The organism is Crossiella cryophila (assembly GCF_014204915.1).
Lineage (GTDB): Bacteria > Actinomycetota > Actinomycetes > Mycobacteriales > Pseudonocardiaceae > Crossiella > Crossiella cryophila.
The window spans coordinates 6,210,737-6,672,109 of the sequence record NZ_JACHMH010000001.1 but is presented as its reverse complement, the minus strand read 5'-3'; the positions used below and the strand labels follow the sequence as shown (position 1 = coordinate 6,672,109).

Genomic DNA, 461,373 nt, shown 5'->3' with positions numbered 1-461,373 from the left:
CCCAGGCCATGGCCGCACTCGCCCCCGCGCCGTCGCTGGCCGCCGACCTGTACTCGCTGGGCGCGACACTGTTCTTCCTCGTGGTGGGCGCCGATCCGGTGCTGGCACCGGATCGGCCACCCTGCCGGGCGCACCAGGACCGCATCGCCGAGCTGCTGGCCGCGGTCGCCGTGACCACTCCGGGGGTCGCGGAGCTGGTCCCGTTGCTGACCGGCCTGCTGGCCGACGATCCGGCGCATCGCTGGAGCCTCGGCCAGGCACGCGACTTCCTCGCGGGGATCCGGCGGCCGGCGCCGGTGCCCACACCCAGGAAGTCGCCGCCGCGCGCTCCGGTGGCGGGTGATCGGCTGGTCCGGGACGGCCTCGCCCACATCGTGGCCACCATGGACCCCGGCAACGCGCGGCGGTTGTGGCCCTCGGGGGACTTCGGCGCCGCCACCGACCCCTGCAACGTCCAGCACGGGGCGGCGGGTGTGCTCCAGGTGCTGCTCACCGCGAGCACCGAGCCGGACGAGCAGCTGAACGAGGCCGTCCGGCGGGTCAGCGACTGGATGTGGCTGGCACTGCCCGCATCGGAGAGTGTGTTGCCCGGCCTGCACTTCGGCCGGGCTGGCACGGCGTGGGCGTTGTACGAGGCCGCCCGTGCCCTCGGCGAGGACGACAATGCGGGCCGGGCACTGGAACTCGCCTGCCGGTTGCCCACCCAGTGGCCCAATCCGGATGTGTGCCACGGGGTCGCGGGCGCTGGTATGGCCCTGCTGCACCTCTGGCTGGCCACCGGGGACAACGAACTGCGGACCAGGATGCGGGCCTGTGCCGATCACCTGTGCGCCGAGGCGCTGCGCACACCGGAGGGCGCGTTCTGGCCGATCGCCGCCGACTTCGGCTCACAACTGGCCGGCGGCACCTTCTACGGGTTCGCCCACGGCGTCGCGGGCATCGGCACGTTCCTGCTCGCCGCGGCGCGGGAGCTGAACGAGCCGGACTACCTCGAACTGGCCGAACAAGCCGGGCACGCGCTCACCTCGGCGGTGATCGCCGAGGACGAGGAGGTGTGCTGGCCGTCCCGGCGAGGTGACCGGCACCCGGCGCCGCTTCCGCTGTCCTGGTGCGGGGGAGTGGCCGGGATCGGGACCTTCCTGGCCCGGCTGTGGCAGGCAACCGGGAAGCCCGCCTACGCCGAGCTGGCCGAGCAGGCCGCCCGGACCGTGCTGGCGGGATCCTGGGCACAGTCCCCGGTGGCCTGTCACGGCCTGGCAGGCACCGGTGAGTTCCTGCTGGATCTCGCCGGGATCCTGGGCGACCCGGTGTACCGGCAGGGTGCGAGGACGATCCTGGACCGGATCGTGGCCAGGCACGCGCTGTGCGCGGGGCGCATGGTGGTGGCCGACGAGTCGATGGCCGCGGTGACGGTCGACTACGGCACCGGACTCGCCGGAGTGCTCGCCTTCGCGGCGAGACTGGAGCAGGGCGGGCCAAGGCTGTGGCTGCCCTCGCGGCCGGTTTCCCGGCTCTCCGTCGTGGCCGGAGCCGGGGCATGAGGGAGCAGCCCCGGACCAGGATCAACTTCCGCTTCGACGCGTACGGCAGGCAGGCGGCCTGCCTGGCTGGGCTGCACTCGGGCGAATTGGTCCTGGAGACCTGGGACCTGGGTGGAAAGCGGTTGCGGAGCCGCCTGCTGCCGGGCGGCGGACCCGAGACCCCGCGTTCGCAGCCGGTGCCCACCGGTGACGGACGGGTGGTCCTGCTCCGCGCCGCCGCCGGCGAACAGGAACTCCTCCTCGTCCGGCCCGCCGGCGCGACGGCGGCCCGGCACTGCCTCGCCCGGCTCGGACCGGGCCCGGTCCGGCTCGCCGCCAGTCCCGATCGCGGCGCCCTGGCCCTGGTGACGACCGTCGCCGACCGGCACACCACCCTGTGGCGGCTCAACGGGTCCGGGCGCCTGGACCCACTCCTGACCCACCCCCGGCCGCTGACCGGCGCGCGGTGGCTGGACACCACGGGCCGGATCCTCGCGGCGACCGAGTGGCGGGACACCGGTCCGGTGACGGTGATCGTGGATCTGGGTGCGGGCACGGTGTCCCCGGTGGCTTGCCCAGGGCACTGGGTCGCGGTGGGCCCGCGGTCGGGACTGGTGCTGGTGGCCGTGCGCTCGGGGCACGGCGCCCGTCTCGGTGTGTCCACAATGGATGGCAAGCGGCCGCTGTGGTTCCCCCGGGCGCTCGACGGTGTGGCGGGCAGTGTGACGCCACTGGCGGTGGATCCCGCCGGGAGCCGGTTCGCCCTGCGTGTCCAGCAGGGCGCCCGTACCCGGCTGGCGGTGCTGGACGCCAGGACCGGCGCGCTCCGCTGGCACCGGATCCCCGATGGGGACATTCCAGGGGCAGGGACGTGGAACTCCGCCGGACTGGTCTTCGCCTTCTCCACTCCCGACCAGCCGGTCACCCTGACCAGGCTGTCCGCCTTCGCCGCCGGGAAGCGGGGCCGTGCCGTGGCCCATCGGGAGACCGTGCCCGGTGCGGCGGGGCCGATGGAGGCCGTGGTCCACGGCGGCAGGGACTGGCGCGAGAGGCCACGTCTGGTCATCGCCGTGCACGGCGGCCCGGCCTCGCTGTGGCGCTTCGGGTACTCGCCGATGTTCCACCGGCTCGCCGCGGACGGCGTCGCGGTGGTGGCGCCGAACCAGCGGGGCAGCACCGGCTACGGCGAGGACCACCACCGGCGACTGCACCGCGGCTGGGGCGTGGACGACCTGCGGGACATCCTCTGCCTGGCCCGAAGTGTGCGGTCCCACCGGCTCCGGCTCGGCCTGCCCCCGCCAGCCATCCTGGGCACGAGCTTCGGCGCGTTCCTGGCGGTGCTGGCCGCCTGCGACGAACCGGAGCTGTTCTCGCGCTGCGCCGCGGTGTCCCCGCTGCTCTCGGGGCCCCGGCTGCACCGGGACGGCAGTGCGGCGGTCCGCGCCATGGTCGAGCGGCACGGCGGTCTGACCACGGCATCCGGCGCACCACCCCGCGACCTGATCGACTGCGTCCAGCGGTTGCGGGCGCCGCTGCTGGTGCTGCACGGGCAACAGGACGACGCCGTGCCCGTGCAGCACTCCCGGACCCTGCGCGCGCACCTCATCGCGGCCGGGCGGCGGCCCGGCGCCGAGTTCGACTACCGGGAAGTCCCCGACGGCGGCCACAGCCTGCTCGACGGCATCGGATCCGCGGCGCCGACCGCCGTGGTCGCGGACTTCCTCAGTGCTGCCGCCAGCGGAAACCGACCTCGCCGGAGCTGATCCGGCGAACAACGAGAAAGAGGTGGTTGTGGTGGATGTGAACGTCGACGATCTGCAGATGCTGCTGGGCGAGGACGCGGTCGGAGCCAACCAGTGCTCGTTCACCTGTGCGTGCAGCAGCTGCTGTGTCACCAACGTCAACATCGGCTGTGGGAACAGCAGCGGCTGCGGAATCACCAGCGGCGGCAATCCCTGTGGGATGACCAATACCTGTGGGATGTCCATGGGATGTGGGCGCACCATGCTCTGACCGCCGGACCGGCCCAACCCGCACACCGACCGGGCGGAGCTGATCGATGACACGTTCCACCAGCAGCAGGCTCATCGTGGGAGCGGCACTGCGCAGCCCCGGCTGGTTCGCGCTGTTCGTGCTCGCCTCCGTGACGGTCAACGTCATCGCGGTGGTCGTGCCCTCAGCACTGGCCGAGGTGATCAACGCGGTCTTCCTCGGCAGCGGGGAAGGGGCGACGGTACTCCGGTTCGGTGTGCTGGTGGCCGTCGCCGTCCTCGCGCAGGTGCTCATCGTCCTCAGCGCCACGGGCTGCTGTGTCGCCGGGACCCTGTGGATCCGGCGCCGTCTCGTCGACCACGTGCTCGCCCTGCCGGTGCGTGCCGCCAGCCGTTTCCCGACCGGTGAGCTGACCACCCGCCTCAACGCCGACGCGGCCAGCGCCGGGCAGCTGCTGGTGTGCCTGACCGGCAGTGTCCTCGCGGCGACCACCGCACTGGCCGCGCTGGTGGTGCTGTTCGGCATGTCGCCGTGGTTCGGCGCGGTGTTCGCCCTCGGGGTCACCCCGATGATCCTGCTGGCCAAGCGGTTCCTCAGCTGCTCCACCGGACTCCACCTCCGTTACCAGCAGGGCCTTGCCGCGCTGGCCACCCTCCTGCACGACGCGCTGCGGGGCGTGCGCACCATCAGGGCCGCCGGCACCGCCGACCGCGAGGTGCACCGGGTGTTGGGCCCGCTGCCCGAACTGGCCGCGGCGGGCGATGCCCTCTGGCAGGTGCAGCGGAACATGGTCTGGCGCGCGATGCTGCTGGTCCCGTTGACCGAGCTGGTGGTGCTGGCCATGGCCGGGTTCGAGGTGACCAACGGCAGGCTCACGGCCGCGGAGCTGCTCGCGGTCAGCGGCTACCTGATGCTCGCCCTCGGCCTGTTCGGCCAGATCGACGGACTGCTCGGGCTGGCCGCCGACCGGGCGGGCGTCCAGCGGGTGGCCGAGGTGCTCGGCACGGCGCCCCAGCGCGTCACTGCCGTGCCACGTCCGCTGCCCGATGGCACGGGGGCGCTGTCCTTCCGGGCGGTCACGGTGGTGGACGGCGGGCACCTGTTGCTCGACCGGGTCAGCCTGGAGGTGCCGGGTGGAGCCTCGCTGGCACTGGTGGGCCGCTCCGGCGCCGGAAAGTCCACCCTCGCGGCGCTGGTCGGCAGACTGGTCGAGCCAGACCAGGGCACGGTGCTGCTCGACGGGGTGCCGCTCGGGGAACTCGACCCGGCGGAGCTACGGGCGCAGGTCGGCTACGCCTTCGAACGCCCGGTGCTGTTCGGGGCCACGGTCGCCGAAGCCATCGCGCCCGGAACAGGGAGCCGGCGGTCCCTGCTGGTGGCGGCGGCGACCGCCGCGGACGCCGACACCTTCATCCAGCGCCTGCCCGGCGGCTACGACACCGCGCTCGCCGACATCCAGCTCTCCGCCGGCGAGATGCAACGCCTTGGCCTGGCCCGTGCGATCGCGGGGCACCCCAGGGTGCTGGTGCTCGATGACGCGACCTCCAGCCTGGACACCGTCACCGAGGCGCACATCGCCCGCGCCCTGGCCACCGGATTCGCCGGCCGGACCCGGTTGCTGGTGGCCCACCGCGCTGCCACCGCGGCACGCGCCGACCTGGTCGCCTGGCTGGATGACGGCCGGATCCGAGCCGTTGGTCCGCACGTCGAGCTGTGGCCGGATCCCCGCTACCGCGCGGTGTTCGGTCCCGAGTCCCTGGAGCAGTGGTGACCAACCCCGGACGGCGGCTGCTGGTGGCCGAACTGAGCCAGCGGCGAGCGCCACTGCTGCGGATCGCGGCGTGGTCGGTACCCGAGGCGCTGCCGGCCCTGCTGTCCGGCCTGTTGGTCTCCCAGGCCCTCGACCAGGGCTTCCTGCGCGGCCAGTACCTCACCGGCCTGGTGTGGCTGGAGGTTCTGCTGCTCGTGGTCCTGGCCGGGCTGCTGGCCACCCGGGCGATCTTCCCGCAGCTGGCCGCTGTCGTGGAGCCCCTTCGCGACTCGCTCGTGCGCAGGCTGGTCTCCTCGACGGTCCACCGTTCGGTGGCCGAGATCGACCGCGGCGACAACGCGGGCCTGGCCAGGCTGGTCGAGCTGGCGGAGGGGATCCGCCAGTTGACCGCGGGCCTGCTGCGTACCCTGCGCCCGCTGCTGCTGCGGCTGATCGCCGCCTGCGCCGGACTGATCGCGCTCGCGCCCGCGGCGACCCCGCTGCTGCTCGCACCGCTGGTGCCCGCCGGGATCGGGGTGTGGCTCCTGCTGCCCCGGCTGGCCCGGTGCCGCCGGGAGCTGGTCGTGCAGGAGGAGGAGATCGGCCGGTCATCCGCACTCGTCTTCGCCGGTGTCCGTGATGTCGTGGCCAGTGGCGGGGTGGACCGGGCCCGCGCGGAGATCGACCACTGGTTCACCGCCCATGCCCGCTCGGCCCGGCGGATGACCCGGCTGCACGGGCTGCTCACCCTCGTGATCAGCCTGGGCGCGCAGGCTCCGGTGTTCCTCCTGCTATTGCTCGCGCCCTGGCTGACCGGTGGCGGGCACACCACGGTCGGTGAGCTGGTCGGCGCCGTCACCTACGCCGGCATGACACTTGCGCCGGCGGTCGGCGAGCTGGCTGGGACGATCAGCGGGCCCTGGCTCCAGCTCGAGGTGGTCCTGCGCCGCCTGGCCGAGGTGACCGAGCCGGTCGAGCAGGCCGCGGTCCCTGCCCAGCGCCGGCCCGCGCCGCGCGGGGCGGACCTCGCCCTCCGTCAGGTCACCTTCCGCTACGGATCGCACTCCGTTCCGGTGCTGGACAACCTCGACCTCGACGTGCCCCACGGCGACCACCTGGTCGTGGCCGGTGCGAGTGGCATCGGCAAGTCGACCCTGGCGACGCTGCTCACCGGCGTCCGCTCCCCGCAAGGGGGACTGGTGACCCTTGCGGGCACACCGGTCGGGGAGCTGGACCCGGCGACGGTTCGGTCGCGAATCGCGTTCATCCCCCAGGAGGCGTACGTCTTCGCCGGGACCCTGTGGGAGAACCTCGGCTACCTGCATCCGGCGGTGACCGAGCAGGAGCTGGACACCGCGGTCGACGCCGTTGGGCTCCGGGAGCTGGTGGACCGGCTGGGCGGATACGACGCGGGGCTCGGTCCCTGCGGCGTACAGCTGTCGGCGGGGGAGGGCCAGCAGGTGGCGCTGGCGCGGGTGTACCTGTCCAGCGCGGACATCGTGGTGCTGGACGAGGCGACCTGCCACCTGGATCCCGAAGCCGAGGCACGGGCGGAGGCGGCCTTCGTGGCCAGGGGCGGCACGTTGGTGGTCATCGCGCACCGGATCTCCTCCGCCGTTCGAGCCCGCCGGGTGCTGTTGCTCGACGGCAGCCGGGTGCACCTCGGAACGCATGAGCGGTTGCTGGAGACCACTCCGGCCTATGCCGCGCTGGTCGGGCACTGGCGAGCCAGCTCAGCCGGGGCGGCGCACGACGAGCGAGCGATGATCCCCGACCCTCGGTGACCGCGCGACCGGCCCCCGGCCCGAGTGCCGGCGGTGCGGGCAGGTTGACTCGACACGATCACCGCGCGGGCGGGCCCGCCGGCGTTGTGGACAACCAGTGGTGGTGGAGGGAGTGGCGTGGAACTGGATCTCGGCGCGGTCCGGGCCTTCGTCGCGATCGCGGACGAGCAGCACTTCGGCGCCGCCGCCGACCTGCTCGGCCTGACCCAGCAGGCGGTCTCCAAGCGGATCGCCAAGCTGGAGACCGGACTGGGCGCCACCCTGTTGTCCCGCGGCCGCACCGGCGCCGGGCTCACCGAGGCGGGCACGGCCTTCCTGCCGCAGGCCCGCGCCCTGCTCGCACTGGCCGACCAGGCGGTCGACGCGGTGCGCCGCCGGGTCCGGCCGCTGCGGGTGGACGTGCTCGGCGCCCGGCTCGCGCCGACCGAGCTGGTCCGGGAGTTCCACGAGACCAACCCGGAGGTCGAGATCGACATCGTGGCGGCCAAGGGCCTGCGCACCGGGGTGTCCGCGCTGCTGGAGAGCACCGTGGACCTGGCCTTCGCCCGGGTGGCCGGACCGCTCGACCCGGCCATCGAGCACCTCCCGGCCCTGCTGGAACCGCACCACTTCCTGGCCGGGCGCAAGCACCGCCTGGCCGGTCGGCGGAAGGTCCGGCCCACCGAACTGGCCGACTCGATCGTCTGGCTGCCCGGCCACGAACCCGGCACCGAGTGGGCCGACTTCTACCAGGCATACCGCGCCGACTTCGGCCTCACCATCGACGCCTCGGGCCCCAGCTTCGGCCTGGAACACATGCTGGACCGGCTGGCCACCGACCCGGACCGCTTCATGTTCGGCTCCGAACGCATGCGGGTGCCCTGGCACCCCGGCATCGCGCGGGTGCCGATCGTGGACCCGATCCCGCTCTACCCGTGGTCCGCGCTCTGGCGCCGCGACAACCGCCACCCGGTGCTGCCCAGGCTGATCGAGCACCTCAGCGCGGGTTTCCGGCCCTTCGACCCGGACCGCCACTGGCTGCCCGCCGCCGACCTCCAGGTGCTGCACGGCACTTGATGAAGATGTGCTCATCTGAGGCTCATCGGGTCTCCAGGTCCGGTGGCTTGACTAGGTGCCATGAACACAAACCACCGAGCCCGATACCTGGCCGCGACCACCGGCGTCCTCGGCCTGCTGCTCGGCGGCTGCACTGCCGCGGCCGCCCCCAGCACGCCGGGCCAGCCCGCACCGCTGACCGGCATCCCCGGCGTCAACAACCCGGCCCCGGTGCCCGCCCCGGCCATCCAGCAGCCGAAGCTGCTCGCCCCGGTGTCCTTCCCGCGCACCGAGATCGACGCCGACGACCAGCGCGGTGACGGCAAGCGGGTGCTGATCGAGGAGTCCGAACTGCCGGTCGCCGGTCACCTGGTGGTCTTCGACCAGAGCGGCAAGCTGCTCGGCTCCACCCCGATCCAGCCGGGCGCGCACCGCGACGTCCCGGTCACCCTCGACCCGGCGCTGGGCCAGGGCACGCACTCGCTGCGCGCGCTGCTGACCGTGGACGACGGCGACGGCAAGTTCAACGCGGACAAGGACGCCCCGGTCCGCGAGGACGACGATGACGACCCGGAAATCGAGGACGAAGGGTTCCGTTACACGGTGGGCTGATCATGGCCGCCGGTTGTTAGGGTCGCATTGGTTCACAGTGCGAAGGAGCCCGATGACCGCGCCACAGCAGCAGGCCGCCGACACCGGTGAGCTGTCCGCCGTGCTGGCCCGCATCCTCACCGAGGTCGGCCCGAGCGCGGGCCTGGCAGGCCGGGTGGCGGACTACATCCCGGCGTTGTCCGCGGTGGACCCGGCCACGTTCGGGTTCGCCGCGACCGACCTCACCGGCCACACCATCGGCGTGGGCAAGTGGCGGACCCCGTTCTCCATCCAGAGCGTGTCCAAGGTGTTCTCGCTGGCACTGGTGCTGGCCATCGAGGGTGATCAGCTGTGGCGGCGGGTCGGGCGGGAGCCCTCGGGCAACCCGTTCAACTCGCTGGTACAGCTGGAACACGAGAGCGGGATCCCGCGCAACCCGCTGATCAACGCGGGCGCGCTGGTGGTCACCGACCGGCTGCTCACCCTCACCGGTGACGCCCGCGGCGCGGTGCGGGACTTCCTGCGTGCCGAGAGCGGTGACGACCGGGTCGACTTCGACGCCGCGGTGGCCCGCTCCGAGGCCGAGCACGGCGACCGCAACGCCGCCCTTGCCCACCTGATGGCCAGCTACGGCAACCTGGAGAACCCGGTCGCCGACGTCCTTGAGCACTACTTCTGGCAGTGCTCGATCGCGATGACCTGCGGTGACCTCGCGCTGGCCGGGTCATTCCTGGCCCGGCACGGCGTGCGTGCCGACGGCTCCCGGCTGCTCTCCCGCAGCGAGGCCAAGCGGGTCAACTCGGTGATGCTCACCTGCGGCGCCTACGACGCCGCCGGTGAGTTCGCCTACCGGGTCGGGCTGCCGGGCAAGAGCGGCGTCGGCGGCGGCATCCTGGCCGTGGTGCCGGGCCGGTACTCGCTGTGCACCTGGAGCCCCGCGCTGGACGAGCGCGGCAACTCGGTGGCGGGCGTGGCCGCGCTGGACCACTTCACCACGCTCACCGGGTTGTCGGTGTTCTGAGCTAGCGCTGGTGCCGCAGGCCCTGGAGCAGCAGTTCGATCATGCGGCGCGGGTCGTAGAGCGGGCTGTCGTCCCGCCCGACGCACAGGTTGCCGATGCCCCGCATCAGCTCGTAGCCCTCGATGCCGGGCTTGATCTCACCGGATGCCTCGGCGGCGTCGAGCAGGTTCTCGCAGGCGGGCACCAGCCAGTCCAGGAAGAAGGAGTGCAGCGCCTCGTGGCCGCTGTTGGGCTGCATGATGTCGGCGAGTCCGTGCTTGGTGACCAGGAAGTCCACGAACCGGTCCACCCACAGCCGGAGCGCCTCGAACGGGGAACTGGCCGAGTGCTGCAGGTCTCCGCTGGCGTCGACGAGGGCCTCGATCTGGTGGCGGTAGACCGCGATCACCAGCTCCGCCCTGGTCGGGTAGTTGCGGTAGATCGTGCCCATGCCGACGCCCGCCCTGGCCGCGATCTCCCGGATCGGCGCGTCCACCCCCGAGGTGATGAACACCGCGGCGGCGGCTGCCAGCAGCGTTTTCTGGTTGCGCAGGGCATCGGCCCGCTTGCTCCGCGCCGGGACCTGCTCCGGCTGGCTGGGCTTGGACACCACGCACTCCTCCTGGACCTGCCTGTTTGACAAAGCGGAACACTGCTCCGTATCGTCGATTCCGGAACACCGCTCCGCTTGAGCTTAACCGAACGGACCGCTCCTGTCCGTCCTGCCTTCCTGCCAAGGGACCAATCTGCCATGAGTGCTGTGCCTCACCCCGTCCTGTCGATCAGCCCCGTCGTGCTGCCGACCCCCGACCGCGCCGTGGACCTCCAGCTCCGGATTTCCGTGCCCGCACAGGGAACCGGGCTGCCGATCCTGCTGCTCTCGCACGGCCAGGGCTACTCCAACCACCTCTCCTCGCTCAACGGTTACGCCCCGCTCGCCCAGTACTGGGCCGCGCACGGTTTCGCCGTCATCCAGCCCACCCACCTCAGCTCCCGCAGCCTCAACCTCGACCCCGCCACCCCCGGCGCGCCCCTGCACTGGCGGTCCAGGGCCGAGGACATGACCCGGATCCTGGACCGCCTGGACGAGATCGAGGCCGCGGTCCCACACCTGCGCGGCCGCCTGGACCACACCAGGGTCGCGGTGGCAGGCCACTCCATGGGCGGCCACACCGCCACCCTGCTGCTGGGCGCGCGGATCACCGACCCGGACACCGGCATCGAACTGGACCTGGCCGATCACCGGATCAAGGCGGGCGTGGTGCTCGCCGCACCCGGCCGCGGCGGTGACGCCCTCGCCGAGTCCGCGACCGAACTGCTCTCCTTCGTCACCGGCACCGACTTCGCCACCATGACCACCCCGGCCCTGGTGGTCGCGGGCGACAAGGACACCTCCACCCACCTCACCGTCGCGGGCGCGGACTGGCACGCCGACCCGTACCACCTGGCCCCGGCCCCGAAGACCTTGCTCACCCTCTTCGGTGCGGAACACGGCTTAGGCGGCGTCTCCGGCTACGACGTGGCCGAGACCACGGACGAGAACCCGGAGCGGGTCGCCGCGGTGCAGCGCCTCACCTGGGCCTACCTCCGCAGCGAGCTGTACCCCGGGGACGCTGCCTGGCAGTCCGCGTGTGCTGAGTTGCTGACCGGTTCCGCTGCGGTGGGACAGGTCGAAGCCAAGTAGCCCAGCAGGCGCGCGGCCACGAGTGAGCGGTGACAGGCCGCCGGGTCGCGCTCCACGCAGAACAACGCGGTCACCGAGCCGGTCGGCAGTTCCGCCGCGAGCCCGCCGAGGTCGAACGGGTCGAGGATCTGCCGGGTGTAGCCGTCGATGTAGGCGGGTGCCAGCGTGACGCGGTTGCGTTTGCCGACGCCCTGGCGGTCGTCCTCGCGGTACTGGAGTTGGCGTAGTTCGGTGGTGGGCGCCAGGTCTTTCAGGTGGCGGTAGCCGATGTTCGCCGTGGCAAGGGCCTGCTGGAGCCGGGCCGAGTTCGCCCAGGCGTAGTCGGGGCCGCGGACCCCGCGGCGCTGGCGGAGGTCGAGTAGCAGGCCCACGCCCTTGCCGGTGAGTTGCCGCAGGAAGGTCTCGGCCGTGTCGCCGTAGACGCCGATCGTCATGATTCGTCTCATCGTGGTCCCCGTGCGGTGCGGTGAGCCCGGCCGGGCCGAGCCCACCGTGATCCCGCTACGGCAGCAGCACCGGCTGGTCCACGGCCCACAGCCAGGTGCCGTCCGGCTGGCGGCGGGCGATCTCCACGGTGATCTCGCCGGTGGTCAGCGTGCACGCGGTGAGCGCCAGGTCGCCGCTCACCAGCGCCGGGTGCTGCCTGCCCGGGGCGAGCACGGGCGCGGCGGCGACGAACTGCTCGTACACCTTGCGGATCTCGGCGTGGCCGGTGGCGAGGTTGCCGGGTGGGAAGGCCAGCACGGCGTCCGGTTCGTACAACGCCACCAGGCCGTCCACATCGCCCGCGTTGCCGCGCTCGATGAAGAACCTGCCCAGGTCGTTCGGCTCGGTGGCCACTGTCTTGCTTGTCATGGAAAGGAGCCTGTCAACGAATCACGACATCCTGTGTCACGTATTTCCGTAGACTTCTGGCATGCGGGCCGACCGGTTGGTGTCACTGGTGCTGTTGCTGCGCCGGCACGGTCGGCTGTCCGCGACCGCGCTGGCCAGGGAGCTGGAGGTGTCCACCCGCACGGTGCTGCGGGACATCGAGGCGTTGTCCGCGGCGGGTGTGCCGGTGTACGCCGAGCGCGGGCGGCTCGGCGGGTTCGCGTTGCTGCCGGGGTTCCAGACCGAACTCACCGGGCTCAACCACGACGAGGCGCTGGCACTGCTGGTGGCCGGATCGCGGCGCGGTGGGCAGGCGTTCGGGCTGGGCTCGGCGCTGGCCTCGGCCATGCGCAAGGTGGTGGACGCGCTGCCGGAGGGTTCCCTGGCCACCGCGGCCGGGGCGGCCGAGCGGCTGCTGGTCGAGCCGGAGACCGACCTGCTCGCGCGCCGGGTGGAGGCCGAGGAGGTGCCTGCGGCCGTGGTGGCCGAGGTCCGGCGCGCGGTGTTCGCCGGGCACCGGCTGCGCATCCACTACGCGGCCGCCGGCCAGGCCGCGCGGTGGCGCACGGTGGACCCGATCGGCCTGGTCACCGTGCGCGGGCAGGGTTATCTGCTGGCCACCCGGTCCGGCGCGGACCGCACCTACCGGCTGTCCCGGATCCAGTCCGCCGAGGAACTCGACGAGCCCGCCCAGCGACCGGAGCGGGTTGACCTGGACCAGGCCTGGCAGGAACGCAGCACCCGGTTCCGCACCGGCGGCGACCAGGTCACCGTGCTGCTGCGGCTGAATCCGGCGCGGCGGGCGGAACTGGTGGGCACCGCGCTGACCGTCCGCGCCGACGAGGCGGTCGACGCGGACGGCTGGCTGCGGGTGTCCGCGACCTTCCAGGACGCGCGGCACGCCGAATGGGCGCTGTGGCAGCTCGCCACGAACGCGGAAGCCCTGACCCCGCAATGGTTGCGCACCGCGCTGCGGGACCGGGCCACTGCGGTCCTCAGCTGCTACGGACCGCCTCGACCAGGCTGACCCCGTCGCGGCGCACCGCGGTGGTGACCGTGAGGCCGGCGCGGTCGCAGAGCTGTTCGAACTCGGCGCGGGTGCGTTCCCGGCCGCCGTAGAGCACCATCATCCGGATGTCGGTCAGGCCGGGATCCCTTGGCTGGATGGGGTTTCCGCGTTCCGGCAGGACCTCGTCCACGATCAGGATCCGGCCGTGATCAGGCAGCGCGGCCCGGCAGTTGGCCAGGATCCGGACGGCCTGCTCGTCGTCCCAGTCGTGCAGGATCCACTTGAGCACGAACAGGTCCGCCCCACGCGGGACCTCGGTGAAGAAGTCACCGGCCTGGGTGCCGCAGCGGTCGCTCAACCCGGCCTGGCGGACCACCTCGGCGGCCTCGGGAATGGCGGCCTGGGTGTCGAAGACCAGGCCCCGCAACGCCGGGAAGCGGTGCAGCAGACAGATGAGCAGCGAGCCGTTGCCGCCGCCGACGTCGGTGATCGAGGTGTACCGGGTGAAGTCGTACAGCTCGGGCAGCGTGTTGGCGATGTGCCGGGTGGGCTGGCCCATGGCGGAGTTGTAGAGGGCGGCCAGTTCCGGGTCGGCGGCGAAGTGCTCGAACACCTCGCGGCCGAAGACCTCCGGGAAGGCGGCGCGGCCGGTGCGCAGGCTGAAGTCCAGGCGGGCCAGGGGTTCCAGGCCGGTGGGGTGGGAGGCGAGCAGGGCGTAGGCGCGCAGTGAACCGTCCACATCGGACCGGAGCAGGGTGCCGGCCTCGGTGGCGGTGAAGCCGGTGTGGCCGTCCACGCACAGGCCGAGGTCGGCGAGTGCCCGGAGCAGCCGGAGTGCTTGTGGCGCAGGGATTCCACAGGCGGCGGCGATGTCCTCGGCGGTGCGCGGGGTGTGGTTCAGGTGGTCGGGCAGGCCCAGGCGGGCGGCGGCGCCGACCACCATGGTCCTGGTCGCGCCGGAGAGCAGGTGGGTCACGGTCTGGAAGGCGGTCATCGAGGGGCTCCTTGCTGGTCGCGGGCGGCGATGCGCCAGCCGCGGGCGTGGCTGAACTGCTGGTGGATGCGGGCGAACGCGCCGCCGGTGCCGAGGAGTTCCGCCGGGGCGCCGGTTTCGACCACCCGGCCGGCGTCCAGGGAGATCACCTGGTCGGCGGCGGCCAGGGTGCTGGGCCGGTGCGCGATGACCACCACGGTGCGGTTCGGGTCGCGGGCGAGTTCGGTGATGGCCGCGCTGATCGCCGCCTCGTTGGCGGCGTCCAGGGCGGAGGCGGCCTCGTCGATGAGCACGATCGGGGCCTGCTTGAGGAAGGCGCGGGCAATGGCCACCCGTTGCCGTTCACCGCCGGAGAGCTGCGCCCCGCCCTCGCCGACCCGGGTCCGCCAGCCCTGCGGCAGCCGGTCGACCACCTCGTCCAGCCGGGCGGCGCGGGCCGCGGCGGTGAGTTCGGCGCGGGTGGCCGCCGGGCGGGCCAGGCGGAGGTTGTCCTCGATGGTGGTGTCGAACAGGTAGACGTCCTGGAAGACGATCGCCAGGTGGGTGAGCAGGTCGGCGTGGTCGTAGTCGCGGACGTCCAGGCCGCCCAGGCGCACCGAACCCTCGGTGGTGTCCAGGAAACGGGCGATCAGCCGGATCACGGTGGTCTTGCCGGATCCGGACGGGCCGACCAGCGCGGTGGTCGAGCCGGGTGGGCAGTGGATGGTGACGCCGTCGAGGGCGGGTCGGTCCGGGCCGTAGGTGTGGGTGACGCCGACCAGGTCGATGCCGGAGTGCGGGAGCGTGCGGGCCGGGTTGGCTGGGACGGGCAACTGGGGTGTGCGCAGGAGTTGGCGCACCCGGTCCAGGCCGTAGTCCAGGGCGCCCAGGCCGTGCACGTGACCGGCGAGCGCGCCAAGGGGTTCCAGGAAGCGGACCGCGAGCACCAGCAGCGCGACGGTGTCGGCGACCGCGAGCGCGCCGGAGGTGAGCAGGTGCACGCCGATGGCCAGCACCGCCACGAAGCCGAGGGTGACCACGCCGGTGACGGACAGGGTGGGCAGCAGGGATTCGTTGAGGGCGAGGGCATAGCGGCGGTGGTGCTCGGTGAGCGCGGCGTCCAGTTGCCGGGTGCCGGTCCGGGCCTGACCGGCCGCCCGCAGCACGGGCTGGGCCTGGCCGTACTCGATGGCGCGGGCGGCGATCTCGTTGGCCGCCACCTCCATGTCCGCGCACGCGGCGGCGGTCTTGCGGCGGCAGTGCCGCAGCAGCAGGAAGGTGACCGGCAGGGTGGCCAGCAGCACCAGGCCGAGCCGCCAGTCCACGACCAGGGTGACCGCGGTGACGGTGACCGGGACCAGCGTGCAGGTGATCACCGGACCCCCGACCACCACACACAGCCGGGAGACCGAGGTGGCCACGCTGGTCACCGTGCGGGTGAAGGTCCCCTTGCGCTCGGCGGTGAACCAGCCCAACGGCAACGTGGTCAGCTGCCCCATCAACCGCATCCGCAGCGCCACCCCGAGTTCCCCGCTGGCCGCGAAACCGACCGGGGTGGCCACGACGCTGAGCAGCCAGTGCAACAACACCCCGGCGAGGCCGAACAGCAGCCACGGGGTGGCGGCGGCGAAGTCCGGTTCCGGGCGCAGCACCGCGCGCAGGATCGGGAACAACAGCCCGAGCAGCAGGCCCTGGAGCACCGCGAGTGCCGCTTGCAAGGCGGCGAAACGGTGCAGTGGCGCGGGTTCCGGCCACAACCGGTGCAACTCGCGGATCATGCCTGGTCTCCGTTCCGCTGGGCCAGCCACAGGCGCGCGTAGAGCCCGTCCTTGGCGAGGAGTTCGTGATGGTCGCCGCGTTCGACCAGGCGGCCCTCGTCCAGGACCAGGATCTGATCGGCGGTGGCGATGGTGTGCAGGCGGTGCGCGATGACCAGCACGGTGCGCCCGGCGACGAGTGCGGACAGCGCGTCCTGCACGGCCGCCTCGCTGTCCGGGTCCAGGGCCGCGGTGGCTTCGTCCAGCACCACGATCGGGGCCTCGGACAGGATCGCGCGGGCAATGGTCAGCCGCTGCCGTTCACCACCGGATAGACCGCCCTCGCCCGCGTCCAGCACCGTGTCGTAGCCCCGCGGCAACGCGGCCAGCACGTGATGGATCTGCGCGGCCTCGGCCGCCGCGCGCACCTGGGCGTCGGTGGCGCCGGGCCGGGCGATGCGGATGTTCTCGGTGACCGTGTCCCGCAACAGCACCACGTCCTGGAACACCAGTCCCAGCAAGGACAACAGCTCGGCCGGGGCGATCTCGCGGACGTCGACCCCGCCGATCCGGATCGCGCCGCCGGTGACCTCGTGGAAGCGCGGCAGCAGTGCGGCGAGGGTGGATTTCCCGGCGCCGGAGGGTCCGACCAGCGCGGTGACCGTGCCCGGTGCGCAGGTCGCGGTGAGGTCGCTGACCGCGTTGGTGACGCCGTCGTAGGAGAAGCTGACCCGGTCGAACTCGATCCGATGTCCTCGCGGGCGTTGGGGTTTCGCCGGTTCGGGCAGTCCGGGGCGGGTGAGCAGCCCGTCGATGTGCCCGGCGGCCAGGCGGGCGGTGCGCAGGCCGATGCCGCCGTGGATCATCGGCAGCAACGCGTTCGGCAGTACCAGCCCGACCACCAGGAACGGCAGCAGATCCGCCGCGGGCAACGACTTCGCGGCCACCAGCGGCAGTCCGACGGCCAGCACCACCGCGAGCACAGTCAGTTCGGAGCCGAGCACCCGGTTGAGCGCGGAGCTGTACCGCACCTCGTCCACCCAGACCCGGAACGCCCGCTGCTGCTCGCGCACGGCGGTGTGGAAGCGGTCCAGCACCCGGCCGCCCGCGCCGAAGGTCTTGGCCACCGCGATGCCGTCGCCGTACTCGACCGCGGCCGCGCTGACCTCGCGCTCGGCGGTGATCAGCCGGGCCACGTGCTGCGGCATGGATCGCATCGAGACCCGGTAGCAGAGCAGTGCGAGCGCCGGGACCAGCACGGTGACCAGGGCGAGCCGCCAGTCCACCAGCAGCAGGTAGGTCAGGCCGCACAGGATCGCGGTGGCCGCGCCGAGGATCTCGCCGAGGGAGTGCGCGAACAGGTTGTGCATGTCCTCCAGGTCATCCGTCATCGCCTTCTTGACCTGGCCGGACCCAGCGGCGCGGAACCAGCCCAGCGGCAGCACCCCGAGTCGTCGGACCAGGCCGCGGCGCAGGTGGTGCAGCATCCGCGCGTCCGCGTGGTGCCCAAGATGCGAGGACAACGCCAGCAACAGCAGCCGCGACACGGCCCCCGCCGCTCCCACCACCGCCCACCACAACACCCCGCCGGACCCGGTCAACGCCGACCGCGCGATCTCGGCGACGGCGAGGTAGGGCGCGAACCCCGCCGCCTCACCCAGCGCGGACAACATCGCGCCGGTGACCAGGTGCCCGCGCACCGGCCGCAACATCCGCCCCGCCGCCCGAAACCCGATCAACCGCGGCCCGACGTCAACACTCATCCACAGCCCCCAAGAAAGGTTAGCCTTACCTGAGGCAAAACCTTGCCGCTTCAAGTCGACTTGATGTCAACTGACCCAGTGACCCCACCCGCCGTCCCCATCAGCGAAGCCGCCGCCCTGTACGACCTCCCGCCGTCAACCCTGCGCTGGTGGGAGGACCGCGGCCTGCTCGGCCCACCCCCACGAGACGCAGGCCGCCGCCGCTACCGAGAGGCTGACCTGCGTCGCCTCGGCGTGGCCTACCTGTGTTGCGTGACGGGTTTGATGCCGCTGTCCAAGGCCGCGGTGGTCGCCGCGGGCCAGGCCAGACGGGAGGACTGGCAGGGCACGGTCGCCGAGCAGATCGGCGTACTGGCCGACCGCATCGACCAGCTGACCGCCGCCCGCGCCTACCTCCAGCACCTGTTGCAGTGCGAGGACGCGGACATGACGGACTGTCCTTATCTGGAGCGGGAGCTGGTCACGTGGACGCCTCGGGGGCGGTTGCCGGCGGGGGATCTGGTGTCGGCGGCTCGGGCGGCTCGGGGTGGAGGTGGTGATGAAAAGGGGGAGGTTGGTGACGAAATGCGGTGTGTGAGTTGTGCGCGGGTGGTGGGGGAGGGGGGTCGGGGGCGGCCTCGGCGGTATTGCTCGGCGGCTTGTCGGCAGCGGGCTTATCGGGCTCGGCGGGGGGTGGGGTGAGGGGGTGTGCGACAAGTGCCAACGTGGTGTACGAGATCGGCCAACACGCCAGGCGTGAGATTGCCCGACGGGCGTGCGACAGGTGCCAACGTGATGTGCGAGTTCGGCGAACACACCGGGCGTGGGATTGCTCGGCGGGGCGTACGAGAACGGCCAACGTGGCGTACGAGATCGGCCAACACGCCGGGGGTGGGTGGCGGGGAAGGGGAGTTGGCGGCCCGCTGGTGCGGCGGTCGGGTTGGGTTTGCCTGGTGGGCGTGCGAGTTCGGCCAATGCGGCGTGCGAGTTCGGCCAACGTGGCGTGCGAGTTCGGCCAACGTGGCGTGCGAGTTCGGCCAACGTGGCGTGCGAGTTCGGCCAACGTGGCGTGCGAGTTCGGCCAACATGGCGTACGAGTTCGGCCAACATGGCGTACGAGATCGGCCAACACGCCGGGGGTGGGTGCGGGGCGGGGCAGTATGGCCCTCCCTCCCGCCTTCTTCCCGCCTTCCTGCTCCCTCCCTTCCCGCCCGCTCGACGGGCGGTGCGGTGGTTAGGGGGTGGGGCGGCCCAGCATGGTCCTCCCGTCCTCCCCTCTCCCTTCCCCCTCTCCCTTCCCCTCCGCCTGACCTCCCTCGCACCCGCCCTCCCGCGTGACGGGTGGTGGGGTGGTTAGGTGGTGGGGCGGCCGCGTAGGAGTGAGGTCAGGCGGGTGAGGCGGGTGGGGCGGGGGGTTCGGGGTGGGAGGGTGGTGGCGATGGCGTCGGTGAGGAGGGTGCCGACTGTTTCGCTGGCGCAGGACTTGTTGGCGCCGATTCCGCCCGTGGGGCCGCGTTTGATCCAGCCGACCACGTAGGTGCCCGGACTGACCCGGCCGCGTTCGTGCGGGATTGTGCCGGTGGCGGGGTCGAAAGGCAGGCCCGGCAACGGGTTTCCGCGGTAGCCGACGGCTCGGATCACCTGGCCGGTGGCGATCTCGATCTCCCCGTCGGGGCCGGTGACGCGCAGGCCGCGGACCTCGGTGTCGCCGACGATCTCCAGGGGTGTCGAGTGGAAGCGGAGCACGATTCGCCTTCGACCTGGGGCGGGTGGGGTGGACCAGTCCACCGTTTGGCGGGTGATTCCTTGTAGCAGTGCGGCTTTGCCTTCGCTCGCGTCGACCGCGTGGGTGGTGCGGGGGTCCTGGTCGTCCAGGACCAGGTCGATGTCGGCTCGTTCGGTCAGGGCGAGTAGTTCGGGCATGGTGTAGGCCGCGTCGGCGGGGCCTCGGCGGGCCAGGACCACGACCTCGCGGACCTTGCTGGAGGTCAACTGGGTCAGGGCGGTGGGGGCGGTCGTGGTGTCCGCCAGGGTGTTCGGGTCGGCGGTGAGGATTCGGGCCACGTCCAGGGCTACGTTGCCGTTGCCTACCAAGACCACGCGTTCGGCGGAGAGGTCGACGGCTGTGGCTGGGATGTCGGGGTGGCCGTTGTACCAGGCGACCACGGTGGTGGCGGCCAGGCTGCCTGGCAGGTGTTCGCCGGGGATGTCCAGGGTGCGGGCGGCGGAGGCGCCGACGGCGTAGATCACCGCGTCGTGCTGGGCGGACAGCTCGGCCGGAGTGATGTCCCGGCCGATCTGGACGCCCAGGCGCAGGGTCAGGCGGGGGTGCTGGTGGAAGCGGGCGAAGGTTTCGGCGATCTTCTTGGTGGACGGGTGGTCGGGGGCCACGCCGTAGCGGATCAGGCCGCCGGTGACCGGGAGGCGGTCGATCAGGGTGACCCTGGCGTTGGTGTGCAGCAACAGGTCCGCGACGGTGTACATGCCGGCGGGGCCGGTGCCGACGACCGCGATGTCCAGCGGGGCGAAGTCCGCGGGGATGGTGCGGCTGAACTCCGGCGGGCTCCAGGCGTGGAACATCGGCGCGGGCGCGGTTTCGGCCGGAGCGCGGTCGGTGTAGTAGTCGGCGTTGATCCGGGCGTAGGGCTTGAGGTCGGCAGGCAGTTCGGCCACCGGGAAGATCGCGTCGACGGGGCAGGCGTCGGCGCAGGCGCCGCAGTCGATGCAGGCGCTGGGATCCACGTAGAGCAGGTCGGTGCGGCCGAAATCCGGCTCGTCGGGGGTCGGGTGGATGCAGTTGACGGGGCAGACCGTGATGCAGGAGGCATCAGCGCAGCAGGTCTGGGTGATCGCGAAGGCCATGGCTCAGATCAGGTTCGCTCGCTGGTAGAACCAGGTCGCGGCCTTGGTGAGCAGGCCGGCGGAGTTGAGGAACTCCATCAGGCCCGCGCAGCTGGACCGCATCATCGACTTGTGGTGCTGGTTGGCCTTGGCCTCCCGCACCGCGCGGTCGACGTCCAGGCCGGCGTTGGCGTAGACCTTCTTGCCGACCATGCTGGTCACGATGTAGTAGGAGACGATCGAGACCACCAGCGCGTTGATCTGGCGGCGCAGCCAGCCCGCGCCCTCCAGACGCTCCTTGGTCTCCTCCCTGGCGAACTTCATGTGCCGGGATTCCTCGACCACGTGGATGTTGTTGATGGTGCGGACAAACGGCGCCACCCGATCGTCGCGCATCCAGTCCCGCTGCATGACGTCGAGGACCTCCTCGGCGACCAGGATCGAGGCGTAGGCGGCCTCGCCGACCGCGACGGTCTTGAACAGGCGACCCAGTTCGATCACCACCCGGTTCGGCCGGTACGCGGGCGCGCCCAGCTTGGCCGCGCCGCGGGCGAACATGATCGAGTGGCGGCATTCGTCGGCGATCTCGGTCAGCGCCCACTGGAAGGCCGGGTCGGTCGGGTCCTTGCCGTAGAAGTCCCGCAGGATCATCTGCTGCAGGATCATCTCGAACCAGATCCCGGTGCTGGCCACCGAGGCCGACTCCTGGCGGGTCAGCTCGCGCTGCTGTTCCGGGGACATCTCCGCCCAGTACGCGGTGCCGTAGAGGGTGCACCACTCCGGGCTCATCCCGTGGTGCGCCGGGTCCAGCGGGGTCTCCCAATCCACCTCGGTCGCCGGGTCGTAGGACAACTCCGACGACGAGTCCAGCAGCCTTTGGGCCACGGCCTGGCGGTCGGGTCGGGCTTCAACGGTGGCCATTCGTGGACTCCTTGTAAGCCGAGTAGCTGTTACTCAAGGTTACTGTAACCAAAAGTAACACATATCCGAGGTCTCGCCCAGACCCCGTGAGCAGCCAGGACGGCGGGCGCTCTGCCACCCGGGTTGCATCCGGCGCTGGACGTCGACACCGGGCGGGCCCTCGGTCACGATCAGAGTCGGAAATCCCTCCACCAGAAGGAGGCCCGACATGACAAGGACCAACATCTCCCGTCGCGACCTGCTGCGGGCCGCGGCCGTGCTCGGGATGTCCGCGCCACTGCTCGGCGCCTGCGTCACCGGCGGCGGGCCGGGCGCCGGACCGGGGCAGCGCGGGGAACGCAGTGCGGGCAACCCGTTCGGGGTCAAGGCCGGGTCACCGCTGGAGGTGGTGGTCTTCAAGGGCGGCTACGGCGACGACTACGTCAAGGCGGCCGAGGAGGTCTACCGGCGGCAGCACCAGGGCAGTGCGATCGAGCACCGCGGCATCCAGCAGGTCGGCGACACCCTGCGGCCGCGGTTCGTGGCCAACACCCCGCCGGACGTGGTGGACAACACCGGCGCCGGCGCGCTGGACATCTCCGCGCTCGCGGCCGCCGGTCAGCTCACCAACCTGGCCGAACTGCTCGACGCCCCCTCCTGGGACGACCCCAACGTCACCGTGCGGAACACCCTGCTGCCCGGTGTGGTCGAGGACGGCGAGCGGGACGGCGTCTGCGTGCACCTGAACTACACCTTCACCGTGTGGGGCCTGTGGTACTCGAAGTCCCTGTTCGACAGGCAGGGCTGGACCTACCCGGCCACCTGGGAGGCCATGCTCGCGCTGTGCGCGGAGATCAAGAAGACCGGGATCGCGCCCTGGACCTACCAGGGCAAGTACCCGGACTACGTCACCGATCCACTGCTCACCATGGCCGCCAAGTCCGGCGGCATGGACCTGATCCGCGCGCTGGACAACCTGGAACCGGGGGCCTGGCGGCACGAGGCGGTGCGCGGTGCGGCCGAGGCGTTCGCCGAACTGGCCGGGCGCGGGTACTTCATGCCGGGCTCGGAGGCGTTGTCGCACACCGAGGCCCAGGCCGCCTGGTGCCAGGGCAAGGCCGCGTTCATCCCGTCCGGCTCCTGGCTGGAGAGCGAGCAGCGCGACGTCACCCCGCCGGGCTTCGAGATGACGCTGGGCGTGCTGCCCGCGCGCACCACCGCCGACAAGCTCAAACCCACCGCGCTGGAGGCGTCCAGCACCGAGTCCTACCTGGTCCCGGCCCAGGCCAAGAACATCGCGGGCGGCCTGGACTTCCTGCGGATGTTGTTCTCCCGCAACGCCTGCCGCGAGTTCGCCCGCACCGCGGGCACGCTGCCCTCGGTCGCCGGGGCCACCGACGGCCTGACCCTGTCCAGCGGCCTGGGCTCGGTCAGCGCCGCGGTGCGCGCGGCCGGCACCGAACTGATCAGCTTCCGGCATCGCGGCTGGTATCCGCAGCTGCGCAAGGCCACCGACGACGCGGTCGGCGAGCTGATCACCCGCCGACTCACCCCGGCCGCCTTCGCCGACCGCCTGCAACTGGCCGCCGACGCACTCGCCAAGGACTCCAGCGTCAAGAAGTACACCCGCAGATGAGGCGGCGGGGTCTGGGTTTTGTCGCCTGCGCCCTGCTGCCCGCGTTGCTGCTGCACGTGGTGTTCGTGCTCTCCCCGTACGCGCAGGCGTTCTACCTCTCGCTCACCGACTGGAACGGGGTGGCCGGGCAGGCGCGGTTCGTCGGGCTGGACAACTTCCGGCAGCTCGGTTCGGACCCGCTGTTCCTGGCGGCGGTGCGCAACAACCTGGTGCTGCTGCTGACCCTGCCGCTGGGCACCATCGCCCTCGGCCTGTTCCTGGCCACCGCGCTCAAGTTCGGCTCGCGCGGTGGCCGGTCCGGGGTGCGCGGGGCCCGGTTCTACTCGATCGTGTTCTTCTTCCCGCAGTTGCTCTCGGTGGCGATCGTGGCCGTGCTGTGGGGTTTCGCCTACAACCCGAACAGCGGACTGATCAACGGCGGGCTGCGCGCGCTCGGCCTGGACGGGCTGGCGCGCAGCTGGCTGGCCGAGCCGGGACTGGCCCTGTTCGCGGTGCTGGCGGTGCTGATCTGGTCCGGCGTCGGCTTCTACCTGGTGCTGTTCAGCGCGGCCATGGACGCCATCCCACGCGAGTTCTACGAGGCCGCGCTGCTCGACGGCGCGGGGCAGTGGACCACGTTCCGGCGGATCACGCTGCCGCTGCTGTGGGACAACGTGCAGGTCGCCTTCGTCTACCTGGGCATGGCCGCGCTGGACGGCTTCGCGCTGGTGCAGATCATGACCGTCGGCCCCGGCGGCCCGGACGGCGCCACCGAGGTCATCGGGCTTTCCCTGTACCGCAACGCCTTCACCTTCAGCCGGTTCGGCTACGCGGCCGCGATGGGGGTGGCGCTGTTCTTCGGCACCCTGGTCTTCGCCGTGCTGGCGTTGCGGGCGGGCCGCCGGGAGCGGGTGGAGCTGGCATGAGACGGATCCCGCTGCACCTGGCGCTGCTGGGCTGGACCCTGGTCACCGGATTTCCGTTGCTGTGGGCCGCGATCAGCGCGCTCAAGACCGACCGGGAGATCCTGACCAGCCCGTGGTCGCTGCCGGAGAGTCCACAGTGGACGAACTTCGCCCGAGCCTGGACCGAGGCCGACATCGGCCGCTACTTCCTCAACTCGGTGCTCGTGGTCGGCGGCGCGCTCGGGCTGACCATGCTGCTCGGCGCGCTGGCCGCCTACGCGCTGGCCCGCTATCCCTTCCGTGGCAACAGGTTCGTCTACTATCTCTTCGTCGCCTCGATGTTCTTCCCGACCTTCCTGGCGCTGGTGCCGCTGTTCTTCACCGTGCAGCAGCTCGGCCTGCTCGGCACCCACCTCGGGCTGATCCTGGTCTACACCGCCTTCGCCACCCCGTTCACCATCTTCTTCCTGCACGCCTTCTTCCGTGGCCTGCCCAGCGCGGTGGCCGAGGCCGCGTTCCTGGACGGCTGCTCGCACGCCGGGGTGTTCTTCCGGATCATGCTGCCGATGGCCCGCCCCGGCCTGATCTCGGTGGCCATCTTCAACTTCCTCGGCCTGTGGAACCAGTACCTGCTGCCACTGGTGCTCAACCCCGACCCGGACAACTACGTGCTCGCCCAGGGTCTGGCCGCGCTGTCCACCAGCCAGGGCTACCGCGGTGACTGGAGCGGGCTGTTCGCCGGGCTGACCATCGCGATGCTGCCGGTGCTGGCGGCCTACGTGGTGTTCCAGCGGCAGATCCAGGCGGGCGCCACCGCGGGCGCGCTCCGATAGTCGAGTTCGTGTGACCTGAGTCACGTGAAGCAACCTGGAGAGCCGCCCGGGTGTGTAAGAGGAAGATCGCGCGGCGAGCGCGTGGGCAGTCTGGGGGAACAGCGAATGGGGTCGTTGTCATCGGCGCGCGTGCTGACCGGCGCGGTCGTGTTGTCATTGGCGGCCAGTGGGCTGGTCGCGGGCACCGCCTCGGCGGCGGAGGGGCCGGACATCCGGAGCACGGTCTCGGTGGCCGGCGGGACCTACCTGCCGGGGGACCCGATCACCGTCAAGCTCACCGTGACCAACGCCGGTGACCGGGGCGCCTACTACCTGCGCAAGCATGAGCAGCACGTCTCCGGCACCCGGTTCTTCATCGACAACATGAGCGACTGGGGTGATCTCGGGCCGGGCGGGCTCGGCGCGAGCTACCTGCCGGGGGAGTCCCGGGAGTACACGCTGCGCGGGCACCTCGGCGAGTGGGGCGGCGGGGACGCCCGGTTCAGGCTGGGCCCGATTTCGCCCCGCGATGTGAACCCGGCCGACGACCAGGGCGAGGCGCTGGTGCCGGTGGTCTCGCCGGAGAACAAGGTGGTGGTCAGCGGGCAGATCTACGGCGACGCCGACCTCAACGGCGAGCCCTCGGCGGGGGAGGGCCTGGCCGGGGCCACGGTGGAGCTGCGTGACAACGAGGGCGCGCGCACCGCGGTGACCGGCGCCGACGGCGGGTACTCCTTCCCTGGGGTGTCCCCCGGCAAGCACTCGCTGAGCGTGCAGAGCGTGCCAGGCGGCTGGATCAGCCACGGGTACCGGGAACTGCGGTTGGACGGCTCGGCGCCGGAGACCAAGGTGTCGTTCCGGGCGATGCGCCCGCTCTCGGAGTCGCTGCGGGTCAGCGTCGGGCTGGACAAGGCGAGCTACCCGGTCGGCGCGGAGGCCGAGATCCGGCTGACCCTGACCAACACCGGGACCAGGGCGCTCACCGGGATCCACGTCGCCTGCGACCGGATCGACAACCGCCTGCAGCTCGAGGTCCCGCCGGAGGGCTGGGGCGAACTCGGCTACTACGCGGCCGGCACGACGGTCCAGCCGGGACAGACCCGCGAGTACCGGGTGCGCGGCACGGTGCCGGCCCACGGCGGGGTGCGCGGCCACCTGTACCAGAGCTGCGACTTCTGCCAGCTCGAAGAGCACTCCGACGGTCAGCCGAGAGGGCTGCTGACGGCGAAGGTGACCGGGCGGGACGGGACCAGCAGCGGCACCCTGTTCGACGACCGGAACAACAACGCCACCGTCGACCCTGGCGAGGGGCTGGTCAACCAGGAGGTCCGGCTGATCGACCTGGACAACGGGCACGAGTTCACCGCCCAGACCGACGGCGCGGGCGTGCTCCGGCTGGCCGGTCCGGCCGGGCGGTACCGGATGACGGTGCAGGGCTGGGGATTCGTGCGCAAGGACGTGGTGTTCGACGTGGTCGCGCCGCCGAGTGACTACTACAGCGGCTGGGCACACGTGCTCCGGCCGATCCCGGGGCGCTGATCGGGACGATCAGGTGACTGACCGGTGCGGTGCGAGGCCGTCGAAGACGATGGTGAGCATCCGGTCGGTCACCTCCTGGTCGAGCCGGGCCTTCGCGGCGGCTCGGGCGGTGCCCACCAGCAGGGCGTAGACCTCGGGCAGTGCCATATCGGCCCGGACGGCTCCGCCCTGCTGGGCGTGCCGCAGCAGGGTGCCGACCGCCTGGCGCAGCCCGTCCGAGGCCGCTGCCGCGCCGCCGCCGGTGCCGCCCGCGTCGAGCAGGGCCTCGCCGATGAGGATCTTCGTCGCCGCGTCGGCCACGACCTGGCGGAAGAAGTCGAAGAACGCCGGACCCGGGTCGGCGTCGAAGCGTGCCTCGGCCCGCTCGCGCAGGCGGTCGAAACGCCGGACGAGCACGGCCTCCAGCAACCCGGCCTTGGTGGGGAAGTGACGGAACACCGTGCCGATGCCCACCCCCGCCAGCCGGGCCACCTCCTCCGTCGAGGCGGTCTCGCCGCCCTGGCCGAAGACCTCGTCGGCGGCGTTCAGGATGCGGTCGCGGTTGGTGCGCGCGTCCACGCGCTGGGCTCGCCCGGCAGGCCGGTCCGGCGTACTCATCGCCGCATCTCCCCTTGATTGACATCCGGAGTGGGGACTCCATATATTCGCGGAGTCGGGACTCCGGATAATACGGGAGGCGCCTCATGACCACACCCAGGAGCCCGCGCGAGGTCTTCCTCGCGCTCGTCGACGGCGTGGGGAGCGGCCGCTGGGAAGAGCTGCCGGACCTCTACGCGGAACACACCCACGTGGTGCACCCGTTCGATCCGCTGCGCGCCCCCGCACTGCGTACCCGCGAGGAACTACGGGCGCACTTCACGCCGGTGGACGCCAGCCCCAGACCGCGCCGATGGGCGGCTGACATCACCGTGCACGAGACGGCCGACCCCGAGGTCATCATCGCCGAGTTCGAGTACCGGGGAACCACTACCGACACCGGCGAGGAGTTCAGCCAACCGGCGATCTTCGTGCTGCGGGTGCGTGACGGGGAGATCGTCGAGTCCCGGGACTACTTCGATCACTTCTCGACCGCCCGGATCCGCGGCCAGCTCGGCGCACTCGTGGCGGCGGTCGAAGCCAAGCAGTGAAAGCGAAAACGGGGGACCGGCGTGCTGCCGATCCCCCGTTGTGGTGCTACTTGCTTCAGTGCATGGCCGGTGCCGACGGCGCGTCACCCGGCTGCTTGGCCCGGACGAAGAACGAGCCGACCAGGGCGACCACGCCGATGCAACCCGCGACCAGGAAGGACAGGTGCAGACCGTCCACGTCGGGGCTGCCGGTGGAGCGGTCGGTGCTGCCCAGGGTGGCCACGGTGATGAACACCGCGGTGCCCAGCGCGCCCGCGACCTGCTGGAGGGTGGCCAGGATCGCGCTGCCGTGCGAGTAGAGCTGCTCCGGCAGCGAGCCGAGCGACTCGGTCATCAGCGGGGTCATCATCAGGCCGAGGCCGATCATCAGCAGGATGTGGATGCCGATCACCGCGAGCAGCGGCGAACCCGGGCCCAGCGCGGAGAACAGCCACAGCGAGACCGCCATGGACAACGCGCCGGGGATGACCAGCGGGCGGGCGCCCACCTTGTCGAACAGCTTGCCCACCGGGCGGCCGAGCAGACCGAGCACCAGACCACCCGGCAGCACCGCGAGGCCGCTGACGAAGGTCGAGGTGTGCAGCACGGTCTGCAGGTACAGCGGCAGCAGGATCGCGCCGGCGCCGATCAGGCAGACGAACAGCAGGGCGCTGAGCACCAGCCCGACCACGAACGAGCGGTGGGTGAACGGGCGCAGGTCCAGCAGCGCCTTGTCCTCCCGCTGCAGGCGCAGCTGCCGCCAGCCGAAGACCAGCAGCGAGACCGCGCCGACGGTCACCGCGAGCCACGGCGGCACCGGCGAATGCCCGCCTGCGGACTCACCACTGGCGGAGAGGCCGTAGAGCAGACCGCCGAAACCGAGCGCGGACAGCAGCACCGAGAACAGGTCCAGCGGCACCGGGCGGGTCTCGCTGTGGATGCGCAGCAGGGCCAGGCCGGCCACCAATGCGCCGACCGCCAGCGGCAGCACGATCAGGAACATCCACCGCCAGCCCAGCGAGGAGAGCACCGCGCCACCGATGGTCGGGCCGATGGCCGGGGCCACCGCGATCACGATGGTGATCGTGCCCATGGTCGCCCCGCGCCGCTCCAGCGGCACCAGGCGCATCACGGTGGTCATCAGCAGCGGCAGCATCACCGCGGTGCCGACGGCCTGCACGACCCGGCCGGCCAGCAGCACCTCGAAACCGGGTGCGACGCCGCAGAGCAGGGTGCCGAGGGAGAACGCGGTCAGCGAGACCGCGAAGACCTGGCGCGGGGTGAAGCGTTCGAGCAGGAAGCCGGTGGTCGGGATGACCACGGCCATGGTCAGCAGGAAGCCACTGGTCAGCCACTGGATGGTGGTGGTGGGCACCTTGAGGTCGACGGTGAGGTCCCGCAGCGCCACGCTCATGATCGTCTCGTTGAGGATCATCACGAACGCGGAGAGGACGAGCACCCCGATCAGCAGACCGGGGCGCGCCGGAGCTTGCTCCGGGCGCGGCGGGGCGGTGGTGGTGCTGGTCGTCATGGGGAGGGCTCCTGGCGGGTCCGAGCCTGCGGTGATCAGGGAGGAATGGGAAACGATGGGCGACGGGCCCGGACAGCCCCCCAGCGTCACCTAAATAGGGTAACCGTTGTCCCGATGCTTATCTTCCCAATTAGCTGACGGCGCAAAGGAGGCGCGGGTCACAGTGCGGATCAGCGTTTTCCGTGCACAAAAGGATCCAGTTCGGCCGTGAACGCGGCCTCGTCGACCCGTTGGCCAATGTTCTGGTCGCGCGCCACGAGCAGTCCGTGCGGGCAGTGGTTTTCACTACCGGGCAGGGTGAACTGCCCGATTTTCCGCCCGGACCGCGCCTCCAGCACGGTGAAACTGTAGGAGGCGGGCACGATGTCCACGGTCCGCGGCCGCTTGGTCTCCTGGTCGGCGAGTTCGCAGCTGCCGGTGCGGCGGGTGCCGGTGGGAGTGGGCAGGAACGCGCAGACGACCAGCGTCACCCGGTTCCGGTCGAACTGGTCCGCTCTGGTCGGGAACCACCGCCGGGGTAGCAGGGGAGCGCCCGGACTCAGCGTGCTGACCAGCCAGCTCCCGCTGTGCAGCGCGGCCACGGTGGCCAGGTGCGGGCCGGGGCCGCGGTACTCGGGGCCGCGCGGGTTGTAGGGCACGCCGTCGTAGCACCACTGCCGTTCCGGCACGGTCTCGGTGGGCTGGGGCTTGCCGGTGCTGGGCGCCGCCACGGCTGTGGTGGCGGCGGGTTCGGGCGGGGCGCAGCCGGGGAGTGGCGACAGCACGCAGACCACCGCCGCGATCCGGGCGGTCGTCATGATCTTCACCCGAGGATCGCACCACGGCCGGGGTGGAGGTGTCTCCGGTTGGCAGGGTCCGGCCAGTCGGACACAGTTTTGAGCGAGTGCTCAATTCTGCGGTACGGTGGCGGCATGAGGATCGTGCTGCCAGGGGGAGCCGGGCACATCGGCGGATTTCTGGGCCGCGAGCTGGTCGCGCTCGGCCATCAGGTGCTGGTGCTGAGCCGACGGCCCGCACCCGCACCGGAGCCGGGGATCGAGTGGCTGCACTGGGACGGTCGAACGCTCGGGCCGTGGGCCGAGCGGATCGACGGCTGCGACGCGGTGGTCAACCTGGCCGGGCGCAGTGTGAGCTGCCGCTACACCGCGGCCAACCTGCGCGAGATGATGGACTCCCGGGTGGACTCGACCCGCGTGCTCGGCCAGGCCATCGCCCGCGCCGGGCGCCCACCAGCGACCTGGTTGCAGATGAGCACCGCCACCATCTACGCGCACCGGTTCGACCAGGCCAACGACGAGATCACCGGGCAGCTCGGCGGCGGCGAGCCAGGGGTGCCGGACTACTGGGCCTACAGCGTGCGGATCGCGCGGAACTGGGAGGCGGCGCAACGGGAATCCGTCACCCCGCACACCCGTCAGGTCGCGTTGCGCACCGCGATCGTGATGAGCCCCGGCCGCGGTGGCGCCTTCCACGTGCTGCGGCGGATGACCCGGCTCGGCCTGGGTGGCGCGGTCGCGGGCGGGCGGCAGTACGTGTCCTGGATCCACGGCAGGGACCTGGTCCGCGCGGTGACCTTCCTGCTGGACCGGCCCGAGCTGACCGGCCCGGTCAACCTGGCCGCGCCCCACCCGCTGCCGCACCGGGACCTCATGCGCGCACTGCGTGCGGCACAAGGGATCCCGGTGGGCCTGCCGGCCACGAAGTGGATGGCCGAACTGGGTGCGTTCGCCCTCCGCTCCGACACCGAACTACTGCTCAAGAGCAGGCGGGTGGTGCCAGGACGCCTGCTGGCGGCGGGTTTCCGCTTCGACTTCCCGGACTGGCCGGCCGCGGTGGCTGACCTGCTCGGCCGGGAACCGCGTCACCACAACGCGGTGATGCCGTAGGTGGCCGCGGCCACCGCCGCCGAACCGGGCAGGGTGAGCACCCAGCCCTTGGCGATGTCGGCCGCCACCGACCAGCGCACCGCGGAGCGCCGGGTGGTGGCCCCGACCCCCATCACCGCCGAGGTGATCACGTGCGTGGTGGAGATCGGCGCGGCGAAGACGAACGCGGTCAGGTACAGCACCGAGGACGCGGCCAGTTCGGCCGCCAGACCGTGTGGCGGGGTCAGGTGGAAGATCCGTCTGCCCAGCGTGCGCATGATCCGCAGCCCGCCCGCGTAGGTGCCCGCGGCCAGGGCCAGCGCACAGGCCACCACCACCCAGAACGGAACGTGGAAACCGACCTGCTGACCGCCGATGACCAGGGCCAGCACGATCACGCCCATGCTCTTCTGCGCGTCCTGCAGGCCGTGGCCAAGGGCCAGGCTGGAGGCGGAGACGATCTGCGCCCGCCGCATGCCGCGGCCGACCTTGTGCGCGTTGCCGTTGCGGAAGGCCCACATGATCCCGGTCATCACCAGGTAGCCCAGGGTCAGCCCGACCAGCGGCGAGACCACCATCGGCACCACCACCTTGATCAGCACCCCGGACCAGTGCACGTTGGTCGCCGAGGCCAGCGCCGCGCCGACCAGGCCGCCGATCAGCGCGTGCGAGGAGGAGGACGGCAGCCCGAAGTACCAGGTGATCAGGTTCCACACGGTGGCCCCGACCAGTGCGGCCAGCACCACCCGCAACCCGTGGTCGCCGACCGGGGTGTCGATCACCCCGGAGGCCACGGTGACCGCGACCGCGGTGCCCAGCAGCGCGCCGATCAGGTTCATCACCGCGGCCAGGGCCAGCGCCGCGCGCAGGGTGAGCGCTCTCGTGGACACCGCGGAGGCGATGGCGTTGGCCGCGTCGTGGAAGCCGTTGGTGTAGTCGAAGGCCAGCGCGAGCACGACCACCACCACAAGCATGGTGGTGAGCATCAGGATTCCTTGACCGCGATGGTGCGCACCACGTCGGCGACGTGCTCGAAGGCGTCCGCGGCGGCCTCGAGCTGGTCGACGATCTCCTTGAGCTTCATGACCTCCAGGGCTTCCAGCCGCCCGTCGTAGAGCCGGGAGAGCAGTCGCCGGTAGGCCTTGTCGGCCTCGTTCTCCAGCGAGTTGATCTCCACCCAGTAGTCGGTCAGCCCCTGCGGGTCGGCCAGCCTGGGCAGGGCCTCCGCGGTGAGCTGGGCGGCCCGGCTGAGCAGCTCGACCTGGGCGTCCACCCCCTCGGGCAGCACGTCCACCCGGTACAGCATGGTCAGGTCGACCGCGGCGTCGATGTCGTCGACCACATCGTCGAGGCGGACCGCGAGGCGGTAGATGTCCTCGCGGTCGAAGGGCGTGACGAAGGACCGGTCCAGGTGCTCGATGATCGCGTGCGTGGCACGGTCACCGACGTGCTCCAGCTCGTGCAGGCGCTCGGCCAGCTCGGCGCGCCGCTCGTCGGGCGCGCGCACGAACTCCCGCAGCACGTCCACGCTCGCGGCGATGTTCGAACCGATTTCACTGAACAGCTCGAAGAACCGCCGACTGGTGGGCTTCCGGCTTAGTCGCATTGTTGGTCAGCCACCCCGTCGTGGTTGGTGCTTGGTCATACGCGGAACCTAATACGAGGTATCCGGGCGGTTGCGCGTGGGTTAACGCGTCGCGGGCGTGCGGGCGGCGAGCAGCCGGGCGAGGTCCTGGGCGGGGGCGTCCGCGATCTTGTCGGCCTGCGCGGCCAGGGCCCAGCGGTTGGGTTCGTCGGCCGGATTCCATTTGTCCGCGGTGTCCAGATGATGCTGGGTCAACCTGGCCAGCGCGGCCTGGCAGGCGGCTTCGCCGTCGGTGAGCAGGGCCTGGGCGCGGGCGGCCCGGCGCAGTGGTCCGCGCAGCCGGTAGCGGCCCTCGGTCACCGGTTCCAGCAGGTGCGCCTCGACCAGGGCGTCCAGCAGGTCCTCGGTGGTGGCCGGGTTCCGGTCCAGCACGGCCGCGGCGGCGGGCAGGGTGGTGGTCTCGCCGTCGGGCACGGCCAGCAGCCGCAGCGCGCGGCCCAGCTCGGCGGGAAGCGCTTGCAGGGTTGGGGTGTAGGGATCCTCGGCGGACTGGGCGGCGGGCGCGGTGAGGCGGCGGACCGCGGTGGCCAGGCTCCAGTCCGGGCGGGCGGCCAGCCGGGCGGCCACGTTGTGCAGCACCTGGGGCAGGCCGTCGGCGTGCGCGATCAGGGCCCGCACCGCCTCGGGATCGGTGGCCAGCCGGTCCGCGCCGATCGTGCTGGCCAGCAGTTCGCGCTGCTCCCGCTGGTCCAGACCGGACAGGGTGTGCCAGCGGGCGTGCGCGAGGCCGTGCAGTCGTTGCCGGGCGGTGAGCAGCACCGCGGGGCCGCCGGTGCCGGGCAGCACGGCGCGCACCTGGTGGTCCTCGATCGCGTCGTCCACCACCAGCAGGATCCGCCGCCCGCAGGTCAGCGTGCGCCACAGCGCGGAGCGCTCCACCCGTTCCGCCGGCACCTCGGTCACGCCGAGGGCGTGCAGCAGCACCGGCAGCGGACAGGGCGCGGCCCGCAGGTACACGTAGAACTGCCCGTCCGGGAAGTCCGCGGCCACCTGGTGCGCCAGGTGCACCGCGGCGGCGGTCTTGCCGATGCCGGGCCCGCCGGTGAAGGCGTGCACCGGCACCCCGGTCTCCTGCGGGCCCAGCTGGGTCGCGATCTCGGTCAGCAGGGCCTGGTGGCCGGTGAACTCGGGCAGGTCCGGCGGCAGCTGCATGGGTTTGCGGGCGCGTTCGGCCGAGGACAGCGGGCGTACCGGGGTGGGGCCGGTCAGGCCGGGGTCGGCACGCAGGATCCGGCGCTGCATCTCGCGAAGTTCGGCGCCGGGGTCCAGGCCCAGCTCGTCGGTGAAGCGGCGCACCGCGTCCTGGTACAGCTCCAGCGCCTCGGCCTGCCTGCCCGAGCGGTAGAGCCCCAGCATGATCAGCACCCGGGCGCGTTCCCGCAGCGGCTCCTCGATGATCAGCGGGGTGAGCGCGGAGACCGCCTCGACGTGCCTGCCCAGTTCCAGGTCGGCCGCCGCCAGATCCTCCACCGCGGTCAGCCGCAACTGCCGCAGCCGTTCGCGTTCCCGCTCCGCGTACTCCCCGCGCACCCCGGCCAGCGGCAGCCCCTGCCAGAGCCCGAGCGCGGCCCGCAGCGCGGTGGCCTCGACCTCCAGCTCACCGGTGCGCCGGGCCTCCCGGGCGGCGGAGAGCTGCTGCTGGAAGTCGGCCAGGTCGAGCTGACCGGGTCCGGTGGCCAGCGCGTAACCCCCGGCCACCGACCGGATCACCGAGGCAGGCCGGCCATCACCAAGCGCCCGCCGAAGCCGTGAGACATAGGACCGCACCATGCCCCCCACCGCAGGCGGCGCCTGCGCCCCCCACACCGCCTCAACCAGCACATCCTGAGTGGCCACCGCACCCCCATGCAGCAACAACACCCCCAGCAACGCACGTTGCTGCGGCGCCCCCAGATCAGCCTCGCCCCCATCCACCCAGGCCCGGACCGGACCCAGCAACTCGAACCGCAGCCGTGTGCTCACGCCCCCACCCTAGGTACCCACCCACACCGTGTTGGCCGTTCTCGTACGGTGTGTTGGCCGAACTGGACGGTGTGTTGGCCGTTGTGGTCGGTGTGTTGGCCGGGGGGTGTACCAGTTCGGCCAAGACTGGGTACGAGAACGGCCAACACGGCGGTGGGGGTGGCCGGGACCTGCGCGTCAACAAGTTGTTCGCGGGGTGTGTGCACGCGGGTGGTCTGGTGGTTGGCATGACAGCTACCGAGTACACCGCAGCCGTGACCGTGACCGGCGAGGGGCGCAACGGGGGCCGCGCCGTGGCAGCCGATGGCAACCTGGACGTCCGTTTCGCCATCCCCAAGGAACTGGGGGGCGCGGGTGGTGCGACCAACCCCGAACAGCTCCTGGCCGCGGGCTGGGCCTCTTGCTTCCTGGGTGCCACCCGCCGGGCCGCCACGGCGGCCAAGGTGCCGTTGAAGGACCTCGCGGTGGTGGCCGAGGTGACCCTGCACCACGACGGCGCGGGCTCCTTCAACCTCAGCGCCGCCCTGCACCTGGAGGTCACCGGCATCGACCAGGACACCGCCGAACAGCTCGGCCGGGAGGCTCACCAGATCTGCCCCTACTCGAAGGCGCTGGGCCCGACCATCCCGGTGACCATCGACGCCACCGTGGCCTGAGCGGTCGAACCGGACAACCGGCAGTCTTGTTCACTTCCGCTTTGTGGCAGATCTGGTGCGAACCGGGGTGGCGGTGGTGTAAGGCAGGTCGCGCTTTGTAGAGTCCCTACAAAGCGACGGCCCCGGCATGCGCGATCCGGGACATAGGTTCGCGCGGCCCGGATCCAGCAGGGTATGTACTCGGTGCAGGCGACGTTCCGGGACCCGGGCGTCGCCTTCCGCACGCGCGTACTTGGGAGGCTCTGCCGGTGTTCAGTCGTGTCGCCATCGTCAACCGTGGAGAGGCCGCGATGCGGCTCATCCACGCCGTCCGGGATCTCTCGGCGGAAACCGGGAAGCGGATCGAGACGGTCGCGCTCTACACCGACGCCGACCGCAACGCGACCTTCGTCCGGGAGGCCGATCTCACCTACCCGCTGGGCCCGGCCGCGGCCCGCCCCTACCTCGACCTGGCCGTGCTGGAGCGCGCGCTGGTCGAGTCCGGTGCGGACGCCGCCTGGGTCGGCTGGGGCTTCGTCGCCGAGGACCCGGCCTTCGCCGAACTCTGCGCGAAGGTCGGCGTCACCTTCGTCGGCCCCAGCGCCGAGGCCATGCGCCAGCTCGGCGACAAGATCGGCGCCAAGCTGATCGCCGAGGAGGTCGGCGTGCCGGTCGCGCCGTGGAGCCGCGGCGAGGTCGCCACCCTGGAAGACGCGCTGCGGGCCGGGGACGAGATCGGCTACCCGCTGATGCTCAAGGCCACCGCCGGTGGCGGCGGGCGCGGCATCCGGATGGTCGCCTCCGGCGAGGACCTGGCCGAGGCCTACGAGCGCACCAGTCAGGAAGCGTTGCGCTCCTTCGGTTCCGGCGTGGTCTTCCTGGAGCGCCTGGTCACCGGCGCCCGGCACGTCGAGGTCCAGGTCATCTCCGACGGCGAGACCGCCTGGGCACTGGGCGTGCGCGACTGCTCGGTGCAGCGCCGCAACCAGAAGATCATCGAGGAGTCCGCCTCCCCGCTGCTGTCCCCGGAGCAGACCGCCGAGCTGAAGGCATCCGCCGAGCGGCTGGCCGTGCGGGTGGGCTACCGCGGCGCCTGCACGGTGGAGTTCCTCTACCACCCCGGCGAGAAGCTGTTCGCCTTCCTGGAGGTCAACACCCGGCTCCAGGTCGAGCACCCGATCACCGAGATCACCACCGGCACCGACCTGGTCCGCCTGCAGCTGCACGTGGCAGGCGGCGGCAAGCTCGAAGGCCCCCAGCCCGCCGAACTCGGGCACGCGGTGGAGGCCCGGCTCAACGCCGAGGACCCGGACCGCGACTTCGCCCCCGCCCCCGGCCGGATCGCCCGCCTGGTGCTGCCCGCCGGACCCGGCATCCGGGTGGACACCGGCGTCAGCGAGGGCGACACCATCCCCGGTGACTTCGACTCGATGATCGCCAAGATCATCGCCTACGGCGCCGACCGCGAGCAGGCGCTCGGCCGGTTGCGCCGGGCCATGGCCGAGACCACGGTGATCATCGAGGGCGGCGCGACCAACAAGAGCTTCGTGCTCGACCTGCTCGACCAGCCCGAGGTCATCGACGCCAGCGCGGACACCGGCTGGATCGACCGGGTGCGCGCGCAGGGCCGCCTGGTCAACCACCGGCACTCCGCCATCGCACTGGCCGCCGCCGCGATCGAGGCATACCTGGACGAGGAGGAGGTCGGCCGCCAGCGGCTGCTCTCCACCGCGCACGGCGGCCGCCCGCAGGTCCAGCACGAGGCCGGTCGCCCCCTGGACCTCAAGCTGCGTGGCGTCGGCTACCGGGTCTCGGTGGCCCGCACCGGCCCCAACCGCTTCCGCGCGGGCATCTCCGGCGGCGGCGACGTGCACACCGCCGAGATCGAGGTGGAGCGCTTCGACGAGCACTTCGGCCAGATCGTGGTCAACGGCCGCCGGTTCCGGCTGGTCTCGGCCACCCACGGCCCGATCCACCTGGTCGAGGTCGACGGCGTGACGCACCGGATCAGCCGGGACGAGGGCGGCGTGGTCCGCGCCCCCGCCCCCGCGCTGGTGGTCGCCACCCCGCTGGCCGCGGGCGACGAGGTCGAGTCCGGCGCGCCGATCCTGGTGCTGGAAAGCATGAAGATGGAAATGGTGCTGCGCGCGCCGTTCCGGGCCAGGGTCCGGGAATGCCCGGTGTCGGTGGGCAGCCAGGTCGAGACCGGCACCCCGCTGCTGCGGCTGGAGCCACTGGCCGAGGAGGGCGCCGAAGAGGAGGCCGCCGAGGAGACCGGCACGGTCGAGATCGACCTGCCCACCGAGCGTTCCGGCGTCTCCGCGGCGCACCGGGCCGAGCGCGGCCTGCAGGACCTGCGCAGCCTGCTGCTGGGCTTCGACGTCGACCCGCACGACAACGGCCGGGTGCTGGCCGAGTACCTGAGCGCCCGCGCCGAACTGGGCAGCAGGCCGCTGCCCGGCGAGCTGGACCTGCTCACCGTCTTCGCCGACCTCTCCGAGCTGAGCCGCAACAAGCCGGGCAGCGAGCTGGAGGTCGAGCCGCACAGCCCGGTGCACAGCCCGCGCGAGTACTTCCACAGCTACCTGCAGAGCCTGGACGTGGAGCGGGCCGGGGTCACCGAGGACTTCCAGGCCAACCTGCGCCGGGTGCTCGGCCACTACGGCGTCACCGACCTGGACCGCACGCCCGAGCTGGAGGCCGCGGTCTTCCGCATCTTCCTGGCCCAGCAGCGGATGTCGGTGGACGTGGCGATCGTCTCCGAGCTGCTGCGCCAGTGGCTGGCCGGTGGCGCGCCGCTGGAATCCCTGCGCGAGCGCGCGGGCCTGGCGCTGGAACACCTGGTGCAGGCCACCCAGGTGCGCTTCCCCGCGGTGTCCGACCTGGCCCGCGGCGTGGTGTTCCGCTGGTACGCCCAGCCGCTGCTGCGCCGCACCCGCGCCAAGGTCTACGCCGAGATCAGGGACGAGCTGCGCCACCTGGACCGCAACCCGGACGCGGCCGACCGCGCCGAGCGGATCCAGGCCATGGTCGCCTGCTCCGAACCGCTGGTCCGGCTGATCGGCCAGCGCATCGGCCGCCCCGGCCGCGACCACGCGCCGCTGCTGGAAGTCCTGACCCGCCGCTACTACGGCAACCGCGGCCTGTCCGAGGTCACCGCCACCGACACCGCGGGCTGCCGGTTCGTCACCGCCGAGCACACCGATGAGGACGGCGAGACCCGGCTGGTCACCACCGCGGTCGACATCGCCGCACTGCCCGAGGCCGTCGCCGCGCTCGGCGGGTTCGCCACCGGCATCGGCGAGCGCGGGCTGCTCGCCGACCTCTACGTCACCTGGGAGGGCCAGCCGGACGCGGACGCGATGGCGGTGCGGCTGGGCGAACTGCTCGCCGCGCACCCGCCGCCCGCCGCGGTCCGCCGGATCACCACCACGGTGGCAGGCACCAGCGGCGCGGTCATGCACCACCACTTCACCTTCCGCCCCGAGGCCGACGGCTTCACCGAGGACCGGCTGATCCGCGGGCTGCACCCGCAGATCGCCCAGCGCCTGCAGCTGGAGCGGCTGCGCGAGTTCGACCTCACCCGGCTGCCCTCGGCCGATGAGGAGATCTACCTGTTCAAGGCGGTGGCCAAGAGCAACCCGGCCGACGAGCGGCTGATCGCGATGGGTCAGATCCGCGACCTCACCCCGCTGCGCGAGTCCGAGGGCCGCCTGGTCGCGCTGCCCGCGGTGGAGGACGGCGTCAACGCCTGCCTCGGCGCGATCCGCAACATCCAGGCGCAGCGCCCGCAGAACAAGCGCTTCGACACCAACCGGATCATGATGTACGTCTGGCCGTCCACCGAGCTGGCCACCGACGAGCTGAACCAGCTGGTGCAGCGCATCCTGCCGACCGCCACCGGCGCCGGGCTGGAGGAGGTCCAGTTCCTGGCCCGCCGCCGCAAGTCCAGCGGCGAGCTGACCGAGGTCTCGGTGCGGATCACCCTGGACCCCGGCAACGGCGCACGCCTGCACGTTGGCGAGCCGGACACCGAACCGGTGCGGCCGCTGGATGACTACCGGCAGAAGGTGCTGCGCGCGGCCCGCCGCGGCAACACCTACCCGTACGAGCTGACCGACCTGCTCGCCGGGCCCTCGGGCGCCTTCGTCGAGCACGACCTGGACGAGCAGGGCGTGCTGGTCCCGGTGGACCGGCCCAAGGGCAAGAACTCCGCGGCACTGGTGGCCGGTGTGGTGCGCACGCCCACCGAGCGGGTGCCCGAGGGCGTGACCCGGGTGCTGCTGCTGGGCGACCCGACCAAGGCCCTGGGCGCGCTCTCCGAGCCGGAGTGCTCGCGGATCATCGCCGCGCTGGACCTGGCCGAGCGGATGCAGGTCCCGCTGGAATGGTTCGCGCTCTCGGCGGGCGCCCGGATCTCGATGACCTCGGGTACCGAGAACATGGACTGGGTGGCCGCGGCGCTCAAGCGGATCGTGGAGTTCACCCAGGCCGGTGGCGAGATCAACATCGTGGTCGCCGGGATCACCGTCGGCGCGCAGCCGTACTGGAACGCCGAAGCCACCATGCTCATGCACACCAAGGGCATCCTGGTGATGACCCCGGACTCGGCCATGGTGCTCACCGGCAAGCAGTCGCTGGACTTCTCCGGTGGCGTCTCGGCCGAGGACAACTTCGGCATCGGCGGCTACGACCGGGTGATGGGGCCCAACGGCCAGGCGCAGTACTGGGCGCCGAACCTGCCGGGCGCGCGTGATGTGCTGATGGGGCACTACGACCACACCTACGTGGTGCCGGGTGAGACCGCGCCGCGCCGGGCGGTCACCAATGACCCGGCCAACCGGGACGTCACGCCCTACCCGCACGCGATCGTGGACAGCGAGTTCAAGACCGTCGGCGAGATCTTCTCGGTCCAGCACAACCCGGACCGCAAGAAGCCCTTCGACATCCGCACCGTGATGCGGGCGCTGTCCGACCAGGACCACCCGGTGCTGGAGCGCTGGGCGGGCATGGCCGACGCGGACACCTCGGCGGTGCAGGACGTGCACATCGGCGGCTGGCCGGTCTGCCTGATCGGCATCGAGTCCAAGTCGGTGCCGCGCCGCGGCTTCCCGCCCACCGACGGCCCGGACACCTACACCGCGGGCACCCTGTTCCCGCGCTCGTCCAAGAAGACCGCGCGGGCGATCAACTCCGCCTCGGGCAACCGGCCGCTGGTGGTGCTGGCGAATCTGTCCGGCTTCGACGGCTCGCCGGAGTCCATGCGCAAGCTGCAGCTGGAGTACGGCGCGGAGATCGGCCGGGCGATCGTCAACTTCGAGGGCCCGATCGTGTTCTGCGTGATCTCCCGCTACCACGGCGGCGCGTTCGTGGTCTTCTCCAAGGCGCTCAACCCGAACATGACCGTGCTGGCACTGGAGGGCTCCTTCGCCTCCGTGCTCGGCGGCGCGCCCGCGGCGGCCGTGGTGTTCTCCGGCGAGGTGAACAACCGCACCGCCACCGACCCACGGGTGGTCGAGTTGCAGGCCCTGGTCTCGGCGGCCAGTGGCGCCGAGCGGGCCGGGCTGACCACCCAGCTGGCGGAGGTGCGCTCCTCGGTCCGGGCGGAGAAGCTCGGCGAGGTGGCCGCGGAGTTCGACCGGGTGCACAGCATCCAGCGCGCGGTCGAGGTCGGCTCGGTGGACGCGATCATCAGCGCCGCCGAACTGCGGCCGCGGATCATCGAGGCCATCGAACACGGCATGAAGCGCTGAACCCCGTCCCGGCAGCCGACCGCGTGGTCGGCTGCCGGGAATCGGCGTGCCTGGCCAGGCCGGAGATGACAGGCTGGCCGCCGTGCTGAGCGTGCGGTTCAACGAGGTGGCGGCCGGGGTGCTGGACCTGCGGGCGGCGATCCCGCCTACGGACCTGGCCCCGGAGCTGCGTGACCTGGTCACCGAGGGTGTGCTGCTGCGCGGCGGGGCCCTGGTCTTCGCCCGGCACGCCGACCAGGCCGACCGGACCCCTGGCTTCGCCGAGGACCCGATCTGCTGGGAATGCTCGATGAGCAGCTTCCACCTCGACGACGTGCTGCCGGTGCACCTGGGCCAGTTGCCGGGCGAACCGGTGATCTCCGAACCGGACCAGCTCCTGATGCTGCGCCACGGACTCGGCTTCGCGCTGGAGATCGCCCGGCTCGTCAGCGCCCTGCCCGCGGCGGTGTGCTGCATTGTCAGCGCGAACAGCACGAACGGCACCTTCCGCTTTCACCAGGCCCGCCAGGGCGAGTCCTGGCTGAGCCCGGACCTGGACGCCTACCGGCTGGAGAAGTTGATCGTCGTCGAACACGGCCCGGCCAGTGCGTAGATCTGCGGATTTCGCCGACGCCAGTGAATGTGCCAAGTTCACGGGGTGCCCGAGACCGCGGTCGTGACCACCCGGCGCCTGCTCGCCCACACACTCGTGCAGGTGCTCACCGCGGGCGTGGTGGGCGCGGTCGGCGTGATCTTCGGCCTGTCCGTGGTGGTGGCCAGCGTGCTGCTGCTCGGCCCGGCCGGTGCGCTGGTGGGCCTGGTCGTGGTCCCGGCCGGGATCGCCCTGCTCTACCTGATGGCCACGCTGACCCCGGCGGCCTCCGCGCTCACCGACACCAGAACCGGCCGGATCTGCTGGTCGGCGCTGGTCGGCGGCGTCGGCGGGCTGGGCTGGTGGGTCAGCGTCACCGTCAGCGAGGGCGTCCTGAGCACCGGCCGCACCGGCCTGCTCCTGGGCGGCGTGCCCTTCGCCCTGGTGGCAGGCCTGCTGCTGCGCCGCTGGTACCTCTCGCTCGGCTTCCTCGCCCTGACCCTGGCCATCGCCTACGGCTTCCTGCACATCCTGGCCGCCGCCGGCCCGGACCTGACCGAACCCGACCGCCGCCTGGCCGCCGCCCGCCACACCCGAGCCGAACTCACCATCACCGACCTCCCCGGCTACCACCGCACCCTTGGCGACCGCGGCTGGCAACTCACCCCCGTCGACCCGGCGGCCAACCAGCCCGAGCACCGGCTCTCGATCATCGGCCGCGAGAACTGGGACCCCGGCTCCTGTGCCGCCCAGCTCCGGGCCGGGGGGCCGATGCGGGAGTGCGTGCTGGAGGCGCCCGGGTTGGAGTACCGGCGGGGGGAGAACTGGCATGAGTACCGGGTGGACGGGGTGCGGGCGGCGGTGCGTGGCGGGCTTGGGGTGACGCGGGAGGTGTTGCGGGCGGCGGCTTCGCGGGCTCGGGGGGTGACGGATGCGGAGGTGCTGGCGATGTTCCCGGCCGCGCCGCCGGAGCCGGCGACGTTCGTGGGGGCGGTGCGGAGGTTCGCCAAGTGGATCGCGGGGTAGCGCGGCGGCCGGGCGGCGCGCCCACCCAGGTCATCGCCGCCGGTGTGGTCGGCCTGATCATGCCCTTCGGCGGCTACCTGAGCCTGGTCGCCGGGGTCGCCGGTGGCCAGGCCGCGATGGTGCTCGCGGCGGCGGTGTCGGCGCTGGCCGGGATCGCGTTGCTCACCGGGGTGGCCACGATGACGCCAGGGGTGTCGAGGCTGCCACCGGGGAGGACCGGCCGGATCTGCTGGGCGGTCCTGGTCAGCTGGCCGTGGGTACTCGGCTGGGGCCTGAGCTGGGCAGTCGCCGCGGACGCCGCACCGGGGCCGGGTTTGCCCTGGCCGATCTGGAACGCGCTGCTGTGCGCGCTCACGGCCGGGGTGTTGCTGCGCCGGTGGCACCTGGCGGTCGGTTCGCTCGTGCTGGCGGTCGCCGCCTGCTACGGCCTGCTGTCCGCGCCGGCGAACGGGATCCCCGAGATGAGCGAGGCCGATCGGCGACTGGCCGACGCCCGGCGCCAGCGCGCGGACCTCGTGGTCAGCCAGCTCCCCGGCTACCACCGATCACCTGAGCACCCCGGCTGGGTGCTGCGACCTGACGGCCCGGCGGGCACCCCGCCCGGCAGGCACATCAGGTTGCGGGCCCTGCCAGAGGACCCCATACCGGACTGCGTGACCGGCGCCCAGTACCACGTCTATCCGGTGGACGGGTGCACGGTGGAGCGGACCGGACTGGCCTACTGGCACAGCGTGTCCGAACACGGCTACGTCCTGCGCCGGGGCGGCACGCTGGTGGAACTGATCGGCTCGACCGCGGTCGACCGCGCGTTGCTCCGGGACTCCGTGCTCGCCGCGGTGGCCACCGCCGACCCGGCGAGCCACACCGTCGACATCCCCGGCTACACCAGCGCGCCCGCCGGCCCCGGCCAGGGCCTGGTGTTCCAGCTCACCGACCGGAGCCAGTGGCCAGGCGCCCGCGACATCGAGGTCGACGCACCGCTGGACTGGAGCCAGGGGGAGTGCGCTGCCCAGACTGGCTCCCAATCGCCCTCGCCGTACCTGGAATGCCTGGAGGAGGGCCCCGGTCTGCACTACCGGCGACTGGCCGACCGGCAGGTGTACGTGCACGTCCGGGACGGGCTGCGGGCCCGGGTCGCCGGCAGCGCCGGGGCGGACCGGGCGGCGTTGCGGGCGGCCGTGCTGGCCGCGCGGGTGGCCACCGACGAGGAGATCCTGACCCTGCTCCCACCCGCGGCACCCCAACGGCTCACGGTGCTGGATCGGGTGCGCCGGTTCGCCAAGCGGATCGTGGGCTAGTTCGTTCGCCCCGACAGATTCCGCACTCCACTTTCGTGCGCTCCCACGAGGCACCCGCCCCCGCCCACGCCTAGCGTTGGTCATGATCCAGCCCATGGCACGGCGGAGGGAACCAGATGACCGATGACCTGCACCGGCGCAGCGTGGTCGCGGACACGCACAACGACCTGCTCTGCTCGGTGGTCGGCCGCCCGGTCGAACGCTGGTCGTCCTACTTCCGCGAGCAGTGGCTGCCGCAACTGCGCCAGGGCGGGGTGAACCTGCAGGTGTTGCCGGTGTTCATCGACGACCTGTACCGGCCCGAAGGCGCGCTGCGGCAGACCCTGCGCATGATCGAGGCCGCGCATCGCATCGCCGAGGGCAATCCGGACGCGGTGGAGTTGTGCTTCAACGGCGCCGACATCGACCACGCCCTGGGCGCGGGCCGGATCGCGCTGGTGCTCGCCCTGGAGAGTGCGCCGGGCATCGGTGAGGACGTCGAACTGCTGGAGACCCTGGATCGCCTTGGCGTGCGGATCGCCTCGCTGGCGCACTTCGGGCGGACCGCGCTGGCCGACGGCAGCGGCGAGGACCACACCGGCAGCAGGCTCACCAGGGCCGGGATCGCGGCGGTGGCCGAGATGGAGCGGCTGGGCATGCTCTTCGATGTCAGCCACCTCGGCGCCGCGGGGGTGGATCATGTGCTGGAGCTGGCCACCCGGCCGGTGATCGCCACCCACTCCAGCGCCCGCGCGCTGCGTGATCACCACCGCAACCTCACCGACGACCAGCTCAGCGGCATCGCGGCCAACGGGGGCGTGGTGTGCGTGAACTTCTTCGCGCCGTTCCTGCACGAGACCGACTACCGGATCGAGCGGCTGATCGACCATATCGAGCACATCGCCGGGGTCATGGGCGTGGACCGGGTTGGCCTGGGGCCGGACTTCGTGAAGGAGGTGCTGGCCGATGTGGTGATGCCCTGTTGTGAGGCGGCCGAGGTCGAGGGTGTGCCCACCGACCAGTTCCTGCCGGGGCTGGAGGGACCGGCCGGGCTGCCACTGGTCACCGAGGCACTGCTGGCCCGTGGCTGGGCCGAGCACGACATCGCGAAAGTGTTGGGCGGCAACGTGTTGACCCTGTTCCGCGGACAACTCGGCCGAGCAGCCCACTGACGAGGAGCTGGCGCACCATGAGCAAGCGAGTCACCATCGAGGACCTGTACGGGTTCGCGCTGCCCGAACAGCCCGCGGTCTCCCCGGACGGCACCCGCGTTGTCTACGTGCTGCGCACCACCGACCGGGCAGCCGATCACGACGTCCGTACATTGTGGACGGTCCCGGTCGCAGGCGGCGAACCCCGGCAGCTCACCAGGGGCACCGCCGACCGGTCACCGGCCTGGTCCCCGGACGGCTCCCGGATCGCCTTCCTGCGGGCCCAGGACGGACCGGCCCAGCTCTGGCTGCTGCCCGCCGACGGCGGTGAGGCCGAGCAGGTCACCACGCTGCCACTGGGTGCGGGCGCCCCGGTCTGGCGGCCGGACGGCGGTGCGCTGGCCTTCACCGCCGCGGTCGACCTGGCCGCCGACGGCACGGAGGCGGGTACCGCGCCGGTGGTGACCGATCGGTTGGGGTACAAGGCCGACGGCACCGGACTGCTGCGCACCTTCCGCGGTCACCTCCATGTGCTCGACCTGGCCACCCGCGAGGTCCGCAGGCTCACCGCGGGGGACTGGCACGCGGGCAACCCGGCCTGGTCCCCGGACGGGACCCGGCTGGCCTTCGCCGCCGCCCAGGACCCCGACGCCGACCTCACCTTCCGCACCCCGGTGCACATCGTGGCCGCCGATCAGCCTGGCGCGCGGCCGGAACCCGCCGGACTGCGCACCGGCGTGGCCGGGACGGTGGGCTGGACCGCCGACGGCGGCGCACTGCTGGTCACCGGTCGCGAGGACACCGCCGCCGGCCACCAGCACCTGCTCCGGGTCGACCTCGGCGGCGAGGTGCACGACCTGTCCGCGCCCCTGGACCGCAACGTGATGGCCGGGATGCCCGGCTACCCCGGCGGCACGCCGACGCTGATCGACGATGGTCAGACGGTCCTGTTCTGCGCCAGGGACCGCGGCTACACCCACCTCTACGCGGTCGGCGTGGACGGCGGTGAACCGCGGCTGCTGATCGGCGGCGACCAGGCGGTGTCCGGGTTGTCGGTCGGTGGCGATGTGGCGGCCATCGTGCTCGGCACCCGCTCCTCCTACGCCGAGATCGCGGTGCTCAACCTGGCCACCGGCGAACTCGCGGTCCGCACCGGGCACAGTGAGTCCGAGGCCGAGCTGTTCCCGCGTGCGGAACGCGAGTTCACCATCTCCGACGGCGTGGTGGTGCACGGCTGGCTGCTGCGCGATCCCGGCCGGACCGGGCCGCTGCCCCTGCTGCTGGACATCCACGGCGGCCCGCACAACGCCTGGAACGGCGCCGCCGACCCGGTGCACCTCTACCACCAGACCCTGGTCGCCCAGGGCTGGGCGGTGCTGCTGCTCAACCCACGCGGCAGCGACGGCTACGGGGAATCCTTCTACACCAAGGCACTCGGCGCCTGGGGAGTGGACGACGCGCGCGATTTCCTTGAGCCACTGGACGATCTGGTCGCCGAGGGCATCGCCGACCCGCGGCGGCTGGCCGTCACCGGGTACAGCTACGGCGGCTTCATGACCTGCTACCTGACCAGCCGGGATCCGCGCTTCGCCGCCGCGGTCGCCGGTGGCGTGGTCAGCGATCTCACCAGCATGGCCGGGACCTCCGATGTCGGGCACCTGCTGGCCGAACTGGAACTGGGCAGCTCGGCCGAGTTCGGGCCGATGTCGCCGCTGACCAAGGTGGGCCGGGTGCGCACGCCCACGCTGATCCTGCACGGGGACGCCGACGATCGGTGCCCGGTGGGGCAGGCCGAACAGTGGTTCACCGCGTTGCGTGCCCAGGGCGTGCCGACCCGGCTGGTGCGCTACCCCGGCGCCGATCACCTGTTCATCCTCAACGGCAAACCCGGTCACCGGGCCGACTTCAACCAGCGGGTGGCCGACTGGGTCCGCCAGTACGCGGGCGAACCCGGCAGGCCGCGGCGCGCGCCGATCGACCGGGCGCACTGGGAACGCAGATTGTCCGCGCTGTGCCAGGAATACGGCGTGCCCGGTGCGGCACTGGGCATCCTGCGGCTCGACCAGGACGCCGAGGTGGTCCAGGCCAGTCACGGTGTGCTCAACACCGCCACCGGCGTGCCGGTCACCGAGGATTCGGTGTTCCAGATCGGCTCGATCAGCAAGGTGTGGACCGCGACCCAGGTGCTGCGCCTGGTCGATGAGGGCAGACTCGACCTGGACGCGCCGCTCATGGACGTGCTGCCCGAACTCCGGCTCGCCGATCCGATCGTGGCCGGCAAGGTCACCATGCGGCACCTGCTCACCCACACCAGCGGCATCGACGGCGATGTGTTCACCGACACCGGCCGCGGCGACGAATGCCTCGCGCGCTACGCGGACCAGCTCGCCGGGTTCAAGCACAACCACCCGCTGGGCGCGACCTTCTCCTACTGCAACTCCGGCTTCATCCTGGCCGGCCGGGTGATCGAGAAACTCACCGGCCTGACCTGGGATGCCGCCCTGCAGCAGCAGATCATCGAGCCACTCGGCCTCACCCACACCGGCACCCTGCCCGAACAGGCGCTGCGCCACCGGGCCGCGATCGGGCACGTCGGCGAGGGCGGCGACCTGCACCCCGCCCCGGCCTGGGGACTGCCGCGCTCCTGCGGACCGGCCGGGCTGATCTTCGCCAGCACCGCCGATGTGCTCACCTTCGCCCGCATGCACCTCGCAGGCGGACTCGCCGCCGACGGCACCCGGGTGCTCTCCGCCGAGTCGGCGCTGGCCATGACCGACAAGCAGACCGAGGTGCCGGACCCGCACGTGCTCGGCGATTCCTGGGGCCTTGGCTGGATCCGGTTCGGCTGGGGCGGGCACCGGCTGATCGGCCACGACGGCAACACCATCGGCCAGTCCGCGTTCCTGCGGGTGCTGCCCGAGGCGGGCCTCGCGGTCACCCTGCTCACCAACGGCGGCCAGACCCGCGACCTGTTCCTGGCGCTGTACCGGGAGATCTTCGCCGAACTGGCCGGGATCACCATGCCCGCACCGCTGGAACCCGCGCCGCGGCCGCCGGTGGTCGACACCGCCCGGCACCTCGGCCGCTACGAGCGGGCCGGGCAGCTGATCGAGGTGTTCCAGGGCGAGGCGGGACTGCGGCTGCGGATGACGATCACCGGGCCGATGGCCGAGCTGGACCCGGAACCACCGCGCGAACTCGACCTGGTGCCGATCACCGATTCGCTGTTCGTCTGCCGCCTGCCGGGGGCGAACGCGTGGACCTCGGTCACCTTCTACACGCTGCCCACCGGTGAGCCGTACGTGCACCTCGGCGTGCGGGCCACCCCCAAGGTGGTGGCATCGTGAAACTCACCGGCGTGGAGCTGCGGCGGATCGAACTGCCGCTGGTCGCCCCCTTCCGCACCTCCTTCGGCACCCAGACCGTGCGCTCCACCCTGCTGCTGCGGGTGGTCACCGACGAGGCCGAGGGCTGGGGCGAATGCGCGGCGATGGCCGCTCCGGTGTACTCGCCGGAATACCTGGACGGCTGCGCGGACGTGCTCCGCCAGTTCCTCATCCCGGAACTGGCCGGCCGCGAGCGGCTGGACGCCACCGCGGTCGCCCCGGCACTGGCCAGGTTCCACGGGCACCGGATGGCCAAGGGCGCACTGGAAATGGCCGTGCTGGACGCGGAGTGCCGGGCCAGGGGAGTGCCGCTGTCCCGGGAACTGGGCGCGGTGCGGGACCGGGTGCCCTGCGGGGTGTCGGTGGGCATCATGGACTCCATCCCTGAGCTGCTGGACGCGGTCGGCGGCTACCTGGCCGAGGGCTACCGGCGGATCAAGCTCAAGATCGAACCCGGCTGGGACGTCAAGCCGGTGCGGGCCGTCCGCGAGCGCTTCGGCGACGAGTTCCTGCTCCAGGTCGACGCCAACACCGCCTACACCCTCGCCGACGCCCGGCACCTGGCCCGGCTGGACCCGTTCGACCTGCTGCTGATCGAACAACCCCTGCCCGAGGAACAGATCCTGGCGCACGCCCGGCTCGCCAAGACCATCCGCACCCCGGTCTGCCTGGACGAGTCGATCACCTCCGCCCAGTCCGCCGCGGACGCGATCACCCTGGGCGCCTGCCAGATCGTCAACATCAAACCCGCCAGGGTCGGCGGCTACCTGGAGGCCCGCCGGATCCACGATGTCTGCGTGGCACACGGGATCGCGGTGTGGTGCGGCGGCATGCTGGAGACCGGGCTGGGCCGGGCCGCGAACGTGGCACTGGCCGCGCTGCCCGGGTTCACCCTGCCCGGCGACACCTCGGCCTCCGACCGCTACTACCGCACCGACATCACCGAGCCGTTCGTGCTCCAGGACGGGCACCTGCACGTGCCCACCGGACCGGGCCTCGGCGTCACCCCGATCCCCGAAGCGCTGGCCGCGGTCACCGTCGGCACCGAGTGGATTCCTTTGTAGACAAATGGCGGACAATGCGGTGATGGGCAGCCCCAGGGCCGGACTCGGCCGCGTTCTGCACGACCTCGGCAGCACCCTGGTCGACCTGGTCTGCGGCGATCCCGGCCCGGCCCGGCGGCTGGGCGGGGTGGTGATCCACGATCCACTGGACGACCAGGAGTTGCCGCGGCAGGCGCTGGTGCTCGGCGTCGGCCTGCACACCCCGGCCGAGATCGTCGCCCGGCTGGACGCGCTGGGCGGGCACGACGCGGCCGCGCTGGTGGTACGCGGGCCGGTGGCGGTGGACGCGGACATCGCCGCGGCCGTGCGCCGGTCCGGGGTGGTGCTGCTCGGCCTGGCCCGCGGCGCCTCCTGGACCCAGCTGGCCGCCATGCTGCGCTCGCTGATCGCCGAGGGCGAGGTGGGCGAGGCCGGTCCGGAAACCCTCGGCGGCCTGCCGTCCGGGGACCTGTTCGCGCTGGCCAACGCGATCGCGGCGCTGCTGGACGCGCCGGTGACGATCGAGGACCGCGGCTCCAGGGTGCTGGCCTTCTCCGGGCGGCAGGAGCAGGCCGACCCGTCCCGGGTGGAGACCATCCTGGGCAGGCAGGTGCCGGCCCGGTTCGCCCAGATCCTGGCCGAGCGCGGCGTGTTCCAGCAGCTCTACCGCAGTGACCGCCCGGTCTTCGTGGACGCCATGCCCAGCGAGGAACCCGGCGCGCTGCCCCTGCCCCGGATGGCGGTGGCCGTGCGCGCCGGCGATGAGATCCTCGGCTCCATCTGGGCCGCGGTCCGCGAGCCCTTCGACGAGGACCGGGCGCGAACCCTGTGCGACGCGGCCAAACTGGTCGCGCTGCACCTGCTGCGGTCGCGCGCGGGCGCCGACGTGCAGCGCAGGCTGCGTGCCGACCTGGTCAGCACCGCGATGGAAGGCGGACCCGGCGCGGCCGAGGCGGTCCGCAGACTGGGCCTGACCGAGCAGTCCGCGGTGGTGCTCGCCCTCGCGCTGGCCGACTCGCACGGCGAGGACCCGGCCCAGCACGCCCAGCTGGTCACCGAACGCCAGCAGATCGCCGACGCCCTCGCCATGCACCTCAGCGCCGTGCACCCACGGGCCGCCGCCGCACTGCTCGGCGATGTGGCCTACGCGATCCTGCCGGTGCCGCAGCAGGATCCGGCCGCCGAGGAGCGGGTGCACCGCATCGCCACCGACTTCCGCGGCAGGCTCGGCGACCGGCTGCCCATCCTGGTCGGCATCGGCCCGGTCGCGGTGGACGGCATGGCGCTGTCCCGGTCCAGGGCGGGCGCCGACCTGGTGCTGCGGGTGCTGCGGGCCGGGCGCGGCCGGAACCCGGTGGCGCGGGTGGGCGAGGTGCACAGCGAGGGCCTGCTGCTCGAACTCGCCGACCTGATCGCCGAACGCGGCGACACCCTCACCGGCCCGGTCGCCCGGCTGCTCGCCTACGACCGCAAGCACAACAGCGCACTGGTGGAAACCCTCAACGCCTGGCTGGACGCCTTCGGCGATGTGGTGGCCGCCTCCGCCGCGGTGTTCGTGCACCCCAACACCTTCCGCTACCGGCTGCGCCGGCTGGCCGAGGTAGGCGAGATCGACCTCACCGACCCGGGAGCCCGCTTCGCCGCGATGCTGCAACTCCGGCTGTGGCGCGGCTAAGCACCCCCCACATCGTGTTGGCCGTTCTCGTACGGTGTGTTGGCCGAACTTGACGGTGTGTTGGCCGTTGTGGGCGGTGTGTTGGCCGAAGAGGCGTACCAGTTCGGCCAAGACTGTGTACGACAACGGCCAACACGCCGGTGAATTGCGGTCCGGACTTCTGGGCGCAAGCTTTAGGGCACGCGTCCCCGGCCCAGCCGCAACTCCGGCTGCCCGGTGTCCAGGCTGGCCACCCTGGTGCACCCGGTTCGTGCTACGAAACGAATGATCGCCACCGGATTCGTCAACCTCGACGGGCGTATTCTTTGCCTGTTGAATACGTCCGCACCTCCCGCGGCGGCCCCGCCACCAGCAGAGTCAGGGCACCGGTGGATCACTCGCACCGGACCCTGACTGCGCGAGGAGAACAGGATGCGTTCTCGACTGCGGCGCACCGTCGCGGCATTGCTGGGGGGTGCGCTGCTGGCCGGAACCCTGGCCGCGGCCCCAGCCGCCGTGGCGCAACCGCCACTGGACAACGCCGGACTGGCCAACGCCATGCTCGGCGGCTACGTCCGCATCGCCGATGTGGACCGCGACTACGCCCGTCACCTGGTGGCCAGCGCGGAACTGGTGGACTGGCGGAGCAGGAACCCGGCCGCCGACCAGACCGCCGCCACCAACCACCTCAACGCCGTGCAACGGGCCATCGAAGCGGCCGTGCCCGAGGTGATCTGGGCCCAGGACACCGAGGACATCGTCGGCGCCTGCCTGGTCGCACTCCAGGGCACGCCGGGCGCGGTGCTGGACGGGGCCAAGATCAGCGCGCTGCGCGGCACGCTCACCGTCCGTGACGTCACCGCGATCACCGGCCGCATCGAGGACCGGATCATGGGCGCGCTGCCCAAACAGTCCTTCAACGCGGGCTTCGCCGCCGCCGAGGCTGGTGCCTGGGCCGGGGTCGCGGCCACCGCCCGCGCCGACGCCGCGTTCCGGGGCGCCTGGGACGCGGGACTGGGCAACACCCTCGGGGTGAGCGCGGCAGCCAGCGGACAGCAGATCGGCGAACTGCCGAAGTTCAAGAAGGTCCTCGACATCAAGCCGATCCTGGACCGCTACGGCAACGTGCCCGACTTCAAGGTGGCCGCCAAGGACGCGGTCAAGCAGCTCGGCACGGGCCTGACCAACCAGCGCGGCGACATGGTGGTGGACCTGCGGAACCGGACCACCACGCACCAGCCCGGCAAGAAGCCGGTCGAACCGGACCAGGCGGCCAAGGACGCGGCCAAGGAGCTGGAGGAGAAGCGGCAGGAGTACATCAGCGGGGCCAAGGGCGGGCTGGACGCGGTCGCGTTCCTGGTCGGCATCAACGATCCCGAGGGCGCCAAGCAGGTCCGCCAGTTCGCCGCCGGCGCGGTGCAGCTGGCCACCGCGGTGAACAAGTGCATCACCGCGTTCACCCTGATCAACAGCGTTTTCTCCCTGGCAACGGTCGCCTTCACCGGCAACGTGATCGGCGCGATCAGCACCCTGGTCTCGCTGTTCGCCTCCGCCGGCCCGACGGTCGAGCAGGTGATCCTGGCGGAGATCGGCAAGCTGCAGAAGCAGGTCGAGCAGCTCAGCCAGAACATGAAGAGCCACTTCGCCCTGCTCGACGGCAGGCTCAACGACATCTACGCGGGCCTGACCGTCCAGCTCGGCCAGATGGAGGCCACCCTGGAGGTGGTCAGGGGCCGGGTCACCGACATCGAGCGCGAGCTGGCCAAGCTGGACAGCACCACCAGGGTGATCGGCCGCACGGTGGTGAAATCCCTCGGCGACTTGTTCACGGAGCCGACCTGGCGGGCGGCGAACACCTTCGTCGACTTCCGCCAGAACTACCCCGGCCGCACCCCGACCTTCGAGGACTACAAGGGGCCGGAGAACGAGTTCCAGCGGCTGGGCAGCGAGGTCATGGCCAAGACCGCCTTCGCCGTGCCCGAGGACAGCCGCGATCCCAACGACGTGGCGACCAACCTCGACCTGTACGGCCCGGAAGGCAGCATCGGCTACCTGGCCTACTACGCGAGCAGGCTGTCCGGCCAGCCCTTCCCGGCCGCCCCCAAGGTCGGCAACCCACTGCCGTGGAAGATCGCCGCGAACGCCTACACCCTGTCCACCGAGCAGAATCCCGCGCTGGCCAAGCAGGTCGCGCCCGAACGCGCGAACGCGGTGATCGAGGCCGGGGTCAAGATCAGGGACGCGGCGCTGCGGTTCAGCGACCCAGGCCCCAACGGCACCGTCAACCCGCTCTTCGCCGGGCTGATGTCCAACTACACCAACAAGATCACCGAGTTCTACGGCCGCAACGCCGAACTGGAGAAGGAGACCACCCGGGACCGCTACGGCCTCTTCGACGGCCCGAACCAGAAGGTCCCGGACAAGGACGGCCTGGAGGGCGACGGCCAGACCAAGCGCTGCGAGGCCAACGGTGGCGACCGGATCGACCGGCCGAACAACGCCAAGGGCACCCAGCTGCTGCCCGCGATGTTGTTGGCCCGCAACATCCACGACGCCCCACCGAGCTATGACATCTGCTGGACCGCGACCTTCGAGAACCAGCGGACCGAGATCCTTCCCCATGCCTGCACCAGTCAGCGATGTGAGATCCGGCGCGAGTACGGCAACCTGCGAGTGGAGTTCCGGCAGGACATCCAGTGGCCGGGCTCGGAGCTGCGACAGGCGCGGCGGATCAGCGCGATCGTCAAGTGGGGCGCGGAGTTCGAGGCTTGCTCGCTGATCAACGGGCAGGAGATGGGCTGCTTCTTCAAGCACACCGCGCCGGAGCTGGTGCTCAAGGAGTGGCCGCAGTTGCGCGGTGAGTTCGAGGCCAAGGGCATCGCACTGCACCCGTCCAACACCGAGGCCGACGCCAGGACCCGGATGGAGAAGTTCCTCACCGCCCGCCAGCAGGACCACTATCGCTGGACCGCCAAGCAGATCCGGGAGACCAGCAGGCCCAACGAGGTCAACCTGGCGGCCCGCCTGCTGCGCGCCTACACCGAACTGGGTTTCCCGCGCGCGCTCAAGTCCGACGATCACCTGCGCGCCCTGCTGCACGGCTCGCACGCGCTGTACGAGCAGCAGCTGCTGTCCTGGATCTACGACCACGCCGCGAACAACCTCGGCAACGGTGTCTCGCCCTGGCTGTCCGACCAGTTCGAGGATCCGGGTCCGCTGGGCTGCCAGCGACTGCCCGGCCTGAGCACCAAGGATCCGCTGGCGGTGTGCATGGCCTGGGCGGCCAAGGTGCGGCTGGACCGGCTGGCGGGCCGGTACACCGAGCATTTCGCCCAGCGGTACGAGGGTTCGGACCAGACGCTGCCGGAGGTGCAGCAGCAGTTGCGCAAGCTGTGGCTGGCGATGAAGGCGGTGTACCCGGCGTTCAACTTCGCCGGTCCGATCGACTCGCTGCCGGTGCCCGCGCCCGCCATCCAGCGCTGGTCGGCCGCTGCCGCGGTCGCCGGGGACGCCGCGACCACCACCCCGCCCGCGGTGACCGAGTTCAACGGCAGGCAGGTCGCCCTGTGGCAGCACGCGAGCACCGGCTCGGTGGTCACATCGTCCAGTGTGGACGGTCGCACCTGGACGCCGCCCAGCACCATCGGGATGATGACGCCTGGCGGGCTCGCGCCCACGGTGACGGTGTTCAACGGGAAGCTGGTCGCCACCTGGAAGGCCAGGTCGCCGCAGGGCAACAACATCTTCCAGTGGTACGCCACCAGCGTGGACGGCCTGACCTGGGTCAACGGCAGTGCGCTCGGCAGTCAGTTCCCCGGGCTGGAGGCGCCCGCGCTGGCCGTGCACAACGGACGGCTGTTCGCGGTGGTCAACCACAACGGGGAGATGCACCTGGCCTCCAGCGCCGACACCCGGACCTGGACCGCCTACCAGCAGATCATGCCCACCCAGCGGGCAGGCCAGCGGCCGAGCCTGGCCTCGGTCAACGGCAAGCTCGTGCTGAGCTGGAAGAACCAGGCCGACGCCGGCATCCGGCTGGCCTCCAGCGCCGACGGTGTGACCTGGCCCGCCAACCCCGGCGGCTTCTATGAGAGCGCCAGTGGCCCGGTGCTCAGCACGGTGAACGGCAGGCTGTACCAGCTGTGGCAGGGCAAGGGCGCCGATCAGGCCCTCTACAGCACCTCCAGTGCGGACGGTTCGACCTGGACCTTGCCGGTGCCGGTGGTCCGGTACGCGCGCACCACCAGACAGCCCGCGGTGGCCGGTCTTGGCAACCGGATGCAGGTGTTGTGGAGCGATCCCGGCAACCGGCTGCTGTCCTCGGTCAGCGCACCGCTGAGCTGACCGGATCGGGGCGGCCGGGCCAGACCCGGCCGCCCCGACCCGTCAGGAGCCCGCCTTCTTCTCCACGCGAGCCAACGCGAACAACGAGGAGAACAACCCGATCGAGCGCATGTCCATCATCTGCCAGGCCCGCGCGATACCCACCCCCAGGTTGGCGATCAGCACGTAGTCCAGGGTCTGCATCGCGTCCACGACCGAACCCCCGGCCAGGAACTCCACCCCGGCCCGGATCTCGAACCCGGCGATCACCAGCAGCGCCGCCACCAGTCCCAGCGACCGCCACTTCCCGGTGCCGGTGCGCGCCGCGTGCACGATCGCCCTGGTGATGGCCGCGGCGAAGGCCAGCACCGTGGCCGCGACCGCCAGCGCCCACCAGCCGAGCGAGGCCCCGGGCACCAGGGTCGCCAGGGACAGCAGCAGGGTGTGCACGAACAGCAGCAGGGCCGCGGCGGCGCGAGTGTGGTATTCGGTGTGGGTGGCCGCCTGCTGGGTCCGCTCCGGGAACACCGACAGGGCGACGAAGAGCAGTCCGATCAGTGCTCCGCTCGCACCGGCGGCGGCCACGGCGAAGTCCCGGAACTCCTCGGGGATGGTCATCTGCCGGACGCTACCCGCTCCCGCCCATCGCGGCTTGGCCAGGCAAGATCGGAATTGTCGGTGGTCGCCGATAGGTTTGGGTTGTTCCCGCCGAGGTGGTGTGGAGACGGGTCGGCGCAAGGAGATGGTGCGTTGTCAGACTGGGAGAGGGCGAGTGTGGCGCGGGTGTTGGCGCCCGCGCGGCCGCGCAAACTCGCCAAGGTCCCGTTCGTCGAACTGGCGGACGGGCGGTTGCAGGGGGTGGTGTCCAGCGGGTCGGACATCGGCCGGGTCTACGTGTCATCGGTGGCGGCCGGGGACTACACCTTTTCGTGTAGCACCAACAACAACCGGCCCTGCGGCGGCGCGAACGGGGTGTTCTGCAACCACATCCACGCGCTGATCACCGAGTCGGTGCTGCAGTACGGCGCCGAGCGGGTGGCGCGCTACCTGCGGGTCGAGGTCGCCGAGGCCGACCTCGACGCCAACGCCCTTGCCTGGGGCATGAGCGGCACCCGGCCCACCCAGGGCGACAGCACAGCGGCGGCACTGGTGTTCAGCCGGTTCCTGCGCCACCTGGCCTACCTGGAACTGCCGGCGAGCACCGCGCCGGTGCCGGAACTGCACTGGTTCCCCACCACCAGGGCGGTGGCGTGATGCGGGCCGATCTGCTGGGGGACAACATCTCCGGGCTGGCGGAGGCGCTGGCCGCGGTGGACGCCGCCGACCGGGCACTGACCTCAGGGCTGCTGCGCCCGCAGGCCGCCGACCTGACCGAACTCGCCGAGGCCCTGCTGGGTTCGCCGCTGGCGGCCAGGGTGGCCGAGGCGGCGGAGAAGGCGGTGGCCGGTGCGGCGGGGGAGGAGCACTTCCTCGCACTGGCCGCCGCGCGGACCGCGCTGTGCGGTTCGGTGCACGACGCGCTGCTGGAGCGGGTGTCGGCGGCGACCGGACAGGTCATCGGTACCGAAGCCGATTCACTGTCCACTGTGGACGAAGTGCCGAATGTGCTGCTGGCGGCCCGATCCTGGCTGTCCGACCTGGTGCGGGCCGGGTGGCGGGGTATCGACCAGGACCTGGTTTCCGGGGCCGCGCCGGTCATCTCGGCCCTGCTGCCGGACCCGGCAGTGCGCCGCCTGGCCGTGCTGCTGGACGGTTTCGCGGCCGAACTCGGCGCCTCCTGCCCCGGCTCGGCGCTGGAGCGCGTCCCGGCCCGCCGCTGGGGTGACCTGTGGTCGCGGGCCATGCTGCTGACCGTTTCCGTTGCCACTCCGGCAATCGAGACTGTCTCCGGCAGGCTGCTGCCGCTCGGGGTGGACCTGCACGAGCACGCCACCGCCGCCCAGGCCCAGGTGCACGCCATCCTCGAACCCGCTGATGGCGGACCGGCCCGGCTGGTGCGGGCCAGCGTGTCCACGCCCAAGCCGGACACCGTGATCGGCGCCGGGATCTGGCAGCTGCTCCGGCCGCACCTGTCCCTGCTGGCGGCACTGGGCGAGGGCCGTTCGATGGACCTCACCGACATGCCGATCACCGCCGAGGGCGACCTCATCTGGCAGGACGAGCACGCCCGCACCGGCGAACCGGCCGACGCCTTCGTCACCGCGCGGGTGGCCCTGCCCACCGCGATCAGCACACCTGCCGCGCCCCTGGACCGGCACCCGGCCCGCCTGGCCGTCCCGGTGTTCCTGGAGGGCTACACCGTCGACCGCGCCGAGGACGCGCTGACCTTCACCGTCGCCGGGTATCCGTTGACCGTGGCCGCCGACCGCGTCCCGGCCGCCGGACCGCTCACCCCGGAGGCCGTCGCCGCCTCCACCGCCTGCCTCGGGCTGCTGCGCTGGGACGCCGGGGACTTCAGCCTCCAGCCACTGGCCGTGGAGACCCTCGCCCGCAAGAAAACCGTTGCCCTGCATGCCGGAGCCTGGGCCGGTGGCACCACGGACAAGGTCGGGGCCAAGGCGGAGAAGGCCGCCACCGACGCCACCGCGGTGCTGCGCGAGCGAGCCGGAAGGCTGTTGCGGAAATGACCCAGACGCACGAGAACCGCCGCCAGGTCCTGTACTGGCGACTGCTCGCCCGGCTCTTCGACCAGGAGGAGCAGGCCAGCCTGGAATCGGCCAGTCTGGCCGTGGTCGAGGACATCGGCCTGCCCCCGGCGCTGCTGGACCCGCAGGTCGCGATCGACTCGATCGTGCAACGGCACCCGGACCTGGCCGCGGAGTTCGACGGCCTGATGGTGCAGCCGGCCACGGATGAACGGGACGGCGCGGCCGAGGTGCGGCGGGCGGCACTGGTGTCCAAGGTGCTGCTCAACGTCTTCAACACCGGCACCGGCACGGTCAGCGCGGGCCAGCTCTCCCGCTGGCAGGCCGACGCGGGCTGGCTGGAACGGGCGCTGGGCTGCAAGCCGGGGGAGTTGCGCGGCAACCGTTCCGGCGGCCGCGGCGTCAGCCCGACCGGCACCGGCGGCGCGCCCGCACCCGACCTCGGCACGCTGCTGCCGGAGATCGGCCCGGAACTCGGTGCGCTGGAAGGCGATCTGGTCAAGCGCATGCACCTGCGCGAGGTGCTGGCCGACCCGGTGCTGGCCGCGCGGCTCACCCCGAGCATGTCGCTGATCGAACAACTGTTGCGGGACAAGGACAATCTCTCCGGGGTGGCGCTGGCCAACGCCAAGGCGCTGATCCGCCGGTTCGTGGACGAGGTCGCCGAGGTGCTGCGCACCCAGGTGCAGAAGGCCACCGTGGGCGCGCTGGACCGGTCGGTGCCGCCCAAGCGGGTCTTCCGCAACCTCGACCTGGACCGCACCATCTGGAAGAACCTGACCAACTGGAGCCCGGAGGAGGAGCGGCTCTACGTCGACCGCCTCTACTACCGGCACACCGCGCGCAAGACCACGCCACAGCGGCTGATCGCGGTGGTGGACCAGTCCGGTTCCATGGTCGACTCGATGGTCAACTGCACCATCCTGGCCTCCATCTTCGCTGGGCTGCCCAGGGTCGACGTGCACCTGATCGCCTACGACACCCAGGCACTGGACCTCACCCCATGGGTGGCCGACCCGTTCGAGACGTTGCTGCGCACCAATCTCGGCGGCGGCACCGACGGCACGGTGGCGATGGCGCTGGCCCAGCCCAAGATCGCCGAACCGCGCAACACCGTGGTGGTGTGGATCTCCGACTTCTACGAGTGGAACGGCGAGCAGCTCTTCGAGAGCATGGCCGCCGTGCACCGCTCCGGGGCCAAGTTCATCCCGGTGGGCTCGGTGACCAGCTCCGGCCGCGGCAGCGTGAACCCGTGGTTCCGGGAGCGGTTCAAGGACCTGGGCACCCCGGTGATCTCCGGCCACATCAGCAAGCTCGTGCACGAACTCAAGACTTTCCTGACTTCCTGAAAGGCACCACGATGTCCGACCTGTTGCGCGCACCGGCCGAACTCAAGTACGCGGAGGAGCTGGACTGGCTGGAGTCCGTCGACGACAGCCCCAAGCCGTTCTCCTGGCGGCTGTCCCCGAAGATGGTGCGCTTGTTCGTGCTGGGCGCCGAACGCGCCGACGGCCTGGACCGCCCGGTGGCCCAGAAGTGGTTCGGCGACCGCGGCATCGTCGAGCGGGCCATCGTCACCCTGGCCTCCGACCGCGGCCTGCTGCTCATCGGCGACCCCGGCACCGGCAAGAGCTGGCTGGCCGAACTGCTCGCCGCGGCCGTCTCCCGCAACTCCACCCTGGTCGTGCAGGGCACCGCCGGGACGACCGAGGACCAGATCAAGTACTCCTGGAACGTCTCCATGGTCATCGCCAAGGGCCAGTCCAGGGCGTCCATGATCCCCTCGCCGATCATGACCGCGATGGAGACCGGCCAGCTCGGCCGGTTCGAGGAGCTGACCCGCTCCACCAGCGACGTGCAGGACGCGCTGATCTCCATCCTGTCCGAGAAGTACATCTCCGTGCCCGAACTCGACAGCGACGGCATCGTCTTCGCCAAGCCCGGGTTCTCCATCATCGCCACCGCCAACAGCCGGGACCGCGGCGTCAACGACCTGTCCTCCGCGCTCAAGCGGCGGTTCAACTTCGTGCGCATCCCGGTGGTGACCAACAAGAAGAGCGAGACACAGATCGTCCGCTTCCGCACCGAGGAACTGTTGCGGCGGCACCAGATCGAGCTGGACGTGCCGCCCACCCTGCTGGACGTGCTGCTGCGCAGCTTCGCCGACCTGCGGGCCTCGGCGGCCGCGGCGGGCAGCGACGACGAGAAGCTGGAGTCCGCGCTGTCCACCGCCGAGCAGATCGGCGTGCTGGAGGACGCCATCCTGCACAGCAACTTCTTCGGCCAGCAGGCGCTGACCGCCCGCACCCTGGCCTCCTCACTGGTCGGCTCGCTGGCCCGGCGGGAGCCGGAGGACCTGGCCATCCTCAACAAGTACCTGCACGGCGTGGTCGAACCGCGCAGCAAGGACGAGGGCGGGGACTGGCCGGAGTTCCTGGAGGGCGGTCGGGACGCGATCGCCAGCCTCGCGTGAGCGGCGCGGAGGGCGGCGCCTTCGCCGCACTGCGCGGCCAGCTCAGCGGGGCCGCGGCCGAGTTCGCCGACGGACCCGGTGCGCTGGAAGGGATCCTGCTCGGCATCGTCGACGATGTGGACCGCGCGGTGCGCGAGCCACTGGAGATCTTCCCGGTCTGCCACCACTCCCCGGCCTCGGCCGTGGCGATGGCCCGGCGGCTGCGCGAGAAACAGCCCAAGGTGGTCTACCTGGAGCTGTGCGAGGACCTGGCCCCGCTGCTGACCGAACTGCGCAACTGCCGGCTTCCGGTGGCGGTGCAGGCATTCGCCACCGAGGTCGACGGCTTCTCGGCCGAGTGGGCGCCGCTGTCGGTGGTCGCGCCGATCACCGAGGCGTCCGCGGAGTACCAGGCCATCGCCTACGCCCTGGACACCCCTGGCGTGGAACTGGTCCTGGTCGACCGCTCCGCCGACCACGTCTTCCAGTGGGAGGAAAGGGAAACCCCCGCCCCCGACCCGGATGCCGCGCAGGCCGAGGAGGAAGCCGCGCTGCACGGCGACGCGATCGGCGTGGAGATCGGCGACCTGCGACCGCGCTTCGGCGAACTGGAGGAGCACCTGCTGCGGCACGGGCGGGTGCGGCACTGGTCGGAGTGGTGGCACCAGTACGTGGAACTGCCGCTGGGCGACAGCGACTACGACACCTACCGCCAGGTGATGCTGTTGATCGGCAGCCTGTTCCGGCGGCTGGCACCAGGTGATCCGCACCGGGTGCGGGTGGATGAGGACCGCGAGCGGTACATGTGGACCCGGATGCGGGAACATCTGGCCGCCACCGGTACGGATCCCGCCGACTGCCTCTACGTCTGCGGCGCCTTCCACGCGGCCAGCCGGGTCGAGGAGTTCGGCATCGAGGGCAGCGACGAGTTCGTGATCAGCCCGCCGAGTGCGAGCACCTGGCAGTACGGGCTGATCCCGTCCAGCCACGCCGCGATCGAGGCGCAGTTCGGTCTGGCCGCGGGTTCGGTGTCGATCGCGGCCACCGAATGGGCCAAGAACGTCAAGCGCACCAAGGTGCCCCAGTTCCAGCTCGACGGCCAGGTCGGTGGCAGCAAACGGAAGAAGCCCGCCGCCCTGCCAAACCCGGTGCCCGCCATCGACACCGCGGACCAGCTCACCGGGTTCCTGCAACGCCCGGCGGTGCTCGACGAGGTGGACCAGGCCGAGTTGCTGGGCTGGTCGGTGGAGATCGTCCGCGCGGCCCGCCGCAACGGCTACCTGGCCTCCACCGCGGACGCGATCTCGGTGTACGAGACCTCGATCCTGCTGGCCGGGATGCGTGATCGGGCGAAGCCGACGCCGTATGACTTCCAGGACGCGGCGGTCACCTGCATCGAGAAGGACGTGGTGCCGGGCAGGCGCGACGTGCGGCGCATCGTGGAGATCATGATGGGCGGCGACCGGATCGGCCAGGTCGGCTACGACGCGCTGCCGCCACTGGCCCGCGACGTGCACGACCGCCTGGCCCCGCTCAACCTCAAGCTGCAACAGCGTGGTGTGCAACGAGCCCTGCTCGACATCGCCGGTCAGCCCGAGCTGGAGCGGTGTTCGGATGTGCTGTGGATGCTGCGGTACCTGATGCCGCACGGCGCGGCCCGCCCGATCATGGGTCAGCGCAGCCTCGGCGAACGCCCGATCCAGGAGTCCTGGGACCTGGCCCTTGGCACCCACCAGCGGGCGCTGATCGAACTCGGCTACGAGGGCGTCAGCCTGGAACAGGTCCTGGAACAACGCCTGCGCCGCAACGCCTACCACCAACGGGCCACCGCGGCCGACGTCCTCGAAGCCGTCGAGGACGCCACGCTGTACCTGCGCAGCCACCGCCTGGCAGGGGAACTCGGCACCCGCGCGCTGGAGGTGCTGGCCACCGAACGCACCGTGGACGGCGCCCCCGACGTCCTGCGCCGGGTCCGCCGCCTGCTCTCCTACTACCGCACCAGCCAACCGGCCCTGCCGGCCTGGATCGAGTCCTTCGTCAAGACCGGCTACGCCCACTACTGCACCCTGCTGCCGACCGCCTTCACCGATGAGGACGCGGGCGTGGACCAGGTCGCGGCCATGCTCGGCTTCCTGTTCAGCATGGAGACCCTGGCCCTGTCCCTTGGCTGCGACCGCACCCAGCTCGAACTCGCCATCGCCCAGTCCCACCCGCGGGATCCGGCCAAGGTCGCCCTGCTGTGGGCCGCCCAGGTCCAGCTCGGCACCCTGTCCCGCGCCGAGCTGCGCACCCGCTGCGACGACCTGCTGGCCAACCCCCTGGTGCTGCCCGCCTACCCCCGCTACCTCAGCGGCTTCGTACACGCCCTGGAACCGGCTCCCGGCCTGGCCGACTTCGTGGTGGAGGCCATCTCCAACGCCTTCGCCCGCCTGCCCGACCACCTGCTGCTGCCCTGGCTGCCCACCCTGATCACCACCCTGCGCGCCCGCGGCAGCCAGCTCGTCCCGGTGCTGACCAGGGAAGCGGGCCGGATCTTCCCCGGCCGACTGTCCACACTGGACGAATGGGTGCCACCATGGCTCGCCCAACCGGAACCAGTCACCGTGCGGCGCTCGACGAGCGGCCACGGCACCCCGCTGCTGGCCGCACATCCCGCCGCCTGCGATGCGGTGGCGAGCCTGCTGGGCTGCGCGGATCCCTGGGAGACAACGGAGTCCGCCCCGGCGGGCGCGGAGTTGCTCAGCCGCCACCCGGACACGGCGATGGCGCTGGAGGAGGTGCTCGCCGCGTTGTGACCCTCAGCGGGTGAACAGCCGGGCCAGCCGGCCCCGGCGGGGTGCGAGCCAGTCGGCGATCCCGGCGACCACAGCCGGATCGACGTGCCGAGGCGACTCGTAGTCCGCCGGGGTCGACGGCCCGGCCCCGGCGAAGAACAGGTGATCATCGGCCTCATGTACCCGGATCACCACATCCGCCCGGTGAGCCAGCCCCGCCCGCCAGCGGGCGAGGTCCTCGGCCACGGTCACCTGGTAGTCCCGGCCACCCTGCAGGATGAGCATCGGCTTGTCCAAGGCGGCCGCGGTCGCGACCGGGTCGTACGCACGCAGATCCAGCCAGTACGACCCCGGCCACCCGAAGAGCAGTTCCGCCCCCGGCTCCTCCGCCGTCAGCCCAGGATCCTCGACCGCCGCCGCCTGCCGCGCGAACGACTCCACCATCCCCGCCATGCCCGGATCCAACTCGGCCAGATAACCCGCCACCCGCACGATCGCCCGCGGCAACGGCACCGTGTCCCCGGCCAGGATCACCAGCCCCGCCACCGAATCCTCAGCCGCGGCAACCCGAGGCGCCGCCTTCCCACCCCCACTGTGCCCCAGCACGAACACCCGCCCCGCATCCACCCCAGCCTGCCCCTGGAGCAGCCGAACCGCCGCCACCGCATGCGGCAGGTACTCCTCGACCATGGTGAACCCCGGCTCCGCCGCGACCCGCGGGTGCACGTGGTTGACCTTGTCGAAGCGCAGTACCGCGATCCCGCGACTGGCCAGTCCCCAGGCCAGATCCTTGAACGGCTTGTTCGGCCCGGTGGTCAGATCCCGGTCGAACGGCCCCGCGGTCAGCAACACCACCCCCGGAAACGGCCCGTCCCCACGCGGCAGCGTCACCGTGCCCGGCACGGCCAGAGCCCCGGAACCCACGGTGACCTCCCGCTCGGTGAACTTCCGCGTGGCGGCATGGCGTGGCGGCGTCCACTCCGCGACAGGCGGCGCGAGCACCAGATCATGCAGAACGCCGCTGTCGTCAACCGACAACACCACCGTCACCCCACCCCGGCCCCCCGTCACCGGCACCCGAACCTCGACCAGCCCAGCCACCACCGCCCCACGGACCGGTTCCCCCACCGTGACCGCTCCAAGCCGGGCAACCTGCCCCTCCCACCCCACCCGCAACGCGGGCGAGGGCGCGGCAGCCCGCAACCGAGGCGAGAACAACCCCTCAACCTCCCCGAACCGCCCCTCCCGCAACAACCCCACCACTGCCCCCGCGACCACCACCGGATCAGTCCCCATACCCAACCCCCAGTCCACCGTTCTCATCGTTTGCGAACGGTAGCACGACATGAGACCGTTGCCAGGTGGACACCCTGGAACTACTGGCCCACCCGGTCCGCCTGCGGATCGTGCACGCCATGAACGGCGGCCGCGAACTCACCACCGCCCAGCTCTGCACCCGCCTCCCCGACACCTCCAAAGCCATGGTCTACCGCCACGTGGACCTCCTGGCAGGCGCCGGAATCCTGGAGATCGCGGGCGAACGCCGAGTCCGCGGCGCGGTGGAACGCCGCTACCGGCTTCGCCACGACCGGGCGACCGTCGACGCCGAGGCGGTGGCGGCAGCGACCACCGAGGACCATCGCCGGGTGTTCGCCACCGCGATGGCGGTGCTGGTCGCGGAGTTCAACGCCTATCTGGATCGGGGGGACTCGGATCCGGCGGCGGATCTTGTGGGGTATCGGCAGCATGCGGTGTGGCTCAGCCGGGAGGAGCTGGCGGAGTTGATCGGGGAGTTGCGGCGGGTGCTGGTGCCCCGGTTGATGAACCAGCCGGGGCCGGAGCGTGCGCGCTACCTGCTGAGTCCGATCATGTTTCCGGTTGAGGCGCCGTCTGCCGAGACTGACTGAGACAACGATGGCGTGGGCTGGTCAGTTCGGCGCCGAGATGAGGACCCGCCGCTCTGCCTCGGTGAACGGTGGTGCGGGCAGCCCGCGTCGCCGTGGCCCCAGCAGTGCCCGTACCAGCACCCCGGGTCGCAGCGCCTGCCTCGGCGTTGCCGACAGGGTGAAGATGTCCAACTGGGCTGCTGACACCTGCTCGATGTGCATTCCCTTGGCCAGCAACCAGTCCTGGAAGCGGTAGCCCAGGCGGGCGGCCAGGCCGGGCCGGGGGCCGATGGTCTGGGCGAAGCGGAGGTCCTGGCCGGTGGCCATGGTCCAGGCGTTGTCGGAGGCCTGGGCGATCCTGCGCTGGATGAGCGGGGTGCGGGTGGGGCCGTGCTGGCGCAGCGTGTCGCGGAGGGCGAGGGCGGCCAGTGCGGCCACCGACATGCCGTGGCCGTAGATCGGGTTGAAGGTGGCGTAGGCGTCACCGAGGGCGACAAAGCCTTGCGGGGCCGGGCGGAGGCGGTCGAAGTGCCTGCGTCGGTTGGCGTGCGCGCGGAAGCCGAAGGCGGGGCCGACCGGGTCGGCGGCGGCGATCAGCTCGGCCAGGACCGGGTGCGGGAGGCTGGCGGCGAAGCTGGTGAAGCCCGCGTCGTCGATGCCGGGGTGGTCGCCGCCAGCGCCGGCCACCGTGACCGTCCAGAGGCCGTTCTCGATGGGGATCAGGGAGCCGCCGCGGCGGATGTCGGGGGTCAGGATCGGGCTGGTTTGCACGTTCACGCCGGGGAAGCTCGATCCCGCCGAGGCGGGGGCCCGGTAGAGCCTGGTGGCGTAGAAGATGCCGGGGTCCACTGTGGACTCCGGGACGGCGGGCAGGCCCAGTGCGGTCAGCCACTCGGCCGCGCCGGAGCCACGGCCGGTCGCGTCGATGATCAGGTCCGCGGTGAGTTCCCGGACCTCGCCGGTTGTCCGGTCGCGGAGCCTGGCGCCGGTGATCGCCGCTGCGGTGCCGGTCAGGGCGATCACGTCGGTGTTGGTGCTGGTGCTGATGTGCCGGTGCTCGCGCAGGCGGGCGCGCAGGGTGGATTCCAGCAGGGCGCGGCTGCAGCCGATGATGAACTGGGTGCCGGGGAAGCGCGGGAACCAGCCGCCGTCGGGGGACAGGGTGAGGTAGCGGCTGGGCATGTGGATCAGTTGCGCTCCGGCGGCCAGCAGGCTCTTCGTCATTCCCGGGACCAGCTCGTCGACCGCGCGGGCGCCGCCGGAGACCAGGACGTGGGTGTGCCGGGCGTGCGGTGCGCCTTTGCGGTGGTGCTGGCCTTCGGTGAAGTGGTCGCGGTCGACGATGGTGATCGACTCGGCGTGCGCGGCCAGTGCGAACGCGGCCAGGGTGCCGGCGATGCCGCCGCCGAGGATGAGGGCGTGTTCCAGTCGGGGCATCGGGGTGGAGGTCCTTCCGTGGGCCAGGCTGGGTGAGATCCAGCCTGGCCCACCGTGGCCCGCCCGCGGGGCGAAGCCGTGCTGGTTGAGCCGTCAGGGTGACGGCCGTTGCGGCTCCGGTTCCGGCACAACCGCCGCCCGGTGCCGCCGCCCCGTGTACCAGGCGATCGCCCCGCACAACAGCGCCAGCCCAGCCACCGCCAGCAGCACATCCGTCACCGAGGACACGATCAGCGCCAAGACCACCGGCCCGGTCAGGCCGCCCAGGCGGTTGAAGAAGGAGACGGTGCCGGTGGCGCGGCCGCGGCGGTGGGGGTCGGCCAGGTCGGCGGCGATGGGGAGGAAGACGGCGGCCATGGTGTTGACCGCGAACAGGGAGGCGGCCAGTACCGCGGCGGAGAGCCAGGAGACGGCGGCGGTGAGGCCGGAGGTGGTGAGGGCGAGGAGTAGGGCGGCGGTGCACAGGGCGAGGCGGACGGCCAGGGGGATGGGGCCGGTGCGGCGGTAGATCAGGGCGAGCAGGACCGCGCAGGGGACCATGAGCACGGCTACCGCGGTGAGCAGGGCGTTGGCGGTGGTGAGGGTGAGGCCGCTGGCCCTGGCCAGGGAGGGCACCCAGGTGGTGAGGCCGAAGGTGAGCAGGCCGACGGTGGCGGCGTAGAGCCACTGCAGGCGGGCGCCGAAGGCGGTGCGGGCGTGCAGCTGGGTGCGGGTTTCCGGGGTGGGCTGGGTTGGGGTGCGGTCGGGGACCAGGAAGGTGGCCAGGACCAGGAGCAGGCCGGTGGGGGCGCCGATCAGCCAGAGCACCCGCCAGCCGTAGGTGGGTTCCAGCCACAGCGCGGAGCCGGAGGCGATCAGGTAGCCGATGGCGGTGGCGACCATGGACAGGCCGGCCACCACCGGGCCGCGGGCGCCGCCGGGGAACAGGTCGGCGAGCATGGTGATCAGCAGCGGGGCCAGGCCGCCGACGGCGGTGCCCATCAGGAAGCACATCACCACGTTGCCGGTGAAGGTGGGCATGCAGCCGCACATGCTGGTCGCGGTGAAGGCGAGCACGGCGATCAGGTAGGAGTTGCGGCGGCCGATCCGTTCGGCCAGGCGGGTGAACAGCAGGGCGCCGGTGGCGGTGCCCGCCAGGCCGCCGACCGCGAGCAGGGACGCGGTCTGCGGGGTGATGCCGTACTCCAGCCGCATGCCGGGGATCACGAAGCCCAGGGTGGAGGTCTTGCTGATGTCGATGGCCAGTGCGGCGGTAGCGACCAGCGCGACCAGGGGTCTGCCGCGGGTTGTGGTGGCGGCGGGTGCGCGGGCGGTGCCCTGCCAGAGCGCGGCGGCCAGGGTGGCCAGGATGCCCGCGCCCGCCAGGAACATCTCCGGCATCTCGGCCAGTGGCATGCCGTGCAGGATGCTGTCGCCGGGGGCGGTCATGCCTGGCATGGACATGCCGGTGGTGTCCATCAGGAACGCGCGGAAGAACCCGACGATGGAACAGATGATGGTGGTCGCCGCACCGGCCACCATGATCGCTCGGTAGGGCCGCGTTGGCGGGGACAGCGCGACGGACATCCGGACCTCGCTCTCGCTGTTCGGCCTACTTCCTTGCCGGACAACGGTATGGCCGGGACCGGGGTTCGGCATCGCCCGTCCGCGCTAGTCCGGTTGCACCGAGAAACCGGTGGCGCGTCCGGAAAAAGCCTTGTCCGGCAACAAGTCCATTGTGGACAGTCGGGCGCGGTGCGCGGGCCGGGTGGGGTTGGTGGAATGCGGCAGGTGCGTAACGAACTGCTTGCGGTCCCATTCCGCGGTTAACAACGGTGTTGTCGGCGGGGACATCACCGGCAGCTGAATGGGTGCCGCGATCCTCTGCCCGATTGGTGACTTGATGACCATTTTCGCTGAGCACGTGCGCTGGTTGTGGCGACAGACCGCCGCGGCCGCGTTGCCGGACTTCCTGGTGACCGGCGGCGTGGATTCGGGCAAGTCGACATTCTTCCGCCACCTGGCCGAGACTCAGCCGCATTCGGCGAACCAGGTCGTCTACCGCTACTGGGACCTGCTCGCCGACCCATCGGCCCGCACCGCCGAGGGCTTCTGCGCCCTGCTCTCCCAACGATTACGGCTCAGTCGCTGGGTGACGCCGGGCACTGACCTGTTCGCGCAACTGCCCGGACTGCTGGCCGAGCACCACCCCGGGCAGCGGGTCACCCTGGTGCTCGACCACTGGGATCAGGCGCAGGAGAACTACGAGACCTGCGTGCACGTGGAAAAGCTGGAGAAACTGCACACACTGGTGCGGGAGCGGGCGCGGAATTCGGTCGGGGCCGGGCTTGGTCTCATTCTCCTCACCAGGTTCCCGACCACCGATTCCTTTGTCCGGCACGCCCGGCGCAGCCGCAACCCCGGCCTGGTGCGCATTTCCGGCGAGGTGGCCCGGCTGATCGCCGAGGTGGGCTCGTTCCCGCACCTGGACCGGGCCGCGGCGGAGACGCTGCTGGCGGAACTGGACTGTCCGGCCGAGGCCCGCGCCGCGGTGCTGGACGCCTGCGGTGGCTGGATCGGGCTGCTGCTGGCCGCGGTGCGTGAGCTGCGCGCGGGGGTGGCGCCGGCGGAGCTGGTGCCCGCGTTGCGGCAGGAGGTGGAGGACCTGCTGGACAAGAGCCTGCTCCCGTCGGTGGCCGCCAAGCACCGGATCGAGGGGGTGCGGGCCAGCTGGGAACTGGTGGTCCGGGAGATCGACCGCGGGGCGAACCCGCTGGCCGCCTTCGGGTTGCCCGCCGACCTGGGCGGCAATGGCAGGCCGCTGCCCGCCGCGCTGTGGGGTTTCCGGCCGCCCAGCCCGGTGCTGCTGGTCGACCTGGCGCACGTGGAGGCCGCGCTGGTGGCCGCCGGACTGCCGGAGGACCTGGTGCCAGGACAGGTGCGCGCGGTGGTGGAGAAGATCCGGGCCGAGCAGGACATCCCGCCGGACCGGGTGAAGTACCTGCGGGAGCCGCTGGAACCGGTCCGGGCCAGGGACATCCGCACCCGGGTGGTGGTGCTGTCCGGGCGGCCGCTGCGGGTGCTCGCCGCCCCGCACCCGCGCGAGGTGCTGGTGGCCGTGCCCGGCGCCAGCCTGCCAGGGGCGCGGGAGCGATTGCCGGATGGCTGGGCGTTGCGGGACAACGTGGTGCGCGAGGCAGGGGAGTGGGTATGAGGCACGAGTGGCGGCTACTGCGGCTCAGCCAGCGCGGCACGAGCAGGCTCGGACTCCGGTTCGGCGGCCCGCACCGCAGGTCCAACCTGACCGTGGTGCGGGTGTCCACCGACCACACCCAGCGCCGCATCACCATGATCAACACAACCGCGCCGGTGCTGGACGCCCTGGAAACGGTGGGCGAGCGGGGTGCGGTGGTCGACGCGACCGGACTCGGCGCCCTGCTCGCCGCCCTCACCCGGGAGTCCGAAGAGCCATCGGGCGCCTGCACGCTCGACTTCCGCACGGCCGAGACCGGCCTGCGGCGGGTTGAACTGACCCTCGCGGACGGCGAGGACCTGGTGATCACCGGCGGCCCGCTGACCGGACTGGCCGTACCCGAGGGCACCACCCTGATCCGGCTGACGGTGGATCGGCCGGGCCGGGGGCGTGAGGTGGCCGAGTACTGGCCAGGGCCCGCCGCATCCGCCACCGCCGCCACCGCACTGCGTGACCTGCTCGACCTGCTGGCCGTGCTGGGCTCCGGCGAGAACGCGTTGCCCGGCCTCGACTGGTCCGCCACCTTCGACCACGCCACCACGCGGCCCGCCGAGATCGTGCGCTGGCGGCCGCTGGCCGTGTTCCCATTGCACGGGCGCGGCGGCGCCTACCGCAACTCCACCCACGCGGTCCTGGTGAGCGGCCAGGACGACACCCGCCTGGTGCTCGCGGAAACCCTCAGCCCCAGCCTGGACGCCCTGGAATTCCTTGACGACCGGGCGGGGCCACGACTGCCCCTTGAGGGCACCGGGGACCTGCTCGGCACGCGCCTGGCCGCCCTGCCCGGCGACGGGTTGGCAGACCCGGCAATCTGGCAGGTCTCGGCGGGCGGCCGCACCCGGGCACTGCCGGTCACCGTCGCCGACGGGCACGTGAGCGTCGGCGACTGCGACGGCACCATCGACCTGCCCCCCGGCGAACCCCGCATCCAGCTCCGGCTCGCCGGCCCGGCCGGTCCGGCCCGGGTGCTGGAGTACTGGCCGGGCCGGGTCGAACCCGTTGCCCTGTACGAGGTTCTCACCCGGGTGCTGCGCCTGCTCGTGCACCGGGGCCATCAGGAACTCGACGGCATCCGGGTCCCGCGACCCGCACCGCGCGCACTGCGCCCGGACGCGGTGTCCATGACCGAGGCACTGCCCGCGACCCTGCGACTGGCGGCCGGACTGTGGACCGAGGCTCCGCCCACCGGGGCCGGGGCGCGCGAGGAGGCCAGCCAGTTCATCCAGCAAATGCTGATGGACCCGCACGATCCGGACCGGGCCCGCTGGGTGCTGCGGCACTACGCGCCGGAGATCGACGTGGTGACCGGCCGCCGCCAGGGCCGGACCGCGCTCGCCGCCCTGGCCGCGGAAAGCCTGCTGGCGCAGGCCTGCGACGGTGCGGAGGAACCCGGTGCCGACCGGGTGTTCGCCCGAGCACTGACCGCCTACCTGCGCGCGCACGTCGGCGAGAACGCCATCAACCGGCCGCGGATCACCTCGCGGGTCTGCAACCTCATGCACGAGTGGATCACCCGCCGCCCGCAGCGGCCCTATCCGCCGCGGTACTCCCTGGACGCCCGCACGGTCGGCACCACCGCGATCGAGCGGCTCAACGGCCTGGTGCGGCACGCGCCCTGGCTGGAGTACTACGTGAAAGCCCGCCCGATCAGCGGGATCGTGCGCCTCGAACTGAGTCCGGCGGAACTGCTGGCCCTGCTCGTGCTGGTGCGGCCGCGCACCAGTCACATCGGCACCGCCAACCAGACCGCCGCGGCCGCCAGCCAGCCCAACGCCTTCGCCAGCCTCGACCTCACCGCGCTGGCCTTCCGCTACGTGCTGCCGGACGGGCTGCTCGCCGCCATCGAGGAGCAGTCCTGGCTGGCCAACGACCTGGCCAGGGCCTGCGAACGGCTGTTCTTCGCCCCGCAGGAGGCATTGCGGGCGGTGCAGGTGCTCGCCCCGCTCGGCGAGATCGCCACACTGGTGGACACCCACGCCAAGGCCGCGGTCGCCGGTCGCTACTCCGGACTGGCCGACGCCGTGGTGCTGGTGGACCGGCCGCCGGGCCGGCCAGCGCGGCCGGTGGTGGTCAACACCAACCCGGTCGGCCGGATGCTCGCCGATCTGGGCGGGGTCACGGTGGAACTGGCCGAGTTCGCCCCGGACACCGCGCACGCCGCCGGGTACACCAGCCCGCCGGTGTGGCTGGAGGTGGTCGAGGGCGGGCGCACCGCGCTGACCGTCGGCGAGCAGACCCGCGAGATCGCACTGCCCGAGCGGACCCGGCTGGGGCCGAGTTCCACGCCCGGATCGGTGTGGGTGCACGACAACCTGTTCCGCGGCCGGGCCGATCAACTGGTCCGGCTGACCGGGGCCATGCGGCCCGACCGCCGCCCACGCACCCCGATCGCGATCTTCGGCCCACGCCGGGCCGGCAAGACCACCCTGGCCATGCACGCCTGCCGCCGCGGACTGGCCACCGGGCTGCTCACCGGGTTCATCCCGATCGACATGTTCGTCGACGTCGACGGCACCCGCCCGGACGGCTACGAACAACGCCTCGCGGCCTTGCTGGCCAACAGGTTCAGCGAACAGACGGGTCTGGCACCGGGCACGGACCAGCACGACCTGATCGCGGTGCTGACCGAGGCGGACCGGGCCCTGGCCGGACGCGGGACGGTGGCGGTGGTGCTGGACGAGTTCGACACCCTGCTGTCGGCGGCCGAGGGGTCCACCCTGCACCGGCTCGCGCTCCGGCTGGGCGGGCTGCGCTGGCAGAACCTCGCGCTGATCGCCACCGTGCAACGATTCCACCGCGACGCCGCGGACCTGTCCACCTGGGAGTTCGTCGAGTGCCCAGCCGACCTGTCCTGGCCGGACTGCGTCACCTACTTCTGCCCGCAGCTCGCCGATCCCGTGCGGTGGCAAGGAGATCCGCCGCTGCTGGACGCGCCGGTGGTGCTGCCGCGCGATGTCCGGGACGTGGTGGTGGCCAGACTCGGTCTGCGGCCGTACTTCTGGGGCAGGCTGCGCTCACAGCTGGAGAACTACCTGGCCGCGGAGAACGGATACGCGGTCACCAAACGCGATCTGGTGGACCACATCATCGACACCATGGTGGAGGCCGACCCGTTCCTCTGCCTGCCCGCCCAGGACACCGAGGGCGTCTCACTCGCGGAGTGCCGCCGCCGGGACCTGTACAGCGGGCCGGAGAAGCGGGTGCTGGCGCACTTCGCCCGCAACGGGGCCAAGGGCATGCCGGAGACCGAGGCGGCCGAACTCGGTGGGCCACAGGCGTTGCTGGACCTGCTCGACCGCGCGCACCTGCGCCGGGAGGCCAATCAGTACCGGCTGGCGGTGCCGTTGTTCGGCGAGTACCTGGTGCGCCACTCGTTGTACTTCGAGGCGTTCGGCCCGAACGGGCGGGGGATCGATGAGTTCTGAGCTGCGCGGGATGGTCGTCAGCGCCGAGCAGCTGAACCAGTTGCTGGACAAACTGGCGCTAGAGGGAGGCAGGGCCACCCTGACCGGACTGGACCTCACCGGAACCGTGTTCGAGGACCCGGTCTCCTTCGAGCAGTTCAGATTCAGCGGCACGACGACGTTGGACGGCACGAGATTCAACGGCGGACTCAACCTCCGGGGCGCGCTGTTCGAGGACGCGGTCCGCTGGCGTGGCGTCACCACCTCGACACTCACCCTCGACAAGGCTACTTTTCTTGGCAGCGCGGACATCGAGGTCACCGCCGAGCTGATAACCGCACATGACACGGTCTTCGTCGGCGGACTCACGCTGTCGTTGGACGGTGGTGACCTCGTCCTTGACGGCGCACAGCTGCACAAACCCAGCTCCCTCCACGCTGGCCCAGGAGCCCGCCCCGGACTGGGCTCGGTGACGGGCTTGGATGTGTCAACCCTAACCATCCAGGGTTTCGACCTGTCCCGCTGCACACTGGGCGCCGCCCGTAATCTTGACCGCATCCGCTTGCGGGACAATGTCTTCGGTCCGCCGCCCGGACGCTGGCGAACCCGGCGGCACATCATTGCAGAGGAAGCTCGCTGGCGGACCTGGCAGCAAGGACCCTCAGCGGTGCCGTCGGATGTGGCCGGGGTCTACCGCTCGCTCCGCAAAGCCCTGGAAGACGCCAAGGACGAACCTGGCGCAGCCGACTTCTACTTTGGCGAGATGGAGATGCGCCGGGCCGAGAAGCTTCGTGCCGCGAGGGAGGCTGGGGGTGGCAGCCGGATCCGGGCGGCGGCTGACTACCTGCTGATCTCGGCCTACTGGCTGCTTTCCGGCTACGGACTCCGGGCTGGCCGGGCGGTGGCCGCACTCGCGGTAGTGGTCGCCATCGGGACAATCCTGTTGGCCCTGCACGGTTTCCCCGATCCGGCACCCGCCGACCTCGCGCAGCGGTCAGTGCGACTGGCCGGGCAGTCCGTGCTCTCGCTGTTCTCGCCCCCGGCCCAGCCGCTCACCGGCACCGGCGAATGGGTGGTGCTGGGCCTGCGCTTCACCGGCCCGCTGCTGCTCGGGCTGGCGGTGCTCGCGGTCCGCAACAAGCTCAAACGCTGACCCTCACCCGGCAGGCACGTGCGCGGCGATCTCCAGCCGGGAATCCAGCCGCCACTTGCGCATCACCGATTCCAGGTGCTTGGCCACCACCTCGCGGGTGATGCCCAGCGCGGTGCTGATCTCGGCGTTGGACAGGCCGCGGGCGGCGTGCTGGGCCACGTCGCTCTCCAGGGTGCTCATGATCAGCGTGGGGACGGGGGCCGCTGGTTCCGGGGTGATGACGCCCAGGCGCGCCAGGGTGGTGCGGGCGCGCTGGATGTCCCAGTGCGCGCCCAGGGATCGGTAGGCGGACACGGCCTGGGCCAGCGCGTCGGTGGCCTCGGCGAGTTCTCCTTGGTGGGCCAGCAGGATCGCGGTCAGCTCGTGGCAGCCAGCGGTGGGCAGCGGGTGCTCGGCGGTGTCGAACCGGGTCGCGGCGGTGGTCAGCGGGGCCGGGTCGGCGGTCAGCACCGCGGCGAGCACCTCGGCGGCGGCCACGCTACTGGCGGTCTGGCGGCCGGCCTCGGTGCGCAGGCGGCGGGCCATCGGGGCCAGCGCGGCGGTGCGGCCGGTGGCCAGGGCCAGCCGGGCCAGGTCGGGGACGATGAAACCGAGGAAACGTTCGGGGAGTCGCGCCGCGGTGTCGAACAGGGCCAGCAGCCGGTCCACCGCCTCGCCGGGGCGGCCGTCGGCCTCGGCCAGCAGCGCGCCTGCCCAGTCGACCCAGTAGGCGAAGTGGTTGACCCCGCCTGCCACCACCGGCCTGAACTTGGCGAACTGGCTGCGGGCCCGGTCCACCTGGCCCTGGCGCAGCATCACCAGGGTGGCCAGGCCCAGCGCGGAGCGGGTGACGTTGAAGTGGTCGTCCTCGTAGAAGATCGCGTCGGTGGCCGCGGAGACCTCGGTCAGCGCGTCGTCCCACTCGCCGGTGCGGAAGCGCAGCTGGGCGGCCATCGAGTGGTACCAGGAGACCGGCGCGCCGGTGGTGGTGCCGACCGCGGCCAGGCCCTCGGCCAGCGCGGAGCGGGCCTCTGGCATGAGGTCGGTCTCGATGGCGGCCGCGGCCTTCACCACGACCAGCGTGATCGTGGTGAACGGGTCCACCGGCGCGGTGGCGATGGCGTGCAGGCCGCGGTCGATGGTGGCCACCGAGGCGGCCAGGTGCCCCCTGGTCAGCTCGATGCCGCCGATGAGGTGCATCAGGTAGACCACCGCGGTGTCGTCCCCGGCCTCGACCGCCTCCGGCAGCAGCAGCCGGGCCAGCTCCCACGCCTCCTGCTCGCGGCCGACCGAGTTCAGCGCGAGCCCCCGCATGCACTCCAGCCTGCGCCGCATCTGCGCCCCCGGCCGGGCCATGGCCAGGGACAGCTCGGCCTGCCGCAACGCCTCCACCGGCCGGCCGCTGAACAGCGAGGTCCGGGTGAGCAGGTAGGACAGCTCGGCCCGCGGATCCGGTTCCAGCACCACGGTCATCGCCTCGCGCACGGCCACATCGGCCTCCTCCAGCCTGCCCGACCACATCAGCGCGAGCGCCAGGTTGACCGCCAGCCGCTGGGTGAGCACCTCCGGCGCGCCGTGCACCGAACGGGCCCTGGACAGCAGATCGATGGCCAGCTGCGGACCGCGCATGATCACCTCCTTGGCGTTGTCGGCCAGCCAGCCCACGCAGGACAGGTCCAGCAGCGGACTGACCGCCAGGTGCGCCAGCACCCGCTCGGCCGGTCTGCCCAGATCCCGCAACAGGTGCGCGATCCGGTGGTGCAGCGCACCGGCCACCGCGGGGGACAGGCCCGAGAGGGTGGCCTGCCGGACCACGTCGTGCCGGAAGCCCACCTGACCGGGGCCGCCCTCGCGCAGCACTCCGGCGGTGACCGCCTTGGCGATGGCCGCGGCCAGCACCTGCTCCGGCAGATCGCACAACGCGGCCAGTTCGGCCAGCGCGCAGGTGTAGCCCAGGGCGGCGGCCGCGTCGAGCACGCCGCGGGCGGGCTGGGGCAGCAGCCGGAGCTGCCGGTCCACCACCGCCCGCAGCGAGGCGGGCAGCGTGCCGTCGGCCGCACCCAGCGGTTCCGCGGTGCCCTCGCCCACCAGCAGGTTGTCCGCCTGGGCCAGGCCACGCACCAGTTCGGTGGCGTACAACGGATTGCCCGCCGCGCGACCCAGCAGCGCACGCAGCCGCTCACCGGGTGCGGTGCCGAGCAGCCGTTCGGCAAGGGCGGCGATCGCCTGCTCGGTCAGCGGGGTCAGCTCCAGCAGCACCGCCCGGTCCCGCCGGGCCAGCTGCGCGAGCACCTCGGCCACCCGCTCGCGGCCGGGGCTGGGCCGGGCGGTGACCAGCAGGCCCAGCGGCATCAGCGCGCTGGCCCGGCCGAGCAGGTGCGTCACCAGCGCACTGGCCTCATCCGCCCACTGGAAGTCCTCCAGCACCACCAGCACCGGCGTGCGGGTGCACCACTTCTCCACCAGGGCCGAGATCAGGCCGGTCACCACGACCTCGATCTCGTGCCGGGAACTGCTCTTCAGCGTGGCCGCCCCGCGCCCGCGCAGGGTGTCCACGATCCGGGTCACCTCAGGGTCGGCGGACACCCCGGACAGCGCCAGCGCCGTGGAGATCGCGGCGAAGGGCAGGTCCTGTTCCACCCGCTCGGCTGCCCCGGCACACAGCCGCAACCCGGTCTCGGCCGCCTCGCGCAGCAGCGTCTCGGCGAGGGTGGACTTGCCGATGCCCGCCTCGCCGACCAGGCAGGCCACCCCGCCCCGGCCCGCGCCCAGCTCACGCAGGAAGGCCCGCAGCCGGGCCAGTTCCGCGTCCCGGCCGACCGGCCCGTCGACCGCCACCACCGCTGGGACCGGTGCGGCGGGCATCTCCGGCTGGACCGGCGGCACCGGCTCCGGTCGCAGCACCGACTCGAAGGCGATCCGCAGCAGCGGACTGGGATCCACCCCGAGTTCGGTGGACAGCTGCTGCCGCACCCGGTGGTAGGTGTGGATGGCGCGGGCCTGCTGACCGCTGTGGCTGTAGGCGATGATCTGCAACCGCACCAGGGATTCGCGGAACGGGTGCCGGGCCACGTCCGGGGTGAGCACGGCCAGGGCCTCGGCCGGGCGGTGCAGGTCCAGCAGCCGCTCGCCGAGCGCCTCCACCGTGGTCAGCCGCAGTTCGTCCAGGTCCTGGGCCAGCGCGTCCAGTGCGTCGGTGCGTGGCACGTCGGAGAGCGGGGCGCCGCGCCAGAGTTCCAGTGCCGAGGACAGGGTGCGCACCGCGGCCTCGCCCTGCTCGCCGCGGGCGGTCTCCAGCAGGGCGGTGAACCGGCTGTGGTCGGTCAGGTCGGCCGGGCCGAGCAGCACGTACCCGGCGCCCTCGGTGCGCAGCCGCACCGACGGGTCCAGCAGCTTGCGCAGCGCCCAGATGTGGGTCTGCAGCGCGGTCCTGGTGTTGGCGGGCGGGGTCTCGCCCCAGGCCGCGCGGACCAGCTGGCCGAACGGCACGATCCGGTTGAGGTGCACCCCGAGCAGCGCGAGCACCGCCCGGCGCTTGGGCGCGGTGACCTCGGCCCGCGCGCCGTTGTCGTCGAGCAGTTCCAGTGCGCCCAGCAACCGCAGGTACATCGTGCTCCGAATTCAGGGGGCCGCACTACGCGAGTGAACATACGCAGTCTGGCTGCCCGCCGACAATGTGACCTGGAGCCGGTAATGCCACTGCTTCGCACGATTGAACTTCTTGATCTAGGTAGCTTTGTCGCGGGCGGCTGCGCTATCGGGAAAGGAATCGGCGCTCACGCTCCGCCGCTCTCGTTTCACTCTACTTGGGCCAGTCGGGTGAGTTCTGTTTCCGCTGGTGGATTTTCCGCGTCCTGCCCGCCGTGCCAATGGGGAAGAGCGGGACGAGAGCGCGGCGGGAGCGTGGGCGGACAGGGTGAGGAGGTCGTTGTTCGCCCGAGTCCCCAGGAGGGTGCGATGCCGTCAGGGTGTGTGCAGGAGCAGTGGGTGATCACCGGTGCCGTGCCGGGTGGTTTCGCCGACGGGCAGGTCGGCGCGGTGCAGAAGGCGTTGTTGCTGTTGCGGGCGTTCAACCCGGCCGACCCGCCGGTGGGCATCTCCGAGCTGGCCCGCCGGGTGCGGCTGGCCAAGTCGACGACGCACCGGCTGCTCAAGATCATGCTGGCCTACGGTTTCGTCCGCAAGCAGGACGACAAGTACGAACTCGCCCAGCGCTTCGCCGCGCCGCCAGCCGAACTCGCGCCGGTGAGCCAGTCCGCGCTGCGGGACTGCCTGCAACCGTTCCTGGCCGACCTCTACGCGCTCACCCTGGGCACCGTGCACCTGGGCGTGCCCGTCGGCGCCGAGGTGCTCTGCCTGGACCTGGTGCACGGTCAGCGCTCACCGCGCTGCGGGGTCCGGCCCGGCGACCGGGTCGCCGCCGCCTCGCTGGCCATCGGCCTGGTGCTGCTCGCCTTCTCCCCGTCGCCCGCACCGGACCCGCTGGCCGAACAGCTGCGCGAGATCCGGGCGGCCGGAATCTGTGTGCGGCCGATGGGCGGCCGGGCCGGGCTGCTGTCGGTGGCCGTGCCGCTGTGCCTGGCCGGTGGCGTCCCGGTGGCGGCCATCTCGGTCACCGCGCCCGCCGCCCGGATGCACAACGCCACCGTGCTCGCCGGCATTCGCGCGATCGGCCACCAGGCCCGGCTGGCACTGGGCCCCGCCCTGCTGCCCAGGCAGGTCGCCCGGCGCTGAGCACCGCCAAGTCCCCGCCCGTACCAACGAGAACTGGTGCTCACGTGCATTCGGAATCCACCGCCCGCCGGTTCAGCCGCCGGGTGGCGATCGGCCAGGTCACCCTCGGCCCGCCGCACCCGGTCGCGGTGCAGGCCGCCACCGCGGGGGCCGACCTGGAGGTCCTGCTCGACGAGATCGTGCAGGCCGCGGCCGCCGGTGCGGAGCTGATCCGGATCGAACACGCCGACCGGGTGCCGCCTGCCGTGCTGGCCGCGGTGGTGCGGGAGAGCCCGGTGCCGGTGGTGGCCGAGATCCCGGCGGCGGAGTCGGCGCTGCGGCAGGCGGCCGCGGCCGGGTGCGCGGCGGTGCGGATCGTGGTCGGGCGGGAGGCCCCGCTGCGCACGCACGCGCCCCGGCTGGCCGCGGCCGCGCTGGAGACCGGGCTGCCGGTGGAACTGGCCGTGCCGGAGGGCGGGCGCGGCGCGTTGCTGCTGGCCGAGGCCGGACTGCGCTGCTGCGCGCTGCTGGCCGGGCAGGGGCTGACCGAACTGTGCCTCGCGGTGCTCGGCCCGACCCCGGCGCTGGTGCTGGCCACCGCCAGGCTGCTCGCGGTGACCTGCGACTACCCGCTGCAGTTCGCGCTGGCGGCGACCTCGGCCGGGGCGACGGCGACCGCCCGCGCCGCCGCGCTGTGCGGGCAACTGCTGGCCGAGGGCATCGGCGACAGCATCTGGATCTCCGCGGCGGGCGCCGCGGTCATGCAGGCACATCTGGGGCGGCAGATCCTGCTCGCCCTGCAGGAGGGATCATGACGGAATCCGGAATCCCGCAAAGGTGTCGGCCGACAATTCATGCGCACGTTACCGGCCGCACTAATAATGATTACCCCATTCCGGTACCCGGATGGTGTATTGTTCGGCCGAGAAGAGCCAACTTATGCTTCGGTCCGGCGCGACCCCGCGCATTCAGGTGCACCGCAGGTAGATTGGGTCTGACGTGACCGCACCCCCGGAATCCAAAGGACGCTCCGGACCGCCGCTGGGGAAAATGCTGAGCCTGCTCGAACTGCTGGCGGACTCGAACCGGCCCATGTCGCTGGCCGATCTGGCCCGCGCCGCCGAGCTGCCCAAGTCCACCACGCACCGGCTGCTGCACGGCCTGCTGCGGGAACAGCTGGTCAAACGCACCCAGCACGGCTACTCGATGGGCTCCTACCTGTTCGACCTGCTGCGCACCACCCGCAGCATGGTCCGGCGGATCGAACGGCTGATCAAGCCCTCGCTCACCGAGCTGTACGACAAGACGCACGCCGTCGTCAGCGTCGGCGCGCTGGACGGGCTCAACGTGTTCACCCTGGACACGGTCTACAACCACTCGCACCTGCCGCTGATCCAGCGCCTGGCCGGCTTCACCCCCGGCCACTGCACCGGGATCGGCAAGGTGCTGCTGGCCTACCGGGAGCGCTCGGCCGCGCTGCTCAGCGAGAGCACGCTGACCTCCTTCACCCCCAGGACACTGACCTGCCCGGCCGCCCTGCACAGCCAGTTCCCCGCGATCCGGCGGGCGGGCCTGGCCTACGTCGACGGCGAGTTCCTGCCCGGGGTGGTCGAACTCGCCGCCCCGATCTTCGACGACTGCGGCGAGGCGGTCCTGGGCATCGGCGTCACCGCCACCGCCGACCGCCTGGACCCGGCCACCGTGGCCAGCGCGGTGCGCAGGACCGCCGCCACCGTGACAACGACCCTGCGCGAGTCCCAACACGCCGCCCAACTCCGCTTCCTCCTGACCTAACCCCCCCACGCCGTGTTGGCCGTTCTCGTACGGTGTGTTGGCCGATCTGGACGGTGTGTTGGCCGTTGTGGTCGGTGTGTTGGCCGAGGGGTGTACCAGTTCGGCCAAGACTGGGTACGAGAACGGCCAACACTGGGTACGAGAACGGCCAACACGCCGGTGGGGGGGTTAGCCGCGGAGCATCTCGGCTACCAGGAGGGTCAGTTCCAGGGCCTGGTCGCCGTTGAGGCGGGGGTCGCAGGCTGTCTCGTATCGTCTGGCCAGCCCGGACGGGGTGATCTCCGCGGCGCCGCCGAGGCATTCGGTGACGTCCTCGCCGGTCAGCTCCAGGTGCAGGCCGCCGGGGTGGGTGCCCAGCAGCCGGTGCACCTCGAAGAAGCCCTGCACCTCGTCCACGATCCGGTCGAACTGCCGGGTCTTGCGCCCGCACTCGGTCACCTCGCCGTTGGCGTGCATGGGATCGCACTGCCAGACGACCCGGTGACCGGAGGCCTCGACCTCGCGCACGATCGGCGGCAACAGGGCACGCACCCGGTCGCTGCCCATCCTGGTGATCAGCGTGACCCGGCCGGGTTCCTTGTGCGGGTCCAGCCGGTGCAGGTACTCCGAGACCTCCAGCGCGGTCGCACCCGGGCCGATCTTGAGCCCGATCGGGTTGGCCAGCTGGGCGGCGAAGGCCAGGTGCGCGCCGTCCCACTGCCGGGTGCGCTCGCCGATCCACGGGAAATGTGTCGCCCCGCTGTACAACCGAGGCCCACCAGGGTGATCGGGGTCCAGCCGGACCAGCGCGCGCTCGTAGTCCAGCACCAGCGCCTCGTGGCTGCTGAACAACTCCCGCGACCAGCTCCGGTCGGTGTACCGCAGACCCCGGTCGAGTTCGGCCAGCAGTCCGGCGAACCGCTCCCCGGCCGCCGAGCCCTCGGCGAACCCGGCGAAGAGCGCCCGCAGCCGGGCAGGCGGGAAGTTGCCGGGACCGCACAGCGCGCGCACCAGGTTCAGCGTGACGTTGGAATGCTGGTAGGCCAGCATCATCCGGTGCGGATCCGGTTGGCGCAGCAGCGGATCCGGCTCGATCGCGTTGACCAGGTCGCCCCGGTAGGACGGCAGGCCGTCGGCGTCCTGCGGCTGGGAGCGGGGTTTGGCGTACTGTCCGGCCAGCCTGCCCACGGTCACCACCGGCCAGCCGGTGCACCGGGTCAGCGCGACCTCCAGCTGCACCAGGGTGCTCACATTGGCCCGGATGTGCGCTTCGGTGGTGTCCGCGAAGGTCTCCGCGCAGTCCCCGCCCTGCAACAGGAACGCCTCGCCCCTGGCCACCGCGGCCAGCCTGGTGCGCAGCAGGTCGATCTCGGCGGGCAGGGTCAGCGGTGGCAGCAGCGCCAGGTCCTGCCGGGTACGTTGCCGGGCCGGGTGATCGGCCCAGTCCGGTTGCTGCCGGGCCGGTTTGCGCAGGGCCTCGTCCAGGGCGGTGAACAGGTCCTCGGCGGATTCCCGGGGACGGGTCAGGATCGGGTTCTCGGTAAGCACCGTCACTCCTCCAGGAAGTCGGGCTGCTCGTGGGTGATCTCCTCCCACAGCAGGGAGAAGCTGAAGTGCGCCAGCTGCGGGTCGCCGAACCCGTCACCGGCGGCCAGCGCCTGCTCGTGGCTGAACTGCTTCGGCGTGCCGGCGGCCGCGGCGAGCAACTGCACCTTGGCGCAGCTCTCGAAGGTGAAGAACCAGTGCACGGCCTCCTCGAGGGAGTTGCCGACGGTGATCAGACCGTGGTGCTGCAACAGGATCGCCCGGTTGTCCCCCAGTTTCTCGGCGATGTCCCTGCCCTGCTCGACCGTGGTCGAGGTGCCCTCGTAGTCGGTGTAGAGCACCTGCCGCTGGTAGAAGGCGGCGGCCTCCTGATCCAGCGGGTCGAGCAGCTTGCCCAGCGCGCCCAGCGCCCTGGAGTAGGCGGTGTGCCCGTGCGCGGCGGCGGTGGCCTCGGCGTGCATCTCGTGGATCTGGGAGTGGATGACGAAGGCACTCGGGTTGAGCCGGTGCCTGCCGTGCACGATCCTCCCGGCCGAGTCCACGCAGAGCAGGTCGGCCACCCGCACCCGGTTGAAGGACACGCCGAAGGGGTTGACCCAGAAGTGGTCCAGGTTCTCCGGATCGCGCACCGAGATGTGCCCGGAGATGCCCTCGCCGAAGCCGTGCTTGCCGAACAACCGCAGTGAACCGGCCAGCCGCTGCTTGCGGTGCCTGCGCTCGTCCTCGACCGAGCCGAAAGCGGTCTCGGCCGGGATGGGCAGGCCGGTGTGCGTGTCGGCCAGGTAGGCGGGGCGTTCGGTGGTCTCACTGTGCGTCATGCGGGGTCACTTCCTTCCGAGCAGGTGCGGCCTGCCGTCGGCGCGGGCCGGGAACAGCGAACGGTGGTGCGAGCCCAGTGCCCGCACGATCTCCACGGCCCGTTCGACCAGCGCGGGGATGCCGAAGGTGAACAGGAACGTGCCGAGGCCGAGGTCGCCGAGCACGAACAGCCGGGGATCCGGGCCGTCCGCGCCGAGCACCGCGCTGGTGCGCGGATCCACCCGCAGCCCGCCGTGCGGGTGCGGCCGGGCCCGGCCCGCCGAGGTCAGCGAGCTGATCAACGGCAGCGCCGCGGTGGGCACCCGGCCGGGTGCGGCGCCACAGGCGTTGATCACCCGGTCCACCCGCAGCAGCCGGGAGTCCGCGGTGCGCACCTCGAACCCGCCCCGGGTGATCGGGATGACCTCGCGCACCCCGGCCCGCAACCGCAGCTGCCCGCTCTCGGCCAGGCCGAGCAGGGCGGTCGCACTGGCCGGGGTCATCGGGCAGCACAGGCTGACGATGGTGCGGAAGGCGTTGTCCAGCAGGTGCCCCCGGTCGCCCTCGGCCAGGCTGGCCCACAGCCGCGGCCCGGCGAAGGGCACCGCGGCCTGCAACATGCGCAGCGCCGGATCCGGATCGTCGACCTCGCCGAGGTTGCGGCGCAGCCGGGCCCACGGTTCGGCGGTGCCCACCGCGGCCATTTCCCGTTGCAGCCGCCCGAGATCCGCGCCCGCCCGGCCCAGTTCGGCACTCAGCCAGTTCGCGGCGCGGGCCCAGGACACCGGGGTGCCCTCGGCCAGCTGCCGCCGCCAGATCCGGTCGGCGAGCACCGGCAGGCCGCGCACCGGATGCTGGCGCACCCCGGGCAGGATGCCACTGCGGGAGACCATGGTGATCGGCCCGGTGTGCCCGTTGGCCGCCAGACCCAGCACCGCGTCCACCGCGGTGAGCCCGTTGCCCAGCACCGCCGTGCTCGCCCCGGCCGGAACTCTGTCCAATGTGGACTGGATCGGGTAGACATCGCCGATGAACCCGGTCCGCCCGGCCAGCCGGTACGGGTCGTGCGCGCCGTCGGAACCCACGCACAGCACCACATGCCCGTGCCCGCTGATCTGCCCGGAATCGGTGCGCAGCCACACCCGGCCACCCGCCCGCTCCGCATCGACCACCCGCTCCTCCACCAGCCGCACCCGCCAGCCGCGGGCCCGCAACGACCGGATCGCACCCGCCGCCCGGTCCTCCAGGTACTCGCCGTAGCGGCGGCGGGGCGGGCAGTGCGCGCCGTCGGGCAGCGTCTCGGTGGCCGGATCGAACAACGAACGCTCGATCAGCCAGTGCGTGAAATCGTCCGGATCGGCGGCGGTGACCGAGATGTCCTCGGGCAGCGCGTTGGTGCGCACGTGCTCGGCGTCGTGCTGGTAGGCCCGGCCACGCCAGCGCAACGAGGTCGGCTCGAACACGGTCAGGTAGCCGTCCACGAGTTTGCTCTCGGCCAGCGCCCGCAGCAGGCAGACCGCGGCCGCCGCGCCGCCGACCACCGCGATATCGGGTCCCGGCAAATCCAGCAGATTCATCGGACACCCGCCACGACGAGCAGTTCACCCTGCGGATCCAGCTCGATCTCGACCGCGTTCAGGATTCCGGCCAGCTTCCGGAAGTAGCCGACGAGCAGAATGGCCTCGACGATTTCCCGGTCGCTGAAGAACACCTGCAACGCGGTCATCGTGCCGGGTAGGACGGTGGCCTCGGTGAGTAACTCGCGGGTGGCCGCGAGCAGTACCGTGTCCGCGGCGGCGGGCCGGGGCACGGTGTCCGGTGCGGCGATCTCGGCCTCGGTCAGCCCGGCCGCCCTGGCCAGCGGCAGATGCTGAATCCGCTGGTAGGGGCAGTCGGTGGCGTCCGCGACGGCCAGTGCGACCAGTTCCCGGTTGCGGGCGCCGAGGTCCAGTTCGCGTAATGCGGCCAGGCCGAAGTCGATCAGTCCGGACAGCATTTCCGGCGCGTGCCCGCACATGCGGAACACATTCAGCGGTGCCGGGAACCGGGCCAGCGCGGTAGCCCTTTCCCGGGCAGGGAAAGACAAACGAGCCATGGGATCCGCCGTTCTGGAAAACGAAGGCAACAGGTGCCTCGGTGGGCGGTGTGGTTACCGTGGAATCAGGTGCTGAAACGGGACAGTAACGATCCGGGCACGCCCGCGGCCGGACCGTTCCGATAATCGGAACACCACACGTCGGACGTGCGGTGGACCAGCGCGGCGCGCAACCCCAGCAGCACGAAGGCATGGGTCTGGGTGGGGTAGTGCACCAGCATCGGCCGCGGCCCGTACATGTCCGGCTCACCCGCCCAGGTCCCGTCGGCGGGCCGGGTGCGCAGCAGCCAGGTCACCGCGGCCTCCCGGCTGTCCGGGTCCAGCACCCGGGACCGGGACAGCGCCAGCAGGGCCAGCCCGGTGGCCGCCGCCGAACTGGCCAGCCCGGCCTCCGCGCCCCAGCCGCCGTCCCCGTTCTGGTTGGCCAGCAACGCTTTCACCGCGTGGTCGAGCACCTCTTGCCCGGCCAGCGCGGCACCCACCTCGGCGGTGGCATAGGGCAGTCCCCGGTACCAGGAACTCGACCAGCGCCCCTCCCGCTGCCAGCACTCGCCCAGCCAGCGGGTGGCCGGGGCGAGCGGGATGTGGTGCTGTCCCCGGTATTGGTGCAGCCCGCCGAGCACGTGCGCCACCACGTCCTGGGCGGGCGGGTCCTGCCGGTACTGCCAGGTCCGCCACAGCCCGTCCGCGGTCTGCTGCCCGGCCAGGTAGGCCAGGGCCCTGGGTAGCCCACGGCCGGGCAGCGACCGGCCGCCCAGGGCGAGCAGCACCGCGCCGGTGGTGTCGTTGTCCGACTCCAGGCCGCGGGTGTAGGACCAGCCGCCGTCCGGGTTCTGCGCCGCGGCCAGGAAGGCCAGCGCGCCGGGTAACGCGTGCCGGTCGAAGCGGGGCAGCCCCTGCCCGGCCCGCACCATCAGCGCGGTGTCCCACACCTCGCTGGCGCAGAACCGCCAGGTGCCGTCCTCCTGCTGCGTGCGCAGCACCCGGCGGCGGGTGCGATCCAGCAGGTCGGGCTCCGACCCGGTCAGAGCCAGCGCGAGCAGGGCCAGCGCGGTGCACACCGGGTTGCCGTAGAAGGACCCGTCCGGCCACTGGTGCGGCCGCAGCCGGGCCACCGCGGCCCTGGCCTCGCCCAGGTCACCGGCCCGCATGGCCAGGATGGCGATCCCGGCGAGCAGTTCCACCACCGTCCACGGCTTGAGTCGTTCCCGCAGTCCCCGGTCCAGTTCCGCCCGCAACGCGGTCCGCGGGCAGCCCGCGCCGGGTAGCGAGTGCCCGGCGAGCACGGTGAGCAGCCGGGTGCGGCCGGAGAGCACGATGTCGGTGCTCGCCGCGGTGTGCCGCACCTCTTGCCCGAGCGCGAGCGCCCGTAACGCGGCTTCCAGCTCGTAGGCCAGCGGGTGGTGGGTTTGCGGATCCGCGTGCCGCAGCCAGGACCGGGCCCGCGCCACCGCGGCCCGGCCGGCCTCGTCCGCGCAGGCGGCCAGGGCGATCGCGGTGACCGCGGTGTCCAGCACGCGGGGGTCGGGGGTGCCGCACCAGGAGGAGTCGGGACGGCGGTGGACGAGGCTGTGCGTGACGGCCCCGGCCAGGGCCGAGGAGAGCGTCAGGGCATGCGGGAATGACGGCATGGATTCCTCCTGGAGGCGCGGTTCGCGGAATGCGGCGGGAAATGTCATTGACTGGCCGCGCATTCGAGCGTATCCGCGGTTCAGGAGCGGATCGGGTGCTGTTCCAGGTCATGGAACAGCGATTGTGCGGTCTCCTGACCAGCCAGAACAGCTCTGGAAGGGGAATCCGCCAATGGCGTGAAGGGTGAAAGAAGAGTTCCTTTCGCCCCGATCAGCGCAGTCGGCGCACCGGCAGTGTGGTGCGTCCACGCAGCAGATACCCGGGCAGATAGGCGGGCTCGTGCGGGGTCACCGACAGCCGTCCGGCGGCCCCGGCCAGCTCGTGCAACGCCAGCTCACCCTCCAACCGGGCCAGCCCGATCCCCAGGCAGGCATGCACCCCGTGCCCGAACGCGATATGCCGCTGCAAATCGGGCCGCCCTGGCCAGAATCGGTCCGGCTCGGCGAAAACCCGCTCATCCCGGTTGGCCGAGGCGAAGGACACCAGCAAGCGGCTCCCCGCAGCCAGTTCCACCCCACCCAGCCGGACCGCCCGGGTGGTGCGCCGCACCATCTGCTGCACCGGACTGGCCAGCCGCACCGCCTCCTCGAACACCAGCCCGGCCCGCCCCCGCTCCCGCCCCACCCACTCCCACTCGGCAGGCTCCGCGGCCAGCAACGCCACCGCCTCGGCCAGCACCCGGGTCGTGGTCTCCGCCCCAGCCACCACGAGTTGCCGCACCAGCCCCAGCGCCACGGCCAGCACCTCATCGGGCGGCGCGACCAAGGCCGCCGAGCCGACGATCTCGCCGAGCAGATCCGAACCCGGCCGACGCACCCGCGCGGTCAGCTCGGCGACCATGGCGTGATCAAACCCGGCCCGCTCCCGTTCGATGCGCAACCACTGCTCCCCGGTGGGCCGATGCCCGGTGGTGGCGGTCAGCGCGGTCAACCAGCGCGCCATCGACTCCCGGTAACCGGCACCCAGCCCGAGCACCTCGCAGATCGTCCACACCGGCAACGGCGCGGCGAAGTGCGCGACAAAATCCCCCTCGGCGGGCAACTCCCGCACGAGTTCCCGGACCACTCCGAGCACCACGGGTTCCAGCCGGGCCACCGCCCGCGGCGTGAACGCCCGGTTGGCCATCCGCCGGTACCGGCCGTGCGCGGGCGGATCATTGCCGACCAAGACGGAGATCGACGGGGGTCTGCCGCGGCGCAGGGCGTCCACCTCGGCGCGGACCTCGGGTGGGGGGTCGGTTTGCCGGTTGGTGCGGGAGGAGTAGGTCGCCGGGTCGGCGAGCACCTCGCGGACCAGGGGCATGGTGGTGACGAAGGTCCAGTCGCGGCCGGGTACCGGGAAGACCGGGGCCTGGCGGCGCATCAGGGCGTACCAGGGGTAGGGGTTGTGTTGGAAGGCTTCGGCGTCGATGTCCAGATCGGCCAGCACGATCCGACCGTAGCGTCGGCTCAGCCGTACAGCTCCGCCGCCAGCTCCTCCAACCGCCGCTTGTGCGGCTTCCCATTGGGATTCAACGGAAACCGCTCCACCACATGCACACGATTGGGCTGCTCCCAGGCAGGCAGCACCTCGTTCACCAGATCCTGCCAGTGCCGGGCAGGCCGGCCCTGTTCGTCCTCGACGAAGAACACCAGGGCCGAGCCGCGGTCGGCGGCGGGCAGGGCGATGACCTTGGCGGAGCAGCCGCGGTGGGCGATCTTGCGTTCGATCACCTCGGGGTAGAGGGTGTAGCCGTTGCGGTGCACCGCTTGTTTGCGGCCCAGCACGTACAGGTTCTCGTTCGGGTCCAGGTAACCCAGGTCGCCGGTGTGGAACCAGCCCTGGGGGGTGGGGGTCAGGGTGCCGTCGGGGGCGAGGTGGCCCAGCATCATGTCGGGGGAGTCGATCAGGATCTCGCCGATCTCACCGGGGGCGGCGGGGTTGCCCTCGTCGGTGACGATGCGGATGTCGAGGCCGGGCATGACCTTGCCGCAGGCGGTCGGGTTCTCCGGGTTGGCGAAGGAGATGTTGTTCAGCTCGGTGCTGCCGTAGCTGTCCAGCAGCGGCAGGGCGAACACCTCCTCGTACCGCTCGCTCAGCGCCGGATCCAGTGGGGCCGCGCCACTGCACAGCATCCGGGCGGTGCGCAGGCTGTCCTTGGCAGTGGCGCGGGTGGCGATGATGTTGAGGATGGACCGGTAGGTCGCCGGGGTCGCGTCCAGCACGGTGGCGCCGGTGAACTCGGCCATCCGCAGCGTCCGGTCCAGCCTGCGGTACGGGGCGATGACCAGTGAGCACCGCACCAGCCAGGCGATGAGCACCATGGACAGGCCGTACTGGTGGTTGAACGGCAGCAGGGGCAGCAGCACGTCCTCGGGGGTGTGGCCGACCTGGGCGGCGTTGCGCCGCAGGTTCATCAGGAAGCGGCCGCCGTTCTTCACGATGCCCTTGGGTTCGCCGGTGGAGCCGGAGGACCACATGATCAGACTGTCCGGGCGGGCCTCCCAGGTGCTGAAGTCCAGCGCGGGGGCGGTGGGGGTGCGGTCCGCGGCGGCCACCCGGACCAGGTAGAGGTTCACCAGTCCGGCGCACTCCAGCACGGGGGCCTCGTCGTCGACCAGGACGATCTCGGCCCGGGACCGCTGGCGCACCCGCTCGGTCTCCTCGGCCTTCTCCTGCTGGTCCACCAGCACGATCGAGGCGCCCAGGTGCATCAGCGCCAGCAGCCCGCCGATGAAACCTGCGGAGTTGCCCGCCTTGAGCACCACCCTGGTGCCCGCGCGCACGCCCAGCCCGGCCAGCACCTCGGCCATGGCCAGCGCCTTGCGCTCGAACTCGGCGAAGGTCTCCACCGAGTCGGCGGAGAAGAGCTTCGCGGTCATCGGAAACCCCCGTTGTCGTCGTGGCGGCCACGGCATCGGCTTGTAGCTCAGCGTTAGCGCTGTCGGCAGCGTAGACCGGCCGATCGGGTGACTGTCCGAGATGACCGAACTGAGCTTTGGCCAGTTTCGGTCCCAGGATTAAGGAAATTCCCAGTGTTCTTGTGTCACGGGTGGGGAGATATGCAGAATCCGTGACGGTTGCGCCCTGTAACCGATTACGGGTGGTAAAAGATCGAACTATCGCCCATTTGGCCGAGAGGACTCCGCGTGGCCCGCACCTTCGTCGCCCAGCTCGACGCCTCAGGGCACCAGGTGCCGGTGCGGGCCTGCCTGTACGAGCCGGAACCGCCGATGTGGCTGTTCCCCTCGGTGGGCGAGTACCCGCTCTACGACGATTTCGCCTACGGCAAGATGCTCGACGACCAGGCCCGGATGGCCCGCTACGCCGAGGCCGTGCGGCGTTACGCCCCCGGCCGCACCGTGCTGGACATCGGCACCGGCCGGGACGCGGTGTGGGCACTGGCCGCCGCCCGCGCGGGCGCCAGCCGGGTGTGGGCGGTGGAGGTCATCCCCGAGTCGGCGGCCACCGCGCGCGAGGTGATCGCCGCTGCCGGGTTCGCCGACCGGATCACCGTGGTGCAGGGCCTGTCCACCGAGATCGACCTGCCCGAACCGGTCGACGTGTGCGTCTCGGAGATCATCGGCACCCTGGCCGGGTCCGAGGGCGCGGCCGCCGTGCTCGCCGACGCGCGGCAGCGGCTGGTCAAGCCGGGCGGGGTGTTCATCCCGCACCGCGGCGTCACCACCGTGGTCGGCTTCGACCTGGGCCGGGCCAGCGCCGAACCGCCGGGCTTCCCGCTGTTCACCTTCAAGTACCTGGAGCAGATGTTCGCCGCCGTCGGCGGGCCGTTCGACCCCAGGGTCTGCCTGGTCGGCCTGCAGGACCGCCCCGAGGTCCAGCGCCGCGCCTACCTGTCCGAGGCCGCCGAGGTCGAGCCGCTGGAGTTCAACGGCGAGCTGTGCCTGGGCGGGGTGGACGCCGCCGAGTTCGTCTGCACCCGCGCCGGACGCCTGCACGGACTCGCGCTCGGCGTGCGGCTGTGGGTGGCCGAGGGCGACGAGCCCCTGGACTCGCTGGTGCAGGCCAGCAGCTGGACCCCGGTCTACGCCCCGCTGTCCGCGACCGGCCTGCCGGTGCGCCCCGGCGACCGGTTCACCTTCGAGTTCAGCACCGCCCTCAGCGACGACGGCGTGCACCCCGACTACGCGCTCACCGGCAGCCTGTGCCGCGACGTCGGCCCGCCGGTGCCACTGCGCTGGTCCTCGGCGCACCACCGCCAGGGCTTCCGCACCGACCCCTTCTACCGATCGCTGTTCCCCGCAGCCTGACGCCACCACCCGCACACCTCCGCCGCCAGAGAGGGACCATGCCGGGTCCGACCGCCCACCCCGGAACAGCCGCAGCGCACGCGGTCGTGTTCCCGGGCCTGACGGGCACCACCTTCGCCGCACTGGGCCGGTTCCTGGTGCACGACCGTCACGCCCGCCCGCTGGTACGACTGGCCGACGCCGTGCTCGGCGGCTCGCTGCTGACCGAGTTGCGGGACAGCACCGACGACTACTCGCCTGCCGCCCAGGTGGCCGCGCTGGTCAGCGGCCTCGCGCTGGTCGAGCGAGTGGACGCGACGCTGTCCGGGCCGCCCGCGCTGATCGCCGGACCCAGCTTCGGCGTGCGCGCGCTGGCCGTGCACTCCGGCGCGATCGAGGTCGCCGAGGGCATCCGGCTGGCCGCCGCGATGGCCCGCCGTGAGCAGGAGTACTTCCGCACCGAGCACTCCGACGTGCTCACCCACACCGTGGTCCGGGTCCCCGCCGACGGCCTGGCCGAACTGGTCGCCGACTGGACCGCCCGCGGCGACCGCCTCGAACTCTCCGGCGACCTCGCCCCCGGCTTCGCCATGCTCACCCTGCGCGCCCACCTCCTCGAACCGCTCAAACAGGCCATTTCCGACCTCGGCGGCTACTCCACCGCCACCATGGGCACCCCCGCGCACTCCACCCTCTTCGCCGGACTGCGCGCCGCCATGGCCGCCGAAGTGCTCGCCGACGCGGCCATCGGCACCCCCGCGATCCCCGTGGTCCGGGACTACGACGGTGCGGTGATCACCGACGCCGAGGGTGTGCGCGGGATGCTCGCCGACACCTTCGACCGCCCGTTCCGCTGGCAGTCCGTGCTGGACACCTTGCACGCCAACGACATCGGCACGCTGCGCTTCGCCGGCGCCGACGCGCTGTTCTCCCGGCTGGACAACACCGTCCGCGCCTTCGCCGTGGTCAAGGCCGATCCGAAGCAGGCCGCCCGGCCGGCCAAGCCCGAGCCCCTGGTTGGAGCCACCGCATGAGCACCCGGCCGTCACCGGAGGACCTGCCAGCCCGGCTGCGCGCCCTGCCGCCCGCGCGGGCCCGGCTGGAACTGCTCGACCTGGTGCTGGCCGAACTGACCCGGGTACTGCCCGAGGCCGGACCGATCACGCCCGGACGCCGGTTCGCCGACCTCGGCCTGGCCTCGCTGGACGCCATCGACCTGCACCGCGGCCTGACCGCGGCCACCGGCCTGGCCCTGCCGGTGTCCCTGGCCTTCGACCGGCCCACCGCCGCCGATCTGGTGGACCTGCTGGCCGAACAGCTCCTGGGATCCGCGGTCGAGGTCGAGGCCGCACCGGTGCGGGTGGCCGACGATGACCCCATTGTGTTGGTGGGTATGGGCTGCCGCCTGCCCGGCGGCGTGTCCTCGCCCGAGGACCTGTGGCGGCTGCTGACCGAGGAGACCGACGCCATCGGTGACTTCCCGGCCGACCGTGGCTGGGATGCGGCCGCCGCCTACGACCCGGATCCCGACCGGCCCGGCCACACCTACGTGCGCTCCGGCGGTTTCCTGCCCGACGCGGGCGGATTCGACGCCGCCTTCTTCGGCGTCTCACCGCGCGAGGCCGTGGCCACCGACCCGCAGCAGCGGCTGCTGCTGGAGGTCGCCTGGGAGGCCGTGGAACGAGCGGGCATCGACCCGCGTTCGCTGGCGGGCACCGCGACCGGGGTGTTCATCGGCGTGGAGGACCACGAGTACGGGCCCCGCCTGGTCGACGCGGCCGACGGCGCCGAGGGCTACCTGATCACCGGCAACGCGGCCAGCGTCGCCTCCGGCCGGATCGCCTACACCCTCGGCCTGCACGGCCCGGCACTGACCGTGGACACCGCCTGCTCCGGCTCCCTGGTCGCCCTGCACCTGGCCGCCCGCTCGCTGGCCAGGGGCGAATGCGAACTGGCCCTGGCCGGCGGCGCCGCGGTGATGGCCACTCTTGGCGGATTCCTGGCCTTCAGCCGTCAGCGCGGACTGTCCCCGGACGGCCGCTGCAAGGCATTCGCCGAGGGCGCCGACGGCACCGCCTGGGGCGAGGGCGTCGGCATCGTGGTGCTGGAACGCCTCTCCGACGCCCGCAGGCACGGCCACCACGTGCTGGCCGTGCTCAAGGGCTCGGCGATCAACTCCGACGGCGCCACCAACGGCCTCACCGCACCCAGCGGCCGCGCCCAGCAGCGGGTGATCCGCGCCGCACTGGCCGCCGCCGGACTCGAACCGTCCGATGTGGACGCGGTGGAGGCGCACGGCACCGGCACCCCGCTGGGCGACCTGGTCGAGGCGCAGGCACTGATCGCCGCCTACGGGCAGGACCGGGACGAACCGCTGTGGCTGGGCTCGCTGAAGTCCAACACCGGCCACACCCAGGCTGCCGCCGGGGTCGCCGGGGTGATCAAGATGGTGCTGGCCCTGCGGCACGGCGTGCTGCCCCGCACCCTGCACGCGGACACGCCGTCGAGCCGGATCGACTGGGCGGCCGGATCGGTGCGGCTGCTGAACTCCGCGCGTGCCTGGGACACCGACCGTCCGCGCCGGGCCGGGGTGTCCGCGTTCGGGTTCAGCGGCACCAACGCGCATCTGATCCTGGAGCAGGCGCCGGAGCAGCCGGAGATCATTAGTTCGCCCTCGGTGCTCGCGGCGGGTTCAGGGACCGGGCTGCTGTTCCCTGGAACCGGGTTCGACCTGGTTGATTCCGGTCTGTACCAACGGTATCCGGCGTTCGCCAGGGAGCTGGACCGGGTGCGGGCCGAGCTTGAGGTGTACGCCTCGCGTCCGCTCGGGCCGGTGCTGCTGGGCGAGATCGAGGATACCGAGTGCGTCGCGCCGGTGGCGTTCGCGCTGGAGGCGGCGCTGCTGGCGTTGCTGCGGGCACAGGGGATCGCGCCGGATCTGGTTGCCGGAGCCGGGGTTGGCCGGGTGACCGCCGCGTATGCCGCGGGGTCGCTGTCGCTGAGCGATGCCGCCGCACTGGCGGTGGCGCTGGGCCGGGACCTCACGGCTGAGGACCGGCGGTGGGCCGTTGAGGTGCTGCGGTTCCGGTCGGCGGGTGTGCCCGTTGTCGGGGTGGCCGACCTGGCGATCGAGGGTGACGCGGACGCGGCGGCGTTGCGGGCCGCTGGGGCGGTCACTGTGCTGGAGGTCGGACCCGCTGCGGTGGGGCGGGTGGTGCCGTGGGTGCTGTCGGCCGGTACGCCGACCGCGTTGCGTGCCCAGGCCGCTCAGTTGGCCGAGGTGGGTGGCGATCCGGCGGTGGTGGCGCGGTCGCTGGCCGGTACTCGGGCGGCGCTGGAGCACCGGGCGATCGTGGTTGGGACGGAACGGGACGAGCTGATCGCCGGGTTGCGGGCGATTGCCGCTGACGAGCCAGCGCCACAGGTGGTGCTTGGGCGCGCAGGGGATGCCGGGGCCGTTGTGTTCGCCTTCCCCGGGCAGGGCGGGCAGTGGGTGGGCATGGCCCGCGAGCTGCTGGACAGCTCCTCGGTGTTCGCCGCCGCGATGGGTGAGTGCGCGGCCGCGCTGTCGTCCTTTGTGGACTGGGACCTGCGGGATGTGCTGGGGGATGAGGATTCCCTGGCGCGCGTTGACGTGGTGCAGCCTGCCCTGTGGGCGGTGATGGTGTCGCTGGCCGAGCTGTGGCGGTCGATGGGGGTTGAACCGGCCGCGGTGGTCGGGCATTCGCAGGGGGAGATCGCGGCGTTCTGCGTCGCGGGTGGACTGTCCCTTGTGGACGGTGCTCGGGTGGTCGCGTTGCGGAGCAAGGCGATCGCGGACACCCTGGCCGGGCTTGGTGGAATGGCCGCGGTCGCGCTGTCCGCTGAGCGGGTTGGCGAGCTGATCGATGACCGGCTGTCGGTGGCCGCGGTGAACGGGCCGTCGTCGGTAGTGGTCTCGGGTGAGGTCGCGGCGCTGGAAGAACTCGTCGCGCGGTGTGTGGCCGATGAGGTACGGGCGCGGATCCTCCCCGTGGACTACGCCTCGCATTCGGCGCAGGTGGAACGGATCGCCGAGCGGCTGCTGGTTGAGCTGGCGCCGGTGCTGCCGCGGTCGGCCGAGGTGCTGGTGTACTCCTCGGTGACGGGGGAGGCGTTCGACACCGCCGGGGCCGATGCCGCGTACTGGGTGCGCAACCTGCGCGAGACCGTGTTGTTCGAGCGGGCCGCGCGGGCCGCGGCGGCGGACGGGCACGGGACCTGGGTCGAGGTTGGTCCGCACCCGGTGCTGGCAGGGGCGCTGCGGGAGTCGCTCGGCGATGACGCGGTGATCACCGGCACGCTGCGCCGGGACGAGGGTGGGCCCAGCCGGGTGCTGCTGTCGCTGGCGGAGTTGTTCGCGGCGGGGGTTCCGGTGTCCTGGACCGCAGTCGTTGGCGCCGGGGACTGGGTGGAGCTGCCGACCTATCCCTTTGAGCACGAACACTTCTGGCTCGCCGACGCGCCGCGGGTCGCGGTCGGGGACGCGGTGTCGGACCTGCGTTACCGGGAGGTTTGGCGGCCGCTGAACCTCGGGCCCGCGCACCCCGGGCCGTGGCTGGTGCTGGGCGCGGGGTCGGACGCGAGTGCACTGGCCGCCGCGCTTGGTGCGGGCACCGTGGTGGCCGATGCCGTGCCGGAGGGTGAGTTCGCCGGGGTGCTGGCTCTGCAGGCCGACCCGGTCGCGTTGCTGCGCACGCCGTTGCCCGCGCCGCTGTGGATGGCGACCCGGGGTGCGGTGGCGGTTGACGGCGAGGACGTCGATCCCGCACAGGCGAGAGTGTGGGGTCTGGGCCGGGTCGCGGCACTGGAGCACCCCGCGGCCTGGGGTGGTCTGGTTGACCTGCCCGAGGTGCTGGACCCCCAGACCGCACAATCGCTTGCCTCGGTGCTGGATGGTGCCGAAGACCAGATCGCGGTACGGGCCAACGGGGTGTTCGGCCGTCGGCTGGTACGGGCTGCCGAGGTTCCGGCCGGGCGGTGGCGGGCCAGGGGCACGGTGCTGATCACCGGGGGCGGCGGCGGGCTGGGGCGGCAGGTGGCGCACTGGGCCCTGGAGCGGGGCGCGGAGCACGTGCTGCTGCTGAGCCGGACCGCGGCCGATCTGACCGGGTTCGCCGGACTGCCGGTGACGGCGGTGGCCTGCGATGTCGCCGACCAGGACGCCGTGGCCGCCGCCATGTCCACAGTGGACACTCCGGTCACCGCGGTGCTGCACCTGTCCGGTGTGCGGCAGGAGCCGGTCGGGATCGCCGAGGTCACCGAGGAGCAGCTGGCCGCTGAGTGGCGGCCCAAGGTCATTGGCGCGCAGGTGCTGGACACCCTCACCCGGGACCTCGACCTGGACGCGTTTGTGCTGTTCACCTCGGGCACGGGTGCCTGGGGCGCGGCGGGACAGGCCGGATGCGCCGCCGCGGATGCCAGCCTGGACGCACTCGCCGCCCGCCGCCGCGCGGGTGGCCGCGTTGCCACCGCGATGGCCTGGGGCGCCTGGGCCGGTGCGGGCATGACCGGGGAAATCCCTGGCCGGGCCGAGCAGCTGCGCCGGGCCGGGGTGCCGCCGATCGCACCGCACCGGGCCTTGGCCGCACTGGACGCCGCGCTGCTGGCCGGGGACACCGCCGTGGTGGTCGCCGACGTCGACTGGGGCCGGTTCCTGCCCGCCTTCACCGCGGCCAGGCCGAGTCCGCTGCTGAGCGAGCTGGCCGAGCCGACTCCTGTTGCCGAGAACGGGTTCGCCGCCCGCTACACCGCCCTGCCCGCCGCCGAACGACCCCGCTTCCTGCGCGAACTGGTCAGTGGACACGCCGCCGCCGCACTCGGTCACACCGCCGCCGACCGGGTCGACCCCGGTCGCGCCCTGCACGCCCAGGGCTTCGACTCGCTGACCTCGGTGGAACTGCGCAACCGCCTGGTCGCCGCCACCGGCCTGACCCTGCCCGCCACCCTGGTCTTCGACCACCCGACCACCACCGCACTGGCCGCGCACCTGGCCGAACTGCTCGGCGACGCCGGACCCGTCAGCACCGACACCCGGGTCGCGGTGGCCGGGGACGACCCGATCGCCATCGTCGGCATGGCCTGCCGCCTGCCCGGCGGGGTGGACGATCCCGACGCACTGTGGCGGCTGGTCGCCGAGGGTGGCGACGCCGTGACCGGTTTCCCGACCGATCGCGGCTGGGAGGTGGACGCGCTGGCCGCCGCCGGGGGTGTGGTGGACGGTGGATTCCTGGACGGCGCGGGTGATTTCGACGCCGGGTTCTTCGGTATCTCCCCGCGCGAGGCACTGGCCACCGACCCGCAGCAGCGACTGTTCCTGGAAGCCTCCTGGTCCGCGCTGGAGCACGCCGGGATCGACCCGGAATCCCTTGCCGGAGCGGCGGTCGGCGTGTTCGCGGGCGCGATCCCGTCCGGGTACGCCGAACTCGTCACCCGCGCCTACCCCGAGCTGGCCGGGCACCTGGTCACCGGCGGCGCGCAGAGCGTGCTGTCCGGCCGGGTCGCCTACGTGCTCGGCCTGCAGGGACCCGCGCTCACCATCGACACCGCGTGCTCCTCCTCGCTGGTGGCCCTGCACCTGGCCGTGCAGGCGGTGCGCTCGGGTGAGTGCTCGATGGCGCTGGCCGGTGGCGTCACCGTGATGGCCAGCACCGAACCCTTCGTCGGCTTCACCCAGCAGGGCGGGCTGTCCCCGGACGGGCGGTGCAAGGCATTCGCCGAGTCCGCGGACGGCACGGGGTGGTCCGAGGGCGTTGGCGTGCTTGTGGTGCAACGACTTTCCGACGCCGTGCGGGAGGGCCGCGAGGTCCTGGCGGTGGTGCGCGGCACCGCGGTGAACCAGGACGGCGCGTCCAACGGGCTCACCGCACCCAGCGGACCGGCCCAGCAGAAGGTGATCCGCGCCGCGCTGGCCGTCGCCGGACTCGCACCGTCCGAAGTGGACGTGGTCGAGGCGCACGGCACCGGCACGGTGCTCGGCGACCCGATCGAGGCGCACGCGCTGATGGCCACCTACGGCGCCAACCGGACCGAACCGCTGCTGCTCGGCTCACTCAAGTCCAACCTCGGGCACACCCAGGCGGCAGCTGGGGTCTCCGGGGTGATCAAGATGGTGCAGGCGCTACGGCACGGCATCGCGCCGCGAACCCTGCACGTCGCCAAACCATCGTCCACAGTGGACTGGTCGGCGGGTGCGGTGGAACTGCTCACCGAGTCCCGCGCCTGGCCGGAGACCGGTCGCCCGCGCCGGGCGGCGGTGTCCTCCTTCGGTGTCTCCGGCACCAACGCGCACGTGATCATCGAGGCCGCCGCCGCACTGCCCGGGCGAGCGCCGGAACCCGGCCCGGTGGCCTGGCTGCTCTCCGGCCGCACCCCGGAGGCGGTGCACGCACAGGCCGCGCGGCTGCTGGACGCCCCCGGCGACCTCCGGGACATCGGCTGGACCCTGGCCGGGCGCACCCGGTTCGAGCACCGCGCCGCGGTGGTCGGCGCGGACCGGGACGAGCTGCTGGCCGGGCTGCGTGCGGTGGCCGCGGGGGAAGCGCCGTTGCGTGGCCGGGCCGGGGCGCCCGGAGTGGCGTTGCTGTTCAGTGGTCAGGGATCGCAGCGGCTGGGCATGGGCATGGCGCTGTACGAGACCTCGCCGGTGTTCGCGGCGGCCTTCGACGCGGTGACCGCTGAGCTGGATCCCGGGCTGCGCGTGGTCATGTGGGGCGAGGACGCGGAGCTGTTGGCGCGCACGGGGTGGGCCCAGCTCGCGTTGTTCGCGGTGGAGGTCGCGGCGTTCCGGTTGCTGGAGTCCTGGGGCGTCCGGCCGGAGTTCCTGGTCGGGCACTCGGTGGGCGAGGTGGCCGCCGCGCACGTCGCCGGGGTGCTGTCGCTGTCTGATGCCGCCGCGCTGGTGTCGGCGCGGGCCCGGTTGATGCAGGCCCTGCCCACGGGTGGCGCGATGATCGCGATCGAGGCGAGTGAGGACGAGGTCGCGGGGCACCTGTCCGAGACGGTGTCACTGGCCGCAGTCAACGCGCCGGGCTCGGTGGTGCTGTCCGGGGTCGAGGCGGAGGTGCTGGCCGTGGCCGAGCACTTCGCCGATCGGCGGCGGACCAGGTTGAAGGTCTCGCACGCCTTCCACTCCGCGTTGATGGAACCCATGCTCGCCGAGTTCGAGCAGGTGCTGGCCGGACTGGACTTCCGGCCGCCGACCATCCCACTTGTGTCCACTGTGGACGGTGATCCGGCCACGCCCGGCTACTGGGTGCGGCAGGTGCGTGCGCCGGTCCGGTTCGCCGAGGCCGTGCGCCGGGTGGCGGAGCGGGGTATTGGCGCGCTGGTCGAGGTCGGCCCCGGCACGGCACTGGCCGCCGCTGCCCGGCGTGGCAGCGACCTGATCGCGGTGCCGTTGCACGGTGACGACACCCCGGTGGCCACCGCCGCCCGCCTGTTCACCCACGGCGTCGAGCTGGACTGGACCTCGTTCTTCCCGGGTGCGCGCCGGATCGGGCTGCCCACCTACCCGTTCGAGCGCACCCGGTACTGGCCCGCCGGCGCCGGTGCGGGCGATGTCACCGGCGCGGGTCTGACCGCCGCCGGGCATCCGCTGCTGGGTGCTGTGGTGAGCACCCCCGGCACGGGTGGCGTGCTGTTCACCGGCCGGTTGTCCGCGCGTACCCAGCCGTGGTTGCCGGACCTGGTTGTGCCCGGCCACACCGTGTTCCCGGCTACGGGGCTGCTCGAACTGGCCGTGCGCGCGGGTGACGCGGTGGGCTGCGACCGCCTCGCCGAACTGGTCGTGGAGGCGCCGCTGGTGCTGGCCGAGCGTGGCTGCCGGATCCAGGTCGCCCTCACCCCGGCCGGTGCGGACTGGGCGGTCGCCATCCACGCCTGCCCCGAGGGCGCCGAGGACTGGACCCGGCACGCCACCGGCCTGCTGACCACCGGCGCCACCCGCGCCGAGACCTGGCAGCACGGTGAGCTGCCCTGGACCGAGGTGGAGATCGCCGAACCTGGCGCGTTCGGCATCCACCCCGCCTTGCTGCACAACGCCTTGCTGCCCGTGCTGGCGGACGACCGGCAGCCCGCCGAGTTCCGTGAGGTGGTGCTGCACGCCACCGGCGCGGCCCGGACCCGGGTGCGGCTGACCGAGACGGGACCGGACACCTTCGCGGTCGAGATCGCCGATGGCGCGGGCGTGCCCGTGCTGTCCATCGGCGAGGTGATCACCCGGCCGATGACCGGGCTCGCCGTCGCCGACGACACCGCCGTGCTGGTCCCGGAATGGGTTGCGGCAACACCGGTCCAGGCAGAACCGGCCGATGCCGTGGTCCTGACCGTGCCGTCCACCCCGGTGCCCTCGCCCGCGGCCGTGCACGAGATCACCGCCGCCCTGCTGGACCGGCTCCAGCGCGAGCTGACCGGGACGGCGCACCTGGTCGTGGTCACCGAAGGCGCGATCAGCACCGGAGCCGGGGAGCCCGCGTCGGACCTGCCCGCGGCCGCGGTGTGGGGCCTGGTGCGGTCCGCGCAGACGGAAAACCCGGGCAGGATCACCCTGGTCGACCTCGCCCCTGGCAGCGGATCCGCCGGACTCACACAGGCCATCGCACTGGGCGAACCCCAGGTCGCGGTGCGCGGCGATCTCCTGCTGACCCCGCGGCTGGTCCGCCGTCAGCCCGAGCCCGCCGCCTTCCCCGCCGTCGACGGCACCGTGTTGATCACCGGCGGCACCGGCGGACTCGGCGCGCAGGTGGCCCGCCACCTGGTCACCACGCACGGGGTGCGGGATCTGCTGCTGCTCAGTCGTCGTGGTGGTGGCGCGGACCTGGTCGCCGAACTGGCCGGACTCGGCGCCACCGCGACCGTACTGGCCTGCGACGTCTCCGACCGGGACGCCCTCGCCGCCGTGCTGGCCGACCACCCGGTCGGCGGGGTGGTGCACACCGCGGGTGTGGTGGACGACGGTGTGGTGGACGCGCTGACCACCGATCGGTTGGCGGGTGTGCTCAGGCCGAAGGTGGACGCCACCTGGCACCTGCACGAACTGGTCGGCGATGTGCCACTGTTCGCGCTGTTCTCCTCGCTGGCCGGGGTGTTCGGCGGGGCCGGGCAGGGCAACTACGCCGCGGCCAACGCTTTCGTCGACGCCTTCGCCCAGTGGCGCCAGGCCAACGGCCAGCACGCGGTGGCGCTGGCCTGGGGTTCCTGGTCAGCCGAGGCCGGGCTCACCTCGCGGCTGTCCGAGCTGGACCTGCGGCGGATGAACGGATCCGGACTGCCGCCGCTGGCCGTCGAGCAGGGTCTGGCCCTGTTCGACCGGGTGGTCGGCGCGGGCGAGCCGGTGCTGGGCCTGACCCGGCTGGACCGGGAGGCGTTGCGGCGTCAGCGGGAACTGCCGGTGGTGCTGCGCGCGCTGGCCGGGCGGACCACCCGCCGGGCCGCCGGGGACGGGCCGGACGGTTTCGCCGAGCGCTACGCCGTTCTGCCCACTGCCGAACGGATTCCGTTCCTGCGGGCGCTGATCACCGGGCGGGTCGCGGCCGTGCTCGGCCACGGCTCACCGGCCGATGCCGATCGCGCGTTCAAGGACCTGGGCTTCGACTCGCTGACCGCGGTCGAACTGCGCAACGAACTCGCCGCGGCCACCGGCCTGGCCCTGCCGCCAACGCTGGTGTTCGACCACCCCACGGCCACCGTGCTGGCCGGACACCTGGCCGAACTGCTCGACTCCGCACCCCGGCCGGTCACCGCGACCGTCTCCGGCGCGGCGACCGATGAGCAGATCGCCATCGTGGGCCTGGGTTGCCGGTTCCCCGGCGCGGATTCCCCCGACGAGCTGTGGGACCTGGTCGCCGCCGGGCGAGACGTGATCACCGGGTTCCCGGCCGATCGCGGCTGGGATCTGGACGCCGGTGCCTCGGTGACCGCGCAGGGCGGATTCCTTGGCGGGGTGGGCGATTTCGACGCGGAGTTCTTCGGGATCTCACCGCGGGAAGCCCTGGCCACTGATCCACAGCAGCGGTTGTTGCTGGAGACCTCCTGGGAGGCACTGGAGCACGCCGGGATCGACCCGTTGTCGTTGGCGGGCAGTCCGGTCGGCGTGTTCGTGGGGGCCTTCGACTCCGGCTACGGACAGGTCGCGGGCCGCTCGGACACGGACGCCGCCGGGCACCTGATGACCGGTGGCGCGACGAGTGTGGCCTCCGGGCGCATTGCCTACTCACTCGGCCTGCAGGGGCCCGCGATCACCGTGGACACGGCCTGCTCCTCCTCGCTGGTGGCCTTGCACCTGGCCGTGCAGGCGTTGCGGGCCGGGGAGTGTTCGATGGCGCTGGCCGGTGGTGCCACGGTGATGGCCACGCCGGAGACGTTCGTCGGGTTCACCCAGCAGGGCGGGCTGGCGCCGGACGGGCGGTGCAAGGCGTTCGCGGACGGCGCGGATGGCACCGGCTGGTCCGAGGGTGTCGGTGTGCTTGTGGTGCAACGGCTTTCGGATGCGGTGCGCGAGGGGCGCCGGGTGCTCGCGGTGGTGCGGGGCAGTGCGGTGAACCAGGATGGCGCGTCCAATGGGTTGACCGCGCCTAATGGTCCGGCGCAGCAGCGGGTGATCCGGGCCGCGCTGGCCGGGGCGGGCCTGCGACCGTCCGAAGTGGACCTGGTGGAGGCGCACGGCACCGGCACGGTGCTGGGTGATCCCATTGAGGCGCAGGCACTGCTGGCCACCTACGGGCAGGACCGGGAACGGCCGCTCTACCTGGGTTCGCTGAAGTCCAACCTCGGGCACACCCAGGCCGCCGCCGGGGTGGCCGGGATCATCAAGGTGGTGCAGGCCATGCGGCACGGGGTGCTGCCGCCGACGCTGCACGTGGACTCGCCGTCGTCGAAGGTGGAGTGGTCCGGCGGGGCGGTGGCGTTGCTGACCGAATCCGCGCCGTGGCCGTCGACCGGGCGGCCGCGCCGGGCCGGAGTGTCCTCCTTCGGGATGTCCGGGACCAACGCGCACGTCATCCTGGAAGCCCCCGAACCGGTGGCCGAGCGGGTGCCGGTTGAGCCCGCTGTTGTGCCGTGGGTGCTGTCCGGGCGTACGGCCGAGGCCGTGCGGGCCCAGGCTGAGCGGCTGCTCGGGACCGAGCTGAGCGATCCGGCGGCGGTGGGCCTGACCCTGGCCGGGCGGTCGGTGTTCGAGCACCGGGCCGTGGTGACCGGTGCGGATCGGGACGAGCTGGTGGCCGGGTTGCGGGCGCTGGCGGCGGGCACGCCCGTGCCGGAGGTCGTGCTGGGCGTGGCTGAAGTTGCCGCCGCGCCGGTGTTCGTCTTCCCAGGGCAGGGCAGTCAGTGGACCGGGATGGCCCTGGAACTCTGGGACAGCTCGCCGGTGTTCGCCGCCGCCATGGGGGAGTGTGCGACCGCACTGTCGTCCTTTGTGGACTGGCAGCTGCGGGATGTGCTGGGGGATGAGGATTCCCTGGCTCGGGTTGATGTGGTGCAGCCCGCGTTGTGGGCGGTGATGGTGTCGCTCGCGGCGGTGTGGCGGTCGATGGGGGTTGCGCCCGCGGCGGTCATCGGGCATTCACAGGGGGAGATCGCGGCGTTCTGCGTCGCGGGTGGATTGTCCCTTGTGGACGGTGCTCGGGTGGTCGCGTTGCGGAGCAAGGCGATCGCGGACACCCTGGCCGGGCTTGGCGGGATGGCCGCGGTCGCGCTGCCTGCCGAGCGGGTCGCGGAGTTGATTGACGAGCGGCTGTCGGTGGCCGCGGTGAACGGGCCTTCGTCGGTGGTGGTCTCGGGTGAGGTCGCCGCGCTGCACGAGCTGGTCGCGCGGTGTGTGGCTGACGGCGTGCGGGCGACGGTGCTGCCGGTGGACTACGCCTCGCACTCGGCGCAGGTGGAGTTGTTGCGGGCCAGGTTGCTGGCCGAGCTGGCGCCGATCGCGCCGCGGTCCTCGGGTGTGCCGGTGTACTCCGCGGTCACCGGGCAGATCATGGACACCGCCGAGGCCGACGCCGCCTACTGGGTGCTCAACCTGCGCGAGACCGTGCGCTTCGCCGAGGCCGTGCGGGCGGCGGCCACCGACGGGCACCTGGTCTTCGCCGAGATCAGCCCGCACCCGGTACTCGTGCCCGCGGTGCCGGAGATCGTGCCGGACGCCGTGGTGACCGGCACGCTGCGCCGGGACGAGGCCGGGCCGGCCCGGGTGCACGCCGGTGCCGCCCAGCTGTTCGTGCGAGGTGTGCCGGTGGACTGGGCGGGGCTGTTCGCCGGGGTCACGCCGGTTGATCTGCCGACCTACCCGTTCCAGCACGAGCGGTTCTGGCCGACGGCTTCCGGTCAGGGCGATGTCGCGGGCGCGGGCCTGGCCACCGCCGGACACCCGCTGCTGGCCGCGGTGGTGGAACTGCCCGGCGGCGGCGTGCTGCTCACCGGACGCCTGGTCGCCGGAGCGCATCCGTGGCTGGCCGGGCGGGCTGCCTTCCCGGAGGCCGGGCTGGTGGAACTCGCGCTGCGGGCGGCCACTGAAGTCGGCTGCGACCGGGTGGCCGAGCTGACCGTGCACACCCCGTTGTTGTTGCCCGCCAACGGAGGTGTGCGGCTGCGGGTGTCGGTCACGCCCGGCGAGGGTGGCTGGGAGCTGGCGATGCACGCCCGCCTCGACGGCGTCGCGGACTGGACCAGCCACGCAACCGGCGTCCTGGGCACCGGCGCGGTGTGGCCGGGGCCGGTGGACGGCCCGTGGACCGAGGTCGAGGTGCCCGAGGCCGATGGCTACGACCTGCACCCGGCCCTGCTGGCCACCGCGCTGGACACCGCGCCCGACGAGCTGGCCTGCGCCTTCACCGACGTGGCATTGTTCGCCACCGGCGCGACCCTGGTGCGCGCCGCCCGGTCCGGTGACCGGCTGCTGATCACCGACCACACGGGCGCGCCGGTGTTCGCCGCCACCGTGGCAACCCGGCCGCTGACCGATGCCGACCTGGCCGCCATCACCGACGCGACCCTGCTGGTGCCGCGCTGGTCCGAGACCCCGGTACCGGTCGCCGCGGCGGTCGAGCACACCGTGCTGGCCGTGCCGCACACCCCGGAACCCACCCCCGCCGCGGTGCACGAAGTGGTGACCGCGGTCCTGGCCGAATTGCAGAGCTGTCTTGCCCGCGAGAGCGCTCACTTGGTGGTGACCACCCGGGGCGCGGTCGCGGTCGGCGCGGAACCCGTGCTCGACCTGCCCGCGGCCGCGGTGTGGGGCCTGGTGCGCTCCGCCCAGACGGAGAACCCGGACAGGATCACCCTGCTCGACCTCGACGCCGACCTCGACCCCGGACTGGTCGCCGGTCTGCTCGCCCTGGGCGAATCCCAGGCCGCGGTGCGCGATGGCGTGGTGCACGTGCCCCGCCTGGTCCGCACCACTCCAGCCGATACCCCAGCCTCGCTGCCCGGCCCGGTCCTGATCACCGGTGGACTCGGCGGCCTGGGCGGACTGTTCGCCCGGCACCTGGTGCGGGCCCGCGGCGTGCGCGAACTGGTCCTGCTCGGCCGCCGCGGCGCGGACACCCCCGGCGCGACCGAACTCCTCGACGAGCTGACCGGCCTGGGCGCCGAGGTGACCGTGGCCGCCTGCGATGTCACCGACCGGGCCGCGCTGGCCGCGGTGTTCGCCGCGCACCCCGTGCGCACCGTCGTGCACACCGCGGGCGTGCTCGACGACGGCGTGATCGGCTCGCTCACCGCCGAGCGGGTGCACCGGGTGCTGGCGCCCAAGGTCGACGCGCTCTGGCACCTGCACGAACTCGCCGCCCCCGACACCGCGCTGGTGGTGTTCTCCTCGCTGGCCGGACTGCTCGGCGGCCCCGGCCAGGGCAACTACGCGGCAGGCAACACCTTCGCCGACACCCTGGTCCAGTGGCGGCGGGACCGCGGGCTGCCCGGGGTCTCGCTGGCCTGGGGCGCGTGGACCCCCGAGATCGGGCTCACCGGCACACTCACCGACGTCGACCTGCGCCGGATGGCTCGGGCCGGGATGCCGCTGCTCACCGTGGCCCAGGGACTTGACCTGTTCGACGCCGCCCTGGCCACCACCGAACCCGTACTCGGCCTGACCCGCCTGGACACCGCCGCCCTGCGCACCACCGACGACCTCCCACCGCTGCTGCGCACCCTCGCGGGTGTGCTGCACCGCCGGACCGCCGCGGGCCGCACCGGCGTCGGCGGGTTCGCCGAGGGCTGGACCGCGCTGCCCGCCGCCGAGCAGGTGCCCGCACTGCGGGAACTGGTGCGCGGGCACATCGCCGGGGTGCTGGGCCACCGCTCGCCCGGCCACATCGAGGATGAACGCGCGTTCAGGGCATTGGGCTTCGATTCGCTGACCGCGGTGGAACTGCGCAACGCCATCGCCACCGCCACCGGCCTGACCCTGCCGGCCACCCTGGTCTTCGACTACCCGACCGTGACCGCGCTGGCCGAGCACCTGGCGATCCGGCTCGGCGGCGGCAGCACCAGGGAACAAGCCCAGCCGGTCGCGGTGGTGGCCGAGGACCCGATCGTCATCGTCGGCATGGCCTGCCGCTTCCCCGGCGGGGTGGCCGGACCCGAGGACCTGTGGCGACTGCTGGCCGAGGGCCGGGACGCCATCGGCGGCTTCCCTGCCGACCGCGGCTGGGACCTGGCCGCACTGGCCGGCGGCGACTCGGCCACCGCCAGGGGCGGCTTCCTGCGCGGGGTCGCGGACTTCGACGCGGCGTTCTTCGGCATCTCCCCGCGCGAGGCCCTGGCCATGGACCCGCAGCAGCGCGTGCTGCTGGAAACCTCCTGGGAAGCCCTGGAGGACGCGGGCATCGACCCGGGCACGCTCTCCGGCAAGCCGGTCGGGGTGTTCGTCGGCGCGTTCCCGTCCGGGTACACCGAACTTGCCACCCGCGCCGACCCCGGCCTGGCCGGGCACCTGATCACCGGCGGCTCGCAGAGCGTGATCTCCGGCCGGGTCGCGTATTCCCTTGGCCTGCACGGCCCCGCGGTCACCGTGGACACGGCCTGCTCCTCCTCGCTGGTGGCCCTGCACCTCGCCGTACAGGCGTTGCGCGGCGGCGAGTGCACGATGGCGCTGGCCGGTGGCGTGACCGTGATCGCCACCCCGGACACCTTCGTCGGCTTCTCCCAGCAGGGTGGGCTCGCGCCGGACGGGCGGTGCAAGGCGTTCGCGGACGGCGCGGACGGCACCGGCTGGTCCGAGGGGGCCGGGGTGCTTGTGGTGCAACGGCTTTCCGACGCCGTGCGGGAGGGTCGCGAGATCCTGGCGGTGGTGCGGGGCAGCGCGGTCAACCAGGACGGCGCGTCCAACGGACTCACCGCGCCGAACGGTCCGGCGCAGCAGCGGGTGATCCAAGCCGCCCTGGCCGGTGCCGGGCTGCGACCGTCCGATGTGGACGTTGTCGAGGCACACGGCACCGGCACGGTGCTCGGCGATCCCATTGAGGCGCAGGCGTTGCTGGCGACCTACGGGCAGGACCGGGACACCCCGCTGCGACTGGGTTCGATCAAGTCCAACCTCGGCCACACCCAGGCCGCGGCCGGAGTCGCCGGGATCATCAAGCTGGTGCTGGCAATGCGGCACGAGGTGCTGCCGCCGACCCTGCACGTGGACCGGCCGTCCAGCAAGGTCGACTGGACCGAGGGCGCGATCGAACTGCTGACCGAGTCCACCCCGTGGCCTGGTGATCAACCGCGGCGCGCGGGAGTGTCCTCCTTCGGCGTGTCCGGGACCAACGCGCACGTCGTGCTGGAAGCACCTACCACTCGGTCGGAACCCGCGCACACACCGGTCACCGGGGCGCTGCCGTGGGTGCTCTCCGGCCGCACACCGGAGGCCGTGCGTGCCCAGGCCGCCCGGCTGCTCGACGCCGACCCCGGATCGCCCGCGGACGTGGCCTGGACCCTGGCCACCACGCGGGCCCGGTTCGACCACCGGGCCGTGGTGGTCGGCCGGGACCGGGGCGAGTTGCTGGCCGGGCTGCGCGCCATCGCCGCCGATCAGCCCGCGGCCACCGCGGTCCGGGGATACGCCAGGGACGGCGGGCCGGTCGCGGTGCTGTTCAGCGGGCAGGGGTCGCAGCGACTGGGCATGGGCAAGGCACTGTACGAGACCTCGCCGGTGTTCGCGGCGGCCTTCGACGCGGTGGCCGCCGAACTGGATCCCGGCCTGCGCGCGGTCATGTGGGGTTCGGACGCGGAAGCCTTGGCCCGCACCGGCTGGGCCCAACCCGCGTTGTTCGCGGTGGAAGTGGCGTTGTTCCGGCTCCTGGAATCCTGGGGTGTGCGGCCGGACTACCTGGTCGGGCACTCGATCGGCGAGCTGGCCGCCGCGCACGTCGCCGGGGTGCTCACCCTGGCCGACGCGGCACTCGTGGTCTCCGCGCGGGCCCGGCTGATGCAGGCGCTGCCCGAGGGCGGCGCCATGGTCGCGGTGGAAGCCCCCGAGGCCGAGGTCACCCCGTTCCTCACCGAGGGTGTGTCCCTGGCCGCGGTCAACACGCCCGGCTCGGTGGTGCTGTCCGGCGTCGAGGACGAGGTGCTCGCCCTGGCCGAGACCTTCGCACTGCTGGGCCACCGCACCAAGCAACTCACGGTGTCGCACGCCTTCCACTCGCCGCTGATGGAACCCATGCTCGCCGAGTTCGAGCGCATACTGTCCACAGTGGACTGGAAGTCGCCCGCGATCCCGATCGTCTCCACCCTGACCGGCGAACCCGCCGACCTGGCCGGACCGGACTACTGGGTGCGTCAGGTCCGGGGCACCGTCCGCTTCGCCGACGCCGTGGCCTGGCTGACCGGCCAGGGCGTGCGCACACTGGTCGAGGCCGGACCCGGCGGAGTGCTGTCCGGGATGGTCGCCGGGGTGCCGATGCTGCACGGCGCGGACGAGCCCGTGGCGGTGACACTGGCCGCGGCCCGGCTGTTCACCCTGGGCGTTCCCGTTGCCTGGCCGGAGTTCCTGCCCGCCGGACACCGGGTCGCGTTGCCGTCGTACGCCTTCCAACGGGACCGCTACTGGGTTGCAGTGCCCGCCAACGAATCCTGGCCCGAGGGCGACCTCGGCGAGCTGGCCGCCTCGCTCGGCGTGGCCGAGGACGTGCTCACCACCGCCCTGACCGCCTGGCGCGCCCGCGGCCGTGGCGACCAGGTGGTCGACGGCTGGTGCTACCGCGAGTCCTGGCGTGCCCTGGACACCCCTGCCGCGGCCGAATCCCCTTGCCTGGTCGTGGTTCCCGCCACGCACATCGAGGACCCGTGGGTGACCACCATCGTGTCCGCACTCGGTGCGCGCGTGCTGCCCGTGGCCGAACTCGACCGCGCCGACCTGGCCAAGCGCCTAGCCGAGCTGACCCCCGCCCGGATCGTGTCCCTGCTGGCCCTGCGGCCCACCGACGGCGTCGTCCCGGCCGGGGTACTGCCCACGGTCGTGCTGCTCCAGGCCCTCGGCGACGCCGACATCCAGGCCAGGGTGTGGGCGGTGACCAGGGGCGCGGTATCCGTCGGCGGACATGACCCGGTCGCCGACCCCGGCCAGGCCGGAATCTGGGGCGTGGCAAGGGTTGCCGCACTGGAACGGCCCGGCAGCTGGGGCGGTGTGGTCGACCTGCCCGCCGCACTCGACGGGCCCGCTGCCCGCCGTCTGGCCGCCGTGATCACCGCCGATTGGGCCGAGGACCAGGTGGCCGTGCGCGCCAGCGGGGTGCTCGGGCGCAGGCTGGTGCACGCGGGTGCTGGCAGCGGCCAGCCTTGGCGCACCTCGGGGACCGCGCTGGTCACCGGCGGCACCGGCGGGCTGGGCGCGTTCGTGGCCCGCTGGCTGGTCGAACGCGGCGCGGAACACGTGGTGCTGCTGAGCCGACGGGGCCTGGCCGCCGCGGGCGCCCGGAAGATCACCGAGGAGCTGACCGCGCTGGGGGCCAGGGTCACCGTGGCCGCCTGCGATGTCGGCGACCGGGACGTACTCGCCGCCGTGCTGGCGGAGATCCCGGACCTGCGGGTGGTCGTGCACGCGGCCGGGGTCAGCCACGGCGTGGTCGAACTGGACGAGGTCACCGCCGAGGGCGCCGCGGCCGAACTGGGCGCCAAGGTCGCCGGGGCCACCCACCTCGACGAGCTGACCAGGGGCATCGCCCTGGACGCGTTCGTGCTGTTCTCCTCCGGCGCCGCCGCCTGGGGCAGCGGCGGCCAGGCCGCCTACGCCGCGGGCAACGCCTACCTGGACGCCCTGGCCGCGCACCGGGTCGCCGCCGGACTGCCCGGCACCGCGGTGGCCTGGGGCAACTGGGCCGAGGCCGGGATGGCCGTCGACAACCCGGAACAGGGCGATTACCTGCGCAGGCTCGGTGTGCTGCCGATGCCGCCCGCGCAGGCGCTCACCGCACTCGACCGGGCCCTGCGCGCCGGGGAAGCCGGGCTGACCGTCACCGACATGGACTGGACCCGGTTCGCCCCGGCCTTCACCGTGTCCCGGCCCAGCCCACTCCTGGAAGACCTGCCCGAGGTGGCCGAAGCCCTGTCGAGCGGACCCGCCGCCGAGGGCTCCGACTTCGTCCGGCGCTGGACGGCCACCCCGGCCGGGGAACGGCCCCGGTTCCTGCGTGAGTTCCTACGTGGACACGTCCTCGCGGCACTCGGGCACGGCCCCGGCACCCGGATCGAACCCGGCCAGGCCTTCCGGGAACTGGGTTTCGACTCCCTCACCGCGGTCGAGCTGCGCAACCAGCTCGCCGCCGCCACCGGGCTCGCCCTGCCCGCGACGCTGGCCTTCGACTACCCGTCGATCAACGCACTGGCCGCGCACGTGGCCGCCGAGCTGGACCCGCCAGGGAGCGCGCAACCCGCTCCCGCCCGCGCGGCGCACGAGGACGACGAGGCCGAACTGCTGGCCGCGGACGTCGACGAACTGGTCCGGATCGCACTTGGTGGAGCGGAAAGCACATGAGCACTGCTGCGGACAACAAGGTCGTCGAGGCACTGCGCGCCGCGCTGCTGGAGAACAAGCGACTCCAGCGCAGCAACCAGCAGCTCCAGGAGGCCGCCGCCGAACCGGTGGCGATCATCGGCATGGCCTGCCGGCTGCCCGGCGGGGTGCGTGACGCCGACGGCCTGTGGGACCTGGTCGCCGCGGGCCGGGACGCGATCACCGGGTTCCCGGCCGACCGCGGCTGGGACCTGGACGCCCTGTCCTCGGCCACCACCCGCGGCGGATTCCTCGACGACGCCGGCGGTTTCGACGCCGCGTTCTTCGGCATCTCACCCCGGGAAGCCGTGGCCATGGACCCGCAGCAGCGGCTGCTGCTGGAAACCGCCTGGCAGGCACTGGAACACGCCGGGATCAACCCGTCCGCACTGGCCGGGGAACCGGTCGGGGTGTTCGCGGGCGCCTCGCCCAACGGGTACGTGGAGATCGCCGACCGGCTCGGCGCGGACGTGGCCGGACACCTGATCACCGGCGGCTCGCAGAGCGTGATCTCCGGCCGGGTCGCCTACGCGCTCGGCCTGCAGGGCCCGGCGCTGACGGTGGACACGGCCTGCTCGTCCTCGCTGGTCGCACTGCACCTTGCGGCCAAATCGCTGCGTGACGGCGAGTGCTCGATGGCCCTGGTCGGCGGGGTCGCGGTGATGGCCACCGCGGACACCTTCGTCGGCTTCACCCAGCAGGGCGGGCTCGCGCCGGACGGTCGCTGCAAGGCATTCGCCGATGGCGCGGACGGCACCGGGTGGTCCGAGGGCTCCGGTGTTCTTGTGGTGCAACGGCTTTCGGATGCCGTGCGCGAAGGCCGTCGGGTGCTGGCGGTGGTGCGGGGTAGTGCGGTCAATCAGGACGGCGCGTCCAATGGGTTGACCGCGCCGAATGGTCCGGCGCAGCAGCGGGTGATCCGGTCCGCGCTGGCCGCCGCCGGATTGGCACCGTCCGATGTGGACGCTGTTGAGGGCCATGGGACCGGGACCGTGCTCGGCGATCCGATTGAGGCGCAGGCACTCCTGGCCGCCTACGGGCAGGATCGCACCGAGCCGCTGTGGCTGGGGTCGTTGAAGTCCAACCTCGGGCACGCCCAGGCAGCGGCCGGGGTGGCTGGGGTGATCAAGGTGGTGCAGGCACTGCGACACGGGGTGCTGCCCGCGACCCTGCACGTGGATTCGCCATCCGCCAAGGTCGACTGGAACCGGGGCGCCGTCCGGCTGCTCACCGAATCCCGGCCGTGGCCCGCGGTGGACCGGCCGCGCCGGGCCGGGATCTCCTCCTTCGGCGTGTCCGGGACCAACGCGCACGTCATCCTGGAATCGGTCGAACCGGTCGCCGCGCCCGAGTCCGCACCCGAGACCGTGCCGTGGGTGCTGTCCGGCCACACCGCCAACTCCGTGCGCGAGCAGGCCGCCCAGCTGCTGGACCGGGTGCCGGGGCTGAACCCGGTTGATGTGGCCTGGACCCTGGACAACGCCCGCGCCCGCTTCGACCACCGCGCTGTTGTCGTTGGGGCCACTGAGGCTGAACTGGTTACCGGACTGCGTGCGGTGGCGGCGGGGGAACCCGCGGCGAACGTGGTCACCGGGTCCGAGCCGGTCGACTCCGGCGTGGTGTTCGTCTTCCCCGGTCAGGGTGCGCAGTGGACCGGGATGGCACTGGAACTCTGGGAATGCTCGCCCGTGTTCGCCACGGCCATGACCGAGTGTGCCGGCGCGCTTTCGTCCTTTGTGGACTGGGATCTGCGGGATGTGCTGGGGGATGAGGATTCCCTGGCTCGGGTTGATGTGGTGCAGCCCGCGTTGTGGGCGGTGATGGTCTCGCTCGCGGCGGTGTGGCGGGCGCAGGGTGTCGCGCCGGATGCGGTGGTCGGGCACTCGCAGGGGGAGATCGCGGCGTTCTGCGTTGCGGGTGGGCTGTCCCTTGTGGACGGTGCTCGGGTGGTCGCGTTGCGGAGCAAGGCGATCGCGGACACGCTGGCTGGTCTTGGTGGGATGGCGGCGGTTGCGCTGTCCGCTGAGCGGGTTGGCAAGTTGATCGATGACCGGCTGTCGGTGGCCGCGGTGAACGGGCCTTCGTCGGTGGTGGTTTCGGGTGAGGTCGCGGCGCTGGAAGAGCTGGTCGCGCGGTGTGTGGCGGATGAGGTTCGGGCGCGGATCCTGCCGGTGGACTACGCCTCGCATTCGGCGCAGGTGGAGCGGATCGCCGAGCGGCTGCGGACCGAGTTGGCGCCGGTGCGGCCGCGGTCCGCTGACCTGCCGGTGTACTCCTCGGTGACCGGTGCGGAGTTCGACACCGCACAGGCCGATGCCACCTACTGGGTGCGCAACCTGCGGGAGACCGTGCGATTCGCCGAGGCCGCGCAAGCCTTGGCCGACAACGGGTTCCGGGCGTGGGTGGAGATCAGTCCGCACCCGGTGCTCACCGCCGCGGTCGAGCAGACCGTGCCCGAGGCCGTCGTGGTCGGCACGCTCCGGCGGGACGAGGGCGGGCCACGGCGGATGCTGCTGTCGCTGGCCGAGTTGTTCGCCGCGGGCCTGCCCGTTTCCTGGCAGGTCAACGGAAGGCTCGTCGACCTGCCAGGGTATGCCTTCCAGCACGAGCGGTTCTGGCCGGACGCACCGGCCACCGGCGACGTCACCGGAGCCGGACTGGCCGCCGCCGACCACCCACTGCTCGGCGCGGTGCTCGCCCTGCCCGACTCCGGCGGGGTGCTGCTCACCGGCAGGCTGTCCCCGCGCACCCAGCCCTGGCTGGCCGACCACATCGTGCGCGGCGCGATCGTGTTCCCCGGCACCGGATTCGTCGAACTCGCGGTGCGCGCCGGCGACGCCGTGGGCGCTACCACCCTGGCCGAACTCGTCCTGGAAGCACCCCTGGTGCTGCCCGAACGCGGCTGCCCGGTGCAGGTCGCGCTCACCCCGCAGGGCGCGGACTGGGCGCTGACCGTGCACGCCTGCGGTGCCGGTGGCACCTGGACCCGGCACGCCACCGGCCTGCTCACCAGTCAGACCCCGGTTGTCCCGGCGGCGCTGGAGTCCTGGCCGCCCGCTGGTGCGAATCCCGTTGACCTCACCGGTTTCTACCCGGGCGACGGCGATATCGCTTATGGGCCTGCGTTCCAGGGCCTGACCAGGGTGTGGCGGCGGGCCGGGGAGGTGCTGGCCGAGGTCGAGGTGCCCGAGGCCGGTGCCTTCGGCGTGCACCCCGCGCTGCTCGACTCGGTACTGCACGCGGCCGCCTTCCTCGGCGACGATCGGGAAGAACGGCTGCCCTTCACCTTCACCGACCTGGCCCTGCACGCCACCGGAGCCACCCGGGTCCGGGTGCGGGTGACTCCGGACAGCGCGGACGGGGTGCGGGTCGAGGTCGCCGACCACACCGGCGCGCCCGTACTGAGCCTCCGCTCCCTGCGCACCCGCCCCTTGCCCGACGGCGATCTGCTCGCGACGGCCGACGACACCGCCGTCCTGGTGCCGCACTGGACCGACCTGGCCGAGGTCCCCGCCGCCACCGCCGACGGCTGGGTGGTCATCAGCCCCGCGGACGAACTGCCAGCCGAGGCACCCGGACACCTGATGTTGGCGGTCCCGCAGCACCCCGAGCAGACCGACCTGCCCGCCACCACCCTCGCCGTGACCACCGAGATCCTGGTCGCGGTGCAACGGATCCTGGCCGAGCCACGCCTGGACGACACCCGCCTGGTCGTGCTCACCCGCTCGGCGGTGACCACCGACGAGACCGACCCCCTGGTAGACCTGCCCGCCGCCGCGGTCTGGGGCCTGGTGCGCTCCGCCCAGGCCGAACACCCAGACCGGATCACCCTGGTAGACCTCGAAACCTACGTAGACCTCGACCTGCCCGCGATCGCCGCCGCCGTGGTCACCGGCGAACCCCAGCTCGCGGTCCGCGGCACCGTGGTGCGCGTGCCCCGCCTGGCCACCACCACCGAGACCGGCACGCTGCCACCCGTTGACGGCACCGTGCTCATCACCGGCGGCACCGGCGGGCTGGGCGGGCTCACCGCCCGGCACCTGGTCAGCCAGCACGGAATCCGCAGCCTGCTGCTGGTCAGCCGCCGCGGCCACGCCCCCGAACTGGCCGCCGAACTCACCGAGCTGGGCGCCGAGGTCACCGTGGCTGCCTGCGATGTCTCCGACCGGGACGACCTGGCCGCGCTGCTGGCCGAACACCCGGTCGGCGGCGTCGTGCACACCGCGGGCGTGCTCGACGACGGTGTGCTCGGCGCGCTCACCGCCGAACGACTCGCGGGTGTGCTCAAGCCGAAGGTCGACGCCACCTGGCACCTGCACGAACTCCTCGGCGACGTGCCGCTGTTCCTGGTCTACTCCTCGCTGTCCGGCCAGCTCGGCAGCCCCGGCCAGGCCAACTACGCGGCGGGCAACGTCTTCGCCGACGCCGTGATCACCCACCGCCGCCAGCTCGGCCTCGCCGGCACCTCCCTGGCCTGGGGCGCGTGGACGCCCGAGATCGGACTGACCGGAACACTGTCCGAAGTGGACCTGCGCAGGCTGCACGGCACCGGCATGCCGCCACTGTCGGTGGCCCAGGGACTGTCCCTGTTCGACCGGGCCTTCGGCGGCGAACCCGTGCTCGGCCTGACCCGCCTGGACCTGACCGGCCTGCGCGCCCAGGACGACCTCCCGGTGGTGCTGCGCGAGATCGTGCCGGCCGGGGTGCGCCGCCGGGTCGCCGGCGCGGACCGCGCGGACGCCGCGAGCTTCGCCGGGCGCTGGGCCGCGGTGCCCGTTCCGGAGCGTGCCGGGTTCTTGCGGGAGCTGGTGCGCGGGCACGTCGCCGCTGTGCTCGGCCACGGCGCACCCGAACAGGTCGAGGTCGGCCAGGCGTTCCGGGAACTGGGCTTCGACTCGCTGACCGCGGTCGAACTGCGCAACCGGGTCGCCGCGGTGACCGGCCTGCGCCTGCCCGCGACCCTGGTCTTCGACTACCCGAACGTCACCGCGCTGGCCGGACACCTGGCCGTGCTGCTGGGCGACGCCCCGGCCCCGGTGGCCGCCGTGCCGGTGCTGACCCCGGTGGCCGAGGACCCGATCGTCATCGTCGGCATGGGCTGCCGGTTCCCCGGCGAGATCGACGGCCCGGACGCGCTGTGGCGGCTGGTCGCCGAGGGCCGGGACACCGTCACCGGATTCCCGGCCGACCGCGGCTGGGACCTGGCCGAACTGACCGAGGTCTGCACCACCGACCGGGGCGGATTCCTCGGCGGGGTGGGCGAATTCGACGCCGCCTTCTTCGGGATCTCCCCGCGCGAGGCACTGGCCACCGACCCGCAGCAGCGGCTGCTGCTGGAGACCTCCTGGGAGGCACTGGAACACGCAGGGATCGACCCGTTGTCCCTGGCCGGCAGCCAGGTCGGCGTGTTCGTGGGCGCGTTCGAGTCCGGGTACACCCAGGTCGCGGTGCGCTCGGTGCAGGACTCGGCCGGGCACCTGGTCACCGGCGGCTCGCAGAGCGTGATCTCCGGCCGGGTGGCCTATTCCCTTGGCCTGCACGGGCCCGCGGTCACCGTGGACACGGCGTGCTCCTCCTCGCTGGTCGCGCTGCACTGGGCCGCGCAGGCGTTGCGGTCCGGTGAGTGCTCGATGGCCCTGGTCGGCGGCGTGACCGTGATGGCCACCCCGGACGCGTTCATCGGGTTCTCCGTGCAGGGTGGGCTGGCCGCGGACGGGCGGTGCAAGGCATTCGCGGATGGTGCGGACGGCACCGGCTGGTCCGAGGGTGCCGGTGTGCTGGTGGTGCAACGACTTTCCGACGCGGTGCGGGACGGCCGCCGGGTGCTGGCGGTGCTGCGATCCAGCGCGGTCAACCAGGACGGCGCCTCCAACGGACTCACCGCGCCCAACGGCCCGGCCCAGCAGCGGGTGATCCGGCAGGCACTGGGCGCGGCCGGACTGCGACCGTCCGATGTGGACGTCGTCGAGGCGCACGGCACCGGGACCGTGCTGGGTGATCCCATTGAGGCACAGGCACTGCTGGCCACCTACGGGCAGGACCGGGACACCCCGCTGCTGCTCGGCTCGCTGAAGTCCAACCTGGGTCACACCCAGGCCGCCGCCGGTGTGGCCGGGGTGATCAAGACGATCATGGCGCTGCGGCACGGAGTTGTGCCCGCGACCCTGCACGTGGACGCACCGTCCTCCCGGGTCGACTGGGCGGACGGCGACATCGTGCTGGCCACCGAGTCAACGCCGTGGCCGGAGAGCGGGCGTCCGCGCCGGGCCGGGGTGTCCTCCTTCGGGGTGTCCGGGACCAACGCGCACGTGATCCTGGAAGCACCCGTCGTGGCGGAGCCGGAACCCACGCCGTCCACCGGGGTGCTGCCCTGGGTGCTGTCCGGCCGCACACCCGAGGCGGTGGCCGCCCAAGCCGCCCGCCTGGCCGCGACCGAACACCACTCGATCGCCGACACCGCCTGGACCCTGGCCCACCGCGCCCGCTTCGACCACCGCGCCGTGGTCACCGGCGCGGACCAGGCCGAACTGGTGGCGGGCCTGCGGGCACTGGCCGCCGGACTGCCCGCGGCGCAGGTCGCCCAGGGCCGGGTGGCCACCGGGGGAGTGGCCGTGCTGTTCAGCGGCCAGGGGGCACAGCGACTGGGTATGGGCCAGGGGCTCTACGCCGCCTACCCGGTGTTCGCCGAGGCATTCGACGCGGTCACCGCCGAGCTGGACCCGCGGTTGCGGGATGTGCTCTGGGGCGAGGACCCCGCCGCGCTGGCCCAGACCGGCTGGGCGCAGCCCGGGTTGTTCGCGGTGGAAGTGGCGTTGTTCCGGCTCCTGGAGTCCTGGGGTGTGCGGCCGGATTACCTGCTGGGGCACTCGATTGGCGAGGTGGCCGCGGCACACGTGGCCGGGGTGCTCTCGCTGACCGACGCGTGCGCGCTGGTGTCCGCACGGGCCCGGCTGATGCAGGCGTTGCCGGAGGGCGGCGCGATGATCGCGGTGGAGGCGACTGAACAAGAGGTCGCCGGGCTGCTGTCCGACACGGTGTCGCTGGCCGCGGTCAACGGTCCGGACTCGGTGGTGCTCGCGGGCGCGGAGACCGAAGTGCTTGCCGCGGCAGCGAAATTCGCCGATCGGCGGACCTCGCGGCTGAAGGTCTCGCATGCCTTCCACTCGCCGCTGATGGAACCGATGCTGGCCGAGTTCCGGCAGGTCCTGGACGGACTGGACTGGCAGCCCGCGCGGCTCCCGATCGTGTCCAACCTGACCGGCGAACCCGCCGAGGTGTCCACTCCGGACTACTGGGTGCGGCAGGTGCGGGAGACCGTCCGGTTCGCCGATGGTGTTGCCTGGCTGGCGGATCAGGGCGTGCGCACCCTGGTCGAGGCCGGACCGGGCGGCACCCTGGCCGCGCTCGCCCAGCGTGCCGCGGAGGTGACCGCGGTGCCGCTGCTGGCGACGGCGGACGAGTCGCGGGCGGTCGTCTCGGGTGCGGGCGCGTTGCTCAGCCGGGGTGTGCCGGTCGACCTGAACACGTTGCTGCCCAACGGGCACGCGGTGGACCTGCCGACCTATGCCTTCCAGCGCCAGCGGTTCTGGCCCGACCCGGCCGCCACCGCCGGTGACGTCACCGCGGCCGGACTCACCGCCGTCACGCACCCGCTGCTGGCCGCCGCTGTCGCCCTGCCCGAGGGCGGGCTGCTGCTCACCGGCCGGATCAGCCTGGCCACCCAGCCCTGGCTGGCCGAGCACCTGGTCAAGGGCGCGATCGTGTTCCCCGGCACCGGTTTTGTGGAGCTGGCCACCCGCGCGGGCGACGCCGTCGGGGCCACCGCGCTCACCGAACTGGTGTTCGCCGAGCCGTTGGTGCTCACCGAACGCGGCTGCCAGCTGCGGATCGCGCTCACCCCGCGCGGCACCGGCTGGGACCTGGCCGTGCACGCCCGGCCCGAGGGCGCACCGGACTGGACCCGGCACGCCACCGGCCAACTCAGCACCGATCCCGCCCCCGCCGCCACGGTCGACTGGCCGCCCACCGGCGTATCCGTGGACCTGTCCGACTGCTACTGCCCGGAGAACGACGTCGCCTACGGACCGGCCTTCCAGGGCCTGACCTCGGTGTGGCAGCGCGACGATCGGGTCTGGGCCGAGGTCGAACTGCCCGAAGGCCAGACCGGCGCGTACGGCGTGCACCCGGCCCTGCTGGACGCTGTGCTGCAGGCCGTGCGGTTCGCCGGACTCGAACCAGCCGGCGCGCTGCTGCCGTTCCGCCTCGGCGACCTCGCCCTGCACGCCACCGGCGCCACCCGGGTCCGCGCACAGCTCACCCGCACGGCACCCGACACCGTCGCGGTGGCGATCGCCGACAACACCGGCACCCCCGTGCTGACCATCGGTGCACTGACCCTGCGCCCACTGCCCGCCGGTGCACTCACCGCCGCCGACGCCGAGGTCCTCGCCGCCGACTGGGTCGAGGTGCCAGCCGGTCCCGCCCCGGAATCGGCCCTGCTGCTGGAAATCCCCGCGCACACCGGCGAAGACGTCGTGACCGCCACGCACACCCGGGTCGCCGAGACCCTGGACTGGCTGCGGTCAAACGTGGCCAGCGCCCCGCTGGTCGTGCTCACCCGGGGCGCGGTGCGCACCGGAGCCGCCGACCCGGTCACCGACCTGCCCGCCGCCGCGGTGCACGGCCTGGTCCGCTCGGCCCAGGCCGAACACCCGGGCCGGATCACCCTGGTCGACACCGACGCGGACACCGAGGCGGCCCTCGCCGTCGCGGGATCCGGCGAACCCGAGATCGCACTGCGCGGCGGAAAGGTCCTGGCCCCCCGCCTGGCCCGCCGCACCCCGACCGCCGAACCGGTCCCGGTCGAGGGCCCGGTGCTGATCACCGGCGGCACCGGCGGCCTGGGCGCGCAGCTCGCCCGGCACCTGGTCCGCGAACACGGAGTCACCGAACTGGTCCTGCTCAGCCGCCGCGGTGGCGGCGCGGACCTGGTCGCCGAACTGGCCGAACTCGGGGCCAGCACAACGGTGGTGGCCGGTGACGTGTCCGACCGGGACACCGTCGCCGCCCTGCTCGCCGCCCACCCGGTGCGCGGGCTGGTGCACGCGGCCGGTGTGGTCGAGGACGGCCTGCTGGACTCGCTCACCGCCGACCGGCTGCACGCGGTGCTCGCACCCAAGGTCGACGGCCTCTGGCACCTGCACGAGTTGCTCGGCGATGTCCCGCTGTTCGCGGTGTTCTCCTCACTGGCGGGCACCCTGGGCAACGCCGGACAGGGCAACTACGCCGCCGCCAACGCCTTCGCCGACAGCCTGATCCGCTGGCGCCGTCAGCACGGGCTGTCCGGGATCTCCCTGGCCTGGGGCGCCTGGACACCCGAGGGCGGCCTCACCGCCGGACTGTCCGAAGTGGACATCCGGCGGCTGACCGGCTCCGGACTGCCGCCACTGTCGGTGCCGCAGGGCCTGGCCCTGTTCGACCTGGCCCTGCGCGCCGAGGACCCGGTGGTCGGCCTGACCCGGCTGGACCTCGCCGCCCTGCGCGAACGCGAGGACCTGCCACCAGCCCTGGCCGCACTCGCTCCCGCACCACTGGCCCGCCCGGTCGCGGGTCGCAGCCTGGACGGCTTCGCCGCCCGCTGGGCCGATGTCCCGGTCAGTGCCCGCGCCGAGTTCCTGCACGAGCTGCTGCGCGCGCACGTGGCCGCAGTGCTCGGCCTGACCGATCCACTGGCGGTGGAGGTCGAGCAGCAGTTCCGCGCGCTGGGCTTCGACTCGCTGACCGCGGTGGAACTGCGCAACCGCCTCACCGCGGCCACCGGCCTCACCCTGCCCGCGACCCTGGTCTTCGACTACCCGACCATCACCGAACTCGCCGCCCACCTGGCCGTCCGGCTCGGCGACGCCCCGGTCGTCGCGCCGGTCCCGGTCGCGCCGGCCGCCGTGCTCGCCCCGGTGGCCGAGGACCCGATCGTGATCGTGGGCATGGCCTGCCGCTTCCCCGGCGGCGTGCGCACCCCCGACGAACTGTGGGACCTGGTCGCCAGTGGCCGCGACGGCATCTCCGCCTTCCCGGCCGACCGGGGCTGGGACCTGGACGGCCTGCTCGCCGACTCGGTCACCGCACACGGCGGTTTCCTCGACGGCGTGGCCGAGTTCGACGCCGCGTTCTTCGGCATCTCCCCGCGTGAAGCCCTGGCCGCGGACCCGCAGCAGCGGCTGTTGCTGGAAACCTCCTGGGAGGCCCTGGAACACGCGGGCATCGACCCGGCCACGCTCTCCGGGGAACCGGTCGGGGTGTTCGTCGGGGCCTTCGGCTCCGGCTATGCCGAACTCGCCGGACGGGCCAGCGCGGACATCGCCGGCCACCTGATCACCGGCGGCTCGCAGAGCGTGGCCTCCGGCCGGGTCGCCTATTCCCTCGGCCTGCAAGGCCCGGCCATGACGGTCGACACCGCCTGCTCCTCCTCGCTGGTCGCCCTGCACCTGGCCGCACAGGCGTTGCGGGGCGCGGAATGCCCGATGGCGCTGGTCGGCGGGGTGACCGTGATGGCCAGCCCGGACACCTTCGTCGGCTTCACCCAGCAGGGCGGACTCGCCCCGGACGGCCGCTGCAAGGCATACGCCGACAGTGCGGACGGCACCGGCTGGTCCGAAGGCGTCGGTGTGCTTGTCGTGCAACGACTTTCTGACGCGGTCCGCGAGGGTCGCGAGGTGCTGGCCGTTGTCCGCGGCAGCGCGGTCAACCAGGACGGCGCCTCCAACGGCCTCACCGCCCCCAACGGCCCATCCCAGCAGCGCGTCATCCGACAGGCCCTCGCCGTCGCCGGGCTCGAATCGTCCGAAGTGGACGCTGTCGAAGGCCACGGCACCGGCACCGTGCTAGGGGACCCCATTGAGGCGCAGGCGGTACTCGCGACCTACGGCCAGGACCGCGAGACCCCGCTTTACCTGGGTTCGCTGAAGTCCAACCTCGGTCACACCCAGGCGGCGGCGGGCGTGGCTGGGATCATCAAGATGGTCCAGGCCATGCGGCACGGCCTGCTGCCCGCCACCCTGCACATCGACGAACCATCGTCCAAAGTGGACTGGACCCAGGGTGCGGTCGAGCTGCTCGCCGAGTCCACGCCGTGGCCGCGGACCGATCACCCGCGCCGTGCGGGCATCTCCTCTTTCGGGGTCTCCGGCACCAACGCGCACGTCATCCTCGAAGCCCCGCAACCGGCACCGGCCGAGGAAGCCGAGATCGACCCCGCCGCCGGACTGGCCAGGGGCGCGGTGCCCTGGGTGCTCTCCGCGCGCACCCCGGAGGCCGTGCGGGCCCAGGCCGCCCGCCTGCTCGACACCGACCTGGGCCCGCTGAACGTCGGCCACACCCTGGCCGGGCGATCCCGGTTCGCCTACCGAGCGGTCGTCATCGGCGCTGACCGGGACGAACTGCGCACCGGCCTGCGGGCCCTGGTCGAGGGCGCCCCCGCCGCACTCGTGGTCGAGGGCGCGGCTGCCCGGCGCACCGGCGTCGGCGTGCTGTTCAGTGGTCAAGGCGCACAGCGGTTGCTGGCTGGCAGGCGGCTCTACCTGCGCTCGGCGGTGTTCGCCGAGGCACTCCTGGCCGTCGCCGACGAGCTGGATCCGCACCTGGACCGGCCGCTGCTGGACGTGCTGTGGGGCGCGGACGCCGAACTCCTGGAGCACACCGGCTGGGCCCAGCCCGCCCTGTTCGCGCTGGAAGTCGCGCTGTACCGGCTGCTGGAGTCCTGGGGCGTGCGTCCCGACCACCTGGTCGGGCACTCGGTTGGCGAGGTCGCCGCCGCGCACGTGGCCGGGGTGCTGTCCCTGGCCGACGCCTGCACCCTGGTGACCTCCAGGGCCCGGCTGATGCAGGCCCTGCCCACCGGTGGCGCGATGATCGCCGTCGAGGCCACCGAGGAGGAGGTCACCGGCCTGCTGTCCGAGCGGGTCAGCCTGGCCGCGGTCAACGCACCCGGCTCGGTCGTGCTCTCCGGTGAAGAGGCCGAAGTCCTTGCCGCAGTGGCGAACTTCGCCGATCGCCGGACCTCGCGGCTGAAGGTCTCGCACGCCTTCCACTCCGCGCGGATGGAGCCGATGCTCGCCGAGTTCGAGCGGGTCCTGCGCACCCTGGACTGGCGGCCGGCGCAACTCCCGATCATCTCCACCCTGACCGGCGCACCCGCTGACCTGGCCGACCCCGGCTACTGGCTGCGCCAGGTCCGCGAACCCGTCCGGTTCGCCGAGGCAGTGGCCTACCTGGCCGAACACGGCACCCGCACCCTGGTCGAGGTCGGCCCAGGCAGCGCACTCGCCGCCTCCGCCCAGCGCTGCGCCGAGGTCGAGGCGGTGGCCCTGCTGCGTGCCGACGAGGACAGTGCCCCGGTGCTGGCCGCCGCCCGGCTGTTCACCGCGGGTGTGCCGGTGGACTGGGCCGCGCTGTTCGCCAACACCGGCGCGCAGCGGGTCGACCTGCCCGCCTACCCGTTCACCCACCAGCGGTTCTGGCCGGAAACGCACACCGCGGGCGACGTGGCCGGGGCGGGCCTGCGTTCGGCCGAGCACCCGCTGCTCGGCGCGGTGGTCCGGCTGCCCGGCTCCGGCGAGGTGCTGCTCACCGGAAAGCTCTCCCCACGCACCCACCCCTGGCTGGCCGACCACCAGGTCCGCGGCCAGATCGTCTTCCCCGGCACCGGCCTGGTCGAACTGGCCGTGCGCGCGGGTGACGCGGTGGACTGCGACCGGCTCGCCGAACTCATCCTGGAAGCCCCGCTGGCCCTGCCCGAACGCGGCTGTGAGGTGCAGGTGCTGCTCACCGAGTCCGCGGCGGGCTGGACCTTCACCGTGCACTCCTGCCCGGCCGGGGCCGACCAGTGGACCCGGCACGCCACCGGCCTGCTCACCACCGGCGCACCCACCGTCGAAACCCTCGCCGACCGACCGGTCGGTGCCACCGAAGTGGACGCCCGCGGCGGCTACGGCGAACCCGCCGATGTCGCCTACGGTCCCGCCTTCCAGGGCCTGACCAGGGCCTGGGCCGACGGCGACCAGGTGTGGGCCGAGGCCGAGCTGCCCGAGCTGTCCGCCGGTGGCTACGGCCTGCACCCGGCCCTGCTCGACGCGGTGCTGCACGCGGCCGCCTTCGCCGGACTCGACCCGGCCGACACGGGCCTGCTGCCGTTCACCCTCACCGATGTGGTGCTGCACGCCGCCGGGGCCACCCGGGTCCGGGCCAGACTCACCCGCACCGGCGGCGACCAGCTCGCGGTGACCGTGGCCGACCCCGACGGCGCACCCGTGCTCACCATCGGCTCACTGGTCCTGCGCCCGCTGCCCGCGGGCGAGATCACCGCCGAGGCCGCGGACACCGTCGTGCTGGCGCCGAGCTGGATCCCGGCCCAGGCCGGGGACAAGGCCGGGCACACCGGCGACTGGGCGGTGATCGGCGGCGGCGAGTACGTCGGCATGGCCGAACTGGCCACCGCGGTCGGGTACGGGATGCCGGTGCCGCCCTGCGTGGTGCTGCTCGTGCCCGCCTGCCCCGAACCCACCCCGGCGCTGGTGCACGAGACCACCGCGTGGGTGCTGGCCCAGTTCCAACGTTGGCTGGCCGAACCCCGCCTCGGCGCGGCCCGGCTGGTCGTGCTCACCCGGGGCGCGGTCGAACCCGTGCTCGACCTGCCAGCCGCCGCCGTGTGGGGCCTGGTCGGCTCGGCCCAGGCGGAGAACCCGGACCGGATCACCCTGGTCGACCTGCCCGCCGGCACCGAACCCGATCTCGCCGAGGTGGCCCGCGCACTCACCACCGGCGAAGCCCAGATCGCCGTGCGCGGCAACACAATGCTGACCCCGCGCCTCACCAGGGAGACCGCGACCCTGGTCCCGCCGCCCGGACCGTGGCGACTGGACACCGCGGGCGGCGGCACCCTCGACGCACTCACCCTGGTGCCGGCGCCCGACCTCGCCGAACCCGTCGGCCCCGGCCAGGTGCGGCTCGCCGTGCGGGCCGCCGGGCTCAACTTCCGCGATGTGCTCAACGCCCTCGGCATGTACCCCGGCGACGCCGGCCCGCTCGGCGGCGAGGCGGCCGGGGTGGTGGTGGCGGTCGGCGACGGCGTCACCAGGTTCGCCCCCGGCGACCGGGTGGTCGGCATGGTGCCCTCGGCGTTCGCGCCGCTGGCCGACACCGACCACCGGCTGCTCGCCCCGCTGCCCGAGGGCTGGGACTACCCGGACGCGGCCGCGCTGCCGATCGTGTTCATGACCGCCTACTACGGCCTGGTCGACCTCGCCCGAGTCCGCCGCGGCGAGAAACTGTTGGTACACGCCGGAACCGGCGGGGTTGGCATGGCGGCGATCCAGCTTGCCAGGCAATTCGGGCTGGAGGTCTTCGCCACCGCCAGCGAGGGCAAGTGGGACACGCTGCGGTCCATGGGCCTGGACGAGGAACACATCGCGTCCTCGCGGTCGCTGGAGTTCGCCGAGCGTTTCCGGGACATCGACGTGGTGCTCAACTCCCTCGCCGGTGAGTACGTGGACGCCTCGCTCGGGTTGTTGGCCGAGGGGGGCCGGTTCATCGAGATGGGCAAGACCGACATCCGCGACCCGGAGTCCGTCGCCGCCGAGTACCGGGCCTTCGACCTCATCGACGCCGGCCCGGACCGGATCGGTGAGATACTGGCCGAGCTGATGGACCTGTTCGCCGCTGGGACCCTGCACCCACTGCCGGTGACCGTGACCGACCTGCGCGAGGCCCGCTCGGTGTTCCGCACCATGAGCCAGGCCAAGCACATCGGCAAACTCGTACTCACCCCACCGGCCCCGATCCGGCCCGACGGCCCGGTCCTGATCACCGGCGGCACCGGCGGCCTTGGCGGCCATACCGCCCGGCAACTGGTCACCCAGCACGGGATCCGCAGCCTGCTGCTGGTCAGCCGTCGCGGCAAGGAGGCGGAGGGCGCGCTGGAACTGGTGGCCGAGCTGACCGAACTGGGCGCGGACGTCACCCTGGCCGCCTGCGACGTCTCCGATCGGGACGCGCTGGCCGCACTGCTCGCCGACCACCCGGTGGGCGGAGTGGTGCACACCGCGGGCGTGCTCGACGACGGCGTGTTCGAATCCCTTACCCCGCAACGCCTCGACCGGGTGCTCAAGCCCAAGGTCGACGCCGCCTGGCACCTGCACGAACTGCTCGGCGACGTGCCGCTGTTCGCGGTCTTCTCCTCCCTGGCCGGGATCACCGGCGCGCCAGGACAGGCCAACTACGCCGCCGCCAACACCTTCACCGACGCCCTCATCCAGTGGCGCCGGGCCCGCGGCCTGTCCGGGGTGTCCCTGGCCTGGGGCGGCTGGACCCCCGAGGTCGGGCTCACCGGCACCCTCTCCGCGGCCGACCTGCGCCGGATGAACGCCTCCGGCCTGCCACCGCTGTCCGTGCCCCAGGGCCTCGGCCTGCTCGACCGGGCCCTCGCTGCGGCCGAACCGGTGCTCGGCCTGACCCGCCTGGACCCGGCCGCACTGCGCCGCGGCACCGGCCTTTCCCCGGTGCTGCGCGGACTCACCGGCGGCACCCCCGCACGGCGGATCGCGGGCGAGGAACAGCAGGACGCCTTCACCCGCCGCTGGGCCGGACTGACCGCAGCCGAACGCGGCCGCCACCTGCTCGACCTGGTGCGCGGCCACGCCGCCGCGGTACTCGGCCACGCCTCGGGCGCCGACCTCGATCCGGGTCAGGCGTTCAAGGAACTCGGCTTCGACTCGCTGACCGCGGTCGAACTGCGCAACCGCCTCTCCGGGGCCACCGGGCTGCGGCTGACCGCGACCCTGGTCTTCGACTACCCGACCGTGGCCGACCTGGTCGCCCACCTCGGCGGCCAACTCGGCGTCGCCGCCCCCGAACCCGGACAACCAGGGGTGCTGGCCGAACTGGACCGGCTCGGCGCGAGCCTGGCCACCGCCGAGGTCACCGGCGACGAACGGGAAGCCGTGGCGCAACGGCTGCGCGACCTGCTGGCCGACTGGACCACCCGCAGCACACCGGAGGACGACTGGGCCACGCCCGAGGACGTCTACCGGTTCATCGAGGACGAACTCGGCATCGCCGGGGCAGGGGAGTGAGCGGCGTGACCGACCAGAAGCTGTTCGACTACCTCAAGAAGGTCACCGCCGAACTGCACCAGGCCCGGCAGCGCCTGGCCGAACTGGACACCGGCGACGAGCCGATCGCCGTGGTGGGCATGGCCTGCCGCTTCCCCGGCGGCGTCGGCACACCGGAACAGCTGTGGGACCTGGTCGCCCGCGGCGCGGACGCGGTCACCGGGTTCCCGACCGACCGCGGCTGGGACCTGGACGGACTGCTGGCCGAGGGTGGCTCGGTCACCGAACACGGCGGATTCCTGGACGGGGTGGCCGATTTCGACCCCGAGTTCTTCGGCATCTCCCCGCGTGAGGCCCTGGCCATGGACCCGCAGCAGCGGCTGCTGCTGGAAACCTCCTGGGAGGCACTGGAACACGCCGGACTCGACCCGGCCGGACTCACCGGCACCGACGTCGGCGTGTTCACCGGGACATTCCCCTCCGGCTACCTCGACCTGGCCGCGGGCTCCGGCGAGGACCTGGCCGGACACCTGATCACCGGCGGCTCGCAGAGCGTCGCCTCCGGCCGGGTCTCCTACGTGCTGGGCCTGCAAGGGCCCGCCATGACGGTGGACACCGCGTGCTCGTCCTCGCTGGTCGCGTTGCATCTGGCGGTGCAGGCGCTGCGCGCGGGGGAGTGCTCGATGGCGCTGGCCGGTGGGGTCACCGTGATGGCCACGCCCGACACGTTCGTCGGGTTCTCCCGGCAGGGTGGGATGGCCGCGGACGGGCGGTGCAAGGCATTCGCCGACGGCGCGGACGGCACCGGGTGGTCCGAGGGCGTTGGTATCCTTGTGGTGCAACGACTTTCGGACGCGGTACGTGAAGGCCGCCAGGTGCTGGCGGTGGTGCGCGGGAGCGCGGTCAACCAGGACGGCGCCTCCAACGGCCTGACCGCACCCAACGGACCGGCGCAGCAGAAGGTGATCCGGCAGGCCCTGGCCGTCGCCGGGCTCGCACCGTCCGAAGTGGACGCTGTCGAGGCGCACGGCACCGGCACCGTGCTCGGCGACCCCATCGAGGCACAGGCGCTGATCGCCACCTACGGCCAGGACCGGGACACCCCACTGCTGCTGGGATCACTGAAGTCCAACCTCGGGCACAGTCAGGCCGCCGCCGGGGTGGCCGGGGTGATCAAGATGATCATGGCGTTGCGGCACGGGGTACTGCCCTCGACGCTGCACGTGGACGCCCCGTCCAGCCGGATCGACTGGACCGCCGGATCGGTGCGGCTGCTCACCGAGGCCACCCCGTGGCCGGAGACGGGCAGGCCGCGCCGGGCCGCGGTGTCCTCCTTCGGCGTGTCCGGCACCAACGCGCACGTCATCCTGGAAGCCGCCCCCGCTCGGGCCGAGGTTGAGGATCCGGCGGTCGAGGTACTGCCTTGGGTGCTCTCCGGCCGAACCGGGCAGGCCCTGCGTGACCAGGCCGCTCGGCTGCTCGCCGACCTGCCTGCTGACAGCGCCGCGGTGGGTCGGACCTTGTTGGCGCGCACCGCGTTCGCTCACCGAGCCGTGGTGATCGGCGCGGACCGGGACGAGCTGGTGGCCGGGCTGCGGGCGGTTGCTGACGATGTGCCCGCGCCCGGTGTCGTGCTGGGCGAGGCCGGGCCGGTGTCCGGGCTGGTGTTCGTCTTCCCCGGCCAGGGCGCGCAGTGGGCGGGGATGGCGGTGGAGCTGCTGGCCGAGTCCGCCGTGTTCGCCGCCGCGCTGGACGAGTGTGCCGCCGCGCTGAAGTCCTTTGTGGACTGGGATCTGCGGGAGGTGCTGGCGGACGAGGAATCCCTGGCCAGGGTGGACGTCGTGCAGCCCGCGCTGTGGGCGGTGATGGTCTCCCTCGCCGCACTGTGGCGGTCACTGGGTGTGGAGCCCGATGCGGTGCTCGGGCACTCCCAGGGTGAGATCGCCGCGGTCTGTGTCGCGGGTGGACTGTCTCTTGTGGATGGTGCGAGGGTTGTCGCGCTGCGCAGCAGGGCGATCGCGGACACCCTGGCCGGACAGGGCGGCATGGCCGCGGTGCCGCTGCCGGTGGCCGCCGCCATCGAGTTGATCCGCGACTGGCAGGGCAGGCTCGCGGTGGCCGCGGTCAACGGCCCGAACTCCGTGGTGGTCTCCGGCGATCCGGACGCCATTGCCGAGCTGGTCGCCCGCTGCGAGGCCGAGGAGGTGCGCGCGAAGGTCATCCCGGTCGACTACGCCTCGCATTCCGCGCAGGTGGAACGGATCGCCGAGCGGTTGCTCGCCGAACTGGCCCCGATCTCACCGCGTCCGGCCACCGTGCCGGTGTACTCCACGGTGACCGGCGCGGCCTTCGACACCGCGGGGGCCGATGCCGCCTACTGGGTGCGCAACCTGCGTGAGACGGTCCGCTTCGAGCGCGCCACCCGCACCGCGATCGCCGACGGGCTCAACACCTTCGTCGAGGTCAGCCCACACCCGGTGCTCACCACCGCCGTGCAGGACACCGCACCGGAGGCCATCGCCGTCGGCGCCCTGCGCCGTGGTGCGGGCGGCCGCCGCCAGATGCTCACCGCACTCGCCGAGCTGTTCGCCAGGGGCGGCACCGTCGACTGGGCCGCCGCCCTGCCCGGCAGCACCCGGGTCGACCTGCCCGCCTACGCCTTCCAGCACAGCCGGTTCTGGCCCGCGGCCCTGCCACTGACCGCCGATGTCGCGGCCGCCGGACTGGAACCGGCCGGGCACCCGCTGCTCGGCGCGGTGGTCTCGCTGGCCGACCCGGGCACCCTGGTGCTCACCGGCCGCCTCGGCGCCACCGCGCACCCGTGGCTGGCCGACCACCGCGTCCGCGGCCGGATCGTCTTCCCCGGCACCGGATTCGCCGAACTGGCCATCCGTGCCGGCGACGCCGTGGGCTGCGCCCGGGTGGCCGAGCTGGTACTGGAAACACCACTGGTACTGACCGAACGCGGTTGCCAGGTAAGGGTTTCGCTGACCGAGCAGGCCCACAGCTGGGTGCTGGCCGTGCACGCCCGCCCCGAGGGCACGACGGCCTGGACCCGGCACGCGACCGGGCTGCTCACCACGGACGTCAGCGCTGCCCCAGACACCACTTGGGCGCCGGAGGGACCCGAGGCCGATCTCGGCGGGCTGTACGCCCCGGACGGCCCGATCGCCTACGGCCCCGCCTTCCAGGGCCTGCGCCGGGCCAGGGTCGCGGGAGACCGGGTGTGGGCCGAGGTCGAACTGCCGGAGGTGCCCAGCACCGGCTACGGCATCCACCCCGCCCTGTTCGACGCCGTGCTGCACGCCGCCGGGTTCACCGGCCTCGCCGAACACGGCCCCGCGCTGCCGTTCCTGCTCGCCGACGTCGTGCTGCACGCCACCGGCGCCACCCGCCTGCGTGCCCTGCTCACCCGCACCGGCCCCGATTCGGTCTCCCTCACCTGCACCGACCACGCGGGCGCACCCGTGCTCACCGTCGGCACGCTGACCTTGCGACCGCTGCCCGAAGGCGACCTCGTCGAAGGCCCCGGCGACACCGCGGTCCTGGTGCCGCAGTGGATCGAGCTGTCCGAGGGCACCCTTCCGGACACGGCGGGCTGGGCCGTCATCGAGCCCGGCACCGAACCGCCCGCGGACGCCGAGGTCGTGGTGCTGTCCTTGCCACATCAGGAAACCCCGGATCCCGTCGCGGTGCACCAGCGCACCGAATGGGTCCTGGACCGGTTGCAGCGCCTCGCGGGCACCCGGCTGATCGTGCACACCCGGGGCGCGGTCGCCGCCACCGACCTGGCCGCCGCGGCGGTGTGGGGCCTGGTGCGGGCCGCCCAGTCCGAGAACCCCGGCCTGATCACCCTGGTGGACACCGAGTCCGACGCGAACACGGACCTGCTGGCGCGCGCGGTGTCCACCGGCGAAACCCAGGTCGCCGTGCGCGGAGACCGGCTGCTGGGACTGCGCCTGGTCCGGGCCACCAACGCAGGCAGCCCGCCAGTTGTCGACGGCCCTGTGCTGGTGACCGGTGGCACCGGCGGACTCGGCGGCCTGCTCGCCAAACACCTGGTCACCGCCTACGGCGTGCGCGAACTGGTCCTGCTCAGCCGTAGCGGCGGTGGCGCGGAACTGGTCGCCGAACTCGCCGAACTCGGTGCCACCGCAACGGTAGTGGCCGGTGACGTCGCTGACCGGGACACCGTGGCCGCTCTGTTTGCCGCGCACCCGGTTCGCGGTGTGGTGCACGCGGCCGGGGTGCTCGACGACGGCCTCACCGGCAACCTCACCGCCGAACAACTCCACACCGTGCTGGCACCCAAGGTCGACGGCCTCTGGCACCTGCACGAGCTGGCCGGTGACCTCCCGCTGTTCGCGGTGTTCTCCTCACTGGCCGGGATCCTGGGCAACGCCGGGCAGGGCAACTACGCCGCCGCCAACACCTACGCCGACGCCCTGATCCAGTGGCGCCGTGACCAGGGCCTGGCCGGGATCTCCCTGGCCTGGGGCGCCTGGACCCCGGAGGTCGGCCGCACCGGCGCACTCGCCGAGACCGACCGCCGCCGCCTGGAACGCTCACCGCTGCCACCGCTGTCGATCGCCCAGGGCCTGGCCCTGTTCGACACCGCCCTGGCCACCAACGCACCCGTGACCGGCCTGACCCGGCTGGCCCCCGGCGCGGGTGAACTGCCGGTGCTGCGCGCGCTGTTCCCGGCCACCGCCGCCCGGCCGGTCGCGGACCAGGGCGCCACCGGCGAAGGCTTCGCCCAGCGCTGGCGGGACACCCCAGCCGAGGACCGGCCGCGACTGCTGCGCGACCTGGTCGGCGGGCACGTGGCCGCCGTACTCGGCCACAACTCCCCAGCCGCCGTGAGCGCGACCCGTCCGTTCAAGGAACTCGGCTTCGACTCGCTGACCGCCGTCGAACTGCGCAACCGGATCGCCGCCGCCTCCGGCCTGCGCCTGCCCGCCACCCTGGTATTCGACCACCCCAGCGTCACCGCGGTCGCCGACCACCTCACCGGGCTGCTCGGCGGCGCGAGCACCAGCACCCGGACCACCCAATCCGCGGTGGTCGCCGAGGACCCGATCGCCATCGTCGGCATGGCCTGCCGCCTGCCCGGCGGGGTCGGCACGCCGGACGAGCTGTGGGAACTGCTCGCCGAGGGCCGGGACGCGATCAGCGGCTTCCCGGCCGACCGCGGCTGGGACCTGGACGCCTTGTCCAGCGGCGATTCGGTCACCACCGAGGGCGGATTCCTCACCGACGCGGCCGGGTTCGACGCGGCCTTCTTCGGCATCTCACCGCGGGAGGCGGTGGCCACCGACCCGCAACAGCGGCTGCTGCTGGAAACCTCCTGGGAGGCACTGGAACACGCGGGCATCGACCCGTCCTCGCTGGCCGGGGAACCGGTCGGGGTGTTCGCGGGGGCCATGCCCTCCGGTTACATCGCCGCCGCCGGGGACTCCGCCGAGGTCGCCGGGCACATGATCACCGGCGGCTCGCAGAGCGTGATCTCCGGCCGGATCGCCTACACCCTGGGGTTGCAGGGCCCCGCGGTCACCGTGGACACGGCGTGCTCCTCCTCGCTGGTGGCCCTGCACTGGGCCGCGCAGGCCCTGCGCAGTGGCGAGTGCGGCATGGCCCTGGTGGGCGGGGTGAGTGTGCTGGCCACCCCGGACGCGTTCATCGGGTTCTCCTTGCAGGGTGGCCTGTCCACCGACGGCCGGTGCAAGCCCTACGCCGAGGCGGCGGACGGCACCGGGTGGGCCGAGGGTGTCGGTGTCCTTGTCGTGCAACGACTCTCCGACGCCCGGCGTGAGGGTCGCCGCGTCCTCGCGGTGGTGCGCGGCAGCGCGGTCAACCAGGACGGCGCCTCCAACGGCCTCACCGCACCCAACGGCCCGGCCCAGCAACGCGTGATCCAGCAGGCCCTCGCCGCCGCCGGACTCACACCGTCCGAAGTGGACACCGTCGAAGGCCACGGCACCGGCACGGTCCTGGGCGATCCCATCGAGGCGCAGGCGGTACTCGCCACCTACGGCCAGGACCGCGAGACCCCGCTCTACCTGGGCTCGCTGAAGTCCAACCTGGGCCACACCCAGGCCGCCGCGGGCGTGGCCGGGATCATCAAGATGGTCCAGGCCATGCGGCACGGCACCCTGCCCCAGAGCCTGCACATCGACGCGCCATCCTCCACAGTGGACTGGTCAGCGGGTTCGGTCGAACTGCTGACCGAGGCCCGCCCGTGGCCGGAGACCGGTCGCCCACGCCGGGCCGGGGTGTCCTCCTTCGGTGTCTCCGGCACCAACGCGCACGTCATCCTAGAAGCAGCAGAACCCTTGCCGCCCAAGGAAACCCCGGCCGCCGACCTGCTGCCGTGGGTGCTCTCGGCCAGCTCGGCCGCCGCCCTGCGCGAGCAGGCCGAGCGAATCGCCGACACCGCGGGCAGCGCCGCCGACATCGCCTGGACCCTGGCCACCGCCCGCGCCCGGCTCGCGCACCGCCTGGTCGTCACCGGCACCGACCGCGCTGAACTGGCCGCCGCACTGCGTGCCTTCACCGCCGCCGACCCGGCCGCCGAGGCCGTGCACGGGCAGGCCGACACCGACCGCGGCCCCGTGCTGGTCTTCCCCGGCCAGGGCGGTCAATGGGCCGGGATGGCCCTGGACCTGCTCGACCATCCCGTGTTCGCCGAAGCCCTGGCCGAGTGCACCCGGGCCCTGGCGCCCTACCAGGACTGGACCCCGGCCGAGGTTCTCGGCGACGAGGTGGCACTGGCCAAGGTCGAGGTCGTGCAACCCCTGCTGTGGGCGATCATGGTGTCCCTGGCCGCGGTGTGGCGCTCACTCGGCGTTCGGCCTGCCGCGGTCATCGGCCACTCCCAGGGCGAGATCGCCGCGCTGTGCGTGGCCGGTGGACTGTCTCTTGAGGACGGTGCCCGGATCGTTTCCCTGCGCGCCAAGGCCATCGCCGCCGAGCTGGCCGGGAGCGGCGGCATGGCCGCGGTGCGGCTGCCCGCCGAACAGGTCGCCGGACTCCTCGGCGAGGGCCTGTCCATCGCCGCGATCAACAGCCCCACCTCGGTCGTGGTCTCCGGCGAGATCCACGCGGTGCGGGCACTGGTGGACCGGTGCGTGGCGGACGGCGTGCGCGCCACCCTGCTCCCGATCGACTACGCCGCACACGCCGCCCCGGTCGACCGGATCGCCGACCGGATGCTGGCCGACCTGGCCGGAATCCAGCCCCGCCCTGCCCCCATCCCGGTCTACTCCTCGGTCACCGGCGAGGTCCTCGACACCAGCTCCGCCGACGCCGCCTACTGGGTGCGCAACACCCGGCACACCGTCCGCTTCGCCGACGCCGTGCACACCGCGGCCGAGGCTGGCCACCAGGTCTTCCTGGAGGTCGGCCCGCACCCGGTGCTCACCGCGGCCATCCAGGAGACCCGGCCCGAGGCCGGCGCGGTCGGCACCCTGCGCCGCGACGAACCCGGCCCGCGCCGCCTGCTCGACTCGGCCGCCCGGCTCTTCGTCAGCGGCGTGCCGGTCGACTGGCGGCCCCTGCTGCCTGCCGCGAACCTGGTGGACCTGCCCGTCTACCCGTTCCAGCACCAGCGCTACTGGCCCGCCGCCCCGGCGAACACGGGTGATGTGACCGGCGCGGGCCTGGCCCCCGCCGACCACCCGCTGCTGGGCGCCCTGGTCGCGCTGCCCGACTCCGGCGCGCCGCTGTTCACCGGCAGGCTCTCCCTGGCCACCCACCCGTGGCTGGCCCAGCACACCGTGCGCGGGTCCGTGCTACTGCCCGGCGCGGCCCTGGTCGAACTCGCGGTGCGCGCCGGGGACGCGGTGGGCTGCACCCGGCTCGCCGAACTCGTCCTGGAAGCCCCGCTGGTGCTCCCGGCCCGCGGCGGCGTGCAGCTGCGCGTCTCGCTCGCCGAACGGGACGGCGGCTGGGCGGTGACCGTGCACGCCCGCGCCGAGCACGCCGACTGGACCCGGCACGCCACCGGCCTGCTCACCACCGGCGGCCCCACCCCGATCGGACCGTGGACCCCCGAGGGCACCCGGGTGGACACCGCCGGGCTGTACGGCCAGGACGGCGAAGTCCGCTACGGACCGGCCTTCCAGGGCCTGACCGAGGTGTGGGCACAGGACGGCCGGGTGTGGGCCGCCGCGGAGCTGCCCGGCCTGCCCGCCACCGGCTACGGCATCCACCCGGCCCTGCTCGACGCCGTGCTGCAGACCGCCGCCTTCGCCATCGGCGACGGCGGGACCCGGCTGCCGTTCACCTTCACCGACGTGGTCCTGCACGCCTCCGGCGCCACCAGGGTCCGGATCGCGCTGACCACCACCGGCGACCAGGTCACCCTCGCGGTCACCGACCCCACCGGCGCACCGGTGCTCACCATCGGCGGCATGACCACCCGCCCACTGCCCGACGGCGCGCTCACCGACGACACCACCGTGCTCACCCCGACCTGGCGTGCACTGGGCGAACTGGCACCCGGCGAGGTCGACGGCTGGCTGATCGCCGAGGACCCGGCCACCGCCGAGGGCAACCCCACCCACCTGGTCATGCCAGTCCCGCGAGCGGACGATGAGTCCATTGTGGACAGAACGCACCGGCTGACCGCACTGGTGCTGGACCGGCTGCAGCGCTGGCTCGCCGACCCGCGCGCGGACACCACCCACCTGGTCGTGGTCACCGCGGGCGCGACCGACACCGACCCGGCCGCCGCCGCGATCTGGGGCCTGGTGCACACCGCGCAGAACGAGCACCCGGACCGGATCACCCTGATCGACCTGGACCCGACCGCCGAACTCGACCTCGCCCAGCTCGCCGCCGCGGTGGCCACCGGCGAACCCCGGATCGCCGTACGCGAGGGCATCGCCCGCGCCCCCGAGCTGTGGCAGCCCGACACCGACACCCTCATCCCACCGCCCGCCAACCACTGGCGACTGGAAACCACCGAACGCGGCACCCTGGCCGGACTCGCCCTGGTCGCCTGCCCCGAACAGGCAGAACCGTTGCCAGCCGGGCACGTGCGGCTCGCGGTGCGCGCCGCCGGGCTCAACTTCCGCGACGTGCTCAGCGCCCTGGACATGTACCCCGGCGACCCCGGCCCGCTCGGCGGCGAGGCCGCCGGCGTGATCACCGAGGTCGGCCCGGACGTCACCGGACTGGCCGTGGGGGACAAGGTGCTGGCCATGGCACCCGCCGCCTTCGGCACCACCGTCGTGGCCGATCAGCGCCTGGTCGCCCGGATCCCGGACGGGTGGGCGTTCGCCGAGGCGGCCAGCATCCCGATCGCCTTCCTCACCGCCTACTACGGCCTGGTCGACCTCGCCCGAGTCCGCCGCGGCGAGAAACTGTTGGTACACGCCGGAACCGGCGGCGTAGGCATGGCCGCGATCCAGCTCGCCAGGCACTTCGGGCTGGAGGTCTTCGCCACCGCCAGCGAAAGCAAGTGGGACACCCTGCGCTCGCTCGGCCTGGACGACGACCACATCGCCTCCTCCCGATCCCTCGAGTTCGCCGACCGCTTCCGCGACATCGACGTGGTGCTCAACTCCCTCGCCGGTGAGTACATCGACGCCTCCCTGGGCCTGCTCACCGAGGGCGGCCGGTTCCTGGAAATGGGCAAAACCGACCTCCGCGAAGGCATCCCCGGCTACCAGGCATTCGACATGGTCGAGGCAGGCCCCGAGCGGATCGGTGCCATGCTGACCGGGCTGATGGCCCTGTTCGCCGAAGGGGCACTGCGCCCACTGCCGGTGACCAGCGCCGACGTGCGCGCGGCCCGCTCGGTCTTCCGCACCATGAGCCAGGCCAGGCACACCGGCAAACTCGTGCTCACCCTGCCCGAACCCGTCGACCCCGACGGCACCGTGGTGATCACCGGCGGCACCGGCGGACTCGGCAGCGCGGTCGCCCGGCACCTGGTCCGCACGCACGGCGCCCGCCGCCTGCTGCTGCTCAGCCGCCGCGGCACCGCACCCGAACTGGTCGAGGAACTGACCGGCCTCGGCGCCGAGGTCACCGTCACCGCCTGCGACGCCGCCGACCGCACCGCACTGGCCGCCGCACTGGCCGGGCACCGGGTGACCGGGGTGGTGCACGCCGCCGGGGTCCTCGACGACGGCGTGCTCTCCGCCCTCACCCCCGAGCGGGTGGACCGGGTGTTCGCACCCAAGGTGGACGCCACCTGGCACCTGCACGAACTTCTCGGCGACACCGCGTTCTTCGTGGTCTTCTCCTCCCTCGCCGGACTGCTGGGCAACCCTGGCCAGGGCAACTACGCCGCCGCCAACACCTTCGCCGACGCCGTGATCCGGCTGCGCCGCGCCCAGGGCCGCTCCGGCACCTCGATGGCCTGGGGCTCCTGGACCGCGCAGGTCGGCCTCACCAGCACCCTCACCGCCGCCGACCGGGGACGGATGGCCGCCGCCGGGATGCTGCCGCTGTCGGTGGAACAGGGCCTGGCGTTGTTCGACACCGCACTGCGCGCCGACCGGCCACTGCTCGGCCTGACCAGGTTCACCGCCCGCCGGGACCGGCCCGCCAGCGCCAGCCGTCCGGTCGCCGGGGCCGCCCCCGCCGACCAGGACGCCTTCACCGCCCGGCTGGCCGCCCTGCCCGCCGCGGAACGCCCCGCGTTCCTGCTGGACCTGGTGCGCGGTCAGGCCGCCGCCGTGCTCGGCCACCCCGACCCTGGCGCGGTCGAGGGCGGGCAGGCATTCCGCGATCTCGGGTTCGACTCGCTGACCGCGGTGGAACTGCGCAACCGGCTCAGCGCCGCGACCGGCCTGACCCTGCCCGCCACCTTGGTGTTCGACCACCCCACCCCGCACCGGGTGGTCGCACTGCTGCGGGACCGGATCGAGGTGGACGAGCCCTCGCCCGCCGAACCGGTGCTGGCCTACCTCACCGGCCTCAAGGCCACCGTGGACGCGGTCGGCGCCACCGAACGCGACCGCATCGCCGAGCGCCTGCGCGAACTGCTCGACCTGTGCGCCGCCCCAGCCCCGGAGGCCGAGGACCTCGACGAGGCATCCGACGACGAACTGTTCGCCTTAGTGGACCAGGGAATCGACTAGCCGGAACCCGGCACGATCAACCCGCCGCCACCCACCAGGAGAGAACCACCCATGGCCAACGAAGAGCAGCTCCGCAGCTACCTCAAGCGGGCGATCGCCGATTCCCGGGAGCTGCAACGCCGGCTGCGCGAGGTCGAGGACCGCCAGACCGAGCCGATCGCGATCGTGGGCATGGCCTGCCGGTTCCCCGGCGGGGTCAGCACCCCGGACCAGCTGTGGGACCTGGTGGCCAGTGGCGGCGACGCGGTGGGCGGGTTCCCGGCCGACCGGGGCTGGGACCTGGACGAACTGGTGGCCACCGGCACCTCGGCCACCGCCGAGGGCGGGTTCCTGGACCGGGTCGGCGAGTTCGACGCGGACTTCTTCGGCATCTCCCCGCGTGAGGCGCTGGCCACCGACCCGCAGCAGCGGCTGCTGCTGGAAACCTCCTGGGAAGCCCTGGAGCACGCCGGGATCGACCCGCTGTCCCTGGCCGAGACCCAGGCCGGGGTCTTCGTCGGCACCTTCCCCTCCGGCTACACCGAGATCGCCGGGCAAGCCGGTGCGGACGTGGCCGGGCACCTGATCACCGGCGGCTCGCAGAGCGTGGCCTCCGGCCGGATCGCCTACACCCTCGGCCTGCGCGGCCCGGCGCTGACCGTGGACACCGCCTGCTCCTCCTCCCTGGTAGCACTGCACCTGGCCGCCCAGTCACTGCGCTCGGGCGAGAGCCCCCTGGCGCTGGTCGGCGGGGTCACCGTGATGGCCACCCCCGGCACCTTCATCGGCTTCTCCGCCCAGGGTGGGATGGCCGCGGACGGCCGCTGCAAGGCATTCGCCGAGGCCGCCGACGGTGCGGGCTGGGCCGAGGGCGTCGGAGTCCTTGTGGTGCAACGGCTTTCCGACGCGATCCGGGAGGGTCGTCCGGTGCTCGCGGTGGTGCGGGCCACCGCGGTCAACCAGGACGGCGCCTCCAACGGCCTCACCGCGCCCAACGGTCCGGCCCAGCAACAGGTGATCCGGCAGGCACTGACCGCGGCCGGACTGGAACCGTCCGAAGTGGACGCCGTCGAAGGCCACGGCACCGGCACCGTGCTCGGCGATCCCATTGAGGCGCAGGCATTGCTGGCCACCTACGGCCAGGATCGCGAACGCCCGCTCTACCTCGGCTCGCTGAAGTCCAACCTCGGGCACGCGCAGGCCGCGGCGGGCGTGGCCGGGATCATCAAGATGGTGCAGGCCCTGCGGCACAAGGTGCTGCCCGCGGCCCTGCACGTGGACCAGCCATCGTCCACAGTGGACTGGTCGGCGGGCTCGGTGGAGTTGCTCACCGAATCCCGGTCCTGGCCGGAAACCGGTCGCCCACGCCGCGCCGGCGTGTCCTCCTTCGGCGTGTCCGGCACCAACGCGCACGTCATCCTGGAGTCCGTCGAACCGGTCACCGCCCCCGAACCCGCGGCCGCGACGGTGCCCTGGGTGCTCTCCGCCCGGACCCCCGAAGCCCTGCGCACCCAGGCCGCGCGGCTACTCGAACGGGCCGCCGACGCGCACCCGGTGGATGTGGCCTGGTCGCTGGCCCGTACTCGGGCCGCGCTGCCGCACCGGCTGGCGGTCACGGGGGATCAGCTCGCCGCGTTGCGGGCCTTCGCCGAGGACAGCCCGTCCCCGCACGTGCACACCGGCCAGGCCCGCACCGGCGGGGTGGCGGTGCTGTTCAGCGGCCAGGGCGCGCAGCGGCTGGGCATGGGCCGGGAACTGCACGCGACCCACCCGGTGTTCGCGGCGGCCTTCGACGCGGTGGCCGCCGAACTGACGCCCGGACTGCGCGAGGTCATGTGGGGGTCGGACGCGGAAGCCTTGTCCCGCACGGGCTGGGCGCAACCCGCGTTGTTCGCGGTGGAAGTCGCGTTGTTCCGGTTGCTGGAGTCCTGGGGTGTGCGGCCGGACTACCTGCTGGGCCACTCGATCGGCGAGGTCGCCGCCGCGCACGTGGCCGGGGTGCTGTCCCTGCCCGACGCCTGCGCGCTGGTGTCCGCGCGGGCCCGGCTGATGCAGGCGCTGCCCACCGGCGGCGCGATGATCGCGGTCGAGGCCGATGAGGCGGAGGTCGCGGAGTACCTCTCCGACACGGTGGCACTGGCCGCCGTCAACGGGCCCCGGTCCGTGGTGCTCTCCGGCGTCGAGGCCGATGTCCTTGTCGCCGCAGCGAATTTCGCGGATCGGCGGACCTCGCGGCTGAAGGTCTCACACGCCTTCCACTCGCCGCTGATGGAGCCGATGCTCGACGGGTTCCGGCAGGTGCTCACCGGCCTGACCTGGCACGCCCCGAACCTGCCGATCGTGTCCAACCTGACCGGCGAACCCGCCGACGTCGCCACCCCGGACTACTGGCTGCGACAGGTCCGCGAGGCGGTCCGGTTCGCCGACGGCCTGCGCTGGCTGGCCGAACACCGGGTCGGCACCCTGATCGAGGTCGGCCCCGGCGGCACCCTCGCCGCCCTGGCCCAGCGCGCCGAACCGGACCTGGCCGCCGTGCCCCTGCTCGCCGACGCTGAGGAACCCGCCGCGCTGGCCGCCGGACTCGGCCGCCTGTTCACCCACGGCCTCACCCTGGACTGGGACGCCGTACTGCCCGGCGCCCGCCAGATCGACCTGCCCACCTACGCCTTCCAGCGCCGCGACTACTGGCCCGCACCCGCCACCGCGGGCGGTGACGTGGCCGGGCTCGGCCTGGTCGCGGCCGGGCACCCGCTGCTGGGCGCCGAGGTGTCGCTGCCCGAGTCCGGCGGCGTGCTGCTCACGGGCAGGCTCACCACCCGCACCCAGCCCTGGCTCGCCGACCACCAGGTCCGCGGCGCGATCGTGTTCCCCGGCACCGGTTTTGTCGAACTCGCCATCCGCGCCGGCGACGCCGTCGGCTGCGACCGGCTGGCCGAACTCGTCCTCGCAGCCCCACTGATCCTGCCCGAACGCGGCGGCTGCCAGCTCCAGGTCGCACTCGCCCCACGCGCCGACGGCTGGTCCATCGCCGTGCACTCCCGCCCCGACGGCGCCCAGGACTGGACCCGGCACGCCACCGGCCACCTCACCACCGGCACGGGCGCGGTCGCCGAGGTCGCCTGGCCGCCCACCGGCGCGGAACTCGACCTCACCGGCCTGTACGCGGGCGACGGTGAGGTCGTGCACGGACCCGCGTTCCAGGGCCTGCGCCGCGCCTGGGCCGACGGGGACCGGGTGTGGGCCGAGGTCGAACTGCCCCAGATCCCCGCCGACGGCTACGGCGTGCACCCCGCCCTGCTGGACGCCGTGCTGCACACCGCCGTCTTCGCCGGTCCGCCCGGTGCGCCGCGACTGCCGTTCCACTTCGCCGACGTGGTGCTGGCCGCCACCGGGGCCAGCCGGGTGCGGGTGTGCCTGACCCGCACCGGACCCGACGCCTACCGCATCGACGTCGCCGACCGGACCGGCGAACCCGTGCTGTCGATCGGCACCCTCGCCGTCCGCCCACTGCCCGACCAGACCCTGGCCGCCGACGACACCGCGGTCCTGGTCACCGAGTGGATCCCGGTCACCGCCCCGCCCGCCGCCACCCCGGACTGGCTGCTCGTGTCCCCGGCGGCGGAAGCCGACGGACCGGGCACCGTGCTGCTGACCGTGCCACCGGCCGACCCGGCCCGGCTGCGCGAGACGACCTCCTGGGTGCTCAGCCAGCTCCAGCGCTTCACCGGCCGCCGCGTCGTCGTGCTCACCAGGGGCGCGGTCGCCGCCGAGGGCCCACTCACCGACCTGCCCGGCGCGGCCGTCTGGGGACTCACCGGCGCGGCCCAGTCCGAGGCCCCCGGCCTGATCACCCTGATCGACCTCGACCCGGCCGCCGACCTCGACCTCACCGTGCTCGCCGCCGCCGTGGCCACCGGCGAACCCCGCCTCGCCGTCCGCACCCAATTGCTCGCCCCCAGACTGGCCCGCCGAACCCCGGCCGCCAACCCGGTCACCGTCGAAGGCCCGGTGCTGATCACCGGCGGCACCGGCGGCCTCGGCGGACACCTCGCCCGGCACCTGGCCCGTGCCCACGGCGTGCGCGACCTGGTTTTGCTCAGCCGCCGCGGCAGCGCCCCCGAACTCGTCGCCGAACTCGCCGAACTCGGCGCCACCGCAACGGTTGTCGCCTGCGACGCCGCCGACCGCGACGCCCTCGCCGCCGTGCTGGCCGAACACCCCGTACGCGGTGTCGTGCACGCCGCGGGCGTGGTCGACGACGGCGTCCTCGACTCGCTCACCCCCGACCGCCTCGCCGCTGTGCTCGCCCCCAAGGCCGAGGCCGCCTGGCACCTGCACGAACTACTCGGCGACGTCCCGCTGTTCGCCGTGTTCTCCTCACTGGCAGGCGTTCTGGGCAACGCGGGCCAGGGCAACTACGCCGCCGCCAACACCTTCCTCGACGCCCTCATCCACCTGCGCCGCGACCAGGGCTTGTCCGGAATCTCCCTGGCCTGGGGCGCCTGGGCACCCGACGCGGGCCTCACTGCGGCACTGTCCGAAGTGGACCGTCGACGCCTGGACAGCTCCGGCCTGCCACCGCTGTCGGTCACCCAGGGCCTGGCCCTGTTCGACCAGGCCCTCGGCGGCAGCGAACCCGTGCTCGGCCTGACCCGCCTGGACACCGCCGCACTGCGTGCCGGGGGAGTACCGGCCTTGCTGCGCGGCCTGGTCCGCACCGGGGTGGAACGCCGGGTCGCCGAGGACCGGCACGACGCCGGATTCGCGCACCGCTGGGCCGACACCCCCGCCGCGGACCGCCCGAAGTTGTTGCTGGGCCTGGTCCGCGGCCACACCGCGGCCGCCCTCGGCCACCCCGACCAGACCGCCGTCGCGGTCGAACGCCAGTTCAAGGAACTCGGCTTCGACTCGCTGACCGCGCTCGACCTGCGCAACCGGCTCACCGCCGCCACCGCCCTCACCCTGCCCGCCACCCTGGCCTTCGACTACCCGACCGTCACCGCGCTGGCCGAACACCTCGCCGACCTGCTCGGCGCCGACCGCACCCGCGACACCGTCCTGCCGACCGTGGTCAGCACCGCCGAGGACCCGATCGTGGTGGTGGGCATGGCCTGCCGCCTGCCCGGCGGCGTCCGCACCCCGGACGAGCTGTGGGACATGGTGTTCACCGGCCGGGACGGCGTCACCGAATTCCCCGCCGACCGTGGCTGGGACCTGGACTACCTGCTCGGCCCGGACGGCGCCTCGGTCACCGCCGAGGGCGGCTTCCTGCACGACGCGGCCGAGTTCGACGCCGCCTTCTTCGGCATCTCCCCGCGGGAAGCCCTGGCCACCGACCCGCAACAGCGCCTCCTGCTGGAAACCTCCTGGGAAGCCCTGGAGAACGCCGGGATCGAGCCGAGGGCACTGGCAGGCAGCCAGACCGGGGTCTTCATGGGCGCCATGCCCTCCAACTACATCGAGGTCGCCGGACGCTCCGGCGCCGACCTCACCGGGCAGCTCGTCACCGGCGGCTCGCTGAGCGTGGTGTCCGGCCGGGTGTCCTACGTGCTCGGCCTGCACGGGCCAGCGGTCACCGTGGACACCGCCTGCTCCTCCTCACTGGTCGCCCTGCACTGGGCCGCCCAGGCGCTGCGGTCCGGCGAATGCGGACTGGCCCTGGTCGGCGGCGTCACCGTGATGGCCACCCCGGACGCGTTCATCGGCTTCTCCGTCCAGGGCGGACTCGCCCTCGACGGCCGGTGCAAGGCATTCGCCGACGCCGCCGACGGCACCGGCTGGGCCGAAGGCGCCGGAGTCCTTGTCGTGCAACGACTCTCCGACGCCCAGCGGGAAGGCCGCCGGGTGCTCGCGGTACTGCGCGGCAGCGCGGTCAACCAGGACGGCGCCTCCAACGGCCTCACCGCACCCAACGGCCCCGCCCAGCAGAAGGTCATCCGCCAGGCCCTGGCCGGCGCCGGACTGCGTGGCGCGGACATCGACGTGGTGGAGGCACACGGCACCGGCACCGTGCTCGGCGACCCGATCGAGGCCCAAGCGCTGCTCGCCACCTACGGCCAGGACCGGGAACGCCCGCTCTACCTCGGCTCGCTCAAGTCCAACGTCGGCCACACCCAGGCCGCCGCCGGCGTGGCCGGGATGATCAAGATGATCATGGCCATGCGGCACGGCGTACTGCCGCCGACCCTGCACGTGGACGCGCCCTCCACCCGGATCGACTGGTCCGGCGGCGACGTCCGGCTGCTCACCGAACCCCTGCCCTGGCCGGAAACCGGACGGCCGCGCCGCGCCGCGGTCTCCTCCTTCGGCGTCTCCGGCACCAACGCGCACGTGATCATCGAAGCCCCCGCACCCGCCGCACCGCCCGCCGAACGCGCACCGGTGACCGGGGTGCTGCCCTGGGTGCTCTCCGGCCGCTCGGCCGCCGCGGTCCGCGCCCAGGCCGCCCGCCTGCTGGCCGCACCGGAAGTGGTTGCGGCAGAACCGGTCGACGTCGGCTGGACCCTGGCCGCACGCACCCGGTTCGAGCACCGCGCCGTGCTGCTGGGCGCGGACCGGGACGAACTGCTGGCCGGGCTGCGGGCGGTAGCGGAGGGCGAGCGCGCCGTGGTCGCACCCGGCGGCGAGGGCCTGGCCGTGCTGTTCAGCGGACAGGGCGCGCAACGACTGGACATGGGCAAGGCCCTGCACCAGGAATTCCCGGTGTTCGCCGAGGCTTTCGACGCCGTGGCCACCGAACTCGACCCCGGGCTGCGTGCGGTCATGTGGGGCGAGGACGCCGAAACCCTGGCCCGCACCGGCTGGGCGCAGCTCGCGCTGTTCACGGTCGAGGTCGCCGCCTACCGGCTGCTGGAATCCTTCGGCGTGCGACCGGACTACCTGCTCGGCCACTCCGTCGGCGAGGTCGCCGCGGCACACGTGGCCGGGGTGCTGTCCCTGCCCGACGCCTGCGCGCTGGTCTCCGCCCGCGCCCGGCTGATGCAGGCGCTGCCCGCGGGCGGCGCGATGATCGCGGTCGAGGCCACCGAGGCCGAGATCACCGCCGTGCTCTCCGACCGGGTCGCGCTCGCCGCGGTCAACGGCCCGGACTCGGTGGTGCTCTCCGGCACGGAGGCCGATGTCCTTGCCGCCGCGGCCAGATTCGCCGATCGGCGGACCTCGCGGCTGAAGGTCTCGCATGCCTTCCACTCGCCACTGGTCGAGCCGATGCTGGCCGAGTTCGCGCACGTGCTGGCCGGACTCGACTGGCAGGCCCCCCGGCTGCCGATCGTGTCCAACCTGACCGGCGAACCCGCCGAGGTGGCCACCCCGGACTACTGGGTCCGCCAGGCCCGCGAGGCCGTCCGCTTCGCCGACGGCCTGGACTGGCTGGCCGCCAACGGCGTGCGCACCCTGGTCGAGGTCGGCCCCGGCAGCACCCTGTCCGCCCTCGCCCAGCGCACCACCGGCGTGGTGGCCGTCCCACTGACCGACGCCCCGCTGCCCGCACTGGCCCGCCTGCACGAACGCGGTGTCGCGCTGACCTGGGATGCCCTGCTGCCCAACGGACGCCAGGTCGAGCTGCCCGGCTACGCCTTCCAGCGCGAGCACTTCTGGCCGGACCCCGCAGCCACCACCGATGTGGCGGGCGCCGGACTCGACCCGGCCGGGCACCCGCTGCTGAGCGCCACCGTGGCCCTGCCCGATTCCGGCGGCGTGCTCTTCACCGGCCGCCTCGCCCCGAGCAGCCAGCCCTGGCTCGCCGACCACCGCGTCCGTGGCACCATCCTGTTCCCCGGCGCCGGACTGGTCGAACTCGCGCTGCGCGCCGGCGACGCCGTGGGCTGCGACCACCTGGCCGAACTCGTCCTGGAAGCCCCGCTCGCCCTGCCCGGCCGCGGCTGCCAGATCCAGGTCGCGCTGACCCCGCAGGGCAATGAGTGGGCGCTGACCGTGCACTCCCGCCCCGACGGTGCCCAGGACTGGACCCGGCACGCCACCGGCCGCCTCGGCACCACCACCGCACCCGTGGTGGACCTGCCCTGGCCGCCCACCGGCGCCGAGATCGACCTGTCCGGCTTCTACGCCGACGGCGGCGACCTGGCCTACGGCCCCGCTTTCCAGGGCCTGCGCCGCGCCTGGGTGGACGGCGACCGGGTGTGGGCCGAGGTCGAACTGCCCGGCCTGCCCGTCACCGGCTACGGCATCCACCCGGCCCTGTTCGATGCCGTCCTGCACGCGGCCGCCTGCACCGGCGCGAGCACCGCCCAGCTGCCGTTCGTCTTCGGCGGTGTCACCCTGTTCGCCACCGGTGCGAGCACGGTCCGGGTGTGCCTGACCCGCACCGGCCCCGACACCTTCGAGGCCACCGTCACCGACCCGGCGGGCGCTCCCGTGCTCACCCTCGGCTCGGTGGTCACCCGCCCACTGCCCGCTGGCGACCTCACCCCGCGCGACACCGTGGCACTGACCCAGACCTGGGTCCCGGTCCCGGCCGCCGCCATCGAGGACGCCGTGCACACCACGGACCTCAGCACGCTGACCGAGCCCGCCCGCACCATCGTGCTCACCGCACCCACCCCGGACGGCCCGGTCCCGGCGGCCGCGCACGAGATCGCCAAGTGGACCCTGGCCCAGCTCCAGCACTGGCTCGCCGAACCCCAGTTCGCCCAGTCCCACCTGGTCTTCCGGACCAGCGGCGCGGTCAGCACCGGCCCCGAGGACCCGATCACCAACCTGCCCGCCGCCACCGCCTGGGGCCTGCTCGCCACCGCCCAGTCCGAACACCCCGGCCGCATCACCCTCCTCGACACCGACTCCGATCAGCTCGCCACCGCCGACGAACCCCAACTCGCCCTGCGCGCGGGCACCGCACTCGCCCCGCGCCTGGTACGCGCCGCCGAACCCGAACGTGCCCCGGTCGACGGCCCGGTCCTGATCACCGGCGGCACCGGCGGCCTCGGCGGACTGCTCGCCAAACACCTGGTCACCGAGTACGGGATCGGCGAACTCCTGCTGGTCAGCCGCCGCGGCCAGGCCCCCGAACTGACTGCCGAACTCACCGCGCTCGGCGCCAAGGTCACCGTGGCCGCCTGCGATGTCAGCGACCGGGACGCACTGGCCGCCCTGCTGGCCGAGCACCCGGTGCGCGGGGTGGTGCACGCGGCCGGGGTGCTCGACGACGGCGTGCTCACCGCGCTGACCCCGGACCGGCTCGACCACGTCCTCGCGCCCAAGGTGGACGCGGCCTGGCACCTGCACGAACTGCTCGGCGACGTCCCGCTGTTCGTGCTGTTCTCCTCCATGGCCGGCCAGCTCGGCAACCCCGGCCAGGCCAACTACGCCGCGGCCAACGTCTTCCTGGACACCCTCGCCCGCGTCCGACGGCAACAGGGCCTCGCCGCGGTCTCGATGGCCTGGGGCGCCTGGACCGGCGAGGCCGGACTCACCGGCACCCTCAGCGAGGCCGACCAGCGCCGCCTGCGCGGACTCGGCCTGCCCCCGCTGGCTCCCGAGCAGGGCCTGGCCCTGTTCGACCAGGCGCTGAACAGCGCCGAATCCGTGCTGACCCTCACCCGCCTGGACGCCACCGCGTTGCGCGCCAACGGAATCCCGCCGCTGCTGCGCGCACTGGTGCCCGGCGGCAGCCGCCGGATCGCCGGTGCCGCCGCCGACGCGGACTTCGCCCGCCGCTGGGCGGACACCCCCGCCGCCGACCGCCCCGGCCTGCTCACCGGACTGGTCCGCGGCGAGGTCGCCGCCGTGCTCGGGCACACCGCGGCCGACCGGGTCGAGATCACCCAGGCGTTCAAGGACCAGGGCTTCGACTCACTCACCGCCGTCGAACTCCGCAACCGCCTCACCGCCGCCACCGGCCTGCCGCTGTCGGCCACCCTGGTCTTCGACTACCCCAGCGTCACCGAGGTCGCCGCCCATCTGGCCGCTCTGCTCGGCGACGGACCAGCCATCGCAGCCCCGGTGGCCGCCCGAGCCAGCGACGAACCCATCGCCATCGTCGGCATGGCCTGCCGCTTCCCCGGCGGGGTCGAGACCCCCGACGAACTGTGGGACCTGGTGGCCCAGGGCCGCGACGCGATCACCGGATTCCCCGCCGACCGCGGCTGGGACCTGGACGCCCTGGCCGGACCCTCGGTCACCGCCCACGGCGGCTTCCTGGACGGCGTGGCCGAGTTCGACGCCGCCTTCTTCGGCATCTCCCCGCGCGAAGCCCTGGCCACCGACCCGCAACAGCGACTGCTGCTGGAAACCTCCTGGGAAGCCCTGGAACACGCGGGCCTGGACCCGGCCGCGCTCACCGGCCAGCCGGTCGGCGTGTTCGCGGGCGCCTTCCAGTCCGGCTACACCGACATCGCGATCCGCTCCACCGAGGACATCGCCGGACACCTGATCACCGGCGGCTCGCAGAGCGTGGTCTCCGGCCGGATCGCCTATTCCCTCGGCCTGCAAGGCCCGGCCATGACCGTGGACACCGCCTGCTCGTCCTCCCTGGTCGCCCTGCACCTGGCCGCGCAGGCCCTGCGGGCGGGAGAATGCCCGCTCGCGCTGGTCGGCGGGGTCACCGTGATGGCCACCCCGAACACCTTCATCGGCTTCTCCGCCCAGGGCGGCCTCGCCGGTGACGGCCGCTGCAAGGCCTACGCGGACAGCGCGGACGGCACCGGCTGGTCCGAGGGCGTCGGCGTGCTGGTCGTGCAACGACTCTCCGACGCCGTCCGCGAGGGCCGCCGGGTACTGGCCATCGTCCGCGGCAGCGCGGTCAACCAGGACGGCGCCTCCAACGGCCTCACCGCCCCCAACGGCCCGTCCCAGCAACGCGTCATCCGCCAGGCACTGGCCACCGCCGGACTCACACCGTCCGAAGTGGACGCCGTCGAGGGCCACGGCACCGGCACCGTGCTCGGCGATCCCATTGAGGCACAGGCCCTCCTGGCCACCTACGGCCAGGACCGGGACACCCCGCTGCTGCTCGGCTCACTCAAGTCCAACCTCGGCCACACCCAGGCGGCGGCGGGCGTGGCCGGGATCATCAAGATGGTCCAGGCCATGCGGCACGGCCTGCTGCCCGCCACCCTGCACATCGACGAACCATCGTCCAAAGTGGACTGGACCCAGGGTGCGGTCGACCTGCTCACCCAACCCACCCCCTGGCCGGAAACCAGTCGCCCACGTCGCGCTGGCATCTCCTCCTTCGGCGTCTCCGGCACCAACGCCCACGTCATCCTCGAAGCCCCCGCCCCGGTCACCACCCCCGAACCCGCCGACTCCCCGGCCATCCCGTGGGTGCTCTCCGCCCGCACCGAGTCCGCCCTGCGCGCCCAGGCCGCCCGCCTGGCCCGGCACATCGCCGACCACGAACCACACCCCGCGGCCGTCGCCCGCACACTGACCGAACGCACCGCCTTCGACCACCGCGCGATCGTGGTCGGCACCAACCGGGACGAGCTGCTGGCCGGACTGCGAGCCCTCGCCGAGGACCTGCCCGCCCCACACGTCCTGCTCGGCACGACCACCCCGCGCACCGGCACCGTGTTCGTCTTCCCCGGCCAGGGCGGCCAGTGGACCGGGATGGCCCTGGAACTCTGGGACAGCTCCCCGGTCTTCGCCACCGCGATGGCCGACTGCGCCACCGCCCTTTCGTCCTTTGTGGACTGGAACCTGCGCGAGGTCCTCGCCGACGAGCACGCACTGGCCAGGGTCGACGTCGTCCAGCCCGCGCTGTGGGCCGTGCTGGTGTCGCTGGCCGCCCTGTGGCGCGCCCACGGTGTCGAACCGGCCGCCGTGGTCGGCCACTCCCAGGGCGAGATCGCCGCGTTCTGCACGGCCGGTGCACTGTCCCTTGTGGACGGTGCAAGGATCGTCGCCCTGCGCAGCAAGGCCATCGCGGACACCCTGGCCGGACTCGGTGGCATGGCCGCGGTGGCCCTGTCCGCCGCACAGGTCACCGAACTGATCGACGACCGGCTCTCGATCGCGGCGGTGAACGGCCCGGCCGCGGTGGTGGTCTCCGGCGAGGTCGCCGCCCTGCACGAGCTGGTCGCCCGCTGCGAGGCCGACCAGGTGCGGGCCCGGATCATCCCGGTGGACTACGCCGCGCACTCCGCCCAGGTGGAGCAGATCGCCGACCGCCTGCGCACCGAACTCGCCCCGATCACACCCCGCACCGCGGACCTCCCGGTCTACTCCTCGGTCACCGGCGCGGAGTTCGACACCGCCCAGGCCGACGCCGCCTACTGGGTGCGCAACCTGCGCGAGACCGTGCGCTTCGCCGAGACCGCCGAAGCCCTGGCCGCCAACGGTTTCCGCACCTGGGTCGAGGTCGGCCCGCACCCCGTGCTCACCGGCGCGGTCCAGGACATCGTCCCGGACGCCGTGGTCGTCGGCACCCTGCGCCGCGAGGACGGCGGCCCCCGCCAGTTCCACACCGCGCTGGCCGCCCTGGCCGTGCACGGCGTTCCCATCACCTGGGGCCTGACCGGCCCCCGGGCCGACCTGCCCGCCTACCCGTTCCAGCACCGCCGTTACTGGCCGGACTCGCTCACCGCCGACGCGGACGTCGTCGGCGCGGGCCTGACCTCCGCCGAACACCCGCTGCTCGGCGCGCGACTGGCCCTGCCCGGCAGCGGGGGAGTGCTGTTCACCGGCAGGCTGTCCACGCACACCCACCCGTGGCTGGCCGACCACACCGTCCGCGGCGTCACCGTGTTCCCCGGCACCGGCTTCGTCGAACTCCTGGTGCGGGCGGGCGATTCGGTGGGCTGCGACCGGCTCGCCGAACTCACCCTGGAAGCCCCACTCGTGGTCCCCGACCGCGGCTGCCAGGTCCAGCTCGTGCTCACCGAGACCGACGGCGGCTGGACCGCCCAGGTGCACTCCTGCCCAGACGGCGCCGAGCAGTGGACCCGGCACGCCACCGCGCTGCTCACCCCCGGCGCGGCTCCCGCCGAACCACTCACCTGGTCCCCGGAGGGCGCCCAGCCCGCCGATCCCTCGGTGCTGCACGGGGTTGACGGCGACATCGTCTACGGCCCGGCCTTCCGCGGCCTGCGCCGCGCCTGGTCCGACGGCGACCAGGTCTGGGCCGAGGTCGAACTACCCGGCCTGCCCGTCACCGGCTACGGCATCCACCCGGCCCTGCTCGACGCCGTCCTGCACGCGGCCGCCTTCACCGGCCTCACCGACGGCGGCCCCGCACTGCCGTTCCTGTTCACCGATGTCGTCCTGCACGCCGCCGGGGCCACCAGCGTCCGCGCCCTGCTCACCCGCACCGGCCCCGACACCGTCGCCGTGACCGTCACCGACCCGGCAGGCGCACCCGTGCTCACCATCGGCTCCCTACTGGCCCGCCCACTGCCCGCCGGTGACCTGCGCACGCTCGGCGACGCCGCGCTGCTGGCCACCGAGTGGACCGCGCTCCCGTTCACCCCATCCCGTTGGCAGCCAACGGAACACGCCTTGCTCACCGTCCCGCACACCACCGATCCGGATCCGGCCGCCGTGCACGAGATCGTGCTGGCCACACTGACCCGGTTGCAGCGCTGGCTCACCGAGGAGGACACCCACCTGGTCGTGCTCACCAGGGACGCCATCGCCGCCGAGGACGGCCTGCTCTCCGACCTGCCGGCCGCCGCGGTCTGGGGCCTGATCCGCTCCGCCCAGTCCGAGAACCCGGGCCGGATCACCCTGGTCGACGCCGATGCGGACCCCGACCTGTCCGTGCTCGCCGGCCTGCTCGCCACCGGCGAACCCCAGATCGCCCTGCGCGACAACAAGGCCGGCACCCCACGCCTGACCCGCCACACCCCCGACCCCGAGCCCGTCGCCATTGACGGCCCGGTCCTGATCACCGGCGGCACCGGCGGGCTCGGCGGCCTGATCGCCCGGCACCTGGTCACCGCGCACGGCGTCACCGAACTGCTGCTGCTCAGCCGCCGCGGCACGGCCGCACACGGAGCCGAGGACCTGGTCGCCGAGCTGACCGGCCTCGGCGCCGAGGTCACCGTCGCCGCCTGTGACGTCTCCGACCGCACCGCCCTGGCCGCCGTGCTCGCCGAGCACCCGGTCAACGGCGTCGTGCACACCGCGGGCGTGCTCGACGACGGCGTCATCGGCTCCCTGGACGACAAACGCGTGCAGCACGTCCTCGCGCCCAAGGTGGACGCGGCCTGGCACCTGCACGAACTGCTCGGCGACGTGCCACTGTTCGTGCTGTTCTCCTCCATGGCCGGACTGCTCGGCGGTCCCGGCCAGGGCAACTACGCCGCCGCCAACGTGTTCGTGGACGCCCTCGCGCACTGGCGGCAGCAGCAGGGCCTGGCCGCGGTCTCGATGGCCTGGGGCGCCTGGACCACCGAGATCGGCCTCACCGGCACCCTCACTGACGCCGACCTGCGCCGGATGGCCCGCTCCGGCATGCCGCCACTGGCCGTGGACGCCGGTCTGGCCCTGTTCGACCAGGCCCTGCGCGGCACCGAACCCGTGCTCGGCCTGACCCGCCTGGACACCACCGCGTTGCGCGCCAACGGCGCCCCGCCACTGCTGCGTGCCCTGGCCGGACCCGCCGCCCGCCCGCTCGCGGGCAGCGCGGCCGCCGACCCGGCCGGATTCGCCGACCGCTGGGCAGCTGTCCCTGACCCTGAACGCCCGGCGTTCCTGCTGGACCTGGTGCGCGCGCACATCGCCGCCGCCCTCGGCCACACCGCCGCCGCGGACATCAACCCGGCCCAGGCCCTGCGCGAACTCGGCTTCGACTCGCTGACCGCACTGGAACTGCGCAACCGGCTCGGCGCGGCCACCGGCCTCACCCTGCCGCCCACCCTGGTCTTCGACCACCCCACCGCCGCCGACCTGGCCGCCTTCCTGACCACCCGGCTGGCGACCGCGCCACCCAAGCCGGAGAAGCACAGCGTCGGCCAGGACGCCATGGGCAAGATCTACCTGCAGGCCATCGAGAACAAGCAGGTCGAGGCCGCGCACGAGTTCGCGCTCAGCGCCGCCGCGCTGCGCACCAAGTTCACCACCGCGGCCGACCTCACCACCCCGCCCCAGGTCGTCCGGCTCTCCGCAGGCGAGTCCGGACCGCACCTGGTCTGCCTGTGCCCGCCGGTCCCGCTGCCGCTGACCGGACCCGACGTGTACCTGCGCTTCGCCGCCGAATTCGCCGGCAGCCGCAGGGTGTCCGCGGTGATGCCGCCCGGCTTCGCCGAGGACGAGGCCCTGCCCGCCACCGCCGAGGTGCTCATCGACGTGCTCGCCACCGCCATCGCCGAACACGTCGGCGAGGAGGAGTTCGCCCTGGCCGGGGCCTCCTCCGGTGGTGTGCTGGCCTATGAGGTGGCCCGCGAGCTGGAGCGGCGCGGCACCCCGCCGACCGGGGTGGCGCTGCTGGACTCCTACCGGATGAACGACAAGGTCCTGAAGAAGTGGGACAACGACCTGGCCACCCGCTCCTTCGTCGGCCTGGACTCCGGCGGCATCGGCTTCACCGAGATCTCCGCCTTCGCCTGGGTCTGCGCCCGGCTGCTCATCGACTGGGCCCCCGGCGGCCTGACCGCCCCCGCCCTGCTGGTCCGCGCCAGCGAGCCCCTGGTGGCCGGGGAAACCCACGAGTGGCAGACCACCCTGGACGCGATGACCGAGGTGATCGACGTGCCCGGCGACCACTTCTCCATCCTGGAGACCGAGCACGTGCCCTATGCCGCCGAGGTGGTCCAGGAGTGGCTGGACCGGGCCAAGGCGGACTAGCGGTACAGCTCCGGCCGCCGGTCGGTGAGGTAGGTGGTCTCCGCCCGCGCGGCGGCCAGCTCGCCGAGGTCGACCTCGGCGAGCAGCAGCTCCTCGGCCTCCGGTCCGGCCGCCCTCGCCTGGCCGTGCGGGTCCACCAGTCGGGAGCGGCCGCAGTACTGGCCACCCGCCCAGTTCACGTAGGCCAGGTACAGCTGGCTCTCGAAGGCCCTGGCCGCCACCAGGGTCTCCGGCACGAACCGCCACGGCCCGGCCAGCGCGGTCGGCGCGGCCAGCAACTGGGTGCCCGCCAGCGCGTGCGCCCGCACCACCTCCGGGAACTCCACGTCGTAACAGATCGCCAGACCCACCAGGACCCCGTCGACCTCGACCTGCACCAGCGGCTCGTCCCCGGCGGTGAACACCGCCCGCTCGTGCTCGCCGTACAGGTGCGCCTTGCGGTAACTCGCCACGGTCCCGCGTTCCGGGGTGACCACGGCGGCCACGTTGTAGACCGCGGCACCGTCCACTTCGGGCAGTCCGTGCACGATCGTCACCCCGGTCCCGGCCGCGATCCGGCCGACCCGCGCGGTGTATCCGGCGTCCACCTCGGCCAGCAGCCGCCTGCTCAGCGGATAACCGGTGGCGTACAGCTCCGGCGTGATCAGCAGTGCCGCACCGGCCTCCGCCGCCCGCGCGGCGGCCACCGCCAGCCGGTCGAGCTGCTCGCCGGGCCGGGTGCCCGAAGCCGGGGTTTCGGCTTGCCAGCAGGCGATCCGCACATGAACCTCATTCGGGCAGGGCGACCGGCGCGAACCGGTCGAACAGGTCCCCCGGACCCGGGTTGTCCGGCCGGGCGCCGCCGCCGAGGTGGTGCAGCACCCCCCAGACGGCGTTGAGCGCGGTGGTCACCGCCCCCTCCGCGAAGCCGCCCGTCCACGACACGTCGTCACCGGCCAGGAACAGCCCGCGCCGCTCGGGTGGCGCGTCCGCCTGCATGAAGTGGGTGAACAGCCTGCGCTGGTAACGGTAGTGGCCGGGCAGGTTGGCCTTGAAGGCGCCCAGGAAGTCCGGTTCGTCCTCCCAGGACACGCACAGCGGCCCGGCGATGATGTGCGAGCGGATGTCCACCCCGGGGTAGATGTCGGCCAGCGCCCGCAGTGTCACGTCCAGGCGCTGTTCGGCGCTCAGCGGCGCGACCTTCAGCGAATCGTCGTTCCAGGTGTAGGACAGGCACATCACCGCTGGCCGGTCCGGTCCGTCGTCCAGGAGGTAGGTGCTGCGCGGCGACCGGTCGGTCAAGGTCATCGCCAGCACCGGCTCGCCGGTGGCCGGGTCCAGGTCCTGCCAGAAAGGCCGGTCCACCAACACATACAGCTTGGACGCGCACATGTAGTGCGTGCGTTCCAGCGCGGTCCAGTCCGCGGCCGAGAACAACGCCCGCGCGCCCTCGACCCTGGTCACCAGCACCCGGTGCGGCGCGGTCACCACCACCGCCGGGTACTGCTCGACGCGCCCGTCCGCGTCGGTGACCGCGAATCCGTCGCCCACCCTGGCCAGCCCGGTCACCGCGGGCCGCGGCGCGCCACCGTGCAATCCGGCCAGCGAGGTCCCAGCCGGCCAGTGCGCCGCGTCCGCGGGGGCGTGCGCCCACAACCGTTCCGGCAACCGCTGGCAGCCGCCGACAATGCTCACCTGGTCCTCGTTGGCGCCGGTCAGCACCAGCCGCAGCACATCGAGGACGGTGTTGGGGAAGTCGGTGTCCCAGCCGCCGGTGCCGAAGCCGACCTGCCCGAAGACCTCCCGGTGCCGGAAGGAGGCGAAGAACGGCGAGGTGGCCAGGAAACCGTGGAAGGAGGTGTCGTCCAGCTCGGCCACCAGACGGTTCCACACCGCCTTGAGCGTGCCCACCTCCCGCCGCCGCAACGCGTCGTCCAGGGTGGCGAGTTCGGCCGATTCCCGCAGCGTCTTGTCCCAGGCGTCGGCCACCTCCTGGTACAGCGAGGGCAGATCAGCCAGTTCCCTGGCCAGATGCTGCTGTCCGCCGAGGTCGACCAGGGTGGCCGGTGTGCACTCCGCGAGTGGGTTCGGGAACGGCCGGGTTGCCAGCCCGACCAGGTCGATGTAGTGCGCCAATGCCCGCGCCGTCGGCGGAAACCGCATCGCGCCCATCTCGGCGTGCTGGTCCGGATGACCGGGAAAGGCCACCGACCGCATCCGGCCACCGATCGCCCCCGGCTCGTACACCACCGGCCGCAAACCCAGGCGCAGCAACTCATACGCCGCGGTGATCCCCGCGATCCCGCCGCCCACCACCGCGACCGGCGCCCCACACCGGTCGGCAGGCAGCACACCCAGCCCGGCCGGGTGAGCCAGCCAATGGTCATAGGAGAACGGGAAGTCGGGGCCGAGCATGGTCAGCTCGGGGGACAAGCCCAAGGGAGAGTTGGTCATCTGCCGCCGGTTCGGGTCGCTCGGGTGCGGGCGGGCGCGACTCGCGGCGCGACGCTAACCCGCCCGTCCACACCCCGACAAGGGCTCGATACGCCGCCAAGTCGAGGGGTTTTCCCAGAGCTGATTGGACTTTCCCGCACGCCCCGACGCCAGTAGCTGACCAGAACTGGCCAGAAACTGCCGGCCCGCACCGTCCACAAGCGACCGTCGACCCCGCAGCGGCACCCGGCCACTACGGTCGGTCACCCCGGGGTCAGTGGCCCGCGCGCAGCCGGGGTGTGCTCAGCTCGCCAAGCCCGTGCTCCAGTTCGGCCGCCTGCGCCAGCGCCCACCCGAGCAACCCGGCCACATCGATCCCGTACGGCGAATCCCGCTGGTACGCCTCGATGTTCCCGGCCCCGCGCTGGAGCAGGCTGAACGCGCCGGTCCGATTCCCGCGGGCGGCATGGGTGGCCCCCACCGCGAGCTGCGCCAGCCCCTTCCACAGCATCCTGTGCTCCTCGTCCGAGGACTTCCAGGCGTCCTCCAGGATCTCGTGCGCGTGGAAGGGCATGCCCGCGTCCAGGAGCCGCTGCGCCTCGGTCAGGGTGACCTCGGGTGTGCGGACGACGCCCTCTGGCAGGCGTTCGATGCCGGGGGCGCCGTGCGGCAGTGGTCTGCCGAGCCCGTCCCGTGGGCGGGCGTTGCGGGCCCGGCCCTCGTCGTCGCGGTCCCGGTCGAGCTGCTGCGCACTGCCATCCGAACTCACCCGCCCATCATCCCACCGCCGCCTCGCTCAGGCGCCGAACGTGCGCCGGTAGGCAGAAGGAGTGGTCCGCAGCGCCCGGCGGAAGTGCTGGCGAAGCAGCTGACCGGTGGCGAACCCGGTGCGCTCGGCGATGCGGTCCACAGTGAGGTCGGTGGTCTCCAGGAGTTCCCTGGCCGCGGTCAGCCGCTGCTGGTTCAGCCAGCGCAGCGGGGTGAGGCCGACCTGCCTGCTGAAGTGCCTGCCGAAGGTCCGGGTGCTCATCGCCGCGCGTTCGGCGAACTGCCGCAACGTCAACGGCTCGTGCAACCGGTGCAGTGCCCAGTCCAGCACCGAGCCCAGGCTGTCGGCCTGACCCGCGGGCGCGGCGGGTGGCGGGATGTACTGGGTCTGGTCGCCCTCCCGGTGCGGGGCGATCACCATCCGCCGCCCGACCTCGGCGGCGATCGCGGTGCCGAAGTCCTTGCGCACGATGTGCAGGCACAGGTCGATCCCGGCCGCGGTGCCGCCGCTGGTGAGGATGTCGCCGTCGTCGGTGTACAGCGCGCTCTCCGCCACCCGGATGCCCGGATGGTCCCGGCGCAGCCGCTCGGCGTACATCCAGTGCGTGGTCACCGTGCGCCCCTCCAGCAACCCGGCCGCGGCCAGCACGAACACCCCCGAGCACACCGTGGCCAGCCGCGCGCCACGCCGATGGGCCCGCCGCAGCGCGGCCAGCAGCGACTCCGGCGGCCGCGAGGAGATGCCGGCCGGCACCACCACCAGGTCGGCCGTCTCCAGCGCGGCCAGGCCGGCCGGCGCCTCCAGGCGTAGCCCGTCCGGGGTGCGCCGCGGCCCGGGATCGGCCTGGCACAGCGTCAGGTGGTACCAGCGCGGGGTCAGGTCCACCCGGTCGCAGCCGAACACCTCGCAGGGCACCGCCAGCTCGAACAACCCCACCCCGCCCAGCAACGGCACCACCACTCGCAGGCGTTGCCCCCCGGTCACCACCATGGCGCGAATGTATCGGGAGCTGACTGCCAGCGGCCTTACCCCGAGGTACCGCGACGTTCAACCTGGAGGGGGATGGGCCAGGGGGGAAAGTGTGCCGCACATGGTGGATTTCGCTTTGCTGGGCGTGATCGAGATGTACTCGGGCAACCGCGGGATTCACCTGGGTCACGCCAAGCAACGCGTGGTCCTGGCGGCCCTGCTGGCCGAGTCCGGCCGCCCGGTTCCGTTGCCCGTACTGGAAGATCGCCTGTGGGGCCGGCGCAGGCCACCCAGCAGCCGGGCCACCCTGTACTCCTACCTCTCCAGGCTGCGCGCGATCCTGGACCGGACCGGCGGGGCCGCGATCGAACGCACCACCGACGGCTACCTGCTCGCCACCCCTGAACACGCACTGGATCTGCACCGCTTCCAGGACCTGCTCCGCCGCGCCCGGGTCGAACCGGACCCGGACCTGGCGACCGCCCTGTTCGAGCAGGCGCTCGCGCTGTGGCGGGGCGAGTTCTGCGCCGGGGTGGACCTGCCGTGGTTCAACAACCTGCGCGACACCCTGCACGCCCAACGCCTGATCGCCGAACTGGACCACGCCGACCTCGCGCTGGGCCAGGGCCGCCACTCCGAACTGCTGCCCGCCCTCACCAGCAGGGCCACCGCCCACCCGCTGGACGAACGCGCCGCCGCCCAGCTGATGACCGCGCTCTGGCAGTCCGGCCGCGCGGCCGAGGCGCTGGCACACTTCGAGGTGGTGCGCACCAGGCTGGTGACCGAACTGGGCGTGGATCCCGGTATGCCGCTTCGGCAACTGCACTGCCGGATCCTGCGCGGGCTGGCCCCGGGTCCGGGTGAGCGGGTCGGCTGGGGCTGGCGCGGACGACCTGTCCACACCGGCCCCAGGCCCTCCGCTGGTGCTCAGTCCCGGTTGAAGTAGGCGTTCTGCTGCCCCTGGCAGTCCCACTGCTCGGCAACCGCCCCGTTGGCCATGCCGCGCCCGGCGATCTGCAGGCACTTCCCGCTGTAGCGGTTGACCAGGTAGAAGTACCGGGGGTCGTTCTCCTTCTGCCGCAACTCCCAGTACGCCTCGGCCTGGTCCGCGCAGGTGTACAGCTCGGCCCTGGCCCCGTTGGCCTTGCTGGGCCCGGCGATCTTCAGGCACTGGGCAGGGTGGTCCCGGTGCTGGATCCACACGCCCTTCGCGGGGTTCAGGTTGAAGATCCAGTACGCGGCGGGTTGCGCCAGGCACTCCCATTGCTGGACCCGGGCTCCGTTGTGCCCGGCGTTGTTGGCGGTCTCCAGGCACTTCCCGCTGTGCAGGAACTTCATGTGCGCGGTGAACGGCGGCGGCGCCGCCGCGGCGGAGGCCGTTGTTCCGGCGCTGAGGATGACCATGGTGACTATCGCGACGAAGATCGCGATTTTGCGGTGTGTTCGCATGGGAGCACGGTGCCGGAGCCGGCATGGACAGTTCTTGGAGGATTCTTGGATCCATTCGCGAAATGGGATTGACCCGGGTTCGGCGGTGGGCAATGATGAACGCACACCACGAGCGAGGAGGGGTTATGACGAACATGATGAACATGCGGCGTCACACCCGACGATCCTCGCGCAGCACCGGCTCCCCGCCATGACGTGCACCACGTCGTGACCAGGGAGCCGCCCATCGGGAAACCGACAAGGGCGGCTTTCTTTGTTTGGTGTGCCTGAAATGTATTTCGACTTACCTCTGTAGCTCAGTTGGATAGAGCGCCGCATTACGGATGCGGAGGTCCCGGGTTCGAATCCTGGCAGGGGTGCGACCAATTCCGCCCAGGGCATCACCCCGCCCGGTCCGGGCGGGGGCAACGCGACGCGCGCGGCTCGGCAGCCAGCCGGGAGTCATGATCCCGGCGCACGTGGGTCGGCACCACGGCGCGCGACCATCACGGCCAGTCCCTGGTCACCTCGCCGATGGCCTGGTCCAGGATCTCCAGGCCCAGTACCAGTTCCTGCTCGGTGGCGGTCAGCGCCGGCGCGATCCGGAACACCCCGCCCATCCCCGGCAGCTGCACGATGTTCATGTGCAGCCCCAGTTCCAGGCAGCGCTGGGTCACCGCCGCGCCCAGGGCGTCCGAGCCCTGCTTGGTCTCCCGGTCCACCACCAGTTCCAGCCCCACCAGCAGGCCCCGGCCGCGCACGTCGCCGACCACCTCGTGCCGCCCGGCCAGCTCGTGCAACCCGCTCCGCAGCACCTCGCCCAGCCGCACCGCGCGCTGGTCGAGGCCATCGCGCTCCAGCACGTCGAGCACGGTGTTGCCGACCGCGGCGACCAGCGGGTCGGAGACGTGGGTGGTGAAGAACAGGTAGCCGCGCTCGTGCGCCTCCTGCTCGCTCTCCGCGCTGGTGATCACCGCGGCCAGCGGCAGTCCGGCGCCCAGGGTCTTGGACAGGGTGAGGATGTCCGGGACGATGCCGTCGCGTTCGAAGGCGTACCAGGTGCCGGTGCGGCACAGGCCGGTCTGCGCCTCGTCCAGGATCAGCAACATGCCGCGCTCGCGGCACTTCTCGCGCAGCGCGGCGAAGTAGCCGGGCGGGGGTTCGAGCACGCCGCCGGAGGACAGGATCGGTTCGACCAGGCAGGCGGCCAGGTTGCCGGTGGACTGGGCGTCGATCAGGTCGAAGCCGAAGTCCAGCTGCCGCCGCCAGTCCAGGCTGCCGTCGGCGGCGAGGAAGTCCGGGCGGTAGGTGTTTGGGGCGGGGATGGCGAAGTTGCCGGGCGCGGCCGGACCGTAGCCACGGCGGCCCGCGCTGTAGGTGGCGCCGGCCGCGGCCTGGGTCATGCCGTGCCAGGACCGGGCGAAGGAGACGATCTCGTGCTTGCCGGTGACCAGCTTCGCCATGCGCAGCGCGGCCTCGTTGGACTCCGCGCCGGTGGTCAGCAGCTGCACCTTCTCCAGCGGCGCGGGCAGCGTCCCGGCCAGGCGGCGGGCCAGCTCGACCACCGGGCGGCTGAGCATGCCGCTGAACAGGTGGTCCAGGGTGCCGATCTGGCGGCGCACCGTCTCGACGATGGCCGGGTGCGAGTGGCCGAGGATCGCGCTCATCTGCCCGGAGGTGAAGTCCAGGATCCGGCGGCCATCCTCCGTGCGCAGGAAGCTGCCTTCCGCGCTGGCGATGATCTCGGGGGTGAACGTGCCGCCGTAACGCACCAGGTGGCGGTCGACGTCGGCCCAGAACTCGGTGACCGGGGTACCGGTGGTCGGAGCAGCCATGACCTCGACGCTACGACCGGCCGAGCAACGGGTCCAGCTCACAATTCCGACTGTCCTGTTCGGCGGAACCGAACAACAATGGCGGCATGCTGAACCCGTGGCGGCTGCGGCTGCTGAGCCAGCTGGACACCCTGGGCACCGTGCGCGCGGTCGCCCAGGCGGCCAGGCAGAGCGCCTCCAGCGTGTCCCAGCAACTCGCCGTCCTGGAGGCGGAAACCCGCACCCAGCTGCTGGAACGCACCGGCCGCCGGGTCCGGCTGACCCCGGCCGGGCAGCTGCTGGCCCGGCACGCGCGGTCGATCCTGGACCACATGGACACCGTCGAGGCCGAACTGCGCGTCCTCGGCGAGGAACCCACCGGCCTGGTCCGGCTGGGCGCCTTCCAGAGCGCCATCCACAGCCTGGCCGTGCCCGCGGCCACCCAGCTCGCCCGCACCCACCCGCACCTGGAGATCGAACTCCTGGAGCTGGAACCGCACGAGAGCATCCCGGCCCTACGGGTCGGCGAGGTCGACCTGATCATCACCACCCCGGACTTCGTGGAGATCCCACTGGGCCCGGACGTCGACGTGGTGCCCCTGGCCGTTGACCCGGTGGTGCTGGTGGTCCCACCCGAGCAGGCCGGACACGGCCCGGTGGACCTGGCCACCTGCGCGGGCGAGCCGTGGGCCTTCGACATGCCCGGCTCCTACATGGCCAACGTGACCACCCGGCTGTGCCGCCAGGCCGGGTTCGAGCCGCGGGTGGTGTGCCGGTTCAGCAACTACCTGATGACCCTGCAGCACGTGGAGGCCGGCCTGTCGGTGGCACTGCTGCCCGCACTGGCGGTCGACCAGCGCTACCGGGTCGCCACCCGCGAACTGAGCCCGGCCGTCACCCGCACCATCACCGCGGTGCTGCGCCAGGGCGCCCGGCCGCGCCCCGCGGTGAACCTGCTGCTGGAAACCATCCGCCGCCTCCCGGTGCCCGCCGGCCTGTCCGGCCCCTAGCGCCATTCCTCGACGGTGACCGCATCGCCGACGGCGATTGAGCCGGGGCGGAGCACAGCCGCCTTCAACCCGAAGCTCACCCCTTCGGGTTCCCGGCGGTAGGTGGCCAGGGTGCGCAACGGCTCGGGTCCGACCCGCGTCCCGACCGACTGGTCGACCAGGGTGACCGCGCAGCGGATGGCCAGCTCGCCAAAGCCGATCCGGGCGCCGCCGATGGTCATCCGGCCCACCCGGTCCTCGGTGTGCGGCTCGGGCCAGCCACTGATGACGATGTTGGGCCGGAACCGGTCCATCGGCACCGGATCGGCCCCCCGCTCCAGGATCCGCTCGTTCAGACAGTCCAAAGAGGACAATGAGAGCACCAGCAACGCGGTCGGATCGACCCCGGTCCGACTCGCCCTGGCAGGCTCACGCACCAGACGCACCGGCTGACCGACCACCCCGGACACCCATTCGGCGGCCTCCGCACCCTGGTCGATCCCGGCCCCCGGCCACTTCTCCACCTCGACCGGCCGAGCCGCCCCGTCCGTGGCCACATCCAGCACCAGCTCATCGGCGCCGGGCGCGCTCAACGCCAGCTTCGCGCCCTCGTGCCGCAACTGACCGCGGATCACCGCCAGTCGTGGCGTCGCACCCTGCCAGCAGGTGTCCCCGTCCGGCCCGACCACCGCGAACAGCCGGTCGTGGGCCAGCCCGGTCGGCGTCACCTCGGCCCGCTCCAGCACAACCCCGGCACACCCCTTGATCGGGTACACCGCCAGCGAGTGCACGATTGCCATGCGCCCCAAGGTACTAGGGCCTCCTCCGCGGAGGAGGCCCTTGGAAGTCCTGACAGATTGGGTTGTTCTTGAGTCGATGCCAGCAGTGGCCTTCCAGATCAGGTCCTCATGGAGACAGGGTTTCCAGCGGGCGGCGGGCGGTTTCCACGCCGTAGAGGGCGACGGTGAGCGCGCCGAGGACGCTGGCCACGGCCAGCACGGCGAACACCGGGGTGATGCCGCCGCCGGTGCCGACCGCCAGGCCGGTGATGATCGGGCCGGTGATGACGCCGAGGCGGGCGAACACGCCGCCGATGCTCGCGCCCGCCGCGCGCGATCGGGTGGGGTACAGCTCGGGGCCGTAGAGGTTGAGTGCCAGGTTGACCGCGAAGACGAAGAACGCGGCGGTGGAGACGAACAGCAGCACGCCCAGGCCGGTCGTCGGTGCGACCAGCGCGGCTGCCGTGAGCACCACGGCCCCGCCGGACAATCCCGTGATCAGACCGGCTCGTCTGCCCACCCGGTCGACGGTGACGGCGATCAGGATGCTGCCGGCGAACCCGGCGACGGTGGTGATCATGCTGTAGGTGAGCGAGGTGCCCACGTCCAGGTGGAAGACGCTGGTGTAGATCGTGGGCAGCCAGGAGGTGAGGCCGTAGTTCACCAGGAACGAGACGAACCACAGCACCGAGACCACGACCGTGCGGCGCAGATACCTGCCCCGGAACAGATCCAGCACGCTCGTGGAATCACCGGCGCTGACAGGCGGCGCCAGCGCCGGTGCCGGCGCGGGATCGGGCAGCGGGCCGAACTGCCTGCGCGCCGACGCCTCGAACCGGTCCACGACCGCCTCGGCCTCCTGGTGGCGGCCTCGGGCGGCCAGCCACCGGGGCGATTCGGGCACCGTCCGCAATCCGATCGCCAGCAGCACCGGCAGCGCGCCCACCGCGAACAGGACCCGCCAGCCGAAGACGGGCACCACCCAGGCGGAGACCAGCGAGGCGGCCGCGAGTCCCGCCACGAAAGCCAGTTCGTAGACGAGCACGAACCTGCCGCGCGTGCGCGGGCCGATGATCTCGCTGATGTAGGTGGCGGCCACCAGCACCTCGCCGCCGATGCCGATGCCCTGCAGGAATCTGGCTGCCTGCAACCATTCGATGCCCGGCGCGAGCGCGGCGAACAGGCTGCTCAGGGAGTACAGCAGCAGGCACCACAGCACCACCGGCACCCGGCCGAAGCGGTCGGCCAGCCTGCCGGTGAGCAGCGCGCCGAGCAGCATGCCGACCGAGCCGACGGTGATGGTGAACGTGGTCGCGACCGCGCCCAGGTGGTACTCGGCCCGCAGGGCGGGCAAGGCGTAGGCGATGAGCAGCTGGTCGAAGCCGTCGAAGAAGGTGACCGCGCCGATCACCAGCCGCGCCCGGACGGTCAGCCTGGACACCGGCAGCCGGTCGATGCGCGCCGCGATCAGCGCGCCGTGGTTGACCGTACTGGTCATCGGCGACAGTCTCCCGCCAGGTCGAGGATGCCGAGTTGCTCGGCTGTCTTGTTGTGCAGGCCCGCGACGCGTTCGGCGACCTCGCGACGGCGCACCGGATCGGCCAGCCAGGCGTAGTTCCGCAGCACGTGCTCATCCACCTCGGGACCGGTCGCGGTCTGGACCAGGGTCTGTTCGTGCGAGGAGGCCAGCACGATCTCGTTCGCCGGGCGGCGCAACCGGTCGTAGAGATCCAGGGTCGCCGCGCCGTCCAGGGTGCGCCGCACCACGGCGGCCAGCACGTCCGCGTCCAGCATCGCCATGTTCATGCCCTGTCCCAGGGTCGGCGGGACCACGTGGGCCGCGTCGCCGACCAGGCAGAGGTTGCCCTGGACGTAGCGCTCGGCGTGCGCGAGGTGGGCGCGGTAGGTGTGCGGCTCGCCCGCCAACGCCGAGGGCGCACCGGCCAGCATCGGGGCTCGGGCCACCATCCGCCGCCACAGCCGCCCCGGTTCCAGGGCCCGCCATGCCATCTCCTCGGCCACCGGGAGCTGCACGGCGACCCGCACCTGCGTGCCGCCGTCCAGCGGGATGATCATGGTGATCCCGTCCGCGCCGACATAACGCGCGGTGCGGTGATCCAGCTGCGGCGCGTCTGGGCGCGGGCAGGTGGTCATCAGGTGCACGTGGTCGTAGCGGTACCGCTGCTCGAACCGGATGCCTGCGGCCCGGCGCAACGGCGAGGCGGGGCCGTCGGCGGCCACCACGATCCGGCCGAGCGCCCGGAACGGCTCGCCCCCGATCGTGCCGGTGACCCCGCGCAGCGCGCCGTCTCGGTCGTCGAACAGTGGCGCGGACACCCGCGCGCCCCGCCGCACCGACACCAGATCGCCGTGCCCGGCGAAGGCGGCGTGCAGGGCACGGTGGATGTTGGTGTGCCGCAACACCGTCTGATGTGGATGATCGATCTCCAGGTCCGCGAAGCCCCACTCGCCAAGGAATCCGTGCACCCGGTGGTGGATACCCGAGGCCACCACCTGATAACCGTGGATGTGCGGCAACACGCCCCACTTGTCGAGCAGCCCCAGCGACAGGGGCTGGATGACGTCACCCCGGTTGAGTTCGGGGAAGTCCGCCGAACGTTCCAGCACGATCGAGGACACGCCAACGGTGGCCAGCGCGTGCGCGGTGCCGGCACCGGCGACACCACCGCCCACGATCACCACGTCGGCGTCCCAGTACAACGACGGCATGCTGCGAAGGTAGGCAGATCCCACCTCTGATTCAACGACGGCCCCGGCACCTCTGCCTGTTCGCGCAACCTGGTTTGCGCGAACAGTGCGGGCTCTGCCGGCAGCCTCAGCGAGGCATCGCCGCGGCTGCGCTGCTCTCACCTGAGGGCATCGACATGCTGGGCCTGCACTTCTGCGCTGGACCCCACGAACGGTGCCCCAACCGGCAATCCGGTCACGGCGAGCGTGAGTCTGGAACGCAGTAACGCCAGAATCCGGACAAAATGTGGCACCTCGGACGAACAGTCCCCCTTGGCGGTCGTAACAGAGTGATCTTGGATGTGATGTGATCTTGTCGGCGCGTGCAGGACGCGGGCGGCCACGTCCTCGCCCCCGACACCCGCTAGGCCGACCGCACTGCTAAGGCGCCGGGCTGTCGATCACCGAGTCGAACCGCAACCCGCTGGACCCCTGACCGCGCCCGGTGCCCCGCCGCACGCCCAGCCACACCACCACCCGCCCGTCCCGCCAGCGGGTGCGCTGGAAGGACAACGCGAGCCGGGTGCCGGTCTGGGTGACCTCCTCCTCGTTCACGAAGTACGGCTCACCCCGGTCCAGACCCTCGCGCAACAGGTCGGTGCGTGGCCGTACCACCGCGCGCGGCTGGGTCGGGTCGGCCTGGCGGATCGCGCTGGGCAGGGCGGCCCGTTGCAGGTGGATGGAGCGCCGGGTGCTGTCCTGGTGCACCGGTACGAACGGGATCCAGTGCTCCGGCACGGTGTTCATCACCTCATAGGACACCGGGGCCAGTGGCGGACCCGGCGGCTGGGTTGGCTGGTGGCGTTGCCGCCAGGCCACCGATTCGGCGGCGATCTCGCTGCCGCGGCGGGGTTCGCCGGTGGCCATCCGCACGGTCTGTTCCACGCCCCACACCAGGTTCGCGTTCTCATCGCGCAGCAGCACCACCTCCTCCAGCGCCGGGCCCTCGGCGATCTTGGGCACGCTGGCGGGCAGCAGCAGGCTGGTGTCGGCGGCCACCGGTTCGGCGCCGAGGGTGTCCAGGCTGAACATGGACCACCGCCGCCAGTCCTGGTCCGGGCCCGCGTTGGCCGGCTCGACCACCGTGGTGATGCCGAAGGTGTCGGTGACGCTCACATTTTCCAGGGTGGCCAGGGATCCGGCCGGCAGGTCGCAGGGCAGCTGGTACCAGTCGTTGCCGTAGACCAGGGCGAATTCCAGGAAGATCAGCCGGGCCAGGTCGGTGCTGTCCGGGGTGACCGCGGCGAAGTTGGTGCGGCCGTCCTCCACCGCCCACCAGCGCGGCAGCGGCATCCCGGCGTAGCGCACCGGGGCCGGGAACACCGTGCGGCGGAAGGGTTTCGGCGGTCGGCTGCCACCGAGCGGGAGCTTGGCGTCCACGGAGAAGGCGTGCCAGTCCAGGGTGCCGCCGGGGTACTCGCGGGCGGTGAGGGTCTTCTGCCGACCGCCCGCGAGGGTGGTGCCGACGGAGAAGTTGTGTTCCAGATGCGTGCCGTCCCAGCAGTCCTCGCCGGTGGGTCGCAGTTCGGGCTGGACGTTGGCCGGTTGCTGGATCAGCGCGTCGAACCAGTCCCGCAGTTCCAGGCCCAGCCGGGTGATGGGCTGCTTGTGCAGGTTGAGCAGTTCCTCGATGCCGTCGTAGGCGGTGCCGCCGCGGTACTTGATGTGCTCGTAGAGCTGGTAGCCGTCCAGGTAACGCCCGGCCATGGCCTGCATGCTGGCCCACACCTCGGGATGGGCCAGTCGCGGACTGTCCTTGTCCTGCAACGGATCCGGCAGCGCGATCGGGTACAGCTTGACGTACTGGGCCCGGAAGGAGGCGAGCAGTTCGCCCAGGCCCAGCGGCAGGGTGGCGAGCAGTTTGAACCAGCGCCGCCCGATGGCCAGGCGCAGGTCGAAGGAGACCCGTTCGGTGCCCGAGGTGAAGCGCAGCGCCCGCCGTTCGGCCAGTGCCTCCACCGGCAGCGGTTGTTCCGCAGGCAGTTCCACCGGGTTGCCGTCGAAGGGCTTGAACCGGCTGACACTGGAGGCCTGCACGGTGTAGGAGGCGGTGACCGGGGAGCCGCCGTCGGATGCCTGGAACTCGCCGAGCTGCCACTGCCGGGTGAGCAGCCACAGCGGATCGCGGATCTCCGCGCGCAGTGCCCGGTCGAAGTCGGTGGTGCGCGGACGGCCTTCCAGCCGGTTCCACACGCCGACGGTGGGTTCGCTGCGGTTGCCGAGGTCGCGCGGGAAGTCGAACGGCACGGGTTCAGTCATGGTCGGCCTTCCAGCGCAGGTTGGCGAGCGCGAGATCGGTGCTGATGGTGATCTGCTGCCGGGTCGCGGACATCACGGTGGCCGGCAGCAGCTGCGCGTACGCGGTGTCGTCGAGCTGGGCGGGTTCCACCGCGCGGCTACGGGCCATGGCGAAGGTGTCCCGGATGGCGTTGACCAGGTGCGCCCGCTGCCAGTTCTGCGGCGGGTCGGTGACCACCGGCGGGGCGACGAGCAGCATGGCCTGCGGTGGTTCGGAGTCCGGGCCGTCGTAGTGCAGGGCGATGCCGGTGGTCTCGGTCTCGGCCGGGATCACCTCGGTCCACTCGTCCAGCAGCAGCCCGGCCCTGGTCTGGCCGAGCAGCGCGCCGGTGGCGTAGTGCGCGGTGTAGAGCACCTTGTCCTCGGTGATCGCCACCGGCTTGCCCGCACTGTCCTTTTTGAACTCCAGGCCGAGCCAGGAGTCGTTCTCCCGGTAGGGCAGTTGGATCGGGGTGAGCGCGGGTTCCCGCCAGGAGGGGATGCCGAGCAGGCCGGGGCCGCTGAAGAGCACATCGCCGAGGGCGACCGCCTTCTCCCAGCGGCGCGGCTGTTCCCGCACCCTGGCCACGCCGTGCAGCCAGTCGTCCAGCGGGAACTTGCGGGCTGCCAGGTGTTCCAGGAGTTCGCCGCTGTCGAAGTGGGCGTCCCGCCACTGGTCGACCAGGTCCTCGGACGGGGTGAACTCGGGCACCACCAGGACGTCCTCGCCGAGCATGGCCTTGAGCGCGTCGATGGCGGCGGTGACCCGGTCCGGTCCGGGGATCGCGGCGTCGTAGGCCAGCAGGGCCTTGTCCGCCAGGGTGTTCCGCGCCTCGATGTCCTTCTTCAGCTGGGCGGCCCTGGCCAGCAGGTCGCGGCCGAACTCGACCACCCGCAGCTGGAACGGGGTCAGGTCCAGGCCAACCGGGTCGATAGCGGCCAGTGGTGGCAGGGCGGCGATCTCGGCGAACAGGCCGCTCAACGTGACCTTGGTGGTGTTCGCGGTGCGCGCGATGGCGTCCATTGTGGACTTGAAGGTGTTCCGGCGGGTGCCCACGGTGGTGCGCAGGGTGCGCGGCCGGTCCGGGCGCGGGCTGGTGACGGTGGTGCTGAGCAGGCGTTCGGCCTGTTCCAGCAACCGGTATCGCTCCTCGTCGGTGGCCGTGGCGGGCAGTCCGTCGTACTTGGCGATCAGCACGTCGGCTTCCTTGAGCACCGGGTCCAGGCGTTTGGCGGTGCCGTCCAGGGCGGCCAGGAGTTCGGCGAACAGCGTGCCCCGCCACAGGGTCAGCTCGCCCCAGCCACTGCGCACCAGGCCGAAGCGGCCCGCGGTGCCGATGAGGTCGGCGTAGCGGATGAGGAAGGTGTCGATGTTCTTGAGCAGGTCGGCGGTTCTCGGCCCGGCGGGTGGGTAGAGCGCACCGAGGTCGGTGCCGTAGGTGGTGGTGCTGGTGAGCAGGGTGCCAAGGGCCTTGCGGACCGCGGCCGGACGTTCCCTCGGCACGTTGATCGCCGCGTCGGCGGTGCGGTCCACGGTGGCCACGCCCGCACCGGGCACCAGGTCGGTCGGCCGGACCGGGCGGGCCGTGGTGAGCAGTGTGCGCAGCGCGTTGATCAGCGGGGACAGCTCGAAGAAGGTGACCCGCCCGGCGACCCTGGTGGTGAACTCGATCTTCGGCCGGACGTCCGGGCGCGGGGTGTCGGCCTTGAACACCGCACCCAGGATCCGGTCCTCCAGATCGGACCGGGTGGCGGTCTCGCCGACCGGGCGGACCGTCCACAGTAGATCGATGGGTTGCAGGCCGAGGTCGCTCATGGACACCGCGCGGCCGTCGTTCCGCTTGCGGATCGGGTCGAACCAGGTGACCTGGGCGACCAGTTTGTCCGGCAGTGGCAGGAGTTGCGGCAGCCAGTCGTTGACCGCGGGTTCGGCCTGGGCGCGCGGGGTGGCGGACAGGCCGGGGGAGAGGTTGGGCCGCAGGTGCAGGGCGAAGCGGTGGGTGAGCGTGGTGCCGCTGCGCGGGGTCTCCACGATCGCGGGCTCGGGCGGGAACCCGGCCTTGGCGTAGGAGTCCAGGGTGGCCGCGGCGCGTTCGTGGTTGCCGAGCAGGGCCTGGTGGGTGCCCTCGGCCACCGCCAGGTCGGCCAGCGCGTCGTGCAGGTTGCGCAGGTTCTCCACCTCGGCGTGGATCGCGATCAGGTCGTCGTTGGGCGGGTTCGGCGGCAGTCCCTTCTTGCCGAAGGGATAGACCCGGTGCGCCGGGTCGGTGGCCCTGGTGACCGTGCGGTGCAGTTCCAGGCCGTCGATGACCACCCGCGCCTCGTGCTCGGCGAACTCCGGCGGCGCGCCAGCAGCGGGCTGGTCGAGTTTGCCGAAGCGCAGTGGGAAGGCCGCCCGCAGCGGGGCCAGGTACTTGTCCAGTTCGCGTTCGGGGTGGCCTTCGTGCAGGCCGCGCTCGAACCGGTAGCCCAGCAGCGCGGAAAGGGACTGGCCCTGGCGCAGGCCGTCCAGGAGTTCCAGGGCGACCCGGACCCGGTCGGAGCTGAGGTTGACCGCGAACTCGCCGCGTTCGGTGGTGCGGTTGGCCAGGTAGCCCGAGCGCAGCACCGCCGCGGTGCGGGCCTGCGCGGGGGAGGGGGTGTGGATGTAGCCGCCGTTGTCGGTGGGCGACAGGTCGGGTTTGACGTTCTCCAGCCAGCCGTAGGCGCCCAGGTGGATGCCCTGCGCGGCCCCTGGCTGGGCACGCAGTTCGGTGAGGCGTTCGGTGGCCAGGCCCAGCCGCCAGGCATCCAGCCGGTAGGTGGCCAGGTCGAGGTGTTCGGCCAGCACCCGTTCCAACCGGGCGGTCGGGGTGGCCGCGAGGACCTCCACCGCGTCGAGTTGTTCCTTGAGCGCGGCGGTGTCCGGGTTGGTGGCCAGCACGGTGCCGATGTGCTTGGCCACGGTGACCTCGGTGCTGCCGGTGATCAGCGGATCGCTGGAGTACAGGCGGCGGTACCGGCTCTCGCTGTCCAGCACGCCGGTTCCGGTGCTGAAGTGCTTGACGTGCACGAACAGCGGGTCCCGGTCGGCCAGGTCGGTGGGGTCGGCCACCCCGGCGCGGATGGCCAGGCGGCGGGCGGCGTCGGCGAAGCCGAGCAGCACCGCGTGCCGGGCCAGGTAGTACAGCAGTGCGGCCGGCGCGGTCCCGGCGAAGCCGGTCTCGTTGCGGATCGCGGTCAGGTCGGCCTTGGCGTTGGCGGCCAGCCAGCCAAGGTAGTTGCGGCCCTTGAGGTCGTAGGGCCGGATGGGGTCCTCTTCGGACAGTGGCCGGTCGTCGACGAGCGGGGCCAGCAGCGGGTGCTGGCTGTCCACGAACAACCGGCGCAGCAGGTCGGGATCCGGGTTGGTGGCGCCGAGTTTGGTGAGCAGGGCCTGGATGGGCGGGGCCAGCTGCAGGCGGCGCAACGCGTCCAGGATGCCCGCCCCGGCCGCACCCAGGTTGGCCCGGTTGAACAGGTCCTCCACGCTTTGCGCGTACCGCTGGTGGTACTCCGCCGAACCCGGGTGCAGGGCCAGGATGTCCAGGAGCTTCTGGTGCGGGTCGCCGCCGGGCTTGTGCAGGTACTGGACTTTCTCCGCGGCCACCCGGTCCCAGTCGGCGGCCGCGGTGTCCAGGACCTTCTTGAGCGCGTGCCGGTGCGTGTTGGCCGCGGGCCAGCTCAGTGCGCGGAAGTCGGTGGTCGGCACGATGCCGTAGGGCTGGCGGCCGATCTTCAGCACCGGCAGCGGGCCGCGGCCGGAGACGTTGCGGACGAAGAACTCCCTGGTCCTGGCCACGGCTTCGTCGTCGAGCAGCGGGTGCAGGGTGTGCCGCAGGAAACTGCCCCAGGTGGCAGGCCAGAGCGCGATGTTGGCCGCCTTGGCCTCGGCCTGGTCGGTGCCGTCCGCGCCGGGCAGTCCGGGCAACTGGGTCAGATCGAGGCCCAGCAGTCCGGCGAGCTGCGGTCCGTCCTTTGTGGACTTCCAGTCGGCGGCGGCGAAGCTGGCGCTCGCCGCGCGCCGGGCCGCCTCGGCCTGATCGCCGGGACCGGCCGGGAGTTGCTCGGAGTTGTTGGTCGGGGTGCCCTGGGCCAGCAGGCTGAGCCCGGAGGTACTGCGCAGTTGCCGTTGCAGCTGCTGGGTCAGCGCCGCGGCTGTGGCTGCGGCGTCCGGGTTCTCCCGCAGCCCGTACACCAGCAGGGTCGGGATTCCGGCGTCGATCCGGGTGGTGCGGCCGATCCGCACGCCAAGGCCGCGCCGGTGCGCCTCCTCGAAGTTGGTCAGCCACTTCAGCGCCTCCGGCACGTGCAGTGCGCCGGTGTCCTCGTTGATCTTCGGCTTGTCCTGGGCGGTGGGGTCGGGGCTGACCGCGAACGGGCCGAGCACCGGGTTGGTGGTCAGCTCGAAGATCTGGCTGTCACCGTCCAGGGCGAGCACGGTGAACCGGTCCGGCAGCAGCCGCGCGGTGGCCGGGGTGGTCCAGGACTTGGCCGCGATCTTCTCCGGCGGGTGCGGGGCCAGCACCAGGAAGGCCACCACCACCGTGTTGTTCGGGCTCAGCTCGGCACCGTCCACTCCGGACGGTCGCCGGGACCGGATGGTGGCCGCCCTTGGCGAACCGACCGCGGTGATCAGTGCGCGATCGGCCGCGCGGAGCTTTTCCCGGTCGCCGTGCGCCTGCCAGATCGCGGTCCAGTAGGTGATGGTGGGCTGACGGTCCGCCGCGGGCACCGGTGTGCTGGTGACAACCGGCAGCACCACCGCACCGGCGGGCGCGGTGCTGGGCCGCTCGGTCTCGTTGGCGGGCTTGCGTTCGGTGAGCAGCCAGGTGGCCCGGCCCGGCGGGATCCGCCCGGCCAGTTCGCGCCAGGCGGCCTGCTGGGCCACCGTGCTGCTGCCCGCCCGCCACAGCGCGGTCCAGTAGGCGTCCAGGGCGTCGAGTTCGGCCGGGCTGACCTTGGGCTCGAACTTGTCCACCGCCCACTCGTCCGGGTAGATCCGGATGAGCAGTTCCGTCGCGGTGAACCGGGTTTCCAGCCGGACCGGGCCGAGCAGGACCGGGTGCCGGTTACTGAGTGGCGTCGTCATCGGGCAGCATCTCCTGTGCATGTACGGCCATCAGCACCGGGGCCTGGAAGAGGATGTAGGCGAACTCGGCGGAGCTGAGCCCGGCGCTCCAGGGCGGCAGCTGCACGTCTTCGAGGCGTTGCGGCACCTTCTCGTCGTCGTCGCGCACATCGCTGAGCTGCGCCGACAACGGCACCGTCGGGGTGGCCGACAGGTTGAGGAAACCCTTGGGCGGCACCGAGTTGTCCACGTCCGGCCAGGACAGGTCGTTCCACACCTCGACGTCGGGCTGCTTGTTCTCGTCCAGTCCGAACCGCGGGTCGCCCGGCCGTTCCTTGATCACGAAGAACCAGCCGGAGCCGTCCTCGTTCGGATCGGTGGTGCGGCCCTCGGCCTCGGCTTCGGAGAGCGGGAAGCCCAGCAGGTACAGGTCCGGCTCCACCTTGGCCTCGTAGATCGGCAGCCGGATCTCGGTGACCGGGTCAGGCCGGTTGGGATCGGCCAGTCCCACCAGTCTGCGTTCCTGGTCCTTGAGGATCTCGCCGGTGACCGGATCGGTTTGCCAGCGGGCCTTGTGCGCGTAGATGGCCGCGGTCGGGTACTTCTTGAGCAGCTCGCCGCGGATCACCAGCACCAGGTTTTCTTCCTGCGGCCTGCCGAGTCCGGCGTCCCTGGCGTCGTTCTCGCCCAGCTTGGCGGTGGCCGACCACTGGTGGATGGGCTTGATGTCGTAGGTGGCCTCCCTGGACTGGCCGGGCTGCCCGATCGGCTTCCAGAACTGGCGGAACGGGGTGCCGCGCTGGTCGGTCGGGTACTCCCGCCACAGCAGTTCGCGGGCGAGTTCGTGGTTGAGGCCGACCATGAACGCCTCGATGTATGCCTGGTCGGTGAGCAGCAGGGTGATCGTGTTCGGCGGCACCAGCCCGAGGCTGGGCACGAACGCCTCCACGTCCAGGTCCCGCAACGCCTGGTACATCGGCAGGTCGAGCCGCGGGTAGGCCAGCGCCTCGGTCAGCCGCGGGGTCTCGCCGGTGAGCCTGCCGGGCACCTTGACCGAGTCCTGCAACCGCCTGAGCACGGTGCTGTCCGAGCGGATGTTGTCCAAAGTGGACTGTGCGGTGCCGGTGACGCCCAGCGGTGGCCGTTCCGGCACCCTGGCCCCGGCGAAGGAGCCCTGCCAGCCCTGGTAGAGCGAGCTGAGCGCCTTCTTGAAGTTCAGTGCCTCATCGCTGTCCCGGTCCCCGGCCGGGGTGGTCTCCAGGTCGTTGAGGTCCCGCAGCTTGAACAGGTTGTTCTTGGGCAGGCCCGGCACCGGGTCCGGCGGCGGGTCGTTCGGATCGGCGTCCAGCAGGACCGGGGCGCCCTCGACGTCCTTGGGGGTGATCAGCGAGACGGGCTTGCGTTTGGGCACGGCCGCGGTCACCCCGGCCGGATCGTCCATGCGCGGCAACAGTTCCTCTGCACTGGGACCCGCCGCGTCGAGCGCGCCGGGTACGGGCGGCGGGAAGAGCTTGCGCATCAGCCGGGAGGCTGGCCGGGTGGCGCGGCGCATGGCCGGGGACACCGGCGCGCCCGCGATCCGGGAGCGGGCCACCCGGAAGCCGACCGCGACCCGTTCGGCCGGGGCCGCGTCGGTGCCCTCGCCCTCGGCGGTGACCCTGGTGTGCACCGGCGCGGTCCAGGTCAGCTTGCGACCCGGCCGCGGCGTGGCGTCCAGGAGCTGCTCCTCCCGGGTTTCCGGTTCGAAGTGCTTCTGCTGCAAGGAGTGTCCGACCTCGCGGTGCAGCTGGGCGGCCCGGATCCGGGCATTGCCTTCGAGGACCTCGCCGACCTGTTCCCAGGCCGCGGCCATGAACTCCTCCTGGCGGTCCTGCACGATCCGGGTGCCGAAGTTGGCGGCCACCCGGTAGCGCGGGTCCAGGTTGAGCGTGTGCAACCAGTTCGGGTTGGCCGGATCCGGTACCAGCGGCTCACCGTTCCGGCCGGTGAGCAGCCGGGAGGTGAGCGCGGGCCAGCGCCCGTACAGCGGCGGGGTGATCACCGGGTCGGCGGGTTCGGGCAGTGCGGTCAGGCCCGCGTTGGCCCGCACGGGTTCGGTGGTCAGGTAGTCGTCGGCCAGGTTGATCAGCTCGGCCAGCTTCTCCTGGAACGGGTGCGGGAACGCCTCGGCCCAGCGGTCGAAGATGTCCAGCGGACGGTCGGTTTGCAGTGCCCCACCGAGTTTGAGCAGGCCGCGGGTGGGCGCCAGGATCGGCGGCAGGTCGTAGCCGGGGGAGCGGCTGACGTCGATGTCCCGGCGGGCGATCCGCGGATCGGCGAACCGGGGTTCCAGGATGCGCACCAGGTACTCGAAGTCGCCCGCGGTGCCGGTCTGGAAGAACCAGCGGTGGTAGTAGGGCAGCGGCCCACCGATCCCGGTCCCGCTCCAGCTCGGCACCGGTGCCTCGGCCGTGGGGGTCAGGCCCAGCCCGGCCAGGCGGCCGTTCTCGAAGGCGGGCACCAGGAACGCGTGGTAGCCGGTGTTGGGCAGCAGGTGACGCGGGCAGACCAGCCGGGAGCAGGCCAGGTCCGGGTTCTCCCGCAGCACCCGTTCCAGCGCGGCCAGTGGCCCGCCCTTGGCCGGGGCGAGCACCGCCCCGGACAGGTCGCCGTTGACGTGCACGTGCGCCCAGGCCCCCAGTTCATCCTGCGGCGGCAGGGTTTTCGCCGGGTCCAGCACGGTGATCGCGGGCAGTGGCGCGCCGGGAACGGTGATGTCGGTGAACTCATCGCCCTCGCCGGGACTGCTCGCGCCGGCCAGCACCACCAGCGCCAGCCACGGCCGCACCTTGCCGATGGCGTCGCTGTGCTTGGCCGGGCTGTACCGCCAGGGGAAGTCCTCCTCGTAGAACTCGATGTGCGCCAGGTAGTTCGGCTCGAAGTTGGTGATCCAGGGCAGTGGCTCGACCCGGGAGATGGCCCGCCCGTCCACCCCGATCACATCGCCGGGCCCGTACAGTGCGATGTTGCGGGAGACCGGCTTGAAGGGTTTGCTGGGATCGCTGGGGTTGAGCGGTTCGCCCTTGATCTCCAGCTCGACCGGGATGCTGATCCGCGAGTTCAGCACCACCGCGTCCTCGTCGATGTGGGTGGCCAGCCCGGCGCGCAGCCAGGGCAGGAAGGTGTAGCCGCTCATCACGGACCGTCCACTGTGCACACCTCGGTGACCGCGGTGAGTTCGGCGGTGCCCGGCGTGGCCGCGGTCAGTCCGGCCCGCACCACGCCGCCGGTGACCACGACCCGTTTGCCGTCGGCGAGGGCCACCGCGCCCAGGTCCCAGCGGGCCTGCTCCGGGATGCCCCCGTCCCCCCAGGCGCCGGTGGCCAGGTTGAACAGCAACGCCTTGGCGTACCCGGTGTCCCCGCGCGCCCCGCCGGTGCCGCCGATGATGAGCACCCGGTTGCCGCTGACGGCGATCGCCCGGTGCGCGGCCCGGCCGCCGGGCATGGGCTGGGCCACCGGGGTCCAGGTGCCGCCGGTCGGGTCGAACAGTTCGGCGGTGGCCCGGCTGAACGGGTCGAAACCGCCGTCGGGCCGCATGCCGGGTGCGGTGCCGCCGGTGACCAGTACCTTGCCGCCGACCAGGGTGGCCTGGTGCTGGGCCCTGGGCTCGCCGAGCACACCGGTGGTCGCGGTCCAGGTGTCGGCGTCCGGGTTGTAGACCTCGCAGTAGGCCAGCGCGGCCTCCTGGTCCTGCCGGATCGGCACCGCGCCGCCGACCACCAGCACGTGCCCGTTGGGCAGGCGCAGCGCCGCGTGGCCGGTGCGCGCGTCCAGCATGGGTTTCTTGGTGGTCCAGGTCTTCTCCACCGGATCGAACAGCTCGACCCGGTTGAGCGCCTGTTCGGAGTTGCCGGTGCGGGTGGTGCTGCCCCCGGTGACCAGGACCTTGCCGTTGCTCAGCAGCACCGCGCTGTGCCCCCAGCGCGGCCCGGCCATCTGGTTGACCACCGGTTCCCACTTGCTGCTGGCAGGGTTGTACAGCTCGGCGGTGGGCAGTCCGGCCGCCGGGAACTGACCGCCGCCCGCGATACCGCCGATGACCAGGACCTGGCCGCCGGTGAGCGCGGTGGTGCTGTGCGCGCGCCGGGCGGTGGTCAGTTTGGCCAGCGCGGTCCACGTTTCGGTGCCGCTGTCGTAGCTGGCGGTGTCCGCGCGGGCCCCGGCGGCGGTGCCGTCCGAGCCGCCCGCGATCACCACCCGGTCCGGTTTGCCGGTCTCGGTGACCAGCACCGCGCCGTCGGTGCGGCCGCTCCAGCTGCTCGCCACGGGCGCGTCCGGCACGCTCTTCCAGGGGTTGGGACTGGTCATGGCATGTTCCCCTTCACGCGCCCGGTCACGGGATGTAGGTCTCGGTGGCGGCGGTGATCGCGCCGCCGTGGGTGCGGCCGCCGATGATCAGGACCCGGCCGTCGCCCAGTTCCACCACGGCGGCGTCCCAGCGTCCGGTGCGCAGCGCGCCCGCGGCCACCCAGGTGTCGCTGTTCGGGTCGTAGGCGGTGACGTTGCGGAAGCCGGTGCCGTGGGCGGCCAGGCTGGTGCCGCCGATGACCAGCAGCCGCCCGGTGCGCAGGGCCACCGCCCGGTGTCCGGTGCGACCGCCGGGCAGCGCGGCCGTGGTGCTCCAGGCGGTGCCGGACAGGGCTTCCACGCTGGTGAGCCCGTCCGGCCGGTAGGGCGGGTCCAGGTGAGTGGGCACGTGCAGGCGGGGTGCGATCGGGTCGCCGCCGGTGACCAGCACCTGCTTGCCCAGTGCGGTGGCCTGGTGGCCGGTGCGGGGCAGGGCCAGGGCCGGGGCGGCGGTCCAGGTGCCGGAGGCCAGGTCGTAGCTCTCGCAGCTGGTACGGGCGCCGGCCGGGCCGCCGGTGTCGAAGGCGCCGCCGAGTACCAGCACGGTCTTGTCCCGCAACAGGGTCTGGTGGCCGGTGCGGGCGTCCAGCATGGGTTTCGCCTGGGCCCACTTGCCGTCCGCGCCGAGCAGTTCCACTGTGGACAGTGCGCGAGTGTTACGGCCGCCGGTGATCAGGGCTGTGCCGTCGGGCAGCGCGGTCGCGGTGTGCCCGGCGCGGGCGTCCTTGAGGTCGGGCAGGGTCGTCCAGGAGCCGGAGATCGGGTCGTACAGCTCGGCGGATGCGAGTGCCTTGCCGGTGCTGTCCAGGCCGCCCGCGACCAGCACCCGGCCGGTGGCCAGGAGGGTGGTGGTGTGCTGGACGCGGGCGGTGCTCAGGGGTTTGGCGGGTTGCCAGGCGTCCGCGATCGGGTCGAACACCGCGGCCTCGGCCACCGGTGCGCCGTCGGAGCCGGTGCCGCCGACCAGCAGCACCTTGCCGTTGCCCAGCCGGACCGCGCCCGCCCCGGCCACGGCGAGGGGTGCGGCGGGGGAGTCCGACCAGGTGCCGGATTCGGCCAGCGGACCGGCGAGTTCGGCCAGCGGGATGACGTGCAGCGTGTCCGCCAGCCGGGGGTCGGCCTTGATCCACTCGGCCAGGGCGTCCCTGGCGGTGGTGAGGCTGCGGAACTCCGGTTCCCGCAGTGGCGCGCCCAGCGGCGGGAACGCCTGGGTGTTGTCCCGCTTCTTGGTGATCACGTAGCGCTGGTCCTGGATCCGCACGGTCTCCCCGGCGGCGAAGGGCTGCAACTCGCCCGCCCGCTGGGCCGAGAGCGGCGAACGGGCGGTGCTACTGCCCGCGATCAGGTGCTCGAACACCGCCGGGCTGACGCTCACCAGGCGTTTGCGCACCGGTGTGGCCACCGCCTCGGCCGCCGACATCCGGGCCACACCTGGGATGCCGCGCTTCTTGTCGGTGATGATCTCCTCGTAGCGCGCGCTGCGCCGCACCACCAGCGAGCTGAGCAGGTTGGCCTCGCCCGCGGCCAGTTCCAGGCCCGCGTTCTGCGTTTCGTAGGCGGGCCGGGACAGCTTCTCGGCGTCGTCGAGTTGCTGGAACTGGGCCATGGCGAACTTGTCGCCGGTGCTGGCCACCCGGCGCAGCCCGCTGTCCTTCTTGGGCTCGAAGGTGAACCGGTTGCCGTCGCTGGGCGCCTGCTGGCCGACCTTGTCGATGCGCACGTCCAGCGGCAGTGCCCGCTGCCGGATGAACAGGCTGCCCAGCGGGTGCAGCACCAGGTTGTCCAGGGGGTTGGCCGGGTCCAGCGTGCGCAGGGTGACCAGCGCGCGGGTGCCGCCGGAGGGCAACCGGGTCTCCCAGCCCTCGGTCTTGACCAGTTCGGCGCCGAGCAGTTCGAGCACGGACACCGGCGGCAGTGTGGTGTCCCGCTTCTCGCCCCAGCTGATGTCGAAGTCGGCGGAGATCTCGAAGAACAGCAACGAGATCGAGCCCCGCCCGGATGCCCGCCACGGTGCGGGCCCCTCCAGCTGGAAGCGCAGATCGATGCCGAACAGCCCGACCCCGAACGCCTTGAGGCTGACCCCGGCGGAGATGGAGATGACGAAGGAGAACGGGGAGAACCGGAACAACGCGTCGAAGGCCAGGTGCCCGTGCAGGCCGAAGTCGCTGAAGCCAAGGCGCAGTTCGGCTTTGGCGCCGAACTGGGCGGAGTTGCTGGTGATGGCGAAGTAGCCGGAGACCCGGATCAGCGCGGTGGGCTGGTTCAGGATGTCCACCGACAGCCGCGGCGGCACCGGGAACGGCAGCGGCGGCGGGGTGAAGGAGGGGTGGAAACCGCCGACGGTCAGCACGAACTCGGGGTTGTCGCCCCAGGCCACCAGCAGGCCCATGCCGCCGTCGATGGTCATGGTCAGGATGCGCGAGTCGAACAGCTGGGCGTAGAACCACAGTCGTGACTTGTCCGGCTCGAACGCGCCGACGAAGGCCACCTGCACCTGGATCAGCGGCAACGCCTTGTGCGGCAGGATGCACTTGAGCACACCCAGGATGGCGATGGTGCCCGGCGGGATCTCCACGATCACCCCGAGCGAGACACTGACCAGTGTTGGCGTACCCCAACCGATCTTGGCCATCGGCCCGATCAGGAAGGTGCCCTTCTCCGGCGGGAAGAACCGGCGCAGGTCGGAGATGATCCGCGGCGCGTTGGCCACCACGTCCTGGGGGAACATCACCGATTCGATCGACCCGGTGCGCACGCCCTCGGTCAGCGCCTGCAGGTCCATGCCCCGGTTGAGCCCGATCAGCCCACCCACCGCGAGCAGCGTGAACCCGTAACCGAGCTGGATGCCGCCGCCGCCGAACTCGGTGGCGATCACGATCAACAGCGAGAACCCGCTGTCCCCGTCCGGGAACCGGGTGCTGATCAACCCGATCGCGTTCAGTTCCAGGAACCCGGCGAACTCCAGCGACAGCGCGCCCGCGTACTCCCCGCGATCAGGATCGGCGTAGAGGAACCCGCCGCCGGCGATCAGTCCGGCATCCACCGACAGCCCGATCCCGTTGGGCGCCTTGAACCGGAAGCCCACGTCCGCCGGCCCGAGGTTGCCGCCACCGCCGGGGAACCGCACGTCCGCGATCACCCCAAGCCGTTGCACGGTCGCCTTGATCGGCCCCAGCTCGGCCTTGAACGACCCGGACAACTCCACCGGCGCCGCGTCGTCCTTGATGCCCACCCCGATGAACAGCGTGGTGATCTCGATCGGCCCCAGCCCGACATTGATCGGCAACGCCAGGTCCAGTGATCCACTGCCCTCCAGCCGCAACCCGGTCGAGGGCGACCACAGCGCCCGCAACTCGAACTCGGACTCGATCTTCGCCCCGCGGGTGATGGTCTTGATGAACCCGTCCGCCTTGGACAGGTCGATGACCACCCGCCCGCCGTCGAGGCGCAGCTGGACGGTGGGTTCGGCGCCGGAACCGGCCTGCACCCGCAGGCCGAGCGCGAAGCGGGCGATCTCCAGCCGGGAGGCGCCGGTCTGGCCGAGCAGCACGATGGGTTCGTCGGTGGGGCGCTTGGCCTCCAGGGACACCTCGGCGTCCAGCGCGCCACCGGCGCCGGGTTCGATGGAGATGGCCAGCGGCGGGGTGATCCGGCCCTGGATCCGGCCGGTCAGCCGGGAGCGGCTGGTGAACTTCAGTGTCCACAGTGGACCGAGTTCCACCGTGTGGGTGAAGTCGGCGGTGGTCTGGGCCTGGGTCTCCAGGCGCAGCGAGGGTGGCGTGGTGCCCCGGTCCACGGCCAGTGTGCTGCCCTCGGCCTGGAAACCGCGGGTGCCGTCGGGGAACCTCAGGTGCTGGAAGCCGCGGTGCTGGGCGGCCAGGTAGTCGGCCAGCCGGACGAACAGCTCGGAGCCGGTGAAGTCCGGCTCGCCAAGGCCGAATGCCTCCCGCAGCATGGTCGCCGGATCGGTGACCAGCTTGAGCAGCCGGTCGAAGTGCAGCACCCGGTAGCGCACCGGCACCACGGTCGGATCGGCCGGGTCGGAAGGCACCACCACCCGGTCCACGATGCCCAGCACGGCCAGCAGGTCGGCCAGGGTCTGGTTGGTGCGCTCCAGGTGGGTGACCGCGGCGTAGTCGATCAGCCGCTTGGGCAGCGCCCTGACCTCCCGGACCAGCCGCTGCTTCTGCGCCGGAGTGAGCCCGGCAGCCCCGGACACCACCGATTCCAGCGCCGGACCGAGCGCGTCCACCGCGCTCAGCGTGGACTTGATCGCCCCGAGCAGCGTCACACCCTCGGCGAGGATCGCGGGGGCGTCCCCGGAGTTGATCGCCCCGGCCAGCCGCTGCACGATCGGCGCCAGCCCACCGGCCTGCACCACCACCGTGCCGATGGCCCCGGCCGCGTTGCCCAGTCCGCCCGGCGCCCACACCCCCAGCTCGCTCAGCAGGAACTGCTCCCGGGTCTCCGGCGCGAGCCGATCGGCCAACGGGCGCAACGCCTCGCCGAGTTCACGGGCGAGCAGTTCCAGGGTTCCGGCGGTCATCACGCCTCATTCCGGGGCAGCTGGTCGTAGTCGTCGGCTGGCACCCCGGGCACGGCGAGCACGAACTCCCGGTACTGCGCGATGTCGGCCCGCAGTTCCGGACCGGCGAACGGGATCAGCTCGTCGAGCAACCGGGCCAGCCCCGCCGCCACCGGCTTGCCGCCCAGCCGCGCCGGAATCGGGATCCGGTGGCACTGTTCGCTGTGCAGTGCCAGCCGCACCAGCTGCGGTCCGTGCAGCCGCAGCCAGGCCACCAGCAGCCGCCGGTGGAGGTGGATCAGGCGCTGGATCTCCGGCGCGTGGGTGCCGATCAACTTGCCAAGCAACCGCCCGGCCTCGGTGTGCTCCACCCTGGCCCGCAACGCCGCCAGCAACTCGGTCACCGGTTCCTGGGCGGTGACGTAGGCCGCGGTGGGCAGCACCAGCGGCTCGTCCGCCAGCGCCGTGCCCGCGCTCTCCTTGGCCTTGTTCACCGCCTTCTCCGCGTTGACCTTGCCCGCGCCCCAGCCGCTGTCCGCCGGCGGCGGGTCGGACACGCCGTCCGGCTTGTCGCAGGTCTCCCTGAGGAAGCGGGCGATCTGCTCGTGCGAGAGGTTCTTGTTGGCCTCCAGCATGAGCGCGACCACGCCGGTCACGTAGGGGGCGGCCTGACTGGTGCCGCTGAGTTCGACGTAGCGCCCTTTGCCGTTGCCGCGGGCGAGCGCCTTGGCGGAGAGGATGCCGATTCCCGGCGCGCTCACATCGGGTTTGGGGACGGTCCGGGGGTCGGTGGTGGGGCCGCGCCCGGAGAAGGTGCCCCTGGTGCCGGTGGGACCGTGGTAGGCGCCGACGGTGATCACGTTGTGCGCGGTGCCCGGGTTCTCCACCGTGGTGGTGGGATCCTGCTTGCCGAACTCGAACAGGAAGTGCCGGTCCTGCCCGGTGTACATGCCCCAGATGTGGTACGGGGTGCTGGCGTTCTGCAGTTGCCGCAACACCAGCAGCCAGTTCCCGGCCTGCACGGTGCCGTTGGCGCGGGGCCGGACCTTGAGCCAGATGTGCTGTTTGCCGCTGGTGGGGTTGCTGATCGTGGAGGAGGCCTGCACGGCGTGCCCGGCCAGGGTGACCGCCACCGGCGGCGGATCCGGGAACTTCCCGTTGGCCGGGTCGGGACCGGTGCCGGGCACGATCGGCGTGGCCAGGGTGGGCCCGAACCCGGGGAACCGGCCGGCGGCGCCGCCGGGCAGCGGAACGGCCAGGTCCAGCGAGATCCGGCCGGGACCGGCGTACCAGACGTGCAGCTCCAGCAGTTTGTCGTGGTCGTCGGGCACGATGATGGTGTGCTTGTTCTCGGTGTTGGCAGGCACCGTGCCCACGGTGTGCATGCCGCCCCTGGGCTGCTGCTTGCTCTTGAGGTAGACGTCGTCCTCGGGGTCGACCTTGTCCGCCTCGTTGCCCGCGGACACCACGATCACCCGGCCTTTGGTGCCCACGACCAGCTTGTCCAGCTCCCGTTCCAGCCTGCTGGTGCCGTCGTGCGGACCGTCACTGCCGCCGATGCTCAGGTTGGCCACGGCGGGTTTGGCCAGGGTGCCGGGTGCTCGCCACGGCTGGTCCAGGATGAACCGGATGGCCTCGACGATCTCGTCGTCGTCGCCGAGACTGGTGCGCACGGCAACCAGATCGGCCTGTTTGGCGATGCCCACCACGGTGTCGGCGCTGGAGGAGTCGTCCAGTTCCACCGAACTGCCCGCGGCGATGCCCATCACGTGCGTGCCGTGCCCCGAGGCGGCGTCCCTGGAGTAGAACGGGTCCACCCGGTCGGTCAGCGCCTTGTCGATCTCCTGCTGGGTGTACTCGCGGCCGAACTTGATGGTGGGCGTCCAGTTCGTGCCGCCGGGTTGCACACCGACCGAGTCGAGGTTGTACGGGTCGAAGCCGGTCGCGGCGTAGCGACCGACGAAGTCGATGACCAGATCCTGGTCGGGGAACGGGCCACCGCTCACCTGCACATCGGCGGCCGGGATCCGGCCGGGCTGGGTGAGCTGGGCCTGCAACGTCTCCTTGGTCAGCGGAATCGCCAGCACGTCGGTCTGGAACTTCTGCGGCGCGCCGGGCACCGTCCAGCTGAACCGCACCGTGGACCCCGGCCCGACCGGGCCGTCGTGGCCGATGGTCTGCCGGGTCGTGATCACCTGGTCGAGCAGTCGCACGATGCGGGTGGGCCCGGTGGGGCCGTTGCGGAACGCGGGGTGGTGCACGTCGATCCCGCTGTCCACCACACCGACCACCACACCCTTGCCGGTCTGGTCGGGCGCCGCTGCCTGCCGAGGCGGATTTCCCATCCGCGCCACCTCCCCCAGCTCGTGACCGAGACTCGGGGCGCGCACCGGCGAGGTCAACCGATCGGCGGAGTGACTGCCTCAAAGGGTGCCCGGCCGGACAGTGGCTAGCTCCCCGGCGGCAGGTCCAGTTCGACGGTGCCGCCGGTGGTCGCGGTGACGGTGCCCGCGGTCTGCTCGGCCAGCCACTGCCGGAACGCGTCCACCCCGGACTCCGGCACGTGCACGGTGAGCCGCACACTGCTGCCGTACCCCACCTCCGCGATCCGGTGCCCCGCCGCCCGCAACGTGTGTTCCAGCCGCCCGGCCTCGGCGTGCGCCGCGGTGATCTCCAAGGTGCGGAACAGACCTCGCCGGAGCGTGCCCACCGCGTCCACCGCCTCCGACACCGCCCGCCCGTAGGCCCGGACCAGTCCGCCCGCGCCGAGTTTGGTGCCGCCGAAGTACCGCGTCACCACCGCCACCACATCGGTCAGCTCCCGCCGGGCGAGGACTTCCAGCATCGGCACCCCGGCCGTGCCGGCGGGCTCCCCGTCGTCACTGGAGCGCTGTGCCCCGGAACCGAGGCGGAAGGCCGAGCAGTTGTGGCTGGCGTCCCAGTACTCCTTGCGCACCCCGGCCACGAACTCCGCCGCGGCCTCCTCCGTCTCCACCCTGGCCAGGCTGCACAGGAACCGGGATCGCTGGATCTCGATCTCGTGCACGCCGTCGCGGGCGATCACGGTGGTGGACGGGGTGTCGGTCATGCCAGCACGGTACGCGGTCGAGAGCAGGGATGATCGTCTCGACCGGAGCCCGGGGTCCTCCACGCCCGGCCTCGGCGCACTTCGCCGGGGAACCCCACCGCGACCCCGCCCGCGGCTGGCCTGGCCGGCCCTGTTTGGGCCGGACTACCCCTTCTTCGGCAAAGCGGGCGGCTCGACCCTGTTGCTGCCCAACGGTGTGCGGCCGGGGACGGTGCGCGTGGCGCCCAACGGTGTGGCGGCGCGGATCGAGGTGCCCCCGGACGGGCAGTGCGATCGGATCCGGGTCGGCGGGCGGCGGTGTGCTTCCCGGTGTTCCCGTGTGCGCACCCGGTGCTGCTCGCCCGTGGTGACACGCCCAACGAGGTGGCGCTGTCGTGGGCCGGGGACCAGCAGGCGAACTTCCGGTTCCGGCGGTCGGTGCTGGTCGCGACCGATCTCTCCCCGCTGGACTCCACCGGCGACGGGCCGCACGACCAGGCCGTGGCCTTCTGGCGTGACGGACGGTGGTGGAAGCTGCATCGCTTCTGCGGCGGAGAACACCCTCTACCAGGATTCGTCCGCGGTGCCGGGCACGGTGTCCAGGCAGTACGACAGCACCAGGGTGCTCCTGGGCGGTGACGGCGTCCACGGGCCGGGGAGCTGGCAGGCGTTCAGCCGGCGGTGGCCGGAACCCTGGATGCTCCGGACCGGCGGCATCGAGCCCGCGGCCGGGATCGCGGTGCCGCCGGGGGAGCAGGTGCTGCGGCTGATCTCGCTCGGCGGCACACCTGCCTTCCTGGTGCGGGACGGCGACCTGATCCGGGTCCGGGACGCCGACGGCGTGCGCACGGTGACCGAGACCAGCGAACCGGTCGAGGTGCACGGTGAACTGCCCTGGATAGCGGTGCAACGCGCACCGCACCTGGTCGAGGTGATCGACCTGGGCACCCGCGAGGTCATCGACCGGATGCGCGCGGCCACCCCGGCCTGACCCGCCGGGCCGGGGTGCGGCCAGCGAGCATCCGGCGTGCCGGGCCGGGGGTAGTCGGCAGACCTGAGCGGGCTCTGGCTGGTGCCCTGGCTGGCAGACCCCCGCTGGGTCGGCCAGGAGCCCTGGCAGCGGACCTCGCCGGGCCGGGGCGACTTCCTGATCAGCGGGCCTCCGGCACCCCCGGCTGGTCATGCGTGGCGCAGTGGATCCCGCCGCCCCCGCCCGCGATGTTGTTGATCGCCACCGGCACGATCTCCCTCCCGGGGAAGTGCTCGCGCAGCACCTGCTGGGCCCGGTCGTCGGCCTGGCGGTCGCCGAAGCGGGGGACGAACAGCGCCTTGTTGGCCACGTAGAAGTTGACGTAGGAGATCACGCTGGTGTCGCGGTAACCGGCCACCTGGTCCGGGTCGGGCTGGACGAGTTCCACCACCTCCAGCTTCTTGCCGTTGGCGTCGGTGGCGTCCTTGAGCACGGTCTTGGCCTGGGCCGCCGAGCGGGACCAGGAGTCCGGTGGGGTGTCGGGGGCGGCCTGGTCCAGCAGCACCACGCCGGAGGCGGCGAAGCGGACCAGGGAGTCCACGTGCGCGTCGGTGATGTCCTCGCCGCGTACCCCGGCGAACCAGATCACCTTGCGCACGCCGAGGGCCTTCTTCAGTTCGGCCTCGATCTGGTCGCGGCTCAGCCCTGGGTTGCGGTTGTCGTTGACCATCGAACTCTCGGTCACCATCAGGGTGCCCTGGCCGTCGGTCTCGAACGAGCCGCCCTCGCCGACCAGCGGGGTGGACACCCCGGGAACGCCGTACTTGGCCAGCACCGCGGCGGCGACCTTGCCGTCCCGGTCGTGTTGCTGCTTCTTGCCCCAGCCGTTGAAGTGGAAGTCCACCCCGGAGACCTTGCCGCCCTCCTCGACGAAGACCGGCACGGTGTCCCTGGCCCACAGGTCGTCCACCGGGATCGGCACCACCTCGACGTCCTTGCCGCAGGCCCGTTGCGCGGCCTCGGCCTGCTCCGGCCTGGCCAGCAGCACCACCGGCTCGAACCCGGCGATGGCCTGGGCCAGGCGGGCGATGTCCGCGCGCACCCCGCCCAGGTCCTCACCCCAGATGCCGGTGGAGGCGGGCCAGGACATGAAGGTGCGGGCGTGGGGCTCCCACTCGGCGCCGAACCGGCGGGACGGGGGTTCGGCCGCCTTCTCCGGTGTGCCGCTGGGGGTGCTCGAGGGGGCGGGGGAGTCCGGGTTCGAGCAGGCCGAGACGAGGGCGAAGGCGCCCAGGCCGGTCAGGCCGTGCAGCAGGGTCCGGCGGGACATCGGGTTCGGTCGCAAGTGCTCTCTCCACTGTGGGCTGGTCGGCGGTCAGCCATTTACTGAAATTTCAGTCAGTCTACCGGACTCGGGCGACAGTCGCGTTCAGGTGGGGTTGGGCACGCAGCCCGCCCCGGTGGTCAGGCCGAGTTCGCGGCGCACCGCGTCCAGGTAGGCGCAGCCGTCGCGCTTGTTCGGTTCGACGTAACCGCCCTCGTGCCACTCGTTCCAGGCGTAGAGCGAGACGAAGTTGTCCACGGTGGACGGCCGGGTGGACTCGGCGATGTCGGTGCGCACGTTGTCCAGCAACCGCTCGAACCCGGGCAGGTCGGCGTCGGGGTACCAGCGGAAGCGCTCGCGCAGCTTGGCCGGATCCGGGCCGGGATCGGGGATGGAGATGGCGATCCGCGGCCGCTCGTCGAAGTCCGAGGTCGCGCAGCGCACCAGCGTGCCGGGGTAGTTGCGGAAGAAGCCGCGCTGGTTGTCGGCGTAGCGCTGGTAGGAGCGGGACTCGTCGAACTGGCCAAGGCAGTCGCTGCCGTCGAAACCCGCCCCGGCAGGCGGCACCCCGTTCAGCGTGATCAGCACCTCCTCGCCCAGCTTCTCCCTGGCCCGCGCCCGGATCGCGTCGGTGAACCGGCGGGTGTCGGCCACGTGCGGTGCGGTGGCGGTGCCGTTGCCGACGCCGCGGGCGTCGCACACACCGATGATCGGCCTGCCGTCGTTGGCGCGCAGGTAGTTGGACTTGGTGAGATAGCTGTCCACGATGGTGTTCGCGGCCTTGGTGATCTGCTCCAGGGGCAGCTTCAGCGAGACCGGGCCGTCGGACCAGGGGTGCAGGCAGGTGAGGATGTTGAAGTCGATATCGGTGCGGTTGTTCGCGGCCAGGTAGGCGCGCAGGCCCTCGATGTAGTTCTCCGCGCCGCCGTCGGCCGGGTTCCAGTACCAGTAGAAGCTGAAGTACCGCAGTCCCGCGCCCGCGGCCTGGGCGACGTGCTTGCGCAGGGTGTCCGGGTTGGCGTCGTCGTAGTAGCCGATGGCCGGTTCGCGGTCGGTGAAGTCCTCCTGCGGCCAGTGCCAGGCGTTGCGCGGCACCCCCGACCCGGCGAAGTCCCGCAGCCCGCCCCACCAGTCGTTGTCCCGCTGGTAGACCCGCTTGACCCCGGCGATCAGGGACTGGTTGCCCTTGGCGTCGAAGGTGCCGAAGTAGATCGCCCCGGTCCGGTGGAACGCCGGCCGGACATAGCCCAGCGGCCCGTCGGTCCGGTACCCGAGCGCGAGGAAGTCGGCCTGCCTGCGCGCGGGCACGGCCCGCCACTCGGCGCCGTTGGACATCCGGTACAGCACCTCGGTCCCGGCCTGCCGGTCTGCCGCCGCGTACCCCAGCACGCCGCCCTCGGTGAACTTCCCGGAGTCGAGCAGGCTCTGCCGCTCACCGGCCGAGGCGGTCAGCAGGTACGCCGACCGGTCCGCCACCCGCAGCCGGTACACGGGCTGGCTGCCCGGGAACGCCTGGCGTCGCAGGAAACCGAGCCGGGTGGACTGCCGCGCCATCCCGTACTGACCCTCGGCGGCGTTGCCCTCGGCCTGCGACAACGTCCAGAACCAGCCCACCTGGCCCGCGGTGCGGTACTCCAGCAACGGCACCGGATCGGTGACCTTGCCCTCGGCGTTGGCCGCCACGCCCAGCGCCTGCGGGGCGGTGAGCAGGGAGGTCAGCAAACACAGCACGAGCAGGGCGCAGCGTGTGATCACGGATGCAGCTTCCCGGCCGCCTCCGCACCCCGCAACCCGGCCGTTCGTAGCAGGCCGACGGCGAGCACGAGGATCGCGATGGTCAGGACGGTCCAGGTGGGGAACAGGTTCCCATCGTGGATGAGGCTGGGCAGGCTCGGCGTCGCGGTGCCGGTGCTCCCGGCCGGGTAGCCCGGCTTCGGGTCGGCGACGAACACCCCGGCCACCACCAGCCCGATCCCGAACAGCCCGGTGCACAGCGGTGCGGCCACCGCGCCGCGGCCGGGGTTCAGCACCGTGCGCAGGCCGAAAGCGAAGCACACGGTGAGCAGGCCCGCGGTGACGAAGTTGGCGATCATCAGCCAGCCCCGGTCGCCGTTGGCGAGTTCGCTGCCGAAGTGGTGCAGCGGGTGGTACCCCGGACGGGTCAGGCTGTCGAAGAGCAGGACGAGGACGTACAGCGCGGGACCCAGTCCGGCGAGCAGTAAGAGCCGGGTTCGCGGGGTGAGTGGATTCGGCATGCGGAGCCCCCAGGTTGATGGCTGTCTACGGTGTAGACGCACGCTACACTGTAGACAGCGATGGGCGGCGAGCGGTGGGTTTCGCGTGACATCCTGGAATTCGCCCATCGCCTGACCGAGATCCTGGACCGACGCCACCCATGACGAACCACGACCGCGCACACCGGCCGGACGCGCCGACCAAACCCACGCTGAGCCGCGAGCACATCGCCGCCGTGGCCCTGGCGCTGGTCGACGAGATCGGCCAGGGCAAGTTCTCCATGCGCAAACTCGGCGCCGAGCTGGGTTTCGACCCGATGGCCGCCTACCGCTATTTCACCGACCAGGAAGCCCTCTTCGACGGCGTCGCCGAGACCCTGTTCACCGAACTCGACGTCGAATCGCTGCCCTGGCAGGGAAACTGGCGGGAGCTGACCGAGCAGTACGCGCACCGCCTGCGGGACACCCTGCTCGCCCACCCGCACGCGGTCACCATCTTCGCCACCCGCCCGCTGCGCTCGGCCGCGGCCATCAACACCGGCAACCGGATGCTCGAACTGCTGACGGGTGCCGGCTTCACCCCGGGCACCGCCTTGCAGATCCTGCGCTGTGTCCGGGAATTCACCGTCGGCCACGCGCTCACCCTTGCCGTGCACCAACTCGGCGGTGCCGGGCGCAGTCGCAAACCCTCGCCCGACTCACCGGAGTACAACCTGCTGGCCAAGGCCGCGGACGCGGCTGGTGACCACTTCGGACTCGGGCTCACCGCGATGCTGGACGGGTTCGCCCGGCTCGACTGAGGCAGGGCCCGGCGGACCGGGCCCTGCCGTGCTCAGCCCAATGCCGTGCTCAGCCCAGTGCCAGCCGGGGCCAGTGCGCGAGTTCGGCCAGCAGCCCGCGGTCGTGGGTGGCCACCACCACCGCTGCGCTGGTCTCGGCCATCGCCGCGGTGAGTTCGTCGACGAGTGCGGGGGAGAGGTGGTTGGTCGGCTCGTCGAAGATCACCAGATCCGGGCGGGCGGCCAGCCGCAGCGCCAGGTCCAGTCGCCGTTGCTGGCCAAGGGAAAGCCGGGCCACCGGGGTGCGCGCGGCCTCCCGGTCCAGCAGTCCGGAGGAGGTCGGCGAACCGGGTAGCGCCTGCCGCTCGAACAGTTGCCAGGCGGTCAGTTCACCCGGCCAGTCCGGCACCTCCTGCGCGATCAGCTCGATCCGCGCGCCCGGCAGCCGCCGCACCTGGCCGTCGCTCGGGGCGAGCACCCCGGCGAGCACACCGAGCAGGGTGGACTTGCCGGTGCCGTTGCCGCCGGTGACCAGCAGCCGGTCGCCACCATCCAGGGTGTGCGTGACCGGCTGGTCGAGCCGGCCTGCCACCCGCACCCCGTCCACCCGGACCAGCCCCGCGCCGGTGCGGGTGCCGGATTCGGGCCAGCGCAGGGCAAGTGGCGGTTCGGGCACGGTGACCCGGTGCTCGGCCAGTGCCTCCTGCGCGCGGTTGAGCGCCTGCACGACGCCCGGCGCGCGGGACTGCCGCTGGTGCTTGCCGGTGCCCTTGTCCGGCCGCCACCCGGTGCTCAGCCGGGATCGGGCCTGATCAAGTGCGGTGGCCAGGCCACGCTGTTCGGCCTGCTGCTCCTCGTACTCCTGCACCCACCGCGCCCGGTCCCGTCGCCTGCCCTCCACCCAGGCCTGATAACCGCCGGCGTACCGGCGTGGCCTGCCGTCCTGGGTGGGGTCCAGGTCGAGGAACTCCCGCGCCACCTCGCGCAGCAGGGTGCGGTCGTGGCTGACCAGGGCCAGCCCGCCCCGGTGCGTCCGCAGCCGCTCGGCCAGGAAGGCCAGGCCACCGGCGTCGAGGTGGTTGCTGGGCTCGTCCAGCAACAGCAGGTCGTGCCCGGCGCTGAGCAGGCAGGCCAGCCGGACCCGGTAGCGCTGCCCGACGGAGAGGGTGCGCAGTTCGCGTTCCCGATCGGGACAGGCGTCGAGCCCGGCCAGGGCGATGTCCAGGCGGCGCTCGGCATCCCAGGCATCAAGGCGGGTGGCCGTTTCCAGGGCGCGGGCGTACTGCGCCTCGGCCTCGGCGAGACCCCTGGTGAGGCCGTCGGTGGCCGCGTCCAGTTCGCGCAACGCGGTGCGGGCGGCGTGCAGGGCCTCGTCGGTCAGCGAGCCGACCGTCTCACCCGGACCGGCCGGCAACGCCTGCCGGGACAGGCCGAAACTGCCCGCGCGGTGCACCGAACCCCGGTCCGGGACACGCAGTCCGGCGAGCACGTGCAGCAGGGTGGTCTTGCCGCGCCCGTTCTCGCCGACGATGGCCAGGCGGGATCGGGCGGAGACGGTGACGGAGACGTCGGTGAGCAGCGCGCGACCGCCCAGGGTGACCGAGATATCGGTGGCGCGCAGATGTGGCGAGATGGACAAGTGAATGCTCCGCAGCTCTCGGGGGAGCCGGGCAGCACGAAGTGGCGCCGCCCGGCGATGGCCGGAACGGCGGGCAGGGAGTGAGTGCTCGGTGCGCCGCCGTCAGGCGGCGATGCGGGGCGGCATCGCCGTGCTGATCGCGGCGTAGCCGGTACTGGTGCACATGGCTGCGAGGTTAGCCCGAGCTGTGCGGGCGGCCAACCGGGTTTCCGAGGGTGAGGCCGCCGGCGAACGGTGTGCCGCGCCAGGGTTCGAGGGTCGGCGTCACGTAGTCCACGATCGCGGGCAGTCGCGGTGCGAGTGCGAGGAAAGCGATGGCCCGCAACATGCCCACGGCGTTGACGAACTTCAAGACGTCCTCATCCAGCGGGCGCAGGCCCTCGCGCTGGGCGCCGCGGTTGTAGGCGGTTTCCAGATCGGGTCCGAGTGCGGCCAGGTCCCATTCGACCGGGCCAAGGGTGACCAGCTCGAAGTCGGCGTAGCGGTCGCCGTCCACCCCGGCGAAGATGTTGGCGGGCGGGGAATCGCCGTGGATGGGCTGCAGGTCGATCCCGGGGAACGCCTGCTCGAAGGCCGCCCGCGAGCGCACCAGCGGCTCCAGGACCCGCCACTCGCGGCGGGCCCGGTCCAGGTCGGCCGGAGCGAGCAGATCGGGCCGATCGCCCAGCAGCGCAAGGCCTTCGGCGATGAACTCCGGCTCGGCCGAGGACAGGAACGACAGCGGACCCGGGTAGTCGCGCAGCGCGGCGTGCAGGGTGGCGGTGCTCTCGGCGTTGGCCGCGTAGTCGGGTTCCCGGCCCCGGTCCTCGGCGACGAACTGCCAGAAGGTCATGGAGAATCCGTTGCGCCGCACGGGGTTCCGCGGTACCAGCGGGCTGGGCGAGAGCACCGGGACACCCTTGTCGGCCAGCCACCGGGTCACGTCCAGCTCCGCCCGCTGGCGGTGTGCCAGCGCGTCCAGGCCCGCCGATTCCGGCAGCACCACCGGAATCCGGGCCACCACCGGCGCGGGGGCGAGGTGGACCACGACGGAGAACACCTCGTGCAGCACCCTGGCCTCGGTGACGGTGAGACCAAGATCCCGCCCGGCCCCGACCGCCGCGTCCACCGCGGCTGCGGTGCGGTGGGCGATGTCCTGTCGGGTCAAGAAATTGGTCATGATCTGATCGTCCCTGTCGGGGCAACCCAATACTCTGCCGCGGTGACGCTCAGGGAGATCGACGACAGCTGGGTCGGGGACGACCTCGCCGACCTGCTCGCCTACTTCGCCGCCGACCCGCCCGAATTCGGCCCGCACCGGGTGGTCGCGGCCCGCTGCGCGGACTGCGCCGGTCAGGTCTTCGTGCTGGAGACCGACGAGTCCGGTACCTGCGTGCGCCGCACCTGCGCGGGCTGTGACCGCACCGTGCCCATGCTCGACTCGGCCGAGAATTGGCCGACCCTCGATGAAGAAGCCGAGGCGCGTTACTTCGTCGAGTGCACCTGCGGCGAGGACAACTTCGAGACCGCGGTCGGGTTCACCTTCCGTGATGACACCCCGACTGCGGACGTGCACTGGATCTACGTCGCCATCCGCTGTGTGGCCGACGGCAGGCTGGGTTACTGCGCGAGCTGGCGGATCAGCTACGGCCCCTCACATCACCTGGTCGACTCGGTCTGACCGGGTTCGAGCAGCTGCCACCAGGGCACCACCGGCGTCGGCGCGGCCACGTCCACCCGCTCGCCCGGCCGCGGGATGGCCACCGCGACCTCGCGCGCCTTGGCCTCCGCCCACAGCCGGTCCACCGGCTCGGACCAGTCCTGCACGCCCAGGGTGAAGGTCGCCCAGTGCACCGGGACGAGCAGGCCGCCGCGCAGGTCCTGGTGCGCGGTCACGCCTTCCTCCGGGGTCATGTGGATGTCCGGCCAGGTGTCCACATAGGCGCCGATCTGCACCAGGGTGGCGTCGAAGGGGCCGTGCTGGGCGCCGATCTCGGCGAAGCCGGGGAAGTAGCCGGTGTCGCCGGTGTAGAAGACGCGGTGCTCGGGGCCGATCAGCGCGTAGGAGGCCCACAGCGTGTCGTCCCGCTTGAGCGCCCGCCCGGAGAAGTGCTGGGCCGGGGTGGCGATGATCCGCACCCCGCCCGCGGTGACCGACTCCGACCAGTCCAGCTCGATGATCCGGTCCGCGGGCACCCGCCAGCGGCGCAGATGCGCGCCCACACCCAGCGGCACCACGAACGGCGCGGTCTGGGTGCGCACCAGTGCCCGTACGGTGGCCAGGTCCAGGTGGTCGTAGTGGTCGTGCGAGATGATCACGGCGTCCACCTGCGGCAACGCCTCCACCTCCACCGGCGGCCGGTGCAGTCGGCGCGGTCCGCCGAAGGGCAGCGGCGAGACCCGCTCACCCCACACCGGGTCGAGCAGGATCAGCCCGCCGTCCAGCTCGACCAGCGCGCTGGAGTGCCCGTACCAAGTCAGGTGCACGCCCTGCCCGGTCGGCGACTGCGGCTCGACCAGCGGCACCGGACCGGCCGGTTTGCGCTGCTGCTTGCCCAGGACCAGCTCGCGCAGGATCTTGGCCCGGCCCTTGGGTGCGGCCAGGGTGCGGGCGCGGTTGTGGAAGGCGCCGTCGCGGTACTGCGGGGACCTGGTGACGCGGTCCCCGGCCGCCCGGCCGCCGAACTGGGCAGGCAGTTCGCGCAGCACCCACACCAGGGCCGCGGCCAGCGCGCCGAGCAGGTATCGGATCATGCCTCCGATCTTCCCGCATCGAAGCTGTGGTGGCTCTCAGCAGCGCGTCCGCCGTGGACTGTCGGTGGGCGGCACTATGTTGAACGGCGTGAACGCTGGGGAACGCATCCGGGAACTCGCTGATCAGATCGTCGCGCTGCGCGACGCCTACTACCGCGGCTCACCGCTGGTGGCCGACGCCGAGTACGACGCGATCGAGGACGAACTGCGTGCCTTGATCGAGGCCAACCCGGAGCTGACGCCCGACCCGAACCCCCTGGACCAGGTCGGCGCGCCCACCGTGCTGCACGCCCCGGTCCGGCACTCCCGCCCGATGCTCTCCCTGGAGAAGGCCACCAAACCCGAGCAGGTGGCGGCCTTCTTCGACCGCTTCCCCGGCCAGCCGGTGGCGGTCATGCCCAAGCTGGACGGACTCTCCCTCGCGCTGGTCTACGAGGAAGGCCGACTGGCGCGGGCGGTCACCCGCGGCGACGGCAGCACCGGCGACGACGTGACCCCGCTGGTGCGTGCCCTGGTCGACGGCTTGCCCGAGCGGGTGGCCGCGCCCGGCCGGGTCGAGGTGCGCGGCGAGGCGGTCATGCTGCGTTCCACCTTCGCCGCCTACAACATCGCGCACCCGGACAAGCCGCTGATCAACCCGCGCAACGCGGCCGCGGGCACGTTGCGCGCCAAGGATCCGGCCACCGTCGCCGAGCGGCGGCTGCGCTTCTTCGCCTTCGACCTGGACACCTCCGATGAGGACAGTGCCGCCGCCGACCTGGGCGAGGGCCTGCGCCAGCTGGGGCTCTCCGCTGCGGACATGCGGCTGTGCACCGACGCCGAGCAGGCCCAGGCGGTGATCACCGAGATCGAACAGGGCCGCAACGACCTGGACTACGACCTCGACGGCGCGGTGCTGCGGCTGGCCGACCGGGACGCCTACGGCGCCGCGGGCACCCGGTCCAACTCCCCGCGTGGCGCGCTGGCCTTCAAGTTCGCCGCCGAGGAGAAGACCACCGTGCTCGCCGACGTGGTCTGGGACGTCGGCAAGACCGGCAAGATCGCCCCGGTGGCGCACCTGGAACCGGTGTTCGTCGGCGGCACCACGGTCACCAAGGCGACGCTGGCCAACCAGGAGGTCATCCGGGCCCGCGGCATCCGGATCGGCGACACCGTGCTGGTGCGCCGCGCCGGGGACGTGATCCCGTTCGTGGCCGGGGTGCTGGACGAGTCCAAGCGCACCGGCGCGGAACGCGAGATCGTGCCGCCCACCACCTGCCCGTCCTGCGCCGAACCGCTCACCGAACAGGGCAACAGCCGGGAACTGTTCTGCACCAACGTCTCCTGCCCCGCCCAGACCGTCCGACGCCTGATCCACTGGGCCTCCCGCGCCGCTGCCGACATCGAGGCGGTCGGTCCCAAGTGGATCGAACGCCTGGCCGAGGCCGGGCTGCTGGAGAACCCCTCGGACTTCTACACCCTCACCGAGGCGCACCTGCTGGAGTTCGACCGGATCGCCGAGGTCTCCGCGGCCCGCATGATCGAGTCCATCGCCACCAGCCGCCGGGTCGGCCTGCGCCGCGCCCTGATCGGCCTGGCCATCCCGATGGCCTCGGAGGGCACCGCGACCCGTCTGTGCCGTGCCGGTTTCGGCTCGCTGGAGGAGGTCGCCGACGCGGGCGAGGAACGCCTGGTCGCGGTGGAGGACATCGGCCCGAAGGTGGCCGCCTCGCTGACCGAACACCTCACCCGGCTACGCCCGGAGATCGACCGCCTGCGCGAGTGGGGCGTCTCCCTGGACGTGCGCGAGGAGGACCTGCCACCCGTGGTCGCCTCGGACGCGCCGCTGGCGGGTTTGACCGTGGTGGTCACCGGCGCGATCAACGACCCGCGCTCCGGGGAGAAGGTGCCCCGCCCGGCCTTCCAGCGCCTGTGCGAGAAGGCAGGCGCCACCATCGCCTCCTCCGTCTCGGCCAGCACCGACCTGCTGATCACCGGCGCGGACGTCGGCGCGAGCAAACTCGCCAAGGCAGAGAAGCTCGAAGTCGAGGTCATCGACGCGGGCGAGATCTGGCGCCAGCTAATCGCCGCAGGCGTGGCCTAATCATCCGGCGTGTTGGCCGTTCTCGTACCCAGTCTTGGCCGTTGTCGTACCGAGTGTTGGCCGAACTGGTACACCCATTCGGCCAAGACACCGTCCGCAACGGCCAAGACGCCGTCCACAACGGCCAACACACCGTCCAGTTCGGCCAACACACCGTCCAGTTCGGCCAACACACCGTACGAGAACGGCCAACACGGTGGTGGGGGTGGTTGGTCAGGGGCGGTGGGCTTTGATGAGCCAGGCGCGGGAGTCGAAGTGGACGCCTTCGGGGGTGGTGTGGGCGTCGAGGGTGGCGCGTAGGCGTTCGCGGGCTCGCTCGGCTGCTACCGGGTCGAGGGTGGCGAGGACGTCCTGGAACTTGAGCTGGTGGAGCACGGCGTCGTAGGCGGTGGCGCTGTCCGGGCCGTAGTAGACCGGTTCGTGTACGTCGGCGAAGTCGATCTCGGTGAATCCGGCGGCGGTCAGGATGCCCTCGGTGACGGCCGGGTCGGCGAGGGTGAACGCGTTGCGACCGGTGGGGGTGGCCGGTGGTTCGCCGGTGATGGTCTGGCGGATCGCGGTGGCCCACTCGTTGCGGTCCTGCCCCTGCCAGACCAGCAGCACCAGGCGCGCCCCCGGCCGCAGCGCACGCCCGATGTTGCTGAACGCGGCCACCGGGTCGGCGAAGAACATGGTGCCGAACCGGCTGAGGCACAGGTCGAAACCCGCGGGCGGGAAGGCGTGCACCTGGGCGTCCGCCTCCTCGAAGGTGACGTTGGCCAGTCCCTCGGCGGCGCTGAGCTGACGGGCCCGTGCCAGCATCGGCGCGGAGATGTCCACGCCCAGCACGCGCCCGCTGCCCGAGGCGCGGGCGGCCTCGCGGGTGGCCTGGCCGGTGCCGCAGCCGACGTCGAGCACGTGGTCACCGGCGCCCACGCGGGCCGCGGCACGCAGGATGTCGTTGTGCCGCCGCAGTTCCGCGTCGTAGTCGAACAGGGTGGACATCGGCGTCACCGGTTCCTCTCGATCGCGATGTCGGCGGGCCCGTCGCGGAGCACGCCCCGCACCCGGTCCAGCGACACCGTTTCCGGCTCGAACTCCGCCAGCCACCAGGTGGCGCCTGCCGCGGCGTAGCGCGCCGGATCGGCGCCGGGCGGCAGCGGGACGGCGATGTCGTACCCGGTCAGCTGGTGCTGGCGAAGATCAGTGATGGTAGTGACGATCTCGGCGAGCTGGTCCGGGTTTTCCAGATTCACCGGGAAAAACCCGTCCAGCCGGGCCGCGCGGCGCAACGGTTTGACGTTGCCGGGCCGCCCGGCCGCCCACACCGGCACCCCGGGCCGCTGCACCGGCCTTGGCAGGAACCGGATGCCGTCGACGGTGTAGTGCTCGCTGCGGTGGCGCACCGGTTCACCGGACCAGGCGGCGGCCAGGATCTCCAGCGACTCGTCCAGCAGCTGCCCGCGCCGCCGGTCGTCGAGTTCCTCCCCGGTCGCACTCAGCTCGCCCGCGAAACGATCACTGCCCAGCCCGACGCCGAGGGTGAGCCGGCCGCCGCCGAGCCGGTCCAGGGTCGCGGTCTCCTTGGCCACCTTGGCCGGTCGGCGGCGTGCGAGGGGGGTGACCATGGGGCCGAAGCGGAGGGATTCGGTGGCGGTGGCGATCGCGGCCAGGGTGATCCACGGGTCGGCCACCTGCCGGACCGGCGCCCGCCAGCGCAGGTGGTCCCAGACGAACACACCGTGCCAGCCTGCCTCTTCCGCCTCGGCGGCCAGCCTGGCGAGGACGACCGGGTCGGCGAGTTCGTCGAAGAGCGGCAGCCAGAGCGCCGAGCGCAACCGGGTCATGGCCGACCGCCCTCAGTGTGCTGGCACAGCGCCGGGACGAACACATCCCAGAGCGGCTTCGGCAGATCGTGCCCGGCGCCGGCCAGGATCAGCAGCTCCGCCCCGGGAACCGCCGCGTGCACCGCCTCGCCGTGCGGCAGCGGGCAGACCGGGTCCAGATCGCCGTGCACCACCAGCGTCGGCGCCTTGATCGCGGCCCAGTCGCGGGCGGAGCCGTCGAAGCTCATCGCGTAGTGGTTGCCGAGCATGGCCGCGAGGTCCTGGGTGCGGACGACATCCCGCTCGACCAGTCCGCGCACCGCGGACTCGTCGAAGTAGGGCGAGCCACCCGAGCACGCTTTCGCCGACGCCACAACGAAATCCACCACCGCGCCGGGATCGGCGGGGTCCGGGTTGGCGGGGATTGCGCTGAGCGCGTCCGAGGAGGGCGGCAGCCCGTCCGCGCCGGTGGAGGTGGAGACGAAGGTCAGCGACTCGACCCGGTCCGGGTGGTCCACCCCGAGGAGCAGCCCGATCCCGCCGGACATGGACCGGCAGACGACGTGCGCGCGCTCGATGCCCAGTGCGTCCAGGATGCCGAGCGCGTCGGTGGCGAAGTCGGGGTAGGCGTAACCCGGCTGCCCGGCCGGATAGCTGGTGGAGCGGCCGGTGTCCCGGTTGTCGTAGCGGATCACGAACCGGCCGGCCCGCGCGATCCGTTGGCACAGCTCGGTTTCCCACCACAGCATCGAGGCGGTCGCGCCGTCGACGAGCAGGATCGCCGGGTGCGCGGGGTCGCCGAAGGTCTGCACGCACAGCTCGACATCGTTGATCCCGAGGAGCTGTTCGCCGGGGGAGAGGTCGTTGGTCATGAACACAAGCTAGATCCGAAAAGACATCGACAAAAGCGATGAATACTAATCAAGTCAATCGGCTGAGCCGATGTTCCGGGTAGGCTCGGCCCATGTCCGATGTCGAACTGCGGCATCTCGCCGCGCTGACCGCCGTGGTGGACGAGGGCTCGTTCGGGCGGGCGGCCGCGCGGCTCGGCTACACCCAGTCCACGGTGAGCCAGCAGATCGCGGCCCTGGAGAAGGCGGTCGGCGGCGCGGTGTTCGACCGGCCGGGCGGGCCGAGGCCGGTGCGGGTGACCCCGCTGGGCCAGGTGGTGCTGGCCCACGGCCGGGCGCTGCTGGCGCGGGCCCAGGCACTGGCCGCCGCGGTCGAGCGGTTCCAGGCCGGGGACGGCCGGGTGGACATCGGCACCTTCCAGAGCGTGTCCAACGTGATCCTGCCGCGGATCATCCGCGGCCTGCGGGCCGAGCAACCCGGCTGCGACATCAGGCTGTTCGAGGAGGAGACCGACCAGCCGCAGGTGCGGGACCTGGACCTGATGTTCTTCGACGGCCGGGTGGACGGCGAGGTCGAGCATCGCAAACTGCTCGACGACCCCTACCTGCTGGTGGCCGCCCGCGGCGCCTTCCCCGACGGCCCGGTGCGCCCGGACCGGCTCGACGGCGCGCCGATGGTGGCGCACCCGCCGATCTGCGATCAGGCCCGGCTGGAACAGGAACTGACCCGGCGCGGCGTGCGCCCGAACTTCGTCTGCCGCACCGCGGGCAACGAGACCGTGCTGTCGATGGTGCGCGCGGGCATGGGTTCGGCGGTGCTGCCGCGCCTCACCGTGCACAGCGCCGACCTCGGCACCGATGCCGCGCTGAGCGTGCACGAGCTGAGACCGGCCCTGCCGCCACGCGAGATCTTCCTGCTGTGGCAGGCCAATCGCACCCAGTCGCCACTCACCAGGCGGACGATCGAGATCGCGGTGCAGGTAGCGGGTGAGCTGGACGCTGAGCTGGCCTACCCTGGCCGCCCCGGCCAGCTGTAGTCGTAGCTCAGGGAGAAGGTGCGGTCGATCCAGTCCCGCATCTCCTGGCCCGGCGCCGGGCGGGTGGCGGTGGCGGCGATGTCCGGCCGGGCCTGGGCCAGGGCCGCGGAACAGTCGGTGGCGCTGAGCAGTGCCCCGGCCTGGAAGGTGAGTTCCCGGACGTCCAGGAACATCCAGGCCGGCCGGAAGCCCATGTTGAGGTAGGGGCGGTCGGGGATGTCGCCACGGCCGATCAGCAGGCGGCCGGTGAAGGCGATCGGCAGCGCCAGCCCCCGGTAGTGCCAGCTCTCGTCCTCCGTCAGCCGCGGTCGCACCGCGCCGAGCGGGGGAGGTTCGGCTGCCGAGCCGAGCTGGAGATCCCGCAGGGTCAGCCGCTGTGCCAGGACGGCGTAGTGGCCGATGTGGCCGTGGTAGCAGGAGGTGCTGATCGAGCGCGGCTCCAGGCCGTGCGCGGCCGGGTCGAACAGGCCGGTGCCGTCGACCGCGGTCACCACGAAGCCCTTGCCCTCGAAGAGCACCTCATCGGGTTCCTGCGCTGTCATGGCGAGCAGACTAGACAGCCGTCCCGGCGACCTGTCGTTCACCTGTCGAGGTAGCCGCACCTCTTCCCATAGTTCTATCCATACATGTACCTTCCGAACCATGACGGAAAGCCGGATCGACGAGGATCTGCTGGACGCGGCGGGAGTGCTGGCCCACGCCGGACTCGTGTCGGCCTTCGGCCACGTGTCCGCGCTGCGGGAGGACGGGCAACTGCTCATCACCCCACCCCGGCCGCTGGGCTCGCTCAGCCCGGCCGACCGCGCGATGGTCATCGCGCCGGAGGCCACCGAACTCCCCGAGGGCACGCCCCGTGAGGCGTGGATCCACCTCGCGATCTACCGGGCCCGCCCGGACGTGCGGGCGATCTGCCGGGCCCAGCCCGAGACCGCCACCGCACTGGCCAGTGCCGACCTGCCCATCCGCCCGCTGCACGGCCAGGGCGCGTTTCTCGGCACCGAGGTGCCGGTTTTCCCCGACGTCGCGCTGGTCAGGGACCGGGAGCGAGCAGAGTCACTGGCCACGGCGCTCGGCGCCTCGCCCGCGCTGCTGCTGCGCGGCAACGGGGCGGTCACCGTGGGCGCGGACCTTGGATCGGCAGTGGCCCGGATGTGGCTGCTGGAGTCCTCGGCCCGGATCAACGCCCGCGCCGCGGCCGGTCGGCCGCGCCCGCTGACCCAGGACGAACAGGACGCCTGGCGCGTCACCGAGTCCGAACTGCTCGGCAGGCTCTGGACCCACCTCCGCACCGACTACCCGAAGGGACGACCGTGATCACGCTGCACGACATCGCCTACGTCCGGTCCGGCACCGCGGACGCGGCCACCGCGGTCGGCTTCGCCGTCGACGTGGTCGGCATGGAACTCCTCGGGCACGAGGACGGGGTCTGGTACCTGCGCGCCGACCAGCGGCACCACTGCCTGGCCTTCGAGGAGGGCGAGGCCGGGGTGCTGGCCTCCGGGTTCAGCCTCGCCGACGCCGAGGCCCTGGCCGACGCCGAGAACCAGCTCACCGCCGCGGGCGTCACCGTGGTCCGTGGCACGCCGAAGCAGGCCAGGTCCCGCCGGGTCGAGGACTTCCTCGCCTTCGACGACCCCTTCGGCAACCGGATCGAACTGGTCACCGGTCAGGTGCAGCTCGCCCGCCCACCGCATTTCGGCCGCCCCGCGGGCATCACCGAGTTCGGGCACCTGTGCCTGGACGCGCCCGATGTGCGGGAGGCATATCGGTTCTGGTCCACGCTGTTCAACATCAAGGTCTCGGACTGGATCGGCGAGCTGGCCTGCCTGATGCGCTTCGACCCGGTGCACCACAAGCTGGCCGTGTTCCGCGGCAGCGAACCCGGCCTGTGCCACATCAACTTCCAGGTCGACTCGCTCGACGACGTGATGCGCAACTGGCGGTTCCTGCAGGAGCGCGGGGTGGAGATCGAGATGGGACCGGGCCGCCACCCGCAGTCCACCGCGATCTTCGTCTACTTCAAGGGGCCAGAGGGCCTCACCTACGAGTACTCCTACGGCGTGCGCCGGATCGAGGAGCCGGACTGGGTGCCGAGGGTGTTCGACCCCAGCGAACCAGACGCGATCGACATGTGGCGCGGCCCGACCCAGCGCCCGTCCACCCAGGCCCAGCTCCACCGCGCGCTCGGCGCGTGATCCCCGCGGCACCCCGACGGCATAAGGAGCCCGTCTTGCCTGCTTCCACCCTGACCGGTCCCCGGGCCCGGCTCGTGATCATCCTGCTGTGCGGCCTGGCGCTGGCCTTCGACGGCTACGACCTGGTCGTCTACGGCACCACCATCCAGGCCCTGCGCGCCGAATGGGGCATCACCGCCTCCGCGGCGGGCACCATCGGCAGCGCCGCCCTGGTCGGCATGCTCGTCGGCGCGCTGCTGGCAGGCACGCTCACCGATACCTGGGGCCGCCGCAAGACCTTCCTGCTCTGCGTCACCTGGTTCTCCGTGCTCACCGCCCTGTGCGCGGCGGCCCCCTCACCCGAGGTGTTCCTGGCGCTGCGTTTCCTGGCCGGGATCGGGCTGGGCGGGCTGATGCCCACCGCGGCCACCCTGACCATCGAGTACGCCGACGCCAAACACCGCACTTTCACCTACGCCGCAATGCAATCCGGCTACGCGGTCGGCGGCATCCTGGCCGCCACCCTGGCCATCCCGCTGCTGCCCACGGCGGGCTGGCGGGTGATGTACCTGGTCGGCGCCGCCCCGCTGGTCCTGGTGCTGCCACTGGCCCTGCGGCACCTGCCCGAATCACTGGAATACCTTGTCTCCCAAGGCAAGCAGGCCGAAGCCGAGGCCCTGGCCGCCCGGCTCGGCGTGCCGGTGCCGCCGCCCGCCGAACGCCGCGCCGGTGGCCTCAGCGGGGTCAAGGCCCTCGTCGAGCGGACCTACCTGCGCCGGACCGTGCTGTTCTGGCTGGCCTCCTTCTGCGCGCTGCTGCTGGTCTACGGGCTCAACACCTGGCTGCCGGAGATCATGCGCGCCTCCGGCTACCCCCTCGGCTCGGCACTGGGCTTCCTGCTCGCGTTCAACCTGGGCTCGGTGGCCGGCGCGTTGCTGGGCGGTCGGCTCTCCGACCGGCACGGCGCGAAGCCGGTGCTGCTCGGCTCGTTCGCACTGGCCGCGGTGTGCTCGGCGGCGCTGAGCATCAACCCCGGGCAGACCGTGATCTACGTGCTGGTTGCGCTGTCCGGCTACGGCACGATCGGCACGATGCACATGCTCAACGCCCACGTGACCAGGTCATATCCGGCGAGCATGCGAGCGACCGGGATCGGCTGGGCCCTCGGCGTCGGCCGGCTCGGCGCGATCCTCGGCCCGACCCTGGGCGGCTGGGTCCTGGACTCCGACCTGGGCCCGGACTGGAACTTCTACCTCTTCGCCGTGGTCGCCGTGCTCGGCGCCCTCGCCATCGCCGCACTGCCCCGGAACACCAGCGCCACAACCGAAATCGCCGTCAGCAGGACTGGAGCCACGTCGTGACCACCACCGCAACCTGGACCGTCGACCGCGCGGCCGAGGAGCTGCTCCGCCGCGAGGACACCCGCACCGACGGCCCGCCGCTCACCGACAGCTGGCCCGAACTCGACCTCGACACCGCCTACCGGATCCAGGACGAGACCCTGCGGCTGCGGCTGGCCCGCGGCGAAACCCTGATCGGGGTCAAGCTGGGCCTGACCTCCCGGGCCAAGCAGCAACGGATGAACGTGGATTCACCGCTGGTCGCCTGGCTCACCGACGCGATGATCCTGCCCGCCGGCGCGCCGGTGCCCAGGGAACGGCTGATCCACCCGCGGGCCGAGCCGGAGATCGCCTTCGTCATGGGCCGCTCGCTGACTGGGCCAGGGGTGACCGCGGCGACCGCGATCTGCGCGGTGGACCAGGTCTTCGCCGGGATCGAGATCATCGACAGCCGCTACCGGGACTTCCGCTTCACCCTGCCGGATGTGGTGGCGGACAACGCTTCCTCGGGCGCCTTCGTCACCGGCGCGCTGGGCCGCGACCCCGGCGAGCTGAACCTCGCTTTGGAAGGCTGCGTCGTGGAATCCGGCGGCACCGTGGTGCATACCGCCACCGGCGCCGCCGTGCAGGGCCACCCGGCCGAGGCCCTCGCCCTGGCCGCCAACACCCTCGCTCGCCGTGGCCACCGGATCGAGGCCGGCTGGCTGGTGCTCACCGGCGGCGTCACCGACGCCGTGCCGCTGCCGCCCGGCGGCTACGTCACCACCGAGTTCACCGGCCTTGGCCGGATCACGGTGGGGGGCTGAGATGCCGATCGTGCGCATCGACCTCGCCGAGGGCCGCGACCCGGACACCCTGCGCGCCTGCCTGCACGCCGTGCACGCGGCGATCCGGGACAGCCTCGGCGTCCGGGACGAGCAGATCCGGGTGCTGCTCAACGAAATCCCGCCGCGGCTGTGGAGCAGCGGCGGGCAGACCCTGGCCGAACGGGCCACCCACACCGAACGGGAGCAGGAGCGATGACCGAGATCAAGCACGTGATCGACGGCGCCGAGGTCGACTCGGCCGACGGCGCGGTGTTCCACGACATCGACCCGTACACCCGCGAGAGCTATGCCACCGTCGCCCTGGGCGGCGCCCGCGAGGCCGACCTCGCGGTGGACGCGGCCCGCCGCGCCTTCGACCAGGGCCCCTGGCCACGGCTGTCCTTCGAGCAGCGCGGCAAGCTGCTGCACCGGCTGGCCGACCTGATGGAGGAGAACGGGGCCGAGCTGGCCCTGGCCGACACCCAGGACATGGGCAAGCCACTCACCGCGGCCATCGGCAAGGACGTGCCGCGCTCGGCGCACAACTTCCGCTTCTTCGCCGACCACGCCCGGCTGGCCGAATCCCAGCACCTGCCCTCGCCCACCGGCCACCACGTCTACAGCGAACATGCCCCCGCCGGGGTGGTGGCCGCGATCGCACCGTGGAACTTCCCGCTGATGCTGGAGACCTGGAAGGTCGCCCCCGCGCTGGCCTGGGGCAACACCGTGGTGCTCAAACCGGCCGAGGACACCCCGCACTCGGCCTACCTGCTCGGCAAACTCGCCCTGGAGGCCGGTCTGCCGCCAGGGGTGCTCAACGTGGTGCACGGCTTCGGACCCGACTCGGCGGGGGAGGCGCTCACCGTCAACCCGGACGTGGACCGGATCACCTTCACCGGCGAGTCCGGCACCGGCCGGGCCATCGCCAGGGCCGCCGCGGCCAACCTCACCCCGGTCAGCTTCGAGCTGGGCGGCAAGGGCTGCAACCTGATCTTCGACGACGCCGACCTGGACACCGCGGTCAGCTGGGCGATCGAGGCGGCGTTCGGCAACTCCGGGCAGGTCTGCCTGGCCGGGTCCCGGCTCTACGTGCAGCGCGGGGTGTACGAGGAGTTCACCGCCCGCTTCGCCGACGCCGCCGCGGCCATGACCCTGGGCGACCCGAAGGACCCGGCCACCCGGCTGGGCCCGCTGGCCAGCGAGGAGCACTACCGCAAGGTCACCGGCTTCCTGGACGAGGCGTCCACCGGCGGCGCCAAGGTGCTCGGCGGTGGCGGCGCGCCTGGCTGGTTCGTCCGCCCCAACATCGTGCTCGACCCGCCCCGCGAGGCCAGGGTGTTGCGCGAGGAGGTGTTCGGGCCGGTGGTCACCCTCACCCCGTTCGACACCGAGGAGGAGGCCGTCGCACTGGCCAACGACAGCCGGTACGGCCTGTCCGCCATGGTCTTCACCGACAACCTGCACCGGGCGCACCGGGTCGCGGGCAGCCTGCGCAGCGGCAACGTGTGGGTCAACTGCTTCTTCGTCCGCGACCTGCGCGCGCCCTTCGGCGGCATGGGCGACTCCGGCATGGGCCGGGAGGGCGGGCTGTTCAGCCGCGAGTTCTTCACCGAGGCCAGGACCGTGACCATGCGGATCGACCGATGAGAATACTAAGATCGATACATGTCTATTCAGCACGTTCTGCTGGGAGTGCTCGAGGCCAGGCCGATGAGCGGCTACGAACTCACCCAGCTCTTCAGCGCCAGCACGAGGTGGGTCTGGTCGGCCCCGCAGAGCCAGATCTACCCGGCGCTGAAGACCATGGAGGCGGCCGGCCTGATCACCGGCGAGCAGCTGCAGACCGGCGGCCGGGTGCGCACGGTGTACTCGATCACCGAGCCGGGGCTGGCCGAACTGCGCCAGTGGATCGGCACCGCGCACCCCAGCCCGCCGTCGCGGGACGCCCTGGACGTGCAGGCGCTCTACTTCGACCTGGTGGAGCCCGCGGTGGCCAAGCGGGTGCTGACCGAGTTCATCGCCGAGCAGCAGGCGGCGGCCGAGCACGCGACCGCGCACAGCGCCCGGTTGCTGGCCAAGGACACCGAACTGCTCAGGGAACGGCTCAGCCACCGCCCGGCGGCCGAGCACGACCGGATGGCCCGGCTGAAGGCACACGTGTTCGCCGGCCAGGCGGCCGTGGCCGAGGCCAGGATCGCCTGGGCCAGGGAAGGGCTGCGGCTGCTCGACGAGGCGTAAGCGCCGCCCGGCCGGACATGCCCAGGAGGCACCCATGAACGCCGATATCGCCAAGGCCGCCAACGCACTGGCCGAGGCTGCCAGGACCGGCATCGCCTGTCCGCCGGTGCGCTCGCTGTTCGCCGACGGCGACGTGACCGCGGCCTACGCCGTGCAGCGCGTCAACGTGACGGCCGCGGTGGCCGGGGGACGGCGGATCACCGGCCGCAAGATCGGCCTGACCAACCCGGCCGTGCAGCGTCAGCTCGGCGTGGACCAGCCCGATTTCGGCGCGCTCTTCGCCGACGCCGAGGTCGGCGACCGGGGCGTGATCGCACCCGGCAGGCTGTTGCAGCCCAAGGTCGAGGCGGAAGTCGCGCTGATCCTGGACCGGGATCTGCCGGGTACCGGCCACCGGCCCGAGGACATCCGCCGGGCCGTGCGGTACGTGCTGCCCGCGCTGGAGATCGTGGACAGCCGGATCGCGGGCTGGGACATCAGTTTCGTGGACACCGTGGCCGACAACGCCTCCGCCGGGCTCTACGTGCTCGGCACCCCGGTCCTGCTGGGTGATCTGGACCTGCGCGCGGTCGCGATGTCCATGAGCCGCAACGGCCAGGAGGTCTCAACTGGCCTCGGCGCCAACTGCCTGGGCGACCCGCTGCTGGCCGCGGCCTGGCTGGCCAACACCCTGGCCGCACTCGGCGACCCGGTGCGCGCGGGCGATGTGGTGCTGACCGGCGCGCTGGGCCCGGTGGTCAACGCCGTGCCGGGCGACCAGTTCACCGCGGAGATCAGCGGAATCGGCGGGGTGAGTGTCCACTTCGGATAGTCCGAATGAGACTGGTCGGCGGTCAGTGATCAGCCGGCCTCCTGCTCGCCGATGCGGCTGCGGTAGGCCTGGCGATCCGGACTGTCCGGCCGCAGCGCCCGGTCATCCCGCACCAGCCTGCGCACGGCGTTGAGCAGCGGTTCCGGGGTGATCGCGGCCAGCGCGGCCAGCCCGCCGACGTAGCCGGGCACCGCGATCTCGGCCCGCCGCGACCGCACCGAACCCAGCACTGCCCTGGCGATGTCCTCCGGCTGCACCTTGGGAATGGGGCGCATGTCCAGCCCCGAGGACAACCCGGTGTCCACCGCCGAGGGCAGCACGGTGCTGATGCTGACCCCGTGCGCGGCGTACTCGCGCCGGGTGGCCGCACTCAGCCCGACCACGGCGAACTTGCTCGCGTTGTACATGGCCAGCCCCGGCACCGGGAACTTCCCGGCCAGCGAGGCCACGTTCACGATGTGCCCACGGCCGCGGGCCAGCATGCCGGGCAGGGCCAGCCGCATCCCGTGCACCACGCCGAACAGGTTGACCTCGATCATCAGCCGGTTGGTGCGCTCGTCCAGGTCGAGGAACCCGCCGTTGGGCATGATCCCGGCGTTGTTGACCAGCACGGCCAACTCACCGTGCGCGGCGGCCTCGGCCAGGAAGACCCGGAAGGACTCCGGATCGCCGACATCCAGCCGATGCGCGGTGCCGTCAAGTTCGGCGGCGGTCTTCCGGGCAAGGTCGAAGTCCAGATCGCCGATCGCCACCCGGGCGCCCCGGCGGGCGAAGGCGATCGCGGTCGCCCGGCCGATGCCTTGCGCGCCACCGGTGATCGCGACACTGGCACCGGTGAGATCCAGCGGGGGATAGCGGGTCATGCGGCGACTCCGTTGCTGATCGCCGCGCGCACGCGGGTGGGGGTGTGCAGCCGGGAAACGTCCACAGTGGACTGTCGGCGGCGCGGGTCCATGAAGTTGGCGCCCATCGCGGCCAGTTCGGCCGGTCCGGGCTCGATCCGGATCACCCGGGTGCCCGCCGCGCGGAGTTGCCGGACCTCGCGGTCCAGGCCGCGGGTCATTCGCCTGCGCAGCAACCGTTCCAGCCGGGACAGGCCGGTGGCCGGGACGGGGTGTTCGCTGGTCATCGGGGCCAGCACGACGAGTTCATCGAGTTCGAGGGGGATGAGCAGGTCGGCGGAGACCGAGGAGATGGTGCCGCCGTCCACGTGCTCGCGGCCCGCGATCCGGACCGGCGGGAACCAGCCGGGGATCGCCCAGGAGGCGGAGATCGCCTGGGCCAGTGTGGTTTCCGGGGCGGTGGGGGAGCCGAAGGCAGTCCGCACGCCGGTGGTGGCATCGGCGGCGACGATCCAGGTGGCGGGATGAGTAACCCAGCCAGGGCCACCTCCGCTCGGTCCGCCCGCGCCCTGCCCGCTGGTGCTCCCGCTCGACCCGCCGTCGCTCGGCCCACCCGCGCTCGGGCCACCAGCACCGGCAAGCTGATCGCCAAGGTCACGCAGCCACCCGGCATCCCCCCGCCCCCTCGGCAACAACCCCGCCAATCCCGCCGTCAGATCCACCTCACCCCGCAACCCCCGGCCAACCAGCCCCCGCGCGGGCCACCCCCACCCCGGCACCGGCGGCCGCATCCCCGGATGCCGAGCCAGATGCCCGGCGAGCACCGAATCCGCACCCGCCCCGTCCAACGCAGCCACAATGCCGTCCGCCGACCGCCCGGACCCCAGCAACGCCACCAGCTCCGCCCCCGCGGAGGTCCCCACCAGCACCTCCGCGGACCGTGCGTCCCAGCCCAGTTGCCGTTCCACCGCCTGCAAAGCCACCGCCGTCCAGGCGAACCCCAGCGTGCCACCACACCCGATGGCCAGCCCGCGCCTAGGCATAGGTGTAGTCACTCAGCGGGAAACGCACGGCCTCGCGTTGCGCGTTGCGGGTCGAGGTCGGGCGAAGCAGGGTGGCCTCGCCGTGCTGGTTGAAGTAGTAGCTGTTCGCGGTGGCGCACTGGCCCAGGGCGAACACCGAGTCGCCGACCTTGTCCCGCATCAGTTCCAGGAACCGGTCGTTGGCCTGCTGGCTGACCTCGAAGACCTTGGCGTTGCGGGCGCGCATGGCCCGGAACAGGCGATCGATGTGCTGCATCTGGCATTCGATGGTGGTGAAGTAGGACAGGCCGCTGTAGGAGTACGGGCTGTTCAGCGAGACCAGGTTGGGGAAGCCAGGCACGGTCACGCCCTCGTATGCCTGGAAACGGTTCTCCCGCCACCACTTGCCGAGGTTCTTGCCGTCGCGGCCGATGATCTCGATGGCCGGGAAGTTGACGTCCCACAGGTTGAAGCCGGTGGCCAGCAACAGCACGTCGATCTCGGTGCGGCGGCCGTCGGCGGTCACGATCGCCTGCTCCTCGACCCGCTCGATCCGGCTGGTCTCCAGGTGCACGTGCGGTTTGGTGAAGGCGCGGAAGTAGGTGTTGGAGAAGGTGGGCCGCTTGCAGCCGAAGGAGTAGTCGGGGGTGAGTTTGCGGCGCAGCTCGGGATCGCGGACCTGACGGAACAGGTGTGCCCGGCAGTACCGCTCGGCAATGCGGTTGGCGATCCGCAGTCGTCGGTAGTGCACCACGCCGGAGATCATCAGCAGTTCCAGCAGTCCGCTGCCGACCGCGCGCACCACCTTCTGCGCCAGGGGGATCCGGGCGAACAGGCGGCGTAACCGCGGTGGGATGCGGTAGTCCGGCTTGGGGCTGACCCAGATCGGCGTGCGCTGGTACACGGTGAGATCCGCGGCCACCTTGGCCACCTCCGGGATCAGCTGCACCGCGGTCGCGCCGGTGCCGATGATCGCCGCCCGTTTGCCGGTCAGGTCGTAGTCGTCGTCCCAGGCGGTGGTGTGGATGACCTTGCCGCCGAAGTCCTCGATGCCCTCGATGTCGGGCACCTTGGGCTGGGAGAGGAAACCGGTCGCGGTGCACAGGTAGGTCGCGGTGACGCTGTCCCCGCCCGCGATGGCCACCCGCCAGTGCGACTCCTCCTCGACCCAGTGCGCGCCGGTCACCACCGTGCCGAAGCGCATGTGCGGCCGCAGCCCGTACTTCTCCGCCACGTGCTCGGCGTACTGCTTCAGCTCCGCACCCGGTGCGAACAGCCGCGACCAGTGCGGATTGGGCTCGAAGGAATAGGAGTAGGTGGCCGAGGGGATGTCCACCGCCAGCCCGGGATAGCGGTTGACGTGCCAGGTGCCGCCGAGGTCGTCCTCCCGCTCCAGGATCAGCAGCCTGCGGTGGCCGAGGCGATGGAGCTGGATCGCCGCACCCATCCCGCCGAAGCCGGCTCCGACGATCACGGCGTCGTACTGCGCAGCCATAGGTGACCCTCCGTAACGGAATCTGGTGTCACTAACGGAACGATATGTCATTCCCGGGGTGGCGACAATAGACTGTGACCATGACGTCCAGTGCCACGCCGGTCAGCCGGGCTGAGCGCAAGAAGCAGGAGCTGCGCCGCGAGATCATCGACGCGGCCTTCGACTGCTTCGCCGAGCGCGGCTACCACGCGACCGCGATCGCCGACATCGCCACCCGGCTGGGCATCGGACACGGCACCTTCTACCGCTACTTCGAGAACAAGCGGGACATCGTCGACCACGTGATCACCGACCTGGTCGACCGGGTCAAGGTCGCGCTCACCGCCGAGAACGCGCCCGATGCGGTGTCCACTTTGGACGATTACCGGACGCAGACGGCCCGGATCGGCGAGTCACTGGCGCGCATCTTCCACGAGGACCCCCGGGTGCCGCGGATGCTGTTGTTCGAGGCGGCCGGGATCGACAAGGCCATGGCCGAGCGGGTGCTGGACTTCTTCGACCTGGCCACCGCGCTCACCGCCAGCTACCTCACCCACGGCATCGAACTGGGTTACCTGCGCGCGGACCTGGACGTGGACAACACCGCCAGCGCGATCACCGGGATGATCCTGGCCTCGGCGCTGTCCTCGCTGCGCAAGCCCGAGGGCGAGCACCAGCGCAAACTCAGCGAGGCGGTCCGGCGGCTGATGTACGACGGCATCGCCGCCCAATCCTGATCAGAAAACCGCTGGCCTGATCAGAACACCACCGGCAGCGCGAACAGCCCGCGGATGATCGGACTCGGCCACCAGCGCAGCTGATCCTCGGGTTCGGCCAAGGCCAGGTCGGGGAACCGGCGCAGCAGCTCACCGAGCACGGTGGCGCCCTGGATCCGGGCCAGTGCCGCGCCAAGGCAGGCGTGCCTGCCGCGGCCGAAGGCCAGGTGGTCCTCGGGATCGCGGTCCAGCCGGAAGGCGTCCGGATCGGCGAAGCGCTCGGCGTCCCGGTTGGCCGCCAGGATGGACAACAGCACCGGATCGCCGGGCTGGAGGTCCTGGCCGCCCAGCTGCATTGGCTCGGTGGGGAAGCGCCAGCTCACGTTGCGCACCGGGCAGTCCCGGCGCAGTGACTCCTCCACGAACACGGCCAGCTCACCCGCGTCCGCGCGGATCCGGGCGGCGAGGTCGGGGTGGGTGAGCGCGGCCAGGGTCGCGCTGCCGACCAGGGCGGTGGTGGTCTCGTGCCCGGCGATCAGGATGAGGAAGGCGGTGGAGGTCAGTTCCTCGTCGGTCATCTCGCCGCGGTGCCGCTGCCGGATCATGTCGCTCATCAGGTCATCGCCCGGCTCGGCCTTCTTGTGCGCGAGCAGCGCGGCCAGGTACTCGTCGATGGCGTCGGTGGCCGCGACGAGGTCGTCCCGGTCACTGCCGTCGGAGGCGTCGATCACCGCCGCCCAGCGCTGCACCTGGGCCCTGTCCTGGGCCGGGATGCCGATGAGTTCGCAGATGATCGTGGTGGAGATCGGGTAGGCCACGTCCTGCACGAGGTCCGCCCGGCCCAGCGGCGCGATGCCGTCCAGGACCTGCCCGGTGACCTGCCGGACCCTGGTCTCCAGCGCGCTGAGCCGCTGCGGGCTGAACTGGCCGCTGGCCAGTCGACGCAGGTCCTGGTGCCGGGGCGGGTCGGTGTTGGTCATGTGCTGGGCCAGCGAGGGCCGGTGGTCCAGCGGCAGGCCCATGCCCGACTCCCGCCACACCGGGCAGCCGCGGGCCGGGTCCTTCACCAGCCGCGGATCGGCCAGCGCGGCGACCACGTCGGTGTACCGGGTGACCAGCCAGGCCGACAGCTCCGGCCCGAACTCCACCCGGTGCACGGGGGAGTGCTCCTGCAGCCAGTGGTAGGCGGGCGCCGGGTCGCGGTCGAACCCTGGCCCGTACAGCGGTGGTGCCTCGCCGGATGTCATCACTGCCTCCCGGCTGGGCATCGTACGTCGCCGATCCTGACGGAAGTCTTACCGCGAACCCGTGTCCGCCACCCTGACCCGCGCGTGCCTTCAGCTGATCGGTGGAGCGAATCAACCGATCGGTTGGGCGGCGGGTTCAGCCGCTGGTTCCGGACAAGGGTTGATGTGCGCGACCTCGCCGGATTGGCAGCCTGAGGGCAGTCGATCCGGAACGGGAGTCACACCATGGCAAGCAGGTCAAATCCGCCAGAGGGCACCGGGGTGAGCCGCCGAGGGCTACTCGTCGGCGCGGGCGCGGTGGCGGTCACCGCACTGGGTGTCGGGACCGCCAGCGCGCAGGCGGCCGAGGCAGCGGACTTCGGGCCGGTGGCCGTCCGCCCCGGCGATCTCCGCTACGACAACCTGTTACGCGGCAACAACTTCCGCTTCGCCAACAGCCCCGATGAGATCCGCGTGGTCACCTCCACCGAGCAGGTGGTGCGGGCGGTGGGCGAGGCGGTGCGCGCGGGCAAACGGATCGCGGTGCGCAGCGGCGGCCACTGCTTCGAGAACCTCACCGCCGACCCCGCCGTGCGCGTGCTGCTGGACCTCTCCGCGATGAACGAGGTCGGCTACGACCCCACCCGGCGGGCCTTCTTCGTGCAGCCGGGAGCCACCCTCGGGCAGGTGTACCGGCGGCTGCTCATCGGCTGGGGCGTGACCATCCCCGGCGGCGGCTGCCCCGAGGTCGGCGCGGGCGGGCACTTCGCCGGCGGTGGGTACGGCCCGTTGTCCCGGCGCTACGGCTCGGTGGTGGACCACCTGTACGCGGTCGAGGTGGTGGTCGTGGACCGGGACGGCACCGCCCGCGCGGTGATCGCCACCCGCGAACCGGACGACCCGAACCGGGACCTGTGGTGGGCGCACACCGGGGGTGGCGGCGGCAACTTCGGCGTGGTCACCCGGTTCTGGCTGCGCTCACCCGCCGCCACCGGCACCGACCCGGCCAAGTTGCTGCCACCCTCACCCCAGCGGATGCGGCAACACGCCATCATCTGGCCCTCGGCGACCATGACCCAACCGCAACTCACCGGACTGCTGCGCAACTTCGGCCGCTGGCACGAACGTTTCAGCGCGCCCGGCTGCCCGCAGACCGGGCTGTACGGCGTGCTCCAGGCCGGGCACAAGGCCAGTGGCTCGGCGCTGCTGGCGGTGCAGGCCGACGCGGACCTGCCCGGCGTGGACGCGATGATGACCGAGTTCATCACCGCCGTCACCGCGGGCCTTGGCCTGCCTGCCCCGATGGTGGACCTGCGGCGCAGCCTGCCCTGGCTGCACCGGATGACCTGGCCGGGCAGCGGCGAACCGGGCGATGTGCTCGCCCGGCGGTACAAGATCAAGGCCGGTTACCTGCGCCGCTCGTTCACCGAGTCCCAGCTCGCGGCCGTCTGGACCCACCTGAACAACGACACCGGTAGTCCGCACGCCGGAATGCTGCTGATCGGCTACGGCGGCCAGTCCAACGCGGTCGCGCCGGGGGCCACCGCGATCGCCCAGCGCGACGTGATCATGAAGGCGGTCTACCAGACGATCTGGCGAGACGACACCGAGGACAAGGCCAACCTGAAGTGGGTCCGCGAGTTCTACCAGGCGGTCTACACCGAGACCGGCGGTGTCCCGGTGCCCGGCGAGGTCAACGACGGCTCCTACATCAACTACGCCGACGCCGACCTGGCCGACCCGCGCTGGAACACCTCGGGCGTGTCCGCGCAGACGCTGTACTACAAGGACAACTACCCGCGTCTGCGCCGGATCAAGGCGAAGTGGGACCCGCGTGAGGTCTTCCGGCACTCGCTGTCGATCGAAGCTGGCTAGATTGTCCACAGTGGCCGGGGGAGGAGAGCGCGGATGAGTGAGCCAGTGCCGCGGTGGTCCCTGGTGACCTCCGCCGGACCGTACGCGTTGCTGGCCTTCCTGACCGTGATCACGGTGCCGATCAAGCACCGGATCGGCGAATCCCCGGTCCCGGACCTCATCGTGTGCGGGCTGCTGGCGGCCTGGATGCTGGTCATGGTCACCCTGCGCCCGGCCTGGCGGGACAACGCGCCGCGGATGGCGGTGTTCGTGGCCGGGGTGGTGCTGTGCTCGCTGTTCCTGGTGATCAGCTCGCCCTGGTTCGGGTTCCTCAGCCCCGTCGGCTACCTCTACGCGCTGCGCCTGCTGCACTGGCCGTGGCAACTGCTCGGCGTGGCCGGGGTGGCGGTGGCCGCGGGCACCGCGCAGGCATCCGGGGTGGACAAGAGCACCGCGTTCGGCGTGCTGGTCTACCTCGCCGTGCTGGCCGCCAACGTGCTGCCCATGTGCGGTTACGCCGCCTTCGCCCGGCGCGCCGAGCAGAAGGAGCAGGAGCGGGAGCAGGCCCTGGCCGCGGCCCGCGAGGCCAACCGCCTGCTCGCCGCCTCGCTGGCGGAGAACGCGGCCCTGCACGAACAACTGCTCACCCAGGCCCGCGACGCCGGGGTCCGGGAGGAACGCCAGCGGATGGCCAGGGAAATCCACGACACCCTCGCCCAGGGCCTGACCGGCATCATCAGCCAGCTCCGCGCGGCCGACACCGCGGACCCGGTGGCTTCCCGCAAACACGTCGCGGCGGCGGACAAACTGGCCAGGGAGAGCCTGACCGAGGCCCGCCGTTCGGTGCACGCGCTGCGCCCCGAGCCACTGCGCGCGGCCAGGCTGGGCGAGGCACTGGCCGGGGTCGCGCACCGCTGGTCCGCCCTGCACGAGATCCCGGTCCGGGTCACCACCACCGGCGCGGTGCGGCCGATCCGGCCCGAGGCGGAGGCCGCGTTGCTCAGGATCGCGCAGGAGGCGCTGGCCAACGTGGCCCAGCATGCCCGAGCCCGCCGGGTCGGGCTCACCCTGTCCTACCTGGAAGAGGAAGCGGCCCTGGACATCCGGGACGACGGCGACGGTTTCGACCCGGCCCGCATCGAGGACCCGCGGCCCGATCGCGGCGGCTTCGGGCTGATCGCGATGCGGCAGCGGATGACCGAGCTGTCCGGCACCCTGCAGGTGGAGTCCGAACCGGGCGCGGGCACCGGGATCTCGGCCCGGGTGCCCCTGGAACTGGCGGAGGTGTGCGCGTGAGCAAGCCGATCGGCCTGCTGGTCGTCGACGATCACCCGGTGGTCCGGGACGGGCTGACCGGCATGTTCGCCCGGGACCCGGAGTTCGCGGTGCTCGGCGAGGCCGCCGACGGGGCCGAGGCGGTCCGGCTGGCCCGGCGGCTGCGCCCGGACGTGATCCTGATGGACCTGCGGATGCCCGGCCTGGACGGGGTCAGCGCGATCCGCGAACTGGCCGGGCAGGCCCCGGAGTGCAGGGTGCTGGTGCTGACCACCTACGACACCGACAGCTACGTGCTGCCCGCGATCGAGGCAGGGGCCACCGGCTACCTGCTCAAGGACGCGCCAAGGGAGGAGCTGCTGCGCGCGGTGCGGGCCGCGGCCAAGGGCGAGCCGGTGCTCGCGCCGTCGGTGGCCGCCCTGCTGATGAACCGGGTGCGCAAACCCGCCCCCGGACCGCTGAGCCCACGCGAGGTCGAGGTCCTCGAACTGGTCGCGGGCGGGGCCACCAACCGGGTCGCGGCGGCCGAGTTGTTCCTCACCGAGGCCACCGTGAAATCCCACCTGCTCAACATCTACGCCAAACTCGGCGTGAACGACCGCGCCGCCGCCATCACCGAGGCGTTCCACCGGGGCCTGCTGGTGCCACGCCAACCGGACTGACCCGCTCGGCGGTGCCCCGGTAGACCACGGCCAGGTTGCCCGCGCTGTCCTGCCCGACCTCCGCGTCCACCTCGAAGACCTCGCGCAGCAGCCGCGCGGTCAGCACCTCGCCCGGTGCTCCGGTCGCGACCAGTTCTCCCTGGTGCAGCAGCACGAGCCGGTCGCAGAAGCGGGCCGCCAGGGACAGGTCGTGCAGGGCGACCAGCACGGTCTGTTCGGTGCGCGCCAACAGGTCCAGGAGTTCGAGCTGGTGCCGGATGTCGAGGTGGTTGGTCGGCTCGTCGAGCAGGATCGCCCACGGCTGCTGGGCCAGCGCCCGCGCGATGTGCGCACGCTGCCGTTCGCCGCCGGAGAGGGTCTGCCAGTGCCGGTCCCGCAACTCGGTGAGGTCCAGGCGTTCCAGCGCGGCCTCGACGATCGCGTGATCGTTTCCGCCCGGCGCCCGCCAGCCCGGCCGGAACGGGGTGCGGCCCAGCGCCACCACCTCGGCCACCCGCAGATCGCTGTCGGTGTCCCCGGCCTGCTCCACGAAGGCCAGGTGCTGGGCGATCTTCCGCGGTGTCCAGCCGTCGATGTCGTTGCCGTCGAAGCGGATCACACCGGCGGTGGGCTTGCGCAGCCCGGCCACGCAGCGCAACAGCGAGGATTTGCCCGAACCGTTGGGCCCGATCAGGCCGACCGTCCGTCCGGAGTGGACGGTGAAGTCCACGTTGTCCACAATGGACTTGCCAGGTACCGACCATGACACCGAGTGCACGCCGATCCTCACAGCTCACCCCGCCTGCGCAGCACCAGCAGGAACAGTGGCACGCCGACCAGTGCGGTGAACACCCCCACCGGCACCTCCCTCGGTGCGAAGGCGATCCGGGCCAGCGCGTCGGTCCAGACCAGGAACACCGCGCCGGCCACCGCGGTCACCGGCAACAGCACCCGGTGCGTCGGCCCGACCAGGAACCGCACCCCGTGCGGCACGATCAGGCCGACGAAGCCGATCGCGCCCACCGAGGCCACCGCCACCGAGGTCAGCAACGCGGTGGCCACCAGCAGCACCAGGCGGGTGGTGCGCACGTTCACCCCCAGCGAGGCCGCGGTGTCCGAACCGAAGGAGAAGCCGTCCAACGCGGTGGCGCACAACCAGATCACCACCATCCCGATCACCCAGGCGATGCCGCAGATCAGCACCGCGTCCCAGCGCGCCGAGGCCATCGACCCCAGCAGCCAGTAGGTGATCGCCCTGGTGGTGTCGGCATCGGCGGAGGCCATCAGGATCAGCGAGGTGATCGCGGCGAACAGCTGCCCGACCAGCACCCCGGTCAGCACGATCCGCACCGGGTGCATCCCACTGCGGCGCAACAACAACAGCATCAACCCGAAGGACAGCAACGCACCCACGAGCGCGCCACCGGTCACCCCGAGCGCGCCGGCGCCGAAGCCCAGCACGACCACGGTCACCGCACCGGCGGAGGCCCCGTTGGACACACCCAGCAGGTACGGATCGGCCAGCGCGTTGCGGGTCACACCCTGCAACGCGGCCCCGCACACCGCCAGCACCGCGCCGACCAGCGCGGCCAGCAGCACCCTGGGGAACCGCAACTCCCAGATCAGCGAGTCCAGCAGCCGGGGGAGTGGCTGCACCGGCAGCCCGAGCCGTACGCCCAGGGACCGCCCGATCTCGCCGAAACCCACCCCGCTGACCCCGATCCGGACCGCCAGCCCCATCGAGACGATCAGCACCGCGAGCCCGAGCAGGAACACCGCGGTGGTGGACCAGCCCGACCGGCCCCGCGGCCGGGGGAGTGCTGGTTCCGGGCGGGAGCGGGAGGCGGGGTGCAGCAGGTCAGGTTCAGACACCGAGCGCCTTCAGCCCCTCGCCCACCAGCCGCAGCGTGTTCGCACTGCGCACGGTCGGGTCGAGTTCGATGCCGGGCACGTCGATGATCCGGTTCTGCCGCACCGCGGTCAGCTGGGACACCACCGGGTGCTCCCGCATCATCTTGATCTTCTCCGCGGAGCTGTCACCCGGCGCGCCGCGGTCGGAGAGATCGCCGACCACGATCACCGTGGGATCGCGCTTGACGATCTCCTCCCAGGAGATCTCCGGCCAATCCTCGTTGATGTCGTCGAAAGCGTTGGGGGCGCCCAGGATCCGGCTCATGTCGCTCGGCATCCCGTTGTGCCCTGCGACATAGGGCAGGCCCTTGAACACCGAGTACAGGTACACCACGGTCGGCTTGCCACTGCGCCCCGCGCGCACCTCCCCGGCCTTCTTGAGCACCTCGCGCTGCTGGGCGATCAGCGCGGCTGCCCGGTCGGCCACCCCGAAGACCTTGCCGTAGTTCTCGTAGTCCCGGAACAACCGCTCGAACGGGGTCAGGCCCGGCTCGTGCTCCGGGCAGTCCACCGCGCTGACATAGGAAGGGAGTCCCAGCGCCTGCAACTCCGGCCGGGTGCCCACCTTGTCCTTGGTGAAGTTGCTGGCGAAGGAACTCACCACCAGGTCCGGCGCGGCCGCCCGCAGCTGCTCGCCGCTGAGCGCCTTGGCGTTGAGCACCGGCACCTTGTCGTAGGCGGCCTGGTACTCGGGCAGGATCTTCCCGGCCCGGTAGGCCGTGCCCGCCATCCGCTCGCCAAGGCCCAGCGCGAGCAGCGTCTCGGTGGAGGACTGCTCCAGCGTCACCGCCCGTTGCGGGGCGCGTTCGAAGCGCAGCTGCTGCCCGCAGCTGGACACGGTGACCGGGGCCTGACCTGCGGCCGGGTCGTTGGCGGGAGTAGCGCAGGAGGCCACCGCGACCGCGGCGGCGAGTGCGCAACCCAGGCGGGCGCGGTGGAACAAGCTGACCTCCAGCAGGGCAGATGCGAGGATCTTGCAACAGCAACCAAGTTGCGATAGACACCGTAGTACATTGACAACGATTTCCAATAGGGCGAGGAGAGCAACCTGTCCACCGTGCTCCGGGACCGGGCCTTCCTGCGGCTGTGGACCGGGACGACCGCGTCCGGACTGGCCACCTGGGCACTGCCCTTCATCCTCGGCCTGGCCGTACTCGACCGCAGCCTGACCGCGGTCGGACTCGGCGTGCTGCTGGCCGCGCGCACCGTCGGCTTCCTGATCGCCGTGCCCCTGGGCGGCGTGCTCGCCGACCGGCATTCCCGGCGCGGCGTGGTGCTGGTCTCCGGCCTGCTCGCGGCCGCGGCCACCCCGGTGATCGCCTGGGGCCTCGGCGATTCCCTCCTGCTGACCGCGACCGCCGCGGCCCTGCTCGGCGCGGGCCAGGGCGCCTGCCGCCCCGCCTTCCAGGCGCTGACCGCCGAGGTCGTCCACCCCGATCAACGGCAGCAGGCCAACGCCGCGATGACCCTGGCGGTCCGGGTCAGCACCCTGCTCGGGCCGGGCCTGACCGCGTTGCTGGCCACCGTGCTGGACCTGTCCGTGCTGCTCTGGGGCACCGCGCTGCTGTGGCTGATCGCCGCCCTGCTGCCACCGCGCGGCGCGGCCTCCGGCGTCCCGGCGGAGCGCACGCACCTGGTCCGCGAGTTCGCCGACGGCCTGCGCGAGGCCCGCCGCCACCCCTGGTTCCTGGCCGGGCTGGGCGCGCTGACCGCGGTGATCGCCACCGGGTACTCCGCCACCGGCGTCGCACTCCCGTTGATCAGCCGGGACCGCTACGGCTCGGAACTGGTGCTGGCCTCGGCCCTGACCGGCTACACCGCGGGCGCATTGATCGGGGCGCTGATCATCGCCCGCTGGCGCCCCCGCGCCCAGGGCTGGGCCGCGCTGGCCGGACTCGCGTTGTACGGCCTGGCCCCGCTGAGCCTGATCGCCGACGTGCACCCCGCGGTCGTGATCGCCGCCTACGTGATCACCGGAATCGGGATCGAGTTGTTCAACGTGCCCTGGTTCACCGCGACCCAGCGCGAGGTCGACCCCCGCCTGCTCGCCCGAGTGTCCTCAGTGGACTTCCTGTTCTCCTACGGCCTCGCCCCCGTCGGCCTGGCCCTGATCGCCCCGGCCATCGAGACCTTCGGCGTGACCGCGGTCCTCACCGGCTGCGCGATCGTCTGCTTCACCGCCCCAGCCCTGGCCGCTCTCGTCCCCACCGCCCGGAGGTTCGCCCGATGACCGCGCTCGGCCTTGTGCCGCAACGCCACGACGCCACCGCGGTGGCCGACGCCCGGACGGCCCTGGCCGCAGACGGCGCGGTCCTGCTCACCGGCCTGCCCGCCACCGCGGACGCCCTGGTCGTCGCGGCCGCCAGTGTCCTCGGCCCCCGCCTGCGCCAGCTCTTCCCGCTGCGCGAACGCGCGAGCCGGGACGGCGGCCCGGTGGACCTGCACGCGGACAGCTTCAACCTGACCGTGGACCTCGCGGGCATCCCCACCCCGCGCCGCGATCCGGATGAGGATTTCGTGTTCGTGCAATGCGTTGAGCCATCCCTCACCGGCGGTGACTCCTTCCTCGCCGACGCCTACCGCTTCGTCGACGAGCACGCCACCCCCGAGCTGCGCGAGTTCCTCACCGACGTGGACGTGGACCTCTACGGCAAGTGGGGCGCCATCCGCGGCGTGCCCGCGTTGCCCAGGGTGGCCCGGCACGTCGAGTACACCCGCACCGGCCGCCGGATCGTCCGCCGCACCGACGGCGCCGTGCCCCTGCACCGCGACCCGGGCGCCGAGCACGCCGACCGGATGCTGGCGGTCTTCACCGAGGCGGTGCAACAGATCCAGCCCGGCCTGCCCCGATTCCGGCCTGTCGCCGGGGAGATCCTGGTGGTGGACAACTACCGTTGCTGGCACGGCCGCGACCCGCACCCCGGTGACCGCCTGGTCCGGATCCTGACCGTGCGCACCGCCGACGCACGCTGATCATCCGGCCAGGGCGGGGAGCAGTTCCCCCAGGTCTGCCAGGGCCGCGGCCCGGCCCTCGGTCAGGTGCACGCCGGCGGTGTTGAGCACCACCTCGTCCACCCCGGCCGCCCGGTACCGGTCCAGGCCCTCGGCGATCTCCTCCAGGGTGCCGGTCACGAAGGTTCCCGAGTGCACCAGGGCCCGCGCGCTCAGCGGCACCTGCGAGGGGTGCACCCGCAATCCGGCCTGCCGCAACATGTCCGTGTAGTGCGGGGCGGCCAGGTGCTCGCGGGATCCGTTCAACGCCACCAGGTGTGGATCCCGGCCGGGCCGCCGCACCGCGACCTGCACCACCGTCACCACTCTCGGCACCGCCCGGCCTGCCGCCCCGGCCGCGGCCCGCAACTCCGGCACCAGCACCTCGCCCAGGTAGGACGGCGGGGTGAGCCAGGTGATCGCGGCATCGGCCAGCTCGCCTGCCACCCTGGCCATGCCGGGCCGCAACACCCCCAGTCCCAGGGACACCGGCGGATGCTCGAACTCCGGCAGCCCGCCGTGCATCGAGTCGTAGCGGCCGTCGTGTTGCACCGGCTTGCCGTCCAGGAGGCCGCGCAGGATGGTGAGCTGGTCGCGGGCCGCGGTCAGCGGACTGCCGTAAGGCCGCCCGCGCAGTGCGGCCACCAGTTCCGGGGTGCCGGTGCCCAGGCCCAGCACCAGATCATGACCGGTCAACCGGGCCAGTGAACGGGCCTGGAGCGCCGTCTCGTAGGGGTGGCGCAGGGCGGTGAGGGTGACACTGGTGCCGACCGGCACCCGCAGGCCCTGCCCGGCCAGGTAGGCGAAGCCCTGGAAGGTCTCCACGGCCAGCGACTGGCCCTGCCACAGCCGGTGCGCGCCGGAGTCGAGCAGCAGCTGGGCGTAGGCGGGCAGATGTTCGGGTTCGTGCGGCATGACCGGCACCATCAGCGAGATCCTCATCAGGGCCGGACCGCCTCGGTGGCCGGTTCTGGCTGGTACCCGGCGGCCTGCAGGTTGAACAGGTAGGCGTAGTGCCCGTCCTGGCGCATCAACTCGGAGTGGGTGCCCTGTTCGATCAGCCTGCCGCCCTCGATCACGATGATCCGGTCCGCGATCCGCACGGTGGAGAACCGGTGCGCCACCAGCAAACTCGTCGAGGTGCTGGCGATGGTGCGGAAGCGCCCGAAGATCTCCGCCTCGGCCTCGGCGTCGATGGACGCGGTCGGCTCGTCCAGCACCACCACCGGCGCGCCCCGCATGAACGCCCGCGCCAGCGCGACCTTCTGCCACTGCCCGCCGGAGAGCTGACTGCCGTTCTCGAAGTGGCGGCCCAGCATGGCGTCGTAACCGTCCGGCAGAGTGTCCACAATGGAGTCGGCGCCACTGGCCTCGGCGGCTGCCCGGACCCGGCCGGTGTCCGCCAGTTGTTCCACCGCGCCGAAGCCGATGTTGTGCCGCACGCTCATCTCGTACCGGATGTAGTCCTGGAAGATCACCCCCAGGTTGCCGCGCAGCTCGGTCAGGTCGTACTCCTGGATCGGCACCCCGTCGATCAGGATCTCCCCGCCGGTCGGCTCGTACAGCCGGGTCAGCAGCTTCACCAGGGTGGTCTTGCCGGCCCCGTTCTGCCCGACCAGCGCCACGCAGTTCCCGGCTGGCAGGGTGAAACTGACCCGATCGAGGACCTGCTCGGTGGTGCCGGGATAGGTGAAGCTGACCTCCCGGAACTCGATGCCGGTACGCAGCTTGGCCGGGAATTTCCGTTGCCCGCCGCGGATCTGCCGCTCCGGCAGGTCGAGCAGCTCGAACAGGTTGCTCACGAACAGCTTGTTCTGCAACAGCATGGCCAGCCCGACCAGCAGCGCGTGCCCCGATCCCTGCACCACACCGATGGCCTGCAGGTAGCCGGCGAGCTGACCGATCTCGCCGGTGCGCGTGGTGGCCAGCATCGCGTAGATCAGCGCCGCGCCGGCGGCCAGCACGCTGATCATGCCGAGCAGTCCGAAGGCCAGCGACTGCCTGCGGTTGAGCGAGCGGTCCACCTTGAGGAAGCGCTGCACGAGTTCCCGGTAGCGCCCGATGAAGAAGTCGCCGAGCTGGAACAGCCGGACTTCCTTGAAGGTGTGGTCGGTGGTGGTGAGGTACTGGAAGTACAACAGCCGCCGCCGGTCCGCGGCCCGGTCGTACTCGATCTCGTACATCTTCTTGCCGTACCACATCTGCGCCAGCGCCGAGGGGATCGGCGCGAGCAGGATCAGCAGCGCGATCCACGGGTGCCAGGAGAACAGCACCGCGGAGACCGACACGATGGTGATCAGCTCGCGGGCGAAGGAGAGCGTGTCGGCGAAGAGCTGGTGGATGTTGGACCCACTGCTCTCCTGGAAGGCCCGCTGCAGCTTGTCGTAGGACTCGGGGTTCTCGTAGTCCTGCAGGTCCATCCGGGTGCCCTTGCGCATCACCTGCTCGCCGACCGCGGTGGCCAGGTGCAGGCGCAGCACCGAGTCCAGGTACTGGTGCCACACCCCGAACAGGTGCGCGGCCACGCTGACCCCCGCGATCAGCAGGCCCACCACCAGGATCCGCCCGGTGAACCCGTCGGCGCCGCCCGCGGCGACCGCGTCGGCCACCGACTGCACCGCGCTCGCGGTGAGCTGCAACTGCACCGCGGGCACCACCGACACCGCGAAGGTGACCAGGATCAGCGCGCTCACCCGCACCGGACTCAGCCGCCACAGCATCGCCGCGATGCGCAGCCAATCGTTGTCCCGCACCCGTTTCTTGCTCGCCGTCGGCATCTCAGGACTCCTTCCGGAGGTGCGCCGGGCGACCGCCGACCGCGCGCAGGATGTGCCGCCACAGCGCGTAGCAGTGCTGCTCCCGCAGCAGGTCCACCGGCAGCAACCGGTTGATCTGCATGTGCGCCAGGCTGCCGAGCACGGTGGCCTCGGTGCCCCACAAGGTGTCCCCGTCGATCGCCGCGCGCACCGCCGCCGCGGCCGCGGCCACCGCGCCGGCCTGCGGGGCGAGGATCTCGTTGATCAACTCGTGGTGCGCCCGGCCTTCCTCGTGCGGTCGGAAGTCCCAGGGCAGCACCAGTTCGCCCAGGTAGTCGCGGTGGGCGTGGAACTCCTTGCGCACCGCCTCGGTCTCGGTCACCGGCGGGATCAGCGCCGGCCGCTCCCGCGGCGCCAGGCCCCACTGCCGGTACAGCGTGTCCACCGTGGCGATGGCCACGAAATCGGGGCGCAGCTTGGGTTCTTTCTCCTGCAACAGGGCGACGAGGTCGGCGGTGACATCGCTGTTGACGGTGAACAGGTCCTCCACCGCCTCGAAGGTCCGCGGTCCGCCGTAGCGCTCGATCTCCGGCAGGTAGGTGGCCACCCCGGTGTCGAAGGCCAGATCGCTCGCCACCACCTCGCGGCCCCAGGCCATCAGCCGGTGCAGCACCTCGGTGGCCGCGTCCGGATCGGCCGCCCGGCAGCGGATCCGCAGGTGTGGCTGCGGATCGGCGTACCTCAGGTAGAACCAGCGGTCGATCAGACCCTGTGCGCGCAGGGCCGCGATGTGCTCGCGCAGTCCACCGGCGATGATCTCATCGTGCCGGTTGAAGGCGGCGTACACCTTGAGGTAGGCCCATTCCTCACCGGGCAGATGCCGTCGCCGCAGGCTGCGGCTGGCGCCGACCTCGGTGATCGACTCCAGCCTGCCGGAAAGCGGCACCGGGCTGCGCGCGGTGTCCGCGGCCGAATGTGCCACCAGCGGCACCACGATCTCCTCCAGGTACTTGGCACCGTCCACATCGGACAGCCAAAGGTCGTCGAAGGCCGGCAGCATCTCGTGCAGCACCGCCTGACCCTGCCCGTCCCGGAAGTCACCGGCCAGCTCGTCCAGGCCCAGCGGATGGTCCAGGTCCAGCAGCAGCCGGTTGTCCTCATCCACCAGGTAGACATACCGCGGCACCCGCCAGCGCTGCCGCCATTCGGCGAGGGCGGCCGGGAAATCCCCGGTGACATCCGCGCCGCGCAGCGTCCACTGGGCGGGCCGCAGCACCACGTTGCCGCGGGTGACCCTGGGCAGGAACGGCAGGTCCTCCAAGGGACCCCAGCGGAATCCGGTGGGCATGGCGTAGCCGTCCTGGGAGACCTCCAGCACGAACCGGGCCGCGTTGGGACCCAGGTGCGGGCCGAGCATGTGCCCCTGCGAGACCACCACCTCCCGGCCCAGGGTGCGCGACCACAGGTAGAACCGGTTCCCGGCCACCCCGACATGCAGATCGGCCAGGCTGATGGTGCGTTCGGACCGGGCCGATGGGGTGGCGTTGACCGGCACCTCGTACTCGTGCAGCAACGGCCGGAACGCCACGTTGGCCGCCCGTCCGCTGGTGGGCAGGAAGCACAGTTCGGCGTGCACCGCCTCGGGTTGCAGGCTCGTCATCCGGCGGGTGTGCTCGCGCAGGTGGTCCAGGGCGTCCTCGCCGAGCAGGTCGAAGAAGCGCCCCGCGGTGCGCCCGCCGTAGGCCAGGCTGAGTTCGCGCAGCACCAGCCGCCACCGCCCGTCGTCCACCCGGCTGTCCTGGTCGGTGAGCTGGAGCTGGGCGTAGACGTCCAGCGCGGGATAGAGGCCCAGCGCGGACTTCCCGGTGGCCGGGGCGATCCGGTCCAGCCAGGCGTCGGTGAGTTCCACCGAGACCGCACCGGACCACCAGGCCTGCGCGGCGAACTCGGTCAGCAGCCGGTCGTAGTCCACTGTGGACGGTTCAGGGGTGTTGTGCGGCACCGGGGTGGCCCTCGGTGGTTCGAGGTAGTTGTACGGCGCGTCCAGGCCGGTGTCCGGACTGAGCACCTCCAGCACCGGCACCAGGGCCTGGTCGCCGTAGCGTTCGACGAAGGCGTCCCGGTACTGCACCAGGTGGTGGTTGTGTCCCGGCAGCGCGGCGGCCAGCCGCATCAGGCAGTCCACCGCCTCGGCCACCGCCTGCCCGACCGCGCGGCCGAGCCCGGACTCCCGCAGGTCCAGCGTGGAGTCCAGCTGGAAGGTGTCGCTGTCGTGGCCGGGCACCAGCGCCCGCTGGGCGGCCCGCAACTCCCGCAGCGGCGCGGTATCGGTCGAGGCGGCGGCCCGGTGGGTCAGGTCGATGATCTCCCGCAGCGCCTCGCCGGTGGCCGTGGCCGCCTCGATCCCGGTGAGCCGCTTGGCCACGTGCTGTTCCGGGAACGGACTGGACTGCGGCGGGCGCAGGTCGCTGATCAGGAAGTTCAGTTCCCGCAACTGTTCCACCAGCCCGGCGACCCGGTCCGCGGCCACCTCGGGGAACTCCTGGGCGAGTCCGGCCACCAGCGCGTCGGCCGGGGTCGGGGTGGCGGCCAGCCGCAGCACCGCGGTGACCGCGGGCGTGGCCCGCACCCGCACGCTGCGGTTGTCGCCGCTGCCGTAGATGTCGGCGTAGGGCAGGATCAGCCGGTCCCCGCTCAGGTGCGCGGCGGCGTTGCGGACCAGCCGCAGATGCGGACGCAGCCCCGGATCCTGCTCCAGGTCCTTGATCAGCGCCAGCAGCCAGCCCATGTCGGCCCGCACCCTGGCCTGGTGCACCGCGGGCGCCCCGAGCCGCAGCGTGGTGTGCTCGCCGAACTCACCCAGCGCGATGCCGGAGAAGGCGCCGAACGGGGTGGGGCGGGTGGACATCCTGGTCAGGTAGCGCAGCAGCCGGGAGTGCGCCCGCCTGCTCTTCTTGCCGGAGCCGTCGGGGCCGAGCCGGTCCAGCGCGTCCAGCAGATCGGTGCTGGCCACCGACAGCGCCCGGCGCACCCCCGGCGTCGCGGCCAGCTCGCGCAGCCGGGTCCAGGCCAGGTCGCGGCGCTGTTCGTCGGTGCCCTCGCCCGCCAGCAGTTCGCGGAAGGTCTCCGCGGGCAGTGCGGGCGCGCGCACCAGGTAGAAGTCGGTCGCGCGGTAACGGGACTCGGTCATCGGGGGCTCACCTCGTGAGGAAGGCGCGGAACCAGGACGGACGGCGCGGCGCGGTCGCGGCCAGCAGGGCCAGCGCGATCCCGGCCGACCCGGACAGCAGCGAGGGGCTGTCCACGAAGACGCCGGGCTTCTCCTGGTCGCGGAACAGCACCGGCAGCTCCGGATCGGCCTGGGCCAGCAGCGACTCCAGCAACCGGGGCGTCCAGGCGGCGGCGAGCTGGCTGCCGTGCGCGGCGAACTCCAGGCACAGCACCAGCAGTCCGGCGATGCCGTGGCAGAAGGTGGGGGAGCGCACCGGGCGCTCGGCGAAGCGGCCGAGCACGGCCTCGAAGGACTCGATCGCCAGCGCGCGCAGCGAGTCATCGCCCAGCGCCTCGGCCACCGGCAGCAGCGCCACGGCCACCCCGGCGGTGCCGTAGCACCAGGCGATCTGGTCCTCGGGCTGACCGGGCCGGGTCTCCGCGCCAGTGTCGTCGATGGGCACCTCGCTGGGCCAGACCGGGCCGTGCTCGTCGGTGCGGCGCAGGGTCTGCACCCAGCCCAGCATCAGGCGCAACGCGGTGTCCTGCCCCGGCCGCCGGTAACCGGCCAGCCAGGCGGTGGCCAGCGCGGCCAGCGGACCGGGGATGCCGTGCGCCAGCCCGACGTTGAGGTGGCCGTTGGGGTGGTCGCGCTCGCCTTGGCACAGGTCGGGGCTGATCAGCCAGCGGCGGGTCAGCGTGAGGTCGCGCGGGGGAGCGCCCAGCCACACCAGGTAGTCGATCAGGTGCTCGGCCGCGGCGCGCACGCCCGGTCCCGGCTCCTCGATGCCGCACAGGTAGGACAGGATGCCGGCGGCCCCGCTGACCATGTCGTAGTCGGAATCGCTCACCCCGCGCTCCACCCGCGGCAACGGCAGCTCCAGGACCTGGGCGGCCAGCTGCTCGTGCAGCCGGTCCAGGCTCGGGCCGAACCGCGGCTCGGCCCGCACGCAGGCGGCCAGGCCCAGCGCGAGTCCGCTGGTGCCCGCGAGCACGCCGGGCTCGGTCAACGGGGTGCCGGCGGTACCGGCCACCGCCTCCCGGATGTAGGTGAACGCGGCCGCCAGTGCGGCGCGGCGGTCGGCGTCCCCGGTGGTCGCCTCGGCGGCGAGCACCTGCACCAGCGCGAGTCCGGCGTGTCCGTGCGCGAAGCCGTGATAGGCCCAGCCGTTGGGGTGCACGGCCTGGTCGGCGGCGGCCATCACCAGCTCGACGACCCGCTCCGGATCGACGCTGCGGCGCGCGACCTCCAGCGCGGCCGCGGTGGCCCGGCCTGCCAATTCTGCCGGGACAGTGCCGTGCCAGCTGTGCACCAGGCCGGTCGTGGCGCCCTGGTCAACCGCGGCGTGCTCGGACAACTGGCGCACGAATACCCCCATTTTCCGGAATTGAATGCGGTAAATTGACGAGTGGGTGCTGCCGTGTCTTCCACACACGGCAGCACCCGTTCCTCAGCGGACGCTGCCCGAGGTGCAGAGCGGGGTGCAGGTGCGGCTGCACTGGCAGGTCGTCTTGGAGCAGATCGGGGTGCGCGAGCAGGTCAGCCTGCTGATGATCGACAGCGGCCCGGCAGCGGCGTCGGCCCCGGCCGGGGTGGTGATCCGGACGTCCAGATCGAACGCGTCCATTTGTTTGTCTCCTTTGTGGCGAATTCACCGGCCGGAATCGACCGGCGGGATCGGCGCCATTCGCAGCGCCTCGGCTCAACGTAGAACCGGTGGCGTACGCGGTTCTGACGGTCGCGTACACAGCGCTGTCACGGCCCTGTCAGCGCACTGGACGAGCAGTTCAGCGGGGCCGACCGGCTGCCAGAACTGGGCCGCACGGCTACGGTGGCGGTGATCACGGGCACAAACTGGGGGTGGCTGTGTCGTCGCGAACCGCGCTGTACTTCGGCGTTCTGGGTCCGGTGGCCGCTTGGCGCGGCGAACACCGGATCGATCTGGGCTGGACCCGGCAGCAGGCCGTGCTCGCGGTGCTGCTGCTGGAGCTGAACCGGCCGGTGCCGGTGAGCACGCTGATCGACGCGGTGTGGGGCGAGGCGCCGCCGCAGGGCGTGCGCAACACCGTGCAGACCAACATCAGCCGGTTGCGCCGGGCCCTGCGCGAGGATCCGGCCGCGGACCGGGACGGCCTGGTGCAGCGCACCGACGCCGGCTACCTGCTGCGCGCCGATCCGGCCCAGGTGGACCTGGTGGCCTTCGAGCAGGAACTGGAGGCGGCGCGGGCCTACCGGCGGGCGGGGGACCTGAGTGCCGCGGCCACCGCGGTGGAGTCGGCGCTGCGCCGCTGGCGCGGGGATCCGTTCACCGGCCTGGACAGCCCGTACCTGCACACCCAGCGGCTGCGGCTGGCCGAATGCCGGCTGGCCGCGCGCGAGCTGTGGGCCGAACTGCTGCTGGGCCGAGGTGAGCACCAGCCGGTGGTGGCCGAGCTGACCGGCCTGGTCAGCGCGCACCCGCTGCGGGAACGGTTGCGCGAGCTGCTGATGCTCGCGCTGTGCCGGGCAGGCCGACAGGCCGAGGCGCTGGCCGCCTACCAGGACGCGCGGATCACCCTGGCCGACCGCCTCGGCGTCGACCCGGGACCACGACTACGCGAGCTGCACCAACGCATCCTGGCCGCCGACCCGGAACCGTGTCCGCCCCCGGCCAGGGTGGTGACCGGGACCGCCACCCGGCCACCCGCCGCACCGCCGTCGGCCATCCCCGCGCAGCTGCCCGCCGCGCTGCCCGCCTTCACCGGCCGCGGCGCCGAACTGCGGCAACTGCATGCCGCCGCGGCCGTCGCGGCCGATCCGGACCGGCCGGACAGCGTGATCGTCGCCATCGACGGCATGCCCGGTGTCGGCAAGACCGCGCTCGCCGTGCACGCCGCCCGCGCGGTGGCCGAGCAGTTCCCGGACGGCCAGATCTGGCTGCGGCTGGGCGCGTTCGCCACCGACCGGCCGCCGATGGACCCGCACGAGGCACTCGCCGAACTGCTGCCCGCGGTCGGCGTGCCCGGCCCGGAGATCCCGGAGTGCCTGCAGGCCCGCGCCGCGCTGTGGCGGGCCTGCCTGCGCGAGCGGCGGATCCTGCTGGTCTTCGACGACGCCACCGGCCACGACCAGCTCCGCCCGCTGCTGCCCGGCCCCGGACACTGCCTGGTGCTGATCACCAGCCGCCGCAGGCTGACCGCGCTGGAAGGCCCGTGCACCCTGGAACTGCATCCGTTGCCCGCCGCGGACGCCGACACCCTCTTCCTGCGCCTGGCCGGCCGCGAACAGGAGTCCGACCCGGCGACGCTGGCCGAACTCACCGCGCGCTGCGGACGGCTGCCGCTGGCGATCACCCTGCTGGCCGGGCGATTGCGGCACCGTCCACGATGGACACTGCGTTACCTGCTGGACCTGTTGTCCTCCTCCTGCACCATGCTGGGTGAGCTGCACGCGGAGAACATCACCCTGACCGCGGCGTTCGAGCTGTCCTACCGCGGCCTGAGCACCGGGCAGCAACGGCTGTTCCGCACCCTGGCCCTGTTCCCCGGCACCGAGATCGAGATCCCGGCCACCGCCGCGCTGGCCGGTCAGGACCCCAGGGACACCCGGCGCGAACTCGAGCAGCTCTACGACAACCACCTGCTCACCGAATCCGCGCCCGGCCGCTACCTGCTGCACGACCTGGTCCGGGAGTACGCCCGCGGCCTGGCCGAAGCCGAGGACCCCGCACCGGGGGAGGCCGCCCTCGGCCGATTGCTGGAGTACTACCTGCACACCACCGCCCTGATCAGCACCAGGGTGCTCGCCGACGCGCCGCTGGCCGTGCCCGCCCTGCCCAGCCGATTCGCCCCCGACCCGGCCGCGGAGATCGACACCGACGCGGGCGCACTGGCCTGGCTGGACCGGGAAAGCGCTAGCCTGACCGCCTGCCTGACCAGTCCGCAGGCCCGCGGCCACGCCGCCCTGGTCATCGCGCTCACCACCGCCCTGCACCCGTACCTGTGCAGCAGAGGCCGCTGGTACCAGTCGATCAGCCTGCACCAGAACGCCCTCGCACTGGCCCAGCACACCGGCGACGACGCAGGCCGCGCCGCCGCCCTGCACCACCTCGGCTCGTTGCACAGACTCACCGGCGACTACCCGGGCGCGCTACGCGACCTCGGCGAGGCCCTGGCGAGCTACCGCGCCCTCGGCCACCTCCGCGGCGAGGCAGGCGCCCGCGCCGAACTCGGCGTGCTGCACATCCACACCGGCGAGCACGACACCGCGGCCACCCACCTGGCCGCCGCCCACCGCGGCTACCTACTGCTCAACAACAGACTCGGCCTGGCGCACACCCAGCTGCACCAAGGAATCCTGCACCACCACCGCGGCGACCACCCCGGCGCCGCGGCCGACCTGGACCGCGCCCAGCGCGCCTACCGCGCCCTCGGCAACCAGCTCGGCCAGGCACACACCCTCACCGCACTGGGCAGGCTCCGTGCCGACGCCGGCGAACACCAGCCGGCCATCACCACCCTCACCGAGGCCCTGGCCGGTTATCGAGCGCTCGGCGACCAACTAGGCCAGGCCACCACCCTGCGCCTGCTCGGCGACAGCCACCGCCAGGCAGGCGATCCGGTCGCCGCCCACCGCCACCACATCCAGGCCCTGACCTACTTCACCGCCGCCGACGACCCCCAAAGCCAAGCCGGCGCCCGCCACCACCTGGCCATCCTGCACCTGGGCGCCGGCCGGGCCAGGGAAACCCAGCCACCCGCGATCGCCACGTCCTGACCAGGTACCGCGGTGGACGGGACCAGTCCCGCCCACCGCGTTGCCGCTACCTGGTGTACCGGGTCTCGCTGCCGTACAACTCCCTGGTGAAGCCGGAGATGTAGCCGGCCGAGTCAGCCGCACCCAGGTTGTAGGTCAGGAAAACCCCGTAACCCTCGCTCTTGGTGCGCCGAGCCAGACTGGCCGTGGTGCTCGCCGCGGTCCGGCCGATCTCGACGGCGGCGGGGGAGAGGCGTTCCTTGGGCAGCCCGACGTTCGGCACACCCCAGGTCCCGTAGTACGGGTTCCACGCGTAGTTGAACTTGGTGCCGATGTGCACCCCGCCATAGGAGAGCCGGGAGGCGGCCGGCCCGATGTTGTACAGCGAGATGATCTTGTTGGGCAGCGTGTTGCGCAACGCGGTCACCAGGTGCACGAACGAACTGGCGTTGGGCTGCCCGGTCCCGTTCTCGCCATACTTGGCGTACTCGTCATCGAAGTCGATGCCATCCAACCCATACCGGGTCACCGCGTCCGACAGCTGCTTGGCAAACGCCTCAGCCGCAGCCTTGCTCGGAAAGTTCGCGAACCCCGCACCCTGGTGATTCCCCAGAACAGACAACACCACCTTGATCCCCTTGGCCTGCAACGGCCGGACCTGGGTGGCCACGTTGTCCAGGACCCGCTGCACGTTCTCGTTGAAGTGCAGGTACGCGGCCTTCTTGGCGGTGTCGTAGTTGATGTTGGCCGCGAAGATGACCCCGATGTCGAACACGTTGGCCCCGCCATTGGCGAGGGTGTACTTCCCGACATTGAGCATGCTGTTGTTGTTGACCTCGACATAGGCCACCGAAATCGGCCCATTCTTGGCCCGCGGCGCCCCGCTGTCCCCAGCGCCACCACTGGCCGCCGCCCCGGGTGCGGTCACCCCGGCCGCGAGCGTGGCCGCGGCAAGGAGTGCGAGCGCGGCCGACCGCGCGTTGATCCGACCGAACTTGACCATCGTTGATCAAACTCCCGTCGCCTGAGCTGCTGGATCCGTACTGGTCCGGACAACTATCAGCGGCAACCCCGCCCCAGACCACCCTCGTTAGTGGGTACACCCACCCCAGACCCCCACCTGCCCGAACCCGGCCGCCCACCCGAGTACGGCTGCCCCTCGGTGGCGGCTGCCTGCCCCGGTGCGGCCGCACGTCCGTGTACGGTCGCCCACTCGGGCCTGGCCGCCTCCCCGGTGCAGCTGCCTGCCCTGGTGTAGCCCGCACTTCGGCGTGCGGCCGCCCCCTTGTGCCTGGCCGCTCGCCCGGGTACGGATGCAGCCGCCTGCCTGGGTGCGAAGTCCGGCCTGAGCCTGCCCTCCTGCCCGGGAGCGGACTCTGGTCCGAGCGTTCCCTCCTGCCCGAGCGGGGCGGCTGCCCGAGTACATACGCCCGCCTGTGCGTGAAGGCCCGCCCGAGCGCGCCCGCCTGCCCGCCAGCGGCGTTCAGGCACCCGCCGTCGCCAACCGCCTCCGCCGCAAGTGATGCGCCACAGCCACCACAACCCCGGTCGCCACCACAACCCCCGTGGCCAGCGGCGTCAGGTACTTGGTCAGGCTCGGCTGCTGACTCGGCCCGAGCAGCCACATCGCCAGCGGCACGCCATATGCGGTGAGCGCGGCGGCGTTCACCCAGCTGAGAGTGCGCAACCGGGCATCGCGCAAGCTGCCGACCAGCATCACGATCAGCGGGATGCCGGAGAGCAGCGCGAATCCGCCGAGCACCATGGCCGGGAAGGCCCAGGCCGCGATGAGGACCGACCGCGAGGTGCGGTTCGTGCGGGTGCGCTGCGGGGTGGTGGTGGTCATCGTCTGCTCCTGGTGACTCGGCTGGCCTACCGGGGCTGGTTAGCCCCTCTCGCGTTAGTTAGAAGCTATAACCACCCATCCGTGAGTGTCAATAGCGAAAGTGAGAGGGTCTAACTACACTTCAACGGTGTCACCCCGACCAGGAAGGAGCGGCCGATGACCGAGTCCGAGGGGCAGGGCTCCCGGGAGCGCTACCGCGCACAGGTACGCGAGGAGATCAAGCAGCATGCCTGGCGGCAGATCGCCACCGCGGGGGTGAACGCGTTGTCCCTCAACGCGATCGCCAAACAGGTCGGCATGAGCGGCCCAGCCCTGTACCGCTATTTCGCCAGCCGCGACGACCTGATCACCGCACTGATCCGAGACGCCTACCAAAGCCTCGCCGACACCGTCCGAGCCGCCGCAACGCCCCCCGCCACCACTGACGTTCCCGCGCTCGCCGCCCCCATCGCGACCACCTCTGCCACCTCGGCCTCCGTCGCCGCCCCTGCCGCTGGCGTCGCCACCACCGCTGGCGCCGCAGACACCACCGCAGTCACAGACATCGCCGCGGGCGCGGGCGCCACCAGTGCCGCCGTGACCCGCGCAATCACCGGCACCACCACCCTTGGCGCAGCCGTCCCCGCCGCAGCAACCAGCACAACCCCCGCCCCCGCCACCACAAACGCCCCCACCACCCCAAACGCCGACCCCAACACCGTCACGGACCTGGCCAAACTGGCCCACGCCATCCGCGACTGGGCCCGCGCCGACCCCCAGCGCTACTTCCTCATCTACGGCACCCCAGTCCCCGGCTACCACGCCCCCGAGGACACCACCGCGATCTCCACCCAGGTCATGACCGCCCTACTGGACGCCTGCGCGGCCCTCCCGCCGACGACCACCCCGGCCACCCACTTCGACATCCACCTGGTGACCCACCGCGACTGGACCGACCACCCGGCCCCGGCCGCCACCCTGCACCGCGCGCTGTCCTTCTGGACCCGCCTGCACGGCGTGCTCTCCCTCGAACTGGCCGGCCACTTCACCGGCATGAAGTTCGACCCCGACCTACTGATCACCGACGAACTCAACGCCCTGATCGACCAGTGACCCAGGCGGCGCCGGGGTCAGGGCTCGTCGCGGAAGTGGTTGACCTGGCTGTTCGTGCCGCCCTGATTGAGTTGCACCCCACGCGCCCCGCGCAGGTCGACCGCCCCCGGCGGCGGCTCGGCCGGCGCGGACTTCCCCGGCCGCAGCAGGTACGGCAGCACCAGCGCGGTCACCGCGGCGAGCGCCCCGAGCACGCTGGCGATCTTGTCCGCCCGTTCCAGCCCGACCGACACCAGGTAGACCGCCAGCCCGGCCACGATCACCGCCGCGACCACCCGGCCCGCCCAGATCCACCCAGCGCCACGTCCCGCCATGGCTCCCAGCATGACACTTCGGGCCTGCTTTGCTGCCCCTTGCGGGCAGAACCGCCCACTTGGTTACCGAGCGGCATACAGTATCCGCAATCAGGGAGTTGTTCACCTGATGCCGAAGCATCCTGGATCTGCCCGCAGGGCTTGACGCCCGCTGGACGCGGTTGTTGCCTCCTTCGCGCCTGGGCGTCAAAACCGCCGCCGTCCTGCGGTCAGGCGGTGCGGACGCCCGGCACCGGCGCACCGCCGCGCGCCGGCCGGGCGTCCCTCCGCCGCCTCAGCCCCCGGTCTCGGCCCGCATCCGCGCGCTGTCCGCGGTGACCTTGCGCGCCGCGCCGAACAGTCCGATCGAGGTCAGCAACAGCCCCAGCGGGATCACGATCATCAGGCTCTGGCTCAACCCCTCCGCCGCCGCCCGCGCCGGGCTCAGCCCGACCGCCGCCGCGGCGAACCGGTCCGACAGCGCGCCTGCGATCACCGGCCCGGTGAACCCGCCCAGCAGGTAGAAGGCCGCGAAGAACACCGAGATCGCGGTGGCCCGCAACCGTGGCTCGACCACATCGGCCAGCGCCGGGTACACCGAGGTGTAGTACATGTACTGCAACAGCCAGCCCGCCGAGAACAACAGCACGAACCAGCCGACCGAGTCCGGCCCGAGGGAGAGCGCGGCGAAGGTCAGCGGCGCGGCCAGCAACAGCGCGATCGCGCCGGTGTACACGCGGCCGGCGGGGGAGCGGCGGCTGGCCCGGTCGGCGAGCCTGCCGCCGATGACGAGTCCGGCCAGTCCGGTCAGCCCGATCACCACGCCGGTGAGCATGCCGCCGGTGGCCAGCGAGGTGCCGAAGTAGCGCTGGAACAGCGGCACGCTGAAGGTCGCCACCGCGTAGGCCGCGATCTGCGCGCCGACCCCGGCCAGCGTCAGCCACCACAGCGTCCGGATCCGCAGCACCTTGCGGAAGGCCTGGGCCACCACACCCGGCGGCGGCGCGACCGGCTCGGCGGCGCCGCGGGCGGGTTCGCGGATGAACAGCATCAGCGCCGCGACGAACAGCCCCGGCACGGCGGCGATGAAGAACGCGGTGCGCCAGGTGCCGGACAGCTCGGTGATCGGCCCGACGGTGAAGAAGGACAGCACCAGCCCCAGCGGCAGCCCGAGCTGCAGCAACGCGGTGGCCCGCGCCCGGCGCTGCGCCGGGTAGAGGTCGGCCAGCACCGAGTTGGCCGCGGGCGCGAAGCTCGCCTCGCCCACCCCGACCAGCATCCGCACCACCAGCAGGCTGATGAACCCGCCCACCAGGCCGGTCGCCGCGGTGAGCAGGCTCCAGAAGAGCAGCCCGGTGACCAGGATGGTGCGCCGCGAACTGCGATCGGCCAGTCGGCCCAGCGGGATGCCGAAGAGCGCGTAGACCACGGTGAACGCGCCGCTGAGCACGCCGATGTGGGTGTCGGTCAGGAGGAACTCGGCCTTGAGCGGCTCCACCACGATGGCCGGGATGGTCCGGTCGTAGAAGTTGAGCAGGTTGGCCGCGAACAGCAGACTGAGGATGCCCCCTGGGCTGGACACCCCCCGGCCCGGCGGACTGGCGAGTGAAGCGTCGGTCGGGTTGTCCTTCGCCGCCATGGTTCCTCCAAGTGCATCTGGAACATCGTCGTTCCGCACTGCGCGGGGAGGACTAACGTAGGCGATGGACGTGCATCCAGGTAAGGGCGAAATGTGGCCAAAACAGCGCAGGCAGTGGCCGGACGCGGCGAGACCTACGGCGGTCGGTCCCGGCGGGAGCGGGCGGCCGACCGGCGGGAGCGGATCGTCGCCGCCGCGGTCCTGCTCTTCGCCGCCAGGGAGTACGACGCGGTGACGGTGGCCGAGGTCTGCACGCAGGCGAAGGTGGCCAAGCGCTACTTCTACGACTACTTCACCGACCGCCAGGACCTGCTCCGCCAGGTCCACCGCGAGCAGAACGACTGGCTGCTCAACGAGATCACCACCGCCGCCCCCAAGAACCCGGCGAGCCTGACCGACCTGATGGCCCCGATGATGACCACCCTGGTCCACTGCCTGCTGGAGCACCCGGAGCGAGCCAGGATCATCTACCTCAACGCGCCCCGGATGGAGTCCCGCCGCCGGGCCACCCTGCGCCGCGACGCGGAGTTGCTGGGCCGCCTGGTCCGCCGCACCACGGACCGCCCACCCGACCGCCTGCGCCACGACCGCCTGCTGCTCGCGGCGGTGGCCGGCATCAGCGAGATCGTCATCGACTGGCTCACCCGCGGCCAAACGGACCCACCCGGCCCACTGGCCGAACACCTCACCGACCTGACGGTGGCGATCCTCAGCCCATGAGGAACGCCACCGTTCCCAACCGACTCAGCAGTTGCGCAGGAACCGGTCCAGCACCCGGGTGCCGAACTGCAGCGCGTCCACCGGCACCCGCTCGTCCACCCCGTGGAAGAGCGCGGAGAAGTCCAGATCCGCCGGCAGCCGCAACGGCGCGAACCCGAAACAGCGAATCCCCATCCGGCTGAACGCCTTGGCGTCGGTGCCCCCGGAAAGCATGTAGGGCACCAGCTTCGCGCCCGGATCCTCGGCCAGGATCGAGGCCGACATGGCATCCACCAGCGACCCGTCGAAGGTCGTCTCCACCGCCGGCAGGCTCGCGATCCACTCGCGCTCCACATCCGGCCCGAGCACCGCGTCCAGTTCCTTCTCGAACGCCGCCTGCCGCCCCGGCAGGATCCGGCAGTCCACAGTGGCCTCGGCCGTGCTCGGGATGACGTTGGCCTTGTACCCGGCCTCCAACATCGTCGGATTGGCGGTGTCCCGCAGCGTCGCCCCGATCATCCGGGCCATGTTCCCCAGCTTCGCCACGGTCCCGTCGAGATCATCCTCCGGGAACTCCAACCCCGTCAGCTCACTGATCCCGGCCAGGAACTCCCGCACCGAATCGGTCATCACCACCGGGAACCGGTGCCGCCCCAGCCGCGCCACCGCCTCCGCCAGCTTGGTGACCGCGTTGTCCTCATGCACCATCGAGCCGTGCCCCGCTCGGGCCCGAACCCGCAACCGCATCCAGGCAATGCCCTTCTCCGCGGTCTCGATCAGATAGGCCCGAACCCCGTCCTTGACGGTGATCGAGAACCCACCGACCTCCCCAATGGCCTCGGTAACCCCCTCGAACAACTCCGGCCGATGATCAACCAACCACTGCGCACCCTGGAGACCACCGGCCTCCTCATCAGCCAGGAACGCGAACACGATGTCCCGCGGCGGCACCACCCCGTCCCGCTTCAACCGCCGCGCGGTGGCCACCGTCATGGCCACCATGTCCTTCATGTCAACAGCCCCCCGCCCCCACACATACCCGTCCTGCACCGCCCCCGAGAACGGATGAACGGACCACTCGGAAGCATCAGCGGGCACCACATCCAGATGCCCATGCACCAACAACGCCCCCCGGCTGGGATCGGCCCCCGCCAACCGGGCCACCACGTTCCCCCGCCCCCGGGCCCCGGACTCGACGTAGGTCGTCTCGAACCCCACATCGGCCAGTTGCGCGGCGACATACTCCGCCGCCGCCCGCTCACCCACAAGAGTGGCAGGATCCCCCGTATTGGTGCTGTCGATCCGAATCAACTCACTGGCGAGGCTGACCACCTCGTCCTCGGCGACCCGCTGACTCCCGGCTACACGCTGCTCGCTCACCAGGCCTTTCTATCACCGCAACCCCCATCAGGCCTGCCCGTCCCAGCGGATTTGGAACCACACCAGTTGATCAGCTAACCTTCACCTGCCTGGCGGGAGACCGCCAAGTCCGGGTGGCGGAATGGCAGACGCGCTAGCTTGAGGTGCTAGTCCCCGAAAGGGGGTGGGGGTTCAAGTCCCCCCTCGGACACAAAAATGTCGCATGCCTGCACAAGGCAGGTGTTCATGCGGGCCATGATACCGCTGTGACCTGCGGATAGTCTAGCTATGGTTGTTGACAGTCACTTCGGCTGATCAACAAAGCTAGGCAGGGCCCGGTCAGGTGCTCGGTCGAGCAGGGTGCCATGGAAGCCCGCTCAGCCTGCCTGTTCACCGATCCGGCAGATGCAGCAGGCTCCGGCTGGCGCACCGACCTCATCGTGGTCAGGTTGAACGGCCTGCGTCGCTTGCCTTGTCCCTTGTGCTTGAACTGGAATCATGACCTCAGTCGCGTTGTCGTCCCGGAGGTCGCCCGTGCCCACGCAGTCCGCCGACACCACCTTCCGTACGTTCGATGGCCTGCGGCTCGTCGGCACTGCGGTGACACCCGACCAGCCCGTTTCCCACGCTGTTGTACTCGTCCACGGTGGCGGGGTGACCAGGGATGAGAGCGGCTTCTTCGCCCGGATCGCGATTGGGGCGGCCGAGGCTGGCGTTGCCTCCTTGCGTTTCGACCTCCGCGGGCACGGTGAGAGCGAAGGGCGCCAGGAGGAGTTGACGTTGTCGGCCATCCTTAACGACATCGCCGCCGCGATCGAGCACATGAAGTCGGTGGCAAACGTCGCCACGGTCAGCCTGCTCGGCGCAAGCTTCGCCGGCGGCATCACCGGCTACTTCACCGCCAAACGCCCGACGCTGGTGAACCGGCTAGTGATGATCAACCCGCTCCTCAACTACAAGAAGCGCTTCATCGACGACAAACCGCACTGGCACAACGACCGCATCGACGACGAGACCGCGGCCATGCTGACTGCCCAGAGCTACGTGGCACACTCACCGACCTTCAAGCTCAGTCGGGGCTTGCTCAACGAGGTGTTCTGGTTGCAGCCGCACTCCGTGCTCGGCGAGATCGCCCGCCCGACCCTCATCGTGCACGGCACCAAGGACACCTTCATCCCGGTGGCGTCGTCGCGGGCGGCCATCGAGCAGATCACCGCGCCGAAGCGCCTGGTGGAGATCGAAGGCGCCCAGCATGGGATCGCAGTACACGATGATCCCCAGTATCTTGAGCCCCAGACTCAGCAGTGGCAGGCGTTCACCATTCGCACCATTGTCGAATGGCTGACCACGGCTAACGCGTAGGCGGGCTCACCGTAAGCATCGTCTCGCGCAACTCCCTCACCGCGGCGCGGCTCTCCCAGGGGCGCAATGTCACGATCACCTTTCTGAGTTCTTGTGTCGTGCGCGCGGAGTTGGTTCTCGCCGCAAGGGTTGCCGAGAGGACACCGGTCCGAGCAGCCTCATCCGGCTCACCGGCCAGTGCCAAGGTGGAGGCCATCAACGAGAGGAAGTAGCCGTAGTCACGCTGGGAGAAGTTGTTGGCGGAGAGCCAGTCCCGGTAAAGCGTCGCCGCCTTGCCTGGCCTTCCCGCCTCGGTGAAGCAGATGGCGGTCTGCATAGTAAGCAGGGTGTCGTTGTAGTGCGTGCCGAGGTCATGTTCCTCGGATGAGGTTCCGGCGTCCGTGAGTAGCTGCTGCGCCTCGGCCAGTTTTCGCTCGACGAGGTTGTTGTCGTTCCCGAGCATGGCGTGTCCGCGGGCGACTTGCTGGGCGACCTCGGCGCGCACCTTGATTGGCAGCTTCCAAGGACCCGCGCCGGCCGCTTCTGCGAGCGTCAACATGCGCAAGGCGTCGCGGTCGTCGTAGGCAGCCTGGGCCTTCTTCAGCAGGACATATCCCTGCATCGGCCAGTCACCGGACTCTTGCGCCCACTCGGTGGCACGGTCCCTCCAGAACCCGGCCCGTACGGGGTCTTGAACATCGCGGTACAGCCAGCCGGCGAACTCGGCGCCCCGTGCGCCAACGGCCAGTAGCTCGCGGCGTGCGGACGGCTTCACGTCGCGGGCGTGCTGGTCGATGGCGCTGATGATGGTGAGCACCCTCGGCAGGGTCTTACTCGGCCCGAGCTTGCCGTCATCCTGCGTGCAGGCTTCGAGCTGGCGGCCAAAGTACTCGGCCACCGATCCGTCAAAGTACCGCGGGGCATCGGCAAGGGCGGCACCAACATGTGACTGTTCATCTGGAGTGAGCGCTGGCATGAGGGCGGCGACGCCGTTCTTCAGCAGCGAGCGGCGATTCAGTGAGTACATGGTGTTCCAGCCAGCTGTGGGGGCGGACAAAGCGCCCAACACCTGACCGGCGATCAGGTCGTCAAGCGCAGCGCCCGTCCCCGGAGCGGCTGCGGTGTCGAGGTCGAGCGGCACCAACACCGCACGATCACCCACCATGATCGGCACCAACACCGCGGCTGGCTGGTCGGCCAGCTCCGCCGGTGGTTGGTCGTCATCAACCAGCTCGGGCCGCGCCGCCGGAAGCACGCCGCTGGGCTCCGCCGATGCGTCGGGCACCTTGAACCACAGTAGGTCGACTGGAATCCCGAGGATATGCGCCCATTGGATGAGCTGGCTGAGGTCGTTTAGCGGCTGGCCGTTCTCGATGCGGCTCAGCTGGGCCTGAGTTCGGTGGCTCCATCGAGCGACGACGGTCTGTGAGAGCGGGTCGCCGTGGAACGGGTGGAGGCGGAACGCCCGGATGACCTGGCCCATGTGCCGGGCGTCGAGGGCGTTGCGCAGGTCTGGGTTCCGCCAGAACTCAGAAGGAACGGCCGGCGGCCGAACGTGCAGATCACGGGCAGCCTTCTGGCACTGGTGACAACGGGCGCCCTGGTTGTCCCGCGCCAGCTGAGTACCGCAGCGGCACCGCCGCGCCTGCCCCTCGAACCCCATACGGCCCGCTCCGTCCGTCCAGGCGGCCTCTTGACCGAGCCTGAAGACGTTACGGCAAGGTCGCCACCAGCGGATATGCGTGTTCAGTATACAGGCGTATGCGCTAAGTGACGTAACGGTCGGCGTTGTGCGGCACCAGTCTGGTCATCAAGCACCTGCCGCTGGCAATCGGCGCCACACCCGAGCTTGTTTCAGCCTCCGGTGGCACGTGCTGACCGCACGAATCACTTGTCCGAAGTGGACTGATCTCGCGAGGAGGCGCGCGCCATGGTGTTCACCACGCTCTGGTTCGCCCTGCTGAACCTCAAGGCACCAACTTGTTCACGGCGGACGACCGCGGCTCGGCGGCAACCCGAAGCCGCCTGGATCGCCGGTCCGGGTACCCCACCCGGTCCGGCGACCGGTTGGGCGGGACTGGGGCTCCCCGGCCCTCGGCTCCGGTCTCGCCCAACCGCCTGGGTTCGGCTCCCATGGTCGCCGGCTGGCCGCGTCCTATCGGTGGACGGAGCAGAGATGAACGACAGGCTTGTCCGTGCGATCGGCGGGCTCGTGACGCTCGCCAGCATGATCGTGTTGGTTGTTCTCCCGATTCTGTGGAAGCGGGGTGGACGTAGTGGCTGAACCGCACTTCACCATCTGCGAGCACTGCCAGAACACCGGCAGCAAGAGCCTCATCGGCCGTGCCAAGGACGGGCGAGCCACCTACGACCGCATCGTGTGCCCGGACGAGAACTGTCCACATCGGACCCGATACCTGCGGCAGGTCTCCTACCTGTCCACCGTTGGGCTCGCGCGCCCGGTGCCCGCGCTCACCACCGAGGACGACATCGCGCCTCGGGGGAGCCCAGCTGGCGAACAGCGCAACCGGAAGGCGGGTTGACCCGTGTCCATGCTCCCATCAACCTCCGCAAGGACCATTTGGCGGTCTGCGAGACCCCGGGGTGTCGCAGACAGTTCGATCCGGCCAGCCGTCCCGATTCAGGCCGTTGCCGTTGCCCTGTCGGAGGAAGTCGCTTCACGTCGAACTCGACCGACGAGGTGGACGGCGTGAAAAGGCGTCCCCCTGGGGCAATCGAGAGCAGTCACTGCATCTGGGCACTGTCCACTATGGATATTCGATACCACGCACTACGTTCGAGCGACATCGAAGACCTGCAGGCAACTTCGTACACCGCGCTGTGTCAACACACCAACAAGTCCTGCAACTGGACGAACCGCAACGCGTATGTGCAAACGCCGCTCTGTGATGACTGTCTTCTCCTGGCCAACAGAACTATCTGGCCTGCCCAGCAGGAAGCGGGGCGTTCGATGGACGGGGTCAACAAACCCGGGTCGCAGGACCCAGACCGCGGTTCCTCGGCGCGCACGGCCTCTGGGCTCAGGTTCGTGCCACGCCAAGCGATGTTCGGTTTGCACAGCGACCCGTGGGATTGGCTGTGCCAACGGCGTCAGCAGGCGCTTGACGATCACTCCAGCGTGGACTCGGGAAACAGTGGGTCCCACTGACCCTCCGCCACCGGGTCGTCCGCGTTCGGTTGATGAGCACCAATCCGACCGGTGGTTGCCTGCTGTCCGCCACGGATGGCAACCCTCGCAACAGCAATCCGGAATTGCCACCTATACGACGACACCACGATCACGTTGAGCGGAGCAAACCCCATGAGATCAGCTGCCTCCGCAGAACGCAAGGTGCGCACGGTGCTGCGGGAGATGCGTGAGGCCAAGCGCCTGACTTTGGCTGCGGTGGCGAAAGCGACCGGATGCTCCGTGACCAAGATTCAGCGGATGGAAACCGGTGAACGCGGCATGGATCCATCCGACGTGAGCGCCCTGTTGAACCTCTACAAGGCACCCGCTGAACTGCGCGACAACCTCGTCGACCTGTTGAGCACGCCGGCAGACAGGGACTGGTGGTATGGGATCGGCACGTGGTTGCCGCTGACGTGGCGTCGAGAGATCCCGTTGGAAGACGAGGCCACAGTCCTTCGTGCATACACCCTTGGGTCCATCCCCTTGCTGCTGCAGACCGCTGCCTACAGCCAAGCATTCCTGTCGTGCCTATACCCGCATCTGTCCTACCGGGACGTGCGTCGCCTGGTCGGCATCCTGGCGGCTCGCCAGCTCATTCTCGATCGCGACCCGATGCCGCGCCTGCACTTCCTGATCGACGAAGCTGCCCTCCGGCGACCGATTGGCGGTCCCGGTGTGCACGCCCAACAGCTACAGGCCGTGGCCGCCGCAGCTGCACGGCCCAATCTGACAGTGCAGGTGGTGCCGTTGAGTGCGGGTGCACACCCGGGTGTGGCTGGCTCCATGACGCTGCTGGAGTTCGCCGAGTTGCCGGCGATGGCCGCAACAGCTGAGTCTGCGGGCTTTGAGGGTTCCAAACCATTCGTGGAAGACAACTTTGACCTGTGGGATGCGATCGAAAAGCAGGCGTCGTCGGAGGAGGCGACGACCCAGATGCTTCGTAGTCGAGCGGGATTGCTGCTGAACGCCAGAACTCCTACCAGGGCTGGAAACCGCACCGTCGCTGAGGAAATTGCGTTCCCGAGTCAAACTCGCCGCTCTGACGCAAGCCCGGGTAAGCCGTGTGAGGTCACCATCTCGCTACGGGAACCTCTTGGCGCACAAGGCGAACCGGTCCTAGCACACCCTGAAGGCGAACAGGACTGAGGCAGTCGGTCGTTGGTGGAGATCCAGTCCAGATGAGACAAGTGTCCTTCTACACCAGGAGTGTGTGGCGCGATGTCAAACGCAACGGGTCGAACGGACGTGGATCGGTACGAGCGGGAGCTGGCTATTCGATTCCAAGTGCCGCACGCGGTTGCGGTCTCCAGTGGCACCGCGGCGCTCCGCCTTGCCCTGGTCGCGTTGGGAATCGGCTCTGGTGATGAGGTGCTGGTGCCTGCGCTGGCGCCAGCGAGTTCGGTGGCGCCGGTGCTCGATGTCGGCGCGCGGCCGGTCTTCGTCGACTGCGGACCCAGCGGCGCAGGGCTGGACCTGGAGGACTTGGAAGCCAAGATCACCGTGCTGTCCAAGGCCGTGCTGTTGGTACACCAGTGGGGCCGTACCGGAGACGCCTGCCGCACGGTCGAGTTCGCCGGCACCCACGGACTACGGGTGATCGAGGACGCCAGCCAGGCCATCGGCACCACCATCGACGGCGCGCCCGCGGGGACCCTGGGGGACATCGGGTGCTTCTCCACCCGCGCGGGCAACCTCCTGAACTCCGGCGAGGGAGGATTCCTACTCACCCATGACATCGAGTTCGCCGGGGCCTGCCGCACGCTCCGCCAGCACGGCCAGGATCCGGCCACTGCAACAACCACGCCCGCGCTGCCGGGCAACAGCTACCGCCTCGCCGACCCGCTGGCCGCCATCGCCCGCGCCAAGCTGGCCGACTTGGACGAGACGCTTCGCGATCAGGCACGGCGGACCCTGTTGCTGACCAAGCACCTTCTTGGCACATCCGGGTTGGTCATCCCGCACGCCACGGGACCGGAGAGCTGGAACGGGCACAGCCTGCTGGCACACCTGGACATGCCAGCCCCACGGGAGTTCTGCGCCCACCTGGCCGTACGCGGAGTACCCAACAGCGTGGGTACCTACGGGCTGACCTCAGCAGACCAGGTACCCGCCTTCAGCGCCTACGTCGAACAACCATGCCTTCGCGCTCGGGCAGTGGTGGACACCATGTTGGCGATCAGCCTGCCCGCCAAGGTGACCGAGGACCACGTTCGCCAGATCGCCACGACCGTTGTCAATGAAGCACGCCGATGGAGTCCGGCATGAAGTTCCCGTTCCCAGGCGGCTCCTGGGTGCACGGTGCTCTGCCTCAGCAAGGTCATCCAGCGCCCGTGAGCTTCCTAGAGCCTTTATGTACCAAGGAATTCGGCTCGAAGTGACTACCAAGGATTCAATGCGATGAACTACTACCAGGACCGGTCCGGCGAGTGGCGGGACTCGGCCGAAGATGCGGTTGAGGGTACGGCGAACCGTGTGTACGCAAGGCTCGCTCTCAAACTGGCGCTGGCCACGTTGTTGCCCACGGTGGTGGCGATGCTCGTCTTCCTCTTCGTGGTGTGGCTGGCCGTGGATGCGCTCGGCATCCTCACCGGCTGGGGCTTCGGGCTTGCCGTTGCGTCCTGGTGCGTAATGGCGTTGGCCGCCGTCGTGGTGCTGACCCGGCGCACCGGCCCGCTGCTGAAGGCAGACCGCGGGCCGGAACCCACGCCGAAGAACGTCAACCTGGACGAACTCACCAACGCAGGCGCCTGGGCGTTCCGGCTTGCCACGGTGCCGCTGCCTCTGCTGGCAGCCGTCACGCTGACTGCCATAGGCTGGCCGTGGGGTTTGGCGCTGGCGGCGGCCGTTGCCGGCTGGTTGGCGCTGGACATCGCGTTGGTCGCCACCTTCGTTGCCCGCCGGTCGTTGCTGCGGCTACTGGATTTCCGTGCACCGCACCCGATCGACTCATCGGAGTAGCTGACTTCAGCGCAGCGGAACCCCTTGCTGCACTATAGAAATGGAAACCTGGTTCAGAATCTGGCGAGGCTGTTCGTCAGATCCCCAACCTGTTCGCTGGGGCAGTCGGCACGCCGGGGAGAACCGCCGCTACCGCGGCAACAGCTCGTCCAGATGATGAGTGAGCGGTTCGACGAGTTCCGGGTGATCGCCTTGGGCGGCGCGGTTGAGCAGGCGCGCGCCGACGCAGAGCTGGGCGATTCGTCCAGCAGGAGTGCCGAGCACGTCCGCGAGGACCTCGCGCACGGTGCGGGCCGTGCCGGGTACAAGCAGGCTGTAGCAGTACAACGTCGCCGCGTCCGTGCCGGCCGGGCCGCGGCCCCAGGACTCCCAGTCCAGGATGACCAGATCGGGGCTGAGCAGGTTGGCCCAGTGCAGGTCACCGTGGACGGTTTCCCACTGCTCAACCTGGACGACGACGCCTTCGCCGAACGCCTTGCGCAGTCGGGCGTCGATCTTGTCCTGGTCGGCATGCACTCGTTCGGTGGGGGCTGCGGCCAGCCGGTCGACGGACCGGCGGAGGTCTGCCCACCAGGCGCCGGGGAGGTCGACCTCCTCGTGGAGGACGTCGGTCGGTGAGCAAGGAAGGCCGTTCAGCAGCGGCATGACCTCGGCGCGCTGGGTGCGCCAGTCCCACTCTGTCCATTCGGTGCTGGCCAGCACGGTGGGCTTGGGAATGCCGCCGAGGCTGTTCGCGTCGCTGTTGCCGGTCCAGGCCGGTCCGCGGGCCCACTCCACCTCGGAGCTGGCCACGCGCAGCCACCGCGGTCCAGCCAGTCCCTCGGCACGGGCGCCGACGGAGCGCAGCCGCCACCCGAAGATCGGGTTGCCGGTGACGGTCAGATCGAACTCCGCGGCGGCGCGGGCGAGGTTGAGTCGCATCCAGTTGCGGAACTTCGCGTCCGGGTCGGTCTCGGGTTCGGGGGTCAGGCCGGGGTGGTTCATGACTCGGTGAGGTGGCGCAGGTAGCTGTCGGGGTTGTTCAGGTAGCGGCGCCAGTGGTCGACCAGCTCCAGCTGATCCCACCGCACCCGGTGGAAGCCGTGCTCGCCGACTTCGACGATGTCCGCCCCGGGCACGGAGGCCAGGATCGGTGAGTGGGTGGCGCACACCACCTGGGCGCCGGTCTGCCCGAGCTGGTGCAGGAGCGCGACCAGTTGCAGGCTGGAGTCGAAGGACAACGCGGCCTCGGGTTCGTCCAGGACGTAGAAGCCCGGGTCGCGGAACATGGCGGCGAAGACGGCCAGGAAGCCCTCGCCGTGGCTCAGCGCCGCGGTGTCCTCATCCCAGTAGCCGGGGACGCCGCCGAGGTTCTCGGTCATGCTGAAGGCGGTCTCCGCGCGCAGGAAGAAGCCCTTCTTCTTCACCCGGGGGCCGCTGAGCATGCGTGCGCCCTGGGCGGTGGTCTCCAGCCGGAGGACCTCGCCGAGCGGGGTCTTCACCGGGTTCGGCCGGCCGGTCTTGGCCGCGGCCCGTCCGCCCTGGGAGTCCAGCCGGAATCCCTCGGCGATGGCCTCGGCCAAGGTGGACTTGCCGGTGCCGTTGCCGCCGACGAGGAAGGTGACCGGGTGGGTGAAGGTCAGCCCCTCCTTGGCCAGCTGGGACACGCACGGCACGGTGAACGGCCAGACCTCGTGGTCGTCTGGCTGCAGGCCGTCGGGGATGTAGGCGCGGCGGACGAACACCGTTCTCCTAGGCATCGTAGTTGGGTTGGCAGCCGCCCTTGGGCGTGCACGGCCCGTTGCCGGTGGGCCAGCAGTGGGGCAGACAGGCCGGTCCGCAGCTCGGACCGCATTGCGGATCGCACAACCCCGAGGCGCCCCGGGTGGCGAAGTGGTCCTCCAAGGTCTGGGCGGTGCCGGCCATGGCCGAGCTGGTGAGGATGTCGGCGAGGCTGTTCATCCTGACGTTGCCCACCGGCATCCACCGGGAGAACACGCACGGCCACACCGACCCGTCCGGGGCGATGGCGACCTGTCCGCGGGCGCAGCGGCCGCAGAGCTGGTCCATGCTCGGGGTGCGGTCCCGGACGCCGCGGCCAACCTGCCGCAGGTGGTCCACACCGATGTCGGTGACGCCCAGCTCGGTGAGTTCGGCGCGGGCCTGCTCGACCCGCTGGCCGTCCTGTACGTCGATCAACCCGACGCGGAGCGGGATCGAGCGGCGCAGGGCTTCGATGATGTCGGACTTCGTTCGCGCGTGGCTGCCGCGTCGGCGGGTGATCGCGGCGTGTTCATCCGGCTGGTCGGAGTAGTAGCTGGTGGCCAGGCGCACGCCGGGTTGGGTGAGGACGTTCCAGAGCTGCGGCGGCACGTGCACCAGGTTAGAGAAGACCTCCACCTCCAGCCCGTGGTCGCGGGCGTGGTTCACCAGCTCGGGCAGCCCGGGGTACAGCGCCGGTTCCCCTCCGATGAACTGGATCATTCTCGCGCCGAGCTGGGCGACTTCGTTGATCACGCGGGTCCAGTCGGCGGGGCGCATGGTGCCGTTGGTGCCCTTCGGGCCGGAGTCGGCGTAGCAGTGCTCGCACTCAAGCTGGCATTTTCCGGTGACCTCGAACCAGGCGAACTCCAGGTGTTGCACGGCAGGCTCCCGTCATCGACGTCGTGGCGTGCGGTACATCGGGCGATGGGTGCGGAATTCCATCCGGTACAGGACGTTGGCGCCTACGCTACGAGCTGGTGGATCGACACCTCCCCCCTTCGTCGATCCGCCAGACAGGCGCTGGTCAGCCGCCCCCCTGGCTGGCCAGCGCCGCCCTCATTCGGTGATCGCGCTGATCAGTTCGGTGTCGGTGCGAGGACGTGGCGTTCGTCGTCAGTGAATGGGGGCGCGGGCAGTCCGGGACGCCGGGGACTCCGTAGGACATCGAGCAGGACCCGCGGACGCAGTGCCTGCCTTGGCGAGGCGGAGAGGGTGAAGACGTCCAACTGCGCGGTCGCCACGGTCCGGCTGTGCATTCCCTTGGTGCCGAGCCAATCCTGCAAGCGGTAACCCAGGCGCGTGGTCAGTCCTGGCCGGGGGCCAACGGTCTGGGGATACCGGAGATCCTGGTCCGTCGCCATGGTCCACGCGCTGTTCGAGGTGTCGGCGATCTTGCGCTGAATGACCGCCGTGGCCTCGGGGCCGTGGTGCTGCAGCCCGTCGCGGAGCGCGATCGCGGACAGGGCGGCCACGGACATGCCGTGACCGTAGATCGGGTTGAAGGTGGCGTAAGCGTCGCCGAGAACAACGAACCCACGGGGCGCCGCCCGCTGTCGCTCGAAGTACCGGCGGCGGTTGGCGTGCGCGCGGAACCCGAATGCCGGACCAACTGGCTCCGCGGCAGCGATCAGCTCGGCGAGAACCGGGTGCGGCAGACTGGCGGCGAACTCAGCGAAGCCGTCATCGTCGATGCCGGGGTGGTCGCCAGTTGCTCCGGCCACCGTAACGGTCCAGAGACCGTCCTCGATCGGAATTAGGGTTCCGCCGCGGCGGACTTCGGGCGTCAGTATCGGGCTGGACTGGACGTTGAGTGCGGGGAAGTCCGGTCCTGCTTCGTCTGGGGCTCGGAAAATTCTTGTGGCGTAAAAGATTCCGGGGTCAACCACGGACTCGCGAACGCTGGGGAGACCGAGTTCGGTCAGCCAGCCGACCGCGTCAGAGCCGCGGCCGGTTGTGTCGATGACGAGGTCGGCCGCCTCATCGAGGAGGTGCCCGGTGGACCGGGTGCGAAGCCGGGCGCCGGTGACCGCCGCGGCGTCACCGGTCAGGCCCACGACGTCGGTGTCGTCCATGAATCTGACGTGCTGGTGTTCCCGCAGGCGCGACCGCAGTGTCGACTCCAGCAGATCCCTGCTGGATCCGAGGATGTACTGGGTTCCGGGGAAGCGGGGAAACCAGCCGCCATCGGGGGCCAGGGTCAGATATCGGCCGGGCAGGTTGATCAGTTGAGCGCCTGCTGCCAGCAGGGTTTTCGTCGTCCCGGGTACCAGTTCGTCGATGGCGCGGGCACCGCCGGACACCAGCACGTGAGTGTGTCGGGCGTGAGGTGCCCCCTTGCGGCGGGACTGCTCGCCGGAGAGCCGGTCACGGTCGACGACGGTGATCGTGTCGGCGTGCTGCAACAGGGCGAACGCGGCCAGGGTGCCGGCGAGGCCGCCTCCCAGGACCAGGGCGTGCTCCAGTCGGGACGTCGGCATGAACATCCTTTCGAGGTGTCATGGTCTGGGCAGCGAACCGGTGCGCCCATCGCCAGCCAGCTCCTGCGTCCTTGGTATGACGAGGCTGTCGACGGTGGAGCTGCTGAACACTGTGGCCACCAGCACTAGGCGCGCCCGTTCCGCGGCGAACGCGTGGCTGGTCCGCACAGCGGCGCCATCCTCGTCGGCTGCCTCGGCCAGCGGACCTGGGAGACCGTGTTGTCGTGCTTGGAGGGCGGCCCGGATCTCGCCAGCCTCCTGGTAGGGCCATGCCACATCGCCATCGAGATCGAGTGCGTGCAGCCGTCCGCTGATGTCGGCTGCGACTTCCTGAGAGCGGTATGGACGGAGACGTTCAAGCCAGTCGTTGATCTCGATCACCCGCCAGTACAGGCGGGAATCGGCGTTGAACCAGTCGATCAACGGCCTCTGCCGGTGCACCATTTTCGGATCGACCACCAGCAACTCCCGCCACAGCGGGGCCAGGGTCCGGGTGTCACGCAGGTCAGCCCGACGCTGAACCAGCCAGGCCCAGACCGCGGACACCTTTGGCCCCGCCAGCGGCAGGAACGTGCCCACCACAACCACCGGCAGCGACACCACCGTCATCAGGTGAGAAATCGCCCCGGTCACCGGAAGCAGATCGGTGCCCAGCCAGCTACTCGTCACGGCGACCACCGTGCTGACCCCGCTGATCATGGACATGGCGAAGCCGACTGTGATCAGGCGCAGGCCGCGGCGCAACCACGGCCGGCCCGCCGTCGTGGATTCGGTGGACCACTTCCAGCACATGACCGAGATGGTTAGCATCCCGACGGCGTAGGTGGCGAAGTGCAGCACCGTCATCCCGCCGAGGAACGGGTCGTTGGCGTAGACGGTGATGAAGTCGTTGTGGTGCTCGCCGGTGGGCTGTCCCAGCGCGAACAGCACGGTTTCGATGACCGCGATCGTGCTGTAGATCCCGATCCGCCAGCGAGCACTCCGCCAGGCCCGCTCCGCCGGATGGCGCCAGTAGATCACCATGAGCTGGCCGGCGCAGACCCAGGTGAGCAGGGAGAGGCTCATCAGCATGATGGACAACGGGAAGCCGCTGAGCAGGTTGATGTTCATGCCCACGACCGGGGCGGCGATCAGGAACGTCGTCCCCACACCGGCCGCCGAGACGCAGAGCGGCAGCATCACCGGCCGCTGCTCGACCGGGACGGTCTGCCACGAGCGGAGCTTGTGCGCCAGAATGGCGAACGCGCCCGCGGCGAAGAGGAAGTTCATCAGGTCAAGACCCACTGGCACCTCGCCCTGGCGTGTATCCGAGCGCGTACCAGACCCTGGTTGCCCCGTCGTCGCCCGCAGGTACGAACGGGTCGACCTGGTGCTCATTGGCCCACTTCAGCAGGCCGCGCAACAGCACGCCGGCGACATGTTCGGCCTCGTGCTCGTGCTCCCGGGACCACTCGGTCCGCTCGGCGAGCTTGGTGAGCATGCCGGGGAAGATGTCGGGGTAGAGGAGTTGTTCGCTCTCCTGCTTGGTCAATTGGGGCGACTGGTGGTCGCAGATCATGTGGGCCAGCTCGTGCAGCAGGATGTGCAGGCGGTGGACCCAACTGCGGGCCGTGGTGACCGAGATGATGTCGACCCCGTCCGCAGTCCTGGTCCACGCGCCGGTGAGGCCGTTGGCGTCCATGTCCTCGAACCGCAGCTGGATCTGCCGGCGCAACCTGGTCCCCACGACGTCGCACAGCCTGATGCAGACGTCCTTCGTGCTGGCCGTGCGATCCAGGGCCATGTCCTCGATCAGTTCCCGGCGCAGCTTCCGGAGCTGCCGGCCCTTCACGGGGCCACCTCACCCGGGTGATTGTCCGGCTCGTTGGTTGGCGCTTCGACAGGAGAGGCCGCGGCCAGGGTGCGCTCGAACGCTGCTTCCACCTCAACACCGGGATTGAGCGCTTTCACCAAGGTCCGCAGGATCGTGTTCCTGACCTCCACGGACTGCTCGACCGCGCGCAGAGCGACAACCTCGATCTTCAGCTCGGCCATGACACGGTGGAGGTCCAGCTGGCTGTCCACCCGCCGGGCCAGGTCCTCGTCGAAGAAGTAGGCGGGATCGGCCTCGAACGCACCCGCCAGCATCAGCACGTAGCGCAGCTTCGGGTTAGGGATGTTCCCGTTCCGGAGATCGGCGATGGTGTTGCGGGACATCGTCCAGCTCTCATCGCCGAGGTCGGCTCCCCGTTTGCGGATAGAGCTGGCGATGGCGTCCGGGCTGAACTCCGGCTTGCCTGCCGGGTGCACCAGCCGGAACAGCGTGTCCAGCTTCTCGGCGAACGTGCGCGAGGGCAGGCTGTTCGGTGCTCGGTCCCGGCGGCCACCGACAAAGTAGGCCGGGTGCACGTCGAACACCGCAGCCAGGGCCAGCACCGTGTTCACCGTCGGGTCCCGCTCGCCCTTGCGCAGCAACGAGATGAAGGCCCGGGTCACTCCGATGCTCGCGGCGAGCTGCTCGTTGGAGAACCGGGCTTTTCCGCCAGTGGCGGTGGTCTCCGCGCACAGGCTTTCCAACACGTCGGCGAACGACCGTCGGTCACTCGTCCCCACGGCGGCACCTCCGAACCGAAGCGTCGCGTCTCCTGACGCCCATCAAACAGCGTTACTGAGTTGAAAGCCATCCCTCGATCGGGTTCACATCCGTTGACAACCCGGCCGACATACCTATGCTACAGATCTGACAGTCGGGACGTCGAGGGTCCCAAGTTAGTTGACACGCCAGCCGTATTCGCAGGTGAGAGCAGGACGTACAAGCCGCCAGTCAGGGAAGTTGCCCGGGACCACCGATCGGAAAGGGGCCACCGATGAGGATCACCCCAGCATCGCTGACCGCGGCTGACGGTCAGCATGCGGAAGTCCTCGACCAGATACGGGCCACTGGGACGGCACCGGTTCCCCGCAAGGCGGCGGAGGTACCCGCCAGGCGACAGGCGGAGTCCGCCGAGGGGTGGTGTGGCGCTTGCGGACAACCCGTTGGTTCGAGGCTCCTCGACCACCTGACGCGACTTCCGGATCGCTGGGCATGGGAGACCGACGCGCCGCGGACCCTGCTTGCGGCCAGGGATCTCGGAGCCTCGCTCGCGCTGTTGGTCGTCGACATCGACAACTTCAAGGCGGTCAACGACACCTACGGCCACCTCGCCGGCGACGAGGTGCTCCGGGCCGTGGCGGACGCCCTGCGGACCGTGGTGTCGCCGGAGGACGTGATCAGTCGTTACGGCGGAGATGAGTTCGTCGCCCTGTGTCGGGTGGCTGACGAGCACCACGCGATCGAGGTGACTCGCTTGATGTGCACGGCGGTGCGGAGTCTGAAGATCCGCGCCCCTGGTGCGAGGGAGGACCTGGTCGTGACGATCTCGCAGGTGACTGTCTCGATCGGCGCAGCGTTCTTCCCGGCGATCCACGGGTGCGACATCGGCCTGACCGAGGTGTTGCGACAGGCCGATGCGGCGCTCCTGGACGCCAAGGAAATGGGTGACGATCGGACATGCCTCGTGTTTCTCGGTTCTGACCGGAAGTCAAGTTCAAGCACCGGAGATTGGCTCGCGGGAGTGAGTCAGCGAAGGCGTAGCAACGGCGGGTGACAGCAAGCGCAACATGCGAAATTGAACCACGGAGGCGTCTGGCCTCCGGTGACGATGGCGGCGATTTGGGGTGGGGGCCCGTTGAGTAAAGCTGCCAGACAAAGGGAGGGGATTGCGGTGGGCAATCGCATTGACTGGCTGGGTATCTACCGTACAACTCGACAGCTTCATACTGAGTGGTCCACCGCAGTGCTTGCCGCACTGTACGGCGGCCCCTTGCGTTACATGGTACTGCGCAGAACCATGCAGGACGGCGATCTTGCGCAAGGGAAGATCCTGCACGACAGTGTTCTCAACAAGACCCTGCAGATTCTGCTGAGCGAAGGACTGATCTGGCGCAAGGATATGACGATCGGAATGCAGTCCATCGTGTGCTATGGGTTGACGGACACTGCTGTCGATCTAATTGATCGACTGAACACCGCCGTACCGCGCGCTTCCGAAAGGGTAGCGCGCTGAGATTCCTGCTGATCGCCACCCGCGGGTGGCGATCAGCAGGAATCTACCTCGCGTAGCGCGAGGGTGGCGATCTTCCAATCGCCCTCGCCATTGCGCGCGGTCGCGGTCACCAGCAGGCGGTCGGATCGAGCGGCATCGGCTTGCCCATCACGGGCTTTGTACTTGCGCCAGCTGGACGTGTCGACGCAATCGAGGATGTCCACCTCCAGTGGCACCTCGGGGATCCGTACCGCGGCGATCCGGGGGTTCGGGGCCGGCTTGCCGAGTACGACCTTGCCGGCCATGGAGTCGGTGTAGAGCAGCTGGCGCAACTCGGTCAAGGCTGACCCGGTGGTGTACATGGACAGCCCGCTGGCGTGCTGGTTTGAGCTGGCCGCGGCAATCGTGAGCTGATGCCACATTCCCAGGTACACATCCCTTGCCCGGCGTGCGGCGGCGCCATCGGAACCGGGCACCCCGTCCAACGGGGGTCTCGCCTGCGCTGCGGTCGTTACCGGCTGGGCACTGGTCACCGAAGGTGACGTCGTATCGACTGATGTCGTCGATCCGTAACCGCACGAAGTCAACACTATTACCGCACCCACGGTGATCACCATGCCCGCTCGAACGCTGCGAGAAGTAGTCGCCATCGTTCCTCCGTAGTCAGAATTCATGACTCGTTCAGCATTGCTCACGACCCCCTACTAGCTTCAAGGCGAGTCCGTGCTCGCCTTTTGGCTAGTACGACAAAATTTCCGCCGCAGGGTCACCCGGTTGGCTGGCATTCGGCGAACACCTCAAAAAAGGTGTAGGCGCTCGCCTTGAAGCGAGTGGGCACCTCTGCGGTAGACACGAATCGTCAACACCATAGAAGCGCGACAGTTGAGTCAGACTGGGCAGTGCGGCACCGCAAGATCAATCAGGACCATCGTGTCATCTCGCTGTATCTACCCCTGGCGCGAAACCAGGGGCCCCACGGTGGGCCGGCCGCTCACCCCCTCCCAGCGGTCGGCCCGCCTCTTAACTGAGGTGGTCGCAAACCGTGCCCAGAGCGACTGGCAGTCGTCGTCCGATCGAGTGAAGTAGGGCCGGGAATCCCATGGTTGCGTTGGCGCGACTAAGGGGGCGGCGGTGTACCAAGGTGGGGTAAGTAAATCTGGATCTTGAAATTTGCCATTCCTGGAGGCAGGTCGTGTTCAACCGCCGAAGCTGGATTGCCCAGAGTCCGGTGCTGCCCATCGTGTTGCCGCCGCCGGACTCTCAGCTGCTGATCAGGCCAACCACGACCACGATCCCGCGTTACCTGCTCCCGCAGCACAAACTCGTCGCTGCCGATCTGAGGACGGAGGGCCTGATGGCGCGCTATCTGAACGGAGGTGCACAGGATGTTGCTGGCCGTTCTCTGCGGGGTCGCGGGTCTTCTCACCGGCCCAGTGCTGATGGTCTGCCTCCGTCGACTCGACCAGGAACGCGATCCGGCGTCGATGCGCCGCCTGTGCGTGTGGGCGGGTGTCGCCACGGTGCTGGCCCTGGCCGTGCTCGGGACGCGGTTTCCGGGTTCCCCGGCCCTTCCCGCGTGGTGCTGGCTGGTGGCCTTGGGCGTAGTGCTGGCCGCGATCGATTGGCAGCACCGGCGCTTGCCGCATCCGCTCACCGCCGCGCTCGGGCTGGGCGGACTGGTGTTGCTCACGGTGGCCTCGGCACAGGTGGGCCAGTTCGACGGGGTGTGGCGTGGCATTGTCGCCGCGGCCGTGGTCGGCTTGGTGACGATCGCCCTGCACCTGCTCCGGCCAGCCGGGTTCGGCGGCGGCGACGCGGTGCTGCTGCCCGTCTTGGCGCTGTTCCTGGGCTACCTGGGCTGGGAACACCTGCTCCGCGGACTGCTGCTGTCCTTCCTGCTCACCGGGGCGGTCGCGATTGCCCTGCTCTCCACGGGGCAGGCCCGTTGGGGCGAGGGAGCCGGGTTTCCGGCTGGGCCGCCGCTGATCACCGGGGCGTTGCTCGTCGTGATCTTCCACTGACCGCGGCGCGGCTGCGGCGCCAACCGGAATGGAGCCGGTCATGAACAACACCATCGGCAAGACCACGGTCGTCCTCGGGCTGGCACTGCCCGCGCTGGTGCTGGTCGGCGCCTGCACACCGAAGGAACGCGCCGCGCCGTCCCCGTCGAAGGCGCCGGCCACGTCCCAACCGGTTCCCTCGACCAGCACCACGCCCGACACCAACGCGGCGGTGACCGCGGCGTACCGGGAGTTCTGGCAGGTGTCGGACTCGATCGACAAGCGGCCGGAACCGGAGTGGCAGACCAAGCTGAGTGCCGTCGCGGTCGATCCCCAGCTACGCAGAACGGTGCAGGGCCTCGGGTTGTTGCGGGAGCAGTCGGTGGTGCTCTACGGCACGACCACCGCCCGGGTCACCGCGGTGGAGGTCGCCGGGGACCGCGCCACGGTCCAGGACTGCCAGGACGCCAGCAAGAGCGGGCAGGCAGACGCCAAGACCAGGCGCCCGAAAACCGTAGGGGTAGAACGTAACCCGATCACCACCACCATGGCCCGCGGCGCTGATGGGCGTTGGCGCGTCGCCGACGTCGTCTTCGGTGGGGGTGCGTGCCGATGACGCCCCGGTGCACGGGCTCTGTGGCCGCGGTGCTGGTCGTGCTGCTGGTGGTGAGCGTGACCGGGCCGGCCGCGGCCGAGTCGAAGCCGGAGGGTCAGGTCGTGGTGGTCACCGGGGATCACCGCGGGCACATTGGTGCACCGACCGTCGACCTCGGCGCGAACGCCCCCGGGCAACCCGGTCGAGGTGGCCGCGGTGCAGGGACGGCCGGCGCTCGCGGTGGTTCGGCACCGGCCTGCACTTACTCCCGCTCTGCGCACAGCCCGTCGGAGATGTTCGAGAAGTTCCGCGAGTGGCACACGGGCACCCTGGGCGGTGACGGGAAGGTCGCCTACACCCGCACGTGCAACGGGATGACCAGCGGCTGGGTCACCGGCCCGAGCCCCGGACCCGATGCCCGGCCGGTGCCGATCCTGCCCAGCCCCGCGGAGTTGGCCGAGCGGGCGTTCGAGCAGTTGGTGTTGCCGTTGCCGGTGCCGCGGGTGTCCCCGGACGTGCAGCTGGCTGACGGGCGCCGGGCCACCGTGGTGGGCGAGCACACCTGGTTGTGGACCGAGCCGACGGTGTGGCGGCCGCAGGTGGAGCGGGTGCAGGCCGGCCCGGTGTGGGCCCAGGTCACCGCGACCCCGGTGAAGTTGTCCTTCGACTCCGGCATGGGCCAGGGCCGCACCTGCACGGGGCCCGGTACGCCGTACACCCGCGCGGCCGGGCTGCACGCCCCGTCACCGGACTGCGACTTCGTCTACCAGCGCTCCTCCCACGGCCGCCCCGGCGAGCAGGTCCGCGCCTGGTTCGCCATCACCTGGTCGGTGAGCTGGACCGGCTCCACCGGCACCGCGCCCGCCGGGGGCCGACTGCCCGATCTGATCTCCCGCGCCGAACTGGTACTCGCCGTCGTGGAAGCCCAGGCCCTGCGGCGCGACCAAGCAGCGAACTCCGCGTTATCAGGAAAGGGGTGAACACCATGAGACCTCCACTCCCGCCCATACCCGCCCCAGGCCCGGCGGCCACCGCCCCGGAGCACTCCTCGCTCGACCCGGACAACCCCGCGCAGCTTCCACGACGCCGCCGACTCTGGCTGCTGGTGACCGCCATAGTGCTCACCGCCGGCGCGGGCTTCGGCAACGTCCTGCTCATCGCCAGCTATGACGCCCGGGTCTCCGTGCTGGTGCTGGCCCGCACGGTCGAGTGGGGCCAGCGCATCACCGAGGCGGACCTGACCGTGGCCCGCATCGTGGAGGACCCGATCGCCCAGACCATCCGGGCCGACGAGCAGGCCGCGGTGATCGGCAAAACCGCGGCGACCACGCTGACCGAAAGAAGTGTGCTCGCCCGACAACAGCTCACCGACACCCCGGTTCCCGGTCCGGGACAACACCTTCTCGGACTGGGCTGCAAACCCGGCCACGTGCCCGCCCACGGTGTCCGCCCCGGCATGCGGGTCCAGGTGACCCCGATCTCTGCCGGCCAGGCCGGGAACTCCGAGGCCACCACCCGAGGGGCCGGCTTCCAGGCACAGGTGGTCGGGATCAGCGGGGCGTTGGGGGCCAGCACGGCCACCGTCGATGTCGTGGTCCCCACCGAATACCTCGACCGGGCCACCGCGGCCGCGGCCGGTCCGGTGATCATCACCGTGCTCGGCCCCGGGAACTAGGGAGGTGTGTGACGTGATGGCCCTGATTGTGATCATCTCCGGTAAGTCCTCGCCCGGCACGACCACCACGGTGGCCGCCCTGGCCTACGGCTGGCCGGCACCGCTGGTGGTCGCCGACTGCGACCCCGCCGGCGGCGACCTGGCCACCGGGTGGCTGTCCCCGTGGTGGCTCAACGGCCGACTCCACCCCGAGCGGGGGCTGCTGTCCTTTTGCACCGCGACCCGCCACACCACCTCCATCACCGCGGACCTGCTGACCCCGCACCTGCAAGCCGTCCCGCCCGCACCACGAGCCCGACTGCTGAGCGGATTGGCCGATCCGGCGCAGGCGATCTCGCTGCAGGAGGGCGGCTGGATCCGCCTGGCCCATGCCCTCACCGCGCTGAGCACAGTGCCCAGCGGCCCGGTGGACGTCCTGGCCGACGGTGGGCGGCTCACCGCGGAGGCGGAGGCGCCGTGGCCGGTGCTGGAGGCCGCCGACTTGGTGCTGCTCGCGGTGCGCCCGGTGCCGCGGCACTTGCACTCCGCGCAACCCGCGCTCACCCTGCTGCGGCAACGGATCCCGCAGGATCGCCTGGGGCTGGCGGTGTGTGGCACCGGCCAGCTAGGCGTGCGGGAAGCCCACACCGTACTGGGGATACCCGCCCGCCTCGGACTGCCCGAAGACCCCGAGACCGCGCGGGTCTTCAGCGACGGCCTCCACCACGACAAGAAGGTGCGTCGAACCACGCTGGCCCGCACCGCCGCCCGCGCCGCAGCCCGCCTGCACCAGGCAGGAACGACGATCCGGCTCGCCCACTGGACGCCGACCACCATGGGGGTGGCGCGATGAGCGCGGACCGACCCGGACAGGCCCACCTCCCGACCGGGCACCAGACTCAGTGGCGCGGCGGCCTGCGCGCCGTCACCACCGACCGTCCCGGTACCCAGCCGGTGAAGGAACAGCCGACGGCGCGGCCGGCCAGGGACCTGGTCGACCAGATCCGCCTCGCCGTCGCGGTCAGCCTGGACGAACTCGGCCACGACGACGTTCCCGCACCGGAGAACCGCGATCCGGCCGCGGAGCATGCGCGGGTGCTCGCGCTGGCGCAGGAGGAGATCACCGCCTGGGTCGTGCGCAACGCCCAAGCCGGCCGCCCGCCGGTGCCGCTGTCCTTCGAACGTGAGCTGGCCCAGGCGGTGGTGGCCTCGATGGCCGGGCTGGGCGCGCTGCTTCCCTTGCTGGAGCGCGAGGACGTGGAGAACATCCACATCCACGGCTACGACCGCGTGTGGCTGGAGCTGGCCGACGGGTCGCTGGAACGCTGGCCGTATGTGGTGGCCGATTCCGACGCCACCTTGATCACGATGGTGGCCGATCTGGCCGCCCGGATGGGCCGGACGGCCCGGGAGTTCAGTCCCGCCAACCCGATGGTCTCCTTCCGTATCCCCGCGGGCGGGCTGCTGGGGGCGCGGTTGTCCGCGGTGATGTCGCTGACCGACCGCCCCCGGATCGCCATCCGCCGCCACCGCCTCCACGACGTCGGTCTGGACGACCTCGTGCGCGCGGGCACCGTGGATTTCCTGCTGGTCGCCTTCCTGCGGGCGGCGGTGCGCGCGGGCAAGAACATCGTCGTCACCGGCGGCCCCTACACCGGCAAGACCACCATCCTTCGTGCCCTGGCCCGGGAAATCCCGGCCAACGAACACCTCATCACCGTCGAGGACGACGCCGAACTGGGCCTGGACCTGCTCGGCACCCACTCGCTGGTCACCCCCTTGGAGGCTCGGCAGGCCAATGCCGAGGGCGTCGGCGAGGTCACCTTGGACGACCTGCTCAAGCAGACGTTGCGGCATTCCCCGAGCCGGGTCCTGGTCGGCGAGGTCCGTGCCGGGGAGGTCACTTCCCTGCTGCGTGCGCTGGGCAATGGCGCCGCCGGCGGCATGTGCACCCTGCACGCCGCCTCCGCGTCCGCGGTCACCGACCGCATCGCCGCTCTCGGCCAGCTCGCCACCCCGCCGCTGCCGGTGGAGGCCGCCTACCGCTGGAGTGCCTCCGCGCTCCACCTCGTGGTGCACCTGGCCAAGGCCGACCACCACGACCCGCGCACCGGCCAGTTCAGCCGCCAGCGCTACGTCACCGAGATCGCCGAACTCGGCCCCGTCGGGGACACCGGCCGCCCCGACCTCACCCACCTGTTCAGCCCCCGCCCGGTGGATGGCCGCGCCATCCCGGCCTTCCCACCCAGTCCCGGTCTGCTGGCCGATTTGATCCGGCATGGCTTCGACCCCGGCCTGCTGCACCGGGGCGAGGGTGACTGGCAGCCCGCGTTCCTGCGCCGGGACTTGTCATGAGCGCCCTGTCCGCGCTGCTGGGCGTGGCCCTGGCGACCGCGGTCTTGCTGGCCGCCGCCAGCCTGCGCGCCCCGGCCCCGCTCACTGACCGCGGCGGTCAGGGCCGACGCGGGCGGAGCGTCTGGTTGTGGTTACGGCGGTGGGCTCGGCCGCGGGCCTCGCTGGTCGCCGTGGTGGCCGGTGGCCTGGTGTGGTGGGTCAGCGGCTGGCCGGTGGCCGCGGTCGCGGCGGCGATCGGGGTGGTGCTGGTGCCGCGCGCGGTGGCCCAGCCCGGCAACCGCGACATGATCACCACCCTGGAGGCCCTCGCTGAGTGGATCCGGCGCGTGACCGATCTGCTGGGCAGCGGCGCGGGCGGGCTGGAATCAGCCTTGGCCGCCAGCGCCCGCACCGCCCCCGCCCCGATCGCCGAGCACGTCCAGGCCCTGGCCGCGCGCACCCGCACCGGCGGCGCCGAGCCCGCGCTGTGGGCCTTCGCCCGCGACCTCGACCACGCCGCCGCCCACCGCGTCGTGGCCTGCCTGCTCCTGCGCCTGCGTAGCGGCGGCCGCGGACTGCTGCCCATCCTCACCGAGCTGGCACAGTCGCTGCGCCAGGACGTCGCCGCCCGCCGCGAGGTCGAGGCCGATCGCGCCAAAGTCCGCACCAGCGTGCGGGCGCTGCTGGGCATCATCGCCGCCATGACCGCCGCCCTGCTGGTCTTCACCGAGGACTACCTCACCCCTTTCGGCACGATCGTCGGGCAGCTGTGGCTGGCGCTGGCCCTGGGGTTCCTCGCGCTGGCCTGCGTGTGGCTCGCAGCGCTGACCCGGCCCCGCCCGGAACCGGGATTCCTGTTGCACCGCCCGCGTTTCCTGGGCCGGGCACCACGGCGGTGGAGGCCATGAACGCCCTGATCGTCGGCGTCTGTGCCGGACTCGCCGTCACCCTGCTGGTGCTCGCGATCGCGCCCCCGGCCCCGCTCAACATCGCCGCGGCCATGGCCCGCGCGCAGACCCTCCAAGACTCACCCCAGGACAGAACAACGCACGGAACGCGTCGTCCGTCGTGGTCGGCGCGGGCTCTGGCCGGGCTCGCGGAGCGCTCCGCCCGCACAACCAACCGGTGGTGGGGCGTACCGGTGGTGGACCTGGAGTTGCTGGAGCGCACGGTCACCGGCTACGTGGCGGCCCGGGTCGCCTGGGCTGCTCTGGGCGGCTTCACCGCCATCGTCCTGGGCGTAGCCGTCGAGCTGGACATCGCCACGATCACCCTGCTGACCGCGGTCGGCACGGTCACCGCCTCGCTGATCCCGGGCGCCCGTATCACCCGGGACGCGACGGCGGCGCGCGCGGAGTTCACCCGCACCCTGGCCTCCTACCTCGAACTCGTCGCCCAGGAACGCGCCGCCGGCGCTGCGGCGGCCCAGGCGCTCGGCGAGGCCGCGTCCCTGGGCAGTGGCTGGGTCATCGGCCAGATCCGCGCCGTCCTGTACCGCGCCCGCCTCACCGGCATCCCCGCCTGGGACGCACTTGCCCAGTGGGGGCAACGGTTCCGGGTGCCCGCGGTGGTCGAGCTGGCCGACATCCTGGCCACCGCCGCCGAGGGCGCCGCCGTCTACACCACCCTGACCGCCAAAGCCGCCGTGCTACGCCACGCCACCCTGGCCGCCGACCGGGAAGAGGCCAACCGCCGCTCCGAACACCTCGTCGGACCGCTGGCCTGCCTACTGATCGCCTTCATGATCATCATCATCTACCCGCTGTTCGCCCGACTGTAGAAGGGATGTGGACCTCTCATGCTCGACACACACCTAGCCCCGGAGCACTGGATAAACCTCCTCTACCGGCTCGCACTCCAGTTCATCCTCACCGTCACCGACCTGGCCGAGAAGGCCACCACCGTGCGCCGCCGCACCGGCAGGCGCCGGGGCGGGGACGACGGCGTGGAAACGGTGGAGATCGCCATCGGCCTCGCCTTGGGCGTCGGGGCGGCCCTGCTCGTCTGGGCCGCCTACAAGGCTCTCGCCCAGAAGCAAATCGACCTACTGCCCTGAACCGGGATCGGCCATGAACAACACCACCGTCCACACAGGACATAGCCTGGCGTCACGGTGCCGGTGGGGCGATCGTGGGGCGGCGACCGTGCAACTGGCGGTGCTGCTGCCCCTGTTCTTCCTGCTGTTCTCCGGCGCCACGCAGGCTGGGGTGTACTGGTACGCCCGCAGCCTGTGCCAGGCCGCCGCCCAGCACGGCCTGCAAACAGCCCGGACCCTCACCGGCACCCCGGCCGAGGGACAGGCCGCCGCCCGCTCCTTCCTAGACCGCACCGGCAACGGCCTGATCACCAACACCAGGGTCAGCACCACCGGCAGCACGAGCACCACCGTGCGCGTGGAGGTCACCGCCACCGTGCTCCGCCTGGTCCCCATCCCCGGCCTGGACCTGCAGGTCACCCGCAGCGTCACCGGCGCCAAGGAACGCTTCACCACCCCCGACGACACCGCGAGCCCGCGATGACCCGCCCACATCCTCGATGCGGGAGCGCGGGATCGGTCAGCGTGGAGTTCGCCGCCGCGGCCGCCCCCGTCCTGCTGCTGTTCACCACCGCGCTGATCGCCGCCGGCCGGATCATGCTCGCCCACACCGTGGTCACCGACGCCGCCACCGCCGCGGCCCGCACCGCCTCCCTGGCCCGCACCGCCACCCAGGCACAGGACACCGCTACCGCCACCGCGTTCCGGGTGCTCACCGAGCAGAACCTGCACTGCCGCAGCCTCACCGTCACCGTGGACACCTCCGGCTTCACCGTCCCGCCCGGCCAACCGGCGACCGTGGCCGCCACGGTGACCTGCGTGGCCGAACTGTCCGACCTCGCCCTTCCCCTACCCGGCAGCAGAATCCTCCAGGACACCTTCACCAGCCCCCTGGACCCGTTCCGGGGCCGGACATGAACCCCGCGCCCCGGCGCCGCCTCGACGACCGCGGCGTGGTCAGCGCGATGACCGCCATCCTCGGCTTCGCCCTGGTGCTGGTGCTCGCCCTGGTCGTGGACGGCACCGGGAAGATCCGCGCCTACTCCCGCGCCGATGCCCTCGCCGCCGAAGCCGCCCGCGCGGCGCTGACCGCCGTGGACACCCGCAGCACCCCGATCCAACTCGACGTCCCCGCCGCGCACACCGCCGCCCGCGACTACTTGGCCCGCTCCGGGTGTCCCGGCACGGTGGAGATCACCTCAACCCGTACCGTGCACGTCCAGGTGCGCTGCACGGAACCGGCCCGCATCGGGATTCTCGGCTCCCACTACACCGTCACCGGCACCGCCACCGCCGCACTCGACGTCGGCACCGGACCAACACCAGCAGCTCGCCGGGGCCGGTGATGGCCGGCCGGGCAGGACCTCGCAGCAGGGCCGACATCGCCCGCGGCCTGGCAGCGGCGCTGTTCATGCTGACGCTGATGGTGGGTCTGCCGCTGGGACTGCTGGCCCTGGGCGGCGACCCCCGCCAGCTACTGCCCGAGGAACTACCGGGGCTGGATGACCTGCCACGGCGGGAGGAGATCCTCCCGTTGCTGGAATCGGCCTGGCACCGGCTGCGTTTCGCCTATGGCGACGGCAGGCTGATCCGGTACCTCCTGCTGGCCACGGTCTGGTTGGCCTGGTTACTGCTGCTGGGTCTGGTTCTCACCGAGACCGTCCGGCAACTCCGGCAGGGCGTGGTGACCCCGGGATCGGGGATCGGGGTGCGGCGCTGGATCGCCGGAATGGTCGCCGCGGCACTGATCGCCCTGCTGCCCCAAACCGCGTTCGCCCTGCCCGCCACCGGATCGGCACCGGTGGCCACCGCCCTGCACGACCCCGAGCACCCCGCCGGGACGCCGACGGTCTGCAGCAAAGTGTCCACTGTGGACGATGGTTTGGCGCGGCACCGGACGGTGGATCCCGCGGTGCGGCCGGAGTGTCCTCGGATCACCGTCCGGCCCGGCGACACCATGACCAGCCTGGCCCACACCCACCTGGGCGATCCCCACCGCCACCACGAGATCCACCGCCTCAACGCCGACCGCATCCCCAACCCCGACCTGCTCTACCCCGGCGACGTGCTGTTGCTCCCACCACCGGCCCGCACCCCGCCGGCGACCGGGATGGTCGTGGTGACGGTCGCCGCCGGGGAAACCGCCTCCTCGATCGCACAACGGGAGTACGGCCACCACGGCGGCTGGTGGCGGCTGTGGAACGACAACCGCCACCACCTCCAACCCGACGGGCGCACCTGGACCAACCCGGACCACCTCCGCCCCGGCTGGCAACTCCGGATCACCGCACCATCACCGCCGCCACCACCAACGCCACCCCCAGGGCCACCCCCGGCCCCGCCTTTACCACCCCCTTCACCACCACCATCTCCGTCCCACAACGAGCCCGCTGACGAGGGCGATGCGGCACCGGCTGAGGCTGAGCCAGGCTTTGAGCTGTCCACCGGTGCCTTCGTCAGCCTCGGCCTGGCCACCGCGGTCACCACCGCCCTGGCCACCCTCGCCCTGCGCAAACGCCGCCGCTACCGCATCGGCAGCGGCGACCGCACCGACCTGCACCAGCCACTTGCCCCGGTCATCCGCGCCTTGCGCATCGCCCACGACCACGCCCTCCCCGCCTCGCCGCCCGCCCTTCCCGCGGGCCAGGTAGTCCTCGGCGTCCGCGACGGCCACGAACTCGCCCTCAACCTGGCCGCCACTCACGGCCTTGGCCTGCTGGGCCCCGGCGCTGCGGCGGCAGCCAGAGCCCTGCTGCTCCACCTGCTCACCGCTGCTACCCAGCACCAGCGCAGGACTCGAATCCTCCTGCCGCGCAACGACGTGGACACCGTGTTCGACGGGCTCGACACCACGTCCCTGTCCGCAGCGATCACTGTGACCCCGACCTTGCAGGCCGCCTTGGAGGAGATGGAGGCGGCCCTGCTCACCCACGCTCGCCTGACCGCCGAAACCCGCCATCTCCCACCGGACTACGAACAGCTCGTCCTGCTCGCCCGGCCCGCCGGCGATGAGCATCGCCTCCAGGCGATCCTCAGTCACGGCAACGCATCCGGCCCGGCTGCCATCCTTCTCGGCCCCTGGCCTGACGGGGCCACCGTCCATGTCGCACCAGACGGCGCCGCCGCACCCGCCGAGTCCAACCAGGGAGATCAGCTCGCAGGCACCCGCCTGTTCACCCTGCCCGCCACCGACATCGCCGACGTGCTCGCGGTTCTGCACCAGGCCGCCAGCCCGGAGGACCACCCGGCTACCGCGCCCGAACCGGCGACAACCGAAGCCGCTGTCATCGAGACCACCGGCAACATCGGGGAGGCGCCACCAACCCGGTCCACCACGACCACCACGGCTGACACCGCACCCAGCACCACCGCACCCAGCACCACCGCACCGATTCCAGCCGGCCCCAGCGAACCCGGGGAGGACGCTGCTCCGCTCCGGCTCCAGGTGTTCGGGCAACTCCGACTGAGCAGGCTCGACAACGGCGGACTGCACGACCTCACCGGCGCGCTGACCGGCAAGCAGAGGGAGGTCTTGGTCTTCCTGGCCTTGCACCCGCGCGGTGTCCGCCGCGAGGCCCTCAACGAGGCCATCTGGCCGGACAGTCCCACCGCCCGCCCCTACAACGCCATGCACTACACCCTCTCCCGGCTCCGCCAAGCCGTGAGCACGGCAACCAGCGGCCAGATCACCAACCTGATCCGCAACGACGACGGCCGCTACCACCTCGACCACACCCTGGTGAGCACCGACTACCACCGCTTCCAGAACACGATCACCAGCCGAGACCGGCCCGCCGAGGCCCACCGCCGGGAGCTGGCAGAGGTGCTCGACCTCTACCGCGGCGACCTGGCCGAGGACCTCAGCAGAACCTGGCTGGACGCGCCACGGGAAGCCGCCCGGCGCGATGCCCTGGACGCCCTCGGATTACTCCTTCGCGCCGAGGAGAATCCCGACATCCGCCTGCGAATACTAGAGCGCACACGACTGCTTGACCCCTATAATGAAGAAATCTACCGAAACATCATCCACGCGCAGGCTCAGCTAGGACAATTCGATGCCATCGGTCGCACGCATGCACTGCTGATCGCCAGCCTACGCGACATCGAACTACGACCGAGTCGTGACACCGAGAAGCTCGTTGAGGATATGAAACGCCTCGGCCAGAGCGCGTCATCAGACAGGACAGGCTAGGGAAAAATTCGGAGTCGAATTCCGGCCCAGGCTGACTACTTGTAGTGCCAATGACCCGTGGCGGTGCGATCTCGTGGACGTCGGCCCTGCGGACCCGATGGGGTGCCATCCGGGCTTCCTCGCACCCGTCCAGCTAGGCAGGCAGGTGTGCCGACCATCAAAGTCGCTGGTGACTGCCACCCAAGGGGCTGCCGATGCTGGAGCCGACTCGCCTGCTGGCAGGCATCTGAACAGGGTGGGCGCGTCGGCGGTGTGTCCGGTAGTGGTCGACGACCAGCCTCCGTCGACTACCCCGCTCCCAGCAAATGTCTATTCGACATTTTCACCCCTTTATGATCCTGCCTTTCGTTGCCGTCGCGCCCTCTCGCCCTCGGGGCAAATCGAAGTGAATTGAATCATTGACAATGCGTATGTCGTACATATTCAGACCGAAAAGAATCATGACAATCACCCGAATTCCCGCTTGTGCTTTCCGGGGGTTGGAGTAGTATCAAAGGCGTCAGACAAAGGGACGGCAACCCCGGAAGCTGACGGTTTACTCTCCAAATATCCGACTGGCCCCTCAAAGGGGATGATCGCAATGACCTGCGTGTACACCCACGTCTCCGACTACTCGCTGAACGTTGATGCCGAAGAGACCATTCGCGCCGTGCTCGCCGCGGCAGACCGCCCCTGGGGCCGGCGCCTGAACGACGCGCTGCTGCTGGCCGGTTCCGAAGCAACGGCCTACGCCGTCGCGCCCTACGCCCCAGTCCCCGTGGCCGCCCTCCGCCCGGACGTCCCGCCTCGCGCGGACCGGCCGGACATCGCCGCCTGCGACGCAGCCGGCGTCCTGCGCGCGCTGGCCGGAACTGGGTTGGCCGAGGTGCGCACGGTCTGGTCCGAGCCGTACACCGATGCCTACCTGAACACCGGCCGCCAACTTCTCGCCGTGCACGTGCTCCGGCCCTTCGTGGTCTTGGGCATGCGGTACTGGCATTCCCGCGAGGCGCTCGACCGCCTGGCCCGGCACGGCTACGTCTACTCCGACCGGTGGGAGGTGACCGAGCGCAGCCACATCGTCCCGGCCGGCTGGTACCTCGTCGGCCTGGTCGGCGAGTTCCTCTTCACCCTCGTCGGCGCGGCCGCCGTGGCCTTCGACTCCGATGAGCACCCCGATGCCGTCGCCGAACGCCTGGCGCTGCGCGCCCTGGACACCGAAGGTTTCGGCGCCGCGCACTGCATGGCCGAGTGCAGAGCGTGCGGGAGCCGGTGGTGTGCCGAGTCCGGATCGTGGTTGTTCCGGCCGGAAGGCGACACCGACGCCCGCGGCTGGGACTTCGACACCATCGGCGAGGTCAGCGACACCGGCACGGTCCCGTGCCCGCACTGCAAGACCGGTCAGGTCGGATTCTGCGTCTCCTGACCGCGCACCCGCAACTACGCAGACCCGCGCGGGCCCTGAACCTTGCGCCCAACAACACCTCTGCCCTGTCCACACAGGACACCTGTGCGCGGACCGGGGACGGCAACCCCCACCACGCACCCTCTCCACATCCCGACCCAACCCCCTAGGGAGTTCGCCATGTCCACCGCCACGAAGACCCACCGCGCCAGCCGCCGCAGCCTCACCCCCGAAGAACGGGAAGAACGGATCTCCGTAGCCCGCCAACAGCTACTCGACGGCGTCGACAAGCTGATGACCGCCGAGGGCTGGCACCAGCTCATCGCCGCCCGCAAGTGGCTGCGCCGCTACAGCCTCAACAACCTGCTCATGATCCTGGAGCAGTGCCCCGGCGCCACCGACGTCCGCCCCCACTCGGAGTGGAAGAAGCTCGGATACGGCTACATGCTCAAGGGAACCCACAAGATCCAAATCTGGAAGCCGGTGTTCCGCAAGCCCGCCCCCGAGGAGACCGCCACGCCCACGGCGGCCACCACCGAGGAGAAGCCCGAGCAGCGCAAGGCCGTGTCCGGGTTCATGCTCGTGCCCGTCGTCGACGTCTCCCAGCTCCAAGGCAACCCGCCCGCTCCGGCGCCCGTTGCGCAGCCGCGCGCGCTCTCCGGTGACGCTCCGGCCGGTCTGTGGGACGGCATCGCCGCCCAGATCCGCGCCCTGGGCTACACCGTCGAGCGGGGCGACTGCGGCCCCGCCAACGGCCGGACCAACTTCACCCGCCGACAGGTGACGGTCCGGGAGGATCTGGCCTGCGCGCAGGCGGCCAAGACCCTGACCCACGAACTCGCCCACATCCTGTGCGAGCACGACACCCGACCCGGAGTTACCCGGGATCTGTGCGAGGTGGAAGCGGAGTCGGTGGCCTGCATCGTGACTGCGGTCTGCGGCCTGGACAGCCTTTCCTACTCCGTGCCCTACGTGGCCCACTGGGCCACCGACCGCGACACCGCCCACGCCAGCGCGCACCGGGTACTCGCCGTCGCTGACCGCATCCTTGAACGACTGGACGCACCATCGGCGAACCCCGAAGCGTCCGACCTGGCCGACACCGAAGCACTCGACGGTGACCTGCAGCGGCCGGTGAGGGAGATGGCGGTTGTCTGACCGGCCGGAGGTTCCCCGAACCCAGCCATGGTGAACGGGGCGGCGGTGGAACCCGGCGGGTGAAACATCCCAAGGGATGCGGCAACTCACCCGCCGGGCCTCTCCAAACATCGACACCCACAAGGAGCACCGACCCAGCGCCCAAAGGCGCCAGGTGCCCAGTCTAGAGCGCGTCCCAACCTCGTGCGCCAAGCTGCCCGCGCAGCCTTGCAACATCCGATGTGCAGACAGGACCGGCTGCGCCCGCGGGCTACCTCGAACCGACACCACCCAGATCCACAATGGACGGACAGCGACATGAACACCGAGAACGCATCGACACCGGCATGGGAGTCCGCAACGCAGGAACTGACCATCTGGCACTCCTACGAACAAGGGACCATCCTCGGCGGAACCTCCAAAGGAGACCGCGCCGGCGAGCTACTCGGGCGCGCCGGACTCGGCTGGAGGTGGTCCAGGAACATCGTGACACCCGACGGTGACGACGGCGCCTGGTACATCCGCACGAGCCGCGACAAACCGGCCCGCCGCCAACAGATCGAGTGCGCGGCCGAGCGTCTCCGCGAGGCCGGCTACCTGGTGACGGTGCACCTGGACAACACCCTGCGGGACATGCGCGTCTCCGAGGCCGAGCGCGCCGACCGGATGCACGAGCGCGCCGAGGGGCTGCAGGCCAAGGCCACGGGCCAGAACAACACCGCGGCCAGGCTGTCTGAGCAGGCCGAGCGCTGTTTCCCGGACAACGGCCAGCCCTTGCTGATCGGCCACCACAGCTACGTACGCGATCTGCGCCGCCGGAACCGGGGCTGGACCAAACTCGGCAAGAGCGCCGAACTCACGGTCGCTGCCGAACGCACCCGCCGCCGCGCGGACACCGCGCGAAAGCACATGCGGCACCGTCAGGACCCGCTCCGCGTCGCCCGCCGAATCCGCACCCTGGAGGCGGAGTTGCGCAGGTGGCAACGCGCACTCAACGGAAGCGACGACCAGCACGCCGACACCGCCGTCCAGGATGGTCGAGAAGGCTGCCATTCCACACTCGGGTGGAGCACGCGGGCGCGGGAGGCGATTGCCCACCTTGGGAACCAGCTCGCCTACTGGCGTGCCCTGCGCCAACAGCAGCAGACCGAGGGCACGGCAGCCGACTACGGCCCCGACACGATCAAGAAGGGCGACCGGGTGCAGGACAAGGTCGACTGGGCCGAGGTCGTCCGCGTGAACAGGAAATCGGTCACGATCAACTTCATGCAGCTGCCGGGCGGGGAATGGATCACATCTACCGTTCGTTACGACCAGATCCGCAACCATCGCCCCGCCCCAAATGGATGACTGATCAGTCTCATCCTCTTACTAGGCGGGCGGAACTGGGGTCCTAAACTCCAGTCGGCCCGGTGAGTCGCCGGAAGGTGGCCGCCAAGAGTGGACTTGGAGCCCAGTCTCGGACCGGTAGACACCATGGCGGGCGTGGTGGCCGTCGCAGACGGCTTAGACACGGCGACGCTGGGGCTATCAGACTGACGGCCAACCAGCTCTCGATGCGGTAGCTCACGCTCAACCTCACAGCGCTGCGCCGCGTGAACGCCAAGGCCGCGAGGTCTCCGCCGACACCCCCGTGTTCCGGGTGATCAAGTTCAGGTTGAAGCTCGGCGCACGGGAACCCGAGGCCCTGTACCGGTAGCGAGGCATCGGCTGCCAGCGAGCTTGAAGGCCCTAGTCCGACTGCTACACTGCCGCAATCTTCTGGTGCGCCCCCTGTTGGAGCAGGGCGCGTACCAAAGAAGCAAGGGCTGCGTGCCCCCGTCCAGAAAGGCCGATTGCAGGACGTCATCGAACTCCCCCGCTTCTAACGCGGGGGGACTGACCGAAGCTCAGGGCTACATCGTGCCTGCTGCTTCTCCTGCTGTGCCTTGTTGTTGCTCTGGACCGGGATGAGGGGTACCTGCCCATGTGGGCTGAAGTTCTAAGCGTTCTGGCGACAGATGGCCCCTGGGTCCTCGTCGCGTTTCTCGCGCTCGTTTTCGTTGGCACGCTTGTGTTTTTCGCCATCGCACTCCGGCGCAGCCACGCGGAAGGACGCGAGGTCTCCGTCGATGCCTCCGTGTTCCGGGTGATCAAGTTCGGCGTGAAGCTCGGCGCCCCCGCGAAGCCGCCGCCCGCCGTTCCGAAACAGCCTCCCAGTATCGAGACCGGCGCAAGTTCGAGTCCGGCAGGGACGCGAAGGACATCCCGCCAGCGGAAGCGCACCCGCGCCCGGCGGCGTATCGCCAGCGAGGGTCCGAGTTGATCAGTCCCATATGGACGGTCAACCTGCGGTTGAACCTGGAAGCCGGTGCGGACGACAAGGCGGCCGAGGTGGGGGCAGGTCGGGGGCTGCCGGATGGGTCATGCAAGGCGCGGGACATCGGTCACCCGCAACAACGAATACGTACTTCCGACCTGAATCACGGTCGCCGAATTGTGCCTTGGCTGGAGTAGTCCTGATGGGGTGAAGTAGTTCAGTAAGCGCATCACGACGCGGTCACTCCCCGCCCGGGATGGGATCAAGTGAAGCTGGAACTTCCAGTCCGGCTTACCCGCCCGATACAGGGCGACCAGAGAGGGGCAACTCATGTGGACTGAGGTCATCGGCATCGTCACCGGGGTTGGGCCGTGGGCGATGCTCGCTGGTCTCGGCGCAATCGGGGCCATGGTGTGCGTCGTGTTCATGACCGCGCTGCGCCGCGCGAACACCGAGGGGCGGGAGGTCTCCGCCGATGCCTCCGTGTTCCGGGTGATCAAGGTCGGTGTCAAGCTCGGAGCCCCGGCGGAGCGTCGACCAGGCGGGTCTGCTCCGTCCGTGAACCGCGAGATCACCTGAGACTTGCGGGCGGCGCAACTCAGTAGCGCGTCCGATGTGAACGGTTGACGTGTGCAATGGGTCTCGCCACGAAGCGCCTGTTGAATGGGTCCGCTTTCGGGCGGCCCGTCGGCCACCCACTTCGATGTGTGTGTGCAAACTCTGCCCTGGGTGGACCGGCTTCCAAGTCCGTCCAGCGCCGCCGCCCCTGCGTGAAGCGTGGCCCGGCCCGACGGGGGAGCGCATCCCCCTTGCGCTCGACCCCATCGGGCCGGTGATGCAGCCGCCGCAGACGGGGTCGAGCAGTACGCTGGCCTCGCTCAGCTCAGTAGGGTCAGTCCATGGACAAGTCCCGGCTGGACCCGGATCTGATGCGTGCGGCGGCCAGCGAGCTGGAGAAGTTCGCGGTAGCGTTCCGCTTGGCAGCGGATCAGGTCCCCACCCCAGAACGTGTGCATGAGACGCTGTCGCCGGTGCTGCTCGGCCTCGGCCCACTGCGGGAACGCGTTGAGCGGCAGTGGTTTGCGGCGCAATCCAGCACATCTCAGCGCACTGAGTAGGGGGCACTACGGCGTCACGGGCACGTTCTCGGCGCCACCTCCAGCACCCACATGCAGGTCCGCGCTGCTCAGCACAGCCACGAAGATCCTCAAAATTAGGCTCCCACGCAGGACTCGTCCAGGGGGAGGCGCCTTCCTAGCCTGCCGAAGCCGCCGAACTTTCGCCTCGACCCTGCGCGGGACGTGTGGCACCGGCGTGCGGGCCAAGGCTGGCCAATTGAGCGACCTGGACGCGCTGGCCGAAAGTTGGCGCGTGCACGACCTTGCCGTCGCCGATGTACAGCACGACGTGGTGGATCTTGGTGTGTGGGTTGCCGAAGAACACCAAGTCGCCCGGGAGCAACGGCGCCCCGGGTGCCAGGCGCGGGCCGGCGGTGTACTGGGTGTGTGCGGTGCGGGGCAAGGTGATTCCGGCGGCGGCGTAGGCGGCCTTGGTCAGTCCGGAGCAGTCGAATCCGCCCTCGTGCGCGCCGTCGCCGCCCCAGACGTAGCGATGGCCGATCTGTTGCATGGCGAACTCGATCGCCCGTTGCGCGGCCGGCCCTGTGGTGGGGGCACGGTTGTAGTCGCGGGCGATGGCCAGGACCTGGTCGACGTAGGCGGTGGAGTGGTTGTAGCTGAACAGGGCGGCGCGGATGTCGCGGTTGTCCTTGGCGCCGTTGTGGCAGAGCATGCGGGCGGCGGCGTGGATGGCGTTGACCGGGTGGTACGGCGAGGGTGGATCGATGCCGCCGGGCGGGATCGGGTTCCGGTAGGCGGCGAAGGTGGCGGGCAGGAACTGCATGGGGCCTTGGGCTCCAGCGGAGTTGGAGCCGCTGCGCACGCCAGGCAACGTAGAGCGGCCGTGGTTGGACTCGACCTTGCCGACCGCGGCCAGGACGGTCCAGTCCAGGCCGGAGCAGGTGGCCGCGGCGGTGCGGTAGATGCTGAGGTAGTCGCTGGGGATGTCGGCTAGGGCCTCGGCGCCGGGGTGGCTGCCGGTTGTGCCGGTCACGCCGCTGGCGAGGTGGATCAGGAAGGCGGCAAGGGCCACCGGGATCGCCACGATGATGGTCATCGCGGCGAGCACGAGCTTCACGGCTGAGCCCTGCGGGCTGCAGGTGGAGGGGGCATCGGCGTTGGGGGCGTCAACCTGGTCTGCACCACGGTGTGTCTGCGTTCCTGCTCGGCGGTGGTGGCCGAGTTGGTGATCGGCCAGAGGTCGGCGAGTGCGATCAGTTCAAGGCGGCCTTGGCCGGCGGCCGGTACGGCCAGCGGCAGCCACCCAGCGGTCGGGTTGCTGCCTGCGGTGGTGGTGGCGATGGGGACCAACGCGGGGTGGACCAGGCTGGCTATGGCCTCGGTCAGGGCGCGGCGGGCGGTGGATTCCCTGCGGTGGCTGGGAAAGTGGAAGAGCACGGGGGTTCGGATCGCGGTGGCTGCGGCCAGGCGGGCGTAGTCGGTGAGCTTGGTGGTGAGGCGGGTGAGGGTTTCGGTGCCGAAGTCGTACTCCAGGAAGAACTCGAACTCGCGTCCGGCTTGTTTCCAGCGGCCGTAGGCGTCGGGGCGGACGATGTCGCCGAAGTGGGCCGCGCAGCGGGTATCCGGCCACCAGGCGGTCAGGCGGCTGCGGGTGGCGGGGTGGCGGGCGTGGGCGATGAGGGTGGTGAAGAAGCCGTTGACGCCGGTGGTGTGGGCCAGGCGCAGGGAGTGGGCGATGCCGATGGCGGTGGTGTGGCGGTAGCCGAGGGCTTCTGGGGCCAGGCCGTCCTCGTGGGCCAGCGTGGTCGCGCCGGCGGTGTCGAGGATGTAGTGCATCGGCATCGTGCCGGTGGTGACGAAGGGCTGGAAGCGGTCCAGGACGCGCCAGAGGTAGAGCTGGCGGAGGCGGTGGTTGGCTGCGCGGGTGGAGGGGAAGGCCAGCTGCTCGATCTGGTGGGTGGTGAGCACGCGGTGCTCGAAGAGCATGCGGGCCAGCCACCGGTCGCGTGGGGTGAGGCGGGAGGCTAGGCGGGCGTGGTGGGCGCCGGTGGCCGCGGCGCGTGGGGTGGGGCGTTGCGGTAGGTGGCCGCGGAGTTTCCGTTGGGGCGTGACGTTGGTGATCATCCTGTTCTCCTGGGCGGTGGTCAGGCGGCCCGGCGTGGATCCCGGGCGGTACGGGGTGCCGGTCCGGGTGCCGGGGTGGGTGGGCGGGTGTTGGCCGCGGCGGCGGTGCGGATGGCCTGTGCGCGGCCGGGGACTGCGGGTGGGAGTTTGCGGGTGCGGGCGGTGAAGGGGTGGGTTTCCTCGCCGTCGGTGAGGAGGCGGGCGGCGATGTGGAAGGCGCCCAGGTGGGAGAGGTCGTGTTCGGTCAGGCGGGGGTGGGTGTGGCGGGCCAGGTGCCGGGCGTCTTCGGGGCTGGCGGTGAAGAAGACCTTGGAGCGGGTGTTGGCTGAGATGCCGGCGTGCAGGTCCTTGGTGAGCTGGTCCAGGTGCTGGTGGGCCAGGGTCATGGACAGGCGGTAGCCGCGGGCTTCGGCGAGCAGGTCTTCCAGGGGGTAGGGCAGGTTGAGGAAGTTGTGGCATTCGTCGACGTAGAGGGCGCAGTCGCGGCGTCGGCGTTGTGGGAGGCGGGCGCGGCGGGTGGCTGCTTGCCAGACCGCGGCCACGATGATGGATCCGACCAGGCTGGTGGTGTCGATGCCGAGGGCGTCTTTGCCGATGCGTACCAGGCAGATTCCGCCGTCGAGGACCTTGGTCATGTCCACTGTGGAGGGTCCGGCGGCGAGTGCGTTGCGGACGAACGGGCGTAGCAGCAGGCCGCGGAGTTTGTTCATCAGCGGGGCGATGATGTGGGCGCGGGCGGGGTCGGACAGGGTGTTGTAGCCGGCCCAGAAGCCGAGGAGGACTTCGTCGCGGAGGTGTTCGGTGGCGCGGGCGCGGAAGGCGGGCACGGTGAGCAGCTTGGGCACGTCCAGCAGGGTGGGAGTGCCGGGTTGGGCGGTGAGGGTGAGCAGGCTCGCGCGCAGGATGTCCTCGGTGCGAGGCCCCCAGGAGGAGGCGTAGATCCGGGCGAAGATCGAGACCAGGTTGTCCACGGTGCGGGCGGTGTCGGCGCCCTCAAGGGGGTTGAGCACCGGTGGGCGGGTGGGGCTGTCGGCGTCGAAGAGCACCACCTTCTCGCCCACCTCCTCGGGTAGGCGCTGCAGCAGGTCGTGGATCAGGTCACCTTTGGGATCGATGACCACTGCGCCGCGGCCGGCTTCGGCGTCGGCCAGCACCAAGTTCGCGATCAGTTCGGACTTGCCGGAGCCGGTCTTGCCCAGGATGTGCAGGTGGTGGCGGGCATCGGCGACGTGCAGGCCGATCGGGCGGGAGTGTCCGGCATCGCTGATCCCCAGCGGTTTGATCTGCGGCCCCGTGGTGGCGATCCCGGGTGGTGGTGGGAGGGCGCGGGCGCCGGCGCGGTGCAGGCCGGGGGCGGCCTCGTCCAGGGGCAGGTGGGCCAGGGCAGCGAGTTCGGGCACCGAGAGCAGATCCCCGGCATCCAGGCGCCGGGAGACGACCATGGCCTGCGGGTGGTGCAGGCGGGTGCGGCGGTAGTGGTTGTGTTCGGCGAAGGGGGCGAAGGCGGAGGCGAGGGCGTGGCCTCGGCCGCGGAGTCCGGCCTGGACCGCGGTGCGTTCCTGCGGGGTGGGGGTGGCGGTCAGGGTGGTGGCCGCGAGGTAGCGGATGCGGGTGTCGTATTGCGGTTCGCGCTGTTTGGCCACGATGGCCCGGTCCTGGGCGGTGTAGTCCATGCTGGTCTGCCGATCCAGCCGCGGCGCCGAGGAGTTCGTGCGTGTGCCGTGGGTGTGGGTGCCGGGGGTGAGTAGGTCGAGGAAGCTGCTGATCGGGTTGCCCGGTCGGCCGGTGTGGAGGCGCCGGGCGGCTCGGCGGGCCCGCGCGAGGCGGCGCCCGGTGACCGGGCGGGCCAGGATCTGCACGCGGATGTGCTCATGCGGGCTGAGGCCGGTCGCGGCGTTGAGCAAGGCGCGCAGGGGGTCGGTGGCGAAGGTGGTGCGGATGGGCAGCGCCTCGGGGCGGGCCAGGCGGAGTTCACCGCCGATCGCCTCGACGTGACCGCCGTGGTGCGGCGGTGGTGCCGGGGTGGTGCGGGTGTGCGCGCCGGGCCAGGCGGCCTCGATGGCGCGCTCGACCAGTCCCGGTGGCACCAGGCCGGGCACCCACAGCTGGATCTGCAGTCCGTTGACGGTGAAGTCGTACTCGAAGCTGAGGTGTGCCTGGCCGTGTAGCAGTCGTTTCCAGGCGGGGTGGAGCAGGCCGATGAGGTTGGCCCACAAGGTGATCGCGCCGGTGGGCTCGACCGTGGGCGGGGCCAGCACGGTGATCAGCCGGGCGTCGGTGGCCAGTCGGGTGTGGTTGCGGCGGCGCCGGGCCCGGCGCAGGACCGCCAGCCCGGTGACGAGCCCGACGAAGACACCGGCGGCCGTCGGCCCCCAGGCCACCAGCCAGTCCCTGGCCGCGGTCGCCAGGTTGAGGAGAGCGCCCCACGGGTCAAGCAGGTAGTCCGCGATCGGCGAGGCGTACGAAATCCCGTTGCCTGCCAATGGGTTCTCGACTGGCAGCGGATCCGGGGTGAGGCTAGGCAACGTCAAGGTCGACCTCCTCTGCAAGCTCGCCCGAGGTGCCAGTGGCTGCGGACTCCAGGTCCACGAACGTCTCCGGACTGGTCTCCGATGCGCTCGCGGCCAGGGCGGCCAGCTCCGCGGGTGAGGTGGTGATCAGGTCGTGTTCGGCCGGGGAGGCCAGGGCTTGGAAGGCGACCCGGTGGGTGCCGGTGGCCAGCAGTCCCTGGCCCTGGGCGGCGGAGAGCAGGAACTGGCGTTCCCCGGCGGAGAGGGTGAAGGCATGGCCGATCTCCTCGATGGTCTGCGGGGCTTGGCGCAGCAGGATCTGGGTGGCGGCGTTGGCGATGACGGCCTTGCCGATCTCCGAGCCCAAGACGTCGGCGGCGTCCTGGGTGGCCACGGTGAGTCCGGCCCAGTGCTTGCGGCCGGCTTTGGCCATGCGGAAGAGGAACTCCGCGCCCGTGGGTTGGCGCATCAGCATCCAGGCTTCGTCAACCACGACCAGCCGGGGGCGGCGGATCGCGGCGTTGGAGACCTGCCGCCACACCGCATCCAGTGCGAGCAGGGTGCCCAGGGGTTTGAGTTCCTCGGCCAGCTCCCGCAGGGAGAACACGACGAAGTGGCCTTCCGGGCGCAGGGTGGTGGGCTTGGCGAACAGCCCGGAGAACGCGCCGGTGGTGTAGGGCTGAAACCGCGCGGCCAGCGTCACCGCGGCCGGTTCGCGTACGCGGGTCAGGGCGGTGGCCAGGTCGGCCAGCAGCGGCGCGGGGCGTAGCCAGGTGCGGGGGTCGGCGGTGATCCCGGCCGCGGCGTAGGTCGCGGTGATGGCGCGGTCCAGGGCGAGGCGTTCGGTGGCGTCGAGTTCGGTGCCGAGCAGGACGGCCACCACGGTGTGCAGGAACAGGGAGCGGCGCACCAGGGCATCCCGGGGTGCGGTGCGCCGCCCGTCCGGGCGGGTGTGCACCGGCAGGTCGAGGGGGTTGAGGTGCACTCCGGTGGCGCCCAGTTGCAGGTGGGTGCCGCCGATGGCGTCGGCCAGGCGGGCGTATTCGTCTTCGGGGTCGACGATGAGCACCTGCACGCCGCGGTAGAGCGAGCGCAGCGCTTCGAGCTTGACCAGGTAGGACTTGCCGGCGCCGGAGCTGCCCAGGATGACCGAGTTGTGGTTGGCGCAGGCGAATCGGTCGTGGTGGACCAGTCCTTGGGAGCCGAGGTTGAACCCGTAGAGCACCCCGGTGGGCGCCGCGGCGGAGGCCGGGTCGGAGGCGGGCAGGTCCGGGCTGGTGAAGGGAAAACTGGCCGCGAGCGCGGTGGTGTCGAAGGTGCGCCGCAGCCCGAGTTGGTCCATGCCCAGGGGCAGGGTGGTGATCCAGCCTTGCAGGCTGCGGTAGCTGGCGGGTTTGGCATCCAGCAGCAGGGAGGCGGCCAGGGCGCGGACCGCGGCGACCTCGGTGGCCAGCTCTGCTGCGGTGTGGGCGTGCACGGTGAGGTAGAGGCCGAGGCGGAACAGCTTGTCCTGGCTGCGGGCCAGCCGGTCGGCCAGGTCCTCAGCATCGCGCAGAGCGACCGCGGTGTGCGGGTCCAGGCCGGTGCCGGAGCCGAGCCGGGCGACCTGTTTCTTGAGGCGGTCGGCGGCGGTGACCGGGTCGACGGGGTCGATGTGCAGGCTGACATCCAGACGCCCGGGGTAGGTCAGCAGTGGCTGGAGCCAGCCGGGGTGGACCTCGCGTGGGTAGCCGGTGACGGCGAAGGAGGCCACCTGTTCGCCGCCGACCTCCAGGTGCCGGGCCCCGACGGTGATCGAGTCCGGGGTGAACACCCCGCTGCCCGCGGTGCTGGTGCGCTTCATCGCTGGTCACCTCCGTCCGGGTAGCTGGTGGTGGCCGGGGTGCCGAAGGCGGCCGGATTCCAGCCGCCGGCAGGTGCGGTGGTGATCACCTCGTCGGCGGTGGCCAACGTGGTGCCGGGCGGGATGAGCGAGTCGGGGTTGCAGGCCGCGGCCAGCACGCTGGTCGCCGTGCCGGGCTCCAGCGCAGTGACGGTGATCCCGGCCGGTGCCAGCAGCGCGGTGGCTTCCTGCACCCGCTGGGCAAGCCGGGTTTCCGCGGCGCGGCGGGCCCCCTCATCGGGCCGCACTGGCGGGTGGCCGCGGCCTCGTCGCAGCAGCGCCAGCGGCGAGCCGCTCCCGCTGGCTCCGGGGGTATGGAGGGGTTCGCGCAGGGCCAGGAGGACTTGGCGGCGCAGCAGGTCGGTGGTGGCGGCCAGCTGGGTGAGGTAGTCGGCGTGTTCGCGGGCGGCGTGTTCCAGCGCGGGGTGGGGCAGCCGGGGCGCGCCCTCGTGCAGTTCGGCGATCTGGGTGGACAGGTCCAGCCGTTGGGCGCGCACGAGCATCTGGGCGGGGGCGGTCAGGCTGTTGAGGAAGCGGGCGAAGACGGTGACGAGGGCTTGTTGCTCGGCGGCGGTGCGCAGCCCGAAGTTGACCGTGGAGCACACGGCCAGCACGGCCAGGCCGTCAGGACCGAGGTCGATGACCCCGGCGTCGGTGACTTCCTCGGCGGGCAACTCCAACGGCACCGGGGACACCGCCCCGGGCCCGCCCGCGGTGGTGGCGTGCTGGGTCAGCCAGTCCGGGACGGCGGGAATGCCTTCGGGGGCGGCGACACGGTGCCGCGGGCTCAGCGCCTGCCGCAACGCCGCGAGGGCGAGGCGATCCAGGCTGATCCCGTCCCGCTGGCCCAGCGCCAACACGGCGGTGAACGCCGCGATCGGCAGCGCGGCCAGCGCGAAGACCAGCAACGGGACCAGGTCGCGGGTGAGGTAGTAGGCGCCGTAGAGCAGGCCAGCGACGGCGGTGAGGATGAGCACCTGCCGTCCGGTGAGCGGGCCGAGGATGCGATCCGGCCGGTCGACATCAGCGGGGATGCGGATGGGCGAGGTCATTTCTCACCTCCAGGTCGAGTCCGCGGGGCAGATTGCGGCGGGTGGAACACCACCGCGGGGGCGGCGCGGTCCGGACTGCTCGCCGAGTTCTCCGGCGCACCGGGCTGTGGCTGGAACAGAGGCGGGGCGGGAGTGTGGGCGCGGGCGCGGCGGACGAGGGGTGCGACTGCCGGATGCCCGAACACCGGGGCCGCGGGCGCGGCGTCGGCGGTGCGGGGTTGGGGGAGGGGCTCGGGGGTGGCGGGCTGGAACCGCAGGTGTGTGGGCACCGCCGCGGTGGGCACGCGAACCGGTGCGGGCACCGGGACCGAGGCGGTCTGAAACCGCAGCGGACTGGGGGTAACCGCGGTCTGGGCAATGGGCTTTGCGGTGGTGGGCCGGTCGGGGACCGGGGCCTGGAACTGGGTCATGGTGGGTGCCTCCGAGGCGTGACGTGGAGCCAGGTCATGGGTCGGGGTCTGCGGGGCGTGTTGCTGGAACCGGACTGCGCCCACTCGGCTGGCTGGCTGCCGGTGAGCGAGGGCGGTGGCGCGCTGCTCGCGCAGCCGGCGGGCGATGGCCTCCGGGCCGCCGATGCCGGCCAGACCGCCCCACTGGCGGATCGCCATCGGCCACGGCGGCTCACTGACCGCGCCGGGCTGCGGCCGCGGGGCGGCGGAGCGGGTGCCGGAGGAGGCGGTGCTTCGGCGGCGTCCGCTGACCACGCCGAAGGTCTTGCCGATGATGTAGGCGCGCAGCAGCCCGCCCACCAGGGAACGGCCCTGGCTGAGCTTGAGCGGCTTGAAGATCCAGAAGGGGATCTTGACCAGGATGTAGAGCAGCGCGAGCCCCACCAACAGGTTGACCAGACCACCGGTGGTCGGCCCGAACACCGTGAACCCCGGCGCGAGGATCACCCGCAGCGCGGTGATCAAGGTCAACGACTGGGCAAGCTGCACCGCCAAACAGCCGCCGAAGGCTCGCCACCACCACACCGCGATCCCGTCGGAGACCGACAAGGCGTGGCCCATCAGCAGCAACGGGGCGGCCACGATCAGGATCACGGTCAGGGCGACCCGCACGATGTAGGTCAGCAGCACCGCGATCACGCCGATGGCCACCGCGATCATCAGCAGGGCCTGGATGATGCTCATCCCGAAGGCCGGGTTGAGCAGCAGGAGTTTGAGCGCGTCGGCGGCCTCGGTCGGGTTCACCCCGGGCCCCATCACCGCGGCCGAGAGCGCGTTGGCCAGCTCGATCGCCTTGACCGCCACGAACAGCGACAGCGCGCTGGCCAGGAACCCGGTCAGCAGCCGCGGCAGGATCTCCTGCGCCGAGGAGCGGGTCTGCAGGGTTTGGTAGGCCATCAACTGGATCCCGGCGACGACCACGAGCAGCCCGTAGCAGGCCAGCACGATCTCCCAGGAGGACTGCCACAGCTGCCCGATCCGGGGCACCGACGCCGGGGTCGGGGTGGTGAGCAGGGTGTTGCCGAGCAGCTCCAGCAACGGGTTGAGCGCGGAGGCCGCCATGTCCCGGAACAACTCGGTCAGCATCGTGTCCAGGCAGACCGACCAGGTCGAGGTATCCCACAAGGAGCACGCCAGCTTTCCCGACCCGCCCGGTTGGCCCGGCGGCCGGCCGGGGGTGGTGGGCTGCGGGATGCAGCCCGGTCCGGTGCACGGCGCCGGGGTCGTGCTCGGCGCGGAGGTGGTGGTGCTCGGGTTCGCCGACGTTGGTGGTGGGGGTGGGGGTGTGCTCGGCTGGGCATTCGCGGAGACGGCCGCGGCCGCGGCCAGCAGCAGGCCCAGGCTCATCGCCAGGGCCCACCCGGCCCAGGAACGGCGTACTCCGCGGCGGGCCGGTGCGCCCGCGGGGGGAGGGCTGGTGGCGGTCATGGCCCGGCTCCGACGATCCGCTTGAGGATCTCCACGATCAGCGGTGCCAGCAGCGCCACCACGTACCCCACGCCTGCGCACTTGAGCGCCAACTTGGCCTTGCTGACCTCACCGGGGTCCCCGCCGGCCGCGAGGTAGCGGGCGCCGCCGAAGCTGAGGAACAGGGTGGCCAGACTGCCGAGGATGCCCAGCAGCCACAGCTGAATGTTGCTCAGCACCTCCTCCACCGACTTGGCCAGCGCTAGCACCGCGGCCGGGTCGGCCTGCACCGAGGAGGCCGACCCCAGCCACCCCACGGCGATCAACAACGCCACCTGCAGCGTTCGGCGCACCACCTGTTGCGGTAGCTGACCACGGCTAGTCCTCCGATGACCGTGGGCGGAGCCCGCGGGCATGGATACGAAGTCGATGTCGGGGTGCTGGATCCGGGCAACGGGAGCCGAGCGCTGTTCGCTGGTGCGTGAGGGCGGAGTTAGGCACATGGGGGCACCTCCGAACGGCGTGGGTTGGATGGAGTGGTCTCATGCACCTGAACTCCGGAATCCGAGCCGGTCTTGGACATCCCGCGCCGGACTTTCCGCCCGGACCGCCCACGGGATTTGGTCACCGACCGTGGTCGATCGGGGCCGGGTTGGCGGCGAGGAGCCGTGGGCTCGACGGTGTCCTCGCACAGGTAGGCGCGCAGCCGGGCCTCCGCGCGCTGGCGCATCTTGTAGGCCGCCCACAGCTTCATCCGGCTGCGAGCGGCCCAGTCGGCCATCGGCACTTCCTCCAGCCGGGTCGCTCCGATGACCGCGGCCTCGATCCGGGTCAGGACTTCCTCGTCCACGGCGCGGGCCAGGACCAGATCGGGGTGTCCCCAGGGCGGGTGCGGAGCCCGGGAGAAGAACCCCGAGGGCAGGGGTGTCGGGGCGGCCAGGGCCTCGGCGACCGCGGCGTGCCCGGCGCGGAAGGCCGCCCACCGCAAGCGCAACATGATCTTCGAGCGGCGCAGATCGATCGTGCTGACCGCGGCGAGGAACCCGCGCAGCACCTCGCCGGCGACATCGGCCGGGTCGGCGGCGAAGCGGTCGGTCAAGCGCGCGGTGACCGAGGTGAGCGCGGGCAGGGCCATGCCGACCGCGGCCACCGTCCAGGTCGCACCCTCGGTGCGCGAGCGCAGCACCAGGTGCGCCCACACCGCGTCCCGGGTGGACTGGCGGCAGCGGCGCTCCAACACCAGATCCCGGAGTTCGCCCAGGGGAATCTGGCGATCCGGGAGCCCAGGAAACCGGCACCCGTTCAGCGACACCGGATGCGGCCCGGTGACCAGCCACTCAAAGGCACCGCGTGCCACATCGAGCGCATTCTCGGAATACATGTCGCTGTCGCTGCGGTGCGAGGTCGAACGTGGGGACATGACGTAGCTCCTGCGGCGTCGAGGTGTTCAACAACGACGCCAGTACGCCACGGCGATTGCTAGCGAAATGCTAGCCGGATACTATTTACGGTCCCTTCGGGCTACTATTTAACTACTAGATTCCATCGACTTTGCGAAAAATAGGCATCGCGTCCTGGCGGCAAGAAGTTGCATCCCTAGTGGGCGCTAGTAGTCGATGAGCTGTGACGTTCCCGCAGGGCTAGTGGTGAGCTAGTAGCCGGATGTTTGCCTGCCGGGTTACTTGAGGCACATCCACCCTTGTCTGCCGAAAAAATCTTGGAAGAGCTTCACCCGTTGAACCGGGCAGTGAGGGCGGACGTCGACGGGGCCGCGTCGGGACGGAGCTGTTGCGGCTTGCCATCTGGGATTGGGCTGCAAAGTTGATGGGCTCTTGTCCAATAGGTGCGACGAAACCGGAGTTAAGGGGCGTCCAGCAGCTCACCACTCGCCCTGCGGAGGCTCCGATGGATTCGCGCAGCTTTTCCGGTTCACCCACTGATTCGAGCATCAAACCTGGTACACCCTCACGATGGCCCGGCGGCTGCGGCTGCGGGGAGCGGCGGTGGTTCGGCCGGGGTCCCTGCCTGTTCAGGCCGACCGAGGCCAGGTTGACGACCGTGTGGCCCGGCCCCCGGCTCGCCGCCAGGTCCCCGCAGGACTGGCTGGTGTGCACGATCGTCAAGATCGTCACCAGCTACACCCGTCCCGGCGACCGAGTGTTGCTGCTCGCCGCCCCACGCCCCGCCAAGCCGGTGGCGAGCATCGGCGCGACGCGGGTCCAGGCACCGTGGGCACAACCGGAGTACAGCGGGCTCCTTGACGCCCGGTGGGCAGTGTTCCGCCTCGGGCGGACCGCTCAAACCCGCACCGACGCGGGCAGCACCAACCACACGGGCGACGACGCCCCCAAGGTGGCCGACACCGAGCCGGGCCCAGAACCCCGGACCACCCAAACCACGGCCCGCAGCGCAGGCGAGCACAACTCGGACCAGGCGCTCCACACTGCTGCCGATCCCGGCACGGGCTCGTTCGACCTGATCATCACCGCGGTTGAGCCGACCGTCCAGCACCACCCGGGACTCCGTCGCTGGGCCAGCCACCTGACCGGCCGCGGCACCGTCGCGGTTATCACGCACAGCCACCTGGACGGCTCCGAGTTGCACGACCCGACCGGCGCGGTAGTCCGCTCAGCCGAGCAATACGGACTCCGCCTTCTCGATCACCTTGCCGTGCTCGGCACCATCACCACACTGCCGCACACCGAGTCCAACGACCCCGCTGTCAGCGACGCCGGTGACGCGCAGTCCTTCACCGACATCCTCGTCTTCACCGCCGCCCTGCCTGGAACCACCGCACGGGACCACCGCGGAGACCTCCGATGACTGCCGAGAGGTCGAAGTCCGCAGCCACAGCGGTGTGGTTCACCGGCGAGCGCAGCCTCACCGACCAGCTCCGCCGAGGTGGCTACGCCCCGGCCACCCAGGCAGACCACGACCAAGTCCCGCCCACGATCGCCGCACACGCCATCACCACCCGCACTCAACCCGGCGACCTCATCCTGGACCCCGACTGCGGCGCGGGCACCGTCCTGACCGAAGCCCTCTACACCGGCCGCCGGGCCATTGGCCTGACCGTCGACCCGCGCTGGCGCCGGGTCGCCCGCATGAACCTCACCGCGGCCCATCGCAACGGCGCCCGACGGCCCGGAACTGTGCTCACCGGAACGCCCGGACTTCTTCGCGACGCCGAGGCCACCGGTCTGGCCGGCCAGGTGGACCTGGTGCTGACCAGCCTCCGCGGCCACCGGCTGAGCACCTCGCTCGACCACGCGGGGGCGCGGTCGGAGTGGACCGCCCGCTGTCGGCGCCTGGCCGACACGCTGTCCGACTGCCATCCGCTGCTGCGTCCAGGCGGCCATGCCGTGGTGGTCATCCAGCCCACCCGCTGCGGCGACGTGCTGCTCGACCTGCCCACCCAGGTACTGGAGGCCGGGCGCGCCGCCGGGCTCATCCCGATCCAGCGAGGCATCGCGATGACCGCCCGGGTGCGCGGGCACGAGGTGTTCGCCCGCGTCGGGTTCGCCGCTCGCCGCGCCGCCGAGCAAGCCCGCGCAGCGGGAACACCGATCGCCCTGACCGCTCACTGCAACGTGGTGATCTTCCGCGCTCGCATCTTGCCAGCCAACCTGCTGGCCGACGGCGTGGCCACCGACCTGCCGCCAGCCACCGCCTCGTCGCGGCCGGACGGCATCGCCAACCCTGGTCCGAGCGCGAGGTGGGCGGCGTGACCCTCCTGCCGTGCGGCGAATGCAGGTGGCATCCGACCTGCCGCCGCCTATCAGCAGCCCGCAGGGCGGTCCGGCGCCACCGCTGCGAACCGCTGTCGAACGACCACCCGCACCAGGCATACGTCGGCTGCAGGACGTCACGACTCGCGCGATGCGTCCGGCTCGCACTTGTCGGGCGATCGGGCGCCACTACTTCCACGGGCTCGCTGGCCGGCTTGGCCAGCGAGTCGGTAAACGTGGAGAACTCCGGCCGGGAAATGAGCGCGCCGGTTCTCCCAAGCCACCTCGGCCAGTACCCCGACTCCAGGATTGCCCACGCCGCCACGCTGTGCCCGGCCGCTTTGGGCCGCCGCGTTCGCGCCGCCGTGGCGAATCTGCCCGACGGGGGTGCCCCATGAGCCCGGCGCCTCGCCGCAGCGCGCCGACGGGGTTTGCCAACACCACGTTGCCCGGCTCCGATCAGCCCCCGCCATCACGTTGCTCTCTCGCAGAACGCCTTGCCGCAGCAGTACGCGCCCCGACCTCGGCCGCGCGGCCCCAGCCCAGCGGTCTGCCCGTCCCTGCGATGCGAACCAGCACACCAGCCACCGGCCTGTACTGCGTCGTCTCGCCCGTCGACCAGCGAGGCCGACTCGCCGACCGATCGCCCCTGCGCGTTCTCGGCTGGCCACCCGGCCACCGGATCTCCCTCACCGTGCTCAACGCCGCGGTCATCGTCGTAACCGGGCGGCGCGGCCCACACACCCTCAACCGCCAAGGACGTCTGCGGCTGCCGGCCTCGATCCGGCACCAGTGCGGCCTGGCAACAGGTGATCGCCTACTCGCGGTGGCCCTGCCCGGACACGACTTCCTCGCGATCTACACCCCGACCGCGGTGGGCTCGATGCTGCTTGCCTGCCACGTCGGTGCACGGCAGGAGCCGGGGCGGTGACCGCCGAACTGGAAGTGGCCCGACTGCTCCTGGCCAAACTCGGTGTCAGCGCCGAACAGCTCCTCGCCGAGCCGGCCGCGGAGACGCCGATGCCGCTCCTGCGCGACTACCTGCCGCGCGTGGCCGGCGCCGTCTCCGCCAGCACACGCGAGGTCTACGGCCCCTACTGGCGGCGGATGGTGGAGGTCTGGGGCGACCGGCCCCTGGATCAGGTGACCGCATTGGAGATCAAGCAACTCGCCGAGCAGACCACGCACCGGGCCGTGGTGCGCAAGAACTCCCGGTCCGGCCGCAGTGCAGCCGAGCACCTGATCAGCGCCGTTCGCTGTGTGTACCGGCACGCCGTCAACGATGAACTCCTCCGCGAGTGGGACAACCCCGCCATCCGCGTGGCCAAGCCCCGGAGACTGGCCAGCACCCGCCGCGCGCTGCCACCGGCTCGGCTCGCCGAGATCAACGAGGTGGCCGGCTCGACCGGCAACGACCCTGAACTGGACCTGACCCTGCTGCGCCTGCACACCGAAACCGCCTGCCGCCGTGGCGGCGCCTTGTCTCTGCGCCCGAAGGATCTCGACCCGCAGCAATGCCTCATTCGCCTGCGGGAGAAGGGAGAGACGACCCGCTGGCAGCCGGTGTCCTCCACCATGATGAACACCTTGGTCGCACACGGCGAGGCACGTGGCGCCGAACCCGACGGCCCGCTTTTCCGCTACCGCAACGGCCGCCCAATCACGACCCGCCGCTACGACCACATCTGGATCCGAGTGGGCAAGCACTTGCCGTGGGTGGCCATCCAGCAGGTCACGACACACTGGATCCGGTACACGACGTTGACGTTTGTCGAGAGGAACTTCGGCTACGGCGTCGCCCGCGCGTACGCCGGGCACTTCGGCAAGGGCGACGGCGGGACCACCACGACCTACATCCGGGCCGAGCTTTACGAGGTCGCCACCGCGCTGGCCGCGCTCACCGGAGAACCGCATCCATTGGCCCAAATGCCTGGGTAGCAACGCGCTGTGGCGGAGCAGTTCTGCGCGCTGGACGTCAGCGATCCGACAGGAGACGGCCATTCCCTGGCGGTGCCCGGTTCCTGGGCTTGGCCGAGTCGTTGGGTCACAGCTGGCTAGCGGTGTTCGTGGACGCGGCCCTGTCCGAGTCCCGTACCCCAGCTGCAGTCTCGTGGGCATTCTGTGCCCAACTGCTCCCGAGTTGAGAGTCCCTGTCCTATCCGGGTGAAGTTGACGGAGGACCAGGCTGCTGAACTGCGTTCCGTCAACTAGGTCCGGACAACTGGCCGGAGAAGTGTCCGGACCTAGTTGACGGATTCGGTGGCGAAGAGCTGCGGTGAGAGCAAGGTGGGCCGCCGCCCCTAAGCTCGCGACGTACCCACCATGAGGCCCCATGCCCGGTGCTGTCACCGGAGGCGTCGTCGCCGAAACGGGCAGCGCCCTCGGGGAGTCAGCGGACGGTGTGCTGGGAGTGCTCGGTCACCGCCGCGAACGCGTGTGCGGCGGTGACCGAGCGGATCGCCGTCTAGCTCCGACACGGAAAGCGTCAGACGGCAAAGCGACTCAATAGTGCCGGAGGTTGCATCTACCATGCGCGTATGGCGCAATGCACAGCACCAGTCGAAGGCCACCGCTCGTCAGCGGCAGCTGCGCGATGCCCGGCATGTCGTGGGAGAAGTTCGTATCGTTCCTACTCCTCCTACAACTCGCCACAGACTTCTTACCGTGGCGGGTCGTCGTCCAGTGGTAGCGGCAGGGGCTACGGCAGCTCGATGGGCGGCGGAGGCTCGCGCCGCACCAGGACCGGCAGGACGGTGTCGTACACCACTACCGAATGGCGCACCGTCGAGCCCTTCAGCCAGAAGGCCAGCGAGCAGGCTCAAGCGCACCCGGAACGCCGCGACCTCTTCCTCTGCCACGCCTGGGACGACCGAGAAGGTAGCGCAAAAGAGCTGTATGGCCACCTGCAGTCGAATGGCGCCTCGGTGTGGTTTAGCGAAGAAGACCTCCCACTTGGTTCGCTCATGATCCGCGAGATCGATAAGGGGCTACGAAACTCCCGCGTCGGGATCGTGCTGGTCACGCCTGCGCTGCTCAAGAGCATCGAGTCCGAGGGCGTGGCCGAGAAGGAGCTCGCCGTACTGCTTTCCACTCGTCGCGTCATCCCTGTCCTGCATGGGGTGGGCTTCGGCGACCTCAACAACGTCAGCCCGCTGCTGGCTTCGCACGCTGGACTGAGCACCAAGGAGTCGACACTGAGCAACGTCGCGGCCAAGGTCGCCGCCGCTGCGGCCGCGCTCCCCGCTGTGTAGACCGACCAGCTACAAGAGGTCAAGGTCGGTGAGCCGAAGCCATCGAGGTCCAGCTCTGGGATTCGCCGCTGCCGTCCGACGGCGACGGGGTCAGGGTCCCGTCGACCGACCGATAGGCCGACCGTGATCCAACCCCGCGAGCGCAACTTGCCGCGGTGAGCGAGGCCCAGACCGGAAACACCGCTACCGGTCATTGCCGGAATGGCACGAGCCGTGTCCACTCTCCCAGCACCTCAGCGAAGCCGTCGTCGTCGGTGGCATCCAGCTTGCCAAGGATCTGCGCTCCCTGCTCGACGTTCTTTCGCGTGATGGTCATCGGGCCGAACGGGTCCGTATCCCAGGAGTTCGATCGGCCTTCGTGCACCGACACGTAGTAGACCTCTCCCGTGGGATCACCGGGCTGGCGAGGCACCACGAGATGAGCCTGCAGCGGGTCGTCTTCGGCCCCGCCTTCGCCGCCGTAGGCCAGGCAGGCGGCGACAAGCTGTTCGATCCGGACCAGGCGTTCCCGCGCGCCCCATCGCATGGCAGGGGACACCAGGTACGGTCCCCAGCTGCGCACGAGCCAGCCCGCGGCGCCTTCGGGCAGCGGCCCGGTCTGGCCGTTGCGCTCGGAGCGGGTCACCTCGCACATCTGCCAGATGCGGGAGGTCACGTCCTCGGGGTCGAATCCCGTCGGCAGAAGCTGGAGCGCCTCCGCACGGGCGGCCGCATCGAAGGCCAGCTCGTCAGCGATGGTCAGCCGCTGGGGTCGGGTCATCGAGTTCATGATCTTCGGCAGCTCGGTGGCCAGCAGGTCCTGCGTGTCGATGAAGCTCCACTGGTCGCCGTGGCGGGAACCGGTGTCCGCGGTCAGTTCGATCGGGGTCACCGATTCCGCTGGGCTGCGAAGCTGCTCGATCACCTGGGAGATTGCGGTCTCCATGGCTGGCGCGGTGTCCAGCCAGGCGGCGGCGTCCCATGCGTTCTCGGACAACTGGGTCAGCGCCGGCGCGAGCAGGTAGGCCACCTCCTCGCCGTTGAGGGTGGTCACCTTGGTGCTGATGTCGGCGGATTCGCCACGCCAGGTCGCCAGGACGGTGTAGCGGGGCCCAGACGGCAAAACGCTGTAACTGGTCACGGATCTCTCCCGAACTATGGGTCGCCGAACAACCCCCAGTGACGCGGGGGCGTTGACGTGACGAGTGAGTTCGGTAGCCCCGCGGCGCGACCGCCGAGCCAGTCCATCAACAGCATAACCGGAGACAGGCCCACCCGGTGAAACTCAGGTGGGCCTGTCCCGCGACCGGTCGAGTCCCGCAGGGCCGTCGGCGGTGCCTACTCCGATGGGTGAGGCTCACCGGTGAGCGCGGCGAGCGCCCTGGCGATCTCCTGGAGGTTGGCACGGATGTAGGTCGTAGTAGATCCGGTGTCCCCGACCTGATCGTTGTGCCCGGCGAAGGCGCGGGCGACGCCGTAGCCGAAGTTTCTCTCGACCCACGTCAAGGTGGTGTAGCGCAACCAGTGCGTGGTGACCTGCTGGGCCGCTGCCCAGGGCAGGTGTTTCGCGATTCGTCTCCAGAGGTGGTCGTAGCGGCGACTGGTGATGGGGTTTCCGTTGCGGTAGCGGAGAACCTGGTCATCAGGTCCTGCACCGCGGGACTTCGCGTGAGCCACCAACCCGTGCATCAGGGTGCTGGACACCGGCTGCCAGCGGACCGTGTCTCCCTTCTCTCGCAACATGATCAGGCACTGCTGGGGGTCGAGATCCCGCAGGCGCAGGGCAAGCGCGCCCCCACGGCGGCAGGCGGTTTCGGTATGCAGGCGCAGGATCAGGGAGTCCAGTTCGGGGTCGTCGCCAGTGGTGGCCGCGACGTGGTTGACCTCGGCCAGTCGGTTGCTAGCGATGGCGCACCGGGTGGACGGCAGCCGGCGAGGTTTGTCGACCTTGCGCGCCGGGTTGTCCGCCGCGGAGATCAGCTGCTCCTTCTCGGCGTACCTGTACAGGCAGCGCAGTGCGGCGATGAAGTGCTCGACCGCGCCACGGCCGCCGCGGGCGTTGCTCCGAACACGTACCGAGGTGCGGATGTTCTCGGCGAACTTCTCGACCTCCAACGCGGTCGGCTCGTCGAGATGACGATCACCCCACTCGGCACAGATGCGGTTCCAGTAGGTGCTGTAGACCCGGCGGGTGCCCTCTCGAACCGCACCGGACACGGCCGGGATGTACTTGGCGAAGGTCGGCATCGGCGGCTTCGGCTTCGGCACGGCGAGCAGGTCCTCCGGCTTGATGCCCAGGCGCTCCAGGAGAACGCGCGCGGCGTCCAGCTCGACGGCGGACGGCGCGCTGGCCGTGGTGGTGGCCGCGTTCATGAGGCCACCGCCTGTCCGGAGGTGGTGTTGACGGGCCTGCTGGCGGCGGTGTTCACCGGAGGGGCTGTGGGGCCGTTCGCGCCTGCGCTGGTGCCGTTGTTCAGGGCTGCGGCGAGTTGGGAGGACAGGCCGCGGGAACAGTCAGTCACCTGCCGGACCCAGGCCGGGGTGATCACGGTGTCCGCGGTGAGTGCTTGCTGCGCACGGGCCAGGTAGTCCGCGAAGCGGATCCGGGCTCGCGTGGGCGCCTTGTTCGCGCCGCCCTGTCGTTCATGAACACCGGCCGCGGGCTGTTCACGAACGGTCGCGGTGGTGTTCATGGACTTGGTGGTGCTGGTGTTCACCGCCCCGGTGCTGGTAGTCGTGAACTCCGGGTTCGACGGGGTGGCCGCAGTAACGCAGGCACGGGTGACGGCGGCGGTGAGCTTGTCCCGCAGGTCGGTGATCGCCTCGGCGGCCAGGAAGATCAGCAACGGTGGCACCGAGTGCAGCAGCACCGCCTTGCCGTCCCCGTTCGCCCAGGCCGACCAGGTGTTCATGGCGTAGGTCGCGGCCAGGGTCGCCCACTTCGCCCGTCGCACCCACGGCCCAGTCCGCAGCCGGTGCTGGGCGATGATCTGCTCGGCGCGCAGGATCGCGATGAGCACCAGGCTGACCATCGGGTCCAGCAGCCACGCGGTGAGCCAGGGCAAGGAGAATTGCGGGGCGCCGGCGGCGGCGAAGTGCTGGACGTTGGCCATGGTGAAGGCCAGCCCGAGCACGATCCCGGTCCACATCAGCCGGTCGACCTGGGTCCGGATGCGCTCGACCTGCAGCGCGATCACGTCCGGGTGCGTTTGGTGCGCCCGGATCCGGCTGGCCTCGCGGGCATCGTGGAGAAGTTGGTCCGCGGCGTTCACCAGGAATCACCGCCAACGGCCGCCGCGAACCTGTTGGTGAACAGCTCGTCCAACACCACTAGGGAAAGCACGAACACGCGGCCCGCGGCCGGGGCTGCGGCCAGCACGACGCGGTCTCCGGTGGCCAGGCGATGCCGGTGACGTGTGGCGGCGGGGATCCGGAAGTGGCCCTGCTTGGTCACGCTCAACGCGCCCTCGGCGTGGGCTTCGACAGCCAGGAGGCCGCCGACCTCGCGCAGTCGCAGTCGTGTTCCTGGTGTCCAGTCGAGCGCGCGCAGGACGACGAGGTCGGTGACCCGCCCGCGGTGGTCCAGAACGGAAAGCCCGTACACCACGCTGCTGGTGCGGATGGCCGGGCAAGCCGCCAACGGCGGAACGCTGGTGCTCGACTCCGGGCCGGATGACAAGCCACCGCCGCGGGCATCGGCTGGTGGCGGGGCCGGCGGAACGAGAGGTGCGATCACGACGCTGGTCAAGACGACCACCGCCCCAAGCGATGGCCTGAACAGCGCAGGAGCGCGGGATCGGCTGGTTCAAGCGCGCTCAAGCACGCATACGTCAGATGTGGCAGGGATGCGACGTGTGGGGGTTCGTGTCCCCCCTCGGACACCAGCACATAGTGTTCCCCCTAGATCAGCCGTTGTCGTGTTCAAGCACGCTTGAACACCCCGCCGCTGCATCTGGCGATATCCCACGTCACTGCTCGTGGCGGTGGTCGTCATGACCGGCAGCCTGATCGCCCCGCTCATCCCACCGACCGTCCCATCAGGACGGTCCGGCCATCCAGCCCGCCGTCCTGGCGCTCAGGGCCCTGGTGCTCGCAAGCTGCCGCTGGCCACCGTGGCCAGCCCACCGGCTCGCACCGCCACCACCCTGTACCGACTCTCCGCGGTGGACTGCAACGGCTACGTCCTCAACCGCGCCATCCTCACCGCTCTCACCTGGCCGGCGGGAACCCGGCTGTCCGCGCGCATGGCCCGCAGCCTGCTTGTGCTCACCGCGGACCAGGCCGGTGCGTTCGCGATCGGCAACCAGGGCGATCTCTGGCTACCGATCACCGTGCGCCGCGCCTGCGGTCTGGTCACCGGGGACCGGGTCCTGCTGGCCGCTGACCCACCCCTGGGGCGGCTGGTGCTGGTCCCGCCCGCCGAGCTGGACCGGATGCTGTCCCGCTCCTACGGCGAGGAGTGGGGCGGTGAGCCGAGATGAACCCCCACCACACCAACGCCACGACCGTCGTGGAGACCGTGGAACGCATCCGACGCCAGGTGGATGTGCTGCTGTGGACCGGGATCGTGCTCGGGCTGCTGTTCACCATGGCCAACGTCCAGCACTTCGCCGCAGCCGGTGCCCCCGCCTTCTCCCTGGTCTGGTGGGCGGCCTGGTTGCTGGATCCGATGGTCAGCCTGGTGTTGATCGCGATCCTGCGGGCCGAGCAGATCACCGCCCGCCACCAGGTCGCCGTCGGCCCCTGGGTACGGCGCGCGAAGTGGGCCACGCTGGCCGCGACCTACGCCATGAACACCTGGACCGCCTGGGCCGGGGACACCTGGGGTCCGGTGCTGCTGCACTCGGTGCCGGTGATGGTGGTGTTCCTGGCCGCCGAAGCCCTGACTGACCTCAACGACAAACTCACCCAAGCCAGCGCCCAAGCGTTCACCACCACGACCAACACCCCGTTCACCGACACCCCACCCACACCGTTCACGAACCCGGCCGCGCCCTCGGTGAACACCACCAGCAACACCTCCACCAGTGTCGCGGCCGCCGTTCATGAACACCATGCTGGTGACGTTCGTGAACCCGCCCGCTCCCACGAGCGCGGCCGTAGTCGGCAGAAGACCGGCACCGTCCGGATCACCTTCGACGACTACCTCAACACCGCCCGCCGTGAACGCACCCCCGACACGGTGGTTACCCCGGCGTGGGTACGCGAGGTAACCAGCTGCTCCCGCGGCCTGTCTTCCCGGCTCGCCGCCACCCTCCTCACCGAGCCTGCACCACCCCCGACCGCCCCGATGCTCAACGGTGCCCGAACCGAACTCGTGAACGCTGGGGAGGTGCGTTCGTGAACGCCCCCGCCCCAGGCGTTGCCGTCACGGACGCGGCCAAACTCGACGCCGCCCGCGTGCTGCTGGACACCCTGGGCATCTCCGTAACGGACTTGCTCAACGAGCCCGTGGATCGGCCGCCGGTGCCGACCTTCGACGAATACATCCCCAAAGTCGCTGACGCGGTCGGCGAGGGCACCCGCCGCAACTACGGCACCTACTGGAAACGCATCCGCGCTCACTGGGGTGATCGCCGCCTGGATGAACCGACCCCGACCGAGATCGAACTGCTGACCCAGGAAATCCGGGCATCGGCGCTGGTGCGGCGCAACTCCCGCGGCGGGCGCAGCGCCGCCGAACACCTCATCGCCGCCCTGCGCTGTGTGTATCGGCGCGCCGAGATCGATGATCTCATCCCGAAGGGCAGCAACCCGGCGTTGAAGGTGCCTAAGCCCCGGCGGTTGCCCTCGACCCGGTGCGCGGTGGCCAACGACCGGCTCGCCGAGATCAACCAGGTGGCCGCCACCACCGGCAACGACTCCGAGTTGGACGCGCTGCTGCTCCGGTTGCACACCGAGACCGCCTGCCGTCGCAGCGGCGCCCTTGCCCTGCGACCCCAGGATCTCGACGAAACCCAGTGCCTGGTCTACCTGCGTGAGAAGGGCGAAACCGCCCGCTGGCAACCAGTCTCACCCACTCTCATGCGCGCTTTGGTCCGGCACAGCGAACAACGCGGCGCACCCAAGGACGGCCAGTTGCTCCGCTACGTCACCGGTCGCCCGATCACCCGGCGCCGCTATGACTACCTGTGGACGCGGATTGGCAAGCACCTGCCGTGGGCGGCGGCCCAGCAGGTCTCGATCCACTGGCTGCGGCACACCACCCTGACCTGGGTGGAACGCAACTTTGGCTACGGCATCGCGCACGCCTTCGCCGGCCACACCGACGAAGCCGGTGACGGTGGATCGACCACGACCTACATCCGCGGCCAGCTCCACGAGGTCGCCACCGCCCTGTCGACGCTGACTGGGGAACCCCACCCCTTGGCGCTGGCCGCGTAACGCGATCCGGTGGGTGTGCCCGGCTGGCTCACGCCACAGGGCACGCCCACCAGCAGGCGGCTGGCTCGGCGGTCGCGGTGCTCAGGCAACGAGCGGGCAATGCCTAGGACGTTCAGCGGGACGCCAGCACTCAGCGCCGGAGAACAGGCCGCGCCTGCCAACTAGCGAGGTTGCGCGGTGTGAGTGGGAGGACAAGGGGCAGGAACGAGGGGTGATCCGGGATCGCTGCCAGGCCCCAGGTGGGTGTTGGTGGTTGTCCCGGCCGAAGTTGTTGATCGCGGGTTCCGTGCTGCACTTGTTGATCTGGAGGTTCGTCAGCTTCCGCGGTTCCTGTTGCTACGCAGATTCGGCATTTCCGCGGGTCCCATTGCGCAGACCCTTCCACGCAACGAGCAAGGCTTCGTCGGCGCTCTTCGGTCGTCGGGTTCCGACAGCTGACTTCAGCTTGGTCGTCAGCGCAGGGCTGGGCAGGCTAGCCTCGATCAGCAGAGCCACAGTCTCGGTGTCGCGTTCGTTGCGGATCCAACGCATGATCGCATTGGTGATCCGCGGCAGTGGGAGTGGTGCGGGGAACTTCTCGTCCAGATCGGCGATGGCCGTGAGGACGGGGACGGCCTGGACAGTCGAGGTTCGGTCGTCGGCGAGTGCAGCCAGCAGTCGGTCCAGGACTGCGTTTGCGGTACCAGCTCCGCCAACGAAAACGGCCTTCCACGCGGTGCCGGGCAGCTCTGGCGGTGTTCCACTGAACGCGTCGTCGAGCAACGACACCACCGCTGCCGTGTAGGCGTCCTCGTAGTGAGAAACGGCGGAGAGCGTCTCACGGCAGGCGTGCGCCTCGACGCTGGTGTTGGTTCGGCTGAGAGTATGGGCCGCTGCCCTGGACCAGTCGTGCACGATGTTGGTGAGGTCCGCGCCGTCGAGAGCGGACAGAACTTGGTGCTGTGCCTCGCTGATCCCTGGCACGCGAGTAACGATGCTCGGCTGGTGACTGGCTGGAGCCAACTGGAGCAGTACCGCGCCGGCGGTGGAGTTCGCGGCCTCCGCACAGCGCTCGGCCAGAGCCGAGACGAGGGCTTCGGGAAGCTCGGTGAGCCGCTCGTATTCGGGGAGGCGAATCAGCAATTCGTCGCGGTGGTTCTCGCTCAGGTTGGTCGCGTACTGGTTCAGCATCTGGAGGACGTCCTGGAGCACATTTTCGGGCCAGGTGATCCCGGTGAGAGCGGTGAGCACGGTGGAGGTGATGGTTCCGCCGTAGCCGATCTGGTTCTTCAAATGGGCCACGGTTGTCCCGGCGGTGGCTGCCATCGCGGTGGGCGCGTTTGCGTGCAGGAGCCGCAGGATTTGAACCCCGGCATCAAGGTGGCCTGCGTTGTTGACCGTCATGTGCTGGTGCATGGACGACACCTGCGCCGCTGCCGCCTTGGCACCTCGGTCCGTGCGCACTAGTTCCGGCACCAACGGGAGGGTGGCGATCAAGGCGGCGTCAGCGTTGACACGACCGCTGAGAACGTCCACGAGCTTCGGCAGTACAAGCTCCGCGGCGGCGGCGGGCAGGTCGTCGAGCACGTCGATGAGAACACGCGCGTAGTCGGTCAGCGCGTTGTTCTGGCCACGGGTGTTGGTCCAGGAGAGGGCCAAGCTCTCGGCGAACGGTGCAACGGAGTTCGGGCGGTGCTGCACCAGGAGGCACAGCGATACAGGCAGTGCGGTGATCAGTTCGGGTGAGTGCAGGTCCGCAGTGAAACGCGCCAGGGCACTGAGCACTGGAACGATCGCCGCCACCTCGGCGTGACCGTGCACAAGTGGCAGGTATTGATTGCACAACTCCAGCACCGTGAGAAGGGTGTAAGGATCGACGTCGTCGGAGATGTCCGCGGAGTTCTCCGAGGCGAGCACCCCGCTGCCGATCGTGGTCAGGAACCTCGCCATGTGTTCCGGAGTGATGTCGATCAGCGTCAGCGCCAGAACTCCAAGCGTGGTGTCCTCTCCACCGCTGCTCGCGAGGCTGATTGCCGGGACCGCGACCTCAGTTGCAGGGGCTACCTCGGTGATGCGCAACAGGCCAAGCACTAGCTCCGCCCATTCAGCGTCAACATGGTGGGCACTGCCGTCGGTAGCGCGGAGGGCTGCCACAGCAGTGCGCGCCACGAGGGGATCTTGAGCGGTCCCGTCCTGGCTGAGTTGGGTGAGCCAGGGGGTGAGCGCGTCCGGGGAATCGGCCGCGAGCGCACCACACGCGGCTTCGAGATGCGCGTTCACGAGACCCTGATCGATGACCGTGGCGAGTTCGGACCGGCGGCGCAGCAAGACGAGGTCCCGCGCCCGCCGCGTGTCGTCATCGTCGATCGCAGCCGTCGCCTTCTCGGCTAGGCGGCGGGCGAGTGGCGGGGTCGAAGCAGCGACAGCCAGCGTGATCAGATCGTCAGCGTTGATGTTGGAGGAGCGGGCGCGAGCCAGCGCGTTGGAGACGGCGTCGGCCAACCGGGTCCTATCCTCGGAGGACACGATCGAGGCCAAGTTGGCGGCTGTGTTCGCGGCGTTGGATAGGTCCAGTCCGGTTGACTCTGCCAGCACCTCCTCGACGGTCCGCAGGACCGCATCGAGTCGTTGCCGGGACTCCGAGTCTGTGGCCGCTAGCTCGGCCAGGGCGGATACGTTGTTGTGTAGGTCAGCCATCTGCGCGTTGACCAGGTCGTCTCGGACCGCGCGTGCGTCGGCGGAACCCAGAATCCGGCTGAGCGCGTCCTGGGAGCGATAGAGGAACGGCTGAAGGGTGGGTACCTGGTCGGTGTCGGTCGTGCGGCCGATGAAGTTCAGGAGGCTGGTCCTGCCCAGATACACCGAGATGCGCTTCGCTTCGCCTTCTCCGAGGTCAGCCGTCCGGATGTGGCGTTCCAGTAGTTCGAGCAGCTGCTCGTCCTGGTGCAGCGCTCTGTGGAGGTCCGGGAAGTCGACCGCGAAGACGGTCATCCTGGCCAGCACCGCGGGGTAGCTGCTGACCTCTCCCTGCCGGATTCCCTGGTTGGCGTCGGACTGCTCGCGCCGAAGCACGAGGCGGTAGTCGGCGAAGAAGCGGTTGAGCAGCCGGAGTACGTGTCGAGGGTCGGTGACACCGGTGTGGATGAGCACCGACAACACGGCCTCCGCGTCACCTCCGAGGTGCCGCAGACCTCCGTGGTTGACCGTCTGGAGTTGCTGTCGTGCGTAGGCGAGCATGTCCGCGCGAGGGTGTGGGGGCATGGGTTGCCGTTGGGAGAATAGGCGGTCCAGGAAAGCGCGGGCTGTGGCGGACTGCTGGTCGTCCGGGCCGGCGAGACCGGGGTCCGCCTTGACAATGGCATCGTGCACGATCGCCTCGTCGCAGGAGACGATGAAGACCGGCTGGTTCTTGCCCGCGCAGGTTTGCTGGAGGCTGCGGATCGCGTTGAGCGCGTTCAGCACATGCTCAGGGGTGAGGCGGTCGACGTCGTCCACCGCGACGATGAGGCGTCGCCCTTCAGCCAGTCGGGTGAGGTCCGCGAAGATCCGCTCGAACTCGTCCGCGGCCTCGGGGCGTGGCCGGGTGGTGGTGACGACGTCCGGTTTCAGAAGCTCGGCCAGCCATCCTGAGATGCCGGTCAGACGAATCCCTGCGGACACGACGGCACTGGCAGCAGCAAGGGCGGTGGCCAGGGGGATGCCCAGGCCGGAGGTCATCACTTCCCACCAGTGTCCCTTAGCGATACCGACCACAGAGGCAACGGCGAGCACTACCAGCAGAACGCCGAATCCTGCCCACAGTGTTCGGCGGGCCCCAGCGCGCATGCCTTCCAGGGCACGGCCCAAGGGGGTGGAAAACGGGTCCGAAGCGGCGCGGGCGGAACTGGTCTCCAGTCTTGCCAGGACATCCTGCGTCTTGACCGCGTCGACGATCTTGGCGTTCACAAGCGCCTCAGCGAAGGCGTAGTTGAGGCTTCGTTCAAGGCCGGTGGTGGCGTGCCGTTCGGCTGACACACGTACCACGGCGTAGTCGCTGCTACCGCTCAGGCTGTGGGCTAGGAGTTCGATGACCGTGCTCTTGCCTACGCCAAACCTGCCGGTCAATCCGATCGTCAGTCGGCCGGGCACCGTGCGGATGATCGTTCGGAGGTTGTCCGCGATGTGGGTGTGGCTGAACGCGTCCTCGGTCGGCGCGGCTACTGGCTCGTCCGGCAGGAACCAGGTCTCCTCCTGCTGGACCGTGCGCTTCGTCATGGTTCCCTCCGATCGGCGGCAACCATACGGCGTAGTACCGACAGTCCAGGTGGTCGAACCGGTAACGGTTCCGAGACGGGTGTCACCAGCGCCAGATGGCGCTCGTCGCCGACGATCGATCAAAGACGACCATGGTTGAGGATCGCCGACGTCGGCCAACAGGGGATCGGCGTAACGGCGGACGCAGTCGGTGCCCCCCCCGAGGCGAGCCGGGGCATCGACACAGACACCCCCGTTCTGCGCACCACCTTGGGCAACGACTGCGACTGCGAACACCTTTGCTGCCAGCCCAGCAGAGGGTTCGACTGCGCGTCCCTGCAGCCCTGGTACACCGCCGACGGCGCAGCATCCATCTGTGCGCTGCCTGCGATCCGCTGGCGGATCTGGCCGGAGCGCTACACGGCATGAGGCCCGTGACGACGCCACGGTGGGCAGAGGTGTGGTCTTCCGTGTACCGAGCCTGCAGCTGGTCTACGACCGTGCGTTGCCCGATGAGGAGTTCGACTGGCTGGCCGACAAGCAGAAGCCGATGGCTGCCATCAACTGAAGATCGTTCATGTGTCCGCGCTGGGAACTGCTACCGCGTCGTGAATGGCACGGCTGTGCGCAGTAGGACAGCAAGGACAAGACCGGAGCCTAGATAAACACTCCCACCTGAGTGTCGGGCGAGTGCTCCAGGAGAGTGGTCTCGCCTGGTGACACCCCTCGGAGCGGTCGTAGAGGCGACAGACTCGCATCCGTGGTGGATGGAGCGGGTGTTCGTAACGAAGCCGCAGGCGGAGTAACGGGTCCGGTGGTGCAGGCCGGGTCGATTCAGCACGTTTCCCTGACCACCCGTCATGCCGAGCCAGATGAGGCTGGATCACCGCCTCGGCAGTTGCCGTCGGGGATCCGGGATTTCACCGGCCGCACCGACTATCTGGCCGCCCTGGACACGCTCCTTCCAACAGACAGTGAGGTCGATGGTGCGACGGTAGTAATTACGGCGGTGGACGGTGCTGCGGGGATCGGCAAGACGACACTGGCGGTGCGGTGGGCACATCGTGTGCAGGACCGGTTCCCCGATGGCACGCTGCATGTGAACCTTCGAGGCTACGGGCCAGGTGAGCCAGTTACCCCTGGTGAGGTGCTGGAGGGTTTCTTGCGTGCACTAGGTGTACTGGCCGAGCGGATACCGGTGGGGACCGAGGCCAAGGCTGGGTTATTCCGGTCGCTGCTCGCGAGGCGGCGGGTGCTGATCCTGCTGGACAACGCCAACAGCGCGGATCAGGTGCGGCCCCTGCTGCCAGCAGCACCGGGAGGGTTTGTTCTGGTCACCAGCCGCGAGAGTCTGACCGGCCTGGTGGTGACTGAAGCGGCAAACCGGCTCACCCTCGATCTACTTCCAGAAGACGAGGCACTGCAACTGGTGGCTGGCATCCTCGGCCCAGTTCGCGCTGCCGCTGAACCGGACGCGATCCTGGATTTGGTGCAGTATTGCGCGCGGTTGCCCCTGGCGTTGCGTATCGCGGCTGCTCAGGCGACCGCACCGCACACCACAGTGGCCGACGTGGTTGCCGAACTCGCCGACGATGAGTCTCGATTGGATGCCTTGAGCCATGGCGGGGATGAGCGGGCGGCGGTGAGGGCGGTATTCGACTGGTCCTACCAGCGCTTGAATACCAAGCACGCACGAGCTTTCCGACGCCTCGGGTTGCATCCCGGCCAGGAGTTCAGCGTGCATGCTGCTGCGGCGTCGGTCGGTTTGGACGTACCCGAGGCACGAAGGGTTCTCGGCATGCTCGCTCAGGCGCATCTGCTCGAACCAGCTGCGAAGCGTGGGCGGTACCGATTCCACGACCTGTTGCGAACCTACGCCGCTGACCGCTCGGAGCGGGACGACACCTACGCCGAGCGGGAACATGCCAGACGGGCGTTACTGGAGTGGTACGCCCACCACGCCAGAACCGCTCATCGAGTCCTCTTTCCCGCGCACCGCGACTGGCATCCCGCACAACGCCTGACTATCCACACTCGCCCGGAGATTCCGCTTGCTGGACGGGAGGAGGCGTGGGCGTGGTTCGACCTCGAACGGGACAACCTGGTCGCGGCCGTCCGCGATGCCGACCGGCACGACCAGACCCATCTCACTCTCCTGCTGGCCACCACTACTGGGATGATCTTGATGAGGCGGGGGCGCTGGGACAGTCAGTTCGATGTGTACCGGCGAGCCCTGGCCACGGCTCGCCGCAGCGGCCATCGTCTCGGCGAAGTCCACGCCCTACAGGATCTGGGACAGACATATCTGGATGTCGCAGACTGGGAGAGGGCCCACGACGCCCACCAAGCCGCGCTAGAACTCGCCCGAGAACTTGGCGACCTGTGGCGGGAAGCCACCGCGCTCAACCAACTTAGCCTGGGGCATGAGGCGCAGGGGCAGTATGCGCAGGCAAAGAACTACCTATTGGAGGCGTTGCCGCTGGCGGCTGGTGCCCAGCACGGACGCATGGAAGGCGTAATTGAGAGCAACCTCAGCCACGTATACATCGGGCTGGGCGACTACTCGAAGGCGCTGCACCACGCCGACCGCAGCCTTGTCCTTCGCCGGCAAGCCCACGACCGCGAAGGGGAAACCATCGTTCTGCTCTACATGGCACAGGCCCACCACGGCATGGGGAACCTTCGCAAGGCAATCACTCTGTGCGAGCAGGCCCTCGACGTCGAGGAACACTACCGGCATCCGCGATCAACCGCCGAAACTCTGGACACACTTGGCACCCTGCTGCGGGACACTGACGACACCGCAGGGGCACTCCGCTGCTGGCGCCAAGCCCTGCGCACCTTTGAAGACTTCGGCGACCACAGGGCGAATGACTTGCGTGATCGTCTGCACGCCCTCGAAACGTCCCCTTTGGGTGACGACCAATTAGGTGCACAACCCTGAAACCACGCATGTTTTGACGCCGTTGTCCACCTTCCGTGATCTTCAGGTGCCTCGGCAGCCGGGGACCGACGAACATCTCAGTCACCCCCTGCGTTGTGGTTCCTCACCCCACTTACCGCTACTGGCACCGCTCGCCCCTGTTCTGGTTTAGCTGGCTGGCGGCGTCGGTCAGTCTCGGACTCGTCAAACAGGCAGCGGGGTAAGGGGGTGGGGTTCGCCGGTCAGGGCCGCCAAGGCGGCGGCGACTTCTTCCAGCTCGGCGCGGATGTAGGTCGTGGTGGTGCCGGCATCGCTTTTGCCTTCGTGTCCGGCGAAGGCGCGGGCCACGCCGTAGCCGAAGTTGCGTTCGACGAAGGTGAGGGTGGTGTGCCGGAGCCAGTGAGTGCTGACCTGCTGGGTGGCCACCCAGGGCAGGTGCCGGCCGAGGCGTTGCCAGAGGTGGTCGTATCGGCGGGTGGTGATCGGTTGGCCGTTGGTGTAGCGGAGCAGGCGGCCTTCTGGTGGGGCGCCGCGGTCTTCGGCATGCCGAAGCAGGTGGGTCATCAAGGTCGGCGAGACCGGCTGCCAGCGGGCCGTCTCGCCCTTCTCCCGCAGGTAGATCAGGCACTGGGTCTCATCCAGGTCTTGGGGGCGCAAGTCCAGGGCGCCGCCGCGGCGGCAGGCGGTTTCGGTGTGCAGGCGCAGGATCAGGGTGTCGAGTTCGGGGTCGTTGCCGGTGGTGGCGGTGACCTCGTTGATCTCGGCCAGCCGGGCGGCCGGGAGTGCGCGGCGGGTGCTGGCCAGTCTGCGGGGCTTGGCCACGCGCAGGGCGGGGTTGTCCCGTTCGTCGATCAGCTCGTCGTTGACGGCGTGGCGGTACAGGCAGCGCAGCGCTCCGATGAGGTGTTCGGCGGCGCTGCGACCGCCGCGGGAGTTGCGGCGGGGGACGGCGTTGGCTTTGACCTGTTCGGCGAGTTGTTTGATCTCCAGCGGGGTGGGCTCGTCCAAGCGCCGCTCGCCCCAGGCGGTGATGATCCGTTGCCAGTAGGGCTGGTAGGCGCGGCGAGTGCCGACGGGGACGGCGTTGGCCACGCGCGGCAGGTACTCCCGGATCAAGGGCATCGGCGCGGTGGGTGCTGGTTCGGCGAGTAGTTCTTCGGCGCGCACGCCCAGGCGGGCCAGGAGCAGGCGGGCGGTGTCGAGGTCGGTGTGCATCAGTCCGCCCTCGTGGGCAGGGCGGTGTGGTAGGCCAGCAGCATTTCCCCGAGTGCGGCCGGGGTGTAGGCGGCGAGCAGGCCGAGGTCGGGATAGACGGCCACGAGCAGGCGGGCGCCGGTGGCCAGGTGGCAGGCACGCCGGATCGAGGCGGGCAGCCACAGGTGGCCTTGGCGGGTGATCGCGAGGGTGCTCCCGTGCTGCCGGGTCACCACGATCATCAGGCCCTGCACAGGGGTGAGGGCGACTGCGGTTTCCGGTGGCCATTCCAGGTGCTGCAGCGGCGCGCGGTCAGCGAGCCGCCCGCCCGCGTCGAGGCTCGTGACGGTGCACCACGGCGCCTGGATCCGCGGCGGCGTGATCAGGTGCGCGACAGGCAGGCCCGACTGGCGGGCACGGCCGTATGCGGTCCGCGCGGTCACAGCCTCGACCAGCCGGTCTCCGATCGACGGCGGCCCCGGCGTGCCCGCAACGGCCTCCGGCTGCACTGGGTTCTGGCGCCCGGCAGCCGTCGCCCCACCTGCCGTGCCGCCGGCGTTGAAGGACACGGAGTGGCGGTTCGATCGGTGCGGAAGATGGGCTTGGTGTTCGGGTTCGGTCCGGATCGGCGGGGTCATCGCGACCGCCGGTCCGCTGGGGCCGTGTGCGCCGGGTGGGTCTGCTCAGCCGGAACGTTGGGGGCCGGTGCTTGCAGGATGAGGATGTCGGCGTGGGCGATCACCGCAGCCGCAACACCGCGGGCTCGGAGTTCGCAGACCTGCTCGGCGTGGCGTCGCGGTACCCGGGACACCAGGTGGCCGTGCCGCATCCCGGTCAGCAGGGCCACGCACCGCGCGACCGGGTCCAGGCCGGCGTTGATCGCGGCGTGCAGGGTCATGGACGGCAGGTCCACCAGCTCGGCACCGCGCCGGATTGCCCGGCAGACCAGGACGATCGTGGCACCGGGCCGCAGCAGGGGCCTGGCCTTGCGGAGGACCCTGGCGAGACCAGCGAGGTCGCGGTCCAGCTCGTTCAGATCCGGGCCCAGGCGCGGGCGTGCCAGCAGCAGCGCCGCCGCGCCGTGGTGCCCGGTGGCCAGCTCCGCCAGCGCGGCGCCGGTGTCGCCGTGCACCACGCGACCGGTGCCGGTCGCGCCGAGCTGGGTGGCCAGGGCAAGGTTGGCCTGGGCAAGCTCGGCCCGGCGGTGGTCGGGTTCGACGCCGAGGGCGTTGCGGCCGGTGTGGACGGCCTCGACCAGGGTGGCGCCGGTGCCGCACAGCGGGTCGGCGACCAGGTCCCCTGGGCGGGTGAAGGTGGTGATGGCGTGACGGGCGATGGCCGGCAGGAGCTGGCCGGAGGTGCCGCTGCCGGGGACGTAGCGGCCCCGCCACTGGAGTCGGTCGGCTTCCTGCGCCGTGGGCCAGACCGTGACCGGAAGGTCCTGCAGGTGTGGTTCGCGCGGGGCCGAGTGGGAGTGGGTCACCGGTGGCCTCCGCGGGTGCTGGTGAAGATCAGCAGGTCGTGGTGGGCGGGCACCCGCACCGGCTCGCCGACCTCAGCGAGCTGGTCGGCGGGGCGGGTGGGAGCGGCGACGATGTGCTGGAGGTAGGTCAGCCCAGCCGCGGTGGCCGCGGCGATGACCAGGCCGGCGGAGTTGACGAACCGGCCAAGGCCGGTCGGGCTGGCGGTGAGCACGGCCAGGACCCCGCCGGGCCGCAACCAGGAGCACCAGTCGAGGTAGGGCTGCCCGCTGGGAGTGATGTGGGGCAGCGGGAGTTCGACGGCCAGCACGAGTCCGGCACTGTGCGGGGCAACCGGCGGCAGCGGCCACCCACTGCGCGCAGGCCGGGTGTGGACGGCGTTGGTTGCGGAGCCAGCAGAGCGACTACCCGCGGTGACGGGGTGCTCTGGGTCGGCCACGGCGTGTCGGTGCCCGGAGGCATCGACGACCGCCGCGATTCGTGCCGCGTCGCGACCGGTGACCACGACGGTGTCCGCGGACTTCGAGTATTCGTCGGCGATGCGGGCGATCGTGGATCGGGGAATCGACTCGGCCAGGAGTGGCAGGCTGTTGTTGTCTTCCTGGGTGAGGTCGCAGAGCCAGACCGACAGCGGCGGAGTCGGCGCTGAGGCGGATCGGCATGTTCTGTTTCGGCAGCCGGTTTGAGTTCGCGAGCGGATCGCGTTCATGGCGCGAATTCACCTCCTGGCCAACCACTTGTTCCGACGCCTACCTAAAGCGCGCGGGAATCGGCGGATTCACATCCAGGAGAGAAACTCGCCTAGGCCATGACGAACGTCTGGTGCCGGCGCCGCCGGGCGGCCTGCTGGTGTGCGGGCACGCCCCGGCCGTGGTGTCTCTGGCAGCGGTTCGCGCCGGATCGACTTTTCGCCGCCGCATCTCCACCCGCGGGCGTGCCCACATAGGTGGCTGGGTGGCCTGACACCCCTGATCGCGACGATGTCTCACAAGATCGCGATCTCGATCACCGGCGACTGACAGATTCCTGCGCGGGGCTCACAAGATCGCGGTGTGCGGGCGGTGTCAGGCCGGGCGGGCTGGCTGGAGGGCGTCATCAACGCCGACCGGCCGCCGCAGCGCGGTGGCCACGCCAGAAGGAGGGCCACCATGGCCTCGCACACCACCCGCCGCCGCAAGCACCAGCCCGACCACACCACCGCCCCACCCGGCACAGCCGCCGCCCGGGACCTGGCACTGGCCACCAACACCGGCAGCACGTGGGCCTCGCTGTCCGTTCTCGATGCCGCTGAGCAGGCATTTCAGTTGCTGTGCGCCGGGCCGGGACCGCTGGCGGTCGAGGGCGCCGAACTTGGGCACGGCCTGCCTGAGCGGCCGGTGCCGCTGACGGAGCTGCGTCGGCTGCTGCTCGCGCCCGGCGCTACGCATGCGCTGCGCGAGAGGGTCTGGGCGCACCTGGTGCGCAGCGCCCAGACCTCCAAGCCCGCGTGGATGGTGGGCACGGTCGGCATGGCTCTGCCCGGTTTGCGGGCCGCGGCTGGGCACCTGGCCTTCGGCTACACCGGCGAGGTCGAGGACCTCGACGCCGAGGTGCTGGCCGGGTTCTGCGACCGGCTCAAGACCATCGACCCCGATGCCGGCAACCTCGCCGCCCGCCTGATCTGGGCCGCCCAGCGTGCCGGGGCCCGGCTGCGCGCCAAGGAGTGGGACGGGGTGGCCCGGATGGTGCCCTGGCGGGATGCGGCGATGCCGACCGCACCGGCCCGGCATCCCGACTTGGTGCTGGCCACCGCGGTCCGGGAAGGCATCCTGACTGAACGCGAGGCGACCATTATCGGCGCTACCCGCCTGGAAGGGCAGCGTCTCCGGGACCTCGCACCCGCATTTGGGCTGACATATCGCCAGATTTGCTACCTCCGGGAAAAGGCCGAGCAGCGCCTGGTCGCCTACCTGACCGACGGTCGCGAACAGGATAGTCCGGCCGCCGGTTGTGAATCCGACGCCAGGCGGGCGCTTTAGAAATACGCGGGAGCAGAAGGCCCGTCACCGCCAGACAGAACGAGACCCATACCGGATGTGCCCCGACCGGGATTCCGGCTTTCCGTCTCCGCCTGTCGCCGATCTCAGAGTGCCATTCCGGAAAGGGGGAAGCGTCATGCGAAACCGCCCCAGTGTGACTGTCCGCGGTCCCCGGGCGCGACGGTGGCTGTCACGGTGCGTGGCCGTGGCCGTCATCGCGATCCTCGCCGTGCTTGGCACCGCGGTGCCTGCGCTGGCTGCCCCTCCGGGCGACCTCAACCAGGTGATCGAGCGGATCCGCCTCGCTCTGCTCGTGCTGGGTGGCGCGCTGGTCGGGCTGTTCATCACCATCGGGTTCTTCCGCTACTCCGCCGCGGACGGCGACCCGGGTGAGACCGAGCGCGCCAAGAAAGCGATCCGCTGCGCCGCGGTCGGGTTCGTCGGCGCGGCCATCGCCCAGTTGATCGTCAAGCTCTTGCAGTCGGTGGTGAGCTGACCATGCCGACCACCCCAGCCCTGGCTACCGAGCGGCGGCGCACACTGCGGACACACTGGCTCCTGCCCACCGCCGGGCTGCTGGCCGCCCTCACCGGCCTGATCTTGGCGCTGCTGCTTGCAGGGGCCGGGGGCCGGACCGCACAGGCTGAACCGGTCGAGCCGACCCAGGTTCCGATCCTGCCGACCGCGCCGCCGCCGAGTTCCTCCTCAACACCACCTGCTCCGACCACGACCTCACCGACAACGACACCGGTGCCGGCGGGCCCGTCGATCCTGGACGGCTTCTCCGGGGTGGGCATGGTCGATGTGGCGGGGATGGCGATCACCGAGTGGGTCCGGGGCCTGGTTCGCACCGGGTTGCAGACGGTGCTCAAGCTGCTCGGCGACACGGTGCTGTCCACCCCGGAGATGGCCGAGATGCCCCGCATCGCCGAGCTGTGGGACTGGGCCCGGCACATCGCCAACGCCCTCTACGTGCTGCTGGCCACCGCCTCCGGCCTGATCCTCATGGCGCATGAGAGCCTGCAGACCCGGTATGCGATCAAGGAACTCTTGCCGCGGCTGGTGATCGGGTTCCTGACCAGCAACCTCAGCCTGACCATCGTGGGCCAGGCCATCGTCATGGCCAACGCCCTCTCCGCAGCCATCCTCGGGGAAGGGACCGGCCCGGCGAACCTGGTCGGCCAGCTCAACACCAACATCGTCACCCAGGTCCAGACCGCCGGGATCTTCCTGCTGCTGCTGGCCTCGGTGCTGATCGTGCTGATCGTGATCCTGCTGCTGATCTGGATCGTGCGCATCGCCCTGACCGCGGTCCTGGTCATCGCCGCACCGCTGGCCCTGTCCGCCCACGCCCTGCCGCACACCGAGGGGATGGCGCGGCTGTGGTGGAAGGCGATGATCGCGCTGCTCGCCGTCCAGATCGCCCAGGCCCTGGTGCTCGTGCTGGCGTTGCGGTCATTCTTCGCCACCGCCGACCCCACCCCCGGTTGGATCGGCATCGGCACCGGGGCGCTGACCTTCCTGGTGTTCCTGGTGCTGTTCTACATCGAGATCAAGATCCCGTTCTGGGCCTTCCAACAGGTCTGGGCCGGCCGCGGCGGGATGCTGACCTCGTTGGTGAAATACGCCATCGCCGCCAAGACCCTCGGCATGCTCGGCCTCGGCAAAGGCTCCCGCGGCGCGGCGGCACGTGGTGCGGGCAAGGTGGGCCGTGCAGCCGGGGGCGTGGCGGGCGGGGTTCGCCGGGGTGCTGCTCCCGTGGTCGCCGCGGCGGTTCCGGCCGGGCAGTTGGCCCCGCAGTTCGTTGCCAAGCCGACCCCGGCCAAGGCGCAACGCCGCCTGGCTGAGGCCCAGGCCCGGATCCGGTCCGCGGGTGAGCGGGCCCGTGCGCAGGCCATCCGTTCCTACACCGCGCCCAAGGCCACCGCGAGCCCACCGCCGCCGACCGGCAGGATCTCGCAGCCAGTCGCGCGGATCGGCTCGACACCGACCCGGATCTCCACCACGCCCGCGCGCCTGTCCACGACGCCGATCCCGGGTGCGGTGCAGCCCGCCAGGATCTCCACCCCGCCGACAGCGACAGTGCGGACACCGCGGTCGAGTGCGGTCGTCCCGCCGCGGATCTCGGCCGTGCCCCCGAACACGGCCCGGACCCCGGTGCCGTCGATACCGGTGTCCGCCGCGGCGAACCCGGCCGCCTACACCCCGGCCCGGATCTCGGCGACCCCGCCGCGGATCTCCCACACGCCCGCCCCGCGCCCGACACCGCCACCGGACCCAGCGGCCTACACCCCGGCGCGGATCTCCGCCGAACCCGCCCGCATCTCCACCAGCACCCCCAGCGCGCACGTCCAGCCCGCCGACGGGGCCGAACCCGGCCGGCGGCGGATCCGCCGCCGCGCCAACCCGAGCAACCCGAAGGAGTGAGACGGATGGCTCGCCGCGAGCAAGACCTGCCCATGGCCGTGCCGGTCCCGGCCGACATCGACCGCCCGGACCGGATCGCCTTCGGGCTCACCGCCCGCCAACTCGCCGTGCTCGGCTCGGTCGCGGTCGGGCTGTGGGGTCTGTACGAAGCCACCGCCGACCTGCTGCCCCTCGGGGTGTTCCTGACCGTCGCGGTTCCGCTGACCGGGATCGCCATCGTGGCCGTGGTCGGGCGGCGCAACGGCCAGGGCTTCGACCAACTGCTGTGGGCGATCCTGCGGCACCACCGCGGACCCCAGCGCCTGGTCCCCGCTCAAGCCGTGCCCGGCCAGCGGGTGCCGGACGCGCCGTCCTGGGTGCAATGCCGGGCGGGGGCGTTGCCGTCGCCGTTGCGGCTGCCGGTCACCGCGATCAGCCCCGAGGGGGTACTGGACCTGGGCAAGGACGGCCAGGTGGTGCAGTGCACCTGCTCGGGGGTGAACTTCGGGCTACGCACCCACGGCGAACAACGCGTCCTGGTCGCCGGCTTCGCCCGCTGGCTGCACTCCCTGACCGGGCCGGTGCAGATCGTGGTGCGCGCCGACCGCCTCAACCTCGACCCGGCCGTCGCCACGTTGCGCGAGATCGCCCCCAGCCTGCCCCACCCCGCCCTGGAAGATGCCTGCCACGCCCACGCCGCCTTCCTGGAAGAGCTGGCCGGGTCGCGGGATCTGTTGCGCCGCCAGATCCTGCTCGTGCTCGCCACACCGGACGCGGGCACCCGCGGAAGCCCGGGTGGTCAGCAGGCGGTGCTGCGGCAGGCCGCCCTGGCCCGGCAACTCCTGGCCACCGCCGAGGTGAGGGTCCGCCCACTGGATGGCGCGGACGTGCAGCGGGTGCTGGCCACCGCCACCGATCCCCACGGCGAGCACACCCAGCTCGACACCGAGGCATCCGCCACCGGAATCGTCACCGCCTCACCGACCCTGCTCCACCCCGACCACGACCCGGATGGGAGGTGATCACCATGCGAAACCTGTTCTCCCGCAACACCTCCGCCGACGGTGAGCAGGAGGTGCTGACCGGACCCGAGGCCGTGGAAGTCACCCCACGACACCTACGCCTAGGTGCGGGATACGCCACGACGCTGGTGGTCACCGGCTACCCGGCCGAGGTCGGCGCAGGCTGGCTGGAACCCCTGCTCTGCTACCCCGGCCGCCTCGACGTCGCCCTGCACATCGAGCCTGTCGACCCCGAGATCGCCGCCGGCCACCTGCGCACCCAGCGCGGCCGACTCGGCTCCTCCGACCGCAGCCAGCACGCCGGTGGCGACGACGATCCCGAACTGGGGGCCGCGGTCGAGGACGTCCACGCCCTGTCCCGGGCCCTGGCCCGCGGCTACACCCGCCTGTTCAAGGTCGGGCTGTACCTGACCGTGCACGCCGAAAGCGAGCAGCAGCTGCAGGCCGAGGTCGCCGAAGTCCGAGCGCTGTGCCGCTCCCTGCTGCTCAAGACCCAGCCGACCAGTTTCCGCGCCCTGCAAGGCTGGGTCTCCACCCTGCCCATGGGCACCGACCGGCTGAAGATGCGCCGCACCCTGGACACCCTGGCCCTGGCCACCGCGTTCCCCTTCACCAGCCCCGACCTGCCCGCCGACCCCGCTCCTGCGGCGCGCCCCACCGGAATCCTCTACGGGCTCAACGCCACCAGCACCGGGCTGGTGTTGTGGGATCGGTGGGGCCAGGACAACTACAACAGCACCACCCTGGCGCGCAGCGGCGCCGGCAAGTCCTTCTTCACCAAGCTCGAAGCCCTCCGCAGCCTGTACGACTACCGGGACACCGACCCGCAGGATGCGCCCGGGGTGCAGGTCTTCGTCATCGACCCCGAACACGAATACCGGCGGCTGTGCCAGGCCGTGGGCGGCACCTACCTCCCCCTCGGTGCGCCCGAGGTGCGGCTCAATCCCTTCGACCTGCCCGACGGCGCCCAGCACATGCCGGATGCGGTGACCCGGCGCAGCCTGTTCATCCACACCGCTGTCGCCGTCCTGCTGGAAACCACGCTCACCCCGGCCGAACGCGCCGTACTGGACCGCGCCGTCACTGCGGCCTATGCGGCGGTGGGCATCACCACCGACTCTCGCACCTGGACCCGCCCTGCCCCTCAACTCGGCCACCTCGCCCACGTCCTGGCCGCCGACCCGGATCCGGTCGCACACGAGCTGGCCACCCGGCTGGCGCCGTTTGTCACCGGCGCCTACGCCGGACTGTTCAACGGCCCCACCACCCACCGACCTTCCGGACACCTGGTGGCGATCTCGCTGCGGGACCTGCCCGAGGAACTCAAACCCATAGGCACCCTGCTTGCCCTGGATGCCATCTGGCGGCAGGTCCTCAACCCTCGTGCCCGGCGCCGGCGGCTGGTGATCGTGGATGAGGCGTGGCAGCTCATGCAGCAGCCCGCCGGAGCCCGGTTCCTGTTCCGTATGGCCAAATCCGCCCGCAAACTCTGGGCCGGACTCGCCTTCGTCTCCCAGGACCCCGGCGACCTCCTGGCCACCGAACTCGGCCAGGCCATCGCCGCCAACTCCGCCACCCAAGTCCTGCTCCGTCAAGCGCCACAGGCGATCGAGGCGATCACCGAGGCGTTCGGCCTCTCCGACGGCGAACGTGATCATCTTTTGGCTGCGGGGCCCGGCGAAGCGCTGCTGCTCTCGGGCTCCAGCCGGGTGGCCTTTAGCGTGGTCGCCTCCGCTGAGGAGGCTCCGTTGATCACTACCGATCCGGCCGAACTTCTCGATGAGGACGAGGAGTTCGGTTGGGACAGCCCTGACGGGATGCCGCAGTGAACGGCCTCGACTGGACCGCCCTGTTCTCCGCGGCGGACCGGGCGGTGGGCTGGGTGGCCGGGTTGTGGCAGCAGCACGCCGTGCTGATCGTGGTCGCCGCGGTGATTCCGTTGGTGGCCACGGTGATCCTGGTCGTGCTGCGCCGCAGGGTGCGACGCAGGTGGTCGCATCGGGCCCGGCTGGTGGAGCTGCTGCCACCGTCGGATCTGGACCTGGCCACCGCCTTTGCCGGCGGCCGACGGCTCTGGCGCGACCTGACCGGAATCACTCCACCGGCCTGGCGACGGCGAGTACGTGGTCACCCCGCGTTGGCCTTGGAGTACCTGCTCACCCCCGAGCGGCTCACGGTCCGGATCTGGATTCCCGGGCCGATCCCGCCGGGCCGGGTGGAAGCGGCTGTCCGCGCGGCGTGGCCTGGAACGCTGCTCATCCCGGCTACCGACACTCCGATCTCGCCCACGCACACCGTCACCGGCGGAGTGGTCCGGCTGGAGCGCCCCGAGTACTTCCCACTGCACATCGCCGACGCGCGCGAGGACGCCGACCCGGTGCGCGCCTTGCAGTCCCTGGCCACCGCACTGCGGCCCGGGGAGTCCGCGCTCGTGCAGGTCCTGCTCCGTCCCGGTGTCGGAGGGCGGCTGCGCCGTTACCGGCGCATCGTGCGCCGCTTGCACACCACCCACTCCGCCACCGGATCGGGAGTGACCAGGCTGCCTGCCGAACTGGCCAGGGAGTTGCTGGACCTGATCACCGGCAGCCGCACCCCGACCCGCTCCACCAGCACCTCCGGCACCCGCGGCACGGATCCGCAGCGTGCGGAGGAACTCCGCGAGATCCGGGCCAAGGCCGTGTTGCCGCAGTGGGAGGTCGAGCTGCGCTACGCCGCAGCCACCTCCAGCACCGGAGCAGCGGCCCGCGCCCGGGTGCGGGGGCTGGCCGACGGGGTCTTCGCGATGTTCGCCGTGCTGGCCGGACGCAACGCCCTGGCCCGCCACCACCTCCACCGCCCGGCCGCCGCACTGGCCCGGCGGCGGTTGCGCCACGGCGCGCTGCTGTCCACCACCGAAATCGCCGCCCTCGCCCACCTGCCCGTGCGCAACCCGGCGCTGACCGGCGGCCGGGCCCGCACCGTCCCCGCCCCACCCGAGGTCTTCGACCACCCCGACACCGCCACCTGACGACCGCGACCGGGAAGGAGCCCACGATGCCCGCACACAACGACACCGCCGCGCACGCTGGGCCGCGGCGGCTCACCCTCACCCCCGCCGACGACCGGCGCAGGCAGGCGCCGAAGCCCCTCGGGCACGCCGATGCCGGTCCCGCCCGGCGCGTCGTGCTGCGGGTCCCGGATGCCCGGTACCACCTGCACATCTGCGGGGAAACCGGCGCTGGCAAGACCACCTTGCTGCTCAACCTGGCCCTGGCCGACATCTACGCCGGCCGTGGCCTGGCCGTCATCGAACCCCGCGGCGACCTCATCCGCGACCTGCTCGACCGCATGCCCGCCGACGCCGGGCAACGGCTCGTGCTCATCGATCCGGACGAGACCGAGGCCCCGCCCAGCCTCAACGTCCTCGACCCCACCGGACTGGGCGGGGAAACCGTGGCCGATCAGCTCGTCTCCACCCTGCACCGGCTCTACCACGCCTGGTGGGGCCCCCGCGTGGAAGACACCCTCCGGGCCGCCACCCTCACCTTGACCCGCCAACCCGGTGCCACCCTCGCCGACATCCCGCTCCTGCTGACTAACACCGCTTACCGCCGCCAGGTCACCGCCGCGGTCCGCGCCGAGGACCCCACCGGCATCGGCGCGTTCTGGCACGCCTTCGACCAACTCACCCCCACCGCCGCAGCCAACGCGATGGGACCGGTGCTGTCCAAGCTCCGCGCGGTAACCACCCGCCGATTCGTCGCCGACCTCTTCGGCACGGCTAGGAGTTCCTTCCACCCTGCCGACATCCTCGATGGCGGCATCCTCCTGGCCCGCCTGCCCAAGGGCGAACTCGGTGAGGACACCTCTCGCCTGGTCGGCTCCCTGCTGCTGTCCTCGCTGTGGCAGGCCACCACCGCCCGCGCCGGCCAACCCGAACCGCACCGGCGCGACGCCACCGTGCTGGTCGACGAGTGCCAGAACTACCTGCACCTACCCACCCCACTCGACGATGCGCTGACCGAATCCCGCGGCTACCACGTCTCCTGGGTCCTGGCCCACCAACACCTCGACCAACTCACCACCGTGCTCCGCACCGCCCTGTCGGCCAACGCCCGCAACAAGATCCTCCTGGGCGTCTCACCCGAAGACGCCCGCCACTTCGCACCCCACGTCGGCCCGCACCTGTCCGCACTGGACCTGCACACCCTGAACGCCTACCAGGCCGCCTGCCGCCTGGTCGTGGCCAACACCAACACCACCGGCTTCACCCTGCGCACCCAACCACCCCCACCCGCCATCCCCGGCCGCGCCGAACAACTCCGCCACGCCGCCCGCCGCCAGGGACTACCCCGCGCCACCCGCCAGCAGAACGTCGCGCGCCGCCGCCGGAGGATCCCCGGCCCCGACGAGCAGGCAGCCCACCCGATCACCGACCTCTAACCCGGGAAGGAGCCCGACCATGCAGCACCCCACCCGCCCCACCGCGGCCTCCGAACCACCACGCCGCCGGGCTCCACGCCCAGCCCGCCCGGCACCACTGGACCCGATCACACTGTGGAGCCGCCTCACCGACCGCGACCGCACCATCCTGCGCCTGCTCGACGCCCACCAGGTGCTCACCACCGAACAACTGGCCGCCCTGGCCGGATTCCCCACCCTCGACCGCGCCCAACGCCGCCTACTCGCCCTCTACTGCACCCACGTCCTCGACCGGTTCCGCCACCCCCGCCCCGACGGCTCGATGACCTCCTGGCGCTACGCCCTCGGCCCGGCCGGCGCGGCGATCCTGGCCGCCATGCGCGGCACCGAACCACCCCGCCCCGCCACCCTGCGCACCCGCCTGCTCCGCCTGGCCGCCCACCCCGCCCTCAACCACCTCCTGGGCGTCAACGGCCTCTTCGCCGACCTCGCCAGCTACTCCGCGGACCACCCCGGCGAGACCCTGGCCGGGTGGCTCGGCGAACGCCACGCTGCCCGCGCCTGCGGCAACCTGGCACGCCCAGACGGGCTCGGCGTGTGGCAGCACGGCCAGGGTCGGGTGGTGTTTCTGCTGGAGTACGACACCGGCACCGAAAACCTCGGCCAGGTCCAGGCCAAACTCGACGGCTACCGCGACCTCGCCCAGTCCGGCGGCCCACAACTACCTCCGGCCCGCGCCGAAGACCCGGCCGACGACACCGAGCCGCAGAACGCGGACCGGAGGACGCCGGGATCGTTCTGGGTGCTGCTCCGCTTCCACTCCGCAGCCCGGGAAACCCACCTGCGCCAACGTGCCCAAGCTCAGCCCGCGCTGATCCAGCCCACGCCCGGCACCGCGCGGTGGGCCGTCGCGACTACCCACGCCGAACTCGCCGAAGCGCACAGCCCGGCCGGACCGATCTGGTTGCCGCTCAACACCTTCGGCCGCCGCCCGCTACGCGCACTGCACCTTCACCACTAGCCCCGCCGGTCCGCCGGTCCGCCATGACGGGCCAGAAGCCTTGCGCCGCAACGGCCTGAGCGTTGACTTCTGCTGCCGCCATGAATCTGGGAGGAGTCCGACCGTGCCCATCCTCGCTTCTGCCGCCGCCAAGATCGCCGTGGGCGCCACGGGTGTCCTGGCCGCCCCGGTCCTGTTCATCGCCGCCACGATCGGCACACTCGGCGGAAACCAGGCACACCCCAGCCCGAACGCAGTCGCCGACATCCCCGCCGACTACCTGAACATCTACCGCACCGCCGCGGCCACCTGCCGCGGCCTGGACTGGACCGTCCTGGCCGCGGTCGGCAAGGTCGAGTCCAACCACGGCCGCTCTACGTTGCCTGGCGTGCGCAGCGGCTCCAACTCCGCTGGAGCCCAAGGCCCCATGCAGTTCCTGCCCGCCACCTTCGCCGCCTACCGGAACCCGATCCCGCCCGGCGGCATCGATCCACCCTCGCCGTACCACCCGGTCAACGCCATCCACGCCGCCGCCCGCATGCTCTGCCACAACGGCGCCAAGGACAACCGCGACATCCGCGCCGCCCTGTTCAGCTACAACCACTCCACCGCCTACGTCGACCAGGTCCTGGCCATCGCCCGCGACTACAACCGTGCCCCCACCACAGGGCCGGCCGCGCAACGGGCGATCGAGTTCGCCATGCAGCAGATCGGCCATCGCTACGTCTGGGGCGGCGACGGTGCGCACGAAGGCGGCTTCGACTGCTCCGGCCTGACCAAGGCCGCCTACGCCGCCGCCGGAATCACCTTGCCCCGCACCGCACACACCCAGTACACCGCCGGTCCGCGCCTGGCACCCGGGGCGCCGTTGCTCCCGGGCGACTTGGTGTTCTTCGGCAACCCGCACACCAAGATCCACCACGTCGTGCTGTACATCGGTGACGGCAAGGTCGTGCACGCGCCGACTTTCGGCCAGCGCGTCCAGGTCGCTCAATTGGCCAGCCTTGGCCCGTACGCCGGTGTCACACGTCCCGCGCAGGGTCGAGGCGAAAGTTCGGCGGCTTCGGCCGGCTAGGAAAGTGCCTCGCCCTGGACGAGTCCTGCGTGGGAGCCCAACTTTTCCGGATCTTCGCTGCTGTGCCGAGCAGCGTGAACCTGCGTATAGGTGCCGGAGCTGGCGCCGAGATCGCGCCCGTGATGCCGCCGTAGTGCCCTACTCGGCGCGCTGAGATGCGCTGGTCTGCGCCGCAAACCACTGCCGCTCAACGCGTTCCCGGAGTGGGCCGAGGCCGAGCAGCACCGGGGACAGTGTCTCGTGTACACGTTCTGGGGTGGAGACCTGATCCGCTGCCGAGCGGAGCGCGACCGCGAACTCCTCCAGCTCGCTGGCCGCCGCACGCATCAGATTCGGGTCCAACCGGGGCTTGCCCATGGACCGACCTTACTGAGCTGAGCGAGGCAGGCGAATCGCCCGACCTCGTCTGGTGACGGGCTGTGTCACCGGGCTGGAGGAGTTGAGCGATTTGAGGTAGGCGCTCCTCTTACGGGCCGGACCACGCGTCCTGCCGGGACGGCGCCGGCGCTGGCCGGACTTCAGATCCGGTTCGTCCTGTCGGTGCTCCGGCCGTGCGCCTAGGTGCAGCGTGAACCGGAACATCCGGAACATCGACGCTTCTGCACGCACCTCCCGATCGCCCGAGCGGTGGACGACCACAGCCACGATGATGACCAAACTCACCACCAGCCCGAGCGCAATCACGGTGACAGCGATCGGCTTCGACCACTCGTTCAACAGCGACGTCAGGACGTCAAGACCCACAACCAACACCTTTCAACCAGGACATACTGAACCCACACAGAGTCCTTTGCGGACTCCGTGTTTCAGCGCGGCACTGACGAGCCGGGTTCCCGCACGCTCAGCACGTGTGGGCTCTGTCAGAATTCGCGCGTTGGGCCAGCACCACGTGTTTCAAGCACGCTGGTGCTGTCCTTGTTGATCCCGGCCTTCGCCGGGGGTTGGTGGTCACGATCCGTGGATCGCTGCTGACGCACAGCACAGTACATGCCGGGCGCCCTCACCATTCGGCGTTGCCCACATTGCACCCGTTCGAGGCCCGCCTGTCATCGGCACCCGCCGTTACGTCGAACCTGGCCGTCCCGGTCCTGTTCATCGCCGCCACGATCGGCACCCTCGGCGGCAGCCGGGCCCGGCTGCGGTGGCCGACGTCCCCGCCGACTACCTGAGCATCTACCGCGCCGCCGCGGCCACCCGCCCCGGGCTGGAGCGTCCTGGCCGCGGTCGGCAAGGTCGAAACCGATCACGGCCGATCCACCTTGCCTACCGAATCACGGCAGCTCGCCGTACCAACAGGTGGATCTGGCCGGGCGAGTCAATCATTGTCGGTGGGCGGAGGCACCATGGTGCGATGAACGATGTTCTCCTGTTCCACCGTGACGGCCACCTTGACGCCGCCCTCACCAGGACGGAACGCGCCATGGTCGAGCGCATTCAGCAGTGGGACCCGGATGCCTTGCTGAAGGCACCCGTCGAGGACGTCGTCGACCAACTGGTCGACGCGGGCTCGGTGCGGTGCCCTGAGCTGCTGGTCGACCAGGTCTGGATGCCCGCGCCGACCGAGGTCATGGTGGCGTACAGCGACTTCGGTCAGCAATACGCGCGGCGAGTTACCCGTCTCGTGCTGGTGGCGCCGTTCACGGGCGAGAAGGCGATCTTCATGTTTCGGGCGAACCGGGGCACTATGAGTCCGCCACGGGTACTGCACCTGACCGAGAACGAGTTGCACCTTGTCATCGACGAGCCGCCGGAGGAGCCGACCGCAGTGAGGGCCGCCTTCGACGAGCAACTCGATAGGATCCAGCAGCACCTGTCCTGGTCGCGTGAGCAGATAGAGCAACACAACCTGAAGGTCGGCGCGCAGGTTCCAGGCTTGGTCGCCAAGCGACGTGAGCACCTGCTCGCCACCCGAAACTTGCAGGCCCAGATCGGGTACCCGGTTCGCCGCCGGTCCGACGCCGACACCTACAGCGTTCCGGTGAGGCGCCGCACTCTGCAGCCTGTACGGTCCCAACCGGCCGGTGGCCGTGCCGCGTTCAAGCCCGAGCCAGCCATGAGTGAGCCGGACTACCAGGCCGCACTGCGCGTTCTGCGGAACCAACGCAACGCGCTTGAACGGACTCCGTCTCTTGCCGCCACGCTCAAGGAAGAACAGATCCGGGATCTTCTCCTAGTCGGCCTGAACGCCCAGTTCGAGGGCGACGCTGCCGGCGAGTTGTTCAACGGGGAAGGCAAGACCGACATCCTCATCCGCGTCGACGACCGCAACATCTTCATCGGCGAATGCAAGGTGTGGTCAGGCCCCAAGACCATGGACGAGGCGCTCGATCAACTTTTCAGGTACCTCGTGTGGCGGGACACCAAGGCCGCCATCCTCCTGTTCATCCGCAACAAGGACGTCACTGCGGTGATCGACAAGGCCGTGAGGAAGATCGAGGATCACCCGAACTACAAGCGCGGTGCAGCTCGGTCAGGGGGTGAGGAGTTCGAGTTCACCATGTGCGCCCAGGACGATCCAGAACGGGAGATTCATCTCGCCCTGATCCCGTTCGCACTCCGCGACTGCTGATCCAGGTCGAGCGGTCGCTGACCCGAATCTGGCGTATCGCAATGGATTGCACCCAATTCACTCTTTAGAGTGTTTGTTGGCGGGTTCCTATCGTGTTTGGTAGTCGGGTGGTTGCGGATCACCACATCAACGATTGCTCCATTGATGGCGTTGCGGCCACGGCGGTTGGCTGTGGTGCCGCGCCCAGGCACGGGCGATTTCCTCGGGTCGTGGGTCGATCGGGTAGCGGCCAGCTATGGCACGTCGACGGGGAACGCGGCGCGGTGGCTGGGCCTGGAGTGTCGGGTGGGTTCGGGCGGCAGCACGTTGCGGCCACGGTTCTACGGGGTGGCGGTGGCGTCCCGAGCGGGGCTGGCCGGGGCAACCGGGTTGCCTGCTGAGGTGTTCAACAGGATCTGTCTGTCCAGGTTTTCCGGGACAGCGCTGGATTCCACCGGCCTGGACTTGTCCGATGATCGCTCGATGCATCCGCTGATGCGCAGGGAGTGGGCGTTGTTCATGCGCAGCCGCGCTTGCCCTCGATGCTTGGCCAAGTCAGGCGGGGCCTGGCCGGTGTGGTGGCGGCTCGGCATGGCTGCGGCCTGTCCAGGACACCGGCTACTGCTGGTTGACAGCTACCGCCGTTCCGTCGCACCGTCCTCGGCGGCGGCCCAACGCGCCACCGAGTTCGCGAAGGCCCAGATCGGCCAGCTGTACGTGTGGGGCGGTGACGGCCCGGCCGAAGGCGGCTTCGACTGCTCCGGGCTGACCCGCGCCGCCTACGCCGCCGGGATCACGTTGCCGCGTACCGCGCACACCCACTATTTCGCCGGACCGCCGGTACCGCCCGGCGCGCCGCTACTGGCGGGCGACCTGGTGTTCTTCGGAAACCCGAAAACCAAGATCCACCACGTGGTGCTGCACGTCGGCGACGGCAAGGTCATCCACGCTCCGACCTTCGGCCAGCGCGTGCAGATCGCCGAACTGGCCACTCTTGGCCGGTACGCCGGTGCGACCCGCCCGAGCGCGACCCCAATGGGCAACGGCCTTGCCCCGCCAGCCGGGTGAAGCCCGGAAGGCTCACCCAACCTGCGCCCAGTGCTGTCCAGACTTCGGCCGCCACGCCGCCCGAAGGCAGTCAGCGCGCGTGAGGGCCGTGGGTGTGGTCGTTCAGCCCGCGGTCAGGGGATAGGCGGCGCGGCCGAGCCGATAGCGTTGGGACCACTGGCTGATGGCCGCCATCACGAACTCCGGGCGCGCGTCGGGTTCTTCCAGCTCTGCACCGTCCGGTGTGGACAGCACCTCGGTGAGGTTGGTAGCCGCGCGAATCAGCCCAGGCAGTCTGCTGCGGGTGTAGGTCCAGTCGCCGCGGCTGATGCCCGCCTCAATGCGGGAGAGGTAGTCGAGCAACTCCACGAAGTCCTCGGCCACCCGGGCTTCCTCGCCACGGAGCTGTCGGTAGATGTCGTCAGCGGCCTCCTGAGCGGCGCCGGTGCCGGGATGGTGGCCGCGGGTTCGACGCGACATAGCGTGGCCTCCTTCTTGCGAGCGGGACAGGTCTGGGCAGGATCGCGTTGCTGGTGGTCGGCTGCTCGGGCCCGGAGTGCCGGTCAGTGTGCGCGGGGTGGACTCAGCGGAGGAACGGATCCGCGTGCCGACCGGCGAGGATCTCCAGCGCCAGTTCGGCGACCGCGCGGGCGCCGGCCTCGTCGTGCGGAGCTGCCACGGTGATCTCGGGCCAAGCACCTGGCCAGACGTTGGGCAACTCCAGGACAAGCTGCCAGCCGCTGTCGATGGTCATGCTCAGGGCCAGGCGCGCCTGGCCCGTGCGTCCCCAATGCGGGCTGTTCTCCCGCCGGGGCAAGGGCACCAGCAGCTCGGTGCGCCGGGTCGCCACCCCGTGCTCGCGCAGCGACTCGGCGACGGCGTCGAGGAGCGCGGCCGCGGCTTCGGCGGTCTGCGGGATCGAGGCGCGGTACTGGGAGCAGGTCACCGACAGGCTCGCCCCCGCCAGGTCGGTCACCATGTCCCAGCGCGAGGGTTGCACGTCGTAGCTCTGGCCGACGGCGTAGAGGTCGTCCAGCAGCGCGGTGGCCCGCTCCAGCGCGAGCCGGGTGAACAGGAGGGCCCGCAGGCGGGTCGCCGCGGTGAGGACGGCTCTGCCTGCCGCGAACCGGAGCGCGGCGCTCTCCCGGGGTGCGGTGGTCGTGGGTGTTGCGGGCATGGCGATCCCTCCCGTTCGAACAGGTGCTGGCGAGTGAGCTGGTGCGGTACAGCAGGCGCGAGTCCGGCCATCGGCTGTCAGGCGCGGAGAACAGCTGGCGGGTCACCACCAGCCGCGGATGGTCAGTTCGGGGATCCCGCGGGCGAACGGATCGCCGTACATGCCGGTGAGGAGTTCGTGCACCAGCTCGGCTACGGCGTGGGCGCCGGCGGTGTCATAGGAGGCGATGACGGTGATCGCGGGCTGGGCGGCGGCGCGGGTCAGCACCAGTTGCCAGGCGCTCTCCAGGGACACACTCGGCTGCTGGAGGGCCTCGCTGCGCCGCCTGGAGGCCAGCAGGGACACCGACCACGGCAAGGCCACGAGCAGGCCGGTGCGCCGGGCGGCCAGCCCTCGGGTGTGCAACGCGTGGGTGAGGATGTTCAGGAGTTCGATCGCGGCGTGCTGGGTGGGGAGCCTGCTTACCCGGTACCTGGTGTGGGTCGCGGTCAGGCAGGCGGAGGCCACCTCGACCGCCACCGGCCGGTCCGAGGCGCACACCCGGCGGCGGCCGGCGGCGAACAGCGCAGCGGCGTGGTCGAGTGCGGGGCAGGTGAACAGGGCGCGCTGGGGGAGCGCCGCGGCCCGGACTGCCGCCTGTGCCGCGAGGTTCGCGGCCGGGCCGTTCACCAGCCGGATGCGCGAGTGCTGGGCGGACATGCCGACACCTCCTGCCGTTCGGGTTGTGACGGTGGCGGAAGTGGGCCAGCGCGCACGTGCCGCCATGGGGTCCAACCGCTCCAGGTGCTGTTCACCTGGTGGTTTCCGGCGGGCTGATCGCGCAGCCCAACAGGTAGTAGTGGGCACGGCTGGTGATCGCGGCCATGACCATGGCGGGACGCACGTTGGGTTCCTCGAAGTCCTCGCCGTCTGCTGTGGACAGCGCCTCGGTGAGGCTGTAAGCGCTGCGGATCAGCTCGGGCAGCTTCTCGTGGACGTAGAACCAGTTGCCGGCGCCGGCGCCGCTCACGATGCGGGAGAGGTAGTCGATGAGCGCGAGGACGTCCTCGGTGATGCGCACCTCCTGATGGCGCAGCTGGTCGTGCAGGCCCCCGGTGGGCACCGGGGTGAGGTCGGGTTGCCGGGTTTGGGTGGGCTGGTGGTGAGGCATGGGCGGGCTCCTTCCGGTGGACATAGCTCACGCCGGGGGCCGGATTCCATGGGATTCAGTCAAGCCCTGGGCGACAATTCGACCGTAGCCCGACGGGTGAGTGATTTCAATAGCGCAATGGTGTATTTGTGAGCTATTCTCCACCGCGTATGGCATCATTAGGAACCCTCTGAGTTTGCCTACATTCAACCGAAAATCAGGGGCATCTTCGAAGTCGCCTGGCGCCCATTTCGTCAGCCTGTGGCGCACCCGCGGGCAAACGGGACCCATTGATGTCTCGCGAGTCAGAGAAACCGATCAGTCGAGGCTGGCGGAGCAGTGCGGGGCAGTGCGAGAAGTGCCCCGCACGAGAATAGGAGGAAGAGCGAACTGTGCGAAATGGGAAAAGTAGTGACGAACAATGGGAAATGAGAGTGCGTGTAGGTCAGGCGCAGTTGCTGGCAGCAACACCTGCCCCCCTGTGACCTATCGTTATCAGTCCGGCCGGTCGCCTCGGCTGACAGAATGGCCTGTGAGCTGGGTAGACGCGGATTGATCGGTCACCGTCGGGCCGTCGGCAGGGCACCGGTTCTAAAGCGGTGTCCTGCCGGTGCCCCTAACGGTGTCCCCGACGGCTCCCGTGGGTAACCGGGATCTCGGACCCCATGCCGCTCGATCTGTCTAAGCCTGAAAAAACCGACCGACATGCATGGCAACGGTCTCAGAGTTCGGCAGGTGTCGACGGTCTGATTCATTGTCTCATCTTCTGGCAGGTCACCTCAAGCTGTGCTCGACGGGACTTTTTGCTGAAGGAGCGCCTCCGTCTCCAGGGTTGGTTCGGTGTCGATGTCGGCCAGTCGTACTTTCAGTTGCCGGTAGATGGCGACTGCCGCGCTGCGGTGGCCGACGTCGAGGTGCAGCTGGACGAGTTGTTGGTACACGGATTCGGCGTACGGGTCCAGGGCGATGGCCACCGACAAGGCATCGATTGCGGTTTCCGGGTCGGGTTCGCGAACAAGTGTGGCCAGTCGGAGTAGCGCGTTGGACGCCTGTTGCCGGAGTGATTCGCGGATTTCCTCGGCCCACAGGTAGCCGACTTCGTCCAGGGGCGGTCCGGGCCGGGCGAGGTCGAGGACCCGGCGCAGGGCGCGGCTCTGGTCCTGTTCGCCGATGGCGGCGCGGGCTTGGAGGATCGTCGCGGCCAGCTCATGGGCGTCCACGGCGATCAGTTCCGGGTCCAGGCGGTAGCGGCCGCCGCGGCTGTGCACGAACTGCGCTTCGGCGATGCCGGTGGCCTTGCGCAGGGCGGTGCGGATGTTGCTGACCGCGGTGTGGATCTGCGCGCGCCCGGTGTCGGCGGCGACCTCGGGCATGAGCTGGTCCTGGAGGGCGGCCGCGCCTGTGCCGCTGGGGTGGGTGGCCAGGTAGGCCAGCACTTCCCGGCCCAGGTTGCGCAGCCCGTGGGTGATCTCCTTGCCCACCACGGTGATCCGTGGTGGGCCGAAGACCTGCAGCCGCACCGGTGCGGGCCGGGTGGGCGCAGCCGTGGCTTCGACAGTGGCGGTCTCGGTTCGCGCCTCCGGGGCGCTCGCGACGGGGTCTGCGCCACCGCGAGCGGCCAGGACCACGCTGAGCGTTTCGGCAGCTTCGGTGTCGGTGAGCGTTTCCGCGCGGGCGCCGACCATGGCGGCGGTGTGCTCGCCGCTGGCGGTGGCGATCAGGCCGTCGGCGGCGATGTCCAGCCTGCTGGACCAGGAGCCCAGTAACAGGCCGACCACACCCAGCTGGCGCCCCAACTCCAGCACGCTGCGCAGCCGCGGCGTGCTCGCAGCCTCCGGGGTGGTCAGGAGGAGCAGGGTGGGCACGGCTTCGTCCGGATCGAACTGGCGTTCCGCGGTCTCCGCGGTGGCCGGGGCGCCGCGGTGATCATCAAGTTCAGCGTCAACGTGGAGCCGGGTGCGGCGGGCGACCTCGGCTTCCAGTACTTCCAGGGCCGGGGCGAGGTCGGCAAAGCAGCGCACCCCGGGTTGTTCAGCCGGGGCGAGGGCGGGCAGGCATTCGGTGGCGGGAGCGCCGGCGAGGAGCAGTTCGGCGGGGTAGCGGGTGTCGGTGGCCAGGATCGCCGTCACCATGGCGCGGGCGGCCGCGGTGGCGCCCTCCCCGGTGAGGCCGAGCCCGGCCGCATCGGCCAGGTCGAGGGTGCGGACGTTGCCGGTGTCGGTGTGGGCGGTGAGCACGGCTGGTGGCGGCGGCCAACTGCGGCGCGGGGCAGGCTCGGGGTCGTGGGGGCGGGCAGCGCGTTCCAGGAGGGCGACGGTGGGCGGCATGGCCGGAGACGGTGCGGGTGGTTGCAGGGTTCCGGTGAGGCGGCGGCGGTGCCGGCGGCGCAGGCGCAGTGCCGTGGCGGCCACCGCGATCGAGAGGGCGAAGCCGATCCCCACGATCGCGCCGGAGGGCATCTTCACCACGGTCTCGGCCGGGGCGCCAGGGCTGGGCTGGCCGGGGTTCGGGGTGGGTGCCACGGTAGCTGGGCTTGGACTGGGGGAAGTCGTCGTGGTGGCGGGAGGTGGTGGCGGCGTCGGAGGTGGCGGGGTGCCGGGTCGGGTTGGTGGCTGGGTGATCCAGAGTCGCCAGCCGGGTCGGAGCTGGTCGGGGTCGGTCCAGGATCGGCCATCAGGCTGGGGGCGGTGGTGGTTGTCGTTCCACAACCGCCACCAGCCGCCGTGGTGGCCGTACTCCCGTTGTGCGATCGAGGAAGCGGTCTCCCCGGCACTGACCGTCACGGTCCGGGTCCCAACCGGTGGCGTGTTCGAGGCTGGTGGTGGAAGTAGGAGTACGTCGCCGGGGTAGAGCGCGTGCGCGTTGGGGATGCGGTCGGCGTTGAGGCGGTGGATCTCGTTGTGGCGGCGGGGATCGCCCAGGTGGGTGCGGGCCAGGCTGGCCATCGTGTCGCCGGGCTGGACTGTGAGCCGGGGGCACTCCGGGCGCACCGCCGGGTCTACTGTTCGGCGCCGCGCCAGCCCAGCGTCCACAGTGGACACCGTGGCCTTGCGGACGGTCCCTCTGCCGGAGCCTTCGGGGTCGTGGAGGGCGGTGGCCACTGGGGTCGATCCAGTGGCGGGCAGGGCGACCGCGGACTGGGGCAGCAGGACTATGAGGATGGCGGCGACCAGGCCGGCGATCCACCGCCGCGGACCGACCCCCGACCGCACGGTGTGGATGCCGCGGCGCAGTTGGTGGATGGTCTCGGTCAGGACCAGGCCGAGCATGACCAGCCAGGTCAACCAGAGCACGGCCAGCAGCAGGCCCGGGATCAGGGTGCCGTCACCCAGGGCGAAGCGGGCGGCGTGCCAGGTTCGTTCCAGCCACACATCGATCTCGGCCCAACGGGGCCATGGGTCCGGCATGAGGCGGCGCGGGTCGGCACCGAACTCCAGCAACCCGACCGGGAGCCCCACCACCATCGTGGCCACCAGCAGAACGGCGGCCAGGCCCCGGGCGAGATCGCCCGGACGGCGCGGCGGGCGGGTGCTGGTCATGGCCGGGCACCGTGGCCAGGTGGTGGAGTGGTGCCGATGTCGAGCTGGGCGGTGGCGGTGCCGGTCACGGTGTGGTGGGAGCCGACCAGGCCGGTGCGGGCCGGGGCGGTGCAGCGCACTTCAACCCGGACGGTACGGGCGGAGGTGATCTCCACCGTGCCGGGGCAGCCGGACCGGGTCAGGTAGCTGTGGGCGATGGTGTGTGCGGTGGTGGTGTCCAATTGGATGGGGGTGCTGCGGGTGTCGACCGCGGTCAGCGCGGCCCGCGCGGCTTCCGCGGCGATCGCATCCGCCCGGGACAGCGCCTGCAACCGTGTCGTGCCGTCGACGAGGAGAGCGAAGACGAGCAGGAGGGCGGCGAGCAGGATCGCGGTCATCGCGCTGACCGCCCCCTCGTCGCCGAACCGCCGAGCCGCGGGTGTCATGTTCGGCCCCGGAAACTGTCCAGGGGGCTGGTGAAGGTCTCCTGCAGGGTTCGGGTGCCGGGCAGTCCAGGCAGGGCCAGGTCGCTCAGCTCGGCCACGCAGGTCACCGTCGCGGACACGGTCGCGGGCTGGCCGAGGGGGACGGTGAAGCCGGAGGTGTCCAGGGTGACGGTGATACTGCGGCAGTGCAGTCGCTGTTCAGTGAGTACCCGGTACGCGGTCGCGGTGGCTGTCTGGCGTGCGTGGGCAGCGGTGCGGGCCAGGGACGCGGTGCGGGCCGCGGCGGTGGCGGCGTCGGTGATCACGTTGTCGGCCAGCATGATCCGCCCGGCGGCGATCATGGCCGCGATCGTCAGCAGCAGCACGGGACCTGCGGCGGCGGCGAACTCCACGCTGACCGACCCGGCCGCGTCCCATCCGCGGTGGCGTGGGCGGCGGGTCATCGTGGCCTCCCGGTGTCGGCGGGGGTGGTGAAGCGTTCCTGGGCGCCGGTGACGCTTCGGATGACCCGCAACTCCAGCCCAGGCAAGGGAAGCAGGCGCGGCACGGTGGCCGAGACCTCCACGCTCACCGTGCTCGTGGTGGCGGTCGCGGTGACCGCGGTGTTGGTAAGCAGGCCGGTGCCGGCCCGCTCCAGGAAGGAATGGGCGGCCTGCTGGCCGTCGGCGGGGGTGCCGGTGACGGTGCGGGCAGCCTGAAGTCCGGCTTGGGCTGCTGCTTGGCACAGGCTGCGGGCGTACCAGAGGAGCCCGAGCTGAGTGGCCAGGGCGAACAGCAGGAGCACGACCGGCATCAGCACGGCCAGCTGCACCGTCGCCGCACCACGATCATCCCGCCGGGCTCGGCTGGCCTGGGTCTGTCCTGTGTGGATGGTGGTGGTCATGGTGTTCACCGGTCAGGGCAGTTGGTTGAGGTACTTCTGGACAACGAGCTTGTAGAGGGCCACGGCCCCGAGCGCGACGACGACGCCCGCGGCGATGGCGATGGCGATCTCCACGGTCTCGACCCCGTCGTCACCGCCCCGGCGGCCCCGGAGCTGCCGGGGCAGAGTGGTGCCGATCTGGTCAGCCGCCGCGGTGGCGAGCAGGAGCAATAGGAGGAGCCGGATGCGGAGATTCGGGTCTCCGGTCTGGGCTCGGGGTGTGCGGTGCATGGCTGGTTACATCCTTTCGAGCAGGCGAGTGAACAGCGGGTAGATGATGAGGATCATGAAGGCGAACAGCAGGCAGGCCAGGGGGCCGACGAGGGTTTCCGAGCGCCGGTTGGCCTCTTCCCGGTCACTGGCCAGGGCGGCTTGGCGCAGTGCGGCGGCCTTGGCGGTCAGGGTGGTGTAGATGGCCGCGCCGTCCGCGGCGGTGGCCGTGATGTCGGCCAGCTCGACCATCGCGGGGATCTGGAACCGTTGCCCCCACTGAGAAAGGGCGTCCCAAGCAGGTGTTCCGGTGTGTCGGGTGCGGGTGAGGATCTCCCGGATGCGGTTGAACACCAGGCCGTTGCCGATCGTGGCGGCCTCGGTCAGGGCCGCGGTAGGCGCGGCACCGGCCGAGCGTTCCTGCGCGACGAGTTCGAGGTAGGAGGCCAGGGTGCGCGCGAACTCCAGCCGCACCGCGGCGGCGGCCCGCCGAACCCGGGCCGCAGGGATCAGCGACCCGGCGAAGGCACCGGCTACGGCCAGTACCACGACGGTGAGCACGTCCACACCGAGCGCGCTGCCGATGAGGATGATGGAGGCGCAGGTGAGAAGGCCCCATCCCAGGCGCGCGGCGACGTAGCCGATGACGGTGCGCTGCAACAGCTCCAGCTCGACCACCGGGGCACCCCACCACCGGCTGTCCGAGCTGGCCGCGCGCTCGGCGAGCACCTCCAGCACCTGCCCTGGTCGCCACCGCCGCCGAGCACGAGGCGTCCCGGCTGCATCGGTTGGGCTGTGGCGGTTCTGCACCTGGGTCATGGCCGCGACCAGGTCCATCCGCGGTGCCGGTACCAATGCGGCGATCAGCAACGCCACCGCCAGTCCGGCGCAGGCGCCCAGCGCCACGACCACCACCGTGGAGTTCATGACCGCCACCTCCGCGCGGCACTGCCGGAGGTCTGGGGGCGCAGCAGGAATCCCGGCTCGGGCCGGAGGCGGGTCAGCGCGGCCAGCCAGGTGCAGGCCAGGGCGATCAGGCCGATGACCAGGGCCAGCCACAACTGTCCGGTGAGGGTGTCGAAGGGGGCGAGGTAGTCCTCGGTGGCGGCCAGCAGGCCCACGGTCATAGCGGTGATGATGGCCAGCAGGGCGCGCACGGAGGTGCGGATCTTGGCGCGGTCGGCTTCGACCTGGCGGCGTCCGGCTACATCCTGGCGCAGGGAGCTGGCCAGTTCGTTGAGGATCGGGATCAGGCCGCGGCCGCCGCTGCGGTGGCGCAGGATCAGGCAGGCCACCACGCGGTGGGCGGCGGCGTGGTCGAGTTGGCGGGCGAACTCCCACAGTGCCGGGTCCAGCCCGCCGACGCGGGTGCTGGCGGCCAGGGCCTGCACGGGTTCGGCGATGGCGGCGGGGGCGGTGGCGGCGCTGGCGGTGATCGCGGTTTCCAGGCCGCCGGCGCCGGTGCCGAGCAGGTCGGCCAACCGGCGGGTCCATTCGGCCACGGCCTCCAGGGTGGTGATCATGCCGCGGTTGCCCGGTTGCGTTACCGCGCGGGGCACCAGCACTGCGCCGAGTCCGGCGGCCACGGCGGCGACCGGCCACCCGCTGGCCCAGCCCACCACTCCGCCGACCACCAGGCCCAGCATCAACGGCTTCAGCCAGGCCCACTGCCGCGGCCGGACCGCCACGGCACCCCCGCGGGAACCAGAACCATCCCGCACCGGAGGCACCGGCGAGGTCCGGAGACCGGCGACAGCGAGTCCGAGCGCGGCCGCCAAGACCACACCCAGCACCACCGACACGGTGGTCATGGCAGGTCCCGGCGGAGTTGTGCAGGTTGCCAGTCCCCGTCGACCTGGTGCAGCAGACCGGGATCGAAGCCGTGCCGGACCAGCTCGGTCAGCAGGGCCGGGCTGGGCGGGAAGTCCGGGATCGCCCGGCCGTCGACCGGGCGGGGGCTGAAGATGCGGGTGAGGTCGGGGCGGCCGGTCTCGCCGACCGGGCCGATTTCGGCGATCTCGGTGATGTAGCGCTGGCGGCAGGATCGGCCGGAGTGCGGGTCGTGGTGGTCGGTCTTGGCCAGATGCACGATCAGGTGCACCGCTGAGGCTGTCCAGCGGTAGGCGGCCTCCACCGGCAGCGGTGGCACGGCGAGTTGGCCGAGGGCGGCGATGCGGTCGGGGACCGCGGCGGCGGAGCCTGCGTGCAGGGTGGCCATGCCGCCGCCGACTGCGCCGTTGCCCAAGGCGCGCAGCAGTGAGGTGACCTCTCCGGCCCGGACTTCCCCGACCAGGACCCGGCCCGGTGAGTGACGCAGGACTTGCTTGAGCAGGTCGTCCAGGTCGATCGCGCCAACGCCCTCGGCATTGGCCTGTCGGGTCTCCAGCGGCGTCACCAGCGTGTGGGTGCCCAGCAGGTCCAGGCCCAGTTCGGCGTCATCTTCCACGGTGGCAAGGTGTTCGTGGGCGGGGATCTCGCGGGCCAGGCAGCGCAAGAAGGTGGTCTTGCCGGTGTAGGGGCCGCCGGTGACCAGGATGTTGCGCCCTGCCAGGACCGCCGCCCGCAAGAACGCCACCAGAATCGTGTCGACGGTGCCGGCGCGGATCAGGTCGTCCAAGCCGGCATCGTGCAGGCGGTGGCGGCGGATGGCGATCCGCGGCCGGCCCGACACCCCGATCACCGCGGACAGCCGGGCGCCCAGCACGCCGCCGATGGGCAGGCGGAAGCTGGTCATGGGATTGGCCGAGCTGAACTCGCGGGCGGTGCGACCCATGCGGGCGGCCAGATCGGTCACCATGGCGGTGAGCGTGGCGTCGGAGTCGGCCACCGCGTACGGCCAGCGTTGGAGCGTGCCGTCGGCCAGGTCCAGCCACACCTGGTCGTAGCCGTGGATGTGGACGTTCTCGACGTCCTCCTGTTCCAGCAGGGGCAAGAGGGTGCCGAGCCCGGCCATGGAGGCGACCACTGCCTGGGCGAGTTCGCGCTCGAAGGTCATCGTCACCGGCGGGTGCCCGGCCTGGGCGTTGCGCACCACCCAGGCGGTGATCTCCTCCTGCACCAGCGCCAGCACGCGGGCATGCTCCGCGGCGAGATCCTGTCCATCGGCGTCGTCCTGGTCGGCTTCGGCTCGACGCGCGGCGACGATGAGGCGGAGCTGCCGCACCAGTTCCGGGTCCGGTCTCGTCCTCGGTGCATCGGTCGGCGGGGTGTGGGGATCGGTGGGGACGGCGTGGAGTCCGCCGCGCCGGGGTGGCCGGGCGGGTTCGGGTCGTTCCGCGGTCATCGGAGGGCTCCGTTCACGGTGGTCAGTGCCGCGGTTGCGGGACGGGCGAGGGTTCCGGCGGTGTGCAGGCGCAGCGCGGTGCGCTCAGCAACCCGGGCGAACACGGTGCGCTCGCTGCGTCGCCGGTCGGCTCCGTCGCTGAAGACGCTGGCCGTTGTGGCGTCCTCGGGCATGCTCAGGCGCGCCGGAACGCCGAGCAGGCGCTGGACTTCGCGTACGCCGAGCTGGGTGGTGCCGCAGACCGCCAGGCCAAGTCGGTCGGCCGGGATGCGTTCGCGTAGCGCGAGCAGGGCGGGTTGGGCGGAGTGCAGGTGCCGGGGCACGGGGCGCACGGCGAGCAGGATGAGGTCGGCGGCCTCCAGCACCGGCCAGGGCACCGTGGCGCCGGTGATCCGCCCGCAGTCGGCCAGCACGTCCACCGCCCCGTACGGGCTCGTGGACGCCGCGGTGAACGCTTCGGCCAGCCGCTGCCAGCCGCCGTCGCCGAGCGCGGTGGCCTGGGCCGGGTCGGCCAGCCCGGCCAGCAACCTGGCCAGCGGCGCCGGTGGCACGGTCTGGAGGTGGCTGGTGAGCAGGTCTGCGGTGATGGTGGTGGTGTGCCGGGTGGCGGTGGCGAAGGACAGCACGCCCAGCTCGGGGCGCAGCTGTCCCAGCAGCCACCACGGTGACAACCAGCCGGTGGTGAGGTCGCCGCCGTGGGGGTCGCAGTCGGCGAGTACCAGCGGCGCCGGCCAGGCGTGGGCGAGTGCGGCCACGGTGGTGGTCGCGCCAGGCGCGGACTTGCCGGAGACGATCGCGATCACGGCCATCACCTGCCACACCTCCCTAGTTCCCGGGGCCGAGCAGGGTCAGGATCACCGGACCGGCCGCGGCCGCGGTCGCCGTGGTGAGCTGGTCGGCGGTGATCACGACGTCGACGGTGAGCGCACCTTGGGTATCCGGCTTACCGACGACCAGCACCCGGGCGGCGAACCCTGTTCCCCGAAGCGCCCCGTCCACGCTGGTCTGGTTGGCGGCGATCGGGGTCACCTGGACCCGTTCGCCGGGGTGCAGACCGCGGGCGAGCAACTGGCCCGATTTGATCGCCAGTGCGACAACGTGTTGTCCCGCAGCGGGAATCGCGTCTGCGGTCAGGTGTTTCGGGGCGAGCACGCTGCCCTCGGGTAACCCGGTGGCCGCGGTCTTGCCGAGCACGGTGGCGCGGTCTTCCTCGCGGATCATGTGCACGGCGGGGTCTTCGACGATGCGGGCCGTGGCCAGGTCGGCCTCGGTGATCCGCTGCCCCCACTCGACCTGGCGCGCCAGCACCAGCACCGTGACCCGGGCATCGTGGGCGGAGATGAGCAGGTAGTTGCCGTAGCCGGCCCCGGCGGCCAGCACCACCGCGGCGATCAGCAACCACCAGCGCCGCCGCCTCGGCAACCGCGCCGGGTGATCGGACCGAGCTGCTGAGGTCGCTGCACTGTTCCGTGCGACAGCGGGTGCACTGGGCAGGGGATGTCCCATGGTGTTCACCCCTTTCCTGATAACGCGGAATTCGCTGCGTGGTCGCGCCGCAGGGCTTGGGCTTCCACGACGGCCAGGGTTAGCTCGGCGCGGGAGATCAGATCGGGCAGTCGGCCCCCGGCGGGCGCGGTGCCGGTGGAGCCGGTCCAGCTCACCGACCAGGTGATGGTGAACCGCGCGCGAACCTGCTCGCCGGGGCGGCCGTGGGAGGAGCGCGGGTAGACGAAGTCACAGGTGGGCGACGGGGCGTGCAGCCCGGCCGCGCGGGTGTACGGCGTGCCGGGCCCCGTGCAGGTGCGGCCCTGGCCCATGCCGGAGTCGAAGGACAACCTAGTGGGCGTCGCGGTGACCTGGGCCCAGACCGGTCCGGCCTGCACCCGTTCCACCTGCGGCCGCCACACCGTCGGCTCGGTCCACAGCCAGGTGTGCTCGCCGACCACGGTGGCCCGGCGCCCGTCTGCGAGCTGCACGTCCGGGGACATCCGGGGCATCGGCAGCGGCAACACGAGCTGCTCGAAGGCCCGCTCGGCCAACTCTGCGGGGCTGGGCAGGACCGGCGCCGACCGGGCGCCTGGGCCTGGGGCGGGTCCGGTGACCCAGCCGCTGGTCGCCCCGTTGCAGGTGCGGGTGTAGGCGGCCTTGCCGTCCCCGCCCAGGGAGCCTGTGTGCCACTCGCGGTACCGGTCGAACATCTCCGACGGGCTGTGCGCGGCGGGGGAGTAGGTGCAGGTCGGTGCCGCACTGCCGCGGCCGGTGGAGGCGCTCGCGCCGCGACCTGGACGGCCCGGTTGACTGGGTGCGGTGGCGCCGAGGTCGACGGAGGGGGCTCCGATGTGGCCGAAGAGGTCACCGGGAACCACCACGATCTGGCCATCCCGGCTTGCCTCAGCGGGCGTCGGCGCGCCCACGGCAAAGGTGAGTACCGCGGCGATAGCCACGGTGCTGGCGGCGGCCCGTGTCATCGGCACGCACCTCCCCCGAAGACCACGTCAGAAACCCGCCACCGTCCGTCGGTGCCGCGCTGCATCGTGGCCGTGACCGGGTTCCGTTCCACGCCAACGGTTTTCGGCTTTCCGGTCTTGGCGTCGGCCTGCCCGGCTTTGCTGCCGTCCTGGCAGTCCTGCACCGTCGCGCGGTCCCCGTCGAGTTCGACGCTGGTGATTCGCGCGGTGGTGCTGCCGTACAGGACCACCGCCTGCTCCCGCAACAGGCCCAGCCCCTGCACCGTCCGGCGCAACTGCGGGTCGGCCGCCACCGTGCTCATGCGGGATTGCCACTCTGACTCGGGCTGCTTGTCGATCGTGCCAGCCACCTGCCAGAACTCCTGGTAGGCCGACCTGATCGACGAGGACGGATCGGAGGACGTACTCGGGGGTGAGGCCGAGGAGGTCTGCGGCGGCTTCGGCTGCGGTACGGCGGAGTTCTTCGGCGTGCAGGCGGAGGCCAGCAAGAGGCCGGGCACCAGCATGCTGGCGGCTGCCCTGCAGAGCAGGTAGCGCGTGGTCATGGTCGACTCCGTTCTGATTGCCTCGGCATCCGCGCCGCGGTCAGTGGGTGATCACCACGAGCAGTGCACCGGCAAGCAGCGGCGGCCCAGCGGGAAACCCGGCGCCGTGCCCCCACTGGGCGCGCCCGATGGCCAGCAGGGCGACCGCGACCAACCCGGTCAGCAAGAACGACAGCGTCAGCCCGCGGACAACGTGCTCCCAGCCCAGGAACCCCAGGAAGAGGGCCAGGACGGGCAACAACACCGCGTCGCCCCCGCCAAACCCCGCAGGCCAGAGCACGTGCACGGCTACGGTCACCAGCCCGACTACGGCCGCGGCGGCCAGGGCGCGCCACAGCCCGCCGAACGCGCCGAGCATTACCGAGGCCAAGGCGAGTAGCACCACCCCGCCGAGCCCCAGCGCGGCGGTCAGCGGGTGCGGCAATCGCCTGTGCTCCAGGTCGACGGCCGCCAAGACCAGACTGAACACCGCCAGCCAGCACCAGGCCGCTGTGGCCGGGGCGTCGCGTAAACGGCAGGCCAACCAGGTGGTCAGCAACAACCCCGCCACGGACAGCCCGATGCCCCGCAGCCACAGTTCGCGCCGATCCCGCGCTCGTCCCATTCGGACCTGACAGGCGGCCCACAGGAGCCCCGTGCCAGCTCCGGCGAGCTGATAGGCGACGACCGACAGCATGGACTTCTCCTCGATACGGCTGGCCCGGCCTCGGGTTCTCGGCATGCTTTCCGATCGCGTGTGGTTCTGACGCAACGGTGTTCATTCCGTACTCGCCTCCGGCTGCCACGACTTTCAAGATCAGTTTTGTCTTCTGCTTCGTGTCCCTGTCTATCGGGTCACCCCCTACGGACCGCAAGGTGCGTACGAGCGGACACTTGTGTCCGTACTGGGTAAATACCCGATCGGGGGACGCCGGGCGGACAAGATTCCCCGTACGGACAGAAGTGTCCGGCGCTACGCACCTTGCGGTCCGGTACCCCAGCGCTGGTATCAGAGGTAGAGAACAAAACTAGGAGGAGAGATCATGCAGTCAGGTCGACCCAACTCACTTCTTTTCCGGGTGGCAATCGCCGCAGGCGCCATGGTCGTGGTGTCCGGATGCGGCGCGGTCAAACAACCGGCTGGAGACACCCCAGTCCTAAACCAGAGCTTTTCGCCCGGTTCGCAGACAACAGTCGCGGCGCCGACCTCGACTTCTCCGGTCAGGGATTCAGATGCGGTTCGAGCCGCACTGGATGCGTATCGCGGCATGTGGCACCAACTCACCATCGCCGCCGCGAGCAGCAATCACCAGGTCAACGGGCTGGCCAGCCATGCGACCGGCCAGGCGCTGACCACGCTGCGCGGCATGCTGTACGACGACTCGATCGCCGGCCTGGTCACCCTGGGGCAGCCGACGTTATCGCCGAGGGTGGCCGCGGTTCGGATTCCGGAGGTGCCCATCGAGGCCGACATTGTCGACTGTGTGGACACGACCTCGTGGCGAAAGTACAAGGCGAGAGGCGGGGTTGCCGAGAACCGGCCCGCTGGGCGGCGGCATACCTCCGCGGTCGTGCGGAACACCGATGGCGAGTGGAAGGTATCCAAAGTGAAAATCAATGACGTTAGTTCATGCTGATCGAGCCGTCCGTGTCACTGCGCTTTGTGATTGTGCGACCAGTCGCTGTATGATCTCAAGGCGAACAGCACGCCGCCTGCTTTACTGGTCGACTGATATGTCACCGTGCGCGGAAACCCACCCTTCTCCTTCCGAATGATGAGCCCTGCTTTGACCATGGCATCCAAGGTCCTGTTGTACGCCTTGTCGTACAACAGAGGCCGGCCGGTCTTCATGCCACTCTGCTGGACCCGCGCACGCAAGCTGGTCCATGTTTGTGGGCCTTTAGCCAAGGCCACGAGCACTGGCACCGCCCAGTCCATGCGGGTAACGCGGAGCGCCTCCTGCGCCTCGCCCCAGTCGATCTCGTCGCCGGCCATCATTCTCCCCGTCCTGAGACCCGACACCACCGCTGCGCTGGCGATACCGGATCCCGCTTCCCCGAAAACAAGCTCGGCCCCTCCCCGCCGGGCCTGAGTTCACACGATCGCGAACTCACCTCCCGCCGGACCAAGGAACACCAGGCACTCACGGTCCTCACGGTCCTCGTCAGCTCCCTTCGCCTCCAGCAGGGCGCTGTCCGCATGCCGGAACGCCGCTGCAAGAAGAGAGATAACGCGCCCGTCGCGAGTTGGTCGCGTTGGCCGGAACGCGGCGGCCCCGACCGCGGCCGTCACGGAGATGCGCACGGCGAAGTCGTCCGGCGGCGCACCCCTGGTGACGATGCTCAGGTCTCGCACCAGCTTTCCCAGGCGGTGGGCGACCCGGATCGCCTCGTGCGCGTCCGCCACGAGGCACAACGCCAGGAACTCGTCACCGCCGTACCGGGCGAGCACGTCCCGCGGTCCGACGGCACCGCGGAGCACGTCGGCGACGGCGCCGAGCACCACGTCCCCTGCCGGGTGCCCGTGCACGTCGTTCACCGCCTTGAAGTCATCGAGGTCCAGCACCAGCAACACAAGCGCTTCCCCCTGCGCCGCGGCCTCGGCGACAAGCTGTGACGCCCCAATCGTCCAGCCCCACCGATCCGGCAACCTCGTCACGAAGTCGACGCCCGCGCTCCCGACCGCCTGACCGCAGGCACGGCAACACGCTCCAACAGGCTGCTCGGCACCCGCCGCGGCAGTCGGCTGGTCCTCCCTATGTTGTGTACGCGGCGCTGGTAACTCAGCGTGTTGTTGGCGGTCTTCGGCCGCAGCCCGGTCTCCGAGCGTGGCTGCTGTTCGCGTCGTACGCACCGCCATCCCTCCCTGAAACTCTTCTGAGTAAATGATCTTCATTTCGGCGGGATTGTCGAGATTGGCAGCATAAGCACAGTCCGGATCCGGTCTGGAGACCTTGTACTCAAGTAGACCCGATTGGGGTATCGCCACCGAGGCAGTACAAGCGTTTGATGAGAGACCAGGTGAGCGACCGTCGGCCTGGGAGGTGACGTCGTGACCGAGCGTGGTCAGTCACCATTTTCGGCTGTCCTGAATCAGCTGTGCGCCGAGTCCGAGTCCGTCAACGGCCGGCCGCTGTCCAACGTCAGCTTGGCCGCGGCGATCGACGTGAGCCACAGCTACATCGCGCAGCTACGCAAAGGGCAGCGCGAACCAACACTCAACACAATCGAGTCGTTGGCGGGGTTCTTCGACATCCACCCGGCCTACTTCGTGGGTGGGCGACGGGACCGAGCCCCCGGGAGCTTGCCCCAGGACTCCTTCCACGCCCGGCTCAACAGCCTGTTCGACTTGGCTCGCCCCCCAGGCAAGGGCGAGATGACGCTGGACGCGGTGGTCGCGACGGTTCGCGACCGGGGCAAGGAACGCGGCGACACGAACTGGACGATCTCGCCGAGCACGATCATCGACCTCCGCAGCGGCAAGAACACCAACCCCAGGCTCCGGCACGTGGTCATGCTGGCCGAGGTCTTCTACCTCGGGCCGGACTACTTCCTCGACGCGGAACTGGCCCAGCGGATCAACAGTGAACTGCGGTTCCATCGCACGATGACCGAACTCGGGGTGAGCGCGCTCGCCACACGTGCTTCCGGACTCACCGAGGACGTGCGCACCGAGATCATGCGGACCCTGGTCAAGGCGCTCAGGCCCGAAGCTGAAGACGAGATCGCGGAGATCCTGGCCCGGCCGTCGCGCACTGTGCAGGAGCCGGCCGAGGAGGAACGGTGAATCGCCAGCAGCTCAAGGAGCTACGCAGAGGGCTTGTCCAGGAAATGGAGCTGGACCGCTCCGCCAACACGGCCGACATCTGCCTCAAGCTGTGCGACGTCGTGGGCAAGCGGCTGCGCCAATCGATCCAGCTCAAGTTCGACGACCTCCAAGCCCGCGGGCTCAGCGGGTACTGGGCGAAGCTGCCCAACGGCGTCAACATCATCATGGTCACCACGGCCCGCAGCTGGACGCACCGGTTGTTCATCCTGCTGCACGAGCTGGCCCACATGATCTGTGAGCACGAGCCCGTTCACCTCAGCGCGGAGGAAGGCAGACAGCTGGCCGGCACCAGCCTCCCGCCGGGGCTGCTCAACATCGTCGCCAGGCGGACCGCGTTGACGGACGGGGACGAGGAGGAGGCCGAATCGGTCGCCGGCGACCTCATGCGGGACATCCTGGCCTGGGCCGGCCAACAGCCGGTCGAACCGTTCGAGCCCACCGGCAGCGACGGCGCGACCCGGGTCTGGTACTCGCTGGGCTTCGCAGGGGAACGAGGCTGACATGATCTCCGGAATCTTCTATTTCCTTTGCGCCGCAGGCACTGTGGTCCTCGTGGTGCACAAGTTCCGCTCCTGGATCGCTGCTCCGCCCGAACAGCGTCCCGCGATCCTTCCGGTGTGCACCTCCGGAATTTTCGTCGCCGCCGGGTTCCTGGTCGCCGTGCCCATCGTGGGGGTGAACCTCAACTGGCTCACCGGGATTCCCAGCCTGTCGGTCATCGTCCTGGGCGTGACCACGATGGCGTGGGTGGCCTCCGGTCAGACGATGTTGTTGTACTGGAGGCATTCCCCGGATTGCGCCTGGCGGATCGCACGCTGGATCATCGCGATCTACGGCACGATCGCCGCGGCCCAGGTGACGCTGTTCATCCTCGGCGGCCCGCCGGCCGACCTGCACTTGGAGTTCCTGGTCGTCTATGCGGCCGCGCCGTTCTTCGGCGAGCAGATGGCGCTGCACTTCCTGTCCTACACCGTGGGCATGGTCAGCCTGGCCTACATGTGCTGGAAGTGGTCGACCGAGCAGACCACGGTCGGCCGGGTGTGGTTGCGCCGTGGGCTGCGCTTCACCGCGGCGGGCTTCCTCGTCGCGGTCGGGTTCGGCGCGGTGACCTTCGTGTCGATCATCGCCACCTGGTTCGATCTCGACTGGAGTCTGCTGAGCACCAAGGTCGGGCCGACGTTGAACATCCTGTCCGCCCCGCTGGTGATCGTGGGCATGTCCATCCCGGTGTGGGGTCCCAAGCTGCCCGGCAGCCTGCAGCGGATCGCCGGCTATCCCGCCGCCTACCGGGCCTACCGCCGGTTGCAGCCGTTGTGGCAGGCGCTCTTGCCGATCGACCCCGCGATGGTCCACCCATACCGGTCGGTCGCCGACCGGCTCCAGTTCGACCTACGGTTGCTCTGGCGGATGATCGAGATCAACGACTGGCTCCAGGTGCTCCAGCCCTACCGAGCCGCACCGGTCGCCGCCGCGATCAGCGAGCGACTCGATTCCACCGGGCTGACCAGGACCCGGGCGCTGTCATTGCAGGAAGCCGCGGAAATCCGGGCCGCCCTGGCCACCTACCGGCGAGGAGACCCCAGCGTCGACGCGTCAGCCCGGCCGGTACACGGAGCCACCGAACCAGCCCACCACGCCTTCGCCTCCGAACGCGCCTACCTGCTGAGCATTGCCTCGGTGTTCCACGACCACCGTGTCCACGACGCACTCGCGGCCATCCCGGGCCTCACGAAGCCGGCACCCGCCAGCGTGGTCACATCGCCCTGATCTCCAGCGAAGGAACCACCATGCCGACACCTCGGATCCGACACGCCCTTGTGCTCGGCGGCGGCTTCGCCGGAACCCTCGCGGCGTACGTGCTCACCCAGGTCGCCGACACCGTCACGGTTGTCGACCGCGACCGCTTCACCAACGAACCCACCCACCGCAAGGGCACCCCGCACGCGCGCCACACCCACACCCTGGTCTCCGGTGGCGCCCGCGCCCTGGACGACCTCATGCCCGGAGTGATCGAGGAGCTGCTGGCCGCCGGCGCGCAGCGGATCGGCCTGCCTGACCGCTTCCTGGCCCTGACCCCCTACGGCTGGTTTCACCGCCGACCCGGCACCCAGTTCATCATCGGCAGCAGCAGGCGCCTGCTCGAATGGACCATCCGGTCCCGCCTGCCCCGCGGGGACCAGCTCCGTTTCGTTGAGGCCACCGATGTCATCGGACTGACCGGGAACGCGACCGCGGTCACCGGCGCCCGGTGCAAGGACCGGGCCACCGGCGAGGTCATCGAGCTGTCCGCGGACATCGTGGTCGACACCACCGGCCGCAGCTCCAATGCGGTCGACTGGCTGACCGAACTCGGCCTGCCCGCGGTACGCCAGGCGATCGTGGACCCCGGCATCTTCTACAGCACCAGGCTCTTCCGCGCCCCCGCCGGCGCCGAGCACAACTTCCCCGCGGTGAACATCCAGGCCAACCCGGTGATCACCACCCGATCCCGCCGCTCCGGCGTCCTCGTCCCGATCGAGGACGGACAGTGGACCGTCACCCTCTCCGGCGCCACCGGCTCCCAGCCCACCCTGGATGAAGAGGGTCAGCGCGCCTTCGCCGCCAGCCTGCCGGACCCGACCATCGCCAAGCTGATCGCTGCGGCCGAACCGCTCGGCCCGGCCTTCGGGTTCCGTGCTCACGCGAACCGGCGCTTCTACTTCGAGCGGCTGCCCCAGTGGCCGCGCGGCCTGGCCGTCATGGGCGATGCCTACGCGACCTTCAACCCGGTCTACGGCCACGGACTGACCGTGGCCGCGCGCGCCGCCATCGCACTCCGGGACGGACTCGCCCAGCACGGCGCGGACGGCGCCCGGCAGATCCAGCAGTCGATCGCCGCCGCGGCCGACGATGCCTGGACCATGGCCACCACCCAGGATGTCCGCTATCCCCAGACCGACTGCCCACGCCCCGGCCGAGCAGCCCGGATGCAGTACGCGTTCCAGGACTGGCTGGGCCGCAAGGCGATGAACAACGACAAGATCGCCGAGGCGCAGATCGACGTGTTCACCCTGTCCGCGCCGGCGACGAACATGCTGCGACCGACCATCCTGCTCAACGCGCTACGCACCGCACGCAAGCCCGGCCTGACCTTGCCGCCGTTCAGCGAAGAGGAACTCCGCGTCCTGGCACCGACGCCGACCTAACCAAGGTGTTCTGCCTTGGCGGGGACGCTGGTCCACCAGGGGGGAGGAGGCGGACCAGCGTTCCCCAGGAGGGCGGATCCGGGGGGATGGATCGGCCCACGGTCATCCAGGGTAATCGGGTATACGGCCTGCTCGCAGTGAAGACCGAGACCTTGCCCGACCGAGTGAACGCGGCACGGCTACCGCTGCGGGCGGGCGATGATGCGGACGTCCGGTCCGCTCATGTCGACCCGTACGACTTCCAGTCGCACGATGTCGGCCATGGTGGTGATGCCCGCGTCACCGAGACCAGGCTTCCCCGCGCCGAGCAATGCGGGTGCGACGTAGTTGATCACCCGGTCGATCACGCCCGCGGCCACAAACGAACCGGCCAAAGTTGGCCCGCCCTCAAGGAAAACGGCCTGCACGCCGCGCTTGTACAACCCGGCCAGAAGAGCCCGAACATCAAGGCCACGCCCAGTACGAGGCAGTCGAAGCAGTTCGGCTCGACCTTCCAGATGCGTGGTGTCGGCGTCCTCGCTGACGGCGATGAGGGTTGGCGCTGCGTTGTTCAGCACCGTGGCGTCCGCCGGCGTGCGTGCGTTGGAGTCGACGATCACGCGCAACGGCTGGTTGGCGGGCTCGATCATCGACAGGTCCAGCCGCGGGTCGTCGTTGCCGCGCACCGCGAGGTTGGGGTTATCGGCCTGCTGGGTTCCCGAGCCAACCACGGTGGCCTGGCAACCAGCGCGCAGCAGATGAACTTCGCGTCGGCTGTGCGGGCTGGTGATCCACTGGCTGGTGCTGTCCGCGGCGGCGATCCGCCCGTCCATGGTCGCGGCGTACTTGTACACCACGAAGGATCGCTGCTCCCGCTCGTTCACCCCCGACCATTCCGCACGGCCAACCAGTTCATCGATGTCAATGGGGGTGGGACCGGTCATCAGGTGGACTGTCCTTCGGTGTGTTGAGCTGCGCTGGACGACGGGTGGTGAGTTCGTGCTGGAACAGCGCGACCTCCCCGTCCTTGGTCGGGATCTTGTCCAGCACTTTATCGACTTCCAACAACACGGCAAGGGTGCGCGCCGACCCGGTGGATTCCATCAGGTTGAGCGACTGACGGGCCGTCGCTGCGGCGTACTCCGCCTCGCCACCTGCGGCGAGTGCGCCAGCCTTCTGGGCCAGCAGCAGTCCTTCCTCGCGCCGGTAGTCCGGCGACCAGTGCGCCAGCGCCTCGTCGTAGGCGGCCACCGCGCGGTCGTACTGGCCGAGGGCGGTCCAGCAGGCGCCTTCGTGAGAATGCAGGTACGGCAGGGTGCAGTAGTTGGCCAGGTCGAAGCGACCGGATGGCGAACTCGACTTCGAGGTCCGGGCCTGGTGGGCCATTTCGAGCGCCCGCATCATCGCCCGTTCGTCGCCCTCGGCCGCGTGCCCGCGGGCCTGCTGTTGCAGGGCCATCGCCGCGACACGGCCGGGGACTCCACCGGTCGCCGCCGCGCTCTTGGCCAGAGCTACCGCATCGGCGTGTTCACCACCAGATGCAGCCTGCTGGGCTTGCCTGGCCAGGACGTAGGCCACGAGTTCCGGACTGTTCGCGGCGTGGGCCCAGCGCAACGCGGTGTTCGACCATTCCGCGCCGTCCTTGGGGTTGCCGAGGTCGTCCGCGAGCCAGCCTGCAAGTTCGGCGAACGCGGCGGCGACTTCGTAGATCCCAGGGCGGAGCGCCTCGGGCACGGTCTTCACCAACGCACTGAGATTGCGGACCTCCTGGGTCACGTACGACATCGCGGTGCGAGGCCCCATCAAGGCGTCGGCGCGAACCAGCGTTGTTCGGATGCTCACGAAGTGCTTGAGGTTCTCCGGGTCGTACTCGGCGGCCCGCCTGGGTAGGCGGGCGGACCTCGCAGTCAAATGGTCCAGCGCCTCGGTCTTTTGCTGAAGCTCATCTTCCCGCTGCGAGAACATCGCCACATCAGTGGACGTGGGAGAGCAATTCCGGAACCCGGAGAAGTCCATGTTCGAGGCTCCCCACGGAGCCTGCGCGGACATGCCCCGTTGCAACTGTGGGGGCGGCGCGAACCATGCAATCTCCCACGGCATGCCAATCATCACTGCAATCGACTGGAGTTCACGAACGGGCTTGTAGGAGCCTTCGCTCTCCAGTCTGCTGACCTGGGATTGCGAGAGCCCGCCCAACGCCTCGCCCAGCAACATCTGCGAAACCGGAGGCTTGGATTCCTTCCGGTAGACCTTGACCACCTGGCCGATGTTCTGGCTGGCCACGGCGCCTCTCAGGGAGGCGCGATCCCAGAATCCGGCGGGAGCCCTAGGCAGTCTGCAACGTGCAATCTGACATCCCTCGCACAGCCCAGACACGTGGATCGTCGGCTGTTCCCAGCAGGCACAGCACACAGGCCGCTGTTCCATGGCTACCCCCGGCTCGATGCCTGTTCATTAAAGCATATGAGACGGACTCGCATAGGTATGCGTCGCACGCATATTTGAGGATAGCACGGATACCCGCATTCGTTATTACATTCCCGCCCTCCGGTCACCTAGCGTGCTGGCTTCAGCAACAACACCGGGGCTGTATTGGCGCCCTGGTCCTCGCGACAGCCTCGGGGAGGACACGGAATGGGAATCGCAACTGCGTCGCCGGTCCGCCGCACCGCGGTGAACTCGTAGGACGGCCGGGATGGTCAACCACGGCACCGCCAGCTGGACCTATGTCCAGGAGCTGTACGCCCCGACGCCGGGCGCGCAGGTTGATGTGCACCTGGTTCGCCGGGAGGCGTCGGAGCAGCCAGGTATGCAGGACCAGTTTCCGTTGCTGTGCAAGGGATGTGCCGAGCGGCCGCGGTACCGCCATGAGATCGAGATCCAGCCGAACTTCCGGGGCCGGGCCTGCGTTGGATGTCTCCGCGCGGCCATGCCGGACGTCGACAACCCCGATCTCGTGGACTTCTACGCACCCGCCCTCGAAGCAGCGGGCTGGCAGTGGGGCGTCCAACTCGCTGGCGTCGTAGAGCCGTCGCTGACGCTGGCGGATCATCCGTGGCTGACCTCGATGACCTTGCCCAGGTTCGGCGCGTCCGTCGTAGTGCGACTGCCGAACTCCTGGTCCGCGGACCGGCCACGTGCGCTTGGTCCCGAACGATTCCGGTTCCTCGTCCCGGCCAGGGTGGCCGTTGAGTGGGCCGCCACCGACGACCTGAACGACACCAGCGTCCTCGAAGCAGCCCACCAGGGAGGCATCGAATGAATCGCGATCTTCTCCAGACTGCCCGGCAACGGTCCACTGCGGGCCAGTACTCACCCAAACACCTTGCGCCACAAAAGGTGCCCGACCTGAAGGCGGCGCAGGTCCTTTACCCGCGTCGGCGCAGTCGGCCAGGGCGATTGCTCGCGAACCTGTTCTCCCGCAATGACATCCTGCTGGTTGCCACCCTCTGTATGACCGCCGGCCCCGTTGTCGCAGCTTCGTCCGCGCCAGCTGATCTACCGAACGGCTTCCTCTTCGGCGCCGCCAGCGCCGTTGCGGCATTGGCGGCGTTCGAGCTGTTGTTCCACCGACACCGCCAGGTGCGCGAGGGAACGCCATTGGCCGGAGCCCTTGTGCTCATAGCGATGTTGGCCGGTCTCGGATCCGGCTTGACCGTCCTCTATGGACTGAGTGGGCGGCTGGCATGAGCCTACGAGCGCGTCATTCCCGCGTCTTGGCAACACGTTTGGAACAAGAGGCCAACGCCCCTGTGGTGGCGATCTTCGATAGGCAGGTAGGTCGCTACGTTGTCCACTGGACCTCTGGTCCATCGGTGGCGTGGATGAGCGCAACGGCGGCCAGGGTTGGCGGTGGTCTCAGCACGCTCCGCATCCAGGACCTTCGTTACCTACGCACGTCACACGCCTGTCCTCGTGGGAGAGACGGCCGGTGGATCGACGAACCTGTTCCGGCGCCGCATTTTGTGGAGAGCGCGGACCACAACGGAGCGGATGCCGTACTCCCGGCGGCGGCTGAGGTGGCGCAGCAGCACCAGGCCCAGGAAGGCCGGTGCGCATGATGATCGCCAGCAGGCAGGTGGACACCCTGGGCGCGAGCGGCACGGGACCGTTGAGCCCGTCAGCCAGTCAGACATCGGCACCGCGGCCTCCAACTCCTCCCCACCAGCTCGGCGAGCTGGACCCGCAGGAGCCGTTCATCGGTCGTGACGACGAACTCGCCTGGCTCGCCGAACGCATTGCTGACGGCAACAGCCTGGTGGTACTCAGCGGCCCAGCCGGTGTCGGCGTCACAAGCCTTGTGCTCCGCACCGCGCACCAGCATGCCGACGCCTTCCCGGGTGGCCAGCTGTACGCCGATCTCGGCCGGGTCGGCATCCTCCGCGGGCGCGTCATCCTCGACCATGTGCTTCGCGGGTGGCTTCGCGCGCTCGGCACGCCGGTTGACCTGGTCGACCGGGCTGTTGGCATGGAGCAGGCCACCGAACTCTTCCGCAGCATGACCGCGGGCCTGGAACTACTGGTGGTTATCGACAACGCCGACGCCGAGTCCCAGATCGAAGCCCTGCTCCCAGCTGAACCCGGCAACCTCGTTCTGGCAGTCCTCCCTGAGTCACCGGCTCGACTGACTGACCGGGACAGGGCAGTCCACCTGCCGCTGATGCCGCTGAACCCGGCCTCCTCGAACACCTTGCTGACCGCGGCGATCGACCCGGAACGCATCGCGGGCAGGGCTGACTACGTCGTGGAGTTGGCGTTCCTCTGCGCCGGGATGCCGTTGGCCCTGGTGCTCGCCGCCACGACCCTGGCGGAGCATCCAGATGTTCAGGTGGGCGACGTCATTGCGAACCTGGCTGCGTTCCACCGGGACCGCGGGAACCTGACGACGAATCTCTCGGCGACGTTGGCCGTGGCTGCCACGAGGAAACTGGCGTTCGACCAGTTGTCGCCTGCTCAGGCAAACGCCTTGTGCTGCCTGGCAATCTATCCAGGGTCCGTGCTCAACTCCGCTGTCGCAGTCGGAGCCACCGGGCTGTTGCTGACGGCGGCCGGGGAGCTGCTGGACACCCTCGCTCGGAGCAAGTTGTTGCAGCGCAACGGTCCGGACCGCTACAGGCTCTCCGCCTCGTTCGCTGACCTGGTTCGGCAGCACGTTCACGACACCTGGGCGTGGAGTACATGGTCTGCGGTGCTGGTGGACTGCTTGATGGTCCTCCACCACGCAGCGCTCGACGCAGACCTGGTTCTGTTCCCGGGTCGCCAGTACCTGTTCGCAACAGCTCGCCTCGCTAGCCGTAGCCGAACACGGCCGGTGTATCCAAGTCGGGCCGCGGCTCGCACCGCGATGGACCACTTGCGCCCCAACCTGGTCGCCGCTGTCGTGGCCGCCGTGTCGATCGGGCGGCCCGCCTTGGCCTGCCACCTCTGCGACGCGGTCTACGGGTACTTCCTGGACTGCGGCGGGGTCGCGGAGTGGATCGTGATGTTGGAGAACGGCGTCATTGCGGCCAGGACCCTCGATGACCCGGCCGTGGAAGCGGAATTGCAGTGGCAGCTCGCAACCGCGTACCTGCGCCAGGGCACCGCGGCCGGCCGCCGGGCGGCGCGGGAACGGTTCCGGTCCGCGGCCGAGCTTGCCGAACGAGTGAGCATTGACGGCGCAGGCGTCATCCAGGCGGGCCAAGCCCCCGCGTTCAGCCACCGGTTGCCCCGGGCCGGAGGCGCGGACTTACCGGGGCCAGACGACAGATCGCGACGATCCCCAGCGGCCCTGAACGACACCGATCCACTGTGAAGGCAACATCATGAACGAGCCCACCGAACTTCCGGACATCCTCAACAGTCCACAGTGGACTCATGAGGATCTCGCCCAAATCCTCGAAGTCGCGAGCGCGGCAAACAACGTCCTCGCGGCCACTGCGCGTTCCCAACCCTCAGCATGGGAAGAGACCAAGCGCGCGGCCGCTTGCCGGGTGGCTCTGGGCACGTTGCATCAGCTGCAGGCGCGGCTCATCACCGCGGTCCAGCGCGCCGCTGCGATCGGCGAATACCAACTGGCCGTGTACCTGTGCGAGGCGCTCGGGCAGCACCTGCTGGCGCACTTCGACAACGTCACGGTGGGCATCTGCAGCTACCGAACCGCCATTCAGTCGGCCCAGGCATGGGGCTCGAACCTGGCCGAAAGCAGGCTGCGGTCCGGCCTGGCGTCCCTGCTGGTCGACTCCTGCCACAGCCGGTCTGTCGTTGAACTCGCCAAGCACGAAGTCCACCTCGCATCCCTGCTGATCAAAGCCAACACGGGAACTGCGGATGTCGACGAAGCTGAGGAGCTTGCCGCCGGCGCCCTGGCAAAGATCGCCCGTAGAGCGGGCGATCTGGAGTCGGCTGAACGGTACGCGATCGACGCCGTGGCGGTGGGTCGGCAGGTGTCGGACGCGCAGACGCAGGGGATGCACACGTGGCTGTTGGCGGAGATCATCGCCGATCAGGGGCATTATCAGGCAGCGCAGCAGCACTTCTTCGCGGCGATGGGGCTGTTGGCCGCCGCCGGAGATGACCTCGGCCTGGCGCGGGTGTTCGCTGCTCGATGCCGCCTCGGGCTGCACCAGTTCCGCGCCCACGACCATCTGGTGGATGCCGTCACCGCGGTCCGGATGCTGCGATACCTCGGCTATCCCCGGTACCTGGCCGTGGCGAAGGCGTGGAAGGCGGTCATCCACCACGAACTCGGCCAGCGCGCGGAGGCCGACCAGGAGCGCGCCGAAGCACTCGCGCTGGTCCGGCCGGGAACTCCGTCGGCCCTGGCGGTGCAGGAGGTGCTGGACCTGCCAGCGTCCCTGCCGCAGGCGGCGATGCTCACCGGCCTGCGGCGCCTCGATAGCTCGACGCGGGCAGCCGGCTCACCATCGGCACCGCCCGCGGTGGCCCGCGTTCTCCCGTCCCAGTCGCCCTGGCGCCTCGTAGGCCGGGCCGGCGAACTGGACCTGCTGACCAAGGCCAGCGACACGATCACGGTGACCGCGCCCATGGTGGTCGGGATCAGCGGCCTTACCGGCATCGGCAAAACGGCCCTCGCGCTCAGGTGGGCCCACGGCGTCGGTCGCGACAGAGCCCGCTTCCCCGACGGGCTTCTACATGCCGTGCTTGATCACGGCGCGCTGTCACCGGAGCTGGCCACCAGCATCGCCCTGGACCAGTTCCTGCGGGCGCTCGGTGTTCCGGTCACCGAGATCGACGCCTCCAGCGCGCTGGAGGCCAAGCGCGCGCTGTTCCGGCGGGTGACCGCGGGCAAGCGGTTGTTGATGGTGCTCGACGACGTCGTTGATCCCGAGATGGTCCCGTTCCTGTTGCCGGGATCGCCGCACAGCATGGTGATCGTCACCAGTGTCGACGCGCTCCCGCCTTGCAGCGCCGGGCAGGTCGAGATCAGCCTGGACAGGTTGTCCACCGCCGTGTCCACCACGCTGCTGGCCAACGTTCTGGGCACCGAACGAGTTGAGGAGGAACGGCCTGCGGCCCGGCGTATCGCGTACGTGTGCGCGGGTATCCCGGTCGCGTTGTTGATCGTTGCCGCTGGCCTGGCACCCCAGCCGACCGTGTCGCTCGCCGAGGTGGCCACCTCGCTGGAGAACGCCTTGTCCAGCAACGACTCCACGCTCGACGCGGTACTGCAGGTGGCGTGCTCCTGGCTGCCAGAGGCGACGGTTCGTGACTATCGGCGGCTGTCCCTGTTGCCGCTGACCACGCTGAGCCCGTCGATCACCGCGGCCGCACTCGGCCGATCCACGGTGGACGAAGGACTCGAACTACTGGAAACGCTCGCCGACCGCGGTCTACTCACCCGCGAGGCCCCTGCGCGTTACTGCATTCCCGATGCCCTCGGCCCGTTGCTGCACAAGCTGGCCGGCACCGCGGAGGGGCTCAGGGCGTGCAACAAGGTGATCAGCAACGGCATCACCCAGCTCGGCTACGAGGCTGCGATCGTCGGACAACGCGCGGCGGGCGAACGCGAAAGCCTGCGCATGTGGCTGGGCAACCGCCAGTCACCAGTGGGCGCTGTCCCGCCCGCCACCCAACTCGCTGGCGCCGACGCGTACGCCTGGCTGGAGCGCGAGAGGATCTCGGTCATCCAGGCCACGATCGCCGCCATCGACCGGTCGAACCTGTCGCTGGCCTGGATGACCTCCGTCGCGTTGGGACGGTTGTGCCTGTGCCACGGCGGTGTTCCGGAAGGCATGAACCTGCTGAAGTTGGCGACCGAGTGCATCCGGGACGGCGCCCGCGAGCACGACCGGCGCAAGCCCGGCCGATACCGCACGATCCAGGTGCAGATGCTGACCATGTTCAGCGTGGTCTCCCTCTGCGGAGTTCGCGCCGTCCCATCGCACGACCGCGGTGAGTTCGTGCAGGAGACCGAACAGCACCTCCACCAGGCGCGCCAACTGGCCGGGAGCCAACAGTCGATGGTGGTGAAGGCACTGGCCGATGCCACCCGCGTCGCCCAGCCACACCTTGACGACCGCGAGGTTGCCGAAACCCTGCACCGGCTGGCGATCGACAACGCTCACCACGGCGACGACCAGCGAGCGCGTGGGCTGCACACCTGGGTGCTGGGCACGATCCGGATGGCCGAAGCCAAGGACGAGGAGGCGTTGACCGCCTTCCAGACCGCCGACCAGCTCCTGCTTGACCCGGTCGACAAGGCCGCGGTGCTGCTTTCGGCCGCAGTGCTCTTCGCCGACCAGCGACGCCTGGACCGCGGCATCGGGGTGCTGGAGCACGCCGCCACCCTGCTCCAGCAGCCCGAGCATGCGGACCTGCTGGCCAAGGTGCACGCCGCCTGCGCGCTGCTGTCGGGGATGCGCAATGACCGGCGCCAGGCGATCGCCTTCCGCGACGCCGCGCTGGCCGTGCTGCCCGAGGCCCCCGACGACGAGCTGCTTGCCGCCGCGCTCAAGCCGCTGGAGGACTGGTGAGCACCACCCAGCTCCGGGCCGCCGAGTTGCAGGCCGAGGAAATCGACCGGCTGTGGGATGCAGGACTCACCGGTCGCCAGATCGGGGAGAGGCTCGGCCTGGCCCCAAGGGCGGTCAACAAGCTGCTCCGGGTCACCCGCAGTGATCCGCCGCGGCGAACCTGGACCTGGCTCGCCGGCCCGAAGCGGATCGCGGCCCTCGTGTGGCTCAACCAGAAGCGCCCGACGATGAGCATCGACGACCTCTCCGAGGTCACCGGGCGATCGCCGCAGGCCATCCGGAGGTGCTTGAAAGAGGACCTGAACCAGTGGAGCGAGAAGGAGAAGGCTGACGCCCTCCAGCAGTTCCCCGACCCATTCGACACCGGCACCGTCCCCACAGCTGAACGGCACGCTTGGCAGCAGGTTGTCCAGCACGAAGTCCCCCTGCCTGGCCGCCGTGGTGCCCACTGCCGGAAGCGTCCTGTCCAGAGAACAACACTCTCCGAACTGGACCCCAGCCGGCACCAGCTCGGGTTGGTCTCGACAGCGATGACCGGTGCAGCACGCGCTCATCCTCACGCCGAGGCGCCCACAATCGGTCTCCCGGCAGCAGGCGCGCCCGCGATCCGGCCCGTCCACCCAACGGTGAGCACCCGGCCCCTGGTCGACGTCACGTTGTTCAGTACCAAGAACCACGGTGCCCGGTCGTCCCGCCCAGAACAGGTGCGCTCCGCACTGACTGCCTGGCATCTGCGCCACGAACGGCATTTCACTACCGCGGAGGTCGCCTACATCCTCGGGCGGAGCGCCTCCGCCGTTGGCCACTACCTACGACAGCTCAAGCCCAGCGCCACTCGGCCGCGGACCGGCGGGCACCGCGCGAATGCGGATGACCGACCCGAGCCACCTTGCAACGCCACCTTCCCGCCGATCGAGCGGCCATGACGCCCTTGGACCGCCCACGCGGGGCGGACGAGAAGTGCTCGGTCACCGGGGATTGGTGCGACCTGGCCGACATTCCCCGCCTCGACCCGGCCACCGGCGGGAAGTACTGGCCTTGCAAGCGCTGCGGGCTGTTGCTGTGGCCAGTCACCGAGTTACCGACACCTGTGCCTTCCCGGCGGGACCGCGGTCTCGCGGCCGTGGGTACGCCAGCCACCTGAACCCGACCGAATCGCCGCATCCCAGGTGAATGGAGAAGATCATGACCGCAGTGCTCAACAACGGCGTCACCGGCGCATCGCTCGTGTCCGACGAACTGTTCAACAGGCTGGTCACCAGGATCGTCACCAGGGAGGGCCTGGACCGCCCGGAGGCCGAAGCCGTCATGGCCGACGCGCTGGCCTTCCTCAAAGCCTGCTCGGTTCCCCACGGCCGCCCGCTGGTGCCCTCCGCCAAGGTCGACATCGGCTGGCACACCTTCATCCTGGACACCCTGGAGTACGAGCGGTTCTGCTGGAACCTCGCCGGCCGCTTCCTCCACCACGTCCCCACCGACCCCAGCGAAGGCGAGGACGGCGGCGAAGACCAAGCCGCGGCCCTCGCCCGGACCGTGGCGGCCATCCACTCCACCGGGCTGACCCTCCACCCGGAACTGTGGGAAAGGTGCGCGGGTGACTGCGAGGCGAAGGACTGCCGGGCGAAGGACTGCTCGCAGTGTCACGCCGGTTGCTCCGACCGCCCACGGCACGGCGCCGCCTGATCGACACCTCGTACCGGAGAAGATGAGGCGTGATGCAACGTCGCCGGTGGGAAGACCTGCCCACCTCCGTGCGGGAAGCCGTCCAGCAGCAGTGCGGTCCCGTCACCGCGGTGGACTACGCCACCACCGGGGTGAACTCCGCCTTCGCCGCCACCCTGCACACGGAGGACGGGTTGGTCTTCTGCAAGGGCACGACCGACACCACCTCGGCCGCCCACCGCACCGAGGTGCGGGTAGCCCCCTACCTCCCGGCAGTTGCGGCGCCACGCCTTCTCTGGCACACCGACGAATCAGGTTGGCTGCTGCTCGGCTTCGAGCACGTCGCCGGGCAGCACGCCGACCTCTCGCCGGAGTCCCCGCACATCGACCTCGTCGTGGAGGCGTTACACATCCTCACCGAGGCACTTACGCCTTGCCCTCCGGTAGAGGTACCCCACCTGTCAGACAAGCTGGCCCGGGTCGCCCCCTGGCGCCGGCTTCGGCAAGCCCCGCCGAAGGAGTTGGAGCCGTGGCGGGACCGCTTCGACGAGTTCATTGCCCTGGAGGGCGTGGCAATCGAGGCGGTCCGCGGGGACTCGTTGGCCCACACCGACCTCAACCCGCTCAACATCCTCATCACCGACCGAGCCAAGATCATCGACTGGGCCTGGGCCCACCGAGCCGCCCCCTGGGTCGATTCGGCCCACCTGGTGATCCGCCTCATCGCGTCCGGGCACGCACCGCAGGACGCGGAGGCGCGAGCGGCGTCCCTTCGTGGGGGGTCCGGCTCCGCACCCGAGAAACTCACGGCCTTCGCCGTGACGGTGTTCGGCTGGTGGGAGTGGCTTCGAGTGAAATACCCTGCGCCGCAACGAGCCCGGCTTGTCGAGGCTGCCAGCACCTGGGCTGCTTACCGGCTTAGCGAGACGCGTCTCCGATAGCCCAACTGGTCGGAAGTCCGGTGACGCACAGCTATAGAACTTTTGGCTGCGGTGGCGTGGGAGCACCCGGGCAGGGCGCATCAGGTCGGCGTGAAGGCAGCATGTGGTGAGATCACTGTCCGGGGTGGCTGCAAGGTCTGGTGGGAATTTCACCGGAATAGCTCAACGCCATCACCATATTGCCAGCTCAAGTGCTAGGGTTCTATTCGATTTCAACCCAAACAGCTGCAGCAGATCACCGGAATGGGTACCACTATCTGCCCTAGCATGCGGACATGCCGACGGCCAGCCTCATATTGGAGTATGTCAAGGTCCTGATCTGGCCCGCTGCGATTGGCCTTGCGCTGTACTTGGCAGCCACCCTGGTTGCGCACCGGCTCACCAGACCCGAGTCCGCGGCGATAGGTACCCGCGCTGTGTCCTGGGACGAGCTGAACAAGGGCCGCGCCGGAAAGGTGACAGCCTCGATCGCGGACGCTGAGGAACTCGCCTCACTGGAGGCTGCACCACCGGCGAATCCCGTGGTGCATCTGCAGCAGGCAATCCGTCTCGTCCCGTCGGACTATCGCGATGCCGCCCGACAGATCAGCGACCACTTCCGGGCCGGTCATGTGGTGATTGTCGACCTCGCCGCCGCGGACGAGGCCACGGCCTGTCGCCTGGTCGATTTCTGCAGCGGGACAACGCTGGTATCACGCGGGGTTTTCTATCAGGTGTCCAGCACCGTGGTGTTGCTGACGCCACGGATCGACTGACACGACTGGTCCAAGCCAGGGGGCACGATGACAACCGAGCAAGAGCAGCAGCGGGGCGTTGCGGCGAGCGAGCAACTCCTCGTAATGAACCATCAGATCCGGCAGATCGAACACCACATCGCAATCGCCCGACGGCGACGGCGGTTGGCTATCTTGTCCTACTTCCTCGGCCCCGTGCTGCTGCTGTTGCTGTACGTACTCTTTTGGCTTCCGTGGTTCGACGCCGTCACTCTCACCGCCATCTGTGTTCCAGGCTTCCCTTTGGCCATCGGCTTCTGCGTACTCGCAGCCTTCCTGAGTCGAAATCCTGGCGGCCCGGCCGGAACTCTCCAGGACAAAAAACAGGGGCGTCAAACGGAAAGTCAGCTGGAACTTGAGCTGGCCAAAGCGCGCGACAGCCGCAAGCTGAAAGTTGCGCTCGGCACTTACGAATCGCGAACCAGAAAGCTGATTTACAAGGAAGACGCCTACGCAGACATTGATAAGCTACGCAAGGACAGTAAGCTCTATCGTCACGTCAACAACCTCCTCCAGGGCGTGCTGATCGTTGGTTCGCTGGCGGCGACCGGCTCTTCGGCCCTCTCCGCAGAACTTGAGCAGCTTCGCTGGGTCACGTTCGGCATCACCTTTTTTGTCGGTGTCTCCAGCGGATTCATGGGCTACTACAAGTATAAGGAGCGTAGCTTCTACCTGCAGCAAACCGCAGATGCGATTGAACACGAATGGGAAGCGTTTGAGGTCGGTGTCGGGCGGTATAAGCGGGCCAAGGACGAAGACCAGGCACTGTCGGACTTCGTCGAAGAGGTGCATCGGCTGAAATCGGAACAACGCAAGCGACAGCAAAATCTCGAACAGCCACCCGAGACCCGCAGCGCGAACGAGGTTTGATCGTTCTCGCTTGGCCTTACACTAAATGTCAGATCAGCGGGAGATCCGGCGGTATGTGCAAGGCGAAGAGGATTAGCGAGTGGATGCAGCTGACCACCGCGGCGATGGGCTCTTGCGCAGCCGGTGACGTGGTGTCCGCCACAGCCTGTGACGCCTGAAGATCGTCGTCGATCCGGCCTAGGAGGGTGGCCAGGTTGTGCTGACGGTCGGCCTAGGCCGTGTCGATCTCCTCCAACGGCAGGGCCTGATCTTCCATGCACCGGACCAGGGCGATGTGCTCGACGTCGGAGGGGCGGTAGTTGCCGCCGGTGCGTTCGGCCGGGGTGAGCAGGCCGAGATTTGGTGTAGTTGTCCACGGACCGGTTGACGGCGAGGCCACCACTTCCGCACTTTGGTTCAAGTGCCAGTACCCGCGGAGCGACTGGGAAGACCCTCCCGCAGCGGTTAAGATCGCACATGCAGATCGCGACCTTCGTCATCGCCGTGGCCGGCTGGGTAACAGCCGCGCTCGCACTGGGCTGGAACATCGCGTCGTGGCTGTTGACCGGAGGCCGCGGCCGGGTCGAACTCGCCGTCGGCTTCGTCGAAAGGCTCTCGACGCGTTACGTCCTCTTTCCGCTGTCACGTGGCGGCATCGACCAGGCGCGCCGAGAGATGCAGCGGAACAGCGTCGACGGCGACCTGGCGTACTTCATCACGGTGCGCAATGTCGGGAGAACAGCGTTGACTGTCCGCTCGGTTCAGTTCCGCGCTGAGACACGGGAGGCATTCGGCACCCTCGGTGGAGGCGACTGGGGGGCGAAGCTACCCGCTCGTGTCGAGACCGGTGACAGTATCACCATCGGCATGAACGCGGTCTGGTTGCACGAAATGGGAGCGCTTGTGCGCCGCAAGCACTCCCTGGCGGCGGCCACCCTGCGCGGCGAAGCCGACCTCGGCACCGGCAAGACGGTCATCAGCAAGCACAGGCTCGTTATTCACGACGACCCCGACTAGTCGGGACAACGGCGCGTTCACTCGACGTCGTGCGGTTCAGACGACGGCGCACTTGGGGGTGGCACTAATGGGGCGAGGCGCAGGGTTGAAGATCGGGGACACTCCGGCGCGTATTCGCTCGCCTCTGGCGGATCCACCTGTTCGACAAATCGCAGGTAGCGCAGTACGGTGTTCCACATGAACCCGTGGACTCCACGGGGACGCTATGTATGGGGGTTCGAGTCCCCCCTCGGACACAATCTTGTGGCACATTTGCCACATCTGACGTTGTCGTGTTCAAGCACGCATGAACACACTTCCTTCACCTCTCCCGGGGTTCCCCGGTCAGTGCACGACCTGGGCGTTGGTGCACGTCCTCGGCACGAACACGATCACGCCTGCGCAGGCTCCGCGTCCACCACGGCTTGCCCTGTACACGGTCACTCCCGTCGTGCGCTGGGCCGCCTCTCGGAAGTCGCTGCCCCTGTGGGCAGGCACGCGGGCAACACCGTCCACTATGGCCGGTGCGGCCCTAAGGTGCGCGCCATGGGGAGAACGACGCGCGCTGCGTTGCTGGTGCTGTTGCTGGGTGGGCTGGGGTTGACTACGTCGGCCGTTGCGGTGGCGGCGGAGGCGTCGGTTGGGGTGGCGATCCAGAGCCGGGGTGAGGGTGGCGGGTCGGGTGGGCTGACCATGACTGTGACCAACCGGGGGGAGCGGGCGTGCAAGCTGGCTGCCACGCCGGCTGGCACGGTGGAGGTGCTGTCGGTCACCAGGGATGGGCAGGCGGTGGAGCCGGAGTTCATCCAGACCGCTTACCACGCTGGGTTTGATGGGATGTTCGCTGCCGCTACCCGGGAGGTGGGGCCGGGGCAGAGTTTGTCCTTTTCGCTGACGCGGGATGGTGTGCTGGACACGGTGACGCCGATGGCTGGTGGCGGGCTTGGTGCGCGTTGGGCGTTGGAGCAGGCTGGTCGGTACGCGGTGACCGCCGCCTACCGGATGCCGCAGGACGTGGAGATCGGCGAGGGTGCGGTGTGCGGGGCGGCGAGTGCGCCTGTTACGGCCGCGCTTGTGGTGGGGCAGCCTGGTGGGAATGGTTTGTCCTGGTTGGTGATCGGTGGGATCTCGGCCGGTGCGCTGGTACTGGTGCTGCTGGTTGTGTTGCTGTTGCGGCGGCGTCGGCGTACCGGGGTGGTGGCGCTGGTGTTGTTGGCTGTGGTGGTCGGGCAGTTCGCGCCGATGCGGACGGCACAGGCGACCATCAAGGTTGTCGGGGGTGATGATGGGTTTGGGGCTGCGGTCGCGGGCTGTTTGTCGATGTTCCGGGGTAATGATCCCAAGGGGCCGCCGCGGGGGGCGCTGGATCCGGCGAAGATCATGCCTTACCTGGATGGCACCTACAAGGTGTGGATCAAGCCGGTCACGGGGCAGACCAATGTCGAGACTCGCAGCACCGCGGAGTGGTCCTCGATTTACTGGGATCCCAGTGACAACAGTCCGCTGATCGGGGATCCCGGCGTCTCCTACGACGCCTGTTCGGCGCTCTACCACGAGCTGACGCACGCCTTCGACGCCGGGAACAACCAGTTGCCCGAAGGGGAATGTGGCGCGGCCAAGCCCACCAAGGCCGGCAAACGGGTGCCCACCAAGGATGTCCGGGCGGTCCGGGCGGAGAACGAGTTCCGGGCCAGCCAGGGCTTGCCGCCGCGAAACAACTACGGTGGCGCCCAGCTCCCGCCCGGCAAGGAGCTGGACGCGGCGAAGATCAAGGCCCAATGTGGTGAGGACAAGAACAAGACGCCGGCCAAGGGTGGGTCGGATCGGAGCAAGCTGGTGCCCGGCGGGAGTGTCGGTGATCCGCACCTGACCACCTTCGACCGCAGGGAGTACGACTTCCAGGCAGTGGGGGAGTTCGTGCTCGCCAAGTCGCCGCAGTGGGAGGTGCAGGTTCGGCAGAGTCCGCTCGCCGGTAGCCGCACCGTCTCGGTCAACCAGCAGGTCGCGTTGCGCGCTGGTGCGGACCGGGTGGTCTTCGACCTCGCCGCCGACTCGGGTGAGCAGCGGATCCTGGTCAACGGCAAGCAGATCAGTCCGGCCGATGAGCGGCTGCCCGGTGGTGGGCGGATCGTGGCCACCGACTCGGGGCACACCGTGCGCTTCCCGGATGGCAGTGAGGCCGATATCGACCCGATCGGTCGCTGGGGGCTGCATGTGCTGTTGTTCCCGCGTCCGGAACTGGCTGGGAAGCTCAGTGGACTGCTCGGCGACCTCAATGGCGACCCTGGCAACGATCTGTCCACAAAGGATGGTCGGCCATTGCCGGAGAAGCCTTCCAGGGAACAGCTTTACGGTGAGTTCGCCGATCGTTGGCGGGTTGGGGCCGAGTCGCTGCTGGACTATCCGGGCGGGCGCGGCACCGCCGACTACACCGACCGGTCCTTCCCGGACAAGGAGGTCGTGGTCGCCGACCTGCCCGCGCCGCGCCGCGAGGCCGCCGCTCGCCGTTGCGCCGCGCTGGGTCTGTCCGGCCAGGCTTTGGACGGTTGCACGCTGGACCTGGCGCTCACCGGCCAGCCCGCCTTCGCCCGCAGCGCGGCCGCGATGGCCGACACCCTGTCCCGGGGCCCGGAACCCAAGCGGGTCAACGGTGATCAGGGGGTGCTGCGCGACGGCTCGACGGTGTCCGGCCGGGTGAGCAAGCCCGGCATGGTGCACACCTATCGGCTGGAACTGGGCGAGGCCACCGTGTTCCGGCTGCACGAGGTCCGCGGCGACCTCCTGGACCGCGGCAAACTGGAGATCAAACTCGAGGGTTACTACGATCCGGACTCGCCCGGCTTCACCATCACCAGCGTGTACCAGTACCGGATCGTCAAGGGCGGCAAGTACACCTTGACGGTGACCGGTGACGACGGCGCGACCGGGTCCTTCGCCTTCCGGCTCAACACCGCCAAGGAACGGCGCCTGCCGGTCAGCCTCGGCGAGACGGTGCGGGGCAGGCTGGACGTGCCGGGCCGGGTCGACCTGTACGCCTTCCAGGCCACCGAGGCGGTGCAGCTGGTTCCAGTGGACGGCACCGGCTGCGAGATCACCATGGCCCTGGTCGAGGACTCCGCGGCGCCGTCGGCGCACACGCCGCACGGGGTCTGCTACGGCGTCGGGATGGGCCGGTTGGAGCCTGGGCGGCGGTACCTGCTGGCGGTGTGGTCGGCGGAGGGCCGGACCGGGCCGTACTCGTTCCGGCTGACCGGGGAAGGCTGATCCAGAAGTTAGGCTTGCCTAAGTGCCGAGTGCTTCCTGGGAGGGCCGATGTCAGAACACACCGCCACCTTCGACCACCTCATCCACTGGGTGGGCGACGTCGGGGCGGCCATGGCCTCCTACGACGCGCTCGGCCTGCCAACCCACGCCGCACTCACCATGCCCGGGTTCCGCAACGCCGCCTGGGGCGTTGACGATGAACGGTACGTCGAGCTGGCCGCGGTGGACGACTGGGCGGCCGTGGCGAACTCCAAGTACGCCGAGGGCTTGCGGATCCTCAAGCCCGCCGTCGACGTACTCGACGGGCCTGGCCTGCTGACCTTCGCCGTCGACGTGCCGGACGCGCGGGCGACCGCGGCCCGGTTGCGCCAGGCCGGACGGGAGGTCGAGGAGATCGAGGTGTGGTTCGAGGAGCGGGACGCGGGGTTCGTCGAGGTGTTCGTCCGGGACGCGCCGACGTACTTCCCCTTCTTCATCACCTACTCCCCGCCCCGTGCCGAGATCGCCCGCATGCGCGCGGAGCACCGGGCGAGCCAGGGCATCACCTTGGCGAGCCGCCCCGACCTGGTCGCCCTGCTGGCCCGCAGCCCCGAGCCCGCGGCCGACGCCCGGCTGCTCGCCGATCTCGTCGGGTGTCCGGCCGTCGGTGACACGGTGGCTCTGCCCGGCGCGGAGGTGCGCTTCACCGAGGGCAGCCCGGCCGGTCTGTACGGCATCGCGGTCCGCGGCCTGGACCCGTCGGCGGCACCGGCCGAGTTGGCGGGGCTGACGGTGGTCGCCGAAACCTGATGGGCGCTCAGGAAGGCTGGTCCGGCGGCGTTGGGCTTACGCCCCGGTAGGGCAGGGTCTGGCTGTAGACGATGTTGGTCGTGGTGCTGCCGAAGGCGGTCAGCTCGTTGACCACCTGCTCCAGGTAGGGCATTGACGGGGCGGCGACCTTGAGCAGGTAGCAGTCCTCGCCGGTGGTGCGCAGGCATTCCAGGATCTCGGGGCGTTCGGCGAGCAGCCGGTGCAGCGGCTCGTGCTGGCTGCCGGGGTACTTCAGGCGCACCACGGCCAGCACCCGGTAGCCCACCTTGTCCAGGTCGACGGTGGCGCGGTAGCCGGTGATGATCCCGGTGCTCTCCAGGCGTTTCACGCGTTCGGTGGTGGCCGAGGCGCTGAGGTTGACCCGGCGGCCCAGCTCGGTGAGCGGGATGCGGCCGTCCCGTTGCAGCTCGGCGAGGATCGCCCAGTCGGTCAGGTCCAGGGTCTCGATCATCTGGCGAATTTACCGTGGAATCCTTGGCGTGCGCCGTCGAACGCCGGGAACAGTCCCTTCTGCGGCCGGGGTGTGCTGACCTAGCCTTGATCGCGTGTTGATCGGCGTGAACGTCCCGAACTTCGGTCCCGGCACCAGCCCGGCCGTGCTGCGCGACTGGGCGCGGACGGTGGAGGGTCTGGGTTTCGACCTGCTCATGGTCTCCGACCACGTGGTGGTGACACCCGATGTGGCCGAGCAGTACCCTGCCCCGTTCTACGAGCCGTTCACCACGCTGTCCTGGCTGGCCGGGGTCACCGAGCGGATCAGGCTGGGCACGACCGTGCTGATCGCGCCCTACCGGCACCCGCTGCTGGTCGCGCGGATGGCGGCGAACCTGAGTGAACTCAGTGGCGACCGGCTGGTGCTCGGGGTGGGGATCGGCTGGGCGCGCCAGGAGTTCGCCGCGCTCGGGATTCCGTTCCAGCGCCGCGGCGCGCTGACCGACGAGCTGATCACCACCGTGCGCGCGGCGTGGCGGGACGCGGGTTACCGCGCGGGCCGCATCCCGATCTGGGTGGGCGGCAACAGCGACGCCGCGCTCCGCCGCGCGGTCCGGCTCGGCGACGCCTGGCACCCGCTGCGGCAGAGCGCCGAGCAGTGGCGGGAATCCCTGGCCCGACTGGGACAGGTCGCCGCCGCCGAGGAACGCCCGCTGCCCGAGCCGGCACCGCGCATCCTGCTGCGGCTGACCGAGCGGTCGCTGGCGGAGCGGCGGCTGGGCGAGGGCACGCTCGAACAGGTCGTGGGCGATCTGGACCGGCTGCGTGCCGACGGCGCGCGGGCCGTGGTGCTGGACCCGTTCGTCGGCGATCCGGAGGAGACGCGGCATCCGGAACCCGCCTGGCAGGCACTGGCCGCGGTACGAAAGGAATTCCGGTGAACGAAGAACACCTGCGGCGGGCCATCGCGCTGGCGGCCGAGGCTCGGGCAGGCGGGAACCCGCCGTTCGGCTCACTGCTGGTCGGGCCGGACGGGTCCGTGCTCGCGGAGGAACGCAACTCCAGCCTCACCGACAACGACATCACCGCGCACCCCGAGCTGAAGCTGGCCCGCTGGGCGGCCCGGTCACTGGACGCGGACACGGCCGCCGGAACCACCATGTACACCAGTTGCCAGCCGTGCGGGATGTGCGCGGGCGCGTTGGCGCGCTCGGGGATCGGGCAGGTGGTCTTCGCGCTGTCGGGCGAGCAGCTCAACGGGTTGAAGACCGCAGGCGGCTTTCCGGAGGTGCCCATCGACGGGCCGTATCTGTATGAGGAGGCGAAGGTCCCGGTGGAGGGGTACTACGCCTAGGAATCGCGCCGGCATCGTCGGGCACGCGTGGCCGGAGCGGGCGACATGAACTCCGGCCACGCCATCCTCGACCAGCCGGTCAGTAAAGGAAAAATGCTCCCGGCAAGTGCTCCAGTCGCCGCCACAACCGACCCGAAACGCACCGCGCGACGTGGCCGCACTGGAAGTTAGCGAACGTACGTACGCTATCCTGGTCGCATGTCACCACGACGCTCGGCGGCCGAAGCCCAGGCCACCAGGGGCCGGATCCTCACCCGTGCCGCTGAGATCGCCTCCACCGAAGGTCTTGACGGCATCACCATCGGCCGCCTCGCCGAGGAGCTGGAGATGAGCAAGTCCGGGGTGCACAAGCACTTCGGCACCAAGGAGACGCTGCAGATCTCCACCCTGGACAAGGCGTTCGTGGACTTCTGGCACCGGGTGGTCGAGCCCACGCTGGCCGAGCCGCCGGGGCTGCGGCGGCTGCGCGCGGTGTGCGGGAAGTCCGTGGACTACCTGGAGGCGCCGTTGCTGCCCGGCGGTTGCCTGATGACCGCGGCGCTGAGTGAGTACGACGGCCGCCCCGGCCGGGTCCGGGACGCGGTGGCCGAGGTGTGGACACGCTGGCGGGAACAGTTGCGGGCGGAGCTGATCGCGGCGGTCGAGGGCGGCGAGCTACCGGCCGGGTTCGACGTGGACCAGGCGCTGTTCGAGATCATCGCCGCCGGGCTGGCGCTGAACGCGGCCATGCAGCTCCAGCACGACCGGACGGCCGGGGACCGGGCCCGCCGCGCGATCGAACGGGCCCTGAACCAGTCCTGACCGCGGGCAGGCTGACCCCGCGCGCCATGCGCCGGACGCATCCCGATGATCCGCGATTCGCGTTGGTGGCGACCTGATCCGCCGGGAACGCTGACCCGCATGACGCAGTACGAGGGCATCACCAGACGTGGCCTGCTCGGCGGCCTGGTCGGCACCGCGGCCGCGGCCGCCACCGTTCCGCTGGGCAGTGCGGAGGCCGCGACGCCGGCCGGGGCGGCCGGGGACGTCACCGTGCGCCTGACGGTCAACGGGGCGGCCACCTCGCTGACCGTGGACCCGCGGGTGACGCTGCTGGACGCCTTGCGCGAGCGGCTGCGGCTGACCGGCACCAAGAAGGGCTGCGACCGCGGTCAGTGCGGCGCCTGCACCGTGCACCTGGACGGGCGGCGGGTGCTGTCCTGCCTGACCCTGCTGGCCACAGTGGACGGTGCGGCGGTCACCACGATCGAAGGGCTGGCCGACGGCGATCGCCCGCATCCGGTGCAGCGGGCCTTCATCGAGCAGGACGGCCTCCAGTGCGGGTTCTGCACCCCGGGGCAGATCATGTCCGCGGCGGCGCTGATCAGCGAAGGGGGCGCGGGCACTGACGCGGAGATCCGGGAGCGGATGTCCGGCAACATCTGCCGGTGCAGTGCCTACCCTGGCATCCTGGCCGCGATCCGCCAGGCCCGGACGGAGCCTGCCTGATGCGCGGCTACGTCTTCGAGCGTCCTGGCACCGTCGAGGACGCGGTGCGCCGCTCCGGTTCGGACACCGCCTTCCTCGCCGGTGGGACCACGCTGGTGGACCTGATGAAGCTCGAGGTCATGAACCCGGGCCGGGTGCTGGACATCAACCGCCTGCCACTGCACGGGATCGACGTGACGGCTGACGGCCTGCGGATCGGCGCGCTGGCCCGGATGAGCGAGGTGGCCGCGGATCCCCGCGTCCGCCGCGCCTACCCGATGCTGACCCAGGCGCTGGAGTCGAGCGCGTCCGGTCAGCTCCGCAACATGGCCAGCATCGGCGGGAACCTGTTGCAGCGCACCAGGTGCGGCTACTTCCGCGAGGTGAGCACGCCCTGCAACAAGCGGCGGCCCGGCAGCGGCTGCCCAGCAGTCGAGGGGGAGAACCGGATGCACGCCGTACTGGGCACCAGCGGCTCGTGCGTGGCCACCCATCCCAGCGACCTCGCGGTGGCACTGGTCGCGCTGGACGCCACGGTGCGGCTGCGCGGCCGGGACGGCGAGCGCACCGTGCCGCTGCGCGAGTTCTACCTGCTGCCCGGCGACACACCCCAGCATGAGCACGACCTGCGGCCCGGCGAACTGATCACCGGCGTGCACGTGCCGGGGCTGGACTGGGCCCGGCACTCGCTCTACCTGAAGGTCCGCGACCGGCGGTCCTACGAGTTCGCGCTCTCGTCCGCGGCGGTGGCCCTGCGCACCGCGGGCGGCACCATCGTCGAGGCGCGGGTGGCGGTGGGCGGCATGGGCACCCGGCCCTGGCGGCTGCCCGCGGTGGAACGGGCGCTGGCCGGGCGACCGGCCACCGAGGCCACCTACGCGGCCGCGGCCGCCACCGCCGTGGAGGGTGTACGTCCGTTGCGGCACAACGCGTTCAAGCCGGAGTTGATGAAGCGGACCATCGTGCGTGCCCTGCTGGAACTGGAGCGAACCCGATGACCGGCTCACCGCTGGGGCGCGAGATCGATCGCGTCGACGGACCGCTGAAGGTCACCGGCAACGCGCCCTACGCCGCCGACTACCGTCCCGAGGGCCTGCTCCACGGCTACCTCGTGCAGGCCACCGTGGGCCGGGGAACCGTGCGCGGCATGGACGTCAGCCGCGCCGAGGCCGCGCCAGGGGTCCTGGCCGTGTTCACGCCCTTCCGCTCGCTCCCGCTCAGCTCGCCGCAACCCGGGCACAGCGGGGAGAACTACAGCGCGTTGCAGGACACCGCGGTGCGCTTCCGCGGGCAGATCATCGGCCTGGTCGTGGCCGAGACCTTCGAGCAGGCCAGGGACGCGGCCGCGCTGGTCACCGCCGACTACACGATCACCCCGTCGCGGACCTCGCTGGCCGCGGCGAGTCCAGGGGTGTCCCAGGGCGTGCTGCAGAAGCTCGCGCCGGGAGTGCCCTCCATCGAGGCCGCGCTGGCCGCGAGCCCGGTCACCGTCAGCACCACGGTCAGCCAGCACGCCCAGCACCACATCGCGATGGAACCGCACGCCACCACCGCGGTCTGGGTCGACGACCAGCTCACCGTCTACTGTGGAGCGCAGGCGCCGCAACGGGCCGCCGCCACGATCGCCGCCCGGCTCGGGGTGGATCGGGCCAAGGTCCGGCTGATCTGCCGGCACACCGGCGGCGGGTTCGGCCAGCGCTCACCGGTGTGGAACGAGGCGCTGCTGTGCGCGGCCGCCGCCCGCGTGCTCAAACGGCCGGTGAAACTCGTGCTCAGCCGGGAACAGGTGTTCACCGCCATCGGCCACCGAGGAGCCGTCCGACAGACCATCCGGCTCGGCGCCGAAGCCGACGGCAGGCTCCTGGCGCTGAGCCACGACAGCGACGGGGAACTGCCCGCGGCCGGTGGCTGGCAGATGATGCCCGGCCGGGACACCTCCGCGGTGGCCTACCGCACCCCGAACATCCGGATCGACCAGCGCCTGGTCACCCTGGACACCCCGCCGACCTGGTCCATGCGGGCACCGGCCGAGGCGCCCGGCATGTTCGCGCTGGAGACCGCGATGGACGAACTCGCCGTGCGCACCGGGGTCGACCCGGTGGAACTGCGGCTGCGCAACTACGCCAGCGCGGACCCGATCGAGAGCCGCCCGTTCTCCAGCAAGCACCTCGACGAGTGCTACCGGCTCGGCGCCCAACGATCCGGCTGGCACCGCCGCCAGGCCCGCCCCCGCTCCCGCACCGACGGCGACTGGCTGATCGGCCTCGGCATGGCCAGCGCGATCTACCCGGCCTGGCGCCAGGCCGCCTCGGCGCGCGCCCGGTTCCGCGACGACGGGATGGTCGCCATCGCCTCGGCCACCTCCGACATCGGCACCGGCGCCCGCACCATGCTCGCCGCCGTCGGCGCGGACGAACTGGGCCTGCCGGTCAGCTCGATCGAGGCGGAGGTCGGCGACTCCGCACTGCCACCCGGCGGCGTCGGCGCCTACGGCTCCAGCGTCACCACCAGCACCGTGCCCGCGGTCCAGGCCGCCTGCCGGGCAGCCGTCACCGCACTCGTCAAGGCGGCCGTGGACAACCCGAAGTCGCCCTTCGCCGGACTCGACCCCGCGACCGTGCGCTACCGGCGGGGCCGGATCGAGGCGGGCGGCCGGGCGACCGATTTCCGCTCCTTGTTGCGCACCATGGGAATGCCGTCGGTGGAGGCGCTCGGCAGCACGGGACCGGCCGCGGGCGCGGACCAGTACCGGTTCCACTGCTTCGGCGCGCACTTCTGCGAGGTGCGGGTGCACCGGCTCACCGGCGAACCGAGGGTCAACCGGTTCACCTCGGTCTTCGACGTTGGCCGGGTGGTCAACGCCAAGGCGGCCCGCGGCCAGCTCGTCGGCTCGATCATCTGGGGCATCGGGCACGCCCTGCTGGAGGCCGACCCGATCGAACCGGACGGCCGGTTCGCCGCGGCGAACCTGGCCGACTACCTGGTCCCGGTACACGCCGACACCCCCGAGATCGACGTGCACTGGCTGGACCGCCCCGACCCGCACATCAGCGAGTTCGGCGCCAGGGGACTGGGCGAGATCGGCCTGGTCTCGGCCGCCGCGGCGATCGGCAACGCGGTGTTCAACGCGACCGGGATCCGCGTGCACGACCTGCCGATCACCCTCGACAAGCTGCTGTGAGGCAACAGTGGTCAGCCGGTCAGATCCCGCGCCGCGGCCCGGATCATCTCCCGCAACCAGGAGTGCATCGGATCGGATTCCAGGCGGGCATGCCAGATCATCCCGTACGGGAACGCGTCGAACCCCTCCGGCGCCTCCACCAGCCGCACCCGCGGATCGGTGGCCGCCCGCACCTCGGCCAGCCGCCGCGGAATGCTGGCCACCAGCGCCGTGCCGGGCAGCGCGCCGAAGGCCGCGCTGAAGTGCGTCACCCGCACCGCGGCCGTGCGGCTGCGGCCGACTGCCTGCAACCACCGTTCGATCATGGGTTGCTCCTGTCCGATCAGGGCCACCACCACGTGCCGGGCCGCGACATAGTCGGCCAGCGTGAAGCGGTCCCGCACCGGGTGATCGCGGTCCACCGCGCAGACCACGTCGTCGGTGAACAACCGCTCCCAGCGCAGCGGCTCGGCCGGGCGGAGCACGGACAGCGCGAGGTCGGCCCGGCCGCGTTCGAGTTCGGCGTAGGAGTCCTGGTCCCGCGGTTCGATCCGGATCTCCAGCTCGGGCGCGGCCAGGTGCAGCCGGGGCAGCAGGTGCGGGCCCAGGGTCGCGGTGCTGTAGTCGGTGCCGATGATGCGCACGATCCCGGTCGCCTGGGCGGGGTCGAAGCCGCGGCCCGCCACCAGGCTCTCCAGCCGCGGCAGCAGCAGGGCGAGTTCACGCTGCATCTCCCGCGCCCTCGGGGTCAGCTCGTAGTCGCCGCCGGAGCGGACCAGCAGCTCGTCCCCGAAGAGCGCGCGCAGCCGCTGCAACGTCCGGCTCATCGAGGACTGGCTCAGGTGAAACCGCACCGCGGCCCGGGTCACATTGCGCTCCTCGAGCAGGATGGAGAGCGCACGCAGGTCGTGCAAGAGCCCGAGATCACTATGCGGCATACGCATAGTATGCATCCCCATTCCGCGTTGGTGGCGTAAGCCGCGGCTCGGCAGGCTAATGCCGTGTTTCGCCGCGACTTGGGGAGCAAAGCCGTTGGAAAGGTTGATGTGCTGTGCCTGCTGATTATGTTGCTGATGACGCTGAGCTGGATCTCGCCGCCGCGCTTTATGCCGGCGACGCTGAGCCCTATGTGCGAATCCTGGGTCGGCTGGCAGCCGAGGATCCTGCACAGCTCGCCATCAGTTGCGCCGGCGAGACGATCACACGGGCCGAACTGGCGGCACGGTCGAACCGGCTCGCACGGGCGTTCGAGACACTCGGGGTCAGGTACGGCGACTTCGTCACCATCGGCCTGCCGAATTCGATCGACTTCTTCGTCACCGTCCTGGCCTGCTGGAAGCTAGGCGCGGTGCCCCAGCCGCTCTCCCCACGGCTGCCGGCCGCCGAACGAGCGGCGATCGTCGAACTGGCCGACTCCGCGCTCGTCGTCGGCGCCGACCCGGCCGATCACCCCGGCCGGACCTGCGTCGCCGCGGACTTCCAGCCCGACCCGGTCCTGGCCGATGGTCCACTGCCGGAGGTGGTGTCACCGGCGTGGAAGGCATCGACCTCCGGCGGCAGCACCGGTCGGCCGAAACTGATCGTGGCAGGCGCCGCGGCCAAGGGAACCCCGGCACTGGCCGCCGCCATCGCCCGGATGCGGTCGGCCGACAGCCAGCTGGTCGCCGGCCCGCTCTACCACAACTCCCCGCTGACAGCCTCGATCACCGGGCTGCTCGTGGGGCAGCACCTGGTGCTGCTGCCCAGGTTCGACGCCCATCGCGCGCTGACGGCGATCGCCGAGCACCGGATCGGCTGGGTGCAGCTGGTACCCACGATGATGCTGCGGATGCTGCGGCTCATCGAGGAAAGCCCTGGCGCGTATGACCTGTCCTCGCTGCGCGCGCTGTGGCACGGGGCCTCGGCCTGTCCGCCGTGGCTCAAGGAAGCCTGGATCACCCTGCTCGGCGCGGAGAAGGTCTTCGAGATGTACGGCGGGACCGAATCCCAGGCCGCCACCCTCATCACCGGCCCGGAGTGGCTCACCCATCGAGGGTCGGTCGGCAGGGCCGCGCTCGGCGAGATCGTGGTGCTCGACGCGGACGGGAAGAAGGCGCCGGCCGGCGAGATCGGCGAGATCTACCTGCGCGGACCGGCTGGCGCCCCGCCCAGCTACCACTACCTCGGCGCGGAGGCCAGGAAGCGGGACGACTGGGAGTCGCTCGGCGACCTCGGCTGGCTGGACGCCGAGGGCTACCTCTACCTCAGCGACCGGCGCACGGACCTGATCATCGCCGGCGGCGCGAACATCTACCCAGCCGAGGTGGAGGCCGCCCTCGACGCGCACCCGCTCGTCCTGTCCAGCGTGGTGGTCGGACTGCCCGATACCGACCTCGGCCAGCGGGTGCACGCGCTGGTGCAGGCCAGGCCCGGACTGACCGTGGACGACCTGCTCCAGCACCTCGGCGAGCACCTGGTGCGCTACAAGGTGCCGCGCTCGGTGGAGTTCATCGACGAACCACTGCGCGATGACGCCGGCAAGGTCCGGCGCGGCGAGATGAGAGACGCCGCCATTGCGCGGATGACGAATGTACTAGGAGAACAGATGCTCGGCATTCAGGAAATTTCCGATCGGTTGGAGATCCAGGAACTGATCGTGGCGTACGCGACCGCGATCGACAGCCGGGATTACGACGCCCTGGACGAGGTTTTCGAGGACGGCGCCCCAATCGACTACCGGGCCTTCGGCGGTATCGCGACCACCTTCCCCGAAGTCAAGGAATGGCTCCGGCAGAGCATGGCGCAGTACCCCGCGTTCCAGCACCTGATGGTCAACCCGCAAATCCGCGTTGACGGCGACCGGGCGACCGGGCGGGTCATGTGCCTGAACTCGATGGCGCTGCCGGTCGGGGCCGGGAGCGGCGAACCGCCGGTCGCGCTGCTGGGCATGTGGTACACCGACGAGTACGTCCGCACCCCGCGCGGCTGGCGGATCTCCCGCCGCGGCCAGCAGCGCAGCTGGGTGCAGGGACTCGACCTTCCCACCGCACCCACGCTGATCTGACCTACCCGGCACCGCCCAGCCGCTCCCCGGTCGTCGCGGTGATGTGCCCCGGCACCTCCTCATGCGCGTCACCCACGTTCACCGTCCCGGTCGGCTCGAACAGCAGCACCGAGGCCCCCGCCGCCGAGAACGGCCGGTGTTCCACCCCGCGCGGCACCACGAACACCGACCCGCGCGGCAGGGTCACCACCCGCTCGGCCCCGTCCTCCCGCAACCCGATGCCGACCTCCCCCTCCAGCACCAGGAAGAACTCGTCGGTGTCGGTGTGGGTGTGCCAGATGAACTCGCCGCGGACCTTGGCCAGGCGGACGTCGTAGTCGTTGACGTGGGTCAGGATGCGCGGGCTCCACAGGTCCTGGAAGGCGGCCAGTGCGGTGGACAGGGCGATGGGGTTGGTCATGGGTTCATCTTGTGGCTGGCCGGGGCGGCCGGGGGAGTGCTAGGAATCGCGTATGTCGCGTGGATCCTCGCATCGGGTGGTCATGATCGTGGACGACGGCTCGAACCCGTTCGAGCTGGGGATCGCCACCGAGTTGTTCGGGTTGCGGCGGCCGGAGCTGGATCGGGCCTGGTACGAGTTCGCGTTGTGCGCGGCGGAGCCGTCGGTGGTGATGCACGGCGGGATGTTCACCATGTCGGGGGTGGCCGCGCTGGACGCGGTCGCGTTGGCGGACACCGTGATCGTGCCCAACCGGCCGGATCCGGAGACGGGCGCGGCACCCGAGGTGGTGGCGGCGGTGCGGGCGGCGGGGGAGCGCGGGGCGCGGCTGGTGAGCTTCTGCACCGGGGCGTTCGTGCTGGCCGAGGCGGGGGTCCTGGATGGGCGGCGGGCGAGTACGCACTGGCAGTGGGCGGCGGCGTTCCGGGCGCGGTATCCGGCGGTGCTGCTGGAGCCGGATGTGCTCTACGTCGAGGACGGGAACGTGTTCACCGCGGCGGGCAGTGCGGCCGCGCTGGACCTGGGGCTGCACCTGATCCGGCTCGATCACGGGGCGGAGATCGCGAACGCGGTGAGCAGGCGGCTGGTCTTCGCCGCGCACCGGGAAGGCGGGCAGCGGCAGTTCGTGCGACGGCCGGTGGCCGCGGTGCCGGACGTGTCGCTGGGGCCGGTGCTGGAATGGGCGCGGGCGCGGCTGGACACCCCGTTGACCGTGGCGGACCTGGCCGCGCGGGCGGCGGTGAGCGCGGCGACCCTGCACCGGCGGTTCCAGGCCGAGCTGGGCAGCACGCCGCTGGCCTGGCTGACGGGGGAGCGGGTGGCGCTGGCCTGCCGGTTGATCGAGCGCGGGGAGCTGCGGCTGGCGCGGGTGGCCGCGGCGAGCGGGCTGGGCACGGCCTCGAACCTGCGGGTGCTGATGCGGCGGCAGACCGGGCTGACCCCGACCGCCTACCGGCGCAAGTTCGCCACCTGATCGACTGTCAACGGGTTCATGTACCGCTGAAACCCTTGTTCAGTGTGGGTTTCGCCTCGCTATGTTCGGATGGAATCCGATCTTGGGAGGCAGACATGCGCATGTCCAAGCTCGCCGCCGTCGCTTCGGCGCTGGCCCTGACCACCACCGGGCTGCTCGCGGGCACCGCGAGCGCCGCACCGGTGGCGGACCCGTGCGGCTACTTCGAACGCGGCGAGGACGCGCTGTACAACCACTGTCCGCACGACGAGTGGCCGGTCGAGGTCTACATCGACGACCACAACGGCGGCAAGCGGCAGACCTGCGTGAACACCGGCACCACGAAGATCGGTCACTCCGCGGTCATCCGGTTCGCCTGGTCCAACCGGACAGCCTGCCGGGTCTGACCCCCGCGGGTGAGCCGGTTCCCGCTCTGGTGGGAACCGGCGCACCCGTTTCCGGACGACCCTGGTCCTGACGGACGTTGAGGGGAGTCAGGATGATCGGGACGATGTTGGCAGCGGCGTTGCTGGCGATGCCGGGAGTGCCAGTCGGCGCCTCGGTGCAGGGGACGGCGCTGATCCAGGTGCACAATCCGGACAGTGTGTTCGAGGTGACCGTGGACGCCAGGGGTGACGCGGGCACGATCCGGTTCGAGCACCGCTTCCAGGGTGAGTCGGGCTGGGCGACCGGGATCGTGGACTGCGTGCGCACCGGCGGACCGGTGGGTGTGGTGACCGGCAAGGTCGACCGGGTGCACCGGATCGGCTGGCTCAAGCCGGGGGACCGGTTCAGTCTGAGCGTGTACGACCACGGGCGGCGGGACCGGATCGGGATGGCCTGGCAGCAGGAGGCGGCGCACTGCCTCGGCCCGGCCCCGGACCGGGCGATCACCGGCGGGAACCTCAAGGTCCGGGCCGGATCCGGGACGGACGCGCCGGACTAGACTCCGGCCACATGGGACTGGGGGGACCGGAAACCGTGGCCGGGGATGGGCTGCCCGAGCTGACCCTGCTGGGCCGGGTTTCCTTTCGCGGCAACGAGATCACCGGACCGCGGATCCACGCGCTGCTGGCCCTGCTCGCCGAGGACCTGCGGGCCGGGCGCAGTGTCGGCTCGCTGATCGCGGGGCTGTGGCCGGAGATCCGGCCCGAGCACCCGGTCAAGGCGGTGCAGATCCTGGTCTCCCGGGCGCGGGCGCGGCTCGGCACGGAGGTCATCGACAGCCTGCCGACCGGGTACCGGCTGGCACTGTCCGAACAGCAGGTGGACGCGGCCGCGGTACTGGCCCACGCCGAGACCGCCCGCCGGTGCGCGCTGGCCGGGGAACACCTGGCGGCACTGACCGCGGCGGAGGCCGGAATCGCGCTGTGCCAAGGGATCGAGCCCGCGAGCGGGGATGATCCGGTGGCGCGGTTGCGGGCCGGGCGGGCGGCCACCGGGGTGGAGCTGGGCCGGGTCCGGGCGCTGGCGCTGGCCCGGCTGGGCCGGTTCGACGCCGCGGTGGGGCCGCTGAGCGGGCTGGTCGGACAGCGGCCGCGGGATGAGGAACTCCTGCTCGAACTGCTGCGCGCCGAGCAGGCCACGGCCGGCGTGCCCGCGGCGCTGGCCCGGTACGAGGACTACCGGCGCGGGCTGCGCGAGGAGCTGGGCGCGGAGCCGGGCGAGGCACTGCGCCGGATGCACGGTGAGTTGCTGCGGGCTACCCAGCCGGTGGTTCGGCGCGGGGTGCCGCATGAGCCGAATCCGTTGCTGGGCCGGGAAGACGACCTGGCCCGGGTGGCCGAACTGCTGCGGGAGTCCAGGGTCACCTCGATCGTCGGGACCGGCGGACTCGGCAAGACCCGGCTGGCCTACGCGGTCAGCCGGGCCGCCGGGCACCGCCTGGTCCAGGTGGTCGGACTGGCCGGGATCGGCGCGGAGGAGGAGGTCGCGCTCACCGTGGCCACCGCCCTCGGCGCGGACCGGACCGACCCGGTGCGCGGGATCGCCAGGATGCTCTCCGGCGGTTCGGCGTTGCTGGTGCTGGACAACTGCGAGCACGTGGTGCGCGGGGTGGCCGAACTGGTCGGCGCGCTGGTCGCGCTGACCCCCGAGGCCCGGTTCCTGACCACCACCCGCACCCCGCTCGGCCTGTCCTCCGAGGCGGTCTACCCGCTGCCCGAGCTGAGCCCGGCGGCCACCGTGGAGCTGTTCACCCAGCGCGCCCGCGCCGCCCGGCCCGCGGTGCCGCTGCCCGCGGACACCGTGGCCGAGTTGTGCCGGCGCCTGGACGGCCTGCCGCTGGCGGTGGAGCTGGCCGCGGCCAGGGTCCGGGTGCTCTCGGTGCCCGAGATCGCCCGCCGCCTGGACGACCGGTTTTCCCTGCTGGCCGGGGGTTCCCGGGACGCACCGGCCCGCCACCACACCCTGCGCGCCGCCCTGGACTGGAGCTGGACGCTGCTCGAACCGGCCGGACAGGCCGCGCTGCGAGCACTGTCGATCTTCCCCGGCGGGTTCACCGCGGCGAGCGCGGCGGAGTTGCTCGGCGTGCCGGATGTGCTGGCGGTACTGGAACACCTGGTCGACCAGTCGCTGCTGAAGGTGGTCGACACCCCGCTGGGCGCGCGGTTCCGGATGCTGGCCGCGGTGCGCGAATTCGGTGCGGCCCAACGTGTCGAGGCGGGGGAGCGGCAGCGGGTCAGCGCCGGATTCCTGGCCTGGGCCACCGAATTCGGCCGCCGCCACCACGAGACGGTGTTCCTGGCCGACCCGGCCACACCGGCCGAGCTGATCCGCGCCGAACAGGACAACCTCACGCACGCGCTGCGCCTGGCCGTGGAACTCGCCGACGGACCGGCCGCCACCGCCGCCACCGCGTTGCTGGCCACCCTGGGCCTGCTGGACAACAACCTGCTGCGGCTGCGGCAGGTGGTCGAACTGTCCGGCCCGGTGCTGGTCCGCCACCGCCCGCCGCCGGAGCTGGTCGAACTCGCCCGGACCGCGCTCACCCTGTGCTCGCTCTACAACTTCCAGGGCAGCGGCCTGCGTGCCGGGCGGGCGCTGGTGGCGCTGCGCCGCCTGCCTCCAGGGCCGCCGGACTCGCCGATCCGCGCCTTCGCCCAGGTGCTGACCGTGCTGGTCCAGGTCAGCGGCGCGGACGACCCGCTGCTGCGCGCGCTGTGCGAACGCCAGGAACCCCTGCTGGCCGCGGCCGCGGAGTTCCTGGCCGGCTACCTGTGGGAGCGCGACGGCGTGCCGGAACGGGCGTTGTGCTGCACCGAGAGGATGCTGGCCGCGCTGCCCGCACAGGTCCCGCTGCTGGTCGTGCTGGCCAGGGGCAGGCTGGCCGAACTGCACCTCCAGCTCGACCGCGCCGACCTCGCGCTGACCCAGCTGCGCACCGCGCTGGCCGAACTGGACGCGCTGCGGCTGAGCCCGGACTTCGTCGGCACCAGGGCCGGACTGATGCTGGCCAGCCTGCACCTGGGCGCGCTGGAAGAGGCCGAACAGTGGCTGCCCCCGGCCGAACCCGGCGACCAGGCCGACTACCAGGAGGGCTTCCGGCTCGGTGTGCGCGCCGAGATCCTGCTCTCCCGCGGCGAGATCGAGGCCGCCCTCGACCAGTACCGCCAACTCGCCGGTCCGGCCGAGGAACCCGTGCGGGAGACCTGGGCGTTGCAGGCCCAGGGGGTCGCGGTGGTCGCGCACGCCCAGCACGGCCGCCTGGACCAGGTGACCGAACTGGTCCGGGTGCTGCCCGCACGGCTGTCCGCGCTGCTGGCCAACCCGGCCGGGCCGCGCACCCAGGTGGAGGAGTTCCCGGCCGCCGGGGTGCTGCTGGTGGCCCTGGCCATGGTGCGGCTGGACCGCGGCGACCCGGCGGTGGCCGCCCGGCTGATCGCGCTGGCCGAACGGTTCCGGTACGCCCGCGCGTTCCAGCCGACCATGTCCGCCGAGCGGATCAGGGACACCGCGGTGCGGGCCGATCCGGCGGCCTACGCCGAGGCGGCGCTGGCCTACGCGGGCCGCTCGCTGCACGAGCTGCAGGCGGCGGCCCGCGCGCTGGTCGAGCTGTGCCTCACCGGGTGAGCAGCGGCAGTGTGCGCACGCCAAGGGTCTCCGGGTTGGGCATGAACTCCGCCGGGCGGTCCGGGTCGGTGCGCAGCTGCGGGAACCGGTCGAACAGGATGTCCAGCACCACCCGCCCCTCCAGCCGGGCCAGCGGCGCGCCAAGGCAGAAGTGCATGCCCCGGCCCCAGGCCAGGTGCGGGTTCGGGTCCCGGCCCGCGTCGAAGCCGTGCGGGTCGGCGAACACCTCCGGATCGCGGTTGGCCGCGGCCGTCCACAACCGCACCATCTGCCCCGCCGGGATCGTCTCGGCGCCGACCTGCACGTCGGCGGTGGTGATCCGGTAGGCGCTGGCGAACGGGCTGAGCATCCGCACCGCCTCCTCGATGGCCGGCGGGATCAGCGACCGGTCCGCCCGCACCCGCGCGCCCTGCTCCGGGTTGGCGTCCAGCAACAGCACCGTGTTGCCCAGCATCATGGTGGTGGTGATGTGCCCGGCCAGCAGCAGCAGGCAGCCGAAGGTGGAGACCTGCCGGTCGCTGAGCCGCTCCCCGTCCACCTCGGCCTGCACCAGCTCGGTGAGCAGGTCGGCCCGTGGCCTGCGGCGGCGCTCGGCGGCGTGCTCGGACATGTACGCGCCGAGCTGGGTGGTCAGCTCGTACTGCCGCTGCCCGAGCACCTGCTGCTGCTCGGCGTCGTCGGGGTTGAGCGAGAGTTCCATGTCCCCGCTGAACCGCTCGTCCACCCAGGACCGGAACATCTCCTTGTCGCCACTGGGCACCCCGAGCAGGTCGGCGATGATGGTCACCGGCAGCGGGTAGGCCAGCTCCGCCACCCACTCGAAACCGTCCCGCCCCTCCACCTCGTCCAGCATCTTGTGCGTGAGCTGGGCGATCCGCGGCTCCAGGTCGGCCACGGTCTTCGGCGTGAACGCGTGGCTGATCAGCCGTTTCAGCTTGCGGTGCTCGGGTGCGTCGGTCTGGATCAGGTTGCCGTCGTTGAGTTCGGCCGCCGCCTCCTCCCCGGCGAGGAACTTGAGGGAGTTGGAGGAGAAGTTCTGGTTGTCGCCGAGCACCGCGACGGCCTCGGCGTGCATGAAGACCTCCCACAGCCCCTGCTGGGCGTTGAAGCGGACGGACTCCTCGGGGTGCTCGCCGCGCATCCACGGGAACTGCTGGTGCACGGTGGTCAGGACGGGGTTCGTGGTCATGCCGCCGAGGTTGTCCGCGGCCGGTTTCACCGTGGTTTCAGCGCCGCTTCCTCGGGTCCGGTGGCGGGTCGGCGGCACCCACGAGAACCTTTGATCATGGACACCCTCGTCAGCACCCGGCACGGCGATGTCCGCGGCACCCGCACCGCGGCAGGCATCCTCGCGTTCAAGGGCATCCCCTACGCCGCGCCCCCGGTCGGCCCGAACCGGTTCCAGCCGCCGCGCCCGCCGCAGCCCTGGTCAACGCCCCGGGACGGCACCCAGTACGGCCCGACCGCCCCGCAGTCCCCTGCGGAGGACCCCGCGCTCGCCCTGCTGCCCCGGGTGGTGATCCCCGGCGAGGACTACCTCAACCTCAACGTCTGGACCGCCGACACCCACGCGCGCCGCCCGGTCATGGTCTTCATCCACGGCGGGTCGTTCACCAGCGGCTCCGGCTCGGTGCCCTGCTACGACGGCAGCGCGTTCGCCAGGGACGGCGTGGTGCTGGTGACCATCAACTACCGGCTCGGCGCGGACGGGTTCCTGTGGTTCGGCCAGGGCACGCCCAACCTGGGGCTGCTCGACCAGATCGCGGCCCTGACCTGGGTGCGGGACAACATCGCCTGCTTCGGCGGGGACCCGGCCAACGTCACCATCTTCGGTGAGTCCGCGGGCGGGATGAGCGTGTGCACGCTGCTGGCGATGCCAGCCGCCCGCGGGCTGTTCCACCGCGCCATCGCCGAATCCGGCGCCGCCCACCTGGTGCTCAGCCCCGCCACCGCCGGGCTCATCGGCACCCGGCTGGCCGAGATCCTCGGTGTGGCGCCCACCCGCGAGGCCATCGCCGAGGTCGAGCCGGCCAGGCTGGTCGCGGCCCAGGACCAGGTGGGGATGGAGGTCCAGGCCAAGCCCGATCCCGCGCTCTGGGGTGAGGTGACCCGCCAGCTCATGCCGTTCGAGCCGGTCGTGGACGGCGAACTGCTGCCGGCGCCGCCGTTCGAGTGCATCGCGGCCGGGGCGAGCGCGGACGTGGACATCCTGATCGGCAGCAACACCGAGGAGGCCCGGCTGTTCCTGGTGCCCACCGGCCTGTTCGGCCTGGCAACCGAACCGCTCCTGCTCGGCATGGCGGCGGGTTACCGGCTGCCCGCGGAGAGCCTGGACCGCTACCGCGCCAACCGGCCGGGAGCGAGCACGGGGGAGCTGGTCTCCGCCGTCATGACCGACTGGTTCTACCGGATCCCGTTGCTGCGCATCGCCGAAACCCATCCGCGCACGCACGTCTACGAGTTCGCCTGGCGGTCCCCGGCCTTCGACGGCACGCTCGGCTCCTGCCACGCCCTCGAACTGGGCTTCGTCTTCGACACCCTGGCCGATCCGGGGCTGCGCCGCCTGCTGGGCGAGCAGCCCCCGCAGGCGCTGGCCGACAGCGTGCACCGGGCCTGGGTCGACTTCGCCACCACCGGCGATCCCGGCTGGCCCGCCTACCGGCCGGACAACCGGGTCAGCAGGCTCTTCGACACCGTCCCGGCGATCACCACGGACGATCGGGCGGACGAACGAACCCTCTGGGACGCCATTCGCTGACGGAACCCCGGCACTGCTGGAACACTGGCCGCACCGTCGGGGTGAGGGGTGTCTGATGAGTTCGGCTGACCGCTACGAGCAGGCCGCGCGCCGGGGTGTCGACTGGCTGCTGGCCCAGCTCAGGCCCGATGGCTCCTACGGCGAAGCCGACCTCGCCTGCTACTACAAGTCCCCGTCCGCCCTGGGCCTGGCCGGATATCCGCGCCAGGCCCGCCGGCTGCTGGAGGTCGCGGTCGAGCGCTTCCGCACCGGCGACGGCGACTTCGTCACCAGCCCAGGCGTGAAGAGCGCGAACCCGATCTTCGGCGAGTTCTGGTCCTACCCCAACGGCTGGCTGGCCCTGGGCGCGGCCCGGCTCGGGCGGCTGGGCGTGGCCTACCAGGCATACGCGCACCTGCTGAAGTACCGGACACCCGAAGGCGCGTTCAGCGCCAACGACTCCGGCATCCCGGACGCCATCAGCACCGCCCACCTGGGCTACCTGGCACTGACCCTCGGCGATGTGGACACCGCCGCGACCGCGGCCGAGTGGCTGTTCCACCTGCTCGCCGCGCAACCGGATCCGTTCGCCAAGTTCTACCTGCGCACCGACGAGAACGGCCCGCGCGAGTCCGACGAGTCACCACTGCACGTGCTGACCACCGGCGCCCCGGACCAGCCCTACTTCATGATCGGCTACCCGCTGGCCTTCCTGATCCGGCTGCACCAGGTCAGCGAGCACCCGAATCACCTGGTCGCGGCGCAGAGCTACGCGGAGTACGCGCATCTCTGCGGAGAGAACCTGATCCGCACCCCGTTCAGCCACAAGGTCGGCTGGGGCGCGGCGATCCTGGCCCGGCACACCGGCGACCAGAGCCACACGGCACTGGCCACCGGCATCGCCGACCACCTGTTGTCCCTGCAGGGCCCCGACGGGAACTGGTCCCCGGACGGCCCGGCGCACGCCACTTTCGACGACACCGCCGAGATCGCGCACTGGCTCCTGGAGATCGCCGCCGAACTCCCCACCTAGATCCGGTCCACCCCCCGCCGGCGTGTTGGCCGTTCTCGTACACAGTCTTGGCCGAACTGGTACACCCCTCGGCCAACACACCGTCCAGTTCGGCCAACACACCGTACGAGAACGGCCAACACACCGGTCAGAAGGCGGGGATCTTGGTTGTGGAGGCGTTGCCGCCGATCACCGGGGTCAGGGTGATCTGCCAGTGCGCGTTGCCGCTGAAGGACTGGTCGAACTTCTGGTACGCGCAGTCCCTGGTGAACCCGCGCCGCTTGCCGTCCCAATCGGTGCCGGTCTTGAAGTACACCTCGTAGGTCCCGGCCAGGCTGCTCAGCGTGGCCTTGGACTTGGCCCGCACGTAGATCGTGGCCCTCGGGTTGTCCGGCTTGCCCACCACCGCGGACACCGCGACATCCCCGTCGCCGTCGTTGCTGATCTCCAGCCGGGCCCGGCCCTTGGGCCCGCTGCGGTGCACCACCTCGCCGTTCTTGGCCTGCCTGCTCTGCTCGGCCGGGGTCTCCGGCTCGGCCGGGATCAGGTTGCCCAGCTTGAGGTTCTGCTTGTCCAGCTCCTCGGCCACCCCGGTCAGCGCGGTGTACAGCGCGGTCCGCACGTACCGCTTGGCCTGGGGCACGTGGACCTCCGGCCCCGGCGCGATCCCGCACTCGTTGGCCTCGGTGTCCAGCTTGGGCGCGACCCGCAACGACGCCGACCCCGCGACGAACGCGGCGAGGCGGGTGTGCGCCTGCTTGGCCGCGGCAGGCGGCACCACCTTGTCGATCTCCGCGCGCTTGGCCTCCAGCAGCTTGGCCAGTTCCTCCCGGACCACGGCGAGATCCTCGACCGATCCGGCGGAGTTGATCCGGTCGATCAGCGGCCGCACCGCCTGCTCCACCCCGGTCAGCACCGCCTGGTACTCCGGCACCGACATCGCGGCCACGGTGGCCGAGGTGCTCGGCGGCGTGGTCCCGCCCCCGCCCTCCCCGGCGCCACACCCGGCCACGACCACCAGCACCCCGGCCACCACAGCGATCACGGGCAGCCTGCTACCCAGCACGATTCCCAAAACCCCCACCCCCACTGACGCTTACCTGGCCGAAGCGTATCCAGTCCGGCCAACGGGAATTCGGGGTTGTGTCCGATTCGTGCCCAACCACTTCTCAGGCGTACAGGCCGCCGTCGATGCGCAGCACGGCCCCGGTGATGTAGCCGGCGCTGGGACCGGCCAGGTAGGCGATCGCGTCGGCGATCTCCTCGGGGGTGCCGATGCGGCGCAGCGGAATGCTGGGCACCGCGGCCGCGGCGCCGGCCCGATCGAGCATGTCGGTGTCGACCGCCCCCGGCCGGATGCTGTTCACCGTGATGCCACGCGGTCCGAACTCGTGCGTCCAGGCCCGCCCGTAGGCTTCCAGGGCCGCCTTGGTCGCGGCGTAGTCCCCGATGAGCAGGCCGTTGCTGCGGTCCGAACCCGCGGTGCTGATCAGGATGATCCGCCCGCCCTCGCCGAGATGCGCGGCCGCGGCCCTGGTCCCGGCCACCACCCCGTGCAGGTTGGTGCGGAACTGCCGGGCCAGCAACGCCTCGTCCCGCCCGGGATCGGTGAGCGGGCCGCCGTGGAACAGCGCCGCGTTGTGCACCAGGATGTCCAGCCTGCCGAAGTGGCGCACCGTGTCCTCGACCAGCCGGACCATCTCGGCGTCCTCGCCCACATCCGCCCGGAAGGCCACCGAACCCGGCACCGACTCGGCGACCTCCCGCGCCCTGTCCGCGGCGTTGAGGTAACTGAACGCCACCCGCGCGCCATCCGCGGCCAGCCGGCGAACCGCCGCCGCGCCAACACCTCTGGACCCACCAGTCACCAGCGCCACCCGCCCGCTCAGCGGTCCCGCGGTGATCGTCTTTTCGCTCATGCCCCCACGCTGACAGCGCGCCAGGCGCCGCGCGTGCCCCTGCGCTGGGTACCCAGGCCAGGGGAACCCTAGGCGGGTTCGCCCGTGCGCACCGCGAGCTGACCCGGCTCGACCCGGCGGCCGTCCTTGGTGACAAAGCACAACTCGACCGCTTCGCCGGTCTCCGCGTCGGTGTAGACCGGTGCGGTCCCGGCGTCCACCGGCCGGTGCTCCTGGCCCCAGCGAGCCAGCCCGGCCAGCACGAACACCAGGTCCAGTCCGGCGGGGGTGAGCACGTACTCCTCGCGCGCCCTGGCCCCGGTCACCTGGTAGGTGCGCCGCTCCAGCACACCCTCGTGCACCAGCGCGGCCAGCCGGTTGGCCAGCACATCCGGCGCCACGCCGAGGTTCTTGCGGAAGTCGGAGAACCGGGTGCGACCCCAGAACGCCTCCCGCGTGATCATCAGCACCCATTTCTCACCGAGCAGGTCAACGCCGCGGGCCACCGCGCACCGCGCCTGCCTGCTGATCGCCTGCGTCATGGCGCCGAGGGTACCCCACTGGGTTGGCCACTCCTATTTAGTGCGCTAGGTTGGTGATACCTATCCAGAGGGAGTGTCATGGATCTGCACGATCGAGCGGGCGTGGTCACCGGAGCCGGCAGCGGGATCGGCCGGGCCCTCGCGGTGGAACTGGGCCGTCGCGGCGGCGAGCTGCTGCTGGTCGGCCGCCGGGAGAACCTGTTGCGGGACACCGCGGAACTGGTCACCGCGGCCGGTGGCAAGGCGCACGTGCTGGCCGCGGACCTCACCGCCGAGGGCGCGATCGAGGAGGTCGCCACGGCAGGCGAAGGGCTGGGCCGGGTCGACCTGCTGGTCAACAACGCCGGCAATGTGCGGGCCGGACGCCTGGAGGAGCACGAGATCCGCGATGTGCACGCGATGATCGACCTCAACCTGACCGCGCCCATCCTGCTCACCCGCGCCCTGCTGCCCGCCCTGCGCGCGGCCGCACCCATCAACGGCGGCCTGATCCTCAACATCGCCAGCGGCATGGCCCTGCTCGGCCTGCCCAGCTACAGCGTCTACGCCGCGACCAAGGCCGGCCTGGCCCGGTTCGGCGAATCCCTGCGCCGCGAACTGCACGGCACCGGCCTGCACGTGGCCACCTCCTACCCGGGCGCCACCGACACCGACATGATGACCAGCACCGAGGCGGGGGAGGAGTACGGCATGGGCCTGCGCCCCCTGGAGGAGGTGGTCGGCGAGATCATCGCCGCGCTGGAATCAGGCACGCACGAGATCAACACCAGCACCGCCGCCCGGCAGGAGGTCCAGCGGCGCAACGCGATCGACCCACTCGACGTGGACGCCCTGCTCGCGCCGCGGCTGGCCGGCTTCGAGCAGGCCGTGCGCAACCACCGCACCACCTGACCCGCTCAGCGCCCCGCGATCCCGGCGAGCACCCGCGGACTCAGGTGGAACCGCAGCTCGCCGAGCAGCTCGGCCTGGGCGTGCCGGGCGGCGAACCGCCACCGGCCCTCCCGCCGCCGGAAGGTGTCCCGGTACCGCCCGGCCGCGATGATCTGCAACGGAAGCTCCGGCACCGCCTGCAACACGGTGAAGTAGGCGCGGGCGGTCGCGGTGCCAGCGTCCTCGTCCACCTCGATGAGGATGTTGGTGGTGACGTGCTTGGTCCGCGGCGTGCCGTCCGGGTAGACCACCAGCATCTCCCGGAACTTCGCCGCGACCGCCGCCGCCCCGCTCGCCTCGCTGCCATCCCGGAAGGACCCCTCCGCGAACAGCTCGCCGACCTGGTCGAACTCACCGGCGTCCACGTGTTCGGCATAGCGCAGCATCAGGTGCTCGATCGCCTGCGCACTGGAAATACCCATGACCGGAGGCTACCCTCCGGTTGGATCGGGAACCAGGGGAGGACTGGATGCGGGCGGACGCCCAGCGCAACCGCGACCGGCTGGTCGCCGAGGCCAGGACGGCGTTCCTGGCCGCCGGGACAACCGCCTCGCTGGAGGAGATCGCCCGCAGGGCCGGGGTCGGCATCGGCACCCTGTACCGGCACTTCCCGGCCAGGGGCGACCTGGTCGACGCGGTCTTCCACGGCGAAGCCCAGGCCCTGCTCACCCTGGCCGCCGACCTGCGCACCGCGGACCCGTTCGCCGACCTGGCCACCTGGCTGCGCGCGGTGCTCGCCCGGCACCGCGCCTGCCTGGCCATCGCCCAGGCCACGGGGGAGTCCCAGGCGATCCTGGCCGACCTCAAAGCCCCGGTGGAACAGGCGGGCGCCGACCTGCTGACCCGCGCCCAGCAGTCAGGCTCGGCCCGCCCGGACGCCCAGGTCCGCGACCTGATGCGGCTGGCCACCGCGATCGGCCTGGTCGCCGACGAACACCCGGACGAACCCGGCCTGGCCGACCGGCTGCTCACCCTGGCCGTGGACGGACTGCGCGCCAGCTGACCCTCAACGGCCCTTGCGGTTGATCTTGATATCGCGCATGTCGGTGACCGCCACCTTGTACCCATCGCGCACCGGAAGCCCGTGCGCGGCAAGCACATCCAGGGCCTTCAGCTCGGCGACCTCGTCATCGTCGTCCGGTTCGGCAGGCAGCTGGCAGCGGAAGGTGAACACGGTCGCGCCCGCGTCGTGGCTGAACGATCCCGCCTCGGTGAACCCGATCCCGCTGGCCGCGGCCAGCGCCGCGCGCTGCGCCTCCGACAACGGCTCGAACTTCCCGCGGATACTGATCCGGAACACCACTCTGTCCTCTCGTACGGCATAACCCAGCACCCGGTCCCCGAGCACGTCCTGCACCCCGTCCAGCAGCCGGAGCACCGCGGCGGCGATGGTCGCCGGTCGCTGCCCGGCCACCGTGCGCCGCCCGATCTCGCCGAAGACCAGCGCGTGCGCCCAGCCGATCTGCCCGGCCACCAGCCTGGGCAGCAGCCCGCGGTCCCCGGTCTCCCGAAGCAGTTGCGCGGCAAGCGAATCCACCATCTCCGCACCCAGCCGGTCCAGCCGGGCGGCCAGGGTCGGCGCGGCCAGCATCATCGGCAGCACCCGGCCGAAACCGTCGGCCAGGCCGACCGCCCGGTCCCGCCGCCGCACCTCGGCCCGCAGGTGCGCGAGCACGGCCTGCGCCGCCGACATCCCGGCCGGCCGGACCCGGACGATCTCGGTCAGCCGGTCCGGCGAGGCCTGATCCGGCGGCAGCACCAGGTCTTCCTTGGCGGGGAAGTAGTTGTAGACGGTGTTCACCGAGACCTCGGCCGCCTCGGCGACCTCGGCCACGGTCACCCGGTCGAAACCCCTGGCCACGAACAGCTCCAGGGCCACCTCGGTGATCCGCCGCGCGGTCTGCCGCTTCTTCCGCTCACGCAGTCCGGGCGTGCTCACCAGCGAAGTGAAACACACCCCAAACTTGGAGTGCACCCCAATATTCGTCCCCGTTGCCAAACCCACGACCAGGGGATGTGCGTCCACTCGCCGTAACCGATCCAGCCGGACGTCGTTAGGGCGGACATGAGCGAAGCCCTGCTCCTCGAAGACGGGACCGTGCTGAACCTGCTCCGCCGCGGCGACCCGGCCGCCCCGCTGACCGTGCTGTTCGCCCACGGCTACGCCCTGGACCACCGCGAATGGCACCGTCAGCTCGACGTGCTGGAATCCGCGGTGGCCCGCCCGGTGCAGTTGATCGCCTACGACCACCGCGGCCACGGCGAGTCCAGTCCCGCCACCCCGGAGACCGCCACCATCGACCAGCTGGCCGACGACCTGGCGGTGGTGCTCGAACGCGCGGTGCCCAGCGGGCAGGTGGTGCTGGTCGCACACTCCATGGGCGGGATGGCCGCGCTCGCGCTGGCGGTGCGGCGGCCGCGGTTGTTCTCCCAGCGGATCGGCGGCCTGGTGCTGCTCTCCACCGCGGCGGGCGGGTTCGCCGAGGCCAACCTGGGCCTGGCCCAGCCGGTGGGCAGGCTGGTGCACGAGCTGGAACGGCTGTTCGGCCCGGTGGTGCGCAAGGTCCGGGAGAAGATCGAACCGGCCAAGACCGCCGGCCTGCGCTGGTTCCTCTTCGGCGCGGACCCCAGGGCCGAGGACGTGGACCTGACCGCGGACATGGTCTGGTCGAACTGGCCGGAAACGGTGGCCCAGTTCAAACCCGCGCTGGACCGGCACGACCGGCAGGCCGCGATGGCGGTGGTGGAAGGTGCCTCGCTGGGCGGTGCGGAGATCGTGATCATGACCGGTGACCAGGACCGGCTGTGTCCGACGAGTCACGTCGCGGAGATCGCCAAGGTGCTCGGGGGAGGGGAGCAGGTGATCGTCCAGGGCGCCGGCCACATGCTGCCGCTGGAACGCCCGGACGAGGTCACCGGCCGCATCGCGACCCTGGTGGACCAGCTGCCGTAGTCGATCAAGCCACTGAGCAGCAGCGCTGTCGCCCGTTCTGCATTCTTTGGCATCTCGATGACTTCAGTGTCGACTGAAGTCAATGGGTGGGCGGCCACAAATCAAAGACAGCCGGGAAGAGGGAAGCGGCCCGGCGGGCGAGCGGTGCGTCAGGCCCTGTCCGGGTCGCGCGGCCTGGCGTCTACTGCCCGTCCTCCGGCTGCCCGGCCCGCGCGATCGGGAAGAAGATCGGGCTCACCAGGTAAGGCGCCCGATCCGCCTCGGGCTGATTGCCCGCCCGCGCCCGCAGCAACGCCACCATCTCACCGGCCAGCTCCGCCACCTCGGCCGTGTTCAGCCACAGCGTCCCCTGCTTGTACCCCACTCCATCAGTGGGCGGATTGGCCCCATCCCGATCCAGATACGCGTTGAACTCCGCCAGCAGTGCCGCCATCGCCGCCGCGAACCCGTGCCGGTGATCATCCAGCGTCATCGCCGCGGCTGCCGCAGGATCGACCACGGTGCGGTCCTGGCGAAGCCGGTAGTGGCGTTCGACCGCGCCGTGCACGCGTTGTTCGTCGGCGACCTCCAGGATGCCGCCCTCGGCGAGTAGGCCCACGTGCCGGTAGAGGGTCGTCTTGGGCACGTCGGGGAGCTGGGCGCACAGGTCGGAGGTGGTGACGGTGCGGCCGCCGGACAGGCACCAGGTGATGCGCAGCCGGACCGGGTGCAGCAGCAGGTCGAGGGTGTCCACCCGCTCTACGATTCCACATCTGGTACCGTTCCCAAAGTTGGAAACGCACAGAGGGGGTTCCCGGTGAGCACGAACATCTCCACCCAGGCCAGGCTCAGTGACGCGGCGGTGCGGCCACTGCGCACGCTGGATCCGGCCGCGCCGCTGGACGACCTGGCCTGGCTGGATGAGGTGATCGGCGACGCGCGGGTGGTCGCGATCGGCGAAAGCTCGCACTACAGCACCGAGTTCCCACAGCTGCGGCACCGCGTCGTGCGCTACCTGGTGCGGCGGCACGGGTTCGTCGCCAGCACCGAGGAGAACGGGTTCGTCCAGGGGCAGCTGGTGCAGGACTGGATCAACGGCGGCCCCGGCGCGGTGGGTGCGGTGCTGGCCGACGGGTTCGGCTCGCTGACCGGGTTGTGGCGGCCGGTCCGGCTCCAGCTCGAATGGCTGCGCGAGCACAACCGCACCGCCGCCGACCCGATCCGCTACTACGGCATCGACCTCGGCGGCTCCAACGTGACCCCGCTGCCCAGCCTGGACGCGGTGCTCGGCTACCTCGCCGAGGCCGATCCCGGCTACCGCCCCGACCCGGTGATCAGGGAGATCGCGCTGACCTTCGCCGCCACCTCCGCCTTCGGCATCCCGGCTGCGGTGGGCGCGTACGGCGCCCTCGAACCCGACCGCAAGAACGCGCTCACCGCCGGCCTCGCCGGGCTGCTGGCCCGCCTGTCCGCCAAGCGGATCGACTACGTCGCCCGCACCGGCGCCGAGTCCTACCAGCGGGCCCAGCGCGCACTGCACGCCGCCATCACCCTGGACGTGATGGTGCGCGCGATGGCCCAGGGCGACCTGGAGACCGCCTCGCTCAGCCGCGAGGCCACCCTGGCCGACACCGTGGCGTGGGTGCTGGGCCGGGAGGACCGGATCGTGCTCGGCGCGCACAACGGCCACCTGCAGCGAGTCCCCGGCGCCATCCCCGGCACACCGCCGATGACTGGCCTCGGCGTGCACCTGGCCGACCGGCTGGGCGCGGACTACCGGGTCATCGGCACCACCTCGGGCACCGGCCAGGTGCTGGGCAGCGGCTTCTTCGCGGGCGAGTTTTTCGAGGAGCTGCCCGAACCCCAGCCTGGCAGCCTGGACGCGCTGATGGCGGCCAGCCACGACGGCCCCTTCGCCACCAACCTGCGCACCCTGGGCGAGGCCGACCGGGAAACCGTGCGGGCGGCGAACCAGCAGCGCAACGGCACCTACTACAACGAGCTGGACCCGCTGGTCGCCTATGACGCGCTGGTGCACGTCCCGGTGGTCAGCGCGGGCGAGCCGGACGCCGAGGCGCTGGCCGCCTCGCCGCCGGAGGTCCGGGAGATGTTCGCCAAGTGGCAGGGGAGTGGCGGCTGACCGGAGGACCGCCCGCTCAGGCGTGCGCGGCGGCCAGCAGGGTGAAGGCGGCGATGATCACGGCGACCCGCACGTAGTGGTAGCGGTCCCAGCGGTTCTGCTGCTCCTTCCAGTCGGCAGGCCGGTTCTCGGCGGTCCACGTCTTGCTCCGGTTGTTGATCGGGACGAGCAACAGCACCGACATGAGCACGCTCACGATCAGCAGCGCGGCGGCGATGACCACGAGGACGACGCCGGGGCGATGCCAGCCTGCGATGGCCCAGACCGCGCTCAGCACCAGCGAGCCGACGTACCAGAACGGCATGAGAGCGCCGAGCATCCGGCCGCCGTGTGCCCGGCCGAGCTGGGCACTGTCCTCGGGGAGTGCGTTGAGGATCGGGTTGATGACGAAGGCGACGGCGAACTCCACCCCCACCATCACGCCGACTACCACGATGGTGAGGACCGCGAGTGCGCTGAGCATGGTGCCCCTCTCTGAGGCTAGCGTTGCTAGGTAATAAGGCAACGCTAGCTCTGCCGTCGCTCGTTTGTCTAGCGCTGCTAGCATTGAGCTGTGTCGGTACCGGAACGCAAGCAGCGCGAACAGGCGGCCCGCGAGCGGCTCATCGTGGCCACGGCCCGCGAACTCGCCGAGCAGCAGGGCTGGGACGCGGTCACCACCCGCAGGCTCGCCGAGCGCATCGAGTACAGCCAGCCCGTGCTCTACAGCCACTTCCGCGGCAAGCGCGAGATCATCGGCGCGGTCGCCCTCGACGGCGCCGCCGAGCTGGCCGCGGCGCTGCGGGCCGCGACCGCCGCCGTGGCCGGTCCGCGGGCCAGGGTCACCGCCCTCGCCCGCGCCTACCTCGACTTCGCCGAGGGCAACCCGGCGGTCTACGACGCCATGTTCCAGCTCGACGGCGGCCTGGCCTTCGCCCAGGAGGACACCCCCGAGCCGCTGAAGGACGGCTTCGCGGCCCTGCTGGAAAGCCTCGCCGAGGTCGCGGGGGAGGGCGTCGACCCCGGCCTGTTCACCGAGGTGTTCTGGGCGTGCCTGCACGGGCTGGCCACCCTGACCCGGGCGGGACGGCTGCCGCCGGGGGAGGCCGAGCGGCGGGTGGAGCTGCTGGTGGACCGGCTGGCCATGATCTGAGCCAGAATCGGGGTCATGCGCGAGGTTGAGGTGCGGACGGTGGCCCTGCCCGACGGACGGCGGCTGGGCTACTACGAGTTCGGCGACCCGGCGGGCACGCCCTGCGTGTACTCGCCGGGCTGGCCGGCCTCCGGCCTGCTGGGCGGGGTCTACGACGAGACGGCCCGCGTGGCCGGGGTGCGCTGGCTCTCGGTGGACAAGCCAGGCTGCGGCGCCTCGGATCTCGACCCGCGCCGCTCGCTGGCCCGCTACGCCGCCGACATCGCCTGCCTGGCCGACCACCTCGGCCTGGCCAGGTTCGCCGCGGTGGGGGAGTCCGGCGGCGGCCCGCATGCGCTGGCCCTGGCACACGCGTTACCGGACCGGCTGACCACCACGATCCTGCTGGCCGCCATCGGTCCAGGGCACGAAAGCCAGGTGCGCCAAGGCATGCGCGGCGGCAACCGCTGGCTGTTCCTGCTCGCCCAGCACGCGCCCTGGCTGCTGCGCCTGCAGCTGGGTGTGCTGAGCCGGATGGTGCGCAACCCGGCCGCGGCGCGCCGGTTCGAGCAGTCGATGCTGCGCCGCGCCTCGCCCGCCGATCGGACCGCACTGGCCGGCGTGGACACCGGCTGGCTGGCGGGTTCGGCCGTCGGCGCGTTGCGGGACGGTGGCCGCGCGGCCACCCAGGAGCTGGTCATGATCGCCCGGCCGTGGGGGTTCGGGCTGGGGGAGATCACCGCGCCGGTACTGGCCTGGCACGGTGATCAGGACACCAACGTGCCGCTGCCGGTGGCCCGGCGGCTGGCGGGGGAGCTGCCGGACTGCACGCTGCGGGTGATCGAGGGGCAGGCGCACGGCGTCGGCCTGGTGGTCAGGGCCGAGGTGATGGCGGCGATCCAGGCCGCGAGCTAGTTCCGGCCGCCCAGCAAGATCGACCCAACCGGCGCCCCACTTCGCCCGATCAAAAATTCTCTCGTCACGATCACTTCAGTGTCGAGTGAAATTAACCGGTCGAGCCAAACCCAACCCCAGAACCCGGCCGGGGAGCGGGCGAATTGGCTTGCCCTCGCCGCGATGATCGAGCGCATGGCCCAACCCACCCTGCACACCCCGCGCCTGACCCTCGTGCCACTGGCCGAGGAGCACCTCGACCTGGAGGCCGAGCTGGACGCCGACCCCGAGGTGATGCGCTACCTCGGCGGCCGGGCGCACACCCGCGCCGAGGTCGAGCGGTCGCACCGCAGGCGACTCGCCGCCGCGGCGAAGGTGCCCGGCCTCGGGTTCTGGGTGGGTTTCGCCGAGGACGGCTTCGTCGGCTGGTGGATCCTGCAGCCGCCGCACGGTCCGGACCAGCCCGAGGTCGCGGGGGAGGCCGATCTCGGCTACCGGTTGGCGCGCAGCCACTGGCGCCGTGGCTACGCGAGTGAGGGCGCGCGCGAGCTGATCCGCTACGGCTTCACCGACCTCGGCCTCGATCGGATCTTCGCCCAGACCCTGGCCGTCAACGCCGCCTCCCGGGCGACCATGACCTCCGTCGGCCTCACCTTCGTCCGGGAGTTCCTTTCCTCGGGCCAGGTCGAGGTCGAGTACGAGATCACCCCCGCCACACCGGCCTCCCCCTGACGCGGGAACCAGTTCCTCCCACGGCGGGAGTCCGCTGCGGCGCGCACCGGCGAGGCTGTCCCCGGTGGTGGTGTTCGCCTTGGTCGCGGTCCGGCCGCGTGGTGCCTGCCGGGGCGTGGCTGATGTGCGCGCTGGCGTTGGCGGCCGGGATGTTCACGGTGATCTCGTTGGTGTCGTTGCTGATCTCCGGGGAGCTGGCGGACTGGGCTGGACTGGTGCGGCAGGTGGGTGCGCTGGTGGGGGCTGGGTTGTTCGCGGCGACCGCGGTGTCCTACCGGCGGCGTGGTCGTGGGGAGGCCGGGCCGGTTTCGGGGCTGGTGCGGTGGATCGGCTACCTCGGCGTTGCCGCGTTTGTGCCGTATGTGGTGCTGAAGTCGTGGTGGGCCTTGGGTTTCGGCGCGGGTCCGGAGCTGAGCGAGGGCCTGTACGGGTTGCTGGCGAGCTACGGCGTGGACGCGACCGCGGTCGCCGCGGTGGTGGGCATGGTGCTGTTGCTGGCGCTGGTGCGGCCGTGGGGGGAGCGGTTGCCGCGCTGGTGGGTGGCGCTGGTGGGGGTGCTGGGTTTCGCCGGGTTCGGGGTCGCCCTGGCGGTGACGGCGGTGTCGTACCAGCGGCGGACGCGGCGGAGCTGCCGTACCCATTGATCTTTCTTGGATCGATGAGTTCAGTGTCCACTGAAATTAATCACTCAGGCCCAAGAAAAACCAAACCAGGCCAGGAGGGGAAATGGTTGGACCGGAGGGCGCGCTGGCCAGTAGTTTGCGGCTGATCGTGACACCGCCCGAGGAGGTGAGACCCATGAACGCTGCAACGCTGTGGGTGCTCCGCCTTCCCGTCATGGTCGGGCGATTGACGTAGTTGTCGCCGGGAGCGCCTCGCCACCAAGGCACTCCCGAAAGGCAACACATGTTCGATGTGATCATCGCCGGCTGCGGTCCGACCGGCGCGATGCTGGCCGCCGAGTTGCGGCTGCACGAGGTGCGGGTGCTCGTGCTGGAGCGGGAAACCGAGCCCGTGTCGTTCGTCCGCGTGGTCGGGCTGCACATTCGCAGTATCGAGTTGCTGGCCATGCGCGGGCTGCTCGACCGTGTTCGCGCACAGGGACGACAGCGTCCGGCCGCCGGTTTCTTCGCCGCCATCGACAAACCGGTGCCGGCGGGCCTGGATTCCGCGCACGCCTACCTGCTGGGCATCCCGCAGCCGGTCATCGTGCGGCTGCTCGAGGAACACGCCATCGCACTGGGCGCGCAGGTCCGGCGTGGTTGTGCGGTGGCCGGGTTCACCCAGGACGAGCAGGGGGTGACCGTCGAGCTGGCCGGCGGGGAGCGGCTGCGTGCGCGTTATCTCGTGGGCTGTGACGGCGCGCGCAGCACGGTGCGCACCCGGCTGGGCGTCGGCTTTCCCGGTGAGCCCGCGCGCAACGAGACGCTGATGGGTGAGCTGGCGGTGGGTGTGCCGTGGGCGGAGATCGCCGACCGGGTGGCCGAGATCCAGGCGGCCAACCGGAGTTTCAGCCTGGGGCCCTTCGGCGAAGGGGTCTACCGCGTTGTGGTGCCCGCGGCGGGAGTCAGTGAGGATCGGACGGAACCACCCACGCTGGAAGATTTCCGGCAGCGGTTGCGGGCCGTGGCCGGGACCGATTTCGGGGTGCACTCGCCGCGCTGGCTGTCCCGGTTCGGGGATGCCACCCGGCTGGCCGAGCGGTATCGGGTCGGCCGGGTGCTGCTGGCCGGGGATGCGGCGCACATCCATCCGCCCGCCGGTGGGCAGGGGCTGAACCTGGGGGTCCAGGACGCGGTCAATCTCGGCTGGAAGCTGGCCGGGCAGGTCCGGGGCTGGGCGCCGGGGGCGTTGCTGGACAGCTATCAGGCCGAGCGTCATCCGGTGGCCGAGGAGGTGCTGGACAACACCCGTGCCCAGGTGGCGCTGCATTCCCCTGAGCCTGGGGCGCAGGCGTTGCGCGGGCTGCTCGCCGAGCTGATGGATTTCGAGGTGGTGAACCGGCATCTGATCGAGAAGATCACCGCGATCGGCATCCGCTATGACTTCGGTGCGGGTCCTGATCTGCTCGGCCGTCGCCTGCGTGATCTCGATCTGGCGCATGGCCGCCTCTACGAGCGGCTGCGTCGGGGTCGTGGTCTGGTGCTCGATCGCACGGGAGGGCTTAGTGTGCGGGGCTGGTCGGATCGGGTCGATCTGATCGCGGATCCCGTTGTGGCGCTGGGTGTTCCGGCCGTGCTGCTGCGCCCTGACGGTCACGTCGCCTGGGTCGGCGATGATCAGCGGGAGCTGGAGCAGCACCTGTCCCGCTGGTTTGGTGAGCCCGTCACCTGAGCCCGAGCAGGATCGCGGCGCTGTCGGTGGTGAGCCGGCAGCGCCGCGCCGTCGAACCCGGTGTGGGTTAGATGATGATTCCGGGTAGGCCGGCGTGGGCCGGTCGGCGTTTGCGGCGGAGCCAGACCTTGCGGGTGCCGTCGGAGAACAGCAGTACCCTGGACAGTTCCCATCCGGCGAACTCGGCGTGGATGGCGAGCTGGGTGGCCGCGGCGCGCCGGGAGACTCCCGGGGGGATGCGCAGCGGCTGGTACTCCCAGTCTCCGTCGACCACCGCCTCGTCGGCAGCAGCACTCATGGTTGCACCACCTGTACCCCTCCTCCGTCCGCGGAGGCGACCAGTACGCGTCCGCTCTTCGGATCCACCGTCACCGAGTTGGGCTGGTGGACGGTGGCAAAGCGATACTTCTCCTCTGGCGAGCCGGTGGCGACGTTGTAGCCGACCACCTCGTCGCGTTCGGTGAGGGTGATCCACGCGAGGTCCCTGGTGCGGTCGTAGGCGATCCCGTAGGGCGCCCCTGGCACGGGGTAGCGCTGGCGCATGATCAGTGGGTTGGTGGAGAAGGCGAGTAGTTCGCCGCCTCGGGTGTCCACGGCGAGTACGCGGCCGAATCGGTCGGTGATGGCGTGGGTGGTGGCGTCGCCGGAGCGCAGGCCGGCGCCGAGTTCGCCGGTGGCGGGGTCGACCTCGATGACGGCGGTGCGGAGTTCGTCGAGGACGACGACCTTCTTGCCCGCGGGCAGGACGGTGCTGACGCCGCGGAAGCCGGTGTTGATGGTGCGTTCGAGTTTGCCCGCGGCGTTGAGGACGGCGATGCCCTGGCCGGGTTCACGCAGCGCGACGATGGTGCGGTCGCCGACCTGGGTGGCCGAGAGTGGGCCGCCGGTGACGTCGAGGGTTTCGGTGGCGCCATCGGGCAGGGTGATGCGGAGGAGTTTTCCGTTGGCGCGCACGGGGGCCAGGAGTTTGCCGTCGGCCAGGGTGAGGTGTTCGACCGGGCCGGGCAGTGGGATCTCGCGGGGTGTGGCGGCGAGGTTGTCGGCCGGGTAGAGCAGTAGGCGGGCGGGGTCGGTGACCGCGATGGCGACCGTTCGGGTGGTCTCGTCCAGGGTGAGGGCGGTGGCCTTGCCCGGTAGTGGGGTGACGGTGCCGACGGGGATGGCGCCGCGGGCCGCGGCGACCGCGGGGCCTGCGGGGATGACCTCGTCGGGTGGCTGTTCGTTGGTGTTGCCCTGGCTGGTTGAACAGGCCGTGAGCAGGACTGTTCCGGTGAGCAGGGCCGCCATCAGCCGACGCACTCGTTTCCTCCCGTGTTGACCGCGGTGCGTTCAGCATCCCGGAAGTTCACGCGCTCGTCACGTTCCGGGTGTGAACAACTCCACGACTTGTAACTCGTAGTAGTTGTTGAACGAAGTATTACCGTGTGGGCCGTACCTGCCCCGAGCCGCCCCACCCTTGAAGGAGCCCCGGATGAACAGCACCAGCTCGCGGGGTTCCTTTGTGCTGGAGGGGTTGCGGGTGGGGGAGCACGCGCATGGTCATGGGCACCTGGCCGATGGCCGGGAGTTCTCGTTCGTGTTGCGGCATGGGGTGGCCCGGTTGGTGGTTTATCGGGCGGACGCGCCCGCGGTGCCGGGGCGGGCGCATGTGGAGTTGACCCGGGAGGCTCCGGTGGATGGGGTGGCGCCGCGGGATCGGCGGGCGGTGGGGGCGTTGTTGCGGTCGATGCTCACGGCAGCGGGCGTTCCGGGTAGCTGAGTTCGACGGCGCTGACGTCGTCGAGGGCGGCGCGGATGGCCGGGGGCAGGGTGAGGTCCTCGGCGGCGAGGGAGCCGGCGAGTTGGGCGGTGTCGCGGGCGCCGATGACGGGGGCGATGACCTGGGGTCGGTCGCGGACCCAGGCGAGGGCGACGGCCAGGGGTGAGGTGCCGAGGCCGTCGGCGGCGGTGGCCACGGCCTGGACGATGCGGGCGGTGCGTTCGGTGCGGTGGTGTTCGACGTAGGGGGCGTAGTGCGGGCTGGCGCCGCGGGAGTCGGCTGGGGTGCCGTTGCGGTATTTGCCGGTGAGGACGCCGCGGCCGAGTGGGGCCCAGGGGAGCAGGCCGAGTCCGTGGTGGGTGGCGGCGGGGATGACTTCGCGTTCGACGCCGCGTTCCAGGAGTGAGTATTCGACCTGGGTGGAGATGAGGGGGGCTGGGCTGTGCTGGGCGTGCTGGCGGGCGGCTGCGGTGGCGGTTTGCCAGCCGGAGTAGTTGGAGATGCCGGTGTAGCGGACTTTGCCGCTGGTGACGGCGGTGTCGAGGGCGGCGAGGGTTTCCTCGATGGGGGTGCTGGCGTCCCAGGCGTGGAGTTGCCAGAGGTCGATGTGGTCGGTGTTCAGGCGGCGGAGTGAGTCGTGCAGGGCGGTGAGCAGGGCGCCGCGGGAGGCGCCGCCGCCGAAGGGGCCTTCGGTGCGGCGGGCGACGGCTTTGGTGGCCAGCACGATGTCGGTGCGTGGGATGGCTTCGCCGAGCAGGCTGCCGAGGATTTCCTCGGCGAGTCCGTCGTTGTAGACATCGGCGGTGTCGATGAGGGTGCCGCCGGCTTCGCAGAAGGCGAGCAGCAGGTTGGCGGCTTCGTCGGCGTCGGTGTCGCGTCCCCAGGACATGGTGCCGAGGGCCGTGCGGGAGACCCGGAGGCCGCTGCGGCCGAGCTGTCGCTGTTCCACGCCGATCTACCCTAGGTGGTTGGTACGCCGGTTGTGGGTAGCTGGGCCGTGGTGGCGCATCACTCGTCAGTGTGACCGGTGTCACGGTGGCCTACCCGGTTTGTTACTAGCGAGTAAGGTTCGTCGGGTGCGACTTGGGCTGAACCTCGGATATTGGGGCGCCGGTAACGACGCCGAGAACCTCGACCTGGCCAAGGAGGCCGACCGGCTCGGCTACTCCGTGGTCTGGGCCGCGGAGGCCTATGGCTCCGACGCGCCCACCGTGCTGAGCTGGATCGCCGCGCAGACCGAACGCATCGACGTCGGTTCCGCGGTCTTCCAGATCCCGGCGCGGACCCCGGCGATGGCCGCGATGACCGCGGCGACCCTGGACACCCTCTCCGACGGCCGGTTCCGGATGGGACTGGGCGTGTCCGGACCGCAGGTCTCGGAGGGCTGGCACGGCGTGCGTTTCGACAAGCCGCTGGGCCGGACCAGGGAATACGTGGAGATCGTGCGCAAGGCGCTGGCCAGGGAGCGCCTGAAGTACGAGGGGCAGCACTACACGCTGCCGCTGCCGGATGGTCCCGGCAAGGCGCTGACGCTGACCGTGCACCCGGCGCGTGAGCACATCCCGATCTACCTGGCCTCGATCGGTCCGAAGAACCTGGAGCTGACCGGCGAGATCGCTGATGGCTGGCTCGGGGTGTTCTTCTCTCCCGAGCACTCCGCGGAGAGCCTGGAGTCGATCCGTCTCGGCCGGGAGCGGGTCGGCAAGACCATGGAGGGCTTCGACGTGGTGCCCACCGTGCCGCTGGTGGTCGGGGAGGACTGGCAGAGCTGCGCGGACAAGGTCCGGCCCTACGCCTCGCTGTACCTGGGCGGGATGGGCAGCAGGCAGAAGAACTTCTACAAGGACCTGGCCACCCGGATGGGCTTCGGGGAGCAGGCCCAGGAGGTCCAGGACAAGTTCCTGGCCAAGGACTACGAGGGCGCGCTGGCCGCGGTGCCGCTGGAGTTCATCGACGCCACCTCGCTGCTGGGGCCCAAGGAGCGGATCACCGAGCGGATCAAGGCTTTCGCGCAGGCGGGGGTCACCACGCTGACCGTTTCGGCGATGCTGCAAGATCTTGACGAGGCGACGCTGTCCCTTCGCGTCGCGGTCGAAGCCTTGGAAGCAGCTGGAGTGGGGTAAGTGGCGCATCATCTCGCGGTCGCCGACCGAGTCATCGCAGCAGTTGGCGACCGCGGGATGGTGGTCTGAGCCATGACCTGGCTGGAAGCCCTCGTCCTCGGCGTGGTCCAGGGGCTGACCGAGATGCTGCCGATCTCCAGTTCCGGTCACCTGCGGATCGTCTCGGAGTTGTTCTTCGGGCGGGACGCGGGCGCGAGTTTCACCGCGGTGACCCAGCTGGGCACCGAGGCGGCGGTGCTGATTTATTTCGCCAAGGACATCTTCCGGCTGGTGGGCACCTGGTTCCGCGGGTTCGGCAACGCCGCGGTGCGCAAGACCCAGGACTACCGGCTGGCCTGGTACGTGATCATCGGCACCATCCCGATCAGTGTGCTGGGGCTGCTGTTCAAGGAGCAGATCCGCACCAGCGGCCGCAACCTGTGGGTGGTGGGCACCACGCTGGTGGTGTTCGGCCTGGTGCTGGGTGCCGCTGAGCTGTACGGCAGGCAGAAGCGCTCGGTGGAGCAGATGACGCTCAAGGACGGCCTGATCATGGGTTGTGCCCAGGCGATGGCCCTGGTCCCCGGCGTGTCCCGCTCGGGCGGCACGATCACGGCCGGCCTGTTCATCGGCCTGAACCGCGAGGCGGCGACCCGCTATTCGTTCCTGCTGGCCATCCCGGCCGTGGTGGCGGCGGGGATCTTCTCGCTGCCGGATGTCTTCGAGCGGGCCGGGGCGAACGCGCCCAGCATCGCGCAGATGATCGTGGCCACCGTGGTGGCCTTCGCCATCGGCTATGTGACCATCGCCTGGCTGCTGAAGTTCGTGGCCAAGCACAGCGTGTACGTCTTCGTCTGGTACCGGGTGGTGCTGGGCCTGTTCGTGCTGGCGATGCTGTCCTCGGGCTACATCTCGGCGACCTGACCACCGTCGCGGCGGGTGCAGGTGCCCAGGCAGCGCCGGTAGGCCTGTTCGGCCTGGGCCCGGCAGGCGCGGTTCTGCTCCCGGCACTTGACCGCGGGCGTGCCGGCGCGCAGGCAGCGGTCGTAGGCGAGGTCGCAGTTGCGGAAGCCGTCCTCGCGCTTGCGGCGGCACCCGTCCACACACGGGCCCGCGGCGGCGTCCTCCGCGCAGGCGGCGGCGGGTGCGGGTGCCGGGGAGGCCGCGGCGGCGGGTGCGGTGAAGAGCGCACCGAAGGCGGCCAGGGCGAGCAGGCCGCGGGCGAGGCGAGTGCTGTTCGACATGACCTCGTTCCTAGCAGCCGGGCCCGGCCGGCGTGCGGTGAAACGACCGATCCTCACCCGCTGGGTGCCTGGAACCGGTGGCGCGGGTGGTGGCACGTAAGCTGCCGGGGTGGCGACGCTCATCCTTCTGCGGCATGCACGATCGGTGGCCAACGGTTCCGGGACCCTGGCCGGACGGGCCGAAGGGGTGGGCCTGCACGAGGACGGCCTGACCCAGGCCCAGGGCCTGGTGGAGCGCTTCGCCGGGGTGCCGATCGCCGAGATCGTCTCCTCCCCGTTGCAGCGCTGCGCCGAGACCCTCGCACCCCTGTCCGCCGCGCGGGAGCTGACCCCGATGGCCGAGCCACGACTGTCCGAAGTGGACTACGGCGACTGGACCGGCAAGGCGATCACCGATCTGCTCAAGGAACCGCTGTGGAAGGTCGTGCAGCAGCACCCCTCCGCCGCGATCTTCCCCGGCGGCGAGGGCCTGGCCGCGGTCTCGGCGCGGGCGGTGGCCGCGGTGCGGGAGCACGACGCGCGGATCAGCGCGGCGCACGGGGCCGAGGCGATCTGGGTGGCGTGCAGTCACGGTGATGTGATCAAGGCGATCCTGGCCGACGCCCTGGGTTCGCACCTGGACGCCTTCCAGCGGATCCTGGTCGATCCGGGCTCGGCCTCGGTGATCCACTACACCGAGCACCGGCCGTATGTGTGGAAGGTCAACGACTCCGGTGCGCTGGCCGGTCTGGTGCGCGCGGAGCGGCCCACGGAGGACGCCACGGTGGGCGGCTCAACCGGCGGCGAGACCGCTCCCGCCGCCGAGGCCGTCGTCCAGGGCTGAGTTCGCGGGCAGTACCAAGGTGATGACCGCGCCGCCGTTCTCGGCGTTGGCGAAGGTCAGGGTGCCGCCGAGGACCCGGGTCTGGGCGGCGGCGATGGTCAGGCCGAGGCCGTGCCCGGTGCCGCGGTCGCTGCTGCCGGTGCGGAAGCGGCTGGGTCCGTCGCGGAGCAGGTCGGCGGCGAAGCCGGGTCCGTGATCGCGGACCCGCAGCGTGTGCCCCTGGACGTGGACCTCGACGGGGGGTTTGCCGTGGCGGCGGGCGTTGATCAGCAGGTTGACCAGGACCCGTTCCAGGCGGCGCGGGTCGGTGAGCACGGTCTGGGACTCCCCACTCACCTGCGCTTCGGGGGTGAGGGCGGTGACCCGGCGCTGGACGAAGGTGAGCAGGTCGAACCCGGTCAGTTCGGCCTTCTCGGTGGCGGTGTCCAGGCGGGCGACCTCCAGGACGTCCTCGACCAGTCCGCGCAACGCCTTGATGCGGTCGCGGACCATCTCGGCCGGTCGTCCGGGGGGTAGGAGTTCGGCGGCGGTGACCAGGCCGGTGACCGGGGTGCGCAGTTCGTGCGCGATGTCGGCGGTGACGCGTTGTTCGGCGGCCAGGCGTTCCTGCAGGGCGTCGGCCATGGCGTCCACGGCCTGGGCGAGTTCGGCGGTCTCATCGGCGGGGCGGCCGCCGATGGCGTCGCGGACCCGGACCTCGGTGTCGCCGTCGGCGACCTGGCGGGCCGCGGCGGCGGCCAGGCGCAGGCGGCGGGACAGGCGGGCGCCGAGGATCACCCCGAGCAGGGTGCCGAGCACGACCACCGCGGCCGAGCCGATGACCAGGACCTGGTCGAGCTGGTCGAGGGCGTCGTCCTTGTCGGCGTAGGAGGTGCGGATGGACAGGATCTTGCCGTCGGTTTCCGCCGCCGCCCAGATCCACGCCTGGCCGGGGCGGCGTTCCAGGTAGGTGGCGCGCTGGCCGCCGTGCACGGCCTCGCGGAGTTCGCGGGGCAGGTCGGGGGAGTCCAGGTCCGCGCCCAGGGTGGCGGTGCCGGACATGGCGTAGTCGCGCACCACCAGCTGGATGCGTTCGTCCTGCAGGCGGCGGGCATCGGCGAGTTGCATGCGCTCGAACTCGGTGCGCACCAGCACGCTCAGTCCGATCGCGACCAGGGCGCCGACCACGGCGATGACCGCGCTCAGCCGCCAGCGCAGGGTTGTCGGGAACACCGGCTCAGCCCCGCAGCTTGTAGCCGAAGCCGCGCACGGTCTCGATCCGGTCCTGCCCGATCTTGACCCGCAGCCGTTGCACGTGCACGTCCACCACCCGGGAGTCCCCGCCCCACTGGTAGTCCCAGACCTGTTCGAGCAGCACATCGCGGGTGAGCACGTTGCCGGGGGACTCGGCGAAGCAGAGCAGCAGCCGCAGCTCGGTCGGGGTCAGCTCGACCAGTTCGCCGTCGAGGCGCACTTCCAGGCCGTTCTTGTGGATCTCCAGGTCGCCGAAGCGCAGCACGGTGTCCTCGACCTCGCGCCCGGCGCGCACCATCCGGCGGACCACCGCGCGGATGCGGGCCACCAGCACGGTGGAGTCGAAGGGCTTGGTCACATAGTCATCGGCCCCGGCCTCCAGGCCCAGGACGACGTCGATGGGGTCGGCGCGGGCGGACATCATGATCACCGGGGTGGGGCCCTCCTCGCGGATCTGGCGGCACAGGCTCACCCCGTTGAGGCCGGGCAGCATGATGTCGAGCAGGGCCACATCGGGTCGGTGTTCGCGGTAGGCGGCCAGGCCGGCCAGGCCGTCGGCGGCCACGGTGACGGTGAAGCCGTCGCGTTCCAGGGTCAGCTGGGTGGCCTCGCGGATGACGTCGTCGTCCTCGACCAGCAGCACGTGCAAGCCGCTCACTTCTTGAACTCCTCGAAGGCGGTTCCGGTCCAGCGGTAGACGGTGATCTCCTCGCCGCTGGGGCAGCAGCTGCGGTCGGCCGGTTCGTAGACGGGGTGGCTGAGCACGAACCCGATGCTGGGTTCGACCTTGATCACATTGCCCGGTTCCTCGGTGCCGAACAGCCGTCGCGGCGGGGTGGCGGTGAGGTCGTAGATGTAGCTGCCCAGCACCCCGCGACCTGGGTAGGCCCCGGAAACGCTGCCCGCGCAGGCGCGGATGGAGGCCAGCAGTTCGGCGTTGCCGTCCCCGGTCATGTCGGTGAAGCGCACATCCACGGCGTAGCGGCTGTCCCCACACGGTTTGAGCTGGAGTTTGATCTTCTCCCCGACCTGCGGGTCGGCGCGCAGGATCGCGATGGCATCGGCGCTGGGTGCGGTGCCGCTGCTGGTGGGCGGGCTGGTCGGGGGTGGTTTGACCTGGCTGGCCGGGCCCTCCACCTGGACGCCGCCGACCGTGGCGCATCCAGCGGCAAGCAGGGCGGCGCCCAGGGCCACCGCGGGGCCGATCCGCCTTCGCATGCCGCTCATTGTGCCCAGGCAACCACGCCCCGGCGTGTTCGGCGCACCCGCCCCACCGGGTGTTACGTGCCTGGCGGGGGAGTGCCGGGCGGCTGTTACAGAACCGTCGGACGGCCATGACAAAGGGCGCTTAGCGTCGGAAACGTCCTGCTCAGACAACTTTTCGGGGAGTTGTTCACATGCTCAAGCGTCTCGGTCCGTTCCGTTACGTGGCCGCGGCTGTGCTCGCGTTGATCGTGGTGGCGCTGCTGCTCAACCGGAACACCGCCGGGACCCCCGAACCCGCCGCGAGCAGCCCCGGCCCGGAGTCCACGGACAAATCCCCCGATCCGGCGCCCCGCCCGGTGCCCGGCGGCGAGCCCGCCAAGGTGACCTACAAGGTCGACACCCAGGACCGGGTGGTGTTCCTGACCATCGACGACGGCGCCACCCGCCGCCCCGACATGATCGACATCCTCAAGCGCAACGGGGTCAAGGCGACCTTCTTCCTGACCAACTCCTACGTCAAGCAGGACCCCGGCTTCTACAAGAAGCTCCGGGATGAGACCGGCGGTGCGATCGAGAACCACACCGAGTCCCACCCCAACCTCAAGGGCCGCTCCCTCGACGCCCAGCGCGCCGAGATCGGCCCGGTCTCCGACACCTACGGCACCGAGTTCGGCGCCCGCCCGACCCTGTTCCGCCCGCCGTTCGGCAACTTCGACGACAACACGCTCAAGGCCGCCGGTGAGGCAGGCATCAAGTGGGTCGTGCAGTGGGGCTCGGAGATCATCAACGGCAAGGTGCAGTTCAGCGGGCCGCGCGAGTTCCGGCCCGGCTCCATCGTGCTCATGCACTTCCGCAACACCTTCGAGCAGGACGTCCAGGCATTCGTGGACCAGGCCCGCGCGAACAACCTGACCCCCGCCCTGCTCACCGACTACCTCAAGTGAGCGCGAACACCGAGAAAAGGAACTCCATGTCGACTCGCCGAGTGCTGACCGGGATAGGCAAGACCGGCCTGGTGCTGGTCTCCGTCGCCGCGCTCACCGCCACCGCCGCCGGCTACCTGACCTACCGGCAGGCCACCATCGGCCTGGCCACCGACAACGTCATCACCGATGACAAGGGCGAGCCCGTGCTGCCCAAGGCCCCCGGCACCGACACCAACATCCTCCTGGTCGGTGTCGACTCCCGCACCGACGCCCAGGGCCGCCCGCTCTCCCGTGAGGTCCTGGACGCGCTGCAGGCCGGGGATGCCAACGGGGAGCAGAACACCGACACCATGATGCTGGTGCACGTTCCCGCGGATCCGAGCAAGAAGGCCTTCGCGGTCTCCCTGCCCCGGGATTCCTATGTGGACATCGCCGGTGGGTTCGGCAAGCACAAGCTCAACTCCGCCTACGCCAGGGCCAAGGTGGCCAAGGCCAAGGAACTGCGCGGCCAGGGCAAGGATCCGGCCACCGTGGACAAGGAGTCGGTGACCGCCGGGCGCAAGAACCTGATCAACACCATCGCCAAGCTCACCGGTCTGACCGTGGACCACTACGCCGAGATCAACCTCTACGGCTTCAGCGAGATCACCAAGGCCGTCGGCGGCATCCCGGTCTGCCTGAACAAGCCGGTCAAGGACGACTTCTCCGGCGCGAACTTCCCCGCGGGCAAGCAGACCCTGGAAGGGGTGGACGCGCTGAAGTTCGTCCGCCAGCGCCACGGCCTGCCCGCCGGTGACCTGGACCGGGTCCGCCGCCAGCAGGCCTTCCTGGCCGGGCTGGCCCACCAGGTGCTCAGTGCCGGGACGCTGACCGACCCTGGCAAGGTCAAGGACCTCATCGACGCCCTGACCCGCTCGGTCGTGCTCGACCAGGGCTGGGACCTGCTCGGATTCGCCCAGCAGGTCCAGGGCCTCTCCGGCGGGAAGATCCAGTTCCACACCATCCCGACCCTGCGCTCCAACCTGGCCACCCCCGGCGACGGCGTCGCGGTGGAGGTCGACCCGAACAAGGTCAAGGGCTTCGTGCAGGGCCTGCTCACCGGCGATGGCACCCCCGCCAACGCCTCCGGCGCGGGCACTTCGGCCGGGAAGGTCCGGCCGGTGGCCAACACCGCCCAGCAGCCCATCGACGCCGCCGGGATCCCCTGTGTCAACTGACCTCACCGCTCGCGCGGGCGAGCAGCACCCGAGCGCCACTCGCCCGCGCGTCCCCTTCTGGGCCGCGATCCTCATCGCCTACCTGCCCGGCGCCGCGGGCGGCCTGCTCGGCGGCGCCTGGCTGCCCGCGGGGATCGGACTGGGCTGTGTGGCCGCCGCCCTGCTGGTGGCCCCCGGTGGCCTGTTCACCGCAGCCGTGCAGCCTCCGCTGATCACCGCGGCCGTGGTGGCCACCGTCGTGGCCACCGGAACACCGCTGCTGGCCGCGGTGTCCGACCTGGTCAAAACCTTCCCCTGGATCGCGGCCACCACGGCTGTGGTGATCGCGATCGTGCTGGGCCGGGTGAACCGCGCACGGCGGACCTGCGTAGTCAGGAGAGCCTCGCCCGGCGCAGTGAACCGGCGTGAGACGCGCGTGAAGGCGGGCTCGACCTCCCGGAGCGGGCGGTCGGAATGGTTGCGTGGTGGCAGGGAAGGGGTGAGCGCCGATGAGTCTGAGAGCACGCCACGCCCGGCGTCTGGCCAGTCTGCTGACCGCCCGCACCGGCGCCTACGTGCTGGTGCGCTACGACCGGTCAGCCGCTCGGTACCAGGTGCAATGGAGCGGCGGTCCTGATCGCGAGGCCATGCGCGAGCTGGCCGCCGAATACACCGAGGAGGTCGCCGAACTTGAGCTGGCCGAGCTGATCTGGCTGCGCAGCAGCGGCTGAGGCAAGGCGTAGTCCGCTTCCCGCCGCCGTGGGAGGTTCCCGATGATCGTGCTCAGTCTGGAGATCGGCAGCGACGCGCACCGGCTGCCCGCCGTGCGCGCCGCGGTGGACCCGGTGCTGCGCCGCCTGTTCCCGCCCGCCGAGGCCGAGCAACTGGGCCAGGCGGTGCGGGAGGCGGTGGCCAACGCCATCCAGCACGGCAACGCCGCCGACCCGCGCGCCGCGGTCGGCATCACCCTGGCCCTGGCCGAGGACGAGCTGTTGATCCAGGTCAGCGACCAGGGCTCGGGTTTCGTGCCCGCGGCCACCGCCAGTCCCGATTGCCCACCCGCGTTGTTGCGCCCGCACGGCGGCGGCCTGACGTTGATCCTGGCCGCGGTCACCGGCCTGGACGTCACCCGCTCCAGCGGCCGGTTCCTGCTCACCCTGCGCGCGGCCTTACCGGCCCCGCAGTCCGACGCCGCCTGAGTCAGCCGGGCGGGTCGAGCTGGGCGGTGACCGCCGCCCGGATCTCGGCCCGCAACGTCGCCCGGTCCCGCCCACCCAGGCCGGTCCACTCACCCTCCACCGCGAGGACCTGCGCCAAGGGGGCCGCCAGCACCGCCTCGTCGTACCCGGTCGCCCGGCAGATCCAGTCCACCGCGTGCAGCAGCTGCTCCTCGGTGGCCAGCCCGTCCGCACAGGCCCTGGCCAGCGCGGTGAACACCACCCGCGCCGCCGCGCCCAGCTCCGGTTCCGGTTCCGGCGCCCCGGCCTCGGCCAGGGCCCAGGGCAGCACCGCACGGACCTCGTCCAGGTCCTGGCCGCTCATTCCGGCCAGCAACCGCAGGTCAGTGCCGTCGAGGTCCTCGGTGAGCCAGTGCGCCGCCCACAGCGGCGTGCGTTCCGGCGGCGCGATGCTCAGCCGCAGGCCCGCTGCCGCCAGCTCCGGTGTCGGGGTTTCCTGGAACAGTGGCATCATCGCCGCGCCGCCAGATCGGGTCCCTTGACCAGCTCGCCCAGCCATCCCGGCACGGCGTCGGCCCACTCCGCCAGTGATTCCGCGTCGGCTTCCAGGAGGGCGCGTTCCCAGGCCAGTGACCGGCTGATCGCGCCGACCTTGGTGGTCAGCGCGAGGGTGCGGTGCAGTTCGGCCGGGGTGCCCAGATCCGACCACGGCTCCAGGTAGGCATCCCGCAACCGCAGGATCTCCGGGGCGCCCTGGTCCAGGTCGAACTTGCGGGCGGCCACTCGCAGTGAGACCAGCAACGTGGTGAAGGGGTGCGCGATGCTGGCATCACCCCAGTCGAAGAACCGGTACCGGCCCTGCGCGTCGACCAGGACGTTGGCGTCGTGCAGGTCGTCGTGCTGCAGCCCCAGCGGCACCGGTGATCCGGCCAGCTCAGCGCACCAGTCCAGGAACCGCGGCCGCGCCGCGGCGACCTCGGGCAGTTCGTGCTCGCCGAGCAGCCGGTCCAGGTGGGCGGTCAGCGTGGCGGGGGAGAGGTCGGGCACGCCCAGCCCCAGGAAGTCCGCGGTGTGCGGCGCCAGCTCCCGTTGCAGCACCGCGTACTCGCCCAGCAACCGCTCCCAGGCCGCGAGCCCGTCCTGCCCTGACTCCCGCAACGTCGTCCCACCGTCGGGCAGCAACGCCCAGCCCCGCTCGACATCCACCACCAGCGGCGTGATCACCCGGTCGGGGGCCAGCGAGCCGAGCACGCGCAGCAACCCCGCCTCGTACAGCAGCCCCGGCCCGTTGGCCTTGAACCACACCGGACCCGTCGTGGTGGGCACGGTGGCCACCGTGGACCACGGCCGTTCCCGGACCCGTTCGATCTCGCCGGTGCGCACCCGGCCGGCCAGGTTCGCCTCGATCCACGACACGGCCTGCGGCCACCACCGGGGTTCGCTCATGCCGGGCACCGTAGAGGAACTAGTACTCCCAGTTCATCCCAGTTCCCTGGTACTCCTCTACCGGGATGGACTCCGCGTCGGTGCGCATCCGCTCCGGGTAGAGCACCCCATGGAGGTGATCGACCTCGTGTGCGATCAGCCGCGCCACCCCGTGGCTGAAGATCGTGATCCGCCGAGCCCCGGAGAGTTCCTGGTGCTCCACGTGCAGGGCCAGGGGCCGGGTCACCAGGCCGCGGACGTCGAAAAAGCTCAGGCAGCCCTCGTACTGCTCGTCGGTCTGGTCGCCGATCTCGATGATGCGCGGGTTGAGCAGCATGATCAGGTCCTCGCTGCCCGGCGGCAGCACGAGGGCGGCGGCGCGGTCGATGCCGAGCTGGTTGGCGGCCAGGCCCATGCCCTTGCCGAAGGTGTGCGCGCGGCAGATCCGCTTGGCCGCAGTGCGCAACTCGTGCAGCACCCGGCGGGCGTCTTCAGCCTCATCGGGCAGCACGAAGGGGCGGGCCGGGCGGTGTAACAACGGGTCGTCGCGTTGCAGCACACCCAGGGCCTGCATGACCTCGCTGGGGCGTTGCTGGCGGGCTTCCGCGGCGATGCGGGCGGCGGCCCGGAAATGCCATTCGAGGCGGTAGCGGGCATGTAAAGGAGGGTCCTCGGTGGCCCAGGAGTACACCCGGCGGCCCTGCTCGCGGCGCTCGTCGATGGCGGTGCGGAAGGGCATCGCCTCGGCGGTCATCGAGGTGTGCAGCCCCCACACGGTGGGCTCCAGCTCGGCCGGGAAGTCCAGCCGCATCGACAGGCGTTTGGTGGGCAGCCGGACCGCGCGGCGGAACCACGGCCCCCACTTCTCCGCGCGCACGGAGTAGGTGTACTCGATCCAGGTGCTCTGCCCCGGATAGAGCGGGAAGTGGCCGCTGTCGTTGGCGAAGAGCAGCCAGACTTCCTTGAAGGCGTCCCGGTCGTGCTGGGCCACCCAGTGCATCGGCTCGGCCCTGCCCTCGCCCCACCAGGCGGACAGTGCCAGCTCGTTCCAGGTCAGCGGGTTGTCCCGGTAGAGCCGGTTGGACTGCTCGGGGTTGTCCGGGTAGCGGTCCACCGCGATCCGGATCAGGTAGCGGGTGATCGGCTCGGTGCCGGAGTTGACCAGCTTGCGGCGCATGGTCGCCCGGTAGGAGTGGCCGTCGAAGTGCAGTTCGGCGTCATCGTGCTCGACCAGCAGGCTGGATCCGGTGGCCGCCTCCACCCCGATCTCGGGGCTGGGCTGGATCAGCCGGATCGCCACCGGCCGGTTGGTGTCGTAGTCCCGCCAGGCCCGCCGCAGCGCCCCGGCCGCGCGCAACGCCTCGTCGGCGGCCTTGGCGAACTCCCGGGAGGGACGCTCGTGCGCGCTCTCCACCTTCGAGACATAGGATCGGCTGTAGCCCATGGCGTTGGCCAGCGCCGTGCGGGAGAGTCCGCGCACGTCACGCCACCGCCGCAGCTCGGCGATGAACGCATCCAGATGCGCGACATCCTCGCCCGCGGGCTCCTCGTCAGACACCATGCCGCCGCCTCCACCGCCGAGGCGTGAGTCGGCGTGAGAGGCGCGTGAGTCCACGCACATCTTCCGCTAGCCGCTCACCACTGGTCTGCTCTAACCACAGATAGCACACAAGCGACCGCGCGGAGTGTTCGGGAGGTCTTCCGTTATGGAACTTGTCCAGAGGGTGCTTCGCGCGGTTCCCACCGGAATGAGCACCATGAGCCACCGAGCCCGCAGTGCCCGACGGCTGGCCACTCTGCTCTCGGCGCGCTCGGGGGTGTCGGTCTCGGTGCGCTACGACCGGGAGCTGCGCCGCTATCGAGTGGTCTGGGCCAGCGGCCCCGACCAGGCGCAGATGCAGACCTTTGCCGTCACCAGCGTGGCCGCGGTGCCCGACTTCACCGTCGGCGAGCTGTTCTGGCATCGAACTCCCGCGTAGGCGCCACAAGCCACTACGCGGGGAAGCCGCCCCGGTGGCGGCGGGTTTTCCGGGCCTGCAACCCGGCCGCCACCGGTTCGGCAACCATCCCTGCCCTGATCCCGTATCCCTGCGGGAGCCCTCCGAGCTGTCTGCCGGGACAGCTCAGGCGACCACCAGCCGGTCGAGCAACGCCGCCAGCTCGACCGGCTTGGTGGCCATCGGCCAGTGCCCGGTCGCGATCTCCGCGCGCACCCAGTCCCGCCCGTAGTGCGGCAGCTCGTGCGCCGGACCGTCACCCGTGCAGTGCACGAAGACCCGCGGCACCGGTGAGCTGTCGGGGGTGGCCAGCTTGATCACCTCGCGGTGGGTGGCGATCGGCACCCCGTGGGCGTGCGTGCGCAGCCAGCCCAGGTGCTGCCCGGTCAGCCCGTGCTCGCCGTAGTACAGGTCCAGCGTTTCGTCGCTGATGAACGGGATCCGCCACCCGTCACCCTCGGCGTCGGCCATGGCCTGCATGATCTCCTCCACGCCCGGGATCAGGTCGAACAGCCGCTTGCCGTGCTCCGGGGTCACCCCGGCCACGTAGATCACCTTGGCCAGCCGCTCGGGGATGCGGTCGGCGACCACGGTGACCACCGAGCCGGCGTAGCTGTGCCCGACCAGCACCACATCGGTGAGTTCCTCGGCCTCGATCGCCGCGATCACGTCCTGGACGTGGTCGGACAGGTCGGTCTCCGGGGTGCCCAGGTGGGCGCGGTCACCGAAACCGGTCAGCGTCAGCGGGTAGACCTGGTGTCCGGCCGCGCGCAGTTCCGGGGTGACCGCCCGCCACGCCCAGGCGCCGATCCAGGCCCCGCCCACCAGCACGATGTTCGCCATTGTGATCTCCCAGCTTCGTTGTTCCGGTTGTTTCCGCTGGTGAGAACGCTAGAATCAAATCCGGACAGATTCCGCCCGGATTAACTGTGAGAGTGGCCCGTGTCACACCCGACCACCCGGATCCTGGCGCTGCTGGAACTGCTCCAGGCCCACCACCGGCTCACCGGCGCCGACCTCGCCCAGCGCCTGGACGTCGATGAACGCACCATCCGCCGCTACGCCACCCGCCTGGCCGAACTCGGCATCCCGGTGCAGGCCGAACGCGGCCGCTACGGCGGCTACCGGCTGCTGCCCGGCTACAAACTCCCGCCGCTGATGTTCACCGACGAGGAAGCCGTCGCCGTGATCCTCGGCCTCCTGGCCGGGGCCCGGCTGGGGCTGGCCACCACCGCACCCGCGGTGGACACCGCCCTGGCCAAGATCCAGCGCGTGCTGCCCGCCCAGCTGCGCGAGCGCACCGCCGCCGTCCGCGAGGCCCTGGACTTCACCCTGGCCCCGCGCCAGGCCCAGGCCCCCGGCACCGGCACCCTGCTCGTGCTGGGCGAGGCCACCAGCCGGCGCCGCCCCGTCCGCCTGACCTACCGCTCCTACCAGGGCCAGGACAGCGAACGCGAACTCGACCCCTACGGCCTGGTCTTCCACCACGGCCGCTGGTACGTCACCGGGTACGACCACCACCGCGCCGACCTGCGCACCTTCCGGCTGGACCGCATCGGCGAGGTCACCATCACCGAGCACACCTTCACCCCGCCCGCGGAGTTCAACCCGGTCCAGCACGTCACCCAGTCCCTGGCCGGCGTGCCCTACGCGTGGGAGGTCCAGGTCACCCTGCACACCACCCTGGACGAAGCCCGCAAACGCATCCCGGCCAGCACCGCCACCCTGACCGACACCGCCGACGGCGTGCTGCTGCGCACCCGCGCCGAACGCCTGGACGGGATGGCGATGATGCTGGCCGGACTCGGCTGGAACTTCCGCATCCACCACCCGGCGGAGCTGAAGGAGGAGGTCAGGGCGCACGCGGCGCGGCTGGTGGCGGCCAGCGAGCACTGAGCCAGCCCGGCCCCGGCGAGGGAAGTCGGGGGGTAGCTTCCCACGCCGGGGCACCGGCTTCCGGTCGGAGTAACGCCCGACCGCCAGGTTCGTCGTTCGGCGCAGCGTGAGCGTTACACCACGGAGCGAGAAATCCGGTCCGGAAGTACGCACACTTGACCCTCACGCGACGTGAGGCCACAGGCTCGGAGTCGTCAACGAAAGGAGTGGGGAAGGTTGAGTTACTCGGTCGGCCAGGTCTCCCGGTTCGCCGGCGTCACGGTGCGCACGCTGCACCACTACGACGAGATCGGCCTGCTCAGCCCGAGCGGCCGCACCCTGGCCGGCTACCGCCGCTACGAACAGGAGGACCTGGATCGCCTCCAGCAAATCCTGTTCTACCGCGAACTCGGCTTCCCCCTGGACGAGATCTCGACCCTGCTGGATGACCCGACGGTCAACGCGCGGGAACACCTGCGCCGTCAGCACGCGCTGCTGAGCGACCGGATCGAACGCCTCCAGCAGATGGTCAAGGCCGTCGAACACACGATGGAGGCACGAGCCATGGGAACAAACCTGACCCCCGAGGAGCAGTTCGAGGTCTTCGGCGCCTGGCGCCCCGCCCCCGGCTACCCCGAACGAGCCGAATCCCGCTGGGGCCACACCCAGCAGTGGCAGGAGGGCATGCCCAAAGCCGCGGCCATGACCAAGGAGGAGTGGGTCGCCGACCAGCAGCGCGTCGCCGACTGGGTCACCGACCTGGAAACCCTCCTGGACAGCGGCGCCGCACCCGACAGCACCGCCGCACTGGCCCTGGCCGAACGGCACCGGGACATGCTGAAGAAGTTCTTCGACTGCTCCTACCCGATCCAGGTCAGCATCGCCGAAAGCTACGTCACCGACCCGGAACAGTTCGCCTTCCTGGTCCGCCCAGAACGCCAGCGCCCCGGCATGGCCGAGTTCATCCGCGACGCGGTCAAGGCCAACGCCACCAACGCCGGCTAGCACCAGCCGCCGAGCCGGACCCACACCGGGGAGGGCCGGCCCGGCGCAGGCCGGTCCCGACCTGGTCAGTCCCGAACCGGGCGGCCCCGGCGGTCAACTGCCCGCCGATTCAGTCCGCCGCCAGCCAGTCCGCGATCAGGTGATGCCCGATCGAGTCCACCCGGAACGCCGCCGGATCCGCCGCCACCCGCGCCCGGATCTCCGCCGCACTGAACCACCGGGCCTCGATCAGCTCGTTCTCATCCACCAAGATCGCCTCATCCACCGCGGTGGCCTGAAACCCCACCATCAACCCAGCCGGGAACGGCCAGGCCTGTGAGGCCAGATAACGCACCGGCCCCACCACGACCCCGGCCTCCTCGGCGACCTCCCGACGGACCGCGTCCTCCAGACTCTCGCCGATCTCCACAAACCCGGCCAAGGTCGAGAACGCCCCCTCCGCCGCGCCCCGGTGCCGCCCCAACAGGCAGCGCCGGGGCGCATCCGGCGCCGTGACCAGCACAATCACCGCAGGCTCAAGCCGAGGAAACAACAACCGCCCACACCCACCCGAGCCACAAACCCGCAGATGCCCACCCTCCCGAACCTCAGTTCCGTGCCCACAGGCGCCGCAGAACCGCTGGGTCCGATGCCAGTGCAGGATGCCCTTGGCGTAGGCGAGCAGCGCGGACTCGCTCGCGGACAACACCGGGAAGAGCGCCCGAACATCCACAACGGCCTCCGCCCCACTCAGCCGCAGTGCCTCCGCTTCGTCCACATCGGACAGATCAACCGCGAACCGCCCGCAATCCCCATCCAGTGCGAGGAAAACCAGCTCCCGCCCGCCCAGGGGCTCAACCCCATTCCGTCCACTGTGGCCAACGGACTCAGCATCACCCCGGCCCTCGCGACCCCCGCTCCCGCCGTTCCGAGCCACGCCGTCCGGGCCACGGCCCTCGTGTGCCGCACCGTTGCCCGCGGCACCCGCGTGCCCGCCCCCATCGCCGCCCACCACCCGACCGCCCACCACACCCAGCAGCCCAGCCTCGCCCACCTGTCTGGCTTCGCCTGGTTGTCCTGCCCTACCCAGGTGCCCGGTCTCACCTGCCTGCCCGGCTCCACCCAGGCGCCCAGCTCCCCCCAAGTGCCCCACCGCCGCGGGCAGTGCCACCGGCACCCCATCCCGCACCAGGCACCGATCCCGCCACAGCGGCAGCACCGTCGACCCCGCCCGCTCCCGCACCTCCGCCAGCCAATCCGGATCGCCGCGGTGCCTGCCCGCGCGGTCCAGCGAGAGTCCGTTGTAGGCGATGGCCAGGTCAGACACGAGATGGCTCCAGGCGTTCGTGGGCGGTGACGGGGCCAACTCCACAGTCCGCGACCGCGACCGTCAAGATGATTAGGTGCCAGCCAGCGACCGCCCGAGACAACCCACCGGCCACGGCCACGGGCATGGTCACGGCCCCGCCGAACCGGTCTCCCGCCGCGTCCGCACCCTGCTCACGATCCTGCTCGCCCCGCTGGCGCTGGCCGCGGTGCTCGGCGGCATCCTGCTCTACCCCTTCGGCAGCCAGCAGGCCACCGGCGGCGAACTGGGCCTCAACCGCACCCCCGTGCACGCCGAGGTCAAAGCAGTCGCCCAGCAAGCCTGCGCCACCGGCGGCCAGGGCGAGAACTGCCAGGTCGTCACCGTCGCCCTCACCGACGGCCCCGGTGCGGGCGCCACCGTGCGCGTCCCGGTGCCACTGGGTCCCAGCGCACCGAAGTTCACCATCGGCGACGCCGTGGTGCTGGCCTTCTCCGGCGAGGGCAACCCCCGCGACGGCGCCGCCTACGAACTCGTCGACTTCCAGCGCGGCCTGCCCCTCGGCGTGCTCGCCGCGATCTTCGCCGTGGCCGTGCTCATCCTGGCCCGCTGGCGCGGCCTGGCCGCCCTGGGCGCCCTCGCGCTGAGCTTCCTGGTCCTGATGTACTTCATGCTCCCGGCCATCCTCGCCGGCAAGAGCCCACTGGCCGTGGCCGTGGTCGGCGCCGGGATCATCATGTTCGCCGCCCTGTACCTGACCCACGGCTTCAGCGCCCGGACCTCGACCGCTGTCCTGGGCACCCTGGTCAGCCTGGTCCTCATCGGCCTGTTGGGCGCCTCTTTCGTCGGCCTGACCCACCTGACCGGCCTGGACGAGGAATCCACCAACCTGATCACCCTGCTCGGCCGCCCCGTGGACACCCGAGGCCTGCTCCTGGCCGGCATCATCATCGGCGCCCTGGGCGTACTCGACGACGTCACCGTCACCCAGGCCAGCGCCGTCTGGGAACTCCGCCGCGCCAACCCCAGCCTCAACTGGCGCAAGCTCTACGCCGCCGGCCTGCGCATCGGCCGCGACCACGCAGGCTCCGCCGTCAACACCCTGTTCATGGCCTACGCGGGCGCCGCCCTGCCCATGCTCATCACCTTCTCCGTCTCCGGCCGCACCTTCACCGAAATCGCCACCACCCAAACCCTCGCCCAGGAAATCGTCCGCACCCTCATCGGCAGCATCGGCCTGGTAGCCGCGGTCCCGGTCACCACCCTGCTCGCCGCCCTGGTCGCCGTCCGCGAACCCGTCGACACCCCGCAGGACCCCGACCACACCCAGGACCGCGACAACATCCCGGAGTCCACTCCAGACCCCGATCCCCTCCATCAAGCTCCCGGCCACAGCCACAGCACGGGCGCCAGCCACGGCCTTGGACTCGGCACTGGCACGGGTCCCAACCTCGGCCCCGGCGCTGGCCCCGGCGTTGGCACGGGTCCCGGCCCCGGCGTTGGCACGGGCGCTGGCACGGGTCCCAGCCCCGGTTCTGGCTCTGGCACTGGTCCCGGCTCTGGTCCCGGTCCCGCCACCGGCATTGGCACCCAGCCCCGCCAGCCACAACCATCGGCCACCGGCACCCACCCACGCCTTCCCGGCCAGCCGGGCCCCGGCACGAGTCACCTACCGCCGCCGACCACGACCGGCCAGCACCCGCGACCGACTTCCCCCGCCACGGGCACCCAACCGAGGCTGCCATCACCAACCGCCTCAGATCCGAGGATCCGGCCCACCACCCCCGGCAACCCTGCACCCCCTGGCCTGGCTCCACCGCCTGCCCCGACGGTGCCCGGCCCAGTACACCCCAGCGAACGCTCCCACCCGGCCCTCAACCCCGCCTCGGGCCGCTGGCCCGCCCCCGCCCACCCGCACAACCCACCCAACAGCCCCAACCCCGCTCCAGCACCCAACCTCAGTCGCGGCCCGGCCCCCACCCCGGGCACCGGCCAGTGGCCAGTCCCCGAGTGGACCGCCCCCGACCAGCCGCGACCACCCCACCCCGCCCCACCCCCCGGCGAGCCGCCCTACCCCACACGCGAACAGCGGCGATTCCCACCGTCACCCTCGCAACAGTGGGAATCGCCGCCCGCCGACCACCCGGAGCCGGAGCACCCGACCCCGCCACGCCGGTCCCGACACCGGCGCGACTGATCAGGCCCTGCCCGGCCTCACTCCCGGCACCGCTTGTTCTTGTTGATGCAGTTGACCACCCGGTTCATGATCGACTGCGACATCACGTTGGCGAAGTCGTCGTGGTCGGAGAAGGGGTTGTGCTTCTCCTCCGGGAAGGAGTCCACCGCGAACCGGCGCTGCTGCTGGATGTCCTGCGGGATGTTGTAGGTCAGGGAGATCCGCAGCTGCGGCACCGCGCGCGTACCCCGCGGGCAGCGCCCGGAGCCGGCATCGGGGAACAGGATGTGGTCGCGGTGGTTCTTGCTGTCGATGTTCTGGCCGTCCCAGCAGCTCGGGAAGTCGTGCACCCGCTTGATCTTGCTGCCCTGTGGGCAGATCGGATACTTGTTGAGCAGCCGGTCCTCGAAGCCGGTGCAGGTCCAGGAGGCGCGGGCGTTCTTGGTGCCGTTGGTGGAGACCTTCGCGTCGCCGTAGAGGATGCGCAGGAAGCGGGGCATCGCCGAGACCTTGCCGGTGGGGCTGCCGCGGAAGGTCAGGTCCACCACCTCCGGCCGCTGGATCTCCCCGCCGTTTCCGGGCAACTCGTTGTTGCCGTCGGCGTCGAGCAGGCTGGCCTTGGGTGACTCGAAGACCTCGGCGTTGTCCTGCTTGACCTCGCACTGGGCCAGCCCGTCCAGCTCCGGCTGCTGACCGTTGCGCGCGGCCTCCTGCTTGATCCCGTCGATGGCCTGCTCGCGCTGCTGCGCCAGCGGGGCGAGCACTTCCTGCTGGACCTGGCCCTGGTTGGCCGCGTCCACGCCGCGGAACTTCTCGTTGGCCTCCTCGACCTGCCCGTCGAGCTGGTCCAGCCGCGCTTCCACCGCGGGCTGGGACTCATCCGGCACGTCCTCCAGCTTGCTGGCCACGTCCGGGCACGTCACCACATCGGCCTTGGCCTGCTGGGTGTTGTTGCCGCCGCCACGCTGGCCCTTCTGGTTCTGCGCGTCGTCGTCACGGTCGATGCGCACCACCGGCCAGAAGTAGGTCGACTTGTCGCCGTTCTTGCAGGTCGTGCCTGCTCGTTTCAGGCTCTCATTCGTCGAGTCCGCATTCGTGGAAAGGTTTCCAACATAGTCGTGCAGGTGCTGGGCGCCGTTGCGCACGCCAGGCTGGGCGATGAAGTTGTCCGGATTGAAGTGCCCGTTCTCGTTGCGGCCGCAGTTGACCGTGAACGTGCCTTTTGTCGCGTCGTTCTCCCCTCGGGGGGTGCGTACGTTCGGTCTGACCTTTCGGATGTCGACGTACTGGTCTTCCGGCCCCTGCCCGTCAGCCAGCGCCGAGCCCGGCTGCACCGAGGAGGTGATCACGGCGACCACTCCGGCGAGCAGCGTCATCGTGATGCACGCGGCGAGGAAAGCGGCCCGTCGGGACGGGAGTCTGTGCAAGGCCATGCGAGGTCACCTCACAGGTCAAGGTGCATGAAAAACATGCGTGTGCATAACTTCGCCGGGATTCCAAGGCACCCGTGAACCCGACATGGGAAATACGGGTCGGAACCTGCGAAAGCTCACCTCGTTGCCTCGCGTTATCAAACCGTTATTTCGCGTGTACTCCTTCCTCGGCTGCCACCAGCCGCGACTCCGACACCCACCGCCGCAGCGGCAGGATGGTCACCAGCATCAGCACCGCGCACCCGGCGAAGACCGCCTGTGCGGGCACCAGCACCGCCAGCACCCCGCCCAGCGCCGCGCCGATCGGCGAGCTGCCGTAATTGATCATCCGGAACGCGCCGCCCACCCGGCCCAGCTCGGCCCGGACCACCGTGCGCTGCCGGACCGACATCGACACCGCCTGCCACATCCCGCCCAGCACACTCGCCAGCGTCATCACCGCACCCAGCGCCCAGCCCTGCAGCACCAGCGGCGCGGCGAAGTACACCGCCCAGCCCACCCGGGTGAGCTGCAACAGCCGGGCCCGGCCCCACCACCGCTCACACCGCCCGGACAGCAACGACCCCACCGCGGCACCCACCCCGGTCGCCCCGAGCAACAGCCCGTATCCGGTCTCGCTCAGCCCCAGCGGACCACGCGCGAACCCGAGGAACGGGATCAGGAACGCCGCGTAGGCCGCCATCGCCGTGCCGCTGACACCGAAGAGCGCCAACAGGATCGGCTGTCGCAACACCGGCCGGAACCCGGACCGCAGCCCAGGCCTGCTCCGCGTCACCGGCGCCGCGGGCAACGCGATCCCGCGTAACAACCACGCCGCCGCCAGACAGGCCACGCCCGCCGCCACCGCGGGCAACCCGATCGCCAGACTCGCCGCCACGCCGGCCACCACCGGCCCCAAAGCCTGCTGCGACAACCGGGTCGCCACCGACATCGCGCCATTGGCGCCGGTCAGCTTGTCCGGAGGAACCAGCTCCGGAATGGTCACCTCGGCGGCGGTGTCGGACAACAACTGCAGACACACGACGAGGAAGACCGAGACCACCAGCACCGGTACCGGCGAGATGCCGGTGCTGAGCAACAACCCGGTTAATAGCAATACCAGACCACGGCCCAGTTGGGCCAATCGGAGCAGTCGGCCGCGATCGGTGGAGTCCACCAGCACGCCGCCGGGCACCGCGAACAGCAGCCAGGGCAGGCTGGCCGCCGTGCTCACCGCGGCCACCGCCAGCGGCGATCCGGTGGTGGTCTCCGCGATCAGCGTGCCCGCCACGATCACCACCCCGGTCGCGGAGTCCGACAACGCCGTGGTGCCGAGCAGGCGCTGGAAGGAAGTGATCGGCATGACCCGAGCCTGCCACGTGGCAAGCCCAGGTCAGAGCGATTAAGGGGTCAACGCGGGGGCAGCGGCAAGGGCAGCGCGGGCAGCCCGTCGATGCTGGTGCCGTTGGTCGGCACCCGCTCACAGTAGGTGGCGAAATCGGCGTCCGCACGCCGTCCGAAGTAGTCCGCGTGCAGGGTGCGCTCGGCCCGGAAATCCAGCAGTGGCACCGCGAATCCGCAACTGTCGCTGACCCGCCGCACCGCCACCAGGATCACCGCGCGCAGCCCCGGCCCGTCCGCCTCGCCGAAACCCGCCACCAGCTCGGCGAAACGCGGGTCGTCGCGGAAGACCGGCTCGCCGGCGCCGTGCACCCGCAGCACCATCGGCGGACCGCTGAAAGCGCACCACATCAGCGTGATCCGGCCGTTCTCCCGCAGGTGCGCGATGGTCTCGGCGTGACTGCCGCCGAAGTCCAGGAAGGCCACCGTGTGCTGATCCAGCACCCGCAGCGTCCCGGCCCGGCCCCGTGGCGAGAGGTTGACGTGCCCCGAGCCGGCCAGCGGCGCCGTGGCCACGAAGAACAGTGGTTGCTCGGTGATGAAGCGCCGTAGCTTCGCGTCGAGTCCGTCGTAGTTCCGCCCCATGATCGGCAGTCTCGGCGCTGCCGCTGGCAATCCGCTGACGCCGCTTGCCGACCGGCCCGGCCACCCTCTAGCATTGTGATATCACTTTTTCCTGGGGAGGAACCTCGCATGGCGCACATCCTCTGTCTCGCCCCCGGTGCGGCGGGACACGTCAACCCCCTGCTCGGCGTGGTCAGCGAACTGAGCGCGCGCGGGCACCGGATCACCTTCGCCACCACCAAGGACTACGCCGCCAGGGTCGCCGACGCAGGCGCGGAACCGGTGGTCTACCAGTCCGTCATCGAGGAGTCCTGGGCCGATGAGGACCCGCCGGACTTCACCGGCGAGGAGATCATCCGGCTGATGGGGATGGGGGTCGCCGAGACCGAGACCCAGTTGCCGGTGCTGGAACAGGCGCTGGCCGGTGACGAACCCGATCTGGTGCTCTACGACGGCATGCAGCTGATGCGCTGGGTAGGACCGTTCCTGGGGGACCGCTGGGGCGTGCCCACGGTGCAGAGCTGCCCGTCGCTGGTCAGCAACCAGCACTGGTCGATGACCGACGAGCACGTCGAGTTCGACCCGGCGCACCCCGGTTTCGCCGAGGTGCTCGCCAGGCTCGGCGCCCTTGCCGCACAACGGAAAGCCAGCTTCGACTTCGGCGGCCTGTTCGACGACTCGCTCAGCGCGCGAAACCTGGTCTTCCTGCCCAGGGAGTTCCAGCCCGCGGGGGAGACCTTCGACCAGCGCTACCACTTCGTCGGCCCGTGCCTGAGTCAGCGCTCCTTCCAGGGCGAGTGGGAACCGCCGAACTCGGTGCGCCCCAGGGTGTTCATCTCCCTGGGCACCGCCTACAACCGGCAGCCGGAGTTCTTCCGCACCTGCATGGACGCCTTCGACGGACTGCCGATCCACGTCGTGCTGGCCATCGGCGACCAGGTCGACCGCGCCGCCCTCGGCCCCGCGCCCACGCACGTCGAAGTTCACCGGTTCGTGCCACAACTGTCCGTGCTCGAACAGGTCGACCTGTTCGTCACGCACGCGGGCATGGGCAGCACGATGGAGGGACTCCACCTGGGAGTACCGCTACTGGCGGTGCCGCAGATGGCCGAACAGCGGGTCAACGCCGACCGGATCGAGGCACTCGGACTGGGGCGTCAGCTCGCGCCCGGCGAGGTCACCGCGGAGAGCCTGCTCGCGGCCGCACTGGCCGTGCTCGGTGACGGTGCGATGGCCAAACGTGTTGCGGCGTACCGTAAGCGCTCGCAGGCCGCGGGTGGTGCGCCGGTGGCCGCGGACGTGGTGGAGGAACTGCTGTGACCGAACTGGTCGGGGAGCTGGTGCGGGACTGGGTGCACGGCTGGGCGCGCTGCCGCGAGGTCGCGCCGCCGGTGGCCGTGCCCGAGGGGTGGCGGCTGCGCGTGGACCGGCCTGGGCAGCTGGTCCGCCACGTCCTGCCCGGCTTCGACCCGGTGAGACTGCGGGAGCTGGCCGCCGGACTGACCACAGTGGACACCTGGCTGAAAGTTTGCGGACCACCCGATCAGGTCACGTCCTGCCTGTCCGGGCAGTGGTCGGTGGGCGCGCCGGAGTTCCTGATGAGCCTGGACCTCGCGCCGGAGCCCGCGCCGGAGACCTCCTATCCGGTGGAGATCGCCGAGGGTGCGCACGTGGTCGACGTGCGGCTGCGCGCGCCGGACGGCTCGGTCGCGGCCAGTGGGCGGATCGGGCTGGCCGGCACGGCCGTCGTGGTCGACCAGGTCGAGACCGCGCCAGCGCACCGGCGCCGCGGCCTGGGCCGGGTGGTCATGGCCAGCCTGGGCGCACAGGCCCTGGCCAGGGGCGCGCACCGGGCCGTGCTGGTGGCCACCACGGACGGCCAGGGCCTCTACCACGCCCTCGGCTGGACCACCCAGTCCTCGGTCACCGCCGCCCGCCGCATCGCCTGACCTGCGCATTTGCCAGTCGAAGTGACCAGGACTACATTCAACCTAGCGGTTAATTAACGAGGCGGTTGAATACATGACTGGCAACGCGAACCCCGATACCGAGGACCAGCTCAGTGTGGTGTTCGCGGCGCTGTCCGACCCCACCCGCCGGGCCATCCTGGCCCGGTTGGCCGACGGGGAGGCCACGGTCAACCAGATCGCCGAACCGTTCGCGATGAGCCTGCCCGCGATCTCCAAGCACCTCAAGGTGCTCGAGCGCGCGGGACTGATCACCCGCGGACGCGAGGCCCAGTGGCGGCCCTGCCGGTTGGACGCACGTCCGCTGGCCGGGGCCACCGACTGGCTGGAGCGGTACCGGAAGTTCTGGTCCGACAGCTTCGACCGCCTCGACGACCACCTGCGCCGGCTGCAGGAGCAGGCGCCCCGGCAACAGAAAGGACAGGACGATGACTGAGGTAGCAGTCGCCAGGGAGTTCACCCTCACCCGCGTGTTCCACGCTCCGCGCGAGCTGGTGTACCGCTCCTGGACCGACCCGGACGAGGCCACCCACTGGTGGGGCCCACACGGGTTCACCACCCCGCGCGCCACCATGTCCTTCGACGTCCGCCCCGGCGGCGAATGGCAGGCGTGCATGGTCGAGGACGCCACGGGCAAGCAGTTCCTCAGCAGCGGTGTCTACCGCGAGGTCGTGCCCAACGAGAAGCTCGTGTTCAGCTGGGGCGAGCAGGGCGACGCCGACGAGGACAAGCCCGTGATCACCATCGAGTTCAACGACCTGGGCGAGCGCACCGAGATGGTCTTCCACCAGGTCGGCCTGCTCCCGGAGGACGCCCTACTGGAAATGGAGGACGGCTGGAGCCAGTGCATCGAACGCAGCATGACCCACCTGACCCGCTGACCCGACCACCCAATCCCCACCACCGACACCGCCACGCTCCACCCCGGAACAACAGGTCCCAGCACAACCCGCACCCGCTGCACCGGCAACCACCGCCACCCGGCTGACCACCGGCACCGCAGCTCGATGGTGACAGCGATCCACCGCCCGGATCGCCGCCGATGCCCCATCCGGCGCCCACACCATCGACCACCCCAGCACATTTCCCGGGCCAGTCGCGACCAGCACCCACCGCGCGGCCGCTCAGGGAAGACCCGCTCCACGGATGACGCCCACCGGGTGCGCGGCCAGGACGACGTGCCAGCCACAGCCCAGCGCCGCCACTGACCACGCGCGCTCGTCATCCGCGGCCGGCCAGCCTCACCCCAGCCGAGGTGCCCCGGCCACAACCACCCCAGCCACCTGCGGCACAACCACGCCCACCGGACACCACAACGGAGGTGAACCTGCATTCTCGCGCACCCAAACGCCCCACCGTCGCGCGCAGCGCCACCGGCACCCCATTCCGCACCAAACACCGCGTCTCCAGCACTGACCATGCTCGCCGCCCCCGCACCGGCTCCACCTCGGTGCCGACGCTTCGCCACCCGGCTAGATCCGGCCTGGCCCCACCCGCCTTCGCCGAATTGAGCAACAAACCACCCAACCACCGCTCCAACTAGGACAGGAGGTGTCCGCATGCATTGAGATGATGTGGCCATGACCGACACACCAGGCCGACTGCTCACCCTGCTCTCGCTGCTGCAGACGCCGCGGGAGTGGTCGGGCACGGTGCTCGCCGAACGCCTGGGCGTCACCACCCGGACGATCAGGCGGGACATCGACCGGCTGCGCGAACTGGGTTACCCGGTGCAGGCCACGCTCGGCGCCGAAGGCGGCTACCGGCTGGTGGCGGGGGCGGCGATGCCACCGCTGCTGCTGGATGACGAGGAGGCGGTGGCGATCGCGGTCGGGCTGCGGACCGCGGCGGGCCAGGCGGTGCAGGGGATCGAGGAGGCATCGGTCCGGGCGCTGACCAAGCTGGAGCAGGTGCTGCCGTCCCGGTTGCGGCGGCGGGTGGCGACTTTGGGCAGTGCCACGGTGCCGATGTACGGACCCACGGCGGCACTGGTGGATCCGGAGAACCTGACCGCGCTGGCCGCGGCGGTGGCCAATCACGAGCGGGTCCGGTTCAGTTACCAGGCCGGTGACGGCGCCGAGTCGAAACGCCTGGTAGAGCCGCATCGGCTGGTGTCCTCCGGGCGGCGGTGGTACCTGGTCGCCTTCGACGTGGACCGGGATGACTGGCGGATCTTCCGGGTGGACCGGGTCACCGAGCCCCGGGCCATCGGGACGCGTTCGCTGGAACGGACCTTGCCCGCGGCCGACGCCGCCGAGTACGTGACCAACAAGCTGTACTCGCTGGTGCCGACCTACAGCGCGGTCGCCACCATCCACGCCCCGGCCAGCAAGCTGGCGGGGGTGCTGGGTGACCGGCCTGCTGATCTGGAGGTGGTGGACGAGAACACCTGCCGGTTGCACAGCCACACCGACACCCTGGAATGGCTGGCCTTCCGGCTGGCGATGCTGGGCTGCGAGTTCGAGGTGCATTCCCCGCCGGAGCTGGCGCAGTACCTGCGGGAGCTGGCTGGGCGGGTCACCAGGGCAGTCGCCGGGACCCCGTCGGTGGGGTGAGCGTGATCCACTGGCCGGCCGAGCACCTGCCAGTGGATCGTCGGTCAGCGCGGCTCGGCGATGTCCAGGGTGACCTTGGCCAGTGGGCAGCCCACGCAGGTCAGGACGTAGCCTTCCGCCTTCTGTTGCGGGGTCAGGCAGTTCGGTTCGTTCATCCTGACCTGGCCGGTACGGAGTTTCACCATGCAGTCTCCGCAGTTGCCGACCGTGCACGAGTAGGGCATCGGCAGTCCCGCCGCGAGACCGGCGTCCAGGAGCGTCTGGCCTGGCTCGACCATCGTGGAGCCGACTTCGTGCGCGCCGTCCTCGACCACCATCTCCTGCGGTGCGGTGGTTGGGCTGGCGGTGTCCGCGCCGCTGGCGTAGCGCTCCTGGTGCACGTGGGCATCAGGCACACCGCGCTCGGTCAGGACGCCCTGGACCGTGTCCATCAGCGCTTCGGGGCCGCACAGGTAGTACCGGGCGGCTTCGGCGGGGTTCAGCTCGGTGAGCCAGTCGCGCGTACTCGTGGCGTCGAGCCGTCCGTGCTGCTGGGTGAGGATGTGGGTGACCGACAGGCGTTCGGGGCTTTCCTTCTCCAGCCGGTGGAGTTCGTCGGCGAAGATGATGTCCGGCCCGGTGCGATTGCTGTACAGCAGCGTGATCCGGTTGGTCGCCGGCGTTGCCAGCAAGGCGCGGATCATGCTCATCATCGGGGTGACGCCGCTGCCCGCGGCGATCAGGACGACCTCGTGCGCTGCCGCCGGGTCGGCGTGGAAGGCGCCGGATGGGCCGCGGAGCGAGAGCCGGTCCCCGGTGCGCAGGGTGCGGTGGACGTGGGTGGAGAACCGGCCGCCGTTGACCTGCTTGACCGTGACCTCCAGCCGTGGTGTCCCGGGTGCAGAGGAGGCGGAGTAGGCGCGCCGTGCTGATCGGCCGTCGATGTCGGCGATCAGGGTGAAGAACTGTCCGGGGCGGAAGTGGAAGGGGGCTGGGGCCTTGGCGTCCTCCAGCACCAGCGTGACCGTGCTGGGCGTCTCCGGACGGACCTCGGCGATCCGCACCTCCCGCACCGGGTGCTCCGCCGCGGGCCCGCCGGCGGGACGCTGGTCTCGCCCGGCACGGCGGGAGCCGACCTCGAAGTTCTGATAGCCCTCCTTCTGTAGCGCGGACCGGTAGGCGCGGTTCATCACCAGCCGCAGCACCCGGTTGATCCCGGGGATCTTCATGACGACCTGGAACACCCGAGCGAGCCGGCTGCCGTCGGCCTTGGCCAGGTTCGTGGCGAGGTGGTCTCCGGCCAGCGCCATCAGGTCGGGCACCGTGCCGCGTGCCAGGTGCGCGGCCGCGGTCCACGGCCGGGACCGTGCCAGGGCGGTGCCCGCGGTCATGTCGGCGTGGTCGACCTCGATGAGCAGCGCCGCGTGCGGGGGTGTTCCGCGCAGGGCCAGCGTCGCCAGCAACGCCGGATCGTCGGTGATCGAGCCGCGGCCGCGGACGTGCAGCACCCCGGTGCGGCCCGGGACGAGGGCGGCGAAGGAGAGCCGGTTGTCCTGGAGGAGGTTGTGCAGGCTGTCCGCACGTTTGTTGCCCTTGCGGTCCGGGATGGCGAGGGTCCGGCTGTCCAGGATCCGTGCGACGGTCTGCCAGTCCCCGCGGGGACTGGTGTCGCTGCCGCCTGATGTGTCCCAGGTGGACAGTGCGAGGAATGGGGCGGCGGCCAGGAAATCGGCGACGCCAGGGCCGTGCAGCGGGCCGTCATCGTTGCCGCTGTCGCCATTGGCGCGTTTGGCGCCGCTGCCGCTGTCGGCGACCTCGCTGTTGGCGACCTCGAAGTCGGGAACTGGTGCGGGATCGGGGGGAGTGGGAGGCTGCCACAGGCGGGAGCGGATGACCGCCTGGGCGCAGTGCACGTACGCCTCGTGCACGTCGACAAAGGTCTCGGCGCCCTTGCGCCTGGTCACGGAACCGTTGACGCGCAACGTTTCCCCGACGCCCGGCAGGAGGAAGAGGAACGACACCGGGCCGTGTGCCTGGCCGTCGGGCAGGGTGAAGGAGATCCGGGTGGGCGAGTGGACGCGGGTGAATCCCGGGGTGCCGCCGATGAACGTCGTGCGGCTGACTCCCTCCGCGTCGCGGTAGCCGAAGCCGGCGAGCGGACTGTGCGCCAAGATGCTCTGGCAGCCCTGGTCGAGGGCGCTGATCTGCTTCATCATGATCACCGCTGGCGGCGGTCCCACGGTCGCCTCGACCTCGGCGGCCGTTGTCATCCGGTGCAATGCGCTCAACTGCATGGGAATCCCCCTCATCCCGGCGTGGACCGGCCGTGCCGCTGGCAACCTGCACTCCAGGTGCAGTCGGGCACCTCGTCTGTGCAGCTCATAGCACTATTGTGAGCATTAGCTCAGGTATTTGCTACTCGCTTTTGTCACCATCTAGGAGGACCCGGATGCCATCGGCGGACCGTCGCTTGGAACCACGTCGCAAGCCCCGCCAGGTGCGTGCCGAACTCACCCGCGAGCGCATCCTCACCGCGGCTGCTCACGTTTTCGCCGAGCACGGCTACGCCGCGGGCACCACCAACCGCATCGCCGAGCGCGCCCGCATCTCCATCGGCTCGCTGTACCAGTACTTCCCGAACAAGGACGCCATCCTCGCCGAACTCCTCATCCAGCACGTCGACCGCGGCACCTGGACCAGTGCCGCCGAACTCGACCTCTCGCCAGGAACGCTGGAGGCCACGGTGCGGGCGTTGATCCGCGACGCGATCGACAACCACAGCGACGATCCCCGGCTGCTCCGGGTGATGATCGAGGAGGCACCGGTCTCCCAGGAGCTGCTCGACACCATCGACCGGCACGGGAAGCTGCGCACGGCCCAGATCCGCGATGTCCTGCTCCGGCATCCCGACATCCGGGTGGGCGATGTCGATATCGCCGCGGAGATCATCCTGTTCACCGTGGAGATGAACACCCACAAGTTCATGGCCGCACCGGGGACCATCCCGGTCGAGACCTTCGAGCGCGAACTGGTCGCCATGGTGACCCGCTATCTGCGCGGGGATCGGTAGCCGGGGCGGGTTGTCACAGGCCGAGTTTGGTGACCGCGTTGTCTTCCAACGGGTTCGCGGTGCGGATGTAACGGTGCACGGTGCGTGGGTTGGACCAGCGGCCCTGGCGCATGATCTCCCGGTCGCTGGCGCCGCCGAGGGCGGCCTGGGTGGCGAAGCCCGCTCTGAGGGAGTGCCCGGAGAACAGGGCCGGGTCCAGACCCGCGCGCGCGGCATAGCGTTTGACCAGTTCGGCGACCGCGCGGCCGGAGATGGGGGTGGTGCCCAGGTGGCCGTGTTTGGTGATGGCGGGGAAGAGCGGGTGCGCGGAGCCGTTGGCCAGGTGGGTGCCTTGGTAGGCGTGGCAGGTGTGCACCGTGGTGGAGGGGGAGCGGGAGGCGGCTGAGGACTGTGGACCAGCGGGTTGGGCGGCAGTCGGGGGCTGCGGAGCGGCGGACTGGGCAGCAGCGGAGGTCTGTGGAGCGGCGGGCTGGGTGGCAGTCGAGGTCTGTGGAGCGGCGGGCTGGGCGGCAGTGGGGGACTGCGGGGTGAGGTGGTGCTGGAGGGCAGTGGAACCGTTGGCGGCGTTGACTTCCAGCAAGGCCACCCAGTTGGCGAAGGCGCAGACGGGGCAGGTGTGCGGGCGTTGACCCCGGGGCAGGGCGACGCGTTGTTCGTGGATGCCGGTGGGGTCGGTTTTGGTGCTGGCCAGGTGGACCAGCAGCAGGGGTTCGCCGGTGGTGAGGTCGGTGTCGACGGTGACGTCGTCCAGGGTCAGGGCGGCCAGTTCGCTGCGGCGCAGGGCGCCGGCGAAGCCGACCAGGAGCAGTAGCTGGTCTCGGCGGCGGGCTGGTTCGGTGGGCCAGCCTGGGTTGGGCAGACCGGCGAGCAGTTCTTCCAGGGTGTGCAGGAGGACGGGGCGTTTGCGGGTGGGCTGGGTACGGCGGGTTCGGCGGATGCCGCGCAGGGTCAGGCGGACCACGTCAGAGCGGGTGGGGCTGGGCAGGCCGTTGGCGGCGTGCACCGCGGCGATGGCGGCGGACTTGCGTTCCAGGGTGGCCGGGCTGAAGGCGGGGGCGCCGGTGGGTTTGCGGGTGTCGGCGGCCGCGGCGAGGTAGACGGCGACGTCGAGTGGGTCGGCGGGCAGGGCCTGGCGGCCTTCGGCGGCGCACCAGGCCGACCAGGCCAGCCAGTCGGAGCGGTAGGCGCGCAGGGTGTTGGGCGACTGGCTGGCTTCCAGGTAGCGGGCCAGGGACTCGGACTGTTCGGCGTCGAAGCGGGCGCGCACCGCCAGCAACTGCTGGGTGTCCACCAGCACACTGCGCGGGCCCTGGTCCAGGCGGGCGCGCACGAGCTGGGGCAGACGGTCGACGACCTGGGACGCTGCGCCGGGGTGCTCCACCCGACCAGCCTGCCACAGCGGGATGTCATGATCGACTCCGTAGACCGGTGACACGGAAGGGAACTGCGGTGGCCGAGCTGTCCGGAGTGGCGTCGACAGAGGCGGGAATGCTGGCGATCTGGGCGCCGGAGGAGTTCGCCGGGATCGTTGATCAGCAGAGCTGGGTGGCGGAACTGGGGACCGAGGAGGGCATCCGGGCGCGGATCGCGGCGGGCGGGCTGGTGCCGATCAACATCGGCGGGAACGGGGCCTGGGAGGTGGTGCTGCGGGTCGGCGGACCGGAGGCGCCCGCTGGTGGCATGGGTTTGAGTGCGCGGGAGGAGCGTTATGTGATGCTCAGTTCCGAGCCCTACCTGTTGGTGTGCCACGGAATGGTGCACGTTGGCGGGATCGAGGAGGTGTCCGGGCGGCCCGCCGACACCGGGCTGCCGTTGCCGCCTGGGCGCTACTCCGTCTCCGTGCATCTCATCGAGTGGGACGCCGAACCGGGTAGCCGGGACGCCGATGGGCAGCCGACTGCGGATGCGTTGCCGGACTTCGTTGTGTTGCTGGAGCTGGATTATCGGCTTGGGGCGCGGGTGCCGCCGGTGGGGTCGGGGTTGGCGCCGGTGTATCGGCGGGAAGTGTTGACCTTTGGGGCTGTGGGGTGAGGTCAGGTCAGGGCGAGGTAGGCCGCGGTGGCGATGGGGGCCAGGGGGAGGGCGGGCAGGAGGTTGGCTACGGCGATTTCGCGGAGTTCCAGCATGCGCAGGCTGATGGCCAGGATCAGGATGCCGCCGACGGCGGTGAGGGAGCCGATCACGGCGGGGACCATCACGGTGCTCAGCACTGAGGCCAGCGCGGTCAGGCCGCCCTGGTAGATCAGCACCGCGGCAGCCGACAGGCCTACGCCCCAGCCCAGGTTGGCGGCGAAGGCCAGGGCGATGAAGCCGTCCAGGATGGACTTGATCGCCAGGATGCCGGGGTCGCCCTGTACGCCGTCGGCGAAGGCGCCCAGCACCGCCATCGGGCCTACGCAGAACAGCAGGGTGGCGGTGACGAAGCCGGTGGCGAAGCGGTGGTCCTCGTTGCCGCCTCGGGAGAAGCGGCGTTGCAGCCAGCCGCCCAGGTTGTCCAGGCGGGACTCGATGTCGATGGCCGAGCCCAGGCCGCCGCCGAGCACCAGGGCGGCCAGGATGAGGATGGTGGCGGCGCCGCCCGCGGCGGTGGCGAACTCGCCGGTGAATGCCTGGGTGGCCTGGTAGACGCCCATGGCCAGCAGGAACAGGGCCAGCGAGGAGACCATGAGTTCGCGCCAGCGTTTGGGCAGGCGGTCGCCGAGCACCGCGCCCAGGCCGGTGCCCACCAGGATCGCCAGGACGTTGATGCCCGTACCCAGACCAGTCACCGCAACAGCCTAGGCGGGCAGGAGCCCGGGGAAAGCGTGCTCCTGCCCACAGCGGAACTGTCCACGAAGGACAGTCAGGCGGGGCGATGAGGAGGTTTGCCCTGGCGGCACCGGGAGTCGGCCCGCCAGGGCAACGGACTATTCGGAGGGCGGACTATCCGGCGAGGTAGCGGCCGGTTCGGCTGGCCGGGTTCGCCGCGATCTCCTCCGGGGTGCCGGTGGCGACGACCTGGCCGCCGCCGTCACCGCCCGCCGGGCCCAGGTCGATCACCCAGTCCGCGGTGCGGATCACCTCGGTGTGGTGGGAGACGGTGATCACCGTGTGGCCCTTGGCCACCAGGCGGTGCAGCACCCCCATCAGCCGGGCCACGTCGCTGGCGTGCAGGCCGGTGGTGGGCTCATCGAGTAGGTACAGGGTGTGTTTGCCGGGCCTGCGTTGGAGTTCGGCGGCCAGTTTGACTCGCTGGGCCTCTCCGCCGGAGAGGGTGTTGGCTGCCTGGCCCAGGCGTAGGTAGCCCAGGCCTACCTCGCACAGGGTGCGTAGTGGGCCCGCGATGGCCGGGGCGGCGGCGAAGAACTCCGCGGCGGTCTCGATGGGCAGGTCCAGGACCTCGGCGATGGTGCGGTTGCGGTAGGTCACCTTCAGGGTGTCCGCGTCGTAGCGGGTGCCGTGGCAGGTGTCGCATTCCAGGAAGACATCCGGCAGGAAGTACATCTCGATGCGGACCGTGCCGTCCCCGGCACACGCCTCGCAGCGGCCGCCGGGGGAGTTGAAGGAGAACCTTCCGGGAATGAAGCCCAGTTCCTTCGCGGTGCTGGTCTGGGCGAACAGTTTGCGGATGGAGTCCAGGATGCCGGTGTAGGTCGCCGGGGTGGAGCGGCCGGAGCGGCCGATGGGGGTTTGGTCGACGCGGATGACCCGGTCGATCTGGTGCAGGCCGACGACGCCGTCGTGTTCGCCCGGGGGTGGGGCTTCGGTGCCGAGGGCTTTGGCGGCGGCCCGGTAGAGGATGGTGTCCACGAGGGTGGATTTTCCAGCGCCGGAGACTCCGCTGACCGCGACGAAACAACCCAGCGGGAAGGTCACGTCCTGGCCGGTGAGGTTGTTCTCCCTGGCGCCGCGCACCGTCAGCGCCCGGCCCGGCACCGGGGTGCGGCGGCGGGCCGGGCGGTGGCCGGTGCGGCGGCCACTGAGGTAGGCCCCGGTCAGGGACTCCGGATCGGACAGCATTTCCTGCGCGGTGCCGGTGAAGATGAGCTGCCCGCCGTGCTCCCCGGCGGCCGGTCCCAGTTCGACCACCCAGTCCGCGGCCCGGATCAGGTGTTCGTCGTGTTCCACCACGATCAGGGTGTTTCCCCGGTCTCGCAACGACTTCAGCGTGCCGATCAGCTCTTCGACGTCCTGCGGGTGCAGGCCGGCGGTGGGCTCGTCGAGCACGTACAACAGCCCGAACAGCTGCGTGCCGAGCTGGGTGGCCAGCCGGATCCGCTGCGCCTCGCCCCCGGACAGGGTGCGGGCGGGGCGGTCCAGGCTGAGGTAACCCAGGCCCACCTCGGTGAGATAGCGCAGGCGGTCGGTGATCTCGATCAACGCCTGGGCCAGGACCTGGCGTTGCCGGTCGGAGAAGGTCAGTTCGGTGAAGAAGCGCAGGCACTGCGCCACCGGCAGCGCCGTCACCTCGGCGATGCTCCGGCCGCCGACCCGCACTCCCAGTTGGGCGGGTCGAAGACGTGCGCCAGCACAACTGGCGCACAACCGGAGCCGGGTGCTGTCCTCCTCGGCCGCCGCCCCCAGGCCCAGGCAGTCCGGGCACTGGCCGAAGGGCAGGTTGAAGGAGAACGACCGGTTGTACAGCTCGGGCAGTTCGGTGTCGTGCCCGTCGAGGCAGACCAGGACTCCGTTGTCCGGCAACAGTTCCTCAGCGCACACCGTGCAGTGCGGCAGGCCAGCGGTGGCCCACACCACCCGCATCAGGTCATACACCTCGGTCACCGTGCCCACCGTGGAGCGCGGGCTGCGGGTGGCCGAGGAACGCTGGTCCACCGCCACCGCCGAACACAGCCCCTCCAGCCGGTCCAGGTCGGGCTTGCCCATCTCGTCCATGAACTGGCGGGCGAAGGTGGACAGCGACTGCACCTGACGCCGTTGCGCCTCGGCGTAGAGGGTGTCGAAGGCCAGGGAGGACTTGCCGGAGCCGGAGACCCCGGTGAACACGATCAGCTTGCGGTGCGGCAGGTCGAGGTCGACGCCGCGCAGGTTGTGCACGCGCGCGCCACGCACGATCAGTCGGTCGGGGAGCAGGGTGTCGGTCGAGTCGAGGACGTCGACTGAGGTCACGGTGCCCTTTCTTGACTTCGCGGACTTTCTGGACTTGTCGGGAAGAGGGGGTCAGGCGCTGAGTTTCCGGATCGCGCGCAGGGCGAAGGCGGTGGCGCCCGCGCCGCCGAGGACCACGATGCCCACCGAGATCAGGATCGCGGGATGGCTGAAGTTCCCGGCGAAGAGCGCGCGTTCGGCGTTGACCACGTGGGTCAGCGGGTTGATCCGGGAGAGCACGTACAGCCAGCCCGGCGCGGTGTCCATCGGCAGCAACATGCCCGCGGTCAGCATCAGCGGCAGGATCGCGGTCTGCACCGCGGTGTAGAACAGGTACGCCTGCTTGATCACCAGCCCCAGGCCGAGCGAGGCGATGCCCACCGCCGCGGAGAGCAGGATCAGCATCACCAGCCCCAGGAACGTGCCCAGCGGATCCACCGAGAGCCCGAACGGCAGCACCACCACGATCAGCACCAGCGCCTGCACCAGCAGCGTGCTGACCTGCCTGCCGACCTGGCCGACCAGCAGCGCGATCCGGCTCACCGGCGAGGCCAGCAGCCGTTCCAGCGAGCCCATGTCCCGCTCGTACATCAGGTCCGCCCCGGCGAAGGCGGTGCCGAACAGGGTGGTGAAGACCAGCATGCCCGGGATGAACCAGGCCCACGGGGTGCCGCCGCCGGGCACCCCCGGCAGGCTGAAGGTGGACAGCAGCGGACCGAACAGCGCCACGTAGAGCAGCGGCTGGAGCAGTCCGGTGATGATCGCCATCGGGTTGCGCAGCGTCGGCCGCATCTCCCTGGCGTAGATGACACCGGTCGCGGTGATCAGGTTCATGCCGACTCCTCACGCAGGCTGCGGCCGGTCAGGGACAGGAAGACGTCGTCGAGACTGGGCCGGGAGACATTCAGCCCGCGCAGCCGGATCTCCGCGGTGTCCAGGGCGCGGACCAGGGTCGGCAGCGCCTCGTCACCGTGCTCGATCCGCAGGGTGAGCCGGCTGCCCTCGGCGTTGACCTCGTGCGCGCCGGGCAGGGCTTCGCCGATGGCCACCGCGCGGGCGGCGGCCTCCGGCTCGCCGAACTCCACGGTGACCAGATCGCCGGAGACCTTGGCCTTGAGCTGGTCGGGGGTGCCCTCGGCGATGATCCGGCCGTGGTCGATGACGATCACCCGCTCGGCCGCGGTGTCGGCCTCGTCCAGGTAGTGGGTGGTCAGGAAGATGGTCGTGCCGTACTGCTCGCGCAGCCCGGTGATGTGCGTCCACAGGTTCGCCCGGCTGTGCGGGTCGAGTCCGGTGGAGGGTTCGTCCAAGAACAGCAGGTCCGGGCGGTGGATCAGCCCGAGCGCCACGTCAAGGCGGCGCTTCTGCCCGCCGGAGAGCGTGGCCACGTACCGCTTGGCCTGCTCGGCCAGTTCCAGCTGTTCGAGCAGCTCGTCGGCCCGCTTGCCCGCATCCGCCGCGGCCAGCCCGTAGATTCGGCCCTGCGCGACCAGCTCGTCGCGGACCTGCTGGCCCTCGCTGGCCCCGTGCTTCTGCCCGATGTAGCCGATCCGGCCGCGCACCGCGTCCGGGTTGGCGCGCACGTCGAACCCGGCCACCCTGGCCTCGCCGGAGGTGGCGGGCAGCAGTGTGGTCAGCATGCGCAGTGTGGTGCTCTTGCCTGCCCCGTTCGGGCCGAGGAAGGCGACGATCTCGCCCTGCACTACGTCCAGGTCAACGCCCTGGACAGCCTTCACTACCTCCCCTTTTGCCTTGAAGTGACGGACCAGATCCCTGGTGTGGATCATCCCCAGCTCCCTACTCAAACTTGAGTCGCCGGGCGAGGGTAGGGCAAAACGGACCCTACATACAAGTTTGAGTGGAGAAAAAGTCTCAGCCGCAGCTGATGTCGGGGCGCGGCCGGGGCCGAGGGGTGCCGTCACTGTTGAACGTGGCGCCGCCGGGCATGCCGAAGACGTGCGGGGCCTCGCCGGCGAAGGTGTGTTCCCCGGCCTCGATCCGTTCCACCAGGTCCTGGGTCCAGGCGATGCTGCTGTCGGCCGAGCGCCGCCAGACCCCGAACAGCTCGCTCATGTGCGCGGGTTCGGTCAGCTCCCCGGCCTGCCCGGCGACCTGGGCCCGGTTGACCTCCAGCGCGGCCAGCCGCTCCTTGAGCAGCGAGATCACCTCATCGCGCGGCAGGGTCGGCATCAGCACCAGGGCGGCGGCCAGCAGATCGGGTTTGTGCTGCTCCGGCTCGCGCAGGGTGGCCCGCAACAGGCGCAGGAACTCGGCATCGCCGGCCGGGGTCAGCGCGTAGTCGACCCGGCCCACGTTGCTCGGCGGCGAGGCGGCGGTCATCAGCTCCTGCTTGGTGAGCTGTTTGAGGCCGTGGTAGATCGAGCCCCACTTGATGTTGGCCCACTCGTGCGCCCACCAGGACTCCAGCTCGGCGCGCACCAGATAGCCGTGTGCGGTCCCGCACCAGCGCACCACACCGAGCAGCAGCAGCCTCGTCGCCGACATCGTCTCCCTGTTCAGTCACGCCCACCTACCGTGACCAGGTTATCCCTGCTTGATCGAGGCTTGCCGCAGGTCCGGCACAGCAAGGCACAAGGTTGCCCCGATCAGCTCCAGCGCGGCGCTGAACAGGAAGGCGGGCAGCACCCCGACGGCGTCCACGGTCAGCCCGAACAACGCCATGGCCAGCGGCGCGATGCCCAGGCTGCACAGGGTGTGCACGCTGCTGACCCGGCCGCGGAAGGCATCCGGCGTGCGGGCCTGCATGAGCGTGCGCACGCCGATCCCGCACGGCGCGCCGCCGAGTCCGACCAGCACCGCGGCCAGCACCGCCACCGGCAGGCTCGGCCACACCGCCATCGCCACCATGGCCACCGCCTCCACCAGCGCGGCCACCGCGACGATCAGCCCGAGCCGCGCACGCAGGTGCACCCGCAGCAGCACCAGCGACCCCAGTGCCGCGCCGCCGCCGAACCCGGCCACCAGCAACCCGATGCCGACCGAGCCCCAGCCGCGGTAGTCCGCCAGCACCGCGATGCCCAGGTTCATCGGCCCGATGAAGCCCAGGTTGATCACCAGCGCGGCCAGGATCACCGTGCGCAGCACCCGGTCCCCGCGCAGGAAGGCGAAACCCGAGCGCATCGCGGCGAACATCGGCTCGCCACTGGGCTCGACCTCCCGGCGCGGCCGGGCCGAGGTCACCGCGACCATGGAGATCACGAAGGTCACCGCGTTGACCACGCAGGCCAGCGGCAACCCGCCCACCGCCACCAGCACGCCGCCCAGTGGCGCGCCCAGCAGCAGCGCGGCCCTGGCCACCACCTCGTTGAGCGCGGCGCCGGAGGAGAGCTGCCCGACCTCCAGCAGCCGCGGTTGCAGCGAACCCGCCGCTGGCAGGAACACCGCGTCGGCGATGCCGAAGGCCAGCGCGACCAGCACCAGCCACAGCACGCTCGGCGAGCTGAAGGCCAGCACCGCGGCCAGCACCATGACCACCGCGCGGGCCAGGTCGCTGCCGATCATCAGCCGCCGCGCGTCGAAGCGGTCGGCCAGCGCGCCACCCAGCAGCATCAACGCCAGCCTGGGCACCGCAGCCACGGTCATGACCAGACCGGCCACACCAGGGGAGGCCAGCTGCACCGCGGAGAAGGACAGCGCCACGTGCCAGACCTGATCACCCAGCAGCGAGGTGCCGTGCCCGGCGAGATAACGCAGGTAGGCGGGTTCGCGGTAGGCAGGGCGAACCGCGACCGCGGTGCTCACGGGCGCTCCGGGAAGGCGTGCAGGAACAGGAACACGTGCTCGCGGCCGTCCTCGGCCGCCGGACCGGCCGGTAGGTCTTTGCGGGGTTGGCTCCACTTGTCGATCACCGCGTGCAGCTCGTCCTCCAGCTCACGCAGTTCGGTGTCGGTCAGGCGCAGGTAGTGGTTGGCGATGAAGGCGGAGCTGTTCCACTGCCCTTCCCAGCCGTCGCGGGTCTGTTGGAAGGCGCGGGAGCGCTCGAACTGGTTGGTCACCATCTGGGCCAGTGCCGCGGTGGCCACGGTGCGCGCCTCCGGGGTGGTGAAGTCGGTCCAGGCCCAGGACTGGTTCTCCCCGGTGGCCCGGTACCAGCGCTCGCGGCGGTCCCTGGCCAGCTCGGGTGCGGCCACGATGTAGCCCGCCTTGGCCAGCTCGCGCAGGTGGTAGCTGACCAGGCCCGGATCGGTGTCCACCCGCTTGGCCAGCGTGCTCACCGTGGCCGGGCCGCTCTGGGTCAGCAGCTGGTAGAGCTGCTGCCGCAGTGGCTGGGCCAGGCCCTTGAGCACCTCGGGATCGGTGATGCGACGGTTCCCCATGTTCCAGAAGATAAGTTCCAGAAGAAATCTTCCGCAACTGGTTTCGCCGGTACCTGCCAGAACGTGTCAGTCTCTGCTGGCACGGTGACCGGCATGAGCAAGTCACTGAACGGAAAGATCGCCCTGGTCGCCGGCGCCACCCGCAACGCAGGTCGGGGCATCGCCATCGAACTGGGCGCCGCCGGTGCGACCGTCTACATCACCGGCCGCACCGCGGGCGGGGCGAAGTCGCCGGAGAACCGGAGCGAGTCCCTGGAGGAGACCGCGGCCCTGATCGAGGCCGAGGGCGGCACCGCGGTGATCGCGGCGGTGGACCACCTGGACCCGGCGCAGGTGCACGCCCTGATCCAGCGCATCGAGGCCGAGCAGGGCCGCCTGGACATCCTGGTCAACGCGATCTTCGGCGGGAACTCCCTGCTGGAGTGGGACAAGCCGATCTGGGAGCACGACCTCGAGGGCGGGCTGCAGATGCTGCGGCTGGCGGTGGACACCCACCTGATCACCGCGCACCACGCGCTGCCGCTGATGCTGCGCCACCCCGGCAGCCTGCTGATCGAGCTGACCGACGGCACCACCGCCTACAACCAGGACAACTACCGGGTCAGCACCTACTTCGACCTGACCAAGGCCAACTGCAACCGGATCGCCTTCACCCTGGGCCACGAGATGAAGGACAAGGGCGGCACCGCGGTCGCGCTCACCCCGGGCTGGCTGCGCTCGGAGATGATGCTGGAGTCCTACGAGGTCACCGAGGAGAACTGGCGGGACGCCCTGGTCAAGGTGCCGCACTTCGCGATCTCCGAGACCACCCGCTACGGCGGCCGGGCCGTGGCCGCGCTGGCCGCCGACCCGGAGGTGGCGCGGTTCAACCAGCAGTCCCTGGACGCGGGCAGCCTGGCCCAGGTCTACGGCTTCACCGACCTGGACGGCTCCCAGCCCGACGCCTGGCGCTACCTGGTCGAGGTGCAGGACCCCGGCAAGCCCGCCGACACCACCGGCTACCGCTGATCCAGCGCCCAGCCCCGGGTGACGGATCGGGCGCACCGGTCCGGCTCATCGCCCATGCTGACGTAGAGCGCGGTCAGCATGGGCACGCCGCTGTCCAGCGTCGTGCGGGGGAGCGGGCCGTTGGCCACCAGGGAGACCAGGCCGTGCGCGATGGCCCAGCTCTGGGTGGCCAGTTCCAGCGGCACCACCTCGGCCCGGAAGCGGTCGGCGAGCCTGCCCCGGTCGGCGGCCTGGACCAGGTACTCCAGGGTCGCGTCGGCGGCCTTGAGGTCCTCCAGGTCGAAGCTCGCGTCGAACATGACCCGGTACAGGTCGGGGTGGTCCAGGGCGTTGCCGAGGTAGGCCGCGACCAGCGCGGTCAGGTCGGTGACCGGGTCCGTGGACGTGGTCAGGGTGGCGAAGCGGGCGGCCAGGCGGGTGAAACCCTCCTGCCGCAACGCCTTCCACAGGCCGTCCATGCCGCCGAAGTGGGTGTAGACGGCCATGGTGGACACGCAGGTCCCGGCCACCAGCGAGCGCAGCGTGATCGGCTCGCGGGTGCGCAGCATCTGCGCCGCCCGCTCCAGCAGCAGGGTGCGCACCGCTGGATCCTTCGTCCTGGCCATGCCCCCAGGATACATAGCATTGCAATGTTATGTATTGTCGCGGCATGGCTATCACCCTTGTGAACCCCGCCGGACTGCCCAAGGTCGACCTCTACCGGCAGGTCGCCGTGGCCACCGGCTCCCGGCTGGTCTTCATCGCCGGTCAGGTCGCCCGCGACGCCGAAGGCGGCAAGATCGGCGAAGGCGACCTGGCCGCCCAGGTCGAGCAGTGCTACCTCAACCTCGGCATCGCACTGGCCGAGGTCGGCGCCACCTTCGACGACGTGGCCAAGGTGACCGTGTACTTCGTCGGCTGGAGCCCGGAGCTGATCCCGCACTACGTCGAGGGCGCGGGCCGGGCCGCGGCGAAGCTGGGCATCACCGCGCTGCCGCCGCTGACCGGGATCGGCGTGGCCGCGCTGGCCGAGCCGGACCTGCTGGTGGAGATCGAGGCGACCGCGGTGCTGGACTGACCTATCCGGCCAGGAACCCCGATACCACCGAGGTGAACGGGTCCGGGGCGTCCAGCCACGGCCAGTGCCCGCAGCCGGGGAGCACCGCGAGCACCCCGGCCGGGTGCAGGTCGGCGACCAGCTTGGCCGGGGTCAGTCCGGCGATGCCGTCCTCGGCCCCGGCCACCGCGAGCACCGGATGCGGCAGCGCCTTGGCCCGGTGCTCGACGTAGAAGGCGCCGCGCAGCCAGCTCGGTGGGCTGCCGTTGTCCGCGGGTTCCTGGGTCCGCACACCCCTGGCCTGGATCCGGGCCACTTCCGCGGCGTCCGGCTCGCGGGCGCCGCGGCCGGCCGGGGCGATGAGCACCAGCCGCCGGACCCGCCGGGGTTCGGCGGCGGCGTAGGCCTGGGCGGTCAGCGTGCCCGCGGAGTGCGCGAGCAGGTCGATCCGCGTCATCCCGAGGTGGGCGCGCAGCGCCTCGATGTCCTTGACCTGGGCCGGAAACGCGCAGCTGGCCTGATCCTGGGGGATCTCGGAATCCCCGCCAGCCCTGGCGTCCAGCCGGATGAGCGTGTGGTGTTCGGCCAGGCCGCCGAGATCGCCCAGGCTGGTGGCTTCCGCGCCGGGTCCGCCGGAGAGGCAGATCAACGGCGGGCCGTCGCCGAGTGTGGTGTAGGACAGCCGAAGTCCGTCATAGCTCTCGAAATGCGGCATCCCGCCCAGATTGCCACAACTCGAGCAGTGCCAGGGCCTCTTGCACCGAACCGGCCGCGTCCGGGATCGGGTAGAGCACCGCGCGCACGATCCGCTGCCGGTCCACCACCAGGGTCAGCCGCTTGAGCCGGTCCACCCCGCCGGCCCGGAAGGTAGGCAGGCGCAATGCGGTGACCAGCGTCAATTCGGCGTCGGAGAACAGCGGGAAGGGCAGTGACTCCGCGGCGGTGAAGGCTGCCAGTTCGTCCGGGCGCTGGGTGGAGACCCCGTGCACGGTGGCCCCGCGTGCGGCGAACTCGGCGTGCCGGTCCCGGTAGGTGCAGGCTTCCAGGGTGCAGCCGGGGGCGCCGGGGATCTGGTCCCAGCCGGGTGGGTGGGTGCCGCCTGCGCCGGGGAAGAAGTACAGGACGGTGCGGGCGGAGTCGGCGATCGGGTCCCGGTGGGTGTTGTCCGCTGCGGGCAGCAGCAACTCCGGGACCCGGACGCCGACCAGGTCGCGCACCCGGCGGGCCTCGGCCGAGTCCGGTTCGCTGGTCGCGGACAGGGTGCTGTCGCCCAGCAGCCAGGTCGCGCCCCAGTCCTGCAGGGCCACCAGCACCGGCAGCAGGGCGCGGCCGCGCTCGGTCAGCCGGTACTCATAGCGCGGCGGGTGCTCGTGGTAGCGCTCGCGGCGCAGCACGCCGTGATCGAGGAGCCAGCGCAGGCGTTCGGCCAGGACCTTGCGGGACATGCCCAGTTCGGCCTGTAGCGCGTCGAATCGGTGCACGCCGCGGGCCACATCGCGCACCACCAGCAGCGTCCACCAGTCGCCGACCACGTCCAGGGCCTGCGCGATGGCGCAGTCGGCGTCGGAGAGGTCCGTGCGTCGCACCCAGTCCTCCTTGACTAGCGCTTGCCCCGGCCAGCATAGTGCGTTCCCAGAAGGAACTCACTGGATCCTGGGGGAACCACATGCGGACCAAGCCGGCAGGCGACTTCGACTACGAGACCCACGGTTCCGGCTACGCCCGGCATCGCCGCACCGACCCGCGCATCGCCGAACTCGTGCAGGCCGCCCTCGGCGAGGCTCGCACGGTGGTCAACGTCGGTGCGGGCGCGGGCTCCTACGAACCGCTGGACCGGCACGTCATCGCGATCGAACCCGCCGCGGCCATGCGCGCCCAGCGGCCACCGCACCTGGCCCCGGCCATCAACGGCGTGGCCGAGGACCTGCCCCTGGACGAGGACAGCGTGGACGCGGCCATGGCCACCATCACCGTGCACCACTGGCCCGACGCCGAACGCGGCCTGCGCGAGATGCGGCGGGTCAGCCGCGGCCGGGTGGTCATCCTGTGCATGGACGGCGACGCCCTCGCCGAAGGCTGGTTCGCCGAGTACGCACCCGAGGTGATCAGCGTCGAACGCGGGCGCTACCAACCCATCGAGCACATCGTCGAGGTCCTCGGCGGCGCCACCGTCACCCCGGTGTCGGTTCCCTTCGACTGCGTGGACGGGTTCACCGACGCCTTCTACGGCCGCCCGGAACGCTTCCTGGACCCCGAGGTGCGCCGCGCCCAGTCCGGCTGGGGCTTCGTCGGGGCTGAGGCCGAGGCGCGGTTCGTCGCCACGCTGAGCGCGGACCTGGAGTCGGGGGAATGGGACCGGCGATTCGGCCACCTGCGCACCCAACCGGCCTACGACAGCGCGCTAAGGCTGGTCGTGGCGGAGTAGTTAGGCCGGTCGGGGGTATCCGAGGTCACCGGGTGGTGATGCGCACACGCCTTGTGCGAGCTGGGAAAACACCGAACGGCGGGCGCTAGCCTCAGGTGTTTTGTCCTGACCCGGCTGGAGGTTCCGCACAGGTGGCTGGCTTGTCTCTTCCCGCACTCGTCGACCTGGTCCGCGAGCGCTCCCCCTACTACCGGGAACTCTACGCGGAGCTGCCACCCGCGCCGGACCTGTCCGACCTGCCGATCGTGGACCACGCCGGCTACTGGGCGGCGAACACCCTGCGGGACAACCGGTTGCACACCGGCGAGCACATCGGCGGACTGGTGTTCAAGACCGGCGGCACCACCAGCGCGCCCCGGGTCTCGGTCTACACCCGCGCGGAGTGGCGGGAGATGAGCGAGACCTTCTCCACCGGCCTCGTCGGCGCCGGCCTGGTCGACGGGGACCGGGTGGCGAACCTGTTCTACGCCGGGGAGCTGTACTCCAGCTTCATCTTCACCCTCAACACCCTGCAGGACGCGCCGGTGGACACCGTGCAACTGCCCATCGCCGGGTCGGCCCCGCTGGAGTTCGTGGCCGGGACCCTGGCCGAGTTCGGCGCGACCGTGCTGGCCGCCCCGCCCACCTCGCTGTGCCAGCTGGCCCAGCACGTGGTGGACACCGTGGGCTCGCTGCCGCTGGTGCGGATCGTGCTGTTCAGCGGCGAGGCCTTCTACGGCGACCAGCGGGCGCTGATCAACGCCGCCTTCCCCGGCGCCAAGGTCCGCTCCATCGGCTACGCCAGCGTGGACGGCGGCATCCTCGGCGGGCCGGTCGAGGGTGAGGAGGACGCGCGGATCCACCGGGTCTTCCCAGGAAGGATCATGGAGATCCTGGACATCGACTCCGGCGAGCCGATCCAGGAGGCGGGCCGTCCCGGGCGGGTGGTGGTGACCGACCTGGTGCGCACACTGCAGCCGGTGGTGCGGTACCCGGTGGGCGATCTGGCCGAGTGGACCGACTTCGAGACCCGGACCTTCCGGCTGCTCGGGCGTTCCGACGAGGGCGCGCGGGTCGGACCGGTCACGGTCTACCTGGACGATCTGCGCTCCATTGTGGAGGGTGCGGCGGCCGGGCAGTCCATCACCGGCATCCAGGTGGTGTTGCGGCGCAAGGAGGCCAAGGACCAGCTCGTGCTGCGCCTGGGCGGCACGGTCACCGGGCAGCAGGAGCTGGCCAAGGCGATCGCGGTGTCCCTGGACGAGCTGCGGCCGATGTTCGCCGATCACGTCGAACGCGGCCTGATCCAGCCCCTCGCGGTGGAATGGGCAGGGCCGGACGGGCTCAAGATCAACCCGCGGACCGGCAAACTGGTCCGGCTGCTCGACGAGCGTGGCGCCTGATGTTATTGCGCAACAAGAACTTCGCCCTGGTCTGGGTGGGGCAGGTGCTCTCCCAGGGCGGCACCAGGGTCTACCAGATCGCGCTGCTGTGGTGGCTGCTGGGCAGCCTGCCCGCCGACACCCGCGGACTGGCCTCCGGCGCGTTCCTGGTGATGGGCGCGCTGCCGCCACTGCTGCTGGTGCGCCAGATCGGCCGCCGCCTGGACCGCCGCCCCAGCCGCACCGTGCTGCTGCGTGCGGAGATCATCGCCTGCGCGGTGGTCACCGTGCTGGCGATCCTGGCCACCCAGGACGCGGTCTCGCCGTGGATGGTCTACCCGGTCGCGCTGGTGCTGGCCACCTGCCAGGCCTTCTTCGACCCCTGCCTGCTCAAGGCACTGCCGGAACTGGTGCACGGCAAGGACCTCGAACGCGCGGTCGGTTTTGGCGCGGCCACCCAGTCGGTGGCCAACTTCGCCGGCGCGGCCTTCGGCGCGGTGCTGCTGGCCACGGTCGGCTTCACCGGCGCGATCTGGCTCAACGCGGCCAGCTACGCCATCGCCGCCCTCTGCCTGACCGCGGCGAAATTCACCCCGGTCCCCGCCCCGCCCGCACCCCCGGCCGGCGCACCCGCCACCGACGGCGGCACCTGGCACTTCCTGGGATCGATGCCCGGGGTGCGGCCGTTGCTGGTGTGCTTCGCCGCCGCCAACTTCTTCTCCGCGCCCACCCTGCTGGTGCTGCCGCTCTACACCAAACTCGTGCTGGAGCAGGGCGCGGGCACCCTGGCGATCCTGGAAGCCGCGCTGTGGCTGGGTTTGCTGCTGGGCGCCTTCCTCGCCGCGAGCATTCCCACCGGCAGCCGCACCATCCGCTTCGGCGCGGTCTGCATCGCGTTGTTCGGCCTGTGCCTGGCGGTGCCGGGACTGCTGGTGGACCAGTGGGTGTACGCGATCGCGCTGGCGGCCAGCGGCTGGTTCCTCGGCGTGTCCAACGTCAAGTTCACCGCGCTGTTCCAGCAGGTCGTGCCCAATGAGGTCAAGGGCCGCTTCTTCGCCGCGCTGCAGGCCGCGATCAGCGCCACCTTCCCGATCGCCTTCCTGGCCTTCGGCGCGTTCGGCGACGCGGTCAGCCCGCAGCTGCTGACCCTGGCCCAGGCCGGGGGACTGCTGGTGCTCGCGCTCGCGCTGTCCCGGCTGCGCGAGCCGAAACCGGTGATGGCCTAACGGGTCAGCGCCTCGATGTCCGCGCGGGCGTAGTGGCCGTGCTTGCCGACCAGGCCGCGCCGCTGCGCGAACTCCAGGAACTGGTCTTGCCGTTGCCAGCCCAGCGCCCTGGCCGCCTCCTCGACGGACAGGCCGGCCGCGATCCACTCGGTGCGCTCGGCCACCACCGCGGCCAGCGCCCCGGCCTGTTCCTCGGCGACGCGGTCGAGCTGCGCCGGGGCGAACAGGTCGTGGGACTGGCCGTTGCCGGTGTACCTCGCGGCCACGGTGAGCACCCCGCGCTCGGCCAGCGCGGCCACATCGGCCGGGGTGACCGGCAGGCCGCTGCGGGCGGCCAGCCTGCCCGCCGAACGCGGCCCGCCCACCGGGTACTCCTCGCCCACCGCCGCGAGGATGCGGTCCACCTCGCCGGTCAGCGCGGCGGCCGCGGCGGCGGACCAGCGCCCGGCCGCATCCGGTGCGGGGAGCAGGCCGAACTCGCGGGCCGCCAGCACCTGCCAGTCGCGCAGGCCGAGGTGCCCGGCCAGTTCGGCGTGGTCGTAGGCCGTCTCGCTGGTCACGCCCGTTCCCCTCAGCAGCTCTCGGTGATCAGCACCAGCCGGGCGCCGGTGGCACTGCGCCACATGCTGACCCGGTAGGTCGGGTCGAGGTGGGCGGTCTGCTCGCAGTCGAGGCGGCCGGCCACCCGCTCGGCCCAGAACCCCGGGCGCGCGGCCGGATCCAGCCAGGTCAGCTCGGGCTCGGCGGTTTCCACCGCGACCAGTGTGGAGCCGCGCAGCACGAACCGGCGGGCGTCCTTCTCCACCAGCCAGCGCGGCTGGGACCGGATCCACACCCGGCCCTGGTGATCGGTCCAGTGCTCCCGGGAGGACCGCCACAGTTCGCTCATCAGCCGGTCCGCGTTTCGTGCTCGGCGCGGGCGGCGAGGACTTCGGGCAGGTGCTCATCCGCCCAGGTGCAGCAGGATTCCAGCAGCCCCAGCAGCGAGCGGCCCAGCCCGGTCAGCTCGTACTCCACCCTCGGCGGGATCTCCGGGTAGTGCGTGCGGGTCAGCATGCCGTCGCGTTCCATCGCGCGCAGCGTCTCGGTGAGCACCTTCGGCGTCACCCTGGCCATCGGCACCCGCAGTTCGGTGAACCGGCGTGGCCCGTCCTCCAGGCAGCGGATGACCAGCGCCGTCCACTTGTCCCCGATCCGGAATGGCAGTGCGCTGGAGGGGCAGGCCGGGTCGAACAGGTCCGGCCGCAGTGGCTTGGTCACTTCCCGAACGGTAGCCAAGTACCTTTGAAGTAACAAGTATGTCGTGGATAGCGTCCAGGTCAGCGCCGTGATCAGCACGGCACTGACGAACTGGGGAACCCATGAGCAAGATCATCGTCTTCGGTGCCGGTGGCCGGGTCGGCCGGCTGGTGGTGGCCGAGGCACTGGCCCGCGGCCACCAGGTGACCTCGGTGGTCCGCGACCCGGCCCGCCACCCCGACCTGCCCGGCCAGGTGGTCACCGGGGATGTCACCGACGCCGCCTCGGTGGCCGCGCTGGTCCCCGGCCACGACGTCGCGGTCAGCACGGTCTACGACGTCAGCGCCGACCCGTCCGCGATCTACACCGCCGCCGCCAAGGCCCTGGCCGCCGTGCCGGGGGTGCGGGTGCTGGTGCTGGGGATCGCGGTGCTGCTGGAGTCCGCGCCGGGGGTGCGGTTGATGGACGCGCCGGAGTTCCCGGCGGAGTACAAGCCGTTCTGCCTGGGCCACCTGGCCGGAACTCAGGCGCTGGCCCAGACCGAGGGCCTGGACTGGCTGGTGCTGAGCCCGATCGGGGAGTTCGACTTCGAGGCCGGGCGGTCCGGGCACCGCATCGACGGTGGCCTGGTCGCGCCGGGCTGGCCGCGCACCGAGGGGGCGTTGTCCGGGCTGGACTTCGTCGCCGCGGTGGTCGAGGAGATCGAGACCCCCCGCCACCACGGCAAGCAGGTCGCGGTGTACCCGGTCTGAGTTCAGGTCAGGGCGCGGGTGAAGAACTTGATCACCTCGTCCAGGGCCCGGCCGCGCTGCCTCGGCTCGTCGAGCTGGGCGACCACCTTCCCGGACTGGGGTTCGCGGCACTGGCCCTCGGGCAGCGGCGGGTTCTCCTCCCGGCCCGGGGCGTCGTCATAGGCGTGCTGCTGGCCACTGCCCGGCGACCACCGGGTGTTGAAGAAGTTGTGGTTGCCGCCGGTGTAGGTGCTGGCCGCGGCCGGATACCGGGTGCCGGCGGCGAGTGCGTCGCGGACGTACCCGCGACCGGCCTCGCCCACCGCGCCGTCGCAGCTGCTGATCAACACCCGGACCGGCGCGGTGGTCACCAGCCCGTCGCTGACATCGCCCTCCACCAGGGGGAAGTACACCGGTGCGACCGGCAGCACCGCGCGGATGCGCACGCCGGCCGGGATCTTGGCCCGTTCCCGGTCGGCGGCCTGCCACATCACGCCCTTGCCACCCCGGGAGTGGCCGAGGGTGCCGACCCTGGTGAGGTCGGCCCGCCCGCGGAAGTCGACCTCGCGGGCGGCGCCGGTGTCCGGATCGGTGAACCGCCCGGCCAGTTCGCCGTCCCCGGTGGCGGCCAGCCGCTGCCACATCGCCAGGTGCTTGTTGATCAGGTCCGCGCGGGCCTGGTAGGGCTGCATCGGCTGGGCGGGGCCGTTGCCGCCGGGGCGGTTCCACTGGCCCTCGATCGCGTTGGCCGCGATGGAGATGGCGATGACGCCGCGGTCGGCCAGTGCCCGGCCGAGGTAGTCGTAGCCGCGGTGGCTGGGCATCGGCGCGGAGGTGGTGCACGGCCAGGCCGCCTCGTCGACACAGGAGTGCCAGGAGCCGTGCAGCATCAGCACCACCGGCGCGGGCCGGGCACTGCGCCGCACCGGGTAGTGCACCACCGCGGTCAGCTCCAGGGGCTCGGGCATGGCCGGGGTGCGGAAGGCCGCCCGGCCCAGGTCGTAGGCCACCATGCCCACGCCCTGTCCTTCCGCCTCGGCCTGGGCGAGCACCGGGCTCAGCGTCAGCAGGAGTGCGGTGACGGTGGACACGGCGGGTTTGCGCAGGGGCAGTCGGGTAGGACCGCCGCATTGCTGCGGCGGTCCCCCCTCAGAACCGTGCGTGCCACTCGTCGCGGCACACGGCTCAAGTGGGCCCCCAGGGTCGCGCTGGATCATGCTTTACCAACCTTCCTGCCTTGCGCAGCATGAAGCTGACGCAGGCATTCAGCGTGTACAAGGCGAAGATTCGGTTTCTCATCCGAGCCGCCATCCCGCCGAAGCACGAGCCGCTGCCGTTGCAGCGGTTTCATGGATGCCGTGAACCATCGCGCCCAGTCGCGCACATTGTCTGGTTCATACTCGGCACCGGCGACCAGCGGCTGTTTACACAGCGGACAGATCCCCTTCTGGCGGTCCGCCAACGCAACGGACATTCTGTCCGCGGTCGTCGGCATCTTCTTGCGTACGCGACTCGCCCAGTATCTCTCCAGGCTCGGATCGTCAGGGGAACTGTCCCCCTTGACCTGAATGTGCCTTTCGATCCTGACCCAAGCGAACTTGTGAACATAGGCTCCGGTTTCCCGATCACCAAACACCCACCTGTCCTGCCTGAGTGAATTGAACCGGCCGAAATACCTGGAGACAACCCAGGCTATCGACTTCTTCGGGTGCGTATGCTTTCCCCACTTCAAAGCGAGTCTGTACATATGACTGTCCAAGGACTTGAACGTCTTCTTGGACACCACCGTCCGGTAGTAAGTAGCCCATCCCTTGATGATAGGATTGAGCCTCTTCGCCATGGCCTTGGCGTTCACTCCCCGCAGGGAATGCACCTCGTCATGGAGCCTCTTCCGGACCCTCTTGACGGCCTCTTTGCTGGGCTTGATGATCATTTTGTCGTTGTAGCGACGGATGTTGAACCCCAGAAAATCAAATCCATCACGAAGGTGGACGACTCGCGTCTTCTCCTCATTGAAATTCAACCCTCTGGGAGCAAACCATCGCGCCAGCGACTCCTTGATCCCATACGCTTCCGCTTCGCTGTGACAAAGCACCACGAAGTCGTCGGCGTAGTTGACCAGCGTCGGCCTGCCCCGCCGCGCCCAGCTGGACTCGGAATTGCTGGGGCCGCCGACGGCCGTGCTCATCCCGCTCAACGCGATATTGAGGAGCAAAGGACTGATAACGCCACCCTGCGGCGTCCCCTCCTCGGTGGGAGAGAACCGGCCGTTCTCCATGACTCCCGCTCGAAGCCAGGCTCGGATCAGCCCCCGACCGGGGAACGATCCTATGGCTCTGAGCAGGTGTTCATGGCTGATGCGGTCAAACGCGGCTGACAGGTCGGCGTCGAGAACCCACACCCTCTTGGCTCGTTTCGTGCCGCAGGTGTTGAAGATGGCCTCGACCGCGTCGTGGCAGCCTCGCCCAGGGCGGAAACCGTAGGTTCGTTCGTCGAACCGGGCTTCCCACTCGGGTTCCAGTGCGTTCTTGGCGCGCGCTTGACGTGCGCGGTCGAGCAGCACGGGAATCCCCAGGGGGCGTTGCTTCCCATTCGCTTTCGGAATATACACGCGACGGACCGCGCGGGCTCCACGAGACAGCGGATCAGCAGCGATCTTCGCCACCATCCGTCCCCGCTCCGTCGGAGTCAGTGCCGTCTCCTGGTCTATGCCCGCCGTTCGTCGGCCGGTGCTCAACTGAGTCACCCTCTTCACGCTGACAAGTGTGTTCGAGTGTGACCGCAGCATAAGCTTTTGCAAGTTCCGGACCTTGGACAGGTCCTGTTCCCGCGCGGCCTTGAAGATTCGCTGCCGCAGTCGCCGTACTCGCGCTTCGCCTCTAGCCCAGTCGATGCTGTGCCATTGCCGAGCGTAGTCCTTGGGTCCGTTCACCGATGCTGGCAGAGGCGCCGCCTCGGCGGTCGCTCCCGCCTGTTTCGGCATCTAACTTGTCCCTCGGTTCCGACTTCCTGACAGGTGGTCTTCACGGGCCTACCTGATCCGCGTCTGCTCCCTTTCGGGCCGGGCATCCGCCCGTATCCGGCGGGTTATGCGGGACGGCGGAGCCGCCGCTGCTCCCGGTTTCCCCTGAGCTTTCGCCCTACCGGCCTTTGCTTCTCGGATCATCCTGTTCCCGCTGGAGAATTAAGCCGTTGTCGCCTCTGGCCTACCGGCATGTTGTTCCCGGACTCCATCGGGGTTTCCACGTTCCACTCCTTCAAGACATGATTGGGGTAGGGCACCCTCTTAACCCCGGGGCCTGCGGTGTCCAATCCTCCATCTCGCAAAGGATGGAGGCCGCTTCGCGCTCTTCCGCGCCAGGCCCTAGCACCACCGAGAACGTCGCCATCGGCGTGGTGTAGGGATAACGAGGCGTCATCGAGGGTTCACTTGCGTTTGCCCGTCCAATCTTCCCCTTCACCTGTTGCGGCCCGATGGCACGGGCCGCTCTTGGGCTTTCACACTCGGCTTCACACCCCGCCGTTACCAGCGACGCATGCGAGCGTGGGGACGGATCTGGACACTGATCCGAGACGGCCCTCATGTTCAGGCTCCTTTCAAGGACCGTCTACTTGGGGTGGAGTGACTTCGTGTCGCACCAGCGGGGTCCCTTCGGCGGTGGGGTGGCCGTCACCGACAGTAGGAGGCAGTTGTCAGGAAGTTATGAACCGGGTGTGAGTCCGCTGTGGCCCCGACCTCAGTTCGGATTCACAACCCAAGGGTAGGCTGGTGGCATGCCCGAGGTCGCCGAGGTCAGCACCGACAACAACTGCTCAGTGGCGCGCACACTCGCCGTGGTCGGCGAGAAGTGGTCGCTGCTGGTGCTGCGCGAGGCATTCTTCGGCATCACCCGGTTCGAGGAGTTCCAGCGCCGGATCGGCTGTGCCCGCAACCTGCTCACCCAGCGCCTGGCCACCCTGGTCGAACACGGTGTGCTGCACCGCGACAGTTACCAGGAGCCCGGTCAGCGCGCCCGCCCGGAGTACCACCTCACCGACAAGGGCCGCGAGCTGTACCCGGTGCTGGTGGCGCTGATGCAGTGGGGCGACCGGTATGTGGCCGACCCGGCCGGGCCCTCGGTGCTGCTGACCCACCACGACTGTGGCGAATCCGTGCACGCGGTGCTGACCTGCGGCGCCGGGCACGACCAGCTGACCAGGGCCGACGTGGACCTCAACCCCGGCCCGGGGGCGCACCGCGGGTGATCAGGCGCGGCTGAAGCTCATGTCCATCCAGTGCGTCCACTCCCCGCGGACCAGTCGTTCCCATCGGGCGGCCATCACCGATTCGGCGATCCGCAGGGTGGCCCTGGTGTCCGGGCCGGTGAAGGTCCACACGCCCTCGGCGTCCACCGCCGCGGTCATCTCCGAGAGCACGCCGCGGTTGTCGAAGGCGCGCATCGGGTAGCCGCCGGTGGCCGGGTCGTAGGGGCCGATCATCTCCAGGGCCTCGACGTGCTCGCCGCCGAAGCGCACGTCCACCCGGTGCAGCAGGAAGTGCTCGCCGGGGAACCAGGTGTACTCATCGGTGCCGATGATCCGCACCGACGGGATGTCCAGGGTCTGACCGCTGGAGCGCCATAAACCGAGCAGGGCGTTGAGGGGGGCGTTCTCCGCGGTGGGCATCGGGCCTGCTCCTCATCGGTAAGGTGGGCTGACGTGCGGATCGGAGAGTTGTCGGAGCGTACGGGCACCCCCCGGCGGTTGCTGCGTTACTACGAGGAGCAGGGCCTCATCCTGGCCGAGCGCTGCCAGAACGGCTACCGCTCCTACGACGAGCCGTCGGTGGACCGGGTGCTGCAGATCCGCGGACTCCTCGATGCCGGTCTGCCCACCCGGCTGATCAAGCAGATCCTGCCCTGCCTGAACAAACCCCGCGCGATCCACTTCCCGGACGCCACCCCGGAGATGATCACCACCCTGGAACGTGAGCGGGACCGGATGTCGGGGCGGATCGAGGCGCTGGTGCGCAACCGGGACGCCATCGCGGAGTACCTGGACGCGGTCCGGGACGGGAACCCGCCCGCGGCGTAACGGGTTCCCGTCCCGGCGTGGTCAGCGGGCCGGTCGGCCCAGGTCGAGTCCGGGCAGGTCGGCCGCGGTGACCCTGGCCAGCAGCGCCGGGTAGTCGTGCCGCTGCTTGGCCAGCTCGATCAGCCGCTCACGGTCGGCGCCCTCGGGCGTGCCGACCAGCTTGGCCGCGGCGTCGGCCGGTGCGTTCCCCTCGGCGATCAGGCACCGCCAGCCCTCGCCGGTGAGCTGTTCCAGGAGCCTGCCGGTGGCGGTGCCCACGGCGTAGCTGCGGTTGCCGGCGAAGTGGAAGAACAAGCCGCGCCGGTCGGTGGGGGTCTGGTCCTCGTGCACGACGGTCTGCCCGCCGAGTTCGACGTAGCGGTCCTCGGCGAAGCGGGCCGTGCCCTCCCACTGGTCCTGCTGCCGCTCCAGGTCCACCACCGCGGGCACCATGGCGTAGCGGGTGGCGCGGATGGCCAGGAAGGTGCGCAGGCGTTCGCGGGCCGGGCCGGGCGCGGCCAGTACCCGGTCCTCCAGCAGTGCCAGGGCGTGCACCGCGGCGGGTCCCCTCGGGAAGTCCAGCGGGTTGGGCTGGCCGGGCACCGCGGGGCGGAAGGTGGACTGGAAGTGGTGGAACGCCTCGTGCACGTCGATCCGGGACAGCAGCCAGGTGCCCGGATCGAACGAGGCCCCGGTCCCGTAGTTGAAGTGCACCACGGCCGCGTCGTCGACCTCGTAGAAGGGGAGATCGCGCAGCTTGTCCAGCGCGGGCCCGTCGGTGATCCGGTGCACCGCGGGCAGCCCCAGTTCGCGGGGGAGATCCACCGGCGTAGCGGTGCCCAGCTTGGCCGGGTCCGGGTGGCCGATCGCGTAGGCGTACCGCGGCCGGGTGCCGGGCCCGGCACCCTCGGGCAGGGCGCCGATGACGCGGGGCATCCGGTCGGGGCGGAACGACGGGGCCCACACCCCGGCCGCGTGCCGGGTGAAGGTGGTCGCGACGTGCGCGAACTGGGTGAAGAGCTGCCGATCGGACAACGGCAGCGCCCGCCAGCCCGGCGAGTCGAACACCAGAGGCTGGACCACGGGGATCGCGGCCGCCGATGCCGGTGCGGCACCGGCCAGGGTCAGGGCCGCGACCGCGGCCCCGGTGAGCAACCAGGACACGGACCGCCGCGTCCGGCGGTGCGCTGTTCCAGACAAGAACGCCATAAGCCCCACCCTGGCCGGGCCGGGGCGCGCGCCCCTCGTACTTTCAGCCGGTACCGCGGGCGTTACTCGTCCTTTCGGCGTTCAGCGCAGCAGTGGCAGGAAGATCGTGTCGACGATCTCGGTCAGCACGTGGTCGGCCACGGGGGCGAAGGTCACCAGGATCTCCTGCCGCAGCAGATCGAATGGCAGGGATTTCACCCGGTCGCTGAGGCCCTCGCCGGTGATCTCGCCGCGGCTGATCGCGCGCTCGTAGAGCAGGTCGAGGTCGGGGTCCTCGCCGGTGTTGAGCAGGTCGCCGGGGCTGGCGCCGGTCTGCTGGTGGTAGCCCGCGAGGTGGGCGCTCATCACGGTGATGAGCTGGACCCGGGTGGCGTTGATCTCCCGCAGGAGGGCGAGTACGTCGCCGCGCAGGCTGCCGGTGTCGGGCAGGGCGAGCCGGGACCGGGCCAGGACGTGCGTGATGGTCGCCCGGATGAGTGATTCGCGGTCGGACCAGCGGCGGTAGAGCACCGGTGGGCTGGTGGCCGCGCGCTGGACGACGCCGTCCATGGTGAATCTGGCGTAGCCGTTGGCGGTGAGTTCCGCCCAGGCCGCGTCCAGCAACGCCTGCTCCAGTGCCGCGCCGCGACGTCGCTCAGCCATCCGTACACCCCTCGTAGATAGACTTGCCTATCTTATCGCAGTGTCCTACCGTGAAGGCCGTAAGATACATCGATCTATCTTAAGGACATTGTCGGATGTCGACGCGGTTGGACTACGACGTGCTGGTGGCGGGCGGCGGGCCGGTCGGCCTGCTGCTCGCCACCGAGCTGCGGCTGGCCGGGGTGCGGGTGCTCGTCGTGGAACGGCTGCGCGAGCTGGACACCACGAACAAGGCCGGGGCGATCAACACCGCCTCGGTGGCGGCCTTCGAGCGGCGCGGACTGCTCCCGGCACTGCTGGCCGCGGCCGAGCAGTCGCCGTTCCTGGACAAGGGAAAGCGGTCACCGTTCGTCGGGCACTTCGGCGGGATCCTGGTCCCGGCCGCGCCCGTCGACCCGGACGATCCCAGCCTGCGTGGGCACGGCCCGGACTGGTACCTGCACATCCAGCAGATCGAGCTGGAGCGCTTCCTCGGTCAGTACGCGACCGAGCTGGGGCTGGAGGTCCGGCGCGGGGTCGAGGTGACCGGGTTCGAGGCCGACGAGGACGGGGTCACCGTGCACCTGGACGATGGCGAGGTCCGGGTGGCCTGGCTGGTGGGCTGCGATGGCGGCCGCAGTCTGGTGCGCCGTCAGGGAGGATTCGACTTCCCCGGCGCCGAACCGACGATGACCGCCCGCCAGGCGGCGGGCACCGTGGTGGGGGCCGACCTGCTGGGCAGCGGCTGGCAGCACACGCCCACCGGCATGTACGTCTACGGGCCGAAACCGGGCTGGATGCGCACCTTCGAGCTGGACGGGCCCCCGGCCGACCGCGCCGCACCGGTCACCGCGGCCGAGATGGAGGCCAGTCTGCGGCGGGTCAGCGGCCAGGACGTCCGGGTCACCGAGGTCGCCCCCGGCGGCACCCGCTTCACCGACCACACCAGGCAGACCAGCACCTACCGGCGTGGCCGGGTGCTGCTGTGCGGGGACGCCGCGCACGTGCACCCGCCGTTCAGCGGCCAGGGCCTCAACCTGGGCCTGGGCGACGCGGTCAACCTGGGCTGGAAGCTCGCCGCCACCGTCCACGGGTGGGCGCCCGACGGCCTGCTCGACACCTACACCGGCGAGCGGCACCCGATCGGCGCCTGGGTGCTGGAGTGGACCCGGTCCCAGGTGGCGGTGATGCGCGGTGACCCCTACAGCACCGCGCTGCGTGGTCTGGTCGCCGACTTCCTCGGCACCGGGGACGGGGCGACCTACTACGCGCGGCGGGTCTCCGGTCTGTGGCAGCACTACGACCTGGGCGAGGGCCATCCACTGACCGGCGCGCTGATGCCCGCCCTGCAGTTCGAGGACGGCACCCGGCTGGCCGAGCACACCCGCGGCGGCCGGGCCCTGCTCGTCGATCTCACCGGGGACGAGGACCTCGCCGAACTGGCCAGGCCCTACGCCGACCGCCTGGATCTGGTGCGGGGCAAGGCGAACGGCGCCGGACTGAGCGGACTGCTGGTGCGGCCGGACGGTTTCGTGGCCTGGGCCGCGGACTCCGGCGACCTCGCCGGTCTGGCGGTCGCCCTCAAGCGCTGGCTCGGGACGAGCTGAAGGTTGAGGGAGGGCGGACCGGGCTCGGGGTTCCGGCCCGCCCTCCGCGCGCTCAGCTGTTGCGAGCGCGCCGGTCGACCACCGCGACCAGCTTGCCGCTGGCCCCGGTCCGGTCGAAGGTCTTCGGATCGGTCAGCTGCACGCGCAGGTCCACCAGGTTGTCCCGGACCGCGGTGATGGTCAGCTCCGGGTAGCGGGCCAGGAACTCCGCCTGCACCGCGTTCGGGTCCAGGTTGGCCCGGCCCCGCTCCAGGCGGATGGTCAGGCTCTCCCGCTCGTCCTGCTCATCGAGGACGATCTGCAGGTCACCGGCGTAGGCGAAGGCCTCATCGGCCACCGCGACGAACCGCCGGTAGTTGAGGAAGTGCCCGCCACTGCGGAAGACATCCCCGGAGCGGCCCAGCAACTCGAACCGCGGCGTCCGGCGACCGCACGGGCAGTCGTCGGCCAGCCAGCGGCCCAGGTCGCCGATCTCGTAGCGGTCCAGGCGCTGCCCGCGGCGGGTGTGCGCGGTGAACACCAGGCGGCCGGTCTCACCGGGCCCGACCGGGCGATCCTCCTCCCGGTCCAGGATCTCCAGGGTCTGGATGCCGGCGAAGAGGTGGTGCACCCTGGCCGGGGAGTCCGGGCACTGGTAGCCCAGCGGGCCGCCGTCCACACTGCCGTAGGCGGCACTGCGGATGACCTCGACGCCGAACTCCTCGGTCAGCCACTGCCGCTGGGCCTCGCTGAAGTGCTCGCCGCCGTAGAAGATCTTGCGCACACCCCGGTAGTTGCGCAGGGTGTCGCCGGACTCGTCGAACAACCGCAGCAGATAGCTGGGCATGCCCAGCAGGGTGTCCACCCGATTGTCCACAATGGACTTGGCGACCAGGTCGTGCAGGTTCTGCTGACCGGCCATCGGGAACTGCACCGCGCCAAGGCGTTCCAGCGCGGAGAAGAAGCTGAGGAACCCGCCGTAGAGCTGACCGCCGAAGAACAGGTTCATCGTGCGGTCGGTGCGCGGGTCCAGCCCGGCGGCGAGCAGGCCCTCGGCGCCGTGCCGCATGTGCTCGTCGTAGTCGGCCCAGCTGAACGCGGACAGCTTCGGCTCGCCGGTGGTGCCGCCGCTGCGGAAGAACACCTCGGCCCGGCTCAGGTCGGTCTGCAACTCATCGAAGCGGGCCTTGGTGGTCACCGGCACCGCGGGCGGCGGCAGCGGGCGGGAGGAGACCAGGTCGTCCAGGCAGGCGTGCCCGGTGAACCGCGCGTCCAGTTGCACATCGACCCGGCGGCTGTAGCGCTGCAGGGCGTAGACCCCGTCGTGCGGTTCGCCGTCGTAGCTGCCCAGCATCCGGCCGGGCATGGTGATCCGCTGCACGCCCGCGCCGATCAGCGCCCGGGTCAGCGCGGCCACCTCGTCGCGGTCCGCGCCAAGGCCCACGGTCTGCAGGTAGCGGCGCATCGGCCGCAGCACCTGGCCGATGTTCCTGCGGGACAACGATTTCACCCACACCGTGCGGAACAGCGGGGAGGCACGCAGGGCCGAGCGGGTGTCGGCGAGCACCCGCCAGGAGCCGTCCGCGGCGGCGTGCACCTTGGTCAGCCCGAGGTGTTCCTCCAGCTCGGTGACCAGCACGGTGTTGGTGATCTCGGCCCATTCCGGGTCACTGGGCGCGCGGACCTCGGTGGCGGCCACGGTCTCGGCCAGCACGGCGGCGAAGCGCTCGGCGAAGGCGAAGACCTCCGCGTCGTCCTCGGTGTCGAGGTAGATCACCTGCGGGCTGGAGCAGGCCTGCTGGTCGAGCAGGCAGACGTCCCCGGCGACCGCGCGCAACGTGTCCGGCTCGGCCCAGGTCGCCTTGGTGAGGTAGGCGAAGGAGAGCTTCGGGCCCCAGTCGACCAGGCGGCAGCCGGGGCGCAGCACCGAGGCCACCCCGGCCAGGGCTTCCTCGCCACCCCAGGCGGCCACCGCGTCGGCGGGCGCGCACATCCGCTCCAGCCAGTCCTTGCGGCTGGAGGAGTAGTGCAGCACGATCACCCGGCGCGCGATCTGCCCGGTCGGGTCGGCCTCGGCCAGCGCGGCGAGCAGTTCGGCGGTGAACCGCGAGTCGTCGCCACTGGTCTTGATCACGTTGAGGTTGCCGGAAAGCAGCCCCTCCAGGGCGCTCATCGCACCGGCGGCGGGGGCGTTGCCGGGGGCGATGTGCGCGAGCAGCCCGACCGGCGCCCACGCCTCGAAGATCTCCTGCCGGAAGTCGAACCGGGTCAGCCGACCAGGGTCGATGCCGCCGAGTTCGCGGACCACCTTGCGTTCCAGGGTGTCCCGCCCCAGCGCACCGGTGAGCTGGGTGAGGGTCTGCTCGATCTCGGCCGCGGGCACCTGCCAGGCGGCCAGCCGGTCGGCCAGGCGCCGGCGCACCGGGCTCTGGGTGTCACGGAGCTGGGTGACCAGCTTGTCGGCGGCGGCCAGCACCAGCAGCGGGCTCAGCGGTTCCCCGCCGAGCACCTGCTGGGTCAGCTCCTCCAGGGTGTCCAGCCTGCGGTCGGCCTCGGCGTCCTCGACCCACTCGCCCTGCCAGTAGTGCTGGTTCACGACTTGTCCTTCAAGAGTTCGGCGGCGGCGATGGCGCAGCTCTTGTTGCGGCTCAGCCCGGCGCGGCCCAGGATCCGGATCCACGGGGTCGGGGCGCCGCAGCCGCATTCCGCGGGAGTGTGCAGCGAGGCGAGATCGCCCATCAGCACGCTCTGCGCGGGTGCGGAGGTGATGAACGGGGAGACGAACTGGAGGTAACCGGGTTCGCCGTAGCCCAGCGGGGACAGGTCGCGCACCGAGCGGATCAGCACCCGGGACCAGACCGGCACGTGCATGTTGTGGTTGGCGCATTCCATGTAGGGCACCGAATGTTCCACCGAGCCGAAGCCGTCCCGGATCCGCTCGTCCGGGATGCCCAGCTGCTCGGCGATCTTGCCGTACAGCTCGGGTTTGCTGATCTGCTTGTCCGCGTTGCCCTTCCAGCCGCCGCCGAAGACCACCAGCGAGGCCGGGTCGAGCTGGATCGGCTTCATGCCCATGTTGCGCATCCGGTCCAGGGTGAAGGACAGGAACGCCGGGAAGCCCAGGATCCGCACCGGCACACCGTCTTCGGCCGAGCGCAGCAGGGAGCGGATCGCGCCGAAGGCGTCGAACTCGTGTCCGGTGCCGGTGCTGGGCAGGGCGTGCTCGACCCGGTTGACCGGGGCGAACTCGCACAGGTAGTTGTCGGTGAAGGAGGCGCCCAGGTTCAGGCCCGGCCGGGGCTGGTAGGTGTAGATCAGGTAGTCCACCGCGCGGCTGTCGTCGATCCAGCCGTAGTGGTCGAAGATCCGGGCCACCATCCGCTGCCCGGCGCGCAGGGTCCACTCGTCGAAGAACATCTGCGACTTCTGGCCCGTGGTGCCGGAGGAGGTCACGTGCAACTTGACCTCATCGCGCGGGATGGAGACGACCTCGTGCATCTTGAAGAAGTTGGCGTGCACGAACGGCTGCCGCGCCAGGTCCTCAGCGGACTCCAGCACGGCGCGGCCCTTGCTCTGCCACAGCGAGGCGAAGAACGGCGAGCGCGCGGCATGCCAGGCGTTGGACTCGTTCATCGCCGCCACGAACAACTCGTCCGCGTCAGCGCCGGCCGCGTACGGCGCGGCCAGGTCGCACAGCCGCTGCACCGCGTCCAGCGCGGCCGGGTCGGGGACCGTGACCGGTCCGAGGTAGGAACTCACCGGAACACCCCGCGTGTGTTGAGATACATCTGTTTCCAGGCTTCGATGTACTGCTCGGTGAACGGCTGGAAGGCCGCGTCGATGGCCAGGCCGCGGAAGTCCAGCGGCTGCATGGTGCGCGCCATGACCACGTAGTCCCGGAACAGCTCGCCGTCGCGGCGCATCGCCGGGTAGGCGGCCGCGGGCAGGAAGCCGTGCGCGAGCAGCTGGCCCAGCTCGTCGAAGGCGTGCAGGGGCACCAGGGTCTCGATGTAGAAGGCGCCGTAGTCGTTGAGCTGCTCGATGAGCAGGTCCAGGTGCCGGGCCACCGCCATCGCGTCCGGGTTGGCCCCGATCAGCGTGCAGTAGCCGTCGTTGCCGGACAGGTGCGCGAACACCTCGTAGGAGCCGTCGGCCGCGGCCAGCAGCACGTTCGGGGTGTGGAAGGGATAGAAGCGCCGGTCGGCGTTGGTGAGCTGCTCGTTGTAGCGGCGCAGCACGAACCGCGGCGCGCTGATCAGCTCGACCTCCGGCGCACTCTCCCCACGCCGCACCGGCACCTCCACATCCGGCACCAGCTCTGGCCGGGTGGGCAGACCCACGACCTGCTCGACCGCGTCCAGCAACGGGCCGAGGCTGGCCGGGACCCGCTCCACCGGGTGGCGCTGTTCGAGCACGCCGTCCTGGTGCCGGGCCAGCAGCACCATGGTCTCGTGCCGGGCGGCCTTGCGCAGGTTCGGGAAGATGCCCAGCGCCTTGAACCCGCTGCGCAGGCAGACCCGTTGCGGGGCGGTGGAGGTGGTGCGCGCGGTGCCGTAGACGGAGTCCGCGCGCCCATCGGAGAGGATCAGCTCCGCCAGCGAGCTGACCGCCTGCTGGGCCAGGCCGCCACCGCGGTGCTCGGGGTGGACGACCAGGCCCTGCATCTTGCCGAGCCGGTCGGCGGGTTCGACGTTGCCCACGATGGAGGCGACCAGGTCGCCGTTGTCCCTGGCCACCAGCCAGCTCGTCCGGTCAGAGGTGATCTCGGCGGCCATCACCTGCGGATCGGTGCCCAGCGGCAGCGCGTAGGCGCGGCCGTAGACCTTGCGGTAGAGCCGGAGTAACTCGTCGATGTCGTCGACGCTCGCCGGCTCGAACACAGGCCCCAACTCAGCTCTCCGTTCTCGGGGCAGCACGCTGCTCGGCAGGTGTGTCCCACGATGTGTCCCAGAATGTGGCCAGAAGTCCGCAGCCTTCCGGCAACGGTCCGAACACTAGCCCGGAAAAAGGCTTGACCATGATTTGATAAAGCCCTGACCTGCATGGATGGCCTGACGGGGCGATCAGGCTCACATGCGAATACGACCAGCTGGAGCAATTAGTGAGAGGTCTGCGAACCAGGTCAACGCGGATAGGCCGGAAGTTGCAGACCGGAAGCGGCCTTCGTGGTCAGTTTGTTGAAAAATGCACTAAGCCTGGGCGAGGCGAGCGCCTTGTACATCAGGTTGCGCCGCCGGATGCCGAAGGCGGTGCGCGGGGCCAGGAACGGCCCGGCGTTGTCCGAGGTCTTCTGGCACCCGGTGGCGTAGTCCCGCACGATCTGCTCGTACCGCCGGAACGCCACCCGGTGATCACCGTCGGCGGCCTGGAGTTCCCCGGCCAGCACGTGCGCGCACACCACGGCCAGCCCGGTGCCCAGCCCGCCGCAGGTCGCCCCGTACCCGGCGTCGCCCAGCAGCACGACCCGTCCCTGGGAGAGCCGGTCGAGGTGGATCTGGCTGATCGAGTCGAAGTAGAAGTCCGGCGCCTCCCACATGGCGTCGATGATCTTGGGCACCTGCCAGCCCATCCCGGCGTAGGCCCGCTCGACGAGCTTCATCTGCTGCTGCGGGTCCCGCCGGTCGTAGTCGAGGGGGTCGCTGGCGAAGACCATCAGCGTGCCGGCCTCGACACCGCCGAGCGCGGCCCCTCGACCGGGTTCGTTGTAGATGCGGTTGTGCTTGTCCAGGCCGGGGTGGCCGGGCATGGAGAAGCCGCACACGTAGTAGCCGAGGTGACGCAGGAACTGCTCCTCCGCGCCGAAGGTCAGCCGCCGCACGTTGGAGTGCAGCCCGTCCGCGCCGACGACCAGGTCGAAGGTGCGCGGCGCACCGCGTTCGAAGGTCACCTCAACGCCGTCGGGAGTTTCGGTGAGCGAGGTGATCGAGTCGCCGAAGACGTACTCCACGTCGTCCTTGGTGCGGTCGTGGATGATCCGGCTCAGGTCGCCGCGCAGGATCTCCACCTCGCCCGCGGTGAGGTAGGCGGGCAGCCTGGCCTGCTGGCGCCCGTCCCGGTCCACCACGATCATCTCGCCGGCATCGGTCTGGTTGGCCCTGACCTCCGCCAGGATGTCCATCCGGCGCAGCACCTCCAGGTGCACCGGGCCGCGGAAGTCCACCGCGAACCCGCCGGGGCGCAGCACGGGGGCGCGTTCGACGACGGTGGGGTTGAAGCCGTAGCGGCGCAGCCAGAAGGCCAGTGCGGGTCCGGCGATGCTGGCGCCGGAGATCAGGACGTTGCGGTTGCTGGTCATGGCGGCAGCCTGGCCGGGGCCGCTGACCAGTCGCGCACCATCGACTGACGGTGCAGGTCAGCGGCGGATGGTCTGCCGGTAGATGTTCGTCCGGTAGGCCGCGGTCATGCCCACGGACTCGTACAGCCGGTACGCGCCGGTCGGGTTGGTGGTGTCCACGCCCAGCCCGACCTTGGTTCGGCCCTCGGCCGCGTACCCGGCGAAGCCGGCGCGCAGCAACGCCGAGGCCAGGCCACGCCCGCGGTGTTCGGGCAGCACGCCGAGCCACTTGATCCAGCCCTCGTTGTCGGCCACCGCCTGGTTCGAGCACACCGACACCCCGGCCAGGCCACCGCCGTCCGCCTCGGCCGCCAGGCTGTCCGCCCACTGGATGCCGGGCGTGGCCGCGAACTCCGCGAAGGTGCTGTGCAGTGGGTGGGCGGTCTCGGCGAAGGTTGTGCGCAGCACCTCGTGGCAGTCGCGCAGCTCCTCGGTCCGCAGCGGCCGCAGGGTGTAGCCCGGCACGGGTTCGGGTGGTTGCTCGGTCCCGGTCAGTGGCCTGGCCATCCGGGCGTGCTGGCGTTCCAGCTCGAACCCGGCCGCCGCGAGCACCCGCAGGTACGCCTCCTCGGTCGGCACCGCTCCCGCCTTGGCGATCACCTCGGATCGTCCCGCGGCCTTGGTGCGGGCGGCGATCCGGTCCAGCAGCAGCGTGATCAACGTGGCCTGCACCGCCGGGTCCGCGCCTGGCCGGGCGTAGGCCTCGCAGAACATCTCCCCGGCGCTGTCATTGGGACTGTCCAGATAGCCCCAGCCCGTCAGCTCGCGTTCGCGGTCGCGGACCAGCCAGGAGTCGGTGGCCGGGTCGAAGCCGGGGGCGGTCAGCGTCGCGGTCACCTCGGACTCGTCGAAGTCGGGGAACCCCACCGCGGCGATATCGCTGGCGTGGACCAGGGCGAGGATCTCCGGGACCTCGGCGAGGCTGGGCCGCTCCAGGGAGTAGCCGTCGGGAAGGCGCATCCGGACAGTGAAGTCCGGGCCCGGCGGGGGAGTCCAACCAATAACGCCGGGTCTACCCCTTCGGGCGGAGCGCGTGCACCCCGGCGAGCACCAGGTCGATCCCGGCCAGGAACTGCTCGCGGTCGTCGTGCTCGCGCATCTGCCCGGCCACGGCCCGCAGGAACGAGTACTCCCCGGGATCGAGCCTGTCCCACTCCGCCTGGGCGTTCGCCAGGAACTCGGCCCGGTCCGACTCGGATCCGGCCACCTGGGCGTTCGCCGCGTTCTGGCCTGCCGCGCCGAGGATGTAGTGCACCAGCGCGGAGGTCGCGGTGAACCAGTCCTGCTCTGGCACGTCCAGTGCGCGGATCTGGCGGCCGACGCACTCGAAGATCCGCGGGGTCACCGCGCCCCACGGGTTGCCGGAGAGCTGTGCGGAGAGCTGGGTGGCCAGCCACGGGTGCTGCTCGATCGCCTCGAACAGCCCGAGCGCCACGGCCCGGATCTCCGCCCGCGGCGAGTCCGCGGGTGCGGTGGCCAGCGCGGCGGTGATGACGGCCTCGGTCGCGGCGCCGACCAGCTCGCCCTTGTTCGCCACGTGCCAGTAGATCGCCCCCGGCCCGGTGGCCAGGCGTTCGGTGAGCACCCGGAAGGTCAGCCCGCTCTCACCCGCCGCGTCGAGCAGCTCGATCGCCGCCGTGACGATGCGCTCCCGGGAGAGTGCCTCGGTACGTCGCTGGGATCGGCCCGACCGCGTTGCCATGCCGCCATCTTGACACATCTGGAATGCCGTTCCAACATTGGAACGACATTCCAGAGAGGGGTTTCATGACCACCCACGTCACGATCATCGGGGCCGGACTCGGCGGACTCACCCTGGCCCGGGTGCTGCACCTGCACGGCATCGCGGCCACCGTGCACGAGGCCGAACCCGCACCCAGTGCCCGAGCCCAGGGCGGGATGCTCGACATCCACGACTACAACGGCCAGCTCGCGTTACAGGCGGCCGACCTGATGGCGGAGTTCCGCGGCCTGGTCCTGGACGGCCGCCAGGCCATGCGGATCCTGGACCGGGCGGGCGCCGTGCTGTTCGAGAAGCTCGACGACGGCACCGGCGGCCGACCCGAGGTGCAGCGCGGCGACCTCCGGCAGCTGCTGCTCGACTCGCTGCCCGCCGGGACCGTCCAATGGGGACACAAGGTCAGCGCCGCCCGCACCCTCGGCGATGGCCGGCACGAGGTCACCTTCGCCGACGGCAGCACCGTCCACACCGGACTGCTGGTCGGTGCGGACGGCGCGTGGTCCAGGATCCGGCCGCTGCTCTCCGCCGCCGTGCCCGAGTACACCGGCACCTCCTTCGTCGAGACCTGCCTGTACAACGCCGACACCCGGCACCCCGCCGCGGCGAGCGCGGTCGGCGGCGGGTCGCTGATGGCGGTCGAGCCGGACCGGGAGATCCACGCGCACCGGGAAAGCGGCGACACCCTGCACACCTACGTGCTGCTCACCAAGGCCCTGGACTGGTTCGCCGCCATCGACTTCACC

General features: G+C 71.1%; 353 protein-coding genes, 2 tRNA genes and 4 pseudogenes (2 of these 359 only partly in view). 188 read left to right on the top strand and 171 right to left on the bottom strand.

Annotated elements, in window-relative coordinates:
- From lanL to HNR67_RS29140, 8 genes are all read left to right on the top strand, one after another.
- Positions 1 to 1,541: the 3' portion of a class IV lanthionine synthetase LanL gene (lanL, locus tag HNR67_RS29175; RefSeq protein ID WP_185005388.1), read on the top strand. Its footprint begins 1,174 nt before the window's first position; 1,541 of the gene's 2,715 nt are visible here — the last part of the coding sequence; its start codon lies beyond the left edge, outside the window; the stop codon is at positions 1,539 to 1,541.
- Positions 1,538 to 3,283 carry an alpha/beta hydrolase family protein gene (locus HNR67_RS29170; RefSeq protein ID WP_185005387.1) on the top strand — a complete coding sequence of 582 codons (1,746 nt, stop codon included), beginning with the start codon at positions 1,538 to 1,540 and terminating at the stop codon, positions 3,281 to 3,283. Before lanL ends, HNR67_RS29170 begins: the two co-directional genes overlap by 4 nt.
- On the top strand, positions 3,246 to 3,533 hold the full coding sequence (locus tag HNR67_RS29165; RefSeq protein WP_185005386.1) for a hypothetical protein: 288 nt from the start codon (positions 3,246 to 3,248) through the stop codon (positions 3,531 to 3,533). Before HNR67_RS29170 ends, HNR67_RS29165 begins: the two co-directional genes overlap by 38 nt.
- A 46-nt stretch (positions 3,534 to 3,579) precedes the next feature.
- The gene (locus tag HNR67_RS29160) at positions 3,580 to 5,283 is read left to right on the top strand and encodes an ABC transporter ATP-binding protein (protein ID WP_185005385.1); all 1,704 of its coding nucleotides are present in this window, start codon (positions 3,580 to 3,582) and stop codon (positions 5,281 to 5,283) included.
- On the top strand, positions 5,280 to 7,046 hold the full coding sequence (locus tag HNR67_RS46400) for an ATP-binding cassette domain-containing protein (protein WP_185005384.1): 1,767 nt from the start codon (positions 5,280 to 5,282) through the stop codon (positions 7,044 to 7,046). Before HNR67_RS29160 ends, HNR67_RS46400 begins: the two co-directional genes overlap by 4 nt.
- 117 nt (positions 7,047 to 7,163) lie before the next feature.
- Positions 7,164 to 8,102, top strand: coding sequence for a LysR family transcriptional regulator (locus HNR67_RS29150; protein ID WP_185005383.1), 939 nt, complete (start codon positions 7,164 to 7,166; stop codon positions 8,100 to 8,102).
- A 60-nt stretch (positions 8,103 to 8,162) separates the two neighbouring features.
- Positions 8,163 to 8,693, top strand: coding sequence for a DUF7282 domain-containing protein (locus HNR67_RS29145; RefSeq protein WP_185005382.1), 531 nt, complete (start codon positions 8,163 to 8,165; stop codon positions 8,691 to 8,693).
- A gap of 52 nt (positions 8,694 to 8,745) precedes the next feature.
- Positions 8,746 to 9,693 carry a glutaminase gene (locus HNR67_RS29140; protein WP_185005381.1) on the top strand — a complete coding sequence of 316 codons (948 nt, stop codon included), beginning with the start codon at positions 8,746 to 8,748 and terminating at the stop codon, positions 9,691 to 9,693.
- A gap of 1 nt (position 9,694) precedes the next feature.
- Here HNR67_RS29140 and HNR67_RS29135 read toward each other — a convergent pair whose 3' ends face one another.
- On the bottom strand, positions 9,695 to 10,282 hold the full coding sequence (locus HNR67_RS29135) for a TetR/AcrR family transcriptional regulator (RefSeq protein ID WP_185005380.1): 588 nt from the start codon (positions 10,280 to 10,282) through the stop codon (positions 9,695 to 9,697).
- 141 nt (positions 10,283 to 10,423) lie between these two features.
- Here HNR67_RS29135 and HNR67_RS29130 point away from each other — a divergent pair, with 141 nt between their 5' ends.
- Positions 10,424 to 11,356, top strand: a complete 933-nt coding sequence (locus HNR67_RS29130) for an alpha/beta hydrolase family protein (protein WP_185005379.1) — start codon at positions 10,424 to 10,426, stop codon at positions 11,354 to 11,356.
- On the opposite strand, the gene HNR67_RS29125 is transcribed toward HNR67_RS29130, so the two are convergent.
- Together HNR67_RS29125 and HNR67_RS29120 are read right to left on the bottom strand one after the other, a co-directional pair.
- Positions 11,254 to 11,790, bottom strand: a complete 537-nt coding sequence (locus tag HNR67_RS29125) for a DUF488 domain-containing protein (protein WP_246492618.1) — start codon at positions 11,788 to 11,790, stop codon at positions 11,254 to 11,256. The two genes, HNR67_RS29130 and HNR67_RS29125, sit on opposite strands and share 103 nt — an antisense overlap.
- A gap of 67 nt (positions 11,791 to 11,857) precedes the next feature.
- On the bottom strand, positions 11,858 to 12,196 hold the full coding sequence (locus HNR67_RS29120) for a YybH family protein (protein WP_185011251.1): 339 nt from the start codon (positions 12,194 to 12,196) through the stop codon (positions 11,858 to 11,860).
- A 76-nt stretch (positions 12,197 to 12,272) separates the two neighbouring features.
- On the opposite strand from HNR67_RS29120, the gene HNR67_RS29115 reads away from it, so the two are divergent.
- Positions 12,273 to 13,256: a helix-turn-helix transcriptional regulator gene (locus HNR67_RS29115; protein ID WP_185005377.1), complete on the top strand. Its 984-nt coding sequence runs from the start codon at positions 12,273 to 12,275 to the stop codon at positions 13,254 to 13,256.
- On the opposite strand, the gene HNR67_RS29110 is transcribed toward HNR67_RS29115, so the two are convergent.
- From HNR67_RS29110 to HNR67_RS29100, 3 genes are read right to left on the bottom strand one after another with little or no spacing between them, the layout of a single operon-like run.
- A complete protein-coding gene (locus HNR67_RS29110; RefSeq protein ID WP_185005376.1) occupies positions 13,225 to 14,232 on the bottom strand; it encodes a methyltransferase in 1,008 nt (335 codons plus the stop codon). The genes HNR67_RS29115 and HNR67_RS29110 overlap by 32 nt on opposite strands.
- Entirely contained in the window at positions 14,229 to 15,989 is a 1,761-nt protein-coding gene (locus tag HNR67_RS29105) for an ABC transporter ATP-binding protein (RefSeq protein ID WP_185005375.1), read from the bottom strand. Before HNR67_RS29105 ends, HNR67_RS29110 begins: the two co-directional genes overlap by 4 nt.
- The gene (locus tag HNR67_RS29100) at positions 15,986 to 17,731 is read right to left on the bottom strand and encodes an ABC transporter ATP-binding protein (protein ID WP_185005374.1); all 1,746 of its coding nucleotides are present in this window, start codon (positions 17,729 to 17,731) and stop codon (positions 15,986 to 15,988) included. The genes HNR67_RS29105 and HNR67_RS29100 overlap by 4 nt, the downstream gene beginning before the upstream one ends.
- 63 nt (positions 17,732 to 17,794) lie before the next feature.
- Between HNR67_RS29100 and HNR67_RS29095 the strand changes: the two genes are divergently transcribed.
- A complete protein-coding gene (locus HNR67_RS29095) occupies positions 17,795 to 18,412 on the top strand; it encodes a helix-turn-helix domain-containing protein (protein WP_185005373.1) in 618 nt (205 codons plus the stop codon).
- A 651-nt stretch (positions 18,413 to 19,063) separates the two neighbouring features.
- On the opposite strand, the gene HNR67_RS29090 is transcribed toward HNR67_RS29095, so the two are convergent.
- A complete protein-coding gene (locus HNR67_RS29090) occupies positions 19,064 to 20,572 on the bottom strand; it encodes an FAD-dependent oxidoreductase (protein ID WP_185005372.1) in 1,509 nt (502 codons plus the stop codon).
- 3 nt (positions 20,573 to 20,575) lie between these two features.
- Complete coding sequence (locus HNR67_RS29085) at positions 20,576 to 21,472, bottom strand: AurF N-oxygenase family protein (protein WP_185005371.1); 897 nt, start codon at positions 21,470 to 21,472, stop codon at positions 20,576 to 20,578.
- Positions 21,473 to 21,680: 208 nt separating this feature from the next.
- On the opposite strand from HNR67_RS29085, the gene ngcE reads away from it, so the two are divergent.
- From ngcE to HNR67_RS29065, 4 genes are all read left to right on the top strand, one after another.
- Entirely contained in the window at positions 21,681 to 23,087 is a 1,407-nt protein-coding gene (gene ngcE / locus HNR67_RS29080; protein ID WP_185005370.1) for an N-acetylglucosamine/diacetylchitobiose ABC transporter substrate-binding protein, read from the top strand.
- A complete protein-coding gene (locus tag HNR67_RS29075) occupies positions 23,084 to 23,992 on the top strand; it encodes a carbohydrate ABC transporter permease (RefSeq protein WP_185005369.1) in 909 nt (302 codons plus the stop codon). Before ngcE ends, HNR67_RS29075 begins: the two co-directional genes overlap by 4 nt.
- Positions 23,989 to 24,804, top strand: coding sequence for a carbohydrate ABC transporter permease (locus HNR67_RS29070; protein ID WP_185005368.1), 816 nt, complete (start codon positions 23,989 to 23,991; stop codon positions 24,802 to 24,804). Before HNR67_RS29075 ends, HNR67_RS29070 begins: the two co-directional genes overlap by 4 nt.
- Positions 24,805 to 24,909: 105 nt before the next feature.
- Positions 24,910 to 26,322 (top strand): carboxypeptidase regulatory-like domain-containing protein, encoded by a 1,413-nt coding sequence (locus HNR67_RS29065; RefSeq protein ID WP_185005367.1) that lies wholly within the window; start codon positions 24,910 to 24,912, stop codon positions 26,320 to 26,322.
- Between the two features lie 9 nt (positions 26,323 to 26,331).
- Here the strand turns inward: HNR67_RS29065 and HNR67_RS29060 are convergent, their stop codons facing one another.
- Positions 26,332 to 26,919 (bottom strand): TetR/AcrR family transcriptional regulator, encoded by a 588-nt coding sequence (locus tag HNR67_RS29060; RefSeq protein ID WP_185005366.1) that lies wholly within the window; start codon positions 26,917 to 26,919, stop codon positions 26,332 to 26,334.
- Between the two features lie 86 nt (positions 26,920 to 27,005).
- Between HNR67_RS29060 and HNR67_RS29055 the strand changes: the two genes are divergently transcribed.
- Positions 27,006 to 27,449: a nuclear transport factor 2 family protein gene (locus HNR67_RS29055; RefSeq protein WP_185005365.1), complete on the top strand. Its 444-nt coding sequence runs from the start codon at positions 27,006 to 27,008 to the stop codon at positions 27,447 to 27,449.
- A gap of 55 nt (positions 27,450 to 27,504) precedes the next feature.
- Here HNR67_RS29055 and HNR67_RS29050 read toward each other — a convergent pair whose 3' ends face one another.
- Positions 27,505 to 28,959 (bottom strand): MDR family MFS transporter, encoded by a 1,455-nt coding sequence (locus tag HNR67_RS29050; RefSeq protein ID WP_185005364.1) that lies wholly within the window; start codon positions 28,957 to 28,959, stop codon positions 27,505 to 27,507.
- 170 nt (positions 28,960 to 29,129) lie between these two features.
- Positions 29,130 to 29,756, bottom strand: a complete 627-nt coding sequence (locus HNR67_RS29045; protein WP_185005363.1) for a hypothetical protein — start codon at positions 29,754 to 29,756, stop codon at positions 29,130 to 29,132.
- Positions 29,757 to 29,870: 114 nt separating this feature from the next.
- Here HNR67_RS29045 and HNR67_RS29040 point away from each other — a divergent pair, with 114 nt between their 5' ends.
- The gene (locus HNR67_RS29040) at positions 29,871 to 30,845 is read left to right on the top strand and encodes a TIGR01777 family oxidoreductase (RefSeq protein WP_185005362.1); all 975 of its coding nucleotides are present in this window, start codon (positions 29,871 to 29,873) and stop codon (positions 30,843 to 30,845) included.
- On the opposite strand, the gene HNR67_RS29035 is transcribed toward HNR67_RS29040, so the two are convergent.
- The 3 genes from HNR67_RS29035 to HNR67_RS29025 all read right to left on the bottom strand — a co-directional run bounded on the left by HNR67_RS29035 (position 30,821) and on the right by HNR67_RS29025 (position 34,431).
- On the bottom strand, positions 30,821 to 31,810 hold the full coding sequence (locus tag HNR67_RS29035) for an inorganic phosphate transporter (RefSeq protein WP_185005361.1): 990 nt from the start codon (positions 31,808 to 31,810) through the stop codon (positions 30,821 to 30,823). The two genes, HNR67_RS29040 and HNR67_RS29035, sit on opposite strands and share 25 nt — an antisense overlap.
- Complete coding sequence (locus HNR67_RS29030; RefSeq protein WP_185005360.1) at positions 31,810 to 32,430, bottom strand: DUF47 domain-containing protein; 621 nt, start codon at positions 32,428 to 32,430, stop codon at positions 31,810 to 31,812. Before HNR67_RS29030 ends, HNR67_RS29035 begins: the two co-directional genes overlap by 1 nt.
- Positions 32,431 to 32,511: 81 nt before the next feature.
- Positions 32,512 to 34,431, bottom strand: a complete 1,920-nt coding sequence (locus HNR67_RS29025) for an AfsR/SARP family transcriptional regulator (protein ID WP_185005359.1) — start codon at positions 34,429 to 34,431, stop codon at positions 32,512 to 32,514.
- A gap of 227 nt (positions 34,432 to 34,658) precedes the next feature.
- On the opposite strand from HNR67_RS29025, the gene HNR67_RS29020 reads away from it, so the two are divergent.
- The 10 genes from HNR67_RS29020 (at position 34,659) to HNR67_RS28975 (ending at position 55,271) form a co-directional block, all read left to right on the top strand.
- Positions 34,659 to 35,087 (top strand): Ohr family peroxiredoxin, encoded by a 429-nt coding sequence (locus tag HNR67_RS29020; protein ID WP_185005358.1) that lies wholly within the window; start codon positions 34,659 to 34,661, stop codon positions 35,085 to 35,087.
- Positions 35,088 to 35,335: 248 nt separating this feature from the next.
- Positions 35,336 to 40,819 carry an ATP-binding protein gene (locus HNR67_RS29015; protein WP_185005357.1) on the top strand — a complete coding sequence of 1,828 codons (5,484 nt, stop codon included), beginning with the start codon at positions 35,336 to 35,338 and terminating at the stop codon, positions 40,817 to 40,819.
- A gap of 82 nt (positions 40,820 to 40,901) precedes the next feature.
- Entirely contained in the window at positions 40,902 to 41,411 is a 510-nt protein-coding gene (locus tag HNR67_RS29010) for a hypothetical protein (RefSeq protein WP_312988263.1), read from the top strand.
- Positions 41,412 to 41,456: 45 nt separating this feature from the next.
- Positions 41,457 to 42,416 carry a hypothetical protein gene (locus HNR67_RS29005; protein WP_185005356.1) on the top strand — a complete coding sequence of 320 codons (960 nt, stop codon included), beginning with the start codon at positions 41,457 to 41,459 and terminating at the stop codon, positions 42,414 to 42,416.
- Complete coding sequence (locus HNR67_RS29000; RefSeq protein WP_185005355.1) at positions 42,401 to 43,714, top strand: hypothetical protein; 1,314 nt, start codon at positions 42,401 to 42,403, stop codon at positions 43,712 to 43,714. The genes HNR67_RS29005 and HNR67_RS29000 overlap by 16 nt, the downstream gene beginning before the upstream one ends.
- A gap of 116 nt (positions 43,715 to 43,830) precedes the next feature.
- Positions 43,831 to 44,865: a dipeptidase gene (locus HNR67_RS28995; RefSeq protein WP_185005354.1), complete on the top strand. Its 1,035-nt coding sequence runs from the start codon at positions 43,831 to 43,833 to the stop codon at positions 44,863 to 44,865.
- A gap of 17 nt (positions 44,866 to 44,882) precedes the next feature.
- The gene (locus tag HNR67_RS28990) at positions 44,883 to 48,191 is read left to right on the top strand and encodes a serine hydrolase (protein ID WP_185005353.1); all 3,309 of its coding nucleotides are present in this window, start codon (positions 44,883 to 44,885) and stop codon (positions 48,189 to 48,191) included.
- Entirely contained in the window at positions 48,188 to 49,294 is a 1,107-nt protein-coding gene (gene menC, locus HNR67_RS28985; protein ID WP_185005352.1) for an o-succinylbenzoate synthase, read from the top strand. Before HNR67_RS28990 ends, menC begins: the two co-directional genes overlap by 4 nt.
- 22 nt (positions 49,295 to 49,316) lie before the next feature.
- A complete protein-coding gene (locus HNR67_RS28980) occupies positions 49,317 to 50,948 on the top strand; it encodes a PucR family transcriptional regulator (RefSeq protein WP_221490093.1) in 1,632 nt (543 codons plus the stop codon).
- Between the two features lie 411 nt (positions 50,949 to 51,359).
- Positions 51,360 to 55,271: a sialidase family protein gene (locus HNR67_RS28975; RefSeq protein ID WP_185005350.1), complete on the top strand. Its 3,912-nt coding sequence runs from the start codon at positions 51,360 to 51,362 to the stop codon at positions 55,269 to 55,271.
- 42 nt (positions 55,272 to 55,313) lie between these two features.
- Here HNR67_RS28975 and HNR67_RS28970 read toward each other — a convergent pair whose 3' ends face one another.
- The gene (locus HNR67_RS28970; protein ID WP_185005349.1) at positions 55,314 to 55,868 is read right to left on the bottom strand and encodes a hypothetical protein; all 555 of its coding nucleotides are present in this window, start codon (positions 55,866 to 55,868) and stop codon (positions 55,314 to 55,316) included.
- A gap of 132 nt (positions 55,869 to 56,000) precedes the next feature.
- On the opposite strand from HNR67_RS28970, the gene HNR67_RS28965 reads away from it, so the two are divergent.
- From HNR67_RS28965 to HNR67_RS28945, 5 genes are read left to right on the top strand one after another with little or no spacing between them, the layout of a single operon-like run.
- On the top strand, positions 56,001 to 56,504 hold the full coding sequence (locus HNR67_RS28965; protein WP_185005348.1) for a hypothetical protein: 504 nt from the start codon (positions 56,001 to 56,003) through the stop codon (positions 56,502 to 56,504).
- Entirely contained in the window at positions 56,474 to 57,877 is a 1,404-nt protein-coding gene (locus HNR67_RS28960) for a hypothetical protein (RefSeq protein WP_185011247.1), read from the top strand. Before HNR67_RS28965 ends, HNR67_RS28960 begins: the two co-directional genes overlap by 31 nt.
- Positions 57,874 to 59,244, top strand: coding sequence for a VWA domain-containing protein (locus HNR67_RS28955; protein ID WP_185005347.1), 1,371 nt, complete (start codon positions 57,874 to 57,876; stop codon positions 59,242 to 59,244). Before HNR67_RS28960 ends, HNR67_RS28955 begins: the two co-directional genes overlap by 4 nt.
- Positions 59,245 to 59,255: 11 nt before the next feature.
- On the top strand, positions 59,256 to 60,368 hold the full coding sequence (locus HNR67_RS28950; protein ID WP_185005346.1) for an ATP-binding protein: 1,113 nt from the start codon (positions 59,256 to 59,258) through the stop codon (positions 60,366 to 60,368).
- Positions 60,365 to 63,142, top strand: coding sequence for a DUF5682 family protein (locus HNR67_RS28945; protein WP_185005345.1), 2,778 nt, complete (start codon positions 60,365 to 60,367; stop codon positions 63,140 to 63,142). The genes HNR67_RS28950 and HNR67_RS28945 overlap by 4 nt, the downstream gene beginning before the upstream one ends.
- Positions 63,143 to 63,145: 3 nt before the next feature.
- Here HNR67_RS28945 and HNR67_RS28940 read toward each other — a convergent pair whose 3' ends face one another.
- The gene (locus tag HNR67_RS28940; protein ID WP_312988257.1) at positions 63,146 to 64,162 is read right to left on the bottom strand and encodes an alpha/beta hydrolase family protein; all 1,017 of its coding nucleotides are present in this window, start codon (positions 64,160 to 64,162) and stop codon (positions 63,146 to 63,148) included.
- A gap of 320 nt (positions 64,163 to 64,482) precedes the next feature.
- Between HNR67_RS28940 and HNR67_RS28935 the strand changes: the two genes are divergently transcribed.
- A complete protein-coding gene (locus HNR67_RS28935) occupies positions 64,483 to 65,028 on the top strand; it encodes a helix-turn-helix domain-containing protein (protein WP_185005343.1) in 546 nt (181 codons plus the stop codon).
- A 21-nt stretch (positions 65,029 to 65,049) separates the two neighbouring features.
- On the opposite strand, the gene HNR67_RS28930 is transcribed toward HNR67_RS28935, so the two are convergent.
- Together HNR67_RS28930 and HNR67_RS28925 are read right to left on the bottom strand one after the other, a co-directional pair.
- On the bottom strand, positions 65,050 to 66,444 hold the full coding sequence (locus HNR67_RS28930; protein ID WP_185005342.1) for an NAD(P)/FAD-dependent oxidoreductase: 1,395 nt from the start codon (positions 66,442 to 66,444) through the stop codon (positions 65,050 to 65,052).
- A 93-nt stretch (positions 66,445 to 66,537) separates the two neighbouring features.
- The gene (locus tag HNR67_RS28925) at positions 66,538 to 68,010 is read right to left on the bottom strand and encodes an MFS transporter (protein WP_246492616.1); all 1,473 of its coding nucleotides are present in this window, start codon (positions 68,008 to 68,010) and stop codon (positions 66,538 to 66,540) included.
- Positions 68,011 to 68,326: 316 nt separating this feature from the next.
- Here HNR67_RS28925 and HNR67_RS28920 point away from each other — a divergent pair, with 316 nt between their 5' ends.
- The 3 genes from HNR67_RS28920 to HNR67_RS28910 are packed head-to-tail and all read left to right on the top strand — an operon-like array spanning position 68,327 to position 74,233.
- Positions 68,327 to 69,637 carry a hypothetical protein gene (locus tag HNR67_RS28920; protein WP_185005341.1) on the top strand — a complete coding sequence of 437 codons (1,311 nt, stop codon included), beginning with the start codon at positions 68,327 to 68,329 and terminating at the stop codon, positions 69,635 to 69,637.
- On the top strand, positions 69,634 to 73,101 hold the full coding sequence (locus tag HNR67_RS28915; RefSeq protein WP_185005340.1) for an ATP-binding protein: 3,468 nt from the start codon (positions 69,634 to 69,636) through the stop codon (positions 73,099 to 73,101). The genes HNR67_RS28920 and HNR67_RS28915 overlap by 4 nt, the downstream gene beginning before the upstream one ends.
- Positions 73,102 to 73,111: 10 nt before the next feature.
- Positions 73,112 to 74,233, top strand: a complete 1,122-nt coding sequence (locus HNR67_RS28910) for a pentapeptide repeat-containing protein (protein WP_185005339.1) — start codon at positions 73,112 to 73,114, stop codon at positions 74,231 to 74,233.
- Positions 74,234 to 74,236: 3 nt separating this feature from the next.
- On the opposite strand, the gene HNR67_RS28905 is transcribed toward HNR67_RS28910, so the two are convergent.
- Positions 74,237 to 77,821, bottom strand: coding sequence for a BTAD domain-containing putative transcriptional regulator (locus HNR67_RS28905; protein ID WP_185005338.1), 3,585 nt, complete (start codon positions 77,819 to 77,821; stop codon positions 74,237 to 74,239).
- A gap of 348 nt (positions 77,822 to 78,169) precedes the next feature.
- Here HNR67_RS28905 and HNR67_RS28900 point away from each other — a divergent pair, with 348 nt between their 5' ends.
- The 3 genes from HNR67_RS28900 to HNR67_RS28890 all read left to right on the top strand — a co-directional run bounded on the left by HNR67_RS28900 (position 78,170) and on the right by HNR67_RS28890 (position 80,719).
- Positions 78,170 to 78,946 carry an IclR family transcriptional regulator gene (locus tag HNR67_RS28900; RefSeq protein ID WP_185005337.1) on the top strand — a complete coding sequence of 259 codons (777 nt, stop codon included), beginning with the start codon at positions 78,170 to 78,172 and terminating at the stop codon, positions 78,944 to 78,946.
- Between the two features lie 44 nt (positions 78,947 to 78,990).
- A complete protein-coding gene (locus HNR67_RS28895) occupies positions 78,991 to 79,740 on the top strand; it encodes a flavodoxin-dependent (E)-4-hydroxy-3-methylbut-2-enyl-diphosphate synthase (protein ID WP_185005336.1) in 750 nt (249 codons plus the stop codon).
- Between the two features lie 184 nt (positions 79,741 to 79,924).
- On the top strand, positions 79,925 to 80,719 hold the full coding sequence (locus tag HNR67_RS28890) for an IclR family transcriptional regulator (RefSeq protein WP_185005335.1): 795 nt from the start codon (positions 79,925 to 79,927) through the stop codon (positions 80,717 to 80,719).
- A gap of 168 nt (positions 80,720 to 80,887) precedes the next feature.
- Here HNR67_RS28890 and HNR67_RS28885 read toward each other — a convergent pair whose 3' ends face one another.
- From HNR67_RS28885 to HNR67_RS28855, 7 genes are all read right to left on the bottom strand, one after another.
- Positions 80,888 to 82,246 (bottom strand): 3-deoxy-7-phosphoheptulonate synthase, encoded by a 1,359-nt coding sequence (locus tag HNR67_RS28885; RefSeq protein WP_185005334.1) that lies wholly within the window; start codon positions 82,244 to 82,246, stop codon positions 80,888 to 80,890.
- Between the two features lie 2 nt (positions 82,247 to 82,248).
- A complete protein-coding gene (locus tag HNR67_RS28880; RefSeq protein ID WP_185005333.1) occupies positions 82,249 to 83,061 on the bottom strand; it encodes a class II aldolase/adducin family protein in 813 nt (270 codons plus the stop codon).
- A 6-nt stretch (positions 83,062 to 83,067) separates the two neighbouring features.
- Complete coding sequence (locus tag HNR67_RS28875) at positions 83,068 to 84,618, bottom strand: FAD/NAD(P)-binding protein (RefSeq protein WP_185005332.1); 1,551 nt, start codon at positions 84,616 to 84,618, stop codon at positions 83,068 to 83,070.
- Positions 84,615 to 85,058 (bottom strand): carboxymuconolactone decarboxylase family protein, encoded by a 444-nt coding sequence (locus HNR67_RS28870; RefSeq protein WP_185005331.1) that lies wholly within the window; start codon positions 85,056 to 85,058, stop codon positions 84,615 to 84,617. Before HNR67_RS28870 ends, HNR67_RS28875 begins: the two co-directional genes overlap by 4 nt.
- A gap of 143 nt (positions 85,059 to 85,201) precedes the next feature.
- Complete coding sequence (locus tag HNR67_RS28865; protein ID WP_185005330.1) at positions 85,202 to 86,767, bottom strand: prenyltransferase/squalene oxidase repeat-containing protein; 1,566 nt, start codon at positions 86,765 to 86,767, stop codon at positions 85,202 to 85,204.
- A 211-nt stretch (positions 86,768 to 86,978) separates the two neighbouring features.
- On the bottom strand, positions 86,979 to 88,196 hold the full coding sequence (locus HNR67_RS28860) for a cytochrome P450 (protein ID WP_185005329.1): 1,218 nt from the start codon (positions 88,194 to 88,196) through the stop codon (positions 86,979 to 86,981).
- Positions 88,197 to 88,216: 20 nt separating this feature from the next.
- Complete coding sequence (locus HNR67_RS28855) at positions 88,217 to 89,629, bottom strand: class I adenylate-forming enzyme family protein (protein ID WP_185005328.1); 1,413 nt, start codon at positions 89,627 to 89,629, stop codon at positions 88,217 to 88,219.
- A gap of 267 nt (positions 89,630 to 89,896) precedes the next feature.
- Here HNR67_RS28855 and HNR67_RS28850 point away from each other — a divergent pair, with 267 nt between their 5' ends.
- From HNR67_RS28850 to HNR67_RS45875, 7 genes and pseudogenes are all read left to right on the top strand, one after another.
- Complete coding sequence (locus tag HNR67_RS28850; RefSeq protein WP_185005327.1) at positions 89,897 to 91,018, top strand: methyltransferase domain-containing protein; 1,122 nt, start codon at positions 89,897 to 89,899, stop codon at positions 91,016 to 91,018.
- A 38-nt stretch (positions 91,019 to 91,056) separates the two neighbouring features.
- A complete protein-coding gene (locus HNR67_RS28845; RefSeq protein ID WP_185005326.1) occupies positions 91,057 to 92,031 on the top strand; it encodes an ACP S-malonyltransferase in 975 nt (324 codons plus the stop codon).
- Positions 92,028 to 104,642: pseudogene (locus HNR67_RS45880) on the top strand (SDR family NAD(P)-dependent oxidoreductase); the annotation flags it as partial. The gene HNR67_RS28845 and the pseudogene HNR67_RS45880, both read left to right, overlap by 4 nt.
- On the top strand, positions 104,643 to 110,969 hold the full coding sequence (locus HNR67_RS46850; RefSeq protein ID WP_456064365.1) for a type I polyketide synthase: 6,327 nt from the start codon (positions 104,643 to 104,645) through the stop codon (positions 110,967 to 110,969). It begins immediately after the preceding pseudogene.
- Positions 110,966 to 127,111 (top strand): type I polyketide synthase, encoded by a 16,146-nt coding sequence (locus HNR67_RS43700; protein ID WP_221490092.1) that lies wholly within the window; start codon positions 110,966 to 110,968, stop codon positions 127,109 to 127,111. Before HNR67_RS46850 ends, HNR67_RS43700 begins: the two co-directional genes overlap by 4 nt.
- Positions 127,108 to 138,183, top strand: a complete 11,076-nt coding sequence (locus HNR67_RS28750) for a type I polyketide synthase (RefSeq protein WP_185005325.1) — start codon at positions 127,108 to 127,110, stop codon at positions 138,181 to 138,183. The genes HNR67_RS43700 and HNR67_RS28750 overlap by 4 nt, the downstream gene beginning before the upstream one ends.
- A gap of 51 nt (positions 138,184 to 138,234) precedes the next feature.
- Entirely contained in the window at positions 138,235 to 153,903 is a 15,669-nt protein-coding gene (locus HNR67_RS45875) for a type I polyketide synthase (protein ID WP_185005324.1), read from the top strand.
- On the opposite strand, the gene HNR67_RS28740 is transcribed toward HNR67_RS45875, so the two are convergent.
- The 4 genes from HNR67_RS28740 to HNR67_RS28725 all read right to left on the bottom strand — a co-directional run bounded on the left by HNR67_RS28740 (position 153,900) and on the right by HNR67_RS28725 (position 158,074).
- Positions 153,900 to 154,664, bottom strand: a complete 765-nt coding sequence (locus HNR67_RS28740) for a nitrilase-related carbon-nitrogen hydrolase (RefSeq protein ID WP_185005323.1) — start codon at positions 154,662 to 154,664, stop codon at positions 153,900 to 153,902. The two genes, HNR67_RS45875 and HNR67_RS28740, sit on opposite strands and share 4 nt — an antisense overlap.
- Positions 154,665 to 154,671: 7 nt before the next feature.
- On the bottom strand, positions 154,672 to 156,336 hold the full coding sequence (locus HNR67_RS28735) for a flavin monoamine oxidase family protein (protein WP_185005322.1): 1,665 nt from the start codon (positions 156,334 to 156,336) through the stop codon (positions 154,672 to 154,674).
- 253 nt (positions 156,337 to 156,589) lie between these two features.
- On the bottom strand, positions 156,590 to 157,084 hold the full coding sequence (locus HNR67_RS28730) for a DUF309 domain-containing protein (protein ID WP_185005321.1): 495 nt from the start codon (positions 157,082 to 157,084) through the stop codon (positions 156,590 to 156,592).
- 27 nt (positions 157,085 to 157,111) lie between these two features.
- Complete coding sequence (locus HNR67_RS28725) at positions 157,112 to 158,074, bottom strand: helix-turn-helix domain-containing protein (protein WP_185005320.1); 963 nt, start codon at positions 158,072 to 158,074, stop codon at positions 157,112 to 157,114.
- Positions 158,075 to 158,174: 100 nt separating this feature from the next.
- Between HNR67_RS28725 and HNR67_RS28720 the strand changes: the two genes are divergently transcribed.
- The gene (locus HNR67_RS28720) at positions 158,175 to 158,999 is read left to right on the top strand and encodes an AfsR/SARP family transcriptional regulator (RefSeq protein ID WP_185005319.1); all 825 of its coding nucleotides are present in this window, start codon (positions 158,175 to 158,177) and stop codon (positions 158,997 to 158,999) included.
- Here HNR67_RS28720 and HNR67_RS28715 read toward each other — a convergent pair.
- On the bottom strand, positions 158,981 to 159,502 hold the full coding sequence (locus tag HNR67_RS28715) for an RICIN domain-containing protein (RefSeq protein WP_185005318.1): 522 nt from the start codon (positions 159,500 to 159,502) through the stop codon (positions 158,981 to 158,983). The genes HNR67_RS28720 and HNR67_RS28715 overlap by 19 nt on opposite strands.
- A 285-nt stretch (positions 159,503 to 159,787) precedes the next feature.
- Between HNR67_RS28715 and HNR67_RS28710 the strand changes: the two genes are divergently transcribed.
- Positions 159,788 to 159,861, top strand: a tRNA-Arg gene (locus HNR67_RS28710).
- Between the two features lie 126 nt (positions 159,862 to 159,987).
- On the opposite strand, the gene HNR67_RS28705 is transcribed toward HNR67_RS28710, so the two are convergent.
- Positions 159,988 to 161,316 (bottom strand): aspartate aminotransferase family protein, encoded by a 1,329-nt coding sequence (locus tag HNR67_RS28705; RefSeq protein WP_185005317.1) that lies wholly within the window; start codon positions 161,314 to 161,316, stop codon positions 159,988 to 159,990.
- Between the two features lie 86 nt (positions 161,317 to 161,402).
- Between HNR67_RS28705 and HNR67_RS28700 the strand changes: the two genes are divergently transcribed.
- Positions 161,403 to 162,305: a LysR substrate-binding domain-containing protein gene (locus tag HNR67_RS28700; protein WP_185005316.1), complete on the top strand. Its 903-nt coding sequence runs from the start codon at positions 161,403 to 161,405 to the stop codon at positions 162,303 to 162,305.
- Here the strand turns inward: HNR67_RS28700 and HNR67_RS28695 are convergent.
- From HNR67_RS28695 to HNR67_RS28650, 10 genes are all read right to left on the bottom strand, one after another.
- On the bottom strand, positions 162,302 to 163,084 hold the full coding sequence (locus tag HNR67_RS28695) for an MOSC domain-containing protein (RefSeq protein WP_185005315.1): 783 nt from the start codon (positions 163,082 to 163,084) through the stop codon (positions 162,302 to 162,304). The two genes, HNR67_RS28700 and HNR67_RS28695, sit on opposite strands and share 4 nt — an antisense overlap.
- A gap of 106 nt (positions 163,085 to 163,190) precedes the next feature.
- The gene (locus HNR67_RS28690; protein ID WP_185005314.1) at positions 163,191 to 164,561 is read right to left on the bottom strand and encodes an MFS transporter; all 1,371 of its coding nucleotides are present in this window, start codon (positions 164,559 to 164,561) and stop codon (positions 163,191 to 163,193) included.
- A complete protein-coding gene (locus HNR67_RS28685; protein ID WP_185005313.1) occupies positions 164,558 to 165,793 on the bottom strand; it encodes an FAD-dependent oxidoreductase in 1,236 nt (411 codons plus the stop codon). The genes HNR67_RS28690 and HNR67_RS28685 overlap by 4 nt, the downstream gene beginning before the upstream one ends.
- 399 nt (positions 165,794 to 166,192) lie before the next feature.
- A complete protein-coding gene (locus HNR67_RS28680; protein WP_185005312.1) occupies positions 166,193 to 168,070 on the bottom strand; it encodes a hypothetical protein in 1,878 nt (625 codons plus the stop codon).
- Positions 168,063 to 173,198: a hypothetical protein gene (locus HNR67_RS28675; protein ID WP_185005311.1), complete on the bottom strand. Its 5,136-nt coding sequence runs from the start codon at positions 173,196 to 173,198 to the stop codon at positions 168,063 to 168,065. The genes HNR67_RS28680 and HNR67_RS28675 overlap by 8 nt, the downstream gene beginning before the upstream one ends.
- Positions 173,179 to 176,352, bottom strand: a complete 3,174-nt coding sequence (locus HNR67_RS28670) for a hypothetical protein (RefSeq protein WP_185005310.1) — start codon at positions 176,350 to 176,352, stop codon at positions 173,179 to 173,181. Before HNR67_RS28670 ends, HNR67_RS28675 begins: the two co-directional genes overlap by 20 nt.
- Positions 176,352 to 177,527 carry a Kelch repeat-containing protein gene (locus HNR67_RS28665; protein ID WP_185005309.1) on the bottom strand — a complete coding sequence of 392 codons (1,176 nt, stop codon included), beginning with the start codon at positions 177,525 to 177,527 and terminating at the stop codon, positions 176,352 to 176,354. The genes HNR67_RS28670 and HNR67_RS28665 overlap by 1 nt, the downstream gene beginning before the upstream one ends.
- A gap of 25 nt (positions 177,528 to 177,552) precedes the next feature.
- Positions 177,553 to 182,112, bottom strand: a complete 4,560-nt coding sequence (locus tag HNR67_RS28660; RefSeq protein WP_185005308.1) for a kelch motif-containing protein — start codon at positions 182,110 to 182,112, stop codon at positions 177,553 to 177,555.
- A complete protein-coding gene (locus HNR67_RS28655) occupies positions 182,112 to 184,436 on the bottom strand; it encodes a S8 family serine peptidase (RefSeq protein WP_185005307.1) in 2,325 nt (774 codons plus the stop codon). Before HNR67_RS28655 ends, HNR67_RS28660 begins: the two co-directional genes overlap by 1 nt.
- A gap of 104 nt (positions 184,437 to 184,540) precedes the next feature.
- Positions 184,541 to 185,179: a YigZ family protein gene (locus tag HNR67_RS28650; RefSeq protein ID WP_185005306.1), complete on the bottom strand. Its 639-nt coding sequence runs from the start codon at positions 185,177 to 185,179 to the stop codon at positions 184,541 to 184,543.
- A 493-nt stretch (positions 185,180 to 185,672) separates the two neighbouring features.
- Between HNR67_RS28650 and HNR67_RS28645 the strand changes: the two genes are divergently transcribed.
- Positions 185,673 to 186,149: a hypothetical protein gene (locus HNR67_RS28645; protein ID WP_185005305.1), complete on the top strand. Its 477-nt coding sequence runs from the start codon at positions 185,673 to 185,675 to the stop codon at positions 186,147 to 186,149.
- 160 nt (positions 186,150 to 186,309) lie between these two features.
- Here the strand turns inward: HNR67_RS28645 and HNR67_RS28640 are convergent, their stop codons facing one another.
- The 3 genes from HNR67_RS28640 to HNR67_RS28630 all read right to left on the bottom strand — a co-directional run bounded on the left by HNR67_RS28640 (position 186,310) and on the right by HNR67_RS28630 (position 189,707).
- Positions 186,310 to 187,473, bottom strand: coding sequence for an agmatine deiminase family protein (locus tag HNR67_RS28640; RefSeq protein ID WP_221490090.1), 1,164 nt, complete (start codon positions 187,471 to 187,473; stop codon positions 186,310 to 186,312).
- Between the two features lie 84 nt (positions 187,474 to 187,557).
- Positions 187,558 to 189,207: a glycoside hydrolase family 99-like domain-containing protein gene (locus HNR67_RS28635; protein ID WP_185005304.1), complete on the bottom strand. Its 1,650-nt coding sequence runs from the start codon at positions 189,205 to 189,207 to the stop codon at positions 187,558 to 187,560.
- Positions 189,204 to 189,707, bottom strand: a complete 504-nt coding sequence (locus HNR67_RS28630; protein WP_185005303.1) for a DUF998 domain-containing protein — start codon at positions 189,705 to 189,707, stop codon at positions 189,204 to 189,206. The genes HNR67_RS28635 and HNR67_RS28630 overlap by 4 nt, the downstream gene beginning before the upstream one ends.
- Before the next feature lie 140 nt (positions 189,708 to 189,847).
- On the opposite strand from HNR67_RS28630, the gene HNR67_RS28625 reads away from it, so the two are divergent.
- Positions 189,848 to 190,486 carry a TetR/AcrR family transcriptional regulator C-terminal domain-containing protein gene (locus HNR67_RS28625; protein ID WP_185005302.1) on the top strand — a complete coding sequence of 213 codons (639 nt, stop codon included), beginning with the start codon at positions 189,848 to 189,850 and terminating at the stop codon, positions 190,484 to 190,486.
- A 49-nt stretch (positions 190,487 to 190,535) separates the two neighbouring features.
- Here HNR67_RS28625 and HNR67_RS28620 read toward each other — a convergent pair whose 3' ends face one another.
- Complete coding sequence (locus HNR67_RS28620) at positions 190,536 to 192,110, bottom strand: ATP-binding cassette domain-containing protein (RefSeq protein WP_407645190.1); 1,575 nt, start codon at positions 192,108 to 192,110, stop codon at positions 190,536 to 190,538.
- 169 nt (positions 192,111 to 192,279) lie between these two features.
- Entirely contained in the window at positions 192,280 to 193,263 is a 984-nt protein-coding gene (locus HNR67_RS28615; RefSeq protein WP_185005301.1) for an aminoglycoside phosphotransferase/kinase family protein, read from the bottom strand.
- A 42-nt stretch (positions 193,264 to 193,305) separates the two neighbouring features.
- On the opposite strand from HNR67_RS28615, the gene HNR67_RS28610 reads away from it, so the two are divergent.
- On the top strand, positions 193,306 to 193,764 hold the full coding sequence (locus tag HNR67_RS28610) for a hypothetical protein (RefSeq protein ID WP_185005300.1): 459 nt from the start codon (positions 193,306 to 193,308) through the stop codon (positions 193,762 to 193,764).
- On the opposite strand, the gene HNR67_RS28605 is transcribed toward HNR67_RS28610, so the two are convergent.
- Complete coding sequence (locus HNR67_RS28605) at positions 193,743 to 194,837, bottom strand: MBL fold metallo-hydrolase (protein ID WP_185005299.1); 1,095 nt, start codon at positions 194,835 to 194,837, stop codon at positions 193,743 to 193,745. The genes HNR67_RS28610 and HNR67_RS28605 overlap by 22 nt on opposite strands.
- Positions 194,838 to 194,925: 88 nt before the next feature.
- Between HNR67_RS28605 and ligA the strand changes: the two genes are divergently transcribed.
- On the top strand, positions 194,926 to 196,920 hold the full coding sequence (gene ligA / locus HNR67_RS28600; protein WP_185005298.1) for an NAD-dependent DNA ligase LigA: 1,995 nt from the start codon (positions 194,926 to 194,928) through the stop codon (positions 196,918 to 196,920).
- Between the two features lie 213 nt (positions 196,921 to 197,133).
- Here the strand turns inward: ligA and HNR67_RS28595 are convergent, their stop codons facing one another.
- Genes HNR67_RS28595 through HNR67_RS28585 form a run of 3 tightly spaced genes read right to left on the bottom strand, consistent with a single transcriptional unit; the run spans position 197,134 to position 199,597 of the window.
- Positions 197,134 to 197,904, bottom strand: coding sequence for a class I SAM-dependent methyltransferase (locus HNR67_RS28595; protein ID WP_185005297.1), 771 nt, complete (start codon positions 197,902 to 197,904; stop codon positions 197,134 to 197,136).
- A gap of 5 nt (positions 197,905 to 197,909) precedes the next feature.
- On the bottom strand, positions 197,910 to 198,746 hold the full coding sequence (locus HNR67_RS28590) for an LLM class flavin-dependent oxidoreductase (RefSeq protein ID WP_185005296.1): 837 nt from the start codon (positions 198,744 to 198,746) through the stop codon (positions 197,910 to 197,912).
- Entirely contained in the window at positions 198,743 to 199,597 is an 855-nt protein-coding gene (locus tag HNR67_RS28585; RefSeq protein WP_185005295.1) for an alpha/beta fold hydrolase, read from the bottom strand. Before HNR67_RS28585 ends, HNR67_RS28590 begins: the two co-directional genes overlap by 4 nt.
- Before the next feature lie 92 nt (positions 199,598 to 199,689).
- Here HNR67_RS28585 and HNR67_RS28580 point away from each other — a divergent pair, with 92 nt between their 5' ends.
- A complete protein-coding gene (locus HNR67_RS28580) occupies positions 199,690 to 200,613 on the top strand; it encodes a LysR family transcriptional regulator (protein ID WP_185005294.1) in 924 nt (307 codons plus the stop codon).
- Here the strand turns inward: HNR67_RS28580 and HNR67_RS28575 are convergent.
- Positions 200,586 to 201,155, bottom strand: a complete 570-nt coding sequence (locus tag HNR67_RS28575) for a hypothetical protein (protein WP_185005293.1) — start codon at positions 201,153 to 201,155, stop codon at positions 200,586 to 200,588. The genes HNR67_RS28580 and HNR67_RS28575 overlap by 28 nt on opposite strands.
- 100 nt (positions 201,156 to 201,255) lie before the next feature.
- Here HNR67_RS28575 and HNR67_RS28570 point away from each other — a divergent pair, with 100 nt between their 5' ends.
- Genes HNR67_RS28570 through HNR67_RS28535 form a run of 8 tightly spaced genes read left to right on the top strand, consistent with a single transcriptional unit; the run spans position 201,256 to position 207,982 of the window.
- A complete protein-coding gene (locus HNR67_RS28570) occupies positions 201,256 to 201,927 on the top strand; it encodes a class II aldolase/adducin family protein (protein ID WP_185005292.1) in 672 nt (223 codons plus the stop codon).
- Entirely contained in the window at positions 201,924 to 202,808 is an 885-nt protein-coding gene (locus HNR67_RS28565; protein ID WP_185005291.1) for a VOC family protein, read from the top strand. Before HNR67_RS28570 ends, HNR67_RS28565 begins: the two co-directional genes overlap by 4 nt.
- 35 nt (positions 202,809 to 202,843) lie before the next feature.
- A complete protein-coding gene (locus HNR67_RS28560; RefSeq protein WP_246492614.1) occupies positions 202,844 to 204,148 on the top strand; it encodes an MFS transporter in 1,305 nt (434 codons plus the stop codon).
- A complete protein-coding gene (locus tag HNR67_RS28555) occupies positions 204,145 to 204,933 on the top strand; it encodes a 2-keto-4-pentenoate hydratase (RefSeq protein ID WP_407645145.1) in 789 nt (262 codons plus the stop codon). The genes HNR67_RS28560 and HNR67_RS28555 overlap by 4 nt, the downstream gene beginning before the upstream one ends.
- 1 nt (position 204,934) lies before the next feature.
- A complete protein-coding gene (locus HNR67_RS28550; protein WP_185005290.1) occupies positions 204,935 to 205,150 on the top strand; it encodes a tautomerase family protein in 216 nt (71 codons plus the stop codon).
- Complete coding sequence (locus HNR67_RS28545) at positions 205,147 to 206,580, top strand: aldehyde dehydrogenase (protein ID WP_185005289.1); 1,434 nt, start codon at positions 205,147 to 205,149, stop codon at positions 206,578 to 206,580. The genes HNR67_RS28550 and HNR67_RS28545 overlap by 4 nt, the downstream gene beginning before the upstream one ends.
- 18 nt (positions 206,581 to 206,598) lie before the next feature.
- The gene (locus HNR67_RS28540; RefSeq protein WP_185005288.1) at positions 206,599 to 207,171 is read left to right on the top strand and encodes a PadR family transcriptional regulator; all 573 of its coding nucleotides are present in this window, start codon (positions 206,599 to 206,601) and stop codon (positions 207,169 to 207,171) included.
- Positions 207,172 to 207,205: 34 nt separating this feature from the next.
- Positions 207,206 to 207,982: a 2-keto-4-pentenoate hydratase gene (locus tag HNR67_RS28535; protein ID WP_185005287.1), complete on the top strand. Its 777-nt coding sequence runs from the start codon at positions 207,206 to 207,208 to the stop codon at positions 207,980 to 207,982.
- A gap of 29 nt (positions 207,983 to 208,011) precedes the next feature.
- On the opposite strand, the gene HNR67_RS28530 is transcribed toward HNR67_RS28535, so the two are convergent.
- Genes HNR67_RS28530 through HNR67_RS28520 form a run of 3 tightly spaced genes read right to left on the bottom strand, consistent with a single transcriptional unit; the run spans position 208,012 to position 211,341 of the window.
- Positions 208,012 to 208,845, bottom strand: coding sequence for an SDR family oxidoreductase (locus HNR67_RS28530; RefSeq protein ID WP_185005286.1), 834 nt, complete (start codon positions 208,843 to 208,845; stop codon positions 208,012 to 208,014).
- Positions 208,842 to 209,867 carry a patatin-like phospholipase family protein gene (locus HNR67_RS28525; protein ID WP_185005285.1) on the bottom strand — a complete coding sequence of 342 codons (1,026 nt, stop codon included), beginning with the start codon at positions 209,865 to 209,867 and terminating at the stop codon, positions 208,842 to 208,844. The genes HNR67_RS28530 and HNR67_RS28525 overlap by 4 nt, the downstream gene beginning before the upstream one ends.
- Positions 209,860 to 211,341 carry a flavin-containing monooxygenase gene (locus HNR67_RS28520; protein WP_185005284.1) on the bottom strand — a complete coding sequence of 494 codons (1,482 nt, stop codon included), beginning with the start codon at positions 211,339 to 211,341 and terminating at the stop codon, positions 209,860 to 209,862. The genes HNR67_RS28525 and HNR67_RS28520 overlap by 8 nt, the downstream gene beginning before the upstream one ends.
- Positions 211,342 to 211,421: 80 nt before the next feature.
- Between HNR67_RS28520 and HNR67_RS28515 the strand changes: the two genes are divergently transcribed.
- Positions 211,422 to 212,057: a TetR/AcrR family transcriptional regulator gene (locus HNR67_RS28515; protein ID WP_185005283.1), complete on the top strand. Its 636-nt coding sequence runs from the start codon at positions 211,422 to 211,424 to the stop codon at positions 212,055 to 212,057.
- Positions 212,058 to 212,077: 20 nt separating this feature from the next.
- On the opposite strand, the gene HNR67_RS28510 is transcribed toward HNR67_RS28515, so the two are convergent.
- Positions 212,078 to 213,283, bottom strand: coding sequence for a cytochrome P450 family protein (locus tag HNR67_RS28510; protein ID WP_185005282.1), 1,206 nt, complete (start codon positions 213,281 to 213,283; stop codon positions 212,078 to 212,080).
- A gap of 225 nt (positions 213,284 to 213,508) precedes the next feature.
- Here HNR67_RS28510 and HNR67_RS28505 point away from each other — a divergent pair, with 225 nt between their 5' ends.
- The 3 genes from HNR67_RS28505 to HNR67_RS28495 are packed head-to-tail and all read left to right on the top strand — an operon-like array spanning position 213,509 to position 217,053.
- Positions 213,509 to 215,137, top strand: coding sequence for an FAD-binding oxidoreductase (locus tag HNR67_RS28505; RefSeq protein ID WP_185005281.1), 1,629 nt, complete (start codon positions 213,509 to 213,511; stop codon positions 215,135 to 215,137).
- Positions 215,138 to 215,170: 33 nt separating this feature from the next.
- Entirely contained in the window at positions 215,171 to 216,412 is a 1,242-nt protein-coding gene (locus HNR67_RS28500; RefSeq protein ID WP_185005280.1) for a sensor histidine kinase, read from the top strand.
- Positions 216,409 to 217,053, top strand: coding sequence for a response regulator (locus HNR67_RS28495; protein ID WP_185005279.1), 645 nt, complete (start codon positions 216,409 to 216,411; stop codon positions 217,051 to 217,053). The genes HNR67_RS28500 and HNR67_RS28495 overlap by 4 nt, the downstream gene beginning before the upstream one ends.
- Here HNR67_RS28495 and HNR67_RS28490 read toward each other — a convergent pair.
- From HNR67_RS28490 to HNR67_RS28480, 3 genes are read right to left on the bottom strand one after another with little or no spacing between them, the layout of a single operon-like run.
- Positions 217,004 to 217,810 (bottom strand): ABC transporter ATP-binding protein, encoded by an 807-nt coding sequence (locus HNR67_RS28490; RefSeq protein ID WP_312988236.1) that lies wholly within the window; start codon positions 217,808 to 217,810, stop codon positions 217,004 to 217,006. The genes HNR67_RS28495 and HNR67_RS28490 overlap by 50 nt on opposite strands.
- An 8-nt stretch (positions 217,811 to 217,818) precedes the next feature.
- Entirely contained in the window at positions 217,819 to 218,904 is a 1,086-nt protein-coding gene (locus tag HNR67_RS28485; protein WP_312988234.1) for a FecCD family ABC transporter permease, read from the bottom strand.
- Complete coding sequence (locus tag HNR67_RS28480) at positions 218,897 to 219,886, bottom strand: ABC transporter substrate-binding protein (protein ID WP_221490088.1); 990 nt, start codon at positions 219,884 to 219,886, stop codon at positions 218,897 to 218,899. Before HNR67_RS28480 ends, HNR67_RS28485 begins: the two co-directional genes overlap by 8 nt.
- 114 nt (positions 219,887 to 220,000) lie before the next feature.
- Here HNR67_RS28480 and HNR67_RS28475 point away from each other — a divergent pair, with 114 nt between their 5' ends.
- Both HNR67_RS28475 and HNR67_RS28470 read left to right on the top strand, forming a co-directional pair.
- On the top strand, positions 220,001 to 221,173 hold the full coding sequence (locus tag HNR67_RS28475; RefSeq protein ID WP_185005277.1) for an MFS transporter: 1,173 nt from the start codon (positions 220,001 to 220,003) through the stop codon (positions 221,171 to 221,173).
- Positions 221,170 to 221,916, top strand: coding sequence for a TauD/TfdA family dioxygenase (locus HNR67_RS28470; RefSeq protein WP_185005276.1), 747 nt, complete (start codon positions 221,170 to 221,172; stop codon positions 221,914 to 221,916). Before HNR67_RS28475 ends, HNR67_RS28470 begins: the two co-directional genes overlap by 4 nt.
- Here HNR67_RS28470 and HNR67_RS28465 read toward each other — a convergent pair whose 3' ends face one another.
- The 5 genes from HNR67_RS28465 to HNR67_RS28445 form a co-directional block, all read right to left on the bottom strand.
- Complete coding sequence (locus HNR67_RS28465) at positions 221,917 to 222,876, bottom strand: LLM class flavin-dependent oxidoreductase (protein WP_185005275.1); 960 nt, start codon at positions 222,874 to 222,876, stop codon at positions 221,917 to 221,919.
- Complete coding sequence (locus HNR67_RS28460; RefSeq protein WP_185005274.1) at positions 222,876 to 224,711, bottom strand: ABC transporter ATP-binding protein; 1,836 nt, start codon at positions 224,709 to 224,711, stop codon at positions 222,876 to 222,878. The genes HNR67_RS28465 and HNR67_RS28460 overlap by 1 nt, the downstream gene beginning before the upstream one ends.
- A 1-nt stretch (position 224,712) precedes the next feature.
- Entirely contained in the window at positions 224,713 to 227,880 is a 3,168-nt protein-coding gene (locus HNR67_RS28455) for a lantibiotic dehydratase (RefSeq protein WP_185005273.1), read from the bottom strand.
- A 7-nt stretch (positions 227,881 to 227,887) separates the two neighbouring features.
- Positions 227,888 to 229,267 (bottom strand): lanthionine synthetase C family protein, encoded by a 1,380-nt coding sequence (locus tag HNR67_RS28450; protein ID WP_221490087.1) that lies wholly within the window; start codon positions 229,265 to 229,267, stop codon positions 227,888 to 227,890.
- A gap of 84 nt (positions 229,268 to 229,351) precedes the next feature.
- Positions 229,352 to 229,528 carry an FDLD family class I lanthipeptide gene (locus HNR67_RS28445; protein WP_185005271.1) on the bottom strand — a complete coding sequence of 59 codons (177 nt, stop codon included), beginning with the start codon at positions 229,526 to 229,528 and terminating at the stop codon, positions 229,352 to 229,354.
- A gap of 239 nt (positions 229,529 to 229,767) precedes the next feature.
- Between HNR67_RS28445 and HNR67_RS28440 the strand changes: the two genes are divergently transcribed.
- On the top strand, positions 229,768 to 232,656 hold the full coding sequence (locus tag HNR67_RS28440) for an AfsR/SARP family transcriptional regulator (protein WP_185005270.1): 2,889 nt from the start codon (positions 229,768 to 229,770) through the stop codon (positions 232,654 to 232,656).
- 46 nt (positions 232,657 to 232,702) lie between these two features.
- Here HNR67_RS28440 and HNR67_RS28435 read toward each other — a convergent pair whose 3' ends face one another.
- Together HNR67_RS28435 and HNR67_RS28430 are read right to left on the bottom strand one after the other, a co-directional pair.
- Positions 232,703 to 233,638, bottom strand: coding sequence for an endo-beta-N-acetylglucosaminidase H (locus tag HNR67_RS28435; protein WP_185005269.1), 936 nt, complete (start codon positions 233,636 to 233,638; stop codon positions 232,703 to 232,705).
- 480 nt (positions 233,639 to 234,118) lie between these two features.
- Entirely contained in the window at positions 234,119 to 234,481 is a 363-nt protein-coding gene (locus HNR67_RS28430; protein WP_185005268.1) for a hypothetical protein, read from the bottom strand.
- A gap of 156 nt (positions 234,482 to 234,637) precedes the next feature.
- Between HNR67_RS28430 and HNR67_RS43695 the strand changes: the two are divergent.
- Positions 234,638 to 234,889: pseudogene (locus tag HNR67_RS43695) on the top strand (TetR/AcrR family transcriptional regulator); the annotation flags it as partial.
- A 297-nt stretch (positions 234,890 to 235,186) separates the two neighbouring features.
- Positions 235,187 to 235,573 (top strand): annotated as a pseudogene (locus HNR67_RS43690) (TetR-like C-terminal domain-containing protein); the annotation flags it as partial.
- Positions 235,574 to 235,590: 17 nt separating this feature from the next.
- Here HNR67_RS43690 and HNR67_RS28420 read toward each other — a convergent pair.
- Positions 235,591 to 235,887: a hypothetical protein gene (locus HNR67_RS28420; RefSeq protein ID WP_185005266.1), complete on the bottom strand. Its 297-nt coding sequence runs from the start codon at positions 235,885 to 235,887 to the stop codon at positions 235,591 to 235,593.
- Positions 235,888 to 236,161: 274 nt separating this feature from the next.
- Entirely contained in the window at positions 236,162 to 237,505 is a 1,344-nt protein-coding gene (locus tag HNR67_RS28415; protein ID WP_185005265.1) for a spinster family MFS transporter, read from the bottom strand.
- 93 nt (positions 237,506 to 237,598) lie between these two features.
- On the opposite strand from HNR67_RS28415, the gene HNR67_RS28410 reads away from it, so the two are divergent.
- The gene (locus tag HNR67_RS28410) at positions 237,599 to 238,225 is read left to right on the top strand and encodes a TetR/AcrR family transcriptional regulator (RefSeq protein ID WP_221490086.1); all 627 of its coding nucleotides are present in this window, start codon (positions 237,599 to 237,601) and stop codon (positions 238,223 to 238,225) included.
- Positions 238,226 to 238,249: 24 nt separating this feature from the next.
- Here the strand turns inward: HNR67_RS28410 and HNR67_RS28405 are convergent, their stop codons facing one another.
- Entirely contained in the window at positions 238,250 to 239,584 is a 1,335-nt protein-coding gene (locus HNR67_RS28405; RefSeq protein ID WP_185005264.1) for a M20/M25/M40 family metallo-hydrolase, read from the bottom strand.
- 107 nt (positions 239,585 to 239,691) lie between these two features.
- Between HNR67_RS28405 and HNR67_RS28400 the strand changes: the two genes are divergently transcribed.
- Together HNR67_RS28400 and HNR67_RS28395 are read left to right on the top strand one after the other, a co-directional pair.
- A tRNA-Leu gene (locus HNR67_RS28400) sits at positions 239,692 to 239,774 on the top strand.
- A 323-nt stretch (positions 239,775 to 240,097) separates the two neighbouring features.
- On the top strand, positions 240,098 to 240,925 hold the full coding sequence (locus HNR67_RS28395; protein WP_312988228.1) for an alpha/beta hydrolase: 828 nt from the start codon (positions 240,098 to 240,100) through the stop codon (positions 240,923 to 240,925).
- Here the strand turns inward: HNR67_RS28395 and HNR67_RS28390 are convergent.
- The gene (locus tag HNR67_RS28390) at positions 240,915 to 242,567 is read right to left on the bottom strand and encodes a helix-turn-helix domain-containing protein (protein ID WP_221490085.1); all 1,653 of its coding nucleotides are present in this window, start codon (positions 242,565 to 242,567) and stop codon (positions 240,915 to 240,917) included. The two genes, HNR67_RS28395 and HNR67_RS28390, sit on opposite strands and share 11 nt — an antisense overlap.
- 613 nt (positions 242,568 to 243,180) lie before the next feature.
- On the opposite strand from HNR67_RS28390, the gene HNR67_RS28385 reads away from it, so the two are divergent.
- The 4 genes from HNR67_RS28385 (at position 243,181) to HNR67_RS28370 (ending at position 247,055) form a co-directional block, all read left to right on the top strand.
- Complete coding sequence (locus HNR67_RS28385; protein WP_185005262.1) at positions 243,181 to 243,447, top strand: hypothetical protein; 267 nt, start codon at positions 243,181 to 243,183, stop codon at positions 243,445 to 243,447.
- Positions 243,448 to 244,265: 818 nt separating this feature from the next.
- Positions 244,266 to 245,243: a helix-turn-helix domain-containing protein gene (locus tag HNR67_RS28380; protein ID WP_185005261.1), complete on the top strand. Its 978-nt coding sequence runs from the start codon at positions 244,266 to 244,268 to the stop codon at positions 245,241 to 245,243.
- 72 nt (positions 245,244 to 245,315) lie between these two features.
- Positions 245,316 to 246,362, top strand: a complete 1,047-nt coding sequence (locus HNR67_RS28375; protein ID WP_246492613.1) for a DegT/DnrJ/EryC1/StrS family aminotransferase — start codon at positions 245,316 to 245,318, stop codon at positions 246,360 to 246,362.
- A 132-nt stretch (positions 246,363 to 246,494) separates the two neighbouring features.
- Complete coding sequence (locus tag HNR67_RS28370; RefSeq protein ID WP_185005259.1) at positions 246,495 to 247,055, top strand: hypothetical protein; 561 nt, start codon at positions 246,495 to 246,497, stop codon at positions 247,053 to 247,055.
- Positions 247,056 to 247,184: 129 nt separating this feature from the next.
- On the opposite strand, the gene HNR67_RS28365 is transcribed toward HNR67_RS28370, so the two are convergent.
- From HNR67_RS28365 to HNR67_RS28335, 7 genes are all read right to left on the bottom strand, one after another.
- Positions 247,185 to 248,039, bottom strand: a complete 855-nt coding sequence (locus tag HNR67_RS28365) for a phosphotransferase (RefSeq protein ID WP_221490084.1) — start codon at positions 248,037 to 248,039, stop codon at positions 247,185 to 247,187.
- The gene (locus HNR67_RS28360; RefSeq protein WP_221490083.1) at positions 248,036 to 248,794 is read right to left on the bottom strand and encodes an AAA family ATPase; all 759 of its coding nucleotides are present in this window, start codon (positions 248,792 to 248,794) and stop codon (positions 248,036 to 248,038) included. Before HNR67_RS28360 ends, HNR67_RS28365 begins: the two co-directional genes overlap by 4 nt.
- On the bottom strand, positions 248,787 to 249,677 hold the full coding sequence (locus HNR67_RS28355; RefSeq protein WP_185005258.1) for a radical SAM protein: 891 nt from the start codon (positions 249,675 to 249,677) through the stop codon (positions 248,787 to 248,789). Before HNR67_RS28355 ends, HNR67_RS28360 begins: the two co-directional genes overlap by 8 nt.
- 197 nt (positions 249,678 to 249,874) lie before the next feature.
- Positions 249,875 to 251,275, bottom strand: coding sequence for an FAD-dependent oxidoreductase (locus tag HNR67_RS28350; protein WP_185005257.1), 1,401 nt, complete (start codon positions 251,273 to 251,275; stop codon positions 249,875 to 249,877).
- Positions 251,276 to 251,293: 18 nt separating this feature from the next.
- Positions 251,294 to 252,559: an MAB_1171c family putative transporter gene (locus HNR67_RS28345; protein WP_185005256.1), complete on the bottom strand. Its 1,266-nt coding sequence runs from the start codon at positions 252,557 to 252,559 to the stop codon at positions 251,294 to 251,296.
- On the bottom strand, positions 252,549 to 253,106 hold the full coding sequence (locus HNR67_RS28340) for a hypothetical protein (protein WP_185005255.1): 558 nt from the start codon (positions 253,104 to 253,106) through the stop codon (positions 252,549 to 252,551). Before HNR67_RS28340 ends, HNR67_RS28345 begins: the two co-directional genes overlap by 11 nt.
- A complete protein-coding gene (locus HNR67_RS28335) occupies positions 253,103 to 253,867 on the bottom strand; it encodes a helix-turn-helix domain-containing protein (protein WP_185005254.1) in 765 nt (254 codons plus the stop codon). Before HNR67_RS28335 ends, HNR67_RS28340 begins: the two co-directional genes overlap by 4 nt.
- Before the next feature lie 254 nt (positions 253,868 to 254,121).
- Between HNR67_RS28335 and HNR67_RS28330 the strand changes: the two genes are divergently transcribed.
- Both HNR67_RS28330 and HNR67_RS28325 read left to right on the top strand, forming a co-directional pair.
- Entirely contained in the window at positions 254,122 to 254,901 is a 780-nt protein-coding gene (locus HNR67_RS28330; RefSeq protein WP_185005253.1) for a GGDEF domain-containing protein, read from the top strand.
- A 117-nt stretch (positions 254,902 to 255,018) separates the two neighbouring features.
- Positions 255,019 to 255,360, top strand: a complete 342-nt coding sequence (locus HNR67_RS28325) for a hypothetical protein (protein ID WP_185005252.1) — start codon at positions 255,019 to 255,021, stop codon at positions 255,358 to 255,360.
- Between the two features lie 32 nt (positions 255,361 to 255,392).
- Here HNR67_RS28325 and HNR67_RS28320 read toward each other — a convergent pair whose 3' ends face one another.
- Positions 255,393 to 255,956, bottom strand: a complete 564-nt coding sequence (locus tag HNR67_RS28320; RefSeq protein ID WP_185005251.1) for a hypothetical protein — start codon at positions 255,954 to 255,956, stop codon at positions 255,393 to 255,395.
- Positions 255,957 to 256,724: 768 nt separating this feature from the next.
- Here HNR67_RS28320 and HNR67_RS28315 point away from each other — a divergent pair.
- The 18 genes from HNR67_RS28315 to HNR67_RS28230 all read left to right on the top strand — a co-directional run bounded on the left by HNR67_RS28315 (position 256,725) and on the right by HNR67_RS28230 (position 274,087).
- Positions 256,725 to 257,360, top strand: a complete 636-nt coding sequence (locus tag HNR67_RS28315) for a prepilin peptidase (protein WP_185005250.1) — start codon at positions 256,725 to 256,727, stop codon at positions 257,358 to 257,360.
- A gap of 40 nt (positions 257,361 to 257,400) precedes the next feature.
- On the top strand, positions 257,401 to 257,955 hold the full coding sequence (locus tag HNR67_RS28310) for a hypothetical protein (RefSeq protein ID WP_185005249.1): 555 nt from the start codon (positions 257,401 to 257,403) through the stop codon (positions 257,953 to 257,955).
- A gap of 272 nt (positions 257,956 to 258,227) precedes the next feature.
- The gene (locus tag HNR67_RS28305; RefSeq protein ID WP_246492612.1) at positions 258,228 to 258,914 is read left to right on the top strand and encodes a hypothetical protein; all 687 of its coding nucleotides are present in this window, start codon (positions 258,228 to 258,230) and stop codon (positions 258,912 to 258,914) included.
- Between the two features lie 5 nt (positions 258,915 to 258,919).
- Positions 258,920 to 259,609, top strand: a complete 690-nt coding sequence (locus HNR67_RS28300; RefSeq protein ID WP_185005248.1) for an SAF domain-containing protein — start codon at positions 258,920 to 258,922, stop codon at positions 259,607 to 259,609.
- Positions 259,610 to 259,622: 13 nt separating this feature from the next.
- The gene (locus tag HNR67_RS28295; protein WP_185005247.1) at positions 259,623 to 260,441 is read left to right on the top strand and encodes a hypothetical protein; all 819 of its coding nucleotides are present in this window, start codon (positions 259,623 to 259,625) and stop codon (positions 260,439 to 260,441) included.
- Positions 260,438 to 261,943 (top strand): CpaF family protein, encoded by a 1,506-nt coding sequence (locus tag HNR67_RS28290; RefSeq protein ID WP_185005246.1) that lies wholly within the window; start codon positions 260,438 to 260,440, stop codon positions 261,941 to 261,943. The genes HNR67_RS28295 and HNR67_RS28290 overlap by 4 nt, the downstream gene beginning before the upstream one ends.
- Positions 261,940 to 262,830, top strand: a complete 891-nt coding sequence (locus HNR67_RS28285; RefSeq protein WP_185005245.1) for a type II secretion system F family protein — start codon at positions 261,940 to 261,942, stop codon at positions 262,828 to 262,830. The genes HNR67_RS28290 and HNR67_RS28285 overlap by 4 nt, the downstream gene beginning before the upstream one ends.
- The gene (locus tag HNR67_RS28280; protein ID WP_185005244.1) at positions 262,827 to 263,702 is read left to right on the top strand and encodes a pilus assembly protein TadB; all 876 of its coding nucleotides are present in this window, start codon (positions 262,827 to 262,829) and stop codon (positions 263,700 to 263,702) included. The genes HNR67_RS28285 and HNR67_RS28280 overlap by 4 nt, the downstream gene beginning before the upstream one ends.
- Positions 263,703 to 263,720: 18 nt before the next feature.
- Positions 263,721 to 263,978: a hypothetical protein gene (locus HNR67_RS28275; RefSeq protein WP_185005243.1), complete on the top strand. Its 258-nt coding sequence runs from the start codon at positions 263,721 to 263,723 to the stop codon at positions 263,976 to 263,978.
- An 88-nt stretch (positions 263,979 to 264,066) separates the two neighbouring features.
- Positions 264,067 to 264,441, top strand: a complete 375-nt coding sequence (locus HNR67_RS28270; RefSeq protein ID WP_185005242.1) for a TadE/TadG family type IV pilus assembly protein — start codon at positions 264,067 to 264,069, stop codon at positions 264,439 to 264,441.
- Positions 264,442 to 264,482: 41 nt separating this feature from the next.
- A complete protein-coding gene (locus HNR67_RS28265) occupies positions 264,483 to 264,875 on the top strand; it encodes a TadE/TadG family type IV pilus assembly protein (protein ID WP_221490082.1) in 393 nt (130 codons plus the stop codon).
- Positions 264,872 to 265,303: a hypothetical protein gene (locus tag HNR67_RS28260; RefSeq protein ID WP_185005240.1), complete on the top strand. Its 432-nt coding sequence runs from the start codon at positions 264,872 to 264,874 to the stop codon at positions 265,301 to 265,303. The genes HNR67_RS28265 and HNR67_RS28260 overlap by 4 nt, the downstream gene beginning before the upstream one ends.
- Positions 265,303 to 268,149, top strand: coding sequence for a LysM peptidoglycan-binding domain-containing protein (locus tag HNR67_RS45870; protein WP_185005239.1), 2,847 nt, complete (start codon positions 265,303 to 265,305; stop codon positions 268,147 to 268,149). Before HNR67_RS28260 ends, HNR67_RS45870 begins: the two co-directional genes overlap by 1 nt.
- Positions 268,150 to 268,729: 580 nt before the next feature.
- The gene (locus HNR67_RS28250) at positions 268,730 to 269,554 is read left to right on the top strand and encodes a hypothetical protein (protein ID WP_185005238.1); all 825 of its coding nucleotides are present in this window, start codon (positions 268,730 to 268,732) and stop codon (positions 269,552 to 269,554) included.
- A 159-nt stretch (positions 269,555 to 269,713) separates the two neighbouring features.
- Positions 269,714 to 270,691 (top strand): hypothetical protein, encoded by a 978-nt coding sequence (locus HNR67_RS28245; RefSeq protein WP_185005237.1) that lies wholly within the window; start codon positions 269,714 to 269,716, stop codon positions 270,689 to 270,691.
- 297 nt (positions 270,692 to 270,988) lie between these two features.
- Entirely contained in the window at positions 270,989 to 272,020 is a 1,032-nt protein-coding gene (locus tag HNR67_RS28240; RefSeq protein ID WP_185005236.1) for a DUF3560 domain-containing protein, read from the top strand.
- Positions 272,021 to 273,299: 1,279 nt separating this feature from the next.
- On the top strand, positions 273,300 to 273,548 hold the full coding sequence (locus HNR67_RS28235) for a hypothetical protein (protein ID WP_185005235.1): 249 nt from the start codon (positions 273,300 to 273,302) through the stop codon (positions 273,546 to 273,548).
- Between the two features lie 320 nt (positions 273,549 to 273,868).
- Positions 273,869 to 274,087 (top strand): hypothetical protein, encoded by a 219-nt coding sequence (locus tag HNR67_RS28230; RefSeq protein ID WP_185005234.1) that lies wholly within the window; start codon positions 273,869 to 273,871, stop codon positions 274,085 to 274,087.
- 136 nt (positions 274,088 to 274,223) lie between these two features.
- Here HNR67_RS28230 and HNR67_RS28225 read toward each other — a convergent pair whose 3' ends face one another.
- From HNR67_RS28225 to HNR67_RS28200, 6 genes are read right to left on the bottom strand one after another with little or no spacing between them, the layout of a single operon-like run.
- Positions 274,224 to 275,165, bottom strand: coding sequence for a C40 family peptidase (locus HNR67_RS28225; protein WP_312988219.1), 942 nt, complete (start codon positions 275,163 to 275,165; stop codon positions 274,224 to 274,226).
- Positions 275,162 to 276,172, bottom strand: a complete 1,011-nt coding sequence (locus HNR67_RS28220; RefSeq protein ID WP_185005233.1) for a replication-relaxation family protein — start codon at positions 276,170 to 276,172, stop codon at positions 275,162 to 275,164. The genes HNR67_RS28225 and HNR67_RS28220 overlap by 4 nt, the downstream gene beginning before the upstream one ends.
- A 20-nt stretch (positions 276,173 to 276,192) precedes the next feature.
- Positions 276,193 to 278,703, bottom strand: coding sequence for a type IV secretory system conjugative DNA transfer family protein (locus tag HNR67_RS28215; protein ID WP_407645144.1), 2,511 nt, complete (start codon positions 278,701 to 278,703; stop codon positions 276,193 to 276,195).
- Complete coding sequence (locus HNR67_RS28210) at positions 278,690 to 280,525, bottom strand: VirB4 family type IV secretion system protein (protein WP_185005232.1); 1,836 nt, start codon at positions 280,523 to 280,525, stop codon at positions 278,690 to 278,692. Before HNR67_RS28210 ends, HNR67_RS28215 begins: the two co-directional genes overlap by 14 nt.
- Positions 280,522 to 281,616 (bottom strand): PrgI family protein, encoded by a 1,095-nt coding sequence (locus tag HNR67_RS28205; RefSeq protein WP_185005231.1) that lies wholly within the window; start codon positions 281,614 to 281,616, stop codon positions 280,522 to 280,524. The genes HNR67_RS28210 and HNR67_RS28205 overlap by 4 nt, the downstream gene beginning before the upstream one ends.
- A complete protein-coding gene (locus HNR67_RS28200; RefSeq protein WP_185005230.1) occupies positions 281,613 to 283,151 on the bottom strand; it encodes a hypothetical protein in 1,539 nt (512 codons plus the stop codon). The genes HNR67_RS28205 and HNR67_RS28200 overlap by 4 nt, the downstream gene beginning before the upstream one ends.
- Between HNR67_RS28200 and HNR67_RS28195 the strand changes: the two genes are divergently transcribed.
- Positions 283,126 to 283,518, top strand: a complete 393-nt coding sequence (locus HNR67_RS28195) for a hypothetical protein (protein WP_185005229.1) — start codon at positions 283,126 to 283,128, stop codon at positions 283,516 to 283,518. The genes HNR67_RS28200 and HNR67_RS28195 overlap by 26 nt on opposite strands.
- On the opposite strand, the gene HNR67_RS28190 is transcribed toward HNR67_RS28195, so the two are convergent.
- Together HNR67_RS28190 and HNR67_RS28185 are read right to left on the bottom strand one after the other, a co-directional pair.
- Complete coding sequence (locus HNR67_RS28190; protein ID WP_312988215.1) at positions 283,490 to 283,825, bottom strand: pilin; 336 nt, start codon at positions 283,823 to 283,825, stop codon at positions 283,490 to 283,492. The two genes, HNR67_RS28195 and HNR67_RS28190, sit on opposite strands and share 29 nt — an antisense overlap.
- Before the next feature lie 140 nt (positions 283,826 to 283,965).
- Positions 283,966 to 284,712, bottom strand: coding sequence for a hypothetical protein (locus HNR67_RS28185; protein WP_312988214.1), 747 nt, complete (start codon positions 284,710 to 284,712; stop codon positions 283,966 to 283,968).
- A gap of 809 nt (positions 284,713 to 285,521) precedes the next feature.
- On the opposite strand from HNR67_RS28185, the gene HNR67_RS28180 reads away from it, so the two are divergent.
- The 5 genes from HNR67_RS28180 (at position 285,522) to HNR67_RS28160 (ending at position 290,451) form a co-directional block, all read left to right on the top strand.
- Positions 285,522 to 286,295 (top strand): hypothetical protein, encoded by a 774-nt coding sequence (locus tag HNR67_RS28180; protein ID WP_185005228.1) that lies wholly within the window; start codon positions 285,522 to 285,524, stop codon positions 286,293 to 286,295.
- Positions 286,292 to 287,200 (top strand): TRM11 family SAM-dependent methyltransferase, encoded by a 909-nt coding sequence (locus HNR67_RS28175; RefSeq protein ID WP_185005227.1) that lies wholly within the window; start codon positions 286,292 to 286,294, stop codon positions 287,198 to 287,200. The genes HNR67_RS28180 and HNR67_RS28175 overlap by 4 nt, the downstream gene beginning before the upstream one ends.
- A gap of 565 nt (positions 287,201 to 287,765) precedes the next feature.
- Positions 287,766 to 288,131 carry a hypothetical protein gene (locus tag HNR67_RS28170; RefSeq protein ID WP_185005226.1) on the top strand — a complete coding sequence of 122 codons (366 nt, stop codon included), beginning with the start codon at positions 287,766 to 287,768 and terminating at the stop codon, positions 288,129 to 288,131.
- The gene (locus HNR67_RS28165) at positions 288,128 to 289,138 is read left to right on the top strand and encodes a site-specific integrase (protein WP_312988212.1); all 1,011 of its coding nucleotides are present in this window, start codon (positions 288,128 to 288,130) and stop codon (positions 289,136 to 289,138) included. The genes HNR67_RS28170 and HNR67_RS28165 overlap by 4 nt, the downstream gene beginning before the upstream one ends.
- A 599-nt stretch (positions 289,139 to 289,737) precedes the next feature.
- A complete protein-coding gene (locus tag HNR67_RS28160; RefSeq protein WP_425554075.1) occupies positions 289,738 to 290,451 on the top strand; it encodes a toll/interleukin-1 receptor domain-containing protein in 714 nt (237 codons plus the stop codon).
- Between the two features lie 190 nt (positions 290,452 to 290,641).
- Here HNR67_RS28160 and HNR67_RS28155 read toward each other — a convergent pair whose 3' ends face one another.
- The 4 genes from HNR67_RS28155 to HNR67_RS28140 form a co-directional block, all read right to left on the bottom strand.
- Positions 290,642 to 291,571: a hypothetical protein gene (locus HNR67_RS28155; RefSeq protein ID WP_185005224.1), complete on the bottom strand. Its 930-nt coding sequence runs from the start codon at positions 291,569 to 291,571 to the stop codon at positions 290,642 to 290,644.
- Between the two features lie 197 nt (positions 291,572 to 291,768).
- Positions 291,769 to 292,803, bottom strand: a complete 1,035-nt coding sequence (locus HNR67_RS28150) for a tyrosine-type recombinase/integrase (protein ID WP_185005223.1) — start codon at positions 292,801 to 292,803, stop codon at positions 291,769 to 291,771.
- Positions 292,800 to 293,702, bottom strand: a complete 903-nt coding sequence (locus HNR67_RS28145; RefSeq protein WP_407645143.1) for a hypothetical protein — start codon at positions 293,700 to 293,702, stop codon at positions 292,800 to 292,802. The genes HNR67_RS28150 and HNR67_RS28145 overlap by 4 nt, the downstream gene beginning before the upstream one ends.
- Positions 293,699 to 294,178: an AbrB/MazE/SpoVT family DNA-binding domain-containing protein gene (locus HNR67_RS28140; RefSeq protein WP_185005222.1), complete on the bottom strand. Its 480-nt coding sequence runs from the start codon at positions 294,176 to 294,178 to the stop codon at positions 293,699 to 293,701. Before HNR67_RS28140 ends, HNR67_RS28145 begins: the two co-directional genes overlap by 4 nt.
- Before the next feature lie 244 nt (positions 294,179 to 294,422).
- Here HNR67_RS28140 and HNR67_RS28135 point away from each other — a divergent pair, with 244 nt between their 5' ends.
- From HNR67_RS28135 to HNR67_RS28125, 3 genes are read left to right on the top strand one after another with little or no spacing between them, the layout of a single operon-like run.
- Entirely contained in the window at positions 294,423 to 294,911 is a 489-nt protein-coding gene (locus tag HNR67_RS28135; RefSeq protein WP_185005221.1) for an AbrB/MazE/SpoVT family DNA-binding domain-containing protein, read from the top strand.
- Entirely contained in the window at positions 294,908 to 295,774 is an 867-nt protein-coding gene (locus tag HNR67_RS28130) for a hypothetical protein (RefSeq protein WP_246492611.1), read from the top strand. Before HNR67_RS28135 ends, HNR67_RS28130 begins: the two co-directional genes overlap by 4 nt.
- Positions 295,771 to 296,814: a tyrosine-type recombinase/integrase gene (locus tag HNR67_RS28125; protein WP_312988209.1), complete on the top strand. Its 1,044-nt coding sequence runs from the start codon at positions 295,771 to 295,773 to the stop codon at positions 296,812 to 296,814. Before HNR67_RS28130 ends, HNR67_RS28125 begins: the two co-directional genes overlap by 4 nt.
- A 336-nt stretch (positions 296,815 to 297,150) precedes the next feature.
- Here the strand turns inward: HNR67_RS28125 and HNR67_RS28120 are convergent, their stop codons facing one another.
- Entirely contained in the window at positions 297,151 to 301,047 is a 3,897-nt protein-coding gene (locus HNR67_RS28120; protein WP_185005220.1) for a P-loop NTPase fold protein, read from the bottom strand.
- 739 nt (positions 301,048 to 301,786) lie between these two features.
- Between HNR67_RS28120 and HNR67_RS28115 the strand changes: the two genes are divergently transcribed.
- Positions 301,787 to 303,970 carry an ATP-binding protein gene (locus tag HNR67_RS28115; protein WP_312988207.1) on the top strand — a complete coding sequence of 728 codons (2,184 nt, stop codon included), beginning with the start codon at positions 301,787 to 301,789 and terminating at the stop codon, positions 303,968 to 303,970.
- A gap of 183 nt (positions 303,971 to 304,153) precedes the next feature.
- Here the strand turns inward: HNR67_RS28115 and HNR67_RS28110 are convergent, their stop codons facing one another.
- The 4 genes from HNR67_RS28110 to HNR67_RS28095 all read right to left on the bottom strand — a co-directional run bounded on the left by HNR67_RS28110 (position 304,154) and on the right by HNR67_RS28095 (position 306,934).
- Positions 304,154 to 305,164: a tyrosine-type recombinase/integrase gene (locus HNR67_RS28110; RefSeq protein WP_185005219.1), complete on the bottom strand. Its 1,011-nt coding sequence runs from the start codon at positions 305,162 to 305,164 to the stop codon at positions 304,154 to 304,156.
- Positions 305,164 to 305,586 (bottom strand): AbrB/MazE/SpoVT family DNA-binding domain-containing protein, encoded by a 423-nt coding sequence (locus tag HNR67_RS28105; RefSeq protein WP_185005218.1) that lies wholly within the window; start codon positions 305,584 to 305,586, stop codon positions 305,164 to 305,166. The genes HNR67_RS28110 and HNR67_RS28105 overlap by 1 nt, the downstream gene beginning before the upstream one ends.
- 191 nt (positions 305,587 to 305,777) lie before the next feature.
- Positions 305,778 to 306,626 carry a TRM11 family SAM-dependent methyltransferase gene (locus HNR67_RS28100; RefSeq protein ID WP_185005217.1) on the bottom strand — a complete coding sequence of 283 codons (849 nt, stop codon included), beginning with the start codon at positions 306,624 to 306,626 and terminating at the stop codon, positions 305,778 to 305,780.
- Entirely contained in the window at positions 306,623 to 306,934 is a 312-nt protein-coding gene (locus HNR67_RS28095; RefSeq protein ID WP_185005216.1) for a hypothetical protein, read from the bottom strand. Before HNR67_RS28095 ends, HNR67_RS28100 begins: the two co-directional genes overlap by 4 nt.
- Before the next feature lie 742 nt (positions 306,935 to 307,676).
- Between HNR67_RS28095 and HNR67_RS28090 the strand changes: the two genes are divergently transcribed.
- The 9 genes from HNR67_RS28090 (at position 307,677) to HNR67_RS28050 (ending at position 318,546) form a co-directional block, all read left to right on the top strand.
- Complete coding sequence (locus HNR67_RS28090) at positions 307,677 to 308,642, top strand: hypothetical protein (protein ID WP_185005215.1); 966 nt, start codon at positions 307,677 to 307,679, stop codon at positions 308,640 to 308,642.
- A gap of 205 nt (positions 308,643 to 308,847) precedes the next feature.
- Complete coding sequence (locus HNR67_RS28085) at positions 308,848 to 309,138, top strand: hypothetical protein (protein WP_185005214.1); 291 nt, start codon at positions 308,848 to 308,850, stop codon at positions 309,136 to 309,138.
- Positions 309,139 to 309,140: 2 nt separating this feature from the next.
- Positions 309,141 to 311,069, top strand: coding sequence for a ribosomal eL19 family protein (locus HNR67_RS45865; RefSeq protein ID WP_185005213.1), 1,929 nt, complete (start codon positions 309,141 to 309,143; stop codon positions 311,067 to 311,069).
- 5 nt (positions 311,070 to 311,074) lie between these two features.
- Positions 311,075 to 312,070: a PrgI family protein gene (locus tag HNR67_RS28075; RefSeq protein WP_185005212.1), complete on the top strand. Its 996-nt coding sequence runs from the start codon at positions 311,075 to 311,077 to the stop codon at positions 312,068 to 312,070.
- Positions 312,071 to 312,075: 5 nt separating this feature from the next.
- On the top strand, positions 312,076 to 313,899 hold the full coding sequence (locus HNR67_RS28070) for a VirB4 family type IV secretion system protein (protein ID WP_185005211.1): 1,824 nt from the start codon (positions 312,076 to 312,078) through the stop codon (positions 313,897 to 313,899).
- Complete coding sequence (locus HNR67_RS28065) at positions 313,896 to 315,077, top strand: hypothetical protein (RefSeq protein ID WP_185005210.1); 1,182 nt, start codon at positions 313,896 to 313,898, stop codon at positions 315,075 to 315,077. The genes HNR67_RS28070 and HNR67_RS28065 overlap by 4 nt, the downstream gene beginning before the upstream one ends.
- Positions 315,078 to 315,103: 26 nt before the next feature.
- A complete protein-coding gene (locus tag HNR67_RS28060; protein WP_185005209.1) occupies positions 315,104 to 316,492 on the top strand; it encodes a type IV secretory system conjugative DNA transfer family protein in 1,389 nt (462 codons plus the stop codon).
- Positions 316,493 to 316,511: 19 nt separating this feature from the next.
- Positions 316,512 to 317,492, top strand: coding sequence for a replication-relaxation family protein (locus tag HNR67_RS28055; RefSeq protein WP_185005208.1), 981 nt, complete (start codon positions 316,512 to 316,514; stop codon positions 317,490 to 317,492).
- A 103-nt stretch (positions 317,493 to 317,595) separates the two neighbouring features.
- Complete coding sequence (locus HNR67_RS28050) at positions 317,596 to 318,546, top strand: C40 family peptidase (RefSeq protein ID WP_312988202.1); 951 nt, start codon at positions 317,596 to 317,598, stop codon at positions 318,544 to 318,546.
- A 138-nt stretch (positions 318,547 to 318,684) separates the two neighbouring features.
- Here HNR67_RS28050 and HNR67_RS28045 read toward each other — a convergent pair whose 3' ends face one another.
- The gene (locus HNR67_RS28045) at positions 318,685 to 318,903 is read right to left on the bottom strand and encodes a hypothetical protein (protein ID WP_185005207.1); all 219 of its coding nucleotides are present in this window, start codon (positions 318,901 to 318,903) and stop codon (positions 318,685 to 318,687) included.
- A gap of 9 nt (positions 318,904 to 318,912) precedes the next feature.
- Entirely contained in the window at positions 318,913 to 319,290 is a 378-nt protein-coding gene (locus tag HNR67_RS28040; protein ID WP_185005206.1) for a hypothetical protein, read from the bottom strand.
- A 607-nt stretch (positions 319,291 to 319,897) separates the two neighbouring features.
- Here HNR67_RS28040 and HNR67_RS28035 point away from each other — a divergent pair.
- Both HNR67_RS28035 and HNR67_RS46395 read left to right on the top strand, forming a co-directional pair.
- A complete protein-coding gene (locus HNR67_RS28035; protein WP_185005205.1) occupies positions 319,898 to 321,115 on the top strand; it encodes a hypothetical protein in 1,218 nt (405 codons plus the stop codon).
- A gap of 144 nt (positions 321,116 to 321,259) precedes the next feature.
- A complete protein-coding gene (locus tag HNR67_RS46395; protein ID WP_312989643.1) occupies positions 321,260 to 322,162 on the top strand; it encodes an NlpC/P60 family protein in 903 nt (300 codons plus the stop codon).
- 102 nt (positions 322,163 to 322,264) lie between these two features.
- Here the strand turns inward: HNR67_RS46395 and HNR67_RS28025 are convergent, their stop codons facing one another.
- From HNR67_RS28025 to HNR67_RS27945, 17 genes are all read right to left on the bottom strand, one after another.
- Positions 322,265 to 322,621: a hypothetical protein gene (locus HNR67_RS28025; RefSeq protein ID WP_185005204.1), complete on the bottom strand. Its 357-nt coding sequence runs from the start codon at positions 322,619 to 322,621 to the stop codon at positions 322,265 to 322,267.
- Positions 322,622 to 322,724: 103 nt separating this feature from the next.
- Positions 322,725 to 323,318, bottom strand: a complete 594-nt coding sequence (locus tag HNR67_RS28020) for a hypothetical protein (RefSeq protein ID WP_185005203.1) — start codon at positions 323,316 to 323,318, stop codon at positions 322,725 to 322,727.
- Positions 323,319 to 323,420: 102 nt separating this feature from the next.
- Complete coding sequence (locus tag HNR67_RS28015; protein WP_185005202.1) at positions 323,421 to 324,017, bottom strand: hypothetical protein; 597 nt, start codon at positions 324,015 to 324,017, stop codon at positions 323,421 to 323,423.
- A 91-nt stretch (positions 324,018 to 324,108) separates the two neighbouring features.
- Positions 324,109 to 324,468 (bottom strand): hypothetical protein, encoded by a 360-nt coding sequence (locus HNR67_RS28010; RefSeq protein WP_185005201.1) that lies wholly within the window; start codon positions 324,466 to 324,468, stop codon positions 324,109 to 324,111.
- A gap of 758 nt (positions 324,469 to 325,226) precedes the next feature.
- Complete coding sequence (locus tag HNR67_RS28005) at positions 325,227 to 327,986, bottom strand: BTAD domain-containing putative transcriptional regulator (protein ID WP_185005200.1); 2,760 nt, start codon at positions 327,984 to 327,986, stop codon at positions 325,227 to 325,229.
- Positions 327,983 to 328,411, bottom strand: coding sequence for a hypothetical protein (locus tag HNR67_RS28000; protein ID WP_185005199.1), 429 nt, complete (start codon positions 328,409 to 328,411; stop codon positions 327,983 to 327,985). The genes HNR67_RS28005 and HNR67_RS28000 overlap by 4 nt, the downstream gene beginning before the upstream one ends.
- Complete coding sequence (locus HNR67_RS27995; RefSeq protein ID WP_185005198.1) at positions 328,408 to 328,854, bottom strand: TadE/TadG family type IV pilus assembly protein; 447 nt, start codon at positions 328,852 to 328,854, stop codon at positions 328,408 to 328,410. Before HNR67_RS27995 ends, HNR67_RS28000 begins: the two co-directional genes overlap by 4 nt.
- On the bottom strand, positions 328,851 to 329,294 hold the full coding sequence (locus tag HNR67_RS27990) for a TadE family protein (protein WP_185005197.1): 444 nt from the start codon (positions 329,292 to 329,294) through the stop codon (positions 328,851 to 328,853). Before HNR67_RS27990 ends, HNR67_RS27995 begins: the two co-directional genes overlap by 4 nt.
- A gap of 12 nt (positions 329,295 to 329,306) precedes the next feature.
- Complete coding sequence (locus HNR67_RS27985; RefSeq protein ID WP_185005196.1) at positions 329,307 to 329,564, bottom strand: hypothetical protein; 258 nt, start codon at positions 329,562 to 329,564, stop codon at positions 329,307 to 329,309.
- Between the two features lie 6 nt (positions 329,565 to 329,570).
- Positions 329,571 to 330,470, bottom strand: a complete 900-nt coding sequence (locus HNR67_RS27980; RefSeq protein WP_185005195.1) for a type II secretion system F family protein — start codon at positions 330,468 to 330,470, stop codon at positions 329,571 to 329,573.
- The gene (locus tag HNR67_RS27975) at positions 330,467 to 331,354 is read right to left on the bottom strand and encodes a type II secretion system F family protein (RefSeq protein ID WP_185005194.1); all 888 of its coding nucleotides are present in this window, start codon (positions 331,352 to 331,354) and stop codon (positions 330,467 to 330,469) included. The genes HNR67_RS27980 and HNR67_RS27975 overlap by 4 nt, the downstream gene beginning before the upstream one ends.
- Positions 331,351 to 332,826: a CpaF family protein gene (locus HNR67_RS27970; RefSeq protein WP_185005193.1), complete on the bottom strand. Its 1,476-nt coding sequence runs from the start codon at positions 332,824 to 332,826 to the stop codon at positions 331,351 to 331,353. Before HNR67_RS27970 ends, HNR67_RS27975 begins: the two co-directional genes overlap by 4 nt.
- Positions 332,823 to 333,635, bottom strand: a complete 813-nt coding sequence (locus HNR67_RS27965; protein WP_407645189.1) for a hypothetical protein — start codon at positions 333,633 to 333,635, stop codon at positions 332,823 to 332,825. The genes HNR67_RS27970 and HNR67_RS27965 overlap by 4 nt, the downstream gene beginning before the upstream one ends.
- 16 nt (positions 333,636 to 333,651) lie before the next feature.
- Positions 333,652 to 334,248: an SAF domain-containing protein gene (locus tag HNR67_RS27960; RefSeq protein WP_185005191.1), complete on the bottom strand. Its 597-nt coding sequence runs from the start codon at positions 334,246 to 334,248 to the stop codon at positions 333,652 to 333,654.
- 89 nt (positions 334,249 to 334,337) lie between these two features.
- On the bottom strand, positions 334,338 to 335,294 hold the full coding sequence (locus tag HNR67_RS44955) for a hypothetical protein (RefSeq protein ID WP_246492608.1): 957 nt from the start codon (positions 335,292 to 335,294) through the stop codon (positions 334,338 to 334,340).
- On the bottom strand, positions 335,291 to 335,839 hold the full coding sequence (locus HNR67_RS27950) for a hypothetical protein (RefSeq protein WP_185005190.1): 549 nt from the start codon (positions 335,837 to 335,839) through the stop codon (positions 335,291 to 335,293). Before HNR67_RS27950 ends, HNR67_RS44955 begins: the two co-directional genes overlap by 4 nt.
- Positions 335,840 to 335,879: 40 nt before the next feature.
- Positions 335,880 to 336,515 (bottom strand): prepilin peptidase, encoded by a 636-nt coding sequence (locus HNR67_RS27945; protein ID WP_185005189.1) that lies wholly within the window; start codon positions 336,513 to 336,515, stop codon positions 335,880 to 335,882.
- A gap of 346 nt (positions 336,516 to 336,861) precedes the next feature.
- On the opposite strand from HNR67_RS27945, the gene HNR67_RS27940 reads away from it, so the two are divergent.
- The gene (locus tag HNR67_RS27940; RefSeq protein ID WP_185005188.1) at positions 336,862 to 337,455 is read left to right on the top strand and encodes a hypothetical protein; all 594 of its coding nucleotides are present in this window, start codon (positions 336,862 to 336,864) and stop codon (positions 337,453 to 337,455) included.
- Positions 337,456 to 337,469: 14 nt separating this feature from the next.
- Here HNR67_RS27940 and HNR67_RS27935 read toward each other — a convergent pair whose 3' ends face one another.
- Positions 337,470 to 337,814 (bottom strand): hypothetical protein, encoded by a 345-nt coding sequence (locus HNR67_RS27935; protein ID WP_185005187.1) that lies wholly within the window; start codon positions 337,812 to 337,814, stop codon positions 337,470 to 337,472.
- A gap of 99 nt (positions 337,815 to 337,913) precedes the next feature.
- Complete coding sequence (locus HNR67_RS43685; RefSeq protein ID WP_246493591.1) at positions 337,914 to 338,678, bottom strand: GGDEF domain-containing protein; 765 nt, start codon at positions 338,676 to 338,678, stop codon at positions 337,914 to 337,916.
- A 192-nt stretch (positions 338,679 to 338,870) separates the two neighbouring features.
- On the opposite strand from HNR67_RS43685, the gene HNR67_RS27925 reads away from it, so the two are divergent.
- The 4 genes from HNR67_RS27925 to HNR67_RS27910 are packed head-to-tail and all read left to right on the top strand — an operon-like array spanning position 338,871 to position 342,832.
- On the top strand, positions 338,871 to 339,605 hold the full coding sequence (locus HNR67_RS27925) for a helix-turn-helix domain-containing protein (protein ID WP_221490078.1): 735 nt from the start codon (positions 338,871 to 338,873) through the stop codon (positions 339,603 to 339,605).
- A complete protein-coding gene (locus HNR67_RS27920) occupies positions 339,602 to 340,147 on the top strand; it encodes a hypothetical protein (RefSeq protein ID WP_185005185.1) in 546 nt (181 codons plus the stop codon). Before HNR67_RS27925 ends, HNR67_RS27920 begins: the two co-directional genes overlap by 4 nt.
- Position 340,148: 1 nt before the next feature.
- Positions 340,149 to 341,414: an MAB_1171c family putative transporter gene (locus HNR67_RS27915; RefSeq protein ID WP_185005184.1), complete on the top strand. Its 1,266-nt coding sequence runs from the start codon at positions 340,149 to 340,151 to the stop codon at positions 341,412 to 341,414.
- A gap of 20 nt (positions 341,415 to 341,434) precedes the next feature.
- Entirely contained in the window at positions 341,435 to 342,832 is a 1,398-nt protein-coding gene (locus tag HNR67_RS27910) for an FAD-dependent oxidoreductase (RefSeq protein WP_185005183.1), read from the top strand.
- Positions 342,833 to 343,011: 179 nt separating this feature from the next.
- On the opposite strand, the gene ribD is transcribed toward HNR67_RS27910, so the two are convergent.
- Together ribD and HNR67_RS27900 are read right to left on the bottom strand one after the other, a co-directional pair.
- Complete coding sequence (gene ribD / locus HNR67_RS27905; RefSeq protein WP_185005182.1) at positions 343,012 to 343,755, bottom strand: bifunctional diaminohydroxyphosphoribosylaminopyrimidine deaminase/5-amino-6-(5-phosphoribosylamino)uracil reductase RibD; 744 nt, start codon at positions 343,753 to 343,755, stop codon at positions 343,012 to 343,014.
- Positions 343,733 to 345,094, bottom strand: coding sequence for a hypothetical protein (locus HNR67_RS27900; RefSeq protein WP_185005181.1), 1,362 nt, complete (start codon positions 345,092 to 345,094; stop codon positions 343,733 to 343,735). Before HNR67_RS27900 ends, ribD begins: the two co-directional genes overlap by 23 nt.
- 412 nt (positions 345,095 to 345,506) lie before the next feature.
- Between HNR67_RS27900 and HNR67_RS27895 the strand changes: the two genes are divergently transcribed.
- The 9 genes from HNR67_RS27895 (at position 345,507) to HNR67_RS27855 (ending at position 356,032) form a co-directional block, all read left to right on the top strand.
- On the top strand, positions 345,507 to 346,073 hold the full coding sequence (locus tag HNR67_RS27895) for a hypothetical protein (protein WP_185005180.1): 567 nt from the start codon (positions 345,507 to 345,509) through the stop codon (positions 346,071 to 346,073).
- On the top strand, positions 346,070 to 346,501 hold the full coding sequence (locus HNR67_RS27890; protein WP_185005179.1) for a hypothetical protein: 432 nt from the start codon (positions 346,070 to 346,072) through the stop codon (positions 346,499 to 346,501). Before HNR67_RS27895 ends, HNR67_RS27890 begins: the two co-directional genes overlap by 4 nt.
- Positions 346,502 to 346,862: 361 nt before the next feature.
- Entirely contained in the window at positions 346,863 to 348,605 is a 1,743-nt protein-coding gene (locus tag HNR67_RS27885) for a hypothetical protein (protein WP_185005178.1), read from the top strand.
- Positions 348,606 to 348,615: 10 nt separating this feature from the next.
- Positions 348,616 to 351,786, top strand: a complete 3,171-nt coding sequence (locus HNR67_RS27880; protein ID WP_185005177.1) for an NB-ARC domain-containing protein — start codon at positions 348,616 to 348,618, stop codon at positions 351,784 to 351,786.
- Complete coding sequence (locus HNR67_RS27875; protein WP_185005176.1) at positions 351,783 to 352,712, top strand: hypothetical protein; 930 nt, start codon at positions 351,783 to 351,785, stop codon at positions 352,710 to 352,712. Before HNR67_RS27880 ends, HNR67_RS27875 begins: the two co-directional genes overlap by 4 nt.
- Positions 352,713 to 352,971: 259 nt before the next feature.
- Complete coding sequence (locus HNR67_RS27870; protein ID WP_185005175.1) at positions 352,972 to 353,469, top strand: glycine-rich domain-containing protein; 498 nt, start codon at positions 352,972 to 352,974, stop codon at positions 353,467 to 353,469.
- Positions 353,470 to 353,498: 29 nt separating this feature from the next.
- Positions 353,499 to 354,389: a phosphotransferase family protein gene (locus HNR67_RS27865; RefSeq protein ID WP_185005174.1), complete on the top strand. Its 891-nt coding sequence runs from the start codon at positions 353,499 to 353,501 to the stop codon at positions 354,387 to 354,389.
- Positions 354,390 to 354,664: 275 nt separating this feature from the next.
- Complete coding sequence (gene sepF / locus HNR67_RS27860; RefSeq protein ID WP_185005173.1) at positions 354,665 to 355,144, top strand: cell division protein SepF; 480 nt, start codon at positions 354,665 to 354,667, stop codon at positions 355,142 to 355,144.
- Positions 355,145 to 355,171: 27 nt separating this feature from the next.
- On the top strand, positions 355,172 to 356,032 hold the full coding sequence (locus tag HNR67_RS27855; protein WP_246492607.1) for a DUF4231 domain-containing protein: 861 nt from the start codon (positions 355,172 to 355,174) through the stop codon (positions 356,030 to 356,032).
- Between the two features lie 211 nt (positions 356,033 to 356,243).
- Here the strand turns inward: HNR67_RS27855 and HNR67_RS27850 are convergent, their stop codons facing one another.
- Positions 356,244 to 356,411, bottom strand: coding sequence for a helix-turn-helix domain-containing protein (locus HNR67_RS27850; protein WP_185005172.1), 168 nt, complete (start codon positions 356,409 to 356,411; stop codon positions 356,244 to 356,246).
- A 77-nt stretch (positions 356,412 to 356,488) separates the two neighbouring features.
- Here HNR67_RS27850 and HNR67_RS27845 point away from each other — a divergent pair, with 77 nt between their 5' ends.
- The 3 genes from HNR67_RS27845 (at position 356,489) to HNR67_RS27835 (ending at position 361,060) form a co-directional block, all read left to right on the top strand.
- On the top strand, positions 356,489 to 357,028 hold the full coding sequence (locus tag HNR67_RS27845; protein ID WP_185005171.1) for a hypothetical protein: 540 nt from the start codon (positions 356,489 to 356,491) through the stop codon (positions 357,026 to 357,028).
- A 525-nt stretch (positions 357,029 to 357,553) separates the two neighbouring features.
- Positions 357,554 to 360,271, top strand: coding sequence for a VWD domain-containing protein (locus HNR67_RS27840; protein WP_185005170.1), 2,718 nt, complete (start codon positions 357,554 to 357,556; stop codon positions 360,269 to 360,271).
- 48 nt (positions 360,272 to 360,319) lie between these two features.
- The gene (locus HNR67_RS27835; protein ID WP_185005169.1) at positions 360,320 to 361,060 is read left to right on the top strand and encodes a VOC family protein; all 741 of its coding nucleotides are present in this window, start codon (positions 360,320 to 360,322) and stop codon (positions 361,058 to 361,060) included.
- 7 nt (positions 361,061 to 361,067) lie between these two features.
- Here HNR67_RS27835 and HNR67_RS27830 read toward each other — a convergent pair whose 3' ends face one another.
- Positions 361,068 to 361,532, bottom strand: a complete 465-nt coding sequence (locus HNR67_RS27830; protein ID WP_185005168.1) for an Lrp/AsnC family transcriptional regulator — start codon at positions 361,530 to 361,532, stop codon at positions 361,068 to 361,070.
- Between the two features lie 94 nt (positions 361,533 to 361,626).
- Here HNR67_RS27830 and HNR67_RS27825 point away from each other — a divergent pair, with 94 nt between their 5' ends.
- From HNR67_RS27825 to HNR67_RS27800, 6 genes are all read left to right on the top strand, one after another.
- Positions 361,627 to 362,454, top strand: coding sequence for an LLM class flavin-dependent oxidoreductase (locus tag HNR67_RS27825; RefSeq protein WP_185005167.1), 828 nt, complete (start codon positions 361,627 to 361,629; stop codon positions 362,452 to 362,454).
- Positions 362,451 to 362,867 (top strand): nucleoside deaminase, encoded by a 417-nt coding sequence (locus HNR67_RS27820; protein WP_407645142.1) that lies wholly within the window; start codon positions 362,451 to 362,453, stop codon positions 362,865 to 362,867. Before HNR67_RS27825 ends, HNR67_RS27820 begins: the two co-directional genes overlap by 4 nt.
- A 198-nt stretch (positions 362,868 to 363,065) precedes the next feature.
- Positions 363,066 to 363,668, top strand: coding sequence for a TetR/AcrR family transcriptional regulator (locus tag HNR67_RS27815; protein WP_185005166.1), 603 nt, complete (start codon positions 363,066 to 363,068; stop codon positions 363,666 to 363,668).
- Between the two features lie 99 nt (positions 363,669 to 363,767).
- Positions 363,768 to 364,355, top strand: coding sequence for a (2Fe-2S)-binding protein (locus HNR67_RS27810; RefSeq protein WP_185005165.1), 588 nt, complete (start codon positions 363,768 to 363,770; stop codon positions 364,353 to 364,355).
- Complete coding sequence (locus HNR67_RS27805; protein ID WP_185005164.1) at positions 364,355 to 365,332, top strand: FAD binding domain-containing protein; 978 nt, start codon at positions 364,355 to 364,357, stop codon at positions 365,330 to 365,332. Before HNR67_RS27810 ends, HNR67_RS27805 begins: the two co-directional genes overlap by 1 nt.
- Positions 365,329 to 367,515, top strand: a complete 2,187-nt coding sequence (locus HNR67_RS27800) for a xanthine dehydrogenase family protein molybdopterin-binding subunit (protein ID WP_185005163.1) — start codon at positions 365,329 to 365,331, stop codon at positions 367,513 to 367,515. Before HNR67_RS27805 ends, HNR67_RS27800 begins: the two co-directional genes overlap by 4 nt.
- A gap of 11 nt (positions 367,516 to 367,526) precedes the next feature.
- Here HNR67_RS27800 and HNR67_RS27795 read toward each other — a convergent pair whose 3' ends face one another.
- Complete coding sequence (locus tag HNR67_RS27795; RefSeq protein WP_185005162.1) at positions 367,527 to 368,432, bottom strand: LysR family transcriptional regulator; 906 nt, start codon at positions 368,430 to 368,432, stop codon at positions 367,527 to 367,529.
- Positions 368,433 to 368,623: 191 nt separating this feature from the next.
- On the opposite strand from HNR67_RS27795, the gene HNR67_RS27790 reads away from it, so the two are divergent.
- Positions 368,624 to 370,537 (top strand): AMP-binding protein, encoded by a 1,914-nt coding sequence (locus tag HNR67_RS27790; protein WP_221490077.1) that lies wholly within the window; start codon positions 368,624 to 368,626, stop codon positions 370,535 to 370,537.
- 1 nt (position 370,538) lies between these two features.
- Here HNR67_RS27790 and HNR67_RS27785 read toward each other — a convergent pair whose 3' ends face one another.
- The gene (locus HNR67_RS27785) at positions 370,539 to 370,937 is read right to left on the bottom strand and encodes a cupin domain-containing protein (protein ID WP_185005160.1); all 399 of its coding nucleotides are present in this window, start codon (positions 370,935 to 370,937) and stop codon (positions 370,539 to 370,541) included.
- Between the two features lie 52 nt (positions 370,938 to 370,989).
- Between HNR67_RS27785 and HNR67_RS27780 the strand changes: the two genes are divergently transcribed.
- The 4 genes from HNR67_RS27780 to HNR67_RS27765 all read left to right on the top strand — a co-directional run bounded on the left by HNR67_RS27780 (position 370,990) and on the right by HNR67_RS27765 (position 375,999).
- A complete protein-coding gene (locus HNR67_RS27780) occupies positions 370,990 to 371,949 on the top strand; it encodes a helix-turn-helix domain-containing protein (protein ID WP_185005159.1) in 960 nt (319 codons plus the stop codon).
- A gap of 95 nt (positions 371,950 to 372,044) precedes the next feature.
- A complete protein-coding gene (locus tag HNR67_RS27775; RefSeq protein ID WP_185005158.1) occupies positions 372,045 to 372,335 on the top strand; it encodes a DUF6355 family natural product biosynthesis protein in 291 nt (96 codons plus the stop codon).
- A 92-nt stretch (positions 372,336 to 372,427) separates the two neighbouring features.
- Positions 372,428 to 372,874, top strand: coding sequence for a hypothetical protein (locus tag HNR67_RS27770; protein WP_185005157.1), 447 nt, complete (start codon positions 372,428 to 372,430; stop codon positions 372,872 to 372,874).
- Between the two features lie 11 nt (positions 372,875 to 372,885).
- Positions 372,886 to 375,999: an ATP-binding protein gene (locus HNR67_RS27765; protein ID WP_185005156.1), complete on the top strand. Its 3,114-nt coding sequence runs from the start codon at positions 372,886 to 372,888 to the stop codon at positions 375,997 to 375,999.
- Here the strand turns inward: HNR67_RS27765 and HNR67_RS27760 are convergent.
- A complete protein-coding gene (locus HNR67_RS27760; RefSeq protein WP_185005155.1) occupies positions 375,989 to 377,188 on the bottom strand; it encodes a cytochrome P450 in 1,200 nt (399 codons plus the stop codon). The genes HNR67_RS27765 and HNR67_RS27760 overlap by 11 nt on opposite strands.
- A gap of 96 nt (positions 377,189 to 377,284) precedes the next feature.
- Between HNR67_RS27760 and HNR67_RS27755 the strand changes: the two genes are divergently transcribed.
- Both HNR67_RS27755 and HNR67_RS27750 read left to right on the top strand, forming a co-directional pair.
- Positions 377,285 to 378,757 (top strand): carboxylesterase/lipase family protein, encoded by a 1,473-nt coding sequence (locus tag HNR67_RS27755; protein ID WP_185005154.1) that lies wholly within the window; start codon positions 377,285 to 377,287, stop codon positions 378,755 to 378,757.
- A 55-nt stretch (positions 378,758 to 378,812) separates the two neighbouring features.
- Entirely contained in the window at positions 378,813 to 379,769 is a 957-nt protein-coding gene (locus HNR67_RS27750) for a hypothetical protein (RefSeq protein WP_185005153.1), read from the top strand.
- 127 nt (positions 379,770 to 379,896) lie between these two features.
- Here HNR67_RS27750 and HNR67_RS27745 read toward each other — a convergent pair whose 3' ends face one another.
- The 3 genes from HNR67_RS27745 to HNR67_RS27735 all read right to left on the bottom strand — a co-directional run bounded on the left by HNR67_RS27745 (position 379,897) and on the right by HNR67_RS27735 (position 382,188).
- A complete protein-coding gene (locus HNR67_RS27745; RefSeq protein WP_185005152.1) occupies positions 379,897 to 380,793 on the bottom strand; it encodes a hypothetical protein in 897 nt (298 codons plus the stop codon).
- A gap of 124 nt (positions 380,794 to 380,917) precedes the next feature.
- Complete coding sequence (locus HNR67_RS27740) at positions 380,918 to 381,667, bottom strand: SDR family NAD(P)-dependent oxidoreductase (RefSeq protein ID WP_185005151.1); 750 nt, start codon at positions 381,665 to 381,667, stop codon at positions 380,918 to 380,920.
- A gap of 68 nt (positions 381,668 to 381,735) precedes the next feature.
- On the bottom strand, positions 381,736 to 382,188 hold the full coding sequence (locus HNR67_RS27735; RefSeq protein ID WP_185005150.1) for a winged helix-turn-helix transcriptional regulator: 453 nt from the start codon (positions 382,186 to 382,188) through the stop codon (positions 381,736 to 381,738).
- 78 nt (positions 382,189 to 382,266) lie between these two features.
- On the opposite strand from HNR67_RS27735, the gene HNR67_RS27730 reads away from it, so the two are divergent.
- Positions 382,267 to 383,079 carry an SDR family NAD(P)-dependent oxidoreductase gene (locus HNR67_RS27730; RefSeq protein ID WP_185005149.1) on the top strand — a complete coding sequence of 271 codons (813 nt, stop codon included), beginning with the start codon at positions 382,267 to 382,269 and terminating at the stop codon, positions 383,077 to 383,079.
- Between the two features lie 5 nt (positions 383,080 to 383,084).
- Here HNR67_RS27730 and HNR67_RS27725 read toward each other — a convergent pair whose 3' ends face one another.
- Entirely contained in the window at positions 383,085 to 383,540 is a 456-nt protein-coding gene (locus tag HNR67_RS27725) for a nuclear transport factor 2 family protein (RefSeq protein ID WP_185005148.1), read from the bottom strand.
- 47 nt (positions 383,541 to 383,587) lie between these two features.
- Here HNR67_RS27725 and HNR67_RS27720 point away from each other — a divergent pair, with 47 nt between their 5' ends.
- On the top strand, positions 383,588 to 384,121 hold the full coding sequence (locus HNR67_RS27720; RefSeq protein ID WP_185005147.1) for a TetR/AcrR family transcriptional regulator: 534 nt from the start codon (positions 383,588 to 383,590) through the stop codon (positions 384,119 to 384,121).
- Between the two features lie 3 nt (positions 384,122 to 384,124).
- Here HNR67_RS27720 and HNR67_RS27715 read toward each other — a convergent pair whose 3' ends face one another.
- The gene (locus HNR67_RS27715) at positions 384,125 to 385,057 is read right to left on the bottom strand and encodes a DUF6204 family protein (protein WP_185005146.1); all 933 of its coding nucleotides are present in this window, start codon (positions 385,055 to 385,057) and stop codon (positions 384,125 to 384,127) included.
- A gap of 126 nt (positions 385,058 to 385,183) precedes the next feature.
- On the opposite strand from HNR67_RS27715, the gene HNR67_RS27710 reads away from it, so the two are divergent.
- Positions 385,184 to 386,071, top strand: a complete 888-nt coding sequence (locus HNR67_RS27710; RefSeq protein ID WP_185005145.1) for an alpha/beta fold hydrolase — start codon at positions 385,184 to 385,186, stop codon at positions 386,069 to 386,071.
- 181 nt (positions 386,072 to 386,252) lie between these two features.
- On the opposite strand, the gene HNR67_RS27705 is transcribed toward HNR67_RS27710, so the two are convergent.
- Positions 386,253 to 386,804 (bottom strand): helix-turn-helix domain-containing protein, encoded by a 552-nt coding sequence (locus tag HNR67_RS27705; RefSeq protein ID WP_185005144.1) that lies wholly within the window; start codon positions 386,802 to 386,804, stop codon positions 386,253 to 386,255.
- 63 nt (positions 386,805 to 386,867) lie between these two features.
- Between HNR67_RS27705 and HNR67_RS27700 the strand changes: the two genes are divergently transcribed.
- Entirely contained in the window at positions 386,868 to 388,190 is a 1,323-nt protein-coding gene (locus tag HNR67_RS27700; RefSeq protein ID WP_185005143.1) for an erythromycin esterase family protein, read from the top strand.
- Positions 388,191 to 388,206: 16 nt separating this feature from the next.
- On the opposite strand, the gene HNR67_RS27695 is transcribed toward HNR67_RS27700, so the two are convergent.
- Positions 388,207 to 388,653: a DUF1772 domain-containing protein gene (locus HNR67_RS27695; protein WP_185005142.1), complete on the bottom strand. Its 447-nt coding sequence runs from the start codon at positions 388,651 to 388,653 to the stop codon at positions 388,207 to 388,209.
- A gap of 90 nt (positions 388,654 to 388,743) precedes the next feature.
- On the opposite strand from HNR67_RS27695, the gene HNR67_RS27690 reads away from it, so the two are divergent.
- The 5 genes from HNR67_RS27690 to rox all read left to right on the top strand — a co-directional run bounded on the left by HNR67_RS27690 (position 388,744) and on the right by rox (position 393,261).
- Complete coding sequence (locus HNR67_RS27690) at positions 388,744 to 389,322, top strand: TetR/AcrR family transcriptional regulator (protein ID WP_185005141.1); 579 nt, start codon at positions 388,744 to 388,746, stop codon at positions 389,320 to 389,322.
- Between the two features lie 15 nt (positions 389,323 to 389,337).
- A complete protein-coding gene (locus HNR67_RS27685) occupies positions 389,338 to 390,216 on the top strand; it encodes an alpha/beta fold hydrolase (protein WP_185005140.1) in 879 nt (292 codons plus the stop codon).
- 162 nt (positions 390,217 to 390,378) lie between these two features.
- The gene (locus HNR67_RS27680; protein WP_246492606.1) at positions 390,379 to 390,927 is read left to right on the top strand and encodes a GNAT family N-acetyltransferase; all 549 of its coding nucleotides are present in this window, start codon (positions 390,379 to 390,381) and stop codon (positions 390,925 to 390,927) included.
- Positions 390,928 to 391,025: 98 nt separating this feature from the next.
- Positions 391,026 to 391,571, top strand: a complete 546-nt coding sequence (locus HNR67_RS27675) for a hypothetical protein (protein ID WP_221490075.1) — start codon at positions 391,026 to 391,028, stop codon at positions 391,569 to 391,571.
- Between the two features lie 262 nt (positions 391,572 to 391,833).
- The gene (gene rox, locus HNR67_RS27670) at positions 391,834 to 393,261 is read left to right on the top strand and encodes a rifampin monooxygenase (RefSeq protein ID WP_185005138.1); all 1,428 of its coding nucleotides are present in this window, start codon (positions 391,834 to 391,836) and stop codon (positions 393,259 to 393,261) included.
- Between the two features lie 67 nt (positions 393,262 to 393,328).
- Here the strand turns inward: rox and HNR67_RS27665 are convergent, their stop codons facing one another.
- Both HNR67_RS27665 and HNR67_RS27660 read right to left on the bottom strand, forming a co-directional pair.
- Positions 393,329 to 393,559, bottom strand: coding sequence for a DUF5703 family protein (locus HNR67_RS27665; RefSeq protein WP_185005137.1), 231 nt, complete (start codon positions 393,557 to 393,559; stop codon positions 393,329 to 393,331).
- Positions 393,556 to 394,560: a hypothetical protein gene (locus HNR67_RS27660; RefSeq protein WP_312988179.1), complete on the bottom strand. Its 1,005-nt coding sequence runs from the start codon at positions 394,558 to 394,560 to the stop codon at positions 393,556 to 393,558. The genes HNR67_RS27665 and HNR67_RS27660 overlap by 4 nt, the downstream gene beginning before the upstream one ends.
- Positions 394,561 to 394,732: 172 nt before the next feature.
- On the opposite strand from HNR67_RS27660, the gene HNR67_RS27655 reads away from it, so the two are divergent.
- The gene (locus HNR67_RS27655; protein ID WP_185005136.1) at positions 394,733 to 395,020 is read left to right on the top strand and encodes a hypothetical protein; all 288 of its coding nucleotides are present in this window, start codon (positions 394,733 to 394,735) and stop codon (positions 395,018 to 395,020) included.
- On the opposite strand, the gene HNR67_RS27650 is transcribed toward HNR67_RS27655, so the two are convergent.
- On the bottom strand, positions 394,992 to 395,969 hold the full coding sequence (locus HNR67_RS27650) for an aldo/keto reductase (protein ID WP_185005135.1): 978 nt from the start codon (positions 395,967 to 395,969) through the stop codon (positions 394,992 to 394,994). The genes HNR67_RS27655 and HNR67_RS27650 overlap by 29 nt on opposite strands.
- Positions 395,970 to 396,096: 127 nt before the next feature.
- Here HNR67_RS27650 and HNR67_RS27645 point away from each other — a divergent pair, with 127 nt between their 5' ends.
- The gene (locus HNR67_RS27645; RefSeq protein WP_185005134.1) at positions 396,097 to 397,143 is read left to right on the top strand and encodes an LLM class F420-dependent oxidoreductase; all 1,047 of its coding nucleotides are present in this window, start codon (positions 396,097 to 396,099) and stop codon (positions 397,141 to 397,143) included.
- Between the two features lie 72 nt (positions 397,144 to 397,215).
- Positions 397,216 to 398,046 (top strand): undecaprenyl-diphosphate phosphatase, encoded by an 831-nt coding sequence (locus HNR67_RS27640; protein ID WP_185005133.1) that lies wholly within the window; start codon positions 397,216 to 397,218, stop codon positions 398,044 to 398,046.
- On the opposite strand, the gene HNR67_RS27635 is transcribed toward HNR67_RS27640, so the two are convergent.
- Positions 398,028 to 398,366 carry a hypothetical protein gene (locus tag HNR67_RS27635; RefSeq protein WP_185005132.1) on the bottom strand — a complete coding sequence of 113 codons (339 nt, stop codon included), beginning with the start codon at positions 398,364 to 398,366 and terminating at the stop codon, positions 398,028 to 398,030. The two genes, HNR67_RS27640 and HNR67_RS27635, sit on opposite strands and share 19 nt — an antisense overlap.
- Positions 398,367 to 398,475: 109 nt before the next feature.
- Here HNR67_RS27635 and HNR67_RS27630 point away from each other — a divergent pair, with 109 nt between their 5' ends.
- A complete protein-coding gene (locus HNR67_RS27630) occupies positions 398,476 to 399,189 on the top strand; it encodes an MSMEG_4193 family putative phosphomutase (RefSeq protein WP_185005131.1) in 714 nt (237 codons plus the stop codon).
- Here HNR67_RS27630 and HNR67_RS27625 read toward each other — a convergent pair.
- Genes HNR67_RS27625 through HNR67_RS44945 form a run of 3 tightly spaced genes read right to left on the bottom strand, consistent with a single transcriptional unit; the run spans position 399,139 to position 401,640 of the window.
- Positions 399,139 to 400,401 (bottom strand): sensor histidine kinase, encoded by a 1,263-nt coding sequence (locus HNR67_RS27625; protein ID WP_185005130.1) that lies wholly within the window; start codon positions 400,399 to 400,401, stop codon positions 399,139 to 399,141. The genes HNR67_RS27630 and HNR67_RS27625 overlap by 51 nt on opposite strands.
- Before the next feature lie 4 nt (positions 400,402 to 400,405).
- The gene (gene cseB, locus HNR67_RS44950) at positions 400,406 to 401,080 is read right to left on the bottom strand and encodes a two-component system response regulator CseB (RefSeq protein ID WP_185005129.1); all 675 of its coding nucleotides are present in this window, start codon (positions 401,078 to 401,080) and stop codon (positions 400,406 to 400,408) included.
- Entirely contained in the window at positions 401,077 to 401,640 is a 564-nt protein-coding gene (locus HNR67_RS44945; protein WP_185005128.1) for a hypothetical protein, read from the bottom strand. Before HNR67_RS44945 ends, cseB begins: the two co-directional genes overlap by 4 nt.
- A 179-nt stretch (positions 401,641 to 401,819) precedes the next feature.
- Here HNR67_RS44945 and HNR67_RS27610 point away from each other — a divergent pair, with 179 nt between their 5' ends.
- From HNR67_RS27610 to HNR67_RS27595, 5 genes and pseudogenes are all read left to right on the top strand, one after another.
- Positions 401,820 to 402,572 carry a polysaccharide deacetylase family protein gene (locus HNR67_RS27610; RefSeq protein ID WP_185005127.1) on the top strand — a complete coding sequence of 251 codons (753 nt, stop codon included), beginning with the start codon at positions 401,820 to 401,822 and terminating at the stop codon, positions 402,570 to 402,572.
- A gap of 26 nt (positions 402,573 to 402,598) precedes the next feature.
- The gene (locus HNR67_RS27605; RefSeq protein ID WP_185005126.1) at positions 402,599 to 403,771 is read left to right on the top strand and encodes an LCP family protein; all 1,173 of its coding nucleotides are present in this window, start codon (positions 402,599 to 402,601) and stop codon (positions 403,769 to 403,771) included.
- Positions 403,659 to 404,120 (top strand): annotated as a pseudogene (locus HNR67_RS46745) (DUF6542 domain-containing protein); the annotation flags it as partial. The gene HNR67_RS27605 and the pseudogene HNR67_RS46745, both read left to right, overlap by 113 nt.
- A 139-nt stretch (positions 404,121 to 404,259) precedes the next feature.
- Positions 404,260 to 404,481 carry a hypothetical protein gene (locus tag HNR67_RS27600; protein ID WP_185005125.1) on the top strand — a complete coding sequence of 74 codons (222 nt, stop codon included), beginning with the start codon at positions 404,260 to 404,262 and terminating at the stop codon, positions 404,479 to 404,481.
- A gap of 42 nt (positions 404,482 to 404,523) precedes the next feature.
- Positions 404,524 to 404,949 (top strand): ATP-binding protein, encoded by a 426-nt coding sequence (locus HNR67_RS27595; protein WP_185005124.1) that lies wholly within the window; start codon positions 404,524 to 404,526, stop codon positions 404,947 to 404,949.
- A gap of 1 nt (position 404,950) precedes the next feature.
- Here HNR67_RS27595 and HNR67_RS27590 read toward each other — a convergent pair whose 3' ends face one another.
- From HNR67_RS27590 to HNR67_RS27580, 3 genes are read right to left on the bottom strand one after another with little or no spacing between them, the layout of a single operon-like run.
- Entirely contained in the window at positions 404,951 to 405,442 is a 492-nt protein-coding gene (locus HNR67_RS27590) for a hypothetical protein (RefSeq protein ID WP_185005123.1), read from the bottom strand.
- The gene (locus HNR67_RS27585) at positions 405,439 to 406,374 is read right to left on the bottom strand and encodes an aminoglycoside phosphotransferase family protein (RefSeq protein WP_185005122.1); all 936 of its coding nucleotides are present in this window, start codon (positions 406,372 to 406,374) and stop codon (positions 405,439 to 405,441) included. Before HNR67_RS27585 ends, HNR67_RS27590 begins: the two co-directional genes overlap by 4 nt.
- A 19-nt stretch (positions 406,375 to 406,393) precedes the next feature.
- The gene (locus HNR67_RS27580) at positions 406,394 to 407,914 is read right to left on the bottom strand and encodes a peptide deformylase (RefSeq protein ID WP_185005121.1); all 1,521 of its coding nucleotides are present in this window, start codon (positions 407,912 to 407,914) and stop codon (positions 406,394 to 406,396) included.
- A 196-nt stretch (positions 407,915 to 408,110) separates the two neighbouring features.
- Here HNR67_RS27580 and HNR67_RS27575 point away from each other — a divergent pair, with 196 nt between their 5' ends.
- Complete coding sequence (locus tag HNR67_RS27575; RefSeq protein WP_185005120.1) at positions 408,111 to 408,332, top strand: hypothetical protein; 222 nt, start codon at positions 408,111 to 408,113, stop codon at positions 408,330 to 408,332.
- 144 nt (positions 408,333 to 408,476) lie between these two features.
- Here HNR67_RS27575 and HNR67_RS27570 read toward each other — a convergent pair whose 3' ends face one another.
- Positions 408,477 to 409,193, bottom strand: coding sequence for an alpha/beta fold hydrolase (locus HNR67_RS27570; RefSeq protein WP_185005119.1), 717 nt, complete (start codon positions 409,191 to 409,193; stop codon positions 408,477 to 408,479).
- A gap of 99 nt (positions 409,194 to 409,292) precedes the next feature.
- Here HNR67_RS27570 and HNR67_RS27565 point away from each other — a divergent pair, with 99 nt between their 5' ends.
- Together HNR67_RS27565 and HNR67_RS27560 are read left to right on the top strand one after the other, a co-directional pair.
- On the top strand, positions 409,293 to 410,246 hold the full coding sequence (locus tag HNR67_RS27565) for a helix-turn-helix transcriptional regulator (protein ID WP_185005118.1): 954 nt from the start codon (positions 409,293 to 409,295) through the stop codon (positions 410,244 to 410,246).
- Positions 410,247 to 410,462: 216 nt separating this feature from the next.
- Positions 410,463 to 411,230 carry a MerR family transcriptional regulator gene (locus HNR67_RS27560; RefSeq protein WP_185005117.1) on the top strand — a complete coding sequence of 256 codons (768 nt, stop codon included), beginning with the start codon at positions 410,463 to 410,465 and terminating at the stop codon, positions 411,228 to 411,230.
- Positions 411,231 to 411,339: 109 nt separating this feature from the next.
- On the opposite strand, the gene nudC is transcribed toward HNR67_RS27560, so the two are convergent.
- Positions 411,340 to 412,536, bottom strand: a complete 1,197-nt coding sequence (gene nudC, locus HNR67_RS27555; RefSeq protein ID WP_221490072.1) for an NAD(+) diphosphatase — start codon at positions 412,534 to 412,536, stop codon at positions 411,340 to 411,342.
- Between the two features lie 76 nt (positions 412,537 to 412,612).
- Between nudC and HNR67_RS46390 the strand changes: the two genes are divergently transcribed.
- Positions 412,613 to 414,712, top strand: a complete 2,100-nt coding sequence (locus HNR67_RS46390) for a YibE/F family protein (protein ID WP_185005116.1) — start codon at positions 412,613 to 412,615, stop codon at positions 414,710 to 414,712.
- A 17-nt stretch (positions 414,713 to 414,729) separates the two neighbouring features.
- On the opposite strand, the gene HNR67_RS27545 is transcribed toward HNR67_RS46390, so the two are convergent.
- The 3 genes from HNR67_RS27545 to HNR67_RS27535 form a co-directional block, all read right to left on the bottom strand.
- Positions 414,730 to 416,124, bottom strand: coding sequence for a DUF1996 domain-containing protein (locus HNR67_RS27545; protein WP_185005115.1), 1,395 nt, complete (start codon positions 416,122 to 416,124; stop codon positions 414,730 to 414,732).
- Positions 416,125 to 416,269: 145 nt separating this feature from the next.
- Entirely contained in the window at positions 416,270 to 417,466 is a 1,197-nt protein-coding gene (locus HNR67_RS27540; RefSeq protein WP_185005114.1) for an MFS transporter, read from the bottom strand.
- 47 nt (positions 417,467 to 417,513) lie between these two features.
- Positions 417,514 to 418,089, bottom strand: coding sequence for a pyridoxamine 5'-phosphate oxidase family protein (locus HNR67_RS27535; RefSeq protein WP_185005113.1), 576 nt, complete (start codon positions 418,087 to 418,089; stop codon positions 417,514 to 417,516).
- 108 nt (positions 418,090 to 418,197) lie between these two features.
- Between HNR67_RS27535 and HNR67_RS27530 the strand changes: the two genes are divergently transcribed.
- From HNR67_RS27530 to HNR67_RS27510, 5 genes are all read left to right on the top strand, one after another.
- Positions 418,198 to 419,388, top strand: coding sequence for a macrolide family glycosyltransferase (locus HNR67_RS27530; RefSeq protein WP_185005112.1), 1,191 nt, complete (start codon positions 418,198 to 418,200; stop codon positions 419,386 to 419,388).
- On the top strand, positions 419,385 to 420,017 hold the full coding sequence (locus HNR67_RS27525) for a GNAT family N-acetyltransferase (RefSeq protein WP_185005111.1): 633 nt from the start codon (positions 419,385 to 419,387) through the stop codon (positions 420,015 to 420,017). Before HNR67_RS27530 ends, HNR67_RS27525 begins: the two co-directional genes overlap by 4 nt.
- A 115-nt stretch (positions 420,018 to 420,132) precedes the next feature.
- Positions 420,133 to 420,471 (top strand): ArsR/SmtB family transcription factor, encoded by a 339-nt coding sequence (locus HNR67_RS27520; protein ID WP_407645188.1) that lies wholly within the window; start codon positions 420,133 to 420,135, stop codon positions 420,469 to 420,471.
- A complete protein-coding gene (locus HNR67_RS27515; RefSeq protein ID WP_185005109.1) occupies positions 420,464 to 420,916 on the top strand; it encodes an SRPBCC family protein in 453 nt (150 codons plus the stop codon). The genes HNR67_RS27520 and HNR67_RS27515 overlap by 8 nt, the downstream gene beginning before the upstream one ends.
- Positions 420,917 to 421,615: 699 nt before the next feature.
- The gene (locus tag HNR67_RS27510; protein ID WP_185005108.1) at positions 421,616 to 422,590 is read left to right on the top strand and encodes a helix-turn-helix transcriptional regulator; all 975 of its coding nucleotides are present in this window, start codon (positions 421,616 to 421,618) and stop codon (positions 422,588 to 422,590) included.
- Between the two features lie 44 nt (positions 422,591 to 422,634).
- On the opposite strand, the gene HNR67_RS27505 is transcribed toward HNR67_RS27510, so the two are convergent.
- The gene (locus tag HNR67_RS27505; RefSeq protein WP_185005107.1) at positions 422,635 to 424,863 is read right to left on the bottom strand and encodes a 2Fe-2S iron-sulfur cluster-binding protein; all 2,229 of its coding nucleotides are present in this window, start codon (positions 424,861 to 424,863) and stop codon (positions 422,635 to 422,637) included.
- Positions 424,864 to 425,018: 155 nt separating this feature from the next.
- Here HNR67_RS27505 and HNR67_RS27500 point away from each other — a divergent pair, with 155 nt between their 5' ends.
- Complete coding sequence (locus tag HNR67_RS27500) at positions 425,019 to 425,639, top strand: TetR/AcrR family transcriptional regulator (RefSeq protein WP_185005106.1); 621 nt, start codon at positions 425,019 to 425,021, stop codon at positions 425,637 to 425,639.
- Between the two features lie 13 nt (positions 425,640 to 425,652).
- Here the strand turns inward: HNR67_RS27500 and HNR67_RS44935 are convergent, their stop codons facing one another.
- Positions 425,653 to 427,020 carry a site-specific integrase gene (locus HNR67_RS44935; RefSeq protein ID WP_185005105.1) on the bottom strand — a complete coding sequence of 456 codons (1,368 nt, stop codon included), beginning with the start codon at positions 427,018 to 427,020 and terminating at the stop codon, positions 425,653 to 425,655.
- A 68-nt stretch (positions 427,021 to 427,088) separates the two neighbouring features.
- On the opposite strand from HNR67_RS44935, the gene HNR67_RS27490 reads away from it, so the two are divergent.
- Positions 427,089 to 427,670, top strand: coding sequence for a hypothetical protein (locus HNR67_RS27490; protein WP_185005104.1), 582 nt, complete (start codon positions 427,089 to 427,091; stop codon positions 427,668 to 427,670).
- 2 nt (positions 427,671 to 427,672) lie between these two features.
- On the opposite strand, the gene HNR67_RS27485 is transcribed toward HNR67_RS27490, so the two are convergent.
- The 7 genes from HNR67_RS27485 to HNR67_RS27455 all read right to left on the bottom strand — a co-directional run bounded on the left by HNR67_RS27485 (position 427,673) and on the right by HNR67_RS27455 (position 435,061).
- Positions 427,673 to 428,407: a DUF554 domain-containing protein gene (locus HNR67_RS27485; protein WP_185005103.1), complete on the bottom strand. Its 735-nt coding sequence runs from the start codon at positions 428,405 to 428,407 to the stop codon at positions 427,673 to 427,675.
- A gap of 154 nt (positions 428,408 to 428,561) precedes the next feature.
- On the bottom strand, positions 428,562 to 430,745 hold the full coding sequence (gene uvrA / locus HNR67_RS27480) for an excinuclease ABC subunit UvrA (protein WP_312988162.1): 2,184 nt from the start codon (positions 430,743 to 430,745) through the stop codon (positions 428,562 to 428,564).
- Between the two features lie 51 nt (positions 430,746 to 430,796).
- Positions 430,797 to 431,558, bottom strand: coding sequence for an ABC transporter permease (locus tag HNR67_RS27475; protein ID WP_185005102.1), 762 nt, complete (start codon positions 431,556 to 431,558; stop codon positions 430,797 to 430,799).
- Complete coding sequence (locus HNR67_RS27470; protein ID WP_185005101.1) at positions 431,555 to 432,511, bottom strand: ATP-binding cassette domain-containing protein; 957 nt, start codon at positions 432,509 to 432,511, stop codon at positions 431,555 to 431,557. Before HNR67_RS27470 ends, HNR67_RS27475 begins: the two co-directional genes overlap by 4 nt.
- 85 nt (positions 432,512 to 432,596) lie before the next feature.
- Positions 432,597 to 433,229 carry a PadR family transcriptional regulator gene (locus HNR67_RS27465; RefSeq protein ID WP_185005100.1) on the bottom strand — a complete coding sequence of 211 codons (633 nt, stop codon included), beginning with the start codon at positions 433,227 to 433,229 and terminating at the stop codon, positions 432,597 to 432,599.
- Between the two features lie 39 nt (positions 433,230 to 433,268).
- On the bottom strand, positions 433,269 to 434,486 hold the full coding sequence (locus HNR67_RS27460; protein WP_185005099.1) for an MFS transporter: 1,218 nt from the start codon (positions 434,484 to 434,486) through the stop codon (positions 433,269 to 433,271).
- The gene (locus HNR67_RS27455; RefSeq protein WP_185005098.1) at positions 434,483 to 435,061 is read right to left on the bottom strand and encodes an ArsR/SmtB family transcription factor; all 579 of its coding nucleotides are present in this window, start codon (positions 435,059 to 435,061) and stop codon (positions 434,483 to 434,485) included. The genes HNR67_RS27460 and HNR67_RS27455 overlap by 4 nt, the downstream gene beginning before the upstream one ends.
- Positions 435,062 to 435,154: 93 nt before the next feature.
- On the opposite strand from HNR67_RS27455, the gene HNR67_RS27450 reads away from it, so the two are divergent.
- The gene (locus tag HNR67_RS27450; protein ID WP_185005097.1) at positions 435,155 to 436,069 is read left to right on the top strand and encodes an SDR family oxidoreductase; all 915 of its coding nucleotides are present in this window, start codon (positions 435,155 to 435,157) and stop codon (positions 436,067 to 436,069) included.
- Here the strand turns inward: HNR67_RS27450 and HNR67_RS27445 are convergent.
- Positions 436,060 to 436,674: a TetR/AcrR family transcriptional regulator gene (locus HNR67_RS27445; protein ID WP_185005096.1), complete on the bottom strand. Its 615-nt coding sequence runs from the start codon at positions 436,672 to 436,674 to the stop codon at positions 436,060 to 436,062. The genes HNR67_RS27450 and HNR67_RS27445 overlap by 10 nt on opposite strands.
- Before the next feature lie 44 nt (positions 436,675 to 436,718).
- On the opposite strand from HNR67_RS27445, the gene HNR67_RS27440 reads away from it, so the two are divergent.
- Positions 436,719 to 437,126 carry a RidA family protein gene (locus HNR67_RS27440; protein WP_185005095.1) on the top strand — a complete coding sequence of 136 codons (408 nt, stop codon included), beginning with the start codon at positions 436,719 to 436,721 and terminating at the stop codon, positions 437,124 to 437,126.
- A gap of 1 nt (position 437,127) precedes the next feature.
- Here HNR67_RS27440 and HNR67_RS27435 read toward each other — a convergent pair whose 3' ends face one another.
- Positions 437,128 to 437,820 (bottom strand): alpha/beta fold hydrolase, encoded by a 693-nt coding sequence (locus tag HNR67_RS27435; RefSeq protein ID WP_185005094.1) that lies wholly within the window; start codon positions 437,818 to 437,820, stop codon positions 437,128 to 437,130.
- Entirely contained in the window at positions 437,798 to 438,691 is an 894-nt protein-coding gene (locus tag HNR67_RS27430; protein WP_185005093.1) for a winged helix-turn-helix transcriptional regulator, read from the bottom strand. The genes HNR67_RS27435 and HNR67_RS27430 overlap by 23 nt, the downstream gene beginning before the upstream one ends.
- 80 nt (positions 438,692 to 438,771) lie before the next feature.
- Between HNR67_RS27430 and HNR67_RS27425 the strand changes: the two genes are divergently transcribed.
- From HNR67_RS27425 to HNR67_RS27415, 3 genes are all read left to right on the top strand, one after another.
- The gene (locus HNR67_RS27425; protein ID WP_185005092.1) at positions 438,772 to 439,530 is read left to right on the top strand and encodes a class I SAM-dependent methyltransferase; all 759 of its coding nucleotides are present in this window, start codon (positions 438,772 to 438,774) and stop codon (positions 439,528 to 439,530) included.
- Positions 439,531 to 439,670: 140 nt separating this feature from the next.
- Positions 439,671 to 440,912 (top strand): phenylacetate--CoA ligase family protein, encoded by a 1,242-nt coding sequence (locus HNR67_RS27420; protein ID WP_221490071.1) that lies wholly within the window; start codon positions 439,671 to 439,673, stop codon positions 440,910 to 440,912.
- The gene (locus tag HNR67_RS27415) at positions 440,912 to 442,117 is read left to right on the top strand and encodes an MFS transporter (RefSeq protein ID WP_185005090.1); all 1,206 of its coding nucleotides are present in this window, start codon (positions 440,912 to 440,914) and stop codon (positions 442,115 to 442,117) included. Before HNR67_RS27420 ends, HNR67_RS27415 begins: the two co-directional genes overlap by 1 nt.
- Here the strand turns inward: HNR67_RS27415 and HNR67_RS27410 are convergent.
- The 3 genes from HNR67_RS27410 to HNR67_RS27400 are packed head-to-tail and all read right to left on the bottom strand — an operon-like array spanning position 442,114 to position 443,377.
- The gene (locus tag HNR67_RS27410) at positions 442,114 to 442,677 is read right to left on the bottom strand and encodes a hypothetical protein (protein ID WP_185005089.1); all 564 of its coding nucleotides are present in this window, start codon (positions 442,675 to 442,677) and stop codon (positions 442,114 to 442,116) included. The two genes, HNR67_RS27415 and HNR67_RS27410, sit on opposite strands and share 4 nt — an antisense overlap.
- A gap of 11 nt (positions 442,678 to 442,688) precedes the next feature.
- A complete protein-coding gene (locus HNR67_RS27405) occupies positions 442,689 to 443,006 on the bottom strand; it encodes a hypothetical protein (RefSeq protein ID WP_185005088.1) in 318 nt (105 codons plus the stop codon).
- Entirely contained in the window at positions 443,006 to 443,377 is a 372-nt protein-coding gene (locus tag HNR67_RS27400) for a winged helix-turn-helix transcriptional regulator (protein WP_185005087.1), read from the bottom strand. Before HNR67_RS27400 ends, HNR67_RS27405 begins: the two co-directional genes overlap by 1 nt.
- Positions 443,378 to 443,478: 101 nt before the next feature.
- On the opposite strand from HNR67_RS27400, the gene HNR67_RS27395 reads away from it, so the two are divergent.
- Positions 443,479 to 444,108, top strand: coding sequence for an NAD(P)-dependent oxidoreductase (locus HNR67_RS27395; protein WP_185005086.1), 630 nt, complete (start codon positions 443,479 to 443,481; stop codon positions 444,106 to 444,108).
- A 2-nt stretch (positions 444,109 to 444,110) separates the two neighbouring features.
- Here HNR67_RS27395 and HNR67_RS27390 read toward each other — a convergent pair whose 3' ends face one another.
- Positions 444,111 to 445,178 carry an alpha/beta hydrolase gene (locus HNR67_RS27390; RefSeq protein ID WP_185005085.1) on the bottom strand — a complete coding sequence of 356 codons (1,068 nt, stop codon included), beginning with the start codon at positions 445,176 to 445,178 and terminating at the stop codon, positions 444,111 to 444,113.
- Between the two features lie 122 nt (positions 445,179 to 445,300).
- On the bottom strand, positions 445,301 to 447,070 hold the full coding sequence (gene ltrA, locus HNR67_RS27385) for a group II intron reverse transcriptase/maturase (RefSeq protein WP_185005084.1): 1,770 nt from the start codon (positions 447,068 to 447,070) through the stop codon (positions 445,301 to 445,303).
- A 791-nt stretch (positions 447,071 to 447,861) separates the two neighbouring features.
- Between ltrA and HNR67_RS27380 the strand changes: the two genes are divergently transcribed.
- A complete protein-coding gene (locus tag HNR67_RS27380) occupies positions 447,862 to 448,332 on the top strand; it encodes a winged helix-turn-helix transcriptional regulator (RefSeq protein ID WP_185005083.1) in 471 nt (156 codons plus the stop codon).
- Here HNR67_RS27380 and HNR67_RS27375 read toward each other — a convergent pair whose 3' ends face one another.
- Entirely contained in the window at positions 448,333 to 448,752 is a 420-nt protein-coding gene (locus tag HNR67_RS27375) for a hypothetical protein (protein WP_185005082.1), read from the bottom strand. It lies immediately after the preceding gene.
- Positions 448,753 to 448,785: 33 nt separating this feature from the next.
- Between HNR67_RS27375 and HNR67_RS27370 the strand changes: the two genes are divergently transcribed.
- Positions 448,786 to 449,160: a MerR family transcriptional regulator gene (locus HNR67_RS27370; protein ID WP_185005081.1), complete on the top strand. Its 375-nt coding sequence runs from the start codon at positions 448,786 to 448,788 to the stop codon at positions 449,158 to 449,160.
- Positions 449,161 to 449,181: 21 nt separating this feature from the next.
- Here the strand turns inward: HNR67_RS27370 and HNR67_RS27365 are convergent, their stop codons facing one another.
- Together HNR67_RS27365 and HNR67_RS27360 are read right to left on the bottom strand one after the other, a co-directional pair.
- On the bottom strand, positions 449,182 to 450,303 hold the full coding sequence (locus HNR67_RS27365; protein WP_185005080.1) for a hypothetical protein: 1,122 nt from the start codon (positions 450,301 to 450,303) through the stop codon (positions 449,182 to 449,184).
- A 126-nt stretch (positions 450,304 to 450,429) separates the two neighbouring features.
- Positions 450,430 to 450,990 (bottom strand): TetR/AcrR family transcriptional regulator, encoded by a 561-nt coding sequence (locus tag HNR67_RS27360; protein WP_185005079.1) that lies wholly within the window; start codon positions 450,988 to 450,990, stop codon positions 450,430 to 450,432.
- Positions 450,991 to 451,085: 95 nt separating this feature from the next.
- Here HNR67_RS27360 and HNR67_RS27355 point away from each other — a divergent pair, with 95 nt between their 5' ends.
- A complete protein-coding gene (locus HNR67_RS27355; RefSeq protein WP_185005078.1) occupies positions 451,086 to 452,576 on the top strand; it encodes an FAD-dependent monooxygenase in 1,491 nt (496 codons plus the stop codon).
- A gap of 52 nt (positions 452,577 to 452,628) precedes the next feature.
- Here HNR67_RS27355 and HNR67_RS27350 read toward each other — a convergent pair whose 3' ends face one another.
- The 6 genes from HNR67_RS27350 to HNR67_RS27325 all read right to left on the bottom strand — a co-directional run bounded on the left by HNR67_RS27350 (position 452,629) and on the right by HNR67_RS27325 (position 460,591).
- Positions 452,629 to 455,151 (bottom strand): acyl-CoA reductase, encoded by a 2,523-nt coding sequence (locus HNR67_RS27350; protein WP_221490069.1) that lies wholly within the window; start codon positions 455,149 to 455,151, stop codon positions 452,629 to 452,631.
- Positions 455,148 to 456,314 carry a LuxE/PaaK family acyltransferase gene (locus tag HNR67_RS27345; protein ID WP_185005076.1) on the bottom strand — a complete coding sequence of 389 codons (1,167 nt, stop codon included), beginning with the start codon at positions 456,312 to 456,314 and terminating at the stop codon, positions 455,148 to 455,150. Before HNR67_RS27345 ends, HNR67_RS27350 begins: the two co-directional genes overlap by 4 nt.
- Positions 456,311 to 457,435 (bottom strand): GNAT family N-acetyltransferase, encoded by a 1,125-nt coding sequence (locus HNR67_RS27340; RefSeq protein ID WP_185005075.1) that lies wholly within the window; start codon positions 457,433 to 457,435, stop codon positions 456,311 to 456,313. The genes HNR67_RS27345 and HNR67_RS27340 overlap by 4 nt, the downstream gene beginning before the upstream one ends.
- A 242-nt stretch (positions 457,436 to 457,677) precedes the next feature.
- Complete coding sequence (locus tag HNR67_RS27335) at positions 457,678 to 458,850, bottom strand: FAD-dependent monooxygenase (protein WP_185005074.1); 1,173 nt, start codon at positions 458,848 to 458,850, stop codon at positions 457,678 to 457,680.
- A 57-nt stretch (positions 458,851 to 458,907) separates the two neighbouring features.
- On the bottom strand, positions 458,908 to 459,849 hold the full coding sequence (locus HNR67_RS27330; RefSeq protein ID WP_185005073.1) for a GNAT family N-acetyltransferase: 942 nt from the start codon (positions 459,847 to 459,849) through the stop codon (positions 458,908 to 458,910).
- Positions 459,850 to 459,901: 52 nt separating this feature from the next.
- On the bottom strand, positions 459,902 to 460,591 hold the full coding sequence (locus HNR67_RS27325) for a TetR/AcrR family transcriptional regulator (RefSeq protein ID WP_185005072.1): 690 nt from the start codon (positions 460,589 to 460,591) through the stop codon (positions 459,902 to 459,904).
- A gap of 65 nt (positions 460,592 to 460,656) precedes the next feature.
- On the opposite strand from HNR67_RS27325, the gene HNR67_RS27320 reads away from it, so the two are divergent.
- Positions 460,657 to 461,373 carry the 5' portion of an FAD-dependent oxidoreductase gene (locus HNR67_RS27320; RefSeq protein WP_185005071.1) on the top strand. It continues 411 nt past the right edge of the window, so only the first 717 of its 1,128 coding nucleotides appear in the window; the start codon lies at positions 460,657 to 460,659; the stop codon falls past the right edge of the window.

Bases quoted from the DNA above. Each gene is read 5' to 3' on its own strand.
- HNR67_RS29170 (WP_185005387.1), top strand. From the start codon at position 1,538: ATGAGGGAGCAGCCCCGGACCAGGATCAACTTCCGCTTCGACGCGTAC.
- HNR67_RS29160 (WP_185005385.1), top strand. From the start codon at position 3,580: ATGACACGTTCCACCAGCAGCAGGCTCATCGTGGGAGCGGCACTGCGC.
- HNR67_RS29145 (WP_185005382.1), top strand. From the start codon at position 8,163: ATGAACACAAACCACCGAGCCCGATACCTGGCCGCGACCACCGGCGTC.
- HNR67_RS29140 (WP_185005381.1), top strand. From the start codon at position 8,746: ATGACCGCGCCACAGCAGCAGGCCGCCGACACCGGTGAGCTGTCCGCC.
- HNR67_RS29130 (WP_185005379.1), top strand. From the start codon at position 10,424: ATGAGTGCTGTGCCTCACCCCGTCCTGTCGATCAGCCCCGTCGTGCTG.
- HNR67_RS29125 (WP_246492618.1), bottom strand. From the start codon at position 11,790: ATGACGATCGGCGTCTACGGCGACACGGCCGAGACCTTCCTGCGGCAA.
- HNR67_RS29115 (WP_185005377.1), top strand. From the start codon at position 12,273: ATGCGGGCCGACCGGTTGGTGTCACTGGTGCTGTTGCTGCGCCGGCAC.
- HNR67_RS29110 (WP_185005376.1), bottom strand. From the start codon at position 14,232: ATGACCGCCTTCCAGACCGTGACCCACCTGCTCTCCGGCGCGACCAGG.
- HNR67_RS29105 (WP_185005375.1), bottom strand. From the start codon at position 15,989: ATGATCCGCGAGTTGCACCGGTTGTGGCCGGAACCCGCGCCACTGCAC.
- HNR67_RS29100 (WP_185005374.1), bottom strand. From the start codon at position 17,731: ATGAGTGTTGACGTCGGGCCGCGGTTGATCGGGTTTCGGGCGGCGGGG.
- HNR67_RS29095 (WP_185005373.1), top strand. From the start codon at position 17,795: ATGTCAACTGACCCAGTGACCCCACCCGCCGTCCCCATCAGCGAAGCC.
- HNR67_RS29090 (WP_185005372.1), bottom strand. From the start codon at position 20,572: ATGGCCTTCGCGATCACCCAGACCTGCTGCGCTGATGCCTCCTGCATC.
- HNR67_RS29085 (WP_185005371.1), bottom strand. From the start codon at position 21,472: ATGGCCACCGTTGAAGCCCGACCCGACCGCCAGGCCGTGGCCCAAAGG.
- ngcE (WP_185005370.1), top strand. From the start codon at position 21,681: ATGACAAGGACCAACATCTCCCGTCGCGACCTGCTGCGGGCCGCGGCC.
- HNR67_RS29075 (WP_185005369.1), top strand. From the start codon at position 23,084: ATGAGGCGGCGGGGTCTGGGTTTTGTCGCCTGCGCCCTGCTGCCCGCG.
- HNR67_RS29070 (WP_185005368.1), top strand. From the start codon at position 23,989: ATGAGACGGATCCCGCTGCACCTGGCGCTGCTGGGCTGGACCCTGGTC.
- HNR67_RS29065 (WP_185005367.1), top strand. From the start codon at position 24,910: ATGGGGTCGTTGTCATCGGCGCGCGTGCTGACCGGCGCGGTCGTGTTG.
- HNR67_RS29060 (WP_185005366.1), bottom strand. From the start codon at position 26,919: ATGAGTACGCCGGACCGGCCTGCCGGGCGAGCCCAGCGCGTGGACGCG.
- HNR67_RS29055 (WP_185005365.1), top strand. From the start codon at position 27,006: ATGACCACACCCAGGAGCCCGCGCGAGGTCTTCCTCGCGCTCGTCGAC.
- HNR67_RS29050 (WP_185005364.1), bottom strand. From the start codon at position 28,959: ATGACGACCAGCACCACCACCGCCCCGCCGCGCCCGGAGCAAGCTCCG.
- HNR67_RS29045 (WP_185005363.1), bottom strand. From the start codon at position 29,756: ATGACGACCGCCCGGATCGCGGCGGTGGTCTGCGTGCTGTCGCCACTC.
- HNR67_RS29040 (WP_185005362.1), top strand. From the start codon at position 29,871: ATGAGGATCGTGCTGCCAGGGGGAGCCGGGCACATCGGCGGATTTCTG.
- HNR67_RS29035 (WP_185005361.1), bottom strand. From the start codon at position 31,810: ATGCTCACCACCATGCTTGTGGTGGTGGTCGTGCTCGCGCTGGCCTTC.
- HNR67_RS29030 (WP_185005360.1), bottom strand. From the start codon at position 32,430: ATGCGACTAAGCCGGAAGCCCACCAGTCGGCGGTTCTTCGAGCTGTTC.
- HNR67_RS29020 (WP_185005358.1), top strand. From the start codon at position 34,659: ATGACAGCTACCGAGTACACCGCAGCCGTGACCGTGACCGGCGAGGGG.
- HNR67_RS28995 (WP_185005354.1), top strand. From the start codon at position 43,831: ATGACCGATGACCTGCACCGGCGCAGCGTGGTCGCGGACACGCACAAC.
- HNR67_RS28990 (WP_185005353.1), top strand. From the start codon at position 44,883: ATGAGCAAGCGAGTCACCATCGAGGACCTGTACGGGTTCGCGCTGCCC.
- HNR67_RS28980 (WP_221490093.1), top strand. From the start codon at position 49,317: ATGGGCAGCCCCAGGGCCGGACTCGGCCGCGTTCTGCACGACCTCGGC.
- HNR67_RS28975 (WP_185005350.1), top strand. From the start codon at position 51,360: ATGCGTTCTCGACTGCGGCGCACCGTCGCGGCATTGCTGGGGGGTGCG.
- HNR67_RS28970 (WP_185005349.1), bottom strand. From the start codon at position 55,868: ATGACCATCCCCGAGGAGTTCCGGGACTTCGCCGTGGCCGCCGCCGGT.
- HNR67_RS28955 (WP_185005347.1), top strand. From the start codon at position 57,874: ATGACCCAGACGCACGAGAACCGCCGCCAGGTCCTGTACTGGCGACTG.
- HNR67_RS28950 (WP_185005346.1), top strand. From the start codon at position 59,256: ATGTCCGACCTGTTGCGCGCACCGGCCGAACTCAAGTACGCGGAGGAG.
- HNR67_RS28930 (WP_185005342.1), bottom strand. From the start codon at position 66,444: ATGCCCCGACTGGAACACGCCCTCATCCTCGGCGGCGGCATCGCCGGC.
- HNR67_RS28925 (WP_246492616.1), bottom strand. From the start codon at position 68,010: ATGTCCGTCGCGCTGTCCCCGCCAACGCGGCCCTACCGAGCGATCATG.
- HNR67_RS28920 (WP_185005341.1), top strand. From the start codon at position 68,327: ATGACCATTTTCGCTGAGCACGTGCGCTGGTTGTGGCGACAGACCGCC.
- HNR67_RS28915 (WP_185005340.1), top strand. From the start codon at position 69,634: ATGAGGCACGAGTGGCGGCTACTGCGGCTCAGCCAGCGCGGCACGAGC.
- HNR67_RS28910 (WP_185005339.1), top strand. From the start codon at position 73,112: ATGGTCGTCAGCGCCGAGCAGCTGAACCAGTTGCTGGACAAACTGGCG.
- HNR67_RS28905 (WP_185005338.1), bottom strand. From the start codon at position 77,821: ATGTACCTGCGGTTGCTGGGCGCACTGGAACTGCTCGACGACAACGGC.
- HNR67_RS28900 (WP_185005337.1), top strand. From the start codon at position 78,170: ATGCCGTCAGGGTGTGTGCAGGAGCAGTGGGTGATCACCGGTGCCGTG.
- HNR67_RS28880 (WP_185005333.1), bottom strand. From the start codon at position 83,061: ATGACGCACAGTGAGACCACCGAACGCCCCGCCTACCTGGCCGACACG.
- HNR67_RS28875 (WP_185005332.1), bottom strand. From the start codon at position 84,618: ATGAATCTGCTGGATTTGCCGGGACCCGATATCGCGGTGGTCGGCGGC.
- HNR67_RS28870 (WP_185005331.1), bottom strand. From the start codon at position 85,058: ATGTGCGGGCACGCGCCGGAAATGCTGTCCGGACTGATCGACTTCGGC.
- HNR67_RS28865 (WP_185005330.1), bottom strand. From the start codon at position 86,767: ATGCCGTCATTCCCGCATGCCCTGACGCTCTCCTCGGCCCTGGCCGGG.
- HNR67_RS28855 (WP_185005328.1), bottom strand. From the start codon at position 89,629: ATGACCGCGAAGCTCTTCTCCGCCGACTCGGTGGAGACCTTCGCCGAG.
- HNR67_RS28845 (WP_185005326.1), top strand. From the start codon at position 91,057: ATGCCGGGTCCGACCGCCCACCCCGGAACAGCCGCAGCGCACGCGGTC.
- HNR67_RS46850 (WP_456064365.1), top strand. From the start codon at position 104,643: ATGCACGCCCGCCTCGACGGCGTCGCGGACTGGACCAGCCACGCAACC.
- HNR67_RS43700 (WP_221490092.1), top strand. From the start codon at position 110,966: ATGAGCACTGCTGCGGACAACAAGGTCGTCGAGGCACTGCGCGCCGCG.
- HNR67_RS45875 (WP_185005324.1), top strand. From the start codon at position 138,235: ATGGCCAACGAAGAGCAGCTCCGCAGCTACCTCAAGCGGGCGATCGCC.
- HNR67_RS28735 (WP_185005322.1), bottom strand. From the start codon at position 156,336: ATGACCAACTCTCCCTTGGGCTTGTCCCCCGAGCTGACCATGCTCGGC.
- HNR67_RS28725 (WP_185005320.1), bottom strand. From the start codon at position 158,074: ATGGTGGTGACCGGGGGGCAACGCCTGCGAGTGGTGGTGCCGTTGCTG.
- HNR67_RS28720 (WP_185005319.1), top strand. From the start codon at position 158,175: ATGGTGGATTTCGCTTTGCTGGGCGTGATCGAGATGTACTCGGGCAAC.
- HNR67_RS28715 (WP_185005318.1), bottom strand. From the start codon at position 159,502: ATGCGAACACACCGCAAAATCGCGATCTTCGTCGCGATAGTCACCATG.
- HNR67_RS28705 (WP_185005317.1), bottom strand. From the start codon at position 161,316: ATGGCTGCTCCGACCACCGGTACCCCGGTCACCGAGTTCTGGGCCGAC.
- HNR67_RS28700 (WP_185005316.1), top strand. From the start codon at position 161,403: ATGCTGAACCCGTGGCGGCTGCGGCTGCTGAGCCAGCTGGACACCCTG.
- HNR67_RS28695 (WP_185005315.1), bottom strand. From the start codon at position 163,084: ATGGCAATCGTGCACTCGCTGGCGGTGTACCCGATCAAGGGGTGTGCC.
- HNR67_RS28690 (WP_185005314.1), bottom strand. From the start codon at position 164,561: ATGACCAGTACGGTCAACCACGGCGCGCTGATCGCGGCGCGCATCGAC.
- HNR67_RS28685 (WP_185005313.1), bottom strand. From the start codon at position 165,793: ATGCCGTCGTTGTACTGGGACGCCGACGTGGTGATCGTGGGCGGTGGT.
- HNR67_RS28680 (WP_185005312.1), bottom strand. From the start codon at position 168,070: ATGACTGAACCCGTGCCGTTCGACTTCCCGCGCGACCTCGGCAACCGC.
- HNR67_RS28675 (WP_185005311.1), bottom strand. From the start codon at position 173,198: ATGACGACGCCACTCAGTAACCGGCACCCGGTCCTGCTCGGCCCGGTC.
- HNR67_RS28670 (WP_185005310.1), bottom strand. From the start codon at position 176,352: ATGAGCGGCTACACCTTCCTGCCCTGGCTGCGCGCCGGGCTGGCCACC.
- HNR67_RS28665 (WP_185005309.1), bottom strand. From the start codon at position 177,527: ATGACCAGTCCCAACCCCTGGAAGAGCGTGCCGGACGCGCCCGTGGCG.
- HNR67_RS28660 (WP_185005308.1), bottom strand. From the start codon at position 182,112: ATGACCGCCGGAACCCTGGAACTGCTCGCCCGTGAACTCGGCGAGGCG.
- HNR67_RS28655 (WP_185005307.1), bottom strand. From the start codon at position 184,436: ATGGGAAATCCGCCTCGGCAGGCAGCGGCGCCCGACCAGACCGGCAAG.
- HNR67_RS28650 (WP_185005306.1), bottom strand. From the start codon at position 185,179: ATGACCGACACCCCGTCCACCACCGTGATCGCCCGCGACGGCGTGCAC.
- HNR67_RS28630 (WP_185005303.1), bottom strand. From the start codon at position 189,707: ATGCCGAATCCACTCACCCCGCGAACCCGGCTCTTACTGCTCGCCGGA.
- HNR67_RS28625 (WP_185005302.1), top strand. From the start codon at position 189,848: ATGACGAACCACGACCGCGCACACCGGCCGGACGCGCCGACCAAACCC.
- HNR67_RS28615 (WP_185005301.1), bottom strand. From the start codon at position 193,263: ATGACCAATTTCTTGACCCGACAGGACATCGCCCACCGCACCGCAGCC.
- HNR67_RS28605 (WP_185005299.1), bottom strand. From the start codon at position 194,837: ATGATCCGATACCTGCTCGGCGCGCTGGCCGCGGCCCTGGTGTGGGTG.
- HNR67_RS28595 (WP_185005297.1), bottom strand. From the start codon at position 197,904: ATGTCCACCCTGTTCGACTACGACGCGGAACTGCGGCGGCACAACGAC.
- HNR67_RS28590 (WP_185005296.1), bottom strand. From the start codon at position 198,746: ATGACCCGGTTGCGCTCGGCGCTCTGGCTGCCGCTCTTCGACGAACTC.
- HNR67_RS28585 (WP_185005295.1), bottom strand. From the start codon at position 199,597: ATGACCAACGACCTCTCCCCCGGCGAACAGCTCCTCGGGATCAACGAT.
- HNR67_RS28580 (WP_185005294.1), top strand. From the start codon at position 199,690: ATGTCCGATGTCGAACTGCGGCATCTCGCCGCGCTGACCGCCGTGGTG.
- HNR67_RS28575 (WP_185005293.1), bottom strand. From the start codon at position 201,155: ATGACAGCGCAGGAACCCGATGAGGTGCTCTTCGAGGGCAAGGGCTTC.
- HNR67_RS28570 (WP_185005292.1), top strand. From the start codon at position 201,256: ATGACGGAAAGCCGGATCGACGAGGATCTGCTGGACGCGGCGGGAGTG.
- HNR67_RS28550 (WP_185005290.1), top strand. From the start codon at position 204,935: ATGCCGATCGTGCGCATCGACCTCGCCGAGGGCCGCGACCCGGACACC.
- HNR67_RS28545 (WP_185005289.1), top strand. From the start codon at position 205,147: ATGACCGAGATCAAGCACGTGATCGACGGCGCCGAGGTCGACTCGGCC.
- HNR67_RS28540 (WP_185005288.1), top strand. From the start codon at position 206,599: ATGTCTATTCAGCACGTTCTGCTGGGAGTGCTCGAGGCCAGGCCGATG.
- HNR67_RS28535 (WP_185005287.1), top strand. From the start codon at position 207,206: ATGAACGCCGATATCGCCAAGGCCGCCAACGCACTGGCCGAGGCTGCC.
- HNR67_RS28530 (WP_185005286.1), bottom strand. From the start codon at position 208,845: ATGACCCGCTATCCCCCGCTGGATCTCACCGGTGCCAGTGTCGCGATC.
- HNR67_RS28525 (WP_185005285.1), bottom strand. From the start codon at position 209,867: ATGCCTAGGCGCGGGCTGGCCATCGGGTGTGGTGGCACGCTGGGGTTC.
- HNR67_RS28520 (WP_185005284.1), bottom strand. From the start codon at position 211,341: ATGGCTGCGCAGTACGACGCCGTGATCGTCGGAGCCGGCTTCGGCGGG.
- HNR67_RS28515 (WP_185005283.1), top strand. From the start codon at position 211,422: ATGACGTCCAGTGCCACGCCGGTCAGCCGGGCTGAGCGCAAGAAGCAG.
- HNR67_RS28510 (WP_185005282.1), bottom strand. From the start codon at position 213,283: ATGACATCCGGCGAGGCACCACCGCTGTACGGGCCAGGGTTCGACCGC.
- HNR67_RS28505 (WP_185005281.1), top strand. From the start codon at position 213,509: ATGGCAAGCAGGTCAAATCCGCCAGAGGGCACCGGGGTGAGCCGCCGA.
- HNR67_RS28500 (WP_185005280.1), top strand. From the start codon at position 215,171: ATGAGTGAGCCAGTGCCGCGGTGGTCCCTGGTGACCTCCGCCGGACCG.
- HNR67_RS28470 (WP_185005276.1), top strand. From the start codon at position 221,170: ATGACCGCGCTCGGCCTTGTGCCGCAACGCCACGACGCCACCGCGGTG.
- HNR67_RS28465 (WP_185005275.1), bottom strand. From the start codon at position 222,876: ATGAGGATCTCGCTGATGGTGCCGGTCATGCCGCACGAACCCGAACAT.
- HNR67_RS28460 (WP_185005274.1), bottom strand. From the start codon at position 224,711: ATGCCGACGGCGAGCAAGAAACGGGTGCGGGACAACGATTGGCTGCGC.
- HNR67_RS28455 (WP_185005273.1), bottom strand. From the start codon at position 227,880: ATGACCGAGTCCCGTTACCGCGCGACCGACTTCTACCTGGTGCGCGCG.
- HNR67_RS28445 (WP_185005271.1), bottom strand. From the start codon at position 229,528: ATGGACGCGTTCGATCTGGACGTCCGGATCACCACCCCGGCCGGGGCC.
- HNR67_RS28435 (WP_185005269.1), bottom strand. From the start codon at position 233,638: ATGGTCAAGTTCGGTCGGATCAACGCGCGGTCGGCCGCGCTCGCACTC.
- HNR67_RS28430 (WP_185005268.1), bottom strand. From the start codon at position 234,481: ATGACCACCACCACCCCGCAGCGCACCCGCACGAACCGCACCTCGCGG.
- HNR67_RS28420 (WP_185005266.1), bottom strand. From the start codon at position 235,887: ATGGCGGGACGTGGCGCTGGGTGGATCTGGGCGGGCCGGGTGGTCGCG.
- HNR67_RS28415 (WP_185005265.1), bottom strand. From the start codon at position 237,505: ATGGCGGCGAAGGACAACCCGACCGACGCTTCACTCGCCAGTCCGCCG.
- HNR67_RS28390 (WP_221490085.1), bottom strand. From the start codon at position 242,567: ATGGGGTTCGAGGGGCAGGCGCGGCGGTGCCGCTGCGGTACTCAGCTG.
- HNR67_RS28375 (WP_246492613.1), top strand. From the start codon at position 245,316: ATGTCAAACGCAACGGGTCGAACGGACGTGGATCGGTACGAGCGGGAG.
- HNR67_RS28370 (WP_185005259.1), top strand. From the start codon at position 246,495: ATGAACTACTACCAGGACCGGTCCGGCGAGTGGCGGGACTCGGCCGAA.
- HNR67_RS28365 (WP_221490084.1), bottom strand. From the start codon at position 248,039: ATGAACCACCCCGGCCTGACCCCCGAACCCGAGACCGACCCGGACGCG.
- HNR67_RS28360 (WP_221490083.1), bottom strand. From the start codon at position 248,794: ATGCCTAGGAGAACGGTGTTCGTCCGCCGCGCCTACATCCCCGACGGC.
- HNR67_RS28350 (WP_185005257.1), bottom strand. From the start codon at position 251,275: ATGCCGACGTCCCGACTGGAGCACGCCCTGGTCCTGGGAGGCGGCCTC.
- HNR67_RS28330 (WP_185005253.1), top strand. From the start codon at position 254,122: ATGAGGATCACCCCAGCATCGCTGACCGCGGCTGACGGTCAGCATGCG.
- HNR67_RS28320 (WP_185005251.1), bottom strand. From the start codon at position 255,956: ATGGTGATCACCGTGGGTGCGGTAATAGTGTTGACTTCGTGCGGTTAC.
- HNR67_RS28315 (WP_185005250.1), top strand. From the start codon at position 256,725: ATGTTGCTGGCCGTTCTCTGCGGGGTCGCGGGTCTTCTCACCGGCCCA.
- HNR67_RS28310 (WP_185005249.1), top strand. From the start codon at position 257,401: ATGAACAACACCATCGGCAAGACCACGGTCGTCCTCGGGCTGGCACTG.
- HNR67_RS28305 (WP_246492612.1), top strand. From the start codon at position 258,228: ATGTTCGAGAAGTTCCGCGAGTGGCACACGGGCACCCTGGGCGGTGAC.
- HNR67_RS28300 (WP_185005248.1), top strand. From the start codon at position 258,920: ATGAGACCTCCACTCCCGCCCATACCCGCCCCAGGCCCGGCGGCCACC.
- HNR67_RS28290 (WP_185005246.1), top strand. From the start codon at position 260,438: ATGAGCGCGGACCGACCCGGACAGGCCCACCTCCCGACCGGGCACCAG.
- HNR67_RS28285 (WP_185005245.1), top strand. From the start codon at position 261,940: ATGAGCGCCCTGTCCGCGCTGCTGGGCGTGGCCCTGGCGACCGCGGTC.
- HNR67_RS28280 (WP_185005244.1), top strand. From the start codon at position 262,827: ATGAACGCCCTGATCGTCGGCGTCTGTGCCGGACTCGCCGTCACCCTG.
- HNR67_RS28275 (WP_185005243.1), top strand. From the start codon at position 263,721: ATGCTCGACACACACCTAGCCCCGGAGCACTGGATAAACCTCCTCTAC.
- HNR67_RS28260 (WP_185005240.1), top strand. From the start codon at position 264,872: ATGAACCCCGCGCCCCGGCGCCGCCTCGACGACCGCGGCGTGGTCAGC.
- HNR67_RS45870 (WP_185005239.1), top strand. From the start codon at position 265,303: ATGGCCGGCCGGGCAGGACCTCGCAGCAGGGCCGACATCGCCCGCGGC.
- HNR67_RS28250 (WP_185005238.1), top strand. From the start codon at position 268,730: ATGACCTGCGTGTACACCCACGTCTCCGACTACTCGCTGAACGTTGAT.
- HNR67_RS28245 (WP_185005237.1), top strand. From the start codon at position 269,714: ATGTCCACCGCCACGAAGACCCACCGCGCCAGCCGCCGCAGCCTCACC.
- HNR67_RS28240 (WP_185005236.1), top strand. From the start codon at position 270,989: ATGAACACCGAGAACGCATCGACACCGGCATGGGAGTCCGCAACGCAG.
- HNR67_RS28235 (WP_185005235.1), top strand. From the start codon at position 273,300: ATGTGGACTGAGGTCATCGGCATCGTCACCGGGGTTGGGCCGTGGGCG.
- HNR67_RS28230 (WP_185005234.1), top strand. From the start codon at position 273,869: ATGGACAAGTCCCGGCTGGACCCGGATCTGATGCGTGCGGCGGCCAGC.
- HNR67_RS28220 (WP_185005233.1), bottom strand. From the start codon at position 276,172: ATGATCACCAACGTCACGCCCCAACGGAAACTCCGCGGCCACCTACCG.
- HNR67_RS28210 (WP_185005232.1), bottom strand. From the start codon at position 280,525: ATGAAGCGCACCAGCACCGCGGGCAGCGGGGTGTTCACCCCGGACTCG.
- HNR67_RS28205 (WP_185005231.1), bottom strand. From the start codon at position 281,616: ATGACCTCGCCCATCCGCATCCCCGCTGATGTCGACCGGCCGGATCGC.
- HNR67_RS28195 (WP_185005229.1), top strand. From the start codon at position 283,126: ATGTCCCGGAACAACTCGGTCAGCATCGTGTCCAGGCAGACCGACCAG.
- HNR67_RS28200 (WP_185005230.1), bottom strand. From the start codon at position 283,151: ATGCTGACCGAGTTGTTCCGGGACATGGCGGCCTCCGCGCTCAACCCG.
- HNR67_RS28175 (WP_185005227.1), top strand. From the start codon at position 286,292: ATGACTGCCGAGAGGTCGAAGTCCGCAGCCACAGCGGTGTGGTTCACC.
- HNR67_RS28170 (WP_185005226.1), top strand. From the start codon at position 287,766: ATGCGAACCAGCACACCAGCCACCGGCCTGTACTGCGTCGTCTCGCCC.
- HNR67_RS28160 (WP_425554075.1), top strand. From the start codon at position 289,738: ATGGCGCAATGCACAGCACCAGTCGAAGGCCACCGCTCGTCAGCGGCA.
- HNR67_RS28150 (WP_185005223.1), bottom strand. From the start codon at position 292,803: ATGAACGCGGCCACCACCACGGCCAGCGCGCCGTCCGCCGTCGAGCTG.
- HNR67_RS28135 (WP_185005221.1), top strand. From the start codon at position 294,423: ATGACCGGCAGCCTGATCGCCCCGCTCATCCCACCGACCGTCCCATCA.
- HNR67_RS28130 (WP_246492611.1), top strand. From the start codon at position 294,908: ATGAACCCCCACCACACCAACGCCACGACCGTCGTGGAGACCGTGGAA.
- HNR67_RS28120 (WP_185005220.1), bottom strand. From the start codon at position 301,047: ATGACGAAGCGCACGGTCCAGCAGGAGGAGACCTGGTTCCTGCCGGAC.
- HNR67_RS28110 (WP_185005219.1), bottom strand. From the start codon at position 305,164: ATGCACACCGACCTCGACACCGCCCGCCTGCTCCTGGCCCGCCTGGGC.
- HNR67_RS45865 (WP_185005213.1), top strand. From the start codon at position 309,141: ATGCCGACCACCCCAGCCCTGGCTACCGAGCGGCGGCGCACACTGCGG.
- HNR67_RS28075 (WP_185005212.1), top strand. From the start codon at position 311,075: ATGGCTCGCCGCGAGCAAGACCTGCCCATGGCCGTGCCGGTCCCGGCC.
- HNR67_RS28070 (WP_185005211.1), top strand. From the start codon at position 312,076: ATGCGAAACCTGTTCTCCCGCAACACCTCCGCCGACGGTGAGCAGGAG.
- HNR67_RS28060 (WP_185005209.1), top strand. From the start codon at position 315,104: ATGCCCGCACACAACGACACCGCCGCGCACGCTGGGCCGCGGCGGCTC.
- HNR67_RS28055 (WP_185005208.1), top strand. From the start codon at position 316,512: ATGCAGCACCCCACCCGCCCCACCGCGGCCTCCGAACCACCACGCCGC.
- HNR67_RS28045 (WP_185005207.1), bottom strand. From the start codon at position 318,903: ATGGGCAAGCCCCGGTTGGACCCGAATCTGATGCGTGCGGCGGCCAGC.
- HNR67_RS28035 (WP_185005205.1), top strand. From the start codon at position 319,898: ATGAACGATGTTCTCCTGTTCCACCGTGACGGCCACCTTGACGCCGCC.
- HNR67_RS46395 (WP_312989643.1), top strand. From the start codon at position 321,260: ATGGCGTTGCGGCCACGGCGGTTGGCTGTGGTGCCGCGCCCAGGCACG.
- HNR67_RS28025 (WP_185005204.1), bottom strand. From the start codon at position 322,621: ATGTCGCGTCGAACCCGCGGCCACCATCCCGGCACCGGCGCCGCTCAG.
- HNR67_RS28020 (WP_185005203.1), bottom strand. From the start codon at position 323,318: ATGCCCGCAACACCCACGACCACCGCACCCCGGGAGAGCGCCGCGCTC.
- HNR67_RS28015 (WP_185005202.1), bottom strand. From the start codon at position 324,017: ATGTCCGCCCAGCACTCGCGCATCCGGCTGGTGAACGGCCCGGCCGCG.
- HNR67_RS28010 (WP_185005201.1), bottom strand. From the start codon at position 324,468: ATGCCTCACCACCAGCCCACCCAAACCCGGCAACCCGACCTCACCCCG.
- HNR67_RS28005 (WP_185005200.1), bottom strand. From the start codon at position 327,986: ATGACCAGCACCCGCCCGCCGCGCCGTCCGGGCGATCTCGCCCGGGGC.
- HNR67_RS28000 (WP_185005199.1), bottom strand. From the start codon at position 328,411: ATGACACCCGCGGCTCGGCGGTTCGGCGACGAGGGGGCGGTCAGCGCG.
- HNR67_RS27995 (WP_185005198.1), bottom strand. From the start codon at position 328,854: ATGACCCGCCGCCCACGCCACCGCGGATGGGACGCGGCCGGGTCGGTC.
- HNR67_RS27990 (WP_185005197.1), bottom strand. From the start codon at position 329,294: ATGACCACCACCATCCACACAGGACAGACCCAGGCCAGCCGAGCCCGG.
- HNR67_RS27985 (WP_185005196.1), bottom strand. From the start codon at position 329,564: ATGCACCGCACACCCCGAGCCCAGACCGGAGACCCGAATCTCCGCATC.
- HNR67_RS27980 (WP_185005195.1), bottom strand. From the start codon at position 330,470: ATGAACTCCACGGTGGTGGTCGTGGCGCTGGGCGCCTGCGCCGGACTG.
- HNR67_RS27975 (WP_185005194.1), bottom strand. From the start codon at position 331,354: ATGACCACCGTGTCGGTGGTGCTGGGTGTGGTCTTGGCGGCCGCGCTC.
- HNR67_RS27970 (WP_185005193.1), bottom strand. From the start codon at position 332,826: ATGACCGCGGAACGACCCGAACCCGCCCGGCCACCCCGGCGCGGCGGA.
- HNR67_RS27965 (WP_407645189.1), bottom strand. From the start codon at position 333,635: ATGGCCGTGATCGCGATCGTCTCCGGCAAGTCCGCGCCTGGCGCGACC.
- HNR67_RS44955 (WP_246492608.1), bottom strand. From the start codon at position 335,294: ATGACACGGGCCGCCGCCAGCACCGTGGCTATCGCCGCGGTACTCACC.
- HNR67_RS27950 (WP_185005190.1), bottom strand. From the start codon at position 335,839: ATGACCACGCGCTACCTGCTCTGCAGGGCAGCCGCCAGCATGCTGGTG.
- HNR67_RS27945 (WP_185005189.1), bottom strand. From the start codon at position 336,515: ATGCTGTCGGTCGTCGCCTATCAGCTCGCCGGAGCTGGCACGGGGCTC.
- HNR67_RS27940 (WP_185005188.1), top strand. From the start codon at position 336,862: ATGCAGTCAGGTCGACCCAACTCACTTCTTTTCCGGGTGGCAATCGCC.
- HNR67_RS27935 (WP_185005187.1), bottom strand. From the start codon at position 337,814: ATGGCCGGCGACGAGATCGACTGGGGCGAGGCGCAGGAGGCGCTCCGC.
- HNR67_RS43685 (WP_246493591.1), bottom strand. From the start codon at position 338,678: ATGGCGGTGCGTACGACGCGAACAGCAGCCACGCTCGGAGACCGGGCT.
- HNR67_RS27915 (WP_185005184.1), top strand. From the start codon at position 340,149: ATGATCTCCGGAATCTTCTATTTCCTTTGCGCCGCAGGCACTGTGGTC.
- HNR67_RS27910 (WP_185005183.1), top strand. From the start codon at position 341,435: ATGCCGACACCTCGGATCCGACACGCCCTTGTGCTCGGCGGCGGCTTC.
- ribD (WP_185005182.1), bottom strand. From the start codon at position 343,755: ATGACCGGTCCCACCCCCATTGACATCGATGAACTGGTTGGCCGTGCG.
- HNR67_RS27895 (WP_185005180.1), top strand. From the start codon at position 345,507: ATGGTCAACCACGGCACCGCCAGCTGGACCTATGTCCAGGAGCTGTAC.
- HNR67_RS27890 (WP_185005179.1), top strand. From the start codon at position 346,070: ATGAATCGCGATCTTCTCCAGACTGCCCGGCAACGGTCCACTGCGGGC.
- HNR67_RS27880 (WP_185005177.1), top strand. From the start codon at position 348,616: ATGAACGAGCCCACCGAACTTCCGGACATCCTCAACAGTCCACAGTGG.
- HNR67_RS27870 (WP_185005175.1), top strand. From the start codon at position 352,972: ATGACCGCAGTGCTCAACAACGGCGTCACCGGCGCATCGCTCGTGTCC.
- sepF (WP_185005173.1), top strand. From the start codon at position 354,665: ATGCCGACGGCCAGCCTCATATTGGAGTATGTCAAGGTCCTGATCTGG.
- HNR67_RS27855 (WP_246492607.1), top strand. From the start codon at position 355,172: ATGACAACCGAGCAAGAGCAGCAGCGGGGCGTTGCGGCGAGCGAGCAA.
- HNR67_RS27845 (WP_185005171.1), top strand. From the start codon at position 356,489: ATGCAGATCGCGACCTTCGTCATCGCCGTGGCCGGCTGGGTAACAGCC.
- HNR67_RS27840 (WP_185005170.1), top strand. From the start codon at position 357,554: ATGGGGAGAACGACGCGCGCTGCGTTGCTGGTGCTGTTGCTGGGTGGG.
- HNR67_RS27835 (WP_185005169.1), top strand. From the start codon at position 360,320: ATGTCAGAACACACCGCCACCTTCGACCACCTCATCCACTGGGTGGGC.
- HNR67_RS27830 (WP_185005168.1), bottom strand. From the start codon at position 361,532: ATGATCGAGACCCTGGACCTGACCGACTGGGCGATCCTCGCCGAGCTG.
- HNR67_RS27815 (WP_185005166.1), top strand. From the start codon at position 363,066: ATGTCACCACGACGCTCGGCGGCCGAAGCCCAGGCCACCAGGGGCCGG.
- HNR67_RS27810 (WP_185005165.1), top strand. From the start codon at position 363,768: ATGACGCAGTACGAGGGCATCACCAGACGTGGCCTGCTCGGCGGCCTG.
- HNR67_RS27805 (WP_185005164.1), top strand. From the start codon at position 364,355: ATGCGCGGCTACGTCTTCGAGCGTCCTGGCACCGTCGAGGACGCGGTG.
- HNR67_RS27800 (WP_185005163.1), top strand. From the start codon at position 365,329: ATGACCGGCTCACCGCTGGGGCGCGAGATCGATCGCGTCGACGGACCG.
- HNR67_RS27795 (WP_185005162.1), bottom strand. From the start codon at position 368,432: ATGCCGCATAGTGATCTCGGGCTCTTGCACGACCTGCGTGCGCTCTCC.
- HNR67_RS27785 (WP_185005160.1), bottom strand. From the start codon at position 370,937: ATGACCAACCCCATCGCCCTGTCCACCGCACTGGCCGCCTTCCAGGAC.
- HNR67_RS27780 (WP_185005159.1), top strand. From the start codon at position 370,990: ATGTCGCGTGGATCCTCGCATCGGGTGGTCATGATCGTGGACGACGGC.
- HNR67_RS27775 (WP_185005158.1), top strand. From the start codon at position 372,045: ATGCGCATGTCCAAGCTCGCCGCCGTCGCTTCGGCGCTGGCCCTGACC.
- HNR67_RS27770 (WP_185005157.1), top strand. From the start codon at position 372,428: ATGATCGGGACGATGTTGGCAGCGGCGTTGCTGGCGATGCCGGGAGTG.
- HNR67_RS27765 (WP_185005156.1), top strand. From the start codon at position 372,886: ATGGGACTGGGGGGACCGGAAACCGTGGCCGGGGATGGGCTGCCCGAG.
- HNR67_RS27760 (WP_185005155.1), bottom strand. From the start codon at position 377,188: ATGACCACGAACCCCGTCCTGACCACCGTGCACCAGCAGTTCCCGTGG.
- HNR67_RS27755 (WP_185005154.1), top strand. From the start codon at position 377,285: ATGGACACCCTCGTCAGCACCCGGCACGGCGATGTCCGCGGCACCCGC.
- HNR67_RS27750 (WP_185005153.1), top strand. From the start codon at position 378,813: ATGAGTTCGGCTGACCGCTACGAGCAGGCCGCGCGCCGGGGTGTCGAC.
- HNR67_RS27740 (WP_185005151.1), bottom strand. From the start codon at position 381,667: ATGAGCGAAAAGACGATCACCGCGGGACCGCTGAGCGGGCGGGTGGCG.
- HNR67_RS27735 (WP_185005150.1), bottom strand. From the start codon at position 382,188: ATGACGCAGGCGATCAGCAGGCAGGCGCGGTGCGCGGTGGCCCGCGGC.
- HNR67_RS27730 (WP_185005149.1), top strand. From the start codon at position 382,267: ATGGATCTGCACGATCGAGCGGGCGTGGTCACCGGAGCCGGCAGCGGG.
- HNR67_RS27725 (WP_185005148.1), bottom strand. From the start codon at position 383,540: ATGGGTATTTCCAGTGCGCAGGCGATCGAGCACCTGATGCTGCGCTAT.
- HNR67_RS27720 (WP_185005147.1), top strand. From the start codon at position 383,588: ATGCGGGCGGACGCCCAGCGCAACCGCGACCGGCTGGTCGCCGAGGCC.
- HNR67_RS27710 (WP_185005145.1), top strand. From the start codon at position 385,184: ATGAGCGAAGCCCTGCTCCTCGAAGACGGGACCGTGCTGAACCTGCTC.
- HNR67_RS27695 (WP_185005142.1), bottom strand. From the start codon at position 388,653: ATGCTCAGCGCACTCGCGGTCCTCACCATCGTGGTAGTCGGCGTGATG.
- HNR67_RS27685 (WP_185005140.1), top strand. From the start codon at position 389,338: ATGCGCGAGGTTGAGGTGCGGACGGTGGCCCTGCCCGACGGACGGCGG.
- HNR67_RS27680 (WP_246492606.1), top strand. From the start codon at position 390,379: ATGATCGAGCGCATGGCCCAACCCACCCTGCACACCCCGCGCCTGACC.
- rox (WP_185005138.1), top strand. From the start codon at position 391,834: ATGTTCGATGTGATCATCGCCGGCTGCGGTCCGACCGGCGCGATGCTG.
- HNR67_RS27665 (WP_185005137.1), bottom strand. From the start codon at position 393,559: ATGAGTGCTGCTGCCGACGAGGCGGTGGTCGACGGAGACTGGGAGTAC.
- HNR67_RS27655 (WP_185005136.1), top strand. From the start codon at position 394,733: ATGAACAGCACCAGCTCGCGGGGTTCCTTTGTGCTGGAGGGGTTGCGG.
- HNR67_RS27640 (WP_185005133.1), top strand. From the start codon at position 397,216: ATGACCTGGCTGGAAGCCCTCGTCCTCGGCGTGGTCCAGGGGCTGACC.
- HNR67_RS27635 (WP_185005132.1), bottom strand. From the start codon at position 398,366: ATGTCGAACAGCACTCGCCTCGCCCGCGGCCTGCTCGCCCTGGCCGCC.
- HNR67_RS44945 (WP_185005128.1), bottom strand. From the start codon at position 401,640: ATGCGAAGGCGGATCGGCCCCGCGGTGGCCCTGGGCGCCGCCCTGCTT.
- HNR67_RS27610 (WP_185005127.1), top strand. From the start codon at position 401,820: ATGCTCAAGCGTCTCGGTCCGTTCCGTTACGTGGCCGCGGCTGTGCTC.
- HNR67_RS27605 (WP_185005126.1), top strand. From the start codon at position 402,599: ATGTCGACTCGCCGAGTGCTGACCGGGATAGGCAAGACCGGCCTGGTG.
- HNR67_RS27600 (WP_185005125.1), top strand. From the start codon at position 404,260: ATGAGTCTGAGAGCACGCCACGCCCGGCGTCTGGCCAGTCTGCTGACC.
- HNR67_RS27595 (WP_185005124.1), top strand. From the start codon at position 404,524: ATGATCGTGCTCAGTCTGGAGATCGGCAGCGACGCGCACCGGCTGCCC.
- HNR67_RS27590 (WP_185005123.1), bottom strand. From the start codon at position 405,442: ATGATGCCACTGTTCCAGGAAACCCCGACACCGGAGCTGGCGGCAGCG.
- HNR67_RS27585 (WP_185005122.1), bottom strand. From the start codon at position 406,374: ATGAGCGAACCCCGGTGGTGGCCGCAGGCCGTGTCGTGGATCGAGGCG.
- HNR67_RS27580 (WP_185005121.1), bottom strand. From the start codon at position 407,914: ATGGTGTCTGACGAGGAGCCCGCGGGCGAGGATGTCGCGCATCTGGAT.
- HNR67_RS27575 (WP_185005120.1), top strand. From the start codon at position 408,111: ATGAGCCACCGAGCCCGCAGTGCCCGACGGCTGGCCACTCTGCTCTCG.
- HNR67_RS27570 (WP_185005119.1), bottom strand. From the start codon at position 409,193: ATGGCGAACATCGTGCTGGTGGGCGGGGCCTGGATCGGCGCCTGGGCG.
- HNR67_RS27545 (WP_185005115.1), bottom strand. From the start codon at position 416,124: ATGGCCTTGCACAGACTCCCGTCCCGACGGGCCGCTTTCCTCGCCGCG.
- HNR67_RS27540 (WP_185005114.1), bottom strand. From the start codon at position 417,466: ATGCCGATCACTTCCTTCCAGCGCCTGCTCGGCACCACGGCGTTGTCG.
- HNR67_RS27535 (WP_185005113.1), bottom strand. From the start codon at position 418,089: ATGGGGCGGAACTACGACGGACTCGACGCGAAGCTACGGCGCTTCATC.
- HNR67_RS27530 (WP_185005112.1), top strand. From the start codon at position 418,198: ATGGCGCACATCCTCTGTCTCGCCCCCGGTGCGGCGGGACACGTCAAC.
- HNR67_RS27515 (WP_185005109.1), top strand. From the start codon at position 420,464: ATGACTGAGGTAGCAGTCGCCAGGGAGTTCACCCTCACCCGCGTGTTC.
- HNR67_RS27510 (WP_185005108.1), top strand. From the start codon at position 421,616: ATGACCGACACACCAGGCCGACTGCTCACCCTGCTCTCGCTGCTGCAG.
- HNR67_RS27505 (WP_185005107.1), bottom strand. From the start codon at position 424,863: ATGCAGTTGAGCGCATTGCACCGGATGACAACGGCCGCCGAGGTCGAG.
- HNR67_RS27500 (WP_185005106.1), top strand. From the start codon at position 425,019: ATGCCATCGGCGGACCGTCGCTTGGAACCACGTCGCAAGCCCCGCCAG.
- HNR67_RS27475 (WP_185005102.1), bottom strand. From the start codon at position 431,558: ATGAACCTGATCACCGCGACCGGTGTCATCTACGCCAGGGAGATGCGG.
- HNR67_RS27470 (WP_185005101.1), bottom strand. From the start codon at position 432,511: ATGATCCACACCAGGGATCTGGTCCGTCACTTCAAGGCAAAAGGGGAG.
- HNR67_RS27465 (WP_185005100.1), bottom strand. From the start codon at position 433,229: ATGTCGGCGACGAGGCTGCTGCTGCTCGGTGTGGTGCGCTGGTGCGGG.
- HNR67_RS27455 (WP_185005098.1), bottom strand. From the start codon at position 435,061: ATGGGGAACCGTCGCATCACCGATCCCGAGGTGCTCAAGGGCCTGGCC.
- HNR67_RS27450 (WP_185005097.1), top strand. From the start codon at position 435,155: ATGAGCAAGTCACTGAACGGAAAGATCGCCCTGGTCGCCGGCGCCACC.
- HNR67_RS27445 (WP_185005096.1), bottom strand. From the start codon at position 436,674: ATGGCCAGGACGAAGGATCCAGCGGTGCGCACCCTGCTGCTGGAGCGG.
- HNR67_RS27440 (WP_185005095.1), top strand. From the start codon at position 436,719: ATGGCTATCACCCTTGTGAACCCCGCCGGACTGCCCAAGGTCGACCTC.
- HNR67_RS27435 (WP_185005094.1), bottom strand. From the start codon at position 437,820: ATGCCGCATTTCGAGAGCTATGACGGACTTCGGCTGTCCTACACCACA.
- HNR67_RS27425 (WP_185005092.1), top strand. From the start codon at position 438,772: ATGCGGACCAAGCCGGCAGGCGACTTCGACTACGAGACCCACGGTTCC.
- HNR67_RS27415 (WP_185005090.1), top strand. From the start codon at position 440,912: ATGTTATTGCGCAACAAGAACTTCGCCCTGGTCTGGGTGGGGCAGGTG.
- HNR67_RS27405 (WP_185005088.1), bottom strand. From the start codon at position 443,006: ATGAGCGAACTGTGGCGGTCCTCCCGGGAGCACTGGACCGATCACCAG.
- HNR67_RS27395 (WP_185005086.1), top strand. From the start codon at position 443,479: ATGAGCAAGATCATCGTCTTCGGTGCCGGTGGCCGGGTCGGCCGGCTG.
- ltrA (WP_185005084.1), bottom strand. From the start codon at position 447,070: ATGCCGAAACAGGCGGGAGCGACCGCCGAGGCGGCGCCTCTGCCAGCA.
- HNR67_RS27380 (WP_185005083.1), top strand. From the start codon at position 447,862: ATGCCCGAGGTCGCCGAGGTCAGCACCGACAACAACTGCTCAGTGGCG.
- HNR67_RS27375 (WP_185005082.1), bottom strand. From the start codon at position 448,752: ATGCCCACCGCGGAGAACGCCCCCCTCAACGCCCTGCTCGGTTTATGG.
- HNR67_RS27360 (WP_185005079.1), bottom strand. From the start codon at position 450,990: ATGGCTGAGCGACGTCGCGGCGCGGCACTGGAGCAGGCGTTGCTGGAC.
- HNR67_RS27355 (WP_185005078.1), top strand. From the start codon at position 451,086: ATGTCGACGCGGTTGGACTACGACGTGCTGGTGGCGGGCGGCGGGCCG.
- HNR67_RS27335 (WP_185005074.1), bottom strand. From the start codon at position 458,850: ATGACCAGCAACCGCAACGTCCTGATCTCCGGCGCCAGCATCGCCGGA.
- HNR67_RS27330 (WP_185005073.1), bottom strand. From the start codon at position 459,849: ATGCGCCTTCCCGACGGCTACTCCCTGGAGCGGCCCAGCCTCGCCGAG.
- HNR67_RS27325 (WP_185005072.1), bottom strand. From the start codon at position 460,591: ATGGCAACGCGGTCGGGCCGATCCCAGCGACGTACCGAGGCACTCTCC.